This is a genomic window from Candidatus Protochlamydia amoebophila UWE25, assembly GCF_000011565.2.
GTDB lineage: Bacteria > Chlamydiota > Chlamydiia > Chlamydiales > Parachlamydiaceae > Protochlamydia > Protochlamydia amoebophila.
The window spans coordinates 1384114-1845486 of sequence record NC_005861.2 but is presented as its reverse complement, the minus strand read 5'-3'; the positions used below and the strand labels follow the sequence as shown (position 1 = coordinate 1845486).

General features: G+C 35.1%; 346 protein-coding genes, 4 tRNA genes, 28 pseudogenes and 1 riboswitch (1 of these 379 only partly in view). Of the genes and pseudogenes, 147 read left to right on the top strand and 231 right to left on the bottom strand.

All coding sequences use genetic code 11. From position 1 onward, the window contains the following. Positions 1-490: the start of a transcription-repair coupling factor gene (gene mfd, locus PC_RS07305; protein ID WP_232086073.1), read on the bottom strand. 2795 nt of this gene lie to the left of the window's left edge; 490 of the gene's 3285 nt are visible here — the first part of the coding sequence; its start codon is at positions 488-490; the stop codon falls past the left edge of the window. A gap of 380 nt (positions 491-870) precedes the next feature. On the opposite strand from mfd, the gene PC_RS07300 reads away from it, so the two are divergent. Beyond that, positions 871-1602 carry an SIMPL domain-containing protein gene (locus tag PC_RS07300; RefSeq protein ID WP_011176066.1) on the top strand — a complete coding sequence of 244 codons (732 nt, stop codon included), beginning with the start codon at positions 871-873 and terminating at the stop codon, positions 1600-1602. A 152-nt stretch (positions 1603-1754) separates the two neighbouring features. Here the strand turns inward: PC_RS07300 and alaS are convergent, their stop codons facing one another. Continuing rightward, a complete protein-coding gene (alaS, locus tag PC_RS07295) occupies positions 1755-4391 on the bottom strand; it encodes an alanine--tRNA ligase (protein ID WP_011176065.1) in 2637 nt (878 codons plus the stop codon). A gap of 394 nt (positions 4392-4785) precedes the next feature. Here alaS and PC_RS11870 point away from each other — a divergent pair, with 394 nt between their 5' ends. Next, positions 4786-4917 carry a site-specific integrase gene (locus PC_RS11870; protein ID WP_269474213.1) on the top strand — a complete coding sequence of 44 codons (132 nt, stop codon included), beginning with the start codon at positions 4786-4788 and terminating at the stop codon, positions 4915-4917. 46 nt (positions 4918-4963) lie between these two features. Beyond that, positions 4964-5131 carry a site-specific integrase gene (locus PC_RS11770; protein ID WP_232086072.1) on the top strand — a complete coding sequence of 56 codons (168 nt, stop codon included), beginning with the start codon at positions 4964-4966 and terminating at the stop codon, positions 5129-5131. 304 nt (positions 5132-5435) lie between these two features. On the opposite strand, the gene PC_RS07285 is transcribed toward PC_RS11770, so the two are convergent. From PC_RS07285 to PC_RS07275, 3 genes are read right to left on the bottom strand one after another with little or no spacing between them, the layout of a single operon-like run. Then, positions 5436-6668 carry a hypothetical protein gene (locus PC_RS07285; protein ID WP_011176064.1) on the bottom strand — a complete coding sequence of 411 codons (1233 nt, stop codon included), beginning with the start codon at positions 6666-6668 and terminating at the stop codon, positions 5436-5438. 35 nt (positions 6669-6703) lie between these two features. After that, on the bottom strand, positions 6704-7918 hold the full coding sequence (locus PC_RS07280) for a hypothetical protein (RefSeq protein ID WP_011176063.1): 1215 nt from the start codon (positions 7916-7918) through the stop codon (positions 6704-6706). Between the two features lie 27 nt (positions 7919-7945). Further along, complete coding sequence (locus PC_RS07275) at positions 7946-10330, bottom strand: GTPase (protein ID WP_011176062.1); 2385 nt, start codon at positions 10328-10330, stop codon at positions 7946-7948. A 449-nt stretch (positions 10331-10779) separates the two neighbouring features. Here PC_RS07275 and PC_RS10620 point away from each other — a divergent pair, with 449 nt between their 5' ends. Then, positions 10780-10959, top strand: a complete 180-nt coding sequence (locus PC_RS10620) for a transposase (protein ID WP_079890435.1) — start codon at positions 10780-10782, stop codon at positions 10957-10959. On the opposite strand, the pseudogene PC_RS11385 reads toward PC_RS10620, so the two are convergent. Further along, positions 10924-11455: pseudogene (locus tag PC_RS11385) on the bottom strand (IS982 family transposase); the annotation flags it as partial. The gene PC_RS10620 and the pseudogene PC_RS11385 overlap by 36 nt on opposite strands. A gap of 609 nt (positions 11456-12064) precedes the next feature. Here PC_RS11385 and tkt point away from each other — a divergent pair. The 5 genes and pseudogenes from tkt to PC_RS07250 all read left to right on the top strand — a co-directional run. Next, positions 12065-14086 carry a transketolase gene (tkt, locus tag PC_RS07265; RefSeq protein WP_044045188.1) on the top strand — a complete coding sequence of 674 codons (2022 nt, stop codon included), beginning with the start codon at positions 12065-12067 and terminating at the stop codon, positions 14084-14086. Further along, a complete protein-coding gene (gene hemE, locus PC_RS07260; protein ID WP_232086071.1) occupies positions 14070-15152 on the top strand; it encodes a uroporphyrinogen decarboxylase in 1083 nt (360 codons plus the stop codon). The genes tkt and hemE overlap by 17 nt, the downstream gene beginning before the upstream one ends. Further along, complete coding sequence (gene hemG, locus PC_RS07255; protein ID WP_011176058.1) at positions 15145-16518, top strand: protoporphyrinogen oxidase; 1374 nt, start codon at positions 15145-15147, stop codon at positions 16516-16518. Before hemE ends, hemG begins: the two co-directional genes overlap by 8 nt. Before the next feature lie 327 nt (positions 16519-16845). Beyond that, a pseudogene (locus PC_RS11995) lies at positions 16846-17307 on the top strand (Clp protease N-terminal domain-containing protein); the annotation flags it as partial. Between the two features lie 87 nt (positions 17308-17394). Beyond that, positions 17395-19389, top strand: a pseudogene (locus PC_RS07250) (ATP-dependent Clp protease ATP-binding subunit); the annotation flags it as partial. A 1100-nt stretch (positions 19390-20489) separates the two neighbouring features. Here PC_RS07250 and PC_RS07245 read toward each other — a convergent pair. The 10 genes and pseudogenes from PC_RS07245 to PC_RS07200 form a co-directional block, all read right to left on the bottom strand. After that, positions 20490-22502, bottom strand: a complete 2013-nt coding sequence (locus PC_RS07245) for a BTB/POZ domain-containing protein (RefSeq protein WP_011176056.1) — start codon at positions 22500-22502, stop codon at positions 20490-20492. 732 nt (positions 22503-23234) lie between these two features. Next, complete coding sequence (locus PC_RS07240; protein WP_011176055.1) at positions 23235-23531, bottom strand: leucine-rich repeat domain-containing protein; 297 nt, start codon at positions 23529-23531, stop codon at positions 23235-23237. A gap of 5 nt (positions 23532-23536) precedes the next feature. Beyond that, positions 23537-23863, bottom strand: coding sequence for a leucine-rich repeat domain-containing protein (locus PC_RS11765; protein ID WP_232086070.1), 327 nt, complete (start codon positions 23861-23863; stop codon positions 23537-23539). After that, the gene (locus PC_RS11380; protein WP_011176054.1) at positions 23818-25791 is read right to left on the bottom strand and encodes a leucine-rich repeat domain-containing protein; all 1974 of its coding nucleotides are present in this window, start codon (positions 25789-25791) and stop codon (positions 23818-23820) included. Before PC_RS11380 ends, PC_RS11765 begins: the two co-directional genes overlap by 46 nt. Positions 25792-26203: 412 nt before the next feature. Further along, a pseudogene (locus tag PC_RS10050) lies at positions 26204-28081 on the bottom strand (BTB/POZ domain-containing protein); the annotation flags it as partial. Between the two features lie 815 nt (positions 28082-28896). Further along, positions 28897-29838, bottom strand: a complete 942-nt coding sequence (locus PC_RS07220) for an oligopeptide/dipeptide ABC transporter ATP-binding protein (protein ID WP_044045186.1) — start codon at positions 29836-29838, stop codon at positions 28897-28899. Then, on the bottom strand, positions 29831-30817 hold the full coding sequence (locus PC_RS07215) for an ABC transporter ATP-binding protein (RefSeq protein WP_011176051.1): 987 nt from the start codon (positions 30815-30817) through the stop codon (positions 29831-29833). Before PC_RS07215 ends, PC_RS07220 begins: the two co-directional genes overlap by 8 nt. An 8-nt stretch (positions 30818-30825) precedes the next feature. Next, positions 30826-31728 (bottom strand): ABC transporter permease, encoded by a 903-nt coding sequence (locus PC_RS07210; RefSeq protein WP_011176050.1) that lies wholly within the window; start codon positions 31726-31728, stop codon positions 30826-30828. Continuing rightward, complete coding sequence (locus tag PC_RS07205; protein WP_011176049.1) at positions 31725-32660, bottom strand: ABC transporter permease; 936 nt, start codon at positions 32658-32660, stop codon at positions 31725-31727. Before PC_RS07205 ends, PC_RS07210 begins: the two co-directional genes overlap by 4 nt. A gap of 8 nt (positions 32661-32668) precedes the next feature. Beyond that, complete coding sequence (locus tag PC_RS07200) at positions 32669-34252, bottom strand: peptide ABC transporter substrate-binding protein (RefSeq protein ID WP_011176048.1); 1584 nt, start codon at positions 34250-34252, stop codon at positions 32669-32671. A gap of 198 nt (positions 34253-34450) precedes the next feature. On the opposite strand from PC_RS07200, the gene PC_RS07195 reads away from it, so the two are divergent. Beyond that, the gene (locus PC_RS07195) at positions 34451-35254 is read left to right on the top strand and encodes a C40 family peptidase (protein WP_011176047.1); all 804 of its coding nucleotides are present in this window, start codon (positions 34451-34453) and stop codon (positions 35252-35254) included. A 94-nt stretch (positions 35255-35348) separates the two neighbouring features. Here the strand turns inward: PC_RS07195 and PC_RS07190 are convergent, their stop codons facing one another. From PC_RS07190 to PC_RS10045, 6 genes are all read right to left on the bottom strand, one after another. After that, positions 35349-36050 carry a hypothetical protein gene (locus PC_RS07190; RefSeq protein ID WP_011176046.1) on the bottom strand — a complete coding sequence of 234 codons (702 nt, stop codon included), beginning with the start codon at positions 36048-36050 and terminating at the stop codon, positions 35349-35351. 156 nt (positions 36051-36206) lie between these two features. After that, positions 36207-38165: a molecular chaperone DnaK gene (gene dnaK, locus PC_RS07185; protein ID WP_039360182.1), complete on the bottom strand. Its 1959-nt coding sequence runs from the start codon at positions 38163-38165 to the stop codon at positions 36207-36209. Between the two features lie 21 nt (positions 38166-38186). Continuing rightward, positions 38187-38822 (bottom strand): nucleotide exchange factor GrpE, encoded by a 636-nt coding sequence (grpE, locus tag PC_RS07180; protein ID WP_011176044.1) that lies wholly within the window; start codon positions 38820-38822, stop codon positions 38187-38189. 37 nt (positions 38823-38859) lie between these two features. Further along, positions 38860-40017 carry a heat-inducible transcriptional repressor HrcA gene (gene hrcA / locus PC_RS07175; protein ID WP_011176043.1) on the bottom strand — a complete coding sequence of 386 codons (1158 nt, stop codon included), beginning with the start codon at positions 40015-40017 and terminating at the stop codon, positions 38860-38862. A 108-nt stretch (positions 40018-40125) separates the two neighbouring features. Then, positions 40126-43194: an NAD-glutamate dehydrogenase domain-containing protein gene (locus PC_RS07170; RefSeq protein ID WP_181679093.1), complete on the bottom strand. Its 3069-nt coding sequence runs from the start codon at positions 43192-43194 to the stop codon at positions 40126-40128. Positions 43195-43779: 585 nt separating this feature from the next. Next, entirely contained in the window at positions 43780-45459 is a 1680-nt protein-coding gene (locus tag PC_RS10045) for a leucine-rich repeat domain-containing protein (RefSeq protein WP_011176041.1), read from the bottom strand. Positions 45460-45876: 417 nt separating this feature from the next. Here PC_RS10045 and PC_RS11375 point away from each other — a divergent pair. After that, a pseudogene (locus tag PC_RS11375) lies at positions 45877-45984 on the top strand (IS982 family transposase); the annotation flags it as partial. A gap of 512 nt (positions 45985-46496) precedes the next feature. Here the strand turns inward: PC_RS11375 and PC_RS07160 are convergent. Then, complete coding sequence (locus tag PC_RS07160; RefSeq protein ID WP_011175872.1) at positions 46497-47375, bottom strand: IS982-like element ISPasp2 family transposase; 879 nt, start codon at positions 47373-47375, stop codon at positions 46497-46499. 316 nt (positions 47376-47691) lie between these two features. On the opposite strand from PC_RS07160, the gene PC_RS07155 reads away from it, so the two are divergent. Continuing rightward, positions 47692-49059 carry a hypothetical protein gene (locus PC_RS07155; RefSeq protein ID WP_044045185.1) on the top strand — a complete coding sequence of 456 codons (1368 nt, stop codon included), beginning with the start codon at positions 47692-47694 and terminating at the stop codon, positions 49057-49059. A 58-nt stretch (positions 49060-49117) separates the two neighbouring features. Here PC_RS07155 and PC_RS07150 read toward each other — a convergent pair whose 3' ends face one another. The 3 genes from PC_RS07150 to serS form a co-directional block, all read right to left on the bottom strand. Continuing rightward, on the bottom strand, positions 49118-50422 hold the full coding sequence (locus tag PC_RS07150) for a M18 family aminopeptidase (protein WP_011176037.1): 1305 nt from the start codon (positions 50420-50422) through the stop codon (positions 49118-49120). Between the two features lie 116 nt (positions 50423-50538). Then, positions 50539-51492 carry a hypothetical protein gene (locus PC_RS07145; protein WP_011176036.1) on the bottom strand — a complete coding sequence of 318 codons (954 nt, stop codon included), beginning with the start codon at positions 51490-51492 and terminating at the stop codon, positions 50539-50541. Between the two features lie 700 nt (positions 51493-52192). Beyond that, positions 52193-53473, bottom strand: coding sequence for a serine--tRNA ligase (gene serS / locus PC_RS07140; RefSeq protein WP_011176035.1), 1281 nt, complete (start codon positions 53471-53473; stop codon positions 52193-52195). 175 nt (positions 53474-53648) lie between these two features. On the opposite strand from serS, the gene smc reads away from it, so the two are divergent. The 4 genes from smc to PC_RS07120 all read left to right on the top strand — a co-directional run bounded on the left by smc (position 53649) and on the right by PC_RS07120 (position 65176). After that, positions 53649-57188: a chromosome segregation protein SMC gene (gene smc / locus PC_RS07135; RefSeq protein ID WP_011176034.1), complete on the top strand. Its 3540-nt coding sequence runs from the start codon at positions 53649-53651 to the stop codon at positions 57186-57188. 31 nt (positions 57189-57219) lie between these two features. Beyond that, entirely contained in the window at positions 57220-58332 is a 1113-nt protein-coding gene (ald, locus tag PC_RS07130; protein ID WP_011176033.1) for an alanine dehydrogenase, read from the top strand. Positions 58333-58434: 102 nt separating this feature from the next. After that, the gene (locus PC_RS07125) at positions 58435-61215 is read left to right on the top strand and encodes a hsp70 family protein (RefSeq protein ID WP_044045184.1); all 2781 of its coding nucleotides are present in this window, start codon (positions 58435-58437) and stop codon (positions 61213-61215) included. 190 nt (positions 61216-61405) lie between these two features. Then, positions 61406-65176, top strand: a complete 3771-nt coding sequence (locus PC_RS07120; protein ID WP_011176031.1) for a DEAD/DEAH box helicase — start codon at positions 61406-61408, stop codon at positions 65174-65176. Between the two features lie 26 nt (positions 65177-65202). On the opposite strand, the gene PC_RS07115 is transcribed toward PC_RS07120, so the two are convergent. The 3 genes from PC_RS07115 to der all read right to left on the bottom strand — a co-directional run bounded on the left by PC_RS07115 (position 65203) and on the right by der (position 68804). Then, on the bottom strand, positions 65203-66231 hold the full coding sequence (locus PC_RS07115; protein ID WP_011176030.1) for a hemolysin family protein: 1029 nt from the start codon (positions 66229-66231) through the stop codon (positions 65203-65205). A 182-nt stretch (positions 66232-66413) separates the two neighbouring features. Continuing rightward, positions 66414-67328, bottom strand: coding sequence for a dual specificity protein phosphatase family protein (locus PC_RS07110; RefSeq protein ID WP_011176028.1), 915 nt, complete (start codon positions 67326-67328; stop codon positions 66414-66416). 12 nt (positions 67329-67340) lie between these two features. After that, positions 67341-68804, bottom strand: a complete 1464-nt coding sequence (der, locus tag PC_RS07105; protein WP_011176027.1) for a ribosome biogenesis GTPase Der — start codon at positions 68802-68804, stop codon at positions 67341-67343. Between the two features lie 365 nt (positions 68805-69169). Here der and PC_RS07100 point away from each other — a divergent pair, with 365 nt between their 5' ends. After that, complete coding sequence (locus PC_RS07100) at positions 69170-71092, top strand: SulP family inorganic anion transporter (protein WP_011176025.1); 1923 nt, start codon at positions 69170-69172, stop codon at positions 71090-71092. Between the two features lie 541 nt (positions 71093-71633). Here PC_RS07100 and yidD (PC_RS07095) read toward each other — a convergent pair. The 8 genes and pseudogenes from yidD (PC_RS07095) to PC_RS07055 form a co-directional block, all read right to left on the bottom strand. Next, complete coding sequence (yidD, locus tag PC_RS07095) at positions 71634-71987, bottom strand: membrane protein insertion efficiency factor YidD (RefSeq protein ID WP_044045541.1); 354 nt, start codon at positions 71985-71987, stop codon at positions 71634-71636. 28 nt (positions 71988-72015) lie between these two features. After that, a complete protein-coding gene (locus tag PC_RS07090; protein ID WP_011176023.1) occupies positions 72016-72984 on the bottom strand; it encodes a tetratricopeptide repeat protein in 969 nt (322 codons plus the stop codon). Then, complete coding sequence (locus tag PC_RS07085; RefSeq protein WP_052278676.1) at positions 72981-75932, bottom strand: hypothetical protein; 2952 nt, start codon at positions 75930-75932, stop codon at positions 72981-72983. Before PC_RS07085 ends, PC_RS07090 begins: the two co-directional genes overlap by 4 nt. A 700-nt stretch (positions 75933-76632) precedes the next feature. After that, positions 76633-76716: pseudogene (locus tag PC_RS11990) on the bottom strand (type II toxin-antitoxin system RelE/ParE family toxin); the annotation flags it as partial. Between the two features lie 165 nt (positions 76717-76881). Then, a complete protein-coding gene (locus PC_RS07075; RefSeq protein WP_011176020.1) occupies positions 76882-77259 on the bottom strand; it encodes a type II toxin-antitoxin system death-on-curing family toxin in 378 nt (125 codons plus the stop codon). Then, positions 77256-77495, bottom strand: coding sequence for a hypothetical protein (locus tag PC_RS07070; protein ID WP_044045183.1), 240 nt, complete (start codon positions 77493-77495; stop codon positions 77256-77258). The genes PC_RS07075 and PC_RS07070 overlap by 4 nt, the downstream gene beginning before the upstream one ends. A gap of 119 nt (positions 77496-77614) precedes the next feature. Next, positions 77615-78413 (bottom strand): annotated as a pseudogene (locus PC_RS11760) (Tn3 family transposase); the annotation flags it as partial. A gap of 25 nt (positions 78414-78438) precedes the next feature. After that, positions 78439-78996, bottom strand: a complete 558-nt coding sequence (locus PC_RS07055) for a recombinase family protein (RefSeq protein WP_011176016.1) — start codon at positions 78994-78996, stop codon at positions 78439-78441. Positions 78997-79199: 203 nt separating this feature from the next. On the opposite strand from PC_RS07055, the gene PC_RS11365 reads away from it, so the two are divergent. Then, a complete protein-coding gene (locus PC_RS11365; RefSeq protein ID WP_181679092.1) occupies positions 79200-79364 on the top strand; it encodes a hypothetical protein in 165 nt (54 codons plus the stop codon). 300 nt (positions 79365-79664) lie between these two features. On the opposite strand, the pseudogene PC_RS11360 reads toward PC_RS11365, so the two are convergent. Continuing rightward, positions 79665-79760, bottom strand: a pseudogene (locus tag PC_RS11360) (IS982 family transposase); the annotation flags it as partial. Between the two features lie 452 nt (positions 79761-80212). Between PC_RS11360 and PC_RS07045 the strand changes: the two are divergent. From PC_RS07045 to PC_RS07035, 3 genes are all read left to right on the top strand, one after another. Beyond that, positions 80213-82315, top strand: coding sequence for a hypothetical protein (locus PC_RS07045; protein WP_011176014.1), 2103 nt, complete (start codon positions 80213-80215; stop codon positions 82313-82315). Further along, positions 82200-82994: a hypothetical protein gene (locus PC_RS07040; protein ID WP_011176013.1), complete on the top strand. Its 795-nt coding sequence runs from the start codon at positions 82200-82202 to the stop codon at positions 82992-82994. The genes PC_RS07045 and PC_RS07040 overlap by 116 nt, the downstream gene beginning before the upstream one ends. A 201-nt stretch (positions 82995-83195) precedes the next feature. Then, complete coding sequence (locus PC_RS07035; protein WP_011174955.1) at positions 83196-84023, top strand: IS982-like element ISPasp3 family transposase; 828 nt, start codon at positions 83196-83198, stop codon at positions 84021-84023. A gap of 1280 nt (positions 84024-85303) precedes the next feature. On the opposite strand, the gene PC_RS07030 is transcribed toward PC_RS07035, so the two are convergent. After that, positions 85304-87916, bottom strand: a complete 2613-nt coding sequence (locus PC_RS07030; protein WP_011176010.1) for a BTB/POZ domain-containing protein — start codon at positions 87914-87916, stop codon at positions 85304-85306. A gap of 418 nt (positions 87917-88334) precedes the next feature. Between PC_RS07030 and PC_RS07025 the strand changes: the two genes are divergently transcribed. The 7 genes from PC_RS07025 (at position 88335) to PC_RS10040 (ending at position 98111) form a co-directional block, all read left to right on the top strand. Then, positions 88335-88649, top strand: coding sequence for a helix-turn-helix domain-containing protein (locus tag PC_RS07025; protein WP_044045177.1), 315 nt, complete (start codon positions 88335-88337; stop codon positions 88647-88649). 11 nt (positions 88650-88660) lie between these two features. Beyond that, positions 88661-88792 carry an integrase core domain-containing protein gene (locus PC_RS10600; protein WP_181679091.1) on the top strand — a complete coding sequence of 44 codons (132 nt, stop codon included), beginning with the start codon at positions 88661-88663 and terminating at the stop codon, positions 88790-88792. 839 nt (positions 88793-89631) lie between these two features. Beyond that, positions 89632-90357, top strand: a complete 726-nt coding sequence (locus PC_RS07020) for a hypothetical protein (RefSeq protein WP_011176007.1) — start codon at positions 89632-89634, stop codon at positions 90355-90357. Between the two features lie 268 nt (positions 90358-90625). Beyond that, positions 90626-90811 carry a hypothetical protein gene (locus PC_RS07015; protein WP_011176006.1) on the top strand — a complete coding sequence of 62 codons (186 nt, stop codon included), beginning with the start codon at positions 90626-90628 and terminating at the stop codon, positions 90809-90811. Between the two features lie 356 nt (positions 90812-91167). Further along, a complete protein-coding gene (locus PC_RS07010) occupies positions 91168-91398 on the top strand; it encodes an AbrB/MazE/SpoVT family DNA-binding domain-containing protein (RefSeq protein WP_011175572.1) in 231 nt (76 codons plus the stop codon). Further along, on the top strand, positions 91395-91772 hold the full coding sequence (locus PC_RS07005; RefSeq protein ID WP_011176005.1) for a type II toxin-antitoxin system death-on-curing family toxin: 378 nt from the start codon (positions 91395-91397) through the stop codon (positions 91770-91772). Before PC_RS07010 ends, PC_RS07005 begins: the two co-directional genes overlap by 4 nt. 738 nt (positions 91773-92510) lie before the next feature. Continuing rightward, on the top strand, positions 92511-98111 hold the full coding sequence (locus tag PC_RS10040; RefSeq protein ID WP_011176004.1) for a leucine-rich repeat domain-containing protein: 5601 nt from the start codon (positions 92511-92513) through the stop codon (positions 98109-98111). Between the two features lie 391 nt (positions 98112-98502). Here PC_RS10040 and PC_RS06990 read toward each other — a convergent pair whose 3' ends face one another. Further along, positions 98503-98826 (bottom strand): type II toxin-antitoxin system HicB family antitoxin, encoded by a 324-nt coding sequence (locus PC_RS06990; RefSeq protein WP_011176002.1) that lies wholly within the window; start codon positions 98824-98826, stop codon positions 98503-98505. 546 nt (positions 98827-99372) lie between these two features. Next, positions 99373-100407 carry a zinc ribbon domain-containing protein gene (locus PC_RS06980; RefSeq protein ID WP_011176001.1) on the bottom strand — a complete coding sequence of 345 codons (1035 nt, stop codon included), beginning with the start codon at positions 100405-100407 and terminating at the stop codon, positions 99373-99375. Between the two features lie 482 nt (positions 100408-100889). Between PC_RS06980 and PC_RS06975 the strand changes: the two genes are divergently transcribed. Beyond that, a complete protein-coding gene (locus PC_RS06975; protein WP_011176000.1) occupies positions 100890-101225 on the top strand; it encodes a hypothetical protein in 336 nt (111 codons plus the stop codon). A gap of 577 nt (positions 101226-101802) precedes the next feature. Next, positions 101803-103896 carry an ankyrin repeat domain-containing protein gene (locus tag PC_RS06965; RefSeq protein ID WP_011175998.1) on the top strand — a complete coding sequence of 698 codons (2094 nt, stop codon included), beginning with the start codon at positions 101803-101805 and terminating at the stop codon, positions 103894-103896. A 374-nt stretch (positions 103897-104270) separates the two neighbouring features. Here the strand turns inward: PC_RS06965 and PC_RS06960 are convergent, their stop codons facing one another. The 21 genes and pseudogenes from PC_RS06960 to PC_RS06870 all read right to left on the bottom strand — a co-directional run bounded on the left by PC_RS06960 (position 104271) and on the right by PC_RS06870 (position 122334). Beyond that, the gene (locus tag PC_RS06960) at positions 104271-105044 is read right to left on the bottom strand and encodes a hypothetical protein (protein ID WP_011175997.1); all 774 of its coding nucleotides are present in this window, start codon (positions 105042-105044) and stop codon (positions 104271-104273) included. 23 nt (positions 105045-105067) lie between these two features. Further along, entirely contained in the window at positions 105068-105400 is a 333-nt protein-coding gene (locus PC_RS10035) for a hypothetical protein (RefSeq protein ID WP_011175996.1), read from the bottom strand. 73 nt (positions 105401-105473) lie between these two features. Next, positions 105474-105585, bottom strand: a pseudogene (locus PC_RS11355) (transposase); the annotation flags it as partial. A 106-nt stretch (positions 105586-105691) separates the two neighbouring features. Further along, positions 105692-106327: a PDDEXK nuclease domain-containing protein gene (locus PC_RS06950; RefSeq protein ID WP_232086089.1), complete on the bottom strand. Its 636-nt coding sequence runs from the start codon at positions 106325-106327 to the stop codon at positions 105692-105694. A 21-nt stretch (positions 106328-106348) separates the two neighbouring features. Beyond that, positions 106349-106803, bottom strand: a pseudogene (locus tag PC_RS11985) (DUF1016 N-terminal domain-containing protein); the annotation flags it as partial. Between the two features lie 190 nt (positions 106804-106993). Continuing rightward, positions 106994-107257, bottom strand: a complete 264-nt coding sequence (locus PC_RS06945) for a helix-turn-helix domain-containing protein (protein ID WP_011175993.1) — start codon at positions 107255-107257, stop codon at positions 106994-106996. A gap of 132 nt (positions 107258-107389) precedes the next feature. Next, a complete protein-coding gene (locus PC_RS06940; protein ID WP_011175992.1) occupies positions 107390-107746 on the bottom strand; it encodes a helix-turn-helix domain-containing protein in 357 nt (118 codons plus the stop codon). Then, positions 107739-108092, bottom strand: a complete 354-nt coding sequence (locus PC_RS06935; RefSeq protein WP_011175991.1) for a hypothetical protein — start codon at positions 108090-108092, stop codon at positions 107739-107741. Before PC_RS06935 ends, PC_RS06940 begins: the two co-directional genes overlap by 8 nt. Positions 108093-108152: 60 nt before the next feature. After that, positions 108153-109823, bottom strand: coding sequence for a type IV conjugative transfer system coupling protein TraD (traD, locus tag PC_RS06930; RefSeq protein WP_011175990.1), 1671 nt, complete (start codon positions 109821-109823; stop codon positions 108153-108155). Next, positions 109820-112603 (bottom strand): conjugal transfer protein TraG N-terminal domain-containing protein, encoded by a 2784-nt coding sequence (locus PC_RS06925; RefSeq protein WP_011175989.1) that lies wholly within the window; start codon positions 112601-112603, stop codon positions 109820-109822. The genes traD and PC_RS06925 overlap by 4 nt, the downstream gene beginning before the upstream one ends. A 10-nt stretch (positions 112604-112613) precedes the next feature. Continuing rightward, positions 112614-113972 carry a conjugal transfer protein TraH gene (locus PC_RS06920; protein ID WP_011175988.1) on the bottom strand — a complete coding sequence of 453 codons (1359 nt, stop codon included), beginning with the start codon at positions 113970-113972 and terminating at the stop codon, positions 112614-112616. After that, positions 113969-114760 carry a type-F conjugative transfer system pilin assembly protein TraF gene (gene traF / locus PC_RS06915; RefSeq protein WP_011175987.1) on the bottom strand — a complete coding sequence of 264 codons (792 nt, stop codon included), beginning with the start codon at positions 114758-114760 and terminating at the stop codon, positions 113969-113971. The genes PC_RS06920 and traF (PC_RS06915) overlap by 4 nt, the downstream gene beginning before the upstream one ends. Further along, positions 114757-115629 carry a conjugal transfer protein TraN gene (traN, locus tag PC_RS06910; protein ID WP_269474223.1) on the bottom strand — a complete coding sequence of 291 codons (873 nt, stop codon included), beginning with the start codon at positions 115627-115629 and terminating at the stop codon, positions 114757-114759. Before traN ends, traF (PC_RS06915) begins: the two co-directional genes overlap by 4 nt. A gap of 72 nt (positions 115630-115701) precedes the next feature. Beyond that, positions 115702-116418, bottom strand: a complete 717-nt coding sequence (locus PC_RS06905) for a hypothetical protein (RefSeq protein WP_044045167.1) — start codon at positions 116416-116418, stop codon at positions 115702-115704. After that, positions 116412-117347, bottom strand: a complete 936-nt coding sequence (locus PC_RS06900; protein WP_011175983.1) for a TraU family protein — start codon at positions 117345-117347, stop codon at positions 116412-116414. The genes PC_RS06905 and PC_RS06900 overlap by 7 nt, the downstream gene beginning before the upstream one ends. Before the next feature lie 68 nt (positions 117348-117415). Further along, positions 117416-118039 carry a type-F conjugative transfer system pilin assembly protein TrbC gene (gene trbC, locus PC_RS10030; RefSeq protein WP_052278675.1) on the bottom strand — a complete coding sequence of 208 codons (624 nt, stop codon included), beginning with the start codon at positions 118037-118039 and terminating at the stop codon, positions 117416-117418. Beyond that, positions 118021-118653, bottom strand: a complete 633-nt coding sequence (traW, locus tag PC_RS06890) for a type-F conjugative transfer system protein TraW (protein WP_011175981.1) — start codon at positions 118651-118653, stop codon at positions 118021-118023. Before traW ends, trbC begins: the two co-directional genes overlap by 19 nt. Then, positions 118638-119120: a conjugative transfer signal peptidase TraF gene (traF, locus tag PC_RS10025; RefSeq protein ID WP_011175980.1), complete on the bottom strand. Its 483-nt coding sequence runs from the start codon at positions 119118-119120 to the stop codon at positions 118638-118640. The genes traW and traF (PC_RS10025) overlap by 16 nt, the downstream gene beginning before the upstream one ends. Next, entirely contained in the window at positions 119108-121594 is a 2487-nt protein-coding gene (gene traC / locus PC_RS06880) for a type IV secretion system protein TraC (protein WP_011175979.1), read from the bottom strand. The genes traF (PC_RS10025) and traC overlap by 13 nt, the downstream gene beginning before the upstream one ends. A 1-nt stretch (position 121595) precedes the next feature. Next, complete coding sequence (locus PC_RS06875) at positions 121596-121970, bottom strand: hypothetical protein (RefSeq protein WP_011175978.1); 375 nt, start codon at positions 121968-121970, stop codon at positions 121596-121598. Beyond that, positions 121963-122334 carry a hypothetical protein gene (locus PC_RS06870; protein ID WP_181679090.1) on the bottom strand — a complete coding sequence of 124 codons (372 nt, stop codon included), beginning with the start codon at positions 122332-122334 and terminating at the stop codon, positions 121963-121965. The genes PC_RS06875 and PC_RS06870 overlap by 8 nt, the downstream gene beginning before the upstream one ends. Before the next feature lie 193 nt (positions 122335-122527). On the opposite strand from PC_RS06870, the gene PC_RS06865 reads away from it, so the two are divergent. Continuing rightward, on the top strand, positions 122528-122938 hold the full coding sequence (locus PC_RS06865) for a hypothetical protein (RefSeq protein ID WP_181679089.1): 411 nt from the start codon (positions 122528-122530) through the stop codon (positions 122936-122938). A gap of 47 nt (positions 122939-122985) precedes the next feature. Further along, the gene (locus PC_RS06860) at positions 122986-123507 is read left to right on the top strand and encodes a transposase (protein ID WP_181679088.1); all 522 of its coding nucleotides are present in this window, start codon (positions 122986-122988) and stop codon (positions 123505-123507) included. On the opposite strand, the gene PC_RS10585 is transcribed toward PC_RS06860, so the two are convergent. From PC_RS10585 to PC_RS11350, 7 genes are read right to left on the bottom strand one after another with little or no spacing between them, the layout of a single operon-like run. Continuing rightward, positions 123459-123719: a thioredoxin domain-containing protein gene (locus tag PC_RS10585; RefSeq protein ID WP_420885545.1), complete on the bottom strand. Its 261-nt coding sequence runs from the start codon at positions 123717-123719 to the stop codon at positions 123459-123461. The genes PC_RS06860 and PC_RS10585 overlap by 49 nt on opposite strands. Positions 123720-123763: 44 nt before the next feature. Further along, positions 123764-125068: a TraB/VirB10 family protein gene (locus PC_RS10020; RefSeq protein ID WP_052278674.1), complete on the bottom strand. Its 1305-nt coding sequence runs from the start codon at positions 125066-125068 to the stop codon at positions 123764-123766. Beyond that, positions 125061-125753 carry a type-F conjugative transfer system secretin TraK gene (locus tag PC_RS06850; RefSeq protein ID WP_011175973.1) on the bottom strand — a complete coding sequence of 231 codons (693 nt, stop codon included), beginning with the start codon at positions 125751-125753 and terminating at the stop codon, positions 125061-125063. The genes PC_RS10020 and PC_RS06850 overlap by 8 nt, the downstream gene beginning before the upstream one ends. Continuing rightward, entirely contained in the window at positions 125754-126323 is a 570-nt protein-coding gene (traE, locus tag PC_RS10015; RefSeq protein ID WP_011175972.1) for a type IV conjugative transfer system protein TraE, read from the bottom strand. An 8-nt stretch (positions 126324-126331) separates the two neighbouring features. Beyond that, positions 126332-126637, bottom strand: coding sequence for a type IV conjugative transfer system protein TraL (traL, locus tag PC_RS06840; protein ID WP_011175971.1), 306 nt, complete (start codon positions 126635-126637; stop codon positions 126332-126334). Between the two features lie 21 nt (positions 126638-126658). Continuing rightward, the gene (locus PC_RS06835) at positions 126659-126976 is read right to left on the bottom strand and encodes a hypothetical protein (RefSeq protein ID WP_011175970.1); all 318 of its coding nucleotides are present in this window, start codon (positions 126974-126976) and stop codon (positions 126659-126661) included. A 29-nt stretch (positions 126977-127005) separates the two neighbouring features. Next, entirely contained in the window at positions 127006-127146 is a 141-nt protein-coding gene (locus PC_RS11350; RefSeq protein WP_181679087.1) for a hypothetical protein, read from the bottom strand. 433 nt (positions 127147-127579) lie between these two features. Here PC_RS11350 and PC_RS06830 point away from each other — a divergent pair, with 433 nt between their 5' ends. Beyond that, complete coding sequence (locus PC_RS06830; RefSeq protein WP_011175969.1) at positions 127580-127984, top strand: hypothetical protein; 405 nt, start codon at positions 127580-127582, stop codon at positions 127982-127984. A 164-nt stretch (positions 127985-128148) separates the two neighbouring features. Here the strand turns inward: PC_RS06830 and PC_RS06825 are convergent, their stop codons facing one another. The 4 genes from PC_RS06825 to PC_RS06810 form a co-directional block, all read right to left on the bottom strand. After that, complete coding sequence (locus tag PC_RS06825; RefSeq protein ID WP_011175968.1) at positions 128149-128976, bottom strand: IS982-like element ISPasp3 family transposase; 828 nt, start codon at positions 128974-128976, stop codon at positions 128149-128151. Between the two features lie 474 nt (positions 128977-129450). Continuing rightward, positions 129451-130554, bottom strand: coding sequence for a trypsin-like serine peptidase (locus PC_RS06820; RefSeq protein WP_011175967.1), 1104 nt, complete (start codon positions 130552-130554; stop codon positions 129451-129453). Between the two features lie 568 nt (positions 130555-131122). Next, complete coding sequence (locus PC_RS06815) at positions 131123-132595, bottom strand: hypothetical protein (RefSeq protein WP_011175966.1); 1473 nt, start codon at positions 132593-132595, stop codon at positions 131123-131125. An 833-nt stretch (positions 132596-133428) separates the two neighbouring features. After that, entirely contained in the window at positions 133429-134925 is a 1497-nt protein-coding gene (locus PC_RS06810) for an ankyrin repeat domain-containing protein (protein WP_011175964.1), read from the bottom strand. A gap of 993 nt (positions 134926-135918) precedes the next feature. Between PC_RS06810 and PC_RS06805 the strand changes: the two genes are divergently transcribed. Next, the gene (locus PC_RS06805) at positions 135919-136185 is read left to right on the top strand and encodes a hypothetical protein (RefSeq protein ID WP_044045164.1); all 267 of its coding nucleotides are present in this window, start codon (positions 135919-135921) and stop codon (positions 136183-136185) included. Continuing rightward, positions 136172-136471 carry a hypothetical protein gene (locus PC_RS06800; protein ID WP_011175962.1) on the top strand — a complete coding sequence of 100 codons (300 nt, stop codon included), beginning with the start codon at positions 136172-136174 and terminating at the stop codon, positions 136469-136471. Before PC_RS06805 ends, PC_RS06800 begins: the two co-directional genes overlap by 14 nt. Before the next feature lie 249 nt (positions 136472-136720). Here PC_RS06800 and PC_RS06795 read toward each other — a convergent pair whose 3' ends face one another. Both PC_RS06795 and PC_RS06790 read right to left on the bottom strand, forming a co-directional pair. After that, positions 136721-136924 (bottom strand): hypothetical protein, encoded by a 204-nt coding sequence (locus PC_RS06795; protein ID WP_011175961.1) that lies wholly within the window; start codon positions 136922-136924, stop codon positions 136721-136723. Positions 136925-137311: 387 nt separating this feature from the next. Then, on the bottom strand, positions 137312-137512 hold the full coding sequence (locus PC_RS06790; protein WP_011175960.1) for a helix-turn-helix domain-containing protein: 201 nt from the start codon (positions 137510-137512) through the stop codon (positions 137312-137314). A 434-nt stretch (positions 137513-137946) separates the two neighbouring features. On the opposite strand from PC_RS06790, the gene PC_RS06785 reads away from it, so the two are divergent. Next, positions 137947-139065 (top strand): PDDEXK nuclease domain-containing protein, encoded by a 1119-nt coding sequence (locus tag PC_RS06785; RefSeq protein WP_011175959.1) that lies wholly within the window; start codon positions 137947-137949, stop codon positions 139063-139065. Positions 139066-139615: 550 nt separating this feature from the next. Here PC_RS06785 and PC_RS06780 read toward each other — a convergent pair. From PC_RS06780 to PC_RS06770, 3 genes are read right to left on the bottom strand one after another with little or no spacing between them, the layout of a single operon-like run. Continuing rightward, complete coding sequence (locus tag PC_RS06780; protein WP_181679085.1) at positions 139616-140170, bottom strand: hypothetical protein; 555 nt, start codon at positions 140168-140170, stop codon at positions 139616-139618. Beyond that, positions 140167-140535 carry a hypothetical protein gene (locus PC_RS06775; RefSeq protein WP_044045163.1) on the bottom strand — a complete coding sequence of 123 codons (369 nt, stop codon included), beginning with the start codon at positions 140533-140535 and terminating at the stop codon, positions 140167-140169. The genes PC_RS06780 and PC_RS06775 overlap by 4 nt, the downstream gene beginning before the upstream one ends. Before the next feature lie 33 nt (positions 140536-140568). Continuing rightward, positions 140569-140865, bottom strand: a complete 297-nt coding sequence (locus PC_RS06770) for a hypothetical protein (RefSeq protein WP_011175955.1) — start codon at positions 140863-140865, stop codon at positions 140569-140571. Between the two features lie 507 nt (positions 140866-141372). Here PC_RS06770 and PC_RS06765 point away from each other — a divergent pair. From PC_RS06765 to PC_RS11345, 4 genes are all read left to right on the top strand, one after another. Further along, entirely contained in the window at positions 141373-141615 is a 243-nt protein-coding gene (locus PC_RS06765) for a helix-turn-helix domain-containing protein (protein ID WP_181679084.1), read from the top strand. A gap of 337 nt (positions 141616-141952) precedes the next feature. Next, a complete protein-coding gene (locus PC_RS10010; protein WP_011175953.1) occupies positions 141953-142825 on the top strand; it encodes a hypothetical protein in 873 nt (290 codons plus the stop codon). Between the two features lie 5 nt (positions 142826-142830). Next, positions 142831-143232: a hypothetical protein gene (locus PC_RS06755; protein ID WP_011175952.1), complete on the top strand. Its 402-nt coding sequence runs from the start codon at positions 142831-142833 to the stop codon at positions 143230-143232. A gap of 71 nt (positions 143233-143303) precedes the next feature. Next, positions 143304-143459 carry a hypothetical protein gene (locus tag PC_RS11345; protein ID WP_181679083.1) on the top strand — a complete coding sequence of 52 codons (156 nt, stop codon included), beginning with the start codon at positions 143304-143306 and terminating at the stop codon, positions 143457-143459. Between the two features lie 205 nt (positions 143460-143664). On the opposite strand, the gene PC_RS11340 is transcribed toward PC_RS11345, so the two are convergent. Further along, a protein-coding gene (locus PC_RS11340) for an IS5 family transposase (RefSeq protein ID WP_420885538.1) occupies positions 143665-144425 on the bottom strand; the annotation gives its coding sequence in 2 pieces (ribosomal slippage) (positions 143665-144071 and positions 144071-144425; 762 coding nt in all). Positions 144426-144488: 63 nt separating this feature from the next. On the opposite strand from PC_RS11340, the pseudogene PC_RS11335 reads away from it, so the two are divergent. Next, positions 144489-144635 (top strand): annotated as a pseudogene (locus tag PC_RS11335) (IS5/IS1182 family transposase); the annotation flags it as partial. A gap of 114 nt (positions 144636-144749) precedes the next feature. On the opposite strand, the gene PC_RS10005 reads toward PC_RS11335, so the two are convergent. The 22 genes from PC_RS10005 to PC_RS06635 all read right to left on the bottom strand — a co-directional run bounded on the left by PC_RS10005 (position 144750) and on the right by PC_RS06635 (position 170043). Beyond that, entirely contained in the window at positions 144750-146339 is a 1590-nt protein-coding gene (locus tag PC_RS10005; protein ID WP_011175950.1) for a protein kinase domain-containing protein, read from the bottom strand. Between the two features lie 75 nt (positions 146340-146414). After that, positions 146415-147752: a type III secretion system cytoplasmic ring protein SctQ gene (gene sctQ, locus PC_RS06735; protein WP_011175949.1), complete on the bottom strand. Its 1338-nt coding sequence runs from the start codon at positions 147750-147752 to the stop codon at positions 146415-146417. Between the two features lie 304 nt (positions 147753-148056). After that, entirely contained in the window at positions 148057-149049 is a 993-nt protein-coding gene (locus PC_RS06730; protein ID WP_011175948.1) for a hypothetical protein, read from the bottom strand. A gap of 70 nt (positions 149050-149119) precedes the next feature. Beyond that, complete coding sequence (locus PC_RS06725) at positions 149120-149617, bottom strand: hypothetical protein (RefSeq protein ID WP_011175947.1); 498 nt, start codon at positions 149615-149617, stop codon at positions 149120-149122. 13 nt (positions 149618-149630) lie between these two features. Continuing rightward, complete coding sequence (gene fliI, locus PC_RS06720) at positions 149631-150947, bottom strand: flagellar protein export ATPase FliI (RefSeq protein ID WP_039359951.1); 1317 nt, start codon at positions 150945-150947, stop codon at positions 149631-149633. Positions 150948-151052: 105 nt separating this feature from the next. Next, positions 151053-151904 (bottom strand): hypothetical protein, encoded by an 852-nt coding sequence (locus tag PC_RS10000; RefSeq protein WP_011175945.1) that lies wholly within the window; start codon positions 151902-151904, stop codon positions 151053-151055. Positions 151905-152049: 145 nt separating this feature from the next. After that, on the bottom strand, positions 152050-152328 hold the full coding sequence (locus PC_RS06710; protein ID WP_011175944.1) for a DUF5407 family protein: 279 nt from the start codon (positions 152326-152328) through the stop codon (positions 152050-152052). A gap of 309 nt (positions 152329-152637) precedes the next feature. Beyond that, the gene (locus PC_RS06705; RefSeq protein ID WP_079890429.1) at positions 152638-153306 is read right to left on the bottom strand and encodes a galactosyltransferase-related protein; all 669 of its coding nucleotides are present in this window, start codon (positions 153304-153306) and stop codon (positions 152638-152640) included. Between the two features lie 23 nt (positions 153307-153329). After that, entirely contained in the window at positions 153330-153791 is a 462-nt protein-coding gene (locus PC_RS06700) for a CdsG family type III secretion system protein (RefSeq protein ID WP_232086068.1), read from the bottom strand. A 90-nt stretch (positions 153792-153881) separates the two neighbouring features. Then, on the bottom strand, positions 153882-154124 hold the full coding sequence (locus tag PC_RS06695) for a DUF5398 domain-containing protein (protein ID WP_011175941.1): 243 nt from the start codon (positions 154122-154124) through the stop codon (positions 153882-153884). A 46-nt stretch (positions 154125-154170) separates the two neighbouring features. Next, positions 154171-156033 carry a type III secretion system inner membrane ring subunit SctD gene (gene sctD / locus PC_RS06690; RefSeq protein ID WP_044045150.1) on the bottom strand — a complete coding sequence of 621 codons (1863 nt, stop codon included), beginning with the start codon at positions 156031-156033 and terminating at the stop codon, positions 154171-154173. Between the two features lie 64 nt (positions 156034-156097). Beyond that, positions 156098-156484 carry a type III secretion system chaperone gene (locus tag PC_RS06685; protein WP_011175939.1) on the bottom strand — a complete coding sequence of 129 codons (387 nt, stop codon included), beginning with the start codon at positions 156482-156484 and terminating at the stop codon, positions 156098-156100. A 249-nt stretch (positions 156485-156733) separates the two neighbouring features. Continuing rightward, positions 156734-157816: a hypothetical protein gene (locus PC_RS06680; protein WP_011175938.1), complete on the bottom strand. Its 1083-nt coding sequence runs from the start codon at positions 157814-157816 to the stop codon at positions 156734-156736. Between the two features lie 31 nt (positions 157817-157847). Further along, entirely contained in the window at positions 157848-158807 is a 960-nt protein-coding gene (locus PC_RS06675) for a hypothetical protein (RefSeq protein WP_044045148.1), read from the bottom strand. Positions 158808-158828: 21 nt separating this feature from the next. Further along, positions 158829-159503, bottom strand: a complete 675-nt coding sequence (locus tag PC_RS06670; RefSeq protein ID WP_011175936.1) for a hypothetical protein — start codon at positions 159501-159503, stop codon at positions 158829-158831. 2 nt (positions 159504-159505) lie between these two features. Further along, entirely contained in the window at positions 159506-160099 is a 594-nt protein-coding gene (locus PC_RS06665; RefSeq protein WP_011175935.1) for a SycD/LcrH family type III secretion system chaperone, read from the bottom strand. 12 nt (positions 160100-160111) lie between these two features. Further along, complete coding sequence (gene sctE / locus PC_RS06660; protein ID WP_011175934.1) at positions 160112-162361, bottom strand: type III secretion system translocon subunit SseC family protein; 2250 nt, start codon at positions 162359-162361, stop codon at positions 160112-160114. A gap of 118 nt (positions 162362-162479) precedes the next feature. After that, complete coding sequence (locus PC_RS06655) at positions 162480-163052, bottom strand: SycD/LcrH family type III secretion system chaperone (RefSeq protein ID WP_011175933.1); 573 nt, start codon at positions 163050-163052, stop codon at positions 162480-162482. Between the two features lie 130 nt (positions 163053-163182). Next, on the bottom strand, positions 163183-164484 hold the full coding sequence (locus PC_RS06650; protein WP_044045145.1) for a hypothetical protein: 1302 nt from the start codon (positions 164482-164484) through the stop codon (positions 163183-163185). Between the two features lie 94 nt (positions 164485-164578). Next, a complete protein-coding gene (locus PC_RS06645; protein WP_044045143.1) occupies positions 164579-166021 on the bottom strand; it encodes a hypothetical protein in 1443 nt (480 codons plus the stop codon). Positions 166022-166120: 99 nt separating this feature from the next. Then, on the bottom strand, positions 166121-167359 hold the full coding sequence (locus PC_RS06640; RefSeq protein ID WP_044045141.1) for a hypothetical protein: 1239 nt from the start codon (positions 167357-167359) through the stop codon (positions 166121-166123). An 80-nt stretch (positions 167360-167439) separates the two neighbouring features. Beyond that, the gene (locus tag PC_RS06635) at positions 167440-170043 is read right to left on the bottom strand and encodes a hypothetical protein (RefSeq protein ID WP_044045137.1); all 2604 of its coding nucleotides are present in this window, start codon (positions 170041-170043) and stop codon (positions 167440-167442) included. Positions 170044-170239: 196 nt separating this feature from the next. Here PC_RS06635 and PC_RS06630 point away from each other — a divergent pair, with 196 nt between their 5' ends. After that, on the top strand, positions 170240-171163 hold the full coding sequence (locus tag PC_RS06630; protein ID WP_011175928.1) for a GNAT family N-acetyltransferase: 924 nt from the start codon (positions 170240-170242) through the stop codon (positions 171161-171163). Between the two features lie 4 nt (positions 171164-171167). Here PC_RS06630 and PC_RS06625 read toward each other — a convergent pair whose 3' ends face one another. The 6 genes from PC_RS06625 to PC_RS06595 form a co-directional block, all read right to left on the bottom strand. Then, positions 171168-172061, bottom strand: coding sequence for a GNAT family N-acetyltransferase (locus PC_RS06625; protein WP_044045134.1), 894 nt, complete (start codon positions 172059-172061; stop codon positions 171168-171170). A gap of 50 nt (positions 172062-172111) precedes the next feature. Next, a complete protein-coding gene (gene clpX, locus PC_RS06620) occupies positions 172112-173353 on the bottom strand; it encodes an ATP-dependent Clp protease ATP-binding subunit ClpX (protein ID WP_011175926.1) in 1242 nt (413 codons plus the stop codon). 238 nt (positions 173354-173591) lie between these two features. Beyond that, positions 173592-174185, bottom strand: a complete 594-nt coding sequence (locus tag PC_RS06610) for an ATP-dependent Clp protease proteolytic subunit (protein WP_039360024.1) — start codon at positions 174183-174185, stop codon at positions 173592-173594. A gap of 467 nt (positions 174186-174652) precedes the next feature. Further along, positions 174653-175960: a trigger factor gene (gene tig, locus PC_RS06605; protein ID WP_011175924.1), complete on the bottom strand. Its 1308-nt coding sequence runs from the start codon at positions 175958-175960 to the stop codon at positions 174653-174655. Between the two features lie 30 nt (positions 175961-175990). Beyond that, positions 175991-176062: transfer RNA gene (locus PC_RS06600), tRNA-Gly, on the bottom strand. An 88-nt stretch (positions 176063-176150) separates the two neighbouring features. Beyond that, positions 176151-176222 (bottom strand) — tRNA-Gly (locus PC_RS06595). 359 nt (positions 176223-176581) lie between these two features. Here PC_RS06595 and PC_RS06590 point away from each other — a divergent pair. The 4 genes from PC_RS06590 (at position 176582) to PC_RS11640 (ending at position 184928) form a co-directional block, all read left to right on the top strand. Continuing rightward, positions 176582-180067, top strand: a complete 3486-nt coding sequence (locus tag PC_RS06590) for a DEAD/DEAH box helicase (RefSeq protein WP_011175923.1) — start codon at positions 176582-176584, stop codon at positions 180065-180067. A 543-nt stretch (positions 180068-180610) separates the two neighbouring features. Then, positions 180611-181669, top strand: coding sequence for a rod shape-determining protein (locus tag PC_RS06585; RefSeq protein WP_162831837.1), 1059 nt, complete (start codon positions 180611-180613; stop codon positions 181667-181669). Between the two features lie 24 nt (positions 181670-181693). Then, positions 181694-183469, top strand: coding sequence for a phosphoenolpyruvate carboxykinase (GTP) (locus tag PC_RS06580; RefSeq protein WP_011175920.1), 1776 nt, complete (start codon positions 181694-181696; stop codon positions 183467-183469). A gap of 13 nt (positions 183470-183482) precedes the next feature. Next, the gene (locus PC_RS11640; protein WP_044045130.1) at positions 183483-184928 is read left to right on the top strand and encodes a LysM peptidoglycan-binding domain-containing protein; all 1446 of its coding nucleotides are present in this window, start codon (positions 183483-183485) and stop codon (positions 184926-184928) included. Positions 184929-185169: 241 nt separating this feature from the next. On the opposite strand, the gene PC_RS06570 is transcribed toward PC_RS11640, so the two are convergent. From PC_RS06570 to rpsD, 3 genes are all read right to left on the bottom strand, one after another. Beyond that, positions 185170-186294, bottom strand: coding sequence for a glycosyltransferase (locus PC_RS06570; RefSeq protein ID WP_044045128.1), 1125 nt, complete (start codon positions 186292-186294; stop codon positions 185170-185172). Positions 186295-186398: 104 nt separating this feature from the next. Then, the gene (yidD, locus tag PC_RS06565; protein WP_011175917.1) at positions 186399-186647 is read right to left on the bottom strand and encodes a membrane protein insertion efficiency factor YidD; all 249 of its coding nucleotides are present in this window, start codon (positions 186645-186647) and stop codon (positions 186399-186401) included. 90 nt (positions 186648-186737) lie between these two features. After that, the gene (rpsD, locus tag PC_RS06560; protein ID WP_011175916.1) at positions 186738-187358 is read right to left on the bottom strand and encodes a 30S ribosomal protein S4; all 621 of its coding nucleotides are present in this window, start codon (positions 187356-187358) and stop codon (positions 186738-186740) included. Positions 187359-188115: 757 nt separating this feature from the next. Here rpsD and PC_RS06555 point away from each other — a divergent pair. Both PC_RS06555 and PC_RS06550 read left to right on the top strand, forming a co-directional pair. Further along, entirely contained in the window at positions 188116-189390 is a 1275-nt protein-coding gene (locus tag PC_RS06555; RefSeq protein WP_052278673.1) for a two-component system sensor histidine kinase NtrB, read from the top strand. 24 nt (positions 189391-189414) lie between these two features. Beyond that, on the top strand, positions 189415-190740 hold the full coding sequence (locus PC_RS06550) for a sigma-54-dependent transcriptional regulator (RefSeq protein ID WP_011175913.1): 1326 nt from the start codon (positions 189415-189417) through the stop codon (positions 190738-190740). 183 nt (positions 190741-190923) lie between these two features. Here PC_RS06550 and PC_RS06545 read toward each other — a convergent pair whose 3' ends face one another. Further along, positions 190924-194301 carry a RasGEF domain-containing protein gene (locus PC_RS06545; RefSeq protein ID WP_044045120.1) on the bottom strand — a complete coding sequence of 1126 codons (3378 nt, stop codon included), beginning with the start codon at positions 194299-194301 and terminating at the stop codon, positions 190924-190926. A 219-nt stretch (positions 194302-194520) separates the two neighbouring features. Between PC_RS06545 and PC_RS06540 the strand changes: the two genes are divergently transcribed. Next, positions 194521-195708 carry an acetate/propionate family kinase gene (locus PC_RS06540; RefSeq protein WP_011175911.1) on the top strand — a complete coding sequence of 396 codons (1188 nt, stop codon included), beginning with the start codon at positions 194521-194523 and terminating at the stop codon, positions 195706-195708. Here the strand turns inward: PC_RS06540 and PC_RS06535 are convergent. The 5 genes and pseudogenes from PC_RS06535 to PC_RS11330 form a co-directional block, all read right to left on the bottom strand. Beyond that, a complete protein-coding gene (locus PC_RS06535; RefSeq protein ID WP_011175910.1) occupies positions 195691-197586 on the bottom strand; it encodes a motility associated factor glycosyltransferase family protein in 1896 nt (631 codons plus the stop codon). The genes PC_RS06540 and PC_RS06535 overlap by 18 nt on opposite strands. Continuing rightward, positions 197583-200414, bottom strand: coding sequence for a 6-hydroxymethylpterin diphosphokinase MptE-like protein (locus PC_RS06530; protein ID WP_011175909.1), 2832 nt, complete (start codon positions 200412-200414; stop codon positions 197583-197585). The genes PC_RS06535 and PC_RS06530 overlap by 4 nt, the downstream gene beginning before the upstream one ends. Next, on the bottom strand, positions 200411-202576 hold the full coding sequence (locus PC_RS06525) for a 6-hydroxymethylpterin diphosphokinase MptE-like protein (protein WP_011175908.1): 2166 nt from the start codon (positions 202574-202576) through the stop codon (positions 200411-200413). The genes PC_RS06530 and PC_RS06525 overlap by 4 nt, the downstream gene beginning before the upstream one ends. A gap of 93 nt (positions 202577-202669) precedes the next feature. Then, positions 202670-203104 (bottom strand): hypothetical protein, encoded by a 435-nt coding sequence (locus PC_RS06520; RefSeq protein ID WP_011175907.1) that lies wholly within the window; start codon positions 203102-203104, stop codon positions 202670-202672. Positions 203105-203335: 231 nt separating this feature from the next. After that, positions 203336-203561, bottom strand: a pseudogene (locus tag PC_RS11330) (IS1 family transposase); the annotation flags it as partial. Positions 203562-203747: 186 nt separating this feature from the next. Here PC_RS11330 and PC_RS06515 point away from each other — a divergent pair. Further along, a complete protein-coding gene (locus PC_RS06515; RefSeq protein ID WP_044045116.1) occupies positions 203748-206300 on the top strand; it encodes a hypothetical protein in 2553 nt (850 codons plus the stop codon). 15 nt (positions 206301-206315) lie between these two features. On the opposite strand, the gene PC_RS06510 is transcribed toward PC_RS06515, so the two are convergent. After that, positions 206316-207725, bottom strand: a complete 1410-nt coding sequence (locus tag PC_RS06510; RefSeq protein ID WP_011175903.1) for an F-box protein — start codon at positions 207723-207725, stop codon at positions 206316-206318. A 380-nt stretch (positions 207726-208105) separates the two neighbouring features. Then, complete coding sequence (locus PC_RS06505) at positions 208106-208543, bottom strand: outer membrane beta-barrel protein (RefSeq protein WP_011175902.1); 438 nt, start codon at positions 208541-208543, stop codon at positions 208106-208108. Positions 208544-208767: 224 nt separating this feature from the next. On the opposite strand from PC_RS06505, the pseudogene PC_RS11325 reads away from it, so the two are divergent. From PC_RS11325 to PC_RS06480, 4 genes and pseudogenes are all read left to right on the top strand, one after another. Further along, positions 208768-209208 (top strand): annotated as a pseudogene (locus tag PC_RS11325) (IS1 family transposase); the annotation flags it as partial. A 1008-nt stretch (positions 209209-210216) separates the two neighbouring features. After that, positions 210217-210439, top strand: a riboswitch (cobalamin riboswitch). A 195-nt stretch (positions 210440-210634) separates the two neighbouring features. Then, entirely contained in the window at positions 210635-211606 is a 972-nt protein-coding gene (locus PC_RS06490; RefSeq protein ID WP_011175898.1) for a ribonucleoside-diphosphate reductase small subunit, read from the top strand. Between the two features lie 11 nt (positions 211607-211617). Continuing rightward, positions 211618-213939, top strand: coding sequence for a ribonucleoside-diphosphate reductase subunit alpha (locus PC_RS06485; protein WP_011175897.1), 2322 nt, complete (start codon positions 211618-211620; stop codon positions 213937-213939). A gap of 425 nt (positions 213940-214364) precedes the next feature. Further along, entirely contained in the window at positions 214365-215732 is a 1368-nt protein-coding gene (locus PC_RS06480) for a hypothetical protein (protein WP_011175896.1), read from the top strand. Between the two features lie 160 nt (positions 215733-215892). Here the strand turns inward: PC_RS06480 and PC_RS06475 are convergent, their stop codons facing one another. Beyond that, positions 215893-218340, bottom strand: a complete 2448-nt coding sequence (locus PC_RS06475) for an ADP-ribosyltransferase (RefSeq protein WP_011175895.1) — start codon at positions 218338-218340, stop codon at positions 215893-215895. A gap of 13 nt (positions 218341-218353) precedes the next feature. Continuing rightward, positions 218354-219025, bottom strand: coding sequence for a tetratricopeptide repeat protein (locus tag PC_RS06470; RefSeq protein ID WP_011175894.1), 672 nt, complete (start codon positions 219023-219025; stop codon positions 218354-218356). 938 nt (positions 219026-219963) lie between these two features. Here PC_RS06470 and PC_RS06465 point away from each other — a divergent pair. Then, positions 219964-220311, top strand: a complete 348-nt coding sequence (locus PC_RS06465) for an arsenate reductase family protein (RefSeq protein WP_011175893.1) — start codon at positions 219964-219966, stop codon at positions 220309-220311. A gap of 202 nt (positions 220312-220513) precedes the next feature. Beyond that, positions 220514-221983: an Npt1/Npt2 family nucleotide transporter gene (locus PC_RS06460; protein WP_011175892.1), complete on the top strand. Its 1470-nt coding sequence runs from the start codon at positions 220514-220516 to the stop codon at positions 221981-221983. A gap of 863 nt (positions 221984-222846) precedes the next feature. Here the strand turns inward: PC_RS06460 and PC_RS06455 are convergent. Then, positions 222847-228141, bottom strand: coding sequence for a DUF294 nucleotidyltransferase-like domain-containing protein (locus PC_RS06455; protein ID WP_011175890.1), 5295 nt, complete (start codon positions 228139-228141; stop codon positions 222847-222849). Positions 228142-229082: 941 nt separating this feature from the next. Here PC_RS06455 and PC_RS06440 point away from each other — a divergent pair. After that, positions 229083-229649, top strand: coding sequence for a DNA-3-methyladenine glycosylase I (locus tag PC_RS06440; RefSeq protein WP_011175887.1), 567 nt, complete (start codon positions 229083-229085; stop codon positions 229647-229649). 153 nt (positions 229650-229802) lie between these two features. Next, the gene (locus PC_RS06435; protein ID WP_011175886.1) at positions 229803-230408 is read left to right on the top strand and encodes an NADPH-dependent FMN reductase; all 606 of its coding nucleotides are present in this window, start codon (positions 229803-229805) and stop codon (positions 230406-230408) included. 73 nt (positions 230409-230481) lie between these two features. On the opposite strand, the gene PC_RS09995 is transcribed toward PC_RS06435, so the two are convergent. The 5 genes from PC_RS09995 to PC_RS06410 all read right to left on the bottom strand — a co-directional run bounded on the left by PC_RS09995 (position 230482) and on the right by PC_RS06410 (position 236048). After that, on the bottom strand, positions 230482-231018 hold the full coding sequence (locus PC_RS09995; RefSeq protein ID WP_052278672.1) for a GNAT family N-acetyltransferase: 537 nt from the start codon (positions 231016-231018) through the stop codon (positions 230482-230484). Between the two features lie 9 nt (positions 231019-231027). Beyond that, on the bottom strand, positions 231028-231552 hold the full coding sequence (locus PC_RS06425) for a DsbA family protein (RefSeq protein WP_044045109.1): 525 nt from the start codon (positions 231550-231552) through the stop codon (positions 231028-231030). Positions 231553-231637: 85 nt separating this feature from the next. Next, on the bottom strand, positions 231638-231925 hold the full coding sequence (locus PC_RS06420) for a redoxin domain-containing protein (protein ID WP_011175883.1): 288 nt from the start codon (positions 231923-231925) through the stop codon (positions 231638-231640). A gap of 492 nt (positions 231926-232417) precedes the next feature. Further along, entirely contained in the window at positions 232418-234241 is a 1824-nt protein-coding gene (locus tag PC_RS06415; protein ID WP_011175882.1) for an ABC transporter ATP-binding protein, read from the bottom strand. Between the two features lie 883 nt (positions 234242-235124). Continuing rightward, complete coding sequence (locus PC_RS06410; RefSeq protein ID WP_052278671.1) at positions 235125-236048, bottom strand: DMT family transporter; 924 nt, start codon at positions 236046-236048, stop codon at positions 235125-235127. 353 nt (positions 236049-236401) lie between these two features. Between PC_RS06410 and prfB the strand changes: the two genes are divergently transcribed. The 9 genes and pseudogenes from prfB to PC_RS11750 all read left to right on the top strand — a co-directional run. After that, positions 236402-237497, top strand: a protein-coding gene (prfB, locus tag PC_RS06405; RefSeq protein ID WP_197970172.1) for a peptide chain release factor 2 whose coding sequence is annotated in 2 segments (ribosomal slippage) — positions 236402-236470 and positions 236472-237497 — 1095 coding nt in all. Because the reading frame shifts where the segments join, the coding sequence is not laid out codon by codon here. Then, on the top strand, positions 237497-238009 hold the full coding sequence (locus PC_RS06400; RefSeq protein WP_011175879.1) for a GNAT family N-acetyltransferase: 513 nt from the start codon (positions 237497-237499) through the stop codon (positions 238007-238009). The genes prfB and PC_RS06400 overlap by 1 nt, the downstream gene beginning before the upstream one ends. A gap of 3 nt (positions 238010-238012) precedes the next feature. Further along, on the top strand, positions 238013-238720 hold the full coding sequence (locus PC_RS06395; protein WP_011175878.1) for a hypothetical protein: 708 nt from the start codon (positions 238013-238015) through the stop codon (positions 238718-238720). Between the two features lie 39 nt (positions 238721-238759). Further along, entirely contained in the window at positions 238760-239497 is a 738-nt protein-coding gene (locus PC_RS06390) for a YebC/PmpR family DNA-binding transcriptional regulator (protein WP_011175877.1), read from the top strand. 109 nt (positions 239498-239606) lie between these two features. After that, on the top strand, positions 239607-241001 hold the full coding sequence (locus tag PC_RS06385; RefSeq protein ID WP_044045105.1) for an anthranilate synthase component I family protein: 1395 nt from the start codon (positions 239607-239609) through the stop codon (positions 240999-241001). A 137-nt stretch (positions 241002-241138) separates the two neighbouring features. Then, positions 241139-241630 carry a hypothetical protein gene (locus PC_RS06380; protein WP_011175875.1) on the top strand — a complete coding sequence of 164 codons (492 nt, stop codon included), beginning with the start codon at positions 241139-241141 and terminating at the stop codon, positions 241628-241630. After that, entirely contained in the window at positions 241620-242450 is an 831-nt protein-coding gene (locus PC_RS09990) for an aminotransferase class IV (protein ID WP_052278670.1), read from the top strand. Before PC_RS06380 ends, PC_RS09990 begins: the two co-directional genes overlap by 11 nt. A gap of 146 nt (positions 242451-242596) precedes the next feature. Then, positions 242597-244120 carry a proline--tRNA ligase gene (proS, locus tag PC_RS06370; protein WP_011175873.1) on the top strand — a complete coding sequence of 508 codons (1524 nt, stop codon included), beginning with the start codon at positions 242597-242599 and terminating at the stop codon, positions 244118-244120. Between the two features lie 88 nt (positions 244121-244208). Continuing rightward, positions 244209-244357 (top strand): annotated as a pseudogene (locus tag PC_RS11750) (IS982 family transposase); the annotation flags it as partial. Positions 244358-244806: 449 nt separating this feature from the next. Here PC_RS11750 and PC_RS06365 read toward each other — a convergent pair. The 9 genes from PC_RS06365 to PC_RS06335 all read right to left on the bottom strand — a co-directional run bounded on the left by PC_RS06365 (position 244807) and on the right by PC_RS06335 (position 251548). After that, entirely contained in the window at positions 244807-245685 is an 879-nt protein-coding gene (locus PC_RS06365) for an IS982-like element ISPasp2 family transposase (protein ID WP_011175872.1), read from the bottom strand. A 350-nt stretch (positions 245686-246035) separates the two neighbouring features. After that, positions 246036-246356: a hypothetical protein gene (locus tag PC_RS06360; protein WP_042280418.1), complete on the bottom strand. Its 321-nt coding sequence runs from the start codon at positions 246354-246356 to the stop codon at positions 246036-246038. A gap of 183 nt (positions 246357-246539) precedes the next feature. Then, positions 246540-247481, bottom strand: a complete 942-nt coding sequence (locus PC_RS06355; RefSeq protein WP_044045101.1) for a TerC/Alx family metal homeostasis membrane protein — start codon at positions 247479-247481, stop codon at positions 246540-246542. Between the two features lie 2 nt (positions 247482-247483). Next, positions 247484-247981, bottom strand: a complete 498-nt coding sequence (locus tag PC_RS06350) for a hypothetical protein (RefSeq protein WP_181679080.1) — start codon at positions 247979-247981, stop codon at positions 247484-247486. Then, positions 247944-248198, bottom strand: coding sequence for a hypothetical protein (locus PC_RS11320; RefSeq protein ID WP_181679079.1), 255 nt, complete (start codon positions 248196-248198; stop codon positions 247944-247946). The genes PC_RS06350 and PC_RS11320 overlap by 38 nt, the downstream gene beginning before the upstream one ends. Positions 248199-248461: 263 nt before the next feature. After that, a complete protein-coding gene (locus PC_RS06345; protein ID WP_232086087.1) occupies positions 248462-248785 on the bottom strand; it encodes a hypothetical protein in 324 nt (107 codons plus the stop codon). A gap of 14 nt (positions 248786-248799) precedes the next feature. Continuing rightward, entirely contained in the window at positions 248800-248961 is a 162-nt protein-coding gene (locus tag PC_RS11315) for a hypothetical protein (RefSeq protein ID WP_181679078.1), read from the bottom strand. A 49-nt stretch (positions 248962-249010) separates the two neighbouring features. After that, the gene (locus PC_RS06340; RefSeq protein ID WP_044045094.1) at positions 249011-250003 is read right to left on the bottom strand and encodes a 1-acyl-sn-glycerol-3-phosphate acyltransferase; all 993 of its coding nucleotides are present in this window, start codon (positions 250001-250003) and stop codon (positions 249011-249013) included. Between the two features lie 6 nt (positions 250004-250009). Next, complete coding sequence (locus tag PC_RS06335; RefSeq protein ID WP_011175866.1) at positions 250010-251548, bottom strand: Rne/Rng family ribonuclease; 1539 nt, start codon at positions 251546-251548, stop codon at positions 250010-250012. A gap of 781 nt (positions 251549-252329) precedes the next feature. Between PC_RS06335 and PC_RS06330 the strand changes: the two genes are divergently transcribed. The 3 genes from PC_RS06330 to plsX are packed head-to-tail and all read left to right on the top strand — an operon-like array spanning position 252330 to position 254055. Then, positions 252330-252806 carry a YceD family protein gene (locus PC_RS06330; protein ID WP_011175865.1) on the top strand — a complete coding sequence of 159 codons (477 nt, stop codon included), beginning with the start codon at positions 252330-252332 and terminating at the stop codon, positions 252804-252806. Between the two features lie 26 nt (positions 252807-252832). After that, positions 252833-253015 (top strand): 50S ribosomal protein L32, encoded by a 183-nt coding sequence (gene rpmF / locus PC_RS06325; protein WP_011175864.1) that lies wholly within the window; start codon positions 252833-252835, stop codon positions 253013-253015. Positions 253016-253035: 20 nt separating this feature from the next. After that, positions 253036-254055 (top strand): phosphate acyltransferase PlsX, encoded by a 1020-nt coding sequence (plsX, locus tag PC_RS06320; RefSeq protein ID WP_011175863.1) that lies wholly within the window; start codon positions 253036-253038, stop codon positions 254053-254055. A gap of 57 nt (positions 254056-254112) precedes the next feature. On the opposite strand, the gene PC_RS06315 is transcribed toward plsX, so the two are convergent. From PC_RS06315 to pcnB, 6 genes are read right to left on the bottom strand one after another with little or no spacing between them, the layout of a single operon-like run. Beyond that, a complete protein-coding gene (locus tag PC_RS06315; protein ID WP_011175862.1) occupies positions 254113-254766 on the bottom strand; it encodes a lysophospholipid acyltransferase family protein in 654 nt (217 codons plus the stop codon). Next, positions 254750-255919: a lipid-A-disaccharide synthase gene (gene lpxB, locus PC_RS06310; RefSeq protein ID WP_011175861.1), complete on the bottom strand. Its 1170-nt coding sequence runs from the start codon at positions 255917-255919 to the stop codon at positions 254750-254752. Before lpxB ends, PC_RS06315 begins: the two co-directional genes overlap by 17 nt. After that, positions 255916-256599 (bottom strand): lipid-A-disaccharide synthase N-terminal domain-containing protein, encoded by a 684-nt coding sequence (locus PC_RS06305; RefSeq protein ID WP_011175860.1) that lies wholly within the window; start codon positions 256597-256599, stop codon positions 255916-255918. Before PC_RS06305 ends, lpxB begins: the two co-directional genes overlap by 4 nt. A gap of 11 nt (positions 256600-256610) precedes the next feature. Beyond that, a complete protein-coding gene (locus PC_RS06300) occupies positions 256611-257336 on the bottom strand; it encodes a glycosyltransferase family 2 protein (RefSeq protein WP_039359626.1) in 726 nt (241 codons plus the stop codon). A 13-nt stretch (positions 257337-257349) separates the two neighbouring features. Further along, positions 257350-258120: an alpha/beta hydrolase family protein gene (locus tag PC_RS06295; protein ID WP_011175858.1), complete on the bottom strand. Its 771-nt coding sequence runs from the start codon at positions 258118-258120 to the stop codon at positions 257350-257352. After that, positions 258101-259375, bottom strand: a complete 1275-nt coding sequence (pcnB, locus tag PC_RS06290; RefSeq protein WP_011175857.1) for a polynucleotide adenylyltransferase PcnB — start codon at positions 259373-259375, stop codon at positions 258101-258103. Before pcnB ends, PC_RS06295 begins: the two co-directional genes overlap by 20 nt. A gap of 665 nt (positions 259376-260040) precedes the next feature. Here pcnB and glmM point away from each other — a divergent pair. The 3 genes from glmM to PC_RS06275 are packed head-to-tail and all read left to right on the top strand — an operon-like array spanning position 260041 to position 264506. Then, entirely contained in the window at positions 260041-261414 is a 1374-nt protein-coding gene (gene glmM, locus PC_RS06285) for a phosphoglucosamine mutase (RefSeq protein ID WP_044045495.1), read from the top strand. A gap of 27 nt (positions 261415-261441) precedes the next feature. After that, positions 261442-263265 (top strand): glutamine--fructose-6-phosphate transaminase (isomerizing), encoded by a 1824-nt coding sequence (glmS, locus tag PC_RS06280; protein WP_011175855.1) that lies wholly within the window; start codon positions 261442-261444, stop codon positions 263263-263265. 38 nt (positions 263266-263303) lie between these two features. Continuing rightward, entirely contained in the window at positions 263304-264506 is a 1203-nt protein-coding gene (locus PC_RS06275; RefSeq protein WP_044045092.1) for an amino acid permease, read from the top strand. Between the two features lie 167 nt (positions 264507-264673). Here the strand turns inward: PC_RS06275 and PC_RS06270 are convergent, their stop codons facing one another. Together PC_RS06270 and galE are read right to left on the bottom strand one after the other, a co-directional pair. Next, positions 264674-264985, bottom strand: a complete 312-nt coding sequence (locus PC_RS06270) for a hypothetical protein (protein ID WP_181679077.1) — start codon at positions 264983-264985, stop codon at positions 264674-264676. Positions 264986-265617: 632 nt separating this feature from the next. After that, entirely contained in the window at positions 265618-266586 is a 969-nt protein-coding gene (galE, locus tag PC_RS06265) for a UDP-glucose 4-epimerase GalE (protein ID WP_011175851.1), read from the bottom strand. Positions 266587-266835: 249 nt separating this feature from the next. On the opposite strand from galE, the gene PC_RS06260 reads away from it, so the two are divergent. Next, entirely contained in the window at positions 266836-267318 is a 483-nt protein-coding gene (locus PC_RS06260) for a hypothetical protein (protein ID WP_155117181.1), read from the top strand. Here the strand turns inward: PC_RS06260 and PC_RS06255 are convergent. Next, positions 267315-267893, bottom strand: coding sequence for a hypothetical protein (locus PC_RS06255; protein WP_039359608.1), 579 nt, complete (start codon positions 267891-267893; stop codon positions 267315-267317). The genes PC_RS06260 and PC_RS06255 overlap by 4 nt on opposite strands. A 2-nt stretch (positions 267894-267895) precedes the next feature. Then, positions 267896-268825, bottom strand: coding sequence for a signal recognition particle-docking protein FtsY (ftsY, locus tag PC_RS06250; protein ID WP_011175848.1), 930 nt, complete (start codon positions 268823-268825; stop codon positions 267896-267898). Between the two features lie 150 nt (positions 268826-268975). On the opposite strand from ftsY, the gene sucC reads away from it, so the two are divergent. The 3 genes from sucC to PC_RS06235 are packed head-to-tail and all read left to right on the top strand — an operon-like array spanning position 268976 to position 272196. After that, complete coding sequence (gene sucC / locus PC_RS06245; RefSeq protein ID WP_011175847.1) at positions 268976-270145, top strand: ADP-forming succinate--CoA ligase subunit beta; 1170 nt, start codon at positions 268976-268978, stop codon at positions 270143-270145. Positions 270146-270148: 3 nt separating this feature from the next. Then, positions 270149-271054, top strand: coding sequence for a succinate--CoA ligase subunit alpha (sucD, locus tag PC_RS06240; protein ID WP_011175846.1), 906 nt, complete (start codon positions 270149-270151; stop codon positions 271052-271054). Then, complete coding sequence (locus PC_RS06235) at positions 271051-272196, top strand: M50 family metallopeptidase (protein ID WP_011175845.1); 1146 nt, start codon at positions 271051-271053, stop codon at positions 272194-272196. The genes sucD and PC_RS06235 overlap by 4 nt, the downstream gene beginning before the upstream one ends. A gap of 10 nt (positions 272197-272206) precedes the next feature. On the opposite strand, the gene PC_RS06230 is transcribed toward PC_RS06235, so the two are convergent. Continuing rightward, a complete protein-coding gene (locus tag PC_RS06230) occupies positions 272207-272806 on the bottom strand; it encodes a hypothetical protein (RefSeq protein ID WP_011175844.1) in 600 nt (199 codons plus the stop codon). A gap of 382 nt (positions 272807-273188) precedes the next feature. Between PC_RS06230 and PC_RS06225 the strand changes: the two genes are divergently transcribed. From PC_RS06225 to PC_RS06210, 4 genes are all read left to right on the top strand, one after another. Continuing rightward, the gene (locus tag PC_RS06225) at positions 273189-274178 is read left to right on the top strand and encodes a patatin-like phospholipase family protein (RefSeq protein ID WP_011175842.1); all 990 of its coding nucleotides are present in this window, start codon (positions 273189-273191) and stop codon (positions 274176-274178) included. Positions 274179-274395: 217 nt separating this feature from the next. Next, positions 274396-276165: a hypothetical protein gene (locus PC_RS06220; protein ID WP_039359593.1), complete on the top strand. Its 1770-nt coding sequence runs from the start codon at positions 274396-274398 to the stop codon at positions 276163-276165. A gap of 134 nt (positions 276166-276299) precedes the next feature. Continuing rightward, complete coding sequence (locus PC_RS06215; RefSeq protein ID WP_011175840.1) at positions 276300-277754, top strand: DegQ family serine endoprotease; 1455 nt, start codon at positions 276300-276302, stop codon at positions 277752-277754. 203 nt (positions 277755-277957) lie between these two features. Further along, positions 277958-278821 (top strand): hypothetical protein, encoded by an 864-nt coding sequence (locus PC_RS06210; RefSeq protein WP_011175839.1) that lies wholly within the window; start codon positions 277958-277960, stop codon positions 278819-278821. 15 nt (positions 278822-278836) lie between these two features. Here the strand turns inward: PC_RS06210 and PC_RS06205 are convergent, their stop codons facing one another. Further along, positions 278837-280279, bottom strand: coding sequence for a dipeptidase (locus tag PC_RS06205; protein ID WP_011175838.1), 1443 nt, complete (start codon positions 280277-280279; stop codon positions 278837-278839). A 170-nt stretch (positions 280280-280449) separates the two neighbouring features. Between PC_RS06205 and PC_RS06200 the strand changes: the two genes are divergently transcribed. Then, complete coding sequence (locus PC_RS06200) at positions 280450-281439, top strand: dipeptidase (RefSeq protein WP_011175837.1); 990 nt, start codon at positions 280450-280452, stop codon at positions 281437-281439. Positions 281440-281665: 226 nt separating this feature from the next. Here the strand turns inward: PC_RS06200 and PC_RS06195 are convergent, their stop codons facing one another. Together PC_RS06195 and PC_RS06190 are read right to left on the bottom strand one after the other, a co-directional pair. Beyond that, positions 281666-282841 carry a hypothetical protein gene (locus PC_RS06195; protein WP_044045070.1) on the bottom strand — a complete coding sequence of 392 codons (1176 nt, stop codon included), beginning with the start codon at positions 282839-282841 and terminating at the stop codon, positions 281666-281668. A 15-nt stretch (positions 282842-282856) separates the two neighbouring features. Continuing rightward, entirely contained in the window at positions 282857-283534 is a 678-nt protein-coding gene (locus PC_RS06190) for a tRNA (guanine(46)-N(7))-methyltransferase TrmB (protein WP_011175834.1), read from the bottom strand. A gap of 103 nt (positions 283535-283637) precedes the next feature. On the opposite strand from PC_RS06190, the gene PC_RS11310 reads away from it, so the two are divergent. From PC_RS11310 to PC_RS11745, 3 genes and pseudogenes are all read left to right on the top strand, one after another. Beyond that, entirely contained in the window at positions 283638-283793 is a 156-nt protein-coding gene (locus PC_RS11310) for a hypothetical protein (protein WP_181679076.1), read from the top strand. Between the two features lie 1026 nt (positions 283794-284819). Further along, positions 284820-284915: pseudogene (locus PC_RS10560) on the top strand (transposase); the annotation flags it as partial. A 323-nt stretch (positions 284916-285238) separates the two neighbouring features. Continuing rightward, the gene (locus tag PC_RS11745; RefSeq protein WP_011175831.1) at positions 285239-288487 is read left to right on the top strand and encodes a BTB/POZ domain-containing protein; all 3249 of its coding nucleotides are present in this window, start codon (positions 285239-285241) and stop codon (positions 288485-288487) included. 158 nt (positions 288488-288645) lie between these two features. Here the strand turns inward: PC_RS11745 and PC_RS11980 are convergent. After that, positions 288646-289340, bottom strand: a pseudogene (locus tag PC_RS11980) (transposase). 317 nt (positions 289341-289657) lie between these two features. Here PC_RS11980 and PC_RS11290 point away from each other — a divergent pair. Further along, positions 289658-289960: an IS630 transposase-related protein gene (locus PC_RS11290; protein WP_011175829.1), complete on the top strand. Its 303-nt coding sequence runs from the start codon at positions 289658-289660 to the stop codon at positions 289958-289960. A 59-nt stretch (positions 289961-290019) separates the two neighbouring features. Further along, a pseudogene (locus PC_RS10550) lies at positions 290020-290508 on the top strand (IS630 family transposase); the annotation flags it as partial. A gap of 254 nt (positions 290509-290762) precedes the next feature. Here the strand turns inward: PC_RS10550 and PC_RS09975 are convergent. Further along, a complete protein-coding gene (locus tag PC_RS09975) occupies positions 290763-292958 on the bottom strand; it encodes a leucine-rich repeat domain-containing protein (protein WP_011175827.1) in 2196 nt (731 codons plus the stop codon). A 921-nt stretch (positions 292959-293879) separates the two neighbouring features. On the opposite strand from PC_RS09975, the pseudogene PC_RS11285 reads away from it, so the two are divergent. Continuing rightward, positions 293880-294562: pseudogene (locus PC_RS11285) on the top strand (IS982 family transposase); the annotation flags it as partial. A 186-nt stretch (positions 294563-294748) separates the two neighbouring features. Here the strand turns inward: PC_RS11285 and PC_RS06160 are convergent. Both PC_RS06160 and PC_RS11280 read right to left on the bottom strand, forming a co-directional pair. Then, positions 294749-296875, bottom strand: a complete 2127-nt coding sequence (locus tag PC_RS06160; RefSeq protein WP_044045065.1) for a leucine-rich repeat domain-containing protein — start codon at positions 296873-296875, stop codon at positions 294749-294751. A gap of 369 nt (positions 296876-297244) precedes the next feature. After that, positions 297245-297949 (bottom strand): annotated as a pseudogene (locus PC_RS11280) (IS1 family transposase). Positions 297950-298742: 793 nt separating this feature from the next. Between PC_RS11280 and PC_RS06150 the strand changes: the two are divergent. Beyond that, the gene (locus tag PC_RS06150; RefSeq protein WP_011175822.1) at positions 298743-299987 is read left to right on the top strand and encodes a coiled-coil domain-containing protein; all 1245 of its coding nucleotides are present in this window, start codon (positions 298743-298745) and stop codon (positions 299985-299987) included. A gap of 307 nt (positions 299988-300294) precedes the next feature. On the opposite strand, the gene PC_RS09965 is transcribed toward PC_RS06150, so the two are convergent. From PC_RS09965 to PC_RS10535, 3 genes and pseudogenes are all read right to left on the bottom strand, one after another. After that, positions 300295-302262 carry a leucine-rich repeat domain-containing protein gene (locus PC_RS09965; RefSeq protein ID WP_052278668.1) on the bottom strand — a complete coding sequence of 656 codons (1968 nt, stop codon included), beginning with the start codon at positions 302260-302262 and terminating at the stop codon, positions 300295-300297. 881 nt (positions 302263-303143) lie between these two features. Next, entirely contained in the window at positions 303144-306119 is a 2976-nt protein-coding gene (locus PC_RS06140; protein WP_011175820.1) for an insulinase family protein, read from the bottom strand. 496 nt (positions 306120-306615) lie between these two features. Continuing rightward, a pseudogene (locus PC_RS10535) lies at positions 306616-306720 on the bottom strand (DUF1328 family protein); the annotation flags it as partial. 183 nt (positions 306721-306903) lie between these two features. Here PC_RS10535 and PC_RS06130 point away from each other — a divergent pair. After that, the gene (locus tag PC_RS06130; protein WP_011175819.1) at positions 306904-307767 is read left to right on the top strand and encodes a CDP-alcohol phosphatidyltransferase family protein; all 864 of its coding nucleotides are present in this window, start codon (positions 306904-306906) and stop codon (positions 307765-307767) included. Positions 307768-307928: 161 nt separating this feature from the next. Here PC_RS06130 and lexA read toward each other — a convergent pair whose 3' ends face one another. Both lexA and PC_RS06120 read right to left on the bottom strand, forming a co-directional pair. Continuing rightward, positions 307929-308549 (bottom strand): transcriptional repressor LexA, encoded by a 621-nt coding sequence (gene lexA, locus PC_RS06125; RefSeq protein ID WP_044045063.1) that lies wholly within the window; start codon positions 308547-308549, stop codon positions 307929-307931. Continuing rightward, complete coding sequence (locus PC_RS06120; RefSeq protein ID WP_011175817.1) at positions 308546-309223, bottom strand: phosphatase PAP2 family protein; 678 nt, start codon at positions 309221-309223, stop codon at positions 308546-308548. The genes lexA and PC_RS06120 overlap by 4 nt, the downstream gene beginning before the upstream one ends. A 242-nt stretch (positions 309224-309465) precedes the next feature. Between PC_RS06120 and PC_RS06115 the strand changes: the two genes are divergently transcribed. The 5 genes from PC_RS06115 (at position 309466) to PC_RS06095 (ending at position 315765) form a co-directional block, all read left to right on the top strand. Continuing rightward, entirely contained in the window at positions 309466-311634 is a 2169-nt protein-coding gene (locus PC_RS06115; RefSeq protein WP_039359535.1) for an HD family phosphohydrolase, read from the top strand. A gap of 2 nt (positions 311635-311636) precedes the next feature. Further along, complete coding sequence (locus tag PC_RS06110; RefSeq protein WP_181679075.1) at positions 311637-312446, top strand: SDR family NAD(P)-dependent oxidoreductase; 810 nt, start codon at positions 311637-311639, stop codon at positions 312444-312446. Continuing rightward, positions 312431-313654 carry a DEAD/DEAH box helicase gene (locus PC_RS06105; RefSeq protein WP_011175814.1) on the top strand — a complete coding sequence of 408 codons (1224 nt, stop codon included), beginning with the start codon at positions 312431-312433 and terminating at the stop codon, positions 313652-313654. The genes PC_RS06110 and PC_RS06105 overlap by 16 nt, the downstream gene beginning before the upstream one ends. Before the next feature lie 8 nt (positions 313655-313662). Next, positions 313663-314718 carry a pseudaminic acid synthase gene (pseI, locus tag PC_RS06100; protein ID WP_011175813.1) on the top strand — a complete coding sequence of 352 codons (1056 nt, stop codon included), beginning with the start codon at positions 313663-313665 and terminating at the stop codon, positions 314716-314718. Positions 314719-314937: 219 nt separating this feature from the next. After that, positions 314938-315765, top strand: a complete 828-nt coding sequence (locus PC_RS06095; RefSeq protein WP_011174955.1) for an IS982-like element ISPasp3 family transposase — start codon at positions 314938-314940, stop codon at positions 315763-315765. Between the two features lie 115 nt (positions 315766-315880). On the opposite strand, the gene PC_RS06090 is transcribed toward PC_RS06095, so the two are convergent. The 3 genes from PC_RS06090 to PC_RS06085 all read right to left on the bottom strand — a co-directional run bounded on the left by PC_RS06090 (position 315881) and on the right by PC_RS06085 (position 319040). Further along, the gene (locus PC_RS06090; protein ID WP_011175812.1) at positions 315881-317659 is read right to left on the bottom strand and encodes a phospho-sugar mutase; all 1779 of its coding nucleotides are present in this window, start codon (positions 317657-317659) and stop codon (positions 315881-315883) included. 845 nt (positions 317660-318504) lie between these two features. After that, a complete protein-coding gene (locus PC_RS11735; RefSeq protein WP_232086067.1) occupies positions 318505-318597 on the bottom strand; it encodes an Mrp/NBP35 family ATP-binding protein in 93 nt (30 codons plus the stop codon). Beyond that, on the bottom strand, positions 318594-319040 hold the full coding sequence (locus PC_RS06085; protein ID WP_011175811.1) for a YkgJ family cysteine cluster protein: 447 nt from the start codon (positions 319038-319040) through the stop codon (positions 318594-318596). The genes PC_RS11735 and PC_RS06085 overlap by 4 nt, the downstream gene beginning before the upstream one ends. 467 nt (positions 319041-319507) lie before the next feature. On the opposite strand from PC_RS06085, the gene PC_RS06080 reads away from it, so the two are divergent. Together PC_RS06080 and PC_RS11275 are read left to right on the top strand one after the other, a co-directional pair. Continuing rightward, positions 319508-320908, top strand: a complete 1401-nt coding sequence (locus tag PC_RS06080) for a sodium-dependent transporter (protein ID WP_011175810.1) — start codon at positions 319508-319510, stop codon at positions 320906-320908. A gap of 244 nt (positions 320909-321152) precedes the next feature. After that, complete coding sequence (locus PC_RS11275; RefSeq protein ID WP_181679074.1) at positions 321153-321320, top strand: hypothetical protein; 168 nt, start codon at positions 321153-321155, stop codon at positions 321318-321320. A 118-nt stretch (positions 321321-321438) separates the two neighbouring features. Here PC_RS11275 and groL (PC_RS06075) read toward each other — a convergent pair whose 3' ends face one another. From groL (PC_RS06075) to PC_RS06050, 6 genes are all read right to left on the bottom strand, one after another. Then, positions 321439-323043, bottom strand: a complete 1605-nt coding sequence (groL, locus tag PC_RS06075; RefSeq protein WP_011175809.1) for a chaperonin GroEL — start codon at positions 323041-323043, stop codon at positions 321439-321441. A gap of 151 nt (positions 323044-323194) precedes the next feature. Then, complete coding sequence (locus PC_RS06070; RefSeq protein ID WP_011175808.1) at positions 323195-323392, bottom strand: hypothetical protein; 198 nt, start codon at positions 323390-323392, stop codon at positions 323195-323197. A gap of 229 nt (positions 323393-323621) precedes the next feature. Beyond that, a complete protein-coding gene (gene rsmI, locus PC_RS06065) occupies positions 323622-324437 on the bottom strand; it encodes a 16S rRNA (cytidine(1402)-2'-O)-methyltransferase (protein WP_011175807.1) in 816 nt (271 codons plus the stop codon). Between the two features lie 79 nt (positions 324438-324516). Continuing rightward, a tRNA-Cys gene (locus PC_RS06060) sits at positions 324517-324588 on the bottom strand. A gap of 142 nt (positions 324589-324730) precedes the next feature. Then, positions 324731-326647: a type III secretion system effector inositol phosphate phosphatase gene (locus PC_RS06055; protein ID WP_044045061.1), complete on the bottom strand. Its 1917-nt coding sequence runs from the start codon at positions 326645-326647 to the stop codon at positions 324731-324733. Between the two features lie 231 nt (positions 326648-326878). Then, positions 326879-328024, bottom strand: coding sequence for an acyl-CoA desaturase (locus PC_RS06050; protein ID WP_011175805.1), 1146 nt, complete (start codon positions 328022-328024; stop codon positions 326879-326881). A gap of 529 nt (positions 328025-328553) precedes the next feature. On the opposite strand from PC_RS06050, the gene PC_RS06040 reads away from it, so the two are divergent. From PC_RS06040 to PC_RS06005, 8 genes are read left to right on the top strand one after another with little or no spacing between them, the layout of a single operon-like run. Next, positions 328554-329891 (top strand): UDP-N-acetylmuramoyl-tripeptide--D-alanyl-D-alanine ligase, encoded by a 1338-nt coding sequence (locus PC_RS06040; RefSeq protein WP_011175803.1) that lies wholly within the window; start codon positions 328554-328556, stop codon positions 329889-329891. Positions 329892-329914: 23 nt separating this feature from the next. Further along, the gene (gene mraY / locus PC_RS06035) at positions 329915-331147 is read left to right on the top strand and encodes a phospho-N-acetylmuramoyl-pentapeptide-transferase (protein ID WP_011175802.1); all 1233 of its coding nucleotides are present in this window, start codon (positions 329915-329917) and stop codon (positions 331145-331147) included. 14 nt (positions 331148-331161) lie between these two features. Beyond that, complete coding sequence (murD, locus tag PC_RS06030) at positions 331162-332496, top strand: UDP-N-acetylmuramoyl-L-alanine--D-glutamate ligase (RefSeq protein WP_011175801.1); 1335 nt, start codon at positions 331162-331164, stop codon at positions 332494-332496. A gap of 36 nt (positions 332497-332532) precedes the next feature. Further along, the gene (locus PC_RS06025) at positions 332533-333267 is read left to right on the top strand and encodes a LysM peptidoglycan-binding domain-containing protein (RefSeq protein ID WP_011175800.1); all 735 of its coding nucleotides are present in this window, start codon (positions 332533-332535) and stop codon (positions 333265-333267) included. A 6-nt stretch (positions 333268-333273) separates the two neighbouring features. Continuing rightward, complete coding sequence (gene ftsW, locus PC_RS06020) at positions 333274-334383, top strand: putative lipid II flippase FtsW (RefSeq protein ID WP_011175799.1); 1110 nt, start codon at positions 333274-333276, stop codon at positions 334381-334383. Then, positions 334365-335495 carry an undecaprenyldiphospho-muramoylpentapeptide beta-N-acetylglucosaminyltransferase gene (gene murG, locus PC_RS06015; protein ID WP_011175798.1) on the top strand — a complete coding sequence of 377 codons (1131 nt, stop codon included), beginning with the start codon at positions 334365-334367 and terminating at the stop codon, positions 335493-335495. Before ftsW ends, murG begins: the two co-directional genes overlap by 19 nt. A 2-nt stretch (positions 335496-335497) precedes the next feature. Further along, positions 335498-336862 (top strand): UDP-N-acetylmuramate--L-alanine ligase, encoded by a 1365-nt coding sequence (murC, locus tag PC_RS06010; protein ID WP_011175797.1) that lies wholly within the window; start codon positions 335498-335500, stop codon positions 336860-336862. A gap of 42 nt (positions 336863-336904) precedes the next feature. Continuing rightward, positions 336905-337768, top strand: coding sequence for a cell division protein FtsQ/DivIB (locus tag PC_RS06005; protein WP_052278666.1), 864 nt, complete (start codon positions 336905-336907; stop codon positions 337766-337768). Positions 337769-338218: 450 nt separating this feature from the next. On the opposite strand, the gene uvrA is transcribed toward PC_RS06005, so the two are convergent. Next, positions 338219-341032, bottom strand: coding sequence for an excinuclease ABC subunit UvrA (gene uvrA, locus PC_RS06000; RefSeq protein ID WP_011175795.1), 2814 nt, complete (start codon positions 341030-341032; stop codon positions 338219-338221). A 134-nt stretch (positions 341033-341166) separates the two neighbouring features. Between uvrA and PC_RS05995 the strand changes: the two genes are divergently transcribed. The 12 genes from PC_RS05995 (at position 341167) to PC_RS05940 (ending at position 357104) form a co-directional block, all read left to right on the top strand. Continuing rightward, complete coding sequence (locus tag PC_RS05995) at positions 341167-341520, top strand: STAS domain-containing protein (RefSeq protein WP_011175794.1); 354 nt, start codon at positions 341167-341169, stop codon at positions 341518-341520. Between the two features lie 148 nt (positions 341521-341668). Then, positions 341669-342703 carry a tRNA (adenosine(37)-N6)-dimethylallyltransferase MiaA gene (gene miaA / locus PC_RS05990; protein ID WP_011175793.1) on the top strand — a complete coding sequence of 345 codons (1035 nt, stop codon included), beginning with the start codon at positions 341669-341671 and terminating at the stop codon, positions 342701-342703. Between the two features lie 509 nt (positions 342704-343212). Beyond that, positions 343213-344934: a hypothetical protein gene (locus PC_RS05985; RefSeq protein WP_011175792.1), complete on the top strand. Its 1722-nt coding sequence runs from the start codon at positions 343213-343215 to the stop codon at positions 344932-344934. 92 nt (positions 344935-345026) lie between these two features. Next, positions 345027-345668: an HAD family hydrolase gene (locus PC_RS05980; RefSeq protein WP_011175791.1), complete on the top strand. Its 642-nt coding sequence runs from the start codon at positions 345027-345029 to the stop codon at positions 345666-345668. A 222-nt stretch (positions 345669-345890) separates the two neighbouring features. Continuing rightward, positions 345891-348068, top strand: coding sequence for a glutamine synthetase III family protein (locus tag PC_RS05975; RefSeq protein ID WP_011175790.1), 2178 nt, complete (start codon positions 345891-345893; stop codon positions 348066-348068). A gap of 303 nt (positions 348069-348371) precedes the next feature. Next, positions 348372-348752, top strand: coding sequence for a ribosome silencing factor (rsfS, locus tag PC_RS05970; RefSeq protein ID WP_011175789.1), 381 nt, complete (start codon positions 348372-348374; stop codon positions 348750-348752). A 91-nt stretch (positions 348753-348843) separates the two neighbouring features. Next, positions 348844-350091: a beta-ketoacyl-ACP synthase II gene (fabF, locus tag PC_RS05965; protein ID WP_039359465.1), complete on the top strand. Its 1248-nt coding sequence runs from the start codon at positions 348844-348846 to the stop codon at positions 350089-350091. An 8-nt stretch (positions 350092-350099) separates the two neighbouring features. Then, positions 350100-350522: a bis(5'-nucleosyl)-tetraphosphatase gene (locus PC_RS05960; RefSeq protein WP_044045047.1), complete on the top strand. Its 423-nt coding sequence runs from the start codon at positions 350100-350102 to the stop codon at positions 350520-350522. Between the two features lie 331 nt (positions 350523-350853). Then, positions 350854-353571, top strand: coding sequence for an AMP-binding protein (locus PC_RS05955; RefSeq protein WP_011175786.1), 2718 nt, complete (start codon positions 350854-350856; stop codon positions 353569-353571). Positions 353572-353775: 204 nt separating this feature from the next. After that, positions 353776-355212: a cysteine--tRNA ligase gene (cysS, locus tag PC_RS05950; RefSeq protein WP_011175785.1), complete on the top strand. Its 1437-nt coding sequence runs from the start codon at positions 353776-353778 to the stop codon at positions 355210-355212. A gap of 10 nt (positions 355213-355222) precedes the next feature. Further along, positions 355223-355474: a hypothetical protein gene (locus PC_RS05945; RefSeq protein ID WP_011175784.1), complete on the top strand. Its 252-nt coding sequence runs from the start codon at positions 355223-355225 to the stop codon at positions 355472-355474. Between the two features lie 322 nt (positions 355475-355796). Then, a complete protein-coding gene (locus PC_RS05940; RefSeq protein WP_011175783.1) occupies positions 355797-357104 on the top strand; it encodes a hypothetical protein in 1308 nt (435 codons plus the stop codon). 432 nt (positions 357105-357536) lie between these two features. On the opposite strand, the gene PC_RS05930 is transcribed toward PC_RS05940, so the two are convergent. After that, a complete protein-coding gene (locus tag PC_RS05930; RefSeq protein WP_011175781.1) occupies positions 357537-358601 on the bottom strand; it encodes a hypothetical protein in 1065 nt (354 codons plus the stop codon). A gap of 563 nt (positions 358602-359164) precedes the next feature. Here PC_RS05930 and PC_RS05925 point away from each other — a divergent pair. Further along, on the top strand, positions 359165-360331 hold the full coding sequence (locus PC_RS05925; RefSeq protein ID WP_232086065.1) for a hypothetical protein: 1167 nt from the start codon (positions 359165-359167) through the stop codon (positions 360329-360331). A 108-nt stretch (positions 360332-360439) separates the two neighbouring features. Here the strand turns inward: PC_RS05925 and PC_RS05920 are convergent, their stop codons facing one another. The 18 genes and pseudogenes from PC_RS05920 to PC_RS11730 all read right to left on the bottom strand — a co-directional run bounded on the left by PC_RS05920 (position 360440) and on the right by PC_RS11730 (position 382855). Further along, positions 360440-360715: a hypothetical protein gene (locus PC_RS05920; RefSeq protein ID WP_011175779.1), complete on the bottom strand. Its 276-nt coding sequence runs from the start codon at positions 360713-360715 to the stop codon at positions 360440-360442. Positions 360716-360755: 40 nt separating this feature from the next. Continuing rightward, positions 360756-362336 (bottom strand): lysine--tRNA ligase, encoded by a 1581-nt coding sequence (gene lysS / locus PC_RS05915; protein WP_044045476.1) that lies wholly within the window; start codon positions 362334-362336, stop codon positions 360756-360758. Between the two features lie 9 nt (positions 362337-362345). Continuing rightward, positions 362346-362555, bottom strand: coding sequence for a hypothetical protein (locus tag PC_RS05910; protein ID WP_042282512.1), 210 nt, complete (start codon positions 362553-362555; stop codon positions 362346-362348). A gap of 88 nt (positions 362556-362643) precedes the next feature. Further along, on the bottom strand, positions 362644-364071 hold the full coding sequence (gene rimO, locus PC_RS05905) for a 30S ribosomal protein S12 methylthiotransferase RimO (RefSeq protein ID WP_011175776.1): 1428 nt from the start codon (positions 364069-364071) through the stop codon (positions 362644-362646). A gap of 335 nt (positions 364072-364406) precedes the next feature. Further along, positions 364407-366644 (bottom strand): primosomal protein N', encoded by a 2238-nt coding sequence (gene priA / locus PC_RS05900; protein ID WP_011175775.1) that lies wholly within the window; start codon positions 366642-366644, stop codon positions 364407-364409. 2 nt (positions 366645-366646) lie between these two features. Further along, complete coding sequence (locus PC_RS05895; protein ID WP_011175774.1) at positions 366647-367591, bottom strand: hypothetical protein; 945 nt, start codon at positions 367589-367591, stop codon at positions 366647-366649. Next, positions 367592-368314: a hypothetical protein gene (locus PC_RS05890; RefSeq protein ID WP_011175773.1), complete on the bottom strand. Its 723-nt coding sequence runs from the start codon at positions 368312-368314 to the stop codon at positions 367592-367594. Positions 368315-368941: 627 nt separating this feature from the next. Beyond that, positions 368942-371485 carry a DNA mismatch repair protein MutS gene (gene mutS, locus PC_RS05885; RefSeq protein ID WP_044045044.1) on the bottom strand — a complete coding sequence of 848 codons (2544 nt, stop codon included), beginning with the start codon at positions 371483-371485 and terminating at the stop codon, positions 368942-368944. Between the two features lie 222 nt (positions 371486-371707). Beyond that, positions 371708-373015, bottom strand: coding sequence for a phosphatidylethanolamine N-methyltransferase family domain-containing protein (locus PC_RS05880; protein WP_011175770.1), 1308 nt, complete (start codon positions 373013-373015; stop codon positions 371708-371710). A gap of 110 nt (positions 373016-373125) precedes the next feature. Beyond that, on the bottom strand, positions 373126-374586 hold the full coding sequence (locus tag PC_RS05875) for an efflux transporter outer membrane subunit (RefSeq protein WP_011175769.1): 1461 nt from the start codon (positions 374584-374586) through the stop codon (positions 373126-373128). A gap of 3 nt (positions 374587-374589) precedes the next feature. Then, the gene (locus tag PC_RS05870) at positions 374590-375654 is read right to left on the bottom strand and encodes an HlyD family secretion protein (protein ID WP_011175768.1); all 1065 of its coding nucleotides are present in this window, start codon (positions 375652-375654) and stop codon (positions 374590-374592) included. Further along, positions 375651-376340, bottom strand: coding sequence for an ABC transporter ATP-binding protein (locus PC_RS05865; protein ID WP_011175767.1), 690 nt, complete (start codon positions 376338-376340; stop codon positions 375651-375653). The genes PC_RS05870 and PC_RS05865 overlap by 4 nt, the downstream gene beginning before the upstream one ends. Positions 376341-376409: 69 nt before the next feature. After that, a complete protein-coding gene (locus PC_RS05860; RefSeq protein ID WP_011175766.1) occupies positions 376410-377561 on the bottom strand; it encodes an ABC transporter permease in 1152 nt (383 codons plus the stop codon). Between the two features lie 158 nt (positions 377562-377719). Further along, a pseudogene (locus PC_RS11270) lies at positions 377720-378290 on the bottom strand (IS5 family transposase). Positions 378291-378740: 450 nt separating this feature from the next. After that, positions 378741-379202 (bottom strand): annotated as a pseudogene (locus PC_RS09960) (transposase); the annotation flags it as partial. A 774-nt stretch (positions 379203-379976) separates the two neighbouring features. Beyond that, complete coding sequence (locus PC_RS05840) at positions 379977-381086, bottom strand: hypothetical protein (RefSeq protein WP_011175762.1); 1110 nt, start codon at positions 381084-381086, stop codon at positions 379977-379979. 81 nt (positions 381087-381167) lie between these two features. Further along, a complete protein-coding gene (locus PC_RS05835) occupies positions 381168-381998 on the bottom strand; it encodes a M4 family metallopeptidase (protein WP_011175761.1) in 831 nt (276 codons plus the stop codon). 555 nt (positions 381999-382553) lie between these two features. Beyond that, positions 382554-382855 (bottom strand): annotated as a pseudogene (locus PC_RS11730) (DNA/RNA non-specific endonuclease). A gap of 190 nt (positions 382856-383045) precedes the next feature. On the opposite strand from PC_RS11730, the gene PC_RS05825 reads away from it, so the two are divergent. Then, on the top strand, positions 383046-385391 hold the full coding sequence (locus PC_RS05825; protein ID WP_079890465.1) for a hypothetical protein: 2346 nt from the start codon (positions 383046-383048) through the stop codon (positions 385389-385391). Between the two features lies 1 nt (position 385392). Here PC_RS05825 and PC_RS05820 read toward each other — a convergent pair whose 3' ends face one another. Both PC_RS05820 and PC_RS05815 read right to left on the bottom strand, forming a co-directional pair. After that, the gene (locus PC_RS05820; protein WP_011175757.1) at positions 385393-386796 is read right to left on the bottom strand and encodes an F-box protein; all 1404 of its coding nucleotides are present in this window, start codon (positions 386794-386796) and stop codon (positions 385393-385395) included. 298 nt (positions 386797-387094) lie between these two features. Next, positions 387095-387328, bottom strand: a complete 234-nt coding sequence (locus PC_RS05815; RefSeq protein ID WP_011175756.1) for a hypothetical protein — start codon at positions 387326-387328, stop codon at positions 387095-387097. A gap of 288 nt (positions 387329-387616) precedes the next feature. Here PC_RS05815 and PC_RS05810 point away from each other — a divergent pair, with 288 nt between their 5' ends. From PC_RS05810 to PC_RS11265, 5 genes and pseudogenes are all read left to right on the top strand, one after another. Continuing rightward, positions 387617-388342: a type IV toxin-antitoxin system AbiEi family antitoxin gene (locus PC_RS05810; protein ID WP_011175755.1), complete on the top strand. Its 726-nt coding sequence runs from the start codon at positions 387617-387619 to the stop codon at positions 388340-388342. A 2-nt stretch (positions 388343-388344) separates the two neighbouring features. Continuing rightward, positions 388345-389127: a GSU2403 family nucleotidyltransferase fold protein gene (locus tag PC_RS05805; RefSeq protein WP_011175754.1), complete on the top strand. Its 783-nt coding sequence runs from the start codon at positions 388345-388347 to the stop codon at positions 389125-389127. Positions 389128-389291: 164 nt separating this feature from the next. Beyond that, positions 389292-389774, top strand: a complete 483-nt coding sequence (locus PC_RS10510; RefSeq protein WP_011175753.1) for a hypothetical protein — start codon at positions 389292-389294, stop codon at positions 389772-389774. A 3-nt stretch (positions 389775-389777) separates the two neighbouring features. Continuing rightward, positions 389778-390269 (top strand): tyrosine-type recombinase/integrase, encoded by a 492-nt coding sequence (locus PC_RS10505; protein ID WP_320408588.1) that lies wholly within the window; start codon positions 389778-389780, stop codon positions 390267-390269. A 213-nt stretch (positions 390270-390482) separates the two neighbouring features. Then, positions 390483-391172 (top strand): annotated as a pseudogene (locus PC_RS11265) (IS982 family transposase); the annotation flags it as partial. A gap of 6 nt (positions 391173-391178) precedes the next feature. On the opposite strand, the gene PC_RS11260 reads toward PC_RS11265, so the two are convergent. After that, positions 391179-391971, bottom strand: a protein-coding gene (locus PC_RS11260) for an IS5 family transposase (RefSeq protein ID WP_420885537.1) whose coding sequence is annotated in 2 segments (ribosomal slippage) — positions 391179-391698 and positions 391697-391971 — 795 coding nt in all. Because the reading frame shifts where the segments join, the coding sequence is not laid out codon by codon here. A 50-nt stretch (positions 391972-392021) separates the two neighbouring features. Here PC_RS11260 and PC_RS11255 point away from each other — a divergent pair. Then, a pseudogene (locus PC_RS11255) lies at positions 392022-392225 on the top strand (transposase); the annotation flags it as partial. Positions 392226-392262: 37 nt separating this feature from the next. Beyond that, complete coding sequence (locus tag PC_RS05775; protein WP_011175748.1) at positions 392263-392622, top strand: tyrosine-type recombinase/integrase; 360 nt, start codon at positions 392263-392265, stop codon at positions 392620-392622. Positions 392623-392780: 158 nt separating this feature from the next. On the opposite strand, the gene PC_RS05770 is transcribed toward PC_RS05775, so the two are convergent. The 8 genes and pseudogenes from PC_RS05770 to PC_RS05730 all read right to left on the bottom strand — a co-directional run bounded on the left by PC_RS05770 (position 392781) and on the right by PC_RS05730 (position 406694). After that, positions 392781-394904 carry a leucine-rich repeat domain-containing protein gene (locus PC_RS05770; protein WP_079890463.1) on the bottom strand — a complete coding sequence of 708 codons (2124 nt, stop codon included), beginning with the start codon at positions 394902-394904 and terminating at the stop codon, positions 392781-392783. A 300-nt stretch (positions 394905-395204) separates the two neighbouring features. Beyond that, a pseudogene (locus PC_RS11250) lies at positions 395205-395961 on the bottom strand (IS5 family transposase). A 311-nt stretch (positions 395962-396272) separates the two neighbouring features. Next, positions 396273-401342: an F-box protein gene (locus PC_RS05755; protein WP_079890420.1), complete on the bottom strand. Its 5070-nt coding sequence runs from the start codon at positions 401340-401342 to the stop codon at positions 396273-396275. 716 nt (positions 401343-402058) lie between these two features. Continuing rightward, a complete protein-coding gene (cyoE, locus tag PC_RS05750; RefSeq protein WP_011175743.1) occupies positions 402059-402910 on the bottom strand; it encodes a heme o synthase in 852 nt (283 codons plus the stop codon). Then, positions 402903-403265 carry a cytochrome o ubiquinol oxidase subunit IV gene (gene cyoD / locus PC_RS05745; protein WP_011175742.1) on the bottom strand — a complete coding sequence of 121 codons (363 nt, stop codon included), beginning with the start codon at positions 403263-403265 and terminating at the stop codon, positions 402903-402905. The genes cyoE and cyoD overlap by 8 nt, the downstream gene beginning before the upstream one ends. Further along, the gene (gene cyoC, locus PC_RS05740) at positions 403266-403901 is read right to left on the bottom strand and encodes a cytochrome o ubiquinol oxidase subunit III (RefSeq protein ID WP_011175741.1); all 636 of its coding nucleotides are present in this window, start codon (positions 403899-403901) and stop codon (positions 403266-403268) included. It lies immediately after the preceding gene. An 8-nt stretch (positions 403902-403909) separates the two neighbouring features. Next, positions 403910-405871: a cytochrome o ubiquinol oxidase subunit I gene (gene cyoB, locus PC_RS05735; protein ID WP_011175740.1), complete on the bottom strand. Its 1962-nt coding sequence runs from the start codon at positions 405869-405871 to the stop codon at positions 403910-403912. A 7-nt stretch (positions 405872-405878) separates the two neighbouring features. Next, positions 405879-406694: a COX aromatic rich motif-containing protein gene (locus tag PC_RS05730; RefSeq protein ID WP_232086064.1), complete on the bottom strand. Its 816-nt coding sequence runs from the start codon at positions 406692-406694 to the stop codon at positions 405879-405881. Between the two features lie 370 nt (positions 406695-407064). Between PC_RS05730 and PC_RS05725 the strand changes: the two genes are divergently transcribed. Further along, a complete protein-coding gene (locus PC_RS05725; protein ID WP_011175738.1) occupies positions 407065-407529 on the top strand; it encodes a TspO/MBR family protein in 465 nt (154 codons plus the stop codon). Positions 407530-407650: 121 nt separating this feature from the next. Here the strand turns inward: PC_RS05725 and PC_RS05720 are convergent, their stop codons facing one another. Continuing rightward, entirely contained in the window at positions 407651-408070 is a 420-nt protein-coding gene (locus tag PC_RS05720; RefSeq protein ID WP_011175737.1) for a hypothetical protein, read from the bottom strand. 197 nt (positions 408071-408267) lie between these two features. Continuing rightward, positions 408268-408690, bottom strand: a complete 423-nt coding sequence (locus PC_RS05715) for a hypothetical protein (protein WP_011175736.1) — start codon at positions 408688-408690, stop codon at positions 408268-408270. A 1246-nt stretch (positions 408691-409936) separates the two neighbouring features. On the opposite strand from PC_RS05715, the gene PC_RS05710 reads away from it, so the two are divergent. Together PC_RS05710 and PC_RS05705 are read left to right on the top strand one after the other, a co-directional pair. Further along, positions 409937-411499: an FkbM family methyltransferase gene (locus PC_RS05710; protein ID WP_181679072.1), complete on the top strand. Its 1563-nt coding sequence runs from the start codon at positions 409937-409939 to the stop codon at positions 411497-411499. Between the two features lie 18 nt (positions 411500-411517). Then, the gene (locus PC_RS05705; RefSeq protein ID WP_044045032.1) at positions 411518-412738 is read left to right on the top strand and encodes a glycosyltransferase family 4 protein; all 1221 of its coding nucleotides are present in this window, start codon (positions 411518-411520) and stop codon (positions 412736-412738) included. Positions 412739-413104: 366 nt separating this feature from the next. Here the strand turns inward: PC_RS05705 and PC_RS05700 are convergent, their stop codons facing one another. The 6 genes from PC_RS05700 to pepF all read right to left on the bottom strand — a co-directional run bounded on the left by PC_RS05700 (position 413105) and on the right by pepF (position 420383). Beyond that, positions 413105-414181 (bottom strand): DNA topoisomerase IB, encoded by a 1077-nt coding sequence (locus PC_RS05700; RefSeq protein WP_011175732.1) that lies wholly within the window; start codon positions 414179-414181, stop codon positions 413105-413107. Between the two features lie 387 nt (positions 414182-414568). Continuing rightward, positions 414569-415507, bottom strand: coding sequence for a UV DNA damage repair endonuclease UvsE (uvsE, locus tag PC_RS05695; RefSeq protein WP_181679071.1), 939 nt, complete (start codon positions 415505-415507; stop codon positions 414569-414571). Positions 415508-416136: 629 nt separating this feature from the next. Beyond that, a tRNA-Asn gene (locus PC_RS05690) sits at positions 416137-416208 on the bottom strand. A gap of 171 nt (positions 416209-416379) precedes the next feature. After that, complete coding sequence (gene groL / locus PC_RS05685; protein ID WP_011175730.1) at positions 416380-418002, bottom strand: chaperonin GroEL; 1623 nt, start codon at positions 418000-418002, stop codon at positions 416380-416382. 30 nt (positions 418003-418032) lie between these two features. Beyond that, the gene (locus PC_RS05680) at positions 418033-418353 is read right to left on the bottom strand and encodes a co-chaperone GroES (protein ID WP_011175729.1); all 321 of its coding nucleotides are present in this window, start codon (positions 418351-418353) and stop codon (positions 418033-418035) included. A gap of 206 nt (positions 418354-418559) precedes the next feature. After that, positions 418560-420383, bottom strand: coding sequence for an oligoendopeptidase F (gene pepF / locus PC_RS05675; RefSeq protein WP_044045029.1), 1824 nt, complete (start codon positions 420381-420383; stop codon positions 418560-418562). A 432-nt stretch (positions 420384-420815) separates the two neighbouring features. Here pepF and PC_RS05670 point away from each other — a divergent pair, with 432 nt between their 5' ends. Further along, positions 420816-421109 (top strand): HPr family phosphocarrier protein, encoded by a 294-nt coding sequence (locus tag PC_RS05670; protein WP_011175727.1) that lies wholly within the window; start codon positions 420816-420818, stop codon positions 421107-421109. A gap of 53 nt (positions 421110-421162) precedes the next feature. Here the strand turns inward: PC_RS05670 and PC_RS05665 are convergent, their stop codons facing one another. The 3 genes from PC_RS05665 to PC_RS05655 all read right to left on the bottom strand — a co-directional run bounded on the left by PC_RS05665 (position 421163) and on the right by PC_RS05655 (position 423275). After that, the gene (locus PC_RS05665; RefSeq protein ID WP_011175726.1) at positions 421163-421576 is read right to left on the bottom strand and encodes a bifunctional nuclease family protein; all 414 of its coding nucleotides are present in this window, start codon (positions 421574-421576) and stop codon (positions 421163-421165) included. A gap of 117 nt (positions 421577-421693) precedes the next feature. Then, on the bottom strand, positions 421694-422392 hold the full coding sequence (rpiA, locus tag PC_RS05660; RefSeq protein ID WP_011175725.1) for a ribose 5-phosphate isomerase A: 699 nt from the start codon (positions 422390-422392) through the stop codon (positions 421694-421696). A gap of 28 nt (positions 422393-422420) precedes the next feature. Continuing rightward, positions 422421-423275 carry a hypothetical protein gene (locus PC_RS05655; protein WP_011175724.1) on the bottom strand — a complete coding sequence of 285 codons (855 nt, stop codon included), beginning with the start codon at positions 423273-423275 and terminating at the stop codon, positions 422421-422423. A gap of 312 nt (positions 423276-423587) precedes the next feature. Between PC_RS05655 and PC_RS05650 the strand changes: the two genes are divergently transcribed. Beyond that, positions 423588-424343 (top strand): Nif3-like dinuclear metal center hexameric protein, encoded by a 756-nt coding sequence (locus PC_RS05650; RefSeq protein WP_052278664.1) that lies wholly within the window; start codon positions 423588-423590, stop codon positions 424341-424343. 63 nt (positions 424344-424406) lie between these two features. On the opposite strand, the gene PC_RS05645 is transcribed toward PC_RS05650, so the two are convergent. Further along, entirely contained in the window at positions 424407-425033 is a 627-nt protein-coding gene (locus PC_RS05645; RefSeq protein ID WP_011175722.1) for a hypothetical protein, read from the bottom strand. Positions 425034-425290: 257 nt separating this feature from the next. Further along, a complete protein-coding gene (locus PC_RS05640; protein WP_011175721.1) occupies positions 425291-425683 on the bottom strand; it encodes a BON domain-containing protein in 393 nt (130 codons plus the stop codon). 532 nt (positions 425684-426215) lie between these two features. On the opposite strand from PC_RS05640, the gene tyrS reads away from it, so the two are divergent. The 3 genes from tyrS to PC_RS05625 all read left to right on the top strand — a co-directional run bounded on the left by tyrS (position 426216) and on the right by PC_RS05625 (position 429792). Then, complete coding sequence (gene tyrS, locus PC_RS05635) at positions 426216-427493, top strand: tyrosine--tRNA ligase (RefSeq protein ID WP_011175719.1); 1278 nt, start codon at positions 426216-426218, stop codon at positions 427491-427493. Positions 427494-427745: 252 nt separating this feature from the next. Then, positions 427746-428081, top strand: a complete 336-nt coding sequence (locus PC_RS05630) for an HU family DNA-binding protein (protein ID WP_039359278.1) — start codon at positions 427746-427748, stop codon at positions 428079-428081. Positions 428082-428295: 214 nt separating this feature from the next. Further along, entirely contained in the window at positions 428296-429792 is a 1497-nt protein-coding gene (locus tag PC_RS05625; protein WP_011175717.1) for a hypothetical protein, read from the top strand. Here PC_RS05625 and PC_RS05620 read toward each other — a convergent pair. Beyond that, positions 429782-430078, bottom strand: coding sequence for a hypothetical protein (locus tag PC_RS05620; protein WP_011175716.1), 297 nt, complete (start codon positions 430076-430078; stop codon positions 429782-429784). The two genes, PC_RS05625 and PC_RS05620, sit on opposite strands and share 11 nt — an antisense overlap. A gap of 164 nt (positions 430079-430242) precedes the next feature. On the opposite strand from PC_RS05620, the gene PC_RS05615 reads away from it, so the two are divergent. From PC_RS05615 to PC_RS05605, 3 genes are read left to right on the top strand one after another with little or no spacing between them, the layout of a single operon-like run. After that, positions 430243-431220: a L,D-transpeptidase gene (locus PC_RS05615; protein ID WP_011175715.1), complete on the top strand. Its 978-nt coding sequence runs from the start codon at positions 430243-430245 to the stop codon at positions 431218-431220. Positions 431221-431279: 59 nt separating this feature from the next. Beyond that, positions 431280-432230, top strand: a complete 951-nt coding sequence (locus tag PC_RS05610) for an acetyl-CoA carboxylase carboxyltransferase subunit alpha (RefSeq protein WP_011175714.1) — start codon at positions 431280-431282, stop codon at positions 432228-432230. Positions 432231-432237: 7 nt separating this feature from the next. Then, complete coding sequence (locus PC_RS05605; protein WP_011175713.1) at positions 432238-434178, top strand: ABC transporter ATP-binding protein; 1941 nt, start codon at positions 432238-432240, stop codon at positions 434176-434178. 26 nt (positions 434179-434204) lie between these two features. On the opposite strand, the gene PC_RS05600 is transcribed toward PC_RS05605, so the two are convergent. The 5 genes from PC_RS05600 to PC_RS05585 form a co-directional block, all read right to left on the bottom strand. Beyond that, positions 434205-435014: an SDR family oxidoreductase gene (locus PC_RS05600; RefSeq protein WP_011175712.1), complete on the bottom strand. Its 810-nt coding sequence runs from the start codon at positions 435012-435014 to the stop codon at positions 434205-434207. Continuing rightward, on the bottom strand, positions 435011-435724 hold the full coding sequence (locus PC_RS05595) for a putative quorum-sensing-regulated virulence factor (RefSeq protein ID WP_042279310.1): 714 nt from the start codon (positions 435722-435724) through the stop codon (positions 435011-435013). The genes PC_RS05600 and PC_RS05595 overlap by 4 nt, the downstream gene beginning before the upstream one ends. Positions 435725-435727: 3 nt before the next feature. Beyond that, positions 435728-436207 (bottom strand): YbjN domain-containing protein, encoded by a 480-nt coding sequence (locus PC_RS05590; RefSeq protein ID WP_011175710.1) that lies wholly within the window; start codon positions 436205-436207, stop codon positions 435728-435730. Between the two features lies 1 nt (position 436208). Beyond that, positions 436209-436373 carry a hypothetical protein gene (locus PC_RS11245; RefSeq protein ID WP_155117172.1) on the bottom strand — a complete coding sequence of 55 codons (165 nt, stop codon included), beginning with the start codon at positions 436371-436373 and terminating at the stop codon, positions 436209-436211. Positions 436374-436509: 136 nt separating this feature from the next. After that, positions 436510-437049, bottom strand: coding sequence for a FliO/MopB family protein (locus PC_RS05585; protein WP_181679070.1), 540 nt, complete (start codon positions 437047-437049; stop codon positions 436510-436512). Positions 437050-437106: 57 nt separating this feature from the next. Here PC_RS05585 and PC_RS05580 point away from each other — a divergent pair, with 57 nt between their 5' ends. The 6 genes from PC_RS05580 (at position 437107) to PC_RS05555 (ending at position 441859) form a co-directional block, all read left to right on the top strand. Then, on the top strand, positions 437107-437985 hold the full coding sequence (locus PC_RS05580) for an HAD-IIB family hydrolase (RefSeq protein ID WP_011175708.1): 879 nt from the start codon (positions 437107-437109) through the stop codon (positions 437983-437985). Then, positions 437978-438766, top strand: coding sequence for a dihydroneopterin aldolase (locus PC_RS05575; RefSeq protein ID WP_011175707.1), 789 nt, complete (start codon positions 437978-437980; stop codon positions 438764-438766). Before PC_RS05580 ends, PC_RS05575 begins: the two co-directional genes overlap by 8 nt. Then, the gene (locus PC_RS05570) at positions 438766-439473 is read left to right on the top strand and encodes an SDR family NAD(P)-dependent oxidoreductase (RefSeq protein WP_011175706.1); all 708 of its coding nucleotides are present in this window, start codon (positions 438766-438768) and stop codon (positions 439471-439473) included. The genes PC_RS05575 and PC_RS05570 overlap by 1 nt, the downstream gene beginning before the upstream one ends. Before the next feature lie 4 nt (positions 439474-439477). Beyond that, positions 439478-439753: a hypothetical protein gene (locus PC_RS05565; RefSeq protein ID WP_011175705.1), complete on the top strand. Its 276-nt coding sequence runs from the start codon at positions 439478-439480 to the stop codon at positions 439751-439753. A gap of 120 nt (positions 439754-439873) precedes the next feature. Next, positions 439874-440983, top strand: coding sequence for a hypothetical protein (locus tag PC_RS05560; RefSeq protein WP_011175704.1), 1110 nt, complete (start codon positions 439874-439876; stop codon positions 440981-440983). Between the two features lie 3 nt (positions 440984-440986). Beyond that, positions 440987-441859, top strand: a complete 873-nt coding sequence (locus PC_RS05555; protein ID WP_011175703.1) for a hypothetical protein — start codon at positions 440987-440989, stop codon at positions 441857-441859. Between the two features lie 190 nt (positions 441860-442049). Here PC_RS05555 and PC_RS05550 read toward each other — a convergent pair whose 3' ends face one another. Continuing rightward, entirely contained in the window at positions 442050-442961 is a 912-nt protein-coding gene (locus tag PC_RS05550) for an enoyl-[acyl-carrier-protein] reductase (RefSeq protein WP_011175702.1), read from the bottom strand. An 878-nt stretch (positions 442962-443839) separates the two neighbouring features. Between PC_RS05550 and PC_RS05545 the strand changes: the two genes are divergently transcribed. Further along, complete coding sequence (locus tag PC_RS05545; protein WP_044045460.1) at positions 443840-444781, top strand: hypothetical protein; 942 nt, start codon at positions 443840-443842, stop codon at positions 444779-444781. 404 nt (positions 444782-445185) lie between these two features. Here the strand turns inward: PC_RS05545 and PC_RS05540 are convergent, their stop codons facing one another. The 7 genes from PC_RS05540 to PC_RS05510 all read right to left on the bottom strand — a co-directional run bounded on the left by PC_RS05540 (position 445186) and on the right by PC_RS05510 (position 448785). Then, on the bottom strand, positions 445186-445425 hold the full coding sequence (locus PC_RS05540) for a hypothetical protein (protein ID WP_011175700.1): 240 nt from the start codon (positions 445423-445425) through the stop codon (positions 445186-445188). 28 nt (positions 445426-445453) lie between these two features. Next, positions 445454-445918, bottom strand: coding sequence for a Dps family protein (locus PC_RS05535; protein WP_011175699.1), 465 nt, complete (start codon positions 445916-445918; stop codon positions 445454-445456). A 17-nt stretch (positions 445919-445935) separates the two neighbouring features. After that, positions 445936-446475, bottom strand: a complete 540-nt coding sequence (locus PC_RS05530; protein ID WP_011175698.1) for a carboxymuconolactone decarboxylase family protein — start codon at positions 446473-446475, stop codon at positions 445936-445938. A gap of 46 nt (positions 446476-446521) precedes the next feature. Next, complete coding sequence (locus PC_RS05525) at positions 446522-447064, bottom strand: ferritin-like domain-containing protein (RefSeq protein ID WP_011175697.1); 543 nt, start codon at positions 447062-447064, stop codon at positions 446522-446524. Between the two features lie 321 nt (positions 447065-447385). Next, on the bottom strand, positions 447386-447685 hold the full coding sequence (locus PC_RS05520) for a transposase (protein ID WP_052278661.1): 300 nt from the start codon (positions 447683-447685) through the stop codon (positions 447386-447388). Positions 447686-447821: 136 nt separating this feature from the next. Then, positions 447822-448085, bottom strand: coding sequence for a hypothetical protein (locus PC_RS05515; protein WP_011175695.1), 264 nt, complete (start codon positions 448083-448085; stop codon positions 447822-447824). Positions 448086-448566: 481 nt separating this feature from the next. After that, positions 448567-448785, bottom strand: a complete 219-nt coding sequence (locus PC_RS05510) for a type II toxin-antitoxin system Phd/YefM family antitoxin (RefSeq protein WP_011175694.1) — start codon at positions 448783-448785, stop codon at positions 448567-448569. Between the two features lie 291 nt (positions 448786-449076). Here PC_RS05510 and PC_RS05505 point away from each other — a divergent pair, with 291 nt between their 5' ends. Continuing rightward, positions 449077-450060, top strand: coding sequence for a tyrosine-type recombinase/integrase (locus PC_RS05505; RefSeq protein WP_232086063.1), 984 nt, complete (start codon positions 449077-449079; stop codon positions 450058-450060). Positions 450061-450237: 177 nt separating this feature from the next. Here PC_RS05505 and PC_RS09955 read toward each other — a convergent pair whose 3' ends face one another. The 3 genes and pseudogenes from PC_RS09955 to PC_RS11230 form a co-directional block, all read right to left on the bottom strand. Further along, entirely contained in the window at positions 450238-452010 is a 1773-nt protein-coding gene (locus PC_RS09955; protein WP_011175692.1) for a leucine-rich repeat domain-containing protein, read from the bottom strand. A 507-nt stretch (positions 452011-452517) separates the two neighbouring features. Then, a pseudogene (locus tag PC_RS11235) lies at positions 452518-453291 on the bottom strand (leucine-rich repeat domain-containing protein); the annotation flags it as partial. Positions 453292-453736: 445 nt separating this feature from the next. After that, the gene (locus PC_RS11230; protein WP_011175689.1) at positions 453737-453922 is read right to left on the bottom strand and encodes a hypothetical protein; all 186 of its coding nucleotides are present in this window, start codon (positions 453920-453922) and stop codon (positions 453737-453739) included. 240 nt (positions 453923-454162) lie between these two features. Here PC_RS11230 and PC_RS05490 point away from each other — a divergent pair, with 240 nt between their 5' ends. Next, on the top strand, positions 454163-455281 hold the full coding sequence (locus PC_RS05490; protein WP_011175688.1) for an FUSC family protein: 1119 nt from the start codon (positions 454163-454165) through the stop codon (positions 455279-455281). Positions 455282-455582: 301 nt separating this feature from the next. Here the strand turns inward: PC_RS05490 and PC_RS05485 are convergent, their stop codons facing one another. From PC_RS05485 to PC_RS05475, 3 genes are all read right to left on the bottom strand, one after another. Beyond that, positions 455583-456815: a hypothetical protein gene (locus PC_RS05485; RefSeq protein WP_011175687.1), complete on the bottom strand. Its 1233-nt coding sequence runs from the start codon at positions 456813-456815 to the stop codon at positions 455583-455585. Between the two features lie 33 nt (positions 456816-456848). Continuing rightward, complete coding sequence (locus tag PC_RS05480; protein ID WP_011175686.1) at positions 456849-458090, bottom strand: hypothetical protein; 1242 nt, start codon at positions 458088-458090, stop codon at positions 456849-456851. A 68-nt stretch (positions 458091-458158) separates the two neighbouring features. Continuing rightward, positions 458159-460408, bottom strand: a complete 2250-nt coding sequence (locus tag PC_RS05475; protein WP_044045021.1) for a P-loop NTPase family protein — start codon at positions 460406-460408, stop codon at positions 458159-458161. 395 nt (positions 460409-460803) lie between these two features. Here PC_RS05475 and PC_RS11865 point away from each other — a divergent pair. Then, a pseudogene (locus PC_RS11865) lies at positions 460804-461370 on the top strand (transposase); the annotation flags it as partial. Positions 461371-461373 lie beyond the last annotated feature (3 nt).

Here is a 461373-nt window from a genome sequence, read left to right as displayed (position 1 = left end):
TATCAGAAGCGATAAATTTTCGTTGATATCCCATCAAATTAAGTTTTTGGATAAGATCATCAAAAAAAAAGCTCTCATTTGCCTTAAGTGTGAGATAGAGCTTTTGAAAAGCAGAAGGAGCAATTAGCTTTTGCAAACAAGCTTGTAAGCTAGTCAAAATGATATGAGGCTCGCTTGACGAATTGATTTTCTTTAAGAGCTGATATCGCTCGCCAACAATATCTGGGCTAGGAGGAACATTTTCTGAAGGGAGTGTTTCCCAAGAAGGAAAGTCGACAGTTGGGCAGTTTGTAAAAAAGCTTAAATCATGAAAAAGACGAGCTTCCTCTTGACTGGAGCCTGTTAAGATTAAAACGTGTTTACCGGTGACTTGTTGAGCAAGAGCTGCAATTAAGGCTTTGGGAGCATTCCATAACTCTTCAATCAAGAGGATATCTTTGGTATGCTGTAAAGCTTTTTGAAGAGCAAGAATTCGCTCACTTTTTAACATCTTTTCAAAAATCATGGGCAAAGAGCTTTTTAATCCATTATTTGAGTTATATATTATGTCATCATGTCTTTCGAAAAGAGGCCAATGAAACATCTTAGTCTAAAAAAGAAATAACTTTTAGTTATTATGTAGAATTATCAGAGAACATTTCAACTTCCTTTTTTTCCATTCAAAGTAATTAACTCCTCTGAAAAGTTTAACCATCCAAAACAAATTTTTTATGAATGAGTAAATTTACTAAAAATAAAACTTTAAAAATACTATTTAACATAGTAAACAGATTTTAAGTTTAAGGTATGCAGCTGCTAGATTATCGTTTATTTTTTTTATTTAGTTTAGAGCACAGTTGTCATAACAAGCTTAATAAAAGGGAGAAAGTCATGAAGCAGAAAATGAGTTTGCTATTCTTAATCTTGTATTTTTTTTCCCCTCAAGCTTATGGGGAAGAATTTAATAGCTCTAATTTGCCACAATTAACGGTAAAAGGGGAAGCAACTATTTTTAAACCTGCTGACCAATTGGAAATGAGTGTTTCTGTCGTCACACAAGACCCCGAATCTAAAAAAGCAGTTCAAGCTAATAATGAAAAAATGCGTAAAGTAGTTGGGCAGCTCACTGATTTAGGTTTAAATGTTCAAGATTACCAAACAGGGCATTTTACGATTCAACCTATTTATCACTATATTGATTCAATAGAAAAAAAAGAAGCCTCTACAATTACTCATTATGAAGTTACGAATACGATTCATATAAAAACAAGTAAGCTCAGTTTGATCGAGAAAATTATTGGGATTGTTGTCGAGGCTGGAGCCAATCAATTAAGTCAAATCAATTTCAATTTGAATAATCCTCAAGCTTATCGTCAGGAAGTCATTCAACTGGCAACCCAAAACGCATTTGAAGATGCAAATGCTTTAGCTAAAGCTGCAAATGTCCGTCTTGTTCGTGTTTTGTCTCTAGATTTAGACCCTAATCAACAGAATTATTCAACACCAAGAATGTTGATGGCAACTAAACAAAGCTCTGAAAATACTTATGGGGTTCCTATTGAAATTGGTCAAGTTGAAATGCGAGCAAATGTTCATGTGATATTTGAAATCAATCAAGAATAAGCCAATTTTAAGGGTATGCTAGTATCATTCTACAATTAAATTAATGATTAAGGCTAGACAAATTGAGATTAACCTGTAGTCAAGCCTGAATGAATAAAAATTTTGGTAGCTTAAAAAAACGGCTTGGTGTGTAAATCTGAGCCGTCAAATCTTTATTTCACATTCATTTTTTCTTTTAAGTAAATTCGTATTTGCTTAAAGGCTTCTCCTAACATAGCTGGTTTTTTACCGCCGCCTTGTGCGGTATGTTGTTTTCCACCCCCACTTCCTTCTACAATAGGCATTAAAATTTTAATAATTTCGTTGGCATTAATACCTTGCTTAACAAGGTCATCGCTGATCTTTACTAAAATTTGGCATTTATCAGGAAAAGCTGCCCCTAAAATAATTACTGCAGAAGGGATTTGATCACTGATTAAATCTACACAAAGTCGCAATTCTTCGACAGAAAGTGCGGTTTCTAAAATTAAAACAGAAGTGTTTCCTAATTGTTCAATTTTTTTTATAAAACCGTTGATTAAAACGTTAAGTTCTTTCTTTTTGATTTCTTTAAGCTCAGCGATAAATTGCTTATTTTCTTCTTGAAGTTTTTCTAATTTCTCTAATACCTGGTGAATAGGGACTTTTAATTGTTGAGCCAATGTGCGAAGTAAATCTTCATCCTGTCGCTGTAAAAGTTCTGCTTCTGCGCCCGTGACTGCTTCAATTCTTCGAATTCCTGCTGCAATGCCACTTTCTTTCAAAATTCTAAAAAGTCCAATATTTCCAAGAGCTGACGTATGAGTGCCTCCACAGAGTTCTTTTGAATAGTCAATGTCAATCACTCGAACAGTTGAACCATATTTTTCACCAAAAAATTGTTTAATATCTTCTTTTTTTTGCGCTTCTTCATACTTGATTTCATAACATTTGACAGGCAGGTTTTCTCTAATTTTTTGATTGACCAAGTCTTCAATTTGTCGGCTTTCTTCTAAAGAAAGAGCTTTATGATGGCTAAAGTCAAAGCGAAGGCGTTGAGGATCGACAACTGAGCCTGCTTGTTTGATATGTTCTCCAAGTATTTGATGTAATGCCCAATGCAGTAAATGAGTTGCCGTATGATTGTTGGCAATTTTTTGTCGCCGTTTTTTATCAATCGAGGCTGTAATCATCTCACCATTTTTGAGAGAACCTGTATTCAATTTTCCTTTGTGTGCGATCAAACCTTTATAAGGTACCACACAATCCTCTACGCTGAACTTGGAATTCGAATTTTCTAATGTTCCAGTATCGCCGACCTGTCCACCCATTTCGGCATAAAAAGGGGTTTCGCTTAAGAAGACGAGTCCTTCTTGCCCAGATTGCATTTCTTCGACGAATTCTCCATTGACAAAAAGCCCTACGACTGAACTTTTTAAAGAATTTTGTGTAAATCCAGCAAATTTAGTTTCACCTCGAACTTTGACAAAATCTGCGAAAATATTTTCTCCCGCAATTTGATGAACAGTCTTATGAACATGACGAGATCTTTGCTTTGCTTCTTCTTCTAATTGTTGATAGCGTGGTTCGTCGACTTTTAATCCTGAGTCTTTAGCGATTAAGAGAATTTCTTCGATTGGAAGCCCATAAGTATCTTTGAGTTTAAACGCATCATCACCAGAAATTATTTGATGACTTGCCCGTGATTTCTCAATCACTTGATTAAGAATATTTCCACCTCGCTTGAGAGTGCGAATAAATGCTTCTTCTTCGATTGTCAAAATTTCAGCAATACGATCTTGCCCTTTAACAAGTTCTGGATAATCGCTACCCATAGTAGAAACTAATTGAGGAAGAACTTCGGCTAAAAATGGTTTTTCAAGCTTTAATGTTCGTCCATACCGAACAGCTCTTCGAAGAACTTTTCTTAGTACGTAACCTCGATCAACATTGCTAGGTTGAACACCATCGGCAATAGCAAAAGAGAGGCAACGCAAATGATCAGCGATGACTCGAAAAGCGGCAGACTGTTGATCTTGTGGATGATAAGCAATTCCTGAAAGTAATTCAATTTGAGCAATAATACTTCTTAAAATATCCGTTTCAAAAACGCTATTAACTCCCATTTTTAAGTTGATCACTCGCTCGAGTCCCGCACCAGTGTCAATGGATGGTTTAGGTAAAGGATTTTGAACACCCGAAGTTTGTCGATTAAATTGCATAAAAACCAGATTCCAAAATTCTAAGAATCGTTCTCCAGAAGAATCTTCGGATGGTTTTGTGGCATTTCCGTAATCAGATCCTCGATCGTATAAGAGTTCCGAACAGGGCCCACAAGGGCCTGTATCTCCCATTGCCCAAAAATTATCTTTTTCTCCGAAACGAGTAATGCGTTCAGCTGGAACATATTGAGTCCAAAGCTCAAATGTTTCATCATCTTCTCGGAAAACTGTTGGCCAAATTCGTTCGGGTTCGAATCCAAAGACCTGCGTAGAAACTTCCCAGGCAAATCGGATGGCTTGAGTTTTAAAATAATCTCCAAATGAAAAATTTCCTAACATTTCAAAAAATGTTAAGTGCCTGCTCGTGTGACCAACATTTTCTAAATCGTTATGTTTTCCTCCCACTCGAATACATTTTTGGCTTGTGGCTGCACGGTTATAATCGCGGTAACTCTTCCCTAAAAAAACGTCCTTGAATTGATTCATTCCTGCATTGTTGAATAGAAGAGTTGGGTCGTCGTGAGGAAGAACTGAAGAGGAAGAAACGATTTGATGTTGATGTTTTTTAAAATATTCTAAGAATTGACGTCTGATAGATTGTGTTAACATAATTGCTCGTATAAGATTTTGACCGAGAGAGTTATTAACCTGAGTTTTGAGTTTATTTACTTAAAAATCGTTTAGGTTATTAATGAAATTTTAGAATTAAATGTAAGGATTTAAGGTGTAAAATTCAAGTTTTACCAAACATTAAATCAGCTTTGAATTAACTTTGTATAGAAAAGTTGAGCTTTCCGACTATATTAGCTGTTAAAAATCCGCTAAAAAATTGTATTTTAAAAGAATAGCTTTATTTAAAAATTTTGCTTGAAAAGAAGCTAATAAAAAAGTTGTTGTTTTAGGAAGAGATTTTCACACTTCAAGAGGATGGTAAGGAAAACGTTGATAAAACATACAAGAGGGAGAAGAGCTTGAAAAGGCCATTCCTTATGGGGGACATCCCGTGACATGCCCTGTCAGAGCAGTTAAAGATTGGCTTGTAATCTCTGGAATACAAAAAGGACCCTTATTTTGTCCCATCAATCGTCATAGCCAATTGATATTAAAAAACCTCACAGGGCATGCAATTGCCTAATAGTTAAATGCTATTATAATTAAGGAGAAAAACCTTTTGCATATCTATGCATAGGCTAAGGATTGGTTTTGTCACAACATCTGCAAGAAAAAAGTTGCCAGAGCATTTGATCATGAAGCAGACGGGTCATAAGTGTAGTGATACCTTGAAACGATATATTTGTATTGGTGGAACTCGCTTTGATGAAAATGCAGCAGCCTTGGTTGGTTTATAAAGGCTTTCAATACTAGTCGAGTTTTTTCGAAAAACAGATGAGCTTTAGCTTTTTCCCTTCAAGAGAAAGGCTATGTTTAGTCAAAAACTTAAGGTATGCAGCCTATTTTGAACTCAAAAAATTAAAAGAATTGATCATGCATGCGTAACATGAGTTACTAAATGTAGTAGTTTATTTTTCAAAAAATTCTCTTATTTCAGCTAACTGAGATGAGCTCAGCTAGCTGAAATTTGTGCTCAGAATAGGGGCGAATAGTACTTCAACTCTGGCTTACCTAACAGCTGTAGAAACATTATTCCTTTGTTCAAATACTGTCTAATTCTTTGGGCTTTACAGCTTTGATAACGAATCCGCCCCCTTGGTTTTTAATTTTTAAGTAAGGTGAAGTATCGATATCTGTTCCTGCAAATTCATGATGATCGCCATCAAAAGAATCAAAGATAAGCTTCCATTTCCCAAGGGGAAAATCTGCTGCTTGAAGGACCTTCGTATTTCCCCATTTTAAATCTATAGTTTCCGTGAATTGTTCCGTCACAATTTGATCTTGCCACTCTATAAAGCTAATTGTAACATCCATCCATCCTGATTCAGATCCCAAATCCATCGTATTTTTGATTGTTGAACCTCTCCAGAGCACTTGGTCTCCATCATCTGAAACAAAGTCAGGACCTGTATGTCTACCGCCACAAGAAGGATTCGCCTCAGATGTTCCTTTTTTAACATGCCATCCTTCGCTAGGTGTTGCTTTGAAGAGATGATTTATTACATCGTTGTTTCCTTCATTCTTGCGAGAACCAATATGTTGCTTTTGTGTTTGACAAAGGCGCTCTTCTCGTTGAACGCGATCTCGTCTGTATTCAAGAGTAAGAGTGCCAGGGGAGGGAGGCAAGGCTCCAATGGTAAGATGAAAAACAGCAGCTGTTCTACCAAATACTGTTCCCGGATAGTAGGTTTCTAAAGTTCCCTCGCTGTAAACCACTCCCTTAGCATTTTGTAGTTGATTGCCTGGAAAAACTGCGGTCGGTAAAACACTAAACTCAAGTTTCTGTATCGTGATATGAGTAGCTGTAAAATCTTGTCCATGAAAAGTTAACTTAGGGGCATAAGCCTGCTCAGCCGCACGTTCAAAATTTCCAAAAAACTGAAATAAGATAGGCGTTTGATCTGTTCTTAATATGAACCGGGGCAGTACAGTCGTTAACTGAGGACGATCATTATGAAAAGGAAGAGTATTAGCAATCTGTTGAGCGCTGGCAGCCATATTCTTCATCAAAGTAGCATTTCTTGCTTGAACACCACTAACCAAGGTCTCAAGCTGGTCAAAGGTATTACGAGTAGTGGCATCGACGCGATCCATGGTGAGATTTAGTGAGTCTGCATAAGCTACTTTAGCTTGTTCAATCGTTTGGCGCAGTTGTGCCCCGGCTTCCATTTCAAGATGAAGGCCAGCATTTTTCAATTGATCGATAGTTTGTTGAGTCCGATCAAAAAATTGATTTAAAAGGAGACCCGTAGTGATACCTGCTGGAATTGCCATTTTTTTCCTCACATTGAAAAATTAAAAAATTTAATCTAGATATTTTCTAATTCGCTAAGTTTAAGTGGCTTGATTATAAATCCTGTTTTTGTTTCATTTGTTACAATCTGGAGATAAGGAGATTGAGTCGTATCTGCCTTGCAATAGACAGGAGTTGAGCCATCAAACGCATCGAATGTAACATCCCATCTACCCTCTGGGTGATTTAAAGGAATTTCCTTTCCCCAAGCTAAAGTCTCAGGGGCAGGATTGTGATGATTTATTACCGTCTGTTTTTGGGACTGATTTAAGACGATAGAAAACTCCATATGACCCGAACATCCCCACGTTTTATGTCTCGTAGTTGCCTCATAGGTCACGCTGTTGGCATCTGCGCTAACGCAAGCAGGAGAATTGCGATCAGCTGGCTCATCCCCCCTGCAGGCATGCATTTCAATTGAATGCGATTGGATTGTCCAACCACTATCTGCGTGTGCAGAAAAACGAGATCTAATTTGGTCATCGTTACCATGCTCTTTTTCTGAACTAATTAAATGACGTACTCTTCTAGTTGTTGTAGCAGTAACAACACTATCGGTCGTCCAATGCTTTGTGATGGTACCAGGGGAGGTAGGAAAAGCACCAAGGGTCACTTTGTAGATTGCAGTGGATTTAGAACTCAAAGGGATTTCTAAGTTACCTTCCGCAAAGGTAAATTTTTCAGCAGAAGGAACTTTCTCTGAAGTAAAAACAGCATTAGGGATGAGGCTAAACTCTAGTTGATAGGGAGTAATTTTAGACGGTTTGTATTTTATACCTTGAAAACACAATTGAGGCTCTAAATCAGCTTGAAAATTATTTTTGAAATAGCCAGAAAATTTGAAACAAATAGGCTTGGCATCAGATCTTAAGATAAAGCGTGGTAAAAGACCTGTTAATCGAGGTTGGTCTTCATGAAAGGGCAAGCGGTTGAAAATCTCTTGCGCTCGGATAGCCAATTGCTCTAAAGTCTTTGCCGTTTTTGCCTCCACATCAGCTGTCAGTTGCTCGAGATCTGTTAAAATTTCTCGTGCTTTAGCATCTACCTTTTCCAGTTGAGTGCCCAGAATATGGTTATAAGCGACTTTAGTGTTTTCAAGCGTTTGCCTAAGCTGGTAAACTCCCTCTATCTTGGAATAAGCTCCCTGATCTTGATAACTTGTAGCGAGTTTTTGGGCTTTGTCAAGAACCTGATCTAAATGATCTCCAAACGTAATGGATGAAATTTGCATACTTTTACCTCATTTTTATTTATTTTTTTAGGAAAGAGGCCACTGGCATTTGATGAGGCGGACAGTATCGCTCACTTGATCTTTTGGAACCAATTTGAATTGCGCGTTTTCAAATTTTTCTTCCCCTTTCAAATGTCCTTTTAAAGTAATGACGCCTCCACGACGCCATGTAACAGCTAAATCAATAAGGCTATCTTGAACCACTTCAATCTGGTCAGCAGCAATATAAATCACTTTTCCTTTAAAATGATCCGCGGTCAGCTCACTATTAAAATAAAGTGTTGCAATTTGAGTAATCCAAATTTCTCGGGTAGAATTTAGTAAATCATGTGTGTTTTTTAAAATCTCAGACAAAGTTACAGCTTGAGCATTGGCTGTAATGTTGAGCACCTGTTGATTACTTACCACATGAATAGGTTCCATAAGATTCACCCGAATGATTTCAATTAAATCCTTGCACTTGTTTGGATCCTTAATGAGGATTGCTTCAATAAAATTAGGATACTCGAGAGCAACCTTAGCAGCATCAGCAAGGGTTTGCAAAAGGTCGCGTAGCTCCTTTACAGTCAAATCAGCTAATTTTTTGGGTGGTAAGGATTTACGCATGTCATCTAATTTGTTTTGAACTTGATAAGTTTGAAGCGATTGCTCAAAAGTTTTTTTAATTACTTCATGCATCCTTTTGTGCCAAAGAATTTCAATATTACTTTGAATGGACTGGAGTTCTTTGACAATACCTTCAAAATGATCGTCCAGATTTTCCATGTTAGTTTTCTGTGTACTAATTTGATTCAACTTATCCCAATAAACAAGGCTTTGAGTTAAGGTATCGGTCAGTTCTTTAGAAACTTTTACGTAATTTCCAGAAGCAAAATGAGACAATTCCTGTTTCAAATCCTTTTGCCATTGTTTGATTTCATCCAAATAGGCTCTAGTCTTTTCAACTAAAACCTTATCAATTTCAGTTTTTATTTTTTCTGTTTGTTCGTCCCAGTACAGCCCTAGTTTATTTTTTAAAACTGTCAACGTTTTCTGTACTTGAAAGATGATCGAATTCCGGCTCATATCTAATTTAGATTCAACTTTTTCTGAAATAGGATAACCAAATTTTTTATGGATATTTGTGTCGTAGGAAAATGCATTGATAGTTCTTAGTATTTCTTCGCGATTTCCTTTTGCATTTGGTCCACATGGATCGCAGATAAACACTCTTTGACCTAATCCTGCATTATCTAAAAAATTAGCTTCAGCAATTTCGCCGCAAAAAATCCTAAACTCAATTGATTGATTTCCATCTTGCAAGATCTCTTCTACACTATCCTGTAATACTTTTTTGATATCATGTAACTTATCGGCTCGCATTGTTTTTGTAATCACAAATAGTACTGCTCTTTGGTGGATCTTAAAATCTTGTAGGAGGAGAAAAAGGAATCGCATGTCGTCAATGATTGCTTGTCCTCTCGAAGCTTTCAAAGCAAAACAATCGATAAAAAACAAAAAACCTCGAACGGATTTAGCCTTATCGAGGACACCAATAATGGATAACGCATTATAAATTTCTACCGATTTTCCGCGTGTATCACGAAAACCTGGGCAATCACAATAAGCCAATTGATTGTCTGGATCTTGCACTACCAGAGGATAACTCGTCTTTGAAATGCGCTTATGACCGATAGAGGTAGCAGGATCTTTAGCAATAATCACATTTTCAATCACGCTTTCAATACCTAAAACTTCTTTTGGTATAGATTTTAATTCTCGCTTCAATAAAAAATTGATTGTTGTGCTTTTTCCTACACCTGTATTTCCTACAAAAACAACAACGTTTTGTCCATTTGCTCCTGCACTCGCGGCCAACCCTGCTTCAAAAAGCTCATCTACTTTGGCGTTGATATCCTCTTGTTTTTCCCCTATATTTCCCAGCTTCTGTGCCCTAAGCGCAGACAAAGAAATAGTTTTATATTTAGCGCAAATTTTGGCAATTTTGGAGTGGATCTGAGAAGCAGTAAGCTGCAGGCCATAGGTGTTTTGAAAATCATTACTGGCTAAGATTTCATCCAACCTTTCTGAGAAAGGCTTAGGATGACTCGTTCTACTCTGAATAATTTCACTAATCTCTTTTGTATAAGGGATAGCAAGAATCTCGATCTTTCTCTGCAACTTTGAAGCATTAATGACTCCTAATTTATACTTCCTAAATACGATTAGAAGCTTTTTCGCTGGTTCCGAATTGACTCCAGCTTGTTGGAAAATAGCGTCAATAGCAGGGAGATAACTGATCATACTATCTCCCAAGTACAATTGAACCTTTCCCCCGACTACTGTTGCCTCCGCTTTCTTCAAAATTCCACCAATATTGTCATTTCGAACAATATCTGCAATTGCAGTATACGAAGAGTTTAACGTTATCATAATTACCTCTGAAATTTATAAAATTTTAAATCCTATATAAAATTATTTAAAAAAAATTTACAACTTAATTTTTAATAAATGTCTGTTAATGTCTGTTAATATTTCTATATAAATTAGTTCGGCTATTTGCTAAATCCAGCTTGTCTCCATAAGAAAAAGCAAGATAAGAAATAACTGTCTTCCATTCCATAATGGAAAGTTCCATTCTTTGATATATCTGTTGTTATCAAGAAAAGGACTTTAAATAAATGCCCATTGCTGGGGAAATAGCTATTCTAAATTGCCTATGTAGCGACTACTGCATTGGTCGTACAAGTGAGTCGGTGAATTGGATTAACGCTAGTTTGTTGTGTGACCTGAACCCCAAAAAACGGTCCATATTGAAATAAAATTTATGCTATTCTTTAACAAAAAAGGAATAAGCATGAAAAAGTTATACAGAAGAACAAATCATTAAAATCCTAAAAGAAGTCGACTCTAGAATACCTCTTGCAGAAGATTGTCGCAAATACGGAATCAGCACAGCTTCATATTACATGTGGAAAGATAAATTTGGTGGTATAGGTATCTCCGAAGCTAAGCGATTAAAAGGGGGTTTCAGCCATCAATACATCAGATACATTACCTGATGTAAGTTGAAAAGCTAAAATTTCCCCGCTGTCATTAATCATTATGTGTAATTTGAAACCGTGAAACCATCCTGAAGTGGCCTTCCCTCTTTTTGCTAGCCCTGTAAATACCTTATTTCGCGCAATTCTTTTATGATGACATACTGCTATTGATGTAGAATCAATAAAAGCTATTCCCGTCACTTTACCTTTTCTGTGCATGAGGTAAGCACATAAAGAAACAAACATAATTTTTCTTTAGGTAAACGAATCGATCATAGCTTATTAGTTTTGGAAATTCATTTCTTAAATAGAAATTAAGGTAGTTATAGAAATGTTTGAAAGTTCTGTCATTTGACTGATGAAATAAAACGATGATGGTCATCATTTCAGCTGGAAATAACACAGATTCTGGGCCCTTTTTGCACTTTCCAAATTTTATAAGGTGTTTTTCCCCTTCTTGCTTAAAAGATTTCCAGAAATCATCAATTGTACAATAGAGTTCAGTTACCTCCATTTTTGACCTCTCATGATTTAAGTATGGTTGTAGTAAACAATGCTTTTAAATCATGTTGAGGTCTTTTGTTATTCAAATTTTATGTATCTTGTTTAAGCCTAAACACCTAAACCAAAAGTTCAGGTTACTAAAAAGTTTTTCGACATATTTAATCAATAAAATTACTTTAAGGGATCGGTTCCCCGAGTGGTAAAATCCCCTCTATAAAATTATAAAATGTATGACTGCTCCATAAATAGTAGGACAACCACATTCTTTTTGCTTAAATACTTAAAAAAGCGTCATATCTTAAAAAACCCGATAGAATCAATGAGCATGCTTAAAACTTGAGTTAATGTCTCAAAATAACTAGGAATTAGTCACTCATTTTGAGCTTGTTCTTAGACGATTTCATAAATAGCTGGATAAACGGTAGTCGTAAATTTTAAAAAATGGAATTTAAATTAAAATTTATATACTTATTAAAAGTTTATTTACCTTCCAATTTTTTTTAAAAGCCAGGGGGGTGGGAAAACGGCAAGTTTAGGTTTTAACCCTTTTTCTTGCGCCTTTTTATGCATTAGAGCTACATTAAGTTTTTTTAATCTTTAAATTTATTTGGTGAAAAATATGAGCAGCCATCTTCAAGTTTCAGTGCCTCAACCTCTCGATTCTGAGCAAAAGCAAATCATGAAACAAATAGCAAATACCATTCGAGGTCTTTCGATGGATGCTGTTCAAAAAGCAGATTCAGGTCATCCAGGGCTTCCAATGGGATGTGCTGAACTTGGTGCATACTTATATGGTTATTATCTTAAGCAAAATCCCAAAAATTCTAAATGGCTCAATCGTGATCGTTTTATTTTATCTGCTGGACACGGATCTATGTGGTTATATTCTTGTCTACACTTAGCTGGTTACAAAATCACGTTGGAAGACATCAAAAATTTCAGGCAGCTTCATTCCCCAACTCCAGGCCATCCAGAATCATTTATGACGGATGGTGTGGAAACAACGACGGGGCCTTTAGGGCAAGGTGTAGGTAATGCTGTCGGTCAAGCACTTGGATTTAAAATTCTTGGAGAAAAATTTAACACAGAAAAGCATCCCATTTTTAATAATAAAGTTTATGTGTTAATGGGTGATGGTTGTGTAATGGAAGGGATTTCTTCAGAAGTATCTTCATTAGCTGGTCATTTAAAATTGAATAATTTGGTTGCTATTTATGATGCGAATCACGTTTCTTTAGATGGACCGTTAGCAGAAAGTTCTTCAGAAGATACTAAAACTCGTTATAAGGCTTATGGTTGGGATGTATTTGAAATAGATGGAAACGATATTGAAGCTATTGATACTGTATTTTCTCAAATTCGACACTATCAAGAAAAGCCTTGTTTAGTTATAGCTCATACTATTATTGGGAAAGGAGCCCCGAATAAAGGGGGGACTTATAAAGCCCATGGATCACCTCTTGGAGTAGAAGAAATTAAAGCAGCTAAAGATGAACTGGGCATTCCTCAAGAAGATTTCTATGTTCCTCAAGCTGTCATCAACTACTTTCAAAATAAGCTTGTTTCCGATGCAAAAGAACAAAATGAGTGGAAGCAAATATTTGAAGAATGGGCAAAAGAAAATCCTTCTAAATTCCAAGAATTAGAAGTCATGCTACATCACAAACTTCCCGACGATTTCGAGCAAAAGCTTCAGCATCTGATGATTAAAGCTCCAATTTCCGGACGTAAAGCTTCTCAAGAAGTTCTCAATAGTTTAGCAGATATGATTCCTCAATTATACGGAGGGTCAGCTGATTTATCTTCATCCGATATGACAATGTTAAAGAAGTTTTCTTTAATTGCTCCTAACGAATTTCATGGACGCAATATTAAGTTCGGTGTACGAGAATTTGGGATGGCGACAATAGCGACTGGTCTTTATCAAACTGGAATGATTCTTCCATTTGTAGGAACTTTTTTAACTTTTTCTGATTATATGCGTAATGCAATTCGCTTGGCGGCTTTACAACATGCACAAGTTTTTTATCAATTTACCCATGATTCTATTTTCTTAGGGGAAGATGGGCCTACTCACCAACCTGTTGAACATTATGCAGCTTTAAGAGCTATTCCTCAACTACAAGTAATCCGCCCAGCAGATAGTTATGAAGTAAAAATGTCTTGGATTGCAGCTTTGCAATATAAAGGCCCTACGGCTTTGATTTTGTCTCGACAGAATTTACCTGATTTAGCTGGGACAAACATTCCTTATGTTGAAGGAATGGGAAGAGGGGCTTATATCGTAAAAAAAGAAAAAGGAAAGGCTGACTTTACTTTAGTTGCAACTGGCTCGGAATTGAGTTTAGCGATGAACGTAGCAAATGAATTAGAAAAACTTGGTAAAAATGTCCGGGTTATTTCTATGCCTTGCTGGGCTTTATTTGAAAAGCAACCTATAGATTATAAAGAAAGTCTGTTTGGTGGAGATATTGGTAAAAGGGTCAGTATTGAAGCTGGTGTTGACCTTGGATGGCATAAATACATTGGCCGTGATGGTATTGCAATTTGTATGGAACATTTTGGAGCCTCAGCTCCTGCGGGTGTATTAGCAAAAGAATTTGGTTTTACCGTTGAGGCTATACTTGAACGTATTTTATAGTCAAAAAAACGCACCTAATTCTGTTGTTTCAAATATCATTAGTAGTTCATTTAATGATCGACTACTTCAAGCCCTGCAATGTCGCAATAATTCCAGACCTCCCGTCTGGCTTATGCGACAAGCCGGGCGCCATTTAGCTTCTTATCGAGCATTAAGAGAAAAATATTCTTTTTTAGATATGTGTCACAATCCAGAATTGATTGCTGAAGTTACCTTATTGCCTATCGAAGCTTATCAAGTCGATGCAGCTATTTTATTTTCAGACATTTTAGTCATTCCCGAAGCCTTAAAAGTAGGAGTTCGCTTTGAAGATAAGGTAGGACCTATTATAGAAAAACCTATCACTAACCTTCACGATATTGAAAAACTTGCGATGCCCGAGGATCTTACTTCTCTTGAATTTGTCAAGGAAGGAATTAGATGTTTACAACCCCGATTAAATGTTCCTTTAATTGGTTTTTGTGGAGCACCCTTTACTGTGGCAAGTTATATGATCGAAGGAAAAACTAGCCGAGACTTCAAAAAAATTAAACATTGGATGTATCATGAGCCGCAAGGATTTCATACTTTACTTCGGAAAATAGCAGATTGGTCGATTGCTTATCTCAATATGCAAATTGATGCGGGGGTACATGCTTTACAGATTTTTGATTCTTGGGCAAATACTCTTTCTTATCGTCAATTTCAAGAGTTTTCTTTAAATTATTTAAAGTACATTTTAAAAGGATTAAAAAAAGATATCCCTCTCATTTTATTTTGCCGAGGATCCTCGGTTTTTGGCCCAGATTTAGCTTCCATTAAACCCGCAGCTGTTGGATTAGATTGGAATTGTCGGGTAAAACGGATGCGTGATGTCATTCCTTATCCCATTGCTTTGCAAGGAAATTTAGATCCTGATTTGCTTTATGCACCTTTGCCCAAAATCAGGGAAGAGGTAAATGCTTTATTAGATGAAATGGAAGGAGATCGAGGGTTTATTTTAAACTTAGGGCATGGCATCTTTCCTGATGTTTCTGAAGAGGCAGTTCGCACTTTAGTTGAAACTGTGAGGGAAAGGCGTGGTTAAACATATCGTGATCTTAGGTGCTGGAATTAGCGGACTTGCAACAGCATGGTTTTTGAAAAAACTATTAGGATCTTCCGTTCAACTTACTTTGTTAGAAGCAAATTCAAGAGCCGGAGGATGGATTCAAACGATTCATTCTCAAGATTTTTTGTTTGAGACAGGTCCACGCAGTTGCCGTTCGAAAGGCTCTGGAAGAGAAATGCTTCAACTCATTGAAGAATTAGGATTATGTGATGAAATCATTGGGGCACATTCTTCTGCGAACCTTCGTTTTCTTTATTTTCAAAAAAAATTACAGCCTTTACCCAGTTCCTTTTTTCATATTCTTTTTAACCCTCTTGTTAAAGGATGGCTCAAAGCGGTTTATCGGGATTTAAATTCTCCAAGGTCGTTAAAAGAAGATGAATCTATAGAAGAATTTTTTAGCCGACGTATTGGAAAAGAATGGACCTCCCGTTTAATTGATCCATTTGTTTCAGGAATTTATGCTGGAGATTGCAAAAAATTATCCATGAAAAGCTGTTTTCCTCTTTTTTGGAAGTGGGAACAAGAAAACGGATCTTTAATTAAAGGGATATGGAATCAAAAAAAAGAAAAAAAATCCTCTAGCGCTTTTGTTTCATATTGGATGAAACAACCTCTTTTTTCCTTTAAGCAAGGAATGGGATATTTAATACAATCTTTCGTGCATCAATTAGATGCTAATATTCATTTTTCTTCTACTGTGAAAACGATTGAAATGGAAAAAGAGGGGGCCACAGTTGTTTTAGATAACGGAAAAGTTTTTAAAGCTGATCATTTGATTTCTACTTTGCCAGCTTCAAAATTGGCTCCTTTACTTGGTTCAGAGTTTAGTGAAACGGCTTCACTGCTACAGTCTATGGAATCAACCTCTGTGATGGTTGTCAATTGTGGTTATCGTCGACCTGTTTTAAAAAAATCTGGCTTTGGTTATTTAATTCCCTTTCAAGAAAAAGAATCAATTTTGGGATGTGTATGGGATTCAGCAGTGTTTCCTAAGCAAAATTTTTCTCCTGAACACACTCGCTTAACAGTTATGATGGGGGGAACTCAGCACCCTCAGATAGATGATAGGCAAAAAGGATTAGCCCTTGCATTATCTTCTATCGAAAGGCATTTGGCGATTGATTCTGTGCCAGATGAAGTTTATGTTTCTTTAGCCAAACAGGCGATCCCTCAATATCAAATTGGACATTACCTAACTTTAATCAATTTATCTCAATCCTTATCTCTTTATCCCCAATTCACTTTTACAGGTCATTCTTTTGACGGGGTTTCTGTGAATGATAGAGTTTTGCAAGCCCGTTTATTAGCCGTTAAAATTGCAAAAGGTTTTAACATTTAGCAGTTGCTTTATGTGATTGCTAAAAAATAAATGAAAGCTTATTATTAAAAATAATAAAAATCCATTATTTCCAATTTCCTAGAAGTTAATAATTTATAATCAAATTACTTATTTAAACTTTTTTTTTGCAAAAAATAGAGATGCAAACTACATTTGGGCACAAACAGTTGATTGCTTTCAAATTCATTTCGCTGACTTATATAATTGAATTTTGAGAGTGAATTTAATTGCAGCGAAAGAGTCTTTTGCACTTTATTCAATGGTTCAATGATAATAGACCATCATTAAATCAAAGCATCTGATATTCTAAAAAAAAGCGAGTTCAACATGTTTGATAAATTTACGAATCGTGCAAAACAGGTTATTAAATTAGCCAAAAAAGAAGCGCAGCGACTTAATCATAATTATTTAGGCACAGAGCATGTCCTTTTAGGACTACTTAAACTAGGCCAAGGCGTTGCGGTTAACGTTTTACGAAACCTTAATATTGATTTTGAAACCGTGCGCAGTGAAGTAGAAAAATTAGTGGGATACGGACCTGAAATCCAAGTTTACGGAGATCCAGCCTTAACTGGAAAAGTAAAAAAAGTTTTTGAGTTTGCAAATGAAGAAGCAGCCAATCTAAATCATAATTATGTGGGGACAGAGCATTTATTGCTTGGTTTATTAAGACAAACAGATGGCGTTGCCGCACAAGTTCTAGAAAATTTAAATGTCAATTTGAAAGAAGTGCGTAAAGAGGTTTTAAAAGAACTTGAAACTTTTAACTTACAACTTCCTCCCATTAGTGGAGCTGGTATTAGTCCAAGTAACCCATCACCTGGCAGTGGGGGAAAAGGTTCTTACGAAAAAGTAGCTGCTGGAACTGCTAATGATAAAATGCCGGCTTTAAGAGCTTATGGACACGATCTAACTGAAATGTGTCGCGAAGGCAAGATGGATCCGGTCATAGGTCGAAAAGAAGAAATTGAGCGACTCATTTTAATTCTGTGTCGGCGTCGAAAAAATAATCCAGTTTTAGTCGGAGAAGCAGGAGTCGGTAAAACTGCCATAGTAGAAGGGCTTGCTCAAGCTATTGTAAAAGGGGATGTGCCTGATACTTTACGTAAGAAAAAATTAATTACACTTGATTTAGCTTTAATGATTGCCGGTACTAAATACAGAGGACAATTTGAAGAACGTATTAAAGCTGTTATGGATGAAATCAAGAAAAATGGAAATGTTTTACTGTTTATTGATGAATTGCATACAATTGTTGGCGCAGGTGCTGCTGAAGGAGCTATAGATGCTTCAAATATCTTAAAACCAGCTCTTTCTCGTGGAGAATTGCAATGTATTGGCGCAACAACAATTGATGAATATCGGAAGCACATTGAAAAAGATGCAGCTTTAGAACGTCGCTTCCAAAAAATCTTAGTTGCTCCTCCAAGTGTTGATGATACTATTGAAATTCTTTATGGTTTAAAACCTGAGTATGAGAAACATCATAAAGTCATTTTCACTAACCAAGCAATTCGTGCTGCCGCGGTCTTATCGGATCGCTATATTCATGGGCGTTTTCTACCAGATAAGGCGATTGATTTAATTGATGAGGCAGGCGCCAAACTGCGTATCTCTATGATGAATCAGCCACAAGACATTAGTAAGTATGAGTCAGAAATAGAGGCCACAAGGTTGGCTAAAGAAGAATCTATTGGTAAGCAAGAGTATGAAAAAGCTGCCAAATTACGTGATAAAGAGAAAACCTTGCGTGAGCAGTTACAACAAATTCGAGCTGAATGGGAAATTAACAAAGAAGAGCATGAAGTCATTGTTGAGGATGAGGATGTAGCAAATGTGATAGCAAGGCAAACAGGAATACCTCTCAATCGATTAACTGAAGGTGAACTACAAAAAGTTCTCAAAATGGAAGAGATCTTAAAAGAAGGAATTATTGGCCAAGAAGACGCTATCAAAACAGTTTGCCGTGCCATTCGTCGAAGTAGAGCTGACATTAAAGATCCAAATCGTCCTATTGGAGCTTTTCTCTTTTTAGGTCCTACAGGAGTTGGGAAGACACTTTTAGCTAGGCTTTTGGCAATTAACATGTTCGGCGGCGAAGATGCACTCATTCAAGTCGATATGTCGGAATATATGGAAAAATTTGCCGTCAGTCGCATGACAGGTTCTCCTCCTGGCTATGTAGGGCATGAAGAAGGCGGACAGCTAACAGAACAAGTTAGACAGCGACCTTACTCAGTGGTCCTGTTTGATGAAATTGAGAAAGGACACCCTGATGTCATGGATCTTCTGTTACAAATACTTGAAGAAGGGCGTTTGACAGATTCTTTTGGAAGAAGAGTTGATTTCCGAAATACAATTATTATCATGACCTCTAACTTGGGGGCTGATCTTATTAAGAAAAGTACTGAGATTGGTTTTGGAGCATCTGAAGGGTCGTTAGATTATATTCATATTAAGGAGAAAATTGAAAGCGAAGTCAAAAAACGATTTAAACCTGAATTTCTTAACCGTTTGAATGACATCGTTATTTTCCATCCGCTTAATCGAGACAATTTATTGCATGTGATTTCTTTAGAAATTGAAAAACTTAGCAAACGTCTAGCTCGACGCGAAATATTTATCGAGCTTGATGATGCGGCTAAGAATTTCTTGGTAGATAAAGGCTTCCAAGTAGAAATGGGAGCTCGTCCATTAAGACGTACCATTGAACAATTCTTAGAGGATCCTTTAGCAGAGCGGATTTTGATGAATCCTAATGAAGGACGTCGTTGTCATGTGACAGTGGAAAACGAAGAGATTGTCATTATTGACGATGAAATTTATCCTCTTCATGGAAAATCTACTACTGCTAGTTCTGCAATCAATTGAAATTAAAAGGTAGCTCAATAATTCTTTTGAGCTACCCTTTTCAAAAAAGACTGAAAATCTTTCCGAGTCTCACTATAATTTTTTATTTGTTGCCACCGCCTTTATAATTAGCTTGATCTATAGCTTATCTTACAAAATTAGATAGTCTTAGTCAGCCATTAATTAATTTAGCATAGCCATAGGAATTCTAATTCAAAATAAATTAAAACGACGCAACTGAATGATTTTAATTAAATACGCTTCCTATTGCCCAAGAATGCGCATAATTATTTCTCTCCTTTTGTGTTGGCTATTCGCTAACAACTGGTCAATAACTAAAGTATATGCGCTGTATAGAAGCTTATCGATGTTAGTTTTTGTTTTTATTTGATTTGAATAGTTTTATCCCAAAAAAGGTGGGAGAGAAAATTTAATATCTGATTATAAACAACAAGAACTAAAAATAAATTTAAAAAAATTACTTTGAGAGATGTAGATAATTTTATAGAGTGGGCAATAAATGGTGAAGTTACAAAATACATGATGTGAAACAGCTACACCTCTCGAAATGATGCTGTAGAATTTTTAAAAATGTTGTTGAGTAGCAACTATGATTTAAGGCAGGATATCTTGGCGAAAAAGTCATAGGAACTTTCACGCTTGATAAAGGCAAAGGAGCTCAAATTTGTAAAGTTGAGTTAGGCTACGTAATATCGAAAAAATAATGCTACATAAGCAGTCAAATTAGTAATTCAAGCAGGTTTCGAAAATCTTGAGATTGAAAAAATCGAAGCTTTGGTAGATCTCACAAATATTAGTTCTCAGTGAATTTTAGAAAAAATTGGTTTATTAAAGAATAATTACTGAAAAATTATATTATTCAAAAGGGGATTATTCAAAACTGCTTTATTTGTTCATTTTTAAAATCTTCTTGTTTGTGAAAATAAATATTTTAAAACAATTTTCTATCTTTTTTACAACTTCCATTTTTGATTTTTTTGTTATTACAATTCAAGCTGTATTAGTTCGCATCCACTCAGGAATCAACAAACTAAATGTTTTAAAGCCCCCTGTAGATCTTAAACGTGCTAACCCATGGTGCGTGATTTTATGGCATCTACTTAGGTCCAAATGCGCAGGGTCATGGAGGAAGCCAAGTGCGCTAATCCAGCGTCCGTAATCCTTTGGCAATTAGGCAGTTCTAAGTCCTGCAGAGCGATTAAAGATGTTAAATGCGCTAATCCAGCGTCGGTGAGATTAGGGCATCCTTTCAGATCTAAATACTTTAGAGCGACTAAAGGGGTTAAATGTGCTATTCCAGCATCGGTGAGTTGATAGCATCCTCTCAAATCTAAATGCTTTAAAGCCACTAAGGATCTTAAATGCGCTAATCCAGCGTCGGTGAGATGATAGCATTCACTCAGATCTAAATATTTTAGAGCGACTAAAGGTGTCAAATGGGCTAATCCAGCGTCCTCGAGATCACCGTTCCAACTCAGATCTAAATGCTTTAAAGCCACTAAAGGTGTTAAATGCGCTAATCCAGCGCCCGTGAGATTATGGCAACAACTCAGATTCAAATACTTCAGAGTGACTAAAGGTGTTAAATGCGCTAATCCAATGTCCGTGAGTTTATAGCATCCGTCCAAATCTAAATGCTGCAGAGTCACTAAGGTTGACAAATGCGCTAATCCAGCATCCGTGAGATTTGTGCAATAGGACAGATTCAATTGCTGTAAATTCACTAAAGGTGTCAAATGTGCTAATCCAGCGTCAATAAGTTTACATACATTTAAATTCAAATGCTGCAAAGTCACTAAGGGTGACAAATACGCTAATCCAGTATCCGTGAGATTTGTGCAATCGGACAGATTCAATTGCTGTAAATTCACTAAAGGTGTCAAATGTGCTAATCCAGCATCCGTGAGATTATAGCACTGACTCAGATTCAGATACTTTAAAGTGACTAAGGGTGTCAAGTGCGCTAATCCAGCATCCGTGAAATTGCAGTTATTCAAATTTAAATGTTGTAAGTTTATTAAAGATTTCAAATGTGCTAATCCAGTATCCGTGAGATTATAGCACTCACCCAGACCTAAATAATTTAGAGCGTCTAAGAATGTTAAGTGCGTCAATCCGGCATCCGTGAGATTATGGCACTTACTCAAATCTAAATACTGTAAAGCCACTAAAGGTGTCAAGTGCGGTAAACCAGCATCCGTGAGATTGCAGCATTTTTTAAGATAAAGCACTTTTAAATTTTTACAAGTTTTTAACGCTAAGAGATGGGCATCAGTCAAATGGGCATTTTCTGAAAAATTGAGTGCTTCCACCTCATTTGAGAAATAATTTAAGATTTTTTCAAATTCCGTTAATTGAGAAGTCTGATTTAATAATGAACCCACAACTGTAAGCTCTAAATAATTTTTTAGAGTGTCTAATTGATATTGTTGCGCAAAATTTAAAAGTTCTTTTAATTCCACTAAGCTGTCTTCATTGGAATTGAACAACTTAAATTTCTCTGATTTATACCCATTAAGCAACTGTTCTTCTAAATTTTTCACAACTTCAGTCAGTTGATAATAATCGGCTAATTGAATGAAAGAAAGAATGTCTTCCACAGGAATTTTAAAACTAGCATCCACCAGGCAATTGAGCAGATAAGCAAACTCTTTTTGTGTCAAAGTGAGAGGATCTTGAAGAGTTTCTTGAAAATTTCCTGACCAAAGATTCTTAAAATAGGGTGATTTTTCCCTTAACAAAGATATTTGAAAATTAGAGATAATTAGAAAAGTTCCATCCTGAAAGCTCAGTCTAGAAGAAGGGAAGACAAAATCTGAAGTTTGACTCAAGCTTGATCTTGATAAAGATACATCAGATTCTGTTTCTAGATAAGTTATAGAATTAGAAATAACAATTTCTTTTTGTCTCCACAAAACCCCTTTCCATTGAAATTGAGCTAAATCTTTTTTGAGATAATTAAAGAATAGACTTGAAAAACCCTGGAAAATTGTTTTGCATAATAAATTTATTCGTTCAAAAAAATTTAAACGTTTGTTTGAACGAGAGTAAGAATGAGTGTCTGGTTTGACGATGGGAGTAGGCTGATGAAAATTTGAATTATGAATGTGCATAATTACCCTCCAAATTAGCTAAATAATTTTTAGTTATATCATACAATTCATATTAGGGAAAATTGATTAGACAATTAAAGTTAAAGAGAAAATTTATTTTTATCGATCTATAATTGAAAAAATTTTGATCCAATATGAAAAAACCCACAAAGAAATTGGTTCCAATTTCATTACTTAAATGAGCAATTCTTAATTTATTGAACAAGGAATAGATAAATTTATTTGTTCAATTGGAGCCAAAATAAATGTATTTTTGCCTAAAGGGGTAAAAAAAATCTCTACTAATTCTACAATAGGTTAAATCAAAAGTAGTAATGAAAAGTAAATTGAAAGAAGAGGAGACGAGCGAGAGCAAAGGCATTTTCTTTGCATCTTAATTCAATATAAATTTTTATTGCTTCTTAAAGAATGGAAAAAGGGTATCATTCACATTGGCGCACATTATAACCAACTCAGATTCAAAAATGTGGCGCAATTACTAAGAGTTTAAAATACGCCAATCCAGCTACGCGTTTTGTCCATCGTTCAATATTAGAAATTTTAAAATTTTATTTGTTTTGGAAAATTGAATAAAATTTTTATATCCAGCACCATTGAGAGTTTTTGCACCAATACATATCCAAATGTGATTTAGTTACTATGAATTTAAAATGCGCCAATCCAGCATCCGTGAGATAGCGGCACCCCAAGTAGATCTAAATGCTGTAAAGCGCCTAAAGGGTGTTAAATGTGCTAATCCAGCGTCCATGATATTTTGCTGCACCCGTTCAGATCTAAATGCTGCAAGGCCACTAATGGTAACAAATGCGCTAACCCAGCGTCCGTGAGATTTATACAATAGCTCAAGTTTAAATGCTGCAGAACCACTAAGGATGTTAAATGCGCTAATCCAGCGTCCGTGAGATTAGGGCACCCACGTAGATATAAATGCTGTAAAGCTACTAAGAGAGTCAAATGCGCTAATCCAGCGTCAGTGAGATTAGAGCACCAATTCAAATTTAAGTACTGTAAAGCCAATAAGGGTGTCAAATGCGCTAACCATCTTCCGTGATTTTATGGCATCCACTTAGGTCCAAATGCACAGGGTCATGGAGGGAGCCAAAGTGCACTAATCCAGCGTCAGTAAGTTTACAGCACCCACGTAGATATAAATGCTGTAAAGCAACTAAAGGTGTTAAATGCGCTAATCCAGCGTCAGTAAGATTCCAGCACTCACGCAGATCTAAGTACTGTAAAGCTACTGAGGATGTTAAATGCGCTAATCCAGCATCCGTGAGCCTAGGGCAATCACTCAGATCTAAATGCTGCAGAGCCATTAAGGACGCCAAATGTGCCAACCAGCGTCCGTGAGATTTTCGCACCCGCTCAGATCCAAATACTTTAAAGCTACTAATGGTGATAAATGCCTCAATCCAGCGTTAGTGAGATTACTGCAAAAGCTCAGATCCAAGCGTTGCAGGACTGCTAGGGGTGTCAAATGCGCCAATCCACGATCTGTAAGATTATTGCATAAACCCAGATATAAATGCTGCAGAGCGATTAAAGGTGTTAAATGCGTTAACCCAGCATCAGTGAGATTTCTGCATCCAAACAGATCCAAATACTGCAAAGCTACTAAAGGTGTCAAGTGTGCTAATCCAGCGTCCGTAAGTTTTCTGCAACGCCTAAGATTTAAATGCTGCAGTGCTACTAAAGGCGTCAAATGCGCTAATCCAGCGTCAGTGAGATTATAGCAATCATTTAAATCCAAATGCTGTAAATTCTCTAAGGGCGACAAATGCACTAATCCAGCGTCCGTAAGATTTCTGCACCAACCCAGATTCAAATGCTGTAGGGTCACTAAAGACGTCAAATGTGCTAATCCAGTGTCAGTGAGATTATCGCAAAAGTTTAAATCTAAATGTTGCAGGGTCACTAAGGGAGCCAAATGCGCTAATCCAGCGTCCGTGAGATTTCTGCAAAAATTTAGACCCAAATGTTGCAAGGCCACTAAGGATGATAAATGCGTTAATCCATCGCCAGTAAGATTTTCGCACCCAAACAGATTCAAATGTTGTAAAGCTGCTAAAGGTGATAAATGCGCTAATCCCGCATTTGTGAAATGTTTGCTATGGCTTAGATTCAAATGTTGTAAATTCTCTAATGGCGACAAATACGCTAAACCAGCGTCAGTGAGATTTTCGCAATCAAACAGACTCAAATGCTGTAAAGCTACTAAAGGTGACAAATGTGCTAATCCAGTATCAGTGAGGTTTTTACAACCTTCAAGATAAAGCGCTTTTAAATTTTTGCAATTTTTTAACACTAAGAGATGAGCATCGGTCAAATAAGCATTCCTTGAAAAATTAAGTTCTTCTATGTCATTTGCGAAGTAATTTATAATTTTTTCAAATTTTGTTAAATCAGGCGCCTGATTTAATAAAGTACTCACAACTGTATATTCTAAATAATTTTTTAAAGCGTTTAAGTGATATTGTTGGGCAAAATTCAAAAGTTCTTTTAATTCTACTAGACTGACTTCGCTGGAATTAAATAGCTCAAATTTCTCTGATTTATACCCATCAAGCAACTGTTGTTCTAAATTTTTCACTACCTCTGCTAGTTGGTAATAATCGGCTCGTTGAATGAGAGAAGAGATTTTTTCTAAGGGAACTTTAAAATGAACATCCAGCACGCAGTGGAATAGATTAGTAAACTCTTTTTGGGTCAAAGCCAGGGGAGTTTGAAGAGTTTCTCGAAAATGCCCTGACCAAAGCCCCCTAAAATAAGGTGATTTTTCCTTTAACAAAGCCAGCTGAGAACTGGAAAGATGCAGAAAATTGCCATCTTGAAAGTTCAATTTAAATCCTGAAGGAAAAAAAAGTTCAGAAGGTTGAATTATTGGCTCAATTTTTTCTGAGGAAAGTTTATTTGAAGGATTTAAGTCCGTAGAAGTATTTGGAAAGTCTGTTGCAAGTTTATTTTCACTGGCAGGATAATTACTTCCTTGTTGTTGGCGAGTCCTTGGCGAAGAAGAAGTAGGATTTAAACTTGATAAAAATGAACGTAATCTGTCATTTGTATCGCCGTTAGAAACGGCAATTTCTTTTGTTCCCCAGAAAATTTCTCTCCACTGTGATTGGAGTTGATCTTTGTTGACATTATTAAAGAAGAGATTTAGGAAGCTTTGAAAAATTGTTTTGCATAATAAAACAATGCGTTCAGAAAATTTTAAATGCTCGCTCAATGAATTATAAAAAGGAATATGTGGATTGACTGTGGGAGTGTTAATATTATTATGTGTATTCAAAATTACCACCTGGATTATTTAAATAAAAGTGAATTATATATTATTTATCATATTATACGAATAAAACTCATTTAAATATTAATGAAATTAATTGGATTTAAAATAAAATTGTTTTTATTCATCATAGATGAAACATGTGGCAATTTTTAATTAAATTTCAAATATTTAAACCCTTATTTGTATTATACTATTAAAAACTTGTTAGAATCGATATAGTTTAAATACAAAAATTTGGTCTTTAGTACGAAGGTGCTTAAGCCTGTTAGATTAGTTATAAAAATGCGTTAATTCAGATTAGTACAATATTATATAACCCAATTCAAATGAAGTTATAATCAACCCGCATAAATTTTTTAACAGTTACTAAGGGAGTTAAATGCACTAATCCAGCGTCGGTGAAATTACGGCTCTAACTCAGATCTAAATGCTCTAATGCGACTAAGGGTGCCAAGTGCGCTAATCCAGCGTCAGTGAGTTTAGGGCACTTAGTTAGATTTAAATGTCGTAAATTTACTAAGGGAGTTAAATGCGTTAATCCAGCGTCCGTGAGATTATGGCACCAACTCATATCTAAATGCTGTAAAGCCATTAAGGAATTTAAATGCGCTAATCCAGTGCCTGTGAGATTAGGGCACTGACTCAGATCTAAATGCTGTAAAGCCACTAAGGGTGTCAAGTGCGCCAATCCAGCATCCGTGAGATTATGGCATTTATTCAAATTCAAATACTTCAGAGTGACTAAAAGTGTTAAATGCGCTAATCCAGCGTCCTTAAGACTAAGGCAATTACTCAGATCTAAATGCTGCAGCGCCACTAAAGGTGACAAATGCGCTAATCCAGCATCCGTGAGATAATAGCACCAACTCAGATCTAAATGCTGCAGCGCCACTAAGGATGTCAAGTGCGCCAATCCAGCATCCGTGAGATTGCTGCACCAACCCAGATCTAAATGCTGCAGCGCCACTAAGGGTGACAAATGCGCTAAACCAGCATCTGTGAGATTGCTGCACCAACCCAAATTTAAATGTTGCAGAGCCACTAAGGGTGACAAATGCGCTAATCCAGCATCCGTGATATTTCTACAATGGCCCAGATTCAAATGCTGCAAAGCCACTAAGGGAGTTAAATGCGCTAATCCTGCATGTGTGAAATTATAGCACCAACTCAGGTTCAAATGCGTTAAAGTCAATAAAGGTGTCAAGTGCGCCAATCCAGCGTCGGTGAAATTAGAGCACTCACTCAGATTCAAATACTGTAAAGCCACTAAGGATGTCAAGTGCGCCAATCCAGCGTCAGTAAGCCTAGGGCAATCACTCAGCTCTAAATGCTGCAGCGCCACTAAAGGTGACAAATGTGATAATCCAGCATCCGTGAGATTGCAGCATTTTTTAAGATAAAGCACTTTTAAATTTTTACAAGTTTTTAACGCTAAGAGATGGGCATCAGTCAAATGGGCATTTTCTGAAAAATTGAGTGCTTCTACCTCATTTGAGAAATAATTTAAGATTTTTTCAAATTCCGTTAATTGAGAAGTCTGATTTAATAATGAACTCACAGCTGTAAGCTCTAAATAATTTTTTAGAGTGTCTAATTGATATTGTTGCGCAAAATTTAAAAGTTCTTTTAATTCCACTAAGCTGTCTTCGTTGGAATTGAAAAACTTAAATTTCTCTGATTTATACCCATTAAGCAACTGTTCTTCTAAATTTTTCACAACTTCTGTCAGTTGATAATAATCGGCCAGTTGAATGAAAGAAGGGATGTCTTCGAAAGGAAATTTAAAATTAGCGTTGATTAGAGAATAGAGTAGATGAGTAAATTCTTTTTGTGTCAAAGCGAGAGGATCTTGAAGAGTTTCTTGAAAACTTCCTGACCAAAGACTCTTAAAATAAGGCGATTTTTCCATTAACAAAGATTTTTGGAAACTTGAAATATTTAGATGAGTATTATCCTGGAAGCTCAGTCTGGAAGAAGGGGGGGCAAAGTATGAAGTTTGACTCAAACTTGATAAAGATACATCAGATTCTGATTCTAAATGAGTTATAGTAAAATTAGAAATGACAATTTCTTTTTGTTCTCCTAAAAGTTTTCTCCATTGAAATTGAAGTAAATCTTTTTTGAGATAATTAAAGAATAGGCTTGAAAAACCCTGAAAAATTGTTTTGCATAATAAATTTATTCGTTCAAAAAATTTTAAATGTTTGTTTGAACGAGAGTAAGAATGAGTGTCTGCATTAACAAGGAGATTACTAGGATTAAAACTTGGGTTATGAATATTCAAATTTACCATCCAAATTAGTTAAATAATTTTTATTATATATATCCTAATTAATATTAGTGATATTAAATATGCGATTAGAATAAAGTGAAAATTGCTTTTATTGATCAAACTCTTATTCATACTATTACAGTTGTTAGAAAACAAGTAAAAATCAATATGGTTTAAATGCAGCATCTTTAATCTTTAACAGGAAAAATGCCTAAGCCTGTTAGTAGGTTAATTGGGAAAGAAATGTTTTACAGGAACAATGCTTGAATATGTTTTTTCAAAGCAATTACACTTAATTTCAGGAAACTCGAACACAATCTGGAAAGCCTACCTAATTTCAACTGTTTGCTGAGAATATCTCACCAGCCATTCCCAAGCATTTCATTATGTATTTTTTTGAGAATTGAAGGATTAGGCACTATTTTATATCATTCAAAATGTTGCATCTTTTGATGTGTTAAAGGAAAAAAGATGCTCCAATGGACTTCTCATCTCAAAAATAGTGAACATTTTTGTTTCGCAATTTGCTGCCTTAAATCAAAGCTAACAGTTAGAAAGTTTTGAAGATTAAAAATTTATTAAATTATCTTTAAATTTTTTTAATTTTGTTCCCTCTGTCGAATTGACGATGATTTTTTGATCCATTAACCACTGACTTCAAAGCATCGATGTAAAAGTGATAGATGAGCTAAAACTGTTACAAATAAGATCTGATGATAAAGCTATTTGGGTTATATAAACAGAGGAGTCATTAAAGGTATTTTAGCTTATTCTGTCTTTTTAAATACGCACAAGAAGCCTGGTATATTCGTTCAGTAAATAAAATAGTCATTGCGTTAATAAAAATGACAAGCGACAAAATGGCCCTTTTGTACTTCTTTTAAAGAAGGTTTTATTTTTTTACAAATCGAACTTGCCAATTTACAACGAGATTGAAAAGGACATCCTGTAGAGGTGTCAAGATGGGAAAAAGAGTCGTTTAGGATAGATAATGATGTTTGCTTTGCTTCTAATGAAAGAGTAAAAACCGCTGCCAAAAGTGTTTTTGTATAGGGGTGGAGAGGATTTTCATAAACAGCATTAGTCGGCCCCAGCTCAACAAAATTACCTAAGTACATGATAGCTAAGCGATGTGTAAAATAGCGTAAAACTTCTAGATCATGCGAAATTATAAGATAAGTTAAATGATTTTTTTGTTGGATGTCTTTCATCAAATTAATTAATTGTCCTTGAACAGATGCATCCAAGGCGGAAAAAGGTTCATCACAAATAATTAATTGAGGATAGAGAGCTAAGGCTCTAGCTAAAGAAACTCTTTGTTTTTGTCCTCCACTTAACTCTTGAGGAATTCTTTTTAAAAAGTCTGCAGATAATCCCACTTGAGACAACAGTTGGTTTAAGAGTTTACTATCAGTAACTTTTTCTTTTTGATCATGAATCAAAAAAGGCTCTTGTAAGATTTTTTCAACTGTCATGCGAGGATTAAGAGAGCTTGATGAATGCTGAAAAACCATCTGTATATGCCGGCGCATAAGCTTCAAGTCTTTTCTGTTCAATTTAAGAAAATCTTTATTTTGAAATTTTATAGATCCCGCTGTCGGTTCAATAAGTCTGACAAGAAGTTTAGCCAAAGTAGTTTTTCCACACCCGCTTTCCCCTCCTAATCCAAAAATTTCTCCTTTATTAAGTTCAAAAGAGATGTTGTCGATAGTTTTCAGAACTTTGTTACCTAAGCGAAATTCTTTAGAAAGGTTTTCAACTTTTAAAATCTCAGGCATCACTATTTTTTTCCTTTACTTTGAGCCAGCATGCGGCTTTATGATGATCATTTTCATTCATCGGCGGGGCTTCCTTCTGACAAATTCGCATAGCATGCCGACATCTTGGCCCAAAAGCACAAAGGGATGTCTGAGCAAAAAGGGAAGGAGGAGATCCTGGCAAGGTAAAAAGAACCTCATCTTGAAAATGCATTAAGCTTTTTTTAGCTTGTATGAGTCCTTGTGTGTAGGGGTGTTTTGGAGACTGAATCACTTCTTTAGCAGAACCAGACTCAACGATTTGACCTGCATACATAATCAATAATCGATCGCAAATATGAACTGCTACACCAAGATCATGCGTGATAAGCAAAATAGTCATTCCTACTTCTTTTTGTAATTCTTTCAAAAGATTTAAAACTTGTCGTTGTGTGGTCACATCTAAAGCAGTTGTTGGCTCATCGGCAATAACAAGGGAGGGATGGCAAGCTAATGTCATAGCTATGATGACACGTTGTTTCATTCCGCCACTAATCTCATGAGGATATTGTTTCATCCGTAGAGCGGCATTATTGATGCCAACTTTATTTAACCAATTGATTCCTTGATAATAGGCTTCTTGTTTATTTAATTGGCAATGCCATAGCAATCCTTCGATGAATTGATCTGCAATTGTTTTAGTTGGGTTGAGTGCAAGGGATGGATCTTGGAAAATCATTCCAATTTTTTTCCCCCGGACCATTTCTATTTGCTTATCAGAATATTTTAAAATATCCGAACCTTGAAATAAAATTTGACCGGAAACTTTTTGGAGAGAAGAGGGAAAGATCTTCAAAATTGAGGAAGCAATCAAACTTTTGCCACAACCCGATTCTCCTAAAAGCCCTACAATTTCGTTGGAATAAAGTTGAAAATTAACACCTCTTAGGGCATGGAGGGAACCATGCAAAGTTTCAAGGGTGAGAAATAACTGACATACGTCAACAAGTGGCTGAATCATAAAAAAACTTACTCTGTTTTATCAAAAGCGCTTTTCAATCCTTCACCAATCCAATGAAGAGAAAGCATAGTCAAACTAATCAAAAAAGCGGGAAAAAATAATCGCCAAGGGTAATATTGTAGGGCAGGCAATCCCTCATGTGCCATTGTGCCCCAACTTGCTGTTGGGGCTTGGACACCCAACCCTAAAAAACTTAAAAAAGCTTCAGAAAAAATAGCGGAAGGAATCGTTAACGTTAAAGTAACAAGGATGGGTCCGCTGGCATTAGGTAGAAGGTGTTTCCATAAAATTCTCGAAAAACTTGCTCCTAATACTTTTTCAGCTAAAATATAATCCATTTCTTTAATTAAAAGGATTTGCCCTCGAACAATTCTAGCCATTGTTATCCATCCAAATAATGTAATAGCAAGGACAATAGAGAAAAAGCCAGATCCTAAAACTACTGTGAACAAAATAACGATAAGTAAGTAGGGTAGAGCGTATAAAATATCGACAAATCGCATCATCGCTTCATCAATTTTACCTCCAGAAAAACCGGCAATACCGCCCCAAATTAATCCTACAATTAGATCGATAGAGGCGGCTAAAAAACCAATACAAAGAGAAATTCGAGCCCCAAACCAAACTCTCGTAAAAAGATCGCGACCAAGGTCATCTGTGCCAAACCAAAACTGTGAAGAAGGGGGGTGATTTTTTAAAGTCAGATGCGTTGTTTCGGGAGAATATCCAGAAATTAAAGGTCCTAAAATCGTTAAAATAACAATTCCTAAAAAAAGAAGCATTCCCGCGATTCCTAAGGGATGAGATTGAAAACGTTTAAAAATAGAGGGTCTGCTATAGGATGGCGGCACAAAAGTTTCTTCCCACTTCTCCAAGGGAGTAAAATCTGATTGAGAGGGGGAGGATTTCATACTAATTCCTTATGAATGAGTTGAATGCGAGGGTCTAATAAGCTGTAAATGATATCAACAATAAAGACAGATAATAGCAAAAGAGTGCTATAAAAAAGAGTCAATCCCATGATAACAGGATAGTCTCTACTGAGAACACTATTTACAAACCATCCTCCTAGGCCTGGGATACTGAAAATTTTTTCAATGATGAAACTTCCCACTAAAATATTAGCAAGTAATTGACCAAGATAACTTATGACTGGAAGTAAGGCATTGCGAAGAGCGTGAGAATAAAGTATTTGATAATAGGGAAGTCCTTTTGCTTGGGCAGCTTTAATATAATCAGTTTTAAGAATTTCAATTAAACTTGCTCGTGTTAAACGTGCGATGAACGCCATAGGGAGAAGAGCTAAAGATAATGAAGGGAGAATACTTTGATTAAAATTTCCCCATTGAGCAAGAGGAAGCACACCCCATTTAATAGCGAAAATATATTGTAGAAAAGTTGCTAAAATAAAACTAGGAATTGACGTTCCGATAGCTGTCAGGATTAAGATAAAAAAATCTTGCCATTTGTTTTTCTTTAAAGCTCCAATTAATCCTAAGGTTACCCCGCCGATCAAAGCAATAAAAATAGCTTGGAAACCAAGTTGAGCAGAAATAGGAAAGCTTTCTTGAATAATTTGATTAGTTGATCGACCTTGATATTTCAAAGAATAGCCAAGATTACCTTTCAATAATTGAGAGAGATAATTCAAATATTGATTAATTCCAGACTGATCTAAACCATGCTTTTTTATTAAGGTCTGATGGATATCAGTTCTTAATCCTTGTTCGTCATTAAACGGATCCCCAGGAACAGCTTTCATAAGGATGAAAGTTAAAGTTATAATGATCCAAAGAGAGCTAAGTAAATAAATAAATTTTCTACAAAAATAGACGTGGTACATAGCAATCTTTAATTAAGGGGGCTAAGATAAGCTTTTTTCAAATCTAGATAACCAAGTTCTGAAAAATAAACGTCATGGACATTTTCTTTTTTCAAATAATTGTACGATCCAAAAAATAGAGGAATGATTGGCATCTCTTGGATGAGTAATTTTTCAGCCTCAATTAATAATTGATTTCTTTGGTTAGGAGAAGTTTCCTGTGAACCTTTTGTGAGTAAATCGATGTAATGCTGGTTTTCCCAACCTGTATTGTTTGTCCCGTTATTCCTAAATTTAAAAACATCTAAAAAAGAGATGGGATCGCGAAAATCAGCATACCAAGATCCAATTCCTATTTGATAGTCTTGTTTTTTCAGAAGGTCAAAATAAACTTTACTTTCATAAGCTTGTAATTGTACGTTGATTCCCAAAACGTTTTTCCACTGTTGTTGGACAACTTGTGCAATTTTATGAGGACGCTCTCCTGATGCATAACACAAAATCAATTTAGGAAAATTTTGCAAGCCTAAATTGTTCTTTTTAAGGGCTTCGTTAAAAAGTTGCTGAGCCATTCTATCATTTCCATCTTGAAAGAAAACGGAGGTTTTGAGCCATGTAGGAGGGACTAATCCTGTTGCAGGTTCTTGGTTGCCTTGTAAGACATGTTCAACTAACTCCTTTCGATTTAAAGCTAAAGCTAAAGCTTGCCTTATTTTTATCTGATCAAGAGGAAATTTAGAAGTATTAACTCGAAAGAGATGTATTCCTGCTGCTGGAGTAACGTGAAAGTTTTTACTCTTTTTTAAAGCAATTAAAGCATCTATGGAAATGGTTGAAAGTGGGGAACCGGTCCAATCAAGTTTGTGATTTTGAAATAATTGTAAAGCAGTTGGATTATCCAAGGTGTTAAAAATGATTTTGTTTAATTTGATTGCGGAGTTGTCCCAGTAACCAACGTGAGGGATAATGGATAGGTCATTTGTCCAACTATCAATTTTAAAAGGGCCGTTAGTTGAGTAAAAAGAGTTAGAAGGATGAGGTTGGTTTCTTAAACCTGCGTGGACAGGAAAAAAAAAGTGTGTCGCAGTAAGATTAAGAAAGTAGGGTGTAGGATTTTTTAATTCTACAATCAATGTTTGCTTATCTTTAGCATAAATACCTACTTGATCTAAGTTAGCCGTGCCTTCTTTCGCCTCCTGAGCTCCTTTAATAACGTATAGTTGATAGGCATTCGGAGAGGGAAATTGGGGAGATAGAACACTTTTCCAGCTCTCTTCAAAATCATAAGCAGTAACTGGATCTCCATTTGACCATTCATTAGAACGCAATTTAAAGGTATAGGTTTTATGATCGGGAGAAAGAGTAACTGTTTCAGCATTAGCCAACGTAATTGTTCCATCTGCTTGTATTCTTGTCAGCCCTTCATATAGTGCCTGCATAACAGTAATAGAGCCTAAGTCTCTCACAAGTCGAGGATCTAATGTTAGTAAATCAGATTCGCAACTTATACGAAAAATTTGCTCTTCTGCCCTTGTAGGTTTAATTTTTCTATCGCAGCCAGTAAATAAAGGAATCAAAAAAAGAAAAAAAATAGGTAAATATTTTTTTAACATAAAATAGCCTCTTTTTTTGCATCTAGTCTAGATTGTTATGTCTCACTATAATTTTTCGATTTGTCTGTGTATAAATAGTGGAAATGAAATTGTTTAAATTTGAAAATTAATTTTATAATTTTCAATCCAAGTTTATATTTATACGAAATTATTTGATTTATAAAAAGTAAAGTTATCAACAGAAAGTGATTATATACTATGTATGAGATGAACATTAATTATCCAGTTGCAAATTTATATCGATTACCAAATGAACACGTCGAGGTAATTTCGCAAGCCATTTATGGTTGGAAAGTTAAGATTATCAAGAAAGATGACAAATTTTATTTAGTCGAAACGGTCGATGGTTACCAAGGATGGATCAATCCAATACAGATGATTGAGAGCAATACGATATCTTCTTTTCCGCTTATTAAAATTACATCGAATGCAGCACATATTTATAAGTCTCCTCATGTAAATCGAGAAAAGCCTTTTTTAACCCTTCCTTTTGAAGTAGAATTACCTCTACTAGAAACACTTGAAGAAGAAGAAGGAAGATGGTTACAAATCCAACTCATGAATGGGGAAAAAGGATGGATTCAAAAAGGTGATATCACACTGGACCTTTTTTCAACTAATTTAGAAAAAGTGGTAGATGGTAGCCAGCAGTTTTTAAACTTGCCTTACACGTGGGGGGGAGTTTCGAGTTTTGGTTATGATTGCTCAGGTTTTATTCAAATGATATTTAGACAGGTGAAAATCATTCTTCCTCGAGATGCCTCTCAACAAATTACCTTTCCCCTTTTTCAGTTTATCGATTGGAATAATAAAGAAAGGGGAGATGTGATTTTTTTTGGTTCTAATGATGACTCCATTAAACATGTGGGACTTTATTTAGGGAATGATCAATTGATTCATGCTTCTGTAAAACCCAAACCGACTTTGCAAATTTCTTCTTTAGAAGAGCCTTCCCTCAAAAATCGTTTTGGTTATCGTACTGTTCGTAGGCTTAAGATTTAAAGGAAAAACAAAGGTATTCAATCCATATTAATTGATTGAAAGAGTGTGAAAGATCAAGGATAAACTTATATCAAGTCAGTTAATGCAAATAATTCTATCCTGTGAGGTTATTCTGGCATGGGGGAATATAATCTCTATCATAACTTTGATTATCACATCGTTGCTTAACTAAAGCAAACATCGATTGAATATCTCTTTTTTCGTAACCCGAACCTTGAAAAACGCGTAAAATGTCTGCCTCTAAATAAGAGTGCCTATGCAGATCTATGATCAAACCTATAGTACAAATCAGGTTGCGATTGGAATCTTTATCGCTTTGACCATCTTTTAACAATTGCAGAATCGTTTCAGTCGTGCATCCAATATTAATATGATCAATAATGAATTCTTGTATGGTATTATTTTGAGCTTTATTAACTTTTTGAACAGACTTAAGCTCTAGCATCTCTTTTATCGAATCATACAATAGGTAGGGGGTGAAGGTAAAAAAAGGACATATTTTTTTCGGATAAGCTGTTTCCCAACATTTTTGCATATTTTGAATGAATAAAGGATCAATATCAGTTTCACGGCTTAAACGCCAACCAATGTGAGAAAAATGTGTATGAGAATATAATTTGAAAAGGCTTCTAACAATGCGTTGAAAGATATTTAAACGTTCCAGGCTCCAGCCTTTATGACTATCATAGGATAAATAAGGTTTTTTCCAGCTATAAAAATGACGATTATCTAAAATAAGGCTGTAATCACTGTAAGGGCATATTTTTGCTAGTAAAAGTTTGAGACTTGAACTCATTTGAATACCTTAGTAATAATTGAATTAAATATATTAATTTATTAACTAATTATTAAGAAGTATATTTTATTTAGATGGGTTATAGATAACTGTATTTGTTAAGGAGTTATTAAAAGATTGGTGCTTAGCACCAATCTTTTAAATTAATTAAGTCATTTATGGTTTTTTATCATCCAAAATTTCAACTTCAGCTTCTTCAATATCATCAGGTTTATTATTGTTTGTCTGATGTTGTGAACTTTGGTTTGAACTTTCTTGGTAAGATCCGGGGCCAGTAGATTGCGTTTCGCTTTGACCAGCTGCTTTAGACATCACTTCACCGATTTGCTGCATTTGACGTTCAAGCTCATCTTTAGCTGAGCGAATACGAGCAATATCTGTGGTTTCAAGAGCTTTTTTAACAGCTTCTATTTTGTTAGAAATATCATCGGCAATTTGTTGAGGAACTTTGTCTTTATATTCATCCAAAGCTTTTTGGGCTCTGAAGGCTAAAGAGTCAGCCTCATTTCTAATTTCAACTTCTTCTTTACGTTTTTTGTCTTCCTCAGCATGTTCCTCTGCATCTCTGACCATCCGTTTAATTTCTTCCTCTTGAAGTCCTGATTGAGCTTCAATACGAATTTTTTGCTCTTTGCCGCTAGAAAGATCTTTTGCAGAAACGTGCAAAATACCGTCAGCATCGATGTCAAAGGCAACTTCAATTTGTGGGGTTCCTCGCGGAGAAGGAGGAATGTCTGCTAAATCAAAACGTCCAATTTCTTTGTTGTCATTAGCCATTTTGCGTTCCCCTTGAAGGACGCGAATGGTAACAGCTGGTTGGTTATCTGCTGCGGTAGAGAAAATTTGTTTTTTCTGAGTAGGAATCGTTGTATTACGTTCAACTAAAGGAGTCATCACTCCGCCTAATGTCTCAATTCCTAGTGTCAATGGAGTAACATCTAATAATAAAACATCTTTGACGACACCTGTTAATACTCCACCTTGGATAGCGGCTCCGACGGCAACAACCTCATCAGGATTTACTCCTTTATGACCTTCTTTTCCAAAAATACTTTTTACAACTTCTTGGACAGCAGGCATACGGCTCATTCCACCGACTAGAATCACTTCACTGATATCATCTTTATTAAGACCAGAATCTTTTAAAGCTTTTAAGCAAGGTTCTCGTGTACGTTCAATAAGGTCATGCGTTAAGCTTTCTAGCTTAGAACGTGTCAAAGTCATGGTTAAGTGTTTTGGTCCTGAAGCATCCATTGTAATAAATGGTTGGTTAATTTCTGTCTGTTGAACACCCGAAAGTTCGATCTTAGCTTTTTCAGCAGCGTCTCTTAGCCGTTGTAAAGCCATTTTGTCATTTCTTAAATCAATGCCCTGTTCTTGTTTAAATGTTTCTAACATCCAATTTAAAATAGCATTGTCGAAATCATCTCCCCCTAGATGGGTGTCACCACTTGTGGAAAGAACTTCAAATACCCCATCTCCGATTTCCAAGACAGAAATATCAAATGTTCCACCTCCTAAGTCAAAAACAGCAATTTTTTTATCTGCATTTTCTTTATCTAAACCATAAGCTAAAGCAGCAGCAGTCGGTTCAGGGATGATTCGTTTGACATCTAAACCCGCAATACGGCCAGCATCTTTGGTAGATTGACGCTGCGAATCGTTGAAATAGGCTGGGACTGTAATAACGGCCTCGGTTATTTTTTCACCTAAATAAGCTTCAGCAGTTTCTTTCATTTTAATTAAAATCTGAGCGGCAATTTCTTCTGGTGTAACAATTTTTCCTTGAATTTCAAAAACAGCATCACCGTTGTTATTGTTGGTTACCTTATAGGGTACAGTTTTTATTTCACTGAGAACTTCCTGATATTTTCGTCCAATAAAACGTTTGGAAGAAGTAATGGTATTCTCTGGATTTGTTACTGCTTGTCTTTTAGCGGGAATCCCGACTAAACGCTCATTTCCTTTATAAGCAACAACAGAAGGAGTTGTACGTGTACCTTCAGCTGAAGCGATTACTTTAGGAGCTCCACCTTCCATCACAGCAACACAAGAATTAGTGGTTCCTAAGTCAATTCCAATTATACGCCCTTTTTTTGTTTGACTTTGGCTCATAGTCAAATCTCCTCTAATTATTTAATTGTTTTCATTAAGCTCTGATTTATCTTGCGGATCAATTGCAGAGATTGCTTTTGCAACTTTGACACGTGCAGGGCGAATCATTCGATCCCCCATTTTATATCCGCGAACATTTTCTTCTACGATAATGCCAGGAGCATATGAATCCGTTTCAACCATTTCAATAGCCTCGTGTAAATGAGGGTCAAAGAAAGTTCCTTGTGATTCTAAAGCTGTAATACCATTACTTGCTAAAACATCTTTAAATTGAGTTAAAATCATTTGAAACCCAAAAGCCCAATTTTTAACTTCATCAGACATGCCCTGCGCAAATTTTAACGCATTTTCTAAATTGTCTAAAGGTTTTAAAAAATCAACCACCATATTTTCCAAGGCATAACGACTAATTTCCTGCCGCTCTTTTTGTAATCGTTTCCGTGCATTTTCAGAATCGGCCAAAAGTCGTAAATACTTATCTTTGTATTCTGTCGCTTCTTTTTTTAAAGCTTTTAATTCTTCATCTGTAACAAGAACTTGTTTGGGATGATTAGGGGCAGATGGGAATTCTATATTTTCTTCCCCTGTTTGTTCTACTGTCGAAGATAAATCTTCCTCTACGTTTTGTTTTATTTGCTCTTCGTCTTTGTCAACCATTTCTTTTTTCTCCTTTATCATTCTGGTCTATATAACTTCATGGTCGCTTATCTTCGATGAGGAAACGTGATTGACCAATCAGTAAACTTTCTTCTTTTTTCAAATATAAGCTTTGCTCAGGTTGCCTGTAGTCAATTTTGAATTTGTAAACATTTTTTGTAACAGTTTCGCTAATACAATCAGAAAATAGCTTTAATAAACTGAACAATGCTCGATAAGGCAGTCTTGTTGGGCCTAATAAGCCTACTGCGCCGACTGGCTTGTAATTGATATAATAAGGGATAGTTAAAACACTACATCTAGGGCTCGAATTTGCAAAAGAGGACAGATCATCCCCAATCCAAAATCTTAAATGATTTAAGGCTTTGCATTCTTTTAAAAGAAGGCGCATGCTATGTGCATTCTCGAATAAAGATAGGCTGCTTGCAAGTAAGTTGGTATCCTGAAAATCTGAGTAAAAGAGCAGGCGAGAAAAGCCAGTTCGGTAAAGATCCACATCAATAAAATTTGAATAACCAACGATATATCTAAGCATTAATTCATTATAAAAAGTTTGAGCAACAGTTTCTTCCTCAGGCTCTAAATTTTCAGGTTCTCCTAAATTCGTTAAGCGGCAATGAAAATAATTCTCAATGCGTTTGATTCCAAAAGAAGAGAGTTTAACTGGCAAATGCATGACTTCAGTTTTAATAACTCCAAAATCCGTCATAATAATGCAAAGGCACCGATAGGCATCTAATGGAACTAGCTTGAGGTTAGCGATAAAATCGTGATCAAACCGAGGGGCAGAAAGGAAAACAGCACAATTAGTTTCCCAGCTAAGTTTTTCTGCAGCTTCTTGCAAAAAGATAGCGATTTCCTTTGATTCAAAACTTTTAAAAGCTTCAAAAGGATTTTGCTTAGGATAAGGTTCATTGGTATTGAGATAAGCATGAGCATAAATTCGATAGGCTAAATCCGTAGGAATGCGGCCACCAGAAGAGTGTGATTGTAATAAATATCCTTCTTCTTCAAGTTGGGCAAAATAATTACGAATGGTTGCAGAGCTCAAATCTTCAAATCCAGCTTCTTTTAAAGTGTTGGATCCAACGGGTTTTCCAGTTTGAATATAGTAATCGACTAAGCCTAATAAAACCCGTCTTTCTCGATCGTGTTTACCCACGCGTTTAATCGGTGTTGGTTTGATGATTTTCAAGAGCGAATCCTCCCTAATAATTTTGTTATTATACGCAAAGAGGGAAAATTTCGTCAAACAAATTTAGCACTCGATTATATCGAGTGCTATAATTTTTCTTTTTAGGTTTTATTTAGCAAGGGAAGTTCCAGCAAGAACAAGTGGAAGAATATCAATGATAGAGGGAGACCAAGTAAGTCCTCTTTTATAAACCATATAGGCAGAAAGATGGCAGGCAATGATGGCCTTCTTGTGATGCTCAGGTATTTGATCCAAAAGTTCATCTGAAAAAAGTTCAATTAAAGTTGGCAAACAGTAATTTAAAAATCCCCTAATCATGGGATCTTGAGAAGAATGAGGAAGAGACAAAGAGTCTAAATAATCGAGAATTTCATAAGTATATTGATTAATTTTTGAAGAAATCTGGTCGGAAATAGAAGTGAGATATTCTCCTGTTTTTTGATGAGTTTTTATAAGAAGATCTGCTTCATTTAAAGCACAAATTTTGAGTCTTTCTAAAATTTGTGCAACTAAGGCTTCTTTATGCTCTAAAAATTGCTCTTCACTTAGCGTTAGCCCACATAAAACTTCAAATGAAGAACAAATAACGCCTGCTTTATTGGCAGAGCTATCTTTGATGATTAAAACACCTTTTTCTTCTAGAAAACGGCGGGCTGAAGGAGTCAAATATAAATTAGCTCCTTCAATAATTGCACGAGATGTAGGCCTACCATTTTCATCTAAAAATTCATGGCTGTTAGTTTCATTTAAAGTTCGAGGCCGCCCTCCAGCGGGAATAAAAATATCGGTTTTGGTTTTATGAAGATTATACCTTAATAAGTGGTTTGTATCGCTGCCAGATAACCAGTCTTCAATCACTTCGTTATTCACTTTTCTCCAACACAAAGTTTCTTGAATATAAGCTGAAGGATATCTTCTATGGCCTTTATTTACCAAAAAACTCCCGGAAGAAAGTCTTTCAGGGGGGTAATAACAAATACCTTTACCTTGGTAAAAAAGCTCTTTAATAATGCTCAAATCTAAACCTTGATCATCTCGAATAGTTCCTGTTCCGTCTGTCAAAGCAATAACTTTAGCTGTGTGTGGATAATGGCGATAAAGGTTGAGAAGCTGATTACCAGCAACGTCTCCATCAGGTCCCCCAGACATTTTTACTGTGAATAAGTCTTTATCAGGATGAATACCCATATATTTTAAGATTTCATGCATGTAGACATTTAATCCTAAGGAAGTCACTCCATATTCTTTATGATTAATTCCAAATGTAGGTTTACTAGATATAAAGGCTCTATCTGGCTTGTAGTGATATTTTCGACTAAAGTTAGCAATCCATTCGATCATCGAATCGTGCATGTTTTCATCAGGTCCTAAATAAATGTATTCAGCTCGTTTCCAGTAGTCGATAATATTTTTAGCACGAATTTTTCCATCAGGGTCACAGTTAACGATTGTAATAAGGCTTTCGATAAAAGCTCTTTGGGATTGATAAAGATATTCAATTTTTTGTTCTTGGCGAAATATTTGAATTTTATTTTCTATTTCTTGAGGTTCTATGTTAGACCATTCAAGTTCCCGTTTAAGAATTTGAGAGTCAGAATCAATTTGGTCAAAAGGTTTTAAGAATATAATTCCTTTTGCCCCTCCTTCTGGAATGTCTTTGTTCTTTTTATGTTGCGTCCAAGCTAAATTGTAACATTCTGTGAAAATATTATTTCGTTCAGCAATCATTTGCTCTAATTGTTCAGGATAAACTGTACGTAATCCTCCCCGAGATAAATCTTTAAATCGAATATGAAAACCAAAAAAATGCATCCCTCGAATGTAAAAGATGGCATATGGAAGTTCAGGGAATTTTTTTTGTCTATCAAAGGGAACATCATTCAGATAAGCAGGATTCAGACGGAAACTCAATGCAGTATAATTTAAGCGATAAAAATTGGTTTTTAAAGTGTAATAAATGAAACTCATTGCTTGGAGCAAAATATTTTTCCGTCGCATGTCATTATTTTCTTGTCCCGTGTCTAGTTGAGAAACATCATTCAAGAATTTTTTCCGGGTTTCTAAAAATAAATCGTAATCACAATGATTGGGGGCAAACTTAAGTTTAAAGGCCTCACAAATTTGAATTGTCAATTCAGGATGTCGATAGAAAGCTTCTTCAATATTTTCTACAGTATAAAGATTAGCATCTAAATGAACGAGTGTTTGATGTATGAAGTTAACCATCGCTTTTAATAAATTGCCCATATTTCCTGAAATAATATGGGAATTAACTAATCGTTCGCTAATGCGATCTGAAGGATCAAAATACTTGACAGTTGCAATTTCTCTTAAAAAATCAGGAATATCGGCGACATTCCAAACTGGCTCTCCATTGCTTCCATGTAAACTAAGTGCCATGACAAGAACACTCTGTTTTTCATGAGGATCCATATATGTTGCATTGACTCTTCTCATACTTAAGCCATGGCGGTAAATAACTTGTGCAACGTGATAAAGAAAATTATGTTTTGGGGTGTTTCTCCAAGCTAAAATAAGATGCATGGATCCGCTATCTTTTTTTTGCCAATTATCTTCATAGCGAACTTCGTATTGACAATTATCTTGAAATTGCGCCTTGAAAAGGACATTTAAAGCAATTGAAAGTCTTTCTATAGGTAAAGAGTGTAGAAATGGAGTACTTATTTTAATAAGTAGTGTTTCAAAGTCAAGATCGCTAATTTCTGCATTTTCTTTTTTAACTAACTGTTTTAAAATTTCTTTGGAACTATCAGGGAAGAGGGAGTCAGAGCCTTCCCCAGCACTCATGAAATCAATTATTGCAATCCTTAAGCGAGCTTTTATGTGAGGAAAGGAAATGTTGGAAGTATAAACTTGATAATTTTTAATCCCATAAGACGTATAGTGATTTAAAATGCGTAAATCTGCGTCGGGAGTCTCTAAACAAAGAACAATAGAAGCGCTTTTAAGATTAATAATAGAGAAGTAATCTTGTAAATCGAAACCCATCAAACTATGGGTGATCAACATGACATTATCCCGAGAAACTTCCTCAAAAAACAAGGAAGGCATAGCCATTTCCAACCAAAGATAATACTCTTGAAATTTCTGACTTTCTTGTTGAATAGCTTGGATCAAATCGCTGGGTTCTGAGAGAGCCTGGTCAAGTTTTTCCATAGTCATTTTTCCTTAAAATAAAAGGACTGGCCGCATGTTTTCAACTTAATTTATGTATAAATGCAAGACTGTAAAGAAATGAGAAATAAGTAAAAAATCAAAATTCAAAGACACGCCTATCTCCACAGACAAGAGAGATAGCTAGCTCATGGATGATTCCCTGATTTTCTACATTTTAACTAAATAAATTCTAAATTTGAATTTGTCAAAACAAATTATATAACACAAGTTTTGCTGGAGAAGGTTAGAGAGGAAGGATTGGGGTTATAACCAATCTAGCTTAAATTCTGTTAGTTTTAAAGCGAGTGATATTCTTCGCTTTATTAGAAAGGGTTTTTTAATTTTTGATAAAAGTTAGTTAAAAAATAGTTAGACGAATAACAATTAATTTTATTTAAATAATATTTTTGGCGTTTACAAGTATAAAATTGTTTGTGTAGTGCCTCCAAAATTAGCGAGTAATTCTCTTAGAAAAGCGTCTCGTTGGGAGTCGATAAACTTTAATGAAATTTTATCCTTCACTTTCTTAGGGGAAAGCACTCTTTTATTTTCGCCGCCAGGTTTCTCTTTTATTGAAAGTTTTTTCTATCTAATAATTTTTAAATTGAGTGAAGCTGCTAAAGCTTTAAAACGTTCTAATCCTGCATCGGTGAGATTATCGCAATAGCTTAGATTTAGATGCTGCAAAGCTGTTAAAGATGCCAAATGGGTTAATCCTGCCTCGGTGAGATGCTTGCACCTACTTAGATTTAGATGCTGCAAAGCCGTTAAGGGTGTCAAATAGGCTAATCCTGCATCGGTGAGATTCTCACACCCACCTAGATTAAGATGCTGCAAAGCCGTTAAGGGTGTCAAATGGACTAATCCTGCATCGGTGAGATGAAAGCACCCACTCAGATTTAGATGCTGCAAAGCAGTTAAAGGTGTTAAATGAATCAAGCCTGCATCGGTGAGATTCATACAGTAGCTTAGACCTAGATGTTGCAAAGCGGTTAAGGATGTCAAACGTTCTAATCCTGCACTAGTGAGATTCTCACAATCGCTTAAATCTAAATGCTGCAAAGCTGTTAAAAATATTAAACGGGCTAATCCTGCATCGGTGAGATGATACCACCCACTCAGATTTAGATGCTGCAAACCAGTTAAAGGTGTCAAATGGGCTAATCCTGCATCGGTGAGATTCTTGCACCAACTTAGATCTAAATACTGCAAAGCCGTTAAGGGTGTTAAATGAACCAAACCTGCATCGGTAAGTTTTCCAAAGCCACGTAAATTTAGATGCTGCAAAGCCTTCAAGGGTGTTAAATGCGCTAATCCTGCATCGGTGAGATTTTTACAGTAGCTTAAATCTAGATGCTGCAAAGCCGTTAAGGGTGTTAAATGAACCAAGCCTGTATCGGTGAGTTTCCTGCACTTACTTAGATTTAGATGCTGCAAAGCCGTTAAGGGTGTTAAATGCGCTAATCTATCGTCCGTAATAGCCTGGCATGACACTAAATGAAGCACTTTTAAATTTTTACAATCTTTTAAAGCTGAGAAATGAGCATCTGTTAAATAAGTATTGTTTGAAAAATTGAGTGCTTCTATCTCATTTGAGAGGTGATTTATAATTCTTTCAAACTCCGCTAACTGACTGGTCTGGTTTAATAAGGTGCTCACAACAATAAATTCTAAATAGTTTTTCAATCTATTTAATTGACAGCGATGCGCAAAATTTAAAAGCTCTTTTAATCCGATTAAACTTTCTTCAGTTGAGTTAAAAGTTTCAAATTTCTGTGATTTGTATCCATCAATCAGTTGCTCTTCTAAACTTTTTACCACTCCTGTTAGTTCATAATAATCGGCGAGTTGAATAGAAGAAGAGATCTCTTCTAAGGGAACTTTAAAGTTAGCGTCCATCAGGCAATTGAGTAAAAGCGTAAAATCTTTTTGTGTTAAATCGAGAGGGTGTTGCAGGGTTTCTTGAAATTGCCCCGACCACAGATTCTTAAAGTAGTGTGATTTTTCCCTTAATAAAGCTAGCTGAGAGTGAGAAATAGTTAGAGAAGTTCCCTCTTGAAAGCTTATTTGAATTTCATCAGATGAAGGTAAAAGAGTGGGAGCTGGAATCGTTGGTGCATTAGTTTCTTCTAGATTAGGCAAAGAATTATCTAAGGAAGTATTTTCATTCTCAAGTTGATCGTTAATGTCTTGAAGGGGATAGTAAGGTGGAAGCGTTGTATAGACAAGATGACTAGAATTAAGCTCAAAACTAGAAATATGCAAAATGACCATCCCAATGAGTGCAATAAATTTTAATTTATAGATATTTTAAAATTATGATGTATAGATAAAAATTATTGCAATATTAATAAATTAAAATAGGAAATCAAATTTTAAAAGGAAGTTTCATTTTATCAATGAAAGGCTATTAAAAATTAATTAAGAATCAATCGGGCTTAAATATAGAATCTTTAGTTTTTAATCTACAATACTTTAAGTCCAAGAGATGATAGGATCATGAAATAAATGGGTCATAAATTATTATAGGTTAGATGTATTATTTATAATTTATAAACTTGAAATTTGGATTTATCCCTTTGATAATAAATAAAAGAATAAAATTTAATAAATGACAAAAGACCTCTGTTTTAAAACATTTATTTTCCCAAACTAATTTTTAATATGACATGAGAGATCAAAATGGATTTAATCAAATGATATTGTTGGGTAGATGATTTTTGGAAGTCTTTTGAGCAGAAATGGAATAAACAATTAATTGATCATGGTAAAACAAAACAAGGACCTCAACTATCTGAGTATACAGAACATGGCCAATTTTACCTGTTTGCGAATAATTAACTTTTAACTGAGCAAACAAATGCATTCCTAACAGCAAAACAACAAATACAAAAATCCCAACCTATAAGTTGTTAACCTTATCTATCTCTGAAAAGTATTCATTGATTTGATGGAGCACATTATTAAATTGGCATTTATGTAGAATTTTCCATGATTGCCATTTTCGAGAGAAGTTAATCGCGAGTAGCAGTCGAAATTTTCTTATGATGAAAGAGTAGTATTTGTTAAGCCCTATCACAATTCTGCTGAATTTTCGTTTTGGGGAAACCATTTATCAGTACTTTTTATAAGTAGAATCCAGCTGGGATTGAAGGGCGTGAACCCAATCATCTATGTTTTTAATGACCATGAAAATTTATTCCTCTAAGGCACATTTGAAATCTCTTAACAAGCAAAAAAATTATTTCATTTTTATTTTTTAAGGCAGTGGTAAAAAGCTTCTTAACCTGAATTTTGGGTTTTTAGGCAGCCATTAACAATAAGCGATGCTGCTCTGTTAAGTTTATAGATGGCTTTTTAGGTTGGTGAGTATAAGCAACAATCCCAGCTAATAGATTAATTAAAAAATTTCCGGCATTTCTGTGGCGTGTATGTTCAATTTGAGAAATATTTTTTAGTTGATCATTCACCGTTTCAATAATGGCTCGTTTTCTAAGAAGAATTTTGTCTGTCAACTTCATAAGATTCTGCTTCATATTCGATCTTAGGGTAGTAAATAGTTCAAGACCTTGTTTCAAAAGCCTCTTTGAAAGTTCTTTCGAAATATATCCCTTATCACCAAATAATTTTCCAAAAATCCCTTTCGACAAAGTTTCGGCAATAGAAACATCAGCGACATTTCCAGGAGTTAGCTGAAAAGCCAAAATTTCTCCTTTCTCATTGATCATGAGATGCAATTTAAATCCGAAAAACCACCCTGAAGTTGTTTTTCCCCTCTTTGCTAAACCTTTAAAGACCTTGTTTCTTTTTATGCGTTTATTGTGGCAAACATCTATAGACGTAGAATCAATAAAAGCAATTCCTGTGATTTCTCCTCTTTTGTCTAAAAGATAAGCAAATAGAGGAACAAAAAGGTTCTTCTTTAAATAAACAAAACGGCTATAACTAATTAAGTTTGGAAATTCTTTAACTAAGTATTTGGTAACATACCCATAAAAGTGCTTAAATGTTCGATAATTTGATTGATGAAATAAAATGACAATTGTCATCATCTCTGGTATCGATAATTCAGGCTGAGGTCCTCGCTTTGTTTTGCCATGATCAATTAACTGTTTATTCCATTTCTTCTCAAAAGACTTCCAAAAATCATCCACACTACAATATAATTTGATTAAATCCATTTTGACCTCTCATGCATATTAAACATTAGTTTGGGAAAACAAATGTTTTAAATCATGTTGAGGTCTTTTGTCATTCAAATTTTATGTATCTTGTTTAAGCCTAAACACCTAAACCCAAAGTTCAGGTTCTTATTAGTTTTTATAAGGGAATTCCTAGGTATTAATTGATGTCTTATAAAATTAATTATGATATAATAAAATTATAGAGCGTAAGGCATAGGATTTAGCAAGTTAGCCTTTACTCTAAAATTTGACCTTCTGACAATCGGTCTCTTACCGATTTCAATGCAAATTTCTTAGACAAGGGGAAAGTGATATGTCTGATTTAGATGCAAATATTCATGGCTATTCTTATGGAGCAGTCCATGGTCCGACTCAAGTAGAAACAACCGAAAATTCCGAATCAAAGACAAATAATTCTACCGTTTCAACAATTGAGCAAAGTAAGGTTGTTGCATCGTTAATGATCCCCCCTCCCAATTTCCCTGCTTTAGTTTCACCTCCAGCGAACGGGGAAACTTCTCTCGTTTTAGTTGTTTCATCAATGAATAATAGTAGTCAGCCTATTTTAGCATTTATGCGAAGTATGCAAGAACAAACGTCAAAAATTATGGATGAGATGTTGGATGGGTGGTTGAAAAATATCAAAGAAATTGACGAATATGTTCAACGATTGATCAATTCTCCTCAATATCTGGCATTACAGGATATTCGACTTAATGGTGATCCTAAACAAGGAAATGTCGCTGGTATACAAGATCCTACTTCTGCGAATGCAGCTGCAGCAAATCCTACAACAGCCAATGTAGCTCCTTATACTTTTCTCAACTCTCTTGATCGGTTGAATAAATTTGAACGTGTTGCTGAAGCTGCTTCAGCTTCAGAAAGTTCACCAGCTAGTGACGCGGCTCGACAAGTTACTCTAACATTGATTTCCACAATGATAATTGGAGGAGCTATGTCCTTAGGAGCTACAGAATTGACAACTTCAGTAGATGGAGTCAGTAGCAGCCCGTTTGTCGGACCTGTCGAATTGTTAGAAAAGCTGCAACCTGTTTTTCCACAGTTAGTTATTCAAGATTTGATCCCTATGATTAACTTGATGGTTGCATCTACTTTTTATGCGACTGCTTTGGACGAAGCTGTTAGCAATGCTAAAGAAAGAGAAGGGGAAAATCATGTAGAAGCTGCACAAAATTTTGCCCGTGATGTAATCAAAATGGTTGCGGATCCAGCTTTTGTGGCAATGACTTATGTAAATAAAATGGAAGGGGCCGAACAAATGAGCCCTGAATTAAAGGAAAGAATGGCCGCACTTGTCAAGCTTGTTTTAGCTAGTGTGGCTTTAAGTTTATTATATACTGTTGAAGTAGGTAAAGTTCAATCTGGAAAATACTGGGGGATGGAGCCTCAAGAATTTCGAGATTTATTAAATGGGACCATTCCCGTTAAGACATCAGGCTCTTTAACCGCGCAGGAACAAATGGTAGCGACTCTTTTAAATCAGATAAAAGCGCAATTGGATATTTTACCAGCAGAAGAAAGAATACGAGCCATAGAAACCATTTTAGATTATGTAGGAGAGAGCCATCATTTAGAAGGGATGCTAGATCCTGGAAAAGTCTTTCATGAAACCTTTAATCCTAAAGATCCTACTAAAGATCCCAACCTTCAAGCAGTTTAATCTTTTTAAATTTTTATCGCCTTTTCAACTCACATTGAAAAGGCGATTTTTATTTTGATTAAATAATTGGCCAATCCGGCATTTTTAAAATTACTTTTAATAGATTGAGTAGATGAATATAATCTTCTGAGGCCATTAACTCTCGGCAAGAATGCATAGAAAGTTCGCCACAACCAATATCTACCGTTGAAATTCCCGCCGTACATGCTTGCAAAGGTCCAATAGTTGAGCCACAGGGCATATCGTTACGACTGACAAAATGCTGGAGAGGAATTTGCTCTATTCCTGCGGCAAGATGAATGGGAATGGATGAAGTTGCAGTTGAAGCATATCGCTGTTGAGCGTTATTTTTGATGATAACTCCCTGCCCTAGTTTAGGTTGGTGCATCCCATCGTGTTTATCTAGATAGTTTGGATGCAAAGCGTGAGCTAAATCAATCGAAGTGCAATGTGATTGGTTAAGTAAGCGAAAAAAATCTTCTTTTGAACAATTTAGATTTAATAAAATTCTTTCTAATGTTTGATGAAAAAAGGGAGATTCTGCTCCTTGAGATGTGTGTGAGCCGACTTCTTCATGATTCCAAAAAATGGCCATCTTTATATCATTTTCAAGAGGAGTTGCTGTTTCAATAAGTGCTGAAAGGGCAGCATGGACACTAGCTAAGCTATCGATTCGATAAGAAGAGATGAACTGATTTTCGAAGCCAACAAATCGAGCTTTATCAAGGGGATAAAGAAATAAATCGAATGTTAAAAGTTCCTGAAAATCAATCTGTTTTTTTAAAATAGTTTCTAAATAAGTCTGCCCTGTTGGAATATCTTTTTCTAATGCGGCTAATGCATTTAAATGTTCTTGTTTATTTAATAAAAGTCCTTTTTCGTTTACTTCTCGATCTAGATGAATAGCTAATTGTGGAATGACAACGGGAAAACTGTCTAATTGTACTAAACAATTTTCTGGCTGATTATTTTTATTTTTATAAATAATGTGTCCAGCGATTCCAAGGTCTCGATTTAACCAAGAGTTTAAAAGAGGGGATCCATAGATTTCAACACCCAATAAAATCATTGAATGACGGCGGATTTCTGCTTGGGGTTTAAGTTTAAATCCTGGACTGTCTGTATGAGAAGCCAATAAACGAACGCGTGTAGGTGAATTTTTAGGAAGAGTAAAAACGCAAAGCGTAGTTTGATGATGTTTAATATAATAACTGTGTCCGAGTTTTAGTTCCCATTTCTCATTTTCTTTTAACTCAGTGTATCCATGTTTGGAAAGTCTTTGACAAGCTTCTTCGACTGCATGCCAAGGTGTAGGAGCGTTGTTTAAATATGAGAGTAAGTCATTTAAATAGTAATTTTTCATACTTTAGACTCCGGACTTCCAAAAGTTAATAGGATTTACATAGACAAAAAAATACCTAAGGTAAGTTTTAAGTTACCTTAGGTATTTGTGAATATGATTTCAACTAGACAAGGAAATTAGAATTGTTTTCCAAATGTCAAGTTAATAGCATATGAATTCCATTTGTGTGAAGTTCTTTCATTTCCACTTAGGTTAATGATTTCATCACTTGAGTTGCTGCTTACGTGACCATGGTGGCCATGACGTCTAGAAGCTGTCCAGTCTTGGAATTTTACGCAAAGTCCAGCTGTCCAGTCGTTAGAAAAGTCATAATCCGCACCCAATGCAAATGTCCATGCATGAGCATGTTTAGAACGATGTATATGGTGTTGGCTAAGTAGCTCATCATGGTATCTACCTTTGAAACGAGCAAAATGGTACTCTACTTCAGCATAAAGATTCCAAGTTTCGCCGTATGGGCGGTAATTGAAATCAACTCCAACAAAAGGTCCATACCAACGGCTGTTAAATTTGTGTGTGTAGCTTCCGTAGCTGTTAGGATTAACAGCACCAGTTGAATCAAATCCTAAGCCACCCTGCTCAACAGAAATATGTTGTGAATCTAGTGCATAACCAACTACTGGTGATAATGCTAATGTGCAATCACTAAAATAGAATGGATATCCAACACCAATGCTTAGATCATAAACAAAGTTTTCATCGATAACATCTCTACGTGTATCTGTTACAACGAAATCTTCTGAACCAAAACCAGCAATAACTGGGCTTTTGTAAGTAGAAAATGTTCTTTTGTAATCACCGTCAACGATCCAGCCCCAATTTACAGAAGCGCGACCGTAGAAGTTGTAACCTAACATTGTTCTTCCTTTCAAACCAATTTGAACGATGTCGAGGTCTTTAAATTTTCTGTGGAGTTTATAGTTTGGATTATAAGATGGAGCTTTTTGGTTCCAGCTAATGTCATCATGACGATATCCAACTTCAAAGGTTAGTTGTCCAAAATCGGCGTTGGCGTAAGATACTGAAGATCCTACTAATAACGTCATTAAGAAGGTTATCAACTTTCGCATATTTTTTCCTTGTTAACGTTTAAGTTTACCTTAAATTCAAAATGTTGGCTTTGTTTTGCCAGACTTGCGGAGCAAGTAACAGGCTTTTATGATTAGTTTAATTAGTAGAATTTAATCTAATCACTTTGACAACCCTTATTTTCTTCATGCTCAAAAAAGAGCTATTAGAAATTAACTACAGGTTTTGCCAATAAATTATCACTGCAAATTCTGTAAACAAAACTCTGCGTAATTCGATGCCACTATCAATCATCTTTTAATTATCTGTCAAAGGTTTTTTTTTGCGAAATTTTTATTATTTTAGTCCTTTGAAAATAAAGAACTTGTAAAATCGTTCTCTCTTAAAGATTTTGCAATAAAATGTTTCTGATTTTTATTTAAGTCAGTAAAATGCTTAAAAAAACTTAGATTTCGACAATTTCAGATCTGTAAATTGTCAACTAATGCTTAAGTAAAATGCAAATCAAACTGTTTACTAAAGCTGTTTTTAGGAAGTTACAAATCTAGTTCTGATCTATTAAAAGGATTAATAATACTAATTTTTTAAAATAAATAAGCTTATAGTTGATAATATAACTTTTTTCAAGAACTAAGAAATTTTTTTTGTAATTGATTGATTTTAAAAGACTTATTTTTATTAGTAAGAGAAGCCTTAGAGCGAATTTACATTGTTAACAATGTAAATTCGCTTACTTGTATTTCAAATTGTGGGATTCAATGTGCTTTGTCCGTTTAAATAGCGTTGTAAGACATTAGGAATACAAACAGAGCCATCTTCCCGCTGATTATTTTCTAATAAAGCAACCATTAATCGAGAAGTCGCTAATCCAGAACCATTAAGGGTATGAACAAAATCTAACTTTCCGTCTTCGCGTCTAAAACGTGTATTAGAACGACGGGATTGATAATCTGTACAATTAGATACAGAAGAGACTTCATAATATCTGTTTTGTCCGGGTAACCAAACTTCAATGTCTATTGTGCGCGCTGCAGCGAAAGACATGTCCCCAGTTACTAGTAAAGCATTACGATAATGGAGTTCTAAGCCTTGCAAAATTTCCTCTGCGCTATCCATCATTTGATTGAATACTTGTGCGCTTTCCTCCGGTTTTGTAAAGCAAAACATTTCGACTTTATTAAATTGATGCATTCTAATTAGACCACGTTCTTGCGATCCTGCTGCTCCTGCTTCACGCCTAAAACAAGGGGTGTAGGCTACATATTTTAGACTGAGCTCTTCTTGAGGAATAATCTCATCCATATGCAATCCATTAAGAGGAACTTCGGCTGTAGGAATTAAATAAAGATGATAATCCTCATCTTGAATTTTAAATTGTTGACTTTCAAATTTAGGTAATTGTCCAGATCCAAACACAGTATTTTTTCTAACAAGAAGGGGAGGGATCCATTGTGTAAATCCATTTTTGACGTGAATTTCGATCATATATTGGATGAGGGCCCATTCTAGACGTGCTCCCATGGCTCGATAAACGGGCCAGCCTGTTCCAGAAATTTTAGCTCCACGCTTAAAATCAAATAAATTTAATTTTTCATTAAGTTCTACGTGATTTTTGAATGGAAAAGAAAAAATAGGTTTTTGTCCAAACTCTTTGATAACAACATTTTCTTTAGGATCTTGAGAGATTTTAATATCTTCCATGGGAAGATTAGGTAAGCTAGATAACTCATAATTAAATTGTTCTTCCCATTCTTTAATTTGGTTATCCAAAAAATGAATTTCTGTTCCAAATCCTGCTACTTCATTCATTAAAGAAAAAGTATCTTGGTTAGCCCGTTTCATTTCTCCGATTTTCTGAGAAATCTCATTACGTTTTGCCTTGAGAGTTTCAACTTTTGTTTTAGCTTCGCGAATAGAATGATCGAGGTGACAAATATTAGTAAGATCAATTTGCGGATCTTTCGTTTTTAACTGTTTCTCAACTGCAAAACGATCTTTACGGATTAAGCGAATATCAATCATGGCATGTCCTTTACTCAAAATGATAATAAAAAGAGTATAAAAAACTCCCTTCTTAAAAGGAAGGATTTCTATAGATGACAAAAAAATAATCTAACAGATTAGCTTAACACAAAATACTCGTTTTGAAAGAACTTCTTCTGATATGCTATTTGCTGTTGCATAAAGGGAGGTTATTGTGCGTCTAAAGAAACTCATGGCTGTAGGATTTAAATCATTTGCAGATAAAACAGTTCTGAATTTTGATCGAGGGATTACATGTATCGTGGGTCCTAATGGATGCGGTAAATCAAATATTGCCGATGCATTTCGCTGGGTATTAGGTGAGCAGTCAGCTAAGTCTATGCGAGGCCATAAAATGCCTGACATTATTTTTGCAGGAACTAATCACCGTAGACCCCTCAATTTTGCTGAGGTTTCTTTAACACTTACAGAAGTACAGGGAGCATTACCTATTGACTATGAAGAAATTACTTTAACAAGGCGATTACATCGAAGCGGAGAATCAGAGTATTTTATCAATGGAAATTTAGTTCGTTTAAAAGATATCCAAGGTTTATTTTTAGATTCAGGAGTAGGGCGAAATGCTTTTTCTATATTTGAGCAAGGCAAGCTCGATCAAGTTATTAATTACACTCCATTAGAAAGGCGTCATATCTTTGAAGAAGCGGCTGGAATTTTACGTTTTCTACAGCGTAAAAGAGAGGCTTTAAAAAGACTCGAACAAGCTGATTTGAATTTTTCCCGCGTTAACGATATTCATTTAGAAGTTGGTAAGCAAATTGAAGCATTGCAAGTACAAGCTAAAAAAGCCTTACAATTTAAAGAAAGTAAAACGCAGTTAGAGTCTTTCGAAAAGACAAGTTATTTATTGCGTTGGGAAGGGATTGAAAAGAAAAAAACGGATGTGAATCAAAAGCAGGAAAAGCAAAAAGAACGTTTAACAATTCAACAACAATCTTTAATTCAATCTCAACAAGAATCGCAGAAAATTAAACTGCATATTCAAACGAGCGATAAAAGTTTAAAAAGTAAGCAAGAAGAACTTTTTAAGATTCGAAATGAAAAAGAACTTCTCATCCAAGAAAATCAAAATGAAAAGCAACGTCTAGAAGAAATACAATTAAAAGAAAGAAAAATCAAAAGAGAATTAGAAGAATTAGCGATTGCTCGTCAAGCTCGCCAAAAGACTTTGCAAGAAATTCAATCCAATCAAAATAAGTTAGAGGCAGAGTTTAAAGACATTGAATCGAAACTTTCCCATCAGCAAGACAAAGTCAAATTTAAGGAAAGAGAAGTAACTAAATTGCGACAAGAGCTACAACTTAAGCAGCAAACGCATATTAAGCATTTACAGGAAGAAAGTCAGTTATTAAGTGAAATAAAACAAACTGAAGTGAGATTGGAAAATTACGAAGATAAAAAAGAAACTCTCAAAATTCGATTAAAGCAATTGTCAGAAGATAGTCAAACAATAACCCAACTTATCCAAGAAAAGAAAAAGCAACTTCAACAAATATCAGGTTTAGTAGATTCCCATAAAGATCGTTTAGAACAATATGAAGAAGAATTAAAAACTCTTGCCAGAGATCAAGAAACTAAGCAAAAAGAAATAGAAATTCATAAAAGAAAACTTATTGAATTAATAGCTCGGCAAAAAGTTTTGCTTCGCATGAGAGAAGAACATGAAGGATTTTCTTCGGGGAGTAAACGATTGCTTTTTGAAAGTCAAAATTCGCAAAGCTTATTTTTTAAAAAGTTGAGACCCTTGTATGAATTTATTGCATTAGAACCAGAGATTGCTGAAGCTTCTTCTGTTATTTTAAAAGCTTATTCACAAACGCTTGTCGTCGAAACGGCAGCAGATTTTGAACGAATTCTTCAATTTGCTAAACGAGAAAATTTACAAGATTACTCATTAATTTGTTTGGAAATGTTGCAAGAAAGGAAAAAATTTTCTAAAAATCCACACTCTTTTTTAGTTAAAAAAGATGTCCATCCTGTGATTATGCATTTTCTTCAAAATGTTATTCTCTTTAATTCCTATGAAGAAGGTAGCAAAAATTTAAATGAACCAGGCCTAGAGGGGTGGACTTCCGATCAAAATTTTATCGATCATAAAAATGTTTTTTTTAAAGTCAAAATCTCTGAAAACCAAGTTTTTTTGAGAGAAACAGAGTTAAAAAGCTTAGGAATTGAATTAGAAGAAAAGGAAAATCAGGTTTTTAAAATAGAACAAATCCTTTCACGGATGGTGCAGCAAAAAACCTCTTTACAAGCAGAAAGAGCTGAATTAGATAAAATGCTTCGAAGAGATGAAATGAAACTAGTAGAGATAAATTTTGGTTTGCAAAGGATATTAGGAGATTTAGAAAAAACAAAAATTGAGCAAACTCAAATTTTAATTGATGAGAAAGTTATTTTTGAACAAATTGAAGAGCAGACTAACCTTCTTAAACAAATTCAAAATAAACATTTTATCCTTAGACAAGACATTATTCAACGTCAGCAAGAAGTTGACCTCTTGCAGTCAGAATTAGAAAAGCAAGAAAGCGCTCTTCGGATTCAATTGCAAGACCATAAAGAAAAAGGGGAGTTATATCGACAACTTTCAGAAAATAAACAGCGTTTATTGCATCAACATCATTTATTAGAAGCTAAAGAGCAAGACCATGATTATCAAGTGCAACGATTCACAGAGGAGATGGGAGAATCCCAAGAATTACAATATCATTTAAAACAAAAACAATCTCTAAATCAATTGTCTTTAACCTCTCTGGAAGAACGATTACAATTCATTCATAATGAATATAGTGATAGAGAAAAAGAATGTGAAATTCTAAAAAAATCCTTGGAAGATTTGGAACAAAAAACTTTATCTCAATATGCTGAAACAAAGAAAATGGAGTCTGATCTGGCTCAAATTCAAATTTTAGAAGCTCATTTAAGTTCCTCCGCTCAAGCTTTACAAACGGAATTAAGAGAACGTTATGATTTGGCTATGGCAGATCTTGTATTATTGACATTGCCGATCGATCTTTCTCTTGAACAAGTTGAAAAACAAATCCGCACAATCAAACAAACAATTCAACTTGCAGGCGATGTGAATTTATCCGCTATAGAAGATTTGGAAAAGCATCAATTAAGGTTTAATTTTTTAAATCAACAACTTCAAGATATGCATGAATCTAAAAAAGAATTATTGCAAATCATATCACAATTAGATGAAGAAAGCCGCAAGCTTTTCAAGGAGACTTTTGAAGAAGTTCGTCATAATTTTAAGAAGAATTTCCAAATTTTATTCAACGGAGGGGAAGCAGACCTTCACTTTACAGAAACCGATGACATTTTAGAAGCTGGAATTGAAATCAGCGCTAAACCTCCTGGAAAACAGATGCGTTCGATTAGCTTGTTATCAGGAGGTGAAAAATGTTTAACCGCGGTCGCACTTTTATTCGCGATTTTTGAAGTTAAACCAGCTCCATTTTGTATCCTCGATGAGATTGATGCTCCTTTAGATGACTCAAATGTTGAACGTTTTGTTAACGTCGTTAAACATTTTGCAGATCGTTGTCAGTTTCTAATTATTACTCATAATAAAGGAACGATGGCAATTGGAGATGTCTTATTTGGAGTATCCATGGAGGAAAAAGGTGTTTCTAAATTGTTGTCATTAGAATTTACTCATCAAACTCCAGAAGTGACTTTAGTAGATTAATCAAACTGTTATTATAAATTGAGAGAGAATTATGATTATTGGAATTCCGAAAGAGATTAAAAATCATGAATATCGTGTCGGAGCTACTCCTAGCATGGTGCGTTTATTAGTAGATGCAGGCCATCAAGTATTTGTGCAATCCCTTGCTGGAGATAAAATTGGATATAATGATGAAATGTTCACCCGTGCAGGCGCCAAAATTGTTCAGTCGGCAGAAGAGGTTTATAATTCTGAAATGATTATTAAAGTTAAGGAACCCCAACTTAGTGAATTTCCTCTTTTGAAAGAGGGGCAAATTTTATTTTGCTATTTACATTTAGCTCCAGATCCTGAGCAAACTAAACATCTGGTAGAAAAAAAAGTTGTTGCTATTGCTTATGAAACTGTTACTGATGTTCAAGGGCGTTTACCTCTTCTTATTCCTATGAGTGAAATTGCAGGTCGCATCGCTATTCAAGTGGGAGCTACAAGCTTACAACTCAATTACGGAGGGCAAGGGTTATTATTAGGTGGTGTGCCTGGTGTTGCACCTGCTGAGGTTGTCGTTATTGGGGGTGGCGTTGTTGGAACAGAAGCAGCCCGTATGGCTCTTGGGCTTGGAGCAAGTGTGACAATATTTGACAGAGATTTAAACCGTTTACGGTTTTTGGATGCACTATATGGACCTACTTTGAAGACAATGTATTCTTCTCCTTTAACAATTGAGGAAGCGGTTTCTAAGGCAGCTCTCGTCATTGGTGCTGTCCTTATTCCAGGTAAAACAGCTCCTAAGCTTGTAACGAGGAAAATGATCCAAAAAATGTCTCCCGGTACAGTAGTTGTCGATGTAGCAATAGATCAAGGTGGATGTATGGAAACGTCAAGACCTACCACTCACACTGAACCTACTTATGTAGTTGATGGTGTTCTTCATTATTGTGTAACAAATATGCCGGGCACTTGTGCAAGAACATCAACTCAAGCATTAACAAATGCTACTACAGAATATGCTCTTGTGATTGCCAATAAAGGATGGAAAAAAGCACTACTCGATCATGTGGGTTTACGTCATGGATTGAATGTTTGTTTTGGGCAAATTACGAATGAGTCAGTGGCTTACGATTTAGGTTATACATATGTTCCAGCCGAAAATCTCTTATCTTAAATTTTTCAAATAAAAAACGGTTAACAGGTTGCAAAACACCTCATTTTGAGTTTTGATACATGTTTTTCTTTCATTAAATTCAAATTTAATTTTCTGAGGACTATGCGCTACATTATAGGCATTGATTTAGGGACTACCAATAGTGCGATTTCTTTCATAGATACGTTAAAACCGTATTGGTCTATAGAGCTGTTCTCTATTTCTCAGTTAACAGCACCTGGAAAGATTGAATCTCTCTCAACGCTCCCTTCCTTCTGTTATCTATTAAGCACGAATGAATGGCCGGAAGGGGCTTTACGCCTTCCTTGGAAAGAAGAAAAATTTTCTGTTGTGGGGCAATTTGCTAAATTAGAAGGAGCTCGTGTTCCGACGAAACTTGTCCAATCGGCTAAAAGTTGGCTTTGTCATGTAGCAGCTAACAGACAGGATAAAATATTACCAATAGAGGCAGCAGATCCTCTACAAAGAATTAGCCCTGTCGAAGCTTGTGCAAAATATTTGGCTCATCTTAAAGAGGCATGGAATCAATCTTTTGCAAGAGAAGATCATTCTTCAGAATTTGAAGAACAAGAAATTATTTTGACTGTGCCAGCTTCTTTTGATGAGGTAGCTCGCACTCTTACAATTGAAGCTGCTCGTTTGGCAGGATTGCGACATGTGACGCTTTTAGAAGAGCCTCAAGCAGCTTTTTATAGTTGGATTTCTCAAAATGAGAAACAGTGGAAAGAGATTTTTTCTGCTGGAGAAACTATTTTAGTGTGTGATGTCGGAGGAGGAACCACTGATTTTAGTTTAATTGAAATTCAGGAAAAAGGAAAAGAGCTTTTTTTTCAACGTAGATCTGTAGGAGACCATTTATTGCTGGGGGGAGATAACATGGATTCTGCTCTTGCCCATTATCTGGAACAAAAATTTCAAGCACAAGGATTTTCCAATCTTGAGTCAACTCAATGGCTTCAATTACTCGCTGAAGCTCGTTTTGCTAAAGAAGCGTTATTGGATACCAAACAAGTGAAAGAGTCGTATACAGTAACTTTGCAAGGCTCTGGATCGTCTGTCATCAAAGGTAGTATGTCAACCTCTCTTACAAGGGGAGAATTACAACAGTATTTATTAAAAGGTTTTTTTAATTTTCTTAACTTGGAGGAGGCATTAAAATTTAATAAGACAAAAGGAATCAGAACAGTTGGTTTACCTTATGAAGATGAGCCATCAATTTTAAAGCATTTGGCTCGTTTTTTGCAGCAAGCAAACTATTTTCAAACCAATAAAAGAATCAATTATATTCTTTTTAATGGAGGTGTTCTGAAGCCAATTTTGTTTCAGCAAGCAATTATTGATGCTCTTGCTCAATGGTTTTCATCTTCTCCTCCCTCCGTTTTAGTTTCTGCTAGTTTGGACTTAGCTGTTGCAAAAGGAGCTGCTTATTATGCAAAAGCGCGTCGAGGTCAAGGGGTTTCTATCAGAGGAGGATTGCCAAGAACTTATTATTTGGAAATAGATGTTAAAGATGCTCAAGGAAAAATTGTTAAAAAAGCTTTAACCTTGCTTGCTAGAGGAGCTGAGGAAGGAGCTGTATTCAAACCCTCACAAACGTTTTTTCTTCGAACTAATACACCAGTGTGTTTTCATTTATTGACGTCACATATGAGATTAAATGATAAAGAAGGTGATCAGATATTGATTGATGAACAAGAAATGCATCGCTTACCCTTGATACAAACGGTTCTTCGCTATGGAAAAAAACAAACAGAAAACGAAGAAATTCCTGCTTGTTTGAATATTCATCTTACTCCAATTGGTACTTTGGAACTTTGGTTAGAATCTCAAAAAACTGAACACCGTTGGCATTTAGAATTTCAACTCCGTTCAGTGTCTGGGCAAGAGGATAGTTTACAGTTTATCGATAAGATAAGAAAGGATGAAACATTTGATACGACTTATTTAAAACTTGCTTCAAAAATCCTTGAAGAATTTTTTATGGGAACTTCCTCTATCAAATCAAATCAATTGATAGAAAAACTTGAAAACCAATTAGGAATAGAAAGGAAAGATTGGTCGTTAAGCATTTTAAGAGAATTGTGGAATCCTTTATTAAAGTGTGCAACAAATCGAAAACTTTCGCAAGAATATGAAACGCGATGGTGGAATTTAGCAGGATTTTTTCTGCGCCCAGGATTTGGATTTCCTCTTGACGATTTTCGGATTAAAGAGCTATGGAAAATTATTTTAAGTGATTTCAAGAGCAGCAAAACACAAGAGGTGTTAATTCAAAAATGGATTTGTTTTAGACGAATCGCTGGAGGGCTGAATAAAGGCCAACAAATGCAAATAGCTAGTGATTTAATAGAGACGTTAGTGGATAAAAAAAGTGGTCAATTAAATTGTAAGCGAAAAAATGAAGTTTATGCCTATTCAGAAAAAATTAGAGCTTTTGCGGCTTTGGAGAGAATTGAACTTTCTTTAAAACATCGATTAGGAAATTTAATTCTTCAAAGATTTGTTCGAGGTGAAGAAGAAATATGCGATTATTGGGCTCTTTCGCGAATTGGAACGAGGAATTTGATTTATGGATCTGCAGGTCAAGTTATCTCAAAAGACATTGTTGAAAAATGGATTGAGCTGTTGTTAAAAATCACTCCTAAAGATCCATTTCAATACCTTTTCTTGTTAGAACAGTTAGCAAAAAAGACAAATCAAAGAGAATTGAATGTATCTGAAACCCTAATTCAGAAGTTAATTAAAAAATTTCCAGATGTTGATTTAACTCATCGTTTGTCTTCTGAAAGAATATTTTCTCAGATAGAAAAGGATCGGTTATTTGGTGATCAGCTACCTTCTGGAATTCTTTTGGAAGAGCTTAAATCAGACTTAGAGCATTAAGCCTCTTTTATTGATCTTATGTTTAACATTTGACATTTGAAACATCATTTCTTCTTTAATTACCACAAAAAATTCAAAATTTCAGAGTCTTGCAATTGGCTCTAGAATTTATACATTTATTTTTCTGATTATTATATGATTAAAAGTTTTGAAGAAAATTTGATTGTCCTTTTAGCTTTAAAGAGAAACGATGACTGCTATTCCTTCTTATTTACAACCTTATTTTCAAGATGCAGAAAAATCGCTAAATGCAAAATTAGCGAAAGAGATTGAATTTTCTGGGGCAACTTATCAAATTCTTGTTGAAGATTTGTACACACATTTAGAGTATTGGGTTTTTCTCCAATTAGAAGCACAAGGAAATATTAAAGATGCTTTTTGTTCGTGTAATAGTCAGGATGAAGGATGCTTACATCAACTTGTTGCTTATTTGAGTTTATTCAATACAAATGAAATCCCCTTACATTTAAGATTTGAACGATCTTTGTGGAATCATCTGTGTTTTCTTTATGAAGATCGTTTAAATGACGCATTAATGGAGCTAAAGCAACTCCAACCTGGTCATTATATTTTTCAGTCTAGTTCAGAGAAAATTATTTTTTCTATCAAAGCTTTGAGTGATTCATCGATTTTATTTTTAGATGAATTAGTGACTCCTCGCCCTAAAGAAACAGAAGAAACTTCTCTAAAATTTTCTAATTTATCCAACGAAGATCTTTTACTTTGGCGTGAGGGTAGGCCTAATCCACAGTTAAGATATGATCTTTCTTATTGGAGTGATTTAGCGAAATGGCTAATGCGTAAACAAGATAATCAAGAAGCGTATCAAGTATCATTCCAGTATTCTAAAAAAAAGCTCCCTAATTGGATACAAATTGATTTCTACGATTTAGAAATAGGGTTTTATTTATCGGAAGCTAATTTGCCATTCATTATTCCTTCTTTAGCTACTGTCAAATCTCCCTTATCAGTTCGAAATGCTAATAATCAAGGAATTGATCGTATAGAGTATGATAAAACAACGGGAATCATGCGCATATTTGAAGGATCTCTTGAGAAAGCACCTAAAATTAAAAAGGAATCAGATTCCTTCTTAAATGGGATACGTTTAGAAAATTGGATATTTATTCCTGAAAAGGGGTTTTATACTGATGAACCACATAATCTATTGCAAACTCCAGAATTAGAAGGAGAGCAATTGTCCGTTGCTTTAACTGAGCATCAACGTTTTCTTTCTACTTTATTAATGAATGAAGTAATTCATAGATCTGTACAGGTTCCTTCCTATCAATTGTTTTTCGATAAAAAATGGAATTTGCATATTGTTGCTTATTTATTTGAAATAGGCGACTTATCTTTAAACTATTCACGAATCATTGGAGATTGGGCTTATCTAGATGGAGAAGGTTTTTATCCCTTAGAAAATAAGCGTTTTGAGGAAGTGGAAACGATTATTCCTATTTATCAAGTATCAGATTTTGTGACACAAAATCGTGGTTGGTTAAATAACATAGAAGGATTTCATACGCATATTAGAAGCATTGAATATCAATTAAGTTATCAAGTGAGTGAAACAAATCGTCTTACTTTTCAATGCTCCCTAGCTAAAGCAAAACAACGAGCTCGTTTGCAGGATTTTGGAGTATGGGTTTATTTAGAAGAGTATGGATTTTATTCTAAATCCGTTGGCCCATTTAGTCATTTATTAAAGCCTGGTTTTTCATTAAGTCCCGAACAAGTTCCTTTATTTATTCGAATGAATCGCGACGAGCTATCTTTGATTCCTCATTTTTTTTATGAAAAATGTCCTCTCGAAAAAACGAAACTCCATCTTCAGATGACTCAAAAGGGAACAATAAAAATTAATCCTGAATACGTTTTGTTACCTTTTTTAAAAGACACAAATTTTCGTTTGTTTGATGATTTCATCTATATCGAAAAAAAGGGGTTTTATGAACTCTCTGCTCCCTTAAGACTTCCTGAAAAATTTCGTTACCCTGTTGAATTAGCAGGGGAAGAATTAGATTTATTTCTCTCTTATGAAATGGAAGAAATTCGCCCTTACATTCATGATATCGACCCAAGATTGCTCAAACCTCAAAAAAAACAATTGGTGACAAGTTTTGTTGAAGCGGAAGAGAAAAAAGGTAAAGGTTGGTATCGCTTTAAGCTATATTATCAAACTGAAAATGGTATCATCCCTATTACGGCTCTTCGCCAAGCTTTAAACAAAAAGAAGCAACAATTTGCTTTTTTTGAGGCAGGATTAATCGCTCTTCAAGATAAACAATTAGATTGGATTCGTAGATTAGATAAAGATCGATTTGATAAAGATGAAGAAGTGGTTTTTTTAACAACGTTAGAATTTATGCGCATCAATGCTTTTGAGCAAATACAGTTTTTTGAAACTGAAAATCTTGATTTAGAATCTAGTCAGAAAAATTTTATCGCTTTACAGGAACTTCAAACCCCAGATGTGCCTAATATTACAGGTCTTAACAGTCATTTAAGACCGTATCAAGAAATTGGTGTTCAATGGTTATGGTTTCTTTATCATCAACAATTAGCTGGTTTACTTTGCGATGATATGGGGCTGGGAAAAACCCATCAAGCCATGGCTTTGATAGCTTCTGTAGCTAATCTTTATCGTAATTACGCAGAAGGTATTCAAAGGCATTTTCTTATCGTTTGTCCAACTTCTGTCATTTACCATTGGCAAGATAAATTAGAGCAATTTTTGCCAGGTTTGAGGATTTGTACATTTTTTGGTGTAAAACGTAGTTTAGCAGCTTTTCATCAAAGTTACGATATTCTTCTGACATCTTATGGAATTCTTCGTAACGAGAAAGAACTTCTCTCTCAAGTGAATTTTGAAATTGCTATTTTCGATGAAATTCAAGTTGCCAAGAATCAGACAAGTTTAGTTTATGCTGCTTTAAAAAATGTTAAGGCTCAAATGAAATTAGGATTAACGGGGACTCCCATTGAAAATCATTTGAGAGAATTGAAATCTTTATTTGACATCGTTCTGCCAACTTACATGCCAAACGAAAATGACTATCGAGAGCTTTTTATTAAACCTATTGAAAGAGAATATAATTCACACAGAAAAGATATTCTAAATCGATTAATTAAACCTTTTACATTGCGTCGTAAAAAAGAAGATGTATTGAAAGATTTACCCGAAAAGAGTGAAGAAATAGCCTATTGTGATTTGTCTCCTTATCAACAGCAACTTTATACAGAAGTTTTAGAACAGCGTAAACGTCATTTAATGCAAGATTTAAAAGATGATCAAACACCTATCCCTTATTTACATATTTTTGCTCTTCTTTCTAGTCTTAAGCAAATTTGTAATCATCCAGCAGTTCATTTGAAAAATCCGGGAGACTATCAAAAATACTCTTCTGGTAAATGGGAACTTTTTATAGAGCTTTTACGTGAAGCAAGGGAAAGCCAGCAAAAAGTAGTGATTTTTTCACAGTATCTTGGCATGCTAGATATTATTGAAAATTACTTGAATGATCAAAAAATTGGTTACGCGTCGATTCGAGGATCAACACAAAATCGAAAAGAACAGCTGCAAAAATTTAATCACGATCCTTCGTGTGAAGTTTTTGTGGGATCACTTCAAGCCGCAGGATTGGGAATTGACTTAACAGCAGCTTCTGTTGTAATTCATTATGATCGTTGGTGGAACGCGGCACGTGAAAATCAAGCGACAGATCGTGTTCACCGAATTGGGCAAATGAAAGGAGTTCAAGTTTTTAAACTTGTGACAAAAGGAACTTTTGAAGAAAAAATTGACGCAATGATAAACCGAAAAGGTCAGCTAATGGAAGAAATCATTGGCGTTGATGATCAAAATACCTTGAAAAAGTTCACCAGAAATGAACTAATTGAACTTCTCACTTACGAAGAAAAAGATGATGATCATATGACTCTTTCAGATGTAGAATAATAAAAAAATTCTTCTAATTTTACAAATTATTTTATAGAACGACCCAAGATTCTTTTTAATGATCCATCATCTTCTTCATCGTAAATATCACCGACTATTTCTTCGAAAATAGCTTCCATGGTAACAATTCCACTTTTATTTTTTCCTTGATAGACAATAGCCATATGACTCCGATGATCTTGCATAAAACGAAGAGCAGAGAGAATGGGTAATTTATCTTCAATTTTAAGGGGGGGACGAACAATAGACATCCAATTTTGTTGCCCAGTTTTTTGAAAAGCTAAAAATTCTTTAGCGTTGATAATTCCCATAACTTCTTGATCTTGTAAAACAGGTAAGCGTGTATGACCTGATGAGATGACAATGTTTTCTACTTCGGACAATGTTTGAGCACTGTTAACGCTAACAACTTCAGGCCAACTAACAAAAATTTCTCTGACAGTTGTTTTTTCAACCTTAACAATATTAAAAATGTATTGTTTATCGAACGTTGAAAGATGTTCTAAGGGAAAATTTGATTCCTCTTGACTTTCTTCACTCACAATGTGGTGTTTTGGAAAAGAGGCTAAAACCATTTTGGTCGACCATTCAAGCGAAGAAACAATAGGGCTGATAAATCGGCTGGCCTGAAAGAGCCAAGGTGCAGATTTCGAAGCAAAAAATAAAGGGCGTCTTAATGCCAGAGTTTTGGGAACAAGCTCTCCAACTACTACGCTAACGAAAGTTAAAGGAACAACAACAATCATCAACGAAAGAATTTCAGCTAAAGTCTCAGTCAATCTAAACGTAGAAGTTAGCCAAGGAGTAATGGTTTCTTCGGCGCCAGCACCCCCTAAAGCTGCTGCAAATGCCCCCAAAAAAGTAATTCCTATTTGAATAACAGATAGAGTTCTCTCTGGATTTTCGCGTAAAGTTAAAAGCAATTTAGCTCTTGCATGCCCCTTTTTAATCCATTCTCTCAAAGTTGATTTACTAACTGCAATAAAAGCTGTTTCTGCTCCAGCTAAAAATGCATTAAGAATCAAACACATTAAAATCAATAAAATTTCAAACATAATTTGCACTTTATAACGATTTGATCTAGTAACTTGAATTTAAAGTTTTTTCTTTGAGATTTGGATTTAGGGATAAAAAAATTTATTTTCCATCTACCCTTTCGTAGGTAAGATAAGTAATAAAAATTCTTTGTAAAACAAACGGGTTTTTTATTCCTAGTGGCTTTTCTATTAAATTTCAATTACAGCGTTATAGAATTCGACATCAGGGTAACAGCATAATTGTTTAAAGCTTGTTTTTGAACAGAATTGATGTAAATTTGAGGGCGACTTTTTCTTACAAAATTGATTGCTTGTTGAACTAAATTCGTGCCTTCTTGTAAAGCTAGCTCATGCTGGCAATATTTCATGATATATCCAATAATCATCATCGCACTACGGCTTCTACCAACTTTGCAATGAACATACACATGTCTTTGCTGCAATTGCTCATGAATGAAGTTAACCCCTTCGTTTAATTCATTGATAGGAATGGGATGTAAATCAAAGATTTCAATTTGCTTATGTGGAATACTTAAATGAGCCCAGTCAGTTGGGAAAACAGGAGATCCTGTACATCCATTTTCAGTGTTTTCAAATGTTTTTAAAATACTTAAAACAGAAAATGAACGGTCAGATAAAAGATTTTGAAGTTCTCGATGGTGAGACATCGTCGCTAAAGGAATAGCTCCTAAAAGTAATTTATGGTTCATGGTAGAATTGTGGGAAAATTGGATTTCATCATACCAATTTCTTTTCGTAGAAAAGGGAAGTAGTTTAGACATCACTTTAACAAAAGCAGCTTCTAGCCTAATACATAAAAGAGAAAACTCAAACCAAATTTTATGATTGTTATTTTTTAGTAAAAAAATAAAAGCAAGAGATAAAGCTAATAAAGTTGTTTTTAGTAATTTGGGTGATAAGATGGTGATTCTAATCAAAGTAGAAAGAGACAGTCCCGTTAATGTTCCCAAACAAACAAAGGCATAAAAAGTAGGGCTTTTAAAAGCTCTAATCAAAGTATTTTCTATTTTACGATCTATTTCTTTAACGGTATTTATCTGAGAAGGTAAATGACCGGACGAAAGATTTAAGTTTAAATGAAGCGGAGCTTCCATCTTAGTTTCCTCTTATTTTTCTGTTAAATCTTCTTCATTTTCAAAATAATAGTCTTCATCACTTACCCTCTGCTCCTGATACAATTCATCATATTCATTATTTTCTTGATCTGTTGATTTTGTTTGTTTTCGAGTTAGAGACAATGAAGAAACTGGTTTGTCTTTTTTTGTTTTTCCTTTCAAATGAATAAGGATAGGGACGCCAGTAAAGGCATAAGCTTCCCTAAATTGATTATAAAGATACTTTTTATAAGTATCGGTCATCAAATTCGGATAGTTAACGAATAAAATAAATTTGGGGGGTTTAACGGCAACCTGTGCCATATAATAAATGCGTAAACGCTTACCTTGAATCATAGGAGGGTGATTTTTTTGGAGTGCTTCTCCGATGAATTTATTCAATTGATGTGTTGTGATTCTTTTTTGCGAATTTGCATAGACTTCTTGAATTAAAGGAAACAATTTATCAATATTACGTCCCGTTTTAGCAGAGGTGAAAATCTTGGGACAATGACGAAGAAAAGGAACTTCTTCCTCCAAGTTTTGCAGGCAATGTTCCATACGGAAACCCTGAACAAGATCCCATTTATTAAGTAAGATGATACAGCCTTGTCCAGCTTCTTCGATCGTATTCGCTATTTTCTTATCCTGCGCTGTAATTCCTTCTTGAACATCTAGCATCAAAACGCATAAATCAGCCCTTTCAATAGCTCTTTCGGTGCGAATTGCAGCAAATTTATCGACAACTTCATGTTCGGCTCGTTTTCGTCTTATTCCTGCTGTATCAATAAGAGTGTAGCATTCATCTTTATGGGTAAATGAAATATCTACACTATCACGAGTTGTTCCAGGTATAGGACTAACAATACAACGGTCTTCATCTAATAAGTAGTTAACCAGGGAAGATTTTCCTACATTAGCTCTTCCCACAATCGCCACTTTAATGGAAGAAAAAGTTTCTTGAGATTCAATTTCACGCGAAATTTTTTCAAAAGCTGTTTCCAATAGTTCTGCGATTTGCCAGCCTTGCGCTGCTGAAACGGGAATCATTTGCTTGATTCCTAAAGAATGAAATTGATGCATTAAAGACGTTTGCGATAAATTGTCAATTTTATTGACGGCCAAACAAACAGGCTTTTTTGTTCTTAGCAAAACTCTCGCAACTTCTTTATCCAATTCTGTTAAACCGACATGAGCATCGACAACTTGAACAATCGTATCTGCTTCTTCAATCGCGATTTCAGCTTGACGTTTGATTTCTTCATTAAAAACTTCTTTTGAACGAGCATTAATACCGCCTGTATCGATTACTTGAAAATGGAGTCCAAATAGTTCGCCTTCTGCATATAATCGATCCCGAGTTATTCCTTCTGCTTCATCCACGATTGCAATTTTTTGTTTGCAGATTCGATTAAATAGTGCTGATTTTCCCACATTTGGTCGCCCAACAATGGCGAGTTTGGGTAAATGGGTCATGATGATCCTCGGTTGATTACAATTGACGAACAATTTAGAATGAAAAGTTCTGAATCAAATAGTTTAATATTTTTAGCTCTAATCTTTTTGATAAGTGGTCTGACTTGAATTTTGGGCTTCGAAAAAGCATTACTACAGAAAGATATTAAATAAAAAGCGATTAAAAATATATATATTTTAAATAATTGTTTCAAAACAATCCTGATAGGTTTTATAATTAAAAGTTAAATTTGTTTATTATTTAATAAAGAGAATTTATTTTTATATTATATTTTTTTCAAAAAGCCTAGACAGCGTTAAGAAAAATTTAAATTTTTTAATAGATTAGAATAAAGTTATTTTCATAAAAAATTACCTATTTAATTATGTCACACTCTCATCATGACGAAGTATCTCTGATTGCTTTCCAGAAAGATTTTGAAAAATATTCTTGGAGTGCATTTCGCTTAGATTTACTGTCGGGCTTATCTGTTTCTATGCTAACAGTTCCTCAAGTAATGGCTTACGCCCTTGTAGCTGGTTTACCAGTTTCGTGTGGTATTTTGGCTTCTGTTTTTTCTGCTATAGTGGTAGCTATTTTCTGTTCTTCTCGCCATTTGATCGTTGGTCCTAGCAATGCAATCGCTATTCTAATTCAAGCATGTATTTCAGAAATTTTATTTACCTATTATCGAGATATTTCTGGTCCTGAAAAAGAGCAGCTTATTTTGCAAATTTTATCCCAACTTATGTTGTTAGTAGGAGCAATTCAAATTTTAGCTGCATTTTTTAAATTGGGAAGGTTGACGCACTTTGTCAGTCATACGGTGATTATTGGTTATATCTCTGGAGTTGCTCTTGCCCTGGTGATTAACCAAATTTTTCCCTTACTTGGTATGCCTGTCCCTCGTCATCTTTCTTCTCTCTATGAAATGAGTGTTTATATTTTAACGCATTTGACAACGATCAATTGGCCGACAGCTTTAATTGGTGTTACGTGTTTGAGTTTGTTGCTCATATTAAGAAGAATTGATCGAAAGCTTCCTTCTGGTGCCATTGTTTTAGCTATAGTAGCTCTTGTCGCTTATTTTTTTGGCTATATTTACAATTATTTTATTGTTAATGAATACCAATTTTTCAATTGGGAATATATTGGAAAAATAATGGAACCTATCGCCCTTGTTGGAGAAACAAACGGTGAGGGTTTAATTCCCAATTGGGGTTTGCCTTATTTTAATACAGGAATTATGAATAACTTACTTCCTGTCGCTTTTGCTATTGCTCTTTTAAGTGTCATGGAAGCAACAACAGCTTCTAAGTCCATCGCCGTAAAGTCGGGTCAGCATCTCTCTACAAATCAAGAAATTTTTGGAGTGGGCTTAGGAAACTTTTTTGGTGCTTTTATTGGAGCGATGCCTGTATCAGGAAGTGCGGCTAGGAGTTCATTAAATTTTGAAAATGGTGCTAAAACGCGTTTAGCAGCAATAGTAAGCTCTCTAACTGTTGCTTTAATTTTATTTGCTTTTGGTTTTCTCATTAGACACATTCCTGTTGCTGCTTTTGCAGCACTTCTGGTTGCATCAGCTAGTAATATCGTGAATTTAAAACAATTATTTGTCTGTTTGAAAGCTACGCGATCAGATGCTTTTGTTTTGATTTTAACCATATTGTCTTGCATCTTTTTTAGACTAGATATTGCTTTTTACATAGGTGTTATCATGTCTATTTCGCTTTACTTAAAAAAAGCAGCGATTCCTCAGCTTGTTGAATTTACAGTAGATAATGAAGGAGTCTTGCATACAATCGATCACCATCACTTACAAGAACCTCGAAGTATTCGTTTTATTAAGGTTGAAGGGGAGCTGTTTTTTGGCTCAGCAGATTTATTTCAGGCCGCATTAAAGTCAATTACAGAAGATGATACAACAACAAGAGTCCTCATTTTACAGCTCAAAAATGCGCGTGATATTGATGCGACAACTTGTTTAGCATTGCAACAACTTCATCATTATTTGAAATCTTCAGGAAGGCACCTTATTGGCTGTGGATTAACCCACCAAATTTGGGATGTTTTGAGTGATTCAGGAATCATTGATATTGTCGGAAAAAGCAATTTATTTATTTTTGACGAAAAACATCCTCAATTATCTGTTCAAAAAGCTTTTATACGAGCACATGAACTTTTATCCATCGATACAGCAAATATTTCAGAAATTGTCCCTCCTATTACTGCGATGCCTATGCCCGAAGCTATTTCTGATTCTCAAGTCATAGATCCTTCTTCAGTTATTTCACCAGTAGCTAACTAATCCATTTATATTGTTTGCGTTTTTTTAATAGCCAGGGGAAGCGCGTTAAAGTTTCGGTAAAATTTTTTACTGAAATTAAATTCTACTAGGTTTTTTTTAAAGAGGGGATTAATCTTCTTAGTATAGGGCATTGCCAACTGATTCAAAGGCTTTTGTTAACATCTTCATTGATAATTGATGAATTAAAATTCTCAAAATCAGCGTCATTAACTCGATAAGTCAGGGCTATGTGATAGAGTTCTTTTAAACCACCTACCTTCAGAAACTTGATAAAGCGCAAGGAAAAAAGTTACCAAAAAAGAATAATTTTTGCTTTTAATGCCTGTTTATTCTTGGACTTCTCTAGTAAGAGCTTCTAAATAGAGGCTCATATGAAAGGGTTTGGGAAGATTTAAAAGTGCTTTATAAGGGCTTCGTGACTTACAAATCAATAATCAACATCATTTTTTCTATTAGGCCATAAATACCTATGGGAAGATCTTGCTGAATGAACTTTGCAATATTTTCCAATTCATGAAAAAAAATATATTTTTATAAAATTTTAGGGAACCGGATCCCAGTTGATTGTTTTACCATTGGGATCGAGAATTGTTCGGTAAATCCACGGGTCGTCATTTTCTCTCATTAAGCGATCACACCCCATCGTATAACCTCGAAAAAAACCGTATTTACGCATTGCATTTAATGTATATTGAGAACTACTGGGAATAAAATGGCTTCTTGGCCCGTCAGCTGGTGAGATCACTTCTTGGTGAAAGCGAATGGCTTGCATGCCTAATTTTGCTAAAAGAGAAGGGGAGGAAGAAGGACAAACATCAAAATGAGGAGAAATTAAATCCGCATCTTTCCCCCAAGGATCGCTCAACAAAGGGGCAATAAAAATGAAACTATACATAAAATATTTAAAACAATATTTTTTCACGCTAAAAACTCGTTTGAAACATAAGAACTGGAAATAATCGATGGTCAATCAAAATTTTTTTACAGACCCCTTCATAAAGACGATTATTAAATTCCTGAGCTTCTTGACCAGCTCCATTGATCCCTCCATAGTACCACCCCATCTCCATACTAGCTGTAATGATACCCGCAGCCGGATAACCTCTTTGAAAAAATTGATAAGCAGCGTAAGTAAATAATGCATTAATCATAAAAGAGGTTAAAGCTGATTTTTTTTGTCCTACATAATAGTAGCCAGCTCCTGGTAAAACAGCATTTAAAAAACGGGCTCGTTTGGGTGATTTGGCGTATGTAGAATACGTATTTAAACTAGATTGTATATTTTTAAAGTCTCGATGTTGATGAATGAGTGATTGAGCTTCGTCAATTTGTTTTTTTTTCAAAAGAGAAAATAGAGTCAGATCTTTAGCTGTTTCGTTTGAACATTTTTGAATCATTTTATGAATACATTCTGCTTTTTCCTCTTGGTTTAATTGCTGATAGCTTTCATAAAGAATGAGGAGAAGATTGTTGAAAGCGGGAAATAAGTAATTCACTTGAAGGAGATCGGTTGACTCAAAAATGTTCACAACTTCTTGATATTTATGACCTAGATAGTAACAAAGTAATAGATCATAATGAAGCTGCAACTTTCGTTCGACTAATTCTTCTGGGATAAGAATTAAAGCTCTTTTGTAGGCTGTAATAGCTCGATATAAATCCCATTCTTTGGCAAATACCTCTCCAATGATTAGCTCCTTACTCCATTCGCTTTTTTCTTCCTCATGAGAAAGACGCTGAAAAGGTGATGGTAGATCTGTAAGTTGATGAGATGGCGGTGTGTAAACAATGATAGGATCCATCTCACAATTTGTCATTTGGCAACTTGATGTTAAAGCCAATTGAGCTGTCAATGCGAGATGGATGGCATATTTACAAATCTTTTTTATCATCGAACCGTACGACCAATTTCATCTGGATCTGTCAATTTAAGGTTTAAGAAATCCATTGCTTCATCAAGTTCATAATTCCACGATCTTTTGAATTTAGATTTTTCAATACAAACATCTTGTTGACGTTTGGTAACACTCTCGAGGTCTTCTTCTGTATCAACGATAAGAGGACGAATAAAAATCATGAGATTACGTTTGCTGTCGCGATTTGATTTTTGTTTAGAAATTCCTCCTATTAAAGGAAGCCCTCCTAAACAGGGGATTCTATTTACAGATCTAGACTCGGTGCTCTGAATCATACCGCTCAAAATGACAAAGAATCCGTCTGGGACATGAACTTTAGTAACTGTACGACTTTTTGACAAAACAGGGACTAAGTTAACGTCCACTACAGAGGGATTATTCCCGACATTAGGATTAGCGTTACCCCCATCATTGGTTACTTCTTGAATGATGTCAAGAGTGATAATTCCGTTATTCCCAATTAATGGAGTAACTCGCAAAGTGGTACCCACATCAATAAATTGGAAATTATTGGTAATAACAGATCCGATATCGTTAGCAATTGACTGTGTTTTATAACGGTCTGTCGAACCCACAAAAACCTCGGCGGTATTGTTATCTTCCGTTACGATTTTTGGGTTCATGATAATATTAATTTTTGTATCCGAATGAATGGCTTTAACCAAAGCTCCAATCGTACTGAAATGCAATCCACCATGGGTTAAATGACGGCCAATAATACCGGCTGTATAACCGTCCCCACTTAGAACGGTATCCACAATAGGATTATTTGTGATAGCATTCGTTAAAGAACCCACAAGCCCAGAACCTGTTCCAAGGAAATTCTGACCACCTGCCGTGTTACCCCCTCCAAAACGTGATCCCCAGTCCACTCCATACGTTAAAGAATCTGTAATAGTTGTATCAAGAATAAGCATCTCGATAAAAACTTGCCGTAGAGGAGTATCGATTTCTAAAATAAGCTCTTTAATTCGTTCTAAAGCAGGAACGGTTCCAGTAAAAATAAGCGAATTAGAAGATTCGATCCATTGGCTACTGTTAATGGAAGCAATCAAATCTAGATTTGCTAATCCTGTCATCTGCAAGCTTTCTCCGATTCTTCGAAGAGCCATGACGATTTGTTCCCCTTTACGGTAGCGAAGTTTGTAAATGAAAAATAGAGTTCTTTCAATGTGTCCAGCAGGAAGATCTTGAGCCCAACGTGAATTAGGGGAGATTCCACCGGGAAGAAATTCTCGATTTTCCTTAAAAATTCCTAACCTTTCTTCATTACCTGGTAAAAAATTAGGATTTAGAGGGGCTCCCGGAATATTTAATGTTCCAGTAGTGTCACCTGCTCGTAAAGGAGTCCCCTTCGGAGATATTCCACCTGTTCCCACTCCACTTGTATCTCGTTCTTCCGGAACGGCTGAGCTATCTGGGGCCCCTGGGTGAGTTCCTGGTGGATATCTCAATCGAGTAGCTTCTTCTTGCTGTATACGCAATTTCTCGAGATCAAGGATTTTAGTTTTACCTTCATTAATATCTAAATTTTCGAGAATAGCTAGAGTTTTGTCTACAATGAAGGGATTAGAAACGATAAAAATACTATTGGTTGAGGAATGAGGAACTAAAACGAAAGGATTTCCTTGCGCAATTGGCTGTAGAATTTTAGTTGCCAAATCGGCAAGCGAAGCGACAAAAGCATTTCGAACCACATATTGTCCAACTATCACTCCACTATTAGGAGCATCGAGGGTAGAAATTAGTTGAGCAATTTTATTAACATTAGTAACTAAATCTGTGATAATTAGATTATTGGAGTCGCGTAAGACCTCTATTAAAGCATCCTCTGAAAGAAGAGGTCTAATAATTTCGCTGGCTTTGAGCGGATCTAAGGTATTTAAACGAAATACACGAGTGACAATTTCTGTTTCAAATGTTGTGGGTTCTGTTCCGCTAAAGACAATTCGTGAGGGAGCACGTACGCGAGAATTGCGATGGATAATTAAATTATTTCCTTGTTCAATCAATAGTAGATCACGAATTCTGAGCTCTTGTAAAAGAGCTGCCATAAGGTTTTCAACAGAGGTTGGTTCTTCAGAAACAATTGTGACATTAAATTGTAAATCTTCATCATCAAAAATAAAATTTTTGTTAGAGATTCGACTGATAAATCGAATGTATTCAATCATTGAAACGTTGTTAAAATTAATCGAGATCTCTTTTAAACCTTGCCCGTTTGAAGGGACGTCTGTTTGCGGAGCTGTTTCAAGATTGGTTGAGGCCTTGGCAGGAGATGAGTTTGCAGATCTAGGCGAAGTAAGAATAGACGGATTATTCTCGTTGATTTTTTGAGGATTGGCTGGTGGTTGGGTGATATCTGGTAAGTCAACGGATCCTTGAGGGCGATCGATAATAGATTGAGAGGGTTGTGAAGCAGAAGGCGCTAAATCAATTTGAGAAGGAGAAGGTTGAGAAATAGGAGATTCTTTAGGATATTGAGAAGGAGTTAAAATCGGAAGGGGAATGTGATCGGAATCAAGAGGAATATTTAAATTTAAAAGGGAAGAAGATTGTTCACCATTTGTTAGTTGTGCAAGGAGTTTGTCATCATTAGCTAAGAAATGACCTAGATCATCCATTAATTCGTCAGAAGAAGAAACGTGAAGGGAAGAAACTTGCCCAACAGCTGTTTTAGTGTTAGAAGTTACCCCTACAATATTTTTTAAACTGTCATTTTGAAAAGATTTCTTTTTGACAATTTTAATGTTTCCTGTTCCTTGATTCAAACTTGGGTTGACATAGGCAGACGAAGATTTGGCAAATTCATCATATTTTTCATCGGAAGCCACTAGAGAAGAGGAAATTCCTGACTGATAAGCTAAGGCAACTAGCCAGCATTTAAATAGATAAGAATGATAATAGGTATTGAATTTTTTCATGAATCTAAACTTCTTAATTTGATAAAACTTCTGATGGTAGATCCCTATCCTTAGGGATCGAGTCTTGTTTTATTCCAAACCTGAGCATTTATTTCCAGAAAAAATGTATGCAAACCTGTTCAAAATTTTTTTTATCAATAAAAATGAGCATTTTTTAGGTTTATTATGGCAGTTTTTTAAATTAATGATTTCCCAAAATTAGATTTTTTTTAGAAAGTGTTTAACATGTTTCAATCCTTGATATAATGTTCGTTAATAATTTTTTTAGGACCTTGATAATGGGGATTTATTTTACAAGTACGTTCATTTTCAAGTTTATAGGTGGTTTTGGAAGCAACCATCTAGACGAATTTATTCTACTCTTTGCTTTAAAAAAAGGTGACTTACGAAGCAGCTCTAATGATGAGAAATCTTTGCAAATTTAAAGGTGAGCCTATTCAAGAAAATATTGGGATCCATATTATGCAAAACTAGTGAGGGAAAAAGTTCGTGCTGATTCTACTGTTACTGTTCCAGATGTTTTAAATGGCAAAAATATTCAGTTTAATTGTGACAAGTGTTCAGCATATCATTGTTTATTGTATGAGTCAAAATTTTATCTAAGAATCTTTTATTTAAAAAATGATAATAATTTATCATTATAAAAGAAGTTTTAATGAATCAATTTATTAACTTTGAATTTATTAAATTGATATAGGTTAAATTTCACGGTATAAACGGCTCTGTAAGTTCCTTCTGCATCACTCTCGACAATCTCTAAAAAGGCTGCATTTCTAAATCCTTTAAAAGGGTTCAGCTCAGAATTCGGATTATAAAGCACGTTAAGAATTGTTTCTCTACTCAAAGATGTTCCAAGAGGTTGAATAAAGTGTCAGCTTAGATTTATACCTTCCCTGATGTCAAAAATATCCACTGAAGGGTTGGTAACGACGGGATGCAAAAAGCATCCTTAAGAACAAATTTTTTCAAAGTAATTACTAATAGTATCCAAATCGGCTTGACCTTCAGCAACCGACACTGCAAATTCAAGAAAGTCTTCTACATCATATTTAGGAGATTTTCCATTAGCTCTCAGGAATGATAAAGCTGCCGCTGCTGCAGTTCTTTTGTTTCCATCAAGAAATGCGTGATTTTTAGCTATATAGAAAAGATATGCCGCAGCTTTATTGTAAATAGTTTTATGCAACTCTACTCCAAATACAGCCATCATAGGAGCTGCTAAAGCAGATTCCAATAACCCTCTCTCTCGTATTCCAAGAAGCCCACCAAATTTGTCAATAAGAGCATCATGTAGTTCAATAATTTGTTCAAAAGATAGGTAAATCATCGATCGGATAACTTTTGCATGAGTTCAGCATCATCTTGAAGAATATTTTTAAGTTGTTCTTTGAAAGATTTACTATCCAAATATTTTGGTGGATTTTCTAAAGCGTCTTTAGCTAAAAGTCCAATTAAATAATCTTTCATACTTTGATGCAAAGCTGAAGCTTTCATTTTTGCAATAGCATGCAAATCTATAGGGCAATCAAATGTAAAACGAATAACATCTTTGTGCGCACTCATAATCACCTCCTAATTTTGGGGACACTTTTATTATATCTTATTATCTTATTTACGACAATAAGATTCAACTTTCTATAGTGTTCAGCTCGAAATTTGGATGATAAAGCACGTTAAGGATGTTACTTTCCCTGCAACGGTCTGAATTCGCCCGTTCCCATTATCTTTTTCTGTTGCCAAACATAATCTCCTGTCAAATTTATGTGCTCTCAACCAAGCGGGGGGGATAAATGCTTAAGCAAACTTTCATCCACCTGCTGCCCACTATCTTTCATATGCCGGATTGCTCGCTCTAAATACACTGTATTCCATAAAACGATTGCAGCTATCACAAAATTAAGACCAGAGTCACGATAGCGCTGATTTTCAAAACTACGCTCGCGCATTTTGCCAAGGCAATTGAAAAAAATAGCCCTTGCTAATGTGTTTTTGGCTTCTCCTTTGTTCAGTCCTGCATTGGCACGACGGCGCAATTCAACATTCTGTAACCAGAAAGTGCGTTCGATCCACCCAAGTTCTATCAATGCCAAGGCTAACCCATTCTGACGTGGATAACTTCCAAGCTTACGCAATATTAAAGAAGCTAACCGTTCCTTGTTTAATAAAAGCAGCCAAACATAGAATTTCATCCCAATAAGATCGGATGTGCTTTACATTGATCACATCATCAATCAAGGTATTAATTGAGGGATATTCCTTTTTACTACTTGTGACAAATAATTGTTTATTCGCTAAATCACGAATGCGAGGCGCGAAGCGAAATCCAAGAAGATGCATAAGCGCAAAAATATGGTCTATAAAACCGGATGTATCTGTGTAGGGTTCCTCAATTCTTATATCAGATTCGTGATATAGCAGACCGCCAAGTACATAGGTTGCATCACGAACTTCAATGTTTATAACCTTTGTATGGAAGGGTAGGATAGGATTGTGCGTCGAGACATATTTATACCGAACGAAGATATTGATAAAGGGTTTCACGGCTAATGCCAAATTCTCTGGCAACTTTTGATTTCTTTTCACCATTTTGAATGCGTTGTCGTAATGAGAGAATATCAGCATCCGATAAAGATCGCTTGCGCCCGCAATAGGCACCACGCTGCTTGGCTAGAGCAATCCCCTCGCGTTGACGCTCACGAATTAAAGAACGTTCAAACTCGGCAAACGCTCCCATGACTGACAGCATAAGGATGGCCATAGGAGAATCTTCACCTGAAAATTTTAGGCTTTCTTTTACAAATTCAATGCACACGCCGCGCTGAGTCAACGTCTGGACAATTGAACGCAAATCAGCGAGATTACGAGCCAATCTATCCATGCTATGGACGAGTACAGTGTCTCCAGCGCATACAAAGCTCATCAAGGCTTCAAATTGTGGACGTTTAACATCCTTGCCTGAAGCTTTATCTACAAATATTCTTGTGACCTGAATATTATCCAATTGCCTGTCAGGGTTTTGGTCGTATGTGCTAACTCGTACGTACCCAATACGTTGTCCAGTCATAAAATCTCCTTAAAGTGTCGGTTTTGAGTCTATAACCTTTTTGTAATGTGTTAATTAATTAAGGAAGTAACTCTATTCTGACGTGTTTTTGGTTTCTCTTTGACATCAGGTTAGAGTACACTCTAAGATGACATCCATTTTTTGAGACGTACGTCTAGAACGCAAGAGCTAACAAAAAAACATGCTAACAATGAGGGATTTTAATGAATATCGTATTCACTGAATGGGATAGAGCCTTAGTTTATCTAGTTATCTTTGTTGTTACATTTTTATTTTCTTTCCTTGCATGGAAAACAATCTTTAATGAGCTTGATTACCATAAAATTGAATACACAAAAAAAAAACAAAACAAAGGACGTTATGGTTAATATACTTCAGTCTCGTTTCAACAACGCTATGGTTGCATGTCTTACAACAATTGCTTTCACGACTGCAACACTAACCCCTCCTGCTCTTATGGCTGGTGTTAATTTTGATCTAAACGCAATTAACTTTTGCATTAAGGTAGAGAAAGTTTTTGGGAAGATCAAGAAGTGCATAGACAAGGGTGAGACAAACAAAATCATTGGGTACATGTTGCGACCTAAAGCATGGGGTAGAACAGTACACTGGCAAGAAAATTGATATTGATAAGCAGATTGATCAAGTCCAAAGAGAAGCGAAAGCGATTTGTGCTTTCCAGATTCTGTAAGGTGTTTTTTCCCTTCTTGCTTAAAAGATTTCCAAAAATCATCAATTGTACAATAGAGTTCAGTTACATCCATTTTTGACCTCTCATGATTAAATATGGTTGTGGTAAACAGTGCTTTTAAATCATGTTGAGGTCTTTTGTCATTCAAATTTTATACAGCTTGTTTAAGCCTAAACACCTAAACCCAAAGTTCAGGTTAAAGTCTGCTTTTCTTCATTTATCATGTTTATTTTGCTCTAATAAGTTTAATAAATTTAGCAAAATTTTAGAATTATTATTCTATATTGAAAATCTATATTTTTAAATAGTTTTTTATAAAATAAATTTATTTATATATTTTATTTTAAATTAAGGTTTTATTTTTTATGTTTTTAAAGTAATTTAGTTTAAATAAAACAAACTATTAATAATTAATAATTTAAAAAATAATTATTTATTAATAAATAAATATATAATTAATATGATACAATTAATTATATAGTGATATTGTATTTAATGTAATAATTTAATTATTAAGGATTAATTATGTATATTCCTACTGATGATTATAAACCTTCTTTAACTGAAAGTACGAGTTCTCAACCTAGTGAAGTTCACACATCTTCACAACAAGTCAAAAGTCCAACTGAAGAAACTATTGGAAAAATTGCCAGTAAATCACTGCCGGCTACAGAAGAAGAGACAAAGACAATATCCTTTTCCGAAAAATCAACTAAATTTTCTAAAGGAAGATTTTTATGTTCTTATAATAGGAGAGATTTAAAAACTTCAATTTTACAAACAAATGATCTACAAAAGAAAATTTATATTAAGCTAAATGAAAAAATTGAAAAGAAATTTATTACAAAAACTAAAAAATTATGGATACAATTATGTAGCCAAAGTAAGTTGGAAAGTTTAGTTAAGCTAACTCTATCTTGTGAAAATAAAACCGTCGACATTCTAAATGACAAAACATTAAGCAAAATAAGTCGAGATTATCAAGAAGTTCAAACAGAATTAGATGAAAAAAAAATGGAATTAAAGGGTTTAAACGAGCGCTTAACTAATATAAAAAAAAGACCTTATGCAGTTAAAATAAAGGAATTAGGATTATTAAAAGAATTAGACAGTCCTATAAAAACAATTGATGCTTTTTTACTAAGATTTGAACAGTTTTTAGAAAAATATCAAGAAATTGATGTGAAAAAACTAACAACAGAGGAGATCGAATTTTTAAAAACAGAACATAGTGAATTTGAAAAAGGCTATAACAATCTTAAAAGAATAATACCAGGCACTATTCAAAAACTAAGCAAGCATGTGAAATCAATTAAGGGTGCTTTACCAAAAAACATTGAAACGATTTTAAAAGGTATTAATACTGCTCTTCAAGGAAAAAAAGTCGAAAATTTAGACGATTCTATAAAGCAATTCAAAACAATTAAAACATCTTTCGAAGAAGCTTCAGCGGCTTATCTCGGCAAATTGAATCAAGTTCAGCAAGAGTTCGATGAAACTTGTCCTCCTTACATGAAAATTTTCCAGGAAATAGAAGAGGGAAATTTAGAAAGATATCCTGATTTTATTCAAGAGATTAAAGAAATTTTAATTAATGCTAGCCGTGATCCTGTCGCTTATAAAGACGCTTTGGAAACACTAGCAGATAAGGTTATTCCCTCTATTCAATCTCAGGTACTGGGAATAATTAATGAACTCAGAGAGAGACTAAACAGAAAAAAAGATGTAGAAATTATTACTATAGATGATTGTGTTGCTCTAAAAACATACATTGAAGAATATTTAAAACCTCTTTTGGCGTTGACAGAACCAATGGCAAACGGAACAGCACCCGTATTCGAAGAACAATTTAAAAATTTATTTAATCTACTTCCTAATTCTGGTAAGGAGACGACTGCCCAAGAAATTGTATCAAAGCTTAATTCATTTTCTTTCTCAGAGGGTTCTTTGGGAGTTTATCGGAGTTTTATCAATAAAAATGTGGTTGAAATAGAAAAAGAATTGAAACAAGAAACTAAGATTAAAAAAGAGATTGAAGACCTAACAAATTTATTAAAAGAATTAAAAGGAAAAAAGGCTGATATTTTAGAAAGTTTTTTTAACGAACTTATGGAAAAAGAAAAAAACAACATCTCTGAATTATTAACTGGTGGTGTTGAGCAAGTTCAAAAATTTGTAGATATTTTTTTAGGCCATTACCTTGTTCATTCTCAAGAACGTTTTCCCAAACTTTTAGAAAGCCATCGAGACTTTGCTGTTAGAGTTTTTGACATGTTCGAACTAGTAAAGGATCATTTATCTGAGGAGCAATTAGGTGAAATCAAATTAGTTTTAAATGACTTTTTAACTCATCATATTACAAATCAAACAGGTGAGATTGAAAAAAGTTTAGGTACATCTCTTCATCAAAGTCAAAAAAGTTCGGAAAAGGTTACTAAACCTGCAAAACCTTTATATAGAAAGGTTCAGGGTGCGCATGAATTTGAGGATGATTTTTCAATAAAATGCCAACATGTTTGCAAACAAGTCGAAGCACTTTTACCTTTGGTTATTTGGGAAAGGATTTGTTGCTTCGCCTCAAGCCGCGCATTTAGTCCCTTTCCCTGGAATAGTTTCTTGGGATGTTAGCTATCTATCCACACTTTTTAAGACAAGGCTTGGATTAGATCTAAGTCAAAAAGAAGTGGAAGATCGTTTAGAATTATTCAATAAAAATGTTGAGCCTTTTTTAAACACAGTCCAAGCAAATGAGAAAGTTGATCAGGAAATGGTTAAAAATTTATTGCAGGAAAAATTTGATAATAAAGAAATAAATGATAACTTTTATTTCATTTATACGAATCTTATTCTTTTAAGCCATCTTTCTTCTTTAGAAATGTCAGAAACAAGACACTTACCAGAGTTTTTTAATCAAACAATGGATAAGTTTTCGGAATCTGAAATAAAATATAAATCAGATGGCAGTAGAGGATATAAAGTCTTATTGGGAGAAGCTTTCATTGATCTTCTTACTTATCCAAAAGAAAGTCTATTAAATCCTCAGTCAGCTTTAAGTAAGAAACATATAGAATATTTACAAGCTACTCTTGATACTGTTTCTGAACGACTAAAACAATTGGCTGGCGAAAAACTGCAAAATCGAGCATTAAAGCCAATCGAACTTGTAGAATGTCACGCACTACATAGTATTTATTTAGGGGTGAAAAATTTATATACTCAAATAAAACTGGCAGATTCAGATGAGGATTTTTTAGATAAAGAAAGAAATATTATTAAAAATACTGAAGCTATTTTAAGTAGAGATTGAAATACAGTATATTTTATATATTTAATTGATTTTATATTAAATTAAGTGATTTAGGGATATTATAAAAAACATCAGTGCAAATTTAATTTTTATAAATAATGTAAGTTGCAAATAACTAAGTTAAAATAAAATTTAGATGTAAATAAAAAGGCCTCAGATCCTTAAATTGTTTTTGTGGAACAAATAACAAGGATTGAAGCCATGGAAGAACAAATTATAGCACTTTATTGCCTTTTAGACGACTACATCCTTTCGATTGGATACAAAGATTGGCCAAATACAAAACTGTCTACTTCGGAAATTATGTTGATAAATTTAGTAGGAATGAGATTTTTTTACGGAAATATGGAAACGTCCCGAAAATTTCTTATTGAGCATAGATATATCATGAATAAACTGAGTAAGAGCGCATTAAATAGAAGAATTCATCAAATACCCATGAAATGGTGGGAGGAAATTCTTGAGTTTATTCAAAAATTAAAAAACTTTGGAAAATTACCTTTTGAATATATTGTTGATGCATTTCCTGTTTCTGTTTGTAGAAATATAAGAATTCAAAATTGTAGAATTTATCGAGGAGAGGAATTTAGAGGGTATAATGCTAGTAAGCGAGAATATTTTTATGGATTGAAAGTAACAGTCTTAGCTTCTCAAGATGGGTGCCCTTTTAGAGTTATCCTTTGTCCAGGCAGAGAGCATGATGCTGTTCCTTTTAAATACATGGAACGAAACTTACCCGCAGGCAGTAAGATTTATGGAGATTCTGCCTATGTCGATTATAAGCATCAAGACATGCTTGAAAAGATAGAAAACATCAAGCTCATAGTGGAGCCAAAATCTAATTCTCTTCGTTCAATCGATTTACATGATTTTGTAAATTTGAAGCACATTAGAAAATTTATTGAGGGAGTATTTGGCGTGATATCAAGACTGATGCCTAGAAAAATTCATGCAACGACGTCTAATGGGTTTGAAATTAAAGTTTTAGGATTTCTAGTAGCAGCTGCAACAAATTTTTTAATAAATTAGTTATTTGCAACTTACATTAAATATGCTTCAATAAAAAATAAATAAATTTTATATAAATAGCTTGTAAAAAATTAATAGATTTTAGATTAAACATCTTTTTGCGTTTGTTTTCGTAAAAAATCCTCCTTGTTGAAGTTTATTTTATAACAGACTGGAATTTATAAATTGCTAAAATAAGTAAGTATTCACTAAGTAGACCTAAAAAACTTTAATTCTATTAGCTATCGATGGAATATTTTTGATTAACAACGCCCTTTGTTTTATTTTTATAAAAAATGTTTAGTATTAGAGAGTGTTCAAAAAAACCTAGAATTTGAATGTGTTGTAACCAATTCAAATTAGCTTGGCAAATGGCAGCGATGGAAAAAAATACCTTGCTGAGCTTTTGGAGGAATGGGATTCAATCGAGTCTCTATTCCAGACAAAGATATCTAAAGGGGAGCATTTCTTCTTAAAGTCTTTAAAAGAGAAATATTGAATGCAGTAATTACTGGACAGATGACCTAGGATTTCCCCCTTGGAGAAGCATTTATGTGCAGTTCTTGAAATGGGCATACTACGGTCTTTTTAAAAAATGAATGATATTTTATAAAAGAAGCTTCGGCAAAAGCTAGATAGAAATGAAGATCCTTCTGGAGTGGTAGCCGACAGTCAGTCAGTGAAAACGACAGAAAAGGGAACTTCAAAAGCTTCGATGGCAGAAAGAAAATTAAAGCTTGAAAGCGGCATATATTGGTTGATAATGAAGGCTAATAGCTCGTGCGTTTGTGACAGCTGCCAATCTCGAAGATAGAGAGGGAGATGCAGGGCCTTTTGGATAACTGGAAGAATTCAAAGAGAAAAATGAAGATCATTTGGGTTGCTGGTAAATGTACAAGAGATGACGTAAAGATTTCTTTGGCTGTCTTTGAAAGTCGTCAAACGCATAGATAGGAGCTTTAAAATATTGCCTAAACCTTTGTGTGGTTGAGTAGGTATTTGCTTGGCTTGGGAAATATCCTAGATTAGTAAAGATTATGAATATGACACACCGACAAGTGAAGCTATTTTATACATCAGAATTTTTAGGACAATACTAAAGAGAGTAAGAAATTTTTGAACATTCTCTTGATTTTGAAGTTTTCAATAATAAATTTGTTCTATAAGGTTAAACCTCAAGCAAAAAACTCTTTTATGATCTCTATAGTGTTGAGCTATAATGTCGAAGTGTTTAAACATCCACATAATATTCTCATACGCAGAACGTTCGCTCAATTGACACTACTTTTTTTTACCTTCTTTTAACGATAGATTATTTGTTGATTTTGTATGTAATGAGCCAACCCAGTGTCTGTAATGCTTTTACATTCTCGTAGCTCTAAATCCTGTAAATTTACTAGGGAAACTAAATGTGCCAATCCAGTATCAGTAAGATTTACACATTCACTTAAATTCAAACGCTGTAAAGTCACTAAGGAGGTCAAATGTGCTAATCCAGCATCAGTAATCTTTTTACATCCCTTTAGATTTAAATACTTTAAACCTGCGAAGGAGGTTAAATATGCCAACCCCTTATCCGTGAGATTTTCACACCAACTTAAATCTAAGTACTCCAAGCCTACTAAAGAGGTTAAATGTGCCAATCCGGTGTCAGTGATTTCTTTACACCCACTTAGATCTAAATGTTGTAAACCTAGACCTACTAAAGAGGTCAAATATGCCAGCCCCTTATCCGTCAGATTTATACACGAACTTAAATCTAAATACTGCAAATTCATTAAAGGAGTCAAATCTTCTAATCCATCGTGATAAAGACCAAAACACCCACTTAGATTTAAATGCTGTAAATTCACTAAAGATGATAAGAAAATTAATTTAAAACTAGAAAGCGAATAACAGCCACTTAAGTCTAGATGCTCTAAATTCACTAAAGTTGTCAAGTGCGCTAATCCATAGCCATGGTAGATCCTACGGCAGTCATTCAAACTTAAATGCCGTAAAGCACTTAAGTGTGCCAGATGTTCTAATCCTTCATCAGTGATGTCACTGCCCTTTAAACTCAAATACTGTAAAGCAACTAGGGGCGTCAAATAGGCCAATCCCTCATCCGTGAGATTTTCACACCAACTTAAGTCTAAATGTTTTAAAGCCGTTAAGGATGTTAAATGGGCTAATCCAGCATCCGTGAGATTTTCACGCCAACTTAGATCTAAATGCTTTAAAGCTGTTAAGGACGACAAATGGGCTAACCCATCGTCAGTGAGATTCTGGCAATAACCGAAATCCAAACCTAAATCCAAATGCTCTAAAGCCGTTAAGGATGTTAAATGGGCTAATCCAGCATCGGTGAGATTTTCACACAGTTTTAGAGATAAATATTGCAAAGCGACTAAGGAAGATAAATGCACTAGTCCATCGTCAGTGAGATTTTTACACTCACTTAAATCTAAATGCTTTAAAGCCGTTAAGGGTGTTAAATGTGCTAATCCAGCATCCGTGAGATTTCTACAATCACTCAAACCTAAGTGTCGCAAAGCGACTAAAGGTGTCAAATGGGCTAATCCATCGCCAGTGAGATTTTCACATTTACTTAAATCTAAATGTTGCAAGGAGACTAAAGGTGTTAAATGGGCTAATCCAGCATCCGTAAGATCGTCACAGCCACTTAAATCTAAATACTGTAAAGCGGTTAAAGATGACAAATGAGCTAACCCAGTATCCTTAAGCAGATAGCATTCACTGAGATCTAAGTTTTGTAAAGCCGTTAAAGACGTCAAATGGGCTAATCCGGTATCTATGGGAGTGTAGAATATTTTTAGACACAGCACTTTTAAATTTTTACAATTTTTTAAGGCTAAAAAATGAGCCTCTGTAAAAAAATCTTTTCCTGAAAGATTGAGTTCTTCTATGTCAGTTGAAAAATGATTTAAAATTTTCTCAAATTCGTTCACATGAGAAGTATTGTTTAATAAGCCACTTACCACTGTGAACTCTAAATAATTTATTAAATTATTTAACTGATACAGACGTGCAAAATTTAATAGCTCTTTTAATTCTATGAGACTTTCTTCGTTCGAATTAAATAGAGCATCTTCCTCTGATTGATAGATTTTAATCAGCTGTTTTTCTAAGTTTTCTACCACATCTGTTAATTGGTAATAGTGGGCTAATGCAATGGAACAAGGAATGTCTTCTACCGACAGTTTAAAGTTAGCATCCATTAAGCACTGTAGTAAGTTAGTAAATTTTTTTTCTGTTATAGCAAGGGGACCTTGAAGCGTTTCTTGAAAATGTCCCGACCAAAGACTTTTAAAATAGGGTGACTTTTTCCTTAATAAAGCTAATTGAGAATAGGGTATGGTTAAAGAAGTTCCTCCTTGAAAGCTCAGTTTAACACCTTGGGGTGAAGGTGACAGTTGGGAAGGGGGAATTATTAAGGGATCTACTGTTTTTGGAAAATGACTGTTTGAGATATTTGAGTCTATTGAGTTATTGAAAGAGTCTATTACCAAATTGTTTTCATTCTTAGGATAATTAATAGTTTCTTGGTTTCGATTCGCAGTTATAAAAGGGAGGGCAAAATCCGAAATTTGGCTCGGACTTGAGAGAAACGTCCCAGATTCTGATTGAGTTGGGGCAAGATTAGAAATGACGAATTCTTTTTGTCCCCAAAAAACTTCCCTCCACTGAGATTGAAGCTGGTCTTTTTTGAGATAATTAAAGAATAAGTTGAGGAAACACTGAAAAATTGTTTTGCACAATAAAACAATTCGTTCAGAAAATTTTAAATGATCGTTTGATCGAATGTAAAAATGAGTGTCTGTATTGACAATGAAATGACTAAGATTAGATCTTATATTCTGAATATTCAAAATTACCACCCGAATTAGTTGAATCATTTTTAAATGATACATTATTTATTAATAAAATACTATACGAATAAATATCACCGCAATTTTAATCAAAAGGAATCTGTATTTAAATTTGTTATTGCAAAATAGATAAGGCTATTTCAATATACTTATCTAATTCGTTTGAAAATTTAATTCATTTAATTAATGATTAGTTTCATTCAAAATAGCTTTTTGCAGAAAAATCTAAAATAATTTAGGGTTTTAATATCCTTACAAAAATGTTTAAGATTATTAGAATAAAATTCTACCGAGTCATATCAAATAGTGTGATCTCTAAAAAATCGACTTAATAAAATTATTCTCTTTTTTAGTAAGATAGGAGCTGCAAGAAGATTTGAACTATAATGGCAAATTTTAGGATCATTAACGTCTAAAGAGCTAGAGATGCGAAGCATAGAAAATATTAAAAAGGTTGTTTATGAGTAAATTTTTTAAAGAGTTAAAAGAAGGTTTAGAAGAAGCTTTTGCTTATGCTCAAGGCAAAATTACCCTCAAATCAGAAATAATTGAAATACCCGATGCTCCAGCCGATTACAAAGCCCAAGATATTAAAAGGATTAGAAAAAAATGCCACTATTCTCAAGTTGTTTTTGCTAAGATCTTAAACGTTAGTCCAAGAACTATTCAGTCATGGGAATCAGGACAACGTGTTCCAAGCCATGTAGCCTTACGGTTACTTGAAATTGTAGACAAAGGTATTTACCGTCCACAAGTTTATAGAAAAACTTTTTAAAATCTATAAGTTTGCAAGAAGCACAAAACTTAGCAAAAAAATGGAGAGAAGACTATAATAAATGGCGTCCTCATAGCGCGCTAGATGGTCTTTCTCCGAAAGAATTTAGAAAGACTTATGAGCTAAAAACAATTAATGCATAGGTAGTAGAATTTTCTATTTTAAAATGGACCTAATTATGGGGCAATGTCACCGCTTACCTTAAATAGAATTCAGACTCCTCATCTGTACGGAATACCGGGAGCTCTATTACAGTTTGATAGAAGTAATAGTAATTCGGTTGGATGTTCTTTTAAATTATCATAAACTCTTTTATAGCAAAGATATCGTTCATCATAAAGTCAAAGCATTTCGCAAAGATCTCCTAGGATAACGTCATTTTCCCAGTTGCTATCCCGCTGTTTTTTAAAGTGATATTTTATTTTAAACGTAATATTTAACCCATATTGTTGCTTCTCATCATCTTGTATATCATCATAAAAAAGGTGTTCTGCAACATGCATTGCTTCACTAAAATTTAACGATGAACAAACAACTTTGATTGGATAATTTGAGATAAGTGAACTTCAATCTTTCTGAGAAATAGTTTCTTTTATTTTTCTCTTTTTCTGTTGAGTTAAGCTGCTATAATGAATAGAGTTTTTATAAACTTTCTAGCTAAATATCATGAGTTAGGCCATGCTCTCACAAATATATTAATTGATAGCGCCGTCAAACATTTAGTAAACAGGATCAAGCCCGATTTTTTCGATGGGCTAGGCTATTTAAGCTATAAAACAAATGACTATTATATCAATGAACATGAGAAGGTGAGGGTAACGAATGGATAAAGTAAGTAAAGGATTTTTATGTGGTATGTTGCTTTAGGCGTTGAGCTTCTGGTTTTACTTTGGTTTATGGCATGGGTAATTAGATGCCAAAGCTTTAAAATTTATGAGTTATGTAAACAAGAAAGAAACAAAAGAACAATGAGATTAATACAATGGGAAATATTCGTTTTATTGGGCTGCTTCACAATTTCACTTTATGCACTGTTGCGGGGGCTATTCTGGGTTCTACGTTAGCAATGCCTTGTTATGCTTATGAAGTTCAAGCAAAAGGCGTCAATGTTAACCTAAATGATATTGCGTTTATCGCTAGGATTGAAAAGCTTTATGAAAAAGCTAAACGCTATATTGATAAGCTAGAACATGGCAAGTTAATGGAAGTGATGTTTGATATCAAAACTGAAATAGAAGGCTATACAGGAAAAAAAATTGATATGGATGCTCAAATTGACGCAATCGAAAGAGAAGCTAAAAAGCAAGGTGCACAATTCAAAAAGGGCGAAATTAAGCAAATTAAAAAAGATTTGAAAAAGAAAGATAAAAAAAATTCTCACAAGACCATGTTTTTATATGACTGTAATATGTATGGCATTGATTTTAACCAAGAGGAATGCGACTTACATTTCGATGCTCTTTGTTTAGCTAAATCGGTTAAAGGTCATCATGACAAAGAAGACAATAAAGAAATTAAGGTTCCTATACGCGTTTATATAGGTATCACGGCTTCTTTATGCGGTTATTTCCTTAGTTTTATTCCCTATCCTATAGCACAAGGGGCATCTAAGTTTTTAATAGCAACAGGTGTCGGTCTTTGTGTTGATGGTACGGTCACACGGATGGAAGAAAACGAGAAGAACGAACAAAATCAAAACAAGAATTAATCTAAAAGGACTTCACCACCGCCCTAAAATATAAGGAGAAATTGATCCTTTTACCAATTTCAGGTAAAGTTAATGTAGTTGGAACAGGGGGGTTACTTATTGTGCAGATGCTTTAATGGAATGCGCAGAACAAAACAGAAAGAAAGAACCTCATAAACCATAAGTAACTACTCTCTATCCCGCTTATTATGCAAACGAGCAGAAATAGTGAATATTTACTTTTTTGCTTCTCCTTAGTAATATGAAGGGAACATACAAGAGATAAAATATGAAATCCAAAACGCAACCTACCGAAAAAGAGACATCACCTAAAGAAAAAAGCCAGTTTAAAGAAAAATGTATGATTTCAGCTCAGGTTTGTCCTGGTGTTTACGCCAAGTCTTATGCCTTAAGATTTAAAAGCGGAGATCCTCGTTTAAATAATTTAAGCAACAAATTATTAAAATTATCATAGTATAATTGGTACATTAAGACGCACAATCGGGCAATTATTGGGTAAGCGTACAAAAAAAGCCTGATTGCGAGACAAAAATTGAATATCGGTCTTTGTAATCAATTTCACATAAAAGAATTGATGTTGTTTATGATCGAGTCATTTCTCAAGAATATGCAGTGAAAATCCATATTCAAAAATAAAAGATGCGCGAACAAAATTTTTTGTGATTTTTTGTCTAACACAAAAAGATTTTTGGTGACCTTTTCAATTCGTTTATATTTACCTATAACGTAATAAAAAAAGATTCCGTTATAACACTTGTATATACTTTAAATTTATAATATAGTAATATTGATTTATACGAGAGGTGTATTATGCAAGTTAAACATTTAGTTCAACATGGAAATAGTAAAGCCATTGTCATTGACAAATCAATTTTACAAGCTGCAGGGCTTGACGAAAATTGTTTGTTTCAAATAGTTGTAGATTCAAATACAGGTGTTACTATTCAATCGGTAAAACCAGTAAACAGCAAATTTGAAGAAGCTAAGAAATATGTTTTTAATGAATATGCTGAACTTTTCAAGAGATTGTCTGATCGATGATTTTTTTATCTGTTGAAGAGGTGATTTTGATTCATGATCATCTCGTTTCTGAATACGGAGGTCTACATGGTATTAGAGATATGGGACTTCTTGTATCTGCTATAGAAATGCCAAAGACTACAATGTTTGGTGAGTATCTACATGAATCAACATTTGACAAAGCTTCTGCATATCTTTTTCACATTGTTTGTAATCATGCTTTCTTAGATGGGAATAAGAGAACAGGTGCTGCTGCGACTTTAATTTTTTTGAGCCAAAATGATTGTAAAATAAAATACGACATGCGTGAATTCGAGGAAATGGTTTGTAAAGTGGCTCAAGGATTATTTTCGAAAGAAAAAATTAGCAATTTCTTAAAACATCAAGACAAATAACTAGAAAGTTGATTGATCTCAATGAAGACTTTTCATTGGTTTTCAATTGCAATTTGTGATTAGTCGGCTTAAGAAGATTGTTGAGCATAAGCATATTAAAATACTGTTTAATTGGACATATTCCTTTGCAAGCATTATATTCAAGAGGTATATGAAAGGAAAATATATATGAAATTCAATTCTAGCTTTCTTGCTTTCTGATTATGCGCGACTCTTTCATTAAAAAGAGGAAAATTCTAGTTTCATTACATCATAGAAAATTCAATTTTAAAGCACTATATCAAGAAACTGATGAAATACGGTAAAGCTTTTCATGTTAACATAACTCTCTATATCATCCTGACCTTTACTCCATGAAATTAGCATGAGAGCAGTTAATAAAAGAATTAAATTAGAACAAGGCAGAATCTATGATAAAATTTTTCTCATTAGTCAAATAGAAGCGAATCAAACATAGCTTTCGAAAGCATATCTGTTATTAAAGATAAGAGACAAATAGTGAAGACTTACATCGAATAAGTTAGAATTTCACCTCTTAGCTTGGTTAGGATTTTGGATTGACCTCTTAGTGCGCTAGATTCAAAGCTTCAACACTTGAACCAAACTTTAGCAACCTAAATTTCTCTCTTCATCGGTTAAAACTCCATAATAAATTTTTCAAATTTAAATTGATTAGGGGTATTTTTTTTGCTAGTATTTTTTTAACGTGAATTTTTTGTACCAAAGGATAGCCAAGTCATGCAAAGCACTCATCCTATCTCAATAGCAACTTTTAGTGATCAACCATCGAATTTCCGGTATTTAGATAGGCTTGATGCAATTGCGATAGCTATCACAAAGAAAAAATATTCTCAAGCTGTCAAAGATTTAAATGTTTTCATGGCTTATTTGCCATCTCAGGTAGAAAAAGAGGTGCTTGAAAAAATTTTTGATTATCTGTTCACGCTCATTCCTCTGATAGAGGCTCCTCAAGAGATAGAAAAAATTGTAATTCTACTACTTAATTTGACAGCTGATCCTTGTTTTGCAGAAAACCAACAAATGCTAGCTATTGCACTAGCCAAATGGAATTATAAAAAAGGAAAACAAGAGTGGCAAGAGAATAAACAACAAACTTTTTTTATTAATGCCCTTCACTACGTAGGAAAAGCTCAAAACATCTCGGTAGCTTCCCCAGATCTTCAGCGTTTAACATCGCGACTGTTCAAAGCCGCTTCAACATCCCTTGGCATTTTTAAAGAGCGCTTAGAACAAGCGGTGGGAAAAAATGATAGTGAACAAGTTGTACGACTGGTCAACAATCTCAAAATACGCTTTGAACCGATTTGCTGCCCAAGTGAAAAGCATGCTTTGATTAAATTATTCTATAAACAAGTGGATGCCGTTGCCTTGTATACGGTAAAAACATGGGGGCTAGAGCGGATACAGGCAAGTGGTTTGGGTAGGCTGGATAAAATGATGCTCCCTTACTTAAGGAATATCCCTTCTCACACTAATTGTTTTATCACAGCTAGATATCAAGAAAAATTGAATAATTTTCGCAAAATTTTTCATAAGCACTATCAGGCAATCAATCCGCAACAATTTACGATTGAAGAGGTGCGTGCTTTGCAAAGAGAAGTTTCGACAGACTTGCTCTCTTTTCTGCACGCTTTAGTCGAGGATGCCATTGCCATTTTAGGAGATCCTCCTTGCTTGTATGATTTACGGGCTATGGGTTCCCTAGCCAAAGAAGAGGTCTGCCCCTATTCAGACTTGGAATGGTGCATTCTCATTGAAGCAATTGAGTATCAACCTTACTTTGTGAAATTAGCTCACCTGTTAGAACTACAAATAATAGCCTTGGGAGAAGATCCAGCGCAAGGATTACCCGTTTTTACTTGCATCGGGGCTAAACACCGCTCTGGTTTCCATATCGATTCTGGCGGCAACCCAGCTGTTGTCACTGATCTTATTAACACATCCGATGGATTGGCTCAAATGCAAAAAAGGGAGGAGTATTCCTCAACTTCCCCTAGTAATACGCTGCGCAAAACAATTTCTTTTCACCAAAATACCCATAAGCTCTTTGAATTCTACCAAGCGCAAATGTGCATCTATCTCGATGAAAAGTTGTCGCAAGTAGAAGAAATCAGACGCAAATGTCAAACGATAAAGCTGCTAACGAATCGGCTGCAAACCTATGAGGAAATTTGGTATGATCCTTTTAAAATCCCGTTTATTGATCTAAAAAAACACTACTCAGAGCTGCTTCATCACCTTTTAAATGATCTATCTCTTTACTTTGGCATGGAGGAAGCCAACACGCTCGATCTCATTGACGCGCTCGTGAAAAAGGAAATTTTCACTGCTGAAAGTGGTTATTTATTGCAAGAAGCAGTGGCAGCTGTTTACCTAAAAAGAGTGGGTCTCCATTTTACTTGTGGGGAACAAAAAGAAGAGGTTAGTCTAGAAAATTTTCTTAGTGAACAAGAGGTTCTGGCAAAAATTTATTGGCTTGTATTGCGCCCTCTTTACCGTAAACTAAAGTTTTGCCTCTCCAATCTAGACTCTCATCAACTCAACTCTGGCATTTTTAAGTTAAACTCTCATTTTCAACGCATTGAACTTTTGAAAGAAGCGTTTTATGGAGAGGAATTGCACCCCAATACAATAGAAAATCTCAAGCCCTGGATGACGCATTTCGTCCATCATCTCGTTTCTAGACAACGAGCTAAGGCGTTTGATCTGAAACAGTTTCGACTTTGGCATGATGCTTACTACCAAAGGTTTTCCCGAATCACCTTCACCGAACCTCTAAGAGAAATCTATCTTAAAGTCTTGGACAGTTATCCTTCGGAGGAAAACTTGGCTACCTTAAGTGCCGATCTTGCTTCTATTCCCAACCCAAGTGGAGTTAGACAAAGCTACCGTTTAGAAGAAGAGCAGTTCCAACAAGCAATTCTAGCCATGACAACTGATCATCCAGACGGCTCCTTCCAAGTCAAAATCCGTTGCCCGGCAGTACCCCATGCCCGGTTTCTCAAACAGGTCGTGTGTGAACAAATTTTAGAAGAAACGGGAGAGCTTAAGCGGCAGTATAAAAGTGCTCACGCTGTTGCAACTGCCTCTTATAATGGATTTCAGCTGCATTTTAAACAAAAACCGACGCATCCTCTAATGGAATATGCCATCCATGCGCTGACGGCACGCATTGCGGGGCACTTAAGCCCTCCGACTGAGCTGGCACGCTTTGAAGTCGAATTGGAAGGAAAAACAAAGATCTATCCCGTTTTAATTTCCAAAACAATACAAGGGCAGACGTTAGAAAACGTAGAACAAGAGCTAGACGTTAAGCAACTGACCTGGGCTTGCCTCTGTGCCTTATTGACACGACCTGGGGATGGTCGCTTTTCTAACTATGTCGTCGAAGAAGAGACGCAGCGCATTTTCTGTGTCGATAACGATGTTTCTTTTGTTGAGCCCGTTATTCACCATTTCGTCGGAAATAAGGTTTACTTTTCTTCCGCTCTTTTTTGTTTACATGCTAAATACCGTCTAGATCCTGAAGTATTGCAAGCTTTCCTTCGTTTAGATCCTAACCTCATCCTCAATAGTTGGCTCCAAGACTTAATCCAAAAAGATGAGGCCTACCGCACCCTTCACCTTTTTACCCCCGAAGAAGAAAAACAGTTATATGAAGAAAACTCGGAAGATCGCTTTAAGGGAACGCTTCTTTTGCGTAGCGGCACGGTGGCAAATTTACTCGTGCAATTTTACCATCTGCAAGACTGCTTACGCCATGATTCAACAAGCGAAAAGAAGCTTACAGCTATCGGTCTTTTATCCTGCCTCGTTAGCTTGCGTGACAGTCAAAAGCAAACCTTAGATCGCTGGGTTCATCATAAATATCAGCAAGCCCTTGCTAGCAGTTTAGTTCCCAAACAGAGACTACAACAAGCCATCAATCGCAATGTAGAAATTTCTCTCACTTCCGCCCAAGCCGATGCAGCCAGCTTTGGCAAGCCCCCGACGTTTGAAGAAATTCAAGCACGTGAAGAATACTCTCCCGAAAAAGCCCAAGGCGAACTTTTTACGTTTACTTTAAGTCGGTACACCTCAAATATTGCGTTCGGGACAAATAAAGAAGGAGAATGGATTGAAGCCGATTTTAGACAGATGGTGAAAGGGAAAACACCTGATCGAGAGCGGCAACGCTTTGTGTTACATGCCTTAAACTTTTTAATGAATAATAAAGAATTTAAACCCCGAAAAGTCACTCTGATGAACTGCGCCGTTTTAGATCTAACCACGTTAAAACCTTTTTTGCATGTTGAACTTGACTATTTAAATGTAAGTGGCTGCCCACTTATTAAAGTAGAGACCCTTCAAGAAATCGAAAAAAGCTCTCCTAACCTCAAAGCGCTCTATTTAAATCGTTGCTCTCAGCTCCATGCGCTTGAAAAACCAAACTTTCCCTTTGCATCGACCTATTTGCAATTTGCCAGATTAGAAGAATTGCAACTTAGGAGGTGCAAGGCGCTTGTCTCGATTCAATTAGATGCGCCTCTTTTGCACACTTTAAAAGCCGATAAAAATCCTCATTTAAAAATGCTCTTTTTCAAAACAACGGCTCCCTATATCAAAGGAAGTTTCACAAGATGTCCAGCCTTAGATTTAGAAACAGCCAAAAAAGAAAGAGTGCAAAAGATTTTAAAAGAAATAAAAACTTCAGAAATTGACCATACGCAACTATTTCAGCTTTATATGAACGATTCTGAGCTTACCTCGTTTGGCCTTAATCGCAAGGGAATAAGCGATAAGGAAATGGAAGTTGAAGTTATTGCTAATGGACTTGCTTGCAACACGGCTCTTAAATCGTTCTGGCTTAAAGGTAACCAAATCAGCGACAGAGGAGCAGAGGCTTTTGCTCAGGCTCTGGCTTCCAATACGACTCTTAAGTCACTCTACCTTGGTGGTAACCAAATCAGCGATAAGGGAATGGAAGCTTTTGCTCAGGCTCTGGCTTCCAATACGACTCTTGAGTCACTCTCTTTTAACGAAAACCAAATCAGCGATAAGGGAATGGAAGCTTTTGCTCAGGCTCTGGCTTCCAATACGACTCTTGAGTCACTCTACCTTGGTGGTAACCAAATCAGCGATAAGGGAATGGAAGCTTTTGCTCAGGCTCTGGCTTCCAATACGACTCTTAAGTCACTCTACCTTGATGATAACCAAATCAGCGATAAGGGAATGGAAGCTTTTGCTCAGGCTCTGGCTTCCAATACGACTCTTAAGTCACTCTCTTTTAACGAAAACCAAATCAGCGATAAGGGAATGGAAGCTTTTGCTCAGGCTCTGGCTTCCAATACGACTTTTAAGTCACTCTACCTTGGTGGTAACCAAATCAGCGATAAGGGAATGGAAGCTTTTGCTCAGGCTCTGGCTTCCAATACGACTCTTAAGTCACTCTACCTTGATGATAACCAAATCAGCAATAAGGGAGCACAAGCGCTAGCTCAGGCTCTGGCTTCCAATACGATTCTTAAGTCACTCTCTTTTAACGAAAACCAAATCAGTGATAAGGGAGCACAAGCGCTAGCTCAGGCTCTGGCTTCCAATACGACTCTTAAGTCACTCTACCTTGATGATAGCCAAATCAGTGATAAGGGAGCACAAGCGCTAGCTCAAGCTCTGGCTTCTAATAAGGCTCTTAAATCACTTTGCCTTGGTAGTAACCAAATCAGCGATAAGGGAGCACAAGCGCTAGCTCAGGCTTTGGCTTCCAATACGACTCTTAAGTCACTCTCTCTTAACGGAAAACAAATCAGCGATAAGGGAATGGAAGCAATTGCTCAGGCTCTGGCTTCCAATACGACTCTTAAGTCACTCTCTCTTAATGGAAAACAAATCAGCGATAAGGGAATGGAAGCTTTTGCTCAGACTCTTGCTTCCAATACGACTCTTGAATCACTCGACCTTAGAAATAACCAAATCAGCGATAAGGGAATGCAAGCTTTTGCTCAGACTCTTGCTTCCAATACGACTCTTGAATCACTCGACCTTAGAAATAACCAAATCAACGATAAGGGAATGGAAGCAATTGCTCAGGCTCTGGCTTCCAATACAGCTCTTAAGTCACTCTACCTTGATGGTAACCAAATCAACGATAAGGGAATGGAAGCAATTGCTCAGGCTCTGGCTTCCAATACAGCTCTTAAGTCACTCTACCTTGATGGTAACCAAATCAACGATAAGGGAATGGAAGCAATTACTCAGGCTGTGGCTTCCAATACGGCTCTTAAAAAGTTCTGGCTTAACGGTAATTTAATAAAGCAAGAGGGAGTTATAAACAATTAACCAAGCTCTTAACTCCAATGTAGCTGCTATACCTGTAAATTTCTGTCTTAGCAATAAAGAATTTTTAACGATATATACAGTTTTTTGAGTATTTACATTCAAATTTTTATACAGAAAAACTCTAGAGCGATTGGCTATAGCGTTGACTTGGGTTTTCATTCATTTGTGAGGAAAACATCCCTTAGACTTGCTCCTATCAAAATAAACAATGTCTTTTAAATCAACTTTTTTACTCAAAAAAAACAAATAATTATAATCATAAAAATTTTAATTAGAAAAAGTTAGTTAACTAATTATTTGGAAAACTGAATGAATACCTTACTAGGAGAAAGTTTGCTTTGAGTGCTGAGTAATCCTTACCTCTGCTGAAAAGATCTTAAAAAATTTTTTTTTACTGTATAGCTTGTTTTAAAGTCTGGCTAATATAGTTATTGAGGCTAATTCCGTTGAATTTTGCCTCAGCGGCAAGTTTTGCATGCAAATCAGGTTGTAGCCGTAAATGGATGTTTCCTGAAAATGGTTTTTCTGGTTCTTGGCCTAGCTCTTTACACCAATCCAAGTATCCATCAATAGAAATTTCAAATTCTTTTTTTATTTCTTCAGGTGTTGTTCCGCGAAATGTAATAACATCTCGAAGTCCTAGGACTTCTCCATGAAAAATCATTGCTTCATCGTCAAATTGAACAAAGCCTGTGTAGTTTTTGTATTTCAACATGGTTTTACTCCTGCATTTTCTAAAAACTTTTTGGCGGAAACTAAAGCACCCTTATCAATTTCTTTTTGAAGATGTGGTCGATGGAAATAAGCACGAACACCATTTAACTCTACAGCTAAACGAGATCCACCCCCCCTTCTTTTATTCTTGCACCTAAGTAAATAAATAATTTTTCAACATCCTGCCATATAACATTTGAATGCACAAGGGTTTTAAATATTGCTTCAAAAGTGCGTAAGTGCTTTTTATTCATAATTTGATGGTATCATATTTTGGGACTATAGTTAATCATGATTGGTCGCGAAATTTTGATATTTCAGAAAATATTTGATATAGAAGCCTCAAAACAATTTGAAAGAGGGTAGGACTTGTATCATCGCAGACTCAAAATAAAAAAGGTCTCTTATTCCATCTATTTTGATTAAAAATTTAACTCATTCAATTAATAATTGGTTTTATTCAAAAATAGCTTTCTGCAGAAAAATCTAAAACAACTTAGCATTTTAATATCCTTACAAAAATATTTAGGACTATTAAAATAAAATTTTATCGAGTCATTTCATTGAGTGTTATTTCTAAAAAATCACCTTGGGAATAAATAGCAGATATTTTACCTCTTAATTTTCGGTATTTTTTTTGAAGTTCTTTTGTTTGAGAATGGCTATAATCAGCAACGAAGTGCACAGGGGAAATAATTAAGGGTAAGTAATGATAATCATCAAAAGGCTTTAACCTAGAATTCAGATATTGGTATTCTTCTTCTAGGGAAACAAACTGTTTGGAAGGTTTGAGCATTTTATAGGGAATTTTAGGAATTTGTTCAAAATCAATGAAATGTCTTAAATCATTTCTTCTAGAATATAATTCTGCATTATGTTGCCCATAGCCGAGCAAAATACCGAGGAGAATTGGGTTTTCTTTAATTACAGAAAAAAATTTTTGACTTTTTTCAATTTTATTCAATAAGTTTTTAGGTATGATATTTCCGTCTAAAATTGTTTCAAAAATTTTTAGGTGTTGACAAACAGTTTTTACAAACCATTTTTTATTAAGAAAAAAAATGTTTTTAGTATTTGTTTGAGCAGATTCTTCAATTAAAAGATAATTTTTCATTGGAAACAGATGTTCGTATTTTTTCCATACCTTCCATTTTTCCCAAAAATAACCGCCACATTTCATCCGGCAAAAAATATTTCCGTAAGGGGTTAAGATAAAATTTGCAGTGACTGAAACAGGCTTATCTCCAAATAGGGTATAAGCGAAGAGATCATTGTTCATCAGTTGATAGAAAAGTCTACTTAAGACTTCCCTATCGTCTTCTGGTATTGATTTTAAAATTTCTGTCACTGAATGGGCATGTAATAATAGATGAGCAAAAAAGGTAAAAACAATCAATTTGCATATGAATAGTTTTTTAAAAATATGAATCATTCTTACCTCATTTTTTTGCTCATCTAATAATTTTCGCACTAGGGCTTTTTTTTTAGTTCCGCAAACTCCACAAAAATTTACCTTATTATAATTTTCGTAACCGCAGTTTGGATTAGGGCATATCCAAGTATCCCCCCAAAGACCTCTCAAGAAGTATATCCTTTAAAGGTGTAAAAATACCGTATACACCAGTTAAAAGACTATGAATAGGGAGTAATTTTCCTTTAAAATTTAGAAAAATTTGCTTAGTACCCAAATGTATTTGATCAACCTTAAGATAAACTTTGTCACCGACTATGATGTTTTCATTTAAAAATTGATCTACTATATCATTTTCAAAATAATTAATCGTTTGCCGAGAAAATCATCACCCATATTTTTTTCATTTATGGCAAAAATAGATTAGACATGAACATCGAAAAGGGTTGGTCGGTATTGGTCAGCAATTCGAAGCAGGTCAGAAAATTAAACATCAAAGCGAATTGAGGCAGCTGTTTTTCTGAATTTATATCAATCAAAGGAGCGGCTTTCGTTACTTGGACCAAATCGCAAAGCTCTTAAAGGGGATCTCGTAATTGACACGAAAAAAGTTTGCTCGTAGAATACTATATTTAAAGAGAAAGGTTAAAATTATGTCTACGTTTGAAGTTATTTCCGTTCTGCTATCCTCTGGTGTTTTCATAGGGATTCTTGCTCTATTTTATCGTTTTGGACGTAATCAAGAACGTATAGATAACAGCTTCAAGGCTATTGATGAAAAGTTAAAGGCCGTAGACGAGCGTTTCAATAAAATGGATGAACGTTTTGATAAAGTTGACTCTAGACTTAATAGAATCGACGAACGTTTCAATTCCCTAGAAACGCGTATGGCTATTGTAGAAACGCGAATAGGCGACATAGCAAGGTATGTTAGTTATTTAATTTGGCATAGTCAAACCGTTTCACCTAAAGAGATTCAAGAACACTAGTTTGACAAGGTTTAAAGTTTTTCCTAGAATGTTTTTTTGAGAATGGCTTGTCTACGGTTAACTATATTCAGTTTAAACCGACAAATCAGCTTTTTATAAATCAAAAAGAATTTCAAATTGTGCATGATAACTTCTTTAACGGTAAGTTAACTAAAGGATACTCTCTTTATTGCGTTCAACAGGCAATCCATGCCTTTTGGTTTAATTATTAAACAAAGCCGTAGAAATGCGATAAAGAAGGGTTTAATTGCCAGGTTAAGGAATTTATTGATCAGATATCTCCATACTAAACCTGCCCCTTTTCAAAGTCTTCAAACATTTGATATTGAATATCTACTTTTAACTCTTTCTCGAATCAAAAACGTCTGTATTGATCGTCTTTAGAGAAAGAGTTTTTTTAGCAATTTTCAGGAAAAATAGGATCATCGATCACTCTATGATCATTTTAATTAATTTTTTCATGAATCATATATAACATTGATTTGAATTTGAAATGCCCTGACTTGATTCTTTTAACCTAGCACTGTAAGGTTAAAAGTGAAAATTTTTTATTAAAAGCTCTAACTAGGAAATAAAAATGATTCGGAATGAAACAATTAGATTTCGAGCTCAGAATACTTTATCAGAAGCTAGCAACATATCTGATAACCTCTGTGGGGTATTAGTACCAGTTGAAATCGTTACTCATATTTTTACTTTTTTAACGGAAAATTCAAAAAATCTGCTTAATCTAAGGTCTGTTTGTTGGCGGTTTAAAGCTATCATCGAAACAAATGGCAATTGCAAACGATTCTTCAACATAAGCACCTCAAGAGATCTAACATTCCAAAACAGTTCAAAAATTTCAAACTATATCAGCAAATTCCTCTTGCATCTGACCCAATACCTAACCTCTAAATTAGGCGTTAATAAATTATTAGTCTGCCCATCTTTTAAAGATCGTTTTGCTATAACAATTCTTAATATATTTTTGCAAAAAGTTTTAAGAAATTCTATTAGTCTAGCTGATAAACAAGCTTTAATAGAAAAAATTGAACACCTAAAAACCCGCCTTCATATTACCATAGAACCCAACACAATTTCCTCAAGTTTTGAATTGCAAGAAAATCAAAACCAGGAAAACTGCAACCCTCTTTTAGAATTATTTATCAATTTTGGAATCGATCCAACGGCAGTTAATAGTCAAACTGGTCATTCTTTATTAGGAGAAGCGGCAGCCCTACAAAATACACAAGGCATAAAGATCATATTGGAAGCTCTTCAAAGCAAAGGAGTAAGTGGCGAAGAGCTAATCAAAAAATTAGACACGCAAGATAATTGGGGAAAAACAGCTCTTCATCATGCAATGCGGAGCATTGATACGCCTTATTATAATCGAAAAAAAATGAAAGAAACCGAGAACTTATTGGTTGAACATGGTGCTGACTCACACATTGAAGATGACGACGGAGGCACGCCTTTTAATAATTTTCAAATTTCAATAGAAGTCAAAAAACTTATAAAAAAAGATTATAATAAATTATGGATTAAAGAAAATTCAGAAAAAGAATCTAGTCAAATTAAAGAATTGTATGCAGCGATAAAACAAAAGAACCCAGATGAAGTCAAGAGACTCCTTGAAACAGAGAAAAACCTTGTTAATCACCCAAATCTAAGACGTGGTGGGATAACACCTTTAATATATGCTTTATATTATGGAGATTTAGAAATTATTGAACTTATCCTTTCTTATAATCCTAACATTACGCATTTAGATCATATTGGATACTCTGTATTTCATTATTGCGTAAGTGGTAAACTTAAAGCAAGATCTAAAATTAATATCTTAACAAAGTTAATTCAGAGTGCTGTAAATAGTGGACAAACTGGTATGATTGCAAAAGCGGACAATTCGAGCGTATTCACCCCTCTCAGTATGGCAATTAACTATAATAAAGATTCTTTAGGGCTCGTGAGAGAGCTTTTGCCCTACTATTGTGATGAAATAAATCAAAAATCCTATTTATACATGGCAGTTGAGTTGAAACAGGTTGAAGTTACTCGTTTATTACTTGAAGCAGGAGCTAAAATTAATTTTCAACCTCATTATTATGATAGCGACCATGCTTTGTATTCAGCTGTTTCTGATGAAAATGTAGAGATGACAAAACTGCTGCTTGAATTTAACAGAGATTCCCATGAATTGAATATAAGACATGAGGATATGGACGGGAATGAAATGACTATCCTGCATATTGCCACCAAAAATCTGAATCTGGAAATGATGAAACTTTTACTTTCTCAGGAAAAAATTGATCTTCATGTCCAAGATAATAAAGGTGATACGCCTTTGAATATTGCTATAGAATCGGGATATTATGAAGGTGCCAAGCTCTTGATTTATTCTGGAGCTCAAATAAAGTTGACTGAGAACTCAAAGATTTTAAGTGAAGAGGGGCCTCATTTCGATAAGCTTAGGCATCATTTATTATATTTATTCATAAAGAATAAAGATTTGGATTCCCTTCAATTAATTCTTAATAGCCCTTTCGACCTCCAGCTCACAACAGCACATGAAGAATTTGGTAAATCTCCCATTATGTATGCAAAAGAAATTGATCCTAACATAATGCAAATGATTTACAGACTAACTTTGAATAAATCAAATAGGAATGGAAATTATTCGAATTAGGAAACTGTCATTGCATGAGATGCATTTGCTTATTTTGCTTGATCATTGCAAAAGAACTGATAGCTTCAATGAAGCTATCTACTCCTGAATATATTTTTGAGCCGCCTTAACTCTTTATAGTTGGTTAAAAACTTTAAGTCTTAATGGTAAAAGTTTAAATTAAGCTATGTAAGTTTGGTGCTCGTGGAACATTTCTGATGAGGCTATCAAAACTCTTAAAATAGACAGTATATAAAATGCCTTGGTAAATAAATCTCTTGTTTAAAACTTCTCTGTACTTACCATTTAAAAATCTCAAGCATAAGTCTCTTTAAAGACAAATCAGCGAAAATTCAGTAAGGTAAAATAAGCGCCTTTAAAAAAGCACATGAGGATCAACGAGTAAATAGAGTAATAAAACTTTCGAAATAGTGGCCTTTTTTAAAGGCCGCTTCAATATTTTTTTTAGCTATCTGAAGCGTTTGCCTAATTTCTTCATTTTCTTCTTCATTCGTTCCATTATTGATGATAAAAAATCCAGGATTCATAAAGGCATTTAAAGATTGATTAGCGTTGTATAGTTGAAATCCTTCTAATTTTTGAAGGTAGCTTCTTTTAGAGAAGGCTATGGAGTTGTTTCTTCCGTATCCAAGCAAAATGCCCAGCAAAGTTATGTTATAACGAATCATGTAGTCTCTGTCTTTAGGACAACAAACTTCTTTTAAGAATTCTGCGGCGTTTTGGTTTGAATTAGAATGCTTTTGAAACAAGTCTAGGTTATCTTCTATAACTTTTAACGTTGCTCGTTTGTTAATTAAAACAATTGTGCTGTAAGCTGGAATAAATCTAAAAACAAAATTATTTGAAGAAAACAAATGGCTATAGCGTTGCCAAATCTCTATTCCATTCCATACAATCGAATAACCTGGATGTTTTGTAAAAATTATAACTGCATATCGAGCCGAAATTTTGGACAGAGTCGGAAAAGTTTCTATAGAAACAGGTTTTTCACCACAAAGTGAATAGCCAATGATTGAATTGTGAATGAGATAATCAAAAAAGTTCTCTAGCGTCTGACGATCTTTTGAAGGAATTTTATCAAGATTTGGATGAGACCAACCTGAAAATGGAAAGAACAAAATAAGATATAAAAATAATGGTTTTAGCATTGGTCTCTATGAGTAGTAACTTTTTATCCTTTACTTGGACATGCAGGGTTCATACATAATCCCCAAACTAAAGTAATATGGCAAGCTGGGCATACATCCCCATGTGCAGCTTGTCTGTAAATATCAAAATAAACTCCTTGTTCGTCCATTTCTAAATGATTAATTGCTCTAAGTTGACCAGCTACGTTAATGAAAATTCCATTTTTAGCTATCTGAACAGAGCCTGGCTTTAAATACACTTTATGTCCATCAACCACAGAAATTAAACAGCCTAAATCAGTGTCTTTGGCAAAACAGCTAATAGAAGCGAATGTCATTAAAGCACATAAAATTGCCATGAAATATTTTTGAAACATATTGTTCTCGATTTATTGAGAGTAGGTAATTTATCTAAAAAAGTTTTAATTATGCAATTAATATTTAATTTACAATAGAGACATCAGCAACATTTCCAGGGTTGAGCTGAAAAGCCAAAATTCCTCCTTTCTCATTGATCACGAGAAAAAAACCATCCTGAAATTGTTCTCCCTCTCTTTGCCATTTAAATTTTATCATTGTTATTCATTGTCAAAGATATAAAACCAAAATTCAGGTTAACATGCGTCCTAGAACTATCATTTCTGATTCTTTTGAATTTGGATCTGATATTAATTGATTTCCTGTGGCCATGTCTTAGCATCCTTTTCTAATTCTTCTTCAATTTCCTTAATGGTCGGCAAACTTGACTTAAGATCTTCTGGCAATGCCTCTGTTAGCAATGTTTCATATTCAATTGCTGCCATTGGTTTTTTAATATCCCTAAAAGCATATTCGGCTTTAACCTTCTTTTTGGTTTTGCATAATAAAATACCGATTGTTGGGTTATCGTTAGGGTGTTTCAAAATATCATCTACGGCTGAAAGATAGTAATTCAATTGTCCAGCATCTTCTGGCTTGAATGCTCTCGCCTTAAGCTTGATTACCACAAAGCACCTAAGCTTTACGTGGTAGAAAAGTAAGTCAATGTATGAAGTATCTCCTTCTACTACAATGGGGTACTGCCTACCCATAAATGAGAAGCCCTGACCAAGCTCCAATAAAAACTTTTGAATATGCCTAACTGGACCATCTTCAAGATCTTTTTCGATGTGATCTTCATGAAGCGTAAGAAAGTCAAAAACATAAGGGTCTTTAAGAGTTTGCTGTGCTAAGTCTGATTGTGGTTTAGGTAAAGTCTGTTGAAAATTCGTAATGGCTTTCCCTTCTCTGTGATAAAAATCTGATTTTAGCCATATCTCCAGCATTGCACGGCTCCAACTATGTTCAATAGATTTTGAAGCATACCACAACCTTTCGTCATTATTTTTTAGCTTCTGTAAAAGCAAAATATTATGCCCCCAAGGAATGTAAAATATTGGGAGGGATTCAAACTGTCGCACGGCTTGTGCGACTTTTTCATAAGCTGAAAAAAATGCTTTCATCCTGAATATATTGGCTCTTGAAAATCCTTCTATCCCAGGAAATACGCCTTGTAGGTCTTTGGCGAGCTTTTCAATAACACCTGTTCCCCATCCATTTTTTTCTGCTTCTCAACAATTGTTTTGCCGACCATCCAGTAAAGATGAACCAATTCTTTATTAATTGCTGTGATTGCCCTTATCTGGCATTCTTGAATTGTTTTCTTAAGTTCTACCAAAGTCAATGCATATTCTTTATTTGAAAATAGTTCACTTTCTTCCGTATTTGTTGGCTGATTTTTGGCTTTCTTTTCCTTTGGCATTTTGATCCTCAATACATCGATGCTTTTAAGCTGACATCCTATTCATCACATAGCTTAGAGTCAAGTATATGTTGTAAAAGTGTCGAGAGCAATAGTTGGTAATTTATGCCAAGGGAAGGGGTGAGGCTATTTTACTCGTTCATGATAAAAGTAGAGGTTCAAAAGCCATCTAAAGAATTCTCTATATTTTTCAGATCTGTTTTTTCACAGATTTTCGCTGTGATTTTTTTTGAGGAATGGTATTGAAATAGTCAGTTAAATCTCGTGGAGAAACTTTACCCTTAATGCACTCTTCAATTTGTAAGGCAAGCCTTAAACCAGGTTTTCTTTTGCCGTATACTATATTTTTTAGAGAATGCAAATGAATGCCAAGCTTATCAGCAAATTCACGATAGGTTATCTGATATTCTTCTAAATATTCTTTTAAATTCACAAATGAAAATAATGTTGGCAAAAGTAGTCTTTTTGACTACTTTGATAAATCATGCTATTTTAGAGCCTCCGAATGTCGCCGAAGCATTTTTTTCTAATTTTATTAGATAACAAAGTGAGAATTTCATGCATTCAAAAATATTATAGCCAAGTGTTAACCATTAAGATGTTTGTTACTACTTTGTGCTCCTATCAAAGAGGCTAAAAATTGAGGGCCTCTATCCATAATTTCAAGTAGCCGAAGAGCTGCATGATTTGGTCTGCGAGAGCCTTGTTCCCATGCTTGAATTGTATTTAAACTAACATTAAGGTAAGCAGCCAATAAGCTTTGAGAACAATTGAGTTTATTTCTCAGGTGTTTTATATCTTTTGCTTGATACTCTTTTGGCTGCTGTGGAATTTCTCCAGTATCAATTCTAACTTTTTTGACTCTAACATTTTTAAAACTCCCTTTTTCATAGGAAATAGCCTCTTCTAATCCTTCTTTAAGAAGGTCAAACATTTTACCCATGATTTACTTCCTCTTTTAATTGTTTCACCAAACGAACAATCAGTTTTTTTTCTTCAGCTGATAAATCTTCTTTCACATTTTTAGGATATAAGACAATGAGATAGAGTTTGCCCTTTTCTGGAATATCTAAATAGTCAACTCTGAAGCCTCCACTTTTCCCTTTATTCATACTTTTTAATCGAGTTTTCCTTAGGCCCGATAAACCAGGGATAACATCGCCTTCTTGAGGATTTTTAATTAGTTTCCATTCAAAATCGTCAAAATCGGATATTGACAATTTGCCTTGTTTGATTAATTCATCTAAATAGCGAGAAAAAGGCGATAACTGAATAATTGTTCGTTCCATATCTTTAATATACCACTTGGTGGTATATTAAGACAATTAACTAAATGCAAAAACTAAAACTTATCTAGGTAAAATAGGTACGTTAAGACGCACAATCGGGCAATTATCAGGTAAGCGTACAAAGGCTTGGTTACGAGACAGAAATTGAATATCAGTCTTGGTAATCAATTGTTGATACCGCGTTTGTTGATTTAAACTCACCCCATCTCGAATGTCATTGGCTCCATAAGACAGCCCTTTTTGATACTCTCTAATTTCTTGCTCTCCGAACATGTCGGCAAGACGACCTGCATGAAGGGGATTTTGCTCAGCAAAGACAATTTTGGTGGCACAATTGCCGATCAAGGTTTGAGCGACAGCTTGCCCGTAGATGGCTTCTAACTGGGCAGGGCTTTGCAAAGCCAGAACGGCGCAGCCTCCGTATTTGCGACTCTCGGCCAGCAACATGTCTAAATCACGCAAACGATTTAAGGTCGGAAGCTCATCGATGATATACCAAAGCCTTCGTTCAAAATTTGGGGGCAAGGCCAACAGACTGCGTACAGCAACAGATAGCCAACAAGAGAGTAGGGGATTGAGGGCTGCCCGTTCATTCGTTTTGCAACTAATGAATAACCAATTGTCAATTGGATCTTCCTGTTGGATCCATTCTCGAATTGAAAACGGTTGATCGGTATTGGCCAATAACTCAAAGCAGGTCAAAAAATTAGACATCACAGCGCGAATGGAGGCAGCCGTTTTTTCTGAGTTCATGTCGATTAACGAAGCGGCTTTTGTTCCTTGGACAAAATCACAAAGCTCTTGAAGGGGATCTCGCAAAATTTTATCAGCTAAAGTCGAGTTTTTTTGAATATCCTTTAATTGTTCAAATAAAGAACCTAAAACGATACGCGCTGAAGTTCGCCAATAATTATCACTATCGGAAAGACTTTGAGGAATGAAACTTTCTGCCATAGTCGCATAACTAGTTTTGTCTATGCATTCGATCCAAGGGTGCCAAGGAGCTCCCCGCGAATCTAGGGGATTTAACAAAATATCTTTGCCAGCGCGATAATACCGCTCCGTTAAAAGACCTGTGGTATCGACAATAATTGCTCGTTGCTTTTGCTGACGCACGGACTTTAATAGATGATGTAAGCAATTCGTCTTACCACTACCCGTTCCGCCCGTAATCATGATGTGTTGTGTTTCTGTTCCTTTGATGAGAGGAAGCGATCCGATGGAAATGGGAGAGGCGCGACGCGATAGTTTTAGTTTCCACCGTGTTAACCAGACGGAAGAGAGGGTATTTCCTTTTAGATGGTGTTTTTTAATGGATTGTCTTCCTCGAAAGAAGAAAATGGCAAAGACGACAGAAAGAGGGGCAAGCGCCCAAAAAGCAGAGTGCTGAAATCTTTGTTTGGTGATGCGATAAAAGCGGTCTGCATAAGGCTTAGTTAGACGAAGAACTTGATCTGTGGTGTATTCCTTAACATCCTGACTTCCCCTTTGCAAACCAAAAGAGGGATCTACCTTAATCGTATCAATGTGAAGCACTTGATAAAAACGTGCTTGCTCAAAGTACAAAACATTTTGGAGATAAAACGTATTCACATCCCGCATTTGGTAAAGGAAAACGATAATCCACAAGACAAAGGTAATAAAAAAAGAGGTTTTCGTAACCTGCTTGAACATACGCACACTGTGCGTGGTTAATTGACCTCCTTCGGTGATAGTTTGAAATAGCTTCATGACTCTCCTCGTTTCCAAAAAAATGGAACATCTAATTTGTAATCTTGCGAGGTTTCCGTTTGGGCTTCCGTTGATTTCCAGGCACGTTTGGGAAGAGTTTTTTGTCTTTCTATATCAAAGCGATTTTCTGTGGCATTGCGCTGATACTGAATGCCATGATCGGTAAAGTAAGAATAAGCATCATGCGTTCCTTTTGCTTGCTCATAGGCTTGTTCAAGGCCCTCTCGCGTTTTTGGCTGAGATCCATACACTTGTTGAATTCCTTGCGCTTGCTGCGTATAGTCCTCAAAAATTTCGTTTAATTTTTCTTCTCGATGGACTTGCGGCACTTGAGCTTTCATATAAGAAGATTGAGGATCTATATCCGCCGGGATTTGATGAGCAATTCCTGCTTGCTTATTCATTTCCGTTTGCACAAATTCATACACAAGGGCTTGGGATTGATTGATATTCTCAAGGGTATTCCCATTTGCGATCGCTTTGAAACGCTCAAACCCGGTTCCATCTTGGTACTGATCATTCAAGCGCTCAACAGCCCAATCCACATATTTTTGATTGAGATTGTCTTTGATTAAATGGGAGTTTTGTTGATACCAAGCTCCTGTCTCAGAGATTTGGTCAAGCTGAGTCTGGGCAATTTGGTAAGATTCTTGCGAGTTTTGCACTTCACTTAACGATTGCGTAAAGTCTTGCGCCAAGCGAACGCCTTCATCCATCGAGGAGGAGGAGGCTTGTGTCATAGCGTAATCTTTGACTTTTAGGAAGTTGCTTTGAAATTCTTCACTTTGTGCAAAATTCGTCGCAGCGCTGACAAATTTACTCTCATCAGCCCCAAAATTATAGCCCGCTGTCCCTCTGCCGCTGGCACTTAATCCCACCCCGGTAATTGAATTAAGAAGTTGATTAACTCCCAGTTCCCCTCCAATGGCACCGGCCATGGCAAAATCCATACTTTGTTTGGAGCTAAGGCCATATTGGCGTCCCCAGTTATCGGCTGCCGATTCCATATGTCTCACAGATTGCTGCGCATCATAAGCTTCTCGTGAAGAGAATCCTTCATTGAATTGATCCGCATGGGCCAAGTGACTGACTAAATTGGATCCCACATTGGTAGCTGCAGATAGGCTCTCTTGGTATTGCTGACTCGTCGTTTCTGCATAAGAGGTCGCATGTTGCTTTTGATGTTGGAGACTTTCCCCGAAAACTTGATCGGCGTTAATACTACTGGTTAGGTTCGAAGCATTTTGCGTATAAATGACCCCACTAGAGGTATAATCCATCCTTTCGGATCCATTATTTTCTATGAAATATCCATCGGAAACAGAGGGCGCTAACTGATTTTGAAAAGCTGTGGTATTCCCATAGGAGGTTTGGCCCATGCTGATATTGTCATAAGAGTAATTGCCAGAGATTTGTTCTCCAGCCGCTGCAGAGGCAGCACTTTGCGCAGGGGAGGTAAGCGTACCGGCAAGTTGAACAAATTGACTCAATCCTCCCTGTAAAAGCACATAACTAAGAAAAGGAACGCTCAGCGTTAAGTATCCCGCTAAGGCAAATGTGTCATTGGCAAAGTTTTCAATTCCGACACTTGTAAAAATGCTAAGCCCTTTTTCCGCCAAACCATCTGCGATGCCAGCTGTGGTATGTTTTGCCACAATCGAAGCCAAATAATTCAAAATGGCATAAAAAGGTGGCCAAAACTGAATCCAGACAACTGACCACGCCCAATTCATGAGTATTTTAATTCCGCTTGGAAGTAAAGATAAAGGAAGCACAAAAAGAAAGGAGGTATAAATCAAGGCTTCAAAAAGCACTCGCATGTACACAATTCCTTTTGCAGCGGTAAAACCGGCAGCTTGATAGGTGGAGTTTTGCTGAAGATGTGCTCTTTCTTGCGCAAATTTCTCAGGGCTAAATGAATCTGCTAGCACATGCATCATGAGCTGTTGACTAATTAAAGTTTGGCTATCTTGCTTGATGTGGGTTAAAGCCTGAAAAGTCAAAGGCAAATTTTTCCCAATTTCTTGCTTCGCATAATAAGCCTTTTCTTTGCTAAATAGAGGTTCAAATTTCTCTAAAGCTTGCCTGCAGGTCAGGTATTCACAGGCCTCTTTTTTTGTTCCCCCTTTGGCTGTTGGCGGACAATAATAAATCATTCCAAGCGTTGAAGTTCGTTCTTTTAAAAATTTCCAAAGATCAGTAGAGGTTTTTAATTCTTTGAGGGAGTAGCGCCCAAGTGCCAAATCGTAAAGCACACATTGTTTAGAAAATTCTTTAAAATCTTTTTGCAAATCGGGGTTGGTCAATTGAAAGCGTCGATAATCCAAGGCAGTGTCGGAGCCAAAAATTAATCCTGTCTGACTATATTTGACATCATCGACAGTATGCATCGCTTTTTCCACGCCACATGTTGCATAATAGCCAATTGAACTAGCGATTTCGGCAAAGTGAGCGAGCAAGCGAGGAACATGGTCGACTTTGTAAATTTTGGGTTTATGTAATGCATCTTCGATGTGGATAGTCGTTTTCGGAATGATAAAAGCTGTATAGATGACGAGAAAAGGAACAAAATAATGCGTAAAAAAGCGATCAAATGACAAAGTGACTAAAAGTTGGCAAACCATAAAACCAAACCCTAAAGCAGCACAAAGAAACATCAAAGGAAAAACCATCCCCCCTTCCCCAGATAACATGGCAATGGCGACAAAAACCTTTTGAAGAATTTCTCCTCCTCCATAAGTATGAATCGTTAAATCAGACGCTAAAAATAGGGGGATCATATTTGGTTTCCTAAAAAAGAATAATCTGCGAAGCAATTTTTTGTTCCAGTGTCTCTATTTTGAGCATAAGCTGATTTTCCGCTTCTAAGCGTTGATAATGACGTTCCTCATAGCGGGAAACAACTTTTTCTACACGCTCTAACTCCTCAATAAACTTTTGACTATCAAAATCATACATTTGCCCGCGTTCAAGCTGAATAGCAGCTAAACGAACCGTTCCAATGATTTCTCTTAAGTATTGAATGAGCATTTCATTACCGACAATTTCCGCAACCTCGTATAAACTGATGGGGCTAACTTCTCGTTTATAGGCGGTTAAAACATTAACAATCTTAAAAAGGGGAAGCCGTGATTTCGATAAAAGATCAATTTCTTCGCTTGCCAGGGGAGTATCTGCTAAAATTTTTTGTTGAATGGTCGCTAAGGCCTGTTTAATTCGCCCCTTCCACGCTTGTTCAGCCGGAATCGTCAACTCTTTCATCTCCAAAGCAAGGCAGTTTTGTTTAGCGTTGCCACCCGTGCATTGATACACCCGTGTTGTCCCTCCCTCTAAAAGAATGGGTAAAAAGGAATCATCGTAAATACGGGAGGGCCAAGGTTCAACGACAAGGGATTTATCTCTTCGAATGATCAAGGTTCCTGTCAAACTCATGATTTCCTCAGCCATTTTTCGATTTTCTTTTTTGGCAAGAAAAGGGTGTTTTTGAACGGCTTTCCAGGTTAGATTATACTCTTCTAACAACATCCCATCGTATAGAGGATCTTTAGCCATCGATTGCATCGTCTTGGCATAGTCTCCTTCATCCGCACATTGGTGACGAGCGTTAATAAAACTAGAGGCAAAGCCCCCATTTTTTGCTGAACGACAAATTTGCTGCTTAGCTGCAGTTCGTGCAGGCCAAACCGATCCTACAAGGCCCGTTGCGACTTCGCAGCTATTGATTCCCAAGGAATTAATCGCATTGGCCCACGTTTCCATTTGTTTCATCGTGCTAGCAATCAGGGGAGAGACAGTCTCAATCCCCAACATAAACGCATACCCTTGCGCAGAGCTCGCAATATTTTTGAGGGCAGCAATCAATTGATCATGACTAATAAAACTGATCCCGCCCGTGAAAATATCAATCCCTCCGCAACCAGCATCAAATTTAGGTAGACTGACCTGAGCCAAGGCGGTATGAGAAGCTCCATTTCGTATGCTGATGCCTCCTCCTGTCATGTAACCTGCTCGTTGCGAATGGTAAATTTCATTTTTATCGACGTGTGAATAGGTATTGAGCTCACTCAAATAACTTTTGAGATCGTTATGCAAATCAGCTCTTAAAGTTAAAGAGAAGGAAAGGAGGATAAAAAAAAGAAGAGGTTTCATGGATGATTCCTAGGATGAGGGGGCAATTGTAGAATAATATTTTCTTCAATTTGATCAAGGGAGGAGAGACCAAAAGCAATAGGCACCATTTTTTGTTGTTTAGGTTCAACTAAATAGAGCGAGGGGAATTGTTCAATACCTAAATGTTGAAGAGTGCTTGAATGCAGCGGATAGTTTTCAAAATCGGGAATTTGGATCCCATCACAGGAAATGGCAATTACTTTCCAATCGTATTTTTTGGCAAATGCTTTGACGACAAAGGAAAAGGCCTGAGAAATTGGACTGCTGCCTTCATAAAAAAAGAAAAGGCCAAACGACTGTACAAGAGAATGAATGCGTCCCTCCCGCTCTTCCCTTAAAAGTTGTTTTTGTACTTGAGCCCCATAGTGGGTCACAGGTCCTGCCGTTAAACGAGAATCCAATTGAGGGTACGTCAATAAATTTTTTAACCAGATATGAGAAAATTGAGCCGATTGATTGATCCATTGCTGTTGAATTTGCATATAGGCTTGTACATTTTCTTCTGAGGGGTTTAACATGGCTTGGTTTAACTTCTCTTCAATTTCTTGACGCTTCAATCCCATTTGTTCCGTAGCGGTTAACGGAGGAGGAGGTTCCATAGAGGGTAAAAGGGGTGAAGGCTTGATATCTTCTTCCTCTATTTGCTTTTGTCGCTCTTCGTACCAAAACCATCCTTCCGCCTTTCGATTCAGCCACCCTCCTGACAAATCCTGTCCTATCAAAAGAGAAAAAAGACTTAAACGGACAAAGTTATTTTTGAAACTCATTTCTTCACCTCGACTCGGTCCATATCTTTCTGTAGGCGATTTTGAAATTGCTTGAGACGTTCGGGAAGATTCTCTGGCAATTTTTTGGCGATATTTGTGCAGATTTCACTTAAATCCATGTCTGAAAAATTCAACCGGCTTAATTCTTGGGTCGTGAATCCTCGACAATTGGGCTCTTCAGGCTTTCCCCAATCTCTGCCCAATTGTTTTCTTCCCTGTTCTTGCACAAGACGAGATAATTTAGAGGGAAAACAGCAAAAGACATGCTCATCGCGGCTTTTCCATAAATCCAAAATTTTTTCTTCATAGGATCCGACGTAATGACAAAGCCCCTCTTCTCGCATCTCGGCTAAGGAAAGTTCATCCGCATTGCACTTACTTAAACCCATTTGTTTTGCCAAGCCAGAATAGCGAAAACAGCAGTCATATAGGAGGTGATCAGCCACATTTTTGCTACAGGACATGCGTTTGCCCTGGAAAATTTCTAATTTTGTCGCGTCCATGGCTTGAGAATTTTCCATTTCTTTTTTTACCTCTGCAAACACGGCCAATTTCGTCGCTACTTCTGAAAATGATTGGTTAGGAGAATAGCCCTTTTCCTCTTCGGTTGAATCAAATTCAAACGGAACTGTTGTCCATCGCAAGTTTTCCAAACAACGAAAGGTCAGTTCCCATTGTGCGCACGTAGTCCCCTGCTGGTTGACACATCTTTGCTGGATTTGCTCACAATTTTTTTGTTGGAGTAACTGGCAATCAGAATCAGATGGAAACTGATACAGAAAAGAAATTTTCTCTTTCCAACAGGGACGATTAACAGACTGTCCATCAATAATTTTCGTTGGATTGGCATCTACACAGACATGTTCAATAATGGTACACTCTGGACTTTTAGAAAGTTGCCAAAGGGAGGGATTCTCTTCGACCCATTCCTCTGTCTCTTTTTATTCTCCCTTTTTCTGAATCATTTGACAATGATCACATCCTTCGACATTTTCAAAGTGGTGATAACTCACTTGTACGAAGTAATGTTGAGCCTTGACTTTGAAACAGATGATTTGCACGGATGAAGGGTCAATGGCTGGATCATTTCGATAGCTTTGTTCCAATTTTTTGATAGAGGTGGGAAAATCTCCAATTTTTTTGACAATCGCGATTTTCTTATGACCTAAGCAAATTTTTGCTTCTTGAGCTGGAAAAGGATGAATGGAAACTTTTAATGTTCTTTCTGTATTGATAATGAAAGGATCACCCGCCTGTTTACAGGTATAGATCTTTTGTTCTTCTTCTTTGTCCTTTTCAGCTGGAAGTTCGGGTGTTTGATTAGCAAATATCTTTTCTGAAATTTGAAAAAAATTTTCCTCTTCGTGAAAGGATCGATGATTTTGGTTGTTTTGCACTTCTTGGCTTGTTAAAAAATCGATTGTTTCGGAAGAAGGAATATCTCTTTGTTTCATTTTCTTTTCAGCTGCTTTCGCATCAAAGGCTTGCTTTTTCTCATCTGTCGTTAGAAAATCATCAGACCGAATTTTCTTCCCTGAATCGCACGCTAAAGAGGCTTGATCCTTTCCCCAAGATTGCCCTGCTTGTTTGGCAGTTTGCATGGAAGCCACACAAGGAAACGTATAGAAAAGTAAAAAAATCCACTGCTGCTTTACCATAAACCTCCGATGGGCTTCATGGCCGCTGCTTTTGTTGAATCGAGACAACAATGTTTTTTAGACCAAATCAAATAGACAAAATCTTCTCCCTGAATGGGAAAAGATTTGCCAATTCCCCATAACAGATCACTTTTTCCCAAAGCATGACAAAGTCCAGAAGTTTGAGGAATTGGATAAATCAGGTGCGTTTTATAAAGCGTTTTCTTCAAGATAGGCATCATTTGTGCTTCACAAAACTCTCCTTTATCGTATCCTTTTAAGAGAAACATGCGGTGTAGTTTGGCAATTAAACGTTGAACAAGGAGATAACTAGCTTGGATGGGACTTAGATGGTGGGCAACAACTCCCGTTAACGGGTATAGTGATCCTTCACAGCCAGCGCACCAAAATAACTCATCGATCGGGTGATTAAGACTTGCCATTGAGCAGTCCGCAATACAAGAAACTTGTGCTAAAGGAGAGTTAAATAGGGCCGCCTCTGGATTCACAATCAAAGCTAACGTGTCATCATTCCATAAAGGATCTAATTCACTCAAATAGGGTAGGTCAACATCTCCTTGTTCGACACAAATGAAATCGGTCAAAAGGTTGAGCAAGCTCAAGAGAGGAAAATGATACCAATGCACATGATAAACGCTTGTTTGGGCAGGCCCATCACCCAAAACCGACACAGTCCCACGATTTTTTATCGAATCACTTCCCACTGAAACGCCTCCCAATCCAACCAGGCGATAGGCGTGCCGGGTGACATCAACTAGATTCAGTGGCTCCCAGAATGTCAAAGGAATGCCAACGCGAGGAGGAACTCCCGCGCAAGTACAGATACGTTTGTTTGACTTGGAAAGATCCGGATGGCCAGGAGTTACCGACACTCCGCTCACGGTCAAAGGAAAAACACATTCCCAACACACATCGGTAAACGGATTCATAAATTTTCCCTCTCCAGCTGAAAGGGAAGAGAAGAATACAAGACAGAGCAGATAAAGAATTTTTTTCCTCATTTTTGTTGCTCTTTCCATTGTTGCAAAAGGAATTTGGCTCGCTGAGTCTCTCCGTACAGGGACATTTTTTCTAAAGCACCCTGTATAGAAAGATTTCCCGAGATTTTGTCATACTGCTCACCCTCGGTAACAGCAATGGTTGGCACTAGTTGAATGTCAAATCTTTGAAATAGCTGAGGGTGAATTTGGATAGGCACACGCACGCCTTGTTCTTGCAACGTAAAGATTCGGTTGGCCAATTCTTTAAAGCTATTTTGCGGAAGCCCTCTTAACACAAAAATTCCTCCTAGTTTCTCTAACTCTTGGGACAATTGCACCCACAAGCGATCGTCTAATGAAAAGGACATAAATACATAGAGAGGAGACTCTTCTTTAACCTCCATTCCCGCACTTTGGCATTGAGTAGTGGCGAGTTGCGATCCCTTTTCCTCTAGGGGATTTCTCAAAAAATTCTCCGATGCCAAACGCTCTTTTAAATGGTCTTTTAGCCAATGCACAGCTTTTTCATCGACTTGTTGCGCTTGCTTAAGCCAATTGGAGTCTAAAGCAAAATGTTGCATTTCTTCTCCCCATAGTCCTCCATTCAGCAACAAAATCACCCTTAAGAAATAGGCACGCATGAACTCTCTCCAATCGGAATTAATTCTATTTTGAGTCGCAACCCTTCTTGGGAGACGCGTGCTGGAACACTTTGGATGCCAAATTTTTTAAGAAGGACTCCTCCTTGGTCAAAATAGATGGGACGTTGGAGCTCTTCTTCGAGTTGCATGGGTTGTCCTTTAACCAGAATCCACTTTCCAGAAGGATAAAGTGCCTGCGCCCAAGCCAATTGCTCTGTATCTGTGGCATCAACGAATAATAAATCTTGATCCAGCATTACTAAAGACAGAGGATTGATCCGCGTTCCTTTTTTCACCACGATTTGCTGAGAATGATTGAGGATATCTCGATCTACCGTAATGCTCGGATCAAAATAGCTCACCGTGTACGTTTGGGTTTTTCCAATTCCCTTGATGACAAAAGGTTTTTTCATCTGAGCAAGCAAATGACTCTGTAAATTTTGCATCCACTTTTCATGGTCAGCTTCCGTGATCAATTGCATATTTTTTTGCATGAAAATGAGGAGATCTTCTTCCTCAATTGAAGCAGTTGCTCCATAAATTCCTAAATTTTTGGCTTCTAATGAAGAAAAGATAAGCAAAACTGTCAAGATTCCTGTTAGAAAAGGGGGCATAAACGCTCCTTTAACTGCTCTTTGGAAACAAGGCCAAATTCAGCATAACGAGAATCAAAACTTTGAGGATGTGTCGCATGGACAAAGAAAAATCCTTGTGGGATGATTCCTTCTGGCAGTGGAGAAAGAGCAAGGCCAGAGGGAGAAGTAGAGTAGATAAATCCGTAATCTTTGTCGTTAACCCACACATGTTGATCGCGAATCGTAATAAGGTCACCTGGTAAACCGACAATTTGCTTCAATAGTTCTTGAGAAGAAAAAGGATGAGTCAGCGACACATACATATTTCTTTCCACCATTTTAAGGGAAGATGTTGAAAAGATGTAAAAAGGGAGGCTAGAGCTGCTGTTTAGACGAAAATGTTGGCAATAAGTTCCTTCAGTGGCCAGATTGGTCAGACCATACGCGTTGATCCCTATGAGCAAAGAAATGCATAAAGTTTTTCCTTTTGTGTTTAAGAGTGACATGCTTTCTCCTGCACGAGCTCTTCAATGGCCTCTTCCAAGCTTTTCCCTTGCTCGCGTAGCTTTTGCAAACGAGAAAAGTCAGCCGCCTGGGTGCTATAAAGCAAATTAGAAAAGGAATCTAACCAGAAGCGATGCGTCGAATAGGACTTTCCTTGACAAATCAAAACTTCACTATAAACGCCATGCAAGGTATTTAAGTTTTCAATTGCTTGAATTTTTCCCTCAGGCATTTTTGATTCTGCCTTAAGAGTGGCAATCGTTTTATCGTCTTGAGGAAGAAAACAAGCCCAATCACTATTGGCGTAAGCAGCCTTGGCGCCAGGATAGCTGTCAAAATCTTCTAATTGTTGCGTTCCAACAATTAATGATCCATTGTATTTACGCAGACGTCTTGCCAAGGTTTCAATAAAGGGCCCTGTCTGATTCGCTCTTAAAAGATCCCAAGCCTCATCTACACAAATATAAAAGCGCGTTTTACGATCTCCTAAAAACGCTTGATCCGTAATCGTTAAAATCAATAATTGAAGCACCACAGCTTGTAGCTCTTTTTTTTCTTTCAGTTCTTCTAACTCAATCAAGACAAAAGGATTGGTAAAATCGACATTATTTTTTCCTTCAAAATAGTGTCCAAAAACGCCATCGATGGTATAGGGAAATAGCATTCTACCGATCTTGCGAGCCTGGACATCTTCGTGTTGTTTTAACCAGTTGGCAACATCTGTTAGAGAGGCTTCACAACCTTTAAGTTTCCACACTTCTTTGATAGATTCTTCGATTAAACTCATTTGTTCACTACTCATCCCATTGATGGAATCTGCCATGTTGGCGATGATCGATTTAAGGAGAATAATGCAGTCATTGAGTTCATTAACGTTATTCAGAGGAAATTTGGTGAAGGGGTTTAAACAAATGGTAGATTGTCTTGAAAACTCAATCATTTGTCCTTCTAACGCTTGGCAAAGTTTGTCAAAGCTTCTTCCCACATCCAAAACAAAGACCTTGGCTCCTGTTCCTAATCCGTTAAAAATCAGTTCTTGCATAAAGACAGACTTTCCCGATCCACTTCTTCCAACGACTGTGATGTTGTAATTCCCATGGTCATTATCAAAAGGATTCCAATTCATGAGCTGCCCTCTTCGACCAGCTAATAGAATCCCGGAACTTTTGAGGGTGCCATACCATTCTCCTTGCAAAGGAACGTAGTTACCACACTCTCGATTGAGAGTGGTTCGAAAAAAATTGAGATTTTTGAGTCCTTTAACAGACTCTGCCAAACTTAATGGTAATGCCGATAAAAAAGCTGCCAAAGGAAACGCTTGATTTTCCACTAACGTGAAGCGATTATTTCGAAAAATTCCTTTTAGGATTTCTTCTGAATGAACCAAATTGTCAGGAGAGCTCCAAATGCCAACAGACAAGTTGGTCCAGACATAGCGAGCCCCTTGATATATCTCTTTTCGAGCATATTGGATTTCTTTCAGTTCATCTGCCAGTTGAGGAACCATTTTTAAAAACATAGAGGATTGCCCCTGTTTTTCGACAAATTTCTCACGCACTTTAAATTTTTGTTCCGCTAACTGTTGACTTGGACAATGCACTGCCCAGTGAAGATAAAACGGACAAAGTAAACGGAAGCTATCTCTTTCGACATCTCCAATCAGATGTTGCATCTGGCTGAGTGACCAAAATTCAGGAAAATCCACTACTCGAAAACTTTTGAACGCCAGAGGGGAGGGACGATTAGCCTTTAACTGCCCCTCTTGAATTTCTAAACTAGTTCCTCTTGGAATCTGACTTGCCAGGGATTGGTAGGGGTTCCAAAGGGGAGTGACCGCTTCTGTACTGAAAGAAAATTGGCACATGCCCCCAACGACATCCATTAAATCGATCGGTTTCCAAACCCGAGCCGAGCGAGAAAGAGCACGTAAAATTCTTAAACACTTCTCTTTTTTGGCCTTCATTTTTTGAATTAAGGGGGCATTTGTTTGAAGATCTCCTTTAAATGGGACAGTGTAGGAGAGTACAAAGCGAAAAAGAGAGGGAAAAAACTGTTTGTGATGGCGAAAAGTCTTGACCCGTTGGTGAGCAATCTTGGCAAAAATTCCCCCTTTTTGTTTTCTAGGCTCCTCCCAGAAATTGAGGAAAGGATCAATGCGGTGATCGGTCCAAAGAAGGCACTGAATCGACTCTCCTTCTTCTAACACCTCATCAAAAAGACTTTGAATATTCTTTTGAGCTGCATGATCACTTCCAACCAAAGGAAGCATTTCAATGGCAAACCCTAAACTTTTTTTATTGATGAATAATTCATTGTCTTCATCATATACATCATAAGATAGATAGGCAGAAAGAGGGGTAGCTGATGGATAGGGATCGCTCGGTAAAGCCTGCGCTGTGTCTGACGAAAATGAAAAAGGGGATTCTCCGAATAAACCTGCCACGATATTCCCCAATTTTTGCAAAAATGATCGCATGTTAACGTCCCTTTGTCTGATTAATAGAAAAAGAGAGGTCTGGTTCAATGCTTTCTGCCTGTTGGATATAATACCCTTTTATCCCCATCTTTTCTTTAGCTTGATTGCAAATCCACACTCTAGGAGGCAGAGCTGCTAACCCCTGGTTTGTTTCCTCATTTTTTTTATCTTTCAATGGGGGATAGACAAGGAAATCAGCTCCTTCTTGGGTTTCAACGATTAGGCTTTCGATAGCTGTCACAGATGTACAAGGAATTCCCTTTGGGGCCGGACAATCGAATTGTTGTTTATAAATAGCACATGAAGGAAGTAAGAGGCACATCAATCCTAACAAGGGAAAAGAAGCGGGAAAAAAAGCCCTATTTTTACTAACCATGAGAAAGCCTCGCCTGCATTTGTTTTTCAATGAACGCTTGATTGGGAATTTCTTGACGATAAAGCTCTGCATTTATCTCCACTGAGGGAACCGCTTGTATACGATCCTCTTGTTTCAAAAATTGAAAAGCCGCTTGAAATGCTTCCGTCTGCACGATATACGCTTGTTCATCTAAATTTGGCATAGGCTGATCAAATAGTTTCATGGCTTCTTGTAGAAGAAAAAGGGCAACTTCTGGACCATCTTGAACCTGAAGAGAGTCAAATAATGCTTCTAGCAATGTCCTTTTTTGCTTAGGTGTTAATTTGCTCAAACAATCCATCGTTTGCACCGTCAGCGAGTCTAAGGGAACGGGATGAAACACCCAATACGCTCTGTACAGGACAATTTTTTTGAAAATGTAAAAAAACTCGCGATATGTGACATAATACTTCAGAAACCACTCTAGAGGTACTATGAAACACATATGCGAGCTGCATAACATTTTAGGTCAATATTTTAATTGGAACAAGTCAAGATTAACTGTATTGACGAATTTATTATTGGGATTGTTCATCGTGAAGACAGTGAATCTGTCAGAGCTAGCAACAGTTTTATATAGTAAGGCAAAAATTGATTCTAATTTCAAACGAATACAAAGATTTTTCAACTGGCTAACTTTTTTGAATGATTATCAAGAGGTCATAACAGATTTAGTGATTATCATTTTAGATCTTAAAAATAAGAAAAATGACTTGGCATTAGATAGGACAGATTGGAAATTCGGCAAAAAACACATCAATATTTTGACCTTAGGAGTTAATTTTAAAGGGATTAGCATTCCTCTAGCTTGGATTTCCTTAGGAAGAGCAGGTAATTCCAAAACCCTCGATCGTCTATCAGTACTTAAAAGAGTGATGGATAAAATTCATATTAATTCATTTACAGCAGATAGGGAATTTATAGGATCCGAATGGTTTGATTTTTAATTAATTCAAAAATCCCGAGCTATCTTCGAGTTAAAGAAGACACTCAAGTGTTACACCCAAAAGGAAACTACACAGTGGGCTTGAGAGATATATGTAAGGTAATTAAGTGTGGAAAAAAGAAAGTCTTTAAAGGCCACCATACATTATTGGGAGTAAGCGTTCAAATAGCTGCTTCGAGAAATTATCAAGGAGAGCTTTTAATCGTGTTAACAAATGTTTGTCCCTATAAAGCATTAAAAATGTACAAGAAGAGATGGGCAATTGAAACTCTTTTTGGATATTTAAAAACAAAAGGTTTTTGCTTTGAAGATACTCATATGACCGATTTGAAAAAGATCGATGCATGGATGCTCGTGCTAACACTAGCAGTCGTGTGGACGATAAAAACAAATGAAATCATACAATCAAAAACAAACCAAGCTTCTCACGGGAGAAAAAGAAAAAGCATATTCAGGACATGCTTTGAGGGAATAAGAAAATGTTTGTTGTGTTTAGAATTGTATATGAATGAAATTCTACATTATATAAGACTTCTTCGAAAGAAGAATTCTATTCTGAATAGGTTGTAAGGTATGTTAAAAAAAATTGTCCTGTACAGAGCCCAATACGCTTGTTTTGTTTCTAGGTATTTTTCTTTAAGGATTTTAAAATCTTTTTTGAATAGGGATAAGCAATGGGGGCAACTCATGGAAAAGTATTCGGTAATTTGAACAGGTGCTTGCGGATCTCCAAATTCAATCAGATATTTTTCAGCGAGCTTGTCTAAGCTGAACCCCCACATGGGCAAACCCAAGGTTAAAAGAAAAATGTTCCATTTCCATTTTTTCATGAGGAAGGCCTGTGTTTATTGCGAATCTGTTTTAAATTTTCCTTAGCATGGAGATCTCCCATGCTAAATCCTTGCGTAAACGTGACATCGACTAAGCGACCTGCATCAATTTGAAGGACAGGTTGGACTTGTTCTGCTCGTTTAATATAGTAAGAAGCCAAAAGGCTAAAGGCATCTGAAGTTTTAGCCACCGTATTTTGAGCAAAATCCGAGCTGAGCGAGTAGGTATTAATCGTTTCTTTGGATGGGCGAGCGCATGCCGACTGAAGCGTTTGAGCAATTCCAGATAAGATCCCACTGCCAAGGGCTGGTTTTAATATTTTAGCGGAGCGATCCACCAAGATCCCTCGCATTCCAAATCTTCCATCTTCTCCTGACACATAACCGGTCACTTCCGTTTCAATGGCTTGCCCGCTGAGATTGACTTGCGTTAAGTTTTCTAATCGCATATAGACACGTTCACTGGAAATATCTCCGTAAGCGCTCGCTCCAATCAGACATCCTTTCAACTTTACTTTCATTCCTCCGGGTAAATGAGCATCATCTAAGAGGCGTAATTTTACAGGGATAGGATCGCTTTGAGCGTCTAGTCTACAAACAGCATCCACACTAGAAAGGAGAATGGCACGCACACTTACATTGGCAGGCGTTCTTTTTTCAAGGGAAAAAAGTTCATTTTTTGCTTCCTGAGGCAGCGTATATTCACAAAGAGGCGGTCTTAAAGCAGCTGTCTCAGTCGCTTTGACAGCCTCCTGTCCGAAAGAGGCTATTGTTCCTTGGGAGACAAACGGATCACTAGAAAAAGAGGAAGAAGGAAATCGATAAGAAGAAGGTGGAAGCAAGCTTTCCTCTGCTTGCTCAAACACGGGGCGGTCAAATGTGTTTTTGCTTGAAGAGGCTATTTCTAGAGCTGAGGTATCCTTTTTATTCTTTAACTCCTCTTCTCTAACTTGGGATGCTTCCATTTTCTTTTTCAAAAGAGTCAAATACTGCTTGAGTTCGATTTTCTCTTTTTCGTTCGCTCTTTCTCTTTCTTTATACTCAAGTAACGTCTCTTCATAGTACTTTTGCTTTTGGATCAAGAAGCCCACTTGCGTTTCCAAACGATCCATCCACACTTCTTTGGATTGAAATTCATCCACAGGTAAATCGATCCTTGGTTCAAATAAGTCATAAGAAGTGGGTTCATAATGATCATATGCATATTTGATCAAACCAAACACGGCAAAACCTATCACAGCTGCAACAAGAATTAAGTGGATTTTTTGCTTTTTCAGTACTTTTTCCGAAAGATCAGGCATGGTTTTTCACCGCAAGAATACAAACCTTTGTTTGCTTGGGAGCGATCATGTTTTGTTCTAAATAGATCCATTGACTTTGCTGACTTCCCATCTCACATTCTAAAACTGTTTGAGGTTGTTTGCCCGTATTAGCTAGCTGATAGAGGTAAAGAGTATTTTCTGATCCGATAAATTTAGCTTTAAGCGTAAGCTCGATTCCTTTTTTTAGAGTGCGTTTTTGCGAAGAGATAGATTTGTGTCGATAACCGGTAGGAATTCTCCCAGCAACAATCTCTTGAACTTGTTTCAAAATGGAGAGCTCCTCGGCAGCAGGCACGCCAGGTGAACACTCTTTCTGTTCTGGTTCCTGCAAGACAACAACTTCAGGCTGACGCTCTATAAAACAAATATGGATATCTTGAATGACACCCGAATCGGAGATGACCGAAAGAGAGATCTCTTTCAGATGAGGATCCCGGGCAAAAATAAATGCTTGGCCTGTTAACTCTTCAATTTGAATGGAAAGACGATCAGATTCTGGGGTAATCACTTTTTTAATTCGTCCATTTTCAATCATCACCCGATTTTGATAAGTAGAAGATAAGTAGCAGGGCAAAAGGCTTGTTGTATTGAGCGTGTGATAGGTGGCAGCCGAAAGTTTTAAAACTTGCAGACAGGCAAAGCCCATCCAAAAAATTTGTTTCATCTAGGCTCTCCTCGCAAGGTCGGTTTTTTCTTGAGTGATCCCCTTTAGAAGAAGGCGAGCTCCGCTGTAATTGAAATGCAAGGTATAGCCGCAGCTTTCCAAGGTGGTTTGCTGACCTGCAAGGAAAAATTGCCGATCTCCGAGCAAAGTCACCGTTAATTCTTTGGGATTGACGTGAACATTATTTAAGTAAAAAACGTAAGAAGCGTTTTGTTTCTTTAAAGTCTCCTCTTCTTCCATTAATCTTTGTTTTAATAAAGCAAGATACTGAGGCTCGGTATGTCGACACAAAATATTGCGGTGTAAATCTGCAGAATAAGAAGATTTGGTGAGCAAGAGTTGCCCTAAAAACAATCCAAATTGTTCGAGATAGGTGGCTGAAACGGAATGAGCATCAACCCAAAATTCTTTTTCAATCGTTGAAGGGACAATAATAATTCTTTCTGTTTTGAAGCAAAGGAAGGAGACAGCTAAGATCACTCCCATCAGTAAGGTTAACGACAATCCCACTAAAAAGTTTCTCTGCACTAATAAATGATTGAGATTGCGTTCAAAAAAAATCCGTTCCATTTTTCCTTTTACGTTAAAATGACTTTTTTAAGGTGTGAAGGGGGGAGTCCTTCAAAATAGCCTAATTTTTGACAAAAAGATGTTGGAAAATATTGGTAGAGGTAGTGACTCAAGGGTTGGTGCCGGCTCTTTTTTTTCATTTGTATATATAGCGTCTTTAAAAGGATTGCCAATCCTAATAACACTAAGCTTCGAAGGAAAATGCCAACAAAGCTTAGGGGGATTAAGATCAAAAATTCATCCAATGACCAAAACAGAATGCGAATAGATTGATCAAAAGTTTTACATGTCATTCTAGGGCTTTCTTGTGCCATGGAAACGCCTTATTTATCTGTTTATGGAAGTAATAAGGAGGCGCCGAATACCCCTTTTAAAAAAGGAGGTACGATAAAAGAGGTGGCAGTCAAGAGAGCAAACACTCCCATCGATTGATAGTGATTTGCCATAAACGCTTTAATGACGTTGTATCCGCCAAAAATTCCAGCGGCATAAGGAACAGCCGTATCAAACATGAAGTCTTTTAAATTATCTCCAATTTGAGCAATCTCTTTAGCCCCATAAACAGATGTTTTACTAGCAAACACATCAGCAGGGATGATCATTCCTAAGGCAATTCCTAAACAGGCATAGGTCAATAATTCTTTCTTTTTCATCTTTACTCTCTCTCTACAATCAAATGATTTTAAAATTTTTTATCCAAGTAACCCCAACGAATCCATAAACGGGGATTCTTACTCATAAATCTTAGTGCATAAAACTTCGCATAAACACCGCGACAAACCGGAGGCGGTGCTTGTTGGATTTGCTGAATCACAGATTTCATCTTTTATCCTTAATAATTTTCACTTTTACGATGCTATTTTACGATGCTATTTTGGGCAGAAAACTTAAATATACGTTTGTTTATACTAGGCTCTCCTTAATGCTTTAAATAACTCTATGGCAATAGTTTTAACAAATTAAGAAATGAAAGTCAAGATTGCATATACAATCTTATAATTTCATATGCAGTCTTTCAAACATAATAGCTTGAATTTTAGGTTCATATAATCTTAATAATTTCTAAAAAATATCTAAACGAAAGAAAGGTAAACGTGATGGCGCAAAAGCTAACTGCAGCTGCCAATAATTCTTATTCATCATTTAAATGAATGAGAGAATCAAAATATTTTTCACTTAAAAAAATAAATAGATTAATTTGTTGTTAAGGAATATTTTGTTTGAGTATTTAGTTTAAAATAGGTGTCTACCTGAAAATGAAAACGACTAAAAAGAAACTTGAAAACCCTTCTTCTCCAAAAAGTAAAACAACCTCTTCCCAAAAAACATCTGCTCAGCCTAAAAAAAAGATTATTCATTATAATGTGGAGATCGGAAATTTCCTTTTTAAACTTATTAATGATCATATACATTTCTTAAAAAATTCCAAAAACGACATTAACAAAAAAGATTGGGTTGCAGAAGCCATTAGAGAAAAATTACAAGACCCAGAATCTGAAGAAGATCAACGCACTCGCTACCTTCATCTTCAACTTGAAACAGACCTTTTTGAAGAAATCGATAAAAAAATGGAATTTCTTAAAGCTTTTCGTAGAAGCGTTTCAAAAAAACAGTGGATTATCGAAGCTATTTTTGAAAAGCTTGAACGAGAAGAACATTAATCTAAAGCATTACTCGAAAAGATGCTTAAATCTGCTTCCAAAATCAAAAAACCTGCTACTAAATAACTTTATGCAGGCAGTATATAACAAATGCTGTGAGTACATATTAAATAGCAAAAGTTGGGCTAAAAACCATCTAATATATAAATGTAAGTTGCAAATAACTAATTTATTAAAAAATTTGTTGCAACTGCTACTAAAAATCCTAAAACTTTAATTTCAAACCCATTAGGCGTCGTTGCATGAATTTTTCTAGGCATCAGTCTTGATATCACGCCAAATACCCCCTCAATAAATTTTCTAATGTGCTTCAAATTTACAAAATCATGTAAATCGATTGAGCGAAGAGAATTAGATTTTGGCTTCACTACGAGCTTGATGTTTTCTATCTTTTCAAGCATATCTTGATGCTTATAATCTACATAGGCAGAATCTCCATAAATCTTACTGCCTGCGGGTAAGTTTCGTTCCATGTATTTAAAAGGAACAGCATCATGCTCTCTGCCTGGACAAAGGATAACTCTAAAAGGGCACCCATCTTGAGAAGCTAAGACTGTTACTTTCAATCCATAAAAATATTCTCGTTTACTAGCATTATACCCTCTAAATTCCTCTCCTCGATAAATTCTACAATTTTGAATTCTTATATTTCTACAAACAGAAACAGGAAATGCATCAACAATATATTCAAAAGGTAATTTTCCAAAGTTTTTTAATTTTTGAATAAACTCAAGAATTTCCTCCCACCATTTCATGGGTATTTGATGAATTCTTCTATTTAATGCGCTCTTACTCAGTTTATTCATGATATATCGATGCTCAATAAGAAATTTTCGGGACGTTTCAATATTTCCGTAAAAAAATCTCATTCCTACTAAATTTATCAACATAATTTCCGAAGTAGACAGTTTTGTATTTGGCCAATCTTTGTATCCAATCGAAAGGATGTAGTCGTCTAAAAGGCAATAAAGTGCTATAATTTGTTCTTCCATGGCTTCAATCCTTGTTATTTGTTCCACAAAAACAATTTAAGGATCTGAGGCCTTTTTATTTACATCTAAATTTTATTTTAACTTAGTTATTTGCAACTTACATTATATAAATCAAATTTATTAAAATAGAATAATACACATTTTATTTATTAACAAATAAAATTAAAGTTTTTATGATATTTATCAACAACACATACTAAAATTTATTTTATTATATTATAGTTTATTTATAATTAAATTCTATTTTTGTTTCCAAAATATCAACAATATAGTTCTTTTATTATTTAAAAAAATTGTAGTATTTCTTACTTAATAAGAGATTTAATTTTTAATCTCTAAATTAGATTTTTTAGTGAATAGATAGAAAATATAAATGGATAATTGAGATAAAAAATAAATATGCAAGATCCCTTATTTAGAACATAAATAAGGGACCTAAATGCCTAATTATACAAGAGGCAAGCTAGGTTAAAATTAATTGACTTTAGTGAGGGTATAAATTTTGTTATATACTGACATAGTTCCTCCAGCAGAATAAGTCCCATTTAATAGATAAAATTTTCCTATTTCCCTTGCCAGTGTTTTATAAAATTCTTTCTGACCTTTGTTATTGTAGTGATTATCATCATGAGGATTAGGATCAATCGCATAAGTAATTTGAGAACCAGCAACACCATCCTTAGAAATTCTGATCGCTCTATTGCCTCTACCTTCACCAATTTCTGTATAATTAAACGTAGCTACTATTCTTGGATTATTTGGATCACAAAGCTTTACACTTTCGTTTATCCTTGGCTTAGGCTTAGAATTCTTCTCTTCCTCTACATCTCCAACCTTTATTATTAGAGGCGACCGATTTATAAGTCTTGTTTCGAAATTTTCCCACTTGACTTTTGAAAGAATGTCATAAGCATTGCGGTTACCAGCTCGGTATGCTTGCTCAAGTATTTCTTGAAACGCATTCATTGTTAGTCCTTCACTATTTCCCTGATGCATAGCATGGACACAACCATTTTGTAGCAACATCCTAGGTGCTCCAGATTCTCCAGGACTTGTTTCAGAAGAAGAGATATCTGCTCGCGTAGCAAAGGATCCACCACCAGGGGCGATAACAGTTTGAGAAGTAAAAGGCTTCACGTAGATATTTAAAGATGGGCCTTCTAACTTGTGATACATTTGAATCGATTCCCCTACGGCATTGTCCAAATCTAAAGTGACCGGCTGGAATTGACCTCCTTCCACCCGTAAGACGGCAAAATCTCGACGACAATACGTAACTCCATCAAAAATAACTCTTCCTGTTCCAAAAGATCCTCTAATTTCATCTCTGTCTTCTAAACAGTGGTGAGATGTCAATAGAAGATTTTGAGCTATGGCAAAACAATTTCCTATAAACGAGCCATCACTTCTTTGAATGGGGAAAATTGCGCGACGAAGATCATCTATAGAAAAGTTTCTTCTATAGCCTTGTCTTGATTGGTATGTATCAATCTGCATTTCTCCTTCTGTATCGAATTCGCCAGTGCAGGAAAGAATAGGATAAGGCTGTGAGCCATAGTAAATCGACATCGATTGCATATTTTCCTCGGATAAAACTTTTTAATTTTAGGTTATAACAGTCAACGTCTGACTATTTTTATCTTTTAATCATTAAATATATTTTAAAGTTAAAATTTGACATTCCTAAATTAAAAGAAAGTTTTATGAAAGTAAAGAAGTATGATATTCTAAGTCAAAATTAGCAGCAAAATTAAACAAATTCATTGTTACTAATGTACCAAAAAAGAGTACAAATAAATTTAAGGTGAAAGTAATAAATGAATAAAATTAAGCCAATTCTTATCGTTACGTTTTATAAGAAATCCAATAGAAGCAAACCAGTTAAAGATCGGTTTTAAACTTTAAAAAAACGTCTAGGGAGTTAAAATTCCAAGTCGGGACAAAAAGTCTAAAAGACAAGCTAAACAGCTTAAAAAGCTTAACATATCGAAAATGTTCATCCAAAGCATTTGACATATCTTGGATCCGTCAAAAACCTGCATAAACAAGCTTTTTTACTTGGAAGAGAAAGCCAACCGCAATTAAAAAAAATTACGGTGGCTAATTTATACAAACAGCTTGAGTTTAGATATGCAAAGAAGAACGTTTACTGTATTTGTCGAGGAATGGCATAATAATTTTGAATGCAAGGCATCTCTCTCAAGTAATTCCACGTTTGAACATAAGTCAACTGTTCTCCTTGTCGAATTTCTTCCTTTTCTGAATCACTTATAAATTCATTAATAAATTGTTTTTGATATTCTTTAAGTGGAAGAGATAAAGAACCTAGCTTTACCCATTTTTTTCTAATCCCTCGTCTTGTAATCGGACTATTTATTAATTCAGCTCCTGCTAAAAATACATGTCCTAAATCATTTTGTAGAAATAAAAATCTAATGTTTTCATCATTTGACAAAAAAACATTAGCTCTTAATCGACCGTAAAAAGCACTTGTTATAACTTGCGATCTTTCAACTTTAGTGAAATTGGGCTTAACTGCATTATCTTCAAAATCATTTTTAGAAGAAATTGCAGGTATTCCATTTATAAAAAAATTTTCTGGTGTTTCCCTTGGTTTTAGTGAAAATGGTCCACTTTCATCCTGTACCGAACTGTCTTCATCCTGTACAAGTGTTTGCTCATCTTGTACAATGTGATACTTTTTATCTTTTGTTCTAGGTGTCTTTTTAACAGCCTTATCACTTTTAGCTACAACATACTGAAGAAAATCGTTTCCCAGGCTTCCGTCCAAAGGCTGAATATCATCCTGTTCATTTAAGATTTCAAAGAAGCGTAGGTTAATTCTAATAGGAATCAACAACCTTTCTTCACCCGATCTTGTTTTTCCAATATGATCTTTAAAGGTTTTATCAAGTCTTCTCCAAGTAGCCTGTGATTTGCTGAGCCAAAATAAACGAGGATAAAGTTTATTTTCTTTTTCTATAAAAGCAAAAATAAGAGGTCTTTTTTGAAAGGAAGAATTTATTATAGTAAAACAATTTGTACTGTGATATTTAACATCTTCATAAACAATACAATAGTTTATTTTCAAATTTAACGTATACATACCCGAAAGTAACCCTTCAAGTTTAGGGTCTTCACCTTTTTTACAAATAATTTCTTTTGTGAGTAAAGGATAAGGCAAATTCAAATAAGCAATAAGGGCTTGATTTCTTCCTTGTATAGCACATTCAACAACGTTTTGATTGAATTGAATCTGAGGTTTAGTAAGTAGAGTTTTTAGCTCATCATCAGTAGAGACTATGTTGATAAGAGCGCGAACTTTTTCAAACTCCCCAGCGCGCGCGAATGAGTAGATAAACCATTTTCCATCACCAATTGATAAATCAAATATTTTTTTTCTGATTTTTTCTATTATTTGTTTAATTGAATTTCCAGAGGTTGTATCATATTTTTTTACAATTCGTATTAATTGCATGACATTTTTTTCATCTATGCAACCCCTTTTATCCCAAATTAGTTTTAATCGTTTACTGAGATCTTCATTAGATGTATTCTCGACTTGATCTAAGAGCATGCTAAAATGTTGTTGAAGTTGATGCAGTTGAATAGAAGTCATAATTTTCCTCAAATTGTTTTATTGTTATTGTTTACTTATCAACTTAAAGATCATTTATTTGGCAATTCTAAACATGTAAATAGAATGTTACAAAATAACATCAAGCTGTAGTTCTTCCTTTCGCCATGATTACAATTTGCTGGCATTTATTATAACCTTATTAAAAATATTTATTGATGTAATGTAATTTTTAGCCTTAAAAGAAGCAATAAAAAATATGCTTAAAATTTAAGTAAATAAAAACGACTATACCGACTTTCCTTAAAAACCTACAAGTTTGATGCTATTTCCCTGTTTTGTTGGTGGAAAGCCTTTTCGAGTCTTATGCTATAAAACCTGTAGAGCTTGTTGCATTTTTTAATGCTGTATGTCTGAGCGCGAACTTTTATATTTATTGCTATTGAACCATAGACGTAAATATTTAGCGTATCAGAGAAAAAACCAAATAATACCATATTCAATAAACTTAATTTTTGTACTGGTTTTTATTTTTAAATTACAACCCGCTTAAGTAATCCAGGCGTTTTAATTAAAACAGAGATATGCTTATGTAAAAGTTAAGCTTTGTAACGTGATAAAAAAAACCGTCTATGGAGTTAAAATTCAAAGACGGGAAAAAAGTCTAAAAGATTGAGACTGGTTCAATAGCTTAAAAAGTTCAATATATTGGAAATGTTCATCCCAAGCATTTGACATATCTTGGATCCATCATGAACCTGCATGTACAAGCTTTTTTTACTTGCAAGAGACAAGCCAACCGCAATTAAAGCAAAATTGCGGTAGCTAATTTAAACAAAAAGTTTCTTTTTTGAATATACTAAGAGGACTGCATGCTATATCTTTGGAGGAATGCTATAATATTCTTGAATGCACGGCATCTCTCTCAAGTAATTCCATGTTTGGACATAAGTCAACTGTTTTCCTTGTGAAATTTTATCCCACTCTGAATCACTTATAAATTTGTCATGAAATTGATCACGATATTCTAGAAGTGGAAGCGATAAAGAGCCTAGCTGTACCCAGTTTTTTTTAAGTCCTCGTATTGTAACATTCTCTTCCACTAACTCGGCTCCCGCTAGAAATACATGGTTTAAATGATTTTGTAGGAATAAAAACCGAATTGCTCTATCACATGATAAAAAAACATTAGCTTTTAAACGGCCATAAAGGCGGCTATCTATAATTTGCGATTCTACGCTCTTAGAAAAATCAGGCCTTTGTTGTTTGTTTATAAAATCATTTAAATGGGGATCTTCTGGTAAATGCTCAGGGCCTAAAAGAATATTGCCTCTATGGGTTTCTGGCATTTTTGGAACGTCAGCACTACTTGAAGATGTATCATCTGTACTTTCAGCTCCTTCAGCGGTTTTCTCATTTCCATTGGTAAGAAATCCTGCTGGATTTAAGAACCAGCCAGGTTGTTGAACACCTTTATCACTCCATGCCACAACTCTCTTGAGAAATTCTTCTACATACGTTTTGTTTGAAATCGGAGCAAAACCTTTTTGTAAAATTTTAAAAATTTTTAGATTGATTAAAATAGGAAGAGCTAGCCATTCTTCACCCTTATTCGATTTTCCGATCCAATCTTTAAATATTTTATCAGTTCTCCTCCACATAGATTGTGATTGGCTAAGCCAAAATAAACGGGGATAAATCTTTTCTGATTTTTCTATAAAAGCAAAAATAAGAGGTCTTTTTCCAAATACGGATTCTTCCAAAAGGAAACAGTTTGTAAAGTGATAAGTAACATTTTTATAAGCAAAGCTATGCTCAATACTTAAATTTAATGCTTGCATACTTAAAAGCAACCCTTCAAGTTTGGGATCTGCGCCTTTTTTACAAACAATTTCTTTCTTAAGTAAAGCCTCAGGCAACTTCAAGTAAGCAATTACGCCTTGATGTCCTTTACGTTTAGCATAACCAAGAGCAGTCTCACCTGATTTGCTCTTTGATTCAAGTAAATTATTAATCGAATTAGTAGAAACTAAATTAGTAAGTGCTTGGATCGTTTCAACATTTCCAGCATATGCGCATTCGTGTATTAGGCCCCTACCCTTTGGAGTTGTGTAATTAAATATTTTATCTCTAATTTCTTTTATCACTTCATCAAGCTTAGAATTTTTATGCTCTAAACCATGTTTTTTTAAAATTCGTGTTAACTGAATTACATTTTTATCATTTAACCAATCATCAAAAATTTTTAAGATAGCTCTTAATTCAGGCAGTAATTTTTTGTCATTTAAAGGTAATTGCTCTATGGTGTTTAGCCAACTATCAAGACTTTTCACATTAAAATTATCAAAGCTTTTCACGCTGTTTTGTTGCATAAATTTCCTAAATTTATTTTTATATTTTTCAACTTCTTATCTCAATATAAGAATCACTTTATTGACAATTTTAACAATTAATAGGACATTAAAAAATAACATTCAGCAGCAGCCCTTGCTGTAGTCAGGATTTCAACTTGCTGTAGTCAGGATTTCAACTTGCTGAATTTTAATGTAACATTATTAAAAATATTTATTGATATAATATAGTTTTTTAAACTTAAAAAAAGCAATGAAAAATATACTTAAAATTTTCAGAAAAGAAAGAGATATTAATATTTTCAAATACCCATTTGTCAAAATGTATTTAAAAAATAGGAAGTTTGATTTTTAGAAATTGAAGAAACAATCAAAGAGGTTTTAGATACCGGTGCACTTTATCAAACGAAAGTTTATCGACGCCGTCCAAAAGGAAACCATAAACCTTGTATTGTGAATTTTGTCTTAAAAGTTTTTCAACCGATGAAAATAAATCAATAGTCTAAAATCGAAAGATTAAAAAAATATAAAAATTATTTATTCTTAATAAAATGCTGTTTTACTTTTTAGTATTCTTGAATTTTTGACGCTTTTGCCATTTGATTTTGTATAAGATTCAGAATATATTGCTTTGATTTAAGATAAATAAGCAAAAATCTTTCAGATATAATCAGTCCGTATCACCATGGAAAACGTGAAATGCCTAAATCTAGGATAAACTTTTTATTTTACTTTTTCAGTTTTTAAAAGCTCAATCTGTTCTTTAAAAGATTAAATTTCTTGTCATTATACCTTTGAAAAAATCCGCGGCTGAGTTTCTGCTTTTTTTAGCCTTGCATTTCCTTCCAAAACAAAATATTTCTTCTTACAGGAGTACCTCTACCTCCCAAAGATTTAATTGCCTTTCTGTGCCCATAAAAGTACTTACAGTACTAGAAATAAATAATTATTGAACTTGTTCAAATAGTGATATGTTGCTATAATAACATTGTTACATTGCAACAAGGTCAACCTATGAGAAAACGTATTAATCAAAAACAAGTTAAGCTTCAACTTGATACGAGAAATCGAATTTGCTTAACCCAATTTTTACCCAAAGGTCTTGAAATTAGTTCATTTCGAGCTTATCAAGAGGATGGAAAAATTATACTCGAGCCTTTAATAGAAGTTCCAGCATTAACCATGTCCTCACTGATGAAAGGTATTGAAGATATTAAAGAGGGTAAAATTAGCGAACTAGACAGAGATTTTTCGGAATTCATAAACGATGATGAAATTTAAGCTCAAGTATTCGGCTGAGGCGAAAGATCAATTTTTAGCGTTAGAAAGCAGTAAAGACAAAAATTCTCAATACAAAGCTGTAGCTAAGACATTAGGTCTTATGCAAATTAATTTGCGTCACCCTTCGTTAAATACTCACAAATTTGGGGCTATTTTCTCTCCTTTTGATGGGGAAGTTTTCGAGTCATATGCTCAAAATAAAACACCTGGAGCATATCGCGTCTTTTGGTGCTATGGCCCTAGCCGTGGATACTTATATATTATTGCTATTACACCACATCCGTAATTCTATCGTATTCATCTACTACAATCAGAAAAGTGCTTCAATCAGCTTTCAAATTAAAAAGTCATTCAATTGTTTTTCAATTAAAAGAGTATTAACTCGCATACTCGAATACTCGAATATTTTTACGTGAATAGCATTACTTATATAAATCTACATAAGAAATTTACAAACATTGATACAATTTTTCGGATATAATTGAAATAATCCGCATTTTTGTATCAGAGAAAAACATCATTCTATTAATATTTTTTATTCTGTTTTTTCACTTTTTAAAAGCTCAATCTGTTCCTTAAGAAATTGAATTTCTTTATTCATTATATCGTATCTTTGAAAAAATCCACGGCGGAGATTATTCTGCGTTTCTTTCAAATCGTGCATTTCTTTCCAAAACAAAATATTTTCTTCTACAGGAGTACCTACATCCCAAAGACTCAATTGCCTTTCTGTGCCCATAAAATACCTCTAATCTTTTAACGTCTTCAAAGCCATTGAGTGAACTTAAATATCTCCCACAAATCTAGTAGACATGTGACCGTAACTTATATAGTTAACGAGTATTGCCTGAATAGCTTCTAATAGACTAATATGCTGATTGTTACAGGTCAAAACTTTTTTTATCTACAAAATTTTTCCGCAATATTTGTTAGATTTATTTTTTGCTATTGTCGACATCGATTCTAGTAAATAGGGGAAAGATGTCATACCTAATCAGAAAAGCAATATTACTTTAAAAGCAAAATTACAAGATGTTCTAAAAGTCGTTATAGATTCTACAGTCTACTTAGAAATAAATACCTTTTTAAAAGAGAAATGCGTTTTCAACAATCGAAATATTTGTTGTCACTTTTCGCCATTCTCGACACTCGTCTCGTTGAAGTAAGCTTTTAAAGTGGTTCCAGTAACATACCATTTTCTTCCTAATTTCTTTCCCTTGATTTGCCCTTCTCCAAGCAACTTTCTTACCGTCTTCTCTTTAATACCTAATGCTGTTGCCAAAGCTGGAACATCGAACAGAGAATCATCGTCAATTTTTATACTCATAAGTAGCGTCTCTTTATTCTTCAGATAATTTTAAAAGGTCCTGCACCAGGCTTAATGCGTTTTGTGGCTATGAAAGTAAATCATTGTAGTTTTGGGATAAAAAAAATTTAATGAGTACTTATTTAAAACCCATTCAATAAAAGGTTTGATTTGCTTTTTATACGCCTCCCTTGAATTGGACATCTATGCCAGCAATAAATCGTTCTATTAAACCCACAGCATCAAACCTGCTTTCCTGAACGATCGTGTCACACTCTCATAGTGCAAAAATCATAAAATCCACATGTTTATACGGTTACCTACATAGACATAAAAATAACATAAGAGACATACAAAAGACAACAGGAAAGCTATAAAGATCAATAATTAGCTTGAATCTATACTATGCCGCTTGTTAAGATCGATAACTTAATGCCCCAATTTTTGAGGATGAAATGCCAAAGGAAAATAAGACCAAAAACTCTGTAGCTAAGATTGAAAAGGCCACTCTGTTTTCAAATAAAGAATACGCTTCAACTTTGGCAGAACTTAAGAAAACAATTCAACAATGCCAGATAAGAGCAATTACAGCCGCCAACAAAGAGTTAGTTCGTCTTTACTGGATGGTCGGCAAAACAATTGTTGAGAAACAGGAAAGCTGTGGATGGGGTAGCAAGTTCATTGATAAATTGACCAAAGACCTGCAACACGAATTTCCTGGAATAGAAGGTTTTTCCCGCACAAATATCTTTAGGATGAAAGCTTTTTATCGTGAATATAAATTAGTCCCACCGCTAGTGGGACAATTTAATGAACTAGAACATTTAGGGGTTTTAGCACAAATTCCCTGGAGTCATAACATTGTTTTAATGGAAAAGCTTGATAATATTGAAGAGCGTATTTGGTATGCAAATAAAACCCTAGAGCATGGCTGGAGTCGCGATATTCTCTCTATGTGGATAGACTCAAAACTGCACAAGAGAGAAGGTAAAGCGATAACAAACTTCAAAACTACCTTACCAGCTCCGCAATCAGATTTAGCCCAGCAAGCGTTAAAAGATCCGTTCTTGTTTGATTTCTTAACACTCCATAAAGATCATCAAGAAAAAGACCTGGAAGATGGTTTGGTTAACCATATTCAAAAGTTTTTATTAGAGCTTGGACAAGGGTTTGCTTTCATGGGTAGGCAATACCAAATCAATGTAGAAGGCGACCCATACTACATTGACCTACTTTTTTATCATGTGAAACTTAGAGCTTTCGTCGTTATTGAACTTAAAGCACGTGCGTTTAAGCCTGAGGATGCAGGACAGCTCAATTTCTATTTGTCTGCTGTAGATGACATGTTAAAGCACCCTAGCGATAATCCAACAATCGGCATTTTATTATGCAAAACAAAAAAGAAGGTCAAAGCCGAATATGCTTTTAGGGACATTAAAAAGCCAATGGCAGCAATTGAATACGAAACTATGTTGACCAAAGCACTACCCGAAGAGCTTAAATCAAGTCTACCTTCAATTAAAGAAATCGAAGAAGAGTTAGAGAAAGACACAAAGAATGACACCAAATACTAAGTAAAAATCGCTACAAGCCCATTAAATAAATTTAAATGTTTCCCGCCAAAACTATATAGATAAGACAATTGAAAAATTAAAAAATAAACTTGAGGGAATCAATACGTCAACAGTAAGTGTAAAAAAACAGATCTTAAGAGATAAAACAGCAGTATTAAGCTTAGAAGGTTTCCAAAAATCACCCATAACATCCTTTTTTTTTGTTTCTTTTGTGTAGTCGATTTGAAAGTAGTCAAGTTCAGTGAATAGCCAGTGTCACCATGTGAATAAAAAAGTGCAAGCAATGATCACTATAAAAAGTATCGCTAGCATTTTAAATTTTCTCTCTTTTTCTTTTTTAAAACCAATCGTGATCTTCAAAGACATGTTTCTTTACAACGTGCTTTATATTTCGAATACTGAGCAGGCCTTTGGTATTCAAAATTTTGACCAGAACCCAATACAAGACATTTTCTCCTTTATTCCTTTTACAGTTTTCTATTGTTGTAATTTCGCTTTTTAAGGATCGAGAAATTTTTAAAATTACGCATGTGGTAATTCAATAAGGTAATTATCCTAATAGCGAGTTATTCAATTCTTTCATGGCTTCACTGATATTTTGTCTAATTTTAGCCGGGGTACTTAGACGATGGTGCCAAAGCTTAAGACGTAATCCCCAGTCAATTACTTGCATGATATGTTCTTTGGACCAGGCTTGTAATAAGTTTTCAAATTCTCGAAGATAAGAAGGTTTCAAAGACTCAGAAATTTTATATTTCGGGTCATTGAGTAGTTTTTTTTCGTTAAAGAAATTCCATAGAAAGTGAGCACTATGTGAGAATTGATGGGTTATTTGTTCTGTTTTTTCTTTAGTCGAATTCATTTCGGAAGATAAATATTTTTGTTCGTTAAGAATTAAGGTATCTACAGCTTCTTCTCGCCAATAATCTTGTAGATAACCTAATTCTTTCGCCACAAAGTAAGCGTCATCCAAAATTTTTAATGCTCTGTCTTTTTTCCGCTTGTATACAGTTTCAGGCATTTTTATCGCGATGGCAATATCTTCCCAATTGCAATTGATTTTGAAGACTTTTTTTTCTTCATGATGGTTAGAACGCCGCATCATTTCATATTGATAACGTAAAAAAAGAAGAAAGCGAAATGTATAAGCGAAGCTTTTCGACTTCCCACAACAGAACGAACTTCTTCTCGCCAATTGTAGGGGATAAGCATGAAATTGCTTTCTGTTTGATCTAAAAAAATGGGACTCGGAATGATTTCATAATATTCCAAATTCCCGTTAGGCTTATTACGGATTTCTTTAATGACAAATAACGTATCAATTGCCATTACTTCTTCTTTCTTCCACTTTTCATCAGCCCCCTTTTCAGGGTTGCCATTAGCATCTAACACCAATCTGTCATAATAAAAACAATATTGAGCTGTAGCTAGGTGCTTTAACGCTTCCATGGCTCTTTCTTTTTCCGCCATGCTATTAATGTTTACTCCTGCCCATTTCAAAATTTATGCTTGAGTAGCTTTTAAGCAAGGAATTTTATTTACGTATTTATACGTCGAAGGAAGATCTCCAAAAGCATATTTGTCATCTACAAGGTCTGATTTTTCTAAAGGCAGTGTATTTCCTTTATAATCGGTTAGAGTAAAACCTCTCAAAATTCCTTCCATAATTCTAGCTTGGCTATCTGTAAGATCGATACCAAAACGCTCAATTTTTTCCTGAACCTTAACACCATAAGTTTTGCTAAAATTTTGAATATAGTCTTCATCAAATAAAGTCAGTTGATTTTCATGCCCTAACAAATTTTTGATCGAATTTAATCCAATTAAAGTAGCTTACTCTTTGTCTTTAGTATCTAAGGATTTAGGTGATCTTTTTTTTCCGCCCATTTAATAAAAGCCTTTTAATTTAATGGTTCAGGCAAAAATAAAGGTCTTTTTCATGTATGGACAAACAATTTTAGTAAGTTTTAGATTATGAAAAAATCTGCTAATTTGCCGTAAAACGAAATAATAACAACAATAAGAACGAAAAAAAATTAAATATTCAACAAAATTGAAGCCAGTCACAATTTGTCGCATTCAGTCACAATTTGTCGCAAGTGCTTCTCTCTGATAGCTACTCTTTTTTAGTCACAATTTGTCGCATCCAGTCACAATTTGTCGCAAAACAGTTTAGATTATCTTTATTTTATTTTACTCAAACAAGCATTCAAGGTTAATTAAAAATAAATGAAATGTAAATTTATCGTTGACACTGTACGTTTTCATGCTATTAAGTTAGGCTTAATAATCGAAAGGCCGAAAAAAATGATAGATTTCTTAAATATAGACGAAGCTTGTGAATTTTTAAATTTATCCAGGCCAACTCTTTATAGATATGCAAAAGAAGGAAAAATTCCTTCTGTTAAATTTGGTAAGACTTGGCGTTTTCATAAAAAATTACTCGAAGAATGGCTTCTTAATGAAATGAAAGAGGCTGCTCAGAGGAGAGCGAAACAACAACCAGATAATCAATTAAGTGAAGAAAAAGATATTTTTTCAGAAAACTAACTAAAGAGTAATTTGCCTTTAATGCTTGTAAGCTAAGGCATCTACCTCTAATTATATATTTTAGGGCTAAAATGAATTGAGACGTTGAAAATGCGTAGGGATATAAAAAAAATTAAGCCATAAAAGGCGCCAACCTTTTATGGCCAAAAGCTGTGGTCACACACCGACAGTAATTGTATTCCCCTATATTATCAAAGTATAACAAAAGTATTCAAGGGAAAACTCTATATAGATTTTTTTTGTCTATTTTTTTTAATTTCCTATTCTTATGTTTTAAATATTAGGAACTTAAGAACACTTTGATTTTAACGTCTCCTGCAACAAACAGGAGAATTTTGTGATTTATACCATCAATGAAACCGTTGAACAGGTGGGAAAAATTGCCATACAAGGCAATATTATTCCCAATGAGTGGTACGCTCATCTTCGCAATGAAAAAGGTAAAATTCAAACCAATGCTGCTTTAATCTTAGCTGACATTGTTTATTGGTACCGACCTATCCCCACTTACGATATCAAAACGAGCGAAATGGTAGGCTATGGAAAAAAGTTCAAAGATGATCTTTTACAGTTGAATTATAAATATTTTAATAAAAAGTTCGGCTTTAGCGAAATACAAAGCCGAAATGCTTTGATTTTCTTAGAAAATAAAGGGCTTATTTTTCGAGAATTTCGCGCTACGAAAATAGGGTCTTACTTGCTTAATAATGTTATGTATATAGGAATTTATCCAGAAAAGATTTCTTCTATTACTCAGCAGACTGATCACTCCTTATCAACTTCAATTCCAGAGATGCAAATTAATCCATCAACTCTACAAACTCCCTCCATTCAAATAGAATCTCCTCAATTTAAAACCAAAGAAAAAGATTGGTCTGTTAAATTTTCGGATGAACAAAAAAGCTTTTTGAATTATTTGCTAAATATTCAGCCTGAAATGGGTGATCCCATTGAAAAGAACCATGCCACATGGTGGATTAAAAGTTTTGGGATCGAGAAGATCCAAACAGCTCTTCAAGTTTATTGGGAAAGAGTTGAAAGAGCTAAACTAGATCCTGCTGTTCCTATGCCCCAACATATGGGCAAATACATGTGTACAGCTCTTAATGAAGACTTACGTCCCATGGGCTCGAATTCTTGTACCCCCTATTTAGAAAAATCGAAACAGGTGGTCATGAAAATGAGACGACATATACAAATATATCAATGACATCTATGTCTTTAAATGAGATCAATGATAGCAGCAAATCACTGACCCATCAAAAAAATGAAGCTTTAAAAACAAAATCCTCAACCAAACAAAATTTTGTTAAATCACCTATTTCATTAAATAAACCTATTCCTTCCATTCCTAAAAATTTAAACAAAGAAAATTTTAAAAACCTGGATTGGAAAAAAACTTTTAATTCAGACGAAAAGAAATTTTTAAATTATCTTCTCCATCTTAAGCCTGTTCAAGGAGATTGCATTGAAGAAAAGCATGCAACCTGGTGGATCAAAAATTTTGGGATCGAGAAGATCAAAATAGCTCTTCAAGTTTACTGGCAACAACAAAGTAAATTCAAAAATTCCTATGCCAATGAAGCTAGCAGCATATGTCAGGCAAGCTTTAAATAAAGGCACGCAACCTTGCAAAGGTGCTGATAAAAAAATAAAAGCATTGCTGAGCAATTTAAAAACGAAATGGGATGACTGACTTAACAATAACAGAAAAATATTGTCGAGCTGAAGAACTTGGCAAAGAGTGGTATTATAGTCTGCCGGAAAGCCTTTTCGTAGAAAGTTTAAAGACTACATTTGCAAATTTTTATAGCAATAATGAAAAGCAATATTTTGTGGCTTAACTTTTTAATAAACAAAATATTTACAGATCATTTCTATTTTTCCATCAAATCTTATTTAAGAGATTGTTGAATTACACAGTAACAACGGCACAATCTATAAATAAAATTTTGGTTAAATTAAAAATGGATAAAAAAAATAAGTTAATATTGGAAATTTGCATTTTTATTTTAATCAGAAAATAAAGTTAAATGCTAGATAGTGTAGTCACGAGACTTTTGCCCATATAGCAATACATCTAATATGGATTGCAGCCAAGAATGAGGCTGTGTTCTTTGCATAACGGGTCGCTATTCCTCTCCAGCGCTTCAAATGTAAAAATGCATTTTCCACCAAATGCCTTAACTTATAGAGATCTTTATCGTATTCTCGACCAGCTATGCGATTCTTTCGTGGAGGAATCACCACTTGCATTCCCTGACTTATAGCTTGCTCAACGATTACGTCGCTATCATATCCTTTGTCTGCCATTAATCGCTCAGCTGTAAGACCAGCGATCAAATTGCTTGCTTGAGTACAATCTGCTGTTGTGCCTTCTATAATAATGACCCTGATCGGCAGACCATGCGCATCCACGGCAAGATGCAATTTTGTATTGAGCCCCCTTTTGTACGACCCATGCTTTGATTACCTCCTTTAGCTCCCGTTGCATGAGGATGCACTTTACAATGCGAAGCATCTATTACAAGCCATTCATAATCTGGATCGTCAATCAGCACCTCAAGCAACCTTTCCCAGACTCTCTGATTGCGCCATCGGATAAATCGCCGATGAGTATTGCTCCAACCACCGTAATCTGGAGGCAAATCCCTCCATGGAGCTTTCGTTCTTAATATCCAAAATACTGCATTGATAAAAATCCTATTATCTCTTGCTATACCACCCCAAGCCCCTCTTTTTCCTGGCAAATGAGGTTCCAGTAAATTCCAAACTCTGTCGGATCTATCATGTCTTCTGTTTGCTTCCATAAGATGCTCCATTGATGAGCGTAGAAGAGTAGCACATTTAAGCATTTATTTTATTTCTCTTGACTACACTATCTAAGGCATTTGGTGGAAAATGCATTTTTACATTTGAAGCGCTGGAGAGGAATAGCGACCCGTTATGCAAAGAACACAGCCTCATTCTTGGCTGCAGTCCATATTAGATGTATTGCTATATGGGCAGAAGTCTCGTGACTACACTACCTAGCTTGCTCGCTTATGGTGGGGGAGAAGATAAAGCGAGTTCATAATTTCTTAGAATAAAATTGTATGATTATGTCTCTACCCATTCTAATTAATTAATAAAATTTATTCGTTTCTTAGAAGATTAAGAAGAACAATAGAGCGTTCATCGGAGGTACGGCTAAGCTCAACCTTAGCTTTTCTAAGAATAGTATCTACTTGTTTTTGGGGAGATGTCATAGAAGCTTCTTGAAGGCTTGATAACAATTGCTCATTTGAAAATAAAGGTTTTTTGGCAAAAGTATCGGAGGAGCATAAGGAACCATAGAAAAGAATTGCATCTCCAACATTCCATGGATGTTCGATTTCCACAAATGAGTTTAAATGATTAATTCCTAGGGGAGAATTTTCAGAATTAATGAGTTCTAATTGCAATTTTTCTTTTGGGAGATACCATAAGTGTCCACATCCACAAGAAATAAACCGGAAGAGATTTTCTTGAGGAGAAAGAATAAGATAACTAAAAGAGAAATTTTGCTTCATAGGATCATTTAACAAGAGTGCATTGAGGACCGTAGCCATTTCTTCAGGTCTTTGAGTAAGTTGACAAAGAGCACGAACCATTCCTCTTAAAACTGAAGTATAGACAATTCCTGCTGAGCCTTTTACGGAAGGTTCTCCAATGATGATTCCGTAGCCGTGATGGGGGAGATTAAAAAAATCATAATATAAACTCGATATTCCCAAACTTTTATAAGAAGCAAGCCCTATATCAATTTTAGACCATTTGGGAGGATTGTCTGGAACTAAAGAATGCTGAGCGTGACGCAAGCTTTCTGAAAGATCGCTTAATGGATCTAATTCTTTGTTTTCTTTAAGCAGAGCTGGAGAATAAAGGTAAGCAGAGACATCTGTCATAAAATCAACGATATCTTGATACCGATCCTCAGGATTTAACTGTAAAGCTTTGGCTAATATTTTTTGTAGCCCTTTAGGCATGATAGAAAGATGAATTTGTCCATGGCTCAATTTTCCAAGCACGAGTTCATAAGTGATGATACCTAATGAGTAAATATCTGAGGGATAAGAAGTTGATTCAGGATTGTTTTTTTGTTCGGGACTCATATAAATAGGAGTTCCAATTAAACGGCGTTGAGATTTTGGATCTGTTTGCCCTTCTGTTAAAAGCTGAGCAATTCCAAAATCAATAACTTTGACTCCTCCTGATTCTGTCACTAAAATATTTTCAGGCTTGACATCTCGATGAATCACACCATGAGCATGAAGGTGGCATAGAGCCATTGAAATTTCCATAACTAGCTCTAAAGCATGCTTAAGAGAAATTAGATTGCGTAAAAGATATTGCCTTAAAGAAATGCCTTGGATAAATTCCATGGCAATATAAAGTCCGCCTTCCCACTCTCCTTGCCCATATAACTTAACAATGTTTGGATGATCTGCAAGTCCAATAATTTCAGATTCACGCAGAAAGCGTTGAACCATTTCTGGATTGGAAACAAATTCTGGAAAGAGAACTTTAATAGTGATAGGGTCCTTGGTATCTGGGTGTGTGGCCAGATAAAGAATACTCATACCGCCCTTTTCGAGTAGAGCTTCTACTTGATAAGGGCCAATTTTTTCAGGAATTTTAACAATATTTTTAGTTGAATCAAGGGCGGTTGGTAAAGTTATTCGTTTGCTAGGATCTAATTCCACTGTATTAACCTAAAATATCAAAAATCAATTCTGAGTAAAAGCTATGTCATTTATTCATTAAAAAATAATCGGTAATCAATGACCTAATTCTAAAACTCTCACACCTAAAACTTCCCCAATACGAAGTAGCTCTCCTCGTCCGACAATTTTTCCATTAATCGTTAAATCGACTCCATCTTCCGGTTTAATGTTTAATTCAAGCATATTACCGGGTTCAAGTTTGAGTAAATGATCCATAGACATTTGGATACGGCCGACTTCTACAGTCAGATTGACAGGAATTTGGTTAGGGGTAATGAGACCTGTTTTTGTGTTTTCTGTAATAGAAGAAGCTGGACTACTTTGAGATGCATTGTTTTTGGGAGAAGATTGTTCTTCTTCTGTTACTTCGTCTAAAGTAAAATTTTCATCATCATCTTCAGTCTCTTCCTCATCGTCTTCAAAATCAAAATCTTCGTCTTCATCTTCGTCTTCAGTAAAATTTAAGTCACTTAAATCATCATCATCTTCTTCTGATTGTTTTACCATAGGGAGTTCCTCTTGTGGCATATTTAATTCTTGTAAAGGTGTTTCAACTTCTTGGATGAGAGGGGTTTCTAAAATTTTGATAACACCATCTTTGATTTTTCCTCGATGGGCAGGCTTTCCGTTAACCGTTAGCATAAGACGGCCTGTCAATTCTTGAGGGTCTAATGAGCAGCTATCCAAAACAATAAAATCACCTAAACAAACTGAAGACCACTCTTTTAATGAAAGTGTCGTCTTTCCAACTTCTAAATGTACTTGAATATCAATAGCTTTGGCAAGTTCGGTCGTCAAATGAGAAGGGCCTCGGGAAGCAAAATGCTCGACCCAGGAACGTCTCAAATCTTTTGAAATAATTAATCGACCCCAGACTATTTGTTCTTGAAATTGCAAACAGATATCTAGACATAAAGCGCTTTCATTAGGTAAAGAAGTTTGATTAGTGAGAATAGGAGTAATTGATTTATCGAAGTTAAGCTGATTAGTGTGGTAAAGAACTTCCAGAGCAAAAAATCGATAAAAGCTTTCACTTAATGCTCGATCTTGAAAACTAATAGGGTGAGACTCTTTAGTTAAAAGCCATGTCTCTAAAATAGCCATTTCCTGTTCCGGCATTATCCAACAAGCCTGTCCTTGTAAAGTTGGAATTGCAAAATGTAAAGGAAATGGGGAATCCCCTAGCCCTTCATATAAATTTTCTTGAGAACGCCAAACCAATTCTTTGGGTTGAATAAACAATCCTTCTCGATCGAAAGATTTTGCAATGCGTTGAGAAAGCTCTTCCCAGGGAAAAGGAGGAGCAGACCCTGTTAGGGGAATTTCATCTAAATTTTTTAATTCTGGATCAATTGTACGAATCCAATCATAGGAAGCTGAAGGAGTTGCCATTTTGTCTAACCTGAGTTTGTATTCCCTATGCAATTTATAGTAGGCGTTAAAATTAATTTTTTTAAATACTATTTTCTCATATTTTTCTCAAAATTTGGAGAGAAATTTTGTCATTCATGTCAAATACTAATATGTACAATAAAAATGGATTAGAAAAAAGTGAATAACTTATCCATGCATGAAAAGTTTCTTATTTTATCCATCCGTAGAAATGTCGGATGAGGGTTGTTTAATAAAAAAAGATAGCCAATAAATGCATTGGCTATCTATGAAAAAAAAAATAAAAATTTTTTAACAATTAAGTTTACTCTTCTTCTTTTTGGTCTTGGGCTTGTTGATCTCGTTTTTGTTCTCGCTCTTCCCTAGTGAAATATTTATAAGAGTCCGTATCAGCATTCGCTTCAGGAAGGGTCGTTGTGGTTAAAACGTTAACAATAATATCTTGTCGCGCAAGGTTTTCTACTAAAGAATCTTCAACAATTTTACGATCTAAAAATCGCTTCGCTTCATCAGTTAAGTTGGCAAAAGCGACATTGAATTCTCGCGCCGCTCCTTCAAAATTTGTTAAAGTGACTGTTGCTCCTTCAAAAATAGGGGGATATCGAAGTGTGACAACTGTATCTGTCTTTTCACCTGTTTTAATAATCTGCATTTTTTCTACAATTTGGGCGACGATATCTTTAATTGACGATAAAGTTTTTGGTTCTTCAGCCAATTCCGCTTTATCTGCTAAAAAGGCGATCGGACGCTGTTGTGAATTAATGGCTGATAAATCTACCTGTTCTTCTCGTGCTTCGAATGGAGTTCGGCTAAGTTTCTGTTTTTCTTTTTTAGGAGAGGGAGCAGCGCTGTCAGTTGCTAAAGCAAGGGAGCTGTTTTTTTCTTTTTTTCCTTCAATGACAGATTCACGAACAATTTCTCCGTGAAGAAAAGTATCTTTCAAGGGTTTTTCAGTGGAGTTTTGCTCAAGTTGAGGATTCTTATTTTCAGCCATTTCCAAAATTGGCTGTTGGTCGTTTTCTTCTTTTATAAAAGGATTTTTTGCAACCATACTAGGGGATTTGCGGGTTGATTTATTTTTTGCTGACAGATCAAAAAGAGAGAGGGGAGCCGCTTCATTTTCTTCTTCCAGTCCGGCTAATTCTTCTTGTTCTTTTGAGGGATCTTCATCATTACGAACAAGTTTTTTAAAATTTTTATCACTGCGTGGAGTGCCTTCAGGGCGACTTCGACCAAGGCTTGAAGAATCAGACCTTGGATTAAATCTAACTGGGTTGATTTCATCAGATGATGGCATATTACACTCCTTTTCCGTTAAATAAGCTGCTAACTGCGCTTTCACTTTTTTGTTGCTTTCCTCAGAGAACTTAAGAATTGCGTCTTTGATTAGAGACAAAAATGATCGAACCTAATTCATCTTGTTCCCTGCCTTCCACAATTTCAAGTTCTTTACGCATTTCCTTTTCCCAGTCTTTTTTATGACTTAAGAGCTTATCTACTTCTTGTCTTTTTATACGTAATTCTTCTTTCGCTTGATCCAAATTTTTTTGAGCAATTTTAACCTGCTCTGCTTGGTCTTTAACTTTTTTTTCCTCGATTGCTAATTTTTCTTCCACGACTTTAATGTAAGCTTTCATTTGAATAACTTTTGGGCTAGTCGTTCCTTGATCTAATTGCTCTCTTAATTGATTCAATTTGTCTTGTTTGTGACTCTTTACTTTATTTCTTTCCGCTTCTCGTTCGGCTAACTTTTCTTTTTCTTTTTCCAGTGCTAATTGCTTTTGTTTAACATTTTTCTCGGCTTCTTCAACGCGCCTTTGTTTAACTTCAATGACTTGTTTTAAAGGATAAACGATTTTGCTCATAATTTAACCAATTTTATCTGAAGAGAGATTTCAGGAGTTGGACAGTCTCTTGAAATGAGCATTTTTCGTCGACACCTTGTTTGAGAAATTTTAAAACTTTTTCGATATAGTCTATGGCAAAATCTCCTGCTTTATCCGCCCCTCTTTTGTATTCGCCAATTTTAATTAATAGCTCGTTTTTTTTATAATTAGCTAAAACTTCTTTAAGTTTACCAACTAATTGCAAGTGTTCTTTGGGAACAATGGCATTCATGACACGACTTGCAGAGGAGAGAACATCAATGGCGGGATAATGATATTGACGTGCAAGTTCACTAGATAAAATAATGTGACCATCCAGAATAGAGCGTACTTCATCAGCAACGGGTTCATTCATATCATCTCCAGCCACTAAGATAGTATAAAAAGCTGTAATACTCCCTTTATCAGAATTTCCCGCTCTTTCCAATAGTTTAGGAAGCGTTGAAAAGACTGAAGGAGTATAACCAGCTCTTGCCGGAGGTTCGCCTGCTGCTAAGCCTACTTCACGCAGAGCTCTTGCAAATCTCGTCACCGAATCCATCATTAAGATGACAGATTTACCTTGATCTCTAAAATATTCAGCAATCGCAGTACCAACGTAAGCTGCATTGAGACGAAGCTGGGAGGCTTGGTCAGAGGTCGAGACCACAAGGACAGATCTTTTTAGTCCTTCGGGACCTAAATCCTTTTCAATAAATTCTCTGAGTTCTCGCCCTCGCTCCCCAATTAAACTGATTACATTGACATCTGCGACTGCATTGCGAGCAATCATTCCAAGTAATGTTGATTTACCACCACCTGCAGCAGCAAAAATCCCTACTCTTTGTCCGAGGCCTGTAGTTAATACGCCGTCAATAGCCCTTATTCCAACGGAAATAGGGTTATGAATAGGCATTCTTTTGACAGGGTCAGGAGGAGCTTGAATAACAGGATAGGTCTCTTCTAAGATTAAAGGACCTTTGGTTTCTTCGTCTAAGGGTTCTCCTAAACCATTTAAAATTCTCCCAAGCAATTGAGGGCCGACTTTGATGTGTAAAGGAAGATGAGTGGGAATGACTTCAGAAGAGGGGCCGATACCAGTCATTTCTCCTAAAGGAGAAAGAAGGACTTCGTCTTTTGTAAAACCCACCACTTCTGCGCGTAAAGGGTCACCTGCTCTTTTGATTAAACAAACTTCCCCAATTTTTACTTGAGGCACCACAGCTTTGATTAACATTCCAACAATTTCGGTAATGCGGCCATTCACCGTCGTAAGTTGAAGTTCATCTAGATCATCCAGAAGTTTGTCAATTTGATCATTAAAAAACATGAAATTTACCCTTAGTTGGAAACAATAGTAGATAGAAAATAAGGACAAAATATTCCTTATATTAAGATATCAAGAATGAAGAAACCAACCAATATTTTTTTTGCTTTAGACTTGAACGTTCATGATTGTTTTTGTCGATTCTAAAGCTTTATTTAATAAACTAGTGAACAACTCAATTTGTTGTTGAATATAACCAACTTTAATCTGTATGGCGAGCATACTAGCAGGGGTCATCTGAACTTTAGTAAGATTTAAGTGTTCAATTGTTTGGTTCAAATGTTCAAGTTGATATTGGCTACTTGTTAAGTATCCAATAAAGCGTTTAATAGGGTTAGGGCTGTTGATATCAGTAACTTGTGCAGCGGGAGGAGTGTATTCAACACCTGCTTTAGATAAAGCAATTTTTAAATTGTCGTCGATATGTGTTAAGCGGTTGCGGAGTAAATTTTGATAAGAAGGCTTTATTTCTGCTTGAGTTTGACTAAGTTGTGTTTTGACTTGGTCTATTTGAGCAATAACAGATTGAGCCTGATTTCTTAATTCTTCCGGCGTTAATGTAGAGATTTTCGCAACTTTTGTGTTGAGTTTTCCGACCTCTTCTATGAGGGAAGAAGGAGTTGTTTTTTTATTGGTTGTGGCAGCTATCCCTTCAATCTCATCATTTTGAAGCTGTTTTTTCTTTTTGTTTTCTTGATCCGTTGCTGTTCCATTTCCTTGTACAGTGACATTTTCATCTCCAAAAATGGGATTTTCCACCGAATGAGCTTGTTCGGGCGCAACCACTGACCCATCTAATCGCTGAAAAGAGGGTTGAATTGTAGAAGAAGTATTTAAAAAATTTTGAAAATGCTCTTTATTGGGAGCCACTCGTTCTAGCTCTTCATGAATTTGAGGCTGCTGCTTATTAAGTGCTTCTCCCACTTTTTTTACTGCTTCAATTTTTTGTTCTAATGCCATGGCAAGCTTCCTTCACCTTTAGTGTTTAAAAGAATAACGAATGACCCAAGAAAAATTCAATCTCCTAATTTTAGAAAAAACTTTGAAGGTTAAATCCTTCTTAGGGTCAAGTTCGGGGTTAGACTGAAGTCTAACTAACCGACAATTATCCTTTAACGTTACGAGCCATTGATGAGATTGCTGAGTTGGATGCACTCACAACAGCCGTGGACATCTCTGATAATTGAGATAGGTGATTCATCAACATTTGCATGTCGAACATATCAGCAATACTGATAGAACTACGTCTTGCTTTCAAGATTTCCAGTTTTCTTTTTGCACTAACTGTCGCATCGTTAACAATGCTAATCAAAAAGTCAACTTTAAATCCTTCCCCTACGTAGTTACCTTGAAAATCACCACTACTTCCTCCACCAGTCGCCATATTTCCTCCTACTACTTCTGCTTATTAATGTTAATAAGTTCAGTAGGGAATTCAGATTTGGGAAATTACACTTCCTGAAGTTTAAAGAGAATTAAAGTCTCTTATCCACTTCTTTTCTGAAACGCTACAACACTTAAATACTTTACCAAATTTTTTGAGGACTTGTATTCGAGGCCTTTTAAAACCTCTTCCTTTCTATTTCTAATGATAGCAAATTCTAATAATTAAATCAATATAGTGAATATTTTATTAAATAAATAATTTGATTTTAGATAATTAAAATTTATTTAAAAACAAACGGTTAATATTTTAAATATCTACTAAATATTGGGTATAATTAGAAAATATTTTGCTGTTTAAAACCTGATAATTGAGATCAGATAAACCTGACAAATCTTCTTCTAAATTTTTTAAAAGATTGATGAAGCGAGTTTTATTTGCTTGATGTTCTGGAGTACCTCCTGAATAAGCGTGAGTGAGGCTTTCATACACACCTGGTTTACGAACCCAATTTAAGTTATTTTCAACCACACGAACTATTAAATCATCGTCTTCAACTCCATATCCCCAATAACGATTAGAATACCCATTAACTTTAACAAAATCTGCTTTGTTGAATAAAACAACTCCGCCAAAATAATTTTTATAGGCAAGTCCATTACCCATCCATTCTCGAAACTGGCTCACGTCAGCTGCAAGATGAGTAGGAACAATTGGATAAGAATAGTCTGAGGTAGTTGGTAACATATCTACATCATGAAAGCAGAAATAATCAAAAGTTTCTTGTGTTAATGTATATCCAACATTTAAAAGTTTACCTCGATTAAAAAGTTTGCCCTCCGCTTGCTCAATGATAAAAATAGTATATTGAACATGAGGAGATATTTTTTGAATCTTCTCTGGGAACTCTGTGAGAAATATTTTTAGATGCTCTTCTCGATTACGATAAGGAATGATAAGAGCCATCTTTTGCATCATTTCACTATAACCCAAAAAAGACCTTATTCTTCGCTTTCATTTTTTTCTTGATTTTGTTTGGTGAAGAAGGGAGCTTTTGAAACTTTAGATAAATCTTTTTCTGCCCATTCGAGTGAAATTGCTCCTAAATTTTTAATCGTAGAATCAGTTGTTTTCTCAATGGCTTCATTGATCAGTTTTTCCCCTTTTTTTCTCTTTGTTTTATTTAAAAGAAAACACATTCCTAAAAATGTTTGAGCGAGATAATTATCAGGTTCTGCAGCTATAATGCCTTCAAAGATACGCGTTGCTTCTTTTAACTCAAGCTTGTTTAAGGCAATGTATCCCAAACCAATTTGAGGAGCTGTGTTATGAGGGCTTAAAGCTTGAGCAGCATGAAAAATGCGAGTTGAACTTGTTTCATCTAATTGTTTTACGGCCAAAAAACCTGCTTCGATTAGTAAAGCAAAATCATCTTTAAATGCATTTATTTTTTCTGGATCCATCATCAAGTCCTTTTGTTTCCGTCTATGATAAACTCTAATAATATCTTTAAACTAGATCATAACACCAATCAACAAACTTTATACCTATACTTATTTAGGATTAAAGCGAGAAATTACTTTCAGCAATGAAGTATATCCATGGAGAAGTAATCCAAAGCGGTCAAATTCTTCTTGATTTTCGCCGGATCTTAAAGCTTCTTTAATTTTTTGAATTCTTTCTTCCACTTGCTGTCGAATTTCTTTATTTTTTTTTAGATTCTTTAAATCTTTCTCTAGCTCAAAAACAAATTCTTCTGAAGTTTTTTTCTTTTTTTGATCTTCTAAACCAAACATTTTGACCTCATAAGTTGGGCTCTAAATTTTTACTTTTGTAACAAATCTACTTATAATCAATTCTGTATTTCGTTCCATCTTTTTCTAAAAAAATAACTTTTTCTTTGATAGAAGTAATTGTCATACTGTCTAAATTATCTCCTTGAGATAAAATACGTCCATTAATGACAATGGTATAACGATTTCCAATTTTAGATTGCCCTGTCACTTCATATCTATCAGAAAGATTAATAATACCCATTTCTGGAGCATCCGCTTTGATATAGTTATTAACGATTCTTACTCCTGGAAGGCCTTTAATTTTAGAAATCAAATGAGTTATTTCTCCTGCTTTATCAGAAGGGGCATTTCCTGATAAAGTAATTTCTCCACCATTTCCCATTTTAACCGTTACACCGCGAAGATTATAAGTTTGCAACCAAACATTAATTTGTCCAATCACATCTTCTTCTACAATGACCTGTTTCTTGAGTAGATCTAAGTAAGGAAAATTAACGCTAATATAGTCGGAGAGCTTCTCAGCTTGTTTACGAGTTTCTAAATAACCGGATAGAATAAATTGCCCAGCTTCAGGGGAATGAACAGTAATCCCTCTCCAAGAGGGATCTTTAGATAATATCGAATTAATTTCTCTCCAAACATATTCATCAATAATAATGCCATTGTCATCAATATGTTTAATAAATTTTAGTCCTTGCAGATTATACATCAGCTGGTTTTTATCTGCAGAATTACTAACGTGTCCTAATAACAGAAGATTTCCTGCGTTTTTGTTAAATGAGTAGCGAACGGCCGGAAAGGGGGCAATTGCTTGTTGGACTAGTTCAGATGCATTTTCTTGCGTATTGACAACCACTGGTTCGCTTTTAAATAGAAAATATATTCCCATCCCTGTCAATAAGAAGAGACCTGATATAATAGCTAGCAAAACATAAGGCCCAAATTGTGATATTGTTGTTTCAGGGGTGATTGGGGGAGGAATCATTTCTTCAGAAACATGAATTGTAGTCTCTTCTTTCGGCTTGGCTACTTCTTCTTCATTTTGTAAAACTTTAACAATAGAGGGGAGAAGAGGGGAAATAATTGTCTGCATTTCTCCTTCTCGATCATAAACAACAAAAGAAGTTGTACCTAAAGTAACAATTACACTAGGAGAAAGATTTTGTTTAATCTCTAATGGTGAACCACTAACTAAAACGCCATTGCGACTTTTCAAATCTTCAATTGTCAAGGTATCTTCTAACGAAACCGCAATTTTGGCGTGTTGACGAGAGACACTTGTATCATGAAAGACAATATCACATGTATGAGGATCAGTTCCAAGAATATAACTATGACCTGCTTGCATATAAAATTCAGCGCCATTATTTGGCCCACCGATTACCTTAAGAAGCCAGCGCCCTGTTTCTGCAATTCCAAAATTAATTTCTGCTAAATTTGAAAAATTATCATCTTCGTCAAAAATCGTATCAATTTCCCCTTCATTTTCAAACAAGGATTGAGAAGAAGCTGGGTTGGGGCGATCTTCAATTTCTATAGGTAGAGGTTGTTCTTCTCCATTCGAAGAAATTTCTGAGGGGAAACTTTCATCTAGTACGTGGGCTGTGAGGTCTGCATAATAACGAAAAATTTGATTACCAATTTTGAGTGTATCTCCTTGTTGAAGGAGGCGTGCTTGTTCACCAATTTCTTCTTCATTAATTTGGATAGGATTTGTGAGGCTTAAATTTTCAACGGAAATACCTTCAGCTGTTCGTCTTGCTACAAGATGGGTACGCGAAGTTAACGGATCTTCGATAACGAGCTGGCAAGCATCAGGATCTCTCCCAATAATCCAGCTCTCGCCATTTTCTAAGGACAGAACTAATCCTTTCAAGTCACCTTCTTCTACAACTAGTCGCGCTACCATAATTTACCCATTGAGTTAAAGAAAAGTATTTTTAAGTCAGCTTATCACAGTGATAAGAAAGAATCTATTGATGTTTTAACGCTTCTTTTCGCCAGAAATCCAAAATACTTATGAAATCTTCCAATCGTTCTCTAAAATTTTTATAAGAAATATTGTAATCTAGCTCAAGTGAAAGCGTCAATAAATTCTCTTCTTTGTTCAAACCTATTCCTGTCCCTCTCGTGCCGCGACCAAATAAATTTGCTTCCATCAATTTGAGGAAATATTGATCCAGATTGTTTTTCGGACAAGCTCCAATATTTCCTTTTAATAAATAACTTTGGTGAAACTGCGTCATATCAACCTGAATATCATCTGCAAAAGGGATAGTAAAATAATTAGGCTCTGGAGAAATAATTAAATCTTCCATTTCAAGTTCACGAGCTAACTGATGCACAAAAGAGTCTAACATAAGTTTTTCCTAAGACATCGGTAAATGATATTATAGACTAGAAAGTCTAGAAAATTGGACAGGCAAAAGGTCTCTCAATAAGCCTTGCTCGGCTTTTTATCGACAAAGTCCCATTTTACAATGGCTTATCTACGTCTGCTCATCTTATGCAATAAATAAATATATTGTTAAGCCCAAATTTGATTTGCGCGAAAAACCCTGTATTTAAAAAGTTTAGCTTAACTAACTTGTTTAAATACAGGGCAATTTTTAAGCAGGGCCTAAAGAGTGAGCCTTAAATACTGAATCTACAATTTTATTCACAAAATCTAGGGTTTTGTCAAAATCAGCTTTTGCTTCATCTCTTGATTTAGCTGTTGAATCAGCATATTTTCGCAGCACATCTAAATAGCCGTCATTCATAGTTTTTAAGGAGTCGATAGCTCCTTGTTCGCTAATAAGGCCGGCTTGCAGGGATTGACTAATCCCATTCACAACGTTTTTCAAAATTTCATTTTTAAATTGAGTTTGCGTGTTCAAGATTTGTCTTTCACTTTCAAGAACTTGCCTAAAGTAACCAGGTTTTTCAAATTCTTGAATATTTTCTTGGTGTTTGGTAATTTTCTTGTCTAATGCTGCATTTTCTTTTTCAATTTCTTTTAATCGAGTTTTTTCTGCATTAGTATAGGGACGAGGGGTCATATTATTTGGATCTGTTCCAACTAAAGGCCTATTTTCAATGCCGGCCTTTTCAGTAGCAAGTGCTGCTTTTTTGTCCTCTGCGGATTTCATTAAGCTTCGTTCATGACTAATATTGTTATCGACTGTTTTTTGCGCATTTCCTCTCGCAATTCCCGTGTTTGCCCATGTTTGAGCTAGTGAAAGGCCTGCAATTCCCGCTTGCACGAATGAAGTAATCGCTTCAATCATTTTTTCTTCGGCTCTAGAATCATAAAGCGCTTTGGTCAATTCGGATTGTGTTGTGCTAATGGTAATAATCAATTCGCGTTGTTTAAGCTCAACTTGAGCTTCCAGATAATGGGTGTCGCGCTGGAGATTCAATAATTCATCCATGATGGATTGAAAACTAGCCAAAAAAGAGGGATTAAAAAATGGATTAGATTTTAAATTTCCATCCACACTAGTATTAAAAGTCATTGTCAACACAGGGACTGAAGGATCGCCTGTTGTGCGTAAATTCTGACTTATGTTAAAATCACTTCTTTCTGTAGTATCCAGTGTACCCTTATCTTTTTGGATATTAGTATCTTGAGTTGTTAGATTGCTTGGGTCGATACCAAGATTTTCCATAACAAAAGGACTTCTATTAAGATTACTATCAATTTCTGCCATAATTATCTCCTTTATAAACGACAACTCTTATTTATGCCGATTGTGTCATGCTTGTCATCGTTAAATCTGATTGATAAAAAATATTTTTTAAACTCTCATTTAATTGTTTACAGACTGTGATTAATACCTGCATGTCAGTTTTTAACTGTTCATGTGAAATTTCAAAATCTTCAAAACTAGTTTTTAAAGCCTGTTTAAAAGATTGTATATCTTGCAAATCAATGCTGTTTATTAAAAAACTTAAAGCCACTAGTATCTTTTGCTCTTCAGGAGTTGGATGGGGATTTTGATTTATTAATGTTTCCATATTTTTTAAACTAGGCTTCATAAATCTTTGAATAATAAACAAAAAATCGTCATGAAGTTCCAGAACATCCTTCACGATGAACAATAAGATGAGAAAATGACAAAGTCCAATATCACTTAAATGCCTTTGAGCTTGGTCATCTAAATTTAAATGATCGCCAAGTTCTGCATAGAAAGATGGAATTGCTTTGGATCCAAGGATAAAAGTAATTCCCAGTTCCCTTAAAAGTTCGCCCCCCTCCTTAGCTGTGGTGAAATCATTTAAAGGAAATAGCTCCTTCCAATTTCCTAAAGTTTGAGAGGAAACAAAAATCATTGCCCAAGTCATGACTTGAGAAAAATGCAATAGCAAAGGACAAAGATTTTTATCAGTAGGTTTCAAAATCTTTTCAATTAAAACTTCCATTCCATATTCTAATTTTTCTAAGGCAGGGCCTATAAAACCTGCTTGAGAATTGCCTGTTTTATTCCCAATTAACGCTAATTCAAACGTTTGACTAAATCGTGATAAGGGCCCCTCTCTTGACCAATCAGTTTGTCTTTCAAGATGATGTAAAAATGTCTGTAGAATTATTAAACGGTTTCCCACTGAAGGATGATCTGCAAGTATCTTTTCATTTAAAGATAATTGTTTGCCTAATCTTTTTAATATTTCTTTGTATTGGTTTGCATCCATCTGCGGCATCTTAATAACTCCAAACTTGATCTAATCAAACATGTCTTTAAGCTTGAGCAAGTATGTGGTCTCCTTTATAAGATTTGAAACAGTTAATAAACGGTCATAATCAGGGTCGTTAGGTCCAATCTGACTTAAATGGTCATCTAAAAAATTGGTGATGGCACCACTAGTTTTTATCATTTCTTGTCCGATAGCGTCTGGTAGCCCTAAATATTGCTGGGCTGCTATCTGTATGGATTCATTTGTTTTAGAAACTGAAAAAGAGTCCCTAAAAGCAAGTAGCTGAGCATCAAATTTTAAACTAGCGTCTAAAGCTAATAGATCCGGATCGCGATCTTCAAACTCCTTTTGTTTATCGAGAGTTAGCCTGGCCTGTAGCTCAAAGGGTAAGCCTTCGAATCGACTTTGGTAATAGTTTAAAGCTAAATTCTCTGTTTGATTATTTTCGTCGGCAAATCGAGAACGAAATAATGGAGAAAGAGAAGGTCTTCCAGCACTTGCTCGATCAATATTGATACCAAAAGCCACTTCTAGGGGTACTTCTAAACTATCTTCTGTTAAGATTACTCCAGGATTAGTTGGAGCGCCTTGTTTCATTTTTGAATTAGTGAGGGTTTGAGATTTCGAAAGCGCGTTTAAATCATTATAATCGGGCGATGTTGGACTATTAGAAAATCCATATCCTACTGAAGGATTATTCATAATTAATCTCCCTCTATATCAACGAAATCCTTGTCTAAATTCTCTTTGTCAAAATTTTCTTTTAAATATTTTTTTAGACCTTTTTTGAAAGATTTGTACTCTAATAAAGCTCTTTCTTTTAATTCGCTATCTCTAGGATTTAACTCGGCTAAAGCTATTGTCTCTTTGATGGCTTTTAAAGCAGACATAGGAAAGTTTAATTTGACAAAACAATCGTAAAGATGAAAGTGGGGAACAGGATTTAATCGATCGATGTAAGTGCAAATAATGTAATTGGCTGCTGCTTCCGAGTATTCTTGTTTAAATTGGTGGCAAGCTGCAATAGCAAAGGTATAGTCAAAATTTCCAACATCTATTTGTCTAAGAAATGTAAAAATTTTTAATGCTTCATCATAGCGCCCTGATTGAAATTCATTGAAACCATGACGATAAATTTGATTCATCGCATTTTCATCGAATCCTAAAGCTTCTTTAGGAGGGATATTCCCTCCTAAAATTTTTCCGATGGCTTCTTCTGTTTTTTTCTGCATATTAGGAGACAGATTGATGTCAGCTTTTTCAATAGCTTCACGAATTTGATCTTGTGAAATTGTCATAATTTTTTCTCCTTATCCCTGAAGGGCATTGAACATTTGATTTTGAGTTTTTGCAGCGGCATCATAAATGCTTGTGTACATTTGCTGTAGCTGAGCAATAAAGTCATCTCGATTATTCATTCCTTGCTGAATATTTTTTAAAAGTTTTTCTAAAGCTTGAATTAACCCTTCAAGTTCCTCTTCCGCAGATTTTATTTCACCCACTTCTTTTAATAAACGGCTGACTTTAAGTTGCATAGACCCAGTTATAGCTCCTCCAGTCATTTGAACAGCTAATGGAGCAGATTGCGCAACAGCGTTTAAAACGTCCCATTTATCAAGGTTTTTAAATCCTTGCATCATTGATTTAAATTCTTGTTGCATAGTTTCTGGAAGTTTTTTTATGGATTCTTTTACGTTATCTAATTGCGATTTAAAATCTTTTAAAGCGTCTGAGGCTCGTTGAGTCACAGTTTTGGCAGCTTCTTTTGTGGCTTCTTCTGCGGCATCAGCAGCTTTTTGCTCAGTCCCGCCCGATTTTGCGCCCCCGACTTTTGCCATAGCGATGACACACGCAATAAGAGTGATAGCCATGACAACCATCTCAACAATTTGTTGAGTTTTTTTGTCTACTCCAGAAGCTTTTAAAATGCCTCCAACTAGCTCTGGTAAAGCATTACTGCTCATAATAGCCATGATCATTGCCTGAAGAGCCATTTGCTTAATAGCTTCGGTAACTGCTATGCGAATGGTTTGTTGGACAGCTTGAGATGCCGCGTTAGTTGCTGCTCCAGCTCCACTACCTGAAGCCATAGCAAGAACAATAATGACAGCTAAAACGGCTACAACAGCAGCGACAATTAAAGCTTTAACAAGAGATTTAACCCAATCCGGTGAATCAGGCATCAGTTTATCCAAGGCATCTTTAAAGGCTGTGATAATTTTTTGAGTGACGCCAGTTACAGAATCTGCGATTGAATAGGCTGTCATTGCGATACCTACTGCAACTCCAGCTGCGATTATAGCAACTGATGCAGCTGTTGCTGTTCCTAAAGAAGCAATGGCAATAAGAGTTCCTATAATCGTTGATAAAGCAGCAATAATAGGCCCAATAATTTTCATCGCAAGGCCCATCGATTTCATTTGTTTTTGCTTCTTCAGCATTTTTTCCATTTTTTCTGCTTGCTCTTGCGCTCGAAGGCGTCTGTCAGCTAACTCACCAAATTTGGCTTTTGCATTTTCTTTTGATTTTTCGGCATCGTGAACTTGAATCTCCCGAAGAGTTGCTTTTAAATCTTTGATAGCATCACCAATAATTTTTAAAAATTCTGTTAAAGCAACTCTTCTTGGATCATCCACAGGAATAGGGGGAGGGCCATCTAAAAGCGCATTTGCTGCGGCGGAGATGTCTGTGAATATGGCTTCAGCATTTCCAAGTAATCCTTCTAAACGAGCATTAGCAACTTTGGCAGGAGTGATTAGGCCTACATTTATAGGTTTCCAATCATCTACAGTAGTTGTGCCTTTAAACCAACTATTTGGTAATCCAAAAGCTTTTTGTGTTTCTACTCTTGCTTCAGCGGTTAATTGAATGTATATGTCTGCAATATCAGAAGATACTTCTCCTGTTTGAACAGCTTTCATTAAATTCATGGCTTGATCAGGATCTAGTTCTAGGGCATGTTCTTCTAAATATGTTGTCACTTTATTTAAAACAGTTTGGTCATAATATTCATTAACTTGAGCTTGCTGATCTGATCCATAAGGAAGAATGGGTAAAGGAGTCCAGTCTTTAGCGTCTGTGGAGGTTAAAGTCCAAGAAGCAGGTAAATTACCTTCGGTAATTGTTTTTGCAGTGACATTTTTGCTAATTTTTTTTGCAATTTCTGCAAGGTTTGGATCAGCAGGAACTGTTCCACTCATAATTGCTTCGTAAACAGTCTCAGCTTCTTCAGGAGTTAACCCTTGCCCCTTTAAAGCAGAGATTACTTGATCTGAAAAAAACTTTTTAATCATCCCTTGTTCTGTTGTTCCGTAAGGGAGCTGTTCACCGATTTCTTCGGTTTCGGGAGAAGCAAGTGTGGGAACAGAAGCATCAGCAGTGTAAGTAGTCGGTACAAAAAATTGAATAGTTGAAAAGAAATCTGCAGACGCAATTGTATCGTCAGTGAGAACAAATTTGAATTGAACAGAATTTGATGTTTCTGTACCTGTATTAGAGGGAGATTGAAATGTATAATCAGCAGATTGATAGTTATTGCCATCAGAAATAGTATTTCCCATAGTTAACCTCTTTTAGGGTTAAGTAAATTTATGATTGTCTAACCAGATAAATTAATGATGATTGTGATGACTTAAATTTCACCTTTAATTCATCTGTCTAATGTTTTAAGCAGTTTATTTAAAGTTCGTCTTCTTCCATTTTTATGGGTTGTGATGGGAGATTTTGTTGTTTTAAACTTTCTAAACTTAAAATCGCACGTTCTTTAATTTTTGCAAATTCGGGCTTATTTTGAGATTTATCAATAGCCAATTGTAGACAAAGCATCGCTGATAAATAGTCTTTCATTTGAATAAAGCAATCAGAAGAGTGATAATAGGGGATAGGTGTATTAGGATCGATCGCACTACACATTGTATAAGTTTGTATGGCATTTTTATATTCTTTCATCATATGAAAACAAGCGGCTAGTCCTAATACATACTTCGATTCTGCATAGTTCATCATAATTAAAACACGAAACAAATGAACGGCTTCAATATATTTTCCTGTATTATATAGACGGTAAGCTTGTGCATATACACTTTCTAAAATGTTGCTGTTTACCCCCATGGCATCTTTGGGTGTCATTCCTTCACTGAACATACGTCCCATGATATCCCCATAAGATTTTTTGAACTTCTCATCTTCAACCATCGAAGCATTTAAGGCGTCTTTTTTCATCTGACTTTTTACTCCACGAGAACCTTTCATGGTCTCCTCCTATTTCTTATTCTTATGTCTTTAATTTAATGAGAAAGTTCTTTTTTACACTCAGAATGCTTCATATCATTAATCTAGTGAATTTTGCGTTTATTGAGTGAATACTTAAATTTTTTATTTCTTAACGTAAAATTGCGTTTAAAAGGGTTTGCATTTGTTGGATAAACGTTGATACCATATCTGTCTGTTGGTTTACTGCATCGTTAGTTGAATTAACTTTGGATTGCAGTTTTTTAGCATTATCCTCTTGAATTCCTCTTAGCGATCTTAAATTATCAGTTAAAATACCGTTAAAAGAAGAGTTTAAGTCATTACGAGTTTGCCCAGCTTCTGTTGAGGAACCTCCTAATGGATTGGAACCATCTTTTAAAAAGACAGGTATTTGTGTTTGTAAAGCTGTATAAACGTTTTGATATTTAGTAAGATACGTTAGTCGATTAGCTTGCGCAATCCCCACATCCTGTAAAGTTTTTATAAGTGAAATCAATAGCAATATAATTCTATTAAGCACAAGAGCTTTTTCTGAACTATTTCCTGCTAGAGAAGAACCAATTAATTCTAAATTCATGTTGACATTGTTTTCATTACGAATGGCGGTGACCCAATCTGCCAAACTTTGGCTGGGCATAAAATATCCCTTGGAACTCATCTCTTCTTGGTAAAATTGTTTTAAACGTAGTTTAAATGCTTCATCTGATGGATCTTTGGCATAAGCTTTGTAAATCGCTTCATAGCTTATTAAATTTTGAAAGTTGGCAGGAGTGCTCGAATCGGGAGTATTGAGTAAACTAATATTTGACAAATAGGAATGCCATTGATCTAGAAAATTTTTATAATAAGCTAGATCTCCTGATAAAGGCGATTGCGGATAAGTATAAGTACTCAAAAAATTGTTGAAAGCGCGAATAAAAGGGTTATTTGCACTGGAAGCACTAAAATTGACAGCAGGGCTGACAGTAGGAGTACCGGTCAAAATTTGCCAATCACCCCCTGTGATATTTCCTGAGCTATCAATTTGAATATTTAACGCAGATGCAAATTCTTGTAATAAACTGTTGTATAATCCATTTTTTGAGCTACTTTCATTCATAAAATCCACATACCAAGCTGATGCTAGGCCGGATAAACTTGTAAACGTTTTAGTCGGAATAACAGCTCCTGGAGTATTTGGAAGACTATATTGCCTTAAAAAACCATCAAAATCTTCTGCCGTAGTACGGGGAGTTTGGCCTGGAAATTCTGTCGCTAGTTTATATGGTAAGATACTCGTAGGTAAAGCAGTAAGATTATTACTTGCATAATAACCAGCAGGTAAGCCCGTAATGGGGATATCATTACCCAGAACGGCATTAGGAACGTATTGTAGCCCATCTAAAAAACTTGTTTGATTATATCCATCGTCAAACGTAATATTATCAGCCATATTCATCCTCCTTAAGGACCTCAAGGAAATAGCTTTATTTCAATTTCATATTTTTAATTTCTAAAAACTATTAATAATTCAAAAAATATGTTAATTATCTAGATATCCCTTGTGCTAATTTTTCTACAATTTGGGTCACTTTTTGTAAAACAGTGCTTGCGGATTGATAGAATTGTTGAAAAACAAATTGATAGTTTCTAACGTTTTCTTTTTCTGTATCGTTTAAAGATTGTGCGGCTGTAATTGCCTGCGTAATTCGATCTTGGATCGAACCTACATTATTTCCAGCCTGTGAGCTAATTTTTTGATCTTGATTATCTATAATCCATTTGGAAACTGCTGTTTTTAGTTGTTCTGGCGTTGCTGTGGATCCATCGAGTCCAAGAAAAGCGGAACTAATGTCTTGAACCACTTTAAAGATCATACTGGCTAATGTGCCTTCGACAGAGCGTGTATTGTCTGGAGAAATAGCTTCTAAATCCACCAAACGTTGATATAATTTTTGTTTGGCTGCCAATAATTCTGTTGCCGCTGTACTTGTCGGTGTAGCAACTGGAAATACTTGAGTAAATTGTGCGCTTGCAACAACTTTATAAATTTTTGTGTAATATTCAATTTTCATATTTTCTGTAGAACTATCTTTCCCACTTCCAGTGGATGTTTCCCAGTTATGAAGGACAACGTCACTCATAAGCTTGGAGGCATTAGTTAACTTACTAAATTCAGTGCTGAATGTCGTTCCATTCGCAGCAGCATTTTGTTTGGCAGTGGCTACGTCATTATTATAAGTGGTTTGAAAATTTCTCATTCTGTTAATCAAATCACTCGAATCTTGCCCGTTTGCAATCTCATTGAAAGCTTGTTGAATTTGGGCAACGGCTGTAGAAGGGATTTGCCAGTTATTCGTAGGAGGAAAGGCAAAATCTCCTTTATTTGTGATAGTAACTTGATTTGAAATTCCTTGAATGAGAGCTAAGGTATCTAAAATTCCTTGTGTTGTTTTCAAACTTTGCTCTAAAGCCTGAAATTTTACAGCCAAAAGGTCATTACCTTGTTTGACATATTCTAGCTCTACCATACTTTGCAAGGTGCGAGTGGAACTTGTGGAAACGCTTGTAGCCGCATTCATGATTTGCTGAACGCCAAATCCAGCCAGGCTTTGCCAACTTTCTAGCAGAGTTGTTTTGCCAGAAGGATAGGTAACATCAAGAACGATACCTGCTGCTTTTAAAGATTTAAAAACTAAATCAAGATTGGTGGCCATTTCTGCGGTTAAATAGAATGTTAAGGGAGGATTTCCATCAGTTACCCCATTCTTAGCCAAATCTCGTAGCTTATTCATAGCTGCAATTAAATTATCAAAGTCCGTATCACTTAAGGGAGAATCACTACTGTTTGGATTACTACTGCGTCTATTGAAAATTTCTGCAATAATATTGATACTTTCAAGATATGCTTTGACAACAGACCCACTCGTATACTCTGCAACATTCGAAGGAACGGAACCAATTCCATCAATTGTAAAGTTAGCACTCATATTCAAACTCCTTAAATTACTTACTTATTAACATGTAAGTAAATAATTAAAAATTTCTATAATTTTATTATATTATTAATTATTTAATTAAACAAATAATTACTCTTTAAATATTCCTTTATTAATTTTGTCAAAAATAGTTCCCAATAATTGAATCATACTCATGGCAGATTTATAAAATTCTTGGAAGAGTAGTAAATAACGGCGAACATCTTCTCTTTGGCTCTCTTCTAAATTTTGAGCGGTTGTCATTGCAGAGGCAAGTCGATCTTGAATTGCACCTGCATTTTTATTGCTTCCTGCATCGTCAATACGAACATCTTGGTTATCCATGATCCATTTTTTTACAGAAGCAAATAGTTGATCCTGGGCATTGGCAGCAGTTAAATCAACCCCGACAAAAGCTGCGCTAATATCTTGAACAACTTTGTAAACTGCATTAGCAAGTGAACCTGTCACATTGCGTCCACTAGTAGGGTTCGCAGCTTCAAGAGCTACCATTTGATCCCATAAGGTTTGTTTGAGATTTAAAAGTTTTTGAGCAGAATCGGCAACTGGTTCAGCAGTAGGAAAAATTTGAGCAAAATAGGCACTTGCTTGTTTTTTATATTGTTTTTTATAGTCATCTAAATCGGCAGTATTGGGTAATCTGAAAGGAATTTTATTGTAAACTTGAATTTGGTTAGAGATATTTTGAATTCCTGTTAAAGTCGTTAAAATCTGTTGAGACAAACTTAAAGCTTGCTCCAAATCAGCCATTTTACCAGCCATTTGAGTATTACCTGCGCCTATATACTCTAATTCAAGCATACTTTGCAGAGAACGTCCTGGCGAGGCTAATACTGTTAAGGTCGAAATAATTCCTGTCCCCGGATTTTCAATATTGACAGTATATTGATAAGCTTCTAATTGTATCGACAATGCTGCATTCAGTGGTCCTAGAACATCAATTTGGAAATTAGGTAAGGATTTCCAACCCATGAGAGTGGCTATTTTTGCTGAATCACTTAAGGGTCCAGCATTGGGATCTGGAGGAATTCCTACTATCGATAAAGTTTTCATAATATCATTTAATGGTGTGACCATGGCCTGATTCATAAAACTTTGATAAGTATCAGTTCCGTTTGTGTCTTGGACACCCTCTTTTGCTAACTGTTTCAGACTATCCACTTGCTTTAAAATTAAATCATAATCTTCAGCCGTTAATTCGGAAGAGTCTTTTGAAAATATCGTTTTTAGAGGGGTGATCAAATCTGTATACTTTTGTAAGACATTGATACTATAATACTCTGTGAGGCTGACAGAGGCGGCGCCTAGTCCTATAATGGCCACTTCCATACACACCCTCCTTACATTATGATTTATGCTTTGTTTTATGCATTGTCAACAAATTATTTTATTTATTACATCTCCATTTATTAGACAATGATATCTATAGATTTTCTGTAATTTTCCGGCTCTTGCCCTGCATACATTAAGCCAGTTCCAACGGAATAAACTAAAGAATAAGCGGGATCCATTACTTGTAATGAAAAGGCATAAAAATCTGTCGTTGTTAACAAAGTTGCCTTAAATGCTTCAGAGACTGCTTTTGCAGATTCGTTATTTTGATCAATTTCAAGTTTATTCAATTGATCATTGACTAAATTAATCAAAGACAAAGGAGATTTTAAATTGGCAATATCTCTAGTATCTGGATTATAATGGCCAAACAAGGTATTTGCAATTTCTGCGCTAATAAGTTTAGCTAGTTGTCCTCCACCTTGCGGAACAAGCGAATTGACAGATTGTTCAATCAACTGAGTCAAATTAAGCTGTTCTTGATTAAATGCATTTTGAGAAGACACTAAAATAACATCTTTTAAAATTTCATCAATCTGACTAGAAGAAATATTCGAATCTCTTAAATTCGATTCAAGATTGGCTTTAAATTGAGTCGAAGAAATAATAGCTCCTTCGCTATCACTTAGTGTCCTTGAAACAACTTCATTTGCAATTGCATCAGCTTTAGCCAAATCATAAATTTTAGAATCGGACAAAATTAAACTTGCCTTGATTGAATCCGTTAATAATTGCGTATTTAAATTATTCTCAGAAATAGAAGTTGGCGAAGGTCTTAAAATGTCATTTTTAATCATTTCTTGCCCTAGATTCGCTAAAAAAGCAGCTTGATCTTCCGCAAAACCTTGTTGGATAAAATTAGCATTAATCTGTGTTTTTAAATCGGCATTCAATTGATCACTTTGTATAGAAGCTTGACTAATAATGCTTGAAGATAATTCAGGAGGAAGTTGAGAAAGAATAAGTTGTTGAGAAATGCCTGGTAATCCTAAACTCGATTCTAATAATTTAGAAGAAGTAAGTAATAAACCTAAATTTAAATTGGCTGTTAGGGTGGCAATATCCGCTTTACTTAAATTTTGAAGAGCTGGGATGCCACTTAAAAATTCTTTAAGGGATTCTTCTGTCAATCCATGGCCAGTTAATTCATTAATACGGTTAGCAAAAGAAAGGGAAAATGAAAGGCTAAAAAGAGGACTATCTTGAGGAGTTGTTTCTAGCTGAGATAAAATAGGTGCTAAACTTGGTAAGAGTGCATCAATGCTACTTTGAGCAATTAAATCCGAGGATAAAAGCACAAGATTATTTGAATATTCTTGGATTTGCTCTTCTGTTAAATTTAAGTTTGCATTTCGAAGAGCTTGTGCGAAGGCAGCTTGCCCTAAGATAGCTGTAATGTGAGGATTATCTAATCCGGCTGATTCAACTGTAAGCCCTCCTGCTCCTTGTGCATTATTTCCTTGAATAGGTTGCATAGCTTCCACAATTGTGTTAGGTGAGATTTTCTTGGCTAGTGGTTTAAAATTTAGCAAAGGATCCGGAACATAATCTCGATTAGGATTAAAAATGCTTAAGACTCGTAAAAAACCCCAATATTGGGAATTATAAATGATATCGGAGTCCACAGGTTTAACGATTTGCGTATAATATCCATCTTCAATGACTGGTTTGACTTCATTTTCGTTAAGTTCTTGATAGTCAGGAACTTTCCCAATAGCCAACGAACGGGTTCCATTGGCAACTGAATAAGCATAGGCAGATGGAGTAGGAATAGCCACAACTCCTGCGGCACCAGCAGCGGCAGGGGCTGCTTCTTGAGGAATTTCTGTGGTATTCCTAGTACCAGCTGCTGCCTGTAAAGGAACTGTTAGTTGATGTTTATCTAAATAGTCTTGTAGGGCAAGATCTTTTACTAAGTTATTGATCCATTCATTATTCGCAGTTGCCGTTTGATTATAAGAATTGGCTGTGTTGTTATAATTATTCAATTCGTTTTTGCGGGATCCTATATAATTATTGAATCCAGCTACTTGTCCAAAATAAGTCTGTGTGAGGGAGTTAAAGATATTAACCTTGCCATCAGGAATTGTAGCGGTTCCATTGCCATTGATCGTAATGCCATTTTCAGCAAGTTTAGCTACATAAGAGTTATAATTATTAATCAACTCTTGGTATTTTGATTTTTCTTGGCTATTTCCATTATTAATATTATCAATGGCATTATTTTGATCATTAATTTGATTTTTTATCGCTTCATTAAGATTGTGAATTTCTGCCATTTTTGCTTCAGCGGCTTCTTTTGTTTGCTGCAAAGCAACTTCTCTCCTTGCAAATTCACCGACGAGGCCTAAAGCTTGAAGACCCGCTTCTCGGCTATCTTGTCGTCTTGTTAACTGGTCAATAAATTCAGCAGTACGAAATTGAAGATTAAGCTGTACTTTTGCTTCACTTAGCACTTTAAAAAAGTTGTCTAATGAACCAGAAATATCATTAGGAGCTAGAAGTGAAGGGATACTAACGGTTGCATTTGCAAATCGTTTATTTAATTCTTCTTTTGTGAAAGATTGAATTAGGCTATCTTGAACCGAAGATGGAAGGCTTTGAAAAACGGGGTTATCTGTATAAGAAGAGTAAGATTGCAGGCCTTGAGTGGATCCACCAATGTTGTTAATATCTGACATGACCATTCTCCTTGTGTATGTGTCTCAGATTTTCCTCGCCAATCAAAAACAATGTCTATTATGAACGAGTAATAAAGTTAATTAATTGTCAGAAATAATAATAATTCTATGCGCTTATTTTTATTTTAACATAGAATTAATTTTATTTTAGTTAGTTGTGTAAAAATAAATAAAAATATTAATATTTAATAAAATTATGAATATCAAATACAATATAATTATATTTTCTCAACAAAACCATTCTGAATTATTGAACTATCAAGTTTTAACAATTCCCATAGCAAGAAATCATTTAAAACAAAAAAACAATTATATAGGTATTGAAGCATGTTTTGAGGAACAAAAAATTGGATTTATTTTTGCTCAACTATTTAAAAATCAAACAGCTCAAATTTTTTCTTTATTCGTTCAAGAACCTTTTAGAAAACAAAAGGTTGGACAAACTTTATTCGAACACTTAGTCGATCTCTTAGTAAAAGAAAAAAAAATGGTGGCAGTCGGTTTTGAATATGAAGACCTATTTCCAGAATCTCTCATCATTGAGAAAATTTTGGCAAGACAAAAAAACTGGCATGTGCCTCAGCCTTACTTAATTCGTTACTATTTTGACAGTTATCAATTTGATCCTTCCTGGCTTTATTTACCCTTTCGCCCTTTAGAGACCATAGAATTTTTTAAATGGAGTGATTTAACAGACAAAGATCATTCCATTCTCCAAGAAATGAAGCAAAACAATGAAATTCCTCCTTTACTTTGGCCATTCCGCGGAGAAGAAAAAATTGAATATCGAACTAGTGTGGGTTTGCGCTATAAATCCCAGCTTATAGGTTGGTGTGTAACTCATCGTTTAGAAAATACTCTTCGTTATTCCATTTTATACGTACAAAAAAACTTGCAACGTTTTGGTTATGGAATTCAGTTATTAATTGAGTCTATCAAATTACATGACCAATTGATGCATGGAGAAGATCCTATTCCATTAGCTTTATTTGAAGTGCGACCTGAACAAATCAATTCTACGTGGGCTCGTTTTATAGAAAAACGACTCCTCCCTCATGCCATTAAAGTTAGTAAAAAAAAATGGGTCGTGAAATTCTATAATGAAAATATTTTGTTTTAAAGACTTAAACGTAGCTATTAAAAGCCCATTTGAGTCTTTCTACACGATAAGAAAGAGGAATCAGTCGTTTTTTTATGAAACGAAGCCATGAGCGATCGATTTCTTCAATATTTGCTTCAAAAATAGCTTGTGGAATGGGTAAACGTTTGTGTCTGCGGATAGACTCATTAAGGATTTGTATTCCATACCCAGAATGTAAAAATGCATGGTCGATGTAAAGAGTATTATACCGGATGGTGTTAAGGTTATCAGAATGAGTGATACACCATCCAATAATGGTGTCCAAATAGCGTAGGCCTACACTAGTTCCTAAATGAACGTGCTCCTCTTCTTTAAAAGGCGAAAGACTAGGTAAGAATTGTCCTTGCTCTGCCTTATATTGAATATATTCTTTCTCTTTAAGAGTGAGTTCCTGCCAACTAAAAAGTTTGAATGTCGATGGTAAACGAGTGGGTAAATGAATCCAAGGTGGATCGAAAGTATAAGCATCAAAATGGCAACGAACCAGATAAAGTTTGGGTGGAAGCCACTGTTGATAAGACAGAATTTTTTCTATGGCGGGGGTAAATAGATCATTTTTTTCGTATTCAAAGCCAAAGGCATATATCTTATTTTCTTGTTTGAGATTGTTTTCTAGAAATTGAAAAAGAGCAAGCCCAAGTCCCTGTTTTCTAAATTTTTCTTTGACAAATAAAGAGTATAGTTGTGCTGTTTGATTGATAAAAAATACTTGAGCTACTGCGCATCCTACCATTTCATTTTCTATAAAAGCGGCGCAGGCGACAAGGTATCCCTCCTGTGCGGAAAATTGGTTGAAAAAGGGAAGGGTAGCAGGAGCAATCAGGTAAGAAGGGATGGAAGAGAAAGGAATTTTTTTAATTGAAAAAGAGGGTGTCATGATCACTTTTTTAAGGAACGCTGGATTATATCCAGCGCCAGGAAAAACGGTTAAGCTATTTTTTGATCATGTCGTTTAATAATAGGAGGTTTTTTCTCTGTAACTGTTTCTTTTTCAATTAGAATTTCACTGATTGTTTCATCGGAAGGAATTTCATACATTAATTCGCGCATCAAGTTTTCTAAAATGAGACGCAAAGCTCTAGCCCCTGTCCCTGCTTCAATTGCTTGTTGAGCAATAGCAGCTAGTGCATCTTCTGTAAATTGGAGTTTCACCCCTTCGGCTTCAAACATAGCTATAAATTGCTTAATAAAAGCATTTTTTGGCTCTGTTAAAATATTAATTAAATCAGGCAATTGCAACTCATTACAATTCGCGATGCTATTAAATCGGCCGACGAACTCAGGGATCATTCCAAATTGAATAAGGTCTTCAGGTTCGACTTTGGAAAGTAGTAAACTTTTTTGAGTTGGGTCAACAACTTCTCGATTGCTTCCATCAAAACCAATTGTATTTCGTCCTAACCTTTTTGCAATAATTTTTTCTAAATTAACAAAAGCACCACCTACAATAAAGAGAATATTTTCTGTATTCACTTTAATATACTCTTGATTTGGGTGCTTACGACCTCCTTTAGGAGGGACATTAGCAATTGTTCCTTCAACAATTTTGAGTAATGCTTGCTGAACTCCTTCTCCAGACACATCCCGAGTAATTGATACATTTGCGGTTGTTCGATTGATTTTATCAATTTCATCAATATAAATGATTCCTTGTTCAGCCTTGGCTACATCGTAATCAGCTGCTTGCAAGAGGCGTAAGATAATGTTTTCCACATCTTCGCCGACATAGCCTGCTTCTGTTAATGTCGTGGCATCTGCAATGGTAAAAGGAACATCTAAAATAGAAGCTAAAGTCTTTGCGATCAAGGTTTTACCTGATCCTGTTGGGCCGAAAAGTAAAACATTAGATTTGCTAAATTCAATTCCATCTGCTTCTTTATTTTTAGACCGGATTCTTTTGTAGTGGTTGTAGACACCTACTGAAATAGTTTTTTTTGCGTTTTCTTGACCGATAATGTACTCGTCGAGCTTCTCTTTGATTTCTTTAGGCTTGAGAATTTTAAATTCATAAGTGGAAGGAGCTTTTTTATCTAAAATTCCTGTGCATAATCGTACACATTTATCACAAATATATACATTAGGTCCTGAAATGAGTTTTTCAACGGCCTCTTCAGTTCTGCCACAGAAAGAGCAGCTAGCAAGTTCTTTTGTTAAAGACTTTTTACTCATGGGTGATTACTTTATCTAAAGGTTAAAAATTAAACTCTTTGTATTTATCGTTTAATGTATTCATATAAAAGAAAGAGCTTCATTTGGAGCGGTGTATTTAAATTTATGTAGAGAGCAGTCGATCTCAAAGACAGCCGTAGAGTTTTTATTTAAAGCAAGTTTGAGGATTTCTAAAACTTGCTTTTGAGAAAGAAGATCAAATTTTGTTTTCAGTTTTATACACCCTAGGTAAATTCTATCATGTTGTCTTTTTTTTGGGGACGACAACTTCATCAATTAGGCCATAATCTTTAGCTTCCACAGCACTCATGTAAAAATCTCTCTCAGAATCCGCAGCAATTTTTTCTAAAGGCTGTCTTGTGCTATCAGCCATGATATGATTTAATCTTTTCTTCAATTCGAGAATTTCTTTAGCTTGCAATGCAACATCGGCAGAAGTTCCACCGACACCACCATAAGGTTGGTGAATCATGATACGGCTGTTTGGTAAAGCAAATCGCTTACCTTTTGTTCCGGCAGTCAAAAGTAAGGCTCCCATCGAGGCTGCTTGCCCAATACAATAGGTATTGATGTCACATCCAAGGTATTGCATAGTATCATAGATCGCAAGGCCTGAAGTGATATATCCACCTAAAGAGTTAATATAAATATGAACATCTTTCTTAGGATCTTCCATTTTCAAAAAAAGTAGTTGAGCTACAACAACGTTTGCTACTTGATCCGTGATTTCAGTTCCAATAAAAATAATGCGGTCTTTAAGTAAACGAGAGTAAATATCCATGGAACGTTCGCCACGGCCTGTATCTTCAATAACGTAAGGAGTTAAAGACATTTCAGGTCTTGGATGAGAAGAGTGTGACATATGAATCCTCAATTAAAATCATTAGCTTCAGATAAGTATTGAATGTGTTTTTAACAACTGTTCAATCATCTACGATGTATATGATTGCCAAACAATAAAAGATTTGGGTGAATTTATCAAGTTGATGGTGAATTTATCTGAAAAATAGCACCTATTAAAAATCATTAGCTTTAAAAAAAATAGAATTGGTGATTTTCTTTAAAAAAACAGGCGATGTCTAAGCAAATTAAAGTTTATGCAGTTTTTTCTAAATTTCCTTTCCAGTTTACTTGTACGTTTTTATCAAGGTAAAAATACCTCTTAATTTTAAATCATTTGAAAAATTTGATTGATTAAATTTAGTCAATTTGCATTTTTCAAATGGTTCCTATTTAGATTTTTCCAGTTTTGCGTTTAAATTTTCCTGCCTAAATCAGTATCTAAAATTTAATTAATAATTAAACCCATTGTGCTTGATCTAGTAAGAATTTTTTAATTTTGCGATCTAACGCTAAATTATAAAGCTGCTCACGCAATTTCGATTTATCACCATAAATATCAATTTGACTTTTTCCGCTAGGAATAAGAGCAATTTGCTTTGATAATTCTTGAGAAACTTCTTCTTCCGAGACTTCAAGTTTGTTATCTGCCGCCACACGACGGAGTAGGAAGTAAAGTTGAAGACCTCGTATCGTGCTATTTTCGATCATTTTCTCAATTTCTTCGTAATTTTGAGGAAGCTGACTTTCTTGACCTAATTGCTTCAAGTAGTCATCTAAACGTGCCTGTTTATTGGATTCGATATAAGAAAGGGGAAGATCGAAGGGATATTTTTCGATAAGCTGATCTTCTAAATGATGAATGTGTTGTTTATAAATATCTTCTTGAGCTTCTTGTTCTAAACGTTCGTTTAATTTTTGATATAACTCATCAACGGTTTGTAAACCTACTTTTTTAGCTAATTCGTCATCAATCGCAGGCATGTTTCCTTGCCATATCGTTTTTACAGTTACACGAAAAGGAACAGATTTAAAATCTGGATCCGGAAATTTTTCGTTAGGCTGAGTCATTCCTTCAGCGCTAGCTCCCGCATTTAATCCAATGACTTTTTCTTGTATCCAAGAAGGTAAGCCAGATTGATTAACTTGAGTGCGTTGATTGTCGATAATGAGACGAGGTGTTTCTTCTAAAATTGTGACATCAACATTGATAAAATCTCCTTCCTGAACAGGACGATCTTCAATTGGTTGATAGGTCGTAAATTGTAAAAGAACTTGGTCAAGAGCATTCTTTCGTTCTTCGTCTGTCACCTGTACAGGAGCTTGGTGGTGTAAATGTAATTCTTGTGGTTGAACAGAGGGGATAGTGGGACGTGCTTCAAACTCTAAAACAAAATGGGCTCCTTTTTCTTGAGTGCAATAGTGCACGATAGGGCGTTTTATATGGCCGTCTTTTAATGGGTGGATATGAGTGAGTTGTAAAGCATCATTGAATCCAGTTTGTAAGACGATATCAACACATTCTTTTTGAACGTTAGACCCATATTTTTCTAGGATTAATTGCTGAGGAGCTTTTCCCTTCCGAAATCCTGGAATATTGATTTCTTTATTGATCGTTTTCAAAGCTTTTTGATAAGCAGCGACAACGGCTTCAGGTTTTACTGTGATGTCAAATTTGACTTGACAATGGGTGCCTCGGGTAATCTGAACGTTAAGATTATCATTACTAATGGTTTTTGAACCAGCTTCAGTCTCTTGATTTGACACGGAAAACCTCTTTGCTATAGATCTTATAAAAGCGGGTGATGAGATTCGAACTCACGACTCTCACGTTGGCAACGTGATGCTCTACCACTGAGCTACACCCGCATGTCATTAATAGATGTGAACAAATTTAGCTGAACTAGCTTAAATTTGCTTCAAAAAAGATCACAAGTATGATGCGATCTTGACTTTTAGCGGGTGATGAGATTCGAACTCACGACTCTCACGTTGGCAACGTGATGCTCTACCACTGAGCTACACCCGCAGATTCTTAATAAAATTCAGTTTAAATTAAACATAAGTCTCATGTGGAACGCATAATATAAAAAGGTAAGCTTTTTTCGGCAAGTAAAAAGTCTTTTTAAAAATTTTCAAAAAATAGACCAATTAAGCCAAATTTAATTCATTATTCTTGGAAAATTACAGAGAGGAAAAAGGAAAATATAAATTTTTGTTCGCATATTTAATGCTTTTTCGCTAATAACGAGCTTCCATCAAGAAAATGCTTTTTTAGTACTAATTTACAAACTCAACTTAAATATGCGAAGAGGAATAAGAAGCAAAAAATTTTGTTTTTGTCACCTGTTTATGTTTAAAATGAGTTACAAATTGAGATAATCACATATGTTAAATTTTCGAAAGCTAAAACACGATTTTTCACCCTCCGTTATTAAAGAAGGGAAAACACTTCAAGATAAAGGAATGGTCGTTTCTGTTAAAATTTTAAACTTGAAACCCGATGTAGTGCGATTGAGCTGTCGCGTGATGGGGAGTTTCGATAATTCGTATGAATCAGAGCTTGAAATTGATAGAAATGAATCAGTGATTATTGATTCCGATTGCGACTGCACTTATAAATATGATTGTCAACACTTAGCAGCTGTTTTGTTTTATTTAGAAGCTCATTTTAATGAAATCCTTGTTGCTTATTCTAAAGAAACAGATTTAGAAAAAGATGTCAGTGTTGATGACCAAGAAAAAGAAAACTTGAGAGAAACATTTAAAGAAGCAGAAACTAAAGAGCATGCGAGGCAAGGTAAGAAATTCCAAAAAGAACTTTTAGCAGAATATATCAATGCTTCTCAGGTTTTAGGGCAATCTTCATTTTTTCTTCCTGAGGAAGAGATTATCCAAGATAAGGCGGAATTGGCTGTGATCTTTTTAAACCCTCAGAAAATGACGGAACAAGTTGAAATTCAATTAGCGCTACGTCTCCCTTTTCGCTCAAAAGCTTTAAATATCTCTCAAATTAAACTTTTTATCGATGCTATTCGTTATAATGAAGCTCTATACATTGGTAATAAAAGATACTTTTTTTCACTTAGCTCTTTTGATGAAGCCAGTTCAGAAGTTCTCAAGCTGATTATTGATTTTGCCAGATTTATTGATAAAGGAGATAAGCAACAAAGATCGGCATTTATTGATACGGAAGCTTTTGGAACCCTACTAGCTGTTTCTTATGGGATTGCTGAATCAAAGTTTGCTTTAGCAGGCTCTTTGAATGATTTAGAAACAGAGCTTTATCCGATGCCTTGCATGTATCGCGGTACTTTAGAAGAACCTCTTCGATTAGCAATTAGTCCAGCACTTCTAAGATTTGAATTAAACTATTTAGAAGTTAATGCACCAAAAGTGTTATTGAAACCAAAAATTGTCCTACAAAATGAAGCGGTTATCGATTGTGATGAAGCGATATTATTTGAATGTGCAAAACCAGGTATGATTCACGGGAATACCTATTATCGTTTTCAACCTTTGATAAAAAGAAAACATTTACGCAACTTACCTTCTATCCGAGATATGACGATTCCGGAACCATTATTTGGTACTTTTGTGGAAAATTCTATGACAGAGCTTTCTCGTTTTGCAGAGATTGCTAATAAAGAAATGATCGAGCGGTTTGTGACACTTCCTTTTGTCGAAAAAGTAGCAGCAGAATGCGATATTCAATATTTAGACGGAGAATTAGAAGCTTCTTTAAATTTTGTCTATGGAGGTGTCAAGGTTCCAGCAGCTTCTTCTCAATTAAAAGTATCTCATATTTCCACTTTTGTGACTCCTGAAGGGATTTTAGCACGCAATCTGACAGAAGAACAAAAAATTATTGATCTTCTATTTCAAGATTTCGTTTATGATCCATCTCAGGGCCTTTATAGTGCTAAAAATGATAAGAAAATTGTCGAATTTATGACAGAAGTTATTCCCGCTCACCAAGATCAAGTGAAATTTAACTGCCCTGAAAATCTCTTGGATCAATTCATCTATGACAATTCCGTATTTCATTTGAATTTAAAAGAATCGAATCGAATTGACATGTATGAAGTCGAGGTCAAAGTTGATGGTTATTTAAATAATGTGACGGTTGATTTGCTTTGGGATTGTTTGTCATCTAAACGAGCTTTTATTGAATTGTCAGTCAAAAAAGGAAGTAAACGTAAATCTAAAACTGAAGAAAAAGGAACATACAAAATTCTCATTTTAGATTTAGAAAAACTTGCTCCTGTTGTTCAAATTTTCGACGAAATGGGAATTAATCGTTTAGATGAACATAAAGAATTACGACCACTTTGGAGTTTAGCTAGTTTAGATATCGAACAATTTGCTAATTTGCCAATTCATTTTTCCATGTCTGATAAACTAAAAGAAATTCAACAACAAATGTTAGGAAATCTTCCTTGCCCTTCAAGAGAGATACCAAAATCGATTAAAGCATCTCTTCGTAACTACCAAATTGATGGAATCCACTGGTTGAATCGATTAAGAGGCATGCATTTGAATGGGATTTTAGCTGATGACATGGGACTTGGTAAAACCCTCCAAGCCATTATTACATTAACGCAATATAAAATGGATCATCCGAAGCAGCCTTCGATTGTTGTATGCCCAACTTCCTTAGTTTATAATTGGCAGGAAGAGATTACTAAATTTAATCCTAAGCTAAAAGTTTTGCCAGTTGATGGGAATCCGAGCCAAAGGAAAAAACTTTTAAATGATCTCGATTATTATGATGTCATTATCACTTCTTATACCCTTCTTCAAAAAGACATTGAATTTTATAAGACAGTTCCATTTGGCTATATCATCTTAGATGAAGCTCAACACATTAAGAATCGCGGCACTCGAAATGCCCAATCAGTCAAAATGATTCAAGCAGCTCATCGCTTGATTTTAACGGGTACCCCTATAGAAAACTCTTTAGAAGAATTATGGAGCCTTTTTGATTTTCTCATGCCAGGACTGCTCAGTTCTTACGATCGTTTTGTGGAAAAATACATTCGACAATCGACAATATCGCAAGGGGGTAAAAATCTGGATAATTTACGTCGTAAGGTGGCTCCATTTATTTTAAGAAGAATGAAAAAAGATGTACTAGATGATTTACCACCGGTTTCGGAAATTGTCTATCACTGTCATTTGTCTAATATTCAACAAGAACTTTATCGTTCTTACGCGGCTTCTGCTCGTGAGGAATTGTCCCAGCTCGTGAAAAAAGAAGGATTTGAGCGCGTTCAAATTCATGTTTTAGCGACGTTAACAAGATTAAAACAAATTTGTTGTCATCCAGCCATTTTTGCCAAAGATCGACCAGAGAATGGGGATTCTTCTAAATATGAGATGCTTCTTGAATTGTTGCAAACTTTGATGGAGAGTAAGCATAAAACAGTTATTTTCAGTCAATATACTCGAATGTTGAATATTATGCGTGAGGATTTAGAGAAGCAAGGCATTCGATTTGAATATCTGGATGGTTCAAGTAAGAACCGATTGAGTATCGTCAAGAAATTTAATGAAGATCCGAATATTCCTATCTTCTTAGTTTCTTTAAAAGCCGGAGGATCTGGACTTAACTTAGTCGGAGCCGATACTGTCATTCATTATGACATGTGGTGGAATCCAGCTGTCGAAAATCAAGCAACCGACCGTGTTCATCGTTTAGGACAGAAAAATTCTGTGTCTTCTTATAAGTTGATCACTTTAAATACAATTGAGGAAAAGATTTTAGAACTTCACAATCGCAAAAAAGGATTAGTTAAAGAAGTGGTTAGCCGTGATGAGGATATGATGGCTAAATTGACTTGGGAAGAAGTTTTAGAACTTCTTCAAACTTAATCATCAACCTTTTAAATTTATTCTTCTCCATTTTTCTTAGCAGATCTTTTTGATTATCAATTAGATCTGCGTATTTCAGACATAACATGATAAATTAAACAAATTAGTTAGAATATTTTGATGAATAGTCAAAATTGAGACTAAAGTTTTTTAAATATTTCCTTTATTTATTAAAATTTGTGGTAATTTTCTTAATAAATCAAAACATGAAAAAAACATCAAAGCTCAATCTATTGAAAAATTAATGGTTTTTGAGAGACTTTTCTGGCAAAATTGAAACGCAAATAATATACCTTATACAATTTAGCCATCCAAAATTCAGATTAACAAAAATACTACAAATTAGAGGCATAAGGGGGAACATCATGGATAAACAAATGCTTGTTCTTGGGTTAGCGAATCATTTAAAAATTTATTATGTAGTTAAATTAAAATAAATTCCAACACCACAAATAATGAATAAGGGATTTATAGCAAACAACGGGGGGTTGAATCCCGATGGGAAAAACAATGACTAAAAAAAATCAAGCCAGTTTTACAGGCATGGCTAATCAACTATATCGTTCTGCATTTGGACAGCTTAATAAGTTTAGAGGGGTTTTTTCTAACGATATAGGGATCGACCTAGGAACTGCCAATACACTGGTTTTTGTGAGAGGAAAAGGAATTGTTTTGGCTGAACCTTCCGTGGTTGCTGTCGACTCGGTGACAAATGAGGTATTGGCTGTTGGTCATAAAGCTAAGGCGATGCTTGGTAAAACTCCTCGTAGGATCCATGCTGTAAGGCCTATGAAGGATGGCGTTATCGCCGATTTCGAAATTGCAGAGGGAATGCTAAAAGCTTTAATCAGAAGGGTAACGCCTTCACGGAGTTTATTCAGACCAAAGATTCTTATTGCGGTTCCTTCCGGAATCACAGGTGTTGAAAAAAGGGCAGTTGAAGACTCGGCTCTTCACGCTGGGGCCCAAGAAGTTTTTTTGATTGAAGAACCGATGGCTGCGGCAATTGGTGTGGACCTTCCAGTACACGAAGCTTGCGCGAGCATGATTATTGATGTTGGAGGAGGGACAACCGAAATTGCGATTTTGTCGCTTGGAGGAATTGTTGAATCTCGCTCGCTACGCATTGCAGGAGATGAATTTGATGAATGTATCATCAATTATATGAGACGTACTTATAATTTAATGATTGGTCCTCGTACGGCAGAAGAAATAAAAATCACCATTGGTTCAGCTTATCCTCTTGGTGGAAATGAATTGGAAATGGAAGTGCGTGGGCGAGATCAAGTTGCAGGACTACCTGTTACTAAACGCATTAACTCTGTTGAGATCCGAGAATGTTTAGCAGAACCTATTCAACAGGTTGTGGAAAGTGTTAAATTGACTCTTGAAAAATGTCCTCCTGAATTAGCTGCTGATCTTGTTGAACGAGGAATGGTGTTGGCCGGAGGTGGTGCGCTGATTAAAGGTTTAGATAAAGCTTTGATTAAAGAGACAGGTTTACCTGTTATTGTTGCCCCTAACCCTTTATTAGCAGTTTGTTTAGGAACAGGAAAAGCCCTTGAGTACTTAGATAAATTTAAAAAACGTAAAGCAATTTGAGTTTTTTAAGAGGAATTTTTCAGCATGAAATATGAAGAATTAAAACCTTGGATTCAAGAAATCGCTGAACTTTGTCAACCTCAAATTGTGCATATTTGCGATGGGTCTAAAAAAGAATACGAAGATTTATGCGCTTTAATGGTTAAAAAAGGAACTTTGATCCCATTAAATGCAGCTAAACGTTCTCAAAGTTATTTATGCCGCTCAGACCCCCATGATGTGGCTAGAGTTGAAGATAGAACGTTTATTTGTTCTAAAAATTCTGAAGATGCTGGACCTACTAATCAGTGGCGTGAACCTTTAGAAATGAAACAAACTTTGCGGACCCTTTTTAAAGGTTCAATGCAGGGAAGGACGCTATATGTGATTCCATTTAGTATGGGTCCTTTAGGTTCTAAGATTTCTCATTTAGGAGTTCAAATTACTGATTCACCCTACGTCGTCTGTAATATGCGATTAATGACGCGCATGGGTAAACAAGTGGAAGAATTATTACCAACTCAAGAGTTTGTTCCCTGTCTTCATTCCGTCGGAATGCCTTTGAAAGATAGTTTAAAAGATGTCCCGTGGCCTTGTTCTAAAGATAAATATATTGTTCATTTTCCTGAAAGTCGTGAAATTTGGTCATTTGGAAGTGGTTATGGAGGAAATGCTCTTTTAGGAAAAAAATGTTATGCTTTGCGAATTGCTTCTGTGATGGCTCGTGATGAGGGATGGCTAGCAGAGCATATGTTGATCTTAGGTATAACAAATCCTCAAGGAGAAAAAAAATATTTAGCGGCTGCCTTTCCCAGTGCTTGTGGAAAAACAAACTTAGCTATGATGAAACCCACCTTACCTGGTTGGAAAATTGAAACAGTTGGCGATGATATTGCTTGGATGAAATTTGGGGAAGATGGGCAGTTATACGCGATTAATCCAGAAGCTGGTTTTTTTGGTGTAGCAAGCGGAACAGCCATGCAATCAAATCCCAACGCCATGTTAACAATTGATCGTCAAGTTATTTTTACTAATGTAGCATTGACAGATGAAGGAGATGTGTGGTGGGAAGGGATGACAGAAACGCCTCCTCAGCATCTAGTCAATTGGTTAGGGCATGAATGGACACCTCAATCTAAAGAAAAAGCAGCTCATCCTAACTCTCGTTTTACAGTTGCCGCTAAACAATGTCCGGTTATTGATTCTAAATGGGAAGATCCTAAGGGTGTTCCCATCTCTGCAATTTTATTTGGCGGACGACGCTCACATACCATCCCTTTAATTTGCGAAGCTTTTAATTGGCAGCACGGAACATTTTTAGGCGCTTCTATTTCCTCTGAGACGACAGCAGCTTCCACAGGAGAAGTGGGTAAGCTTCGTCATGATCCTTTTGCAATGCTTCCTTTCTGTGGATACCATATGGGAGATTATTTTAATCACTGGTTGAAAATGGGCCTAAAAAAGGGGGTTAAGCTACCCAAAATTTTTTACGCAAATTGGTTTAGAAAAGGAGATAAGGGGGATTATCTTTGGCCTGGCTTTGGAGAAAATTGTCGAGTGTTAAAATGGATTTTTGAACGCACTTCCGGCAAAGGTCAAGCCATTCGAACACCGATTGGGTATCTGCCAACCGAAGAATCAATTGATACGCAAGGGCTTGTTCTCAAACCTCAAGTGATGGAAAAACTTCTTCAAGTAGATCGAGAAGCTTGGCAAAAAGAAATACAAGAGATTAGACACTATTTTACCCGTTTTGGGAATAAACTTCCTCAAGCCATTCAGGAAGAATGGCAGCAATTAAAAGATCGCTTTAATGGATAAATGAATTTAAATGATGTCCCTTGATCCTTCTCCTCTTAAAAAAATCAGACGTTTAAGCCAAGCTTTAATGATAAGTGGTGCATTAAATATTGGAGTCCTCGGCTTTTTAGCTTATTGGGTTATGCGAGAAAGGCCTCCAACTCCTTATTGTGAACTTAAACCCATTGAAGGATCCAGGCAAATTTCCCTTACTGATGAAAAGGGGATTGCTGAGGTGATTACACATCTTTTTAAACTTCCTTATTGGGAATTAATCAGCCGTTTAGAGCATCACTCTGTGATAGAAAACGGCTATGCCGAAAGGGATTTAGCGCTTGCTTGTCTTGTCACTTTTCACGATTTTGATTTATTACGTGCATTACCACGACAAGCCCAACCTCAGCAAAAAAGGGAATTTGTATGGAAACTGCACCCTTCAGAACCTCCTTTGATTTTGACGGTCTACCCTAACTTGACTCAACAGCAATATGACCAAATTATCCATTTTGCAAAAACTGAACAATGGCCCATGACTTCCAAAGGATTATTTAAATTACTGAAAACACAAAAAAAAGACTCCTTAATGGACACATCTCTTGCAGAAGCTTTTTTTTTAACACCAGAATTTTGGACTGTAGAAATTTTGTTTAATCGGCTTGAGACATCTCTTTCTAAACAAAATATTTTAGATATCCTGGTAGAAAGCGATTGGGAAGAGTTCAAAAAATTTGTTGAACAGCAAAGGCAAAAGCATGATTTGTCTGATGCACGCCGACATAAGTTTTTATTAGATTATATCCAATTAGGATCTTCTTCAGCTGCCTCATTTCTTGTCAAAACAGACTTTGACTTTGCAATAAAAAAATTGACAGATGCTCAAGTCATCCTTCTTTTGCAACTTTTAAAAAATAAGACAGAAACGAATGTTCGATTTGCTAAAGAAATGCTTAGAAGTCCTCGCAGCGCTAATGTTTGGAAATATGCAGCAGCAGCCCTTTATGCTTATGAAGGAGAAGCGCCTATTTCCTGGAACTATGAAATCGCCTTAGCTCGTTTTTTGCCTGATCAATTACCCCTTCAAAAAAAAGAACCTCAAACTAAAAGTCAGGATATTTCCGTTGTTTCTAAACTTGTAGAGACCGTATCACCTTTAAAGGCTTTAACTAAAGAGAATGTTTCCGAAAAGAAAAATAAAAAAACCGTTGCTTCGACACCAAAAACTACTCTTAAAAATGCAACAAAACCTTCTAATTCTTTAATAACAACAATGGTTACTAAAGATGCCCCCAAAAAAGGAACATTATTATTTTCATCCAGCCAACCTTCACCCTACCTAAAACAGCGTTTATATACTGTACAAGATGGGGATTCCCTTTGGAAAATCGCCAAACAATTTAGCGTTGAAGTAGATGTTTTAAGAACGCACAATCAATTATCATCCGATGCCATCCGTCCAGGAACTGTCTTAAAAATTCCCTAAAAATTAAGAAATTTCGATTTTTTAGAGAATTTTTAAGAAAATTAAGGAGAGAATTAGGAAAAAAATAAATGGGAGAAGCTATTAAAGCAAAATAACAGGCTTGTAAAAAAATAGATTTAGAAATTATCAAACATGGTTGCACTTTTATTTTTTCCAGTTGATCCTATATTAGAAGTAAAATCATTAGAAATTGTCAAATTGCATCAATTTTTTTATATTTGCAAATACCGGAGCAAATTTATCAATGATAAACTAGCAAATCCCTCCTCAACTCTCTCCATGTATAACGCCACTCAAAAGATTGTTTAAAATAATCTAAATTTTCTTTGGCATCTAAATAACCAGGTTTAAGAGAAAGGGCTTTTTCCCAACAAAATCGAGCATCTTGCCATTGTTGACCTTGAGCAAAAATATTTCCTAAGTTGTTATAGCAAGCCGCATTTGTTGTATCTAAGAGAAGGGCTTGTTCATAAGCGCTTTTTGCAGATTTCCTATCTTGTAATTTTACAAAGCAATTTCCTTCATAAAATCGAGAAAAAGAGTCGTTGAGTTGTTGAAAATAAAACAAAGCTTGAGGAAACCTTTCTTGATTAAATAAAATTTTACCTTTTAGCAAAGTCTTTTCATCACTAGGGAAAGAAGTTTGATCAACAATCGCTTCAATTTTCGACTGGGTATATTGTTGAATTACCTTTAATTCCGCTTGTCGGTGAGCTTTTAAATGATTAGAAAGATTATTTAGATGTCTTCTATAGTATGTTAGAGGAAGGTCAATATATTGAAATCGATAAAAATGAGCTAACCGAATCATGAGCTCATAATCTTCCGCATGAACAAAATGTTCATGATAAGGATGTGAAGTTAAACATTCTCGTTTGGCCATAATTGTACTAGGCCCTGGAATGACATTTCGAAAAAGAAGTGTGGCTAAAAAATTTTCTGGATTGATTTCTTGTCCATGCATTTCTCCGATTGTACTGCCATTGCTATCGATTAAAAGAAGGGCAGTATAAACAATATCAAGGGTAGGATTTTCTGTTAAAACCTTTAATTGAACGGCAATCCTTTGAAAATCCATCTTATCATCTCCATCAAGTAAGCAAAAGTACTCTCCATGCGAAGCCGCAATTCCTCGATTACGAGCAGCAGAGGGGCCCTTGTTAGTTTGATATAAATATTGAAAGCGAGAATCTTTTTGACAGAATTCTTGGCAAATAGATGCTGTGCCATCTGTTGATCCATCATCGACGATCAAAACCTCGAAATTAGGATAAGTTTGTTGTAAAACACTATTGAGAGCTTCAAAGATAAAAGGAACTTGGTTAAAAACAGGGATAAGGATGCTGACTAGAGGAGAAGAATGCATAAACATTTTCCAATTGATAAATCCAAAACTCAATTAAATAACATACAGTATTATATCAAGTCCATCGTTGAGATAATTTCTCTAATCAACTGTAGAAATCGATTTTATTTAACCGATTTTTCCTTAGAAAGAATGGTGCTTTCAGGAACTGGATCATGACCGCCCGGATTCCAAGGGTGACAACGGCAAATGCGTTTTACTCCTAAATAAGCTCCTTTCATGGCTCCGTGTTTTTGTAAAGCAAGAATCATGTATTCAGAGCAAGTGGGATAAAAGCGGCAAGTTAGTCCGAGTAAGGGACTTAAGGTATATTGATAAAAGCGAACAAAATAGATTAATAGTTTTTTAATCATGACAACTTAAATAACTTACCTTATGTAAACAAAAAGACGACTACAAGTAGTCGCCTTAAACAAAGGAGTGGGTGTTGTTAATTGCGTTTCTTAGGTCGAATGGGCTAAGAAGTCACAAATAACTGGAAGACTAATTTCAATCGGCCAAGGCATTTGTTCAGGTATTGGTTTAGCAAGAAGCTGTCCAGAAAAATGCTCTTTATCAGATGAAAGATATTCCGGAACAGAGCGTGCTGGATTATCTAACGCTTCTGCAATAATTTTGATTTTACGTGATTTTTCCTTAATAGAAATCACCATTCCAGGTTTGACTTGGAAGGAACGGCGGTCAACTTTTTTTCCATCGACAAGAATATGACCGTGAGCAACGAGCTGTTGAGCTGCAAAAATTGTGTGGCCAAATTTTAAACGATAAACAAGGTTGTCGAGTCGGCATTCTAGCATTTCGGCAAAATGACTAGCTGTATTACCTTCTAAGCGAAGTGCTTTTTTGTAATAAGCTACTAATTGCTTTTCACTCAACATTCCATAGATTGCTTTAAGTTTTTGTTTTTCTTCTAGTTGAAGGCCAAAGTCAGACTTTTTACGCCGGCGAGCACCGTGTACGCCTGGTGGATTTGGCTTATGTAGAAGAGGATTGCGTGCGCGCCCAAATATATTAACACCATAACGTCGGGCAATACGATTTTTGCTACCTGTATAACGAGCCATTTGTTCTCCTAACGATTTCGAGTGCGACCGATGGTTTTAATGATCGCAAGTGCGAATTATGACAAAAGAAATGATTTTTTTGCAATCAGAATTAAATATTTTCAAATTTTTTAAGAAATAAGAGTGTTTTTATGTTTTTTATTAATCAAAATAATTAGTTGATGTCAATTAAATTAATTAATTAAAATATAGATATAATTACATTTAAAATAGATGTTTTTATATATATTTTCCATAATTATTGCTTTTGTTAATTGACAAGTTAAAAAAGTGTTCGTAAAAAATAATCGGATAGAACTGACCTTTGCAGGCAATTTTTTAAAACTTTGGGTGAAAAAATAGCAAATAAGGAATATAGGAACAGGGGAGGACGTAAAAAACTCTTTTATCAATTATATAAAGGCAATCTTCTAAATGCTTTTGTCAATAGTGATGCAATTCTTAATTTTTCAATTAGCTGCAAAAGTAGCAGTGGCTCTGGCTTTTCATAGTATCTGTTTGTTTAGAAAAAATATGGATAGAATAATTTGAAGTTGAAAAAGTTGGAGTTAATAATGTTTATTCCAACTTTCAGAGAATAAAATTGGCAGCTTATCACATGGCTTAGATCTTATTTTTAATGTTTAAAAATAAATTTTATTAATCCTGTAGAAAAAATGAAGTGAAATGTTTTATAACCCGAACTTTGGCTTTATAGATAGCCTATTGCGTAGATTATATATTGCGTTATGTGAAGGTCCTTTAACGGTGAGAATAGATGGCAGAGCGATCAGAGTTTAAAATGGAAGAAAAAGAAGATGTGCGAATGGGGCAGGCTTTTAAGCAATTTTCTTTGGAAACAGAACGATTAGAATTTGCTTATCAAAGTTTGCAAGAGCAGTTTAAAAGTGTTCAAAAAAGTTTGCAAGAGTCACATACGAAACATTCAGGAAAGCTAGCAGAATTAGATTTTGTCACGCGTTATTTAGAAACAATTCTTAACCATATCTCACAAGGAATCCTTTTTGTTGATCTTAATGGAATTATTACGACTTGTAATACAAAAACGGAAGAAATTTTGAAAGTGCAGGCCAGTCGGCTTCTTTTTCATTCATTTAGTGATTGTTTTGAAGATATGGCCTTTGGATTTTCTATTCAGGAAGTTTTACAAACAAAAACTTGTCCTCGCATTTGTTTTGTGACACGAGCTTTAGAAAATGATTTAAAAGTTGAATTAGAAATTGAACCGACTTTTGTTTCGATGAGCGAGCACTCTTTTCCATTAGATCATCGGCAACCTTCTTCCCCTCCTGTTCAAGGACTTTTAATTTTAATTCGTAACATCACAGAAGTTAGAAGTTTGCAGCAAGCGGCTAATCAATACAGTCGTCTAAAAGAATTAGGAGAAATGGCGGCTCATTTAGCTCATGAAATTCGAAATCCTCTAGGGGGTATTAAAGGATTTGCCACCCTTCTTCAGCAAGATTTAGCAGATCGACCCGAACTTCAACAAATGGCTTATCATATTATCGAAGGAACCGATAGTCTAAATCATTTTGTATCAAGTATTCTAACATATACAAGACCCTTTCAAGCTCGTTTTGAACATGTCAATTTGAAAACTTACTTAGAAGAAATCGGACTTCTTTTACAAGCTGACGTGAGTTGGAACGCTTCATTCTCATTCAATCTCAATACTCATCTACCAGATCTTGTCCTTTCAATAGATCCTCCTTTATTAAAATCAGCAATTTTAAATTTGTTGGTTAATGCTATGCAAGCGATGCCGCAAGGCGGAAAAATTACTGTCTCGGTAGAAAAAATGCAAGATGAAGTCGTCATCATTATTTCTGATACAGGAATTGGAATTTCTAAAGAAAATTTAAATAAAATCTTTTCCCCCTTTTTTACAACCAAAGAAACAGGGACTGGTTTAGGGTTGGCAGAGGTTCAAAAAGTTATTCAGGCGCATCAAGGAACAATTGAAGTAAAATCTGAAGTTGGTAATGGAACTTCTTTTACTATCAAACTTCCTTTAAAAGTCGTTCAATAAATCATTCAATGTAAGGGCAAAATTATGACCATTGAAAAAATTTTAATTGTTGATGATGAATTGATTATGCGAAACTTTCTTACAGAAGCTCTGAAACGAAAAGGAATTGAAGCCATTGCCGCAGAAAATGGGGAAAAGGCTATTAAAATTGTCCAAGAGCAATCTTTTGATATGGTTATCACAGATATGAAAATGCCTGGATTGAATGGTATTGATGTTCTTCAAAAAATTAAAGAACTATCTCCCCAAACACTGGTTATTGTGATGACAGCTTTTGGAACAATTGAAAATGCTGTAGATGCGATGAAATTAGGAGCTTTTCATTACATCATTAAACCGTTCTCCTTAGAAAGTTTAATGGCTAATATTGAAAAGGCCAATCAACACGTGGTATTAGTCGAAGAGAATCAATACCTGCGGCAACAAATTGGGGTGAGCTCTTCTCGTCATGTAATTGCTGAAAGCCCTGCAATGCAGCAAGTTTTAAAAGATATTGAAAGAATTGCTAAAAGTAATGCCAGTGTCTTTATTAATGGGGAAACCGGAACTGGAAAAGAGGTGATTGCGCATCTCGTTCATTATAGTTCTCCAAGAGCTAATCAACCATTTATTAAAGTTAACTGTGCGGCAGTGCCTGATACCTTAGTAGAATCAGAATTTTTTGGGCATGAAAAAGGAGCTTTTACAGGAGCAGCTAATAAAAGGCTGGGTCGCTTTGAGTTAGCAAATGGAGGAACGCTTCTCTTGGACGAAGTGACTGAAATTCCTCTTGTTTTGCAATCAAAGCTTCTTCGTGTAACGCAAGAACAAGAATTTGAAAGAGTTGGGGGAGCAAAGCCTATTAAAGTCGATGTCCGTTTGGTTTCTACTTCCAATCGTGATGTGAAAGAAGCTATTGCAAACAAATATTTACGAGAAGATCTTTACTACCGTTTAAATGTTGTTCCACTTTATCTTCCACCATTAAGAGAAAGAAAAGAAGATATTATTCCATTAGCTGAGCATTTTATCGAGAAAATTTGCCAAGAAAATCATACCGAGAAGAAAAAATTAAGTGAGAGCGCACAAAAAAAATTACTCCTTTATCGTTGGCCTGGAAATGTTAGAGAACTTGCTAATGTCGTTGAACGATCGGTTGTCATGGATCCGGGCAAAATTATTCAAGGCGATCATCTTTATTTAGAGGGACCTGGGGTGAATGTCATGGCAGGAAAAACTATTCAAGAACTAGAAAAACAGTTAATTGTAGAAACGTTGCAAATGCATCAAAATAGAACAAAAGTAGCAGAAACACTAGGAATTAGCGTTAAAGTATTACGAGATAAACTTGAAGAATACAAACTTGTCTAGTCACTACAAAATGATGATTTAATTGAGACATTTTGTTTACAGGCAAATTAATTTTTTCCACAAAGCTAAGCGGAGAAGGCTGAGAGGAATGAAATTCTATTTTTTTCTTTCTCTATTGCCTGTGTGATGGAAGGCAGATTTAAATTTTTATTCATTCTTCAAATGGCTAATTCCAGTAAACCTCTATTTAAAGGCTTTAAAGCGAGCTTCGATTTCAGTTAACTTACCATTGACAAATTCATCTTTTATCGCTTGTTTTTCGGTATTATCCATTTGAATATTGTTTCGAATGGCATTGTCTTTGATTAATTCTTTCGCTAAGTCGTTCATCATTTCTGCGTAAGGATAGAGATTGAGTTTAGCAAATTTTTCTAATTGGTTAAGTTGTTCACGAATTGATTCTGAATGGATATCACCTTTCATGATCTGATCAAAATCGGCTTTAAATTTTGCATAATTTTTTCGATAATGGTCAATAACTTCTTTTTGATAATCTTTGGCTTTAATTTTGCTATTTTCTGTGTAAATTTCTATTTCGTGATTAGGATTAAGTTGTTGAAAGGCATTTAAAAAAGTTGGAGTTTCAAAGAAATCAGACCATTTCTGTCTTTCGACTATTTGATCTCGGAAGGCAGCAAAATTATCTAATGCTTCAAACATCACTTTAAGTTTAGGGTCATTTTCTATCATGGTTTTTGTTGGTTCTCTTCCTGCTAAACGGCTCAATAATAAAATTAATCGATCATCTGTTGAACCTGGGATATTATTTTCTCCTTTTTTAGCAAGTTCAAACACAATTTCTGCTGTAACATGTAGGGCGTTGGAAATTTCTTGTTTATGGATATATTTGTTTAGTTTCAAATCCTGACTAGGAACAGCAAAAAGATGTCCATCTCTTAGAATTAAAATATTTCCTCTTGTATTAAAAAATGTTTTTAAAGCGCCATATGTGGATTCGGATTGATGATTGACCAGAAAGGAAGCAATTTGTTGTGAAGTGGGTTCAGAACTTGTTTTCTTTTTATCTGCTTGAGAAATTGAGCCTGCTTTAGTTCTAGGATGAATTTCCTCTTTCCTCGCATATAGTTGATCTTCTGAAGGTAATTTAGATTGTAAAATTTGTCCTATAATATTGAAATTGAGATTTTGATTTAGCGGTAAAGCTTGAGCCTCATTTTCAATTCTTCTTTGTTGTTCTCCTAAAAGTTTTAATTTCTTCAAGTTTAATGAAATACCATCACTTTTTGTCTCAGGATTACCCTCGTCAAGAAATGTAAAGTCAGTTAGATAAACTCCTGTTTTTGGCATATAAGGAGTTGCTTTACTTTGAAGGCCTTTATAGGCATCTCTAAGTGCTTTAGAATTAAAATCTGTTGATAAAAGGGTTTGAAGTTTGTTCAGTGTAGCTTTAATCTCATTTGAAATAGACTCTTTTTGCATAGTATTAAAGACGGGAGCTGCATTTAATCCTGCTATGATTGCTGTTGTCATTTCATAGTTCCTAGGGTCGCCATTCGCAAAGCGATCTGCCATTTTGACGAAGGCCCCATAAACCCTCATGCGATCTTTTGAAGAATAAGTAGGATTCATAAGAATCTCTTGACCGACAAATCTAGCTATTTGATTAAAAAAGGCAATATTTGTTGTTATATTTGGAGCATTATTTCGTTTATCCTCAGCAGTTCCTTTATTCCATTTGAGTCCATGAAATTCTTCTGGTTGAATTGCTTTAAAAATTGCAGTAGAAGCATGATTTAAATCACTCATGAATGCGGAAATGAATTCTTTTTCTTCTTTTGAACTCATTTTTCCTTTTGCCAAAGCAGAAAATTGCTCGGAAAGGTTAATTGCAGGATTAGCAACTTGCATTTGAGAGACAACATCAATTGGGGAATTACTTGGAGTTGTCAGAACAGAATTAAGAGCTAAAGCATATTTACCTGATTGATTTTCTCGAATTGTTTGATTTGTGTCCTTTTGAGCAAGTTCTAATAGCTCATGAAAGGCTTCTTTTTTTACTATTCCTCGTTTGACGAGTTGAACCGCAAAATCTAAAACCACTTTTTTTTCTTCAACAACTTGTGAATTGAGAGCGTATAAAGGATTTCCATCAGTTTTGGCTTGCTTTTCAAGTTCTGCATGCTTTTTAAAAACATCTATTAATGCCTTTGAGAGTATTTCAATATTACTTCCATCATCTTTTTTAATAAAATTCATCCATCCAGCTCCAAATAAAAAATCTTGCCTTAATTGATTTTGATCTAATTGAAGAAGGAAAGGAACCAATGTTTCCATCGTTAAAGGTTTACCTTCGTTAGCTAAAGCAGATTCTATCTTTTCAATATAAGTCTCTTGGCGTGGAAAAGATGCTTTAGCTTGATCAATTTGGGCGAAAACGGCGTCAAATTCACTTTTAATCTTTGCTGATTTATCTAAAACATAAAGTTGATTTAGAAGATTCGCTTTTAAATTTTCTAGTTGAGGAATATCATTTTGATAAAAAAGATTTTGGTCTAAACATATTTTTAATTGGGAGATCACTTGTTCAGCAGTTTTTTGAGCAGTTTCACTTGTTCCTTTTCGAACTTTAAGACCGATTTGTCTTTCAACTAATTGAGGATGTCCATTTTTCATTGAAAGTTTATGTGATTTTTGTTTGGTACTCAGTTCATTTGTGACACTTATTAAAGAATCAAAATTTTGTCTATATAAGCTTTTGTCAGCTATTTGACTTGATGTTGCATTTTCATATGCCTTTAGTTGATCTTGTAATTGAATTTTAAGAGAATCCAGTTGTTCAGCCCACATGACAGCTATTTTTTCAACACCTTTTCCCTCTAAACCCGGAAAATTGTGCGCATTTACAATATCTTTTAATTTTTTATCGATCCATTTTAGTTCGTTTTCTATGCTTTGCCGAGCTTCTACCTGATTCGGATTTTGAATAGCTTTAGCAAAGTTATCACTAATTTTACTATAAGCCAGTCGAACTGTTTCAAAAAATGCTTGTTGGTGAGAATTCATTTCTTTTACTGTCGTTTTTGGGGAAGACTCTTCTACTTTTGAACGGTCTCTATTTATATTAGAACTAGGAGAAGCTTTTACCCACTTACTTGAAGGTTTAGCCTCTTCCGATTGTGAGGCGGAGGAATTGGCTGGGGCCTGGTTGAAAACATTTTGACTTACATAATCGCAGAGTTCTGCATACATTTTTTGAGCAGGGTCGTTTTTCTCGGCAAAAGTAGCAATTTGTTGCCCTTCTAAGTTTTGAATTCCTTTTTGATTAATACGAGCACCTGCAAATTCACCGTTTAGGAGTTGTTTATTTAGTAACATAATAGCCACTTTGCCAGACAAATGTTCCAAATCTGTGGATTGAAGAGAAAGGTTAGGATTAACTAGTCGGACATAAAATGTTTTTTCTCCAAAAGAAATAATTCCTGTGTTTGGAGTAGATTCAGAAGTTTTAATCGAGATTTTATGTTGAACTAGGAGATTTTTTTCAATGTTTGACAAGGTTGGAATTTGTACTTGGTGAGTAGGATTCATGTCATTATTCATTTATCCCCCTAAAAAACTAATAATTAACTAAATTAATTAAATTTAATTATATAATTTATTTTTTTATTATTAAATTAATTAAATTAGTTTTAATAATAAATATATTAATAAAATTAATTGAATAGATGAAAAAAGAATGCCAAAACAGCCTCTTTACAAAAATAAATTTCCTGATAGCTTGAATTTAGAGTTTTATTTTTTCCAAATTTAGGAGTCAGCATGCCGAAGGTACTGGTGATGAATGCAGGTTCAAGCTCGCATAAACTTTCGCTTTTTAGTGATAAAATTGAGAATGCCGGATCAGCTTTATGGAAAGCTCATATAGAATGGGGAAAAAAAAATCCTAGTTATACTTTGAAAAACGGAAGCCAAGAGTCCAATCCCATTTATTTGCAAACAACTTCAGTTAAACAAGGGATCCAAGAAGTGATAGAAAAGTTGTGGATAGGAGATTTTGCTGTCATTAAAGAAGTGCATGAGATTGAATGGATTGGGCATCGCGTTGTTCATGGAGGTTCTTTATTCCATCAGCCTGTTTTGATCAATGCATCGGTAAAAAAAGACATTAGCAATTTAAGTTCTTTAGCCCCTTTACATAATCCTATCAATTTAGAGGGGATTGAATTATTAGAAAAAATATTTCCCTCGATTCCTCATTTTGCCGTTTTTGATACTGCTTTTCACCGGACAATGCGTGAAGAGATTAAAACCTATCCTATTCCTTATGAATGGAAGGAAAAGGGGATTGAACGTTATGGTTTTCATGGAATAAGTCATTCTTACTGTGCAAAACAAATAAAAAAATGGATAAAGCCTCAAGAAACTCCTTTTAAGCTTATTAATTGTCATTTAGGAAATGGAGCATCTCTTTGTGCGATACGAGATGGGTTCAGCATAGATACAACCATGGGATTTACTCCGATGGAAGGTTTGATGATGGGGACTCGATCAGGTTCTATTGATCCCGGCATTTTGATTTACTGTTTGAGAAATAAAAATCTTTCCTTAGAAGAACTCGATCATCTTTTAAATTTTGAATCGGGATTAAAAGGAATTGGAGGAACTTCTGATATGAGAGAGATTCATGCTTTTAAAAATAAGCAGTCACAGCTGGCTCTAGATATGTATATTTATCGTTTAAAAACTGGAATAGGAGCTATGACAGCTTCTCTTGGAGGAATTGATGCTTTGTGTTTTACAGGTGGAATTGGAGAAAATGATAGTTATCTTCGAAAAAAAACTTGTGAAGAATTAGCTTATCTTGGCATTCAACTGGATTTGCAAAAAAATCAAGGGGGGAATCAGGATAAAGAAATTAGTTTGCATGATTCACCTGTCAAAGTTTTCGTCATTCATACACAAGAAGAATGGATGATTGCTAAATCTTGCTTAGAGTATTTGACTTGAGGTTAAAAATTCAGAAATTGAGCGTTGAATAAGTTCTCGATTCACCCTAGCAACATCTTGAAGAAATGTAAGACGATTGATTTGAAGAGAAATTTTTTGAAGAGATTGTTCTTTTATATTGCTATCCTTTTTTTGCTCTTGCAATTCTAAAATTGTTCGATGGTGCACACGCAAGTAAACTTGATTAAAAGTATCTAACAGATATTGATAGCTAATTTCTTCTTCAATGTCAGTTTCTAAAAGAGAAGTTCTGGGTGTTTGAATGATCTCTGGAGAAGAAAAACCATTTTCAATTTGATTTAATAAATGACTGCTAGTTTCGATTAATTGAGTAAATAAGCTAATACAACGATCTAAACTTGCCTGTAGAACCTTTAATAATTCTAGAATTTGATTTTGAGTGATAGAAGAAAGCGGATTTTTGACAACTTCTATCGCAACTTTCTCATCAATAAATTGAGATTGATTTAAAAATTTTTCTGTTACCTCTAGCAAAGTTTTATTAAGAATATTTTTAAATCCGATTCCCCCTTCTGTGGCATTAATTAAAGTTAATTCAGGGTGTTTTTCTGCAAATTCAGTAATCCACTCTGATTCTGAAATCCATTTCCAAAGTGTTCGAGTGAGTTTGCCATTAATGTCTTCTCGTAAAAGAAGCTCGGATTCAAAGTCATTAGCAGTTTTAAAGTCATCATCAGTCAGTTTTAAATCTTCAATGACCCCTTTGGCATAATAAGTTTCGTCTGTAAACGCGAGGTCGACACCTACTAAAATAATCGGATTACATCCTAAGGCATGAGCAATTTCTAAACTTAAATTGACGACATTGTGTCCTTCATCTAATTCTTCACCTTTTAAGTTTAATTGTTCTTCAAACCATTTTGAAATATCATATCCTCCTGTCCCAGACAGATAAAGTTTAGGGCCAGAAATTACCTCAAGAGCTTTATGAAATAACCTTTGGCGGTAAAAAAAAGGAATTTGATGAGGCTTGGCGGCTGCCACTCTTGAAAGTTGTGCTTGATTGGGATCTACTGCCACACCAAAGTGTGGAATAATTCCTTTGGGAATTAAAGCATTTAAAGCAGAACTACCAGCAAAAATAAGCGCTCTATCTTTAAGGTTTTTTAGTTGTTCTAAGTTTTTATTTAAGGAAGGACCGGCTCCACAAATAATGGCTGGAGTTTGTTTAAATTGTCCAAAAAGGGCATTACCAAAATAAGACTTTGGAAGCATGAGCAAATTAGGATAGAAATTGCGGAAAAAGGCAATTCCATATTGTAAATACTCTTCTACAAAAGCTTTTTTTTGATTGAGATGATAAGATAAAAGATGTTTAAGTTTAGAAAAGCCTTCTGCATTAACTTCTAGATAAAGTTTCAAAGCTGAAATAGCAAAAGTATCGTTTAAATATTTCCAAGATAACTCATTTAGCAACGTTTTATCTTCAAAACCATTTTCGAGATAAACAATTTGAACTTGAGCATCAGAGAGAAGCTTTGTTCCAATTTCCGTTTCAAACAAACGACAAAGAATGCCTGGATCTTCTTCTAAAAAAACTAAACGGCGTCTCTCATCTTGTTTTAACCAATCTAATGCTGCTAAGTAATAGTATCCCAAACCAATTCCATAAACGAATAAAATGGAAATATGTTGAGGGCTTAAATGGTCAAACCAGTTTTTAGCTTCTATTTGAGCAGATTGTGAAGAGTGATAAAAATAAGTAGTCCCTTTATATATACGCTTTAAATTGTTTTCATTTTGATTCGTTTTTACAAATAAGAGATCATCTGCCTGTGCTGTCAGTAGTTGATAAGCAAGTTTGGCGTCTTTTTTTTGTAACCGTTCTAAGTTATCTTCAAACCTTTTATCATTCATGAAGGTTTCTTCTCTTTATTTTTCTTAAGTTCTTCAGCATGTTTGAGATTCTCTTTCATGGTTTCTGTGAGTAATTCTTTGAGATTTTGCATTCCTTTTAAAGCGTCTTTTAGTCCGGCAAAATCTTCTGCTAGTTTTAAATCGACATCTTTAGATTGAGTTAAATGTTGTTCAACAATAGGATCCATTTGTTGAAGTATATTTTTTAGTGTCTCTTCTAAATTATCGGCTTTTTTTTGTGTTTGTTCGTAGATATAAGAGAAATTTTCGATGCCACGTTCATAGGATTTGATACATTGTCCCTGTTCATCCCAAATCTTTAGATCGAAATCATTAGGGAAATGATAAATCATCACTTCTTTCCTTTTTTCTCCTTTGAGGTTCCATTGGATCGCTTTGCCAGTAGGGACTCCTTCTTGATAATGACATTCTAAAATTTGTTGACCAGTTTGATCCCACATCTTTTCAACACCATGCCGTTTTCCGCTTAGGTAATGCAATTCTCTAATGATTTTGCTATCTTGTGTATAAACAAAAACTTCTCCATTTAATAATCCATTGAAATAGTGAGTCACAATGTGAGGAGATCCATTAGCATAAAAATACTCTTGTTTTCCATGCAGTAATCCTTCTTTATAGCGGCCAACGCTATAAAGATTGCCTTGATTAAAGTATTGAATTGTTTTTCCTACCCGTTTTCCTTTGATAAACCAGCTTTCAGCTAATAACTGGCCATTTTCTTGATAGAAACGAGAAGGTCCGTGAAGCAATTGCTGATCATAAAACATTTCATATTGCAATTGACCATTTGGGAAAAAAGCCGCGAGGCGATCTGTGTTTAGATTCGGATGAAACGTTTCTTGAATACAAATGCCTAATTCAGGATCTTGAATTTCCAAACGGCCATCTTCGAATCGGTATATTTCCCCCATTGAATGAGAAAAAGCTCTTTTTTGATAAGTAAGTGCAATCGGGGGAGGAGAAAAAATAAACTTTTGAATTCCTTCGTTCATTAACTGGATGTTCTGCGAGAGTACCTCTTCTAAAAAACAAAAACGTTCTAAGGTTTCTTGAAACTCATTACTTTTTTTGGCGTGAATCAGCTGATGTGATTTTTGGAGATATTGATAAGCCATGTCAAACATATCTAAGAAGTGTCGATATCCAATTTCTGTTTTGATGCTGCTATCTGTTATAATCGTTTGTGTATCAAAAAAATTGGTAGTCGAAGAAGCAAAAATTTGAACCGTTTGTTTAGTTTTTATTGTTGAACGATAAGCTTCTAAACATCTGTCTAAACTATTTTTGAGTTGATTGATTAAGTTTAAAAGAGCGGGTTTAGTGATTTTGGGTGGTTGGTTTTGGATTTCGGCATGAACCCAATTTGAAATATCATAAGTTTTAGCCAAATACAGGTTGGAAACTTCCTCTAGAGAAAGATTAGGAACTGAAGGAAAACCTAAGCCGCCTTCAGTCGCGTTAATCATTTGTATATCAGAGTGATGTTTTGCAAATTGGCCTAACCAATTAGCTTCTGCTATCCATTCCCATTTAGTTTTAATCCACTGATTAAAAATATCAGTTCTTAATACAGCTTTTTGATCACCTGTTTGATAAGGTTGGCTGATATCGATCCAGAGGGGATGAGTAGAAATACCTTTTGCATAGGGTTGTATTTCGGTGTATGCAAGGTCCATTCCAACATAAATAATAGGGTTACAGCCCATCTTATGAGCAATTTCTGTGCATAGATTAACGACATTGTGTCCTTCATCTAATTGTGGTCCTGCGATATCTAACTCTTTTTCAAACCAAGATGCCAGTTGATTTGTTGATCCTGAAACATAGATTTTAGGCCCTTGCATGAGCTGAAAAGCAGCATGTGAAATTCGTAAACGATAAAGAAAAGGAATGTGAAAAGTATGGTTAGTTAATAAACGATGGGTTTGTTCAGGGTTTGGATCTAATCCTAAACCAAAATGTGGTTGTATGCCTGCATGGTTGAGCACATTTAAAGAGGAACCCCCCGCAAAAATTAATGCATTTTGTCCTAGATCTTTGAGTTTATGAATGTTTTTTTCTAGAGAGGGTCCAGCTCCACAAATGATAGCTGGGATATTTTTAAATCGATCAAAAAGATTTGTGGCAAAATGAGATTGGGGAAGATGAAAAATATTTTGGTAAAAATTTGTTAAAAACCCCTTTTGACCAGATAAATATTCATTGTGTAAAGCTTCTAAAATCTTATGGTCATGTAGGATAACATAGCACAAAGCTAAAGCTTCCATTTCTTTACGTAATGCATAGTAAGGAAGTGTCAGAAATTCAATAGGTCTATTGATAAAAGCACTGTTAAGTTTACAGAAGCTTTCATAGTCTGATTGATAGTTACGAAAATAAAAAAGAGTAACTTGAGAATTTTGAAGTAACGAAGAGGCAGTGTTAGTGAATAAAAAATAGTAAATGATTTCAAGATTATCTTCTAAAAAGATCACATGTCTTTGGGGATTTTGCAAAAGCCAGGGCTGTAATACCTCATAGAAATATCCTAGTCCTAATCCATAAATATATAGAATTTCTCCTTTTTCTAAAAGCTCGGGTGAAATTGAGGTAGACGCTTCTTCTAATGCTCCTGTTTGCGCATGCAAATAATCATCTATTCCAAATTTTCTTTTAAATAAATTAGGCTCCCCTTTAGTGGTTTTACAAGGTGTAAATTCCTCTTGTTGTAAAATCCCTTCTAGTTGATAAGCTGCCAATGGATCACGAGAAGAGAATAACTCAAAATTTCTATCATAGTTATCTGAATTAAAAGGCAAAATTGTCATAAGATCACGTCCTTTGCAATCGTTCCGTCTGGAAACCAACATCTGGCCTGTTTAGGTAAATTCTGATGATATATCACTTCTGTAAATAGTTGGCCATTTTCATACCAACTTTTTTCTACTCCTTCTCGCTGACCATTCGAAAAATATAGCTCTCTTTTTATTTGGCCATGAGGGTAATACAGTTTGACCATGCCATTCAAAATACCTTTTTGATAATTAATTTCACTTTTTAAAGTTCCATCCTCGTAAAAGTAATAATGAGTTCCTTCAAATGGTCTACCAAGATTGGATGAAGTAGAATAAACATTTCCGGATGCATAATAGGTTGATTGTCTGTCAGAGTTCGAAAAAAGGGGAAAATGTTGAACGGGTAGCGTTTGATTTGCAGGTGAATTTTCTTTTAATGTGTTTTCAATAATTGTTAGATTAACCTTGCACGTTTGCCAAAGAAAACGATATCGCTCCTCTGTTAGTTCGCGTTCTTTAATCATTTTTAAATTATTCGATATGCGATTTAAATTTCGTAAATCTTTCTGAATAAATGTCATAAAAAAATCATCAAATTGGCTTAACAGATAATTGAAGCCAGGCTCTTGCTTCAATTTGTCCGGAAATATCATCTCATTTTCTTTTGAGGTATTTAATATGTCCTGAAGAGTATTTTCACAATTTTTGAGGCTGAGATAGAAAGTGTTTATTACTTCTTTTACGTGCAAATGACTAACCGAAATTTTTCCAGCTTCTTGAACCCTATGATGAACCATTTCATTTATATCGAAAGAGTGAGATAAATGAGATTGAGTGAGTTCTTCTAAAGAAAGATTAGGAATGGAAAAAAGCCCAATTCCTTCTTCCGAGGCATTGAAAATTTTTAAATCGGGATGAGAACGCTGATAAAGATCAATCCATTGAGCTTCAGCGATCCAAGGCCAATAACTCCAGACGTGTTCTCCTTTCTTATTTTTAACTTGTAAAGGTTGACCTAAATGCGTTTTTTGATCGGCTTTTTGAGGAAAAAGTGGGTGCCTTTCCACGCCAGATGCATAATGCTCTCCTTCTTGATAGGAAAGATCCAATCCAACAAAAATAATCGGATTACATCCCAAAAAGTGAGCAATTTCTAAAGCTGTATGAACAACATTATATCCTCCTTCTAGTTGTAAAGAAGGAAGATTAAATTGTTCTTCAAACCATTTAGCTACTGAATAATAAACGGCTCCTGATAAAAATAATCGAGGGGCATGAATGGCAGTTAAAGCTTCATAATACAAGCGATGACGATAAAAAATAGGGGTTTCAAAGGCTTTATTCATCACCTGACGATGAAAAGTTTCAGGGGTAGGATCAATATTAACTCCAAAATGTGGCCAAACGCCTTGATGACTTAAGACATTGAGAGCACTGCCTGGAGCAAATAAAACAGCTTTGTCATATAAATTTTTTAAAAGTGGAGCTTGTTTGTTTAAAGAAGGCCCAGCTCCACAAATAATAGCTGGGATATCTTTGAATTTGCCAACTAAATTGTCTGCTAAGTAAGCTTGGGGAAGTTGGAAAAGGTTGCGGTAAAAATTATTAAAAAAAACTATTCCGAATTGAGCCAATTCTTGATAGCGAATATTTAATTCAGCAGATTCAAATTCAATCAAATCTTTGATTGTAGCAAAAAAATTGGCTTTATGAGTCGAATAAGAAGGGAGCGCTGTGATGGCAAAGGAACGAAGAATATGGTCCTCTGTTATTGAGCGGATAATTGTGCGGTCGTGCTGAGCTTCGGAAATGTCTATAATATCTACCTGAGGATCTTTTAATAAAACAGAAGACTTTTTTGTTTGTAAAAAATAATGGATGACTGCAGGTTCATCTTCTAAAAACACTAGATAACGATGTCTGTTAGTTTTTAACCAAGGCTGTAAAACATCATAAGCATATCCAAGACCTAGCCCATAAATATAGAGAACATCACGATCTTCAAGATCTAATTCTCGAATCCAGATAGAGGTTTGTTCTAAAGCTTCATTTTCCTTATGAATAAACACGTTAACATCCTCCTGCTTCGTTGCGAAAGAGGAAAGTTTAGGCAGGGATTGGAGTTTTACAGCTAAAGGGGGATTGATCAGGGCTAAAAGAGAAAGATTTTGATTGAATAGATTTGGATCAGACATTCTTTTTCCTTTAACGGGATTTAAATATCATTTAACAGAAAAGCGAATGTCTTGCAAATTTTCTCAATCAAAATTGCTATTACAAAATTGCTATTACATAGGAATCCAATTTTTATCACCACCTAATGGTTTAAATCGTTTACGCCGTTCTTTGATTTTTTGTTTAAGCGGATCTTCTTTTTTAACAGAAACTTTTTGTCCTCTTTCCATGATTTTTGAAAAGGCGAACTGTAGTTTTTTCGCATCTTTCTCGATTTCTTGCGCTTGCTTTAATACGCGCTTATCTTTATCACTAATCATTTGAGAGCGGCTAGAATCTATTTTTAAGTTTTCAACGTCAATATTCGCATCTTGAAAAGTCTTTTGATTTACATCATTAAAAAGAGCAATTGCATTTTCTAGTCTTTCAATTTCCTCTATAATTTGAGGTGTTAAATTATTGGAAATGGAGCCATCATGATTTTGAATTTTATGCAGAATCTCTGTAATTTGCGAAAGCAAGGGTTCTATTGGATTTTTATCTTTCATCTTCTTTCCTCCATGATTTTCTACTTTTGTTCTATTATTTCTAAATAACGAAAGCATTAAAAGATTCCAAGTTTAAATTTTCTGAAATAGAGAGAGTTTAATCATATGGTTAAAAATAGAGGAAAAATGAATGCGGTTTAATCGTATGAATTTGTATTAAAAAATTAGGTAGTGCTAAATAGGTAAGGCTCTCAATTGTCTATTGTAATCACAAATAAAGTATTTTATTAACTAAATGGGATTAGTTAGTTTTTTAGAAAATGAAAGTGTTTTCCTTACAAGCCTTGCACATCTTTGTCTTAAGAGTACAATTAAATCTTTCCATGTCGCTTGTCTGACCAGATTACTTGCTAACTGGTTGATGTTGACTCCAAAGAATGGTTTCATAATAGACATTAAATTTATCCGTGAAATAGAGAGCTTTTTTTAATGATTTGGGTAGTTTTGCAAATTTAAGCAGGTCAAAAAAAACGGCTATTTATTTCTTTTACCTAGATATTTTCATAGAGAATTCGCTTGGTTTTGATTTTCTATTGCATTCTCAGTTCAAGCTCATTTTTCCGCTATTAAAAACCAACTTTTCATTTTCACTTTGGATTGGCATGCAAATTGCACCTTAGGAGGAAAAAAAGGGGGTTTAGCTATGGTCAACCCAACCGGATCTTTTCCAAGTCATCCATCTCAAGAACAAAATATCCAACAACCTGCGTCGCAAGCTGCAGAAGGAAAAAAAAGAAAACAAAAAGGAAAGGAAAAAATAGAAGATACTCATCAAAAAACTGAGGAAGCGGCTCAGACCGCCATTCAAAGTTTATCTACTCCCGAATCATCTCCCCCTCATAAATTTCCTAGGCGAACAAAAGAAGAAGAAGAGGCCTTAGAAGCCGAGGATACTAGTTCTTTGAATAGCAGCAGGAGTTTGCCGACAAGAAAAAGCACTCAAAAAGAGAGTAAAGTTTATCAAGAAACTTTTCCGGCCGCAATGCCTTCTAGGGGAACAAAATCCAAAGCAGGGGATAAAATAAACCCACCTAAACTTGAAAAGCGTTCTTCCTTTGGTTTAGAGAGCAATAGAGAAATTTATATCAATGCAAAAGAATTTATTGCAAAAGCTGTAGAACCCTTTTTCCAAATTAATAACCCCCTTTCTTTGAAGCTTGGTCAATTCATTGCTAAAATGGATGCCTATAATAATCGGGGAGATAAAAATGAAAATCCCCCTGCAGAATTAATTGACATGCATGCGCAAGCGCGGCTACTTCTTTTTCTTCACATGGGCATAGCTTACTCTGGGTTGGAATGTCAAATTGATTGGCTACCAGCCAAAAAACAATTTTACATCGGCTCAGAACAAACAGGCACAGAAGCTTGTCATCACTCTTTATTTGCCGAAGTGAATGATACCTATCTTTATACGCTTAAAGAGTCTTTACTGGAAGCAGTACGCGCATTGCGTGAAAACCAAAGAGAAATTCCTCTTCCGTTAAAAGAAAGGCTCCTTAAGATAAATGTCTCTAAAGAAAGACTTCAAAAGACAATTAAAGCTATTTTAGACAATAAGATTCGCGCATCTGAGGGAATTGAAAACTTGTGGAAAGAGACATTTCCTTCTTCTCCAGAACATCCAGAGTTAAAAAAGTCTTTAGTGGAAGCAGTACGCGCATTGCGTGATAACCAAAAAGAAATTCCTCTTCCGTTAAAAGAAAGGCTCCTTGAGCTAAATGTCTCTGAAGAAGGACTTCAAAAGACCATTAAAGCTATTTTAGACAATAAGATTTACGCATCTGAGGGAATTGAAAACTTATGGAAAGAGACATTTCCTCTTTCTATAGAGAATCAAGCCCTAGCAAAAGATTCTTTATTCCAATATATAGAGGAGCGACAAAGGCAGCCGCAAGAAATAATAGGCAAGCTGCAAACAAAGGGGATTCCTAGAAATGTTATTAATGCATTACTAAAAAATAAACGATTAAAGAGAGTGGATGTAAATGTGGATGAAGTGTTTAAAAAATGGGTGAATCCTTCTTTATGGGCAAACACGAACTTTTATTTTTTAAACCATCATACTTTAATAGCTCCTTCTGCCTTAAATAAAGTGGACGATTTAATTGAAAAAAAAGTGCGCTCCGGTGCTATGAAAATCCTTAATGCTATTGCCAAAAAAGAGATTAGCCCTTTGGAAGGTACTCAAGAAGTAGGCAAACTCATTATTGCAAGCCTGGGTAAAAGCCTAAAGTTTACACGAAAAAAAATTGCTTTAGTCACCGATTTAGAAAAAGAATTGGAGAAGCTGGGCAAACTTTTTAACGGGTTAGAGATTGAAAAAACTAGCGCTAGTCACACCCCCTTGTACAAAAAGTTAGAAAATTTAAAAGAGGTGCAAAGCACCGTTAATGAACTCATGCGCATTCTCGATGCATTAGCAAATCTTAATCACTCTCCTTCCCATATAGCGATTGTGGATTTTAAAATAGAACAAGCAAGAATTAAAACAATGCAAGACACGTTCAATGAATTTAGAACAGAGTTAACAGGACGGATGGATAAAACATTTGAAAGTCGCTATCAACAGTATCGGCAAGCCCCTTTTTTTCAACATCAAAAACAAATCGAGGAACTAAAAATCACCATAGAGGAGAAAGAGAGGGAAAAAGAAGAGTTTGAGCAAGAATTGAAAGAAAAGGATTTGACTCCAGAAGAAAAGAGGTTGTTGTTCTCACTAGAAGAGAATCTACCAGAAAATTCAACTTTCCTAAATCTTGAACCTAAAGAAAAGCTAGATTTAGCTGAAAAGTTATCATATGGCGAAGCTAAACGTTATGAAGCTTATAAAAGTGTTATAGATAAATTTCTGGAAAAAACTGCCTTAAAAAAGGGCCTAGAGGAAATAAAGAGAATAATTCAGCAAAATCGACGTTTAATGCAGGAACTAGGAGAAGGGAAAGAGCCTGAAGATGCTTATTTCAGAACACAATATCTAAACATTTCAAAAGTAATAATTGAATGGTCAATAAACTCTCAGTTTAGATTAATTCATTATCCTATGTCTAGCGCTACGCTTTCTTTTGTCGAAGAGTTATTAAACCTACAATCCAGGGCGACTTTTCAGCTTGCCCAGGATTTGGAGCAAGCTGATCCTTTTATTTATGAAGAGGAAGCTTTAAAGCAAGCCTTGATTAGACGGTCAACTGAATAAGCTAAATTTCAAAGCTTAAGGATGTGAATGGGGGAGTGAAGCCTTAGCAAAGTCCCAAACATCTAACCCCCCTTCTTTATCGCAGCAAGCCAAACGGCGCTCATCTGCATAAATACCTATTAAATTACACTCTAATGCTTCTGCTTCTCTATCTTCCAATTTCTTTTTTTGTTTAATAGAGCAAAAAGCTCCCACTGTTTCAGGCTTATCTTTGATATTTAGGCATTCGATTATATAGTAGGGATTAGTGGCCACCCAGCAATGTTCCTGATCGCGGTCGAAGCTAAGAAACTGGACAGGAGATATACCAAAGGAGTGCGTTGTAATCCTTTTTCCAGTAGTAGGTTCATAAAAAGTGACATCCCCTAAATCAAATCCCACGGCGAGTTTTTCGCCATTATAGGCTGAAGCAGTAATACATTTAGCTTTGGAGTTGCGACTAAATTTTGATCCTCTCTCAAGAGACCCCTCAAAGATTTTTTCTCCGCTAGTAACATTCCAAACCGTACAGAGGCGTTTCACCGCATCCTTCCCCAAAATAATGACACGCTTTTCATCAAATTGCACCAGCTCTTTGGAAAGAGGATCTAAAAAGAGCCCCTCCAAAAGGATCGGTTCCAGATTTTGGGAGGCATTCTCTTTTCGAATAGCTTTGATAAAATAAAGCTTGCCATCTTCACATTGAATCAAAATTTGGTTATCGCGGCAATCGAGCGAGCGGATGGAAGAGCGGAAAAAGGGAGATTCGTAATATTTTAAGCCATTTTCTATATTAAAAATGGCAAATTGCTTGCGCTGAGGCAACACTAAAATAAGCAACTCTTGGTCAACATGGGCTTCTTCAAAATTTCCCACCCTGCTTAAGGGTTGCGAAGGAAAAGGTTCTTTGAGTGGCCAGCGATAGAGGGAACCTTCTTGGGTAACTTGGATCATATGCCCTTCTAGATAGTGGATCAAACGAGAGTTTTCGTCTTTTAGGTTATCAAAAACTAATTGACAGCCCTTTTCCTCAAGAGAATAGACTTGAGCAGTTCCAGAAGTGACTTGGATGAAAGCTACTTTTTTTTCTACCTTTAATTTAACAGTTTCCGTTGCTGCAAAGCCAGGTAATTGGTAGGTGTCATGCTTACAACGATCTTCACATAATGTGGGTTTGTTACGTTTGACTTCTTTTAGAATTTGATGCTTTTTTTTATAAATTTTCTTCCAGTTTGAATTTAAGGTCGGGCGGGTCGAGAATGTCAACTTTTTCCATTGGCGACAAAACTGGGCTTTCCATAAAGAGGAATCCTCTGCTAGCTGTTGCCATGCTTTGCTGACTAAAGAAGCCATGGCGAGGTCTTTTGGGCTCTTAAGATGATTAAAAATGGCAACTTTTGTTTCTTCAGGCAAAACTTCCATAGGGGATTTTAAAGAAATTTGCATAAGACCTCTATCTTTATTAAGAGAAGATGATTAGTTAAATAATAGCAATTATATTTAATAAGTTTATTTTTTTCTAGGCTAAATTGATTCAAAAATGGTAACTAAAGATTTTATTAAAGATAAAATGAAAAGAAAATTTATAATATATATGGCGGCCAAATCTTTATTAAGAGAAGATAGACTCTAATTTGCTCAACATGTTTTATTAGGCAATTCAAATCGAGCATAATTTGAAAAAGGAATGCGATCTAAGCAATCCTTTTATAATTTCTATAGCTAAAAACATATGGAAGTGGCCTTTTTAAAAAGGCTACTTCTTCGAAGTTTTATTACTTTGATTACTCGCTAAGTCGGATTCTAACTTGTTCTAAATGTAAAAATTAAAAATAACGTGTTAAAGTTAAACCAATTCTTTGTAATACAGGGTATCTTTCTTGCTGTAATAATCGGTATTCAATACCGAGCTCGGTATTTCGGCAAAGGGAATATTTTAATCCAGCGATTGCTTGCCATACTAATCCTTTATTTTTAAAACGTAGTCGCGAAGATAAGAACATATCTAATCTTTGCCATTGCGTATGGCCTCTAGATTGATAATAACCTAATCCTCTTCCTATATATGGCTTGAGAGGAAAGTCAACATCAAAATCATAATACACATTAGTGATGAGTGATATGATCTCTTTAAATCTTTTTCCTCCACGCACCACATAAGTATGGTTTGTTTTCTTTTCAAGAAAACTTTGAAAGGATGAATCTAATTCAAAACGGAAATCGGACAGTTTATAGCCAATTGCTGCCCCAACATAGTACTCCATATGGAATTTGAAATTTTCTATTTTTCTAGATATGCTTGTACTGCATTAATACTAAAATATATTTTTTTGTTTAATTCATTTTGTTTTTCGTCGTTAGCATATCCCATATTTAGGTAGTACTAAATAAGTAAAGGCTATTCCAATAAACTACTCTAATTGGATAAACTAATGTCTTAATTCAAAGTGTGGTAAATAATGGGGCTAAAATTATTAACAAACAAAGAATTGATTTTATTATCAATGATTTACCTGGGGATTTAAATGTACACGTCACTTGTCATGAGAACGATGAGCTAGAAGTGGCTAAACTTGAAGGAGATGAGCGATGGAGTTGGGCAGGAAATAAGAAAAATGATCTGTGGCTATGGCTCGTTTTCCATAAAAAAATTGCCAAGTGTTGGCTAGGCAATTAGATCCTCGAGACAAAAAAACCGCTGAGCTTCTTTTTGCAAAACGACCTGAATCCTTAAAAAAAGCCCTCTATTTCACGGATAAATTTAATGCCTATTATGAAACCATTCTTTGGAGCAAACATCAAGCAGTTAGCAAGCTATCTGGCCAGACAAGCTACATTGAAAAATTTAATTTTACTCTTAAGACAAAGGTATGCAAGTTTTGTAAGGAAAACACTTTCATTTTCTAAAAAGCTAACTAATCCCATTTAGTTAATAAAATATTTTATTTGTGATCACAATAGACAATTGAGAGCCTTACCTATTTAGCACTACCAAAAATTATCAATGACCTTTTTTTCTACGGATATATGCTTTTAGGCTTCGCCATTTTTCTATAGAAAAAGCTGCGAGGACGTGATTTTTCTATTGGAGGTTAATTAAAAGAAAGTTTTTGACATAACCCTCAATCACAAATCCTAATCGATTTAAAAGCTTTGCACTTCTCGTATTCATAGGCCATGTAATTGGACATGATTCTATGGAGGTTTAAGTTCTTCAAAAATATATTGAATTGACATTTCTAATGCTTCAAACATAAGTCATTAACCTTCATATACATAATCGATCTTGTAATCTAAATAACAGGCTTAGAAAAGCCATCGAAAAATTTGTGTGAAATGACAAAAACCAATGATTAAGTCCTGATTTGTTTTTGATCTAATAAAAATCGAGCAGTTTGTCTTTTTTGCATTCTTGATCCAACTTTTTAACCATATTCGTAGTCGAGAGATTTCTGATGCATGCTGGAGAGAATGTGGAATGACAGTGGTTCCTCACTTTGCTAAATGGTTTCTATTGCGTATGCCAAAATCATGAATAGCAGAAAGATCTTCTAAGCTTAGAAAAGTTAAAATGAGATGGGAAGTTATCAATTTTTTTTAACATATATTTTAATCAAAACGTGGGCCTGGGCAACAACCTTTCTATATTCTTAATTGTTCTAAACACAGCGATTTATTACTAATCTAAATTTTTAGGTTATCGCCTTGCTAATCAAGTACTTCCTCTCAATGATGAAAATTGATTGACTATTCTCTTCCATTATAGTAAAAATTTCGAACATACAATATGTTGTGTTTTTAAAAACAGCATGTTGTTATTAACCGAAGTTTGAAATTTTTCGATCAAATTTTTTGATTCCTCTATGAAAAAAATTTGCTTAGTTGCGAATCATTAATTTTTCAAGAAATCATCTAAATTTCAAGAAATAAACTTTAAACTTAGGTTGTTAGATAAAGTGCCTTTAGTTACGGCTAAAGGAGAATAGGGAAACGGGTGCAAATCCCGTACGGTGACGCCGCTGTAACGAGTGACAAAGGTCTCTTCTTATCACCACTGCTTTTTTATCACGCAAGAGTCAAAATTTGCGTTTTTTAGCGGGAAGGTTAGGACCTAAGGATGATCTCGGAGTCAGAAGACCTGCTTTATCTTACTCATCCTCATTCAAGTCTTAATAAAGCTTGAGTGAACTGTCTCGTTAAAGACAGGATGGGAAAAAGCACGCAGCGCATTTTAGGTTTTTTCAACCTTTTTCATTTCTTGCACGCTCTTTTCCCTTTTGTCATTTTTTTAATGTACTCATGCTATTTCAAAATAGCGATGGAACTGTATTGCTTTAATTTAAAAGGAATTTTTTATGCAGGTGACTGAACCTATATTGCGAGAAAATAAAGATCGTTTTGTTCTTTTCCCTATTAATCATGCCGAAATTTGGCAAATGTACAAAAAAGCAGAAGCGAGTTTTTGGACAGCAGAAGAAATTGATTTAACTTCTGATCTTTTAGATTGGGACCGTAAGCTTAACAACGATGAAAAATATTTCATCAAACACATACTAGCATTTTTTGCAGCCAGTGATGGAATTGTCAATGAAAATTTAGCCGTTAATTTCATGAGTGAGGTGCAATATCCGGAAGCGCGTTGTTTTTATGGTTTTCAAATTATGATGGAAAATATTCATTCAGAGGCATATTCGTTGCTAATTGATACTTATATTAAAGATCCTACTGATAAAAATCGACTCTTCAAAGCTTTAGAAACAATCCCATGCATCTCAAATAAGGCTGATTGGGCATTGAGATGGATTTCGCAAGGGAGTTTTAGTGAGCGTCTAGTCGCTTTCGCTGCTGTGGAAGGAATCTTTTTTTCGGGGAGTTTTTGTTCTATTTTTTGGCTTAAAAAACGAGGGTTAATGCCTGGATTAAGTTTTGCTAATGAACTAATTTCAAGAGATGAGGGGCTTCATTGTGATTTTGCTTGCCTGCTTTATTCTCAGCTTAACAATAAACTTCCTTTAGAAACGCTTCAGGCTATTATTTCGCATGCGGTGGCTATTGAAAAGGAATTTGTACAAGATGCACTTCCCGTTCGCTTAATTGGAATGAATGCCACTCTCATGTGTCAATATATTGAATTTGTTGCTGACCGTCTTCTGGTTGCACTTGGATCTCCTAAGTTGTACAACGTTGACAATCCATTTGATTTTATGGATCTGATTTCCATGCCGGGGAAAACAAATTTTTTCGAAAGGCGGGTATCAGAATATCAAAAATCAGGAGTGATGTCAACGAAAGAAAATCATGTATTTACCATTCACGAAGATTTTTAAGGGAGTAAATCATGTTTGTTACTAAACGAGACGGACGTAAACAAGAAGTTAAATTTGATAAAATTACAGCTCGCATTCTCAAGCTTTGCTATGGGCTAGATTCAGTGCATATCGATCCAGTTTTGATTGCTATGAAAGTGATAGAAGGGTTATTTGATGGAGTTACAACAAGTGAATTAGACAATTTAGCTGCCGAAGTGGCAGCTTCATTAACTGTAAAGCATCCTGACTATGCTTTACTCGCTTCACGGATTGCTATTTCCAATTTACAAAAGAACACTAATAAATCATTTGCACGTACGATCGGTGAACTTTACCATTATATCGATCCTAAAACAGGGAAAAAAGCCTCTTTAATTGCTGAGGATGTATACAAAATCGTGCAAAATCATGCCGAAATTTTAGATGCAACAATGATTTATGATCGTGATTTTGGTTACGACTATTTTGGTTTTAAGACGCTAGAGCGTTCTTATTTATTGAAAATTAATGGGAAAGTCATCGAAAGGCCTCAACATCTGCTCATGAGAGTATCCATTGGAATTCATAAAAATGATATTTCTGCAGCCATTGAAACCTATCATTGGATGAGTGAGCGTTGGTTTACCCATGCTACACCTACTTTATTTAATGCCGGAACACCTTATCCACAAATGTCTTCTTGTTTTTTGATGCAAGTAAAAGAAGATAGTATCGAAGGAATTTTTGACACGCTGAAAGCATGTGCAAAAATTTCTCAAGCTGCAGGAGGAATCGGTTTAAGTATTCATAATATCCGTGCGACAGGTTCTTATATTCGAGGAACGGGAGGAATTTCTAATGGAATTATTCCTATGCTCCGCGTATATAATGATACGGCGCGCTATATTGATCAAGGAGGAGGAAAACGGAAAGGATCGTTTGCCATTTATCTTGAACCTTGGCATGCCGATATCTACGCTTTTTTAGATTTAAGAAAGAATCACGGAAAAGAAGAATTACGAGCACGCGATCTTTTTACAGCTCTTTGGATTCCAGACCTTTTTATGAAGCGGGTGGAAGAAGATGGCGTTTGGTCGCTTTTTTGTCCTAATGAAGCACCCAATCTTCATGAATGTTGGGGAGAAGAATTTGAACATCTTTATTGTCTTTATGAACAAGAAGGAAAAGCTCGAGAGGTAATTAAAGCACAAGATTTATGGTTTAAAATTTTGGAATCTCAAATTGAAACAGGAAACCCTTACATGCTTTTTAAGGATGCCTGTAATTATAAATCTAATCAAAAGCATTTAGGAACAATTAAGTTAAGTAATTTGTGTACAGAAATTATAGAGTACACTTCACCCCATGAAGCGGCTGTTTGTAATTTAGCCTCCATTGCTTTACCACGGTTCATTATTAACGGGCATTTTGATCATCAAAAACTTTTTGAGGTTACGCAAGTGATCACAAGAAATTTAGATAAAATTATTGATGAAAATAGTTATCCTATTGTGGAAGCGCAAACTTCAAACTTGCTTCATAGACCGATAGGGATTGGAGTACAAGGGCTTGCAGATGCTTTCATCTTGCTGAGGATGCCTTTTGATTCAAAAGAAGCGCGAGCGTTAAATCAAGCCATTTTTGAAACTATTTACTTTGGAGCTTTGACAGCCTCTAAAGATTTAGCTAAAAAAAAAGGAAGATATCCTAGCTATGAAGGGTCACCGATTTCTAAGGGAATTTTACAATATGAAATGTGGAATGTCAAACCTAGCTCAAATTGGGATTGGGAAGCATTAAAAACTGAAATAGCTGTCCACGGAATACGCAATTCTTTACTTGTGGCGCTCATGCCGACTGCCTCGACTTCACAAATTTTAGGAAATAATGAGTGTTTTGAGCCTTATACCTCAAACTTATATACACGGCGTGTTTTATCGGGAGAATTTATTGTTGTGAACAAGCATTTGATGCGGGATCTTGTGAAAAGAGAGTTGTGGAACGAAGAGATGAAACAACGTATTTTAGCTGCTAACGGGTCTATTCAAGGGATCGAAGAAATTCCATCTGAAATCAAAGAGCTATACAAAACTGTTTGGGAAATTAAGCAAAAAGCTTTGATAGATATGGCTGCTGATAGAGGACCTTTTATTTGCCAGTCTCAATCGTTAAACTTATTTGTCGAAAGCCCAACTTTTGCAAAGCTCTCTTCTATGCATTTTTATGCCTGGAAAAAAGGATTAAAAACAGGCATGTATTATTTGAGAATTAAAGCTGCTGCAGAAGCGATAAAATTTACCGTTAATCAAAACTATGAGCAGCCGCAACAAGAAATTGCTTGTTCTTTGGATTGCCTCAGCTGTAGTGGCTAACGTTTGTCTCATATGGCTAAACACTGTCATTTTAAGGGGAAATAGCTAATTAATCAGCTACTTTCCCTTAAAATGACAAGCGTTTCAACTTAATCCTAATCTTTTTAGGCTTGCCAGAGATCCGGAAATAACTGTAATAGAGGGCGAAACTATACTTAGAAAGAGGCAAACTGATTCCTATTATTTGAAGTAGTTTTAACTAGTTTGACGCAAAATATTTTTAAAAATTAAAATTAAATACTATACTTATTCTTAAAATTTAAATAGAATTGCATTTTTATTATTAATAGAGTAAAATAAGAATCGAATTCATATATAAACATTGTTTTTTGCAATATTACATTTGTTGCTAGCACATTTTCTTATTAAATTTTTTGCTAAAAGTTTATTAATCTTTAAAATTTTTATAACAAAAAGACTAAGCGATGAACTCTTTAATTAACTACTTGCCTTCACGAGTAGCAAGCCAAGTTACTTCAGCAACAACGGATGAAGAAGTTTTTAGTTATTTTTTAGATAATGGAAATACATCGAGTTCGCAAAATAATAATTTTACTGATTTAGTTAAATTTTTTCATCAAATTCCCAAGAATGCGTTAGAGTCACACATTAAATTGACAGAATTAATAGTTGTCGAATTTAATTCTGTTTATAGCAGCGAAAAAATCTCTACTGAAACGTCTGAAGACATTCGCCAAATTTTTAAACAAAACTTCAATTGGTTTGAGCAGCACAACATTTTCAAAATACTCGATCCCAATGCAAGAGTGGTAATTAATGATAAAGCGATTCTTGTGAATAAATTGAAGATTTGTGCGCAATCAGAACTTTTAGCAAAAATGGATTTAAATTCCAGTGCAACTGCTACGGGAGAGTTGAAGCTAGATCTTCCTCATCCAGAGGCAGGGCGCAAAATAGTGAAAGCGCTTCAAACGGGTGTTTTCAAAAATACAAAAAAAGTTGAGAAAGCCCTAAACCTTGTTTTAGAAGCAAATGATTTAGAGATTTGCCCTTCAATTCAAGAAAAAATTGAAAATAATTTCATTGAGTTGCTCGATAAAAATACCTTATTAAAATTTTATCTTTTTACCAAGCAGCATCAGATAGCGACGCTAGAAAAGTCTTGCTTACAATTGATATCTACTTTAAGTGTTTCAGATTTAGGCAAGTTCTGGGATTCCCTCGATTCTATACAAACTGATGGACTTGATTTGTCTGAAATTCGCCAATCTTGTATCGATGCTTCAGTAAATCTAGCCATAGATTTAATAAAAAAGAAAGGTCCGCTGAAAGGATTTCGAGCGAAGATTAAAATGAGCTGCCTGAAACCCATCCTTCAGCATTGTGTGAAAATTATAGGCAATCGCAAAGTTTGTGAATTAAGCAATAATCAGTTGTTAAAGTTATTTAATCTCGTGTCTCGAGATTTTTATGAGTTTGAGGTGGATCAAGCCAAAATTCAATCTTTGAGTCCATTTACCAATCTTGTTAACCTTTCACGCTTAACTCTTACAAATGCTCCCAAATTTTATAGTTTAGGAGGAGCTTCAAAATTGACACATATTAAGCATCTGAATTTAAGTGGTTGCCTAGCATTAGAAAGTATTGAAGAAGTAGGCACTTCATTTAAGCAGTTAAAAACGATTGACCTAACGGGGTGTATTCTTTTAAAAAATCTGGCGGTTTTAGAAAATTGTCTAAACCTAGAGAAGGTGATTATTAAAAATGCCGAGTTAGAGACCATACAATCTTTACGCCATATGTTTAACCGCTGTCATATCGTGACTGCATAAATAAGAAGCTAAGACCTTCAGAGAACGTAACCGGGTTTTTCTCTCCTTGAAATCTTAGCATCTGTCAACGGTTAAGCTTTAAGTAGGCTTTTAGCTCCTAAATGGAGTAGGAATTTAGACAGAAATTAAAGTAAAGTCCACAAATCCGTGCAATGCCAATTTAATCTTCTTTGAGTTTTAAAGTAACATTGTTTTTATCCACATTTTCAACAATATACTCAATTCCCGGAAGAATAAGTATTTCGTTTTCGCCAGGCCATGCAGAATAACGACCTACATCTTTTGCACCTTTTGTACTTGTGTAAGTTAAGTTCCACGCACCTTTCACGTTCGACTTAGGAGTTGTACTGACAAAAGCAAAATCTTTAAAAACTTTGTTTTTTATGAATGTTTGTTGTCCCCAAAGAGGGTTATCTGGAGGTTCCGTAAAAATAGATCGTTCTAGGTGGACAGAGTCTTCCTCTAATTGATAATCAGGAAGCTTCAACATCCCTTTCAATGCATCAGAAACATAAGCTGCTAACCCAGGATCCTCTATTTTGCCTTCTTTTGCTTTTCTCATCGCAGGATTAATGATTGCATAATCACCAGTCGTGTATCCATATAAAGCAACGCGTTGACGAGAAGTGAGTCCATGAACATTTTTTTCTTCTGGAAGATTTGCATGGCTTTGAGCAAGAAATGAAATAAATTTTAAAGGGCCCATATATTGAAACATGGGATTTTGGTGATATTTGTGGATTGCTTGGATAATTTCTTTTGGATTGGATGCCAGTAGCCCTTGTAACAACGTCAAACGCTTAGCGAGTTCTTTATCGTTTGCCTCTACGATTTTCTCCAGCGTTCCATATTTTGAAATAAGCCCTTTTAGTTGACTATTTAAAGAGAAGATCATTTCAAAATAATTTTTCGTTGTAATAGGACCAAACTTGTCTTCTATTTCTTGAAGAATTGGACTTTTGGTGGGAATAAACTCATACCAGCCTAATTCCTCTATTCCATAATCTTTCACAAGAGCCATTCGAGAAAAAAGAGCCTCAGCAGCAATGGCGTTACCTTTATTTACACCTTCGTGGTGTAAATAGTCAGCGACAGCCAAAAATAAATCAGCACAGCTAATCTTTTGATCTGCTAGCTGAATGAGCATTTCTTCGTTATCACCAAGCATCATGATAGCACCAAAATGCAAACGATCTAAACACAAATGAGCAATCAAAGGTTGAAGCCATGCAGGAGAATAAGCTAAGCGTTTAACAACCTCTTTTAGTTCCATTTCTGTTGAGATACCAGATTGCTCAAATAGCAGCTTCATCCCTGCTTTACACTCTTCAGGACCTTGTCTTTCAACCCATCCACTTAAATCTTTTCTTGTTTCTGCGAATTTCTTCAATTCAACAGAAGTTTTTTGTTTTAGATTGGTGCAAAATGAAGAAAATTCTATAAAAAGTTGGTTATCCCAATTCTTTGGTTGGTAACCTGCATCAAAGCAACTAGCTTTCAGAAGATGATTAGAAGAAGAAACGTTCTTTGGAGTTGTTTTATATACAGCTTGTGTCATCTTTAATAAATTCGTCCTCGTAATTTTATCTTTTTTGAGATAATTAGGATCAAGTTTTTTACCGTTGGGGACAATCAGGTATAAAGAATTTGGATGTGATTGCAGGCAAAAGCGCACCACGGTACTAACCTTTGTGGAAAAACCAATATAGAGCTTATTGCTTTCCTTAGCGATGCTCTGTGCTTCTTCCTCTTGAGGGGTTGTAATTTCCATACTTTCAATGACTTCCATTGCAATAATGGCTTTGATTAAATCTGGATCTTGTAAAAATTTTGTAAATTCAGGATTAGATAATAACATACGATTAAGAGTTTCTTTTCCTAAAAGGTTAATATTCGGTACTGAATAGTGTTCTCTCATCATGGCATTTAGCTTAATAAGCGGTTTTATTTGTTTTTTTAATTGCTTGACAGCTTGTTTTGGATTCTTCTCATAATATTGAGCTAAAATGTCTAGTTTTGCTTGATAGTCGTTTTTTTGGGGATCGGCTCCCATATGGTTAAGGATTAGTTTTTCATTATTTGTAGTTTTTCTGCTTTTTTCTATGCCAATTGTGGCTTCAGTAAAGACCTGGCCAAGGATACTTTGGGATGATTCTGGAGTAAGTGCATATGAAGACAAAAAATAGTTTGTTTGAATTTGAATTTCAGCTAGTTCAAATAAGGTCTCATAAGTTGACACAATTTCTGCCTCAAATGAGTCATTATCTATTGGATTCTTGAGAAGGATTTCTTTTAAATCATTGAAATTTAATTCTATTCCTAGATTTTGTGAATTCACATCTATAAATAATTTTTCTAATAACTCATAAGCTTCTTCTGGAGAAAAATCTTTTGGAATTAATGGTAAATGTTCTGCTGCTATGCGAAATATTAAGGGGTGCAAATATTCTGCTTCATCATAATCTGGTACGGTGCTAAGTATATTTTCAAGGTTTCTATGCGGAGATATTTCCTCGAAACCAGGCTCATCGATGAGGGAGGTGTAGGAAAATGCACCTAATGACAAAGACGATACGTGATGGCTATTACTTACATCTTCAGGTTGCATGTTTTTCTCCCAATTATATAAGTATTTTTTTATTTTTCATTTGCTGAATCTTTCTCTCTAATTTCTGCTTTAGAGCTTGTAAAGATATAGCTTGATTTGTAGAGAGATGAGAGACGTCTCGAAGCTGTTTATCAATATTTTCGAATCGTAGTGCTGCCTCCTGATCATAGCCTAATTCCAGCCAACATTCTATTTCGAGAAGGCTAGAAAACAGATCATTTTTATCAAGATCGTGCGCAGTTTTAAAGCTGCGAATCGCACGTTCATAGTTTCCACAATTTTGTTCCGATAACCCTAAGCAAAACCAATACGACGGAATCAAGGGTTTTAGCATAGCTAATACAGTAAAAATGCCGGCACTTGTTTGGAAATGATCCGTTTCAAGATGCCGTTTACCAATGGCAAAAATGGCATGATGGTTTACCGTGGAAGGATGAATAGTTGTGCTAAATATTTGCTCTGTTAAATTAACATTCATGAAATCTTCATTTTCATCTACCAAAGCTTCTATTCCTGTTTTGATTCTTTCTTTGAACCAGCTCAATTCGATAATTTGAGCATAGTAATTGCGACGAGCTTCCAATTGACTTGCAATAGGAAAAGGTGAGTTGAGATTTACGCCATCATCTTGCTTCATTAACTCGTCTATTAAACTTTCATTAATTACTTTGATATCTTTAGTCATAATTAAACTTTTATTAATAGTTCTGTTATAATTCTAATTATAAAACTAAATCTAATTAAAAAAAATAATGTTTAATTTTTAGTAAAAAATTAAATTAATTCCAATTAATCTAAGCGGTTTAAATTTAAAAATTTAAAAATAAAGAATTAGATTTTAAAAATAAAAATATTTGTAGATGTCGAATGTTTAATAAAATATGGATATATTAATAAAATGAAAATTTGAATTAAAAGATTTCAATAATAAGGAAATAAAAAGCGTAAAATTAAATATTTGATTTTATCATGATTTGATTCATTAATTAAGCAAGCAAGGTATGAGAAACAAAAAATGGGGTATTAAAAAAAATAATAAAGAAACTACTTACGGGCTAAGTAAAAAAAGGCTTTTTTATTTAAACGCTTAATTTTTAGAATGAAGAAGTAGTTTTTGGCATCTATAAAATTTGCTTTTGGTAAATCTATTTGATGAAAAATTATTTCTTTTAAATTTGTTTTCTCTAAAATTTTTCCATATTGAAAGTAACTGGCTAAAAATAAAAGTGTTAAAATTGGTTACCAAAAATCTGTCTATTTGTTAGCTGAATTTAAGACAGAAAATAATTTTTAAAGAGACATTCACTGAGAATAGTACCGACGAAAAAATACTTTTCCAATGTCGGTTGAAAAAATTGCTTATTCCTAAATATTAAAATTTTTCATCTATTCATCACTTTCCACTTAAATTTTTTCTTCAATTATGTTCTGATTCTTCTAGTTTATCATCATTTAAGCTGATTCAGCCTAAAAATAATAAAAGATAAAAATAAATGAAAATAAGGCAAAATTATTAAAATAATGTATGCTTGACAATTCAAGTAGATAAAACTCCTCTTATACCCAGCTAATTATCAAAACATTCTTCAACATATAAAATAATAGATGAGTAAAATTTAACTTATGATAATTTATGTTTATTCTAAATGTTCGACTTGTCAACAAGCCATCCGCTTTTTGAAACAAAAGAAACTTTTTTTCACTTGCAAAGAAATTCTTGAGCAAGCTCCTTCTTTACAAGAATTGCAAAAAATGTTTCATTATCAAAACGAAAATTTAAAGAAGCTATTTAACACTTCGGGAAAACTTTATCGAGAATTACAAATCGCAGAAAAAATGCCCTCGCTTACAAAGGAAGATGCTTTGGTTCTTTTATCGAAGCATGGAATGCTTGTGAAACGACCATTTTTTTTAGGAGAAGGATTTGGTTTAGTGGGATTTAAAGAAGAGGAATGGAACTATTATTTATAAGATGGGGGATTCGTAAACCAATAAAAAAGGTGAATACAGTAGTTGGGTTGCCTAGTTGCTTATAAATAAGAAATACTGTAGTATGACAATGGTTTGCGATCGATAAGAAAAAAATAATTAACTTTATTGTCATTGCATTTTACTAAAATTCACCCTTAAACGGCTTTTTCTTTTGCAAAATTTTTTGCAAAAAAAAAAGTCCATGAAAAATCAACAAAATTCTGTATCTTCTACCTTACTAATCTTAAAAAAGCGTAGCTTGATCCTATTTCAATTTTTTCTAATTATCATTGTTTATCATACATTAAAAGACCTCAAAGATACGATTGTTATCACAGCAAGTGATGCAGGTGCAGAGATCATTCCTTTTATTAAAATTTGGGGAATGCTTCCTCTTGCCATTTGTGCTAGTTATTTTTTTGCTAAATTTTATAATAAATTTGGAAGAGAAAAAACATTTTATATTTTTAGCTCTTTCTTACTAGTTAACTATCTTTTCTTTGCTTTTGTATTATATCCATTCCGCAAGTTTTTTTATTTAGAAAATGTTGCAGATTATTTACATATGATTTTACCTGTTGGAGCGAAAGGGTTTGTTGCCATGGTAAGCTATTGGCATTACACTCTATTTTATTTAACGGCAGAATTATGGTCGATGCTCATTCTATCTATCCTTTTTTGGGGTTATGTGAGTGATACGACTTCTTTAGTAGAAGCCAAAAAATTTTACCCCCTCTGTATGTTCGTTGGAAATATGGCAGGAATTATTTCTGGTCAGCTCTCTCATTTCTTATGTCAACATTTGTCTGATTTCATGTCATGGGAAAGAACCCTGCAATGGATGATTGGTATTGTCTGTGTTTGCGGCCTTTTAATTATGATTATTAATAGACGGCTGGCTCTTACAACTGATTTTTCGGCAATTAAACAAAAAGTAAAAAAACAAATAGCTCCCTCTTCTTTCAAAGATAATGTTATGGATGTTTTAAGAACAGGTCCCTTACTTTGTATAGCTGTATTGGTAGTGGGGTTTGGACTGACAACGAATCTAATTGAAGTTATTTGGAAAGAAAATATTAGGCAACTACACCCGACACCTCAAGCCTACAATGCTTATATTAATCAATTGACTTCTTTAATTGGGACTGGTGCTGTTTGTATAGCCTTGTTATCAAGCTGGATTTTTAGAAAGTTTACTTGGACGCAAATTGCCCTCACAACCCCTTTATGTTTATTAATCACAAGCTCTGCTTTTTTTTCATCGCTTCTTATGCCTAAAGAGCTGTTAGCGGAAATTGCTTCTTTTTTTCAGTTTTCCCCAACTCAATTGATAGTGACACTAGGATCTATTTGCTATGTTTTTAGCATGTCTGCGAAGTACACAATTTTTGATACTAGTAAAGAAATAGCTTTTCTTTCTATTGAAACAGAAAAAAGAACGTATGCTAAATCTGTAATTGATAGCATTGGCTCTCGTTTGGGAAAATCTGGCGCTTCTTGTTTTTATCAATTTCTTCTTATTGCCTTTGGAATTGCTTCCGAACATATTTTATTAATTGGAGTTGTATCCATTATAATGATTGGAATTTCGATTTTTGCTACGAAAAAATTGGGTGGGCAGCTGTCTGGTAAAAATGAAAACCATCGCTTTATAGAAGCTTCCCATGGATAATCAATTACCGCGCAAAGTAGGTAGATAATAAATAGTAAAAAATCAATTTTGCTGTCTGTAGAAACAATTAAATGATTTTTTTATAGACGCCACTAACGGGGAATTTAGAGGCAAAAAAAGAATGGAAGAAAAAATGCACTTTATGTCCGAAACAGTAGTGGATACAACGGATTCTACAAAAGAAATATCATTATTTACCAAGAAAATGCGTTGCGTCCCTTTTTCAACGACATTATTGGAAAGCAAATCAACTTAAAAAAGTGCATCCTTATTTTTTAGTGTTAAAGAGACAAAAGAGAAGGCTACCAAGAAAAGCTTGTAAATTCAAAAAGCAAAAGTTGGAAACTTAAGTAAAGTATTTCTATTATCAAGTATACGAACTCTGAATTAACTCAAGATGTTTTATATACTTTTGTTATTCGTTGTGAATTTTTCTAATCCTTTTCTAATTAAAATCATTATCTCAAGATCCCATACTAAGTATTTTTTCTGCTCTAGGTAATCTTTAAGCTTTGTTTCTATTTCCTGAATATTTTTTTTTAATCTTTGTTTATCCTTTTTTTCCAACTCTCACTAACTACTGCTGCAGGTTTTATAGAAAATTGAGCTTCAACTTTTCTGAAACCAAATAGCGGCTTAACTCTTCTTCAACTGACAGATTTACTACGTCATGTATGTACTATTCTGGTTCCTGTTTAATGGCTTTTATTCCCTGGGTTAGTTTTTTATCTATTAATTCATAGCTGTTTTGCTAGTTTGTTAGTTTGAACTCTATTTGTAAATGAAAGTTCTTCGTAATTTTATTAGTTTGTTGAGTTCAATTATTTCAAATTAGTATTGCCTGAGCAATTGCTTTCACTTCCTCATCGCCTATATCTATTATTGTTAAAATAGATTGTTTTAAGATTAGTGTTGGAAGCAAAAGCTTGAGCAATTGCTTTCGCTCCTTCATCGCTGATTAGGTTTCCTCTAAGAGAGAGTGTTTCAAGTTTCGTATTGGAAGCAAAAGCTTGAGCAATTGCTTTCGCTCCTTCATCGCTTATTTGGTTTCCTTTAAGAGAGAGTGTTTCAAGTTTCGTATTGGAAGCAAAAGCTTGAGCAATTGTTTCGGCCCCCTTATCGTTGATTTGGTTATCGCCGAGATAAAGTTCTCTAAGAGCAGTATTGGAAGCAAGAGCCTGAGCAAGAGCGCCTGCTCCCTTATCACTTATTTGGTTACTTCCAAGATGGAGCACCTTAAGAGCAGTATTGGAAGTAAGAGCGCGAGCAAAAGCTTCCATTCCCTCATCGCTGATTTGGTTTCCGTTAAGAGAGATTTCCCTAAGTTTCCTATTAGAAGCAAGAGCCTGAGCAAGAGCTTCCATTCCCTTATTACTGATTTGGTTTCCGTTAAGAGAGAGGTTCTCAAGAACCGTATTGGAAGCAAGAGACTGAACAAGTGCTTTCACTCCCTTAAAGCTTATTTGGTTATTATCGAGCCAGAGTGTTTCAAGAGTCGTATTAGAAGCAAGAGCTTGAGCAATTGCTTCGGCTCCTTCATCGCTTATTTGGTTATTGCGGAGATAGAGCCTTCTAAGAACAGTATTGAAAGCAAGAGCCTTACCGATTTCTTTCCCTCCCTTATCGCTTATTTGGTTATTGCCGAGATCTAGTATTTTAAGAGTCGTATTGGAAGCAAGAGCTTGAGCAATTGCTTCCGCTCCTTCATCGCTTATTTTATTACTGTTAAGGTGGATTACTTTAAGAGTAGTGTTGAAAGCAAGAGACTGAACAAGTGCTTTCACTCCCTTAAAGCTTATTTGGTTATTATCGAGCCAGAGTGTTTCAAGAGTCGTATTAGAAGCAAGAGCTTGAGCAATTGCTTCGGTTCCCTTATCGCTTATTTGGTTATTGCCGAGATAGAGTTCTCTAAGAGCAGTATTGGAAGCAAGAGCTTGAGCAATTGCTTCCGCTCCCTCATTGCTTATTTGGTTATTGTCTAGCCAGAGTGCCTTAAGAGTCGCATTGGAAGCAAGAGCGCGAGCAAAAGCCTCTGCTCCTCTATCGCTAATTTGGTTATTTTGAAGCCGGAGTGATCTTAGAGCCGTATTGAGAGCAAGAGCATTAGCAATAATTTCCGCTTCCTTATCGTTTATTCCAACGCGAGAAAAGCCAAGCGCGATGGTCCCAGAATCATTCATATAAAGTTGAAATAAACGTGAATGGTCAATTTTTGGATTTTTTATTTCTTTTAAAATTCTCCTCACTCCTACTTCTCTGACCGTTTTTAAATTTAAAGCCAGACAACTTGTAAAGCTTCCTCTGACATACGGATCACTTGTTGTGAAAGAAAGCGTCTTTAGATGGGGATTTTTATCGGCTTTTAAGGTATGCAAAAGAGGAGCATCTAGCTGAATCGAGGCAAGCGCCACACACCTCTTAAGTTGTAATTCTTCTAATTTGGCAAACTGCAAATAGGTTGATGTGAGCGGAAAGCGTGATTTTTCAAACGTGCGTAGCTGAGCGCAGCGGTTTAAATAAAGTTGTTTGAGGTTAGGGGAGCGTTTTTCGATTTCCTGAATCGCCTCTTCTTTGATAAGCGGGCAGCCGCTTACATTTAAATAGGTAAGGTCAATATGCAAGAAAGGTTTTAAGGTGGCGTGATCTAAAACAGCGCAGTTCATCAAAGTCACTTTTTTGGGTCGAAGACCTTTATTTTTCATTAAAAAGATTAAGGCGTTTAGCACAAGGCGTTGCCGCTCGCGATCAGGTGCTTTCCCTTTGGCCATGCGTTTAAAATCAGCTTCAATCCACTCTTCTTCTTGGTTTTCGCCAAACAAAACATGGGAAGCGCATCGATTTAAGGTAAACGCAAAAAGCTCGCTTTGGGCTTTTTCGGGAGAGTATTCTTTGCGCTGTTGAATTTCTTCAAACGTCGGGGGCTTGCCAAAGCTAGCTGCGTCGGCTTGGGCGGAAGTGAGAGAAATGTCTACTTGACGGTCGATGGCGTTTTGTAGTCTTTGTTTGGGCGCTAAACTGCTCGCGACGGCTTGTTTATATTTGGGGTAAACCCAGCGGTCCAAGGTTTGCATTTGACTGCCCCGTAAGGAGACGAGATAGGGTAAAAGATCGAGAGGGATGAGTTTCTTCTTTGCTTTTAAGGCTTGGCGCAAGCAGTCTTGCAGATGGTAAAATTGCACGAGTACATTTGTCACTGTGCCGCTGCGCAAAAGAAGCGTTCCCTTAAAGCGATCTTCCGAATCTTCCTCATATAAACGTTTTTCCTCTTCGGGGGTAAAGAGCTGAAGAGTGCAGTAGCTTTCATCTTTTTGGATTAAATCTTCGAGCCAACTATTGAGGATGAGGTTGGGCTTCAAATGAATAAAAGCCTCTAACACCTCAGGGTCTAAATGGTACTTAGCATCCAGGCAAAAAAGAGCGGAAGAAAACTGCACTTTATGTCCAAAATAATAGTGAATGACAGCTTCGACAAAAGAAATATCATTATCGACGCAGAAAATGCGCCGTGTCCCCTCTTCAACCACGTAATTGGGAAACCGCCCATCGCCTGGACGGGTCAATAAGGCGCACAGGCAAGCCCAGGTCAGTTGCTTGACATCTAGATTTTCTGCGTTTTCTAACGTTTGCCCTTGAATGGTTTTGGAAATTAAGACGGGATAAATCCGTTTTTTTCCTTTGATGTCGACTTCAAAGCGGGCTAGCTGCGTCGGAGGGCTCAAGTGCCCCGCAATGCGTGCCGTCAGCGCATGAATGGCATATTCCAGTAGCGGATGGGTTGGTTTTTGTTTAAAGTGCAGCTGGTAGCCGCCATAGGAGGCACTCGCCACGGGGTGAGCGCTATTTTTGTATTGTCGTTTGAGATTGCCCGTTACTTCTAAAATTTGTTCACATACGGCCTGGTTGAGATACTGAGCATCGGGCACTGCCGGGCAGCGAACCTTGACTTGGAAAGAATCATCTGGATCCGGCTGGTCGGTTGTCATCGCGAGAATTGCTTGTTTAAACTGCTCTTCTTCCAAGCGCTGGCTTTGCCTAACCCCATTGGGATTGGGGATAGAGGCCAGATGGGCGCTTAACGTAGCCAAGTTTCCCTCTTCCGGATAGCTATTCAAAACATTAAGATAGATCTCTCTTAAAGGTTCTGCAAAGGTCATGTGTGACAGTCTTTGGTAGTAAGCTTCATGCCAAAGCCAAGCCTGATCTGAATCAAGCGCGTTAGCCCGTTGCCTGGAAACGAGGTGATGCACGAAATGAGTCATCCAGGGCTTGAGATTTTCTATTTCAGCAGGTTGCAACTCCTCGTCATAATACGTTCCTTGAAAAAGGTCGATGTACTGAAAATGGGAGTCCAGTTTAGAGATGCCATGCTTTAATTTGCGGTAAAGAGGGCGCAGCACAAGCCAATAAACCTTTTCAAAGATTTTTCTTTCACTACCCAGCTCTTCTAGGCTAACCTCTTCTTTTTGTTCTTTATGCTTAAAATGGAGGCCCACTCTTTTTAGATAAACGGCTGCAACCGCTTCTTGCAATAAGAAGCCACTTTCAGGTGTAAGGAATTTCTCTTTCACGAGATTGTCGATAAGATCGAGTGTATTGGATCCTTCGATGTCAAAATAAAAGGATAAATCATTTAAAAAATGATTGAGCAGCTCCGAGTAGTGTTTTTTTAGATCAATGACCTGGCCTTGAAAAGGATCATGCCAAATCTCTTCATACGTCTTTAGTCGATCTGTCAGCAGCTGCAAAGCCTGGCTCTTACGCCTGATTTCTTTTGTTTGTGGCAACTTTTTATCGAGATAAGCGCTCATTTTCTTTTGATATCTGTCACAGAGTTTTGGGTTATTTTGGTGAAAAGAAATGGTTTTGCGCAACGTATTACTAGATGAATTAGAAGGATATTCTTCCATTTTTTGCATCTGAGCTAATCCATCGGGGGTATGGATAAGATCAGTGACAACAGCTGGATTGCCTCCAGAATCGATATGCAAACCGGAGCGGTGTTTAGCCCCGATGTAAGTAAAGACGGGCAGCCCTTGTGCCGGATCCTCTCCTAAGCCTATTATTTGTAGTTCTAACAGGCGAGCTAATTTTACAAAGTAGGGACGATGCTCAATTGCTTCAATGAGAATGCACCATTCTAAATCGGAGTAAGGGCAGACCTCTTCTTTGGCTAGGGACCCCATTGCTCGCAAATCGTACGAACACGGAGGATCTCCTAAAATGGCAATCGCATCTTCGACTAAAGCTTGCAGAAAAGTGAGCAAGTACTCGGAAACTTTTTTTTGAAAAGCACGCACCTCTTCAATCGTAAATTGTTGCGGATTAATTTCTTCATACGATTCGCGAAAACTGTCGCGATAAGCCTTTAATTTCTCTCGGTATTGAGTTGTGATAAAACAATCAGTGGGAAGAGGGTCACTTGTTAAGTAATGGCGCATTGTTTCATCTAGGTTACGTAGCCCACTTGACTCTATTCGTTCTAGCCCCCGTGTCCTTAACGTATGCGAAACAACTGTACGCACTTGTTTATAGAATAATTTAATCAAAGCATGCTTTTCACCCTCGCAGCAGATCGATTCAAAGCGCGTTTCAAGATTGGTGACGAGTTGTATCACTTGCTGGCTATCGTTTTTCCCCACTGCTAGTTCTAAGCGTTGCTTAAAAACGGCAAGAGACGTTAAAGCAACTTTAAAAAGGCGCGAGGCTAAGCGTTGAAGGTCTGCGGAAGCCTCAGAAATGATTTGTGCCTTTCCTACATAGTGAATGGCATCCATGAAATATTTAAATTGTTTATCCTCTAGCTCCGTTTTTTTTCCTTTTTTGTAGTGCCACTTGGCCAGTTCGCTAGCTAATCGCTGTTGATCTTCTGCAAAACAAGGGTCTACAGCCAAATTGAGCAAGAGGCGTACGCTTTCTTCTATCTCTTGAGGTGTCTCAATAACAGGAATAAGTGTGAAGAGGCATTCAAAAGCCTTTTTCAGCACTTCTCTTTCAATATGAGAGGGCAAATAGGCCATGAAAACATTAAAATTTTCGATAGCTTTAGGGTATTTGTTCTCTGTAATCGCTACTGTAGTCGCATCAAGACTAGCTAAATATCGGAATATTGCTGGTTGTTCACTAAAAGATTGGGGCGAGATAGGATGAGTACTTTGCATGACTTGGCTATCCTTTGATTTAACAAAAATTCAAATTGAAAAGATACTATCAAAAAGAAATACCTCAATCAATTTAAAATTTGAAAAAAATACTATAAAAGTTAACCAAAGATATGGGTATCCAAAAAGCGGTATGACAAATTTTTTTATGGCGCATAGGGATATTCTTTGTTTCGCATCTCTACCTTTAGGTAGCAACGATCCTAACATTTGCCATTAATGGATAGATTTCAACAAATGTTCAAGCTCATCCTAAGTTAATTCTTTTTTTAAAAATTTATTGAGCGCTATAGATTTGCTTATAATAAAGTAAAAAAGATTTAGTTTACAAAATGTGTTATTTGTAAATTCTGGAATTTAAAAAATTAAATTATTTTACGCAACGATAGTTTTAAAAAAGTTAAAATATATCAGATTTTAAAAAGGAAGAGGGCTACATGTCTAAAGAAAATTTTTATGTAACCTATGAAATTTCTATGTAAAGATTCAATGGAAAATGCGTTTCCTTGTAACTTCAAGGCAAGAAAAAAAGAGGAAACGATAACTACAAACGATATGAATGCTACATTTATCAGGTCTTGCATCAAAGAGAGCGTTAAATTTCAAAACATTGTAGAGAGTATCATTGGCAAACAAAAAACAATACATTTTTTATGATTTGAACGTAAAAGTATTCATAAAGTTTGAAAAATTTGCCTAGGTTAAAATACGTCTATTATTAAAGTGTTACTCAATGTTTTGAATAAATTTATTCGAATCTATTAAGTTTAACTAATTAGAAACCTATTTGAAGGATTGCAAGAATAAATTAAGGGATAATTTTATTTAATTTAAATATGAGAACTAAATTAACTTATAAGTATGTTTTAACCCTAGATTGACAGGAAGGGTTTACTTCGTTATTTTTATTCCACATCTTAATTTTTAATCAGGTTTTTTATATGCTTAAACGCTGTGATTGGGTGCAATTAAACAACCCTTTGTATGTTGCTTACCATGACGAAGAATGGGGAATTCCGGTTCATGATGACCATAAACATTTTGAATTTTTAATTTTAGAAGGAGCTCAAGCGGGATTGAGTTGGCAAACGGTTCTTCAACGACGTGAAAATTATCGGCAAGCCTTCGCCTCTTTCGATCCTCATATCGTTGCCACCTACGATGAGCAGAAAAAAAATGAGTTACTTTTGCATCCGGGCATTATTCGTAATCGATTAAAAATTGAGTCAACAATTGCAAACGCAAAACACTTTTTAAAGGTTCAAGAAGAATTTGGAAGCTTTAATACCTATATTTGGCAATTTGTAAACGGGAAACCCATCCAGAATCAATGGGAAACGATTAGGCAGGTACCTGCGGAAACAAAAGAATCTTTAGCTCTTAGTAAAGATTTGAAAAAAAGGGGATTTAAATTCGTTGGAGCAACAATTATGTATGCTTATATGCAAGCTTGCGGATTGGTTAACGATCATACAATAGATTGCTTTTGCCATCCATCTAAGCATTGAGCATTCAATAAACGAATAAAATTTTTTTTATCAAAGAATAAAAGTAAATTGATAGGTAAAAAATCATATTAAGTAAATTTTTAATGTGCCATCATTTTAATTCTCTGTAAATTGTTATGTCTAAAATATAAAATATTTAAATCGAGGTGAGTCATGTTAAAATGGATGTTATGCATAGGTTTAGTTTTAACTAGTTCTTTAGCAGCAGAATTGAAAGTTCTGGCATTCTCGGGAAGCACGCAAATAGATTCTTTGAATAAAAAGTTCGTGCACCAAGCGGCTAAAATAGCCGAAGAAATGGGAGCGAAGGTTCAAATCATTGATCTTCGTGATTATTCTATTCCATTTTATGATGGAGATTTAGAAAACGCGAAAGGTTTACCAGAAAATGCTAAAAAATTGCGTCAGCTGATGATGGAAAGCCAGGCAATTATTATTTCAACTCCAGAATATAATGGTTCTTTATCCGGTGTTTTAAAAAATGCCATTGACTGGGCAACACGCAACGAACAAGGGAAGCCGTCTCGTGATGCTTTTACCGGTAAGAAATTTGCTATTTTGAGTGCTTCTCCATCACCTAGTGGGGGTTCACATGCTCTTGATCATTTGCGTGCAGTGATTGAAGGTGTAGGGGGAAAAGTTGTGTCTGAACAAGTGGCTTTGTCAAATGCTCATCAAGCGTTTGATTCTCAAGGAAATTTGCAAGATCCTATTATAAAAGAAAAGCTTAAAAAAGAAATTCAAGAACTTCTTCATTAATTTGAATAAAATCTATGATTGCCACCAGATATTCTGGGGCAATTGTAAGTGTAGGTGATAGAGTTACTTACATTTAACTCTTTGGTATCTCTACCAAATGATGCGTTAAATTTTTTTTCATTATGCAAAGTGCTTCTCGGCCACAAAGTACAGTTTGATAAAATTCAAAACCGACTTTTTCATAACAGCGAATAGCAGCATAATTATCACAACGAGGATCCACTAAACATTCTTGAAAGTAAGGTTGAATCTGTTGGGTTAAAAATTGTTTTAAAATAAGCTGCCCGAAGCCTTGATAAAGGTAGGTGGGGTTTCCAATAAATAAATCTATTCCTGCTAATTTAGAAGCAAGTTTAGACAAATCAAGCTCTTCCCAGGGATAATCGCTAACAGAATACTTTTGGATATAACCTATTGGAATTTGTTTGTAATAAATGATGAAGGCAGCAATTTTATTGGCCTGTAGTCGATGAGGGTTGTATTTTTTTTCAATTGCTTCAATTGTCCATTCTTGTTCCGATCCGTACCATTTTTTAATATGCGGGGTTTGAAACCAAGCATAAATTAATGGCACATGTTGATTTTCTAAAAATTGAAAGTAAATCCTCATCGATTTATATCAGCTGACAGCATTTTTTAGAGCGGACAATAAAGTATCATAAGATCGATCCCCATCATAACGTTCTTTATTGATAAAAAAACAGGGTGTTCCATTAACACCACTATCTAAACCGCTACAAAAATTTTCTTCAATACAAGAAATGAGAGAAGGATTTTGTAAGTTTTCATTAAACAATTTGATATTCAATTGAATTTCTTCGGCATAACTTGGAAAAGCTTCTAAACTTAGAGCATGGTGATGATGATAAAGACATTCATGCATTTGCCAAAATTTATTTTGTAATGCTGCCGCTTCTGCAGCTTGAGAAGCAATAAATGCTAATGGATGAGAGTTTTTAAGTGGGAAATGACGAAATGCAAAACATAATTGTCCGCGCATCTCTTTTAAGAGTTGCTTGACAATGGGATGAGTTAAGGCGCATGTTTTGCACTGATAGTCTCCATATTCTACCAAGACTACAGGAGCATTTAGATTGCCTAAAATATGATCTTTTTCAGAAATGGGTGTAGATAATTGAGGCATCAATGATCTCCTTTGATAGACAATTTTTTTAAGATTTTAAGATTTCCTCAGTTCCTGGTTTAATATCGATCGGAGAAACATCGCTTCAGAGAATAATTCCTTTTCCATTGATGACAAAAAGAGCTCTCTTAGATACTCCTTCTTCATTTCGAAATACTCCATACGCCTTGAATATCTCTTTTTTTGGCTCAAAATCTGACAATAATGGAAAACCTAATTTTTTTTGGTGGAAAAAAGCTAAATGGGAACAAATTTCCGCGACAGAAATTTCAACAAATTGTGCTTTAAACCGTTTAAATTTCTCTATAACTTCATTATATAACGTTAATTGATTGTTGCAGAGCAGGACTTCAATTAGGGGGATAAAGGGCAAAGATTTAAGAAGTTTTCTGCAAATTCATAAAGAGGTAGTAAGTAATTAGGCCCTGTAAGGAGTTAAGGAAGGCACTTTTGTTCCAGCTTTTAGAGCAACCATATAAACCTCCTTGAATGAACAAGAAAGAACCTTACTTGAATTTTTTATGAAAAAAATGGACTCTATTAAAAAATGACTCTTTTTGAGAGTGTCTTTTTCATAACCATTTTGCCAAGGAAAACAAATGAGAGGCTTTGGACGAAGGAATTTTTATTCAATTAAAAGATTTATTAGAAGAGATTATAGCTATGTTAAAACGTTATCGATTACTTGCTTAGCGGAAAGTTTAATTGAATATTTCACTTCAATGACACATGTGTTCATTCCTTAAAAAGAGGAAAACATTAAGAATGACAGATCAATTAATTTGTTTATCCATCGAAATTGAAACTATAGAAGGTTTGAAGGATTTAGAACGGGCTTTAATAACCTGAACAATTGTCCAGGTTATTAATAAACTGATGAATCTATTTCACTTTCTTCATCTTCTAACTCATCGTAATTGTCTATTAAGAAGCCTCCTACTTGCATCTCCCACATATTCGCGTAATGTTGGTCCGCTTGAATAAGCTCTTCGTGGGTGCCATCTTCAATAATTTTTCCTTCTTTAAAAACTAAGATACGATCCATACCCGACAATGTTGATAAACGATGAGCAATCACAAGACTTGTGTGATCCTTCATTAAAAATTCTAGTCCTTCTTGAATGTTTCTTTCTGTGACAGAATCTAAAGCTGAAGTGGCTTCGTCTAAAATTAAAATAGGAGCATTTTTTAAAATCGCGCGAGCAATTGCAATTCTTTGGCGTTGACCCCCAGATAATTTTGAGCCTCTTTCTCCGACGAGTGTCTGATATTTATCGGGAAGCTTCAAAATAAATTCATGGCAATGAGCTTGTTTAGAAGCTTCGATGACCTCTTCATCTGTTGCATCTGGTCTTGCATAACGAATATTATCTATTAATGAGCGATGAAAAAGAGTAGGGTCTTGTGGAATGATTGAGATTTGCTCTCTAAGAGAAGTTTGAGTCACTTTAGAGATGTCTTGATTGTCGATAAGTATACGTCCGCTTTCAATATCGTAATTTCTTAGAATAAGATTGATAAAAGTTGTTTTACCCGACCCTGAAAATCCAACAAGTCCTACTTTTTGGCCAGCTTCGATCGTAATATTCATGTTTTGAAAGAGGCTTTGTTGTTTTTGGTAACGAAATGTCACATTATCGAAGATAATTTTTCCTTGATGGATGGTAAGCTGCTCAGCGAAAGGGCTATCTATAATATCATGCGTATCTTGAATAACTGTCAAAGCTTGTTTGCAAATACCAATTTCTTTAAAAACTTGCGGGAGTTCTAAACCAGCTAACCAAGCCATGATAGTAATGTTCCATGTTGTATTAAAAATGAAAACAACTTCACCTGCGGAGAGTTCACCTTGTTGCCAACTGTATAGCATGTACCAGTTGAGTGCGATGCAGGCACCTAAAAAACAAGCAATGCCTAAAGCAATTTTCATTTTCTCCATATAAAACAGAGATCGCCAATGTTTGTTTAACTCATCTTCTTGGAAAAATGACAAATAACTAGCTTCGAATTGGCTTCTTGAAAATAAACGAATATTCGCATTATTCGATAAGCTATCAATAATTTTTCCTGAAAGAAGTGTTCGAGATTCTGCATGAGTGTTTGAATAATCATCACATTTTTTAGAGAAGGCAAGGCAGATTCCCATATGAATAATCACCCAACTAATTAAAATGAGGGCAAAGAATGGGTTGATAAATGCAAACATAGTTGTTGATATCATTAGAGCTAAGCAAGCAGGTAAAAAGAGTTGGACAATCAGTGTGAGAAGTCTAGTTAAACTTTGCGGCAAGTCAGCAATTTTATTTGCGATAGAACCAGCCATATGGCTACTGAAATATTGATGAGAATGATGCATCACATATTGGAACATACTCATTCTAATATCAGCTTCAATTTTAGGAACAATGTAAGCGATTATAAAGCCAGCTAGACGGAAAGAAATTTCAACGCCTAACCACAAGGAAATACCCATAATAATAGGTTTCGCTAGAGCGTGCCATACTTCAGCTTGTGGCCCAGCAAAATTAGTAATTGTATCGATTAATGTCATGATAACGTAAGGCCACAACGTATGGTCAAGTGACCATGCGAAACTGAATATTTGTGCAAATAAAAGCCATTTCCACTGCTTTTTTAAAAAAAACCAAAAAAAGGCCGGGAATGTTTTAGGCAAAGTCGCTTGTGGCATAATTGATGATTCTCCTGTGAACCTGGAATTTTGAAAAAAAACAGGCTAAATGAACAAATGATTGCTTGCGCTGCCTTTTTACTCTAAACGAAGAATATTTATCTCCCTACAAAAAAGTATCTATGATGCTCAAATTCATGTATGAATCCAGAATTCAGAGTTTTAACTAAAAAATTTTTACAATCTTCTTAATTTTTTGAAAATAGAATCGTTGTGATTTTTTCCTAAACTCGCTGAATAAAAAAATACAATTAGGGTAAAAAGTGAATTTAATTCAAGCAATGCCAACTTATTCGCTTAATTTACTGACTCTGAAGTAATAAAAAAGCCCTTAATCAAGGTGAAAACTTAAATTTTTTAGGGTTTGATAAAAATTACAGATGATCAAATCTTGTTCCAGATCTACTATTTTGCAAATATTTAACTTAAGGTAAGTTGTTAAAGAGATATTTTTAGATAATAAATTTGGTTAATTATTTTAAGAAACTACACAAAACAACAAGGGCTATTTATTCGAACCTTTCCCATATTTTTTATGCTTAACAATTTTTTGAAATAAGATTTGGTCAATGCTGATTTAAACCAGATTGCCTCGAATAAATAAATTTAACTCATGGTATTTTGTAATTTTACTCGTTACCGGACGGGACTTGGTAATGAAATCGAATTTCATAAACATTTAGAATGACAATGGAAGTTTTGTGGCCAATAAACTTTTTATTCATAGCTCGTTAAAATGCATTTGTAAAGTTATAAAAATATCGCGGCTTTTGAAGAATTTGAAAATCCAGAAATGGTAAATCTTACTTTGAAAAGACAAATTAAAAATTTTTAATGGATAGATTAAATTAAATAAACCAATTCAGGAATTGTCCAGATTGCCTCAATGAGTAGGAGCCATTATCTGCCCTTTTTTAAATGTTTGCAAAGTAAAAAAAGTTCCCCATAAGAGAATAATCATTCCCACTCCTTCCCAAACAGTTGGAAAGCGGCGATGAAAGGAGTAGACGTAAATCAAGCCAAAAATTGTTTCAAAAATGGTTAGTTGACCAGCTAATGTCATGGGAATTTCCTGGCTCCCTTTATTCCATAAATAAGCGCCAATCCAGGAACAAAAAAATCCTAAAATACAACTTCCTATTAAAAATTCTTGAAGAGGGCGGTCAAAGACAAAAAATTTGTTTAGAGATTTTTTTTCTATGACAATCAAAGAAAAAGAGATGATAAGCAGTACCCAAAATAGAGTTGCTAGCCCAAGGAGTGTTGCCCAATCACTGGGTGGAATTTCTGGGTGCTGTTTGAGGAATTTTGCGTTGGATAAAACGTACCAATTCCAGGAAAATAGCGAAAAAATTCCGCAACCGAGACCGAATAAATAGGTATGGCAAGAAGTTGTGCATAAGTTATTAATGGCAGAGTAATTAACTAAAACAAGTCCTACAATAACAATCAAACTTGGCAAAATTAATTGTTTAAAAGAGCATTCTTGATGGTGCCAGTTTCCGTAAAGCGCTAGCGTGATAGGACTTAAACTTAAAAGAAGAGTGATTGTGGAAGCGTTTGAATATCTTGAACCCAGGACCAGTGAAAAATAATAAAAAATATTAACCACTAAAGCATAAATTAGAGCTTGTACCCAAATCATTTTTGGAATGGCAAGCCATTTGTTGATTCCTTGACAAAGCATGATAATAAAAGAAATAAAACCAAAACAAAAATAACGGCCCAAAGCAACTTCAAGAGGTGTAAAACTAATCAATAAATCTGGAATCACAAAAAATCTGGAATCACAAAAATAAGCCCCCATAATAAACAGGCGCTTAGTACAAGAGCGATTCCTTTATACATATTAATAGATTTTAAAATTGTGCTTGTTGTTAGAATAAAAAAATTTTTTATTAATTAATTCTACTAACAAATAATAAACAAAGCAAGATCTTTAATCCCACAATTTTGAAGAAAATATTTTCAAAAGTTTTTTCTTTGGAAGTGGATAAATAATGAATTTATTTATAATTTAAATTATAATGTTTTGTCTGTTAATGAATTATAAATAGCTAATGCTAATTATTACCATTAAAATAAAAAATCATTTAAATTTAATGGGACTGAATAATAAAATTAACTGGCTAGATAAATGTTTTTCCAAATGAGGTAGAGATGAATAATGAAGCTGAATTGAAAGTAAAAGGAATCGAAGAACGTCTTCTTCACATGTGGAGGTATCTTTGACTTGGCTGCGAAGGAAGCTAGGGTAAAAGAATTAGAGACATTAATGGGAGAAAGCTCGTTTTGGAATAATTCTGAACAAGCGCAATTAATTATTAATGAATGCCGCGATTTGCGAGCTTGGACTGTCCCTTATCAGGAACTTAAAACAAAATTTGAAAATTGCAAAGAGTTACTTCCTGAAGCCTATGAATTAAATGAAGAATCTTTTATTGAAGAACTTTTAAGAGATTTAGATTCTATTGAGAAAGTGCTGGGAGATTTAGAAGTTCAGCGAATGTTATCTGGAGAAATGGATAACAAAGATTGCTATTTGACGATTAATTCAGGAGCTGGGGGAACAGAAGCTTGTGATTGGGCTCAGATGTTGTCGAGGATGTACCAACGCTGGGCGGCTAAGAAGGGATGGAAAATTGAAATTATCGATTTTGTCGATGGAGACGTGGTTGGTTTAAAAAGTATTACTCTGCGTTTTCAAGGCTCTTATGCTTATGGTTATAGCAAAGCTGAAAAAGGCGTACATCGTTTAGTGCGCATTTCCCCTTTCGACAGTAATGCTAAGAGGCATACCAGTTTTGCATCAGTGGATGTTTCTCCAGAAATAACTACTGACATTCAAGTTGAAATTAAACCTGAGGATGTTAGAGTTGATACTTTTAGATCTTCAGGAGCTGGAGGGCAGCACGTAAACAAAACAGATTCTGCTGTACGTTTAACCCACATGCCTACAGGAATTGTTGTTTCTTGTCAAACTCAACGAAGTCAAGTACAAAATAAAGAAGCTTGTTATCAGATGCTTCGTTCAAAGTTATATGAAATGGAAGTTTTAGAGCGTGAAAAAGCCCTAAATAACCTAAAAGGGGAAAAAAAAGAAAACGCTTGGGGTAGCCAAATCCGCAATTATGTTTTTCAACCTTATACGCTTGTTAAAGACACAAGGACGAAAGCTGAAAGTGGTAACATACAAGCCGTAATGGATGGTGAATTAGATGAATTTGTTAACGCTTATTTAAAGGAGTTTGGCTGATGAATAGTTCAAAGGCGATTCCTACTGGGATTGAAGTGCGCTATACGGAATCTGGAGATGCTAAGTACCTTAAAGAATGGTTAATGGATCCAGAAATTCGACGTTGGTTTCCTATGGATGATGAATTAGAAATTGATGATGCTGTCATGCGATGGATTGTTTTTTATCGTTATAAATGTAGTTTAACGATACTTAAAGATGGCATTCCTTGCGGAATCGCAACTCTTTATCTTCAACCTTATCGCAGATTAGCCCACCAGTGTGAATTCGGGATTATTTTGGCGCGTGATTTTCATCGACAGGGAATCGGTACCTATTTGATGAATAGTATTATTCATTTAGCAAAAGAGAAATTCAAAATCGAGTTGCTTCATCTTCAAGTTTATAAAGGGAACCAAGCGGCTATTAGTCTCTATGAGCGTTTTGGCTTTAAAATTTTTGGAGAGCAAAATAATTGGATTAAAGAAAACGAAGGATATGGTGGACGTGTTTTTATGGAGAGATTTATATAAATAATGATAAACGATTCTCAATTAACGCAAACTTTTCAGCAAAAGCTTGAAAATAGTGCCGGTATGAAATTACAGTTGAAAATCAATGATAATCGTTCAACGATGTTAAGCGTTAAATGGGAGCCTGACTGCGCAAAAGTTTCTCTTCATCGCATGTTCTTACAAGCTCCTTTAAATGTCATGCAAGCACTAGGTTGTTATCTCAAAGGGGAGCATAAAAAAATTGCTCCCAGCATTAAAGCTTATATTGAGGATAATTTACAAAAGCTAGATTACTCTCACGAACTAGATTTGAGTAAACTTCAAGTAAAGGGTTCTGTGCATGATTTAAAAAGTATCTATGCTCAATTAAATGAAGAATACTTCAATAATGCATTAGAATTACATATTACCTGGTTTGGAAAATCTAAGAAAAAAAAACATCGACCTAATCGCATTACTTTTGGGTTATTTCACGATCCTTTAAAGCTGATTAAAATTAATCGGATGCTAGATAGCAATTACTTCCCTTATTACTTTGTATCTTTTGTTGTTTACCATGAAATGTTACATTATGTGTGTCCCACCTACGTCGATGAAAAAGGGCAAAAACATATTCATAGTAAAGCATTTAAAGAAAAAGAAAAGCAATTTAAGCATTATAAAATGGCTCAGCAATGGATTAAAGATAACCAGAATTATTTATTTAATTCATCTTATTCTTGTATATAATTCGCAAAGTTAAATTCTTAAATCGTATAAGGTTCTTTCATGGCAGGTCATAGTAAATGGGCAAACATTAAGCATCGTAAAGGTAAAGCGGATGCAAAAAAGGGAAAAATTTTTTCTCGAATTGCGAAAGAAATTATTAGTGCAGTTAAATTAGGAGGGGCAGACCAAAAAAATAACCCCCGTCTTAGGCTAGCCTTGCAAAAAGCGCGCGATGCCAATATGCCCAATGAAAATATTGATCGAAATATTAAAAAAGCATCTAGTGCTGATCAAGAAGATTATCATGAAATGACTTATGAACTATATGGGCATGGGGGAGTCGGAATTGTGGTCGATGTAATGACAGACAATAAAAATCGAATTTCTTCTGACATGCGTATAGCGACAAATAAGCGTGGAGGGACGGTAGCCACTCCAGGCGCTGTCACGTTTAATTTTGATCGTAAAGGGATCTTACAAATTAGTAAGAAAAATGCCATTGAAGAGGAGTTGTTTCTAGCTGCTACCGAAGCTGGTGCAGAAGATTTCGAAGTAGATAATGATGTTTTTATTATTACTACAGATCCATCCCATTTATATAGTGTGAAAGATGCTATTAACCACTTAGGATTTGCTTGCGAAGAAGCCGAACTTGGAATGATTCCCAGAACTTATGTGGAATGTAGTGTAGAAACTGCTAAAGATAACTTGGCGTTGATCGAGTGGTTAGAAGAGCTTGAAGATGTCGACGCTGTTTATCACAACATGAAAATTCCAGAAGAATTAGAAAACGAATAATTTCTCATCAAAACGACGCGTAAATTTTTTTAGAATTTATTCACTCATCGCTATTTTATGCTTTGGGTGAATATTGAATTTATACCGCTACTTTTGCAATTGGTATAAGATGCTTAATTCTTTTATCTTACCTTCATTTTTTCAAAAAGATCTATTATTAGCTGTTGCAGATTTTTTTGCGGAGTTTGAAGGAACTTGCTTGCTTTTTTCTGGAGGCGAATTTGACTCCTCTGAGCATTCTTTTTTATCTCTTTTTCCGATTGAAATTGTAATTGCAAAAGATCGGCAAGTGATCCATAAAACAAAGCAACAGATTTTCCAGCAAGAGATAAAAAATCCTTGGGAAGCTCTTCAAAAATTTTTTTTTGATTCGTTAGAAAATAACTCTGAAAACTACGCTTTTGGATTTTTCGGTTATGAAATGGGATTTTCCTCCGATCCTGATGTACAATTATTTTGCCAATCTCATGAATGGACACCTGATGCCATGTGGCAAAAATGCGCAATTACAATTATCTATAACCATTCTAACCAACAGGCTATCCTTAAAATAGCTGATTTTACTGACCAAACACTAAACCCTTTACATCAACATTGGGTTAAAAAACTTTCTGATAAAAATTGGTGGGAAAGTGATAGCTTTAATTTTTTTTCCCGAACTTCACAAAAAACAGAAGCTCAATTAAAAAACTTTTCTCTTTCAAATCGTCAACTTACTTATTTAAAGATGATTGATGAGGCAAAAGAGTGGATTTTTTCGGGACATGTTTACCAAATTAATTTATCCCAAGAATTTACATTTGAAGGTGTTCCGCGACCTTTTGACGTCTTTCGTCAATTAATAGAAATCAATCCCGCTCCCTTTTCCGCTTATTTGAAAGCAGATTATTATACAATTGTATCAAGCTCTCCTGAAAGGTTTTTGCAAAAAAAGGAAAGGCTATTAGAAACGCGCCCAATTAAAGGAACAATACAAAGAGGTGGGTATTTTGAAGAAGATCAATTGTTCAAAGAAAGATTACTATCATCTGAAAAAGAAAAAGCTGAGCTGTTAATGATTACAGATTTAATGCGCAATGATTTAGGTAAAATCAGTGAAATTGGCAGTGTTAAAACGGTTGATTTGTGGCGTTGTGAGGCCTATACGAACGTATATCACTTGATTTCAATTATTCGTGCTATTGCTTTAAAGCATCTAAAACCTTTAGAAATTATCCGTAGCGCATTTCCAGGTGGCTCTATTACCGGTTGTCCCAAATTGAAAGCGATGGAATGTATACAAAAATTAGAAAATCGTTCGCGGGGTATTTATACGGGTTCGATGGGATATATGACAGGAAAAGGAGATTTTGATTTGAATATTGCGATTCGAACTTTGGTATTTAAAGACAATTACATTAGCTTCCAAGTGGGAGGTGGAATTGTTATCGATTCTGATCCAATTAATGAATATGCAGAAACTCTTTTTAAGGGTGACTCATTATTTCGAGTACTAAAGACTTAAATGCATTTAAGTCTTTGCATTTAAAATGCAGAAAAATAAAATTTGTTTATTAATTCAATCAAATAGTAAGATTCAACAAACTTTTAGATTGTTTGAAGTAAAGAATTTAATTTATATGTATATAAATAAGGTCATAAATGGAAATTTCAAGCAGACTTAAACAATTGGATTCTATTTTATGGGGATTAACGACCTTACAATTCAGTGCTCACTTTGCACAAGCGGAAAGGCACTATTGGGAAACGATAGAAATCATTGCTAGAGGAGCCATATTAGCATTCGTGGCGCTTTATTGTTATAATTATTTTAAACCCATTTTGCCTCCAGCATTTAATGCAGTTGTTCACGGAACAAGTTGTGCTTGGGCAGCCTCTTTGGGAATCAGTTTACTTGTTAAGCAATTGGTTTTTGTGACTCAAAATAAAAATGATGGTATTGGTCTTTCCCCAAGTCCTTCTCAAACGATTTTAAATGAATTTTCTCACGTTAGACCAAAACCAACGCCTCAAATAATATCAGAAATAGACAATTCAGCAGAAACGCCACGCATTAGTCGGACGCAGTTGGTTGCCAACCCCCAAAAACCAGTTAGGCGTAAATTGGATTTTGGTACCGCTAATGGTCAATAAATGGGTTTGTCTAAATGGCCAATTAATGCCAGAAAATCAAGCGAGTATTCCTATCACAGATCGAGGATTTTTATTTGGAGATGGCCTTTTTACAACCTTGCGAGTTGAGCAAGGGCAAGTTGAGTTTTGGCAATCTCATTTAGAAAGATTAGTCCACCAATGCCACCAATTACGGCTCATTTTTCCTCGATTAGATTTTAAATGGATAGAAGAATTAATCAGGCTAAATTTGGCTCACAAAGGAATCTGGCGTTTAAAAATGATGATTACAGGGGGAGATGAACGTTATTTATCTCTTCCCTTACGGCAATCCTCTATTCAATTATTAACTTTACAATCGTACAAATTGGAACCATTTACTCCTTGTCGACTAACTTTATATCCCAGTCCCATCGTTAAACCGACAGCACATTTAAAATCATTATCCTATCTTGATCGATTATATGTTTATGATTATGCAAATTTAAAAGGATATGACGATGCGGTGGTCTGTAACTGTGAAGCTTATTTGTTAGAAACTGCTTTTTCGAATTTATTTTGGATAAAGAATTGTCAATTATATATCCCCGATCCCAGCCTTTCATATTTACAAGGGATCTTTTTAACTAACCTCATCAAATATTTGAAGTTTCCTATCCATTTTTTTAAAGGAGGCATAGAAGATATCCCGAACGAAGCTACTATTTTTATTAGTAACTCCTTGAATCATCTACGTCCCGTCACTGAAATTGATCATCGAATTTTTTCCCGTCACTTGGATCTAGAAAAACAACTACAAGAAGTCATTCAACTAGCTTTATCTAATAACAGATATCCATAATTGACAAGGCTGATTCTTAAGATATTCTGCAGACTAGGATTGGTAAAAGAAGACGAACATAATTTTAAGCGAGAATTGAATTTGGATGTTAATTTTTTAGAAATATTATAGACTAGCGTTTTTTATCAAAAGCTAATGAGAAAACTATGACAAGTACAAAAGATAAAACTGCTATTACACCCACAAGAGAAAATGACTATCCAGAATGGTATCAGCAAGTCGTTAAAGCCTCGGATCTCGCTGAAAATTCACCTGTGCGCGGCAGTATGGTGATCAAACCTTGGGGTTATGGAATATGGGAAAACATTCAGCGGCAGTTAGACGATCGGATTAAAGAGACTGGACATGAGAATGCGTATTTTCCTCTTTTCATTCCCTTAAGTTTTTTAGAAAAAGAAGCGGCGCACATAGAAGGTTTTGCTAAAGAATGTGCCGTTGTGACGCACCATCGCTTAGAAGAAAAGGACGGCCGTTTGATCCCTGCAGGTCCTTTAGAAGAGCCATTAATTGTGAGGCCCACCTCGGAGACAATCATTGGGGATTCTTTTTCTCGTTGGGTAGAATCTTATCGTGATTTACCTCTTTTAATTAATCAATGGGCGAATGTTGTTCGATGGGAGATGCGTCCACGCATCTTTTTAAGGACGACAGAATTTCTATGGCAAGAAGGGCATACTGCTCATGCAACACATGAAGAAGCCTTACAAGAAACCATGACAATGTTAGAAGTCTATCGCTCTTTTGTTGAAGATGTCTTAGCTATTCCTGTGATTGTCGGAGAAAAGTCTCCCGGAGAAAGATTTCCTGGCGCTGAAAATACCTTCACTTTAGAAGCCATGATGCAAGATCGTAAGGCTTTACAATCCTGTACTTCTCATTATCTAGGGCAAAATTTTGCTAAAGGTTCTAATATTCGCTTTAGTAATATGGAAGGGCAATTAGAATATGCTTATACGACATCTTGGGGAATGACAACGCGATTGATTGGAAGTTTAATTATGTGTCATGGAGACGATGATGGATTGAGACTTCCTCCCCGTATTGCCCATAAACAAATTGTAATTGTTCCAGTCATCCCTAAACCTGAATTGGAAGCTCAAGTTCTCGAATATGCTGAAAATTTGGCGGCTGAATTGAGAAAACAAATTTTTTACGGCAAACCTTTAACCGTTCATATTGATAAAAGAGATAAACGAGGCGGAGAGAAAAATTGGGAGTGGGTTAAAAAAGGGGTCCCTCTGCGTTTAGAGGTTGGGCCAAGAGATATCAATGAGCAAGCTGTGATGGTAGCAAGAAGAGATCAGTCTCCTAAAAATAAACAATCGTTGCCCAAACAACAATTTGTGCAGCAAGCTGCTTCAATTTTAGAAGACATTCAACGTAACTATTACGTTCAAGCAGCTACTTACAGAGATCAGCATATTTATCGTCATTTAGAAACTTTTGAAGAAATGCGTGCTTTTTTTACTCCTAAGAATGAAGAAAAACCTGAAATTCATGGAGGTTTTGTTTTAGCAAAGTGGTGTGGAGATCCGGTCACTGAAGAAATGTTAAGCGATTTAAAAGTCACGATTCGTTGCTTACCTGTGAAGCAAAGTGGAACAAAAGGGCGCTGCATTTTGACAGGACGAGAGGCAACATTAGATGCTATCTTTGCAAAATCGTACTGATCAAAATTTAAGTGGTTGAAAAGGCTGAATTTAATCTACCTCTACTGAATTTGTCTACTTGGCTAAGGTGAGAAAGATGTTTAATTTTCGCAGCTTATTTCTTTTGGAGAAACTTGTTTCTTTATTTGCTTATCTCCTAGACAAAAGAGGAAGAACTCAGGAATTGCTTTTATTGATTTTACAGCAATAGCTATTCGCCACCATAAACGCATGAAAAGAAATAAAATTTTCATAGGCTAGACAGAGAGAAAAACAGCTTCAAGTTGGTTTTAGAGTTTAAATGACATCTAATGATTAATAAGAATAATATTCCCATAAACTATATTTCAAATAGAGTAAGGATATTAAAATTTAAAATGAGCAAATTCTCTATCAATAAAGATTTTGCAATGGCTTAAGCCTAGATTTTACGAGATAACTGGGATATCACATGGATTAATCTAGCGTCTCAGTAACCCTAAAGCAATAGCTTAGATTTATTCATTGATAAAATAAAATCACAATTGTCATCACCACCTGTAACCAATCATTTAGGTTGAGTCCCTGCTTTGTCCTGCCATGGTTAATTAGGTGGTTATCTCACTTTTACTTTTATCAAAAGACTTCCAAATATCATCTGCACAATAATATAGTTTGTTTAAGCTCAATTTGGCCTTTTATATCATATTAACCTGAATTTTGGGTTTTTAGGCAGCCATTAACAATAAGCGATGCTGCTCTGTTAAGTTTATAGATGGCTTTTTAGGTTGGTGAGTATAAGCAACAATCCCAGCTAATAGATTAATTAAAAAATTTCCGGCATTTCTGTGGCGTGTATGTTCAATTTGAGAAATATTTTTTAGTTGATCATTCACCGTTTCAATAATGGCTCGTTTTCTAAGAAGAATTTTGTCTGTCAACTTCATAAGATTCTGCTTCATATTCGATCTTAGGGTAGTAAATAGTTCAAGACCTTGTTTCAAAAGCCTCTTTGAAAGTTCTTTCGAAATATATCCCTTATCACCAAATAATTTTCCAAAAATCCCTTTCGACAAAGTTTCGGCAATAGAAACATCAGCGACATTTCCAGGAGTTAGCTGAAAAGCCAAAATTTCTCCTTTCTCATTGATCATGAGATGCAATTTAAATCCGAAAAACCACCCTGAAGTTGTTTTTCCCCTCTTTGCTAAACCTTTAAAGACCTTGTTTCTTTTTATGCGTTTATTGTGGCAAACATCTATAGACGTAGAATCAATAAAAGCAATTCCTGTGATTTCTCCTCTTTTGTCTAAAAGATAAGCAAATAGAGGAACAAAAAGGTTCTTCTTTAAATAAACAAAACGGCTATAACTAATTAAGTTTGGAAATTCTTTAACTAAGTATTTGGTAACATACCCATAAAAGTGCTTAAATGTTCGATAATTTGATTGATGAAATAAAATGACAATTGTCATCATCTCTGGTATCGATAATTCAGGCTGAGGTCCTCGCTTTGTTTTGCCATGATCAATTAACTGTTTATTCCATTTCTTCTCAAAAGACTTCCAAAAATCATCCACACTACAATATAATTTGATTAAATCCATTTTGACCTCTCATGCATATTAAACATTAGTTTGGGAAAACAAATGTTTTAAATCATGTTGAGGTCTTTTGTCATTCAAATTTTATGTATCTTGTTTAAGCCTAAACACCTAAACCCAAAGTTCAGGTTATTAAGCATGGGTTTAGAAAACACATGTTTTAAATTATGCAGAGATCTTTTGTCATTTATTATTACCAAAGATATAAATTGTCAGACGAGAAGAAAAAATTAACTTGTTGATGCGCAAGCTTTTGAAAAATTTATTGTTTTGTGCATGACTAAGGTTGAATGGTTGAATGGATATGCACATAAATATTAGATTAGCAAATTTTATGATTTAAGTTTTGAAAATTAACGGACGTAAATCCAGTGAGATTGGATAGTGGCGTGATCCGAAAAAGCTTTTTTTACTTTTAAAGGGTCTCTTACGTTGTTTAGATTTAAATTTAATTTTTCATCTAATTGTTTTTTTTCATTTTGCAGTTGTTCCCATATAGGAGCGGAATAATTGGATGCATTAGAAGCAAATTCATGAACTTCTTCACTAGAAAGCCCCAAATCTTTCAAAAGCTTTTGGTATTCCGATTCTAATTTTCCCATGCCTACGGAAATTTCTTTCATTTTTACTTGAGTTGAGTGAAATTTTTCTTCCATTTTTTGTTCTAAACTCATATAAAACTCCAAATAAATACTCAATTAATATTTTAATATTTGTTTGAATTAATTTCAATAAATTTTCAAAATTTCAATTTTGTATATTTTCTCTAAGTGTAAGAAATAAATTCACAAATGAATTTTTAAGTTTACTTGTTGTGTCTATTTGAGCTTGATTAGTTATTCTTAAGATATTTATTTTTACAATTGTTTTTCATTTTGTTTGCTTTCTAGTTGCGAAATCGGAAATAAAAAAGAGCCTATCACAGCACATAGCAGAGCTAATAATAAAATTCCTAAGGCTATAAATGTAGGAATGTGAAAGAGATTTGCTAATAACATTTTAAAACCAATGAAAGTCAAAATGAAAGCCAAGGCATAGTGAAGTAAATAAAAACGTTGCATCATACCTTCTAAAACAAAAAAGAGGGAACGAAGACCTAAAATAGCTAAGACGTTCGAAGTATAAACAATAAAGGGATCCGTTGTAATACCTAGAATGGCAGGAATAGAATCGATGGCAAATACTAAATCTGCAAATTCAATTAATAGGACTACTAGAAAAAGGGGAGTTGCTATCCACTTACCACCTATTTTTACGAAAAAAGATTGTGCATGATAGTCCGAAGTCATTCCAATCATTTTTTTTAGAAAAAGATAGATGCGATTTTCTTCTAATTTAAGATTAATTTCTTTTGAGAGCCCCATCTTTATTCCGGTATAAATAAGGAACAAGCCAAACAAATAGAACATCCAATCAAATTGTTGAACTAGGGAAACTCCTCCCCAAATTAGCAAGCCTCTCATTAAGATGGCTCCTAGTACTCCATAAAAAAGGACACGGTGTTTACAATCATCAGGAACTTTAAAATGTGTAAAAATCAGTAAGAAAATGAAGAGGTTATCCACACTTAAGGATTTTTCTAATAAATATCCTGTAAAAAAATTAATCGCTGTTTCAGAGCCGAAATGGTAATAAAGCCAAGCATTGAACAAAAAAGCAATGGCTACCCAACCCACAGAAGTTAAAACAGCCTCTTTAAATTTGATGCTATGGGGTTTGTAATAAAAATGATAAAGATCTAAAGCGAGAAGTAGAAGAATGAATACATTAAAAAATATCCAGTGCCATGAATCAGCCATATTTAATCCAAATGGTTATAAGTGCTTCTTTCTTTGAGCTCTTCTTCTTTTAATGATGTAAATAAAAGACTTTTAGGAGCCGAAGTTCCTTTGACTAAAATTGCTAGTTGTCTTTTATTGTCTTTTCCTACTAATTGCATGGCAATTTCTAAAAAGTCTTCGTAATGGAGCTCTTTAAATCCTTGAATGCCCTTAGTAACCCTATCAAAGTCACCTTCATATTTAAATGTCAATGACTTTAAAAGTTTTTCTATATCTTGAAGATTTTGAGGATAGTTAAATTTTTCTAGCAGTGCATTTTTAATTTTTTCAAAATTTGATTGATTTAAAGCTTTTTGTTCCATATCGGTTAAGAAATCTTCTAAAAATAATTCAAATCGAAATAGCAAATCTTGTGGATCATGCATATTGGATTGCACAACAAAAAGAGTAAAGAGGTGTTGATTGAATTCTTCAGCTGTATTAAAAACTAAATACCCGGTTTGTTGTTTTGTTCGCAAGGCTGCAAAAAAAATCACTGGCGATTGCTTGAGAAAGAATTTGTTGAGCAGCTTTTGTTTTGAATGAAAAAAAATTATTTTCAATGGCAAGTAAAGCTGCGTTAGAGGGGTTTTTAATTGGGACATTAATTTGGTAAGATTGTTTAGGCAAAACAAAAATTTTTTCAACAAAACGTTGGTTTGATGGAAATAGCTGTCCTGATAAAGTTGATCGCATGCAATCCCAAAGCCTTCTAGCTTGATTTTCCTCAATATTTCCATAAAGAAGAGCCTAAATATAGTTTTGGCTATATAATTGTTTAGTAAATGTTAAAAAGTTTGCATAAGAAAGTTTTTTTAAAGCGTCTGCTTTTTGTTGATGATTAGCATTTTTTGATAAAGAACATTTTGAATACTTCAATACTTTGTTCCAACGCACTTTCTTCAGCAAAATTGGTATAATCTTTAATCAGGGCTTGTTTGTAAAGTTGAAATTGAGATTCATTTTAAATATTTAATATATAAGTCTGTACAAGCTAACGTAGTAAAATTTCCTTTATTAATTAATGAACTTTGAATTTGAAAAGACCAAACGATTTCTGGCAGTCGAAAATAAAGGTCTTTGTAAAAATAAACTTTGCCATTGTCATCGTTAATTAAAACTGAAGGTTGAGGGATAAATAATGAGGGGAAATTTTCTTCTTTAGAAAGATTAGTGAAAGCTGTTTGTTTGGGAATAAAAAGGTTGGGATCGGGCAAGCATAAATTGAGATTAGAAAACTCTTCATCGCAGCTTTTTAGTTGTTTTTCAGAGAATTTTTGAATGTCATAATCGATTTTTAACCATTTTTCTTTTTTTTAAGCATTGTCAGAGCTTGAAAACATCTTTTAATGACTTCATCGACCTCCTCTAAATCTTCTTCTTTAGGATTTGATAAACTCAATTGAACACTATAATCAATTTCATTTGTTTGAATATGTTGTTCCGGGCCAATGCTCAATCCCAGTTCATGTATTGAGTGGTTATCATTTCTAGAACTGAATGATTAACTAGTTAAAAAGCTCATAATTTCTTCGGACAATTTTCCAAATAAATTCTGCTCGTTTGTCTCTTTTCGTTTTTTTATCGAGATGTTCGCTTTCTGAAAAATGTTCCATGTCTATTTCTGAAGAAAATGCTAGGTGGACAGGAGTAAATTGAGCGGTTCTTTTTTCTCCTAATTCTTTTTCAACGTGTTTAGGAGGAGGCATGAGATCATATGTGTGAAGAGAAAGGGGATAAAAATGAGTGGGATGGTCTGCTTGCTGAGCCATTAACCAAAACATTTCAAGGCTTTGCGGATCAAAGGGGGCTATGGTAATCTGTCCTTCAGAATTGCGTCTATCCCGGCCTCCACTTGGCGCCACGTAAATACAGCGTCCTCCTTCGCTGAGCAATTCGCTCATTTTTCTCATCGTTCGCTGGTTATGAGAAACTTTTTGGGTTTTTTTCTCAGGAGGATGGGAGATATGTTTTTTTGAATAAATACATAATAAATTACGGCCCATACTCATGGGAATAGCAAGAGGGTCGCTTATAACGCGATGACCCGCAATAAAGATCATCTCTGTTGCTAACTTTTTATCAATATTTTCAAGCATTAAGCTTAGTATCTGAGGATCAGGTTCTGTTTGGTGGTTTGCTAACAAAATAACATTATCCCCTTGCGCCATCTGTTGATAAATCTTTGCAAGTTGTTCACGGCCTAAAACAGTCGATTTTTCAAAATTGATGAGAGGACGAATAAAATCTAGTCCAAATTGATAATAATCAAAAGGTGAGCGGATAGATTGGTGAAAAATTTCGAATTGATAAGGATTTTCACTTTGTTTCATGGCCAACTCAAATAATTGCATAAATAAGCGATGGCTTGTTTCAAGGGAGCAGGAATGTTTAGTTGCCAGTAAATAACTATCATGAAAATGTTCAATGATTGCTGCGAATGGGGGCTTTAGGATTCCTTTCTCAAGATACTTAGCAAGATCTACGATCGGTTTGACCATACCCAATTAAACCTCGATTCGTTTATTGGTAATTGTCGAAAAAAATTGGTATTCATTGAGATGTAAGCGATCATCGACTTCACAAGTAAGATGTGCATTATAGTCAGTTGCCAGCCTGAACAAATATTGTTTATCAATAATATTTAAATACCGATCTAATTCAGGATGAACGACAAGTTTGAGAGCAAATTGTTCGTGATAAGCGACAATTTTTTTGAAAGCTCGTTCAATTTCGATAGATAAGCTTTCATGAGATTTGATGATACCACTACCAGCACAGTAGGGACAGCCAGTAAAAATAGTTTGCAATAAAGAGCCTCTATTGCGCTGTCTGGTCATTTCCACTAAGCCGAATTCACTCATTCCCAAAATTGTACATTTAGCAGAATCTTCTTTCATACAATCTTTTAATCTTTCTAGAACACGTCGTTGATTTTTTCTTAGACGCATATCGATAAAATCGCAGATGACTAATCCACCAATATTGCGTAATCGTAATTGTCTAGAAATTTCTTCAGCTGCTTCTAAATTAATTCTAACTAAAGATTCTTCTACATCAGTTTTGTTATTATTACTGCGGCCTGAGTTAACATCAATTGTGTACATGGCTTCAGTACGATCAAAGTAAAGATATCCGCCGCTAGGAAGCCAAATTTTTCTTCGTAAGGTTTTTTCAATTTCTCGCTCTACGTTAAAACGTTCAAACATGGGAACTTTATCCCGATAATACTCGATTCGTAAAGCATGTTCGCTGGCATAACGACTATAAAGCCGTTTACAAGTTTGATAGGTGGCATAATCATCAACTAAAACGCGGTCATAACGTTTGTCTATGGCGGTAATGACGGCTTTTTTAATAAGATCAGATTCTGCGTATAAAAGAGTTGGTTCTGTTGCTTTTTTAAAGTTTTCCATGATTGTTTGCCAGTTATGCAAAAGGTCATGAGCTTCGGCTATGAGCATTTCTTGAGTAGCACTAGCACTAGCTGTTCGGCAAATTAGGCCCATGTCTTGTGGCATTTCAAAAGCGCGAATGAGTTTTTTTAGTCTTTCACGAGCAACTCGATCTTCAATTTTGCGAGAAACTCCGCGATGAGAAGAGTTAGGAAGTAAAACTAAATAACGGCCTGCGATAGAAACATTTGAAGTTAACCGAGCTCCTTTTGAGCCAATCGGTTCCTTGACAACTTGAACTAGGACCGGTTGATCCGGTTTCATGACTTGTTCAATATCTAAATTTTGCTGTTCTTTTTCATTTAAAGCTTTAATATCGTAGTCGAGGTCGAAGTCCATATCAAAAAGTTGTTCAAACTTTTTGGTATTTTCAATGATATCAGAGATATGGATAAATCCGTTTTCTCCTTCATTAATGTCGATGAAAGCAGATTGAATATTGTGAAGAATGTTTTTGACTCGACCGCGATAAATATTACCTGTTAGCTGCCGCTCTTTTTTACGTTCGACGACGAGATCACGTAACTCACCATTTTTTAGCAGGGCATAGCGAGTTTCTTTAGATTCAATGTTAAGTAAAATTTCGTGCATGTCGTTACCTTGGTCTTTATGACGAAAGACAGGTTCACGTTTCTATTTGTCTCATCTTTCTGCTAATTCATACAATTTTTAATAGGAGAAAATCTTGAAATTTTTCTTCTCATAACTTTAAAATTTTTTCAGAACTAGAAGCAAAAATTTTATCTCATTCAAATGTCTGGGTATTTCTAAAAACTTTTTCAAAACTTCACTTTTTGTTTTTGACTTTTTTGTTACTAAATTGTTCCAAACCCGTTCAAAATCATTGATTAAGCAAGGTTTTTAAAGAAGTTTATCCTGTTTGGTAGTCTAGAGCTCCCATTTTGATTACAAATTTATTCAAAATCTCTATTTATCCAGAGCAGCCGAGTTTCCGAAAGAGCTAAATTTAGAAACGGATTGTCTTTGTCTTTTTATAAATAATGTTAGCTTTTGCTGGTCATCTGAGTTATCTCTGTAAACCAGGATTATATCTAATTTACTAGGCGAACACAGAGTTCGCATTAATATTGCGTTAATTTTAAAAAGTCTAGAACAAAGATTAAGCGATTAAAAGGTTATTGACTAGTAAAAAATAAAATTGACTAGAGGGGCAATATTGGCGATGTTAAGAATTTTATTAGCCTTTTTATCCCCTTATCCCTGACACAAAGTTAAAAAATAAATAAGGTATTGGGATTAAATTTTTCGTTTCGGAAAGGCATGATTTAGATGAAATCCAAGTAGAATATATTGGCAAAAAAAATAAAACTCATTTAGAATAAGTTCCTTTATTTCTAAGGGAAAAGTTAATATGGATGATCAGTTTAAGATCTTTGTAGATCAATTAAGAGACGGTCATGAAAAAATAATTCATGAAAGCCTTTTCCCTGATTTTATTGATATTCATGAAAAAGACTTGAGTTTTAAAAAGAATATTGAATTAGATGGTGTTGCTTATAAGGCAGATGATGAACTGATATTAAATTGGAAAATTCGAGCTCAAGCTTTAATGAGCTGTTCAATTTGCAATGAAGCTGTTCCAGTCAATATTGAAATAGATAATTTTTATCACAGTGAGCCCTTAGCGGAAGTTAAAGGGGCCATTTATAATTTTAAAGATCTTTTGCGTGAGACAATTTTAATTGAAGTTCCTGCTTTTGCTGAATGTGAAGAAGGAAATTGTCCAAAACGTCAAGAAGTATCAAAATATTTAAAAGAGCCTTTCGAAGATGAGCAAGATATTGAAGATGGGTACCAACCCTTTGCTAATCTCGATTGGAAAGAATAAGTTTAATTGATCAGGAGACTTTAACCATGGCAGTGCCACGTAACCGTTTGTCAAATGCACGTAAAAATTCGAAACGTGCTCATCACGCAAAAAAACCAAAGAGCCTTTCTATTTGTAGTAATTGTGGAACAGCGCGTCTTCCTCACTGCAGCTGTAAAGCTTGTGGAACATATGCTGACCGAACTCCTACAACCCAGGAAGCTCAATAAACTCTTAAAGAGTGATAAGCTTGCGTATTGGAATTGATTTAATGGGAAGCGAAAGCTCTCCCATTACTCTTTTTGAAGCTGTTTATTTAGCTGCACAAAAACAAAGAAATGTCATTTTTGTTGTGTTAGCTACTCTACCTGTTGTCGCTAAAATTCGAGAAAATTCTGTTTTTTCCTCTTTTTTGTCTCAGTCTCCTTGCCGAATTGAAATTCATCCAGTCTCTAACGTCATTGAAATGGACGATGAACCAGTTATTTCCGTTCGGGAAAAAAAGAAATCTTCCCTAGTCACTGGCCTAAGATTAATCCGAAAAAAACGTTTAAATGGTTTTGTTTCTGCAGGTAATACAGGAGCTTTGATAGCGGGAGCGACTCTTTTAATTCCGATGTTGCCGGGAATTAAGAGGCCTGCTTTGCTTGCTACATTACCAACAGAAAGAGGGGATGTCGTTGTCATTGACGTGGGAGGGAATGTTTCCTGCAAAGCTCGCCATTTAGTTTGCTTTGCTCAAATGGGAGCAGCCTATCAACGTTGTTGTTTAGGAATTGAAAAGCCAAAAGTTGGTTTATTGAATATTGGCTTAGAATCTAAAAAAGGAACTTCAGAAATCAGACGAGCCTATCAGTTACTTCAAGATTTACAACTAAAAACTAAAAGTAAAATGAATTTTATTGGTAATGTTGAAGGAAGAGGTGTTTTTGAGGGTTGTGTCGATGTACTTGTTACAGACGGATTTACAGGAAATGTTCTTCTCAAGACTTCTGAAGGTGTTTCAGTATTCCTTTTAAAGCAACTCAAACATAGTTTAAAAGATATTTCTCAACTACAAGCAGAAACTATTTTAAAGCAACTTCACGATGAATTTGACTATGAAGAGTATAGCGGAGCTATCATTTGTGGTATTGACAGTGTCGTTGTCAAATGTCATGGTAAATCTTCCTCCCAAGCCATGCTTAATGGGATTAATGGGGCTATTGAACTTGTTCAGAATGATTTTATTTCTCAGCTCAAACAAGAATTAAACGTCGAAACTTTATAATTTGTGTCATTCAATTTGTCTCTTCAATGCTCATTATTCTTGGGCATCGTATGTATGTTATTCTTTTAGAGATTTTTGAAGATAGGTTTGAGCAATATTCAGAGGAACATCTGAACTAAATTTAATAGGCTCACCAAAAAAAAATTCAATTGTACTAAAGGGTTTGGGAAGTCGTAATTGATCCCAAGTTTTGAATGTAAAAAAGCTGGTTGCCGTCCAATTCAAAGGGAACACATAGGCACCAGTTTCAATGGCTGCCAAAGCAATTCCAGGTTTCATTTTGTAGCGAGGTCCTCTAGGCCCATCTGGTGTAATAATAGCGATAGATTTTTTAAAATTAACGTGTCGAATCATTTCACGTAATGCTTCATGTCGAGAATGATGAGGAACTCGAATGACTCTGCCTGTTTTATAGGAGCGAACAATTCTTCCAATTAATTCTCCATCTCGACTATTACTAATAAAAGCGGCGTAAATAAATTGGGGAGTCAAGTGATAAAGGATAAAAGGAGCAAGCGCTAATCGATTATGCCAAAACATGACAATGCATTTTTCTTTTTCGGCAATTTTAATATATTTTTCTAGTCCATGAACTTTTGAACGACATGTGGCTAACAAAATACGAATTAAGGCTTTACCTATTGTCGCAATAAGAAAAGCAAAGCATCGATAAGAGAAATTTTTCCACCCTTGTTTAAGTTTTTTTAGCATTTAATAGCTCCTGGATCTCTCGACTTGCAAGGCTGGAAGCTATACCATCTCCCAATTGCTGGCGTAAAATGGCACAATCTCCGATAACGCTGTCATAGTGGTCTTGATTAATGAATAACTTTTCGATTTGCTTAAAGATTTGATAAATATCGAGTTTTTTTCCAATAAATTCAGGGTATACAGTTCGTTCTAGTAAAATATTGACAATGCAATAATGAGGAAGATTTAAATGCATCCAATACTTGGCTAATAAATAATTTAATTGCGTTAGGGTGTAAAGCACAACAGTCGGTTTTTGATGGAGAGCGAGTTCTAAGGTAACCGTGCCTGATTTGGCTAAACTACAATGACAATCTTTCATTAGTTCATAGCTAAAAAAGCGAGGAACTAAATGAATGTTTAGACCCATTTGTAGAGAAGTGTTATGAATGTGGGTTTTTATAAAAGAGAGAAGGCGGTCGTCTGAGCAGGAAATAGCGAAATGAATTGAAGGATGATTTTTTATTAATAATTGAGCAACTTCTAATTGCTGAGGAAGATGCCTTTGGATTTCACCGATTCGGCTTCCTGGAAAAATGGCTAATAATTTTTGATTGTGAGGGATTCCGCAAATAGATTTCCAATTTTCTTTATAGGGATAATTGCTGACAGTTTCAACTAGCGGGTTACCCACATAACGTACTTTTAAAGGGGTATGGGAAAAAAATGCAGCTTCGAATGGATAAATGGTTAAAAGTAAATCCAAATGTTTAACCATCGTATCGATACGTTTTTTGCCATGAGCCCAAACAGTAGGACAGATAAATTGAATAATCTTTCCTTTGTATCCAACTTTGCGTAGAGATTTAGTGAGTCGCAAGTTAAATCCCGGGTAATCGATAAGAATCACACAGGAAGGATTTGTTTTAAGGATATGTTTTCGAATAGCATAAAATAGTTTGTAGAGCTTTGGAAAAGCTTTTAATACATCTGTGAAACCCATGACTTGAAATTCTTCCATGGGGTAAAGAACTTCAAGACCTTCGAGGCGCATAAGAGGGCCTCCAACCCCATTTAAAGAGGAAAAAACGAATTGCTCTTTCAAGGCACGCATCAAGCGACTACCATGCAAATCACCGCTTGCTTCCCCGGCAAAAATAAAACAATTTTTCATTTTGCAGCCGCTATTTTAGCGTTTTTCAATAGCATTAAATTTCGAATATAAGGAACCATTCCGATTAAAGGGCCAATTAAATTGACGCTATCTTGAATATGTGAAAAGTAGACAATAGAAAGGATAGCTCCACTCAAACTTAGCCACCAAAAAGAAGTGGAAAGTTCGCTAGAATGAGATTTTTCAGCTAGCCACCATTGAACCCAAAACCGACTTGAAAACAATAAATAAGAAATAGTTCCCAAACCATGCCACCACAACGAATACTCCACTTGAGAATGAGATTGCCAGGGAGCTTTTGGAACGCGAAACCAGCTTCCATCTTGCGTTAGAAAATAATCCTGAGCAAAAAAAGCGAGTGTTGTTAAAACAAATGCAATTCCTAGATATTTTATAACAGATTGAAAGGTAAATTGTCGACGATAAGGGTGCATTAAATTGAGGTTGCGCCAAGAAATCACACCATTACAGACTTGAACGAGACAAATGTGGTATTGAATTTGAATAAAACTGTGGATAGCTAATAAAGTATTTCCTGTTAAAGATAAATACCAAAAGAATGGCGTCACAACACTTCTATGTTGCTTTTCACTCTGGAGCCATTGGACAATAAAACGTGCTCCAAAAGCTATCGAAGATAAAAACCCAAGAGGATATAAAAATGTTCTCCAATCTTCCACAAAATCCCTTTTTAATTTTTTGGTGAGAAATCATCTTCAATTTGGTAATGAAGGTGTCTTTTTCTCATCCAACAGACAGCTAACAAATCAGAAACAGTATTTAAAGAACGATTAAAAAAGTTGTAATTGCTTTTTCCTTTTAAACGTTCTCGATGATTAACAGGGATTTGTTTAATCTCAAATCCTTCAATTTTAAATAATGCCGGTAAAAAACGATGCATTCCATTGTACATTTTAATTTTTTGAAAACAGGAAGCTCGATAAACTTTTAATGAACAACCCGTATCTCGCATTCCATCCCCACAAAGGCGACTTCTGACAAAATTAGCTCCTTTGGAAATCATCCGTTTGCTCCAAGAGTCTTTACGGTTAAGACGAATCCCGCAGACGAGGTCACAAGTGTTAATTTCTTTAATCAGTTTAGGTATATCTGTTGGATCATTTTGCCTATCTCCATCTAGCGTAATGATAAATTTTCCTTGAGCTGCTTTGAACCCTGCCTCAAAAGCACTGGATTGCCCATAATTTTTCTTAAAAAAAATAGATCGTAAATAACCTTTTTCTTCGTTTAATTTTTTTAAAATAGCCTTTGTATTGTCTGTTGAACCATCATCAATACAAATCAATTCCCAAGTTTCCCTAAGTTGATTCATGACAGGTTCTAATTCTTGAATGAGTTCCTCAATATTGCTCTCTTCATTTTTTAAAGGAATGACAACGGAATAGTAAACAGACATTAAATAAAATCTCTTAATTGGTTAATTGAGTAATGATCCATTTTGATCCATTTTCAAAAATAGTTGATGGAGTTCCGTGACCTTTAAATCCAATTGAAGGGTAAATAATTAGTTCTACGGGTGGAGATCTCAGACCATTTTCATAGATTTTATCACTCAAAGTTTGGATAAACTGATAGCAAGAACTTGTTTGGACTCGCTTATCATGATTGCCAATATAAAAGCGAAGAGTAGTGTGTGTAAGCTGATCAACCAATTTAGTGAGACTAATAGCCTCTTGATTTTGTAAATTAGTGTATTTAAATTCTTCTACTTCTGGTGCTTGCGTCATGGGTGAAAAACCTAGAACTTTTTTAATAAACTTGGCTTTGGCAGCCAAGTGAGTAGCGATAAATCCTCCTCTTGATAACCCAGCAACAGCAATAGAATGAGTATTTACCCATTTTTGATCTATTAAAAATTGCAGATGTTTTTTGCAAATTTCAATGAATTGATCAATAAAAAGGGGATTGTTCGAAAGTTCTTTTGCCCAACTATGCATGGCTGCATGGTGATCAAGGTGGGGTCCATGAAAAGGGAGATCCCAAGAAAAAACGCGAAAGCCTTGTTCTATCCAAGGAAGGACCGGTTGATTAAAAGGATCTTCATAGAGGCTGGCTTCAGCAGAAAGGGCAAAATAAACAACGGCTGGTTTAGCTCCCTCTGATAAGTCAGATCCACGATAATAGATTGGAGGCCCTCCTTGAGGAGGATAGATAACTTGATTAAGTGGCTGCGCAGTCATGAGATATAACTTGATGAGGGGAATGAGCAGGCCGGCCATGATAATTGTGATGACGTTTCTCTCCATGTCGCACGAATTGACGATATTGATCGCGAATGGAAGAATATGTCTCCACTAATTTTTCATTAACAAGAGCCCTTAACTTGAAAAACTTTAATGCTAATTCAAAATCCTTTTGGCGAAACAATTTTTCTCGATAATGCCTTTTTCCACTCAAGGGAGTTAGACGATACTGCGCAACTAAAATGGATAACATCGTTGAGGTAATTCGCCTTGGAAAATGAGAAAAAGATTGAATCAAAATCTCTTTAACAAGAGAGGAAGCAACAAGGGTAATTTCTCCGATGTGCGGAGTTTGTTTTTTACTCAAATAGTGTTTATCTAATTCACGTTCTAAAACAGGAAAAAGTAGGCAAGCTGTTAAAATAGCTCGATCTAATACATTTTTACCTTTATGTTGATACAGTTGATCCGCACAAGTTAAATAATGAAAAATTGTTTTTCCGTAAGTTGTTTTTAAAAGCTGTGTGAGACTAGGAAACAAAATATTTAAGATTCCATATTCAGCCAAAAGTTTAATAAAAGGAGCCGAAGCTCCTGATTCTAGCATACGAAGAATTTCTTCTAAAATTCTGGCAGGAGAACTTTTTGTGATTTCTATTCGGCAGACATGAATGGCTTGCTCTGTTTGTTCTTCTATTTTGAAGTTATAACGAGCATGAAATTTTAAAAGTCTTAACAAACGTACTGGGTCTTGCTTAAATCGTTTTTCAGGTTCACCGATTGTACGCAACAAATGTTTTTGGACGTCTTCCCATCCATTGACATAATCAATAATTGAATGGTTGGAAGAATCGTAAAAAAGTCCATTAATAGTGAAATCTCTGCGCAAAACATCCTCTTCAGGGGTGCCCCATTCATTATCATGAAGAATAAGTCCGCTATCGTTCTCGCCGGTGCGAAATGTGGATACTTCAATGATTTTATGACCAAAACGAATATGCGCTAAACGAAATCGTCTTCCAATTAAAATACACTGCCTTTGAAATATCGCTTTAATTTGTTCGGGTCGAGCAGAAGTGGAAATATCAAAATCTTTAGGGACTCGTTTTAATAAAAGATCTCGCACACTTCCACCGACTAAATAAGCGGTGAATCCAGCGTGTCTTAGCCTTTCTAAAACATAAAGTGCATCGCGATCAATAAGAGCAGGATCAATTCCATGGTCTTTAGCGAAATAGGTCTTAGGTTGCACGAAAGATTAGCTCCTGAAAATTGTAACATTCTCAATATCTATTGGATAAGAATTCCCCTTCAAAGAAATTTAAAAATAAATTGTCTAATGTCTTTGCAAAAATGATGAGATTCAATGAGAAAAATTTAAGTATAACTTTATTTAAATAAACTGAAAAAGTCAATCTTTCTTTTACTTTCTTACATGACTAATTGTTAAATTTTTTTTAAGTTTAAATTAGCAAAAATAGAACTCCTGTATAAAAGTTTATTTTAATCGAATAAATTTCGTTACAAAAGCCATTACTTTTATGTTAAAAATTTAACTAACTCATTTTCAAATATTTAAAATTTTAAAAATATCATTTATTGAAAATTCTATTTCGGCTTTTCTGATGCTTTTTATAGCCATCTAAACTAATTCTCATTAAAAAAATTGATTTCTAAGCAAATAACTTCATTATTTGAGTTAAGTTAAAGCTGCTTTAAGGTCTAATTCAAAAATCTATTTTCATTCATAAGCAAAGCTATACATTAGCAGGGGTATTTATTTTTTAATTTTCTAGATTAACAAGAAGATATTTTATAAGGAATCGCTTGCTTATACATAAAAAAAAAGGTATTTTTACTGAGGATTTTATAGATAAATTTATTAATAGAATAATAATTTTTAGATTAGGTGGAAGAGTGGAGTTAAAAAGACCATTCAAAATATTTGGTACGGATGGAATTAGAGGGCGAGCAAATAAAAGTCCCATGGTTCCAGAAATTGCCCTAGCATTAGGTCGAGCAGCGGGACAATTATTAAGTCGTTTAGGTAAATCTCGGGTAGTTATTGGTAAAGATACGCGTCTGTCCTGTTATGTTTTTGAAAATGCCTTGATTGCTGGGCTTTGTTCGATGGGGGTAGATACTTTAATGGTTGGTCCTTTACCTACACCAGGCGTGGCTTTTATTACACGTGCTTATCGTGCCGACGCAGGAATTGTAATTTCTGCTTCTCATAATCCTTATTACGACAATGGGATTAAATTATTTGATTCACAAGGATTTAAGTTGCCTGATTCGTGGGAAGCTGAAATGGAAGCAATGATAGCAAAAAATCATTTCGATGAAGAACTCCCTGCTGATGATGATATTGGCAAAAACACAAAAATTATTGATGCGGATGGACGTTATATCGAGTTTGTGAAGGCAACATTCCCAAGAAAAATTTCACTGAAAAATTTAAAAATCGTTTTGGATTGTGCGAACGGAGCCGGATATAAAGTAGCACCTCTGGTATTTAAAGAATTAGATGCTACAGTATTTACTTGTGGAGTGACTCCAAATGGCTTGAATATCAATAGCCAGTGTGGATCTATGCATCCTGAAACCGCTCAAAAGGCTGTGATTGATAATCGAGCTGATGTAGGAATTGCTTTGGATGGTGATGCAGATCGAGTTGTGATGATTGATGAAAATGCTCAAATTGTTGATGGAGATACCATGTTAGCGATTTGTGCCCGCGATATGTTTAAGCAAAAGCTGCTAAAAAATAATCGTGTCGTCGGAACAGTCATGAGTAATCTGGGTTTTATTAAAGCTATGGAATGTTTGGGTGTTGAAGTAATCAAATCTCAGGTGGGAGATCGCTACGTCATTCAAGATATGCTCAAATACGATGCTAACTTAGGTGGAGAACAAAGTGGTCATGTCATTTTTTTAGATCACAATACAACTGGCGATGGGCTTGTTTGCGCTCTTCAAGTATTGCGTATTATGATCGAAACAGATTCTAAGTTATCTGATTTGGCGTCATTTGTGCAACGCTACCCACAAACATGTTTAAATATTAAGGTGTCTTCTAAACCCTCTTTAGATTCCATCGAACGATTGAAGGAAGTGATAGCACAAGTGGAAGAAATTCTTGGAAATTCAGGCAGAGTTTTAGTTCGTTATTCGGGAACAGAAAATACTTGTCGAGTGATGGTTGAAGGACCAAAATATAAACAAGTCATTCAATTGGCAAATCAAATTGCTGACATTGTGCAAGAAGAAATTGGATTGTCAGTTTCATAATTATACCATTGAGAAAAAGGGAACAGTATGTGTGGAATATTTGGTTATGTGGGAATAAAAGATCCCATCAAAATGGTATTAGATGGACTTAAAAAGCTTGAATATCGGGGATATGATTCCGCAGGATTAGCCGGAGTAGAAAATGGGCAAATCGTTGCTTGTAAAGAAGTCGGTAAAGTAGCCTCGCTTGAGCGAGAAGTTTTGCAGATGCATTTAGCTCCTAAGATGGCTATTGCACAAACGCGCTGGGCTACACATGGTGCTGTGACTAAAGTAAACGCACATCCTCACTTTGATCATGTTAAGTCAATTGCAGTCGTGCATAACGGAATTATTGAAAATTACGATATTTTGAAAAAAAAATTAATTGAAAAGGGAATTCAATTTGTTTCAGATACTGATACGGAAGTCATTGCTCATTTAATTGCTCACCATTATGCAGGAGATTTACTCAATGCTGTTCAACAAACTGTCATTGAATTAAAGGGAGCTTATGCAGTTGCTGTTGTTCACAAAGATTTCCCAGATCAGATCATTGCGATTGCTCATGAATGTCCTCTAGTGATTGGAATTGGAAACAACGAAGCTTTTGTTTCGTCAGATCCTAATGCCTTTGCTTTTTACACTCGCCAAGCAATTTACTTATCTAATTCTGAAATAGCTGTAATTAAAGCAGGAAGTCAACAAGTTTACAATATCCATCATAAAATCACTAAAGAAAGTCAATTCATTGAAGGAGATTTAGAGCAGATCTCAAAAGGTTCTTTCGAACACTTTACTCTTAAGGAAATCTATGAGCAACCCCAAGCGATTAGAAATGCGTTGCTTTCTCGTATCCTGCCTGAATATGGAACAGCTTTATTTGAAGAACTCGATTTTAATATGACTGATTTGTTAACGGTCGAACGTATTTTGATTTTGGCTTGTGGAACTTCTTGGCACGCTGGCTGTGTCGCTGCTTACCTAATTGAAGATAAGGCGCGGATTCCTGTACAAGTAGAGATTTCTTCTGAATTTCGTTATAAAAATCCTGTTGTTCCTCCAGGAACTTTTGTCATTGCTATTAGCCAATCAGGAGAAACTGCCGATACAATCGCAGCCGTTAAAGAAGTCAAGGCAAAAGGAGCTCGCGTATTAGCGTTATGTAATGTACAAGGCTCTACATTAACGAGAGAGGCCGATGAGACCATTTTTTTGAAAGCGGGTGCTGAAATTGGAGTTTGCTCCACTAAAGCATTTACTAGTCAGGTTGTTGTTCTTGCCTTATTTACTCTTCTTTTAGCTCGGATGCGTCATATGAGTAAAGGAGAAGGGCAGGATTTTCTAGAGGCTATTTTAAAGCTTCCAGACCAAGTACAAATGGTTTTAGATCAATCAATCGCGATTGAGAGAATTGCAAAAAAATATGCTGGATTTGACAACTTTTTTTATCTTGGACGGCGTTATATGTTTCCGACAAGTTTAGAAGGAGCACTTAAGTTAAAAGAAATTTCTTATATTAATGCCAATGGTTATGCAGCGGGTGAAATGAAGCATGGACCGATTGCGCTTATTAATGAAGATTGCCCTACTGTCGCTCTTTGTGCTAACCGTCAAACATTTGAAAAACTACTTAGCAACTTAATGGAAATTAAAGCAAGGCATGGAAAAATCATTGCGATTGTTGAAGAGCAGGAGAAGGCAATAGAAAAAATCGCGGATGATGTTATTTATATTCCCCACGTCATTGATGAGTTAGCAAGTATTTTAACAACTGTTGTAACCCAATTATTAGCTTATTATATAGCCAAAGAAAGAGGAGCAGATATTGATCACCCTCGCAATTTGGCAAAATCTGTGACAGTTGAGTAAAAAATAAATATTATGAATTTAAATTAGTGAAATGGATCATGGATCATCAGAAAGGTAGCATCTTAAACGGCTCATTGCTTGTCGCAGGAACATCGATTGGAGGAGGAATGTTGGCTTTGCCAGTTTTAACAAGTTTGGCTGGCTTTTTTCCCTCTCTTGCTATTTATTTATTATGTTGGCTTTTCATGGCTTGTACAGGCCTTTTATTTTTAGAGGTTTCTCAATGGATTAAAGGGGAATCGAACATCATTACTATGGCTGAAAAAACGCTTGGAAAAGGAGGGCGCTATTTTGCTTGGATTGTTTATTTATTCTTATTCTATTGTTTAACGATTGCCTATATGGTTGGTTGCGGCAATATTGTTGTAGAGTTTTCTCAATCTACAATTCCAGATTGGCTAGGACCAATTATTTTTGTTCTTTTATTTTCTCCTCTTATTTTAATTCCTACCGCTTGGGCAGGTCGTTTAAATGTCTGGCTTATTATAGGTCTTGCTTTGTCTTATTTAGGATTTGTTTTATTAGGATTTCGTCATGTCGACCTAAATTTTTTGAGGGATTACAATTGGTCTTATTCTTTAATGGTGTTACCTATTGCCTTTACCTCATTTGCTTATCAAGGAATTATTCCAACGCTTGCGAGTTATTTGCATCACGATGCTAAAGCCATTCGAACATCAATTTTAATTGGAAGTTTTATTCCATTAATTGCTTATATTATTTGGGAAGGACTTATCTTAGGTATTGTGCCTAAAGAAGGCGCAGGAGGACTCATAGAAGCTTTAAAAAATGGGAATAATGCTGTTCATCCTTTAAAAAATTTTATTCATAATCCTGCTGTTTATTACTTAGGGCAAGCTTTTGCTTTTTTTGCTCTGATTACTTCTTTTTTAGGTGTGACGTTAGGTTTAAGAGATTTTTTGGCAGATGGTTTGAATATTCATAAAAATATCAAAGGCAAAATGCTTTTAGCTTTACTTATCTTTGCTTTTCCTCTCCTCATTTCTGTGAGTTACCCCCATATCTTTTTAATTGCTTTAGATTATGCAGGGGGATTTGGAGTTGCTCTTTTATTAGGTCTTCTTCCCATTTTAATGACTTGGATTGGGCGTTATCGACAAAGATTAGAGACAAACCAACAATTACCTGGAGGCAAAATGTCACTGGTCTTGCTCGGTGGATTTGTTGTTTTTGAACTCTTTCACGAAACAAAGCATTTAATTGACAGGATATTTTCATAAATAAAAAACCCAAAAAGAAAGAAATTTTACTCTCTTCTTTTCGGGTCGTTGGCAATTTATAGGATTGCCTTAAGATATCGATGTTGCTACCTTAGGTAAGTCAACATCGACTTACCTGAATCGGGTTATGCGTCCGGTTCAGGTATGATTATTCCTTTTTTAAGGGATCATCTAAATTTATAATTGATTAAGCCGATCCTACCATCACTATGTTCATATTGACCATAGGATGGGTAACTATAGGAATCGCTATTGGTTTGAGAGGGATAGCCATAATAGTTATCATAGTGAGAATGAGAGTAATTAAGATCGCTTGGATTTCCCTTGTATCCATCATGCCAATCAGGATTGCATCTACACTCATAGCTGCAGTGGCATTCTTGACTCCCATTTCTGTAGCCAATGTCAAATTGAGCTCCTAGACTCATAAAAGAACAGAGCAAGCCGGCAATAAAAAAACTTTTGATGAGTTGGTTCATATACAAACCCCTTAAAAAATAATTGACCGCTATTTTTAAACATAAATATATTTTCTTGTTAAACACAACAATTAAATGTTTAAGTAGTATCAACTTGCTCACGTTGAAAGATTTAATTTCAACCTTGTTACTTTATCGAATAAAAAAGTGGTCATTTTTTGGGAGGCAAAGAAAAGTAGATCTAGTTATTTTTGTAGTTTAGGTCTATTTTTTTTATCTCTCAAAAGAGAAAAAAGTATTCAAAAAAAATCTTTTAATTTGAACTTTAGGCGTATTGATGAGTTCAACATTTCGCGTGATGTTTTTCCTTTTTTAAAAATATCTACTCATATTTCTTAAAAAATCTACAAAACTCGCAAACAACCTAAAGTTATTTCAAGCAAATAAACTCAAAATTTATTTTATTAACTTAATAAATTTATTTTCATCTACTATTCAATAAAAGATTTTATAAAATATGATCAACTTCTATTGAAATATGAATTAAATATTTTGATATAATAATTTAATTTGTGGGATTTTTTTATTTTATTTAAAAATTGTATTGTCAAATTGTAGATCAATTTTATTTTTTTATTTAGATGAGAGAATTTTGAACTGCTGCTTAGAGAGGTATTTATTAGAAACCTTTTCTAGTGATAAGCAGTCCAGGCATGATCAATCATTTTAGCTAAACTAAACTGAGGATGCCAATTTAATAGCGATGCTGCTTTTTGTGTATCTGCAAGCAATATGGGAGGATCACCTGGTCGACGAGCTCCTTCAATGAAGGAAACTTTTTTATTTAATACTTTCTCCACCGTTTGGATGACCTCTTTAACGCTAAATCCACTTCCGTTTCCAAGATTATAGCTTGTAGAAGAAGAGCCATTAAGTAATTGTTCTAAGGCTTTAATATGAGCATGCCCTAAGTCTTGAATGTGAATATAATCTCTGATGCATGTTCCATCAGGAGTTGCATAATCAGTTCCATAAATGGTGATAGATTCTGTTTCATGTTGAAGGCTTTTGAGGATGAGAGGGATGAGATTTGAAGATTTTGTCTGATAATTTTTAATTTTGCCTTCAGGATCTCCTCCAGCTGCATTAAAATAGCGAAGACAAGAATATTTAAGACCATAAGCCTGTTCAAAATCTCGTAACATCTTTTCTACGACCCATTTAGTTTCCCCATAGGGATTAATAGGATGACAGGGATGAGATTCACCGATCTTATTGGAAAGAGGATAGCCAAAAATGGCTGCAGTTGAGGAGAAAATAAACGTTTTAACTTGAGATTTTACCATTGCTGTTAAAAGATTCAATGTGTTCACAACATTGTTCTGATAATATTTGGCTGGATTCACGACAGACTCTCCAACATCGATATATGCAGCAAAATGCATGACAGCATCAATAGAGTATTTTTGGAATAGCTGATTGAGAAAAAGTGGATCGCAGAGATCTCCCTGCACAAATGTCCCATGAAGAACAGTTTTTATAGATCCTCGACTGAGATTATCGACAACTATAGTGTGATAACCCATGAGATTTAGCATTTTGTTGACATGAGAACCAATATATCCGGCTCCTCCGACAATAAGAATTGTTAGTTGAGACATACAATCACTAATTACTGAAAATTTAAAACAATCAATCTAAGTTAGATTCATTTTTTTGTCTATGTTCTCACTCCTATTCCAATTCCACCTATTTCATGTGTTTAGAAGCATATGCGATTTTAGTTGTAAACAGTAATCCGAACCTGTAAAGTGTAAAAAAATTTATCAGAAATAGAAGTTTTGAAAATAGAATTGAGTGAGGTTGAAATGTTATTAAATTTAATTCACAATGGGATCAAGAGCTATTATATGCAGTTACCAGTAAATACTGGGCCTTCTATTTGTCGTAGTGCTCTTTATTCATTTGCTGCTTCATTTATTATTCTCAAGACAAATCCTTCCAGAGCGGCAGCTAATTTAACGCGCCCGCTGGTCCTCTCGGGAGTTGCTGCAACAGCTTCTTTAATGCATGCTTTGACGACACCTATTTTTAATTATATTTTCGAAAATCAAGACATGAAATGGACGCAGGAAACGTTTCGTATTATCTTCACATTTACGATGATTCAGCTGGCACTAAACCATCCTTCCTCATCAAAAATTAATCAAATGATCACAAATAAAAAAAGTTTTTACTTTTTTTCTTCAAACCTAATTGGGATCGGGGTTGAATTAATTGCAAAAGGAATAGGATGCATTGATCAAACTTATGCGGATCATTTTAAAACTTGGACAAATACATTTAATCTAGGATTAACGAAAAGCTCTAATCCAACATATGTCGCCTTTTAAGCTTCATTCTTTGAAGAATCTATTTGAGTTTTAAAACGGCGGCTTGCTTGAAATTGTTCAATGACTGGTTCTCCTTCTTGTTGCATCAAATCAAAAATTTGACAATAAGAGGGGGGAAGCATGTCAATTCTCAGGTTAAGATCTTTTGATTCTTGAATGACATATTGTAAAACTTTTTGATCCCAAATATCAGGGTTTTCAAAACAACAAGTGATCCATCTTTCTATTAACTCGGCAATTTTAGCATTATTAGCAAAGTAGAGCGTACTACTAATCAGTTCTTTGTTATGCCAATAAAAAACGGCTAAATCTGCATCTATTTGATCAAATAGGGCGGGATACTGTTGAACTCTTGCATCTGCATCTAAGTATAAAATATTTTTAGGATAATGGCGAACAAGCATTTGTTTAATAAAGTAAGCCTTATATTGCGTATTAGCTTGCCAGCTTCCTTGTGTAGGGACAGCGACAAGATCCATTGGCAAATAAAATCGTTCTAAACTTTCAGCCAAATGACGAATTTCTTCTTCGTAAGGAGTGTTTTCTGTAAAATAACCAACAGTAATATATGCCATATTTAATCAAAAAGGTTAGAAACAAATGTTTGTACATCGAAGGGTTGAAGATCTTCTTCTCCTTCTCCTGTTCCGATAAATTTGACGGGAATGCCAAGTTCTCTTTGGATAGCAATCACGATTCCTCCTTTGGCGGTTCCATCTAATTTCGTCAGAATAAGTCCTGTAATTGGGGTAAAATGATGAAATTGTTTAGCTTGCTCAATGGCATTTTGGCCGGTCGTAGCGTCTAAAACTAACAGTGTTTCATGGGGTCCCGTTTGTGAAGCTTTTTGGCAAGAACGTTTTATTTTTTCCAATTCTTGCATCAAGGGCGTTTTGGTATGTAATCGTCCTGCTGTATCAATGATAACCAAATCACACTTTCTTGCTTTTGCTGCTTGAATTGCATCAAAAGCGACAGCTGCAGGATCACTTTTTGGATGACCCTTGACAATTTCTATGTGTAATTTATGAGCCCATAACTCTAATTGTTCGATGGCAGCGGCTCGAAACGTATCGGCGGCAGCAACAAGGACTTTTTTACCCTTTTGTTTAAATTGATAAGCTAACTTTGCGACGGACGTTGTTTTTCCATTCCCATTGACTCCAACAATTAAGATAATTTGAGGCAGTTGTGAAGAGGTAAGTTCGAGGAGGTTGGAAGGATATTGACTCACTAAAGAAATTAATTGCTGTTTTAAAGCTTCAATATAATCTTCAGTTTTCAAATTGGGGTGTTGGCGATGTAAGTCGCGTATTTTTTCAGTCAGCTCAGATGCAGTTTTGACACCAAAATCAGCTTCGTATAAAAGTTGTTCAAGCTGCTCTAAAGTATGTTCATCAATTTTGCCTTGAAAAATTGATTTTAATTTGTCACTGAGAAGGTTTCTTGCACGTGAAAGAGCTAATTTGACTTTTGCAAAGCTCGATTTAAAATAATCCATTACCATGTTGTCTTGGAATCCTTCCTTTGATGTATAAAATGAGTAAAAAAAAGCTTAGCATATAAAAAAGAAAAAGGTGAAGATCTTAATTTGGCTTGCCCTATCAATTCTATACATAAAACCACTAATTAGCTTTTAGAATAATGAAGGTCCATCATGAATACACACGAGTTTCAAGCCAAGCAGATTTTACGTAAGTATGGCATTCCCGTTCCTGATTTTTATATCGCTTCTTCTTCGAAAGAAGTGGAAGAGATCATTAAGCAATACCAATTGCAAAGTGCTATCATCAAAGTACAGGTGCATGCCGGAGGACGTGGAAAAGCCGGTGGAGTCAAGTTAGCGACAAATCCGCAAGAAATCTTAGAATTTTCCCAAGAACTCATCGGAAAAAAAATCATTAATGAACAGACAGGCCCTAGCGGAATGATTTCTCATCAAGTTTTGATTTCCCCTGCTATTTTGATTAAAAAAGAATTCTATTTAGGAATCACTATTAATCGTGAATTGGCAAGCCGTGTTTTAATCGCTTCTCCTATTGGAGGAGTAAACATTGAAAAAATTGCTCACGAACAACCTAATCAATTGTTAATGCTTCCAATTCCTTTGGAGGAAACATTTAGATCTTATCATTTAATTCGCATTGCAAGCTTTATGGGATGGAAGGGAAAACAAATTCAAGAGGGGGTTGCAATTATTCAATCTCTTGTGAAAGCTTTTAAAGAAACGGATGCTTCTCTACTTGAAATTAACCCTCTTGTGGAAACAAAGGAAGGCCATTTATTAGCGCTGGACGCGAAGTTATCAATTGATGACAATGCTCTTTTTAAACATGAGGACTTGAAAACCTTATTCGATCCTTCACAAATGTCTAATAATGAAGCAAGAGCTCAGCAATTTGAACTTGCCTATGTTGCTTTAGAAGGGGAAATTGGTTGTATGGTCAATGGAGCTGGATTAGCCATGGCTACAATGGACCTTATTCAATACCATGGAGGACGTCCTGCTAACTTTTTGGATGTAGGAGGTGGGGCATCGCAAGTTAAAGTGGCAGAAGGATTTAGAATTATTCTATCGGATTCTAATGTGAAAGCCATTTTAATTAACATCTTTGGGGGAATTATGAATTGTGAAACGTTAGCCTCAGGAATTATCGAAGCAGCTAAAGGATTACAAATTCATATTCCCTTAATTGTAAGAATGGAGGGAACAAATGTCGAAAAAGGGAAGCAACTTCTTCAACAATCAGGCTTAAAGATTTTAATTACAGAAAATTTGACAGAAGCAGCTCAACAAGCAGTTCAATTAGCACAATCAGTAAGGTGATCCATGGCTATTTTGGTTAATAAACAGACACGAGTGATTACGCAAGGAATAACTGGAAAAGCTGGTCGTTTTCACACAGAGCAAAGCATGCTTTATGCACCAACCTATGTCGGAGGAGTCACACCCGGTAAAGGGGGAGAAGAAATATCCGGTCTCCCGGTATTTGATACGGTTTGGGAAGCGAAGCAAAAGACTCAATGCAATGCCTCATTGATTTTTGTTCCTCCACCATTTGCTGCAGAAGCTATTTTAGAAGCCGAAGAAGCAGGAATTGAATTGATTGTTTGCATCACTGAAGGAATACCCATTCAAGATATGTTAAAAGTAAGCCAGGTAATGAGAGCAAGTCAAACAAGCCGCTTGATAGGTCCTAATTGCCCTGGTGTTATTACACCAGGAGAGTGTAAAATGGGGATCATGCCGGGCTACATCCATCAAAAAGGAAATGTTGGCATTGTTTCTCGCTCAGGAACTTTGACTTACGAAGCCGTTTGGCAAACCACGCAATTAGGTTTGGGACAATCAACCTGTGTAGGAATAGGAGGGGATCCTCTTAATGGAACTAACTTTATCGATGTTTTAAAGCTTTTTGAAAACGATTCTGAGACTGATGCTATTTTACTCATTGGAGAAATTGGAGGAAAAGCTGAAGAAGAAGCTGCAGAATGGATTAAACAGTTTTGCTCTAAACCGATAGCTGCTTTTATTGCAGGGCAAACTGCCCCAATTGGTAGACGCATGGGTCATGCGGGAGCTATTGTTTCAGGCGGAAAAGGAACAGCGTCTGATAAAATAAAAACGCTCAAGCAGGCTGGAGTTTTAATTGCAGAAACCCCTGCGGATATGGGTTTATCTGTCCAGTTATTATTGAATTCTAAATCACCTAATTCATCCCCGAGTTTAAAATGATCTCCATTTCAAGTTTTATTCCAATTCGTGTTTTTCCTTTTTTTTGGTTTTTGATTGCTATGATTGGTTGGCTAAATAGTCAATCTTTAATAGGAACAGCCATCTGGTCTCTTGTGATCCTTATTTCTATTCTGATCCATGAATACGGTCACGCTTTAACAGCTCTGGCATTTGGTCAAAAAGCTGAAATTGATTTAGTGGGTCTTGGAGGAGTAACAAGGCGAACAGGTAAAGATTTAACGAAATGGCAGGAATTTTTAGTTGTTTTAAATGGCCCCTTAGCTGGCTTTGTTCTATTTTTTCTTGTCTATTGGGTATATTCTCATTGGAACGCACTTTCTTCTCCCTTAATAAAATATGCTTTTGAAGTCGCTATTCATGTAAACATATTTTGGACTCTTCTTAATCTTTTACCAGTTTTACCATTGGATGGAGGTCAACTTTTAAGAATCATACTAGAAAGTTTATTGGGAATAAAGGGATTGAAATTAGCCTTTTTTTTAAGTGTGGTTTTAGCTGCATTTCTCTGCCTTTATTTTTTTAGTATCCAACAATTTTTTGTTGGAGCGCTTTTCTTAATGATGGGTTTTGAAAGTTATCGTTCTTGGATCGATGTACGAAAAATAACTGCTGGGGATGCAGACACAAAATTACAAAAAAAAATGGCAGAGGCTATTGAGAACTTAAGAATGGGAAACCAAGAGGAAGCGTTCTCAAAATTCGTCTCTTTAAGAGAACAAGCCAGTCAAGGAGTGATTTATGTGACTGCTACTCAGTATATGGCACACATTTTAGCTGATCAAGGGCAATATAAACAAGCTTATGAATGGCTAATATCGATTAAAAGTAAACTTTCTCTTCCTTATTTAAAAATGTTGCAACAATTAGCTTATCGTTTACAAGAGTGGGAAATGGCTGTTAAAATTGGGAATCAAATTTTCCAACAAGATCAGGCTAGTGATATAGCTTTGATTAACGCCCTCTCGTACGCGATCATGGGAGAAGCTAAGCCTGCCATAGGTTGGCTTCGTTCTGCTGAACAAGTAGGGCTTTCTAATCTTCCTACCATCATTCAAAAGCGAGAGTTTGATGCCATTCGAGATCTGCCTGAATTTAAAGCCTGGCTTAACAAAAGCTTTTAAAAGCAGCGGCTTAGAAGAGAGTTTTTTTATTCCATAAATCAAATGACTCGATAAAATACTGGAAGTCGGTTTCATTGAATTGCATTTGGGGAGTCAAATAAAAAAGCATATATAAAGTATTTCCTCTAACAGTTGATAACCCCTTTAACAGTTTTTTTTGCTTATCATAGTAAGAATATTGAAATAAGAGGGCTTTTCTCCCTTTAAATAGAGAATGAGAGCAAGAAAACGTTTGATGGCGCTGAAATTGTTGGGGAGAATAAAAAACATGGGGAACGAGGTATGTTTCAAATGCTGTTTTGTAATTTTTTTCATTTAATATTTTTTCATTAATAAAAGGCAATGTCAAAGCACTTAAAAGAAACACTCCTGTTTGTGTTGCACTTGTAAAAATATGCAAATGTCCTTTAGATGGGGTATTTTTAAAGGGGATGTCAAAGGTCATTTCGATAGCGCGATGAGGAAACGACGCTTTCATTTGATCAACACTGTCTAAAGTTGCTATCCACTGCCTGGGAGGATGAGTATCTGCTGCTTGTAACATAGTAACTCCTAATAAATGGGAAACTAATATCATTAGTCCACTCATTTGGATTTTCAAGCTATTCATGGCAAACTCTACCTTAAATGTTAAAATGCCTTTAAATCAACGTCTAAGTTTTTCCCTTATTGACTTATCGATTTTATAATAAAAAAACATTTTAAGATTTTTTCTGCGTCTTTGTAAACTCAAATAAATTCTTTATCTCTCATTTTCAGTTATTTAGATTTTAACTCTTTAGGAGTAAAAAAATCTTCTAAAAATTTGTTGAATAAAAAGAATTTGTATTAAGAAAAGGCTTGCATATGTTAAATGACGAAAGATACACAAAAGTAACTTTTTAAGTGTCTTTAGTGCTAACATAACTCTCTTATTCCAATTAATGCTTTTATTAGACGGTCTATCATTTATGACAATAAGTTTATGTCTATTTGTAAAAATAAAGAATCGATTGAGATTATCCAATCATTGCTTTTTTATCTATTTAATAAGCTTATTATTATACGGTTGCGAAACCAAATATCATCTTCCTGATAATCCAAAACCTATTCCCGATTGTCCTCCTTGTCATGAAGTCAGATTAGCCCTTGTTTTAGGTGGAGGTGGGGCGCGAGGAATGGCTCATGTTGGCGTTTTAGAAGAGTTTGAACAAGCAGGCATTCCTATTGATTTAATTGTTGGTTGTAGTGCGGGAAGTATTGTTGGAGCACTTTATGCAGATTGCCCAAAAGCTAGTTATCTCAAAAAAATTTTGCGTCCTTTGAAAAAATGGGATATTTTAGATGTGAGTTTTTGGCAATGCCGTTATGGATTTGTTCAGGGAAGATCTTTGAGGCAATTTTTAAAGAAAAACCTTCGTGCCAAATATTTTGAAGAATTGTATATTCCTCTCTGCTGCGCTGCCACTGATTTAATCGAGGGAGAAGTGATTTGTTTAAATTCAGGCCCTCTTATTCCTGCTGTTCATGCATCTGCTGCTGTTCCCTTTGTATTTTCTCCTGTTTATCTACACGATCGATTATTGGTCGATGGTGGAGTCGCAGATCCTGTACCAGTCTGTATGGCAAAAAAGAATCTGGCGCAAGTTGTCGTTGCGGTAGATTTAAGTGAATTACTTCCCAAAACATGCCCGACAAACTTGTTTGGAATAGCTGCTCGTTCGGCTGAGATCAAATTTTTATTGCAAAGTGAAAGTTGTGTAAAAGATGCCGACGTAGTGATCCGCCCTGAACTTGGTGAGGTTGGTTTATTTGATGATCACAAAAATGAACTTGTATACGAAGGTGGAAGAAAAGCCGCTAGAGAAGCAATTCCTCAAATTATCGAACTTTTATCCCAAAAAGGTTTATGGAAAAGCGAAGAAGGGCCTTGTTTGAATCATTCTTTAAATAATTGTTTAACCATCGAGGTAGAAAATACCGATGTCTTGACTCCTGAATAAAATTTGACATCCAAATAATTTAATAGTCATTTTAGATGATTTCAAGTTTATAGTTTAATAGCTTTTGTTTACTAGAAAGGTGGCATGATGTATATTACTTTATTTAAACCAGGAAAAATAATTAAATTTAAAACGAAATTACTATGTATGCATCTTTGATTTAAAATATAAATTTTAAAGTTCAAAGTTATATCATATAACGACATAGGTATTGTGTATGGATATATCAAGCTCATCCTCTTCACAAATCCTTGAAAGTCTACAACAACTTGTAAACGGATGTCAGCACGTTGAAGAATTAAATAAACTTGATGAAAAGATACAAAGTTTCTTTAAAAGAAAAAAGGAAGAGATGGATGGGCAAGCACGTATTGAGAAAAAAAGAAAAGATCTAGATTCAGTGCAGAAACTGGATACAAGTCTAAAAAGGAAAAGAACCGAAGACTCTTTAGAATGTGCTTCCACAATGCGTACTGAGGTTACAGCTGATACTGTAAGCTGTGCAGCAGCTACAACTGCTGCTGTAGCGCCCGTTATTGGCGTAACAGATGGCTTTATAATTAACTGGAAATTAAAATATTATGATAATCTTTTAAGTCAAATCAAAAAACATGGAGAAGAGGGATTTGATAATTTGTTGGAGGATGCTCTAATAGCAAAGCTTCCTGAAGATTTTTTTCCTTCTCTTAATCAGTTGATGATGGCAATAAATCAATTAGAACCTAGTTGCTCTTCACATGATAATTATCACAGTTTTGGCGTCGCTCTTAGAGCACTTTTAACAAAAATATCTCAATTATCAAATTCCGGTGAAATTGAAAACGATTCGATCCAACGTGTTAGAGAATCCCTGCATTTGATTTGTGGAAATTGGTTTACAAAGGTCAACATTTTAAAAAATCTGAAAGATCTTGTTATTGATTTAGGTGATAGAGGTGGCAAATGGAACACAAAAATTGATAAAATACTTCAATCACACTTATTATTATCGACGAAAATAAAAGTGTCTCAAGCTGCTTTGTATTCTGCATTAGGACCAATTTTCAATAGACTTATAGATCTTTTTTATCCTTTCAGCTTAGCTAACAGTCCATGGAGATGGGGTAGACAAATATTCACGAAAAGTGGGCAGCAAAAAGAGTTTATTCGCATACGTACTTGTGCACCAATTGCGAAAGGAAAATTGTCGCTGGAATACTTAGCATTTCTTAGTGACTGTAGGGCAAAAAAACAGCAAGTAGTGCAATTCGTTCATTTGGACCCAATAGAAAAAATAGGCTCTAATGAACCGCTTTGGATAAAAAAAATTTATGAAGCCCAAGAAGAATATGGTGATGTTCTCTCTATCGTGGTTTTACCAGTTGATAATATGAACGATATTTTCTCTCCAGCTCCTATGTCTATTCATCTATTTATATACCGGTTATTGGCAAAAATGCTTGATCCAAAATTTTTTGTTTTCCCTCAAAAATTAGGAAACTGCGAGAATTTACTGACAAACTTAATTGAATATATTTTAACAACTTATTTCCAAAATTTTTCTAAAATTAATCAGGAAGAACAACATGCCTTTTTTGGTCTTTTTTATGCACATCTTCAAGAAAAAATGGTATTCGCGCTTGAAGATCCGTCTATTGAAAGAGAAAGTACTATTGTGATCAATCATTGTGCTGACGGACATTGTGCTGAAGGAATTGATCGAACAGGGGTCATGATGGGTTGTATACTTGCTGCTGACTATTATCGCCTTGGAAAATACACAAACTTAGAATTTCATAGCAAATTTTTAGGAATTGTTAACGGACCTGCAGTCGTCATTACAAAAAGGCCTATTCTAAAAGAGCATATGGACATAATAATGTCTGTTTTAAATCATTTGGAAAAAATAAAAAATACTAAATTTAACTCTTTTCCAGGTGAATGGCAGCTAAGTGAATTTATATTAGATGAATATTCAGAACAAACACATCTTTCAGAAATACAATGAGAAAAACTTCAACCTTATCCTTGCTAAGTTTTAAATTTATATATTCCTTCCTTTTAACTCTTTTCTTCCTCTTGACATTTCCAAAAAAACGTAGTAAAAAAAACATAAAAAATCATTAGAGGAGTGCTCTTCATATGAAACAACTATCAATATTTACCAAATTGTGTTTACTTGCCACAGGAGCTGCCTTAATAGGCTCTTCTTTTACGAACCCAAATTTAATAGAGGCGGCAACTCAGGAACAGAATCGAACTGAAGATATCAAACGTTTGCCCGGAAAGGAGACCGTCGTTGATTTTAGAGGCGTCGCAAAGAAAGCGATTCCTGCCGTCGTCTCTATTAAGGTTAAAGGACAAAAAAAAGGACCTTTGTTTGGGGATGAAAATTCTTTAGAAGATTATTTTGGAGAAAATGGGGATTTTTGGAACTTTTTTGGATTGCCAAAGAGAGATTCTCGTCAACAATTGTTATCGGGTCAAGCAACGGGTGTGATTGTGAGTCCAGAAGGGTATATTTTAACAAATAGCCATGTCGTTCATGACATGACAACAATTGCTGTGCAGCTTCATGATGGAAGAGAACTTGCAGCGAAACTGTTAGGAGAAGATCCTAGTAGTGATTTAGCGCTCATTAAAATTGACGCAAAAGATCTTCCATATTTGACACTTGGTAATTCAGACGATTTAGAAGTTGGACAATGGGTTGCCGCAGTTGGAAATCCTTTTGGCTTGCAAGCGACCTTAACTGTTGGTGTCGTGAGTGCAAAAAGTCGCAATAATTTAGATATTGCTCGCTATGAAGACTTTATTCAAACGGATGCTTCTATCAATCGAGGAAATTCAGGCGGTCCTTTGCTCACATTAAATGGAGAAATTGTAGGGATTAATACAGCAATTGCGACTAATGCATCAGCAGGTTACATCGGAATTGGTTTTGCAATCCCAAGTAATATGGCTAAACATGTGATGGATGAAATTTTATCTCAAGGAAAAGTCTCTAGAGGATTTTTGGGCGTTTCTTTACAGTCAATTGATTATAATCTGGCTCAATCTTTTGGTTTAGATAAAGTAGAAGGAGCATTAGTCACAAATATTGTTAAAAATTCTCCTGCTGAAAAAGCTGGAATTCAGGTAGAGGATATTATTTTAAAACTAAATGGTCGTTCGATTGAGAGCGCGGCTAGTTTACGTAACGCGATTTATCGGATGAAACCTGGTACAAAAGTGAATTTGACAATTTTGAGAAAAGAAAAACAGATTGACCTTTCTCTTACTATTGGTGATTTTACTGAAGAAACTGTCGCAGCAGCATCTTCTCACAAAAGTCAGCTCGGAATTGAAGTCGCAAATATCCCTTCCGAAATGAAATCAGATGAACAAGGGGTGATGATTACAAAGGTGTATCCAGGCTCAGTTGCTAACTTTGCTGGGTTAAAAAAAGGAGCCATTATTCTTGGCATTAATCATCAAAAAATCGAAAATGTAGAGCAATTTAATAACGCTTTAAAAAATAGTTCTGCAGATAAGCCAATTCTTTTGCAAGTAAAACAAGGAAATGCTTATCTATTCGTTTCGCTTCGCTCTGAATAGTTCATCTAAGTGCTGATCATGAAAATCAAAAACTTTTTATGATCAGCGTTTAAGTCCCATTTTTTGCTTTTGCCTTATTATTCGCCTAGCTTCTATCGCAATGATAGAATAGAATTTCAGATAAAATCTTTATAAATTATTTATTTTCTATTTAAACGAAAAATTTAAAATAGAACTCATCATAACCAAATAGGAGTTCTAGTATGTATTCAGTTGACGGACACCAACCAACAAGTAGCTCACTTTATCCGCCACTATATCGTAATTATCCTTATAACCCAGAATCACAAAATCAATCGTATAGTTATTACTCACCACAGCCTTCTGCACCCCCTATTCCTTCATTGACGAATACGATGCATACTGCGACTACTCAGTTATTTTCCAAAATTCGCAAAGTAGCCAATTCTGTTCTTTCTACAACAACAGAGCAAACGCAACAAACTGCATTCTGCCCCTCTCCTATATCGCCTGCCCCTGTTTTTATCGATTTTTCTCGCCATGAGTATAGTCTCAACCGTACTGAACATCACCACCATTCTGCTGAGAAAACAGCTGAAGAAAAGGAAAATAACAAACAGGTATTGGCCGTTGTTTTGGGTCTAGTTGTAGGAGGTATTTCTACTTATTTATTTGGGAAAATGATGGGTGAAAATGAAGCAGCTGAGGCAAGCCATACTGAATTGAATCAATTAGAGGCGCAGTGGAATACTAATAAAAATGTTTACATTTATCAATACCAAGGAACTGACTATGTAAACGCTGTGGATAAAATTATTAGTAAGACACATGTGATTTTGGATCACCAAAAAACTAATCGCTTGCATAAACAAGTGCTTATTATTACATTTTTAGCTGCAGGAGCTCTGGGGATCGCTGGTGGTCTTGTTGCTTCAAATGCATTGATGGGAGCTGGCCTTGTGGCAGGGATAGGAGCTAGTTTTTTTAGCCTGTACAAGCTCGGTTATCACTACTCTAGTAAGTTAGAAGCAAACATGGGGCGTGAAATTGAAGAAGATCTCAATTCTCTTAGTAAATACCAATTTGTAGTAGATCAAGCCGCCTAATTTTTTTGGTTAGATTTATAAAGACAAACTCTTAGAGCATTTTTCTAAGCGTTTGTCTTTGGGATGTTGCGCTAATAATTCAATCGCTCTAGCTATGATCAGGATCCCTTTTTCTAACCGATCCAACCCAAAATGTTCATTCGGAGCATGAATAAGATCTGTTGTGAGTCCCAATCCAATTAAAATAACTTCTCCTCCACAAGCCATTCCAAGTTCAGGAACAATAGGGATTGAGGCTCCTTCAAAAATGAATTCACAAGGCACACCAAAAACTTCCTGAAAAGCCTCTGAAAACGATGCGACCAGTTGCGATTTTGGACTAACTCGAATGGCCCTTCCTTGCCCTTGATGTATAGTAATTCTTACTTGAATCCCTTGGGGAGCGGCTTCGTTAAGATGGTGCTCGATGAGTCTTCCAATTTTTTTTGGATCTTGTTGAGAAACTAATCGGCAAGATATTTTAGCTGAGGCTTTCGCAGGAATCACTGTTTTAAATCCTTTGCCTGTATATCCGCCATTAATCCCATTAATTTCTAAAGTAGGTCTTGCCCAGGCTCTTTCTAAAGCTGTTTTATCTTTTTCTCCTCCACCAGGATAGGCCCCTGTTAGCTTTTGATAGTCAGCTAAATCAAAATAAAAAGAAACCGATGAACGCTCTTCCAAGCTCATCTCTTCAACATCATCATAAAATCCATTAACAGTAATTTTTCCTGAAGCATCTCTTAATGAAGCGAGCATGGCTACAAGCGCATGAATAGGATTGATGGCGATTCCCCCATGGGAGCCAGAATGTAAATCATTATCTGAACCTTGTACTTCGACATCCATTGTGAGAATACCCCGAATGCCTAATGTCACGGCAGGGACTTGAGAGTCCCTAAGTCCTAAATCGACAACGGCTAAATAATCAGCCTTTAAAGCTTCTGCTTTGGTTGGTAATAATCGAGATAATCCTGCACTACCAATTTCCTCTTCTCCCTCAATACAAAGTTTGATGTTAATCGGTAATCGAGAATATTGTTTTAAATAAAATTTTAAGGCTTGAAGAACATAAAAACACTGTCCTTTATTATCTTGGGCTCCTCGAGCATAAACACTTCCGTCTCTTAAGCTTGGTTGAAAAGGATCTGTTTTCCATTCATTTAGGGGATCGGCAGGTTGTACATCGTAGTGATTATAAATGAGAAGGGTGGGTTTGTCGGCACCTGCCTTTAAGTGTGTGGCGTAAATAACTGGGGGGCCATCTTGTTCAGTCGGCCAAAGCTCTACCTCAAAACCTAGTGTTTTTAAATAATCGACAACCCAGTTTGCACAGTTTAATAGAGAGACTTGAAAGTGAGTTTCAGAACTAATACTGGGAAAACTTAAAAAAGTATAATACTCTTTTAGCCATTCTTCTCGATTTTGCTCGATCAAGTATTTAATTTCTGCTAGACAGCTTGGTAAAGAAGGACCCATATTTCCCCTTTTTAAATTTGCCTCACATAGTAGGCTCCGCAATCAATTAAGTAAAATAGAAAAAATAATCTGTAGTTTTCCAAGAGAAGAACCATAAACGCAGATTTATCGCGTCAGTTTATTTCAAATCTTTGGTATGCTCTCTTTTCGATCAAACTAAGGATAAGGCTATGACATTTATCGCTGATTTACATTGCGATCTTCTTTCATATTTAGAGCAAGACGTTAAAAGAACGCCGCATGATCCAGCTGTTCGTTGTTCACTCTCTCAATTGAAAGCAGGGTTTGTCAAATGGCAAACTTTAGCGATTTTCACTGAAACAGATTCTTCGTCTGTCAAAAAAGGACTTTCTCAATTGAAAATTTATCAACAATTATTGAGAGATTTTCCTTTAAACATGCAACCTTACCAACGTTTCGTGTCTACAATCGAGGAAGCAGCTCCACTTTCTGTATTGATTGCTTTTGAAAATGCCTCTGGTTTTTGCGGAGAACAAGAACCCTTAAAAGTAGGGATGGCGCGTTTAAATAATTTCATCGAAACGATTGCGAAACCTTTTTATATCAGTTTGACTTGGAATAGGGAAAACCGCTTTGGAGGAGGAGCACTCACCCAAATTGGCTTGAAAGAAGAGGGGAAATTATTATTAAAAGAACTCGATCAAAAACAAATTGCGATTGATTTGAGCCATACCTCCGATGCCCTTGCGTATGAAATTATCGATTACATCGATCAACAGTCGTTAACCCTTCCTTTAATCGCTAGCCATTCTAATGCACGAACTTTGCAATATGTCCCTCGCAATTTACCTACTGATATTGCCAAAGAGATTTTTAAGAGAAACGGGCTCATTGGATTAAATTTGTATGCTCCCTTTCTCGGAGAGAGAGAAGAATCGATCCTCGAGCATCTTGCATTTTGGCTCGAACTCGGTGGAGAGGATGGTATTTGTTTAGGCACAGATTTTTTCTACGAAGAAGATTTTACTTCAACCTACCAAAACAGAGAGAAAACTTTTTTCTCACAATTTGGAGATGCCTCCACTTACCCAATTCTGCTAGAATTTGTGAAAAAACAACTCAAATTGAGTGATCAACAAATCGACAAATGGGCTTATCAAAATGTTACCCGTTTTCTTGCTTCGCATTTGTCACTTTGAGCGATTAAGGATTTAAAGTAAGTTGCTTCAAGGTTTGTTCAAGCCAATTGTTTTTAGAATAAATTTCAGTGGTTTTTCCATCTATCAATGTAAGTGTGGGCATAGGCAAGAAAAGTTCCTTGCTGAAAGAATGCATGGCTGCTCAGGATGTGAATATAAAGCATTCAGGAATTATAATGGCCGCACAAAATATTTTGTCCTCGGATTAGATGGCTTATAAGTAGTTTTAGAAGCCTTCGCTTTTAGGTGAAGGAGCAGCCATAAATGTTTCGTAGGTGATTTCGTAATCCAATCCGATGAGATCTGATGTTGAAATGGCGGTACCTCCGGCTGCACAAAAGCCTTGCAGTTTCCTTTTCCCTTGTCCACTCAAACCAGTAGGGGTGTAAATTAAATAATCTAAACCATCCCAGCCTGTAATTAAATGTTCCTCTGCGATGAGTCTGAAAGGAATGGCTTGTGCAAGAAGATCTTTAAGCGCTTGCTCTAAACCTTTAAATTGGCTGGGACGTGAAATGAATAGCGGGGGAATGCAAATGCCGATGCTGGCAACATTATTGGGAGGAATCGGAAGCGGGTGAATGCCACTGTAGCCGAGAGAGGTGGCTTGTGATTGCCAACCCCAAGCAAAAAAGGGGAGCGTAAATCCTTTTAGCGCTAGGTTGAATTGTTCAAATCTGGCAGGGTGAAGAAGCTGCATTTGATAAAGGGGATGGTTTGCAAAATGAGTGACATCTAAAAAAAGATAAGCGGGTAAAGTGTCAGGTAAACGAGAAATAAGAAGTGAGATGTATTCCATTGAAACATCACGGCAAAAAAGGCGAATGAGTTGTTGCCCTTGCTCGGTTTGGCAGAAATCCGCTACAGTTAGGTGAGCCAATGAGGAAACGCTCACACCGGTTTCTTCTTTTAGTTGGATTTCATCTTTAAAAAGATGAGCAATCCACTCTTTTAAATTTTCAATTTGATGCGCGTCCCAAGGAAATTTTAAACTAAAGTCAGCAGAACCTTTGTAAAGTGAAATTCCAATGGTTTTATGTTTAAATTCTTTCCAAAGAGAATCTCTAAAGTGCTCAAGCGATAAAGAAAGAGACAGATATTGTGTTTGGTTAATCAGAGCAAAAGGAAGATCATCCATTAAGCCAATATTGATATCCCAGAATAAATAGGCCCCAGCTTCAATGGCTTTTAAGGCTTCTTCGCGAGCTCCTTTCCATTTCAAATCAGCTTTTAATCGCCCGTCTAAGTAAATTGTCTTCGTATTAAAACCAGCTGGAAGAATCATTGATTCTTCAAGGACAACAGGAATAAAGAGCTCATTTTTTAAAGTATAAAAAGGGCGATTCCATTGTAATTCACATGGATCAGGCTGTTCTTCAAAATCATTGTTTGAGACTTGCATGAGAATCTGTTAGGGTTAAATTTTTCGAAAAACGTGGTAATGAATCGATTTTCCTTTTTCTCTCCAAAGCTCTTCAAAGTAAGAAGATCCATAACCTGGATAAGAAGTCGTATAATAAGGAGCTTCAAAGAGTGATATGAAACCGCCGGTTTGATAAATGACATCAATCATGATTTTTGAATATGCAGCATCGTCTGTGACTAGAGTAAAGAGTTTATCACTTTTTAAGATACGATGAATTTCTTTGACAAAAGCTGGTTGAACAATGCGGTGTTTAGCATGTCTTTTTTTGGGCCATGGATCTGGAAAATTAATAAAAACGGCATCCACACTTTCATTAGCAAAAAAATCTCGGGTAACATGAAACCCTTCTCCACAAATTGTTAAGAGATTATCAAGTTCAAATTTCTTAATCTTGGACCAAATTTTACGCGTTCGATCAAATTTTTTTTCAATACCAACCCAGTTATATTGCGACTGTTCAATGGCTTTAGAAGCAATCCATGCACCATTTCCGCTGCAATACTCTAAGTAGATAGGTTTGTCTTGAGCAAATGTTTGGTCATGCGTCCAACCTGGAAAGATAAAAGGGATGTCCGATAAGTGCTGATCCGGAACATACCAAACTCGATCTTGAATAACGATTTGACGATGTTCCCATTTAAATGGTGATTTTAAATCTTTTGGCTTCATATAAACTGATAATTTTGCAATTGAATGAAATAATTATATAGAAAAGGCAATTTCAAACCAACCGAAGGATTGACTATTTATTTTCACAATTTCACATGGGGCCATGTTGCGCAATTGGCTTGAAATAAAATGGATAGTAGGAAAGATAAAAAAAAGCATGGGTTGGTCTGAGTTTGACAAAGCATTGATTCAAAAGAAGAACATAACTATTTGGTTTGAAGAGGCATCTTTGGAAAAAGTGGCTTTCTTTATCGTGTAGTGGTTTGGTAGGTAGACCACAAACATACTCAGATGATGCGATTTTATTGCTTTTGGTTAGAGGGGGAAAGGGGTAAATTAATGCCAAGAAGCCTGAAAAGATTTGTAAAGTCGATATTTTCAGTGATAGGAGTTGATTGGCTAGTTTCTAGTTAGAGTCAGGTTTCTCGTAGGGAGAAGACCCTTCACAAAAGGGTCGATTGTTTAATTAAAAAAGAAGCGAAAGGTGTTATTTTTGATTCAATGGGTTTGAAAGTCTGCGGTAAAAACTACACGTAAGATGTGAGAAAATTGCACATAGGTATAGGAAACTCAGAAAGAAGTGCGCTGTGTCTTAACAAAAAAACAGCTCTAGAGATGCGTAATTAGGAAAAAAGATGCTTAAATGGCTAGGTAAATAAACAAATGGAAATTGTGTGTAAATACTTTGTGCTGAATAAAATGACTAAACAAGAAATGCTTAAGGGTAAATGAGTTGAAAAGACTACTTAAGGTTTCAAAAACAAAAAAGAATATAGAGCTATAACAATATAAGTTCCTGTAAAAGCTATTGTGCAACAAAGTCATTTCTTTTTGATATTCATTAATACTTATATCAAAATCAATGCTAAGTTCTTTTTCAAAATAAGATTTAATTAATTCTTTAACCACATCTTTAATCATACAAAAGCTTTTTTTTGAATTACCTTACCTCATAGTTTCTAATCTAGCGAAATAGAAATCTACTTTGCTCACTAAGAATAGGCATGCGTCTTACTCATCCCTCAGCATTAAAAACTTGGTAATTTTATTAACTTTTTCAAAGCAAATAATATTTCTTTAGCCAACGTCATTGAGAGCATTTGCAACAATACGATTTAAATGGAGTGGAGCTACTGAGGATTTAAAATGCACCCGAAAAGAATTTTTGGAAAGCTATTTGGTTAGGAAGGATATTTCGGCAGAACTTGCAAAGAGAATTTTTTTAAATATTGACAACTATAAAATCGAATAAGAAGTAGGAAGTAAGGAAGTTGACAGATAAAACCTTCTTAGAAAGCGAGCTATCATTGAAACGGCAAATGATCTATTAAAAAATATTTTTCAAATTAAACAGACACGCTGGAGAAACACCAGGAATTTTTAATTAATATGAGTCGAGGTTGCCACTCGTACACGTCATCTTAAAAAAGTCGTTAGTGAGCTTAGCAGAACAACTTTGTCTACTGTGAATGGCTGCATAAAAACTAAAATTCCACGTTAACAAATTTAAGCAAACTTTATAACAAAGTTTAAAGATTTTTTGAATTTAAAATCTAATAATTTTTAATTGATAAAAATATTTTCTATTTATTTAAATATATATTTTATTTCATTACTATTGCCATGATATTTATTTATATATTATAATTTTCAAAAATATATATAGATAATTTAAAAATTATTTAACTAATTTGGAAGGTAATTTTGAATATTCATAATCCAAGAGTTAATCCTAGTAATCTCCTCGTTAACGCAGATACCCATTCTTATTTTCGATCGAACAATTATTTAAAATTTTCTGAACGAATTGGTTTGCTGTGTAAAACAATTTTCCAGAGCTTCCTCAACTTATTCTTTAATTATCTCGAAAAAGAACAGCTTCAGTCTCAATGGAGAGAAATTTTTTGGGGGCAAAAAGAAATTACGATTCCCAAATTTATTGCAAGCCGCCTCGCATCATCTGATATATCGTTAACAAGTTCGAGTCAAACTCTATGTGATGCCCCTCTTTTTTCAACAAGAACGCGCACTCAGGAAACTATGGATGATCTTGAGGATGAAAATAGGCCTTTATTAAGTCCCTTAACTAACCTAGAAGAATTAAATGCTTTAAAAGGCACTTCCCCAAAGGAAATTGAGTCCTCCACACAACCTTCAGGTTTTTTCTCTTCACCTCAGGAACATAGAAGAACGCTCACTCAGGAAACTATTGATAAACTTGAGGATGAAAACAAGCTTTTATTAAATCTTTTAACTAACCTAGAAGCATTAAATGCTTTAGAGGACCCTTTCCCAAAGAAAATTGAATCATCCCCACAACCTTCAGGTTTTTTCTCTTCACCTCAGGAACATAGAAGAACGCTCACTCAGGAAACTATTGATAAACTTGAGGATGAAAACAAGCTTTTATTAAATCTTTTAACTAACCTAGAAGCATTAAATGCTTTAGAGGACCCTTTCCCAAAGAAAATTGAATCATCCCCACAACCTTCAGTTTGTTTCTCTTCACCCCGGAAACTTAGAAGAGCGCGTACTCAGGAAACTATTGATAATCTTGAGGATGAAAACAAGCTTTTATTAAATTCTTTAGCTAACCCAGAAGCATTAAATGCTTTAGAGGACCCTTTCCCAAAGAAAATTGAGTCCTCCCCACAACCTTCAGTTTGTTTCTCTTCACCCCGGGAACTTAGAAGAGCGCGTACTCAGGAAACTATTGATAATCTTGAGGATGAAAACAAACTTTTATTAAATCTTTTAACTAACCTAGAAGCATTAAATGCTTTGGAGGACCCTTCCCCAAAGGAAATTGAGTCCTCCACACAACCCTCAGTTTGTTTCTCTTCACCTCAGGAACTTAGAAGAGCGCGTACTCAGGAAACTATTGATAATCTTGAGGATGAAAACAAGCTTTTATTAAATCCTTTAACTAACCTAGAAGCATTAAATGCTTTAAAAGGCACTTCCCCAAAGGAAATTGAGTCCTCCACACAACCTTCAGTTTGTTTCTCTTCACCTCAGGAACTTAGAAGAACGCTCACTCAGGAAACTATTGATAATCTTGAGGATGAAAACAAACTTTTATTAAATCCTTTAACTAACCCAGAAGCATTAAATGCTTCAGAGGACACTTCCTCAAAGAAAATAAAATCATCCACAACTCCACAATCTTCGGATCTTTTCCCTTCATCCCAGGAACTTAGAAGAGCGCGCGCTCAGGAAACTATTGATAATCTTGAGGATGAAAACAAGCTTTTATTAAATTCTTTAGCTAACCCAGAAGCATTAAATGCTTTAAAGGACCCTTCCCCAAAAGAAATTGAGTCCTCCACACAACCTTTAGGCTTTTTCTCTTCACCTCAGGAACTTAGAAGAACGCTCACTCAGGAAACTATGGATAATCTTGAGGATGAAAACAAACTTTTATTAAATCCTTTAACTAACCCAGAAGAATTAAATGCTTCAGAGGACACTTCCTCAAAGAAAATAAAATCATCCACAACTCCACAATCTTCGGATCTTTTCCCTTCATCCCAGGAATTTAAACTGAGATTTCAGGATGAAACTTCACTAAATATATCGTATTCTCAACTAGCTTTGTTAAGGGAAAAATCGCCCTATTTTAAAAGTCTTTGGTCAGGAAATTTTCGAGAAACCCTTCAAGATCCTCTCACTTTGACGCAAACAGAGTTTACTCATTTGCTCGATTGCCTGAAATATTCTTTTCCTTTTGTTCCTTTGGAAGATATCCTTTCTTTCATTCAACTAGCCGATTATTATCAACTGTCAGAAGTTGAGAAAAAATTAGAAAAACAGCTGATTGAGGCGTATAAATCCCAAAAATTGGAACCGTTTAACTCCAGCGAAGATAGTTTAGTGGAATTAAAAGCACTTTTAAATTTTGCGCAGCAGTATCGATTAAATGTTTTAAAAAGCTATTTGGTGGATTCCTTATTAAACCAGACCTCTCAGTTAACCGAATTTGAAAAAGTTTTAAAGTATTTTTCAAATGAGATAGAAGAACTCAATTTTTCAAAGAACATCTTTTTGACTGATGCCCATCTGTTAGCGTTAAAAAATTGTAAAAATTTAAAAGCACTACATCTCCAAGAATGTCCCAATCTCACCGATGCTGGATTAGCGCATTTGACATCTTTAGTGACTTTACAGCATTTAGATCTGAGCTATTGTAGCAATTTCACGGATGCTGGATTAGCGCATTTGAGACCTTTAGTGGCTTTAACGCATTTGAATCTGAGGTGGTGCAGAAATCTTACTGACGCCGGATTAGCCCATTTGACACCTTTGGTGGCTTTAAAATATTTGGATCTGAGCTATTGTAGCAATTTCACGGATGCTGGACTAACGCATTTGACACCTTTAGTGACTTTACAGCATTTAGATCTGAGCTGTTGTAGCAATTTCACGGATGCTGGATTAGCGCATTTGAGACCTTTAGTGGCTTTAACGCATTTGAATCTGAGGTGGTGCCATAATTTCACAGATGCTGGATTGGCACATTTAACTCCCTTAGTGGCTTTGCAGCATTTAAATCTGAACCTATGCTGGAAACTCACTGATGCTGGATTAGCCCATTTGAGACCTTTAGTGGCTTTGCAGAATTTGGATCTGAGCTATTGTAGCAATTTCACGGATGCTGGATTAGCGCATTTGACACCTTTAGTGGTTTTACAGCATTTAGATCTGAGTTCGTGCAAAAAACTCACGGATGCTGGATTGGCGCATTTGACACCTTTAGTGGCCTTGCAGCATTTAGATCTGAGTTGGTGCAATCATCTTACTGACGCTGGATTGAGGCATTTAACGCCTTTACTGGCTTTGCAAGATTTGTATTTGTACTCTTGCGAAAATTTCACCGAAGTTGGATTGGCGCATTTTAAATCCTCAGTAGCTTCACTTCATTTAAATCTGAAGTGGTGCAAACGTTTTCAATGACGTTGACTAAAAAAATATTATTTGCTTTGGAAAAGTTAATAAAATTATAGAGCTCTCAGTGTCGCAATTCTGTAGACTAATAACCTGAATTTTGGACTTATATAGTAATTTAATTTTTCAATTGCATATGCGTATGCTGCAAAAATGCCTTACTCACATTACGTAAGCGTAGCTTTTTCTCTTAGAAATTTCCACGATTGAAAAGCCATTTGATTAGCCTTAACACATAACTTGTATTTTAGCGCGAAATGACCAAGTGAAGTTTTAAGTCGAAGCATTTTAGCTTGCAATAAGCGATAATAGATGCGAAAATAAGATGTTTTTGTGAGCGTATCACTTTAGTTGATGATTTTTCAAGGCTTGCATTTTGCTTGATCGATTTGAAATATTTTTCTATTCGCCATCTTTTTTTGTAGACTTTATAGTTATCGTCAGCACTGTTGTCTAGATCATTTGCCACAAGATATAGGATGCCTACAGAGCTGTCTTCGCTTTTGAAGATCTTAAGTCCATGAATGAGACAGGAAAGGAATAATCCTTAAGCAAATAATCCTTTTTTCTCTATTCTTGGATGCAAATGTAATGAACATTTTCTTTATTTCATCTATATAAGGCCTTTTCTATTGAATCATCAATAATCAGAATTCCTTCTTTTTCTTCTTCATTCTGACGGATTTTAAGTTTGAGGTATTGCCATTAAACTTTTGAATTGAATTGATGATTGTTTAAAAATCTTGTGCTTTTATCATGACTGATTTGGTTATCTAAAAGTGCTGAAAGCCCTATAGCTATTGCATACTTGATTTTGTCTGATCAAATACTCTGTATAAATATCAAGAAGTTCATCAGACATATTTTCCTCCATTACGAAAAGGAAAATTTAAATCCATCGAATGACTTTTTCGACTAATTTCTGCGTAAGGTGAGTTACTCACTTGATTTAAGAAAAAAAGCCCTAAGATAAATTGAAAATGGTGGAACGTGGTCTAAAACCAGAAAAATTTTCGGAGTGACTATGCGTACATTAGCAAACGGTGCCGTAGATAGAAATAACAGAACCTAACCCTTAAGACAAGGAGTTCAAATCCAAGTAAAATAGATAACGGTAAACTCAAAATATAGTTAATTGAATTTAATAGTGCATCTAGATATAGTTTGAGTTAAAAAATTATGGCATATTCCAAAGATTTAAGACAAAAAGCACTCAACTATTTAGAAACTGGACATTCTGCAGAAGAAGTCAGACAAGTTTTCGGTATAGCGTTAAGAACAGTGTTTAACTGGCTGAAACGCCAAAGAAATGGATGTTTAGAAGATAAACCAAGAAAAAGACACCCAATTAAAATTGATAATGACCAACTAAAGAGCTATATTAAAAAATATCCTGATAGTTATTTGAAAGAGATAGCGAAAGAATTTAATGTAGATCCTTCCTCTATATTCTATGCTTGTAAAAGGCTTAAAATCACTTAAAAAAAAAGGCCTTATTTTACAAAGAAAGAGATGAGAAAAAACGTGAGGAGTTTAAAAAAGAATTAGAAAAGATAGCAGAAGAAGATCGTGTTTATCTTGATGAAAGTGGAATCAATGAGTGTCTACAACGTCATAGTGGGCGAGCTTTTAGAGGAGAGAAAGTTTATTCAGCAGTATCTGGCCATCGTTTTGCAAGAGAAAGCTTTATAGCAGCTAAATGCCAATCTAAAATTTTTGCTCCTTTTTGCTATACAGGAACGTGTCATACTATCTTGTTTAATACATGGTTAGAAAAAATATTAATTCCAGAGCTTAAAACTGGACAAGTGATTATTATGGATAATGCTACTTTTCACAAGTCTAAAAAAACCAAATATCTACTTGAACAAGCCGGATGTAAAATTTTATTTCTTCCCTCCTATTCACCTGATTTAAATCCAATTGAAGTTTTCTGGGCAAATTTTAAACAATTAGTTCGGTTAAGTTTAAACAAATTATCAAACCTTGCAAAAGCCATTGATTATTCTTTTTGTCAAATATGCACATAAGTGCACAATTAAATTCAATTAACTATATATGTCAAGGACATCTAGATAGATATCTAAGAGAGATTGTTATAGAATTTTCTTCCACTTGACAAGCAGTTTTTATGCTTGTAAAAGGCTTAATATTACTTTAAAAAAAGGCCTTGTACTACAATAAAAGAGAGGAAAAAAACGAAATCAATTTGCGAAAGAGCTAGAGAAAATTTAATTAAAAAAAACCTATAATATTTCTGTATTTAACGCCATTAAGAGTTACTTTAACGAATAATTTTTAAATGGAGTGGAGCTACTGAGGATTTAAAATGCGCCAATCCAACTTCGGTGAAATTTTTGCAATAGCCCAAATACAAATCTTGCAAAGCCAGTAAAGGTGTTAAATGCGCCAATCCAGCGTCGGTAAGCTTATCGCACCAATTCAAATTTAAATGCTGCAAGGCCTCCAAAGGTGTCAAATGGGCTAATCCAGCATCCGTGAGCTTATCGCATTCACTCAAATCCAAATGCGTTAAAGCCACTAAGGGCACCAAATGCGTTAATCCAGCATCCGTGAGCTTTTCGCACTCACTTAGATCCAAATGCTGCAAAGCCACTAAAGGCGTTAAATGCTCTAATCCAGCATTCGTGAGTCTATAGCAATCACCCAAATTTAGATGCTGCAAAGCCACTAAAGGTGCCAAATGCGCCAATCCAGCATCCGTGAAATTATGGCATCCAGCCAAATTTAAATGCGATAAAGCCACTAAAGGCATCAAATACGCTAATCCAGCGTCAGTAAGATTTCTACAACAACTTAGGTTTAAATGCTGTAAAGCCACTAAAGGTGTCAAATGCGTTAATCCAGCATCCGTAAAATTTTTACAACAGTTCAAGTCTAAATGCTGCAAAGCCACTAAAGGTCGCAAATGGGCTAATCCAGCGTCAGTAAGATTTCTACAACAACTTAGGTCTAAATGCTGCAAAGCCATTAAAGGCGTTAAATGCGCCAATCCAGCATCCGTGAGTTTATAGCAGCTATTCAAATTCAAATGCTGCAAATTTACCAAAGGTTTCAAATGAGCTAACCCAGCACCAGTGAGATTAGTGCATTCACTTAGACATAAATGCTGCAAAGCGACTAAAGGTGCCAAATGCGCTAATCCAGCGTCAGTAAGATTTCTACAACAACTCAGATCTAAATGTTGCAAAGCCATTAAAGGTCGCAAATGCATTAATCCTGCATTCGTAAGCTTATTACATCCCATCAGATTTAAATGCCTTAAAGCCACCAAAGGTGTCAAATGCGCTAAGCCAGCGTCGGTAAGCTTTATACAATCGAACAAATTCAAATATTGTAAAGACACTAAAGGCGCCAAATATACTAAACCAGTGTCAGTGAGTTTGTAGCATTCCTGGAGATGTAGTGCTTTTAAATTTTTACAATTTTTTAACGCTAACAGATGGGCATCAGTCAAAGAGGCATTCTTTGAAAAATTGAGCCTTTCTATTTCATTTGAGAAGTGCTTTAAAATTTTTTCAAATTCAGTTACATGAGAAGCTTGGTTTAATAAAGAACTCACAACTATAAGTTCTAAATAATTTTTTAAAGTATTTAATTGGTATTGCTGCGCAAAATTTAAAAGTGCTTTTAATTCCACTAAACTATCTGTGGTAGAGTTAAACGGTTCCAATTTTTGGGATTTATACGCCTCAATCAGCTGTTTTTCTAATTTTTTCCCAGCTTCTGACAGTTGATAATAATCGGCTAGTTGAATGAAAGAAAGGATATCTTCCAAAGGAACAAAAGAAATAGAATATTCCAGGCAATCGAGCAGATGAGTAAACTCTGTTTGCGTTAAAGCAAGAGGATTTTGAAGGGTTTCTCGAAAATTTCCCGACCAAAGACTTTTAAAATAGGGCGATTTTTCCCTTAACAAAGCTAGTTGAGAATACGAGATGTTTAGCGAAGTTTCATCCTGAAATCTCAGTTTAAATTCCTGGGATGAAGAGAAAAGATCCGAAGATTGTGGAGTTGTGGATGATTTTATTTTTTTTGGGGAAGTGTTCTTTAAAACATTTAATTCTTCTGGATTAGCTAAAGAATTTAATAAAAGCTCGTTTTCATCCTCAAATTTATCAATAGTTTCCTGAGTGGGGGTTCTTATTGAAAAAGGAGGGGCATCACATAGAATTTGACTCGAACTTGTTAAAGATATATCAGATGATGCGAGGCGACTTGCGATAAATTTGGGAATCGTAATTTCTTTTCGTCCCCCAGAAATTTCTCTCCATTGAGACTGAAGCTGCTCTTTTTCGAGATAATTAAAGAATAAGTTGAGGAAGCCCTGAAAAATTGTTTTACATAGCAAACCAATTCGTTCAGAAAATTTTAAATAATTGTTCGATCGAAAATAAGAATGGGTATCTGCGTTAACGAGGAGATTACTAGGTTTAACACTTGGATTATGAATATTCAAAATTGCCTTCCAAATTAGTTAAATAATTCTTAAATTATATAGATTTTTGAATAATATAATATATAAATAAATATCATTGCAATAGTAATGAAATGAAATATGTAGTTAAATAGAAAATATCTTTATCAATTGAAAATTCTTAAAGAATAATTAGAATCTGATAAAGTTTAAAAACAAAATCTTTAAACTTTAATAGGAAACATTACCCAAGCTTGCTTCAGATTAATTGTAGAGGAAGTGTTTTTGTAAGAGCAATATAGGTAGGTTGAATTTCTTAAAATTGATGATAATTAATCAGTGCGGTAAAGTAACCCAGGAAAGCGTGATCGAAGAAAAAATTTTCTTGCTCAAAAGTTGGTTCTGATATTATTGCTTCGTTTTGTTATCGAGAAACATACAACACAGGTTTGTTGAATCTATACTTATCAATGAAAGTGCTGGCTTAAATAGACATGAGAAGATTTACGCAAGGAAAAAGCTGAACTTGAAAATCAAAAGAAAGCGCAACAAGAAGAAATAAATAATATCAACTTATGGATTAAATGAGGCTATCGCTTTAGACAGACAAACCCAAAAGTTACTTTTATGTTTCTCTTTATACAATTCATAAAAGATAATCGAGCGCTTCTTTGTAACTTTCAAAAAATTAATAAAGTAACAGAGGTAAAGACATTTTTCTCAATACATCCAAGATCCTTCTGGCTTTGTTAGAGTTGTTGCGATGAAAAAAGACATTATCGACGAAAAAAAGCAGAGCCTAACAGCTGCTATCGCTAGCCGCAATAGAACACTAAAAATTCAATACGTTTAGCAAATACTCACTATTTTTATAGATCAACTAAATTAACTAGTTGGTCGATAAACTTCCCAATTATATTCGTATTAAACCCATTTATTGAAATTGCTATCATATTATAGCTTCTTAATTTTTATTTAAGAAATGAATTTCAAAATTAATAAGCTATGATCGATTCGTTTATTTAAAGAAAAATATGTTTGTTCCTTTATTTGCTTACCTCATGCACAGAAAAGGTAAAGTGACGGGAATAGCTTTTATTGATTCTACATCAATAGCAGTATGTCATCATAAAAGAATTTCGCGAAATAAGGTATTTGCAGGGCTAGCAAAAAGAGAGAAGAACACTTCAGGATGGTTTTACGGTTTCAAATGACACATAATGATTAATGACAGCGGGGAAATTTTAGCTTTTCAACTTACACCAGGTAATATATCTGATGTATCGATGGCTGAAACCCTTTCCAAGGGTCTGTTTGGAAAGTTATTTGGAGACAAAGGTTATATTTCTGGAAAATTAACAGAAAGCCTTCTAGAACAGGGCTTAGAATTGTTTACGAGTGTACGAGCAAACATGAAACAAAAATTAATGACCTTTAATGATAAAATTTTATTACGAAAGAGATCTCTTATAGAGACAGTCAACGATCAACTTAAAAATATTTCTCAAATTGAACATACTCGACATCGTAATATAGGCAATTTTTTGGTAAATATGCTAGGTGGGCTTGCTGCATATAGCCATCAACGGAAAAAGCCGTCTTTAAATTTTAGAGAAGAGAAATTTTGTGTAGCTATTGCTGCTTGAAACCCAAAGTTCAGGTTATTAAAATTTTCTGAACGAATTTAAAAAACGTTCGAACAAATCGGGAGAAACTTAAAACACTAACTAAAGTTATTGAACTTTCTTTTTTTAATTATTTTGTGAGAACTATGAAAATTTAATTTAAAAAAACCTATAATATTTTTGTATTTAACGTCATTAAGAGTTGCTTTAATAAATAATTTTTAAATGGAGGGGAGCTACTGAGGATTTAAAATGCGCCACTCCAGCGTCGGTAAGCTTATCGCACCAATTCAAATTTAAATGCTGCAAAGCCACTAAAGGTGCCAAATGGGCTAATCCAGCATCCGTGAGTTTTTTGCACGAACTCAGATCCAAATGCTGTAAAGCCACTAAAGGTGCCAAATGCGCTAATCCAGCATCCGTGAGTTTTTTGCACGAACTCAGATCCAAATGCTGTAAAGCCACTAAAGGTGTCAAATGCTCTAATCCAGCATCCGTGAGTTTTTTGCACGAACTTAGATCTAAGTGCTGTAAAGCTACCAAAGATGTCAAATGGGCTAATCCAGCGTCAGTAAGATTTCTGCAACAGCTTAGGTCTAAATGCTGCAAAGCCACCAAAGATGTCAAATGGGCTAATCCTGCATTCGTAAAATGGTGGCTGTAACTCAGATCTAAATGCTGTAAAGCCACTAAAGGTGCCAAATGGGCTAATCCAGCGTCAGTAAGATTTCTGCAACAGCTTAGGTCTAAATGCTGCAAAGCCACCAAAGATGTCAAATGGGCTAATCCAGCATCAGTGAATTTATAGCAGCTATTCAAATTCAAATGCTGTAAAGCCACCAAAGATGTCAAATGGGCTAATCCTGCATTCGTAAAATGGTGGCTGTAACTCAGATCTAAATGCTGTAAAGCCACTAAAGGTGTCAAATGGGCTAATCCAGCGTCAGTAAGTTTTTCGCAATAGCTTAGGTCTAAATGCTGTAAAGCCACCAAAGATGTCAAATGGGCTAATCCTGCGTCGGTGATTTTATGGCACTTAGCCAGATTTAAATGCGTTAAAGCCACTAAAGGTCTCAAATGCGTTAATCCAGCGTCAGTAAGATTTCTACAACAGCTCAGATCTAAATGCTGTAAAGCCACCAAAGATGTCAAATGGGCTAATCCTGCGTCGGTGATTTTATGGCACTTAGCCAGATTTAAATGCTGCAAAGCCATCAAGGATGCTAAATGGGCTAATCCTGCGTCGGTGAGTTCCCAGCATCCGTTCAGATTTAAATGCTGCAAAGCCATCAAGGATGCTAAATGGGCTAATCCTGCGTCGGTAAGTTTGTCGCATTCCTGGAGATGTAGTGCTTTTAAATTTTTACAATTTTTTAACGCTAACAGATGGGCATCAGTCAAAAAGATGTTCTTTGAAAAATTGAGTCTTTCTATTTCATTTGAGAAGTGCTTTAAAATTTTTTCAAATTCGGTTACATGAGAAGCTTGGTTTAATAAAGAACTCACAACTATAAGTTCTAAATAATTTTTTAAAGTATTTAGTTGGTATTGCTGCGCAAAATTTAAAAGTGCTTTTAATTCCACTAAACTATCTGTGGTAGAGTTAAACGGTTCCAATTTTTGGGATTTATACGCATCGATCAGCTGTTTTTCTAATTTTTTCCCAGCTTCTGACAGTTGATAATAATCGGCTAGTTGAATGAAAGAAAGGATATCTTCCAAAGGAACAAAAGAAATAGAATATTCCAGGCAATCGAGCAGATGAGTAAACTCTGTTTGCGTTAAAGCAAGAGGATTTTGAAGGGTTTCTCGAAAATTTCCCGACCAAAGACTTTTAAAATAGGGCGATTCTTCCCTTAACAAAGCTAGTTGAGAATACGAGATGTTTAGCGAAGTTTCATCCTGAAATCTCAGTTTAAATTCCTGGGATGAAGAGAAAAGATCCGAAGATTGTGGAGTTATGGATGATTTTATTTTTTTGGGGGAAGTGTTCTTTAAAGCATTTAATCCTTCTGGGTTAGCTAAAGAATTTAATAAAAGCTCGTTTTCATCCTCAAATTTATCAATTGATGCGAGGCGACTTGCAATAAATTTGGGAATCGTAATTTCTTTTCGTCCCCAAGAAATCTCTCTCCATTGAGACTGAAGCTGCTCTTTTTCGAGATAATTAAAGAATAAGTTGAGAAAGGACTGAAAAATTGTTTTGCACAATAAATGAATTCGTTCAGAAAATTTTAAACGATAGTTCGATTGATAGTAAGAATGAGTGTCTGTATTGACAACGAAATCACTAGGATTAACTCTTGGATTAACTCTTGAATGATGAATATTCAAAATTACCCTCCAAATTAGTTAAATAATTTCTAAATTATATAGATTTTTGAATAAAAAAATATACAAATAAATATCACTGCAATAGTAATGAAATGAAATATATTTTTAAATAAAAAATAACTTTATCAATTAAAAATTCTCAAAAATAATTAGAATCTGATAAAGTTTAAAAAAATCTTTAAACTTTAACAGGAAAAATTACCCAAGCCTATTTTAGATTAATTGTAGAGAAAATGTTTTCGTAATAGATCAAGGATCAGAGTTCCCGTTTCTTTGCAAAAAGAGTCATTCATGCGCGCCAAATTTTTCAACTTTTCCAAAATTTGAAGGGGTAGATTGTTATATTTTAAAATTCTTAAATAGGTAGTGCTAAATAGGTAAGGCTCTCAATTGTCTATTGTAATCACAAATAAAGTATTTTATTAACCCAATGTGATTAGTTAACTTTTTAGAAAATGAAAGTGTTTTCCTTACAAGTCTTGCACATCTTTGTCTTAAGAGTACAATTAAATCTTTCAATGTAGCTTGTCTGACCAGATTGCTTGCTAACTGGTTGATGTTGACTCCAAGGAATGGTTTCATAATAGACATTAAATTTATCAGTGAAATAGAGGGCTTTTTTTTAATGATTCGGGTAGTTTCGTAAAAAGAAGCTCAGCGGTTTTTTTATCTCGAGGACCTACTTGCATAGCAAGCACTTGGCGACTTTTTTTATGCAAGATGAGCCATAACCACTGATCATTTTTCTTATTTCCTACAAAACTCCATCGCTCATCTACTTCAAGTCTAGCTACTTCCAACTCATCTTTCTCACAACAAGTGACTTGTGTATTTAAATCCTCAGGCAAATCATTGATGAGGAGATTAATAAAATCTAGCAGCCATGGCATACTTACATCAAAAATTCTACAAATTCCATTAAGAGACACCCTTTTTAGAAGAGCTTTTCTGACAAGTTCCTTATGCTTGTTCGTTAATGATTTTAGCTTTCTTGTTTTCGCTCCATTGTTTGCCACACTCTAAACAGCGAAAATTTTGCTTTTCATGTCTTGTATAACCATTCTTCTTTATCAAATCTGAGCCGCCAGTGTGTCCATCTTATTGCTCTTCTCCGCTTGAATTAGAATAATTAATCTATCAAATTAGATCAGTTTATTGAAATAGCTTTACCTATTTAGCACTACCCTTAAATAAATACTTTCCTAAATTAAGTAGTTAAGAAAAATTCTTTAAAAAATATGTTTCGATTCTAATCGACTATCGAGCGTTATGTTTGACTTGAAATGCCAAACCTTAGCCATAAGCTTAGTTCCATCTTATAATTTGTATCTTTGAAGTCTATTATTGGGCTTTTCGGGTATTACTTGAACATTTCTTTCTTGTTTTAGCAATTGTTTGTGTGCTTTCCTTAATTCTCTAATGATTGAATAAACTAGTTGATCGATCGATACTTGATATTTCACTTTTTATTTGTTAAATAAAAAACCTCTTATACCAATCAATAATATAACCATCATTTAAATTTTATCGATATAAAAAAAATTTCTATTGATTTAGACTTATTTTGTTTCAAAAATATAAAAATAAATTCCTTAAATTCAAGTTTGTAAAATAAATTAATTGAATTTATGAAAATGGATAAGTGAAAAATTTAAAAAAGGGAAATGGTTCACTAAAAAGATTAAAAATATTTTATATAATTTATATCAATATTTTTTTAATATAAATAAAGAAAATAGTTGATTAAAAAGTTTAAAAAGTTTTTACATGGATTATATCAATACCTTTTAAAATAAATATAAAAGGATATTTATAAATAATTAACCTTTTTTTAAGTTAAATTCAAACAATTTCAAGAGGTGATATTATGGAAACCAAATCCGTGGGTACTTTTTCAACAGGAGAAATAGAAGAAATAAGGATTTTATTTGAAGCTCTAAAAAAAACAGAAACAAAAAATAGAGAATTCATAAATAAAATCGAAACAGTTTCCAGCCAAGTTTTACTAGTTACTGACAAAGAACGTAGTTTTCAGAAAGATAATAGTGACCTCACTCAAAAAATCACGGCTCTTAATCAGGATAATGGTAAATTTAAAAAGACAATGCTTAACCATGAGCAACAAATAAGTTTGCTTCAAAAAGAATTTCAAAAAGTTCAAGAAACGTTAAATGGAAAAGTTAGGCAAATAGCAGGTATTCAAAGAACACTCGAAAAATATGAAAAAGAAAAACAAGAGCTTTCTAAGACAAGTGCAAGGCTTGTCAATGAAAATGCCAAATTTGTCAATGAAAGAGATAGCTTAAATACGATATTAGGAGATTTACTCAAGGAAAAGTATGAACTTGAAAACCAAGAGAAAGCACATCAAGAAAAAGTAAATAGACTGAAGCAAGATTTAAATGAAGCACAAGGTCTTTATTTTGAGTCGAAAAGAAGTAATAATTTGAAAATTTCTGAAAAAATAAGGTTAATTATTAATGAAAAGCTTAAATGCGAAAAACTTACTCAAAAAAGCATTTTAATTAGAAAAGGTCGCGATCAAGCAAAACAGAAGTTGGCTGAAGGGCAAGCAAAACATACGCAAATAGGGCAGAACTTGCTTAAAGAACGAGCAGGATATATACAAACAAGCCAGAGCCTTGCTCAAGTAAAAGCAGAGCATGCCCAAACAACAAGAAAGTTAAACCAAACTCAACATGAGCTAACTCAATCTCAGCAAACAGTATCAAGACAAAGAATAAATTATCAAGAGCTTGAAAATAAACTAGGGGAGACTGACAATAGACTTATATCTCAAGAAGAATTACAAAAATTGAGCAACAAAATTCAATCCAAAGAAGAAGTAAAAGAGCTTATTACGCGTCTTAGCTTAATAAATTTAAATGATTTAAGTAAACTTCAAAATTGGGTTAAAGATTGTACGGCAGCGTTTGGGTTTAATGACGACGAGCAGCGTAATTTAGAAAGTAATTTATCAAATCTATTGAGCAAACCTGGATTTTTTACATGGCCAAAAATGTTAAGAGAAGGAGTTATGTTTTCTTTAGAAGGAACCTCGATTCATTATTTGCCCTTGCTAATTAGTTTGTTATCTAAGTTAATTAAATAGTTTTTTTGACTAAACCATAGGATGAAAAAAGTAAAATGTTAACTATTGCATGATGTTAGTAAGTGCTTTTGTTGGCAGTTATCCTTTTATATTTTAAGGTTTTTTATAAATATTTTTGTTTTTCCGAACGAATTTATTTATTGTACAAAGCAATTTTTTACGCAAAAATAAATATCCTCTGATAAAGATTTTTATCTGTAATTTTATTAAATTTAAGGAACTAACAAATTTTTATATTCAGCGTTATTGAAAGTTTTTGCACCAACTCAGATGCAAATATATTATATTATTAAGTACATCAAATGCACTAATCCTCTAGATTGATGCAATTTTGGTAACAAATTAGATTCAAATTTGGGAAAGTTGCTAAGGATTTAAAATGCGCCAATCCAGCGTCAGTGAAATTTTCGCAATAGTTCAAATTCAAATCCTGCAAAGCCAATAAGGGTGTCAAATGTGTTAATCCGGCATCAGTAAAATGATTACACGAACTCAGGTTCAAATGTGTTAAAGCCACTAAAGGTGCCAAATGCGCTAATCCAGCGTCAGTAAGATTTCTACAATAGCTCAAATCTAAGTGCTGCAAAGCGACTAAAGGCGTTAAATGCGGCAATCCAGCGTCAGTGAGATGATTGCAGGAACTCAGATCTAAATGCGTTAAAGCCACTAAAGGTGCCAAATGTGCTAATCCAGCATCGGTGAGTTGCCAGCATCCGTTCAGATCTAAATGCTGCAAAGCCACTAAGGGAGCTAAATGCGCCAATCCAGCATCTGTAAAATTATAGCACCAACTTAGGTTCAAATGCGTTAAAGCTACTAAAGGTGTCAAATGCGCCAATCCAGCATCCGTGATATTTCTACAATGGCCCAGATCCAAATGCTGCAAAGCCACTAAGGGAGTTAAATGCGCTAATCCTGCATCTGTGAAATTATAGCACCAACTCAGGTTCAAATGCGTTAAAGTCACTAAAGGTGTCAAATGCGCCAATCCAGCGTCAGTGAGATTATTACACGAACTCAGATTCAAATAGGTCAAAGCCGTTAAGGGTGTCAAATGCGCTAATCCAGCGTCAGTGAGATTATTACACGAACTCAGATTCAAATAGGTCAAAGCCGTTAGAGGTGTCAAATGCGCTAATCCAGCATCTGTGATATTTCTACAATGGCTCAGATTCAAATAGGTCAAAGCCGTTAAGAGTGTCAAATGCGGTAATCCAGCATCCGTAAGATTTCTACAATGGCTCAGATTCAAATGTTGTAAAGCCACCAAAGGTGTCAAATGCGCTAATCCTGCATTAGCAAATTTGCATCCAGCCAGATTTAAATGCTGTAAAGTCGTTAAGGGTGTCAAATATGCTAATCCTGCATCCGTGAGATTGCGGCACTCTTGGAGATGAAGCACTTTTAAATTTTTACAATTTTTTAACGCTAAGAGATGGGCATCAGTCAAAGAAGCATTCTTTGAAAAATTGAGTTCTTCTATTTCATTTGGAAAGTGATTTAAAATTTTTTCAAATCCCGTTAAATGAGATGTCTGATTTAATAATGAACTTACAACTGTGAGTTCTAAATAATTTTTTAAAGTGTTTAATTGATATTGGTTCGCAAAATTTAAAAGTTTTTTTAACTCTAATAGACTGTCTTCTCTAGAGTTAAACAGCTCATATTTCTTTAATTTACACTCAGCAATCAACTGTTTTTCTAAATTTTTTACAATTTTTGTCAGTTGATAGTAATCTGCTAGTTGAATCAAAGAAGGGATCTTTTGCAAAGGAACTTTAAAATTAGCATTTATCAAACAATTGAGTAGATGAGTAAACTCTTTTTGCTTCAAAGCGAGGGGATCTTGGAGGGTTTCCCGAAAATTTCCCGACCAAAGAATTTTAAAATAGGGTGATTTTTCCATTAACAAAGTTTTTTGGGAACTTGAAATTTTTAGGTAAGTATTATCCTGGAAGCTCAATATAGGGGGAGGTGAGGCAAAGCATGAAATTTGGCTTGGATTTGATAAAGACATCCCAGATTCTGAATGAGTTGTGGTAAAATTAGAAACGATAATTTCTTTTTGCCCCCAAAAACTTTCTCTCCATTGAGACTGAAGCTGCTCTTTTTGGAGATAATTAAAGAATAAGTTGAGAAAGGACTGAAAAATTGTTTTGCACAATAAATGAATTCGTTCAGAAAATTTTAAATGATTGTTCGATTGGTAGTAAGAATAAGTGTCTGTGCTAACAAGGAGATTACTAGAATTAAATACCGGATTATGAATATTCAAAATTAACCCCAAACTAATTAAATTATTTTAAATATTTATATGTGTTATAAATTCTAATATATAAATAACTATTATTTCAATGTTAATGAAACAAAATATGTAATAAAATTAAGAAAGATAAATTATCAATCAAAAATCCTTAAAAAATAACTAGTGGACGATAGAGTTTAAATACAAGATCTTTAACCTTTTAAAAATCCTAGTGAGAGATAAAACTAAATTAGAAGCATTTTTTTAAGTTTTAGAAGCAAAAACCAAACGGTAATTTTTGAGGAAAAGCCCTTGAAAATTCAATTTTTTTATTTTTCTACGCAAAACTTTCTAAACACCGATTTCATCGATTTTACTGGCTCGTTAAGAGGCAAGCTTATTCATGGATATTAAGTTCCATCCCAGTCTTTTTAATTCATGTATTCATGCCAATTTTGTCGCAAGGTAACAGGTGTGTTTGCCCACTTAATATTCTTGACAAAACCAAAGCCATTTTATTATTTCCAGATTACAACATGATCAAGGATGATTAAGTTTAATGTGAATTAAACAATTAAAAGAGTTAAAAGAAATACTTGTGCAAAGCAAAATAGTTAGACTGGAATGTGCTGATAAAAAAGATCTAGTTCACTGCCATGCTGTGGATATTAGGTGAATAGAAATAGTAATTGTGAGTTTTATGGTGGTTGAAATGATTTTAAAAGGGCTAAACAAACTTGAAAATTTTTAGAAAATTAGAAAAACTCTTTTTAAGTATAAGTGTGCGTGAGCAAAGAGGTATGGACCTTGTTGGTCAATATTTAACAATTTAAAATTTACCTCTAGAAATAGTTAAAGGTCTCTAGAAGTGTTTTCATCGATGCTGATTGTTAGCATCGATGATTTAAAATTTAAATTCCTTCAATAACTAGTGGTGAAAGCCCGGCTTTTTTTAATTCTTCATTCTGCCTTTCTAGCAATTCTTTGCCGGCAAAGACGACTGTTGAGCCTTTATCCATTTGCGGAGCAATAATCCTTTGAACAGCTTCAATCACACTTTCTTTGGTCAAATTTAATAGTTTAGTACGGAATGCTTGACGAATAGCTAATTTTTTACCTTCTCTTAACCAGCCATAAGCCAGTTCTGCTTGACTGCCTGGAGAAATTGGAGTATCCAAAGTTTGTATCATCTCAAATTTAGCTTCTTCTAAATCTGCTTCATCAAACTCTCCTTTTAAAACAACTTCCACAGCTTGTTCAAAAGCTTTAAGGGTCGTAAAAATATTCGGATCTCGGTAGGAGTAAAAATAAAAATTCCCTGAAAGAGGATTACTAACAGCCCCGCCTCCGTACGCTCCTCCTTGTTCCCGAATTTTTGTGTGAAGGGTTAAATTATCAAATAAAAATGCCGCAATAGTGAGAGCGGGAGCATCTGGGTGGACGTAAGAGACAGTTGGAAATACTTGGCCAATAAATGCAACAGGAGAGGCAATGATTTTTCCTTGAGAGGGAACGTCTAATAAGGGAAAATGACTGTACCAAGGATGAAATGGACGCGTATCAATATCTTTTAACCCATAAAATCCATGACCTTTCAATTCATCATAAAAGGTAGAATCACAACTTAACACTAAATGAGGGTTATCCAAACAAGTCACTTTTTCTTGGAGATCTTGAAGTTTAGCTAAAATATAAGGGCCTTGTTTGTCAAAGTCTTTAACGAGTTCTCGAATTTTTACATAATAGTTGAGTCCATACAAATCATTGGCAACTTTAGAAGCGATGTTTAAACCACTCGCAGCTAAATTAATGGCATATTTTAAACCACTTTGACTTAAACGACTTTCCATCGCAGTGAAATGCTTGAAAAGAATTTCTTTTAATCTCTCTAAGCTATCGATTTTAGCCGATGCCACTGTTTCATGCATAAGTGGGAAGAGCTTAGAGGATTTTCGATATAAAGCTTTTCCACGTAAATGAAATGTTGGGGAAAAACAAGCCTCATCTTCTGCTTGTAAATTTAGGCTAATTCCTGCTGCAATTCCTCCTGTATTTCCTTGGATGTATTCCAAGTTTTCTGCATAGCTTCTTTTTCCACAGCCAATTTGTGTTAAAACAACAGTTAGAAGGCGCAAATAAGGAAGATCTTTTTCTAATAAGGCTGGTAAATCATAGACGAGGTCCGCATAGACAATATCATTTGTAAAGACAGCGTGATGAAAAACTGTTAGTGCCCCTATCTTTTCTTCTTTTAAAGAATAGTTCCTCGCCGCTAAGGGGATGTCTTGAATGCAAACTTTTGGTAAAATATCCAAGCTTTCTTCTTCTTGCATTTTTTGAAAAGAGGCAAGCAATTCAGCTTTATGAATTAACTCCTGAGTGAGTTTTTCCGACAGTGAGTTTTTAATTATTTCCAGATGTTTTTTTTCTTTTTCATTTTCTCTCATTTCTAATGTTTGGTCAGGTGTCATAACAATCTGAACGAAATGGGGATTATCAATTAGATGTTTCTGAATGAGCTTTGTAAAATAGAAAGGATCAGACAAAGTACGTTTGCGTACCTGATCAAAAAGAGAGTGAATTCTTAATCCTTGTTCAGGATCAACGCCATGCTGTTTTAAAAGTCCAGAACGCATAAATAAAGACAAGCCAAAAGGGGCATGATCTCCAGTAATTTCGCTACGATAAAACTCAAGTTGATGAATGGCATTTTCAATCATCTGGATAGGGATCCCATTTTTAATGATTTCTTGCAACGTGTTTTTAATGAGTTTTTGAAGATCTTCTGCTTTGTCTTCTTGACAGCCTTTGAGGATAATTCCCCAAGGGATTTCATTCACTTCTACATCAATAAACGAGTTGGCTTGCTTACACCATCCAGATTGCAACAAGACTTTTTTAAGGAGGGAGGCGTCATTATCCATTAAAATGAGTTCAAGGATATTTAAAGCAAGTGTTTCTTCTTGTTCCAAAATATGACAAGTCAACCAAGCAAAGGCCAACATAGTTTTATTTGTCGTTTCTTCTTCAGAAGCAATGGGATAAGAAAGTTTCACAGATTTTGGTTGGAGAAATCGGGGTTGCAGGGGAATAGGAGGAAGAGGAGTAGCTCGTGTGGTTTGATTAAGTGTATGTTTGGCAATAAAATCTAAATGTTCTTCTAATGGCATATTTCCATAAAAAAAGAACAGGCAACGGCTTGGATGATAAAACTTTTGGTAAAATTCTTTGAGTTGTGCGTAGGTTAATTTCGTGATGGCCTCAGGATCCCCTCCAGAATTGGCGCCATAAGTAATATCTGGAAAAAGGTTAGCATTAATTGCTTCAATTAATCTGGCACTTGAAGAAGAAAGAGCTCCTTTCATTTCATTAAAAACAATCCCTTTATGTTCTAAAGGAGAAGAGGGATCATTAGGAATTGCAAATTCAAGCCGATGTCCTTCTTGCAAAAAGCTTAATTCATTTAAATGAGGATGAAAGACGGCATCTAAATACACTTCCAATAAGTTATAAAAATCTTTATGAACTTGAGAGGCGGCTGGGTAACAGGTAAAATCGGCCCCTGTTAAAGCGTTCATGAAGGTATTTAAACTTCTTCGATTCATGGCAAAAAAAGGATCTTTAACGGGAAATTTTTCGGATCCACATAAAACAGTATGTTCTAAGATGTGAGCAACTCCGCTTGAATCTTCCGGTAATGTTTTAAAGGATAAGCAAAATAAGTTTTCTGGATCTTCATTTTCAATATGCATAATCATTGCACCTGTGGGTTGGTGCACAAGCTCTCTAAGAAAACATTGAAGTTCTGGAATTTCTACAGCTTTAACCAGTTCAAATTGCTGATAAATTTGACCTACAGCGTTAAGTCGAGAGTGTTTAGAGATCATGAATAAATAACCTTACAATTTAAAAAACAAAAGAATTCACTTATAAAAATTTTAGATAAGCATATTTTTGCTATCTGCTAAAAGTTCATTTTGTCTTATTTGTCAAAATAAGCGGTATGTAAACAAAATGAAGGATGGTTAACTTTATACTTATTTTTTAGAGAAGAATGAATTTTTTGTAAAATTCGTCAGACTTCTAAACTTTTCAATGGGGAAAAAGTTTAATAAATCTTACCATTTTTTTACTTTATTTCTCCCGCAAATTCAATCAATTAGCATTGATAAATCGAAATTTGAGCTGAAATGGGATTAAATTCTTTCTGCTGCATCCTGAGTTTGAAAGTTAATCTTTCATAAAGAAAACTTTCAAACTCGAAGGATAATTCATTTAATCATTGCCACAGATGAAATGAATGATTTAAATAGGCGGAGTAGGCCCTTTACGACCAAGTAAACTAAATAGAAGTGAAATTAAGAATAAGACAATAAAAATTTAAAACAAGATTTGTGCAATACCAGTGGCTGTGGCTGCGATTCCACCGAAACCAAATATGGCTGCAATAATCGCAATAATTAAAAAGGTTATAGCCCACCTTAACATAAGACCTCCTTTAGTTAATTTATATTGAATAACTACTTTTGCTCAGGTTAATTAAATAGCATAAAAAGTCAAATAAAAATTATATTGTTGATTAAAGAATTCTTCAAGGTTTGGTTTAAAATAAGATTGTCAGGTATGTTATTTACAAATTCTCTCATTTAACTTTTGGAGTGATTAACCGATATGCATTCTCTTCAACGGAAGAAAATTTATTTTTTACCTAATGTCATTACCGCTTTTGGTCTTTCTTGTGGACTTTTTGTCATCTTTAAAATGAATATGACGGGGGTAGGAGAAGTGACCCCACAAATTTTAACCGCTGTGACAGCTATATTGCTTTTAGCTGCGTTTGCCGATTTGATGGATGGAGCAGTCGCTCGCGTTATCAAAGCGGAAAGTGATTTTGGGGTAGTATTTGACACATTGGCTGATGCCATTTCTTTTGGGGTGGCCCCTTCTGTAATTATTTTAAAAAGCCTTTCTGTTGATCCCAGTACAAAATTATCTTTTTTAGTTACCATGTCTGCAATTGTCTTTTCACTTTGTGGAGTTCTTCGTCTAGTTAGGTTTAATGTAGCAGCATTAGCTACAAAAAATAATGTTGAATTGGCTGTTGCGCATAAGAAGCATTTTACAGGACTTCCAATTCCTGCGGCAGCGGCAGCGGCAGTTTCTCTTAATTTTTTCTTGTTTAATCCCAATTTTGAGTGGGTAAAACAATTTCCTACCCACAGCCAAACCTGGATTTTATCTGTGATGTTGATGCTATTAGGATATTGCATGGTAAGTCGCTGGAAATTCCCTAGTGTCAAAAGTTTAGAAATAAAAGTTTCTTCTTTTCGTCTTGTTTTTTTCACAGTACTTGCAGCTGTTTTGGTCTTCTATGGTATTCTTCATCATTTTGCCTTAGCATGTACGGTTCTTTCCTGGGGATATATTTTATTGGCTTTGACCTTAGCAATGTTTCGTGTTGTAGCAGGAAGACGGTCCAAAACTTTAGAGGAATTTGAGCCGGAACCAGAGGAATTGGATGAGGTTGAAGAGTGAATTGGGATTTTTCCTGGTTTATTTTTTCACAAAATGGTTTGTTTAGAAAGTTATCAAAAACATTATTCGACAATAAATATTGCACAATGCTTGCAAATAATATTTGAATCAAATTTCAATTTGAATGGTTTTTTTGATCAATGGAGAATTTAGAAATTTAATTAACAATAAAAACGTATGAGATTTGTTAATACCCCTTGTATAGCTAGGTGATCGTGACGGAGTGTTAAAGAGGAATGATTGATATGAATGCTTTCTAAACGAATGTATTGCCCTTCAGGATAATAACGTTTAACAACGGTGTTATGATGATTAATTGCGCCGATGATAATTTCTCCTGGCTGAACAATAGATCTTGCTTCAACAACCAAAAGGTCTCCGTCTTGAATGAGCTCTTCTGACAGGCTATTACCCTGAACGCGTAAGATATAAGTATTATTTAAATGATGTACAAAAGTGGATGGAACAGCAATGGTTTGGGGTCGCATAAACATCTCAATGGGATAGCCAGCCATGATATTGCCAATAAGAGGGAGTAACACTTCAGCTGAAAAAGTTAGTGAAGCGGGAGGATGAGTAGGGATGAGAGAACGACTGCATTTTTTTTCGGCTGCTAGCACCCCTTTGCGTTGCAAAGATTGAATGTGTTTATGAACGGAAGCTGGGGAAGCAAGAGAAAAGTGTTTCATAATCTCTCTGTAACTCGGTGAATATTGATGAGTCTCGATAAATTGTTGAATAAATTGCAAAATAGCTTGTTGTTTGGGTGTCAATCCTTTCATGGTGAATAGCCGCTTTTAAAGATTATTTGATAACATCCAATCGATGTCAACCACATAATTAATGCAGAAAAAACCACATCAGAAAAAAAGTGTCCTCCTTGTACTAAACGAGCATAACTGAGAGCACCTCCCAAGCTTATTGTTAAAAATAAACCAAGAATGTAAAGAAAATAGCTTCGATAATGCTTACCTAGCCATAAAAAACTAAAAAAATAAAATCCGACAGAGCAGTGTCCGCAAGGAAAGGATTTAGAAGGTTCAAATGAATGATTGAAGCGAGGCTTATAATAAGGTAAAAATGGTTGAGCACCCCCGAATTCAATGATTTGTTTGGGTCGTGGTCTTCCCCAATGGTCTTTAAAAATGGCATGCACGAAAATTCCCGATCCGATTGCCAGTACAAGAATCAAATAAAGGAAAGCGGGCCGAAAGAATTTCAATCGAGGCAAGAAAATTGAGGCTACGCTTCCACAAATTGCTAATCCTACAACAATCCAAGCAGGAAAAATTGCATAATGATAAATCCAAAGAGTGATAGGAGAGGAATCAAATTCACCTTGGCGATAAAAATATTGAGAGACCGCTAAATCGATTGGAGTAGACCAGAGGGTAAATAAAAGAACCGCTAAAAGAGGAAAGAAAATAGTCGTTGTTTTCGAAAAGGAATTTGGCATGATGAAAGCACTTAGGATTTTTTAAGATTTTGCTTCGATCTGGAGTTTATTGAATCGAGAGTCGTTATTCCAATTTTTAAATGCTTTTATATATAGCGGATTCCATAAAAATTGACACATAAATTCATTTTTTGAGTTTCCTATTTAAGGGAATTCGAATGACGAAGTCGGGTTTTTACTATATGCCAATTCAAGGATGTGTTATGGTAAAACTATGAAAATTAGTGTAGGTTTTAACAAAAATGCCTGATAGAAACAGTATTTTTGAGAATCAGCAAGAATTAAAGTTTTCTGGTGAGCAAGGTTTTTTTGATAAAAGCAAGATCATCCGTTATTTGATTATTTGCCTGTTTGCTTTTAGTTTGTTTTCATTTTTGCATTTCCGAGAAGTTCGAGTAGAAATGCTGGAACTTGGCAGTATTGCTCCTCGTTATATTGTCTCTCAAGTGAATTTCGATTTCCTTGATGAAGAAGCGACTGTCATTTTGAAGCAAGACTCCATCAGAGATGTTGGAAAAATTTATCGACTTTCTCAAAATGATATTCGTCGAAAACGAATCGAATTTGAAAACTTTTTACTATATAACCAAGCTTGGCATAAGCACACAGAAAACGGGCAGTTTGATGAACTTTACCAAGCAACAGAGAAAATAGAGCAAGCTCTTGTTGAAATGCGTTTTACCGATGCGCGGACTTTGGACCGTATGAAATCTTTAGGAATTCTTACCAATCAATATCAGATATATACTCCAAATACTCTTATAGACCAAACTGTCCTTCCTGAATCTATTTGGGAAAAGATTCAAGCCAAAGATTTACCTCTCAGCCAGTATGAACCCCTCGTATCTGCTTTAACAATTGAATTTTTTAAACATAGTCATTGGCACATCGAAGAAGATATTCCAGCTCAAAGACAATTGAGAAAAAAAATTCAGAGTTTTGTCCCTGATAAATATACGCATGTAAATGCGGGAAATCGGATCATTGATCAAGGTGAAAAAGTCACATCCAGACATATTGCCATGCTTCAATCGATGAAAAGTGCGTTGGGAACTCGCCGTAATCTTTCTAATCCTTTTACGATGTTGGGCTCTTTAATTTTTACAGTCTTATTTATAGGAATTTTCCTATCTTATTTTCAAACGAACCAGCCTCGTATTTTAAAATCCAATCGAAAAATATTTCTGTTAGTGACGATTTTAGTTTTAACACTCATTTTATCAAAATTTACCGAGTTTTTTCTTTTAAATTCCAAAAATAACTTAATTGATACAATTCGTTACCCACTTTTTATTCCGTTGGCAGCGATCTTGATCTGTAGTTTAATTAATCCAGCGGTTGCTACATTTTCAGCAGGATTTCTTTCTGTGGTGTCTTCAATTTCCTTGGCATTTGACTGGGAAGGGTTTCTTCTTTTAAATTTAACGGCCGGTTTAGTTGCTATTTTGAGTGTCCATTCACTTAGACGAAGAAAGGAAATTTTTGTTGTTTGTTTAAATGCTTGGATCTGTTGCGTAATTGCCATTTTAGCCTCGCATTTGTATCACAACAGCATTGGCCATTTTTCTATGGTAGCAGATATTCTGAGTGCTTGTTTCTTTATGCTCTTCACGGCTGTTTTAGGCGTGGGATTACTTCCTTTACTGGAATCTGGATTCAGGATTATGACCGATGTGACATTGATGGAATATATGAATCCCAATAATGATTTATTGAGAAGGTTGACAATCGAAGCTCCAGGAACCTATCAGCATTCGGTTGTTGTGGGAAATTTAGCAGAGGCAGCGGCTCTTTCTATAGGGGCAAATGGGCTATTTTGCCGTGTGGCAACTCTCTATCATGATGTGGGTAAAATGGCGACTTCTCAATATTTTACAGAAAACCAATTTGGTGAAGTAAATATTCATCAACTTCTTACACCCCAAGAATCTGCTCAAGTCATTATGGCGCATGTCCCAGAAGGAGTTTCATTAGCAAGAGAAGCGGGACTTCCAGAGCCGATTATTGATATTATCAAAGAACACCATGGAACAACGCTTGTTTATTATTTTTATCGCAAGCAAGTTGAAAAAATGGGTGGAGATAAGAATTTAGTGGATGAGAGAGAATTTCGCTATGCAGGCCCTACACCTAGAAGTAAAGAATCAGGAATTATTATGATTGCTGACTCTTTTGAAGCGGCTTCTCGTTCACTTGATAAAGTAAATGAAGACTCTTTGATGGGATTAGTTGATCGTTTAGTTCGAGAAAAAGCTGATGATGGACAATTTGATCAATGTTTGTTGACATTTGAAGAACTCTATACAGTGAAAAAAGCTTTAGTGAAAACTTTATTAGCAGCAGGTCATTCACGCATTAAATACCCTGCGCCAGAAAAAAAACTTTTAGCGTGTCGAGAAGCGGGAGCTTGATGATGAAACAACGTTTGGTCCTTATTACGGGCGCAACAGCTGGAATTGGGCAAGCTCTTGTTCATCTAGCGGCTCAAAAAGAACTAAAATTACTCATTACGGGTAGAAATCAAGAAGAATTAAAAAAACTGACGGACACATTTGGTTCTTTGATTGTTCAAGCAGTGGCAGCCGACCTTTCTCAGGAAGAAGGTGTCAAAACAATCATTGACTTAATTCATAAGCATTGTCCCGATATTATTATTAATAATGCGGGTTTTGGTTTATATGGAGAAGCTCTTTCGTATTCTACTGTACAGCAAAAGCATATTGTTGATGTAAATGTCAATGCAGTTTTGCAACTTAGTTTGGAAGGAGCAAGAGCTTTAATTTCTCAGGTTAAGCAAGGCGTTATTTTAAATGTATCCTCGGCTATTTCTTTTCAGGTAGCGCCTAATATGGCTGTTTATGCTGCCACTAAGGCATTTATCAACCAGTTTTCACAAAGTTTAGATGAAGAATTAAAACCGCTTGGAATTCGCGTGTTGGTGGCGTGTCCAGGAATGGTTAAAACAGAATTTAGCCAAAATGCTGGAATGACGCGTACAAGAAAATTTACTGCGGTCATGTCTTCCAAATTTGTAGCTCGTGCAATCTGGAAACAAATTGAAAGCTTAACTCCTTTAACAATTATTGATTGGAAATACCGGTTATTAACCTGGCTTTCTTATTTGATTCCGAAAAAAATCGTTACCGCTATCATTAAAAACAACATTGCGAAGCGTATTGCTCCGCGCAACGTCATTAGATTACCCTCATGCAAGAACAAATAGATGTAGAATTGCTTCCTCAAGAGCCCAATGGATTTATAACTTTTAATTTAGATCCTTTAATTTTAAAAGCACTAGATAAAATGAATTTTAAAGAGCCTTCTCGAATTCAAACAGAGGCTATTCCACTGATTCAAAAAAAACAAGATCTCATCGCTCTTTCACAAACAGGTTCTGGAAAAACAGCCACTTGTGCTATCCCGATTTGTAATCGTGTAAATACGGAACTGACAGATATTCAAGCTCTGATCATTGTCCCAACAAGAGAATTAGCCTTGCAATATGCAACAGAAACACAAAAAATTGGGAAATATAAAGGAGTTAAAGCGTTCGCAATTTTTGGGGGAGAAGATTCAGCTTTGCAGCAATCTAAACTTAAACATGGTGTACAAGTCTTAGTAGCCACTCCTGGACGTTTAATTGACTTTATTTATTCGCGACAAATTGATTTGTCTCATGTGGAAACCTTGATACTAGATGAAGCTGATGAAATGTTAAGCATGGGGTTTTACGATGATCTTGTTTTTATTATTCAATGCTTAAACCACTCTCATCAAACATTATTGTTTTCAGCAACGATGCCAGCTGCGATTCAACGTTTAGCTAAGCATCACATGAAAGATCCTCAAGAGGTGAATTTAATTTTAGAACAAGCAAGCCCTCACCTATTAGAGCATTGTTTTGTTTATTGCTTAGCGCATCAAAGAGACCATGAGCTTATCCAACTCATTAAAGAGAATAATCCCACGCAAGCTATTATTTTCTGTCAGTCGCGGTTTCAAGTAGAAAAAGTGTGTCGTACTTTACAGTCGCATTTAGATGGAGTAGATTTTTTACATGCGGGATTAAATCAAGATATTCGCACTATTGTGACAAATAAGTTTCGGACAGGTAAGATTCGGCTGCTCGTCGCAACGGATATTGTTGCCAGAGGTTTGGATTTTTCTAAAGTGAGCCATGTTTTTATTTACCAACTTTCTCATGAATCTGATGTTTATGTGCATCGATCTGGAAGAACAGGGCGATATGGGAAAACTGGAGTAGTTATTTCTTTGGTGACCTCTAGGGAACTACCATATTTAAATGCTATTCTAAAACAGATTAAACAGGAGCCTCGTTGGATTGGATGCCCACCGCCTGAAAAACAGGAAGCTGCTAAACCTCGAAAAAGACGCCCTTACCCCAATAAAAAAAGTTCTAAGCCTCATTAAGGTTCGACATGGATATTTCAATTGGATCTAAAAAAATTGGACCTGAGCATCCTCCGTTTATTATCGCTGAATTATCTGGCAATCATAACGGTTCACTTGAACGGGCCTTAAAACTTGTTGAAGAAGCTGCGCGAGCTGGGGCCCATGCTGTCAAATTACAAACTTACACACCGGATACTATTACCTTAAATGTTCGGCGTTCTGAATTTTTAATCGAAGAAAAATCGAGTTTGTGGACTGGACGGTATCTCTATGATCTTTACCAAGAAGCTCATATGCCTTGGGAATGGCATCAACCTATTTTTGAAAAATGCAAAGTTTTAGGATTGGTTGCTTTTAGTACACCTTTTGATGAAAGTGCAGTAGATTTTTTGGAAGCGTTAGATGTCCCTTGTTATAAAATTGCTTCTCCCGAAATCGTCGATTTACCCTTAATTCGAAAAATTGCTTCACTTGGTAAACCCGTGCTTTTATCAACAGGGGGTGCCAATTTAGAAGAAATCACAGAAGCTGTGAATGCAGCCAGACAAGTTGGTTGCCAAGATTTAATTTTACTCAAATGTACAGCTGCCTATCCTGCGAAATCGATAGATATGCATTTACGTACAATTTTTCACATGAGCGAAAATTTTCAAGTACTGATAGGATTGTCAGATCATACTCTAGGAATAGGTGCTTCTATCGCAAGTTTAGCTTTTGGATGTTGCCTTATAGAAAAACATTTAACCCTTTCTCGAAAAGAAGGGGGAGTTGACAGTGTTTTTTCTTTGGAGCCGGAAGAGTTAAAACTTTTAGTTAACGAATCAAAAAATGCTTGGGAAGCGTTAGGTCAGATTCACTATGGGCCTCTTGCCGTTGAACAAACTACGCATTCTCATCGCCCTTCTCTTTATTTTGTGGAAGACCTTGAGCAAGGAGAAAAAATACAGCTGCACCATATTCGATCAGTTAGGCCCAATAAAGGGTTACCCCCAAAAGAAATTGATAAAATCATAGGATTGACTATTAATCAATCTATTGCAAAGGGAACACCTGTTACTTGGGATTTATTTAATATGGTTTAGCTGAAAGAACTTAATATAATTATTACATATATTTTAAAAATTCAATAAACTGATGATAAAAAAATTACCGTTGAGTTTTTTAAAAGAATATCGCTTTATTTGATTTTTAATAGATAATGTAAGTTGCAAATAACTAAGTTAAAATAAAATTTAGATGTAAATAAAAAGGCCTCAGATCCTTAAATTGTTTTTGTGGAACAAATAACAAGGATTGAAGCCATGGAAGAACAAATTATAGCACTTTATTGCCTTTTAGACGACTACATCCTTTCGATTGGATACAAAGATTGGCCAAATACAAAACTGTCTACTTCGGAAATTATGTTGATAAATTTAGTAGGAATGAGATTTTTTTACGGAAATATGGAAACGTCCCGAAAATTTCTTATTGAGCATAGATATATCATGAATAAACTGAGTAAGAGCGCATTAAATAGAAGAATTCATCAAATACCCATGAAATGGTGGGAGGAAATTCTTGAGTTTATTCAAAAATTAAAAAACTTTGGAAAATTACCTTTTGAATATATTGTTGATGCATTTCCTGTTTCTGTTTGTAGAAATATAAGAATTCAAAATTGTAGAATTTATCGAGGAGAGGAATTTAGAGGGTATAATGCTAGTAAGCGAGAATATTTTTATGGATTGAAAGTAACAGTCTTAGCTTCTCAAGATGGGTGCCCTTTTAGAGTTATCCTTTGTCCAGGCAGAGAGCATGATGCTGTTCCTTTTAAATACATGGAACGAAACTTACCCGCAGGCAGTAAGATTTATGGAGATTCTGCCTATGTCGATTATAAGCATCAAGACATGCTTGAAAAGATAGAAAACATCAAGCTCATAGTGGAGCCAAAATCTAATTCTCTTCGTTCAATCGATTTACATGATTTTGTAAATTTGAAGCACATTAGAAAATTTATTGAGGGAGTATTTGGCGTGATATCAAGACTGATGCCTAGAAAAATTCATGCAACGACGTCTAATGGGTTTGAAATTAAAGTTTTAGGATTTCTAGTAGCAGCTGCAACAAATTTTTTAATAAATTAGTTATTTGCAACTTACATTAGATACCTATTAACAATTTGAGAAGAAAAAAGATTAGCAATAGTTTAATCGATCGATGAATGAGTCATGCAGATTTTTTCTTCTCAAAAAGTTTTGTTTAAGACATGAGATGTGTTTTCATAAAATTCAATAATTGATCACATCTTGTTTTACTTATTTCAAGACCTTGTTCAATCGTTGTAAATTGTTTTTCTACAAGTCCACAATAAATTTTAACTTTAGGTTCAGTTCCTGAAGGACGAACCATCACTTTTGTGCCATCCTTGAGCCAGTATAAAAGAACGTCTGAAATGGGTAGAGTAATAGGATCTGTTTGATTTGTTTCTAAATGAATTTTGGTGGATAATAAATAATCTTCAATCACCATGACAGGGATACCGCAAATATTTTTCAGATGTGTAGAGCGAAGTTTTTGCATTCCCAAAGACATTTGCTCTTTTCCTTCTTTAGTTTCGCCAAAGTTAATTGAAAGTAATTTTTCTTGATAAATCCCATATTTGTGATAAAGGTCATGAAGTTTATCTAGCAAAGTTTTTCCTTCTAATTTAGCTTTTAAAGCTAATTCAGAGATAAGTGCGCTACAAACAATAGCATCTTTGTCGCGTGCGTGAGTCCCCAATAGATATCCGTATGACTCTTCTCCACCAAAAATAAATTGGTGTCTCCCTTTGAATAATTCCCATTCATGAATTTTTTCAGCAATATACTTAAAGCCTGTTAATACATTAAAGCAGGGTCTCTCATAGGCATCACAAATGGCTTGAAAAAGCTCTGTGGTTCCAATCGTTTTAATAAAAGCAGCTTTTTCAGGAAGTTTTTTTTGTTTAGCTAAAGCCTCACAGACGTGTTCGAGAAGAAGGGCACAAATTTGATTTCCATTTAATAAAACAGCTTCTCCATTGTGAAGGACAGCAATTCCCATTCTGTCGGCATCTGGATCATTAGCGATTAAAAGATCACATTTTGATTGTAGCATTAATTCGATACCGAGTTTTAAGGCAGCTGGTTCTTCTGGATTGGGAAATCGAACAGTTGGGAAGGTACCATCGGGAATGACTTGAGGTTCAACAAAAACATAATTGGTAAATCCCCATTCCTTTAAGGCTAGGGGAGCCATCGTAATTCCCGTTCCGTGTAAACTAGTATAGGCAATTTTTAATTGGCTGCCTTGCTTTCGATTTATTTCAGGGTAATGCTGAAGAGGACGAATTGCCTTCAAATAGGCTTCATCAATTTCATTGTCAATTTCTTCGATTAATAAGTCGTCAAGGGAATGACAAACTTTTACCTGATTGGGATCGACAATTTTTGAAGCTTCTGCAATGACTCCATCATCATGAGGGGGCACTAATTGTCCTCCATCAGACCAATAAACTTTATAACCGTTATATTCAGGGGGGTTGTGAGAAGCTGTAATCATGACAGCTGCTATACATTTTTTATAACGGCAAGCAAAAGAAACAAGGGGAGTGGGGCGAATATCTTTAAACAGATAAACGTGAATTTTATTAGCTGCTAATACTTTGGCAGTTTCTTCAGCAAATTCCCTGGAGTGATGACGAGAGTCGTAACCAATAAATACTGCTCGTTTTTTTTGAGTTTCATTGGGTTGCTTATTGATGTAATTGGCTAATCCCTGTGTAGCGGCTCGGACAGTGTAAAAGTTCATCCGATTAGTTCCAACTCCCATGATTCCTCTAAGTCCTCCCGTTCCAAAAGTCAGATTCGTAAAAAATGCATCAACAATATGTTTAGGGTCTTCTAAAAGGAGTTGCTTAATTTCTGCTTTTGTAGCTACATCGTATTGACCTTCTAGCCATAGATTAACATTTTTCTGCGTGACTAAATCAAAAAGGGGTTTTTCAGCGAGTTCCATGGAATCATTCTCATTTTAAGTGTTTAAATCAATAAGGTAAGTTTAATTTCACCATAAAAGAGCTTGAGAATGCATGCAATAAAAAATTATCCCTGGCTTAAATTTGCATTCGAGATGATTTTTTGAAAAAAAAAGAGTTTACCGTCACGGATTAAAGTAATTATCAATCGGTTAGATGAGAAGATGAATTTGTTTTGCTAAATCTAAGAAGACTTGATAGACATGGCCTGGATAAAAAGCAAGGGAGCGGTCCTTCATCATCAATTTCTTGCATAGCGGGATTAAAGGAATAGGGGCTAAAAAAGGAGAGGTTTGAAAAAAGAAACTTGCTAATTTTTCTGTTTTTATCTCATCAAAATAGGATAAATTTGGCTTGCCTCTGGAACTGTAAACTCGGCCATATTCTCGATGTTTTCCAACAACTGAATTTTTAATTGACCAAACGCATTAATAGCTTTGACTGCAACTAAAATGGCTACCTCTTAAGAGGTTGCTACAACAAAAGCGATCGTCATGGATAATATATATGAAAGGGACAATAAGCAATCGCCTGTGCTGTGCCTGGAAGAAGATCAATTAATAAAAGATCTAAATCGGCCCTAAAATTCTGAAAGCATTTTATTTTAAGGGAGAAGGAAGAAGAGAACCTTTCCAAATACGGATCCGGGTTTCTTCAATCAGAGGAAAACAATTGAAATAATTTTGATTCCAAATTTTGTAAAGGGAATAAGCTTGGTCATGTGGTTATTTTGCTTTTTTGAGGCAAGGGCTCAATTTTTGAGATCTAACATAATGGAAATCGAGGGACCATCAATATCGGCACCTAATAAACTTATCTCTAGGGCCTAATTGTAAAAAGCGACAGCTAAGTTGACAGCGACTGTTGATTTATCCATCACCTCTTTACCAGATCCAATAGCTAAAACTTTATTTGTCATGGCTGGTTATTTTCACGCAGTTGTCTCTGTAATTGCTCATGAATTTTATCTACGGAGACAACAGGAGCTGTTTCCGAAATTCCTTCACACCATTTAGCAGCTTCTTTCCAATCTCTTTTTGTTTTCAGGTTTTGGGGCCACCAAGGGTAGGTACGACATTGGGTAGGACGGACGGAATAAATTTGGCATTTTTTATCTTTTAGAAATACACAATCATAAGTTTGTGGCCTCTCAAGCAGTGAAAAACGCCCATTAATAGAGCGTAAATAATGATCTGCAAATTCTTGAATGGATAAATGTAAATGAAAAGCGATTTGTTCGATTTCTTCTTCATTGACCCAAATATATCCAGGAGCACCTGTACAGCATTGACCGCACCCAGTGCATTCAAACGATAATCCTTCTGCATACCACGGATTTTCTTCTTTAATGATTTTTAACATAGTTTAAAAGCCTTTCTTTTTAACCATTTGTCGAATACCTGCAAAAAAAAATAAAATGAGAAAGATAATACAAACAATTCTAAAACAACAGCGGCTTCGATAAAGAGCGAGAATAATATGAGCAATCCTTATTCAATAAATTTAAGATAATATAAGAAAAAATAACTATTGTCAACTTAGGTACGTTGTGATAAATTCCTCAAATGCTTAGTTTAACTAACTCATTTGAAGCATAACTTTTTTATAAGAGATCGATAAAATCGTTTTCAAAGGATTAACAGATTGTTATGTCCAAAAGAAGAAATTTTTTTATCCTTTCTCCAGCTAAAAAAATTATTTCAACCATTTCATTTCTTTTTGACACTGACGCCATCTACGTCTAACACACAAGCAAGTTAAAATTTGTTTGGAGTCGTTTTTCGCCTAGTACCAAATCAATTGTATTCATTAATTCGGAGACAAATAATATGCAAAAACAAAGAGAGCACTGGAGTTCACATTTAGGATTTATTCTTGCGGCAGCGGGATCGGCAATTGGTCTCGGAACGTTATGGAAATTTCCTTATGTCACAGGTGAAAACGGTGGAGGGCTCTTTGTTTTTATTTATATTTTATGCACGTTTTTTATTGGAGTTCCAGTTTTTATTGCGGAATTGATTTTGGGTCGAAAAGCCCAACGTGGAGCTGTTGGCATTTTTGCAAGCTTAGCTAATAACTCTGCTGCTTGGAAAACTGTGGGTTGGTTAGGAGTTGCCTCTTCTTTTTTAATCATGTCTTTTTATAGTATTTTAGCGGGATGGGGGCTCAATTACATTTTCATGTCTCTCAGTCAATTTTACAAGGATCGGACAGCCCAAGAAATTTCAGGGGTTTTTGACATCCTTGCTTCTTCAGCTGATATCACTTTATTCTGGCATTTTCTCTTCACGGCATTGACAGCCGCCGTCGTTTATCGAGGCATTCGTCAAGGAATTGAGTATTGGAGCCGCTTTATGACGATTGGTCTATTAATTATTCTTTTAAGTATGTGTGCGTATGCTTTCACCCTTCCAGGATTTCGAGAAGGAGTTAATTTTATTTTCTATCCAGATTTATCTCGTTTTAAACCCTCTGCTGCTATTGATGCTCTCGGGCTATCTTTCTTTACGCTTAGTTTAGGTCAAGGGATCATGTTGACTTACGGGAGCTATATGAGAAGAGGGGACAATATTCCTAAAACGGCAGTGATCATAGGTGTCATGATTGTATTGATTTCTTTATTGGCAGGCCTCATGATTTTCCCTATTATTTTTTCTTTTGGATTTGCACCCGAAGCAGGTCCTGGGCTTGTCTTCAAAACATTACCGGTTTTATTTGCTCAGTTGCCGGGAGCTCTTTTTATTTCTACCGCATTTTTCGTGTTATTTGTGTTTACGGCACTCACTTCTGCTGTCGCTTTAATCGAAGTTGTCACAGCAAATTTTACTGATTTACTCGGTTGGTCACGTCAAAAAGCTGTTTTAATTGTGTCGATTAGTTGTTTTATATTTGGTATTCCTAGCGCATTATCTAATACAAATACGTTATTTGCAAACTGGCCCGCCATTTATGGAAAAACTTTTTTTCAAACTATTGATGATTTGGTTACTCTTTGGTTTTTACCTATTGGAGGGTTATTAGTGTCTATTTTTACGGGTTGGGTTTTAGATAAAGAATTAGCGAAAGAGGAGTTTTCTTCTGGTACGACCATGCGTTGGTTATGGCACCCGTGGATTTTCTTTATTCGTTGGGTTGCTCCCATTGCTATTGTATTTATCATTCTACAGCAGAGTGGTTTGATTGATATCGACACTTATTTCAGTCAGAGAAAAGTAATAAGTCATTTATAAACAGGATATTGAGAAAATATTTATAAATTCTAGTAATAGTTTTAAGTAAAAAAATAAAGAAAAATGTTAACATAATACAGACAGAGTTAAATGAGCAAGCAGACTTTTAACTCTAAAATTATCGAAAATTTAAAAAGGGGATTATTATTTTTTAATAAAAAATCGTTGATAGTAGACGGACTATCATCTACTCTTGATCAAACTCTTAGATTGAAAAACTGATTAGTTTTAGGAGGTATTTATTATGAAGGATATAGCACATCATCTTAGATATATTCAAAGGAAAATCATTCGAAATAATCGTCAAGAAGAATTAAAAGCAACTCGCTTAGGCCTCAAGCCAACTTTGACATTAACTGAGAATGCAAAGAATTCCGCTAAAGAACAAATCAACTCTCAGACACAACCGTAAAATTAACAAAAGCACATTTCTATCATTAGAAGCTATTCTTGTTGGATCATTTTCTGTTCTAAGAATAAAGTTTTGGAAGTTTGCTAAAAAATGATTTTGCAAACTCCCAAGACTATACTTATTTAGTAGAGTTTTCTTCTTCTTCATCATCCGCATCTGCGATCAATGCTTCAGAAAGAAGCACAATACCGGCAGTTGATGCTGCGTAGGTAAGCGTATTTTTAATGACTTTGGCAGGATCTATCACGCCAGCGGCAATTAAGTCTTCGACTTTTTCAGTTAAAGCATTAAATCCGAAATTGGCAGGAGAATTGAGGACTTCATTTAAGACGACACTTCCATCAAAACCGGTATTTTGCACAATTTGTTTAATAGGTGTTTCGCAAGCCTGCAAAACAATTTTAGCTCCTACCGCTTCATCGCCTTCTAGTTTTAGTTGGCCCAACGTTTTACTTGCGTTTAGTAAAGCAACTCCTCCACCCGGAACAATTCCTTCTTCTAAAGCAGCTTTTGTTGAATTTAAGCTATCATCAAACATTTGTTTTTTCTGCTTCATTTCAGTCTCTGTCGCCGCACCTACTCGAATAACAGCAACGCCACCACTCAATTTAGCTCGTCGCTCTTCTAGTTTTTCTTTATCATAAGAACTTTGTGCCAAGTTAATTTCGGCATCAATTTGTTTAATTCTTGCAGCGATATCTTCTTGAGCTCCTGTTCCACCAACAATCGTTGTTGATTCTTTCGTGACAGTTACTTTTTCTGCTGATCCTAAAGCTGTTGCTGGAATTTCTTTTAAAGAAATGCCAAGTTCTTCAGAAACAACCGTAGCGGCTGTTAACGTTGCAATATCTTGAAGCATTGCTTTACGACGATCGCCAAACCCTGGGGCTTTAACAGCAGCTACTTTTAGAGTACCACGAAGTTTATTGACGACTAGTGTTGACAATGCATCTCCGTCAATATCTTCGGCAATGATTAAAAGTTCGCGTCCTGATGCAGCCGTAGCTTGAAGCACAGGAAGTAATTCATGAATACTAGAAATTTTTTTATCAACGAGGAGGATTTGAGCATGATCCATTTCAACAATCATTTTTTCGAGGTTCGTGCAAAGGTAAGGACTGACATAACCACGATCAAATTTCATCCCTTTGACAACTTCTATACTTGTTTCGGTACCCTTTCCTTCTTCGATTGTAATAGCGCCGGAATTACTCACTTTTTCCATCGCTTCTGCAATTAATTCGCCAATTTCTTGATTACCGGAAGCGGAAACAACAGCAACGTTTCTTGTTTCTTGTTTTGTTTTAACTGGAATAGCTGCCTTTTCAATTGCTTTTACAACAACTTCAACAGCTTTATCCATCCCTCTTTTAATTCCGATTGGACTTGCTCCAGAAGAAATATTTTTTATACCGGCTTCCACTAAAGATCTTAAAAGTAGAGCTCCACTTGTTGTTCCATCTCCACACTTTTCTTTAATTTTTTGGACGACTTCTTTTGCCATTGCAACGCCCATATTTTCGTATTTGTCTTCGAGTTGAATATCTCGAATGATGCTTGCGCCGTCGTTTGTGATTGTGGGAGCTCCCCAACTTTTTTCAAGACCTACATTTCTTCCTTTAGGGCCAAGGGTGAAGGCAACAACATCGGCTAATTTCTTGATTCCCTTTAAAAGAAATTCCCGTGCTTCCTCTTCAAAAATAATTTCTTTAGGTATTGACATATGAGCTCCTCTTTAAAATTTCTTATCTATCGAATTTTCGCTCAAAGTAAGATTTCAATTTCTCACCTTGCAAGTCATTTAAATGACGCAAAAAAGTTTAATCATTGAGAAATGATGCTAGGGAAAAAAAGAGAATTTTGCAAGAGAGAAATTACTTTTTTAGCAACTGAGTTGTTGATTTGCTAGATTTAAATACGTGTTTGGGAGAAGGAATCACATCCGCTAAGTTAACTTGTAGCAGTAACAAAGAATAATCGAGAAAATCATCTTGAATTTTTTTCCCTTCTTTTAGAATAAAAACGTAAGGATGAAGGAATTGGTCATAAGATTTAGATTGCGATTCTTTCATAGGAATCTCTGGTTAGCGATTAACTTAAGTAAGCCGAGCTTTAGTTTATGAGGGATAGAACATGGTTAAAGTCATTTCGATACTAGATTGAATCTCTAGGCAGAGATTAGACTTAAGTTTAACTTCTTTTCAAATATAATAAAAGGAGGATATTTTGAAGAGTTGTTTATAGTCCATAGAACTAAATAATAATTTATGCGAGGATTAAAAATACCTCAAGCTTGAATTGTCAATTGTGAAAAAGATTGTAGATATCTCTTTTAGATACTTGACGCAAATCGGCCACCATTTTTATGGCTTCTTTTCGAGAAAGTGAATATGTCGCTTGCATCCAAGAAACATGCTCTTCGGGAGACCATTGATTCCAATCGACTTGTGTTTGAGAAAAAGGTTCGATCATCAAGACAATTTCACCACGTGGCTCTTTATCTTTCCATTTCTTGAAGATTTCTTCTGCTGTTCCTCTGACAAATTCTTCAAACTTTTTTGTCAATTCTCTTGCCACAACTAATTGTCTATGAGGTTGTAAACTGTGGAACAGTTTTAAAGTATCGATTAAACGATGAGGAGATTCATAGCAGATAGTTGTCCCTGTATAGGTAAAAAGTGAAAGTAGAAATTTTTTTAGCTCTCCTTCTTTGCGGGGAAGAAAGCCAATAAATTGAAAATGGTCTGTTGGAAGTCCTGAACAACTTAAAGCTTGGATCGCTGCGCATGGACCTGGAATCGCTGTGACAGGAATTTGATTGGATATGCAAAGTTGGACTAATTGTGTTCCTGGATCAGAAATTCCTGGTGTGCCTGCATCCGAGATCAAACAAATATTTTTACCAGCATGGAGATCATCTAAAATTGATTGAGACTTTTCGGTTTCGTTAAACTTATGATAACTTTTAAGAGGTTTGTGTATATCGTAATGTTGAAGAAGTCTAAGACTATGCCTTGTGTCTTCACATAAGATATAATCACAGAATTTAAGTGTCTCAATAGCTCTAAAAGTTATGTCTGATAAATGCCCGATGGGAGTCGCAACTAGATATAACATACAACAATTTTTCTAATTTTAATGAACGTTTAAAAAAGGGATACGAAGGAGAAATAGAGCAAAGATATTAGAAATAATTAGGTGGCACCCAGATTCGAACTGGGGGATGGAAGCTTTGCAGGCTTCTGCCTTACCACTTGGCTATGCCACCACCTAGAAAAGCTAAGGGTATACACAAATAAACATCATTTCGTCAAGTGCGTTTTTATAAAAAGTAAAAAATGCTTTCTAAGTGGTTGTTTTTGAAAGATTCGGTTTTGAAAAATAAAAATTTTCAAATCCGAAACTTTTGGTTAACTAGAAGTGGTTTTAGAAAGACCCATCATTTCCAGAAATTGATCTTCAGGCAAGTCTGCCAATTTCGCTTCTTTTCCTACTTTGTAACCAGTGGCTCCTGTATTGATTCGAGTAATATCTAAGCCTCCCATCTCCATCATGATAGGAACAAAAATCTCTCGAAATTGTTTTCTGACTTCTGGATCAGATTTTAGCTCTTCGTGAGACGGAAATTTTCCATTGATTTCATTCATAATGGCAAAGGCTTTTGCAACACCATCCATCATTCCTGTGCGGTCTTTTCCACTCATACAGTTAAAAGCACATTTAGTTCCTTTTTGAATGTTATCCATACCATTACTGAGATTGATAATTTTTGCGCCAATCTCATATTGATTATCTCCATCTAAATAAGCTTTGGGGGATTCCATGAGAAAAGTGATGTCATCTAAAAGACTCTGTAATTTAGCTCGTTCTTCGGGCAATCCAATTTTTTCATTGTTGATCAAAGCTTCTGCTTGGGCTTTTAAACCTTGAAAAGCTTTTTTATTTTCTAAGGATTGGTTAATTGTTCCAAAACCTATTTTAACAGCTCCTGCGTTCACTCCAAAATTAAATGTATTGATGTTCAAGTTAACACCAATTGCATACCCATCGATATCAATAGATTTATTTTGACCCGCATAACTTTGTAAAGCAGCAATTTGATCATTCAACATGTTTTTCTCATTAGCGCCTTTTGAACCAATGGCACGTATATCATCTGGTGTGACAAGACTAACCGAATTGAAATTAAGATTAATTCCCTGTGCTTGGGCATCTTCTAAAGACATTCCTACATCTGATAAATGTTGTAACACAGCGGCTTTTAAGAGTTCGCCAGCTGCTTGCTTGGAGTTTTCTTTTCTAATTGTTGCATTGCTTTCATATTTGTCAGAAGTAATAGCGTGTCTCAATGCCTGATAAACGATTTGGCCCTCCGAATTTTTTAAGTTAGATTCCCATCCATTAATCAAATGCGCTTCTTGTCGATTCGCACTTGAGATCCCCCCAGTTTTACCAAAAATTTTTTCGAACACGCGCGCTGAGCCATTCGTTTCTAAAGCCTTATCAAATTCTGCATTCAGTGGTGTTTGGGTACTAGTAAATGGAACACTGTGCCCTTCTTTTTCAAAAGAAACAGTACGAGTCATTGTCGTTCTGACTTGTTGGCTTATATTTTGAGCTGAGAAAGATTTGACTTGTTTTTGGATCTTTTCCTCTGAAAAATTCAATTTCACTCGATAAATTCCATTGAGTCCAACCACACCTGCTCGACGCTTAACGTCGCTTATCCCATCTGTAAAAGCTTTCATTTGTTCTAGCTGATCTTTTTGAACATAGGATAAATCTGTTGTTTTTATATCTTGAAGCTCTGTTGGCATTGTTCGACTTGCTTGATCCATCGCACTTGTCGCTTGTTTAAAAGCCTCGACAGCCGCATTTTTCGTTGAAGAAGTCAAGGCAAAAAAACGAATGAATTTGGCTTCAAACCCTCCTTTTGAAAGGGCTGTTAATTCAGATCTAAATTTTTCGCCACCTAATTGAACAACAGCTTCGATGTGAGCTTTTTGAATAATTTGAGCGATTTGTTTTTCAGATGTTTTGATGGCTTTATTTAAATCTTTGATCTCTTTTTTCGATAAGGTGTTTCCGTTTGCAGGATTTAAAGCGTTAGCAAGATTTTCATGAACTTGAAATAATTCAGTAGAAGCTTTTTCATAAATTTCAGCTACTTGCGGATTATGACCATTTTGATTTTCTAACTGTTTTAATAGTTGATAGGCATGCCCCATATGAACATTAATTCTGCTACTAGCATGATTAATATCTTGCGTTGATGGATTAAAACTAACAGAATGAATACTTTTATTAAATTCAGTATTTAGATTCATAGTATTAACCATTTTAGTTTATTTAATTTAATTATAATTAATTAAAATTAATTAATTATTAATTTTTTAAATTTTAATAATTTAATTTAATTTTGTATTGAATGGTATACTAAGAGATGCAAGGAATATGCCAGTTTAGAAAACTAGCAACAAAGAAGTTTATTTTAAAAGGAATAGGATTTGAGAGAGAAACGTAAGGGCCCATCAAGGCAGAATAGTTATGTTCTTGAATTAAATAGGGCAGGGAAAGGACTCAAAAGGTTTGAGTTTTAAAATATGACGAGAGAGTTGTTTCCATAACCGCCAATTGCTTTTAAGATTTTTTTTGAGGATAGACAATTTTTGTTTAAAAACCTTTAATTGATCTGGTTCTCGCCCTTCTTTTCGAGCAAGCCGGTAGTTAACTCGCAATTGGTTAAATTCAGCAAATTCTACAACTAATTTTTCAGCTAGTTCGCGAACAAGTTTTTCAAGTTCATCTTTTTTTACATACCATAAGTTGCAAACGCGACCTAGTAATAACCTTTTTCTTTCAAGAACCATTCTTTTTTGGATGGTATAAGAATCCATCCGTTTCAGCTCTTTAGTCAAACCACATTTGCTAAGTGTCCAAATGAGCCATTTTGTGGGGTCAAAATGAAACCAGCGAATTCCATTTCGGTAATCATTACAGAAAGTATGGTGATAGTTATGATAACCTTCACCAAAAGTTAATAGGGCCAAAATATAATTGTTGACCGCTGATTGCTCTTGGCAAAATGGGCGATCACCCCAGGTGTGAGCAAGTGAATTGATAAACCACGTAAAGTGATGAAGAAGAAATAAACGTGTCCAGCAAGCTAGAAAAAAAGCTCCCATATAATCATCTAAAAACCAACCGACAACTAAAAAAGCAATTCCATTACTTATGAGCATACAAAGGAAATCATATTTATGTTGAAATTGAACAAGACGATTTTTTATTAAATCGGGCACAACTTTAGCTTCAATTTTTTTAGGCTTTTCTAAAATCCATAGGCAATGAGCATACCAAAACCCCTTTTTTATAGAATAAGGGTCACAATCTGTATCGACGTGGGCATGATGCAAGCGATGATCAAATGACCATCTTAGAGCACTTCCCTGACCAGCCATTGAACCAAAAAATAAGAGAAGCATTTCCACAAAAGAATTTGTTCGATAGCTTCGATGTGAATAAAATCGGTGATAACCTGCTGTAATACTTAAACCGGTTAAATAAAGTAAAATGATTGATATTCCAATCATTCCTAAAGAAGGGGGAGTAAAGTAGAAGTAAAAGGGTAAAGAAAGGAGAAGAAGAGTCTGATAAATCGTTAAGAAGAGTGTCGGTCCCCAATTAAATTCTTTAATTTTCATTTTTTTCTCCAAAGATTTTTCGCGAAAAGAATCATCATAAATGATTTAGGGATTTCAAGCGAGTCAATGGCAAAGTAAGAAGGTTTTGTTTTCTGTTCATTCAAATATTGGCATGATAAGAAATTTCGATGGTTTTATATAAAACCCATGAAACCTTTGACTTTTCTTAAGTTTTGATCCAATATAGATGGATATAATTGAAATAAACCGTTGTTTTATATCATATAAGTAAAACGAAATTTGAATTAACTATTGCAGCGTTTCGAAAAGCGGCAGGTGAAATGTCTGACCGGTCAGTGCCAAATTTTATTTCAATAGTGAAAAAGATTCCAAGTAGAGTTATTTGCCTTATTTTTACCTTGGCATTTCATGAAATGACGACTCCAATATTTCATTCCATTTACATTGTTTTGCCTCATTATGTTCACAAATCTGCGATTTCTTATCCAATCCATGCTTTATTTGGGATAAGAGAAGAAGCTAATAAAGATAAAGCCGGACTAAGGTTTTTTAAATAGGATTAGCATCAATGAGAATAATGACTTTAAAACAGATTGCTAAAATCTTGAATTCCTCTTTGCCTGAAGTAGAGGGTGTAGTTAAAGGATTTTGTGTAGATAGTCGGCTAACAAAAAAAAATGAGGTTTTTGTCGCTTTAAGGGGAGAGCATGTAGATGGGCACGCCTATTTGAATGAAGTGAAGCAAAAAGGAGCCTTAGCGGCAATCGTCGATCAAAATTATCAAGGGCCTGTATTTGGGATGCATTTATTTCGAACAGAAAATCCTTTACTAGCTCTCCAAATGCTAGCTCAAAAATGTCTTGAAAAAACGAGCCGTGTTGTAGCTGTAACAGGTTCAATAGGGAAAACAACCACAAAAGAGTTTATTAAAACACTTTTAGAGCAGAGATATGTCACTGCTGCTTCCCAGGGAAATAGCAATTCACAGGTAGGTCTTCCTTTAACTGTATTAAATCATACGACTGGGACGGAAGATATCTTAGTTTTAGAAATGGGAATGACAGAACCTGGGCAGCTGAGTACATTAGTCAATATTGCTCATCCAGAAGTGTCTGTATTGACAACAGCTGCTTTAGTCCATGCTTGTCGCTTTGAAACATTAAAAGATATCGCTTTAACAAAAGCAGAAATATTCTCTCATTCGCATACTCGATTAGGTGTGGTTGATCGAGAGATAGAAGCTTATGAAACAATTGCTCAAATAGGAGAATGCAAAAAAATATCCTTTTCGACAGTAAGCTCTAGGGCTGATTATCATTTAGAAACTGTTAATGAAGAAGTTAGATTAAAAACTGAAGGACAGAGTATTTCTCTTGGTAAAATGTGTTTGCCAGGTAAACACAATCTTCACAACTTACTTGCTGCGATTGCTGTTGCGAGGTATTTCGAGCTAACTTGGAATGAAATTAAACAAGCTATCCCTTTTCTTAAATTACCCGAGAGGCGCCTACAATTCGTTCAAAAAGAGGGTGTTTATTTTTTAAATGATTCTTATAATGCTTCGGAATTATCGGTCAAATCTGCCTTAGAAACGCTGCCAAATGCAACGGGAAAAGGTTATAAAATTGCTGTTTTAGGTAGTATGATGGAGCTTGGACATTTTTCAGATGAATGTCACCAACGTGTTGGTGAGTTTGCTTTAAATTATGTGGATAAAATGTACTGTCTTGGTGCTGAGTGTTTACCTATTGTTGAGGTTTGGAAAAAAGCAAATCGACCTGTTGAATTATTTATGGAACGTTCTGAGCTAATTTCAACTTTAAAAAAAAACTTAAAACCCGCCGATGTTGTTTTATTGAAAGGATCTAGATCCAAAGAGTTGTGGAAAATATTAGAAGAACTGTAAAAAATAACTAAAGAGCTTTATTTATGATTTTGTTTGCAATTGATTACTTGGAAAGGGTTTGGACTCTAAAAGTTCCAAGCGTCTTTAGTTATTATTCTACAAGAATGATTCTTGCCGCAATTACTTCTCTTCTATTGAGTATTTTTTTAGGGCCTTATTTTATCCGTAAACTTTATGAGTTAAAAATCGGTCAGTCAATTCGAAAAGAAGATTGCCCCTTGCTGGGACAATTACATGAGAAGAAACAAAACACTCCCACAATGGGAGGAATTCTTATTCTTTCTTCTATGTTGGTTTCATTAGTTTTATGGATGGATTTAACACATATTTTCACACTCATTTTGTTTGTCACAACTGTATTTTTAGGTTTGATTGGAGGAAGAGACGATTATCTCAAATTGAAATATAAAAATACCAAAGGGATGTCAGCACGAGGAAAATTATTTTTTCAATTTGTTTTATCCGCTGCAATTGCTTCTTATTTTTTATTGAGTTCAGTTAATGAAATGTTTGAGAAGTGGACATGGTTTCAACCTCCCGTAATTAAAGAGCAGATTGTTGTTAAAAATTCTGAAACTTTACAAGAGATGCCTTCTCAAACTAAAAGCATTAGTTTGAAAGAATACGCTTCGAGACTCTACATTCCCTTTTTTAAAGAGCCTGTTGTTACGTTTGGAGGTATTTCTCTTATTCTCATGGCTTTTTTCATTTTTTTTGTGATCACAGGATCTTCAAATGCCGCTAATTTGACCGATGGCTTAGATGGATTGTTGGCTGGTTGTTTGGTTACAGCGGCAGGATCCCTTTGCTTGATCGCTTTTGTTTCCAATCATGTGGATATTGCTCGTTACCTCAACATCCTTTACATCGAAGGAAGTGGAGAAATAGCCATTTATCTTTGCGCCTTAATCGGAGCAAGCTTAGGATTTTTATGGTATAATGGTTATCCTGCACAAGTCTTTATGGGAGATACAGGTTCTTTGACATTAGGGGGAATTTTAGGCGTCTCAGCAGTGCTGTTGCGCAGAGAGTTTCTTTTAGGGATTGTTGGAGGGATTTTTGTTGCCGAAGCACTTTCCGTTATTCTTCAAGTGGCTAGCTATCGACTTAGAAATAAAAAAAGAATTTTCCTTTGTGCGCCTTTGCATCATCATTTCGAATATAAAGGATGGCCCGAAACTAAAGTTGTGATTCGATTTTGGATCATGAGTTTACTCTTTGCTATCATTGGCATTGCCTCTTTAAAATTTCAATAAAGGATTGATAACAGATGCCGATAGAAAATTACTTTGGGAAAAAAGCGCTCATCATTGGATTAGGGGTAAGTGGAAGAGCCGCGGCTTCTTTCTTGCAAACATCTGGAGTAAAAGTTTTAGGGGTGGATCGAGATTATCTTCAATTGGAAAATCAACCTGAAATTTTAGAACTGAAAGCAAAGGGATTGGTAATTCAAGCGGATTGTGAAACTATTGATTTAAAAACATTTGATTTAATCGTCGTTTCTCCTGGAATTCCTTCAAATCACCCTTTAATTAAAAAAGCGCACGAACATAAAAAAGAGGTAATCGGAGAAATTGAATTGGGATGCCGCGCGTCTTGTCATTCGATTATTGGTGTGACAGGAACTAATGGCAAAACAACGGTCACTTTATTAATTACACATATTTTGAATGCAAATGGATTAAAAGCTAAAGCTTTAGGTAATGTAGGGACTCCCTTAACAAGAGAAATTTTAACACTCGATTTTCAAGAAATTGCCGTTTTGGAGCTTAGCTCCTATCAGCTTGACACTTTTCAACAACAGGTTTTGGACGAAGCTGTTGTTTTGAATATCACTCCTGATCATTTAGAGCGCTATGAGACAATGGAAAACTATGCAAAATCGAAATTTCAAATTGGAAAATGTTTAAAAAAATCGGGAAAATTATTTGTCGAGAGGAAAGCTGCCGTCGAATACCAGCATCTTTTAAATTTTCCTCATTCGACGTATGGTTATTTACCTTCTTGTCATACTTATACAGATTTATGCTCGGTCTTCTTAGAAGGAATGCAGCAGTTTGAGTTACCGCTAGAATGGCAAGGGAAAGAAAATCATGATCTAGAAAATCTCTTAGCTGCCTATGCCATTTGCGCACGACGAGGAATTAAACCTCAGCAATTTTTACAGGCTTTAAAGACTTTTCAAAAGCCCTCGCATCGTGTCGAGTTTGTTTTAGAAAAGAATGGGATTCATTTTTATGATGATAGCAAAGGAACGAATATTGATGCGGTTATGCGAGCTGTACAATCGATCAATCGTCCTGTATTTTTGATCGCTGGAGGAGTGGATAAAGGGGCTTCTTATGTGGCTTGGTTAAATGTTTTTAAAGGTCATGTAAAAAAAGTTTATGCCATAGGGCAAGCGGCAAATAAAATTCAAAAAGAATTATCACTGCATATTAGAGTGCAAATCGAAGCAAATTTAGATGACGCTGTCAAGCAGGCTTATCAGGATGCTAAAGAAGGAGACGCTGTTTTACTCTCTCCCGGTTGTGCAAGTTTTGATATGTTTAAAGATTATATCCATCGTGGAGAAGAGTTTAAAAGGCTCGTAAAACTTCTATAAATAAGAGAAATAAAAAAAATAGAGAGGATAAATAAAATGACAAGAAAGGATACGATACTGATTGCTGTCGTTATCAATGCTGGATTGTTAGCGATTTTATTTGCGACAGCTATCATTTATGATACTGAAAAAGTGCTGGAGCAAAGCGAATTCAATTCTTCTTTAGCGGAGGCTAAAGAAATTCCTTTAACTGATCCGGCTAATCATCTAGTCGCGACCGGACCAGTTATTGTGGACGAAGTTGATAATGTTTTAAAGTATTATTCTCAACCTTCTTATTCATTAAAAATTGATCCTTCTGATTCTTATAATCCTGAATCTATCGTTGTTCAGGCGAGTCCTTCTGAAGACGATGAGCCAATATCTGAATTTTCACCTAATTTTAAAGGTAATTTTGTTGAAATAACCGTTAAAAAAGGAGATGTATTAGAAAAGATTGCTCGTGCTAATGGGACAACGATTAATGCGATTAAGAAAGCAAATAACCTTCCCAACGAAAAGTTGTCAATAGGTCAAGTTTTAAAAATTCCTTTGAATCAAGTTCAAGGGGCAATTGCAGCAAAAAGTGAAATATCTAAAAAGGATTTAGAGCAAATAGAAAATAATCAAAACTCATCCGAAGCTGTTTATTATATTGTTAAGAGCGGAGATAATCCTTGGAAAATTGCTAAACAATTTAATGTGAAATATGAGGATATTTTAAGGCTAAATCAATTAGATGAAGAAAAGGCTAGAAATTTGAAGATTGGGGATCGCATTCGCGTTAAGTAGCTGTTCATGACATTTTATCGGTCGTTACTATTATTTTGTGTGGCTTCGATCTTCGCGATGGGGCTAGTTATGATTTTTAATACCACTTCAGCAGAAGTTTTAGATCTTGCGCTTAATAAAAGTACCCATCAGGCCTTATTAAAACAAATTTTTTATTGTTTGATAGGATTAATCTTAGCTGGTTGTGTATGGCATTTGGGGTATCAGAAGGTCATTAGTTTTAGTCCCTATTTGTTAGTTTTTTTCTGTTTTTTACTTGTTCTGACACTTATTCCAGGTTTAGGTAAAGAAGTTAATGGATCAAGGAGATGGATTGGTGTTGCAGGATTTTTTTTCCAACCTTCCGAATTTGTTAAATACATTGTTCCGGCTTATTTTATCTATCGAATGGAAAATATAGAGGGGGAATCGCTAGGGTTAAAAGACTTTCTTAAACTGATCGCTCAAGTAGGAACCCCTATTTTCCTTATCTTAATAGAACCTAATAATGGGACGGCGGGTGTGATAGGCCTTGTTGTCATAGTCATGTGTGTGATGACAAAAATTCGATTTAAATATTGGGCTCTTCCACTGATGTGTTTTATGGTGATTGGTGCAATTTCTGCTTATCATCTTCCTTACGTATCAGCAAGGTTAAAAGTTTATCTTCATCCGGAACTAGATTTGAGAGGTAAAGGCCATCAACCTTATCAAGCAAAAATAGCTGCAGGTTCTGGGCAATTGTTAGGAAGAGGGCCTGGGAATAGTTTGCAGAAATTAAGTTATCTTCCCGAAGCACAAAATGATTATATTGCGGCTATTTACGCGGAAGAGTTTGGCTTTATAGGTGTAACAGCTTTAGTGATTCTTTATATGATTATTGGTTACGTGGGATTTTATATTGCTCATATTTCTTCAGACAGAAGAGGTTTTTATTTTGCGACGGCCATTACTTTTTTAATCTGTTTTCAAGCTTTTATGAATCTTGGAGTTGTGTCTGGTTTATTGCCAAGTACAGGATTAAATCTTCCTTTTTTTAGCCAAGGTGGGACTTCATTAATGGCTAACATCGCAGGTCTCGGACTGTTATTAAATATTGCTCATCAGAGGAGTCAAGTATGTCTAAACGGTTTATGATTACAGCTGGTGGGACGGGGGGGCATATTTTTCCTGCTCAAGGATTAGCACAAGAACTCATCAAAAAAACCTATTCTTCCTCTATTTTGTTTGTTGCGGGCGGCCTTTCAACAAATAAATATTTTGATCGCTCCATTTTCCCTTTTCAAGAAGTTTCTGCAAGTCCACTCTTTTCTAAAAATCCTTTTAAATTATTAAAAGGTGTTTTTAATCTTTTAAGAGGCGTTTGGCAAAGTATTCGAATTATTAGAAAATTTAAACCAGATGTTGTTGTTGGATTTGGAAGTTACTATACAGTGCCTCCTTTACTTGCAGCAAAAATTCTCCGTATTCCAATTGTTTTGCATGAAGCAAATAGTATTCCAGGAAAAGCTAACAAATGGCTTGCTTCAATGGCTTGGCGAGTAGGTATTCATTTTCCTTTTACAGCTACTTTGTTGAAAGGAAATACGATAGAAGTAGGGATGCCTTTAAGAGAAGGGTATCAGCTTGATCAAATTGATAAAATAGAGGCATTATCTTATTTTGGATTAAGTAAAAATAACTCTACACTTTTAGTTTTCGGTGGATCTCAGGGAGCTTTAGCCATTAACAGATTGATGAGAAATTTAGCCAATACATGGAAGAATACACCTATTCAAATCATTCATATTACAGGAAGTATACAAGAAGCAGATGAACTTAAAATTTTTTATGCTAATTACCAAGTAAAAGCCTCTGTCAAAGCATTTGAAAAAAATATGCATTTAGCATGGCGTGCAGCAGAAGTATTTATAAGTCGTTCAGGAGCTTCTACAATTGCTGAAGCAATGGAATTTGAAGTGCCAGGGATTTTAATTCCTTATCCTCACGCAACAGATCATCATCAAGACAAAAATGCTGATTTTTTTGTTGATATTGTTAAGGGTGGAATAAAAATTGTTGAAGAGAAAGCTAAACCAGAAATTGTTCTTAAATCTATTCAACTGTTAATTGACCCTATAGCATTAGATAAAAGGAAAAGCGCTATCCATTCTTATAAATGTAGGCCAGATCGTACAACGCTTTGCGAGCTTGTTTTAGACACAAGCGAATTAAAAAGTTTACATAAAGCACCACAGAAAAGGAAATAACCATGAGAGGGCATTATCATTTCATTGGAATCGGTGGAATAGGAATGAGCGGGCTTGCGCGAATTCTACTTCAACAAAATCTGAGTGTGTCAGGTAGTGATATTGCTTTTAACTACACTATTGAAGGATTAATTAAATCTGGTGCGACTATTTATAAAGGACATTCTCCTTCTTATATTACTTCAGGGTCTACTGTGATTTACAGTAGTGATATAAAAACTGATAATCCTGAATACCTTGCAGCAAAAAATTTGCAATGTTCTTTACTTCATCGTGCTGAATTATTAGCCCTTTTAACAAGACAAAAAAAATCATTAGCTGTTACTGGAACTCATGGTAAAACGACAACATCCTCTCTTTTAGCAACAACTCTTTTAGAAGCAAATTGCGATTCTTCTTTTGCCGTTGGTGGGATAATCCCTCAATTTCAAAGTAATGCAAAACATGGTTTAGGTGATTTATTTGTTTTTGAGGCCGACGAAAGTGATCGAAGCTTTTTAAAGTATTTTCCCTACGGAGCTATTGTGACCAATATCGATAACGATCATTTAAACTCCTATGAAAATTCTGAAGATGTATTAATACAATCTTTTCAGCAGTTTACTTCCCAAATTTCTTCCCCCAATCACCTTTTTTGGTGTGGAGATGATACTCATTTAAAATTTCTCAATGGTATTGGGCAAAGTTATGGCTTTGGAGAGCATTGCAATTGGAGAATTTCTAATGTTTTTCAAAAAGATTTCAATCTTGAATTTGATTTAGAAGGCAATGAAAAAAAGTATCCATCCATTAAATTAAATTTAATTGGCCGACATAATCTTCTCAATGGTGCTGCAGTATTTGGATTAGCAATGTCTTTAAATATTTCTGAAGCTTCGATTAGGCACACATTTGAAAGATTTTGTGGGGTATTAAGGCGATGTGAGTATAAGGGAGAGTTTGAAAACACTATTTTTTTAGATGATTATGCACACCATCCAACAGAAATTCAAACCACCTTAGAGGGAATTCGAAAAGCTATTAAATCGAAAAGGCTGATTGCTGTTTTTCAACCTCATCGCTTTTCTCGTATAAAGGATTGTTTAGGAATGTATGGAAAAATTTTTAATAATGCCGATGAAGTGTTTGTAACAGATGTTTATGGGGCAGGAGAAACGCCTATTGAGGGAATATCTCAACAACAAATTATCCAGGAAATTTCTGAGAACTCTAGTGTTCCAGTCAAATATGTTCCTCGAACGGCGTTAGGACATAAACTTAGTGAATTTATTCAACCTCTCGATGTCATTGTGACTCTCGGGGCTGGAGATGTCACAAAAGTGGCTAGCGAAACACTAAGCTTGCTTGAAAATGGAAAGCGCTTTTAACTTTGTTACGCTTGAAAATAACCTCTTTTAATCAGAAAATCTATGGTTTCTAAATCTTACCCTAACCCAGAAATTCCTTTTAAACGAGCCTGTTTATGGATTTTACTTTCTTCTTTACTAATTTCAGGATCGGCATTGATGGGATGGTTGTATTATCAGTCGGCCAAGGAAAAAAGATTGCACGGCGGACAGTATCAAATTGTCGCTATTGTTCAAGAGACTCCTCACCAAGAAAGTTTGAAAACGGGATATTTAGCAGAACTTTTAGAATTATCTTTAGATCAGCCTGCAAATCTTTACCAGTTTGATAGTTTTGAAGGAGAAAAAAAGCTTTTAAAAAGCCCTTTAATTAAAAAAGTTTCTATTAAAAAAATACGCCCTGGTACTTTATATATTCAATATGAAATGAGAAGCCCTATTGCTTATGTTGGAGATTATTCTAATACGGCAATTGATGAAGATGGAATTTTATTTCCTTTTCGTCCTTTTTTTACTCCCAAATCTATCCCTACCTTTTATTTAGGATTAAGTGAGCATGAAGGAAAATGGGGGGTGGCTTTGCAAAATTTAGATCGTTTACAGTTAGCTCGAAATGTATTAAAAATATTTAAAGATGTGGCAACCAGGGAGATTGCAGTCAAACAAATAGACGTGGCTGAGGCTTATGCTGACAGTTATGGACAGCGCCAAATAGTTGTTAAATTGGAAGATCGAAAAGACTTTTTATCTCGACATATCTCGGCAGAAACCCTTTTGAGATTGAATCCAGAGCATTATAAACAAAATATTGTGAATTTTTTTTCGTTAGATAAAGTTTTAAATGTTAAAAGTAGAACAAATAATGGGATGACAATTATCGATTTACGAGTTCCTCATCTTGCTTTTTATTCCCAAGATGAAAAATAAAAAATTGAGACAAAAATTTTTTTTACGAATTTACTTTCAATTTTATAAAAAGAATGGATGAAAGTTCATTGGACACGTAGAAGCTAAGAATGAGGCTCGACGAATTTTTCGTTATCTGGTGCCAAAATGTTATGTGGCTTGTGCACAGATAATTCCCTGAATTGAATCTGTTTACGTGATGTGTGGGCAATAATTAGAAATGGTTTAAGGAAGTAAAATTGTATTTAAAACGCATCTAAAAAATTATGACACAGGTTAGAGAAATTATTGAATAAAAACTGTAAATATGAAGTATCCGAAATTACTTTGTTTAAAAGTGAAGGAGAAATAAAAAATATATCGATTGGTTACAAAAAAATACTATGAGTTATTTAAACAAAAAAACAGAAGAAATTAGTGTAATAAACTAAAGAATTTTAAAATGTTTGAGAGATCATAGGAGGTTATTTATCATTGATTAAACTGAGAGAAAACTTTTCCAGTTGGTGTATGGGCTTTGATCATCTTAGTTGAAGGGCCCTCAAAAATGAGCCTTCCTCCTTTTGGCCCTCCTTCCGGACCTAATTCAATGAGCCAGTCTGCTTGGTAAAGGATGTCTAAATGATGTTCAATCACAAAAACTGTGTGTCCTTTTTCTACTAGTTTATGAAGAATTTTAACGAGTTTTTCAATGTCTTGTAAATGAAGACCGGACGAAGGTTCATCCAAAATATATAATGTTTTTTCTTGTGTTTTGCCTGCTAAATCAGCAATCAATTTCAATCGCTGAATTTCTCCTCCGGATAAAGTATTGAAGGGTTGTCCCAACTGTAAATAATCTAAACCAAGCTCTGTCATCAGTTCTAAGGTGGGTGCTAGAGAGGGAATATGTTTAAACAACTGAAAAGATTCTAAAGCCGACAGACGTAGAATATCAGCAATATTTTTATTTTCCCATGTAATCTGTAATGTTTCATAGTTATAGCGTAACCCTTGGCAAATATCACAAGGCATAAAAAAATCTGGCATAAGGTGCATATTCACTTCAATATAACCCAGTCCTTCACAAGCTTCACATCTTCCACCTCGCTTATTTAAACTAAAACGAGAAGCTGTATAGCCTCTTGCTTTAGCAAGACGAGTTTCGGCAAAAAGTTGTCTGAGTGGAGTCATTATACCTATATAGGTAGCTGGAATAGAGCGTGCCGATAAGCGATCTGTTTGTTTTTCATGGCTGATTAAACGTTTGATTGTTTGATATTTATTTAAAAAATGAGGGATTATTCCTCTTACTAGAAAATTTTTTAGCTGTTGTCCAATGATATCTAAAACAAGGGTAGATTTTCCCGATCCGGACACTCCACAAAAACCTACAAAGCAGCCTAATGGAATATTTGCAGAGAAATCATTTAAATTATTTAAAGTCGCTCCACGAATTTCTAACCAGTCTTGTTGAATTTTTCTTCTTGGAGGGATAGGTAATGAAAGTTTACCACTGAGCCATTTTCCGGTTAGACTGTTTGAGTCATTAAGAAGGTCTGTAATAGTTCCTTGAAAACAAATTTGCCCTCCTAAGCTTCCAGCTCCTGGACCGAGTTCCAAAATATAATCAGCTTGTTGAATTAAGCTTTTTTCATGTTCAACAATTACAACAGTATTACCCAAGGCTTTTAGTTCATGAATGACTTTGTGCAAATGTTGGATATCTTGTCGATGCAGTCCTAATGAGGGTTCATCTAGTATGTAGATAATTCCGGATAATTTGGCTCCAATTTGAGATGCTAATTGAATTCGATGAGCTTCTCCATCACTGAGTGTTTTCCCTTCTCTAGTTAATGTCAAGTATCCCAATCCTACTTGGTCGAGAAATTCTAATCGAGATTGAATATGAGGAAGAATTTCTTTAACAATGGCCTCTTGTTTTCCGGTAAATAACCATGCTTTAATCTTTATTAAACACTCAGCTACGGTTAATGAGCAGAGTTGATAGATGTTTTTTTCCTGGATAAGACAAGCTAGACTTTCTGGTTTAAGTCTTCCTCCTAAACAAGATGAACAGGTTTGCCAATCAATAAAAGAAAGTTCGCTTAAAGACCCTTTGTTTTTTTTCATTTCCAAGGCTTCGTTTAAAACAGGAATAAGGCCTTTCCATTTCGCTTTTAATTGTTCTGATTCTTCATTTATCTGAACGTTAAAAACAATTTCTTGGGAATGACCAAATAAAATTTTATTTAAAATCATCTGCGAAATGTCTTTGATAAAATTTTCTTCCGAAAGATTTAAAATTTTCCATAAAGCTTTTAAAAGAGACTTGAAAGAATAAGCTGCCTTTTTGGGAAGGTGATCTAAAATCACCTGAATTTGATCTAATAAAGGTTCGTTTTCATCAAAAATAACTTGAGAGGGATTGACTTGTTCTCGCCCACCCAGTCCATTGCAAGCTGCGCAAGCTCCTTTTGGAGAATTAAAATTAAAGTCCCCAGCTTCTAAAGGTGCAAAAGAAAATCCTGTTTCTGGACATACATAAATCTCTGTTAGATAATGAGTATTGCCTTCCTTTCCTTCTTGGATTTTTAAAATACCTTGACTCAAATCTAAAGCAGTTTCCACAGATGGGGCCAAACGATCACGTATGCCTTCTCTAATTTCTAAACGATCTACAACAACTTCTAAATTTGAAATGGCTTTGTTGATTGGAAAAGGGTTTTCTCCGCACCATTCTTGCTCATTGATTCGCATCCGTATAAAGCCCATTTGTTGCAGACGTGTAATGGCTTGATGTCCGTTTTCTTTGACCAATTTGATAGGAGCTATTAATTGTAAGCGAGAGCCCGCGGAATAATTTTTTAAAATCCAATCAATCATTTCTTGACGCGTGAAACGGGACAATTTTTTGCCGGTGGCTGGGCTATATTGATCCCCAACTTTTGCATATAAGAGCGATAAAAAATCGTAAAGATCTGTATAGGTCGCCACAGTCCCATAAAAGTAAAGGGGTTGTCTATGCTGTCCAATCGCTAAGGTAGGAGACAACCCTTCAATCAAATCAACATCAGGCTTAGGCATTTGCTTGATCCAGGGGCGCGCTTGAGGGGAAAGGTATTCTAGATAGCGACGTTGTCCTTCGGCAAATAAAGTATCAAATGCTAAAGAAGATTTTCCAGATCCGCTTACTCCTGTGATCACAGTGATGGCATGCTTAGGTAATTGAACAGACAAGTTTTTTAAATTATGTTCTTTACATCCTTGTAAATTAATAAATCTATGGTAAGAAAAAACTGACATATAAATACTTATAATTTTGTTGCAATTTCACTTAAAACACGTTAATTTAAAGATATAGGCAAGTGAATTAATAACTTGGTTTTTAAGCAATCATTTAAGCATGTCTAAAACTAAAAGCGAAATTCGAGGAGTTTATGAGCAATATTGAAGGTCTCGTAAGCGTCAAAGAAGAATTAAAAGGTGATGTGCTTGTCTTAAGAATGCAAGGTCGGTTAGACGCTATTTCTTCTCCTAGTGCAGAACGTAAAGTTTTCGATTATATTAATAATGGCCAGCATAACCTTTTGTTAGATTTTTCAGGTATTGATTATTTAAGTAGTGCCGGCATGCGTATGCTTCTTTCCATTACCAAAAAATTAAAAACTTTATCAGGTAAATTAGTTCTTTGTTTAGTGACTGTCAATGTCATGGACGTATTAAAAATGTCTGGATTTGATCATGTCCTTGAATTAGTGCAAAGTGAAGAAGAGGCTTTAAAAAAATTTTGATTCAACAGCTCTACAATTTTTTTGGAATTGATATGCCTCGAAATTTCAATTTAAATTTTCATTTGTTAAATAAAAATTTAATTACAATTTTATTCGATACTGAATTGCTGTCGAAGTTTCAAAACAGACTAATCGTTGGATGGGTGATGTGATTGGCAACTTTTCTTGTGAAACTGATGAAATCAAACGTATTGTTTTAAATTTTGCATTACAAGTTCAGAAAAAATTTCCTTCTAATTTTCAAAAAAATAAGAAAAGAATAATAGTTATTGCAGGACCTACATGTTGTGGAAAATCAGCTTTAGCATTGAATTTAGCTCAAACTATGGATGGAGAAATCATCTCAGCTGATTCGATGCAAGTTTATCGAGGGATGGATATTGGGACGGCTAAGGCAACTAAAGAAGAACGACTTTTTGTTCCCCATCATCTAATAGATATTAGAGATATTCAAGAAAGTTTTAATGTCGTAGATTTTTATTATGAAGCTAGACAGGCTTGTCAGAAAATTTTAGACCAAGGGAATGTTCCGATTATTGCTGGAGGGTCGGGCTTTTATTTACACGCTCTTTTATATGGTCCCCCCAGTGGCCCTCCTTCAGTTCCTGAGGTAAGAAAATCGTTTGAAGATGAAATTGAACGATTGGGATCAGAAATACTTTATGAAAGGCTTTCTCAATTAGATCCTCAATATGCTAAAACAATCACAAAGAATGATAAACAAAAAATTGTGAGAGCTTTAGAAATTATGATGCTAACCAACAAAAAGGTTAGCAAGTTATCTTGGAAAGGTAGAAGGAAACCCCAAAACTATGATTTTAGATGTTGGTTTCTTCATCGACCAAAAGAAAAATTATATGAACGTATTGATAAACGTTGCGATAAGATGCTTGAGGAAGGGTTTATGGATGAAGTGCGACACCTAGATTCTTTAGGTATTCGAGGTAACTCATCAGCTTCACAGGCAATTGGTTATAGACAAGCGCTTAATTTTCTAAAGACTGAGCAAACAGCATCACAATACCAAGAATTTATTCGATCTTTCAAGCAAGCGACAAGGCATTATGCTAAACGTCAATTTACATGGTTTCGAAAAGAACCATTGTTTCGTTGGTTGGATGTCGATATGCATGATCCAGAAGTTGTTTTTGATATGATCCTGAAAGACTATGAACTGCTTTAATTTATTTTAAAGGCAAAAAGGTAATCTAATTTTTGTTTTCATTTGTATGAGTTGGTATCTCTGATTCAATAACTCTTATCAATCATTTAAAGTTTGAAGCTGAAATTGTTAAATCATTTAAGTTAAAAAAAATCCTTTCTCTTTTGTTAACCATGTATTGTATTAGTTTACTGAATTTGATTTACTTTTAAAATACCAATACACTATCATTTCACTGAAAATTTAGTGCTGCCAATGTGGAATCAATGAATTTGGTAAAAAGCATTGCAAGACTATCAATCTAAGTTTTGAGTTATCTTCTGCACCTCCTGCCGTATTATTAAGGAGAAGAAAACGCAAAGCTTAATTACACGGCAATATGATTAACTGATTAAATCGAATTTTAAAGTTTTATCGAAACAACTCAAATTATAGCTAAGATAAACGCAAATGCACGCATTATCAGTTAAATATCCAGCCTTACTTATCACACAAAATCTTAAAAATATCTTCATGAATGAGTCTGAAACATGAGTTTACAAAAACAATCGAAAGAAAAAAACATCTTATCACAAATTCAAACAGACTCTTTGAATGAAAACTTACAACAATTAGTTGAGGAATCAAGCATGGAACGAGAAGAGGAAATTCCAGAACCGTCAGAAGAATTTTCTCGTAAAACAGAAAAAATGGATGAATCTGAAGATCCTCAATTAGCGGCTTTTCGAAAAAATTTTGAGGAGCAAGTTAGCCAAGATTTGAAGCTTCAATCCGCAATTGATTTTATGGAAAGTACATTAGCTCAAGGGGGGACTCCCCATTTTCGCAATTTTTGGGAAGCTAGACGTCTTTGCCTTCCTTTATTTAAAGAAAATATTTCACCTGCTCTTAGAGGGCAGCTTTGGAATCGCTATAGTGAACTTTCTAAAGAAGCTCGTCAATTGAAAGAAATTTTAGATGAGCAAAGCGCTTTTGCTGTTGAGCAAATTGAAATAGCTATTCAAGCTTTAGAAAATGACATTCAGCAGTTTGATGAAAATGTCGCTAAATCAACTGTACCAGACAACCTGATCATTCCACAAACTCTTCAATCGAAACTGCAAATTTATCTTAATTTTCAAAAACAATTGAATGTCCTTAATGTCCAGGCTTCTCGCATTAATGCTTTACGTAAAGAATTACTTAAGACAGAAATGCGAGTGCGCCATAAAAATAAATTCTTTCAACGCCTTTCTGCAGCGGGAGACCTGGTTTTCCCTAAACGAAAAGAACTTATTAAACAAATCAGTCAATTATTTGTAGAAGATGTTAACTACTTTATACAAGCTCATTTCAATCAAGAATCTTCTCACGATTCACTTTATGCTTTAAGAGAAGAAATTAAAGCATTGCAGGGGTTAGCTAAACAATTAACCTTGAACACAAATTCCTTCACGCAAACACGTACTCGATTGAGTGAATGTTGGGATAAAATAAAAATTGAAGAAAAAGAACGTAAAAAAGAACGTGCTCATCAAAAAGTTTTATTTAAGCAAAATGCAAATTTAATAAAAGAGCAACTTCAACTTTGTAAAGCATTCGTTGAACAAACAGGTTCAACCGTTGAGGCTCAAAAAAAATTAGAAGAAATTATCACATTTATGCGGCGAACAGAGCTTGGTCGTGATGAGCTAAAAGAATTAAAAGAAGAATTGAGTCATATTCGCAAAATCGTTCACGATAAAGCAAAGCATGAAGAAGATCTGCGCTATCAGCAAGAACAGGAGCGTAATCGTCAGAAAAAAGAAAAATTCAATACTTTTAAAGAATTGGCCGATAATTTAGTTAGTCAAGCAGAATCGTATGAACTAATGAAATTAACTTCTGATAGAGACCAATTGTTAGCACAATTGCAAGAGTCTTCATTGACGAAAAGTGAGAAAATAGAAATTGAACGTATTTTGAGACCACTTCGAGATATTATTACTGAAAAAAATGAAAAAGCTATGTTGGCTATTTCAGATGATGATCGTTATGCATTAAAGCAGCTACAAGATGTTCTTAGGCAGCGAAAAGAGCGTCGGCAAGAAATAAAAAAACAACTTGAAATCTTGCGTAAAGCTTCCGGATCTTCTAATCTCGATTTTGAAAAAGCAATGCTGTTTACTTCTCAAATCAATGAAGAAAAGGAACGTTTTGAAAGAGCTACCCAAGGAATTGTAGAAATCGAAAAGAAAATTGTTGAACTACAATCTAAAATTAAACGATCATAAATTTCTGTGTAAGCTGGAGTCATGAATATTGTGTAAAATCTATTCATTAAACATCAATTATTAAAATTAACAATTGATAAAGACCAAAAAAGATGAAACTTTGTGTATTTGACTTAGATCACACACTGCTTACTGTCAATAGTAGTTATCGATTTGGCACGTATCTTTATCAGCAGAAATTCATTTCTTTTTTTACTCTTTCACATTGCCTGTTTTACTATGCTCGGCATAAATTCTTAGGAATGTCGATGCAAAAACTTCACGAGAAAATTTTTCAGAAATTGTTTAAAGGTCTTTACTTAAAAGAGCTTCAAAAACACGTTAAAAATTTTTTAGATTTAGAATTGATCAAACTTTTTTATGAGCCAGCTTTGCAAAGACTGCAAGAAGCCAAACAAAGAGGGGATTACACACTTATCTTATCTGCTTCTCCTGATTTTTTGGTACAGCCGATTGCTGAAAAATTAGATGTTAAAAATTGGCGGGCAAGTGTTTATGCTCCAGATCAGGAAGGGAAATTAGAATACCTTTCTTCTATTTTAGATGGATTAAATAAAGCTAATTATGTTGTATCTTTAATTAATCAAATGCAAATTGACTATACTGCTATTACAGCTTATTCTGATAGCTATTTAGATTTACCTATTCTAGAATTATCCGGAAAAGCTGTAGGAGTTGTCCCTGATAATTATTTAAGAAAAATCTGTCAGGAAAGGGGTTGGGAAATTTTATAGTTCATTCATGCAACTAGTTTAGACCATTTTACCCTTTCCACCAAAATTTTGTTAAATATTCTAAAATCTATTTAATATTTTTATCATTTGAATATTGAATTTATCTATCAATTTTTCTTCTTTCTTATTACTTTGAGCAAATAACCTGCGTTGAAAACAAGAATCGTCTCCATCCAAATTATTGGGAAAATGTTTCCCTTAGATTAGTTATAAAGGTTAACGGTGAGAAAGCAAATTTTGAAAGAAATGAGTGAGATAAGCGAACCTCCAAAAAGAAAAAAAACTGTGAATTCTCAAAATTTTGGGAAATATGTATTTTCTAGAACAGTTATGCAAAAAATGCTTTCTGAAGAGATTTACAAAAACGTATCAAATGCCATTAACGGGCGCGAGAAAATTAAAGCAGAATATGCAGATAGCATTGCTATTGTTGTGAAAGAATGGGCAATGAGTCATGGAGCGACACACTTCTGTCATTGGTTTCAACCTTTAACAGGGGCAAGCGCTGAAAAACATGATGCATTTATTGAATGGGATTCTGCGGATGGTGTTATGGAAAAATTTAATGGTAAACAACTCATACAAGGGGAGCCAGATGCTTCTTCATTTCCTTCCGGAGGATTAAGAAGTACTTATGAAGCAAGAGGTTATACGGGATGGGATCCAACTTCTCCTATTTTCCTTTGGAAAGCGGGGAATGGGGTAATTCTTTGCATCCCCTCTGTTTTTTTCTCTTGGACAGGAGATGTGTTAGATTCAAAAATTCCTCTTTTACGATCAGAAAGAAAAATTGATCAAGCGGCTTTGAGGCTGCTTCAATTAACTGGACTTGAGGCAGAGTATGTGTATTCAACACTTGGGCTAGAGCAAGAATACTTTGTGATAGACCGAAAACTACGCAATTTAAGGCCGGATCTCATTTTACTTGGTAAAACTGTATTTGGAGCTCCATCGCCGAAAGGTCAAGAACTACAAGATCATTATTTTGGCTCTGTTAAAGATCGCATTTTAACTTATATGCGTGCCTTTGAAGATACCGCTATTGAATTAGGAATTCCTGTTAAAACAAGGCATAATGAGGTTGCTCCGGCTCAACATGAAGTGGCACCTATATTTGAAAAATCAACTGTTGCCATTGATCATAATATTTTATTAATGGAACTGATGAGACAAGTAGCGCAAAAGCAAGGATTAGCTTGTCTTTTACATGAGAAGCCTTTTATGGCAATTAATGGTTCGGGTAAGCACTCTAATTGGTCTTTGTCAACAGATAAAGGTGTTAATTTGTTAGATTTGACAGATACCCCTCATAATAATCTTCATTTCCTCATATTAATGACAGCCATTCTGTATGGTGTTTATCAACATTCGACTTTATTAAGAGCTGCGATTGGATCCGCTTCAAATGATTATCGATTAGGAGGTCATGAAGCGCCTCCAGCTATTATGTCTATTTATTTAGGAGAAGAGTTAGAAACTCTTTTAAATGAGATTGAGGAAAAAGGAAATTCTACATTTATTTCTGCAAAAAATTGCTATGATTTAGGGGCTATTTTGCCAGACCTTTCTAAAGACAATACAGACCGTAATCGAACATCTCCATTTGCTTTTACAGGAAATAAGTTTGAATTTCGAGCTGTTGGATCTTCTTCTAATCCCGCATTTCCAGTGACGGTTCTTAATTTAGCTGTGGCAGAAAGTCTTCACCTTATCTTAGATGAAATTGAATTTCATACTGATCAAACAAAAGGGAATACCGAAGCGATATCAAAAGCTATTTTTCCTGTGTTACAAAAATATTTAAAAATTGCAAAAGCGATTCGTTTTACTGGCGATAATTACCATGAGGATTGGATTAAAGAAGCTCAAAAAAGGGGTTTACCTAATTTGAAATGCTCTTCTGAAGCTTTTTTAACATTGACTCACCCTAAAACCATCCATTTATTTGATCAGATTTTAACTTCTCAAGAGCTTGCAAGTCGTCAAGAGGCTTTATTAGAAACGTATACCTTGAATATGACTATTGAAGTTAATTTAATGCTCGATATGTTTAAAACACAAATTCTTCCTGCTGTTTTTAATTACCAAACAACAATCGCAACAAGTTATCTCAGATGCAAACAAACCCTTTCTTCTCACCAATTTCATTCAATAGAACAAAATGCTTGGATTAAAGAGATTAATGATAAGGTTGAAGAAAGTATAAAGTGTTGCAAAGAGCTTGAAATGCTCAAAGAGCAACTTACTTTATTAACAGTTCAAGAAAAAGCTAGAGTTTTTGGTGAAAAAATTATTGTTAAAATGGAACAATTTCGAGCAATTGTAGATGATCTTGAGGTGATCTGTGATGATGCTTTGTGGCCTTTTCCAAAATATCGAGAATTATTATTTATGATTTAAAAAAAATGATTGATTAATCAAATGAAGTTGCTATTGATTTGTCAGAAATTTATGGAGTTTTGACTAAATTATTTGATCAGCAGGATCTTAGGCTTATAAACTAATTATTTTTTATATTTTTTGTAATGTTTGAAACTATTAAATTAAATACTTTTGCAAAAAATTTAAAAAGATTTGCAACCGAGCTGAATAATTTCCAAGCAAATACCCCAAGCGTTTTGGTTAAATAAGTGGTATTTATCTTTAGAACTGTGTTAAAATGTCATCTTTTCTAGCCTATTAACATTTAATCGTTAAAATACAATGAAAGATTTTTACTTAAAAACATTAACTGAAGTTGCTCAAGCTATCTATGATAAAAAAGGTTTCAATATTTTAGTTTTAGATGTCAAAGGCATCTGTACTATGACCGATTATTTCATCATTGCTGAAGGAACTGTTGATCGTCACGTCAGAGCGATTAGTCAAACAATTGTTGATCAATTAGCTAAACACCAGCATCATCCTTATCACATAGAAGGAGAAAGAGAAGGTGATTGGATTGTTTTAGATTATACTGACTTTGTGATTCATTTGTTTGTTCCAGATCTGCGAGAAAAATATGCTCTTGAAGAATTATGGAAAGGGGGAAAAATTGTAGATGTTTCTATTGATACGTCACGACCAGAGTTTAAAAGAGCTTAACATGTTTATGCATTCATAAAAGAAAACGATTGCCGTTTGTGAGAAAAGTAGTAGTTAACCTTTTTAAACCAATCTAAAAGGATTGAGGAAAATGAGCAAAAAACGAATTGTCATTACAGGAATGGGTATTGTTTCATGTTTTGGAAACGATGTTGATGCTTTTTATCAAAATCTTTTAGCCGGTCAGAGTGGTATTCAACCTATCACAGAATTCCCATGTGAAGATTATCCAACGCGATTTGCTGGAATTATCCCCAATTTTGAAGCTGGTGAGTATTTAGACAAAAAGCAGGCTCGTCGAGTGGATAAATCGATTGCTTATACGATGGTAGCAGGAAAAAAATCACTAGAATCAGCTAATTTAAATGAAGAAAACTTAAAAAGACTTCAAAAAGAACGGTGCGGTATTTTGATTGGTTCTGGAATGGGAGGAATGACAATGTTTGCTGATGGAGTGCAAACATTAGTTGAAAAAGGACCTCGAAAAGTATCTCCTTTTTTTGTTCCTTTTATTTTGACAAATATGTGTGGGGCGTTGCTGGGAATAGATATTGGTTTTATGGGCCCTAACTATTCTATTTCAACAGCTTGTGCTACCGCAAATAATTCGATTATTTCTGCTGCTCAACACATCAGAAATGGAGAGGCTGATTTGATGCTGTGTGGAGGTGTAGAAGCGGCTGTGATGCCGATGGGATTAGCAGGTTTTTGCGCATGTAAAGCCCTTTCTCAACGAAACGAAAATCCAGCTAAAGCTTCTCGCCCTTGGGATCAGGGAAGAGATGGTTTCGTCCTTGGTGAAGGAGCTGGTGTTCTTGTGATGGAAAGTTTAGATCACGCTTTAGCTCGAGAAGCACCTATTTTGGCTGAGTATTTAGGAGGTGGATTGTCGTGTGATGCTTATCATATGACAGAGCCACGTTCAGACGGAGAGGGTGTTGCTTTATGTATTCGCAGAGCTTTACAGGATGCAGGAATCCAACCCGAAGAGATTAATTATATTAATGCTCATGCCACTTCTACTCCTGCGGGAGATATGGCTGAGGTTAATGCCCTAAAAAAAGTTTTTAAAAACCCTTCTTCGATCAAAATGAACGCAACAAAATCGATGATAGGTCACTTGTTAGGCGCTGCAGGTGGGGTGGAAGCAATTGCGACAATTAAAGCGATTCTTGAACATCAAATTCATCCAACCATTAATTTAGAAAACCCAGAACCTAATTTAGAATTTGATGTTTCATCCGAGGCGCAACGATTTATCGTGAAACGTGCGATTTCTAATTCGTTTGGCTTTGGAGGTCATAATGCTTCTGTTATTTTTGCTCCTTATGAACCCTAGACGCTAAAATGCCCTTAAAAAAAGATTATTCTTACGGAATTATTCCCATTCAAAGAAAAGAAGATAAATGGTACGTATTGCTCATTCAGCAGCAAGCGGGGCATTGGTCTTTTCCTAAAGGGCATGCAGATGCCAATGAGTCCCCAAAACAAGCCGCTGAAAGAGAATTGTTCGAAGAAACAGGTTTGAAAATCACAAGCTATTTATCCGAAGAAGTTTTTTTGGAACATTATATTTTTACCTTTAATAAACAACGCATTGATAAAACTGTTGCTTATTTTGCTGCTTTAGTAGAGGGAGAAGTTGTTATTCAATGGTCAGAAATTCGGTCGAGTCAGTGGATTTTGCTTTCTGAGGCGTGTGAAAAAATTTCTTTTCCTGAAGGAAAAAAGCTTTGCCATTCCATTTTAAAACTTCTCAATCTTGATTAAGTAAAATGTTTGGATGATCCATTCAATCAATTACCAGGTATCTGAAATGCATTCATTAGTTTTTTCAACACACATTTTAATTTTTTTAGCCTCGTTTATATAAAATCCGGCTTGTTTTGATGAAGAACTCTTTGAATTTATGATTTTATTTCTAGTAAATGCTATCATTTGCTACACAAAATCTAACTTATCAATTGATTGCTAGATATAAGAGAATTCAAAAAATAGGATTTGAGCTAAATTGGTTAATATTTAGATTCAAATGTTGAAGACGTAACAACGAATTTTTAAATTTACTTGTAAGTGCAATAGATAAATGAGGAGAATTCCAGTGAGACATCTACTAGGCTTAGTATTACTTTATTTTATGCGATTTACTCTATGGTTTCGTTATAGAGTTACGATTAAAGGAATTGAAAACGTAAACCCTAAAGTTTTGAATAAACCAGGTGGTGTTCTTTTTTTGCCGAACCACCCCACTGTTTTTGTTGATCCCACATTGGTTACTTTAGCTATTTGGAAAAAATATCTCATTCGCCCCCTGATCGTTGAATATATGTATTATACTCCTATCGTGCATGGCTTTATGAAATTCATGCGAGCTATACCTATTCCAAATTTTGTTTCTTCAAGCAACAGCTTGAAGAAAAAAAAAGTTGATCAAGTCATAGAAACAGTCATTAATGATTTAAGAAAGAAAGAAAATTTCCTTATCTACCCGGCAGGTAAAGTTAAAAACCAAGCCAAAGAAATTATTGCGGCATCGGGTGTTCATCGTATTATTCAAGCTGTTCCTGAAGCGAATATTGTGCTTGTCCGAACAACTGGATTATGGGGAAGTAGCTTTTCGAGAGCCTTAACTGGGAAATCTCCTCCTATGTTCAAAACAATTTTTGAGGGAGTCAAAATTGCTTTTAAAAATTTAATTTTCTTTACTCCTCGGCGAGAAGTGATCATTGAATTTATGCCTGCCCCAGCTGATTTTCCCTATCAAGCTTCACGCTTAGAACTCAACCGCTATTTAGAAAATTGGTATAATCAGCCAAGTCGACTAAAGCAGAACAAAGAGGAGGGAGAAGATCTTTATCTTGTTTCGTATAGCATGTGGAGAGAAGAACTTCCCACAATTCATATTGAGAATAAATCTAATGCACAAATTGATTTAGCAGCTATCTCTACAGACATTCAAATTAAAGTGAAACAAAAGTTGTCAGAAATAACAAATATGGATCCTTCTCTCATTAAACCTGAGATGAATTTAAGTAGTGATTTAGGGTTAGATTCACTCGATGTTGCTGAACTTATTGCTTTTCTTGATAATGATTTTGATTTAACTGGAGTGCCTGTCAGTGAATTAACAACTGTTGGTAAAGTGATGGCCCTTGCATCTAAGCAAATTACTTTTGAAGAAGAGGTGGAAGAGGAAGAAAATGATTTAACTCGTTGGTTCGCTTCATCGTTCCCTCATAAACGTGCGACATTTCCTGAGGGAGAAACAATTCCTGAAGTTTTTTTAAATAATTGTGCAAGAATGGGGCATACTGTTGCATGTGGAGACTTGCGCTCTGGAGTCATGACCTATGCACAGGCTAAACTACGCGTGTTATTATTAACTGATTACATTAAGAAGCTTCCTGGAGAATATATCGGAATTTTACTTCCCTCAAGTGTTGTGACTTATTTTACGATCTTAGCTTGCCAGTTAGCTGGAAAGGTTCCTCTTTTAATCAATTGGACAGCAGGAGCCCGTCATTTGGAGTCTGTTCGATCTTTATCAAATATTCAGGTTGTGCTTTCTTCTTGGGCATTTTTGGATCGTTTGGATAATGTTGATTTAACAGAGATAGAAGAACTCATTATTACCTTAGAAGATGCCCGTCGAGAATTTTCTTGGAAAGATAAATTAAAAGCTTTTATTCGTTCAAAACTGAAAACAAAAACAATTTTATCAATATTTGATATTCAGAGTTTAACAAAAGATTCGAAAGCCGTTTTGTTATTCACTAGCGGGACTGAAAGTTTGCCTAAAGGAGTGCCCTTAACGCATGGGAATATTTTAAATAACCAAAGAGATGCTATTGAATCTGTCGAAATTTTTCAAGATGACGTGTTATTAGGGATGTTACCTCCATTTCATGCTTATGGATTCACAGCAAGTGGTTTATTACCTTTACTAGGTGGATTAAGAGTTGCTTATTATGCCGATCCTACTGATGGAAGAGGGCTTGCGAAAGCTATTGAGAAATGGGCTGTTACAATTCTTTGCGGGGCACCGACGTTTTTGAGGGGAATTTTTAAAAACGCGAATCCTGACCAACTTAAATCTCTTCGCATATGTATAACTGGAGCAGAAAAAGCCCCAAAAGAATTATTTCAAATGGTTGGACAGCTTGATCATTGTCGTTTAATTGAAGGTTATGGAATTACTGAATGCTCTCCTGTCTTAACTGCTAATACCACAGGAAATCCAGTTTATGGTGTTGGAAAGCCTATGAAACAAGTCTCTCTTTGTGTTGTTAGCCTTGATCAACATCAACCTTTACCTCAAGGAGAACAAGGCCTTGTATTAGCAAAAGGGCCCAATATTTTCTCGGGTTATCTTAATAAAGGGATCTCTTCCCCTTTTATTACAGTTAATCAGGAGGCTTGGTATTCAACAGGAGATTTAGGCTACCTGGATTCAGAAGGGAATTTAATCATATGTGGACGTCTAAAAAGATTCGTTAAAATTGGTGGGGAAATGGTTAGTTTAACAGCAATTGAAGAAGCTTTACACCATACAATTGGAGAGAAAGTTAAAAATGAACAGGAAGAAAGACCCATCTTAGCTGTCATCCCAGAAGAAGAGGCGGGAGAAAAAGCCAAAATATTTGTTTTCACCAGTTTTGAAGCTTCTGTCGATGAAGCTAATAAAGCTTTGCGAGAAGCAGGATTTAGTAATTTAGTTAAAGTTTTTAAAGTAATTCAATTACCCGAAATTCCTTTGATGGGAACAGGGAAAATTAATTATCGTGAATTAAAAAAAAATTTAGAAACGCATGCTAAATAGTCTACGTGCGCAAAGGTTATTTGACATCGCTGATATAAATGAGATTCTGCTGGAAATTATCCTCTAACAATTTCTTTTGAAATTTGACTTGGTTAAAAAATAAAAGTAAATTTTAGAAAATGCTGTTGAATAGAGATTGGTTTTACAACTAGATAAATTCGCAACTTAAGTTATAAAGACATTACTGATCGATAGGATACCTTTATGAATGAACATGCCCTAAAAAATATTCCCCTCAGGCTTTATAATACGGCTGAGCGTCAAAAGCAAGAGCTTAAACCAATAAAAGGCAACCATATACAACTCTACACATGTGGACCAACTGTTTATCACTATGCACACATTGGAAATTTTCGAACTTACATCTTTGAAGATTTACTAAGAAGAACAATTCAATTTTTTGGGTTTTCTATTACACAGGTTATGAATCTTACTGATGTGGATGACAAAACAATTCGAGGAGCTATTGCTAAGGGTATTACTCTTGATGAGTATACGAAGCCTTATAAGGATGCTTTTTTTGAAGATTTAAAAACTTTAAATATCCAATCTGCAGAGTATTATCCAGCTGCTACTGATTATATTCCAGCTATGATTGAGATGATTAAAGTTCTTTTAGATAAAAAAGTCGCTTATAAAGGAGGGGATGGGAGTATTTATTATGCCATTAACCAATTCCCTCGCTATGGTTGTTTATCTCACTTGCATTTAGAAGACTTACAAGCAGGGGCCTCTGAACGAGTGGCTGCTGATGAATACGAAAAAGAACATGTCGCAGACTTTGTGTTGTGGAAAAGTTATGATTCTGAGCGTGATGGTCAAATTTATTGGGAGAGTCCATTTGGTTTAGGTCGCCCGGGTTGGCATTTAGAATGTTCAGCAATGGCCATGCACCTACTTGGAGAAACGATAGATATTCATGTGGGAGGAATAGACAATATGTTTCCTCACCATGAAAATGAAATTGCACAATCTGAAGCCTGCTCCGGTAAAAAATTTGTAAATTTATGGATGCATGCAGAACATCTTGTCGTTGATCAAAAAAAGATGTCCAAGAGTTTAGGAAATTTTTACACATTGCGTGATTTGTTAAATAAAGGTTTTACAGGTATTCAAGTCCGCTATTTACTTCTTCAAACACATTATAAAACGCAATTAAATTTTACATTTCAAGGTGTTGAGTCAGTCAAAAGTTCATTGCAACGCCTTAATGACTTTATTCAAAGAATTTATAATATTCAAACACTTCAATCAGACGGCCAGGTTGACTTACTTGTCAATGATGCTTTAATACGATTTGCCGAAGCTCTCGCAGATGACTTGAATATTTCTTCCGCTTTAGCTGCTATTTTTGATTTTGTACGTGAAATCAATTGTTTATGTGATGTCAATCAGGTCAGTCAAAAAGAAGCCGAGACAGTGATAAATCTTATGAAAAAATTTGATACTATTTTAGGCGTATTGACATTTGATAAAAGAGAAGAAAGTATTCCAGTAGATCTACAAGAAGCTTTTGCTAAAAGGCAACAGGCGAGACAAGAGAAGAACTGGACACTTTCCGATGAATTACGTGATTTCATTCATCAAAGAGGCTATTTGATTGAAGACACTCCTCAAGGTACCAGATTAAAAAAACAATAAGGAAATAAAAATGTCCAATCGCGCAAGAACAAAAGATGAAATGTTTATGGTGCGTCTTTATAAAGAAGCTTTAAAACAAGAAGTAATGGAAGATCCAATAGATCGTTATCAGATTGGAAAATTAGCGGGACTTCAAAAAACTGCTGTGGATACGATTTGTAATTTACTTGCTCAAGCCAATTTTATTAAAAAGAAAAATGTGTCTGACATTTCAATCACTCCTCATGGCGCTAAGCTGGCTGAAAGCTTGAAAGAACCATAACAAGTTTAACAATAAAGCAATTGATTGATATAAAGCCTCCTTATAAAATAACAAACTTTTTTAGAATTTTTAAAAGGAATACGATGAAATATGATTTGTGAAAATTATTTTAACATCAGAGAAAACTTTTATTTGTATTAGATATCGCTATGAAAGGGGGATACAAAAATATACGAAAAATTAAAGTTATATTATTAAGGGTTGGATAAAATGAACTATTGCTCAAGTTCGGCGTCAAGCATGACATGCTTAGGACTAACAATTAATTGTAAATATTAAAATTTTATATTAATTATAATTAACAGAATAAAAAATGGTTTAAATGTTAGGAAATATAAAAATTACTGATAAATATTTCAAAACTTTTCCTTTTAATTTTAAAGAGGTTTTTTTTACTAATAACGAAAATAAATCTATAAATAAAATTGAGTCTTTTTCTAAAAAATTTTTTAATCTCTGTAAGTTAATTCCAGTCACATTCGATTTATTGATCGGAACCATTTTTTGGATCAAAGAACAAGCAATCAATAAGTTTTCTTTTTCTTCAAAAATTCGAAGTATAGCTAAGCAAAATAATATTGAACTTTCTGAGATTATTAAAATTAATCAAAACACATTTATCAATCAAACTTTTATTACATTCCCTTATCTTGAGATTTCTCGCCTTGGAGATTATGCTAAATTTTATTTAAACGCAAAATGGATTGCTTATCAATTAAATGTCCCTGTGATTATTAGGCCTTTTCCCGATTCTGATTCTTTCAAAATTTCTGAAAATCATAAGTTTCACCTTCAAGAATCTTCAAAAACAAATAATTTTAAATTCCTTAGTAAAGAACAGGCCGAAAAAATTTGTAGTGGTGAATTAAAAAAAGAAGATTTAGGACCGGGGATATTTACGGTTCCTTATTTTTGGGATTGGAGACCTAAAATTAATTGGGCTGAAAATAAAGCTTTTAAAGCGGCCTATCAGGATGACTTTGCTCCAGCTAGCCATATCAAATTTCCTATTGTTGAACCTATAGAAGGCAAGGTTAATATTGCTATTCAAGTAAGAGACGGGGGAAATTTTGATAATCTTCAAGACAAATTTTTATATCCTTTACGCTTTCCTGATTTAAGTTATTATGACGCGCAACTCGCATATGTCCTTAATTTAGATGAATATAAAAATAAACCCTTGAATATTTATATTTTTACCGATGCGGTTGATCCCTCAAGCCTGAAAACAAGGTTTCAAACTATTATTAACCAAAATGGTCATAGTCAGGATGTAACCATTAATTATCGATCAAACCAATGCAATGCAGATGAAGCTATCTTAACTGACTTAATTTCAATGGCTAATTTCTCAGTTTTTATAAGGGCAAAATCAGGTTTTTCAGATCTTTCAGCTTTTTTGGGGCAGCCAGAATTAGAGATTCACCCTCATACTGGTAAACTGACAGAAGAAGGAGTTGCGTCTATTGATCAAGTAAAAATCATTAAAAGAGATAGTAAAAACCCGATTGTTAATGAAGAAGGGGGCTTATGCTTAATTCAAGAAGGCAGATTTGCAAAACAATGGCCGCAAGATCGGCTTGCTGATTTTGCCTATGTTTATCGTTGTTATAAAGGGGCCCATAGTTAGAGTCGGATAATCTACTCTTATCAAGAATTAGAAATTAGTAATTTTATCTCTGAATTTAGAAAACCATTTCGAAGAGAGCGTATAGCATAGTAAAGTCAGTGGAATTTTTGTTTTGTTGAATTTTTGAAGTGGGGATAATAGCAGATGGTAAGATTTTAAACGTATTAGGAATGTTTATCCAAGGCGTTTGACATATTTCGGGCCTGTTAAAAATATGCGTAAACAAGCTTTTCCTACTTACAAGAGAAAAGCCAACTATAATTCGATCAAAGAAAATTACGGTGGCTAATTTAAAACAAATTTTCGCTTTTAAATATGCGAATAAGACGGCATTATATTTTTGGAGCAAGTTAATAATTTTAAGGAATTCTACGTTAAAATTAGGAAATTCAATTAAAATAAGATGAAGCAATTTTTAATGAAAAAAATTAATCAACTATTGAATCTTTGAATGATTGCTTTAATTTTTTCAATAGTAAAATCTTCTTTACTTATTGTTGATAACTCTTGAATTAAGTCTATATTTAAATCTAGCCTAAGATTAGAATCAAAACCAAAATGAGGGTCTTTTTTGGCGCTTTCTAATGTTATAATATCTTCAGAATTGCAATTGTTCCCCTCATGATCAGCAGAAAGCTTTTCTGTGATTGGTTGAGCGTTGTATTCGTTAATAAGGGCTTGCTCAATCTGCTCTTCTGTTACCTCTTTACCACCTAATCCAAAACCAATAAATTTTTCTTTATCTACTGTTGTATCAAAGCAAATCACATTGAAAGATACGGCATCGCCTCTCATTCCATGCTTTATATTGTATTTCGAAACATTATTGAAAACTACGCGCCAGCCTTTTTCTAAGTTTACTTCGTTTATTGGCCATTTTTCGCTATTTTTGATTGTGTATTGTCTCAAGAATGGCATAAGTGGGTTATCTATAGCGTAACTACACAAAACTAAAGGGCTTCCTGTTTCATGACCAAATAAATAATTAAATTTTTCTTCCCCTAACACTTCGAGTAAAGCTTGGTATTGACCAATCTGACAGACTGTTGCACAATCCACTAGGGTTGGACCTCGTTGTGCCGATTTTAAAGCCTCTGAAGGACTAACACCTTTTTTTATTCTGATTTGATATTTGACAAAGCCTGTTTTGTGTATAGCATCAGCTGAGGGAATAGCCTCAAAATCTTTAGAGTAAAAATGGTCAAAATAATTTTTAGAAACCATGTATTTTAAACGGGTTATTTTTTTTTTTTCGTCTAGCGCTTTAAAGTAGGCGTTAGGCATCCAAATACCGCCGTTTAAACATTCAACATTATTTTCGTAACCTTGAAGACGTTTTTCATAATCTTCTGCAATTTTTTGAACTGTAGAAATGACGCAAGAGTGAATTTTTTCGCGAAGAAGATTTTGTGCATTCTCAAAACCTTTTGGGGCTTGTTCATGATCATTTTCAAAGTTTACTTTTTGCCCAACTACGCTATTTGATAGACTATGCATAAGAAATTTTCCTAGTTTTTTCTGTAAAAAATATGATTTTTATCGTTTCTTTTTTAGATTAAATTCACAATTAATTTTGTACAAATAATCTGCTATTTAGAAATTAAGGTCTATAAATTTTTTTAAAGCGGAATTTAAATTTCAAAAACTAAAATGAAAAAATAAATATTTTTACAAAAAATTGTAAGTTAAGAGAATTATGCATTACTTTTTCAATTAAAAAAGTATTTGTTAGTTCGTTAAAAATATTTAATGTGAATAGCATTACTTACATAACATTATGGGAAGCATATAATTTTTTAAATACCATTTTATTGATGTATATTACCTATATTTGACCTGTCCGTCTCAATAGCTCTTTCTCTTAATTTTTTATTTTAATCAAATTTTTATTGCAATTATCTGAATATTAAAATAAAAAAAGCGAACAACATTTTGGATGTAACTTTAAGAGGAGAGAACATATGGATGCAAATTTTAACAGCTTTTTACCTACATCAAACCAAAATTTTATACCTAGTATACCATTAGCGCCTTCCCGCGTAATGGGTGAGTATAATGAAATGCTAGGCCGTATTAAAGAGGTAGCTAAAGAATTAGAAGGCCTAAATCATCTAGAAGAACAGTCACTAATTGACCAGCATATATCTAGCTTGCTCGGCTTAGACATTGATCAATATAGAAAGAATCCACGTAATTATCGTGTTTATCATGGACATCTGGCAGATTTAGCAGGAGTTGTTACTGATACGCCTCCTTCTTGTGAAGCAGATGCTAGCGGCTTAGTATCTTGTCAGTTTGTGCAAGGGATTAATTTATCTGGCTGGAATACAGCAGATTTTCTTCCCCTGCGCATTAGCTATCTTTTTTGGTTAACAATGAGCCTAGTTAATGAAGAGATTTCCAAGCGCAAGTTGCCTAAATTTTCTTATCAATTTACTAATACACAACGAACCGAATTAATTCAGCGTTGTGCAAAAGAAATTTGTGTTGAACTTGAAACTCTTCGAGTTGCCAGACTGGTAGCAAAGCTAGAAAAACATTATGCATCTGCTATCAAAGAAGCTATTGCCATGGAAGAAGAAGATCCAGATGAGCTAATTAACCTTTTACAAAAAATCAGAAACGTGCTTGATTTTTCTACTAACAAAATGCTAAGAATTATTCAAGGTCTTGAGCCTGAGGAAGAAGTGAGTTATAGTTCTGGTTCTATAAACCACTGTGTTTATGTGAGTTTTCGGCGTGTAAGTAATCATGTTTTAATTCGTGTTGACAATGCAGGTTTATGGAGCGAAGATAATAGCTATCACCTTCCTGCTGTTATAGGTGGAATCAGTGGGATCTATCCCAGCTGTATTGCTACAGTAAATTTTACAAGCATCGAGCAAAATCCAGAACCATTAAAAAAATATTTATCAGATATCCTCATTGCATCTTTATTGCCTGCAGACAAAGCGAAAGATATGATTTATAATTTGAATTTAGTAAAAGCTTATCAATATGGCGAAACTGAGGAGTTTTCAACAAGTCGTCTTTTGGAGCTTTCTAAACAATTTACACCTAAAGTTCAGCAAACAGTGGGTAATTGCGTAGTCGCTAGCCACAATATTGGTATGGAAATTAGAATTAACCAAAATTCTGAGGTTGCTGAACAAGAACCTTTCACTTGGATCAAGAGACAAGAAACGCGCACCAGTGCTACTGCTGATCCACAAATCGGGATTATTTAAAATATTTTTTTATTTCTCTAAAACTCATTTTCCCCCTTTTCCCTGATAAGGAACAAGGGGAAACCTTACATCCGAATTTCTGTGGCTATTTTTACTTGAGTTTTTAATTTACTGCCATCGACGGTAGCGGGCTCCGACTGTCACTACTTTAGCTTCTCCACCTGTTCCTGCTAAAGCAACAAACCAAGCAATGATGCATAGAATGGGATTGGTTTGCCAATAATATTGGGTGGCTAAAATGGCAACTGTTAAATGAGGGGCAAAGAGCCAACCCATCCAAGTAAGGGGATTAAAGGGGATGGTAACCGCAAAAAGCATTGTCAACCTAGGAAATAGCGTGATAAAGAGTAAAAAGAAAATACCGTGGGAATCCCAAAAATTCATAAAATTCTCCTTTCAGATTAGCCCGTTATAGCGATGTGTTTTAAATTGTTTTCATCCAAGGAAAATAAAGGACATCCCGAATCGAATGAGAATTAGTTAATATCATTACCAGTCGGTCAATTCCAATTCCAATTCCCCCTGTGGGAGGCATACCTTGGCAAATCGCTTCAATAAATTCTTCATCCAAGGGACTAGCTTCTTCATCACCAGCTTCACGGCGATCTGACTGTAGCTCAAGCAAATGACGTTGAATTTCAGGATCGTTCAATTCGCTGTAAGAATTGCACACTTCTTGTGTTAAAATAAAACTTTCAAAACGTTCAACAAGTCCTTCTTCGCGGTATTTAAGATCACGATGTGGTTTACAAAGAGGCGTTGTCTCAATGGGATGGTCGTAAATGTGGTGGGGTTGAATTAAATGAGGTTCTACAAAAACCTCAAATAAAGCCGCAATCAGAAGTCCGCGACTCAATCCTTTAATTTTTTTAGGATCACAATGTGCACTCTCGAGCAATAAATGTCGCATCTCTTCATCAGATAAAACATTAGGATCGAGATTAGCATATTTTTTAATGCTTTCTTTCATAGTCAATCGAATCCAAGGAGCTTTCATATCGATATAAATTGTTTCAGCTCCTTCATGTGCTGTATAAGGAACTTTCGTGGTTCCATAGAGGTCTAGAGCAAGCTTTTCGAAAAGATTTTCCACAAAGTTCATCATATCGAAATAATCCCAATAGGAAGCATAAGCTTCTAACAAGGTAAATTCAGGATTATGATTGCGATCAATGCCTTCATTACGAAATACACGTGCCATTTCATAAACTTTATGCATCCCTCCTACAATTAACTTTTTAAGAGGAATTTCTAAAGAAATGCGTAAAAACATTTCTTGATCCAGCGCATTTAATTTTGTGATAAAGGGGCGGGCTTCTGCTCCTCCATAAATGCTTTGTAGGATTGGTGTTTCTACTTCTAGGAATTGATACTGGTCAAAGTAAGATCGGATTTCTTTCAAGATATGACTACGGATACGAAAAACTTTAGCTACATCTAAATGGGAAATCAAATCTAACCAACGTTTACGATAACGCAATTCTTTATCAGCCAGTCCACCATGTTTATCGGCAAGCGGAAGTAGAGTTTTACAAAGAAGAGTCAGCTGTTTGACAAAAACAGTTAGTTCTCCTTTTTGAGTATGGAATAAGTAGCCTTCAACTCCAATGATATCTCCGAGATCGATTTTTTTTTCGATAAATTTATATGGAGATAATTCGGGTTCTTCAGAACTAGGTTCAAAGTTCGTGACTAGCGTTTGGTCCCGATTAAACATGATTTGTATGCGTCCTGTTTCATCTTGTAGATGACCAAAGGCATTTTTTCCCATGGAACGAAAAAGGACAAGACGGCCAGCCAAACAAACAAAAGGTGTGGATCCTGAAGCTGCATCTTCACTATGTCCAATTTGTTTTGTATCGTATTCTTGATGAAGAGATTCTGCTGTATGAGTTGGTGTATATTTAGCGGGATAAGGATCTATCTTGCATTGACGTATTTCAACAAGTTTACGTAAGCGATTTTGGTATTCTTCATGTTGGTGATAATCAGGTTTTTTTGTCATAAAACTCATCTATTTCTTTAAAGGGGTATTTTCTAAATCCAAATTGGGAATACGAACTTGAATGGGTTTTTGCTCGTCACTGCGGCTGTATTCAAGACGTGCATAAGCTTGCACTGTTGTCCAAATTAATGCCAGCGTATAAAGAACAAACATGAAAATAAAAAATTTTGTTTGACGGTTTGCTTCTCTTAATAATTTAATTGTTTGGGCAAATTTCATATGGGACTCCTCATTTTCAAATTGTTTATACAATAAGTGAGGATTTCTCTCAAAACTTGTCTAAGCTTATAATTTAAAGTTTAAATTGTTAGATGACATGTCCTACTAAATCATAGTCTGCAACATCCGTGATTTCAACCGTGTAAATTTCTCCAAAAGCTTTTACTTTCCGTCCATCATTGATCAGGACTTGTCCATCAATATCTGGGCATTGACCGGTATGCCTTCCAATCATGAGAAGTTCCGTTTCTGGGTGATAACCTTCCACTACAACTGCGATTTTTTTACCGATCATTTTTTTGAGATTTTTTTTCACAACTTTCTTCTGAACTTGCATCAAGCGATGATAACGATCTTCTTTCATTTCATCAGAAATTTGATTAGGTAAATCGTAAGCGTGGGAACCAGGTTCTCGTGAAAATTTGAAGATTCCAACGTTTTCAAGAGGATAGTCCTGGACAAATTGAATGAGTTCTTGAAATTGTTCTTCTGTTTCCCCTGGAAAGCCAACAATTAAACTGGTACGAATGGCGACGTTTGGAATTTCTCGGCGTAACTTAGTGATAATTTCGATAATATCTTCTTTTGAAGTGGCTCGCCTCATGGATTTAAGGATTTGATTGTTTACATGTTGAATAGGCATGTCAAGGTAAGGACAAATGCGAGAATCACTCTTCATTAAGGCAATTAACTCATCAGTAATTTCATCAGGGTACAAATAAAGGAGGCGAAGCCAAAAAGCTTGTTTGATTTCTAGCATTGATTGCAAAAGGTTTAGCAAAGCTGTCAATTTTTTAGCCCCTTGATCTTTTCCGTAATCCCCTAAATCTTGTGCAATTAAAATGACCTCTTTAACACCTTGACTAAGAAGGAGATTGAACTCTTTGAGAATTTGTTCTTTGCCTTTACTTTTTAAAGGGCCTTTAATTGTGGGAATCACGCAATAGGCACAACGTTTACGACAGCCTTCAGCAATTTTTAAATAAGCGTAGTGTTTAGGAGTAGAAAGACGGCGAGGAACTTCACCAGCCTCTAAGTAGCTTCTTGCTGAAGAAATAATCTGCCCTTTTTGAGTGGATTGAACAGCCTTTAAAATGCCTTCTACATCTCCTGATCCTAATAAGTAATCAATACTGGGAAATGTGGTTTTTAAAGCGTCACTATGTGTTTGAACCATACATCCAGTAACAATTAACTTTGCTGTTTTTTTTCGTTGAGAGAGGACCTCTTCAACGGTATCCATAGATTCTTGACGAGAAGCCTCTAAAAAACCACAAGTATTAATCACTAAATAATCAGCTTCTTCGAGAGTGGGGGCTACTTCATAACCTGCTTTTAATAAAATTCCTAACATGACTTCACTATCGACAAGATTGCGAGGACAACCCAAACTAATAAAGTTAATTTTATTTCCTTCATGATCAAAACAAGGGGAAGAGGATTCGCAAGAATCATTTTTCAATGCAATGTGATTTTGATCTTTTTTGACACCTTGGTTTTTTAAAATAGGCAACATAGAACGAATGACTCCCTTATAAACTTTTGATCAAGAACAAGCGCGGATTTAATGACGTTTTGAAATAAATTTTGGAAATCAATTTATTCTTTTAACTATTTAATTTCAAGCTATTTGAAAGATAGATGATTGTTAAATTTAAATGTTATTTTTTTATTTAATAATTGTTTTTAATATAAGTTTATTTTTCCATTAATAAATGTAATTTATGATTAATATAAATTCATTTAGAAATTAAAATAGTAAAAAATTTTTTAATAATATAGTCTAAAAAAAGTAATGAGGGGCATAATTTATTATTTAGTCAAGCTAATCAAAAGTAAGCATGACAGCTTTCAAAAAAAAGTTGAAGATGGATTAATATCGACGAACAACTTTATTTCCTTAGGGATGGAAAATTTTTGCATTAAATTTTCTAGAACTAAATTGAGAGGAATCATAGAGGGGCCTCGTAGCAAAAATTGATATCGGTAAAGATCTTTGATTTTTGCATATCCACAGGGAATAACAGGATTAAATTCGTAGTGTTGGGGAAGTTGAAAAATGAGTAATTCTCGAAACTTCTGAGCAATTTCATATGTTTGATCGGGTTGCTTTCCACTAAAGGTTAATTTGGCGAGATGGGAAAAAGGAGGATAGTGGAACATTTCACGCACAGCAATTTCTTCTTCGTAAAATCCTGCGTAGTCTTGCTTGGCAGCATGCTGAATAGTAGAATTTTCAGGCATGGAAGTTTGAATAATGACTTCCCCTTTTGTCACACCACGACCTGATCGACCTGCCACTTGTGTAATTAGCTGAAAAATTGTTTCAGAAGCTCGGAAATCGGGAATATTAAGTCCTGCATCACTATTAAGAACGCCAACAAGGGTGACTTCTGGAAAATGTAATCCTTTTGCGATCATTTGTGTACCAATCAATACATCCGCTTTTCCAGTTCCAAAATCACGGAGTAATTTTTGATGGCTTCCTTTGTGTTTCGTAGTATCAGCATCAATTCGCATTGTTCGTATTTGAGGAAAAATAGCATGAAGGGCTTTTTCAACATGCTCTGTTCCAGCTCCTCGAAATTTAAGGTGCTTGGTTCCTCGACAGGAAGGGCATTCTTTAGGGGGTGGAGAAATTTGATAACCACATAAATGGCAGGAAAGATGATTGTCTCCTAAATGAAATGTTAAAGGAATTTCGCAATGAGTGCATTTAACAATATGAGAACAATCTTGACATAGAAGCGTTGTATGGTAGCCTCTCCGATTGAGAAATAAAATGACTTGTTCACCTTGTTTTTGCCTTCTTTCAATTCCAGACAATAAAACTTCAGAAAAACTTGTCAACGTTTTTGCTCGTTCAAATTCTTTTCTCATATCGACAATAGTCACGTCTGGAAGGGTAGCTACATCTGCTCGTTTGTGTAAAACACTCAAGGCATATTTTCCATTGAGAGCATTATAATAGCTTTCTAGACTTGGCGTTGCACTTCCTAACACAACAGTTGCTTGAGCGAGTTTCCCACGCATCACGGCAACATCTCTAGCTTGATAGCAAGGCGACATTTCATTTTGCTTATAAGATTGCTCATGTTCCTCATCAACAATAATTAATCCTAAATTAACTACTGGGCTGAAAATGGCTGAGCGAGCACCAACAATAATTTTAGCTCGCCCTTCACGAATTTTATGCCACTCATCTCGTCTTTCACCTTCGCTTAATCGATGATGTAAAATGGCAATTTTTTCTGCAAAACGACTTCTAAAACGTTGAATCGTTTGTGCTGTTAAAGAAATTTCAGGAACGAGCATGATCGTTCCTTTTTCTAACTTCAGAGCTTTTTCTATTGCTTGGAGATATATCTCTGTTTTTCCACTTCCTGTTATACCGTGGATTAAATGGGTCTGAAAGATTTTTGCATTTAAAGAGGCATCGATCTTATTTAAAGCTACCGCTTGATCTTCATTCAATATTTTGGGTTTAGTCATAAAGTAGTCTTCATCCACAAGCGGAGAACGGTCAATTTTGATTGTTTCGACAATAAGAAGTTGTTGTTTGGCTAAAGATAAAACACTACTTCGAGAACTTTTGCTTTCTTCCAGAAGCTTAGAAAGTAAAATGCCATTTTTCACTTGCAACATAACTTCCAATACAGAAGCCTGCGCTGGCTTTTTCTCTCTAATATCAACACAAACCTGTCTAAGGATTTCTTTAGATTTGCCCCGTACAACAAAAAGTTGTTCTTTTTCTTTCATTCCTTTGCGTACACTGGGGGGTAAAATAATACGGAAAATATCTCTTAACGGAGCACAATAATATTTTGCTACCCATAAAGCGAGCTTAAATAGTTCTTCGGGAACAAGAGGAGTCTCGGATAATAAACGTGTAATTGGTTTGATATTTTTAAAGTTGGAATCTGATTTAATTTCCACAATATAGCCTGTCCTTGAGTGTCCTCGAACAGGAACTTCTACGCGACTTCCTTTTTGAGCTGCTTCTAATTGCGAAGGAACAATTCCATAATCTAATGTTTTGTCAATCGATATATCTAAAATAACCGAAGCAATAGCGGCAAAAGTTTTCATTTTTAGCTAGTTGTTGAGATTTTCGTGAGAGGTGTTAATTCATTACATATAGCTCTCCACAAGAGAGATTTTAGCTGAGGTTCTTTAAGGTAAAGATCTAGATCGGAGAGCAAAAGAAGGGGAGTTTGTTGAAGGAAATGTTTGCCTAGTTTAGGTTCTTCTCTATAATAACTCATTAAATCTGGTTGTAAATAGAGATGATAATCACTGGCAATGACAAGGCATAGTTCTTTAGCTTCGAATAATTTATTCCATTGTTTTTCTTTTTCCAATTTTAATGCAGAGACGACTCTTGATGGAGCAAAACGTAAACTAATTGCTTTAGCAATATTTTTTAAAAGTTTTAAATGACTTTCCTGGTTACCAAAAGAGAGAATCACGATGGACGGTACTTGCCGTTCGTACGTCCATTTATTCATTAATTTTTTGGCAAATTGATCATTTGGAATAGTGCTAGAAAGTGTATAAGAGGGGAAATTTTTTTTTAAAATTTCTTTGAACTCTTGATTTTCAATTGTAGGAGAAACGGCAACCATGGGTTCTAAAGTAAGAAGAGGAGGAAATTTTGTTTTTTCAACTTGTTTTAAAATCTCAGGCTCTTTTTTTTGTAGCTGAGGGCTTTCAGGTTCAGTGGTAGTGGGTTGAGGATTAGGGGAGAAAATAGTAAGGGGAGGTGTAGACGGCCGCAAATCTGGTGAAGTAGGCGGCTTTGAATAAGGGTCAGTAGAAAAAGAAGAAGGGGGGGGGACTTGTTTGACGTTATTAGAGGAGGCAAAAGATTGATTTTTAATTGATTGTTGATTTTTTAGAGAATGGCTTAAAAAAGGTTTAAAATGTGCGTAAGAGTTAGGAAAACTTAAGAGAGTTTCATTTAGTTTATGCTCTCTAGCTAGAAAGAGTCGTGTTAATGATAAAAGCTGTGTATATTTTTCCCTAATATTTTCCATTTACAATCCCCTTTGAAGCATTTGTCTTTTCTCTAAATTTAAATAATGGAATCCCCTTTGCTCATACCGTTGTATTAAGAGAGGGAGTAAAGTATTTTGTTTAGCGAAAGATTTGAAATGTTTATAAGTCCATTCTTCTCCATAAACTTTAACAAGTTGTTCTTTTTTTCTGATTAAGAAATAAATCACATTTTCATTGTTCCAATACAAATTTGCAACTTTAGGAATTTGTTTAGCGGTAACGTTAAATAATTTCAAAAGCTGTTTAAAAGAACGGTGAAAATAAGGGGGAAAAGTAACTTTGGCTTTTACCATTTGGCACAATTGAAAAGTATGAAGAAGGTTCATTTGATGATTAGCGAGATGCCACGTTTGGTAAACAGAATCATAAAGTTTTAAATGAGATGGGGTGAGTGAAGGATTTTTTGAAAATTGTTCACAGTAGTCTTTCATTTTTGTTAAAGGGCCTTTAATCCATTTAGATATCGTAATATGCTCTTGGTTGGGGTGCGTTCCTAAAAGCTGATTAAGTAAGTGAAGTAAGGGAGAAATAGAGTAATCTATTTTTCCTGGCGGGAAATGATGATGATCCATCCATTTTTGAATATGGCAAACAAACTGGTGAACGTTTAGAAATTCCATGATGACAAATTGAATCAATAATGAATTATCTTGATAGTATGCGTTGAAGTGTTTGGTCGGCCCTGGAATTTGTGTAAACACGCCTCAACCTGCTTTCATTTGCTAAAAGCTTAGCATACGAAAAAGAAAACTTAAATAAAAATATAAAAACGAGAATTTTCAAAAAATAAATACATTTATTTAATAAATAAACTAATTTACTTATGAAATATACTAATGAATAACAAAAAAGATTAAGGTTGTTTAATAACTATTTTTGATTTTATTTAGCAACCGCGTAACTTTTAATTACGCGGTCGAAATAGTTTAAACTATTTGACTAGCAAACAACGATTAAGATTTTTTTTGCGACGAATTTTTTGAGTGTTCTGTTTTTTGCTGATGTTGTTGCTTTTGATTAGGATTTTGTTTTTGTGGCTGAGGTTGTTTTTTATCCATAGAAGCCTCCTTAAAATTTTTGACTGCTTTTTAATTGTCGTGGCTAGTAGCCATACTTGTCTACTGTATACCATGAGACTGAAACAGCATGTGTTTTAATTAACACTCCTTTATCTATTCATTTTTTTAAATTCGTTGTCAATAAAAAAATAAATTATTTTAAAAAAATAAATTATTTTTTTATCTAATCAACTAACTGTAAACAACTTATAATAAAAAATATTTTAAGTGGAAATTAGAGTTTGAAAAATTTTGAGTAAAAACATTGATTTATGATTGAAATAAGTTCAATTGAAAGTCAGTTGAAGGAACTTTTACTTTAGAAACCATACTCTTTTTTGAACGGGTAGGCTCAAAAGCGCTCTTACGATTCGCATTTTCTTCCAAATGTTCTAAAATTTCTTTAGAACGGTTTAAAACGGCTTGTGGAAGCCCAGCTAGGCGAGCAACGTGGATTCCATAGCTTTTGTCAGTTCCTCCTTTGATGATTTTTCTTAGAAATGTAATGTGATCGTCCGCTTCATGAACAGCAACGTTGTAATTAACAGCACCTGGAACCTTCTCTTCTAATTTTGTAAGTTCCCAGTAATGAGTTGCAAATAATGTTTTAGCCATCCTTTTTTCTGTTGTTAGAAGATATTCTGCCACAGACCAAGCAATTGATATGCCGTCATATGTACTTGTTCCCCGACCGATTTCATCTAAAATAACGAGAGATTGAGAAGTGGCATTGTTTAAAATATTTGCCGTTTCAGTCATTTCAACCATAAAAGTTGACTGTCCTCTAGATAAATCATCACTAGCACCTATTCGTGTAAAGACTTTATCGATAATTCCTATGTGAGCTTTAGCTGCTGGAACGAAAGAACCTATTTGAGCTAAAATGACAATTAAAGCTACTTGTCTCAGATATGTCGATTTTCCTGCCATGTTAGGGCCTGTGATTAAGAGCAATCGATTAGCTTGATCATCTAAATACGTGTCATTGGGAATAAATTTTTCATGCCGGCACACTGTCTCGATTACTGGATGCCTTCCTTCTTCGATCACAAGAATGGAGCTGTCATCAATGACAGGACATGTGTAGCAATACTTTTTTGCTACATTGGTTAAAGATATTAAACAATCAATTTTAGCTAATGCTTGAGCGACTTCTAATACATTTTTAGTATATGAAGCAACTTCTAAACGAAGTTGGTGAAAAAGTTCACTTTCAATAGAGTTGATGCGTTCTTCCGCTGTTAAGACTTTGCTTTCATATTCTTTTAACTCAGGTGTGATATACCGTTCAGCATTAACAAGGGTTTGTCGACGTATAAAGTGATCAGGCATTTTATCTATTTGACCACGACTGACTTCGATAAAATAACCAAACATTTTATTAAAACCTACTTTCAGGGTTTTAATACCGGTTTCTTCTCTGATTTGAGTTTGGTAACGAGCCATCCAAGCTTTACTGTCATGACTGATTTCTCGCAATTCATCTAATTCACGATGAAAACCTTGTCGGAACGTTTTCCCTTCACCAAGTCTTAGAGGCGGCTCTTCTACGATTGCATTGGATATTAATGCATTCATTTTAGATAGAGGATCAAGTTTTTGTGCGTGCTCATTTATCCATTCTGAAGGAATGTTTAACAAAAGAGATTTAATAAATGCAATGGGCTTAAAAGAAAAATGAAGAGCTATAAGGTCCCGAGGCGTAGCGTAGCAAGCACTGACTTTCATCATCAAGCGTTCAATATCTTTAATTTGAAGGAATAGATTTTGTAATTGATCTACAATGTGTTCGTGATTTAATAGAGCTTGGATTCCATTTTGCCTTTGATGAATCTCAGAAACTTTTAAAAGAGGTTGCTTAACCCAATGATGCATGAGCCGAGCGCCCATAGGAGTCTGCGTTTGATCAATGACACCTAGCAATGTATGACGTCTACTTCCGTCTTGTAGAGAATGCGTTAGTTCCAGATTACGCTGTGTCATTCGATCTAACATCATAAACTGGGAAGAAGAATAGCAACGAATGCTTTGAATATGTTGGATTGGTAGACACAGTGTTTCTTGTAAATAATTTAATAAAGCTCCTGCGGCATTGATAGCTGCAACCATTCCGCTTAGTCCAAAACCATCTAAGCGTTGAACCTTGAAATGATTAATAAGGAAATCATGTGCTTGTTGATGCTCAAATTGCCAGTCTTCTAATGTATTGACTAAAAAAGAATATGTTTGTTGCATTTCTTCAAACAAAGAAGCATGTTTTTCTTTGAATTTTTCAGAAGTTAAAAATTCAGCAGGGTGCAAACGATAAAGTTCATTTAAAAGTTCTCTTTCTTGCGTAAATTCACTCACCCAATATTCACCAGTCGTCAAATCTAAAAAAGCTAATCCAAAAATTTGCCCCACTTTTACTAAGGCAGCAAAAAAATTATTGTTTTTGTCGGAAAGAAGAGAGGAGTTAATAACTGTTCCAGGAGACACAACACGAACAACTTCGCGCTTGACTAAGCCTTTAGTTTTTTTAGGATCTTCTATTTGTTCTGCAATGGCAACTCGAAATCCTTTAGCGACAAGTTTATCGATATATCCTTCACTTGTATGAAAAGGAATTCCACTCATGGGAATTTCTTGCCGTTTAGTCAATGTCAGCTCCAACTCCTTAGATAGCAGATGAGCGTCTTCATAAAAAGCTTCATAAAAATCACCCATCCGAAAAAATAAAATGGCATCGCCCGCCATTTTTTTACAGGCGTGCCACTGCATCATCATGGGTGAAATTTTACTTTCATCAAGGGAATGTTGTTCAAAATCAGACATAAATAAACTTATTTTTAATTGAAAAATAAACAAAATTTTATGAATTTTTAAGAACTATACCAAACTTCAGTAATAAAAGTACAATTTAGATAAATTTTTGTTTTTGAAATGAGGTGTTTTGGGATCAATCTTATAGAAAAATCCCTAACCATAAATGCAACGGATGAGTTCATTCATTTAGATGTAACAAACAAAATCTGCATTTAAGAATATATCCATGTCTTAAATAACAAAGGGAATAATTTTATAAGGGACTCTTTGACAATAAATTTTCCAATCTTCCCCATATTTTTTTGAGCAGCGTTGATCATCTCTAAAGGCGCGATCAGTTAATAAAATGGTTAAGAAAACAAAATAAAAATAGGGTAGAAAATTCTCAAATAGAGCTGGTGCACTCCAACAAAAGGCTCCAAGCAGTTCAGGAAGATAATGAAAATGTCTAGACAAACCCCACCAGCCAGAGGCAAGTAAAAGATTTTGTTTCGATTCTCCTGTTTGTGTTGTATATTTTGCAACTGTCAAAATGGGTTCTTTCCCCCAAATACGGCAATTTCCTTGATTTTTTCTCACTAATTGTCTTTGGCGATCTGCCAAATAGTTAACTAAAATTCCAATCACCCCAACGACAAATAATAAACTGGATAGAGCTAAACCTAAGTGATTGGGGTGATCAACTAAATAGAGAGTGGGGGATGTATAAATACCTGGAACCCAAACAAGGCATCCCCAACAAATATAGTAACCAGCTCTGTCGTGCATGATATCTAACGAACGAAGGTAGCCTGGTTCCCAGATAAAAAATTTTGTAATATAAATCAGTTGGAGAGCTACTGCAACAAACATGGAATCGCTTAATCCATCAAGCTGTTGTTGTTTAGCAGCAAAAGAAATCACAATTAAAGCCCAGCTCATCATTCCAAATCGACAGTTAGTAAATTGCTTAATATCCCAACCGAGTAAGCGAGGGTAAAGTTCCATTCCCCAATAATAATCAAAAATGATATTTCCCGATCCTCCAACATCGCCATTTGAGGGAAAATAATGCCCTTTTAGGACAAGAAAAAAGCAAAAGCATAAACTAAATATATTCAAGGCTCCAAGTAGACCCGGAAAATTGTCATAAATAATTGTTGGAGCAAACAGTTGGTAATAATAGGATGCGATTAAAAAAATGGAGATCGTAACAATAAAAGCAGAAAACCCATTTGCCTTATAAAGGGGAACGTGTCCAGCAGGAGTGATTGGTCCCTCATAGCGCTCTCCAGGCAGAATGCGCATTAAAATAAGCTGAAGAGAAGCAAGAATTACTAACATTGTCCAGGCTATAGAAGTTCCAAAAAAATAAGGAAACCAAATCGTTTTTAATGTGGAAAGAAAACCTTGTTGCCAAGCAAATTCTGTAAAACGAAAAAGAGAGCCTTCTAAATAAGTATTGGTGTACCAAAAAGCAAACACAGTGGGAGGGCAAAGTAATAAAAGAATCAAAGGACCAAAAGTTTGTCGAAAAAAAGATGTTTGTGTTGGCAACATGTGGCCTCGCGAGAGAGAATTTACTAATTTTTTCTAGAATATGTTTGGTAATGCATAGCATTTCAATAAGAATTACTCAATTAAAAATTCGGAAAAATCTTGTTTTTCTATTAAGATGATTGCTCTTTTGAATCTTCTAAAAAATTCCATCCTCCTCCTAAGGATTTATAAAGAGCAATATAGTGAAGAATTAATTGCATCTGGCTTTCATTAAAAGCTTCTTCTAATTCTATGAGAGCTCGATTAGTAAATTGAACTTCTAAATAATTTTTAAATCCTTTTAGATAAAGCTCTAAAGTGCCTCTTTGGGTTTCTTGAGCGGCGGAGTAAGCAACAGAAAGTTGTTGATGACGCTCTAATTCGTAGTGAAAAGAAGCAATAGCATTTTCAGTTTCTTCTAATGCCTCTAAAACTGTCTTCTGGTATTCAAATAAAGCTTGCTTGGTTTTAAGTTTATGATAATCAACATCTCGTTTCAATAAACGGCTATTAAAAATAGGCATTAAAAGCTGAGGATTTGCAAACCATGTACTGACCATTGTTGGGTTGAGAATGGATTTTAAATGAGGTGTAACCATTCCGACAAATCCTTTTAAGGAAAGTTTGGGGAAGAGAGCAGCTTCTGCGCTTCCAATACTTTCTGTGGCTGTTGCCAATTGTCGCTCAGCTCGCCTAATGTCTGGCCGCCTTCTCAATAATTCTGAAGGAATACCGATAGGTTTTTCAACAGGTAAACAAGGAAGATTAGAAAATTCCAGGAGTCCTTCCACTTCCCCTGGAAATTGTCCGAGCAGAATCGATAAATGATAGATTGTTTTTTGAATAGAGAATTCAATAACGGGTTTTCGAGCTTTTAGAGTGGCCAGTTGTTGTGTGGCAGTCAAAATATCAATCGAATTTGCCATTCCGATTTGGAGAAGTTCTTCGGTTAGATGAAGAATATCAGCTTGAGATTCAATCTGTTTATTGAGGAGAATCAATTTATGCTGTAAATGTCTTAGTTCAATATAATTTCTTCCAATTTCAGCTGAAAGAGTCACCCATATGTCATTAAAATTTTCCTCGTTGGCTTCAATTTGTGCTTCTAACGCATTCATTTCATATTGATTTGATTGAAATAAATCAATTTCCCAATCTGCATCAAAACCAATTTCAAATAAATTTAACTTAGAGGAATTGGTTTTTAGTTTATTTTGAGAATGTTTTAAAATCCTATTCAAGACTACGTTTTGATGAGATTCTATATGACTGTAACTACAAGACATATCTACATGTGGATATAAATCGCTATTTTTACCTTTTCTTTGTAGTCTAGCTTCGAGAATTCTTGTTCCGGCAAGATAGAGATCTAGATTTTGAAAAGCAGCTAATTTTATTAATCGATTTAATATAGGATCATTTAATGATTCCCACCAAATAAGGTGTTTGGGCGAATTTGTATGCATTCCGTCAGAAAGAGGGCTATTCCATTCATAAGGGATATCAAGTGAAGGTGGAACATAGCTTCTATGAGAACAGCAACTCGTTAATAAACTTGTAAAAATTAAAAAAGAAAAAAAGTTAATCCGCATTTCTTATTTCCAAGGGTATTCAGCTTGAATAAAAACATCCATCACCTGTCCAACAAAAATATTTTGATCATTTTCCTTAAAGCGGTAAGTCACTTTTAACACTTTACTATCCACTTTTTCCGTTAGGTTATTAGTAAAATTTTGTTTGTTAACCAAATAAGGTTCGAATTTGATGAACTCAAGTTGAAATTTGATATTAGAATCCCCTTGCAAAAAGGCAACTGCTGGGGCATCTGATTTAAAATAGGGGGCATTAAATTGGTTAATGCTTACCTCTAAATGTTTTTCATTGGTGTTACCAAGGACAATCATAGGCATTTTAGAGCTATCTTGCCCAGCATATTCTCCTTCATGAATGTTGATTTGCAAAATTCTACCAATGATTGGTGAGCGAAGAAGTGTTCTCTCTATATCTATTTTGGCAGCATTCATGCGAGCTTTCGTTTGAAGGGCCTCTAGTTGCGCGATTTTTAGATCCGGTAGCCAGGTTCCGGCTTGGATTTTCTCCATATTTGCTTGCATTTGATTTTTATTAACTTCAGCCTCTTGATAACGAAACAGACGACGGTTCATTTCTTCTTGGCTTAATGCGCGACTATCTTGCATTCCACGCGTCATTTCATATTGGTTTTTAGCAAGAAGGTACTCAATGTCAGCTTTTTTTAATGAGGCTTCAGCAGATTGAAGATCTTCTTTTCTTGGAAAAGATTCTAATTTTTGAACATGAGCTTGAGCGATTTGATAAGCTAATTCTTGTATTTTTAAGTTGGCTTCTAAATCGCGATTTTCAAATTGAATGAGCGGATCGCCTTGATGCACTTCATTGCCGACAGTCACAAAAATTTTATCTACAATTCGATTGATGGGGGTTCCAATAAAAATATTTTCGCTACCAGCTTCGACAACTCCTACAGCAGCAATGTAAGAACTAAAAGGAGACACGGGTCTTTTGATGTTTAAAACCTTAAGGGCTTCTTTGGGGTGAGATTCTTTCCACATGGAAAAAACAATTAAAAATAGGGAAGCTATGCTCAAAGCACAAATAATAAAAAAGTAAGATCGTTTCATATTTTTCCAGATGATAAGATTTGTCCATCACTCATTTCAACAACTCTATCCGCAAATGAAAATATGCGATGATCATGAGTGACGACTAAAATAGCTTTTGAATGATTAGACGAAAGTTCTTTTAATAGATTCATAGCTTCTATTCCTGAAGTTTGATCTAGAGCGCTTGTTGGTTCATCGCAAACAATGATTTTAGATTCATTTGTCATGGCTCGAGCAATAGCAACACGTTGTTGCTGCCCTTTAGACAGAGAAGCGGGAGATACGTGAGACCGATGGGCCATTTTAAGGTATTCTAAAAATTGCCTAGCTTTTCTTTCGGCCGCTTCTTGGGTATGCCCAGCGACAAGAAGAGGAAGAGAGACATTCTCTAAAACGGTCAAAGTGGGAATCAAAAGTAAGGATTGAAAAACAATTCCTAGTTGATCTCGACGAAATAAAGCTTTTTCTTTTTCGCTCATCCGATGAATTTCATGTTCGAATAAATAAAGTTCGCCTTCATCTGGTGTGAGAATTGTCGAAATAATGGATAATAAAGTTGTTTTTCCAGATCCTGATGGCCCTACCAAAAGGGTGAGCTCACTTTGATGTATGTCAAGATTAATTCCTTTTAAAGCATCGACTCGATTCTCTTTTGTTCCATAACTTTTTGTAATTCCTCGACATTTAACTGCTATTTCTTTCATGAAATCCTTTCTGATAAATATTTTAAAAGTGCTTTGTAAGTAGGAAATAGAATTTCATAAAAGATTTGTTTAATTACCCATCAACACTTTAGAATCGGCTGTTGAGACCTTCCGAATGCATAACATTGTTGTAAGAAAGCAGATTAAAAGAACAATAACCGCTGTGAACAGCAATAATTGCCAAGGAAATAAAAAAGCCAAGGTAGTTCCTTGAATAGCCTCTCCCCAAAGCAGGGTAGCTCCTATGCCAAGGGAAAAACCAATGAGTCCAGCCAATAGAGCTTGCACAATAATCATGTTAAAAATCATTTTTTTTGTTCCGCCCACAGCTTTAATTAAAGCATAGTACATTAAGTTTTCAAGCGTCATACTATAAAAAATTTGCCCTGCAATTGAAAAACCAATGATGATTCCTAGTGCTACTGATAAACCAAAATTAATTAAAATGCCTGTTTTTAGGAAGGATTCAATGATTTTTGATTCGAATTCTTCTTTGGTTAATGCATTTAAATTAGGATGAGCATTAATTTTTTGTTTGACTTCTTCGACACTTTTATTTGGATTTGTTTTGGCGACAATAAATTCAATTCTATCGCCTATAAGAGGATTGAAATATTTAAATTGAGTGTAGGAAGAAAATAAAATGGGCTGAGGATAAAAACCTTGCGTAATTTTACAAATTCCTACAACGACTGCTCGACGGTTGTTGATTTCAATTTCATCGCTTATTTTTAATGGACGTTTTTTTCCTTCACTCGTTATGGTGGCTAGAGAGCTATGTGCCGCATATACGTCTACAATCACTGCTCCTTCTCGTCTTAAATCTTTAACGTTACCCTCAATTATTTCTACCGGGGCACCAATTAAAGTTGCATCGTCAATACCATATAATTTACAAACTTCAAATGTCCTACTAGGAGTGATTAAAGAAACATTAGAGCGACTAATAGGAACTGCCCAATCTACACCAGGAGTACTTCGAACAATATCTAAATATCCCTCGGGCATAGATCTTACTCTGTCATCGCTTTCAGTTGCAGGATCAGTCACCCAAATATTTGGAGCAGGAATGTCTGTAACCATTCGATAAGATCTAGTGAGTAGTCCTAAAAAAATAGCTGATTGCTGAGAAACAAGAAGGGTTGTGAGAAAAATTCCAAAAATAACTCCCAAGCAAGAGGTTTTATTTCCAATCAACATTTTCAAGGCTAATAAAATCATGTTTGCTTAGTACTTTTGTTCGTTTGCGTGTTTCATAGCCAAAGTGATGAATCAATCTGCATCTATTTCAGAGTAAGGGTTGTAATAAGAACAAATCATTTTATCAAAGATCGAATCCTTTGCCAAATATAATTTTCATTTTATGTTAGATAGTGTAGTCACGAGACTTCTGCCCATATAGCAATACATCTAATATGGACTGCAGCCAAGAATGAGGCTGTGTTCTTTGCATAACGGGTTGCTATTCCTCTCCAGCGCTTCAAATGTAAAAATGCATTTTCCACCAAATGCCTTAACTTATAGAGATCTTTATCGTATTCTCGACCAGTTATGCGATTCTTTCGTGGAGGAATCACCACTTGCATTCCCTGACTTATAGCTTGCTCAACGATTGCGTCGCTATCATATCCTTTGTCTGCCAGTAACCGCTCAGCTGTAAGACCAGCGATCAAATTGCTTGCTTGAGTACAATCTGCTGTTGTGCCTTCTGTAATAATGACCCTGATCGGCAGACCATGCGCATCCACGGCAAGATGCAATTTTGTATTGAGCCTCCTTTTGTATGACTCATGCTCTGATTACCGCCTTTAGCTCCCGCTGCATGAGGATGCACTTTACAATGCGAAGCATCTATCACAAGCCATCCCAAGCCCCTCTTCTTCCTGGCAAATGAGGTTCCAGTAAATTCCAAACTCTGTCGGATATATCATGTCTTCTGTGCGTTTCCATAAGATGCTCCATTGATGAGCGTAGAAGAGTAGCACATTTAAGCATTTATTTCATTTCTCCTGACTACACTATCTAGCCAGCTTCAAGACAAAGGTATCGCACTTTAAATTTATATGATACTTTTTGGGTAACTCGCTTACAGCTTACTTATGACTTAAGAGAGCGCGTGATGCCCTATATAAAGATAAGGATTTTTAAAGTTACAGATGCAACAATTTTCAGTATACATGGGACTCAAAAGAAAAAAGAAGGAAACCAAACATTAAAAAAATAAAGAATGCAGGTTTATAAAGCTTATCACGTCTCATTTAGTCCCTTATTTCAAAGAAATTCCCCACCCGTTTTGACTATATAAGCAATTTTTTATGCTTGTAGGGGCAAAAATCTCTTTAAAAGACTTTGTTCTATTAAAAAAACGCCAGTTTAACGTAAGAAATCCTCAAAAATATTCTAGGAGCTTAAGCAGCTTCGATTTCTGTATTTAAAAAGAACAGTCGAGGTTTGGATGGATTCCAAGCAACAATTAGCAAGACCTGCCATCAGATGGCTAAGAAAGTTCCATCGACTTCGGCGCCGATGATGTTCTATCTGACAGCTACTTTTCAACAGATGATTCACACTTTCAATCATAGTCCTCTTTTTTAGCATGAGTTTATCCACTAACGTGATCCATTGATGTTTCATCTTCTTCTTTACTTTTGTGAAAAGATGAATTCCCTTTTGCATTAGAGTATTAGTCAGTTTTTCTGAAATAGACCCTATATCTGCGAATGCTTTTCCTTTCATCCCTTCTACCATTTCTGGAACGGGTTTGCGATCATCAATATTGCCAGTTGTCAACTTAAATGTGACAATCTCTGCATGATGATTAATCACAAGATGGAGCTTAAACCCAAAGAACCAACCGATGGTTGTTTTTTTCCCACTTAGCTTGGCTCTTTAAAGACACGATGGGAAGAGGCACGTTTGACGCAGGCAAACCGTTAATACTGTAGAGTCCATCAATAAAATCCCTTCACACATACCTTGGTGTTCTTGGATCAAGCAAAACATAGGGAAAAATGCTTCAAAGGTGAGTTGAACAAATCTTGAGTATCCAACAAGATGAGGGAATAAATATTTTAAAGTTGTTTTTACATGGTTTAAGTAGAAGTGTTTAAATGTTCTGTCATTGGAATGATGAAAGAGAAGCAAAACCGTTAACACTTCACTTAAAGATGTTCTAAAAGTTTTTTGCGGATTTTTCTTTTCGTCTACTCAATTTGTTTTTGGGAACACATTTGGTGAAATTGATTAGAAAAATCATCAACAAGACAAAACAGTTTGATCATCTCTATCTCTTTCATTTTGGTCTCTTTCCTTGGTTTTTGTTCTGGAAAACAAAATCTTCTAACAGAAAAGAGGCCTTTTTTCAACAAAGATCATTCAGAATATAGCCGGAAGATAGCTTACGTTAAACTGGCGTTAACTTAATACCATAGAGGTTCTGAATGAGCGCTAAGAACGAGATCATTGATCCTAAGAGCTACGCTTATGTTTTTGGAACATATTAAGAAAGATATTCAAGAGCCGCAACTGAGAGCGGCAATGTCAATTACCAAGGATTTCACAGATCTTTATTGCTGTGGCGTATAGGCAATAAGAATTTTCTGCCAAACTGTGAAGTATGAAGCCTGCACCTACACACTACTCGAGACTTTCAAGATACTTTAAAGTATCGGAAATCCGGTATACATTACGGCCAATTTCGTCTAACATCACGCTTATTAGTGGGCTAAAGCTTGAATTTGGAAAGGCAAAATAAAAAGTTGTGTTCTTAATTCGTTCTATTAGCTCGTCTGTATTGGCCTTTTTACCTTTGGAAAGCACTGTAAATTTTAACTGATCAGCTAAACGAATATAGGGTTGTTCAGCGAGAGCAAAAATAGCTTGAGGTTCCTCGGCTTTATAGAAGGTCATCCAATCTTCGATCGTAACCTCTGTAGTCGCACGATGTCCAAATTGTTCAATATAAGAGTTTCCAATTCGAGTGGATTTAATGCCGACAATCTTATCTTCTAAAAGAGTTTGCGTTAGCTGAGGAACAATGCATTTCCATAAAAAAACAAAAGCATTTGCTTCAGTAGTTTGCTCAGGGTCATTAAATACTTCACTCCAATAGTTCCTTTGAGTTTCCTCCAATTTCTCTAGCTTGCTTTTAAGATGCTCTATTTCCGCTTGAATTAATTTTCGGTTGGAACCTAATAAAAAAATATGGCCAGTTACTTTAAGGTTGTTTTGCAAATAAACCAATGTTTCAATTATTCGTGTTTCCATACGTTCAGTACGGGCTCCAAAAACAATACAGTGATCAACGGTCATTTCACTATCAATAGATTTTGGAAAAACGAAACCTAATTGCTGTAATAGTACATTGAAAGTTTGGCTGTATTTTTGCTTAGTAAGATTATCTTCTAAATGCCATCTTTCTGTTCCTTCTTTACGCAATAAGCCTCCTCGAATACCTTGAGATTGCTGGAGAATTGAATTCAGATCATACAAAGAATTTGCTGTTAAAGCTTTACAATCTAGCTCATCTAGCTGGATGAGTAATGTTAAGAGACTCTGAAACTGGGGTGCTAACACAATGGCGTGATTTGCCAAGTCATAGTTGAATAAATTAGACTCACCTAAGAGTAGTTTTGGATTAAGTTGAATAATTTTTTCAGTGGTTGAAGATAATTTATGCTTCAAGCCTTGTTTTTGGACATGATGATGAATTTCTGAAGAAACAGATGTGGTTGGATACACTTGCATGACTTTTCCCCTGCTTTTTTTTAATATTCCATAGTCATTTGCCTAGAATGTTAAGAGGAAAAACCAACTTAACAAATTCGATTATGTCTTTGGAAACAAATGAGAGGTTTTTTGCCAAGCTTTCTTGATTGCATTGATAATAATACTGCCACCTTGAAAAAAAACTTCCTCATTAGCTTCGAGTGTCTTACTTTTAAATCCTCTAAAAGTTTTATCTTCAAGTTCCAACATCGACTTCAACCAAATTCCTAAAAGCAAATCACAATGTGTTGGATCATAGTCCAGGTTTGTTGAAGCAAGATAAAATGTGTGGCTAATAATTAAACTATTGTCATGCACATGTCCAAAGTCATTGCCTTTGTTATAGTTATCTACGGACTTAAATTGTTTAGGAGGTTGGCTTAAATCACGAAGAGTACTAATTTTCCAACGGTTATCAATAACATCTAAGCATTTTTTTTGTTTAAATACTATAGCAACAATATCCGCAATTGCTTCATTTAATGCCCCTGCTTGTCCTTGGTTACCAAGTGGATTATGATTTTCAATCACGGCATGCGTCATTTCATGACACACAACATCTGGCTGAGAAGCAAATTCGTTATTAAAAGCGAAACATTCCTTTTTCCAAGGAGCATAATAGGCGTTTTTTTCAGGATAATGGACAAAAAATGGCGGGATCTTTCCTTCTCCATCTACACCGACTAGTTGAAAAGTAGTCCAATAAAATTTTTTTATTTCTTCCACTATTCCATGAATCGTTGAACAAAGTTTTCTTTCGTCTTCATTTTTACATTCAAGCGGTAGGTAACCTAGCTGTTTAAGTCCTCCACTGGTAAAGGAACCAATCTGTGTTTCTTGATAGAGTGAGGGACTATTAAAAGCTTCTGACAAAGATGCATATTTATTCATTTTTACTCCCGTGTTTTTTAATTTATTTAATTGAAAATTAATTTATTGGACTATTATAGCAGCAAGCAAAAAGCTTAAAATTTTACTTGAATTTTTCGATGCTTGTCATCCCAAAATTACCAACTTTTTTAGATTGTCAATTTAAAATTCTGAAAGCATCTTTGAAAGAATTTTATCATTTAAAAAATATAAGCTGGGGTCTTTTTTCCTTGATATTTTTCTATTGTAGCATCCTTGAAGAGATGGTTAGGCATTGCTACATCATTTAAAACTAATCACTGATCAACAAAATACTAACAACAGAGTGCTAATGGTATTTATCGTATAGTATTAAAATTTTTTAAGATAAATTACAAAGGATTTTTTGAAAAATGAATAAAGGTTAAAAAAATCAATCCCGCACATTTTTCTAATTTTCAAGAGCGCTTTCACATTTGCTTAAAGGCCTATTTGATAAAATAAGTTGATTCGGCGAAATATAGGCCTTGATTTCTTACTCTTCTTGACAATTTTCCAGTTTCAATACTTTAAAAAACGTGTGGGAACTGCGACTTCTTAAGAATCATTAACTTGATAGGTAACATAACCTTTTCCTTCACATCCCTCATGAGAAAGATACAAAGGTCCTGTAATCACATAGACGTTTTGCTGAAGCTTTGTCAAATCTCGTACATATCTCTCCCATTTAGACCAATAACCTCTATAGAATGAAGGACTCTGGGGGCACATATTGGTCAAAAAAAAGTATCTTCCATTATGTCAAAAGTTGAACGGTGATTCGTAGCTGGAGCCATATGTCCGCGATCAAATCCACTCCCTTTATAATCTGCTAAAGTGGCTCTTAAATGGAGAGGAATTTTTTCATCTTCTTTGAAGGCTATTTATCTCTTTTACCTAGATGTTTTCATAGAGAATTCACTTGGTTTTGATTTTCTATTGCCTTCTCAGTTCAAGCTCATTTTTCCGCTATTAAAAACCAACTTTTTCATCTTCAGTTTGGATTGGCGTGCAAATTGCACCGTAGGAGGGAAAAAAGGGAGTTTAGCTATGGTCAACCCAACCGGATCTTTTCCAAGTCATCCATCTCAAGGACAAAATATCCAACAACCTGCGTCGCAAGCTGCAGAAGGGAAAAAAAGAAAACAAAAAGGGAAGGAAAAAATAGTCGAGAATCTCCAGCAAAAAACTGAAGAAGCGGCTCAGACCGCCATTCAAAGCTTATCTACGCCCAACTCATCTCCCCCTCATAAGTTGCCTAGGCGAACAAAAGAAGAAGAAGAGGCCTTAGAAGCCGAGGATACCAGTTCTTTGAATAGCAGCAGAAGTTTGCCAATAAAAAAAATCACTGAAAAAGAGAGTAAAGTTTATCAAGAAACTTTTCCGGCCGCAATGCCTTCTAGGGGAACAAGATCCAAAGCAGATGATAAAATAAACCAACCTAAACTTGAAAAGCGTTCTTCCTTTGGTTTAGAGAGCAATAGAGAAATTTATATCAATGCAAAAGAATTTATTGCAAAAGCTGTAGAACCATTTTTCCAAATTGATAAACCACTTTCTTTGAAGCTTGGTCAATTCATTGCTGAAATGGATGCCTATAACAATCATGGCGATAAAAATGAAAATCCCCCTGCAGAATTAATTGACATGCATGCGCAAGCGCGGCTACTTCTTTTTCTTCACATGGGCATAGCTTATTCTGGGTTGGAATGTCAAATTGATTGGCTACCAGCCAAAAAACAATTTTACATCGGCTCAGAACAAACAGGCACAGAAGCTTGTCACCATTCTTTATTTGCCGAAGTGAATGATACCTATCTTTATACGCTTAAAGAGTCTTTACTGGAAGCAGTACGCGCATTGCGTGAAAACCAAAGAGAAATTCCTCTTCCGTTAAAAGAAAGGCTCCTTGAGCTAAATGTCTCTAAAGAAGGGCTTCAAAAGACCATTAAAGCCATTTTAGACAATAAGATTCACGCATTTGATGGAATTGAAAATTTATGGAAGCAGACATTTTCTCTTTCTATAGAGGATCAAACCCTAGCAACAGAATCAAAAGTTTCTTTATTCCAATATATACAGGATAGAAATAGCCTATCGGAAGAAACGATAGGCAAACTGCAAACAATTGGGATTCCTAGAACTGTTATTAATGCATTCCTAAAAAATAAACGATTAAAGAGAGCGCATGTAGATGAAGTGTTTAAAAAGTGGGTGAATCCCTCTTTATGGGCAAACACTAACTTTTATTTTTTAAACCATCATACTTTAATAGCTCCTTCTGCCTTAAATAAAGTGGACGATTTAATTGAAAAAAAAGTACGCTTCGATGCTATGCAAATCCTTAATGCTATTGCCAAAAAAGAGATTAGCCCTTTGGAAGGCACTCAACAAGTAGGCAAACTCATTATTGCAAGCCTGGATGAAAGTCTAACGGTTATCCAAGAAAAAATTGCTTTAGTTTCCGCTTTAGAAAAAGAATTGGAGAAGCTGGGCAAACTTTTTAACGGGTTAGAGATTGCAAAAACTAGCGCTACCTACACCCCCCTGTACAAAAAGTTAGAAATTTTAAAAGAGGTGAAAAGCACCGTTAATGAACTCATGCGCATTCTCGATGCATTAGCAAATCTTAATCATTCTCCTTTCCATATAGCGGTTGTTGATTTTAAAATAGAAAAAGCAAGAATTAAAACAATGCAAGAAACGTTCAATGAATTTAGAACAGAGTTAACAGGATGGATGGATGAAACATTTGAAAATCGCTATCAACAGTATCGGCAAACCCCTTTTTTTCAACATCAAAAACAAATCGAGGGACTAACGATCACTATAGAGGAGAAAGAGAGGGAAAAAGAAGAGTTTGAGCAAGCATTGAAAGAAATGGATTTAACTCCTGAAGAAAAGATTATGCTGTTATCACTAGAAGAGAATGTACCAGAAAATTCAACTTTCCTAAATCTTGAACCTGAAAAAAAGCTAGATTTAGCTAAAAAATTATCATATGGCGAAGCTAAACGTTATGAAGCTTATAAAATTGCTATAGATAAATTTCTGGAAAAAACCGGCTTACAAAAGGATCTAGAGGAAATAAAGAGAATAATTCAGCAAAATCGACGTTTAATGCAGGAACTAGGAGAAGGGAAAGAGCCTGAAGATGCTTTTTTAAGAAAAAACTATACAAACACTTCAAAAGGAATAATTGAATGGTCAGCAAACTCTCTGTTTATATTAAGTCATTATCCTGTGTCTAGCGCCACGCTTACTTTTGTCAAAGATTTATTAAACCTACAATCCAAGGCTACTACTCAGCTTGTTGCAGAATTAAAGCAAACAGATTCTTCTATTTATGAAGAGGAAGCTTTAAAACAAGCCTTGATTAAACGGTCGACTGAATAGGCTAAATTTCAAAGTTTAAGGGTGGGAAGGTGGGAAGAGAAGTCTTAGCAAAGTCCCAAACATCCAACCACCCTTCTTTATCGCAGCAAGCTAAGCGACGCTCATCTGCATAAATACCCATTAAATTACCTTCTATATCTACTTTTATTAGCCTATTAGGGCAAAAAGCTCCCACTTTTTTAGGCTTATCTGTGATATTTAAGCACTCAATTAAATTGTAAGGATTAGTGGCCACCCAGCAATGTTCTTGATCGCTGTCGAAGTTAAGGAACTGGACAGGAGAAGTACCAAAAGGGTGCATTGTAATCTTTTTTCCAGTAGTGGGTTCATAAAAAACAACATACCCCTTGTCAAAACCCACAGCGAGTTTTTCGCCATTATAGGCTGAAGCAGTAATACATTTAGATTTGGAGTTGAGATGAAATATTGATTCTCTTTCAAGAGAATCCTCAAAGATTTTTTTTCCGCTAGCAGCATCCCAAACTGTACAGAGGCGTTTCCCCGCATCCTTCCCCAAAATAATGACGCGCTTTTCATCAAATTGCACTAGCTCTTTGGAAAGAGGATCTAAAAAGAGCCCGTCCAAAAGAATCGGTTCCAGATTTTGGGAGGCATTCTCTTTTCGAATAGCTTTGATAAAATAAAGCGTGCCATCTTCACATTGAATCAAAATTTGGTTATCACGACAATCGAGCGAGCGGATGGAAAAGCGGAAAAGGGGAGATTCGTAACATTTTAAGCCATTTTCTATATTAAAAATGGCAAATTGCTTGCGCTGAGGCAACACTAAAATAAGCAACTCTTGGTCAACATGGGCTTCCTCAAAATTTCCCACCCTGCTTAAGGGGTGCGAAGGAAAAGGTTCTTTGAGTGGCCAGCGATAGAGGGACCCTTCTTGGGTAACTTGGATCATATGTCCCTCCAGATAGTGGATCAAACGAGAGTTTTCGTCTTTTAAGTTATCAAAAACTAATTGACAGCCTTTTTCCTCAAGAGAATAGACTTGCGCAGTCCCAGGAGTGACTTGGATGAAAGCCACTTTTTTTTCTACTTTCAAACTAATAGGACTGAATGCAGCAAAACCGGGTAATTGGTAGGTGTCATGCTTACATCGATCTTCACATAATGTGGATTTGTTACGTTTGACTTCTTTTAGAATTTGATGCTTTTTTTTATAAATTTTCTTCCAATTTGAATTTAAGGTAGGGCGAGTCGAGAATATCAACTTTTTCCATTGGCGACAAAACTGGGCTTTCCATAGGGAGGGATCCTCTGCTAGCTGTTGCCAGGCTTTACTAACTAAAGAAGCCATGGCAAGGTCTTTTGGGCTCTTAAGATGATTAAAAATGGCAACCTTTGTTTCTTCAGGTAAAGCTTCTATAGGGGATTTTAAAGAAATCTGCATAAAGCCTCTATCTTTATTAAAAGAAGATGATTAATTAAATAATAATAATTATATTTAATAAGTTTATTTTGTTCTAGGTTAAATTGATTCAAAAATAGCAACTAAGGATTTTATTAAAGATAAAATGAAAAGGAAATTTATAATATGTATGGCGGCTAAATCCTCATTAAGAGGAAGATAGATTCTAATTTGCTCAACATGTATTATTAAGCAATTCAAATGAAGCATAATTTAAAAAAGAATGCGATCTAAGCTATTCTTATAATTCCTATAGCTAAAGAAATATGTAAGTGGCCTTTTAAAAAGGCCACTTCTTCGAAGTTTTATTACTTTGCTTACTTGCTAAGCTGTTTTTTTCCTTAGTCGAATTCATTTCGAAAGATAGATATTTTTGTTTGTTAAGAATTAAGTTGTCTACAGCTCCTTCTCGCCAATAATCTTGTAGATAAACTAATTCTTTTGCCACAAAGTAAGCGTCATCCAAAATTTTTAATGCTCTATCTTTTTTCCGCTTGTATACAGTTTCAGGCATTTTTATTCTTATTAACTAAAGATTAAACATTTAAGAATGCTTTGATTTTAACGTCTCCTGCAACAAAAAGGAGAATTTTGTGATTTATACCATCAATGAAACCGTTGAACAGGTGGAAAAAATTGCTATATAAAGCAATAATTATTCCCAATGAGTGGTACGCTCATCTTCGCAATGAAAAAGCTAAAATTCAAACTTATAAACAAGTCAAGCTTGCAAAGCCGTTTTTCCAATAAACTATTGTTCAAAAAATATTGAACAATATAAAATAACGAACACGGTGGAGGGATGAACAATATGAAGGGTCGATTTTTACTAAGTTCAAATGAATCGTTTGTTGAAGGGAATATTTATGCTGATCGATCTTCTGTGATTCTAGCATGGTTACTTAGGATTGGAATCGATAAAGAAAAATTTTCTTTGCGACAAGTGGCTAAGGAGACAGGAATTAGTCTTGGACTAGTGCAGCGAGTATTTAGTATTCTTGTGATGCATGGCTTCCTGCAAACCGAAGGCGTGAGGACGTCGAAGCATTTTTGTATGACAAAACCGGAAGCTTTACTGAGGAGCTGGCTTGAACAATACAGTATCGTCAAAAAATGCAAAATGTGGACGTATCGTTCAGGGTTTACAGATCGAGATGAGCTTTTAAAGGTGCTTAAGAAGTCGAATCTACAATCCAAAACCGTTTTAGCTCTTCATTCTGCAGTAGAAGTGCATGGATGCAAAAACACCAATCTAACCACTCTTGAGCTATATATTAAGAGTCGAGATGTAAAGAAGGGGCTTGAACTGCTTCTGGAATTAGAGCCTCAAGAGAGAGGGTACGAGGTATTGCTGATTGAGCCTTATTATAAAAGTTTTCTAAAAATAGAAGCAGATCAACATCTCAATTCATCCCCTGTTTTATTGACGTTCTTGGATCTCTATCACTTCCCTTTGCGTGGATTAGAACAAGCGGAATTCATGGCAGAGCGCATACCTGAATTGAAACGGATTTATAGGAAGGGGTAGAAGTGGACTTAAAACAAGAAGATTTGGTGATTTCAGAATTTTTGCAATCGATGGGTCCGTGGAAAGAAGTCATTGTGATCGGAGGTGGATACGCTCTCATCATTTACAAGCTATATCTAGCAGATCAACAATTAGGCAATCCTCCTATTGGAACGAGAGATATCGATTCGCTCATTCCTCGCAAAGTCCCGTCAATTTCAAAAAAGAACATTTCAAAACATCTTGAGGAAGCTGGATTTACTCAATTATTCAAAGATTTGGATCAGCCTGCTACCGAAAGCTATGTCAAAGAAATCAATGGTTTAGAGGTGGAAATCGAATTTCTGACCGATTCTGCTGCGCGTAACGACAAACATAAAAACGTTTTAATTGCCGGCGTTGTGGCACAACCACTCAGCTATCTCACTTTAAGTTTACAGATGACCAGTGAATTCAAGACGTACTCAGGAGAATCTGGATGGGTGGTATCTCCAGGAGCTTGGATGTTTCATAAAGGACTCACCTTTACAAGGCGTAAAAGCGCCTCAAAAATCCATAAGGATCTTTATGGGATTTGGTATGTAGCAACCCAATTGGGAGATTTTTCGGAAGCTGCAATAATGAAATTACTTTTTCTCGGATCTCAGCATCCAAAATGGTTTAAGACATTGCGAGATAATTTGCGAAATTGGATGAGCAATGCTACCCCGTTAGAATGGGCTAAGCTGGAAGCTCAAGATCCTTATGGAAAATTAAAGAGGTTAAATTTTGAGCGATTCACAAAAAGAATCCTACAAGATGGATAGGGATGATAAATAATTTATAGAATTGACTTGTGACTTTTTATAGAGTGTGAGATTTGTCACTGAAAGAAAAAAGATTAAACAAAGGAGCCAACAATAACACTTAGTGAAGAAGCAATCTCATATTTAGAAGAACACATCATAGAAAGCAAGGAGTCAAATAAGCTATGACCTTGATGCCAACAGTGATTGAACCCTCTATTGGATTTAGCTTAGAGACCTACGAACAGGCAAAAGCATTTCAAACAAATGTAATATGGAACAAACTAGATGAGATCACATTGGAAGAGGCGCTGTCCCATTGGCTATCCACTTTGAGTCATAGAACGCAAATTAATTATCGATCAGGAATTCGCAAGCTGATTGAATTTGGTCTTCTCAATCCTCTAATGAGCCTTCAAGTATTTGCCTTAACGAATCATGAAGCTGTGATTGATCGAATCAAGTTGATACAAGACTGGGCTGAGGCAAGTCGGCAATCACGAGCAGCTTGCTATATCTCTTTTACAGGATTTTTACAACGCCGCCTTCAAGGTATTGTAAAAAAGGCTTTGCCGAACAAAGAAGGAAGCTCAAAAACTTTTTTTAAAATCGGCGAAAAAGTGAAAACACCAGCAATGACTCAGGCGCAGTGGATTACTTTTTTTTAAGAGCTGGATAAAATTAATTCACGTGATTGTTTAATCGGGAAAGTGATTTTACAGGGTGGTAAGCGCGTAAGTGAGGTCTTGTCTCTACAAATTCACCAGATTGATTGGGAGCGCTGTGAAATCACATTTCCTCAGTCTAAAATGAAGGGAGTGTACAAAGAGACTGTTATTACCTATTCAAATAGCATTATGGAAAGGCTTCGAGAGCATATTGGCGAGAGAAAAGGACATGTTTTCATTACGAGATTTGGAAAGCCTGTGATGATCAATCAAGTCGCTGTGACATTTGCCAAAGCTGGGAAAGAGGCCGGTATTCCGTTTAAAATCACCCCGCACGTCTTGAGGGCATCTGCTGTCACTTATCTTAAACAGCAGGGATTTCAAGACAGCGATATTATGCGTGTAACTGGACATGCTTCCTCGGAGATGGTTTATGCTTACGATAAATCCGCTCGATCAGATAATGCCAGCAAAAAAGTTAACTTAATACCATAAAGGTTCTGAATGAGCGCTAAAAAGAACGAGATCTTTGATCCTAAGAGCTACGCTATGTTTTTGGAACACATTGGGAAAGATATTAACCTGAACTTTGAATTTATCCCTTTGATAATAAATAAGAAGAATAAAATTTAAATGACAAAAGACCTCTGCATCATTTAAAACATTTGTTTCCCCAAACTAATGTTTAATATGACATGAGAGGTCAAAATGGATTTAATCAAATTATATTGTAGTGTGGATGATTTTTGGAAGTCTTTTGAGCAGAAATGGAATAAACAGTTAATTGATCATGGCAAAACAAAGCGAGGACCTCAACCTGAATTATCGATACCAGAGATGATGACAATTGTCATTTTATTTCATCAATCAAATGATCGAACATTTAAGCACTTTTATGGATATGTTACCAAATACTTAGTTAAAGAATTTCCAAACTTAATTAGTTATAGCCGCTTTGTTTATTTAAAGAAGAACCTTTTTGCTCCTCTATTTGCTTATCTTTTGGACAAAAGAGGAGAAATCACAGGAATTGCTTTTATTGATTCTCCATCGATAGATGTTTGCCACAATAAACGTATAAAAAGAAACAAGGTCTTTAAAGGTTTAGCAAAGAGGGGGAAAACAACTTCAGGGTGGTTTTTCGGGTTTAAATTGCATCTCATGATCAATGAGAGAGGAGAAATTTTGGCTTTTCAGCTAACTCCTGGAAATGTTGCTGATGTTTCTATTGCCGAAACTTTATCGAAAGGGGTTTTTGGGAAACTATTTGGTGATAAGGGATATATTTCGAAAGAACTTTCAAAGAGGCTTTTGAAACAAGGTCTTGAATTATTTACTACCCTAAGATCGAATAGGAAGCAGAATCTTATGAAGTTGACAGACAAAATTCTTCTTAGAACCTGTTTAAAATCTTTTTAAAAGGAGAACCACAAACGCCAAAATGACCAGATTTAAGCTTGTATTCAATTTTCTTTCGCAGTTCTTCCATAACCTTCTGCATTTTTCTAACCAGCTAAAAGAACGCTCTACGATCCATCTTTTCGCAATCACTTTAAAAGCATGCAATTCGTTTCTTTTCGTTATCTCTACTGTACATCCCCATATCTCATGAATACCATTTGAAAATGGTTCTCCAGAATATCCTCTATCTGCTAAAATATTTTTTACTTCAGACAAAACACTCTTATTCAGTAAACATGCTTCTAGAGCTCTTTTTCTATCAGTAACATTTGCTGTGGTTATATGAATGGCATGAGGCAATCCTTGAGTGTCTACTGCTATGTGCCGTTTGATACCTGAGATTTTTTTTCCTGCATCATAGCCTTTACTTTCAGCTGTATCGGTATTCTTAACGCTTTGCGCATCAACTATGATAAAACTGGTTTTCTCGTTCCGACCACTGCTTTGTCGAACCTCTCCAACGATTTTTTTTTAAAACTTGTTCTAGAATACTTTCAGAAGTTTGTTGATCTTTTTTAGACCAAAGAGTGAAATAATAATAGCATATTTCCCATTTAGGATATTCTTTTGGCAACATACGCCACTGACAACCACTTTTCAAAGTGTATAAAACCCCACAAAAAACATCATAAAGATCTATCTTTCGGGGACGTGTTTTCTTTCGGATAGATTCAAGGATTGGCTTGATTTTATCAAATTGTTCTCTAGAAATATCGCTTGGATAAGAATGCGTCATTATTGCCTACAATTTTTTTTGAAGGCAATTATACACGATTAAAAGATTTTAAACAGGTTCTTAGAAAACGAGCTATTATTGAAACGGTCAATGATCAACTAAAAAATATTTCTCAAATTGAATAGACACGCCACAGAAATGCCGGAAATTTTTTAATTAATCTATTAGCTGGGATTGTTGCTTACACTCATCAACCTAAAAAGCCATCTATAAACTTAGCAGAGCAGCATCGCTTATTGTTAATGGCTGCCTAAAAACCCAAAATTCAGGTTATTAAGGAAGGGGAGAGTTATGGGATCAAACATTCTCACTTGCCCTGTCAGAACCTTAAATGATTGGCTTAATTGTTCTAAAATTAGCGAAGGGCCATTATTTCGACCGATTAATCGGCATGGTCAAATCATGGATAAAGCCTTAACTTCCAAATCCGTCGCATTGATTATTAAGCGGAACAAACATTTAGAAAAGCAGAAACATTCATTTTCAGGTCATAGCTTACGGGCTGGATTTGCTACAACTGCTGCCATCTTTGGTGTTTCTGAGCACCTGATCATGAAACAAACGGGCCATAAAAGCTCTGATACCATTAGAAGATATATTCGATTGGGAAATATGTGGACGGAAAATGCCGCTACTAAAATTGGTTTATAAGCTTAATTTCCATCCTATAATACATCTTATCGCGGATATTTCTATTAAATAAGCGCCTCAATGGAAATTGATCAACTTTAATGAAATTTTATCCTTTGTCTTAAGACAAATTACCTTGATTTTTGGCGCCAGATTTCTCGTTTAATTGAAAGTTTTTTCTACCTAATAATTTTTAAATTGAGCGAAGCTGCTACAGTTTTAAAATGTGCTAATCCTGCATCGGTGAGATTATAGCAACTACTCAGATCTAGATATTGCAAAGTCGTTAAGGGTGTCAAATGCGCTAATCCATCATCGGTGAGATTATATCTACTCAGATTTAAATGCTGTAAAGCCACTAAGGGCCTCAAATGGGTTAATCCCTCATCAGTGAGATTATTGCAATTACTTAAATCTAAATGCTGCAAAGCTACTAAAGGTTTCAAATGGGCTAATCCTGCATCGGTGAGTTTAAGGCACCAACTTAGATTTAGATGCTGCAAAGCCATTAAGGATGTTAAATGCGCCAATCCTGCATCGGTGAGTTTCCAGCATCCCGTCAGATTTAAATGCTGTAAAGCTACTAAGGGCCTCAAATGGGCTAATCCAGCATCAGTGAGATTATTGCAATTACTTAAATCTAAATACTGCAAAGCTACTAAAGGTTTCAAATGGGCTAATCCAGCACCCGTAAGATTCTGGCACCAACTTAGACCTAGAGTTTGCAAAGCCTTTAAGGGTGACAAATGGGCTAATCCTGCATCGGTGAGTTTCCAGCATCCCGTCAGATTTAAATGCTGTAAAGCTACTAAGGGCCTCAAATGGGCTAATCCTGCATCAATAAGTTTCCTGCTTCCGCTTAAATCTAGATGCTGCAAACCCGTTAAAGATGTCAAATGCGCTAATCCAGCATACGTGAGATTATATCTACTCAGATTTAGATGCTGCAAGGCCGTTAAGGGTGTCAAATGGGCTAATCCTGCATCGGTGAGTTTAAGGCACCAACTTAGATTTAGATGCTGCAAAGCCATTAAGGATGTTAAATGCGCCAATCCTGCATCGGTAAGATTCTTACAATTGCTTAAATCTAGATGCTGCAAACCCGTTAAAGATGTCAAATGGGCTAATCCTGCATCGGTGAGTTTAAGGCACCAACTTAGATCTAGATGCTGCAAAGCCATTAAGGATGTTAAATGCGCCAATCCTGCATCGGTAAGATTCTTACAATTGCTTAAATCAAGATGCTGCAAACCCGTTAAGAGTGTCAAATGGGCTAATCCTGCATCGGTGAGATTCTCACAGTAATTTAGACCTAAATGCTGCAAAGCTGTTAAGGGTGTTAAATGTGCTAATCCATCGTCAGTGAGTTTACTGCATTGGCTTAGATCTAGATGCTGCAAAGCCTTTAAAGTTGTCAAATGGGCTAATCCAGCATCGGTGATACACCATAGTTTGCTTAGATTTAAACGCTGTAAAGACGTTAAGGGTGTTAAATGTGCTAATCCTGCATCAGTGATGACTCGACAATTCTTAAAATGAAGTATTTTTAAATTTTTACAATTTTTTAATGCTAAAAGATGGGCATCGGTCAAATAAATATTGTTAAAAAAATCAAGAGCTTCTATCTCATCTGAGAGGTGATTTATAATTCTTTCAAACTCCGCTAACTGAAAAGTCTGGTTTAATAAGGCGTTCACAACGGTCGATTCTAAATAATCCTTCAATCTATTTAATTGACAGCGATGTGCAAAATTTAAAAGTTTTTTTAATCCGACTAAACTTTCTTCAGTGGAGTTAAAAGGTTCAAATCTCTGAGATTCGTACCCATCTATCAGCTGTTCTTCTAAATTCTTCACCACTTCTGTCAATTCATAATAATCGGCGAGTTGAATGGCAGAAGTAATTTCTTCTAAGGGAACTTTAAAGTTAGCGTCCATCAGGAAATTAAGCAAAAGCGTAAAGTCTTTTTGTGTTAAATCGAGAGGGTGTTGCAGGGTTTCTTGAAATTGCCCCGACCATAGATTCTTAAAGTAATATGATTTTTCCCTTAATAAATCTAGCTGAGAAGGAGAAATAGTTAGAAAAGTTCCCTCTTGAAAGCTCAGTTGAATTTCATCAGATGAAGGTGAAAGAGCGGAAGCTGGGATCGTTGGCGTACTACTTTCTTCTAAATTAGGCAAAGGATTGCCTAAGGGAGTATTTTCATTCTCAAGTTGATCGTTAATGTCTTGCGGGGGATCATAAGATGGAGCCGTTGTACGGACAAGATGACTAGAATTAAGCCCAAAATTAGAAATATTCAAAATGACCATCCCAATGAGTGAAATAAATTTTCATTTATAGGTATTTTAAAAGTATGATATATAAATAAAAATTATGGCAATATTAATAAGTTAAAATAGGCAGTCACATTTAAAGAGAAAATCTCGTTTTATCAATGAGGAGTTATTAAAAAAACAAATAAGGATCAATACGGTTCAAACATAAACTCCTTAGTTTTTGATTTGAAAGTGCCTTAATTCCATGAGGTGATAGGAACATGAAACAAACGAGTTATAAGATTTTTGATGCGATTAGAGGGCCTATTTGATTAGATAGTGTAGTCACGAGACTTCTGCCCATATAGTAATACATCTAATATGGACTGCAGCCAAGAATGAGGCTGTGTTCTTTGCATAACGGGTCGCTATTCCTCTCCAGCGCTTCAAATGTAAAAATGCATTTTCCACCAAATGCCTTAACTTATAGAGATCTTTATCGTATTCTCGACCAGTTATGCGATTCTTTCGTGGAGGAATCACTACTTGCATTCCCTGACTTATAGCTTGCTCAACGATTGCGTCGCTATCATATCCTTTGTCTGCCAGTAACCACTCAGCTGTAAGACCAGCGATCAAATTGCTTGAGTACAATCTGCTGTTGTGCCTTCTGTAATAATGACCCTGATCGGCAGACCATGCGCATCCACGGCAAGATGCAATTTTGTATTGAGCCCCCTTTTGTACGACTCATGCTCTGATTACCACCTTTAGCTCCCGCTGCATGAGGATGCACTTTACAATGCGAAGCATCTATCACAAGCCATTCATAATCTGGATCGTCAATCAGCACCTCAAGCAACCTTTCCCAGACTCTCTGATTGCGCCATCGGATAAATCGCCGATGAGTATTTCTTCAACAACCGTAATCTGGAGGCAAATCCCTCCATGGAGCTCCCGTTCTTAATATCCAAAATACTGCATTGATAAAAGTCCTATTATCTCTTGCTATACCACCCCAAGCCCCTCTTCTTCCTGGCAAATGAGGTCCCAGTAAATTCCAAACTCTGTCGGATATATCATGTCTTCTGTGCGCTTCCATAAGATGCTCCATTGATGAGCGTAGAAAAGTAGCACATTTAAGCATTTATTTTATTTCTCGTGACTACACTATCTAGAAACAGCGCTGAATAGTTTGATCTAGAACAAAAAACAACTTAAAGACAAGCTAAAAAATGACTTAAAAAATGGTTAAGAAATACTTTAAGCTTTTAAAAAAGTTTTCCAATAAAGAGAAAATAATTAGTTTTCTTCAATGTTTAATTGTTTTTTAAGACGCATTTTATTTCCTATCAAAAAATGATTAATTTTCAATTATTGATATTGACACCTCCTCTAACTTTGATCTTCTTTTCACTTATTTGCCAATTTATTGATAAAATTTATTAATTCAAGTTGTATGGGGACTAAATTATTCAGATATTGTTGATAAAATTGCAATTTCTCTACAATTTTTGTTAGATAGCCAATTGATTTAACATATTCTTGCAGCGCTTTAAAAAGCTCGTCATCTTGAGCTATAAGAGCCCAACGAAAAGCGGTCGCGACTATGCCTTCTTTTTTTTTATTTAGATCTTTCAATATGATGGCTTTGCCTTTGATACTCTCAAAGAAGGTTTTAAGTAATTCCTTGTTTTCTTCACGACAAATAAGATCGGAATCATACGCTGCAAATTCGATGTCAGCGCGATCCCAGAGATAGTAATAAAAATTGGGATTATAAATCCATTCTTTGCGAAGCTTTTTAGAAAGTATGGCAAGATTTTTTAACAAATTTTTTTTGTTCTCATCGCTCAATGGATAGCATACATACACTTTTAGAAAGTCAGTTAAAGATTGAGATTCTTTTATACTTTTTGCTTCTTCTAGAAAATTTTTCTCTAACTCATCAATATAATCAAGGAGGGGTTGAAATTCAGTTTTTTCTCCAATGTCACGCATGGGAATGGAGAGATGTGTTTCATCTAAAGAAATCCATTTGAACAGAGGAAGAAACGCAATTAAATAAGGGCTCAGTCTAGAAATATTAGATTTATCTCCACATGCTATTATATGCTTTTGGAGATCTGTAAAGCATTGATTGAATATGAAACCATCTACAGTAACAGGTAGATCCTTACGGCCAAATAGACTGGCGAAGATTTCAGCAACTTCAGGGCTTAGTTTTTTGTTTACATCTAAACTATCAGAAAGAAATCCTTCAATGATCCCGTTTAGGAACGCTTCTTTGCAATCGTCAAATTTGATCCCTATTATTTGCGAGATAATCTCTTCAGTTAGCTCATGTCTAATACGGGTACCCAATACCTTTAAAGCCCTAAGAATGGGTTCAAGTGGTTTTTGTTGAAATTCCCAAGAAAGGTTGGAAGCAACTGGCATCTCTTCCAATTTTAGATCATTTATAAACTTAACAACAGCAGGCAACCCATTTCTAAAAAGCTCCTTAATTTTTTGGAGATAATCTAGAGAAGGTTTTAATTCGGTAAACTTAAGGAAAAAAGCGCCCTGCTCGTATTCGTATAGAACTAGTTCAAAATAATAACGGATACATTTTTCAAAAACCACGTAGCGTTTCTCTTTATTCAACTTACTTAGATTCACAGAAACAGAACCCATTTTCAATTCTTGAATGTTCACAAAAACCTGAGCGCTAGTAAGGCGATTGCCATTTTGCAAAATGAAGGGGAAATTTGATTCAAAATCGAACTTAATTTTTGATTTTGGGTCAACTATTTGTTTATTACCTAAAAATGGGAAATGGGCTTCAAAAATACCGCGAATCGTATACTGATTCTTACCTTGGCATGTTTGAACAGTCACATGCGTAGGGTTGGCATTTAAGCAGATGACATGAAAAATGAATCTCATCAAGATTGATTCGGAATGGGGATTGTGGAGGCTGTATCCATCAATTACGATGTTAGGATGGAGATTCATTGGGCAAACCAAACAATCTTCATTATTTTCTGAAATTTTTAAACTAAATTGATGGTTCTTAAAATGGATTTCAGTGTTTCCAACAGTTTCAAGTGTTTCGTCAAAATACTCATCAAAAGTTTTTTCACAGAGCGGAGCTGTAATGGGATTCATCTCCCCATTTTCTAAAATCTTTATAATTTTTTCGACATTAGCTTCAAATTCTTTTATATCGAATTGTCGTGGGCCTTTTGCAACATACATAGATAAGGCATAAATAAAATCTATCACGACATCGGCGTACCTGTATATCAACTTTTCATTTTCGATACCTAAGGAAAATCGAATGGCTTCGCCTGTTTGACTCATATTAGATAAAGAAAACCCAAAACTTTGGCGGGCAGTTAAGGGAAGTTCTCGTGTTTCAGCCAGTTTTATGATTAAATTTCTAAGAGAGTTGATTAATTGTTCTTTTTTTGTTTTATCTGTTATTTTCAATTCATTTATGAGCGGTATAAAATTAATAGCAACGTAAACGGTGCTATTGTCTCCATTAAGTGTGATATTAGCAGCGCAAAAAGATTGCAGTATTCGATCGCTCTCTTCATCATTTTTTTCGACCCAGGCAATTTCCGAAATATTCGAAAAACCTTCAGTCAGGATCTTATACATTAAATTGGTATTGCCGCGCACCTGTTCAAAATAGTCGGTCGTGATGTGTTGAAAGTGGCGGCTCATTAAGGAGAAAAAACTGGCTTTTTCTGGGATTGGCGAAGGGAAATTAAGATTGCTTTTTTTTGAGGAATTTCCACCAAGATGAAGGCAGATGCCGCCAGAAAAATTGTCTGCACCTACTTGGACTAACTTGGCAAGGCTTTGAATACCAAAAATCTCCAATCGCCCCTTTTCAATAAACGGAACAAGTTTTTCAAGCGTTCTTTGAAGTATAGGATCAGACAAGTGATTAAGCGTGATATCCAGAATGAGAATCATTGTTTTCAAAGGATTTTTTTCTAGAGTACTTTGGATCCACTCGGCTATATTATTTTGAGATAAAATCTCTTTCGTTGCATTGTTGGGATGAATATCGGCGATCAAAACATCCGGGAACCCTTTAATGTCTTCAATCCAATCCACTTTCGTTGAGGAAATAAGAGGACTCTTTTTTTTCCCCAGCAATTCCACTAAGTTAAAGGTCTCAAAATAATTATGACAAAGATGAGTCATTATGAACGGTTGTTGAAGTGCTTCAAAGCGATGCAAAAGATGGTCGAAGATATGTAAAAAGCCGGTCATTGCGTAGGGAAATAAACCAATAGATGTTTGAATGCTTGCGGGCAGTTTGTGTTCATTTTGCAGGGAGTCCAACAAAATTGACTCGAGATTTAATTCTGAAAATTTTTCAGGAAATGTCTGTAGGCAAAACATCACAATCTCGCACAGATTTTGATAGGCTTTAGCCCACTGCACGATTTCCTTGTCTCCTATTGCTTTTAAAATCCAGGGGCTGACTTGAGAGTGTAAAAGGGGAGCAGCAAATTTAGTTAACTTATAATGTTCAAAAAAACAAACATGCCATTGTAAAATTGCTTTCCGATAAAGCTCGGAACCGGGATCGCCTGTAATTGTATAGCTGTCTATTTCCTCTATTTGGCGACGCCAAATAGCAAGCGTATTAAGTAGGTGAACAGAGGGATAATTTTCTTCAATAGGAATGAATAGTCCAATTGCTTTTAAAGCACTAGCAAAATTTTCATTTCCTAGTTCTTTCGTCAAGAATGCATTTAAGGCTAGTCTATCTGGAACAGCGCCTGCTCCGTTCAATAGTGAAAAAACGCCCATTTCATCAGTCTTCTTTTTTCCAAACATTTCCTCACTGTCTAATGCCATGTATTGAAGCTTGAAATCACAACGCTTGAGAGGAGGCAACCTTGCACCCCACATCAATCTACAATCGATATTGGATATTTGTAGAAGAAATATAACACAAAGGTTGGGATGAAATTTTCTAGTTTTATCAATACATATACCTTCTTTTGACAGTCGTTCCTTAACAATATCGTACGGACTTTTTTTTAAATCTGAAGAGGTGATTTCAACAAAAATAAATTTTTTATCCTTACAAATTTTTTCTTTTTTCTTAATTGTTCTTGTTGGTATTAGTGATGCGACTTCTCGAATCTGTTCTTTAAAAAAAATCTTTAAAACAGAAATGGCTGAAGTTGCGCTCAGCTTGACTAAATTTAAGGGATTACCATCGTCAGGAAAAAAACCATGACGAAAAAAAAACTCCAGTTTTTCTTTAATCCAGGGTTCTATCAATTTAAAAAGACGCTCATCCGCTGTTCTGATATAGCCAGATTTTGTTTGTTTAGCTAATAAAGGAGAACAATAGCCCAATCGACGGATTTCTTCTTCTGTAAATTCAGCATTGTAATGTTGATAATAAAGCAAATAGCAAAGGCAGGCACGTTTTTGTTCAGGTGTTTCGGCTTTATTGTAAAAATACTCCATGACGCGAATGGGGCTTTGTTTAGATAATAGCGGAAATTGCCTCAACGGAGCTTCTGGAATAGCCAAAAGGGAGAGCTTTGAAACAGAGGGCAAGTGATGCTCTGAGAGAGGCATGTTCAAAAAAGAAGAAATATTTGTTTTCGATTGCTTTTTAGCATAAATAAAATGCCCCTCCAAATCTATAATAAGAACATACGCTTGAGGTTTTTCTTCAGAAGTTAAAGATTTCCAAACTTGGTTAGAACGACCAGAATTTGGAAAAACGAGCATATCATCGATACCACAGCCCCATCTATCTTTGCTTACGGTGACGATTCGAATAGGAATATTTAGAACTTTGGCTAATAAATCACCCTCTCCCGAAGCAGCAATCCATTCTCTATCTTTTTTAATTTCTTCAGCTCTTTTTTTAATTTCTTCAACTCTTTCATTAGAAACACCTCTAGTAGATTTTTTAACGTATTCCTTGGAAATAACATTTCTCAAATACGCGATTTTACCTCCCTGTTGATCCAGGTGCTCTATTTTTATAGATAAAGTTTTCAGGCTTTCCAAAAAAGCATTCATAAAGCAGTCGCCATCGGCTTTAACGCCACATAACTTAAATCCTTCAATTTGTAGATGCGCATCGACTCTATTTACTTTATCAATCATATCTTCTGGCAGTGGGGCTTCAGAATCAAGCCATAGCTCTTTCGCGATCTCGGTGAGCTTCCATTTTTTTGAGATATGAGAACTATTAAGCTTTGTCACCCGTATTTGCGCAGGCAATGAGTCTACATCACTCCTATTTCTTAGCAGTAATTTTCTGTAAGTAGGATAAAGCCTTGAAGTGGCGCTGCATTTTTCTGAGAATACCGGCTCAATCGCATTCTTGAATATTTTACATGTGCTCGAAAGAGCTGCTATATCTTTTAAAGGCAGATGATTAAGAATCCTATCGAGTAAATCGGTGTTGTACCCAATCATAGCATCATTTATAATTCTTAACATAGATGTTGGCCTTCTATTAAAAATAGTAGTCGTTTATTTTATAGAATTATTTCCGAAAAAGTTTGATTTTTTGAATAAAGCTTTCTATCGGAATAAATAATTCTTTTTTTACCGCAAATTAAAATTATATCCTAATATAAACTGCTTAATGGGCATTTTCTGTTTGTGAATAGTAGAAGCTTTAAATGTATTAGATCTGAACTTTGAAAAAGGTCAATTTAGAAATAGATTTTTCTGCTATTGGACTTATCGGTCTGTTCCCCCGAAGCTGAACCATTTTAAATGTTTATTTAATAAAATTTTTCGCCTTTAAAATGTCAATTTATAAGGAACAGATAGCCTTAAAATAGGCAAAAGTTAAGCGTCAAATTTTAGAAAATTTCCTGCAAGATAAAGTGATAAAGGCCGCTTTTTATAGATGGAAAAATCAAATTACAGAGGGATTGTGATATCTTTTGAAGTTAAGCGTAATTTTCAAGGATTTAATCCAAAAATGACAAATGTCATTTGAGTCATTCTGTAATACTTATTAAAGATGATGCTTGACGCGTCCTTCCTGTTTTTTAAATAGGCCCTCTAAAAATTTTTAAGGACGTATTTGCCAGGATTACTTCATTCGGCAGAACATTATTTCTCGTCTCTTTTCCTCTTCCCAGCTTTCTAAAATAGGGTGGCAAGAAAAGCCCTTTAGGGCCCGTTAAAGTAAATTGCATTTTTTAGTTTACCAAATCGAATGGGATGGTTAGAGAAAGAACACTGATGATAACAAGAGAAAAACGAAACATCTGTTGTGCCCATTGTTGATCATTAGAAGTTTTTAAACCTCTCAATCCCATGAGTAGCCATGTCAGACCTAATCCGATTGTCAGAATCAAATAAAGAGATCCGGTAAAATGGAAAAATGTCAATAAGCTGGATGTCAATGTGAAGATAATAATATACAAAAGGATGCGAATTTTCGTTATTTGAATTCCTTTTTTCAGAGGTAAAACTGGAATGTTAGCTGCCGAATAGTCTTGCAGACGATAAATAGCAATAGAAAAAAAATGGGGCATTTGCCAAAACACCATCATGGCAAATAAAATAAAAGCTCCTAAATCTAATTGATTGCTGACTGCACAATAACCAACAAGAGGTGGAACAGCTCCTGCTAGGCTTCCTATCGCCGTTCCGTAAACTGTCCGACTTTTCCAAATACTATAAAAGAAAACATAAATAATAAATCCCAATTCAGCGATAACTAGCGTTAAAAGATTGGTATAGAAATATAAAATAATAGCTCCAACGATTGCTAAAGCTAATCCAAATACAATAGCTTGTTTTTCAAAAATTACTCCTATAACAAGAGGTCTGTTCTGAGTTCGTTTCATAAGTCGATCTTTTTCAAGATCAATGTAGTTATTAAATACACATCCAGAAGCCATGATGAAAGCTAAACCCAGGATTGTTGAAAAAAAAAGTCCAAATTGAAATTGCCCTTTTGAAGCTAATAAAAAACCGGCCATCACTGTGACGAGGTTGCCAAGAATAATTCCTGGCTTAGTCAATAATAAATAGTAGTTAATCATGTGTCATTTCTTGGGTCATATACCCCATCATGCGTTCATTCAAATCATGCATAATCCAAAGTGATCCGATAACGACGATGAGTAAAATTAATATTGTAAAGCCTAAAGCAATGCTTTCCCACCGGGGTTTAGGTTCTTGCCCAATATGCAAAAAGAAGACTAGCTGAACAAATGTCTGTGTTAGGGCGAAACCTATCAAGGTATAGACTAAATCTTGTCCTTTTAAAATTTTAAAAAAAACAAAGGAAAAGGAAAGGAGTGTTAAGATTAACGAGGCTGTAAAGCCTATGACATAAGATTTAATTGTTCCATGCCATTCTTTCTTTACATCATCTAAATTTAGTTCATGACACATTTAAGCTACTCCCAGTAAATAAACAAATGTAAATATCGAAATCCAAATTAAATCAAGAAAATGCCAAAACAAGCTAAACAGGGCTAGACGGCGAAAAGTAGAAAGCGTAATACCTTGATAAATGACTTGAGCAATCATCACGATCATCCATAATAATCCAAATGTAATATGCAACCCATGCGTTCCTACGAGAGTAAAGAAAGAGGACAAAAAGGCGCTCCTATCAAAGCCATTTCCTTCTCGAATCAGAAGAGAGAACTCTTGAATTTCTAAGAAAAGAAAGCTACTTCCTAAACAGAATGTAATAATCAACCATCCGATCACATATTTTTTTTGACTTTTAACGGCAGCGAGCATGCTTAATCCACATGTCATACTACTTAATAGTAAGATCAATGTTTCTATAAATGCTGTTGGCAGTTGGAATAGTTCGTGTGAAGAAGGGCCTCCAAACGTACTTTTATGTAAAACTGCATATGTACAAAAAAGGGTGGCAAAAAGTAAACAATCTGTCATTAAATACATCCAAAATCCGAAATACGTTTTAGAAAATGTATCTTGATGTGGATCTGGAGCACGAATATCGGGTTGCCGATCAAGGGTATCTTGATGATGAACTATTAAAGATGAACTCATTGGTTTTATTACCTCTTTGAATAGGAAGCTTCTATTTTTTTGATTTCAGCAACAGTAATGACTTCATGAGGATCATCGTGAGATAATCGAACAATCAGACAAGCTAGAATTCCGACAAAACTTCCTAAAGCAAGCCACCAAATATGCCATGTCATTGCAAATCCGAAAATCAAACTTAAAGTCCCTATATAAAAAGCCATAGGGGTATTTTTAGGTAAATAAATATCTTCATAATTTTTTTTCTGTTCGGGTGCGACACCTCGCTTAATTGCCCAAAAAGGGTCGATTTGATCGACTGTTGGAATAATGGCAAAATTATAAATGGGAACAGGAGAAGGAATAGACCATTCTAGAGTTCTTCCATTCCATGGATCGCCACCTGTACTATCCCAATTCTTTTTGCGATTTTTAATACTCCAAAATAATCCAAAAAATTGAATAAATGCTCCACATGCTATGATAAAAGCTCCAAAAGCAACAATCAAGAAGAGAGGGTGCCATCCTGTCGAAACGTCATAGTGGTCTAATCGTCTTGTCGCCCCCATGAAACCAAGCATATAAAGAGGCATAAAGGCTAGCAAAAATCCACTTAGCCAACACCAAAAAGCATATCTATTTAGTTTTTCATCCAACATAAAACCCGTAAACTTAGGAAACCAATAAGTAAATCCCGCAAAAAATCCAAATAGAACACCGCCAATTACCATTCCATGAAAATGGGCAATTAAAAATAAACTATTATGAACTTGGTAATCAACGGGAGGGGAAGCTAGTAAAATACCTGTCATTCCAGCAATTGTAAAATTTAACAAGAAAGCGAAGAACCAAAGCATGGGAGAGGTAAAATGAACCCGCCCTCGAAATTTTGTGAAGAGCCAATTAAAGATTTTAACACCTGTTGGAATAGCGATAATCATCGTCAAAATCCCGAAAAGGGCATTGACATGTGGGCTAGCTCCCATTGTAAAGAAATGGTGGACCCAAACGACAAAAGAGAAAAAAGCAATTAAAACGAGAGCCCAAACCATAGAGACATACCCAAATAACCTTTTTTCTGAAAAAGTGGGAACAATTTCAGAGAAAACTCCAAAAATGGGTAAAATCAGAATATAGACCTCCGGATGCCCCCATGCCCAAATCAAGTTCACATACATCATCGGGTTTCCTCCACCACCAGTCGTAAAAAAGTGCATGTCTAGGTAACGATCTAGCGAAAACATAAATAAAGTTGCAGTTAGAATTGGGAAGGCAAAGATGATTAAAACCATTGAGCACAAACTACTCCAAACAAAGATAGGCATCTTCATTAAAGTCATTCCAGGACAGCGCATTTTTAGGATGGTTACAAGAAAGTTAATCCCGGAAAGTGTGCTTCCGATTCCTGAAATTTGTAACATCCAAATCCAGTAATCAACTCCTTCGCCGGGACTGTATTCTAGAGCCGAAAGAGGAGGATAGGCTAACCATCCGGCTATTGAAAATTGACCAATGGCAAGTGAAATGAGTGTTAGCATTGCCCCGGCTGTAAAAAGCCAAAAGCTAACCGCATTTAAGAAGGGGAAAGCAACGTCTCTAGCGCCGATTTGCAAAGGAATAATTAAATTTAAAAGCCCAAAGACTGCTCCCATGGCTACAAAAAAGATCATTGTTGTTCCATGGGCAGAAAAAACTTCTTGAAAATGTGTAGAAGAAATAAACCCTTGAGATTCTCCGACAGATAAGGCTTGTTGCAATCTAATCATTAAAGCATCTGTAAATCCTTTAAAAAACATGATCAATACAACAATAATATACATAATTCCGATGCGTTTGGGATCAACTGTCGTGATCCATTCATTCCAAAGCCATTTCCATCTTTTAAGATAAAAAATCAGGCCAATCAAAGCGATACCGCTAATAAGCATCATCACTACAGCAAAATTTTGACTGGATTCATGTTTAAAAGATTCTAAAGTAAGTTTACCAAACATATTTTAATTATTTCTTTTGAGGGTACATGTATTTATCAATTGTTAGATCAAAAAGAGAATTTTCTTCTAATCGATAAATTTCTACTGGATTGTTTTTACTGGGTTTTGCGATTAGATTATATTCGTTTTGATTTAGAATATTGTTCGATTGCTTCGCAGAAGTTAACCATTGTTGATACTCTTCTTCTGTTGAAGATCTTGTAATGAAATTCATTCCTGAAAATCCTTCTCCACTTAAATTTGCAGAAGATCCTCGATAATCTCCTGTGTGATTGGCAATTAAGTAAAGCTCGGTCTGCATACTCGGCATTGCATAAATTTGTCCTCCAAGTTCAGGGATCCAAAATGAATTCATGGGGGCATCGGCAGTAATTTCAAAATGAATTGGGGTGTCTTGAGGGATTTGTAGAAAATTAATAGTAGCAATTTTTTCTTCAGGATAGATAAACAGCCATTTCCATTGCAAAGCGATGACTTGAATAGTGATTTCTTTTTTATCTGAGATAATGGGCTTATAAGGATCGAGTTCAGCTGTTTTTACCCATGTTAAGACGCTCAGAAATATTATTAAGACTAAGGGAATGCCCCACCAAATAAATTCTGCAAATTTGTTATCAACTAGATCTGGATCATATTTTCCTTTGGGGTTATCCGCACTATATTTCCATGAAAAAACAAATGTCAAAATGTAGACAGGAATAACCACCAAAAGCATTAAGGCTTGAATTATCAAAAGAAGATTTCGTTCTTTGACAGCAACCCACCCTTCTGGAAATAAAATCGCGATAAATTCTTTGAAATGTAAAATCTCTAAAACCTGCATAATCAAAATCAAAAACAAGATTAAGCCGGTAAAAAATAGCATGTAAAAGACAGATTTTCTAGCTGCTTTCATCTTTAAGTTTATTCCTTTAATTAGGGCGAGATTTATGGAGAATTTCCATTCAATATCTAAATCATTTGCCTATAAGAATTAATTATCTGGTTTAAGCGACGCGTTTGAGATTTGCTATCACGCATTGATTTATCTCTAACTATTATACATTTATTTTTGAATGGTATAAATTTTCAAAATAATCATATCTGCGGTTTTATGGCTATTAAAACTTACAGAAAGAAGATGAATTGATGGCAAAATACGTATACAGACTATTTAAAAGGTTTTATGCGTGAAGTAATAAGAGGGCGGAAGGATGAGTCATATTTTAAAATTAGTGATTTGTTTGTTGATTTGCGTCGGAGGGGGTTGGGCATGTGGCTGGATCACTTCCTCTAGTGTTCATCAGTGGTATCCAACGCTTATAAAATCATCTCTTACTCCTCCTAATATTGTCTTTCCTATTGTTTGGACCTTTCTTTATGTATTCATGGCTATTGCATTATATTTGATTTGGATCAGCCCTACAAAAAATAAAAAGCCTGCTTTTTTTATTTTTGGTGTTCAACTTATTTGTAATTTTCTTTGGTCGTGGATTTTTTTCTATTTACAACTCCCTTTTATAGCTTTGTTGAATTTGATGATTTTATGGGGATTAGTTTTAAACACAATAAACGTGTTTTATCAACACTCTAAACTGGCTAGCCAACTTTTATGGCCTTATTGGATTTGGATCAGTTTCGCTTGGTACTTAAATGCATTTATTGTTTTTTATAATTAATAGGCGTCAAAAGTAGAGATTTGCAGGGAAATAGGGCGATTAAATAGGATGAATAGGACAAATAAAGGAAAGATCAATCGAAAAAGAGAAGGGATAATTATTCCCCCTCTTATTTTAAAAATTAAACAAACAGGGAATGTGCATAATCAGTTCTGCTAGATGCAAAAAGTTTTGGGAAGAGATTAGCAGCAACGACTAGAGATATACTTTTTAGAGGGAAGCGGTAACCCAAAGAAGCTGCGAGGGCAAAACTTCCTGCATAGGAAATGCTAGTTCTCAAAGCTTCTCCTACAAAACTTAGCTCCTGCCGATTATTTCCAAATTTTTGAAATAGAGGACTAATCGCTCCATGAATCAAGGTAGCAGTGATTGCAATAGCACCACGTAAAGAGGATGCTTTTTCATTGTTGAGGATTAAGAAACCAACTGCAAAATTGAAAGCTCCCGAAATAACAGCCGCTTTAGCAGTATTTTCTGGTATGTGGCTAGCATAATTAGAAATAGTGTTTGACGTTGAATGATAGATAGATTGCATACTCATAAAAATTTTCCTTTTTTTTGTGTTAAACTCTCTGATAAAAGGACTGCATTAATAGATGATAAATTTAAAATTAAATACTTATTTTTTATCATCAGCAAATATTCAAAGAAGTTCGTCATAAAATTTAAGTAAATAGAAGGTAAAAAAGAAAGATAAGTTGAAAAATGAGGGGGTAATTATCCCCCTCATTTTAAAAGTTAAGCGATCACACGATGTGTCAATTTACTTGTGCAAGGTGTACCAAGAAGATATGGGAAGAGATTAGCAGCAACGACTAGAGATATACTTTTTAGAGGGAAGCGGTAACCTAAAGAAGCTGCGAGGGCAAAACTTCCTACACAAGAAATACCAGTTCTCAAAGTTTCTCCTAACAAACTTAGCTGATGCTGATCATTTGCAAATTTTTGAAATAGAGGACTAACCGCTCCATGAATCAAGGTAGCAGTGATTGCAATAGCACCATATACAGAAGATGCTTTTGCATTATTGAGGATTAAGAAACTAACAGCATAACTGAAAGCTCCTGCAACAACTGCCGCTTTAACAGTGTTTTTTGGTATGTGGCTAGCATAATTAGAAATAGCGTTTGATGTTGAATGATAGATAGATTGAATACTCATAAAAATTTTCCTTTTTTTTTGTTGAACCCTTTTATAATAAAAAACCTATGTTAATAAATTATAAATTTAATGTTAACAATTTGATTTTTGTAGTCAATAAGTACTATAAATTAAGATTTATTGGCAATCAAGAGATTAGAATGAATATAACAAATAAAAGTTAGGTTGAAAAAGGAGGCACAGTAACTCCCTCGTTTTAAAGTATGGTGTTAGGGGGAGTACGATAATTGTTTGATTAACTTTAGCTAGACTAAATAAATTTAGTAAGAAATTAGTAGCAACCACTATAGATAGGCTTTTTGAGGGAAGTGGTAGCCTAAAGAAGCTGTGAACGCAAAGCCGCCTTTCCAAAAATTAACTAATAGAAATCATGTCGAAATTTTTGAAACAAGAGATTATTGCTTCGTGTGTCAGGGAAGCAGTGATTAACCTAGCATCCATATCTGTGGATTTTACAGGATGGGTGAGATTGTGCGGCTCCTATTTAATGGTAAAACGCGCACTATAAAAAGGTGAGTTAAGAGGAGGCTGCGTTTTTAAAAATATTAAAACTCATGCGCGATTTTTGACCAATTTGATGAGATTTAAGAGAATTTTTGAATTCATTAAGGTTAATTCAAAGATGTTACTATTTAGATAGGTTTTTTACCTAAATAACTTACTAACAAATTATTAATAAATATTGGCATGCTGTTTTTTTTTTGCTGTTCATCTGCCCACTTTAAACAATCCTCATTACTTGCAAAGTTTCGAAATAATGGATTGGTGAATTCGCCTATTTATAAGTATAAGTGTATAATAATAACTTTAACAAATTATGTTTAAATGAAATGTTTTGCCAAAAGTAACCCCAAAGTCTGTTAAAGCTTTGAGTTTTTTTATAGGACTCGATTTACGAGAGTGTTTTTTTGTATTGGATTAATCTAGTTAGTGGCTGTGTTTGTCATAGAATGATAAATTGCATTAATAATATTTATTATAAAATTGTTTGTTTATTAAAAATTTTATTGATAATAAATTTTCAATAAAATTTTATGTTTCCTAACATATTATTATGAGAAAGCATAGTGAATTTTAGGCGAACTCTAAATTTTTTTCTTTTCGCATAAAATTTCTCGGCCATTACAAATTTCTCAATTAATTTAGCATCCAAAAATAAGGCTTTATGAAACTTCGATCTCTTTTTTTTAGCTTACTTTTTATAAGTCTCAGTATCTTACTTTTATTTTTTCTTGTTAGAGCTTGGATGCAAAAAGATATTTTTGAAGAAGATCAAAACCTTGTTTGGGTAGGGGCTATTATCGACAATCATGATCAATTGATTCCTCCTTTTCTACTAACGATCGAAAAATTGTATTATGATAAAGCAAAAATGCATTTGCAAATAGATTGTTGTAATCAAAATAAGCATGTAAGAAAAATTGTGATGCAGTGGGTTGAAAAAAATAGGAAATTTTATCAGAGTCTTGTTTTTGTGGATCATACTTCAAGTATAGATGAAAAAAAACATTTTATTGAAAAAAATAAAGTGCTTGCAAATATTAAAAATGGGTATTTGGCTAATTGTCAACAGCAAAGCTGCAATTATTGTTTGATATTATCTTCCGATATGCTTATTGCTCCTCATACGTTAAAATACCTAATAGAAAAAGATAAGCCCATTATTAGCCCACTTTTAAGACCTTTTCCACAACCTCATGATCCTTACCGTAATTTTTTTTGCGATGTAACGGAAGAGGGATATTACAAACACCATGAAGACTATCTAGCAATTGCAAATCGACAAAAACTTGGAACTTTTCAAGTCCCTTGTGTGCATGGTGTTTATTTGATTCAAGCTCCATTCTTAAGTCAGCTGAGCTTTACCGAAGGATTTAAAAATTATGAATTTTTAGCATTTTCTACATATGCTCGAAAAAAAAATATGGGTCAATTCATTTGCAATGAAAGGGAATTTGGCTTTCTCATGCATTTAAGCGATGATGCAACATTAGATCAACAGAAAAACTTTAAATTAGTGAATGCAGAAAAAGAAATTACACCTGCAATTTTTCATTCCATTCTTTCTCCTTATTTTACAAACGACTTTTATTTGAGTGAAATTGCAAAAGATTTTAATCTGGATCAATACCAAATTTATCGTGTTTGCAATCGAGAACTTTTTTTATTAGACGAAAACAATGATCGCATTAAAAGTCATACCATTAAGCAAGGTGCCAATTGGGAAGAACATTTTTATTCTCAATTTCAAAAATATGTAAAACCGGACACAATTGCGATCGATGTGGGTGCACATATAGGAACACACGCCTTAGCTCTCTCAAAATTAGTAGGAGAAAAAGGAAAGGTTTATGCATTCGAACCACAAGCCAAAATATTTTGTGAACTCGCCATCAATATGTATTTAAATAATTGTCATCAGGTAGAGCTTTTTCACAAAGCTTTAGGGGTAAAAAAGGAGTGGAAAGCAATGCATATTCTTAAAGAAGGATATGAAATTGTTTCTTCTCCTTTTTATTTAGACAATAAAAATAAAGTCCAAATTGTCGAGCTAGATAATTTTCATTTACACAATATTTCATTGATTAAAATCAATGTAGAAGAATTTGTAATGGAAATTTTAGCCGGAGGATGGGAAACAATCCAAAGAAATAAACCTGTCATGATCGTCAAAATCTCTAATAACGAGCAAAAACAAAATAAAATTCAAACCATTGAAAGTTTTGGATATGCCAGTTCAAAATTATCCGGTAATGATTATTTATTTATCCCGTTAGCACAGTTAGGATTGCTAGAAGAACCAAATTAAAATGATACCTAATTACTCATGAAAATAGCATTCATATATTTCCATTATTGTTTATTCTTCTTTACCCCTATTTTATCAGCGCAAAATTCAACACCTGCTATTAACCAGGAACCAGCTCCGTTATCTATTGTTTGGGAAGGGTCTTTTTTAGACTTGGGAAGTTTGTCTCTTGTCAATCAAAGTTTTTCAAAACAATTAATGCAGGTACCGGGAGTTAAATTAACTTGCGTATCAAATAGAAATTTAAGTTCCTTGCAAACTTTAGCAGACCCCAGAGTAATTGATGAATTGAAAAATTGGGTTCACATTGTAAAAATAGAATCTACCCAAGAAGCTCAAATTACAGTGCGACATAGTTGGCCTCCTAATTGGCAAGCACCTAAAAAAGGAAAATGGGTTTTAATGCAGCCTTGGGAGTATGGCTATATCCCTTTAGAATGGATTGAAAATATTAAAAAAGTTGATGAAGTTTGGGTTCCCACGCATTTTGTTAAGCGTGAATTTGTAGAGTCTGGTGTTCCAGAAAGTAAAGTTGTTGTGATACCCAATGGGGTTGACTGTCTGACATTTAATCCGCAAATTGAACCTTTTCCTCTCAAAACAAATAAAAAATTTAAATTCCTTTTTTTAGGAGGCACAATTTATCGAAAAGGTCCTGATTTACTTCTGACAAGTTATTTAAAAACTTTTACTAACTTCGATGATGTCTGTTTGGTTGTCAAAGATGTGGGAGTTAAAGAGGCGTATGCAGGACAAACATATGAAAAAATGTTTAAAGAGTTTCAAGACAAACCTAATGCGCCCGAAATTATTTATCTTGATGAAAATTTAACCGCGAATCAAATTGCAAGTATTTATAAAGCCTGTGATTGTTTAGTACATCCCTATAGAGGAGAGGGATTTGGTCTCCCGGTTTTAGAAGCGATGGCTTGTGGTTTGCCAGTTCTTGTGACTAAAGGGGGAGCAACAGATGATTTTGTGACAAATGCCTATGGATGGCTAATTCCTTCTTTAAAAAAATCGATAGGTTTACATTTTAGTGGTTACACGCTTGCAGGAGAAGGTTGGTTAATGGAACCAGACATAGAGGCTTTGTCAATGCAAATGCGTTGGATTGCTAATCATCCCTTTATTGCAAAATCTAAAGGTGCGGCTGCGAGTCAGTATGTTAAAGAGCATTGGACTTGGCAAAAAGCGGCAGAACAAGCATTAAATCGTTTAAAACTAATCGCTAACTAGCAACTGTATTTAAGTTTTAAAAAAAAGATTGAACTGACTTTATACACTAGTCCCAACGCCATGTGCTCTCATTTGGAAGGAAGTTCGCCGTAATGAAGGAGAAAAATTTGGGATCCTCCTTGTCATGGCGCTAGTTTGGATGGATATGAAGACGCCTTAGATGCTCTTATAAGTTCAAATTTATCTTTGCCGTCAACTTAGCTAGCATTATTATTGATATGATCTTATGATGTGTGGATTTTTTGAAACTTAGAGTTCAATGTTTGGCAAATTCTTGCGCTTACAAAATTTTTGCCTCATAGGTAAATTTCAAGCAAAAAATTTTGTTATTTAATCTCGATAATTTAGAATTTTCTTTGAAATTTCTCATTTCATTCGCTTTTTTAAAAAATTGAGAACATACGTTTCTTCAAAACTAAGTTCCATGACTAAATCTACAGATTTTTTGCTTGGGCGCTTTGTCACCTTAAATAAAGTTTGATCTAAGTAAGCATTAAAGACTTCTGGATGGACATAACTTTTGCGGCAAATGGCTGGGGTATTGCCTAACTTTTTAGCCACTTTTTCTATGGCTTGGACAATGTTACGCTTTGCTTGCGCATGTGAGTCAAAGTGTTCGAATTCTTGCAAAGCAAAGACAGTCAACACTGTTCCTGCCCATGTACGAAAATCTTTAGCTGTAAAATGATCGTTTGTGATCATACGTAAATATTCATTAACATTTGTAGAACTGATTGATACAGGCATGGCATTTTCATCCATGTATTCAAAAAGCTCTTGTCCTGGCAAATCTTTACAACGCTTGACAATTTTTGCTAGACGTTTATCGTATAGAGTGATGGTATGCTGCTTTCCGCTTTTACCAATAAATTTAAAAGTCATTTCAGTTCCTTCAATCGAAACATGATGATTTTGTAGGGTTGTTAATCCAAAAGAATTATTTTCTTTTGCATATGCTTCATTTCCTACACGGATGAGCGTCATTTCTAATAAATAAACGACTACAGCCAAAATTTTTTCTTTTGACATCTCGGTTAAAGATAAATCTCGTTTGATTCGTTTTCTGATTGTAGGGAGTGCTTGAGCAAAAGCGATCATCTTGCCATATTTGGTTTCATCGCTAACTTCTTTCCAAAGTGCATGGTAACGGTATTGTTTACGACCCTTCGCATCCCGTCCGGTAGCTTGAATATGACCATTAAGACTCGGACAGATCCAAACATCTGTATAGGCAGGAGGAATAGCTAAAGCTTGAATACGTTTAATTTCATTAGAATCGATAATAATTTTGCCATTGCTATCTTTATATATAAACTGTTTGCCTTTACGCTCTCGCGTAATTCCATGTTTGAAATTGTTCACGTAAGTTAAATTAGCGACTTCAGCTAATTTTTTCGGATCAATTTCTGTGCAAGCTTCGGGCTTTATTTTAATTTTCTTCATCGTAAATTTAATTTTAGTTGCTAAACCATCGCTTATCCTGCCCTATAAAAAATTTGGATTTGAGTTGCTTTAGTAGGGAGATAAAAATGATAAGATATCTTTTGCCTAGAAGTTAAGCAAATTAATTTGTAATCACTTTACTAAATTAAGAGAAATCAATTTAGAAATTAAAATCTTCATCAGATTTAGTAAAAAAATATTAATTTGGCTTGGATTTTAACTTTTTAGATAGAAGCAAACATAACAAGTTTTTGACATAGTTGCTCAAACTTTTAATTTTTTTAGGGGAGTCTAATCTTAAGCAAGGCTAGTTTATTTTTTAAAGCTAGTATTTTTAATGTATGGCTATATAATTTTTTTTAAGAAATAAACTAAAAAAATTATAAGTCAATCGAACCCATGTTTAATTTTTTTTAATATAAGATCAAGCTCAGCTTGTAGTTTGAAAATGGCTAGCTCTTTCGCTTTAGCCTCAATTTCAATTGTCATTGCCGGAAAATCGAACCAACAGGTAGGGAAATCTTGAATATCAATATAGTCATGATGCCTTTCTCGTTTTGGTCCATTCCAGCCCTCTAAAGGAGAAGATATATGGAAAAGGGGTTCTCGATCCCATGTTTTATAAGCCTGAATGCTTGCTTGTTCTAGGGACAATTCATCGGGTAAACAACGATGGTGATGAACATCATAAACTAGGGGGATTTTGAGTTGTTGACAAAGGGAAAGCAGATCTTGGGGAGTAAAACACCGATCATCATTTTCTATTGTTAAACGTGTGCGAACGCGTTTTGATAAACGTTCAAATCGCTCTGCAAAATTAGTTAGAGCCTTTGCTTTATTTCCGTATGTTCCTCCCGCATGAATGTTGATTACATCTGCTCCTAATAATTCTGCTATTTCTCCATGGTATTCTAGTTCTTGAATAGAATTTTTGACGACATGCTCGTGAGGGGAGTTAAGAACGACAAATTGATCAGGATGAAAGGTTAGCCGAACAGCATTTGTTTGAGCTAATTTTTTGCAGTATTCAAATTTTTGGAAAATAAGCGCAGCTTCTGGTAATTGCTCAAGTTGGTAACCATATTGAGAATGTTTAAATAAAGGAAGAAATTCACTTTGAATTCGAAAACTCCCAATATTAAATTGTTTACAATATTCAATAGCAGCTATCAACGTATTTAAATTACTTAAGATTAATGTACTTAAAAAATTTAAATAAGGTTCGCCTCGATTATTTAATCTTGCAATATACGCCACAGTTGTCTTGCGAAACTTAATTGGAGCTTCTTTAAAAATACAACACAGTCCCCATCTAATTTTATGCATTGGATATTCCCTTGTCATGAACATCTATTGTTTATACATGTACAATACTATCATAAAAAAATTGGCTAGACTAGAGATCTAGTTTGTTTTTGCCCGGAGATAAAGATTTAAATATCAAGTTTTGCTAATTCCCAAGCATCCTAATCTATTCTATTTTTTAATCATTGAAGCAATTGTTGTTTTTCGAATTATTCATCGATTTGGAGATACTTAGTTTGCTGCCTTCTTCCTCTTAAATGAGATAAATTTAGGAAGTTCCTTTTTGAAATATTTGATCAGAGTGATAACTAATAATGAGTCATTAAGCAAAAAAATCTCATTTTAGTTTTCAATCCTCGCTATCCATTTCTTAAGAATCTGAAAACTTTTTTTGCAAAAAACATGCGAATTTTTTCTGGAAAAAATACGACAAAAATATTACTAACTAGCTTCTAGAAACGGCCAAATTGACAAGGAGAGCTTTTGTGATTAATAGTCTAAGGGTTCAAATATTTTTCTGTTCAACTGGATGTAGGGATAGAATAAGGAGGTTTAGAAGAATATTTTTTAGAGGACTGAATAAAAAAACTGTTATTGATGCTGCGTGAGTTTTTTTGATACTCATGCAAGCATCACAACATTTGATGAAACTCCGGATGCTAGATTCGAACTAGCGACCAATGGATTAACAGTCCACTGCTCTACCGCTGAGCTAATCCGGAATATTTAAGAAGTGCTTATCTTAGAAAAATCGTCATTTAAAGACAACATCTTTTTAATTTTATTCTTAAAATAAATTTAAGGATATTTTGAGAGATTTTAAAATCCGATCAAAATAAAAAAGGGAAGAACAACATGTTCTTCCCTTTACTCTTAAGAAAAGCAAGAATGGATTAATAATCCATGCCGACAGGCGCCGCAGGAGCCGGTTTCTCTTCTGGGATGTCCGCAACAATAGCCTCTGTTGTTAGTAACATAGCAGCAACAGAAACGGCGTTCTCTAACGCGCAGCGAACAACTTTAGTAGGATCTAAGATACCGGCTGTGATCATGTCTACATATTCGCCTGTTAATGCGTTATATCCTTCTTTTTCTTTCATTTTTTCTACAGCTTGCAAAATGATGGCACCTTCTTGTCCTGCATTTTCAGCAATTTGACGAAGGGGAGCACTTAACGAGCGCGCCATGATTTTAGCACCTGTTTTTTCATCGCCTTCTAAACTGTCAGCTAAACTATTAACAGCTGGAATGCAACGAATAAAGGCTGTTCCACCGCCAGGAAGAATCCCTTCTTCTACGGCTGCAGCGGTAGCTCTTTGTGCATCATCTACACGGTCTTTCTTTTCTTTCATTTCAATTTCTGTAGCAGCTCCGACATGAATCACAGCAACTCCACCGACGAGCTTAGCAAGTCGTTCTTGAAGTTTCTCTTTATCATAGTCCGAAGTGCTTTCTTCAATTTGACGTTTGATTTGTGAAGCGCGATCAAGAATAGCCGCTTTAGTTCCAGCCCCTTCAACAAGGGTTGTTTCATCTTTTGTTAAAACAGCTTTTTTAACACGACCTAATTGTTCGATTGTTGTTGTTTCCAATTTTAAACCAATTTCTTCACTTATGAGTTCTCCACCAGTAAGAATGGCAATATCTTGTAACATGGCTTTACGACGATCACCAAAGCCGGGTGCTTTAACAGCACAAACTTTTAAACCTGCACGTAGGCGATTGACAACAAGCGTTGCAAGAGCTTCACCTTCAACATCTTCAGCGATAATAAGAAGAGGGCGACCTGTTTCCACAACGGCTTGTAGAAGCGGAATAATTTCTTTAATCGCACTGATTTTTTTCTCATAAATTAAGACATAAGCATCTTCTAAGATACATTCTTGAGATTCCGAATTTGTCATGAAATAAGCGGATAAATAACCTCGATCAAATTTCATTCCTTTGACGACATCAAGTTCAGTTTCAAATCCTTTGCCTTCTTCAACAGTGATTGTTCCATCACGGCCAACTTTTTCAATCGCTTGAGCAATCATTTCTCCGATTTCAGCATCGTTATTAGCAGAAATAGTGGCTACTTGTGCGATTTCATTGCGATCATCAACTGTTTTGCTTCTTTTTTTGAGTTCTTGAACAATAACTTTAACAGCTTTTTCCATTCCACGTTTTAGATCAAGAGGATTAGCACCTGCTGCTACATTTCTAAGTCCTTCAGAGTAGATTGCTTCAGCTAATACGGTTGCAGTCGTAGTTCCATCGCCAGCTTTATCAGCTGTTTTACTAGCAACTTCTTTAACCATTTGTGCGCCCATATTTTCGAACTTATCTTCCAGTTCGATTTCTTTAGCAACAGTGACTCCGTCTTTTGTGATATGGGGAGTTCCATAAGATTTGTCAATAACGACATTACGTCCTTTAGGACCGAGGGTAACTTTAACAGCGTCAGCTAAAGTACGGACACCTTTTAAAATTTTTTGTCTGGCATCTTCTTTAAATTTAATAATTTTAGCGGCCATTTGAAATCTCCTGTGAATGTGAATAATTAATTATTTTTCTACAATGGCAATGATATCATCGGCACGAAGAATCACTAACTCCTCATCATTTAGAGTTATTTCTTGACCCGAATATTTTTCCATAAGGATCACATCACCGATTTTGACAGGCATGGGAACTAAGGTACCGTTTTTATCTTTTTTACCTGTTCCAATTGCTATGACTTCTGCCTGTTCCTGTTTCTTTTTTGCAGTGTCGGGGAGAATGATTCCTCCTTTTAACTTCTCTTCGGCGGCTAAGCGGCGAACAAGAACGCGATTTCCTAAAGGTTTTAGTTTCGTGATTTGAGAGACTGTTTGAGTTTGTGTCATAGGGATCTCCTATATTTATTAAGTTAAAAGTTAATGTTAGATTCCGCACTAACTATCTAATGGTGATTGAGGTAGTCAATATAACCAGCTAAGTTTTTTTTAGCAAGTGAATTAGCAGTGAATCAACTTAATTGCTAATTTTTTGGTTTCTAACTAAAGTTAACATGCCGACAAGAAACCCATTTCTTTGTCGGCAATTAGGTAGGCTAGACTTTGACGTCCGTCAATAAAGATTCAAGTTCATTCAGAAGTTGATCAAATTTTTGAATAGTAGATTTGACTGGAAGGGGAGATTCCATGTCAATACCTGCCATCTTTAACATTTCAATAGGGTATTGGCTGCAGCCTCCTTTTAGAAAGTTCAGATAGTTTTCACGATCTTGTTGTTGACCATTAACAACTTTGTCTGCTATGGCAAGAGCTGCACTAATCCCAGTTGCATACTGAAATACATAAAAATTATAATAAAAATGAGGAATACGAGCCCATTCAATATCGATTGCTTTATCAATTATAACGTCGGGGCCAAAATATTTATGATTGAGTTTGCGATATTCTTGTTTAAGAAGCTGAGGTGTGAGAGGAATATCTTGTTCTACTTGTTCATGGATTAAAAGTTCAAATTCAGCAAACATTGTTTGTCTAAATAAAGTGGCTCGAATATCCTCAACTTTTTGATTGACTAAGAAAATTTTCTCAATAGGATCTTGACAGCGATTAATAAGTAAACGACTCAAAAGATCTTCATTAAAAGTTGAAGCGACTTCTGCTAAGAAAATAGGATAGTCGCTATATTGATAGGGTTGTGTGCGGCGACTATAAAGGCTGTGCATGCTATGGCCAGCTTCATGAGCCAATGTAAATACATCTCTTAAAAGATTCTTATAATTCATAAGAATATAAGGCATACTGTCAAAACATCCACTAGAATAAGCACCCGAACGCTTATTTTGGTTTTCGTAGCGATCTACCCAACGCTCTTCTTTTAATCCTTTCGCCAATAAAGATTGATATTCGGAACCGAGAGGAGCGACAGATTCAATGACAATATCTTCTGCCTCTTTATAAGATAAACGAATATCCACGGCACTAGTTAGAGGGACGTAAATATCGTAAAGATGGAGTTGGTCTAATTTCAAGATTCTTTTGCGCAAGCCCATATACCGATGTAAAACTGAGATTTTTTCTGTTACAGCCTCAATTAAAGCATGGTAAACAGATGTGGGTATATTTTTAGGGAATAAGGCTGATTCTAAGCAGGAAGTATAATGTCTAGAACGTGCTTGAAAAAGATGATTTTGCACTTGACCCGAAAGGAGTTCACAAAGAGTATTTTCATAAGCTAAATACTGATGATGATACTGGTTAAAGGCTTTTTCTCTCAAAAAGCGATCTTGGTCTCGAATATATAGACTATAAGTAGCATGAGACAGGGCATGTTCGCTTCCTTTATCATCTTTGATAGGAGCAAATTTAAAATCCGCATCACTAATTGCATTAAACGCTTTATAAGATGTTTGCAAAGCTTGACCGGCAAAAGCTAGTAATTTTTCATTTTCGAACGATAATGTATGCTTTTTGGTGCGGATAATTTTTTCTAAATGAAATTTATAAGCGACTAAAGCAGGAGAGTTTAAATATTCTTCTAATTGTTCATTAGATAGAGCAAGCAATTCAGGTTGAAACCAAGAAATTTCTTGAGAAAACTTGTGAGCAATAGTCAGAATTTGCTCATAAGATTTTTTAAATATTGGATTCGCAATATCCTCGTCATGACGTAAATGAGCATATGTGTAAAGCTTAGAAAGCTCTCGATCCATGCTCATCATTAAATCTAGAGTATTTTTAACATATTCAGGGCCTCGGTGAAGTGAACCTTGTAAAGCTTGGATAGCAGGGCAAAGTGATGTTTGCTGGCTTCCAGCATTAGAAAATGTTTGAAAAGCTTGTTCCCAAGCTTCATGAGAAAGATAAAGTTCTTCTACATTCCAACGGTCACTTAATGAAACTTCTTCGCGAGATTTAGTCATATTTAGCTTCCTTTGTTTCAAGAAATATCAATAATGCTTTATTTTCGATAAAGTTTTTTAAAACTGGTGATAGTATTAGTTTTTTAGTTTAAAGGGAATATTTTGATGAAAATAAAAGCTAAAATTTCAAAAAAAAGATGATTGATGAATAAGTTTTAAAGATCATTAATAAAAACTTGGTTTTTTTTAAGAAATTCGTTAGTTTTCAAGTGAATTTCATTAGATAATTTGGATTATACATAATTAAATGGTTTGAGAATCTGTTTTTAACAAATTCAAATTTTTGATAATTAGTTTCTTAAGTTGAATAATAATAAGCTTTACTGGTCTGTTTCTTCTTTAATTCAGCGAATTAAAAAAATATAAATTTTAATTTTTCCCATTAACTGATTAAGAAAAAGCAAAAAGGTAAAGTGTTGAGAGGAGTTAAATATGCTGAAAACAACTGAAAAGTCTGTTGTTAAGGGAAAATTTATTGTTAGTAACGATCGAGGACTTCATACAAGACCTTCAACAGAACTTGTAAAGTGCGCAAATAGTTTTAGATCTCAAGTTTTCTTGAAATATCAAAAGCTTGCTGTTAATGCAAAATCATTACTTGGCGTTTTAATGTTAGCTGCTTCAAAAGGGGCTAAAATTGGGATTGAAGCAGAAGGAGTGGATGCTCAAGAAGCTGTAGAATCTATTATTGAACTTGCTAACAATAATTTTTATATTAAATATTAATCGTTTTTAAAAACAAAGGTTTTTGCTTAGCTTTGCAAAAATCTTTGTTAAAGTTATTCTTCAACTGCAATTGTTTTTTCTAACACCTCTTTTGTACAATAGACAGGTGCATTATTCATCAAGGCTAAAGTTAAGCAATCACTAGGACGAGCATCGATTTCTAGAATATGTTTCATTTCTCCAATATTTTGTTCTAAAAAAAGTCTTGCGAAGTAAATTGTATCTTGAACGTCATTGATAACTACTTGTTTAACTGAAATATCTAAACCGTTAAAAATTTTATCTATTAAATCATGTGTTAGAGGCCTTAGTCTTTCCGCTTCAGTCAAAAACATTTGTAGGGTTTTACCAATTTGAGGGTCCGTATAAACGGCAAATCGTTTTTCAGCGGTTCCTAAAATAACAACTGTATAAGATCGCGTTTGCATGATTTTATCAAAGTTAAGTTGAATGAGTTCAGATTGCATATAAGCCCTTTTGTCTGATTAGTCTAATTAATCATATTTAATGAGATTTCTTTATACTATCCTAATTCTTTGAAGAAAAAATCTATTATTTTAATAAATAAGCATTTTTTTTATAAGTCATGCAACAATTTTAGTCATTCCATTTTGGTATCCAATGATAACACGCCCTGCTAAATTAAAAAAAAGGCCAGTTTCTAAAACCCCGGCAAAACTTTTAAGCCGATTATGTTCAAAAATAGGATTGTCAATAGGTTCAGGAAAACAAATATCAAAAATATAATTTCCATTATCTGTACGATACAAACTCTGATCTTGATTAACTCGTAACGATCCGCAATAACCGTGATCCTTAAGTTTTTTTACTATATGACGAAATGTAAATATTGAAATCTCGGTAGCTACGGGAAATTTTCCTAATTTATTCACAAGTTTAGTCTCATCGATAACAACGATCATTTCTTTACTTGCTGAGGCAATGAGTTTTTCTCGTAAAAGAGCTCCTCCTCCTCCTTTAATCATCTGTTTGAGAGGATCTATTTCGTCCGCTCCATCGATTGTTAAATCTAATTCTAAAATAGTGTCTGAATCGACAATAGGAATGCCAACCAATCGAGCCTGCCGCATGGATCGTTCTGAAGAGGCAATTGCAGTTATTTTTAGGCCTGCTTGACAGCGCTTACCCAAAGCTTCAATGAAGTAGGCTATTGTGGAACCTGTTCCTAAACCAATAATCATTTGATCTTGAACAAATTCTACAGCTTTAAGGGCAGCTGCCTTTTTTGCTTTAATGGATGGCGAATCGTTTGTTTGTGTCATATAAAATTCCTTGTCAAAAATAAGCTTATTAATCAGAGAAATTTATGCCCCAAAGGGACAACCAATAGGCTTGCATCTCTGTATTTAAAGCAGGATAAATTCTGTTCCATAACCACTCATTACTTGCAAACAAAGGTTTGTACGTTCCCCAATGTTTGGTATCTACAAAAGCTAATTTTCCTGTTTCAGTAAATACTAAATTTTGAAAATGGGTATCCCATAATTTTAAATGACAAACCATTTTAAAAATTTTATCGAGTGTAGAAGCATCCATTTGTTTCCATTGTTTAACATTTTCTTTGTCAAATAGTGGATACATATCTTCAGCAATTAAAATGTACCAGGTTTCATTCAAAGAGTTTGACTTCGGTAAAGGATAAAGCCATTTTTTTGGTACGCTAAATATATCCTCAAAATTAAATGCTTTGATACTAGCCTCAATCGTTTGCGATCCAGTGATACGCATTGTCCATTCATTGTAATGCGTTTCATGAGGAATATGTCCTTGGCAAGCAATTTTAAAGATGTAACCAGGGATTGCTGGGTGTTTAACAACAGTACGTAAATAATGATTTTTTAAGATTTCAAATCCGTAAGTAGTCAATAAATCAGGTTGACATATTCCCTCCATGAATTGTTTTTCAAATGATTTCAAAAAAACTGCTGTAAGATGATGAGGAGATATAAAAAATGGAGATAAAAATAATCTAACGAAGTCGTCATGTGATAAAGGAGTATCTCCGAGAGGCTTTGGATTTTTTTTAGGAAAACGATAAAAAGATTTTTTTTGTTCTAAAGAAATAATATCGCTGTTGACGCTGTTTATTAAGCTTAACCAACCTAGAGAAAAATAAATGAGCTTTTTTATTTTCTTTCTATTCATTCAAAAATCTTTTTTTTACGTGGTCTTATCCATCATCTAATTTGAGAAATTTATAAAATTGGCGAAAAAGTTGTGTAAAAGTAAATTTGGAATGATGGTCTATGCGATTCATCATATGTTAAAGCTTTATATTAGGAAAAGTTTTTAGGGTCAGCATTTTTTTTGATTTGGATATATAAAAATTTAGTGGTTATTATATTAACTTTACTGCAGTTTTTTATCCTTTTGTATAAGCTAAAAGGGGGGCTAATCGCGCAGAAGCAGACTCAAAACTTATAGTAACGCCGCATCTCCACAACAGGAAAACTTGTGATGATAAAATTAAGAAATTTGAAAGAGTTATTGACTCAAATTTTTCCGGAAGAAGGTTTGATAGATTATTGTCCGAATGGTTTACAAGTGGAAGGAAAAAGCGAAATAAAAATTTTAGCAACAGCTGTCTCAGCAAGTTTAAATACGATTCAAATGGCCATAGAAAAAAATGTGGACGCACTTATTGTTCACCATGGAATTTTTTGGCAAAGAGATAGTTATGTGATCGAAGGAACTAAAAGGGAAAAGCTTTTTACTTTACTGAAATCCGGGGTTTCTCTTTTCGCATACCATTTGCCCTTAGATAAGCATCTTATATTAGGCAATAATTGGAAGGCAGCTCATGACTTGGGATGGGAAAAGTTAGAACCCTTCGCCTTTATGAATGGAATTCCAATTGGCGTCAAAGGAAAAATTAAACCGACAAAACGAGAGATTGTTAAAGCAAACCTGGAAAGGTATTATCAACATTCTGCTAACTGTGCTTTGGGAGGGCCAGAGCTTATTCAAACTTTAGCTTTAGTGTCGGGGGGAGCTCATAAATCTATTTTAGACGCAGGTCGAGATCGGGTAGATGCTTTCATCACGGGAAGCTTTGATGAGCCTACTTGGCATCAGGCATTTGAAGAAAAAATTAATTTTTATGCATTAGGGCATTCTGCGACTGAACGTGTAGGTCCGCAGGCATTAGCCAAATATTTAGAAGAACAATTAAAAACGCCTTGTTTATTTTTAGACGCATTTAACCCTTTTTAAATATGAGTTTTCTGATTTCCAGTTGTTGCTGAAAACATTCAGCAACAACTGTTCTATCTACTGTTATGTAGAAGAAGCTTCTGAAGAAGCAGTAATATCTTCAGCATTGTTTTGCTTCATGATTTCTTTAACACGTTTAACTAAATCATCTGAATTTGCACGAACCGCTAGCAAAATTCCACCAGATTTTAAACGGTTCTCATAACGTTTAGCTTCATATTCAGGAATACCACCACCAACTAAAGCGCCAATAATTCCACCAATTGTTCCTCCAGCACCAAGCCCACTTAAAGCGGCCATGATAGGTCCTGCTGCGATGAATGGCCCAGCTCCCGGAATTGCTAAGGCCCCAATTCCAGCTAAAAGTCCGAGGATACCACCCGCAATACCACCAGCAGTAGCTCCGGTTGTTGCTCCTTCAGGTGCTTTAGTGTTTTTTTCGTGACCTAGGTTACCTGGTGTCGACTCTTTTGTTTTTTCAGAAGCTGTTTGTTCTGAAGAATTTGGTAGACGTTCTTCTGTTCTCCAGTTGCGGACGCCAGAAAGATTATCGAATTCATGGAAATTTTCATTTTGAGGAGAAAGAAATGAAATGTCTGCTTTACTAACTCCGGCATCGACAATTTCTTTAATCGCTTTCTCTGCCTGAGCACGTGTAGACAAAATTCCGTAAACTGCTTGATTAGTCATAAATTCTCCTTTTGTTGGAATTCTCATCTTATAACCTATGAGAAGAGGAAGAGATTAATGACTTGAAAAGTATTCAAATAATTTAAAATTTTTCTCTCATCACACTAATAGGAAAGATGAATTAAAATAGAACCCTTTAACAAAACTATTCAACATCTAGCTTGTTTGATAACCAGGCTAGATGTTGAAAATCATTAAAACACAAACTCTTTATACAAAGATTTAACTTAAAAAATCAACCTTTGGATAAAATTTTATTAGCGATTTTCAGCTTTAACAGGTATTTCGCGTATAACTTCAAGTTGATTATCAACATTCTTTACGCCGTTAATAGACTTGGCTTTTTTACTAATTTGATTTTTTTCATCTTCACTATTGACGGGCCCACGTAAAGTAACAACGCCATTAATTGTGATAATTTTAACATTTTTCCCGTTTATAGACAGGGTTTCTTCTTCAACTAAAGCTTGGCGGATTTTTTGTGTGATAGCGCGATCTGCTTCGGTTTCAGATTGGTCTATAGGTGTTAAAGTATGACCATTACGATCACGAGCATTACGAGCAGTATTGTCAGCATTAGTTTGATGTGTATTTTCACAGGCTGTTAAAGCTAAAGAAAGAGCAGTCAAAGCAAATAAATGTTTTTTCATTTTAAATCCTCCTTACGGTGTTTATATACAAATTTAATAACAAATGTAAGTCTTTAACGTCAGTTGAAACGTTTTATTTTTTTAAAGATATTTAAACTCCTATGAGTCCAAGTATTTAAGTTTTCATTGTAGATTTGTTTAAAATGCTCAAACTAGGACTTAGTTCGGAGAATAGAGGATTTAAAAAAAAAATCAAATAAATAAAGTTTTTAATTCAAATTAAAAGTCAAAAGTCTCTATTCATTTATCAAGTCTACCATATGGCATTTTTTATAATCATCAAGAGAGTTTTTTAAAGCGATATTTTTAATGGAAAATAACTTTGATGAAAAAAGGAGTGAGAATTTCGATATCAAAGCATTGACAGAAAAGGACATATCTAGAAAAATGTCGAAACCAATTTGACTAAAGCGCATTGAGATAATAAACTGAGGGATACAAAACTTAGTCATAGACATGGAAAAATAAACGTTAACCATTAATTATTGAACTTTAGATATGGCACTTTCGACACTTAGGCAAGGATTTAAATATGACAAATGTAATGGATGTTTTACGAGAGCGCGGGTTTATAGATGCTGTGACAAGCGAAGAAATTCGTCAGCTGACAAACCAGCCTATTAAAGTTTATTGTGGATTTGATCCGACTGCCGATAGCTTACATTTAGGAAATTTGGTTGCTATCATGGGTCTTGCTTGGTTTCAAAGGTTTGGTCATACTCCAGTAGCTATTGTGGGAGGAGCAACTGGAATGATTGGCGATCCATCAGGAAAAAACGCTGAGAGACAACTATTAGATGAAAAAAAGATTCAACTCAATCTAAAAGGTATAAGTAAAAATCTAGAAGCTATCTTAGATTTTAATCACCCAACTGCCCCGGCAATCATTTTGAATAACCTTGATTGGTTTAAAAATTTTACTTTTATTTCTTTTTTGCGTGATGTAGGTAAATTATTTCGATTGAGTCCTATGCTTGCTAAAGACAGTGTAAAGACACGATTAAATTCTGAAGAAGGAATGAGTTTTACAGAATTTTGTTACCAGATTTTGCAAGGTTATGACTTTTTACATTTATTCGAAAATTATGGCGTGACTGTCGAGTTAGGAGGAAGCGATCAATGGGGGAATATTACTGCAGGAACAGATTTAATTCGTAAAGTGCATGCCAAGCCAGCTTATGGAATTACATTTCCTCTTCTGACTAAAAGTGATGGACAGAAATTTGGTAAATCGGAAAAAGGAGCTGTTTGGTTATCTCCAGATAAATTATCTTCTTATGAATTTTATCAACATTTGATTCGAGTAGAGGATGCGGACGTCATTAATTTAATGCGTATGTTGACTTTCTTAGATATGGGAGAAATTCGCCATTATGAGCAAATGATGAAAGAAGCAGATTATGTTCCGCGAACAGCTCAAAAAAGATTGGCCGAGGAAATTACACGTTTAGTGCATGGAGAAGAAGGACTTAAAATAGCAATTAAAGTCACAGAAGGTGTTGCACCAGGCTCTCAAACTAGCTTAAATGCTGATATATTGGAAAAACTTGCAGCTGATATGCCGAGTTGTGAAATGAAATTAGAAAATGTTTTAAATAAAAAACTAATTGATTTACTTGTAGAAACAAAGTTACAAACAAGCAAAAGTGAAGCAAGACGTTTATTGCGAAATGGTGGTGTATACATCAATAATAAAAAAATTGAAGATGAGAATCATATTATTAGCGTTGAATGTTTGATTTCTAGTCGATTAATATTATTAGCTGCGGGTAAAAAAAATAAAATGATCATTCGGCTTATGGAAGAATAAAAAAGCGATTTTTTTGTTTAAGAATAATTTAAAGAAGTCGTCAACATTGAATGATAAAAAAAAACTCGTTCAATAATGATGATAAAGTATTAAGTGTAAATTTTATATTTCAATGAGGTTCTAATATAGATATTTTCCTATACTTTGCTGAGAATAACGGCAAAAAGAACTTGATTGAAAATCAAAAGGATAAGAAAATATTAAGAAACTTAAGTTAAGCAAACAGTGAAAAAAATGAAGGAGTGTGGCCTTATGGCAACCAGTACAAAGAAGAGCACAATGACAAAAAAGAAATTGATCAATTCAATATCCCAGGACAAAGGAATTCATCCTAATGATGTTCGTCATGTAATTCAAGCTTTTCTCGATAAAATCACAGATTGCTTATCACAAGGAGAGCGACTAGAATTTCGAGAATTTGGGGTATTTGAAGTTGTCGAAAGAAAGCAAAAAATCGGCCGTAATCCAAAAAACGCTGCAGTGCCTATTGTCATTCCTGCTCGCCAAGCTGTTAAGTTTACTCCTGGGAAAAAAATGCGGCAGGTAGTTGAAATGGAAGAAAGTTATCTGGCAGAAATTAGTTCCTAGTAGATATTCTTGATTAAACTCCATTAACAGGATTTGTTTAAAATTGAGTAATTGAAACTTTGAGTTTCAATAACACAATTTATTTAAACAAGTTAAAATTATGCATAGCTAATGTATCATGGTTTACATGAATCATGATCCGCTTAATTAACCAGATCACATGAAATTTGAATCATTCCCGTCTTGTTCACAGGATTTAAGGGGTACGGCACTCATGATTGACAAGCTTCCTCTTCAATCTCATTATGAAGCAAGGGTTGAAGATTTAGAAAATCCTTCTGAATTGGAATTAGCTATTCATAAATACCTGAGTAACCAATCTATTTGTTTGAAAAACCTGATTGATACATGCGCTTGGCATGAGACCTTAATGTCGGCAGAAAAAACAGTAGAAAATTGGAAATATTTACTCACACTCACTCTTCTTAACTATTGTATTTCCAATTCGGGGAAAGAATTGGCGGCAAAAGTCCGTTTATTTGAGCAGAAACCATGGAATCAAGATTCCCAGTATTTTAGAATTTTGGTTGCTCTCAATCATGCCCTAACCAAAATGTCTGTGCCTGAGGTCGGCATTAGCCTGCTTGAAAGTGGGGCAGCTTTGATTGACTTGCAAGAGTATTCTTCTTGGCAAGCATTTCCTTATATTCCTCATCATCTAGAATTTGGTATTTATCTTAGTATCTTAGTTTATCTGACAAAAAGAGATGATCTTAAAAAGTCTCTTATTCGTTTAGGCAAATGGCAACTAAATACTTTAGATGCAAATTATAAACCTCTTACAGCACTTTTTGTTAGAGAGCAGAATGGGGATCCGGAAGAAAATTTATTGCTTTATTACCTTTTTTTTCATTGCCTAGCCGCTATTACGGAAGAAAATGAATTTATAAGTGCTCTAGAAGCTTTATCTAAGCAATTAAAAAACAGAAATTACTCGAAAAAAATTCATCCATTATGGATTTTGATCGAAAGTTTTTTCAAAAGATTGCCGGAAAAAACTACTTTTTTTACCCTTCCAGAACATATCTATGATCCTTCGACATCTCTTGTTGGGTATCGTTCCTCAAATGGATGCACAGTTTGTACTTTGCATGGAGGGCGTACTGGTCTCGGCTGCATCAAATTAAAAGATGTAGAAATCGTTAATTTTGGCCCTCAATATTTACCCTTAAGTGAATGTTTAGGTTTTGGAATCGAAGGAAATCATTTGTCTGATCATGGTCTTCGTAAATCTATTATTGAATTAAAAAAACAAGGATTCAGTTTAAAAGGCTGTACCAGACTTGTCGATCAACCTTCTTCTTCCCCCTTTCAAATCGGATTATTTAGAGGAATCTGGCTTGAGGTTACACAAGAATTGGTGCAAGATCGATTAAATTTAAAAACCACTTTTTTAGGTTTAGATGGTTGGGAAGGAACAGCATTTAGCTTTTTTGCAAAAGCTGAAAAATGTCGGATCAAAGGAGTAAAAACACTTTTACCAGGGACACTTGATCGTTATGAGGGAAATGCACAACAGATTTCTTTAGAAAGTAAAACAGCCTCTTTGAATTTGAATATTCCTTCTTTTGAAGGAACGGTACAGGTCATTCCTTTAGCAGGAAAACATGATTTTTGGGGAGCTAATTTTTTGATTGCTTACATTCTTCACTCAGATCAAAAAAACTATCATTGGCAAATTGAATTTTCAAAAGAAAATCTCATGGATTAAAGAGATCCTCAAACTTGTTTTTAGATTGTTGATTAGGCGATGAAGCAGGTACGAGATTTTGAATAGCAAATTCATCACAAAAATTATTGAGTTGTCGATCTGAAACGAATTCTGTTTTAGGTATGGCACAATTGTTAGAACGACCTGGTTGATAATACTTACAATTTTGGCAACAATGTAAAGCGGAACCACACTTATCGCATGTTTCTCTAAAAGATAGCTTACCTCGAGAAAACTCAGGTAATTTTGTTCCACAGTGCCAGCAGTACAATCTAAATTTACCCACTTTGTTTTATTATTGTGTTAAAGAATAATAATAGAGATAATAAATACTCAAGTTTTTTATTTGCTTAGAGGTTTTATCTTTTTTGGCAAAAAGATTTTAACTTCATAACATGAATGAGAAATATAGGTTCTTAAGCCTACATTTGACGAAAAAAGGTTAAATACATGACATTACCCAAATTGCTTGCCTTTCTCTGTATTATTCTTTTTGGAGCGATTGGAATAGCTGCAATTTTTAAGAGTTCCTCTACTCCGGTATCTACAAGACCGTCAAATCAAATTCCTCTTGAAATTGATTTAGACCAAAATATACAAGTAATTACCCCTGCTTTGGCAGTTGCTCAGCAATCACGGTCTCCCGATTTTTCATTATCAACGCTCGAGCTTCCTGAAGCTAATCGAATTGAAGAATTGTTCGTTAAAGATTCAAAGTTACCCATTGTAGAAACAATTACGTATAAAAGTCGCGTCAATTGGCAAAAAGGTCGCCCTGCTTGGTTATCTGATTATGCCGCTCATTTTGAAACCTCAAGACATTTTATTGCTCGAAGTCTTAATGGTAAACCTGATTATTTAAAACAAGATTTGGCAGAAGGAGAGCGTTTTAACGTTCTTTGCAAAGATAAAAATATTCAATTTTACCTCATTGTTGATACCTCTCGTTGTAAAATGTGGTTTTATTATTTAGCTGATGATGAAAAAAAACCTGTTTTAATCAAAACGTATCCGGTGGGATTAGGAAGATTGGATTCTTCTAGTAGTTCGGGCTTATTAACACCTCTAGGAAAATATTCTTTAGGAGATCGCATTGCGACTTATAAACCGAAATCCATGGGCATTTATCAAGGAAAGAAAACGGAAATGATTACTGTTTTTGGAACTAGGTGGATTCCTTTCGAGCAAGAAATTGGTCATACAACTGCTCCTGCTAAAGGATTCGGTATTCATGGTACACCCTGGGAATATCAATCTGGATTAGCAGTGGATCAAATTGATAGTGTAGGGAAATATCAGAGTGACGGATGCATTCGTTTAACGACGCCTGATATGGAAGAGTTATTTTCAATTATTGTGACTAAGCCAACAACAATTGAAATTGTTAGAGATTTTTCTGAGGCGACCTTACCAGGAATACTGGATTAAATAAATCCTAAATTATTAAAAATTAAATAGATAGAACCTTTAAAGGAAGGAGTACTCCGTTGGATATTTTACCCCATGAAAAGCAAATTCATGAGTATATCAAAACGATTGAGCACCTCAAAAAACAAAGTCAAGACAATCCAATTTTTGATGTTGAAATTCAAAAATTAGAGCAGAAATTAGATAGTCTCAAACAACATGTCTATTCCGAATTGACCCCTTGGCAAAGAATTATGATTTGTCGCCATCCCTCTCGACCGCACGCTGTCGATTTTATTCGCCATCTTTCAGAAAGTTTTGTAGAACTGGCTGGTGATCGCAGTTACAGAGAAGATCATGCGATTGTCGGAGGTTTGGCCAAAATTGGAGGAATCAAATGCGTTGTTATTGGACAAGAAAAAGGTTTTGATACAGAGAGTCGAGTTTATCGAAACTTTGGAATGTTAAATCCTGAGGGCTTTCGTAAAGCTTTACGTTTAATGCAAATGGCTGAGAAATTTCAATTACCTATTATTTCCCTTTTAGATACACCAGGGGCATATCCAGGCCTTGAAGCAGAAGAACGTGGCCAAGGATGGGCGATTGCTCGAAATCTTCGTGAAATGATGCGTATTAATACTCCAATCATTATTACAATTATCGGGGAAGGATGTTCGGGAGGAGCACTTGGAATGGGAATAGGAGACGTCATTGGAATGTTAGAACATGCCTATTATTCCGTTATTTCTCCAGAAGGATGTGCGTCAATCCTTTGGAAGGATGCCTCTAAAAACGTCGAAGCCGCCTCTGCCCTTAAATTGAATGCTGAAGATCTTTTGAATCTTAAAATCATTGATAGTATTATTAAAGAACCCCTTGGTGGAGCTCATCATGATCCTCACATAACTTACCAAAATGTCAAACAATTTTTAGTTGAACAGTTACATATCCTTAGACGAATTCCTTCTCAAATTTTACTTGAACAACGTTATTTGAAATTTCGTCAAATGGGAGAATTTTTAGAGGGTTAAAAGTTTTATGCGTTTGTTAATGAAAACAGCATTAATGGGAAAGCAACACCGTTTTCTGATTATCCTAACAATTTTATCAATGATCTTTTTAACGATTGCCTCTCAGTTAGAAGTTATCGCGCTTGGGGTCATTACAAGAAAAGGACCAGATTTTTTTGAACTATTTGCCCCTGTGAAAGATGGAAAATTACAACGTCAGACAGAGGTAAGCTGGAAACAAATGCAAGATAGATGGGTAGAAATCGAAGGACCTGAACAAGATACTATAACTCTGCAAGATACAATCCATTTTCTCAATCAACATACAGGAACAAATCAAAATCTCGTTGAAAAAGTCATAAAAAGTTTAGATTATTTTATTCCTGTGTCTTCTAGTTTGAAAGCTTTAGCTTTTTTTATCATTATAGTTGCCTTGTTTAAAGCCATCTCTCTTTTTAGTCAACGTTTTACCGCAAGACTTGTTGCAATTCAAGTCAGTCGAGATTTACGTCAAGCTTATTTTGAACATATTCAATCTCTTCCTATGACATTTTATCAAAAACATCATATTGGAAGTTTATCTTCGCGCGTCGTAGGCGATGCCTCTTTAGTTGCCGAAGCTTTGAATGCATGTTTAGTGAATTATTTACAAACTCCCTTTACAGTATTTACAACACTGACTTTGTGTTTTTACACTTCTTGGCAATTATCGCTCATTATTTTTTTTGGTTTTCCTCTCATTGTATTTCCGATTATTTTTTTAGCTAAAAAAGTAAAGAAAATTTCTAAACAAATTCAAAAGAATCAAGAAATATTCAGTTCTGTTTTGATTGATTTTTTAGCAGGAATCCAAACTGTCAAAGTCTTTGCTATGGAAGAGTTCTCATTGAAAAAATACCGTGAACAAAATGGAAAAATGGCCGCTCTCGAGCAAAAAAGTGCTCGTTATGATCTTTCTTCTAGACCTATTGTTCACACAATTGGAATGTTTTTTTTAGCGACGGCACTTCTTTATGGATTGTATATTTTACAATTAAATGTTTCTGACGTTCTTGTTTATTGTGGTTTACTTTACGTTTTTTATGAACCTATCAAAAAATTTGCAGAAGAAAATACTCACATTCAAAAAGGAATTGCTGCCGCAGAAAGAATGCAAGAGGTTTTACATGTACAACCGCAGATTAAGAATCAGGATGGAGCGTTAGAGCTTAATCATGTGGAAGAAACCATAGAGTTTGACCAAGTTTGGTTTCGGTATGATTCAAAATGGGTTCTAAGAGGAGTAAGCTTTACTATTCAAAAAGGGCAGACTGTTGCATTAGTAGGCCCGACAGGTTCTGGAAAATCGACTATTGCGCAGCTTTTACCTCGTCTATATGATATTGAGAAAGGAGAAATACGAATTGATGGTCACTCCTTAACTGCCTATACGCAGAAGTCACTTCGAGAACAAATGGCCTTTGTCCCTCAAAAACCTTTTTTATTTTTAGATACTGTTGCTGAAAATATTTCTTTTGGTAGGCCTTTTAGTCCACTAGATATTCAAGAAGCTGCGAAGCTTGCACATGCCGATGAATTTATTCAACAATTGTCAGAAGGTTATCAAACAGAACTTTCGGAGGCGGGAAAGAATTTATCGGGAGGGCAGCAGCAACGATTAGCTATTGCCAGAGCTCTTGTCAAAAAAGCCCCTATTTTGATTATGGATGAAGCAACTTCTGCTTTAGATGCATTAAGTGAAGCACATATCAAATCTGCTTTAAACCAACAACGTGGCAAAATAACACAAATTATTATTGCACATCGATTATCGACAATTGAAGACGCAGATAAAATCATCTATTTAGAAAATGGAGAAAAGATTGCAGAGGGAACAAAAGATGAATTGCTGCATTGTTGCCCCTCTTTCAGAAAAATGTGGGACGTGATGTATACGCAAAGGAGTGAAAAGTCAGTACAGACGCATTAAAGAATTCGTTAAATTATCCATGTAAGCTATCTAGCTGGGCCATTCTCGAGAAAAGAAAAGCCAAGTTTCTTTAATTTTGAGGAAGAAACTTTTTTGTTTCCTCCATGTAAACTTGGTTTATTAGCATCCCATTGAATGGAAGGAAGATGGGCTGATTGCAGTAATTGCTCATAAAAAAGCTTTCGGGGAATATGAAAATCGTTACAGAGATTAAAAATTCCGTGCAATTTATTTTGCAAAGCAAAATCTAATGCTCGGACAATATCTGTGAGATGAATTACATTAGTCAATTGATTTCCCGTCCCTGGAAATGAATATTGGTGCATTCTAATAACGCGATCAGTAATCCACCGACCAGGTCCGTAGATTTCGCCAAGTCTAAATATTGTGACATTAACAGAGCTAGGAGCCTTCAAAAAAAATTGTTCTGTTTGGCTCAAGCAATAACTTTGTTCATTAAGAGGATTAAGTAACGTGGTTTCATCAACCCAGTTTCCTTGAAAATCTCCATAAACAGAAGTACTTCCAGTATAAATTATTTGCTTTAGAGAAGGAGTTTGGGGTAATAACTCAATAATGCGCCGTGCTGTTTCTAAGTAAGTATTCTGATAATCTCTTGAAGAGGCAGCGGCAACAGAAACTAATAAAATGTCTTGATTAGCTAGAAAAGGAAGAATGTTATCATCTGTTAATTGATGGACTTGATGAGCAAAAGTTTGAAGAAAGTTGATTTTTTCTATCTGCCGTGTGGTAACAGTTAAAAAATGAGATTGATTTTTCCAGAAAACTGCGGCAGCTTGACCAACATATCCACATCCTAAAATTCCGATTCTCACATGGATTCTGCCATTTCTAGTAAGCCAAGCTTTACAAAACTTGCTTTCAGTTCTTGATTTTCAGGTTTATCAAAAGCCCCTGTCGTTGCTAGCCATGAGATATAATTTTTTGGAATTTTATTTAAGGGCTGCCCTTGGTGTTTGCCAAAAGGCATATGTTGGATAGCTCTTGGGCGATTTAATAAATCAAATACATCTTGAATTTCTAAATCATCAACCATTGAGCGAAAAACTCTTTCTAAAACAATCACGTCATCTAATGCCCTGTGCGCATTGTTAGCAGTTATTCCATAAATTTCTCTTAAAAACTGTAATGTATGCCGAGGGAGATCTGATCGGTACCGTCGTGCCCATTTTAAAGAATCAAGAAACTTCCAATGAGTTGGAAGAATAAGTTGATTCCTCTCAAATTCGTGCCGTAGAAAATGAAGGTCAAAATTGTCATTATTATGCGCGATTAAAACAACTTCACCGGCACAAAATTCGACAAATTCTGCCCCGACATCTGCAAAAGAACCTGCGTTTGCAACCATTTCATCAGTGATATGATGAATAGCGGTGGATTCTGGAGGAATCGGAAAACCAGGATGAACGAATTTCTCAAACCGTCGATTTTGAACAGGGTCATAGGCAGCAATTTCAATCACCCGATCTTTTTCGGGTTTTATGCCTGTCGTTTCTGTATCATAGTAAATCGCTCTTAAAGACATGGATTAGCTTTCATTCTCCATTTCACGTGTTTTTTCCAATATTTCATCAAGTGTTGTTTGGCCAAAACCGACAGCTTCGATAGGTGTCGCAAACATTTTACAAACTTGCTCAATTGTTTTAAGAAAAGCCAATAAGAGTTCCTCGTCGATTTTTTTGTTTGGTGTTGGGAGCATGAGTCTATAAAATACAACACCTGCAATTTCGTCCATTCCAAAACCTGGAACGTCAAGCTCTTTATTGAGAAGATGCAGAAGTCTAGCCATATCAGAAATAACTGGTTTTGCTATTTGGCAGGGAATAAACAAAAGTAATTGAAGTAGGTTTCCCTCATCAAAAATTCTCAAAAATAAAGGATACTCTTTATTTGCAATCTTAAGGATTGTATAAACCTGGTCGGTTTCGAGTTGAATATCAGCTTCGTAATGATTTCTCTGCATCGAAGTTAATAAAGCCTTTAGGCTCATTTCAATGGGAGTTGTCATATTAATTTCCTAGCCCAGGTAAAAAACTATTGGGTTTTTCGCAGGTCACAGAAGGATTATTGGTCGTCGGGACAACAGAAAATTCATTTTCTCCTGGCATACGATAACAGCTAGAAAGAATTAACAAAAGAGAGCATAAACTTAAAACGGTCGCAATTTTTTTCATCTTTACATCCAATTAAACATAAAATTGGATTGTAATTTAACTGTTTCATTAAATTCTCGCAATAGCCACTTAAGATGGCGTATAAAAAATAGGCTAGATTCAAAAAATTTTCAATTTTTAAATCTGAAATTTCATCTTAGGATAGCTTAGTCGGATTGGAAAAATAAGGGGGAATTGCAGGGCGCTTGTAATTAGTGTCGTCCCCTTCTTCCAAAAATCCGATGGTTGCGAGATGGGAAACCCCGGCTACAGATTCGCCAATTAAAAGATGCTGTCCTTTCACTTCAATCAAATAAATAGTAGATCGTGGTGTTAAGTGCCTAGTTTCTAGGACCTTAATGGAGCTGGCTTGGTTCATTTGAGTGACTTTTGATTTAGTCATGCGTTTGAGCATCCAAGAAGCCAAGAGCATAAAGCTAATTAATAGTCCTAGGATGAATAACATATTCATAAATTTTGCTTGAAAATGATCTGTTTCCGTCAACTCTGGATCTATTAAAGGATCGTGCAAGTTTTCTTCAAGAGAAATACTTTTTTGTGGTAAATGGTTTTGCGACTCTGGAGAAAAATCTATTTCACCGAGTTGTTCCCCGTATGCTGTTTCTTGCCCCTGGACAGGATGAAGAGTTGAAAAAATAAGCAAATAAAAGAAAGGGATGAGAAGATAATATTTCATAGCTATAATGGGTATCATGTTAAAAAATAACACTACATTCTCAACAGTTTTTTTCCTATGTTTTTTCGCAAAATAAAAGGAATATTTGCATTAGATATAGATGGAACTGTCACGGCAGAAACAGAAAGCATTCCTTCAGAAGTTGTTCAATTTTTTGAAGATCTTTATCAAACTGGCTGGCAATTCGTCTTTATTACGGGTAGACCTTTCCAGTGGGGAGTACGATCATTAAACGTGCTATCCTTTCCTTATGCTTTGGCGGTACAAAATGGGGCCCTTATTGTGGATATGCCTTCAAAAAAAATTCTTGCACGCAAATACTTGTCACAAAATTTGCTTCATGAAATGGAAGTTGTTTGTACAAAACATCACACAGATTTCATTATTTATACGGGATTAGAAAATAAAGATTTATGCTATTATCGATCAGACAAATTTGCTCCATCAGCTTTGAATTATATCTGGGAACGGAAAGAACATTTAAAAGAAAATTGGTCTATCATCAAAAATTTTAATGACTTACCTGTTAAAGAATTTGCCTCGCTCAAATTTTTCGCAAAAGAAAAAGAGGCCGTTTTAATCAGTCAAGATATAGAAAAAAAATTAGGTTTACATGCCCCTACTATTCGCGATCCTTTTAACGAAGAATATTTTGTTGTACAAGTCACCCATTCTGAAGCAAATAAAGGGAGCGCGCTGAAAACTTATTCTCAATTATCCCACTCGCTTTATTCCTCAATTGCAGCGGGAAATGACTTCAATGATTTATCATTACTTCAAGAAGCAACGGTTAAAGTTGCTATGTCAGATGCCCCTGACGCGTTGCTAGCAATCGCGCATATAATCGCACCTCCGGCGCATCAACAAGGAATTATTGAAGGATTAACGAAAGCGATCGATTATCTCGCAAAAATAGGTAAAATGAATAATGGTTAATAGGCCCTTTGTTACTGTTGGAGGATTGATTTTTGCTCCAGATGGAGATATTTTTTTAGTGCGGTCCAAAAAATGGAAAGACCTGTATTCATTACCGGGGGGAAAAGTAGAGTGGGGAGAAACTTGTCTTGAGGCTTTCAAAAGGGAAGTATTTGAAGAAACAGGTTTAAAAATCTGTAAAATTAAATTCGAAATGGTGCAAGAGAGCATTTTTTCAGAAGAATTTTGGGATAAAGGACATTTTGTCATGAATGATTTTGTGGCAGAACTTGATCCTAGCTCTTCTAAAGATAAAGTTCTTTTAAATGATGAGGCTTATGAATATTTATGGATAAAACCTGAACAAGCACTTAAATTGCCCCTTCACAAAGCATGTCGACTTCTCATTGAAAGATATTTGACACAACAAAAGCCCTTCAATCGCTGGGGATTCATTGGATTTAAAAATCATAAGGTTTTTTGTAAAATCGGGATTTATCCTCAGGAGAAAGCACAAGAACAAACCCTTTATTTCGATGTAAAAGCAAAAATAAATTTTAATAAATGTTCTACAAGTGATTGTATAAAAGATACTTTAGATTATACGAAACTTGCACATGTTTGTACTATGATAGCAAAAAGAGACTCTTATCAATTATTAGAAACTCTTTCTTGCGCTATTTTAGATTACTTGTTTAGTCAGTTTGATGTTCAATGGGTCCACTTGCGTATTAAAAAACCCGGCGCAATTTCTAGTGCAAATTTCGCTTTAGTTGAAATTGAGCAAGAGAGGAGTTGTTGATGGCTTGGACATTAGTGACTGGAGGGGCGAAAAGGCTTGGGTCTCACCTGTGTTATGCGCTTGCTGAACAAGGATATTCTGTCGTTGTTCATTATAATAAAAGTGAGCAAGAAGCTAAAGATGTTGTTAAGAAATGTCAAGAAATAGGGGTGGAAGCCGCTGCAATTCAAGGGGATTTTTCGAGCAACGAAGCTATCCTGGACTTTACTAAACGGTACTTACTCGAGTTTAAAGAAACAACAAATTTAATTAATAATGTAGGAAATTATTTTGTTCGATCTGGATTGCAAACGCCTTTATCAGATTGGATGGCCCTTTTTCAAATAAACTTACACGCTCCATTTATTCTTATCCAAAAATTGATCCCATCTTTGTTAGAATCTAAAGGTCAAATTATTAATTTAGGGGTAAGCGGTTTGTACGAAAACCCTGCTGGAATTTATTCAACAGCCTATCGTATGACTAAATCGTGTTTGTGGATGTTAACAAAATCTTTGTCGGTTGAATTGGCTTCTAAAGGAGTGAGAGTTAATATGGTTTCCCCGGGTCAAACGAATCTTTCCGTAGACTTGCAACATCAAAAGCATAAATTACCAATGAATAGGCCTTGTGAGTGTAGAGAAATTAGTCGAGTCATCACTTTCCTTCTTCATCCCGATAGCGTTTATATCACAGGTCAAAATATTGAAATAGCCGGAGGAAGTTAAATTCATGTATGACCAAGACAACGATTTTTCTAATCGAATGAAGCTTTTCATTGAAAATGCTATTATGGTAGGCCGTTTCTATCAAAGTTCGCAAACGGGCTATCTTCATTATTATCATGGGATGCCCATTCCGGCTACACATCAAACAATTCCAATTTATGAAAATGTTTTATTTGTTTTAGCTTTATTGAGATCACGATTGATTGAAAATATTCATGAAGCGAAACAGTTATTACAAAATATTTTAGCATTTCAATCACAAGTGTCGGAGGAATCTTAAGGTAATTTTCCTATTTATTTACATCAGTATCCTATTTGCCATCATAGTGAAACTGGAATTTCGTTAATAGCTCCCTTTTATTGGATCTTAAAAAATTTCGGACATGTTTTAGGGCAAGAATTGAAATTTGATTTAGAAAACTCCTTATCTCGTTTAATTGACTATGGTAAAACTGTACATCAAAAAAATCCTTTCCCTTATTCCATTGCCGTAAGATTAGCTGCAGGATTAATGGCCGTTGGAAAATTATTGAATCGACAAGATTGGCAAGAAGAGGGAATTGATTTATGGAAACAACTTGCTCGCCCATCTATCAGTTGGTATGCAACAACTTATTTATCTGATCTGTTGATTTCTCATCAGATGGTGGTAGGTCAAGAAATTAAAGACTGGGAATTATTTTGGACTTATCTCAAACAAACATGGAATTCGCAGTTGTGTTGTTATACAGGTCCTCATGTGAGAGAATGGCAAAACAAAGATGAGCCTTTAAATTATTTTTATAATCTTATCATGAAATGCTGGTTTTCTCTTGAATTTCCTCGCTTTAAATCGCATGAAATAATTCATTTAGAAGCCGTTTTAATCCACAGTCCGTTTTCAGAAGATTTAAAATTAATCCAGAATGACTCTTTTTATCAACTAGATGGAGTTTATAAAGGTCAAAAATGGTTATTAAATAAAGCTTATGAACACACTTGGGTAGCTCTCGAAAAGAAAGTATCTGCTGGTTTGATGGGAGAAAAAACATTTACTCCATTTTGCTTTTTTACTGGCCAAAACTTCCTCCATACTTTTGTTTGTCAAGGAGGAAGATTTTCTCAGTTAGAATTTAAAATGTTATCTTCTCATTCTTTGGAGTTTTTATTTCATTTTAATGATGCAGGGGATAAAGAAGATCGGGACAAAACGAGAGATATTTGTTTTTATTGGAATGATCATGCCGAGTGGCAAGTTCGAGTCAATAATCAGCAATCTAATACTTTTGAGCTTGGCCAAACTATCCAATGGAGTTGTCAATCTCGCCCAGCTTTTACGATGGTATTTGAGCTTTTGGAGGGGAAAGGGCAATTTTTAGGACATTTAGCAAAAGGAAATCGACCTTCACAATTTAAATTAATTAGTGAAGAAAAGCATTGCCAAGCTTACGACCGTATCTTATTTATTCGTACAATTAGACGGACAGGCCCTTCCACATTGAGAGCAGTTTTGCATTTTTCTCAAAGTTAAGCTATGGATTTTAAAGTTCGAAGTTATTTTTTATCTTTGATAATCATCTGTATTCTTTCAACTCTAACAAGCTGTTGCCCCTCTTCTAGTGCTTACAGAGAGTTGTACTCCCATTTACGTCAATATAAAAAAACACGTGTGCCAATGAGGGAAGAGAATTATTTTTTGATTATTTTAGTCAATGCACGTCATTTAGATTATACGGATACCCGTTCATTTTTTCATACAGTGGCCAAGCATCCCCGTGATGCCACTAAAAATGGAGATTTGGGACATGCTTGGATCTATTTACAAGGAAATATCAATGGAAGAATAGTCGTTATTGAAGGAGGACATTCTGGAGAAAGAGGAATGACAGATGTTCGTTATTTTGATGGCATCATGAATTATAATGATTGGGGATATGTAAATCCCACTTTAGAACAAAGGAAACATCCTTGTTATGAACCCAATCCTGTTAAATATTTATGGGCAACTTTAAACGATGGTTATTTTCAACAAGGAACAGGAGGGCATAGACCCACCTACGCTGCAAAAATTTCATTAACTAAACAACAATTCAATGCAATTATTCAAGCCATCAAAATCGATGCTTATCCTTATCACCATTATTCATTGACGCAACAGCAATGTTCAAATTTTGTTTCGAAAATAAGTGAACTAGCCGGTTTAAAATTAGAATCAGAAATTGCTATGCCTATTTATCCCTCTGTCTGGTATAGAGGGCAAATGGTCCGGCTTTGGGAAGATCCTCAATATTCAGTAATCAAACTTGCAACACCTGATATCCTTGAAAAATCACTAATGAAGGCTGTACAAAAAGGTAATGCAGAATATGCTTTAGATTGGTACTTAAACAATAAATCACATAACTAAAACTTTAATCATCAAAAAATAGTAATTAATCGGATTAGTTATTCACCTTTAATTTTTGAATATTTTTAGTTTCAATAATACTTTGATTTAAAAATATTTTATTTAAATTTCTTTCTATTACATATAGTCCGAATGAAATTTTTCGAAAGAAAAATTTCATTCGTTGAAAGCATATTTTTCATTAAAAAAATTAAACTTCTTGTTCTGCTTCTTTTAAAGTTGGGCTATCCATTCCTACTCCCATCGCATGAAGGCCGTAATCTACATAAATTGTAGATCCAGTAATTGCACAGGCTAAATCTGATCCTAAAAAAGCCGCAACATTTGCCACTTCACAAGCTTTAAGCTCTTCTTGAAGGGGAGCATTCACTTGAGAATAATTAATCATACGATCAATAAAACCAATTGCTCTAGCTGCACGACTTCGTAGGGGGCCAGCCGAAATGGTATTTACGCGAATATTCCATTTTCTGCCGGCTTCCCAGGCTAAAGTCCTGGTATCACTCTCTAAAGCCGCTTTCGCAGAGCTCATACCGCCTCCATAGCCTGGAATAATTTTTTCTGAGGCGAGGTAAGTCAGAGTTAAGGCTGACCCTTGAGAATTGAGATAAGGTCCAAGATGAGACAATAAACTCACAAATGAATAAGAGGAAGAGCTAAGAGCTGCTAGATATCCTTTTCGGCTTGTTTCTAATAAGGGTTTTTGTACTTCAGGTGCGTTGGCAAGGGAATGGACGAAAATATCTATCTTTCCAAAATCCTTTCCAATTGCTTCGCAGACCTCAGAAATGGTATAGCCTCCAACACCCTTATATCTTTTGTTCTCCCTAATTTCTTCTGGAACATCTTCGGGTTTATCAAAAGAAGCATCTAGGGGATAAATTTTAGCAAAAGTAAGTAAAGATCCATTAGGTAAACGGCGTGAAGCATCAAATTTTCCCGCCTGCAAGCTAGAAGTAAAAATCTTCAAAATAGGAGTCCAAGTTCCGATAATGATTTCCGCTCCTGCTTCGGCAAGGGCTTTAGCAATGGCCCATCCAAAGCCTTGATCATCTCCTACTCCAGCAATAAAAGCTTTTTTTCCCTTTAAATTGATTTGCATTTGAGAAACTCCTTATTATAGAAAATTTTAAGTGGGCTCCATTGTAAGATTTTACTTATAAGTTTGTCGAAGTTTTTTTTAGAGCTACAAAGGTGTTTATCGAATTATTTATTCTTTAATGTTTTGAATAAAAAAAACACTTCTAATAATTAATTTTAAATTTCGGATTCTATTAAATTTTTAATAAAAGTTTTGTAAATTGATATTTATTAAAAATAAAGCTAGCTTGATAAATTACCTCGATTTTTTCATTAAACGATTTTTCTTTGATTCAATATCAAAAATATAAAGTTTAAAAATTTATTGCTATTTAGTGACTACTTATAAGTCGCCTAAAATTTTTATTGGAGTTTATGTAAATACGAATGAAATTTGTTATCCTGATGCTTGTATATGAGCAAATTGGTTAAATATGATTGCTAGTCAATTCCATCAACTTGGACATATTGTTCAGAGAAAAAATAAATTTTTTTTATAAAATTTCTTTTAAAGATAAACTAGCATTAAGCATTTCATTTGGTAGGGTACACGAGTTTGATTCGCTATGCGTTTAAATATTGTTGAAATCATTTCTAGATGGCATGAAGAAAAGCAGGTTATCTCTTAAAATTAATGCTGATGAAGTCTCTGTGAGGAACTTACTGGCCTAAAAGATTCAAAATTAATTTTTTTCTTAAGCAAATAATGATTTTTCTCATTGCTTGCATATTTCAGCATAAAACGTTATTATACATGCTAAATTTTGTTTTATCCCCTTAAAAATCAAAGATTTTATTGCTTATTGAAAAAACAACTTAAAAAATGACCAATAGCTATTTTCAAAATGGTAGGCACAATAGTTACTTTACTTATTCAACACAAGCATGAGAGATAGAGAAATGCGTTTGAGAGTTTTTTTTATTCGTTTGAGTTTAATTTTTTTAATGGTAATGGCTGTTTACGGTTTAGGGAGAGTTTATTTTTATTTAACAGGAGGATTCACTCTAGCAAATATCACCTCAAATTTTTCTTTTAATCCTCAATGGGAAGTAAAATCCTTTCCTGCAGAAGAACAAATCCAATTTTTACCGATCTTTGATCAACCCTATCATTATCTGGGTAAAGGATGCCAGTCGTATGTTTTTTTAAGTGAAGATGGACGATATGTCATTAAATTTTTTAAATATCAAAGATTTCGCTTACAGCCTTGGCTTCTTTATGCACCTCCGCTTCCTGCAATCATCCAATATCGAAAGGAAAAAGAAAAGAAGAAGTGGGACAAATTGGATGGTTTTGTTAAAAGTTGGAAAGTTGCTTTTGAAAATTTAAAAAAAGAAACTGGACTTATCTTTGTCCATCTCAATAAAACTGAAAATCTGCAAAAGCAACTCGTTATTTATGATAAAATTGGTAGAAGGCATCAAATAGATCTTGATCAAATGGAATTTTGCGTACAGCGTCGAGCTACTATGCTTTGTGATAAATTATTAGAATTTAAATCACAAAAACAAGATCAACAAGCAAAACTTTTAATTGTCAACCTTTTAAAATTGATTTTATCAGAATATCATCGAGGGCTAGCAGATAATGATCATGCTCTCATGCAAAATACTGGTGTTGTCAATGAAATGCCCATACATATTGATGTTGGACAGTTTGTAAAAAATGAAGTAATTAAAGATCCTACTGTTTATCATCAGGAATTATTTACGAAAACTTACAAATTTAAAATTTGGCTAAACGAAAATTATCCTGAACTTGCCTCTTTTTTAGAAGCTCAGCTAAAAGAAATTATTGGTCCCGCTTACTGGACAATGCAGCCTAAGTTTCGACTCAAATAGCCTTTAAAGCAAAGCAATAAAATCGAATTAATCTCCTTACTTTCAAGGCAATTTTTGTTGAACATGACTTCCTTTCCTTAATTTTCCTTTGAGCGGCTGCTGCTTGTTTTAAATTCATTTCTTCAAGTTAATTGATTGAATTTTTTTCCTTATGCAAATTAAACTCGAAATAAGTATAACTTTTTTCCATTTGGAGATAGCTTACTTTGATTTTAACTCTGCTAAGGCTTGGCCAAAGCTGTTAGACTAGCTAAAAGAGTAGCTGCGGATTGGCTAAAAGAGAATTTTTAGGGTTTTAAAAACGATATGATTGGCCTTATAGCAAATATATTCAACGTAAATTGCCCATTTAACAAGAGATTTAAGATAATGAGCAATAACTGCGTTACCTCCTTTAAATTTTTTTAAATTTTACCAATTGCTAAAGTCGACTTAACTGGATCCCAAAATGAAATAAAAGAAAATTCATGAGGAAGTAGACTTGTTAATAACCCCCTCACAAATCTTCCAATCAAAAGTATTGACTGCTGTGTAAACAATTTAAATTTATACTTCTTTAGAGCATCTAGCATTGGTTGGGAAAATCCCTTAATTGCTAATTCGTTTGATTCTCTATACTTTTCTAGAGCGATTGCTTTCATCATTTCAGCTATTTGGCATTACGCATAAAATTTAAAAATGACTACGCAGCATCCAAGCAGCTTTTTCATGAGCCCTTAAGCGTTGAATTAATAAATCAGCTGTTCCTTCATCGCCAAGTTCAGAAGATTGATCAATTCTTTCTCTTAAGTGACCGCAAATAGACTCGTGGTCTTTTAAAAGCTTTTGGAGCATATCATCTCCACCCAAATCTCCATCAGATTCTTTTAATGAGGTCATTTCTAAAAATTGTTTCAAACTCCCAGGTGCCTGTTCACCTAGCATACGAATGCGTTCGGCAAGCTCATCTGTTGCTTCAGCAAGTTCTTTATATTGCTTTTCTAAAAAATTATGCAAAGCATAAAAACGAGAATCGATAAGGTTCCAATGAAAATTTTGAGTTTTTACATATAACACATAGGTATCAGACAATATCAAACTTAAAAACTGAGCAATTTGCTGTCTGACACTTTGATCTAAATTGAGATTAATAGTCATAAATACTCCTTATTTGTTTAATTAATTTTTGGAGCAAAAGGAAAATCAATTTGAGGATCTGTAATATGATTAAAATAATTAGTAAAAATATTCAAAACAACAACTAGAATAATTTCCACAATTTCTTGATCTGAAATGCCAGCGGATTTTAGTTTCTCTATATCTTGATCTGAAACTTGAGCTCGTCTTTCCACAATAGTTTTGGCAAAAGTTAAAATGGCTTCTGTTTTTTTATCTTGAGAATGCCCTAGTCGTGATTCTAAAATATCTTTCTCTTGTAGACCGGCTAATTTAGCACTCACAGTATGTGCTGATAAGCAATATTGACAATCATTTGTTTGACCTACCACTAAAGCAAGTTGTTCTCGTAGTTTAGGACTTAAGCTTGTCTGAGATGCTGCTTCACTTAATCCTAAATACCCTTTTAAGGCTGCTTCAGAATTTCCCATATTTTGGAAAATATTCAGAACGCGACCCATTTTTTTTTCTAAACCACTGTAAATTTGGGTAATGTTTTGATTAGCTTCTTCTTTTGTAATAGGGCTGATTCGAGTCATTTTATACCTCTGATTAAAAATAGATGGACATGTTTAAAAAATACAATTATTGAGTAGATTCTAATTCTGCTTCATCATTAATTCCGCGGCTGAAAAAACCGCCTTCAGCGAGATCAATCAACGTTTCATCAAAGCGAGTTTCTTCATCTAAAGAGTATTGTAAAGTATCCGCAATTTCTTTAAAGTCGATTTGCTCGGTAGAAAAGTTACTTAGATGTCTAGCAAGGGCTCGTGCGGAGCCATAACTTGCGATTTCATAGTGCTTTATTTTTTGGCAAAGAATAATTAAATAAACATCTTTTAATGAAGAGGGAGTAGGAAAACGAGTGATAATTTCTTCGACCTCATTTATTAGCTCCCGCATAGATTTACAAATCCTTTCTGAGGTATTTGCATTCAAAGATTCTAAAATAAACTGAAGCCTTTTCTTTTGATTTTGAGTTTCATTAAGATGTGTTGTTAAGGCTGATTTTAATTCAGGATGTAGAGACTCTTTGATCATTTTAGGTAATAAGGCGATAAGTTGATTTTCAACATCAAAGAGGTCTCTTAATACAGTCGTAAAGACTTCAAATAAAGAATTTCTCATGACTCTCTCCTTATCAAGGATTGGAGTTTATCATCCTAATATTTAAATGATTAAAAAAAATATTTAAATAATTTATATGCTTATTATTCCTATACTAATTGAATGAGGGGATTGAGGCAATAAAATCCCCTTAAAAAGCTTAAAATTTTTTTATACAAAGTTTGTATTTTTTAGAAAAAAGGATTTTTAATAGGCAAAATGCAATGAATTTTAAAAATATAGAAGAAGCTACTAAAGGCTTTGGGAATGGATACAGAGCTATTCTCTTTATAAATAATCTAATATAATGCCAGTTTAACGTAAGAAAACCTCAAAAATATTCTAGGAGCTTAGCAGCTTCGATTTCTGTATTTGAAAAGAACGTCGAGGTTGGAATGGATTCAAGCAATAATTAGCAAGACCTGCCATCAGATTGCTAAGAAAGTTCCATCGATTTCGGTGCCGATGATGTTCTATCTGACAGCTACTTTTTAACAGATTGTTCACACTTTCAATCATAGCCCTCTTTTTTAGCATGAGTTTATCCACTAACGTGATCAATTTATTTTTCATCTTCTTCTTTACTTTTGTGAAAAGATGAATTCCCTTTTGCATTAAAGTATTAGTCAGTTTTACTGAAATATACCCTCAATGTTTCGAAAGAGTAGTGTAATGCAGATAATGCATTTTTGAATCATGCCTTCCAAGATGTATTAAACCTAATAAGCACTATGTTCTGCTGATGGATCAATTTGATGAGTATCTTCTTCTGCATGCTTTAGCGCCTTATTTTACAACCATACCTAAGACCTAAACCATAAAGAGCTTTCTTTCCCCTCTCGCCTATTTGGTTATTGATGAGATAGAGTGTTTCAAGAACAGTATTGGAAGCCAGAGCCTGAGCAAAAGCTTCCATTCCCTTATCGCTGATGTGGTTTCTGTTAAGGTAGAGTGACTCAATAGTCGCATTGGAAATAAGGTAATAAGCAATTGCTTCTGCTCTCTTATCTCTTATTTGGTTATAACTGAGATCAATTTCCATTGAGATGCTCTTCTAAGAGAGATATTCGCTGATTTTGGAGGCACTATACGAACAATTTTATACTTGTAAACACCAAAAATACTCTTAAATAAAGCGCCATTTTACCAAGAATAAGGAGAACAAATGAAGAGGGCTTCAAAAAAGTAGAAAATATTAAAAAAAATAGATAAAAGTGGGGCTCATTCTTACGTTTATAGAATTTTTGCCAGAATTTTAGGCTATTTCAATCCCAAGAGAAGACGAAACTAAATTTGATTATTTGCTCGCCAATTCTACCAATATGCGTCTTTAAGCCAATTACGGCTTTAAAATTTCAAATATACAAAAGATATAGGATTTAAATTTTAATGATAAGACAGTTGGTTATTTGGATCTCCAACTAAATGTTTATCCAGCAAACCAGATAAGTTAGCTAGCATCCTTAAACCCTCTCACGGATAAATTTGTTTTTTTAAGAGATAACTTAAATCCTTTTGTTGATTTAGGATTCAAATTCTGAACTTATCTCATCAGTGGCTGTATCAGTAGTTACATCATTAAATGCATTAATTTTTTCTAAATCTTCTACAGGGACAAAAGCACCTACGGTTTTTCCATTACGAGTAATCAAAAATCTCTCGCCTTTATATTTTGCTAAATTAACACATTCTGACAAGTTTTGGCGGAATTTCACGAAGCTCATTACTTTTGCTTTTTCCATATCATTAACCTATATATTTTTTAAATAATTTTAACTATTTATTAGATAACACGTTTATGACTATAAAATATAGTAAATAATTGCATTGATAAATAGGTCATCATATTACAAATGATATAAATTATATTTAGTTATAGGATAACGATTTAATTAATCAGAGTAGTGTACACATTTAGCAATCTCTAAAAAATAGTCCTAAGTTCCGATAACGCATTATTATCGGTAGTTAGAAAAAATAGAAAAATAGACAATGAAAAAAACAAAGTGTTAGCAAAATTTAGGTCGGTAGATATGGTCAATATGGAAAATCAGTTAGCAATACAAAAAATTGAAAATTTCGAAGTTGGCGAATATCTTGATTTGGTCAAAACAGCAAAAGAATATGCGACTTTTGCAAGGTCGTTTAATACTAACAAATCTTATCGATCTGACTGGGACGATTTTGTTTTTTGGTGTCAGGAAAAAAATTTAAGACCATTACCAGCTTTGCCTCAAACGATTGTCGTCTATTTGATTAGTCGAGCTGATAACGCATGGATCAATCAAAAAGGGAAATTACAAAAACCTCTCAAAATTTCTAGTTTAAGCCGAAGACTTACCTCTATTAGCCAAGCTCACAAATTAGCTAAACAGCCTTTCGACAAAAATTGTCCTGAAATACAAGAAGTTTGGAAAGGAATAAAAAATAAGTTAGGATCTGCCCAAATCCGTAAAGACCCGATTTTACTAGATGATTTACGCAAGATGATTGAATCAATTAATAATGACAATAGTAAAGCAAATTCGTTGTCAGGAATGCGTGACAAGGCTTTATTGTTACTGGGATTTGTAGGCGCATTTCGAAGATCAGAATTAGTTTCTTTAACGATTGATGACATTAAATTTGTCAGAGAAGGCTTGCAAATTACGCTTAGGAAATCGAAAACCGACCAAGAAGGGAAGGAGAGAATCATTGCTATTCCTTATGGATCAAACATTCTCACTTGCCCTGTCAGAACCTTAAATGATTGGCTTGATTGTTCTAAAATTAGCGAAGGGCTATTATTTCGACCGATCAATCGGCATGGTCAAATCATGGATAAAGCTCTAACTTCCAAATCCGTTGCATTGATTATTAAGCGGAACAAACATTTAGAAAATCAGAAAAATTCATTTTCAGGGCATAGCTTACGAGCTGGATTTGCTACAACTGCTGCCATCTTTGGTGTTCCTGAGCATCTGATCATGAAGCAAACAGGCCATAAAAGCTTTGATACCATTAGAAGGTATATTTGATTGGGAAACATGTGGACGGAAAATGCCGCCACTAAAATTGGTTTATAAGTTTAATTTCCATCCTATAATATATTTTATAGCGAATATTTCTCTTAGAGAAGCGCCTTGTTGAAAGTCGATCAACTTTAATGAAATTTTATTCTTATATCTACTATCTTTTTAGGACAAAGTACTCTTTTATTTTCGACGCCCGGTTTCTAGTTTTATTGTTAGATTGGGTAAAGCTGCTAAAGTTTTAAAACGTTCTAATCCTGCATCGGTGAGATTCTTACAGCCAATTAGATCTAGATATTGCAAAGCCGTTAAGGGTGTCAAATGGACTAATCCTGCATCGGTGAGGTTATTACAGCCAATTAGATCTAGAGATTGCAAAGCCGTTAAGAGTGTTAAATGGGCTAACCCTGCATCGGTGAATTTCTTGCACCAGCTTAGATTTAGATGCTGCAAAGCGGTTAAAGGTGCCAAATGAACTAATCCTGCATCGGTGAGGTTATTGCACTTGCTTAGATTTAGATGTTGCAAAGCCACTAAAGGTGTTAAATGCGCTAATCCTGCACCAGTAAGTTTCCAGCATTCGCTTAGATTTAGATGCAGCAAAGCTGTTAAGGGTGTCAAATGGGCTAATCCTGCATCAGTAAGGTTATAGCAATAGCTTAAATCTAGATGCTGCAAAGCTGTTAAGGGTGTTAAATGCGCCAATCCTGCATCGGTAAGTTTTCTACAGCAGCATAGATTTAGATGCTGCAAAGCTGTTAAGGGTGTCAAATGGGCTAATCCAGCATCAGTAAGGTTATAGCAACAGCTTAAATCTAGATGCTGCAAAGCTGTTAAGGGTGTTAAATGCGCCAATCCTGCATCGGTAAGGTTATAGCAATTCCTTAGATCTAGATGTTGCAAAGCCGTTAAAGATGTCAAATGCGCTAATCCTGCAACGGTGAGATTCTCGCAATCGCTTAAACCTAGATGCTGCAAACCCACTAAAGGTGTCAAATGGACTAATCCTGAATCGGTGAGATTCCAGCATCCGCTTAGATCTAGATGCTGCAAAGCCGTTAAGGTTGTCAAATGGGCTAACCCTGCATCAGTGAGATTTTCGCAATCGCTTAAACCTAGATGCTGCAAAGCCGTTAAGGGTGTCAAATGGGCTAACCCTGCATCAGTGACATCCCGACATTTCTTAAAATAAAGAACTTTTACATTTTTACAATCTTTTAATGCTAAAAGGTGAGCATTTGTTAAATGAGTATTCTCCAAAAAATTGAGTGCTTCTATCTTATTTGACAAATGATTTATAATTCTTTCAAACTCCGATAACTGAATGGTCTGGTTTAATAAGGCGCTCACAACGGTGAACTCTAAATAATTCCTCAAAATATTTAATTGATAGCGATGTGCAAAATTTAAAAGTTCTTTTAATTCGACTAAGCTCTCTTCAGTGGAGTTAAAGGATTCAAATCTCTGAGATTTATATCCATCTATTAGCTGTTCTTCTAAATTTTTCACCACTTCTGTCAGTCCATAATAATCGGCGAATTGAATAGAAGAAGAGATCTCTTCCAAGGAAATTTCAAACTTAGGATTCGTTAGGCAATTAAGCAAAAGCGTAAAGTCTTTTTGTGTCAAAGCCAAAGGATGTTGCAGGGTTTCTTGAAATTGCCCCGACCACAGATTGTTAAAGTAGTGTGATTTTTCCTTTAACAAAGCTAGCTGAGAATGAGAAATAGTTAGAGAAGTTCCCTCTTGAAAGCTTAGTTGAACTTGTTCAGATGAAGGTGAAAGAGCAGGAGTTGGAATCGTTGGTGCATTAGTTTCTTCTAGATTAGGTAAAGGATTGTCTAAGGGAGTATTTTCATTCTCAAGTTGATCATTAATGTCTTGAGGGGGATAGTAAGATGGAATCGCTGTATTGGCAAGAAGACTAGGGTTAAACCCAAAATTAGAAATATTCAAAATGACCATCCAAGTAAGTGAAATAAATTTTAATTTATAGATGTTTTAACAATATGATGGATAGATAAAAATTATTGCAATATTAATAAGTTAAAATAGGCAGCCACATTTAAAGAGAAAGTTTCATTTTATCAATAAAGAACTATTAAAAACTAAATAAGGATCAATATGGTTCAAACATAAACTCCTTAGTTTTTGATTTGAAAGTGCCTTAAGCCTACGAGATGATAGGATTAGGAAATAAGCAACTTATAAAATCTCTGATACAATTAAAGGGCATATTTGATCAGGAAATATGTGGACGAAAATTGCCGCTAATAAAATTGGTCTGTAAGCTCAATTTCCATCCTATAATACATCTTATCGTGGATATTTTTCTTAAAGAAACGTCTCGTTGAGAGTCGATAAACTTTAATGAAATTTTATCCTTTATTTTCTTAGGACAAAGTACTCTTTTATTTTCGGCGCTAGAATTCCTGCTTTTTTATTAAGGTTTTTTTACCTAACAATTTCTAAATTGAGTGAAGTTGCTAAAGTTTTAAAATGGTCTAATCCTTCATCAGTAAGTTGATAGCAACCATTCAGATTTAGATGCTGCAAACCCGTTAAGAGTTTCAAATGGACTAATCCTGCATCAGTGAGATTCCAGCAATGGCTTAGATCTAGATACTGCAAACCGTTATCAGCTCTAAATGTTGTAAAGCAATTAAGGGTGTTAAATGCGCTAACCCTGCAAACCTGTTAAAGTTGTCAAATAGGCTAATCCATCCTTAGTGAGATTCTCACAATAGCTCAAATCTAAACGCTGTAAAATCGTTAAGGTTGTCAAATGGGCTAATCCCTTATCAGTGAGTTTCTTACAAGAGCTTAAATCTAGATGCTGCAAAGACGTTAAGGGTGTTAAATGCGCTAATCCATCATCGGTGAGATCCCAACATTTCTCTAAATGAAGTATTTTTAAATTTTTACAACCTTTTAATGCTAAAAGATGGGCATCTGTTAAATAAGTATTCTCCGAAAAATTGAGTGCTTCTATCTCATTTGAGAAGTGCTTTAAAATTTTTTCAAATTCCGTTAACAGAGAAGTCTGGTTTAATAATTCGCTCACAACGGTGAATTCTAAATAATTCTTCAATGTATTTAATTGACAGCGATGTGCAAAATTTAAAAGTTCTTTTAATTCGATTAAGCTCTCTTCAGTGGAATTAAAGGGTTCAAATTTCTGTATTTTTTGTACCCATCTATCAGCTGTTTTCCTAAATTCTTCGCCACTTCTGTCAATTACCTTTGGTGTTCTTGGGTAAAGCAAAACATAGGAAAAAATGCTTCAGAGGTGAGTTGAACAAAAGTTGAGTACCCAACAAGATGAAGGAATAAATATTTTAAAGTTGTTTTTACAGGGTTTAAGTAAAAGTGCTTAAATGTTCTGTCATTGGAACGATGAAAGAGAAGCAAAATAGTTAGCACTTCACTTAAGGATGTTCTAAAAGTTTTTTTGCGGATTTTTATTTTCGTCTACTCAATTTATTTTTGGGAACACATTTGGTGAAATTGATTAGAAAAATTATCAACAAGACAAAACAGTTTGATCATCTCTATCTCATTCATTTTGGCCTTTTTCCTTAGTTTTTGTTCTGGAAAACAAAATCTTCTAACAGAAAAGAGGCCTTTTTTCAACAAAGATCCTTCAGAATATAGCCCGAAGATAGCTTACGTTAAACTGGCGTTAATATAATGTGTTGCCGTTTACAGGATTGGAAAAAGAGTGTACTTTGGGCTTTTTGGATTTAGCGATTCTTTTACCCATTTCTTCTATTGTCAACTCTGCCTGGCTAGATTGTTTTACTACAGGAATTTTTTTAGATTTTTTTAGGGCCAAAAGTTTTTGCTTAAAATTGTTTGGATTATCCATTTGATACCTAAAAAGAAAGAGAGATCTACTTTCAATTATACAAATTACAATTTATTGGGGAATAAAAAAACAAATAAGTCATCCTCAGTTACATTGTATTTGAGCTGAATGTAATATTTTGAGGAAATTAGAAAAGCTGTAAGGAAAAACAGGAAGCAAGTAAATAGGGAATTTTTATTTCAAATAATCTTCATATCATAGCGAAGCAAGCTTAACCTTTTTAAACTTTTGAGATAAATCATGCAAAAAATTCAAAATAGCTGGAAAACCCACTTAAATCAGATCAATTTTAAATTATCTTTTAAAATCAGTTTAGCTGCTTTAACCAGTTTATATGTTTGCCATGAGTTAGATCGATATATTAAACATCCTGATATTTTTACAAGCGGGCTATGGTGTGTCATCGCCTCTATTTTCGCTTCGTTGCCCACTTTAGGAGGGACATATAAAGCAATTTGGAATCGATTTTTTGGAGTCTTAGTGGGATCAGCGATAGGGGCTTTTTTCGCCTCTCAATGGGGAGCTCATCCTTTTGTTTTAGGAATGGCTGTTTTTACTACCTCGATAATCAGTTTTTTATGCGGGTTAAAAGAGAGCTATCGAATGGCTTGTTTATCAGTGGCAGTTATTATCATTCCTTGGGGAATGCATCCTACCCTGAGTCCTTGGGCTTATGCTTTTTACCGTTTTTTAGATACTTGCATTGGATTGGGGGTAGCGGTCTTTATTGCTAAAGCTGTTTGGCCATCACAAGCATTCACAGTTATGCAAAAACAAATGTCAGATGTTCTCAATCAAATTAGACAAGCTTATGAATACATTGTAGTTTCGGCTGATCATTTAAATAAAAGTGATGCAATTTTAAAAAGTCTTTTAAACGATGTTGACCAAACATTTAACCAAATTCATGTAAATTTGGAAGAATCAAAAATTGAATTATTTGTTGGATTTTCTCCTGTTACTCTTTGGGTGGACTTGTTAAGAGCTTTGGAGAGACTTTGGGGAAATGTAAAAGATTTAAAAAAAGTTTTTAATTCTGTATTGGAAGAGATTTTTGATGAAGAATTAAAAAGAGAAGTTTGTCATTTGAATGAACAAATTGATTTCATATTGAAAGATTTGTCGGAGAATTTGAAAACAGGCGATACGCAGTATAACTATTCTCAAATTCCCTTATTACAAGAGGCGTTGAACAACCAACTTGTTCGTTTTAGAGAAACAAAAAACACAAAAAAATACAGTCTTGATCGAGTGGAGACTTATTTTGTTTTTTTCTATAATTTGAAATCGATTTTGGATGAATTGCAACAATTACAAATGATTATTCATCAAGGTGTTAACAAAAGCAACCATGATTAGCTTCTCATGGCCTTATTAACATTAGGTTGAAAATCCAAAAATACTTTTAAACCAGGACTTCTTTTTCGGTTTAGCTTTACCTTCCAAAACATCGATTGCTTCAGAAATTGCCTCTTCTTTTGCTTGCCTATTTTTAGGTGCTTCAAAAGGAGAAAAATCCTGAAGATTTAACTGATTGCTATTGACTATTTTCTGATTATCAAGCTTGAGTTTTTCTTTGTCAAATATGTATATATGGAGCTTTTAATTTTTTTAAAGTAAAAATTTTAAAAGCTCCCTATACTTTTTTTATAAATTAATATTAAAAATCTTGAATATCTTGAGGAGGAGTAACTAGGATAGCAAAGCCTGTCCCTTCCCTTAAAATTTTGATATAAGGTGAAGAAGAAATATCCGGTCCTTGAAATTCCAACGTTTTATTTTCTAAATCCACTAAAGTTACTTTCCATTTGCCAAGAGGATAATTAAAAATTCGTTTTTCTCCCCACTTAAGATCTAAGCGTTTTGTGTGGGGTTCAGGAACTATTTCTATTTTTGATTGTGTGAAAGAAGTTTCAATTTCCATCCATCCAGATTCTTTTCCTCCTATATCCACAGTGTTTTTTATTGTTGTTGCTCTGATAACGGCTCGATCATCTTGGTCGCTGACAAGGTAAGGTCCACTGCGCCTTCCGGCTCCTCTGACTTCTCTTACTTTGGTTGTCCCTGGCTCAATATTCCAGCCCGTATCTGCATAAAGCGTAAACTGATAATCTTTTTTGTCCTCATTTCCTGCATCCGAACACGAAGATAGAAAATCAATTTGTGACTTTATTTTTTCAATTTTTTTTGAAACATCCAGCGTATAGTCTAAGGTAATAGTGCCTGGTGAAGTTGGGAGTGCACCAATTGTTAATCGAAAAACATTTTGAACTTTTTGTGGCATCTTTAACCATGTTGTTTTCCAGGGAATATTTAATTCACCTTCAACATAAGTAAAAGTATGAGAAGCTAAAGTAGGAAATACTGTGTTAAATGGAACGTGAAATTCTAATTTTTGTCCTGTGACTATGCAAGGAGAAAAAGTTTGTTTATGAAAAGTAAGCTGAGGTTGGTAACCGGGCTCAGCTGCATGTTCAAAATTGCCTTTAATATTAATATATATGGGGCGAGAATCACCTGGTAATCTTTGAATATACGATGGGGTGTAAGAAGTAACTTGAGGGCGGTCATTATGAAAGGGGAGTGTATTAGCAATCGTTTGCGCCTGACTGGCAATCTCTTGCATGGTACGTTTATTTTTTTGTTCTAGATCCAAAACCAAATTTTTTATATCGTTTATTTGGTTTGCAAGAGTTTGATCAACTCGATCTAAAGTTTGATTCATTACCTCAGCATAAGCCACTTGTGTTTTCTCAATTGTTTTTCTAACCTGAAAGCCTGCCTCCATCTCTAGAGCCAAACCCGCATTTTTAGCTCGATCAATGGATTGATCAACGCGATTAAACAATTGATTTAATAGGGCGCCTGTTCCTGCTCCAAGAATGGGATCCATAATTCATATCCTCCTTTTTAATTAAGACAATCTTTAAATATCTTTTAGCTCTTCAGGAATTGTTGTTATAAATTCAAATTGTTTTTCTACAAGTTTTACAGTTAAATAGGGAAATTTTTCTGATTGAGAAGTAGAGGGATAATAATCATACTTTTCCCCATTGAAGGTTTCAAAAGTTGCCTTCCAATAATCAATTTCTTCTGGTTCTGGTGGACACAAATGCGTTACTTTTGCATCCCAATTTAAAGTAAAAGAATGCGTAGCATTAGTTCGGCTTTCTTGAGATTGATTGAAAGTCACAGCGAAATCAAACCAACCGGATGTTCCCACTGCTTTATGAATAGTTCTAGCTTCCCAAGAGATCGTGCGCTTATCGATGGCTAAACTGGTATTGCGAGGTCCATGCCGCTCACCATGTGCAGCCGTGACATGAACTTGAATTGTCCCAGGATCTACCCACCAACCCGCATCACCTTGAGTAGTCAAAGTTTTAAATTGACCTTTTTCAAGTTGATCGTTATTTCCACAGCATGTCCGAGAACAAATAGCATGAGGATGCTCTCGCCTTATTGATTGAGTGACAATTTTTTTTGTAGTATAGGATAAGGTAAGTGTTCCAACTGTGGAAGGCAAAATACCTAGTAGAACTTTAAACGAAGCTCGAAATTCTTTCTGATTTTTCCCTTTCCAAGGAACTTGTAGCTCTCCTTCACAAAAAGTGAGCGTTTTTGCCGTTAATCGAGAAGATCCAAATATGTCGGAAGGTTTAAGGTCAAGAGATAGTTGATGATCCGAAACAATTTTTACCTGATGCGTTTGATCATTAAATTTAATGATTGGTTGTTGTATACCTTTAAAATGGCCTGAAAATTTAAGCTGAATTAAACGATCTTGTTCTTTAATATTTGATCGCAAAACAAGAAAAGGGAAAGCGCTTCTTAAAGAGGGATAATCGATTTCAAAGGGCAAATGATTGATTAATGTATAACATTCTTGTTCTTGTAAGAGGGATAGTTGTTCAGGTGGCTTCAATTGAAGTGCCAATTTTTGTATTTTTTCAATTATTTGCTGATTTTCTGCGTCTAATTGTTCGATAGAAACCACGTTGTTAAAAGCAGTTTTTGCGTTTTCCACCATCAAACGAACGCGAAGAGAGCCTTGTGTTTTTTTGTTTATTAGGCCATCTGCCACCATTTTTTTTTGTTCTATGAGAACTTGATCAATGTAGTGTAAACAGTAATCTAAACTACTTTCAAGAGAGGTATAAGAATTCATACATATTCCTTTATAAATTTTTGATTAAGATTAGTTTTAGTTAATTTTATGGTACTGGCTATACCTTTTTAAGAACGCCACTCGTAGCCAATCAAACGCACGGGATGATCAACATTATCAGTTTCTGTTTGAGAGTAAAGAAACAAGCAATTATCTTTGATTTTTTCTGTACCTACTAGTTGACCGTTAAATAAAATAGATCCAGGTCTCAGCCAAGTGCCGCTTAAAGCTATTTTGTATTCTTTTTTAGTCTCGGAAGGAATGACTTTGATTATGGCAGCATTGATGATGACAGTTCTTCCTTTGATACCAGTTAATTCTTTTCCTGTTAAATCACAATCAAGATAAAGAGTCGCTTCTTTCGACTTGTTTACAGATATGATTAGTTCTGCTTGTGCTTGAGATGTTTGAAAATGGCTTTCAACTTCTTTAAGAATTGATGAAAAAGCAACGCATGGGATACTGGCATTGACTTCAATACGTTTATCAATTTTGTCAACCTTGAAAGGATTAAGAAGATGAAGTGTTAAAACATCTTTGATCTCTTTTAATTTAATTTGGCTATTTTCTGATATGATGATTTCTTCAAGTTGCTTACGAAAAGGAATAGGACATCCAAGTGCACCGTCTATTTTAAGGTATTGATCTAAAGTCAAATCATCCAGTTTATCTATTTGTAATTTTTGACGCCAACTTGCCAGATCTTTTTGTATTTCATATGCTTCTAATGCTTTTGAAAGCGCTTCTAGATTGGCATAATGCATAATATTTTCTTGTATTGATCGTAAATGAACTACAAATTTTTTCAAATCTTCTTCTAAACAGACATCAAGTTGATAAGTCTCTTCTTCTTCTTTATTTTTTGGAGGATAAATTTCTTTCAACTTTTCCCAATAAATTACACATTGTTTTAAATGATCCGTTAATGTTTGAGAGACTTGTAAATAAGAGGTTCCTAGAGCAATTTTAGCGAAAGTCGGAGTTTCTAGCTCTTCAAGCCAGCAAGTAATTTCTTCGCAACAGACTTTTAAGTTTTCGACAGACCGTGGAATTGAACGTTTTTGCCAATACGTTTTTGTTGCTTCTTCAAGCTTTGATAAATGACTTCTTGCATTAGATAAAATAAACGTTTTAGTTTTTTCAATATGTAGCTCGGCTTTTTGTGAGAGAGGATAACCAAATGCGTCCTGTTTGTTAGTAGTTGATTGAAAAGAAGAAAAATCTCGCATGGTTGCAAGCATTTTGTTTTTTTCTTGCAGAGCTGTAGCACCGCAAGGATCACAAATCAATACTCTTTCTCCTAGCTCATCTTTTAAAATGTTTGAATCGATGATTTGTTGGCAAAATTCGGCTAATTTGAGATCTTCTTTGCTATCAGCTAATTTTTTCACTCGCTTAAGGATTTGTTTTTTCATTCCTAGCAAATCGACATCATCATCAAAAACTTTAGTAATCAGAAATAATATAGCTCTTTGGTATTTCTTAAAGTCTTTTAAAAGAAGTTGGAGGTATTTTAAATTGTTTGAAATACCTTGGCCTTTTCCAGTACTAAAATCAGAATATTCTATAAAAAAAAGGATTCCTTTGACTGATCTTGCTTTCTCAGTAATTTCTTTAATGCAAATAGCGTTGTAAATCTCAACTTCAGTTCCTTTAGTATCACCCATTCCTGGACAATCACAGTAAGCAAATTTGTTATCATTATCATCACAAATTTTAGGATAACTTGTTTGAGATTTGTCATCCTTATAACCAATTTTTGTTAAAGGATTTTGAGCCAAGATAATTTTTTTTTTAGACCCTAATGGTAAGCCTGCTGCTTTGCGATCGACTTTTTGCATCGTGCAGCCAGCCAAATAATTCATCGTCGTCGATTTTCCGCATCCAGTTGTGCCGATGAATAAAATGACATTTTTACCATGGGCTGTTTGACTTGCTAAGGTACTAGCTCGTAGGCGTGCCTCTGGTTTTGTTAAAAGTTCTTCCATTTTTTTTGTAGATGAAGTTTGCGAAGAGGTGTTTTGTGAAGATAAGAGTGAACGCTGTAACTTTTCAATCGTTTTAGAAATTTTTTGTTCTAATTCTGCAAGACGAATAATTTTATATTGATATTTTTGAAAAACAGATTTTAATTTTTTTACTGATTTGGAATTGGCATGTTTTTGTCTAAAAATATCGTTTAAAGTTTGCGTATATTTAATCGTTTCGTGACTATTTGGTTGTAAAGTAAGAAAGCATTCATTCCCTCGCGTTTCGCATTGAGCTTGTGGGAAAATTTCTCGAGCAACATCTATAATATTCCATCCTTGGATATTCATAATCAATTTCCTTATTTATTGATGAATAAATTTAAATTTTTTTATCCTTAATTTGTAAAATCTCAGATTAGACTTAAAAAGTAATCATTCGGGTTGTAGTAGCTATTACCAATATATTAATCAATCTTTTGTCTAGCTAGGTTTGCGCAAGTTCTTAGACGTTTTATATTAATCTTTGTCTTTTAAAGATTTTTTATTTTTGAACATAAATATTGATTTAAAAAAAAGCAAAATAAAATTCTAATTTAACACAAATTTCAGGCAAGCGGGTTTTTTCATAGGGGAGAAAAATTTAATAAAAAAGTAGCGATGGATGGATTTTTTGGTCTAGTTTGGTTGAATACTAATTATCGAGCTAAACTTATACCATTTGAAATAGGATAAACATCTAATTTAATCATGGTAAAACAAAGCGAGAGCCCCAACTTAAATGATCGATTCCAGAGATGATAGCAATTATTATTTTATTTTATCGATCTAGTGATCAAACATTTAAATCCTTTTTCTATGAACTAAAAGAGGCAAGATAACAGAGATCGCTTTTATTAATTCTATAGGGATAGATGTTTGCCATCATAAACGCATGAAAAGGAACAAAGTTTTCAAAAGTTTGGCAAAGAAAAGGGAAAACAATCTTAGGATGGTTTTTTCGGATTTAAATGGCATTTAATTATCAATCAAAAAGGAGAAATTTTGACTTTTCAGTTTAACTCTGGAAATGTTGATGATGTATTTGTTACCAAAACCTTATCGAAAGGAATTTTTGGGAAGCTATTTAGTGATAAAGAAAATATTTCGGCAGAACTTGCAAAGAGATTTTTAGAAACAAGGCCTTGAATTATTGACGGTCATAAGTTTGAATAGGAAACAAAAGGTAATAAAGTTGACAGATAAAATTCTTAGAAAGCGAACCCTAAGTTAAAACGGTAAATGGTCAATTGAAAAATATTTTCCAAATTGAGTAA

Bases quoted from the DNA above. Each gene is read 5' to 3' on its own strand.
- PC_RS07300 (WP_011176066.1), top strand. From the start codon at position 871: ATGAAGCAGAAAATGAGTTTGCTATTCTTAATCTTGTATTTTTTTTCC.
- alaS (WP_011176065.1), bottom strand. From the start codon at position 4,391: ATGTTAACACAATCTATCAGACGTCAATTCTTAGAATATTTTAAAAAA.
- PC_RS11770 (WP_232086072.1), top strand. From the start codon at position 4,964: ATGCATAGGCTAAGGATTGGTTTTGTCACAACATCTGCAAGAAAAAAG.
- PC_RS07285 (WP_011176064.1), bottom strand. From the start codon at position 6,668: ATGGCAATTCCAGCAGGTATCACTACGGGTCTCCTTTTAAATCAATTT.
- PC_RS07280 (WP_011176063.1), bottom strand. From the start codon at position 7,918: ATGCAAATTTCATCCATTACGTTTGGAGATCATTTAGATCAGGTTCTT.
- PC_RS07275 (WP_011176062.1), bottom strand. From the start codon at position 10,330: ATGATAACGTTAAACTCTTCGTATACTGCAATTGCAGATATTGTTCGA.
- tkt (WP_044045188.1), top strand. From the start codon at position 12,065: ATGAGCAGCCATCTTCAAGTTTCAGTGCCTCAACCTCTCGATTCTGAG.
- PC_RS07245 (WP_011176056.1), bottom strand. From the start codon at position 22,502: ATGCACATTCATAATTCAAATTTTCATCAGCCTACTCCCATCGTCAAA.
- PC_RS07220 (WP_044045186.1), bottom strand. From the start codon at position 29,838: ATGCCTGAGATTTTAAAAGTTGAAAACCTTTCTAAAGAATTTCGCTTA.
- PC_RS07215 (WP_011176051.1), bottom strand. From the start codon at position 30,817: ATGATTCAGCCACTTGTTGACGTATGTCAGTTATTTCTCACCCTTGAA.
- PC_RS07210 (WP_011176050.1), bottom strand. From the start codon at position 31,728: ATGAAATCCTCCCCCTCTCAATCAGATTTTACTCCCTTGGAGAAGTGG.
- PC_RS07205 (WP_011176049.1), bottom strand. From the start codon at position 32,660: ATGTACCACGTCTATTTTTGTAGAAAATTTATTTATTTACTTAGCTCT.
- PC_RS07200 (WP_011176048.1), bottom strand. From the start codon at position 34,252: ATGTTAAAAAAATATTTACCTATTTTTTTTCTTTTTTTGATTCCTTTA.
- PC_RS07195 (WP_011176047.1), top strand. From the start codon at position 34,451: ATGTATGAGATGAACATTAATTATCCAGTTGCAAATTTATATCGATTA.
- PC_RS07190 (WP_011176046.1), bottom strand. From the start codon at position 36,050: ATGAGTTCAAGTCTCAAACTTTTACTAGCAAAAATATGCCCTTACAGT.
- dnaK (WP_039360182.1), bottom strand. From the start codon at position 38,165: ATGAGCCAAAGTCAAACAAAAAAAGGGCGTATAATTGGAATTGACTTA.
- grpE (WP_011176044.1), bottom strand. From the start codon at position 38,822: ATGGTTGACAAAGACGAAGAGCAAATAAAACAAAACGTAGAGGAAGAT.
- PC_RS07170 (WP_181679093.1), bottom strand. From the start codon at position 43,194: ATGGAAAAACTTGACCAGGCTCTCTCAGAACCCAGCGATTTGATCCAA.
- PC_RS07160 (WP_011175872.1), bottom strand. From the start codon at position 47,375: ATGGATTTAATCAAATTATATTGTAGTGTGGATGATTTTTGGAAGTCT.
- PC_RS07155 (WP_044045185.1), top strand. From the start codon at position 47,692: ATGTCTGATTTAGATGCAAATATTCATGGCTATTCTTATGGAGCAGTC.
- PC_RS07150 (WP_011176037.1), bottom strand. From the start codon at position 50,422: ATGAAAAATTACTATTTAAATGACTTACTCTCATATTTAAACAACGCT.
- PC_RS07145 (WP_011176036.1), bottom strand. From the start codon at position 51,492: ATGCGAAAGTTGATAACCTTCTTAATGACGTTATTAGTAGGATCTTCA.
- serS (WP_011176035.1), bottom strand. From the start codon at position 53,473: ATGATTGATATTCGCTTAATCCGTAAAGATCGTTTTGCAGTTGAGAAA.
- ald (WP_011176033.1), top strand. From the start codon at position 57,220: ATGATTATTGGAATTCCGAAAGAGATTAAAAATCATGAATATCGTGTC.
- PC_RS07125 (WP_044045184.1), top strand. From the start codon at position 58,435: ATGCGCTACATTATAGGCATTGATTTAGGGACTACCAATAGTGCGATT.
- PC_RS07120 (WP_011176031.1), top strand. From the start codon at position 61,406: ATGACTGCTATTCCTTCTTATTTACAACCTTATTTTCAAGATGCAGAA.
- PC_RS07115 (WP_011176030.1), bottom strand. From the start codon at position 66,231: ATGTTTGAAATTTTATTGATTTTAATGTGTTTGATTCTTAATGCATTT.
- PC_RS07110 (WP_011176028.1), bottom strand. From the start codon at position 67,328: ATGGAAGCTCCGCTTCATTTAAACTTAAATCTTTCGTCCGGTCATTTA.
- der (WP_011176027.1), bottom strand. From the start codon at position 68,804: ATGACCCATTTACCCAAACTCGCCATTGTTGGGCGACCAAATGTGGGA.
- PC_RS07100 (WP_011176025.1), top strand. From the start codon at position 69,170: ATGTCACACTCTCATCATGACGAAGTATCTCTGATTGCTTTCCAGAAA.
- yidD (WP_044045541.1), bottom strand. From the start codon at position 71,987: ATGTATAGTTTCATTTTTATTGCCCCTTTGTTGAGCGATCCTTGGGGG.
- PC_RS07090 (WP_011176023.1), bottom strand. From the start codon at position 72,984: ATGATAAAAAAGATTTGTAAATATGCCATCCATCTCGCATTGACAGCT.
- PC_RS07085 (WP_052278676.1), bottom strand. From the start codon at position 75,932: ATGAAAAAATTCAATACCTATTATCATTCTTATCTATTTAAATGCTGG.
- PC_RS07075 (WP_011176020.1), bottom strand. From the start codon at position 77,259: ATGATTTACCTATCTTTTGAACAAATTATTGAACTACATGATGCTCTT.
- PC_RS07070 (WP_044045183.1), bottom strand. From the start codon at position 77,495: ATGAGTGCGCACAAAGATGTTATTCGTTTTACATTTGATTGCCCTATA.
- PC_RS07055 (WP_011176016.1), bottom strand. From the start codon at position 78,996: ATGACTGGACAACGTATTGGGTACGTACGAGTTAGCACATACGACCAA.
- PC_RS11365 (WP_181679092.1), top strand. From the start codon at position 79,200: ATGAATATCGTATTCACTGAATGGGATAGAGCCTTAGTTTATCTAGTT.
- PC_RS07045 (WP_011176014.1), top strand. From the start codon at position 80,213: ATGTATATTCCTACTGATGATTATAAACCTTCTTTAACTGAAAGTACG.
- PC_RS07040 (WP_011176013.1), top strand. From the start codon at position 82,200: ATGTTTGCAAACAAGTCGAAGCACTTTTACCTTTGGTTATTTGGGAAA.
- PC_RS07035 (WP_011174955.1), top strand. From the start codon at position 83,196: ATGGAAGAACAAATTATAGCACTTTATTGCCTTTTAGACGACTACATC.
- PC_RS07030 (WP_011176010.1), bottom strand. From the start codon at position 87,916: ATGTATCATTTAAAAATGATTCAACTAATTCGGGTGGTAATTTTGAAT.
- PC_RS07025 (WP_044045177.1), top strand. From the start codon at position 88,335: ATGAGTAAATTTTTTAAAGAGTTAAAAGAAGGTTTAGAAGAAGCTTTT.
- PC_RS07020 (WP_011176007.1), top strand. From the start codon at position 89,632: ATGGGAAATATTCGTTTTATTGGGCTGCTTCACAATTTCACTTTATGC.
- PC_RS07015 (WP_011176006.1), top strand. From the start codon at position 90,626: ATGAAATCCAAAACGCAACCTACCGAAAAAGAGACATCACCTAAAGAA.
- PC_RS07010 (WP_011175572.1), top strand. From the start codon at position 91,168: ATGCAAGTTAAACATTTAGTTCAACATGGAAATAGTAAAGCCATTGTC.
- PC_RS07005 (WP_011176005.1), top strand. From the start codon at position 91,395: ATGATTTTTTTATCTGTTGAAGAGGTGATTTTGATTCATGATCATCTC.
- PC_RS10040 (WP_011176004.1), top strand. From the start codon at position 92,511: ATGCAAAGCACTCATCCTATCTCAATAGCAACTTTTAGTGATCAACCA.
- PC_RS06990 (WP_011176002.1), bottom strand. From the start codon at position 98,826: ATGTTGAAATACAAAAACTACACAGGCTTTGTTCAATTTGACGATGAA.
- PC_RS06975 (WP_011176000.1), top strand. From the start codon at position 100,890: ATGTCTACGTTTGAAGTTATTTCCGTTCTGCTATCCTCTGGTGTTTTC.
- PC_RS06965 (WP_011175998.1), top strand. From the start codon at position 101,803: ATGATTCGGAATGAAACAATTAGATTTCGAGCTCAGAATACTTTATCA.
- PC_RS06960 (WP_011175997.1), bottom strand. From the start codon at position 105,044: ATGCTAAAACCATTATTTTTATATCTTATTTTGTTCTTTCCATTTTCA.
- PC_RS10035 (WP_011175996.1), bottom strand. From the start codon at position 105,400: ATGTTTCAAAAATATTTCATGGCAATTTTATGTGCTTTAATGACATTC.
- PC_RS06950 (WP_232086089.1), bottom strand. From the start codon at position 106,327: ATGCTGGAGATATGGCTAAAATCAGATTTTTATCACAGAGAAGGGAAA.
- PC_RS06940 (WP_011175992.1), bottom strand. From the start codon at position 107,746: ATGGGTAAAATGTTTGACCTTCTTAAAGAAGGATTAGAAGAGGCTATT.
- PC_RS06935 (WP_011175991.1), bottom strand. From the start codon at position 108,092: ATGGAACGAACAATTATTCAGTTATCGCCTTTTTCTCGCTATTTAGAT.
- traD (WP_011175990.1), bottom strand. From the start codon at position 109,823: ATGAAGCTATTTCAAACTATCACCGAAGGAGGTCAATTAACCACGCAC.
- PC_RS06925 (WP_011175989.1), bottom strand. From the start codon at position 112,603: ATGATCCCCCTATTTTTAGCGTCTGATTTAACGATTCATACTTATGGA.
- PC_RS06920 (WP_011175988.1), bottom strand. From the start codon at position 113,972: ATGAAACCTCTTCTTTTTTTTATCCTCCTTTCCTTCTCTTTAACTTTA.
- traF (WP_011175987.1), bottom strand. From the start codon at position 114,760: ATGAGTTTCAAAAATAACTTTGTCCGTTTAAGTCTTTTTTCTCTTTTG.
- PC_RS06905 (WP_044045167.1), bottom strand. From the start codon at position 116,418: ATGGTAAAGCAGCAGTGGATTTTTTTACTTTTCTATACGTTTCCTTGT.
- PC_RS06900 (WP_011175983.1), bottom strand. From the start codon at position 117,347: ATGAATCCGTTTACCGATGTGTGTTGGGAATGTGTTTTTCCTTTGACC.
- trbC (WP_052278675.1), bottom strand. From the start codon at position 118,039: ATGCGTGCCTATTTCTTAAGGGTGATTTTGTTGCTGAATGGAGGACTA.
- traW (WP_011175981.1), bottom strand. From the start codon at position 118,653: ATGCCCCCTTTTCTAACAGGAATCTTGACAGTTTTGCTTATCTTTTCT.
- traF (WP_011175980.1), bottom strand. From the start codon at position 119,120: ATGTCACTCTTAAACACAAAAGGAAAAACTTTATGCATTTCTTTGCTC.
- traC (WP_011175979.1), bottom strand. From the start codon at position 121,594: ATGCGATCATTTTTGCAAAAATTGGGGAATATCGTGGCAGGTTTATTC.
- PC_RS06875 (WP_011175978.1), bottom strand. From the start codon at position 121,970: ATGGTTAGTAAAAATAGGGCTTTTTTTCCCGCTTCTTTTCCCTTGTTA.
- PC_RS10585 (WP_420885545.1), bottom strand. From the start codon at position 123,719: ATGTGGGGGTTCAGCTTAGACAAGCTCGCTGAAAAATATCTGATTGAA.
- PC_RS10020 (WP_052278674.1), bottom strand. From the start codon at position 125,068: ATGCCTGATCTTTCGGAAAAAGTACTGAAAAAGCAAAAAATCCACTTA.
- PC_RS06850 (WP_011175973.1), bottom strand. From the start codon at position 125,753: ATGAAACAAATTTTTTGGATGGGCTTTGCCTGTCTGCAAGTTTTAAAA.
- traE (WP_011175972.1), bottom strand. From the start codon at position 126,323: ATGGAACGGATTTTTTTTGAACGCAATCTCAATCATTTATTAGTGCAG.
- traL (WP_011175971.1), bottom strand. From the start codon at position 126,637: ATGGCACAAGAAAGCCCTAGAATGACATGTAAAACTTTTGATCAATCT.
- PC_RS06835 (WP_011175970.1), bottom strand. From the start codon at position 126,976: ATGAAAAAGAAAGAATTATTGACCTATGCCTGTTTAGGAATTGCCTTA.
- PC_RS11350 (WP_181679087.1), bottom strand. From the start codon at position 127,146: ATGAAATCTGTGATTCAGCAAATCCAACAAGCACCGCCTCCGGTTTGT.
- PC_RS06830 (WP_011175969.1), top strand. From the start codon at position 127,580: ATGAAAACGACTAAAAAGAAACTTGAAAACCCTTCTTCTCCAAAAAGT.
- PC_RS06825 (WP_011175968.1), bottom strand. From the start codon at position 128,976: ATGGAAGAACAAATTATAGCACTTTATTGCCTTTTAGACGACTACATC.
- PC_RS06820 (WP_011175967.1), bottom strand. From the start codon at position 130,554: ATGCAATCGATGTCGATTTACTATGGCTCACAGCCTTATCCTATTCTT.
- PC_RS06815 (WP_011175966.1), bottom strand. From the start codon at position 132,595: ATGACTTCTATTCAACTGCATCAACTTCAACAACATTTTAGCATGCTC.
- PC_RS06810 (WP_011175964.1), bottom strand. From the start codon at position 134,925: ATGCAACAAAACAGCGTGAAAAGCTTTGATAATTTTAATGTGAAAAGT.
- PC_RS06805 (WP_044045164.1), top strand. From the start codon at position 135,919: ATGAGAAAACGTATTAATCAAAAACAAGTTAAGCTTCAACTTGATACG.
- PC_RS06800 (WP_011175962.1), top strand. From the start codon at position 136,172: ATGATGAAATTTAAGCTCAAGTATTCGGCTGAGGCGAAAGATCAATTT.
- PC_RS06795 (WP_011175961.1), bottom strand. From the start codon at position 136,924: ATGGGCACAGAAAGGCAATTGAGTCTTTGGGATGTAGGTACTCCTGTA.
- PC_RS06790 (WP_011175960.1), bottom strand. From the start codon at position 137,512: ATGAGTATAAAAATTGACGATGATTCTCTGTTCGATGTTCCAGCTTTG.
- PC_RS06785 (WP_011175959.1), top strand. From the start codon at position 137,947: ATGCCAAAGGAAAATAAGACCAAAAACTCTGTAGCTAAGATTGAAAAG.
- PC_RS06780 (WP_181679085.1), bottom strand. From the start codon at position 140,170: ATGATGCGGCGTTCTAACCATCATGAAGAAAAAAAAGTCTTCAAAATC.
- PC_RS06775 (WP_044045163.1), bottom strand. From the start codon at position 140,535: ATGGCGGAAAAAGAAAGAGCCATGGAAGCGTTAAAGCACCTAGCTACA.
- PC_RS06765 (WP_181679084.1), top strand. From the start codon at position 141,373: ATGATAGATTTCTTAAATATAGACGAAGCTTGTGAATTTTTAAATTTA.
- PC_RS06755 (WP_011175952.1), top strand. From the start codon at position 142,831: ATGTCTTTAAATGAGATCAATGATAGCAGCAAATCACTGACCCATCAA.
- PC_RS11345 (WP_181679083.1), top strand. From the start codon at position 143,304: ATGACTGACTTAACAATAACAGAAAAATATTGTCGAGCTGAAGAACTT.
- sctQ (WP_011175949.1), bottom strand. From the start codon at position 147,752: ATGGCAACTCCTTCAGCTTCCTATGATTGGATTCGTACAATTGATCCA.
- PC_RS06730 (WP_011175948.1), bottom strand. From the start codon at position 149,049: ATGCCATCATCTGATGAAATCAACCCAGTTAGATTTAATCCAAGGTCT.
- PC_RS06725 (WP_011175947.1), bottom strand. From the start codon at position 149,617: ATGAGCAAAATCGTTTATCCTTTAAAACAAGTCATTGAAGTTAAACAA.
- fliI (WP_039359951.1), bottom strand. From the start codon at position 150,947: ATGTTTTTTAATGATCAAATTGACAAACTTCTGGATGATCTAGATGAA.
- PC_RS10000 (WP_011175945.1), bottom strand. From the start codon at position 151,904: ATGGCATTAGAACAAAAAATTGAAGCAGTAAAAAAAGTGGGAGAAGCA.
- PC_RS06710 (WP_011175944.1), bottom strand. From the start codon at position 152,328: ATGGCGACTGGTGGAGGAAGTAGTGGTGATTTTCAAGGTAACTACGTA.
- PC_RS06705 (WP_079890429.1), bottom strand. From the start codon at position 153,306: ATGATGCAAAAGATGGCTCTTATCATTCCTTATCGTAATCGAGAAGAG.
- PC_RS06700 (WP_232086068.1), bottom strand. From the start codon at position 153,791: ATGGATCCAGAAAAAATAAATGCATTTAAAGATGATTTTGCTTTACTA.
- PC_RS06695 (WP_011175941.1), bottom strand. From the start codon at position 154,124: ATGTTTGGTTTAGAAGATCAAAAAAAGAAAAAAACTTCAGAAGAATTT.
- sctD (WP_044045150.1), bottom strand. From the start codon at position 156,033: ATGGTAGCGCGACTAGTTGTAGAAGAAGGTGACTTGAAAGGATTAGTT.
- PC_RS06685 (WP_011175939.1), bottom strand. From the start codon at position 156,484: ATGTTAGACTCTTTTGTGCATCAGTTAGCTCGTGAACTTGAAATGGAA.
- PC_RS06680 (WP_011175938.1), bottom strand. From the start codon at position 157,816: ATGGCAGAAATTGATAGTAATCTTAATAGAAGTCCTTTTGTTATGGAA.
- PC_RS06675 (WP_044045148.1), bottom strand. From the start codon at position 158,807: ATGCCGCAGATGGATGCAAACCAATACAAAGAAATATTAAAAAGATTA.
- PC_RS06670 (WP_011175936.1), bottom strand. From the start codon at position 159,503: ATGAATAATCCTTCAGTAGGATATGGATTTTCTAATAGTCCAACATCG.
- PC_RS06665 (WP_011175935.1), bottom strand. From the start codon at position 160,099: ATGACAATTTCACAAGATCAAATTCGTGAAGCTATTGAAAAAGCTGAC.
- sctE (WP_011175934.1), bottom strand. From the start codon at position 162,361: ATGGGAAATACTATTTCTGATGGCAATAACTATCAATCTGCTGATTAT.
- PC_RS06655 (WP_011175933.1), bottom strand. From the start codon at position 163,052: ATGAAAGGTTCTCGTGGAGTAAAAAGTCAGATGAAAAAAGACGCCTTA.
- PC_RS06650 (WP_044045145.1), bottom strand. From the start codon at position 164,484: ATGGCTGATAATATTACGTTTGACGATGGATATAATCAAACAAGTTTT.
- PC_RS06645 (WP_044045143.1), bottom strand. From the start codon at position 166,021: ATGAGTGCTAACTTTACAATTGATGGAATTGGTTCCGTTCCTTCGAAT.
- PC_RS06640 (WP_044045141.1), bottom strand. From the start codon at position 167,359: ATGGAAGTGGCCATTATAGGACTAGGCGCCGCCTCTGTCAGCCTCACA.
- PC_RS06635 (WP_044045137.1), bottom strand. From the start codon at position 170,043: ATGTCAGATATTAACAACATTGGTGGATCCACTCAAGGCCTGCAATCT.
- PC_RS06630 (WP_011175928.1), top strand. From the start codon at position 170,240: ATGAATATCAAATACAATATAATTATATTTTCTCAACAAAACCATTCT.
- PC_RS06625 (WP_044045134.1), bottom strand. From the start codon at position 172,061: ATGACACCCTCTTTTTCAATTAAAAAAATTCCTTTCTCTTCCATCCCT.
- clpX (WP_011175926.1), bottom strand. From the start codon at position 173,353: ATGAGTAAAAAGTCTTTAACAAAAGAACTTGCTAGCTGCTCTTTCTGT.
- PC_RS06610 (WP_039360024.1), bottom strand. From the start codon at position 174,185: ATGTCTTTAACTCCTTACGTTATTGAAGATACAGGCCGTGGCGAACGT.
- PC_RS06590 (WP_011175923.1), top strand. From the start codon at position 176,582: ATGTTAAATTTTCGAAAGCTAAAACACGATTTTTCACCCTCCGTTATT.
- PC_RS06585 (WP_162831837.1), top strand. From the start codon at position 180,611: ATGGCTAATCAACTATATCGTTCTGCATTTGGACAGCTTAATAAGTTT.
- PC_RS06580 (WP_011175920.1), top strand. From the start codon at position 181,694: ATGAAATATGAAGAATTAAAACCTTGGATTCAAGAAATCGCTGAACTT.
- PC_RS11640 (WP_044045130.1), top strand. From the start codon at position 183,483: ATGTCCCTTGATCCTTCTCCTCTTAAAAAAATCAGACGTTTAAGCCAA.
- PC_RS06570 (WP_044045128.1), bottom strand. From the start codon at position 186,294: ATGCATTCTTCTCCTCTAGTCAGCATCCTTATCCCTGTTTTTAACCAA.
- yidD (WP_011175917.1), bottom strand. From the start codon at position 186,647: ATGATTAAAAAACTATTAATCTATTTTGTTCGCTTTTATCAATATACC.
- rpsD (WP_011175916.1), bottom strand. From the start codon at position 187,358: ATGGCTCGTTATACAGGTAGCAAAAATCGTATTGCCCGACGTTATGGT.
- PC_RS06555 (WP_052278673.1), top strand. From the start codon at position 188,116: ATGGCAGAGCGATCAGAGTTTAAAATGGAAGAAAAAGAAGATGTGCGA.
- PC_RS06550 (WP_011175913.1), top strand. From the start codon at position 189,415: ATGACCATTGAAAAAATTTTAATTGTTGATGATGAATTGATTATGCGA.
- PC_RS06545 (WP_044045120.1), bottom strand. From the start codon at position 194,301: ATGAATAATGACATGAATCCTACTCACCAAGTACAAATTCCAACCTTG.
- PC_RS06540 (WP_011175911.1), top strand. From the start codon at position 194,521: ATGCCGAAGGTACTGGTGATGAATGCAGGTTCAAGCTCGCATAAACTT.
- PC_RS06535 (WP_011175910.1), bottom strand. From the start codon at position 197,586: ATGAATGATAAAAGGTTTGAAGATAACTTAGAACGGTTACAAAAAAAA.
- PC_RS06530 (WP_011175909.1), bottom strand. From the start codon at position 200,414: ATGACAATTTTGCCTTTTAATTCAGATAACTATGATAGAAATTTTGAG.
- PC_RS06525 (WP_011175908.1), bottom strand. From the start codon at position 202,576: ATGTCTGATCCAAATCTATTCAATCAAAATCTTTCTCTTTTAGCCCTG.
- PC_RS06520 (WP_011175907.1), bottom strand. From the start codon at position 203,104: ATGAAAGATAAAAATCCAATAGAACCCTTGCTTTCGCAAATTACAGAG.
- PC_RS06515 (WP_044045116.1), top strand. From the start codon at position 203,748: ATGGTCAACCCAACCGGATCTTTTCCAAGTCATCCATCTCAAGAACAA.
- PC_RS06510 (WP_011175903.1), bottom strand. From the start codon at position 207,725: ATGCAAATTTCTTTAAAATCCCCTATGGAAGTTTTGCCTGAAGAAACA.
- PC_RS06505 (WP_011175902.1), bottom strand. From the start codon at position 208,543: ATGGAGTACTATGTTGGGGCAGCAATTGGCTATAAACTGTCCGATTTC.
- PC_RS06490 (WP_011175898.1), top strand. From the start codon at position 210,635: ATGCAGGTGACTGAACCTATATTGCGAGAAAATAAAGATCGTTTTGTT.
- PC_RS06485 (WP_011175897.1), top strand. From the start codon at position 211,618: ATGTTTGTTACTAAACGAGACGGACGTAAACAAGAAGTTAAATTTGAT.
- PC_RS06480 (WP_011175896.1), top strand. From the start codon at position 214,365: ATGAACTCTTTAATTAACTACTTGCCTTCACGAGTAGCAAGCCAAGTT.
- PC_RS06475 (WP_011175895.1), bottom strand. From the start codon at position 218,340: ATGCAACCTGAAGATGTAAGTAATAGCCATCACGTATCGTCTTTGTCA.
- PC_RS06470 (WP_011175894.1), bottom strand. From the start codon at position 219,025: ATGACTAAAGATATCAAAGTAATTAATGAAAGTTTAATAGACGAGTTA.
- PC_RS06465 (WP_011175893.1), top strand. From the start codon at position 219,964: ATGATAATTTATGTTTATTCTAAATGTTCGACTTGTCAACAAGCCATC.
- PC_RS06460 (WP_011175892.1), top strand. From the start codon at position 220,514: ATGAAAAATCAACAAAATTCTGTATCTTCTACCTTACTAATCTTAAAA.
- PC_RS06455 (WP_011175890.1), bottom strand. From the start codon at position 228,141: ATGCAAAGTACTCATCCTATCTCGCCCCAATCTTTTAGTGAACAACCA.
- PC_RS06440 (WP_011175887.1), top strand. From the start codon at position 229,083: ATGCTTAAACGCTGTGATTGGGTGCAATTAAACAACCCTTTGTATGTT.
- PC_RS06435 (WP_011175886.1), top strand. From the start codon at position 229,803: ATGTTAAAATGGATGTTATGCATAGGTTTAGTTTTAACTAGTTCTTTA.
- PC_RS09995 (WP_052278672.1), bottom strand. From the start codon at position 231,018: ATGAGGATTTACTTTCAATTTTTAGAAAATCAACATGTGCCATTAATT.
- PC_RS06425 (WP_044045109.1), bottom strand. From the start codon at position 231,552: ATGCCTCAATTATCTACACCCATTTCTGAAAAAGATCATATTTTAGGC.
- PC_RS06415 (WP_011175882.1), bottom strand. From the start codon at position 234,241: ATGCCACAAGCGACTTTGCCTAAAACATTCCCGGCCTTTTTTTGGTTT.
- PC_RS06410 (WP_052278671.1), bottom strand. From the start codon at position 236,048: ATGGGGGCTTATTTTTGTGATTCCAGATTTTTTGTGATTCCAGATTTA.
- PC_RS06400 (WP_011175879.1), top strand. From the start codon at position 237,497: ATGAATAGTTCAAAGGCGATTCCTACTGGGATTGAAGTGCGCTATACG.
- PC_RS06395 (WP_011175878.1), top strand. From the start codon at position 238,013: ATGATAAACGATTCTCAATTAACGCAAACTTTTCAGCAAAAGCTTGAA.
- PC_RS06390 (WP_011175877.1), top strand. From the start codon at position 238,760: ATGGCAGGTCATAGTAAATGGGCAAACATTAAGCATCGTAAAGGTAAA.
- PC_RS06385 (WP_044045105.1), top strand. From the start codon at position 239,607: ATGCTTAATTCTTTTATCTTACCTTCATTTTTTCAAAAAGATCTATTA.
- PC_RS06380 (WP_011175875.1), top strand. From the start codon at position 241,139: ATGGAAATTTCAAGCAGACTTAAACAATTGGATTCTATTTTATGGGGA.
- PC_RS09990 (WP_052278670.1), top strand. From the start codon at position 241,620: ATGGTCAATAAATGGGTTTGTCTAAATGGCCAATTAATGCCAGAAAAT.
- proS (WP_011175873.1), top strand. From the start codon at position 242,597: ATGACAAGTACAAAAGATAAAACTGCTATTACACCCACAAGAGAAAAT.
- PC_RS06365 (WP_011175872.1), bottom strand. From the start codon at position 245,685: ATGGATTTAATCAAATTATATTGTAGTGTGGATGATTTTTGGAAGTCT.
- PC_RS06360 (WP_042280418.1), bottom strand. From the start codon at position 246,356: ATGAGTTTAGAACAAAAAATGGAAGAAAAATTTCACTCAACTCAAGTA.
- PC_RS06355 (WP_044045101.1), bottom strand. From the start codon at position 247,481: ATGGCTGATTCATGGCACTGGATATTTTTTAATGTATTCATTCTTCTA.
- PC_RS11320 (WP_181679079.1), bottom strand. From the start codon at position 248,198: ATGCGATCAACTTTATCAGGACAGCTATTTCCATCAAACCAACGTTTT.
- PC_RS06340 (WP_044045094.1), bottom strand. From the start codon at position 250,003: ATGGTCAAACCGATCGTAGATCTTGCTAAGTATCTTGAGAAAGGAATC.
- PC_RS06335 (WP_011175866.1), bottom strand. From the start codon at position 251,548: ATGCACGAAATTTTACTTAACATTGAATCTAAAGAAACTCGCTATGCC.
- PC_RS06330 (WP_011175865.1), top strand. From the start codon at position 252,330: ATGGATGATCAGTTTAAGATCTTTGTAGATCAATTAAGAGACGGTCAT.
- rpmF (WP_011175864.1), top strand. From the start codon at position 252,833: ATGGCAGTGCCACGTAACCGTTTGTCAAATGCACGTAAAAATTCGAAA.
- PC_RS06315 (WP_011175862.1), bottom strand. From the start codon at position 254,766: ATGCTAAAAAAACTTAAACAAGGGTGGAAAAATTTCTCTTATCGATGC.
- lpxB (WP_011175861.1), bottom strand. From the start codon at position 255,919: ATGAAAAATTGTTTTATTTTTGCCGGGGAAGCAAGCGGTGATTTGCAT.
- PC_RS06300 (WP_039359626.1), bottom strand. From the start codon at position 257,336: ATGTCTGTTTACTATTCCGTTGTCATTCCTTTAAAAAATGAAGAGAGC.
- PC_RS06295 (WP_011175858.1), bottom strand. From the start codon at position 258,120: ATGACTGCGCAGCCACTTAATCAAGTTATCTATCCTCCTCAAGGAGGG.
- glmS (WP_011175855.1), top strand. From the start codon at position 261,442: ATGTGTGGAATATTTGGTTATGTGGGAATAAAAGATCCCATCAAAATG.
- PC_RS06275 (WP_044045092.1), top strand. From the start codon at position 263,304: ATGGATCATCAGAAAGGTAGCATCTTAAACGGCTCATTGCTTGTCGCA.
- PC_RS06270 (WP_181679077.1), bottom strand. From the start codon at position 264,985: ATGAACCAACTCATCAAAAGTTTTTTTATTGCCGGCTTGCTCTGTTCT.
- galE (WP_011175851.1), bottom strand. From the start codon at position 266,586: ATGTCTCAACTAACAATTCTTATTGTCGGAGGAGCCGGATATATTGGT.
- PC_RS06260 (WP_155117181.1), top strand. From the start codon at position 266,836: ATGCAGTTACCAGTAAATACTGGGCCTTCTATTTGTCGTAGTGCTCTT.
- PC_RS06255 (WP_039359608.1), bottom strand. From the start codon at position 267,893: ATGGCATATATTACTGTTGGTTATTTTACAGAAAACACTCCTTACGAA.
- ftsY (WP_011175848.1), bottom strand. From the start codon at position 268,825: ATGGTAATGGATTATTTTAAATCGAGCTTTGCAAAAGTCAAATTAGCT.
- sucC (WP_011175847.1), top strand. From the start codon at position 268,976: ATGAATACACACGAGTTTCAAGCCAAGCAGATTTTACGTAAGTATGGC.
- sucD (WP_011175846.1), top strand. From the start codon at position 270,149: ATGGCTATTTTGGTTAATAAACAGACACGAGTGATTACGCAAGGAATA.
- PC_RS06235 (WP_011175845.1), top strand. From the start codon at position 271,051: ATGATCTCCATTTCAAGTTTTATTCCAATTCGTGTTTTTCCTTTTTTT.
- PC_RS06230 (WP_011175844.1), bottom strand. From the start codon at position 272,806: ATGAATAGCTTGAAAATCCAAATGAGTGGACTAATGATATTAGTTTCC.
- PC_RS06220 (WP_039359593.1), top strand. From the start codon at position 274,396: ATGGATATATCAAGCTCATCCTCTTCACAAATCCTTGAAAGTCTACAA.
- PC_RS06215 (WP_011175840.1), top strand. From the start codon at position 276,300: ATGAAACAACTATCAATATTTACCAAATTGTGTTTACTTGCCACAGGA.
- PC_RS06210 (WP_011175839.1), top strand. From the start codon at position 277,958: ATGTATTCAGTTGACGGACACCAACCAACAAGTAGCTCACTTTATCCG.
- PC_RS06205 (WP_011175838.1), bottom strand. From the start codon at position 280,279: ATGGGTCCTTCTTTACCAAGCTGTCTAGCAGAAATTAAATACTTGATC.
- PC_RS06200 (WP_011175837.1), top strand. From the start codon at position 280,450: ATGACATTTATCGCTGATTTACATTGCGATCTTCTTTCATATTTAGAG.
- PC_RS06195 (WP_044045070.1), bottom strand. From the start codon at position 282,841: ATGCAAGTCTCAAACAATGATTTTGAAGAACAGCCTGATCCATGTGAA.
- PC_RS06190 (WP_011175834.1), bottom strand. From the start codon at position 283,534: ATGAAGCCAAAAGATTTAAAATCACCATTTAAATGGGAACATCGTCAA.
- PC_RS11310 (WP_181679076.1), top strand. From the start codon at position 283,638: ATGTTGCGCAATTGGCTTGAAATAAAATGGATAGTAGGAAAGATAAAA.
- PC_RS11290 (WP_011175829.1), top strand. From the start codon at position 289,658: ATGGCATATTCCAAAGATTTAAGACAAAAAGCACTCAACTATTTAGAA.
- PC_RS06150 (WP_011175822.1), top strand. From the start codon at position 298,743: ATGGAAACCAAATCCGTGGGTACTTTTTCAACAGGAGAAATAGAAGAA.
- PC_RS06140 (WP_011175820.1), bottom strand. From the start codon at position 306,119: ATGATCTCTAAACACTCTCGACTTAACGCTGTAGGTCAAATTTATCAG.
- PC_RS06130 (WP_011175819.1), top strand. From the start codon at position 306,904: ATGCATTCTCTTCAACGGAAGAAAATTTATTTTTTACCTAATGTCATT.
- lexA (WP_044045063.1), bottom strand. From the start codon at position 308,549: ATGAAAGGATTGACACCCAAACAACAAGCTATTTTGCAATTTATTCAA.
- PC_RS06120 (WP_011175817.1), bottom strand. From the start codon at position 309,223: ATGCCAAATTCCTTTTCGAAAACAACGACTATTTTCTTTCCTCTTTTA.
- PC_RS06115 (WP_039359535.1), top strand. From the start codon at position 309,466: ATGCCTGATAGAAACAGTATTTTTGAGAATCAGCAAGAATTAAAGTTT.
- PC_RS06110 (WP_181679075.1), top strand. From the start codon at position 311,637: ATGAAACAACGTTTGGTCCTTATTACGGGCGCAACAGCTGGAATTGGG.
- PC_RS06105 (WP_011175814.1), top strand. From the start codon at position 312,431: ATGCAAGAACAAATAGATGTAGAATTGCTTCCTCAAGAGCCCAATGGA.
- pseI (WP_011175813.1), top strand. From the start codon at position 313,663: ATGGATATTTCAATTGGATCTAAAAAAATTGGACCTGAGCATCCTCCG.
- PC_RS06095 (WP_011174955.1), top strand. From the start codon at position 314,938: ATGGAAGAACAAATTATAGCACTTTATTGCCTTTTAGACGACTACATC.
- PC_RS06090 (WP_011175812.1), bottom strand. From the start codon at position 317,659: ATGGAACTCGCTGAAAAACCCCTTTTTGATTTAGTCACGCAGAAAAAT.
- PC_RS11735 (WP_232086067.1), bottom strand. From the start codon at position 318,597: ATGACAAATAAAGTTTTAGCTATTGGATCTGGTAAAGAGGTGATGGAT.
- PC_RS06085 (WP_011175811.1), bottom strand. From the start codon at position 319,040: ATGTTAAAAATCATTAAAGAAGAAAATCCGTGGTATGCAGAAGGATTA.
- PC_RS06080 (WP_011175810.1), top strand. From the start codon at position 319,508: ATGCAAAAACAAAGAGAGCACTGGAGTTCACATTTAGGATTTATTCTT.
- PC_RS11275 (WP_181679074.1), top strand. From the start codon at position 321,153: ATGAAGGATATAGCACATCATCTTAGATATATTCAAAGGAAAATCATT.
- groL (WP_011175809.1), bottom strand. From the start codon at position 323,043: ATGTCAATACCTAAAGAAATTATTTTTGAAGAGGAAGCACGGGAATTT.
- PC_RS06070 (WP_011175808.1), bottom strand. From the start codon at position 323,392: ATGAAAGAATCGCAATCTAAATCTTATGACCAATTCCTTCATCCTTAC.
- rsmI (WP_011175807.1), bottom strand. From the start codon at position 324,437: ATGTTATATCTAGTTGCGACTCCCATCGGGCATTTATCAGACATAACT.
- PC_RS06055 (WP_044045061.1), bottom strand. From the start codon at position 326,647: ATGAATCTAAATACTGAATTTAATAAAAGTATTCATTCTGTTAGTTTT.
- PC_RS06050 (WP_011175805.1), bottom strand. From the start codon at position 328,024: ATGAAAATTAAAGAATTTAATTGGGGACCGACACTCTTCTTAACGATT.
- PC_RS06040 (WP_011175803.1), top strand. From the start codon at position 328,554: ATGAGAATAATGACTTTAAAACAGATTGCTAAAATCTTGAATTCCTCT.
- mraY (WP_011175802.1), top strand. From the start codon at position 329,915: ATGATTTTGTTTGCAATTGATTACTTGGAAAGGGTTTGGACTCTAAAA.
- murD (WP_011175801.1), top strand. From the start codon at position 331,162: ATGCCGATAGAAAATTACTTTGGGAAAAAAGCGCTCATCATTGGATTA.
- PC_RS06025 (WP_011175800.1), top strand. From the start codon at position 332,533: ATGACAAGAAAGGATACGATACTGATTGCTGTCGTTATCAATGCTGGA.
- ftsW (WP_011175799.1), top strand. From the start codon at position 333,274: ATGACATTTTATCGGTCGTTACTATTATTTTGTGTGGCTTCGATCTTC.
- murG (WP_011175798.1), top strand. From the start codon at position 334,365: ATGTCTAAACGGTTTATGATTACAGCTGGTGGGACGGGGGGGCATATT.
- murC (WP_011175797.1), top strand. From the start codon at position 335,498: ATGAGAGGGCATTATCATTTCATTGGAATCGGTGGAATAGGAATGAGC.
- PC_RS06005 (WP_052278666.1), top strand. From the start codon at position 336,905: ATGGTTTCTAAATCTTACCCTAACCCAGAAATTCCTTTTAAACGAGCC.
- uvrA (WP_011175795.1), bottom strand. From the start codon at position 341,032: ATGTCAGTTTTTTCTTACCATAGATTTATTAATTTACAAGGATGTAAA.
- PC_RS05995 (WP_011175794.1), top strand. From the start codon at position 341,167: ATGAGCAATATTGAAGGTCTCGTAAGCGTCAAAGAAGAATTAAAAGGT.
- PC_RS05985 (WP_011175792.1), top strand. From the start codon at position 343,213: ATGAGTTTACAAAAACAATCGAAAGAAAAAAACATCTTATCACAAATT.
- PC_RS05980 (WP_011175791.1), top strand. From the start codon at position 345,027: ATGAAACTTTGTGTATTTGACTTAGATCACACACTGCTTACTGTCAAT.
- rsfS (WP_011175789.1), top strand. From the start codon at position 348,372: ATGAAAGATTTTTACTTAAAAACATTAACTGAAGTTGCTCAAGCTATC.
- fabF (WP_039359465.1), top strand. From the start codon at position 348,844: ATGAGCAAAAAACGAATTGTCATTACAGGAATGGGTATTGTTTCATGT.
- PC_RS05960 (WP_044045047.1), top strand. From the start codon at position 350,100: ATGCCCTTAAAAAAAGATTATTCTTACGGAATTATTCCCATTCAAAGA.
- cysS (WP_011175785.1), top strand. From the start codon at position 353,776: ATGAATGAACATGCCCTAAAAAATATTCCCCTCAGGCTTTATAATACG.
- PC_RS05945 (WP_011175784.1), top strand. From the start codon at position 355,223: ATGTCCAATCGCGCAAGAACAAAAGATGAAATGTTTATGGTGCGTCTT.
- PC_RS05940 (WP_011175783.1), top strand. From the start codon at position 355,797: ATGTTAGGAAATATAAAAATTACTGATAAATATTTCAAAACTTTTCCT.
- PC_RS05930 (WP_011175781.1), bottom strand. From the start codon at position 358,601: ATGCATAGTCTATCAAATAGCGTAGTTGGGCAAAAAGTAAACTTTGAA.
- PC_RS05925 (WP_232086065.1), top strand. From the start codon at position 359,165: ATGCTAGGCCGTATTAAAGAGGTAGCTAAAGAATTAGAAGGCCTAAAT.
- PC_RS05920 (WP_011175779.1), bottom strand. From the start codon at position 360,715: ATGAATTTTTGGGATTCCCACGGTATTTTCTTTTTACTCTTTATCACG.
- lysS (WP_044045476.1), bottom strand. From the start codon at position 362,336: ATGACAAAAAAACCTGATTATCACCAACATGAAGAATACCAAAATCGC.
- PC_RS05910 (WP_042282512.1), bottom strand. From the start codon at position 362,555: ATGAAATTTGCCCAAACAATTAAATTATTAAGAGAAGCAAACCGTCAA.
- rimO (WP_011175776.1), bottom strand. From the start codon at position 364,071: ATGTTGCCTATTTTAAAAAACCAAGGTGTCAAAAAAGATCAAAATCAC.
- priA (WP_011175775.1), bottom strand. From the start codon at position 366,644: ATGAAAACTTTTGCCGCTATTGCTTCGGTTATTTTAGATATATCGATT.
- PC_RS05895 (WP_011175774.1), bottom strand. From the start codon at position 367,591: ATGGAAAATATTAGGGAAAAATATACACAGCTTTTATCATTAACACGA.
- mutS (WP_044045044.1), bottom strand. From the start codon at position 371,485: ATGTCTGATTTTGAACAACATTCCCTTGATGAAAGTAAAATTTCACCC.
- PC_RS05880 (WP_011175770.1), bottom strand. From the start codon at position 373,015: ATGTTGCCAACACAAACATCTTTTTTTCGACAAACTTTTGGTCCTTTG.
- PC_RS05875 (WP_011175769.1), bottom strand. From the start codon at position 374,586: ATGCGGATTAACTTTTTTTCTTTTTTAATTTTTACAAGTTTATTAACG.
- PC_RS05870 (WP_011175768.1), bottom strand. From the start codon at position 375,654: ATGAAACGATCTTACTTTTTTATTATTTGTGCTTTGAGCATAGCTTCC.
- PC_RS05865 (WP_011175767.1), bottom strand. From the start codon at position 376,340: ATGAAAGAAATAGCAGTTAAATGTCGAGGAATTACAAAAAGTTATGGA.
- PC_RS05860 (WP_011175766.1), bottom strand. From the start codon at position 377,561: ATGATTTTATTAGCCTTGAAAATGTTGATTGGAAATAAAACCTCTTGC.
- PC_RS05840 (WP_011175762.1), bottom strand. From the start codon at position 381,086: ATGCAAGTGTATCCAACCACATCTGTTTCTTCAGAAATTCATCATCAT.
- PC_RS05835 (WP_011175761.1), bottom strand. From the start codon at position 381,998: ATGAATAAATATGCATCTTTGTCAGAAGCTTTTAATAGTCCCTCACTC.
- PC_RS05825 (WP_079890465.1), top strand. From the start codon at position 383,046: ATGGTCAACCCAACCGGATCTTTTCCAAGTCATCCATCTCAAGGACAA.
- PC_RS05820 (WP_011175757.1), bottom strand. From the start codon at position 386,796: ATGCAGATTTCTTTAAAATCCCCTATAGAAGCTTTACCTGAAGAAACA.
- PC_RS05815 (WP_011175756.1), bottom strand. From the start codon at position 387,328: ATGCCTGAAACTGTATACAAGCGGAAAAAAGATAGAGCATTAAAAATT.
- PC_RS05810 (WP_011175755.1), top strand. From the start codon at position 387,617: ATGAACAATATGAAGGGTCGATTTTTACTAAGTTCAAATGAATCGTTT.
- PC_RS10510 (WP_011175753.1), top strand. From the start codon at position 389,292: ATGACCTTGATGCCAACAGTGATTGAACCCTCTATTGGATTTAGCTTA.
- PC_RS05775 (WP_011175748.1), top strand. From the start codon at position 392,263: ATGGGATCAAACATTCTCACTTGCCCTGTCAGAACCTTAAATGATTGG.
- PC_RS05755 (WP_079890420.1), bottom strand. From the start codon at position 401,342: ATGTTAAGAATTATAAATGATGCTATGATTGGGTACAACACCGATTTA.
- cyoE (WP_011175743.1), bottom strand. From the start codon at position 402,910: ATGATTAACTACTATTTATTATTGACTAAGCCAGGAATTATTCTTGGC.
- cyoD (WP_011175742.1), bottom strand. From the start codon at position 403,265: ATGTGTCATGAACTAAATTTAGATGATGTAAAGAAAGAATGGCATGGA.
- cyoC (WP_011175741.1), bottom strand. From the start codon at position 403,901: ATGAGTTCATCTTTAATAGTTCATCATCAAGATACCCTTGATCGGCAA.
- cyoB (WP_011175740.1), bottom strand. From the start codon at position 405,871: ATGTTTGGTAAACTTACTTTAGAATCTTTTAAACATGAATCCAGTCAA.
- PC_RS05730 (WP_232086064.1), bottom strand. From the start codon at position 406,694: ATGCAGGTTTTAGAGATTTTACATTTCAAAGAATTTATCGCGATTTTA.
- PC_RS05725 (WP_011175738.1), top strand. From the start codon at position 407,065: ATGAGTCATATTTTAAAATTAGTGATTTGTTTGTTGATTTGCGTCGGA.
- PC_RS05720 (WP_011175737.1), bottom strand. From the start codon at position 408,070: ATGAGTATGCAATCTATCTATCATTCAACGTCAAACACTATTTCTAAT.
- PC_RS05715 (WP_011175736.1), bottom strand. From the start codon at position 408,690: ATGAGTATTCAATCTATCTATCATTCAACATCAAACGCTATTTCTAAT.
- PC_RS05710 (WP_181679072.1), top strand. From the start codon at position 409,937: ATGCAAAAAGATATTTTTGAAGAAGATCAAAACCTTGTTTGGGTAGGG.
- PC_RS05705 (WP_044045032.1), top strand. From the start codon at position 411,518: ATGAAAATAGCATTCATATATTTCCATTATTGTTTATTCTTCTTTACC.
- PC_RS05700 (WP_011175732.1), bottom strand. From the start codon at position 414,181: ATGAAGAAAATTAAAATAAAGCCCGAAGCTTGCACAGAAATTGATCCG.
- uvsE (WP_181679071.1), bottom strand. From the start codon at position 415,507: ATGCATAAAATTAGATGGGGACTGTGTTGTATTTTTAAAGAAGCTCCA.
- groL (WP_011175730.1), bottom strand. From the start codon at position 418,002: ATGGCCGCTAAAATTATTAAATTTAAAGAAGATGCCAGACAAAAAATT.
- PC_RS05680 (WP_011175729.1), bottom strand. From the start codon at position 418,353: ATGACACAAACTCAAACAGTCTCTCAAATCACGAAACTAAAACCTTTA.
- pepF (WP_044045029.1), bottom strand. From the start codon at position 420,383: ATGACTAAATCTCGCGAAGAAGTTTCATTAAGTGACCGTTGGAATGTA.
- PC_RS05670 (WP_011175727.1), top strand. From the start codon at position 420,816: ATGCTGAAAACAACTGAAAAGTCTGTTGTTAAGGGAAAATTTATTGTT.
- PC_RS05665 (WP_011175726.1), bottom strand. From the start codon at position 421,576: ATGCAATCTGAACTCATTCAACTTAACTTTGATAAAATCATGCAAACG.
- rpiA (WP_011175725.1), bottom strand. From the start codon at position 422,392: ATGACACAAACAAACGATTCGCCATCCATTAAAGCAAAAAAGGCAGCT.
- PC_RS05655 (WP_011175724.1), bottom strand. From the start codon at position 423,275: ATGAATAGAAAGAAAATAAAAAAGCTCATTTATTTTTCTCTAGGTTGG.
- PC_RS05650 (WP_052278664.1), top strand. From the start codon at position 423,588: ATGATAAAATTAAGAAATTTGAAAGAGTTATTGACTCAAATTTTTCCG.
- PC_RS05645 (WP_011175722.1), bottom strand. From the start codon at position 425,033: ATGACTAATCAAGCAGTTTACGGAATTTTGTCTACACGTGCTCAGGCA.
- PC_RS05640 (WP_011175721.1), bottom strand. From the start codon at position 425,683: ATGAAAAAACATTTATTTGCTTTGACTGCTCTTTCTTTAGCTTTAACA.
- tyrS (WP_011175719.1), top strand. From the start codon at position 426,216: ATGACAAATGTAATGGATGTTTTACGAGAGCGCGGGTTTATAGATGCT.
- PC_RS05630 (WP_039359278.1), top strand. From the start codon at position 427,746: ATGGCAACCAGTACAAAGAAGAGCACAATGACAAAAAAGAAATTGATC.
- PC_RS05625 (WP_011175717.1), top strand. From the start codon at position 428,296: ATGATTGACAAGCTTCCTCTTCAATCTCATTATGAAGCAAGGGTTGAA.
- PC_RS05615 (WP_011175715.1), top strand. From the start codon at position 430,243: ATGACATTACCCAAATTGCTTGCCTTTCTCTGTATTATTCTTTTTGGA.
- PC_RS05605 (WP_011175713.1), top strand. From the start codon at position 432,238: ATGCGTTTGTTAATGAAAACAGCATTAATGGGAAAGCAACACCGTTTT.
- PC_RS05595 (WP_042279310.1), bottom strand. From the start codon at position 435,724: ATGTCTTTAAGAGCGATTTACTATGATACAGAAACGACAGGCATAAAA.
- PC_RS05590 (WP_011175710.1), bottom strand. From the start codon at position 436,207: ATGACAACTCCCATTGAAATGAGCCTAAAGGCTTTATTAACTTCGATG.
- PC_RS11245 (WP_155117172.1), bottom strand. From the start codon at position 436,373: ATGAAAAAAATTGCGACCGTTTTAAGTTTATGCTCTCTTTTGTTAATT.
- PC_RS05585 (WP_181679070.1), bottom strand. From the start codon at position 437,049: ATGAAATATTATCTTCTCATCCCTTTCTTTTATTTGCTTATTTTTTCA.
- PC_RS05580 (WP_011175708.1), top strand. From the start codon at position 437,107: ATGTTTTTTCGCAAAATAAAAGGAATATTTGCATTAGATATAGATGGA.
- PC_RS05575 (WP_011175707.1), top strand. From the start codon at position 437,978: ATGGTTAATAGGCCCTTTGTTACTGTTGGAGGATTGATTTTTGCTCCA.
- PC_RS05570 (WP_011175706.1), top strand. From the start codon at position 438,766: ATGGCTTGGACATTAGTGACTGGAGGGGCGAAAAGGCTTGGGTCTCAC.
- PC_RS05565 (WP_011175705.1), top strand. From the start codon at position 439,478: ATGTATGACCAAGACAACGATTTTTCTAATCGAATGAAGCTTTTCATT.
- PC_RS05555 (WP_011175703.1), top strand. From the start codon at position 440,987: ATGGATTTTAAAGTTCGAAGTTATTTTTTATCTTTGATAATCATCTGT.
- PC_RS05550 (WP_011175702.1), bottom strand. From the start codon at position 442,961: ATGCAAATCAATTTAAAGGGAAAAAAAGCTTTTATTGCTGGAGTAGGA.
- PC_RS05545 (WP_044045460.1), top strand. From the start codon at position 443,840: ATGCGTTTGAGAGTTTTTTTTATTCGTTTGAGTTTAATTTTTTTAATG.
- PC_RS05540 (WP_011175700.1), bottom strand. From the start codon at position 445,425: ATGATGAAAGCAATCGCTCTAGAAAAGTATAGAGAATCAAACGAATTA.
- PC_RS05535 (WP_011175699.1), bottom strand. From the start codon at position 445,918: ATGACTATTAATCTCAATTTAGATCAAAGTGTCAGACAGCAAATTGCT.
- PC_RS05530 (WP_011175698.1), bottom strand. From the start codon at position 446,475: ATGACTCGAATCAGCCCTATTACAAAAGAAGAAGCTAATCAAAACATT.
- PC_RS05525 (WP_011175697.1), bottom strand. From the start codon at position 447,064: ATGAGAAATTCTTTATTTGAAGTCTTTACGACTGTATTAAGAGACCTC.
- PC_RS05515 (WP_011175695.1), bottom strand. From the start codon at position 448,085: ATGGAAATTGATCTCAGTTATAACCAAATAAGAGATAAGAGAGCAGAA.
- PC_RS05510 (WP_011175694.1), bottom strand. From the start codon at position 448,785: ATGGAAAAAGCAAAAGTAATGAGCTTCGTGAAATTCCGCCAAAACTTG.
- PC_RS05505 (WP_232086063.1), top strand. From the start codon at position 449,077: ATGGTCAATATGGAAAATCAGTTAGCAATACAAAAAATTGAAAATTTC.
- PC_RS11230 (WP_011175689.1), bottom strand. From the start codon at position 453,922: ATGGATAATCCAAACAATTTTAAGCAAAAACTTTTGGCCCTAAAAAAA.
- PC_RS05490 (WP_011175688.1), top strand. From the start codon at position 454,163: ATGCAAAAAATTCAAAATAGCTGGAAAACCCACTTAAATCAGATCAAT.
- PC_RS05485 (WP_011175687.1), bottom strand. From the start codon at position 456,815: ATGGATCCCATTCTTGGAGCAGGAACAGGCGCCCTATTAAATCAATTG.
- PC_RS05480 (WP_011175686.1), bottom strand. From the start codon at position 458,090: ATGAATTCTTATACCTCTCTTGAAAGTAGTTTAGATTACTGTTTACAC.
- PC_RS05475 (WP_044045021.1), bottom strand. From the start codon at position 460,408: ATGAATATCCAAGGATGGAATATTATAGATGTTGCTCGAGAAATTTTC.